The organism is Paraburkholderia sp. CHISQ3 (genome assembly GCF_030464945.1).
GTDB classification, from domain to species: Bacteria; Pseudomonadota; Gammaproteobacteria; order Burkholderiales; family Burkholderiaceae; genus Paraburkholderia; species Paraburkholderia megapolitana.
Genome location: NZ_JALPRG010000004.1, coordinates 115,343 through 576,715, shown reverse-complemented (window position 1 = coordinate 576,715; position 461,373 = coordinate 115,343). Strand labels below are relative to the sequence as shown.

Sequence of the window (461,373 nt, the reverse complement as noted above, 5' to 3'; positions counted from 1 at the left end):
AACCTGCAGCGTGTCGAGCAGACAGCGGTTGTCGGTGCCGTAGAAGCTCGGTTGCACGATCACGAAGCGCTCGAGCGCGAGTACGTCCATCAGCTTCAGGTAATGCGCGAGCGCGCCGTCGGGCAACGTGTAATGCGGATGCGCAACGCATGGATACTGGTCGAGCGGTCCGAAGACGTGCATGTGCGCATCGCAGGCGTGAGCGGGCATTGCGAAGGCGGGGCGCGACAGCGTAGCGGGGTCGCGCATCGGTGTGGAGATCAACGGGGTTTCTGCCATGACGGGTCGATAAATAGGTAGATCGATTGGTTCGATTGAAGAACGATGTCGTCGTGTGTGCTGCATCAGGAAAGCGCGGCGCGGCTGCTGTCGATGCGTTGCCGCAACGCGCCGAGAAACAGATCGGTGTCGATGCCGGCGAAGATGTAGCGCACCGCGCCTTCGCGGCGCAGTGTGGTGAGCGCTTCGCCATCGGGCATGCCGCCGACCAGCGCGACCTTGCCGTGCCGATGCGCGGCGGCGATCACGCGACGGCACGCGTCGACCACCTCGGGATGCGTCGATTCGCCGGCATGACCGAGATCGGCGCTGAGGTCGTTGCAGCCCACGCCGATCACGTCGACGCCGGGGACTGCAGCGATCGCATCGGCGGCGTCGACACCGGCGCGGCTTTCGATCAGCACCTGGACCGCGGTGGCATCGTTCAGGCGCTGGTTCAGTTCGCGAGCGTGCAGTTTTTCGAAGTGGACGTAGGGAAGGGTTGCGAGTTGCGAGCGCTGGCCGAACGGCGGGAAACGCGTCGCGGTGACTGCATCCAGTGCCTGAGTTGCCGTTTCGACGCGCGGCACGATGATGCCGAGCGCGCCGCCGTCGAGCACGCGATTGATCGTGCCGTAATCGCGTTCCGGCACGCGTACCCACGGCGACAGACCGATGTCGAGCGCGCATCCGCACATCTGCGCGACGGTGTCGACGGGCAGCGTGCTGTGTTCCATGTCGATCCAGACCGTGTGATAGCCCGCGACCTTGGCCCAGCGAATCACGTCGGTCGTGCGCGAGGCACGAATGCCGAGTGCATAGACCGGTTCGCCCGCGCGCAGCCGTTCGGTCAGTTCGATGCCGTTCATCGTGTCTCCATCGTGTTTCGTGTTATCGGTGCGAACCAGTATCGCCCTGAAAACAGATTTGATTTATTCTCTAAAACTAGTTTATTGATTTGGAGAAAAAATCAATGAATCTCCGGCATCTCGAGTATTTCGCGGTTCTCGCCGAAGAACTGCACTTCAGGCGCAGCGCGGAACGGCTCGGTATCACCCAGGCGCCGCTGAGTCTCGCGATCCAGTCGCTGGAGACCGAACTCGGCGCGCGGCTGTTTCATCGCACGCGTCGTACGGTTTCGCTGACCGAAGCGGGGCTCTCGTTGTTCGACGATGTGCGCGGCGTGCTCGCGCGCCTCGAGATGGCGAAAGAAAATGTCTGGCAGACGGTGAGCGGGCAGGTGGGCCGCTTGCGGGTGGGGTTTACGAATGCGTCGTCGCTGTCGCCGTTTTTTCCGCGGCTGATTCACGCGTACCGGACGAGTCGCCCTGGCGTGCAGATCGTGCTGCGCGAGCTGTCATCGCTACAGCAGATCGAAGCGCTCGATACGCGTGAGCTCGATGTCGGGTTGTTGCGATTGCCGCCGGAAACGCCGGCTCCTGCGCAGGATCTCGTGCTTGCGCCGCTGCTCGAAGAACCGTTGCTGCTCGCGGTGCATGCGGGTCATCGGCTCGCTAAGAAGCGCACGGTGTGTATCGCCGATCTGCGCGGCGAGCCGTTTATTGCGTACCCGCGCCAGGCCGGTGTCGCGCTGTTTTCGCAGACGCTCGCGCTGTGCGAGAAGCGCGGCTTCACGCCCGATATCGTGCAGGAGGCGCAGCAGGCGTCGACATTGATTGGTTTGACGGCAACGGGGCTCGGTGTGGCGCTCGTGCCGGCGTCGCTACGCGCGATCTCGGTGCCCGGTGTTGTGTTTCGCGAACTGAGCGATAGCGATACGACCGCTACGCTGTATATCGCGCATCGGCGGGGGGATGCGAATTCGCGGGCGGTGCAGTTTGCGGAACTGGCACAAACAGTGCAGTAGGCCGGTATCGGTCTGCGGCCATTGATAGAACCGGCGACGGTAAAAAAGCGCCAGGTCTGCCGAAATGCTTGTGCTGGCGTTCTATTCAGTCAAATACTATTCTGTTACAGGTTTCGGGTTGCCGCCGGCGCTTATGCACCGGCTTTCGACAACGTCATTCAACACAACCTCGCCTTAGGCACTCTGAGAAGAGCCCTCTCGCGACGCACGCTTCAAGGGCCGGGCTGCAACGCGGCACGGCGGAACTGACGAGTAACTCATCACTACGGTGGTCGCCCATGCATAGCCAAGCCATCAAATGTGTCTTGCTTCTCGTGTGCGGGTGCCCGCTTGTGGCGAACACTTACGCCGCCGAATCGATCGGCACGGTCAAGACCGTCAAAGGGGCGGTACATATCGAGCGCACCGGGCAGAACATGGATGCTGCGATTGGCAGCGATGTGTTCGGCAGCGACCGCGTCGTGACGGGTCCCGCTTCCTCCGTCGGCATCACGTTGCGCGACAACACGCTGCTATCCGAAGGCTCCAACTCCGTACTCGAACTCAACAAGTTCGCCTTCAACACCACCACCTACCAGGGGACGCTCGACGCCACCATCCGGCGCGGGTCGCTCGCCGTCGTGGATGGCGAGCTCGCAAAGGCGAATCCGGAATCGGTGCGCTACAGCACGCCGACCACCACGCTCGGCGTGCGCGGCACCGAATTCATTATCGAAGTCGGCGGCGAAAGCGGGAGCGGGCGTTGAAAGTATCCATCCGGAGCGACCGGTTGAGACCGGCGGCGTTAATCGTCACAACCTGCCTTTGCGCGTGCAGCTCGACGCCGGACAAGATCACCTTGTTGCCGGATCCGGGCGGGAGCGTCGGCGCCGTCGTCGTCAAGAGCGTTAACACAACGCAGGTGATCGACACCGCCTATGCGCAGGCCAGTGTTGCGAGGAACGGCGCGATCGAAGTGACCGAGGGGAACCCGTCCGACGTGCAGGGGCGCTATGGCGATCTGCTGGCCGCACGCCCCCCGCGTCCCATGACGTTCACCATCAATTTTCTGTTCGACTCCGCTACCCAGATGGCTCCGGATTCGGCGGCCACTGTCACGAAGCTGAAGACTGCGCTGGCAACGTGGCCCGCTCCCCATCTCACGGTGGTCGGTCATACCGATTCACCAGGTTCCGTCGAATTCAACGACAGGCTCTCGATACGCCGCGCCCAGACTGTCGCCGCATTCCTCACCAAGGCCGGCATACCCGCGCAGCAAATCGAAACCGCCGGACGCGGCAAGCGCGAGCCGATCGTGCACACGGCAGACGGCGTGCCGAGCCAGATGAACCGCCGTGTTGTGATCACGATTCAGTGAGCCGGACCATGGCGCACCGCCTCGCGTGATCGTCGCCTCTTTTCCGCCGTCGACATGAAGCGCTATCTCAACACCGGGCTCATCTTCATTAGAAGCATGCTCAGAGCGCGTAAAGGGCGGCCCTGGGCGCTCGTCGTGCTGTTCACCCTGGTCCTGCTCGATCTATGCGGCGAGTGGCCGACCAATGTGTCGCGTCCGGCCTTTCTCAATACGTTCAACGGCGTGCTTCCGGACGCCTTCGGTTCGGCGCGGCAACTGCTGTTCGACCACTATCAGCGCCGTTTTCCGCGCGTGCCGACGACGCAGCCGGTAATCGTTGTCGAAATCGACGACAAGACGCTGGAAGCTGTCGGTCAATGGCCGTGGCCGCGCAACCGGCTGGCTACCCTCGTCGACGCGATTGCCGCACAGAAACCGCTGGCGATCGGTCTCGACATCTACATGCCGGAACTCGATCAAACCTCACCGGCCACGGTGGCCGACAATCTGCCGCCCTCGGCGGCGGACATCGCGACCCAGTTGCGGACACTACCGAGTCACGAGCGCATTCTTGCCACGTCGTTGCGCGCGGCGCCGTCCATACTCGGCGCGGCTGCTTTCGATCACGCCACATCCACGACCAGTACGGACCTGCTGAGCACGCCGATCCTCGTGCATGGCCCGGACCCGCTGGGCAAGATGCAGCACTTTCAGTACGTGCTGGCGAGCCTTTCAGAGCTGCAGGGCGCGGCGCACGGCCAGGCGATGCTGAACGTGGCCCAGGAACAGGGCACAGTGCGGCGGATTCCGCTCATCATGGGCCTCGGTGACAAGATGGTTCCCGGCCTGCCGATCGAGATGCTGCGGGTCGCTATCGGCGCTCCCGCCGTGGACGTGTACGCGGACGAGTCAGGCGTGCAGGCGGTGGGTGCCGGGGACCTGCGGGTTCCCACGCAGCCCGACGGCGACATCTGGCTATATTTCGCATCGATCCAGGCGACGCAGCAACGCTATGTGTCGGCAAGCGACGTCCTGCAAGGCAGGGTCAGTGCGACGCGCTTTCGCAACAAGCTGGTGCTGGTCGGGCTGACAGGCACTGGCCTGACCGACACGCGCACCACAGCGCTGGGCGAACTGGTGCCCGGCATCGAAATCCAGGCACAGGGTATCGAAACGATCTACGAAGGCCGGCTCCTGCGCAGGCCAATCTGGCTTCAATGGGCGGAAATCGGCTTTATCGTCGCGTTTGGCCTGCTGTTCGTCTGGTACGTGCCGCACTCCGACTCGCGGATCGCGGTATTCATCAACACGGTGCCGAAGGCGTCTGCGCTTCTCGGCCTGTCGCTCAACCTGCTGATCCTTTCCGTCTGCATGGTGTTGTTCAAGTATTTCAACCTGCTGGCCGATGCGACGTCGGCCTTCATCATCCTTTTCGCGGTTATCGGCAGCTTTTTCTCCACCTCGGTGCTGGCTCAGGAGCCGCGAAACCAGCCCGATGACGCGCAGGCCCATACGTCTCAGGATGACGTCCGCACGGGCAGCAACGCGGCGGAGTAGTGCGACGTCCTGCGAATAGATTTACTGTCGATGGACCAACGGTTGCAAAGGCCGCTGCGCTGGTTGCTTGCGCTGCTTCGATGGCTTCTTGCCCTGCAGACTAGCCGGCCCTCCCGCCACATCATCCGCAAGCTGGCCCGCATCGACGCACTTGCCCGCTTCCCAGGTATCAGTCAGCGTTTTGCGCAGTTTGCGCAATTCGTCGCGCTGCGCACGCAACGTAGCCATCAACTCCCCGATCTCCCCGAGCCGCATGTCGACCCCGTGCAGCAGATCCTCTTTCGACAGATCCTGCTGATTGGCAAACGCACAACGCAGCCGCTCAAGCGAAAAACCGAGACTCTGCGCGATCTGGATCAACCGCAGGCGCTCGAGCGCCGTATCCCCGTAGTCGCGATAGCCATTGGCGCCGCGCTCCGGCTCCGGCAGCAGCCCGCTTTGCTCGTAATAGCGAATCGCGGACGCTGCCAGCCCCGTTTTTGCCGCCAGTTCACCGATTTTCATGGCACTTGACCTTCAAGTTGACTTGAATCTTAGTATAGCGGCATCTCATCTTTTGTTTGTGTGCTGACATGACTACATCTTTGTTCACGCCGCTCCGTTTACCGAACGGGGCCACCTTACCCAACCGCATCGCCAAGGCCGCGATGGAGGAAAACATGGCCGCTGTCGGGCAGCTTCCCGGCTCGGCGCTGTACCGGCTGTACGGCGCATGGGCCGACGGCGGCTCCGGGTTGATCATTACGGGCAACGTGATGATCGATGGGCGCGCGCTGACCGGCCCCGGCGGCATCGTGCTCGAAGCGAACACGCCGCTCGCGCCGTTCGAGGAATGGGCGCGCGTCGCGCGCCGCAAAGGCGGCCATGTGTGGATGCAGATCAATCATCCGGGCCGTCAGGTCAATGCCGATATGGGTGGAACCGCATGGGCGCCGTCGGCTGTCGCGCTCGATCTCGGCAAGTACAGCAAGCGCTTTGCGCAACCGCAGGCGATGAACGAAGCGCAGATCCAGGAGATCATCGAGCGCTTCACGGCGACATCTGTGGCGGCCGAACGGGCGGGATTCACCGGCGTCGAAATTCACGCGGCCCACGGCTATCTGATCTCGCAGTTTCTGTCGCCGCTCACCAACCAGCGCACCGATGCGTGGGGCGGCAGTCTCGCCAATCGCGCGCGTCTGTTGCTGGAAGTCGTGCGGGCGGTGCGCGAGCGCGTGTCGCCGACATTCTGCGTGAGCGTGAAACTGAATTCCGCCGATTTCCAGCGCGGCGGTTTTTCCGAGGACGACGCGAAGCAGGTCATCCTGTGGCTGAACGAAATGCAGGTCGATCTCGTCGAGTTGTCCGGTGGCAGCTATGAAAGCCCCGCGATGCAGGGACGCACCGCAGACGGCCGCACGCTCGCGCGCGAAGCGTACTTCCTCACGTTCGCGAAGGAACTGGCGGCCGTGGCCAAGATGCCGGTGATGACGACCGGCGGCATCCGTCGGCGCGCAGTTGCCGAAGACGTGATCGCGAACGGCGTCGCCGTCGCGGGTATGGCGACCGCGCTGGCACTGGCGCCCGATCTGCCGGCACGCTGGCAGGCCGGCGGCGATCACACCACGGTGAATCAGCAGGTCGGCTGGAAAGATAAGGTGTTGGCGGCGCTGGCCAGCATGGCGCTCGTCAAGCGCCGCCTACGGGCGCTCGGGGCGGGGCGGCTGTCACCGCAATCGTACTCGGCGGCATTTACCCTGGTGGTCGACCAGATGCGCACGCGTCGGCTCACGCGTCGCTATCGACGCTGGAGCCAGGCGCGCGCGTAAGTTCGCGTCTCAGACGATGTCCGTCAGATCACCACTTCCGGTGGCGGCTGACGGAACAGACGCGTGATCCAGCACAGGTACACGAGACCGAGCGCAAACCAGATCGCGCCAAGCACGAGCGCGGTCTTCTCGAGGCTGACGAGCAGCCACAGATCGGCAATCGCACCGATGAGCGGAAACACAAATCCGCCGATCACACCCATGCGTCGATCGCCATGATTGCCCGACAGGTAGATGCGGATCACACACACGTTGACGGCGGTGAACGCGAGGAACGCGCCGAAGTTGATGAACGACGTGGACGTCGCGACGTCGAGCTTCAACGCAATCAGACCGACGATGCCCGCAATCGCGATGTTGATCGCCGGTGTCTTGAAGCGCGGATGGATGAAGCCGAAGATGCGCTTCGGCAGGATTTCGTCGCGGCCCATCGCATACAGCAGACGCCCGACGCTCGCCTGCGCGGAAATACCCGAAGCGAACTGCGCGAGAATCAGCCCTGCAAGAAAGACGCTCACGAACAGATCGCCACCGATCGTCTTCGCGACTTCGAACGCCGCAGAGTCGGTGTCCTTGAAGTCGACGCCCGGATGCGCGAGCTGCATCGTGTACGACGCGACCACGAAAATCGCGCCGCCGATCAATGCGATCAGCAGAATCGCACGCGGCATGTTCTTCTTCGGATCGATGGTTTCTTCGGTCAGCGTCGAGACCGCGTCGAAGCCGAGATACGAATACGCCGCGATGGCCGCGCCCGCCATCGTCGACGAGAGCGGCACGTGCGCCTTGAAGAACGGCTCGGCCATGGCGATGCCGCCAGGTCCCGCCGCTGCGGCGGCGTAGTGCCAGCACAGCGCGACAAACAGCGCGACGATCGCGAGCTGCACGACCATCAGCACGATGTTGAAACGCGCGGCCAGTTCAATGCCGACAATATTCAACGCACTGGTCAGCACGATGAACGCGACGATCCAGATCCACGAGGGCACAGTCGGAAACGCGGCGTTCAGATACGCGGCGCCGATCAGCCAGATCACCATCGGCAGGAAGAAATAATCGAGCAACGTCGCCCAGCCGATCATGAAGCCCAGATGCGCATTGAAGGTCTTGCGTGTGTAGGTGTACGCGGAACCCGCCACCGGATAGAGCCGCGCGAGCTTGCCGTAGCTAAGCGCGGTGAACGCGATCGCGATCAGTGCGAGCAGATAGGCGAGGGCGGCGGTGTCGTCGCTGGCCTTGGCAAGCACGCCGTAGGTGCCGTACACGATCAGCGGCGCCATATAGGCGAGGCCGAACAGCAGCACGGACGGCAGCCCGAGCGTGCGTTTCAGATGCGGTTGAGCTTCCGTGTCTTGCATGATGTCTCCGAGGCCCTGTGCAGGCTTGAACGACCGCGTCCGGAGCGTGAGCTTTGCGCGGGCATGGTATGGCGTTGGCTGAAATGGGCCGCCTGAAACAGCGCGGTCCGCAAAACGCGTAAAAGAACAACTGAAACGCGGTAGGGCAACGACTGAAAAGCGATGACTAAAAGCGCTTGAGAAATTCGCTTGAGAACTTCGCCGCTCAGTCGTGACGACGACGTGCTTCGATCACCAGCGAGCGCGAGCCGTCTTCATGATCGACGTGCGTAAGACCGAGCGGCACGCGCGCATCGTGCAGATAGCGGTAATGCTCGCGGCTCGTTTCGAGCCGTGTGAGATCGATGCGCGCGCGCAGCACGGTCTCTTCGGCACCGGCTTCGGCGGCCACGTCCCCTGACGGCTCGAAGAGCGTCGATTCGCCGGGGAAGGTCAGGTTGTCGTCGCCCGCGCCGCAGCGGTTCACCATTACGGCGAACATCTGGTTCTCCATGGCGCGCGCGGTCATCGCGCGGCGATGCACCGGGCCGAACTGGTCCATATTGCCGTTGGTGACGATCAGCAGATCGGCGTCGAGCGCGGCGAGTGCGCGCACGCCTTCCGGAAACTCGATGTCGTAGCAGATCTGCAGGCCGACCGTGAGGCCGTTCCACTGGCAGACTTCGAAGCGGTCGCCAGGCGTGAAGACGCCGACATCGGACGCCCACAGGTGCACCTTGCGGTAGCGCAGCAGGATCGCGCCGGTCTTGTCGATCAGCACGGTCGTGTTGTAGAAGCGGCTGCCGTCGCGTTCGGCGAAACCTACGGCGGCGGCGACACCGGCCTCGCGTGCGGCATTGCGCACGGCGCTGAGCGCGGGACCGTCGACCGCCTGGGCGACGTCGCCGACATTCTCGCGGGTCGGAAAACCCGACAGCGAGGTTTCGGGGAAGACGATCAGTTGCGTACCGCCTGCCACGTCGGCGCGGCCGATGGTTTCGATTACCTTACGGGTATTGTGTTCGACGTTGCTGTCGACGAGCGCGAGTTGCGCGAGTTCCACCTGCATCGTGTGTCTCCTTCCAGATACCTTGCAGTCGCCCGGGCAGCGCTGCCGCATGATTCCGTCCGGCGCATTATCAGTGTGTTATTTTTGTCCGGAAATTACCCACGTGGGTTACCTCACCGGAGCAGATATGGAGTTCGAATGGCGCGATCTCGCGTTTCATCGGGAGATTGGCTCAGCCATCGACGCTCTCGACAGCCCGCACTTCTGGGCCCGTCTCACGCGCGTGCTGGAGCGGCACATCAAGTTCGACAGCTGGGTGGCGTTGCGCTTCACGCGCGCGGCTCCGCCGTTTGTGTGCGCCGAGCAGGCGTTGCCGGACGGCAAGCCCGACCTGATGTTTCAGGACTATCTCGTGGCGCTCTATCAACTCGATCCGTTCTATCTCGCCGCGCTCGAAACGCGCGCGTCGGGCTTCTTCACGCTCGCTGACGTGGCGCCCGACAACTTCCGCATGACCGAGTACTACCAGCGGTATTTTTGCAAGAATGTCGTCGGCGACGAAGTGCATTTCAATGTCGTGATCGACGCCGATCACACGATGGCGTTTTCGCTCGGCAGCAGGCGGCGTTATCACGAACGCGAGATTGCATTGCTTACGTTGTTCGCGCCGTGGGTGCTTGCGCTCATGCAGCAGCGGCTGCGCTATGAGAATTTTGGTCCGACCGGCGAGACTGTGCTTGTGAGTGAAGCCGGCGCCACCGATGCCACCGATCTACCCGCGCGCATCGGCGCATTGTCCGGCAGGAACGGCCGCGGTGTGCTGACCGCGCGCGAGATCGAAGTGGCGATGCTGTCGTTGAGCGGGTTTTCAACGCGCGCGATTGCGGAGAAACTCGCGATCTCGTTCGAGACCGTGCGCGCGCACAAGAAACACATCTACGCGAAGCTCGGCATCGGCTCGCAGTCGGAACTGTTCGCGATGTTCTACGAGCCGGGACATCGCGAGAGCGATATCCCGGCGTAGCGGTGTCGCCACCTACAGCGTTACGGCGTCCAGCGATGCACGATGATGCTTGAGTCGTTGTAGTTGTCTTTGGTGATCACGTACTGCCCGGTCGACTGCAGATACGCTCTGAGCCCATACATCGAATCGACGTCGTTACCGACACTCACGGTGCTCGGGCTCGCATTGATCAACGTCGTGTCGAGGTTGCCGGTGGTGAGATTGAACACATCGATGTTAGGCACGGTGTGCACGTATCCGGCGAACAGATAGTTGCCGGCCGCCGTAATCGACTTCGGGTTGGCGACGGTGAGCACAGGGTTAGGCTTGGTCATGTTGCCCGCGGCCCAGCCGTGATACACCTCGATCCGCGTGCCGATCGACGTCCAGTCGATGCTGCCGATAATGCCTTGCGCGAGGATCATCGTGTCGCTCTCCGCGAGGTAGATGATGCGCGTCATCGGTCTGACGCTAAGCGGAATGTAGAGCGCGATGCCCGGTCCCCACGACGGCTTGCCGCTGGCATCGAAGCCAATCAATGGATAGTGATAGATGTGGTTCGTCCTGTCGAGACCGGCCCAGATGTCACCCTTGCTATCGATAGAAAATCCACCCGTGATCGGTGCCGTCGTATTGAACGCCGTACCCGGAATCGACGCATCCGGTATCGCGACATAGCCGTTCGCAGCGTTGAAGTGGAACAGATAGAAGATCGCCGGGTTCTGTCCTGACGCGACCAGAATGCGGTTGCCGCCTACCGAGACGATCTGCCCGAAATGTTCGTCGCGCTGCGTGTCGTTGATGTTGAGGCGCGGATCGGACGGATAGGTGATCGGATCGACCGTGTTCGCAACGAAGGTTCCTCCGGCGGTACCCGTGTAGATGTTGGTGCCGCTATAGAAGTACGCCCCGTCCGTACCGGGATCAGGCGCGGCGACGCCCTCGAAGTTCAGCGATTGCAGTGTCCATTGCAGGACGCCTTTGTTGTAGGCGTGAATATCGGTGCCGCCGTCGCGGCCGAGATCCCAGCCTCCGCCCCATGGGTTGTTCAGCACATAGAAGTTGCCGGCGGAGTCCTTGCCGATACCGGTGACGCGCGTGAAGCGCTTGTCGCCGACCTGGCCTTTGATACCCGTCGTGTTGTCGAGATATCCGCCTTTGATCCCAAACGTACCGACCTGAAATGGAATGAGCCAGGTGTTATAGATCTTGATGTTCATGTCCGGCCCTTCGTCGCCGACAACGAGCAGTTGTTTCGCCGTGTCGAAAAACAGCGCCGAAGGTTTCGCACCAGTGGGCATCTGGATAGTGTTCATCGCCGTGCCGGTGGAACTGAATTCGGCGATCGTGCCCGCGCTCTTCTGGGCGACCCAGAGATTGCCGGAGCTGTCGATGGCAAGCGCGCCAGGCGACGTCACGTTGATGTCTTGCTGCCAGACACCGTCTGTGGTGTAGACGCGGACCCGATTGCCAGGAAGGTCGCTCGCATACAGCAGCGAGCCCGAGGTGGCGAGCCCGGTCACGACATCGGCATGGGTTTCGGTTGTGTCCGCACTGACGTTGATGAGCACATCGCGCGTTTGCGTGGTGCGGTTGTAGCGTCCCACTGCGCCGCTGCCGTACACGTTGTTGAATTGCAAGGCGGCGAAGATCGATGTGGCGTTGCCGGTAATGGCGCTGCCCTGGAACTCGTTGTGCAGGCCAAACGAGCCGATGCCCTTGCCGCTCTGATAGAGCGCGACGCCACCTTCGTTTTCATCCCAGAACGACGCGGTGTAGATGACGCCTTCGGGCGCGACCCACATCGAGCGCGCGGTACTGCCCACATGCGTGGCGTCGGTGCCGAAGGTGTTGGCGATCCAGTCGGTGGTGTACTGCTGCGCCTGACATACCGGCGCGATCGTAGCGATCAGCACGGCGGAAAGAAACGCGGAATAGATGCGATGCTTGATCATCGGTGAATCCTCTCAGCAGTATTGTTTTTCCCTGACCTCCCAATATAGTTCGCGAATCGCGAACATGGGTGATGTTGCGATGACAATTGCACGAGAATATCGACGCGCGTTGCATGCGACGATGTTTGCAAGCCTTACACGCGCGTTAGATTGCGTGAGTGCGATGAAGGACTGCGCACCATGTGCGTGCGCAACGGACATGCAAATGAAAGTCGAGCCTCATGCGGAGCGCATGCAGGAGATGAGCGACGCGCAGATCGATCCCACTATCTATGCAGCGGGCCACCAGACCCAGCCGCGTGTCGAACGTTGCAATTCGATGCGCGAGAGCGGGCCGACTTCGATTCGCGTGTAAGCAGCGAGCGGTGCACGTAGCGCATGCAGTAGCGCGGCGCGTATCACGACAGCATGCGTGACTGCGACGACGGCAGGTACTTCTGGAAGTTGTTCGAGCCACTGCGCGACCCGCGTCGACACCGCGGCGAACGATTCGCCATCGGGCGGCGCGGCATGGGGATCGGTGCTCCAGGCGGAGAGCATCGGCAGCTCGTCTGTTGCGATGTCCGCGACGCGCTGGCCATGCCAGCGGCCGTAACTCATGTCGGCAAGCGCAGGTGCGATGTCGGCGGTGAGATTCAACGCTGCGGCCGTTTCGCGAGCACATGGGGCAGGGCTGCTGAATACGAGCGCATCGCGAGGCACATCGAGTTGTGCGCGATACGCATGCGCGTCGTCACGACCGCGTGCATCGAGTGGATCGTCGGCGGGGAAGCGGCCGCTGCGCATCGCGGCGGTCGCTGCATGGCTTACTAGCCATAACCGTGTGTGCATTGCGCTGCTCTCCCATGAAGCGTGTGCCGCGAAGTTTAGCGCGTAGAATAACGCCGCTGAAGCAAGGAAGCCGGTGCAAGTCCGGTGCGGTCGCGCCACTGTAATCGGTTCAATGAAGAACCGGAAGCCAGACCCTCGCTTCACGTCATCTTTTTCTCACGACCACCACGACTATCGGGGCGCGTAACCCCAGGAGAAGTCCGTCATGACCGATGCTGTTTTCAAACCGGCTGTCCAGCCGGTGCCGATCCCTCTGCGTGAATTGCTGCCGTGGATTATCTTCGGCGGCCTGCTGCTGTTACTGGCGATCTATTTCGTCGGCGCCGAAGAAGGCGCGACGTCGTTGATCCCCGGCATGTACGTGCACGAGTTCGTGCACGACGGCCGCCATCTGCTCGGCTTTCCTTGCCACTAACCGGGAGTCGACATGGTCGGTAGATTGTTGATGCGCGGGATGCTCACGGGCATCGTCGCGGGATTGCTCACGTTCACTTTTGCGAAGATCGCCGGCGAACCGCAGGTCGATCAGGCGATCTCGTTCGAAGAGAAAGCCGATGCCGCGAAGGGCGAAGCGCCCGAGCCAGAAATTGTCAGCCGTCACACGCAGGCGGGGCTCGGTTTGTTGACCGGTGTGGTCGTGTATGGCGCGGCGGTGGGCGGCTTGTTCTCGCTCGTGTTCGCGTATGCATACGGCCGCTCGGGCCGGCTCGGTGCACGTGCGTTGTCGGCGTTGCTCGCGCTCGCAGCATTCGTCGCGATCGTGATCGTGCCGAATCTCAAGTATCCGGCCAATCCGCCATCGATCGGCGACCCCGAGACGATCGGCTATCGCACGGGCCTGTTCTTCCTGATGATCGCGATCTCGCTGGCGGCGACGGTGTTCTCGTTGAAGCTGCGGCGTCATGCGGCTGCACGATTTGGCGCGTGGAATGGAGCGATCGTCGCCGGTGCGGTGTTTATCGTCATCATCGCGGCCGTGCAACTCGGCCTGCCGTCGATCAACGAAGTGCCCGCCGCGTTCCCTGCTGCGCTGTTGTGGAAATTCCGCCTCGCGGCGCTTGGCATGCAGGCGATCATGTGGACGACGATCGGGTTGCTGTTCGGTGCGCTCGTCGAGCGTGCACAGCAGAGCTCGCGCAACGTGTTGCCGGCCGGGCTGTGAACGGTTGAAGTCGAGAAGTCGAGCGAGCGCGACACCGGCGAAATCCTGCTGCGCGTTGCTGCTTCACATCGGCGCGGGCCGATGTTGCCGCAGCAGTCCATCGCGAATGAACTGCGCGAGTTCGCGTCCGGCCGGGTTGGCGCCCTGCGCAGGAAATCGCAGGCTGATCGCGAACGGCGGAAGTTCGGGCAGTTGAGCATCCGCGCTGAGAATGTCGAGATCGGCGGGCACGGTCGACGTCAGCCACGCGGTCACAGCGAGCCCGCTGCGCACCGTCGCGGTGGTCGCTTCGATGTTGCCGCTCTCGAAGACCGTGCGCCACTCGATGCCACTGCTGCCCAGCGCACCGAGCACGGTCTGCCGGAATGCGCAGGTATCGCTCACCATCGAGACCGGCAGCGGTCGCTTCAGATGCGCGCTGCCGCCGCGCGCGCCGACCCACACCAGGCGTTCGACACGCAGACATTCGCCACTTGCTTCGGTTGCAGGTTCTTCGATCACTGCGACATCGAGCGAACCGCGCGCGAGTGCCTCCGCGAGCTCCGGCGATGAACCGCAGACAATCGCCATCTCCACGTTCGGCCATGCTTCGGTAAACGCCTTGAAGATCGGCGCGAAGCAGGCACCGACCAGATCGTAGGGCACACCCAGACGCACCTGGCCGAGTATCGGACGGGCCGCCATATCCGCCCAGATTTCATCGTTCATGCCGAGCAGGCGTTTCGCCTTGCCGAGAAAGCGTTCGCCGACCTGAGTCAGTTCGAGCTGGCGTCCGACGCGGTCGAACAGGTCGCAACCCAAAGCCTCCTCGAGGCGCTTGATCTGCTGGCTCACCGCGCCCTGAGTCAGGTGCAGGCGGTTGGCGGCAACGGTCATGCTGCTGTGGTCGGCAACCACAACGAAAGTGCGTACCAGTGCGAGGTCGAGATTTCGGTTCATCGTCGCATTATATTGTCTAATGTGAATCATCATAAACTTTCGATTTTCTAATGTGAACGAGATGACTACAGTGACGTTTTGCTCCGGAACGCTGCCATGTCCTTCGTCGCCACCTCGACCGGCTCGATCGCACCGTTGATCCTGTTTGCCGCCGTCGCCACCGTGACACCGGGTGGCGCGACGGCGCTTGCCACTGCGTCGGGCTCGCAGTTCGGCTTTCGCCGCTCGATTCCATTGATGGCGGGCATCGCGCTGGGGCTTGCGTCGCTGGCCGCCGCTGCCGCCGCCGGTCTCGCTGGCGTGCTGCTGGCCGCGCCCGTGCTGCAGACCGGCATGAAGGCGATCGGCAGCGCATATCTGCTGTGGCTGGCGTGGCGGGTCGCGCGCAGCGGGGCGCCCGATCTCGACCGCTCGACGGCGGCGCCCACCACCTTGCTCGGCGGGGCGTGTCTGCTCTGGCTCAATCCGAAGGGTTGGGCCATGGCGCTCGGCGCGGCGGCGTCGTTCGCGATGCTCGCGAACGGACCGCTGCATCTCGCGTTGCTGCTTGGCGGCGCGTTCGGGGTGTCGGCGGCGGTGTCGCTGTCGCTGTGGTGCGCAGCCGGCGTGCTGCTCGCGCGACTGGTGCGCACCCAGCGGCAATGGCGCATTGTCAATACGCTACTCGGCGTGTTGCTGGCGGTATCGATTGTTCCAATGTGGAGATAGCAATGGTTGCAACAGCGTTTGCGGAATCGTTCGACCTGATGTCCGCGTTCGACGCGGTGACCGAATACTGGTCGCCGAAAGTCGTGGCGCAGGTCAACGATCAGTACATGAAGATCGCGAAGGTGAAGGGCGAACTGGCGTGGCACAGCCATCGCGATGAGGACGAACTGTTCTACATAGTGCGTGGCCGGCTGCGGATGGAATACGAAGGCGGCCGCGTCGTCGAGCTTGGCGAGGGGGGCGTGCACGTCGTGCCAAAGGGCGTGCTGCACAATCCGGTCGCACACGACGAGTGCTGGATCGTGCTGATCGAGGCGGTGACGACGCGTCACACGGGCGACGTCGACACGCCGCTCACGCGAACGATTGAGCAGCAGCTCGGATAATTGGGTGGCCCCATCAGTTGTGTCTTGAATCGACGCCGCCGGAAATGCGACACTCGCGGTTCACACCGTTCGCATCGTACAAGGAGGCACTGTAATGTTTTCGCTTTCCACGCTAGGCACTTTCGTTGCTGTCGTGCTGGGGCTGATGCTGATCCCCGGGCCGGCCGTTCTGCTGGTCCTGACCCGCACCGTACAGGGCGGTCGTAAAACCGGCATCCTGACCGGGCTCGGCATCGCCACCGGCGATTTCATCCACACGCTGTGCGCGGCGGCCGGCCTGTCGGCGCTGCTGATGACGTCGTCGCTCGCGTTCAACGCCGTCAAGCTGATCGGTGCCGCGTATCTGGTTTATCTCGGCGTGCGCGCGCTGCTCGAGAAACCGTCCGATCCGACACTGCCGAAAATCCCCGCCGTGACACCGGCGCAAGCATTCTGGCAGGCGATTCCCGCCGAAGTGCTGAACCCCAAGACCGCACTGTTCTTTCTCGCTTTCCTGCCGCAGTTCGTGCATCCGGGGCAGGGTTCGTCGTTTGCGCAGTTCGCCGTGCTCGGCGGCGTGTTCGTCGTGTTGAGCGTGCTTTACACCACCGTGCTCGCGCTCACGATCCGTCCGCTCGGCCGGCTGGTCAAAAGGCTGACGTGGCTCGTCCGCTGGCAGGGCAAGATCATCGGCACGATCTTCCTTTCGCTGGGCTTGCGAGTGGCACTGCAGCAGCGTTGAAGTTTCGGGAACGCGCAGGTCCTTTTCCACGAACCTGGAGTGACAAGATGCAGTTGATCGGCATGCTGGATTCCCCCTATGTGCGTCGCGTCGCGATCTCGCTGGCCGTGCTCGGCCTGCCGTTCGAACATCGCAGTCTGTCGGTGTTTCGTCACTACGATGAGTTTGCGAAGATCAATCCGGTCGTGAAAGCGCCGACGCTGGTCGAGGACGACGGCACGGTGCTGATCGATTCGTCGCTGATCCTCGATCATCTCGACCGCAAGTTCGCGCCCGAGCGTCGCTTGATGCCTGAAGATCCGGCCGCGCGCCAACGCGCGCAGCAGGTGACGGGTTTTGCGCTCGCCGCCGCCGAGAAGACCGTGCAGAACGTCTACGAACGTAACCTGCGACCGGCGGAACGCCAGCACGAGCCGTGGGTGGAGCGCGTGCAGACACAGATGCACCACGCGTTTGCGCAGCTTGAAACGCTGGTGGCCGGCCATGATGGCTGGCTGTTCGGCGACCGTTTGATGCAGCCCGATATCACCACGGCGGTTGCATGGCGGTTCACGCAGTTCATCCTGCCCGGCACGGTCGATCCGGCGCAATATCCGGCGCTGGCGGCGTTCTCGGCACGTGCTGAAGCGCTGCCCGAGTTCATCGCGACACCGCTCGAATAGGCGACGGCCTGCCGCGGAGGCCCCGCCGGTAGGGCCTGCGCGGCCCGCCGCCGATTGTTCGCATCCGGCGACAAGTGACTTCGCATTCGGCCCATTTATCCGCGGGTCGCGCCTTCCTACAATGCTTCCATCGAAACGTCAATTGCGGCACGGCGCCGAAGCGGCACCGCCCGATGGGAGCAGTCATGAGAGACCTGATCGTACGTCAGCTGTATCACCCGGCACTGGTGCTGCCGATGGTCGCGCTCATGCAATTGATGGTGTCGCAGGATTTCAATCTCGCGCAGGTCGGCGTGATGGCGGTGACGCGCGGTGCGCAGGCGGCGTTGCATAGCGCGCGATCGCTGTTCTGCCACGGTCATTGCACGGCCTGACAGGCGGCTGCGGCACATCCCCCGACCAGCGAGGCCGAAGACACTAATTCAACCACCGTCGAGGCGTAAGATGGCACGCATCCCCACACCTGCTTCGGGAGTTCCGCCATGCCGCAACACTTCGACGCAATCGTGATTGGCACCGGGCAGGGCGGTCCGCCGCTTGCTGTGCGCCTTGGGGAAAGCGGTCGAAAAACCGCGGTGATCGAGCGAGCCGCGTTTGGTGGCACCTGCGTCAATGTCGGTTGCACACCAACCAAGAGCTACGTTGCGAGTGCGCGGGCGGCGCATGTCGCGTGTCACGCGGCCGAACTCGGCGTGCAGGTGGGCGGCTCCGTTTCGGTGAATCTTGCGCAAGTGAAAGTGCGCAAGGACAAGGTCGTCGCACAGTCGCGAGATGGCCTCGAACAATGGTTGCGAGGCGCGGAGAACGTGACGGTGTTCAACGGACACGCTCGCTTCACCGGTCCGCATACGGTTCAGATCGCCGATCGCGACGGCCAGATCGTCGAACAGCTCAGCGCCGACCAGATCTTCATCAATACTGGCACGCGCGCAGTCGTGCCGCCGGTCGACGGTATCGAACGCATTCGCCATTACACGAATTCCACGCTGCTCGAGTTGAGCGAGGTGCCGGAACATCTGGCGATCGTCGGCGGCAGCTATATCGCGCTTGAATTCGCCCAGGTGTTTCGCCGCTTCGGTAGCCGTGTCACCGTGCTTGTGCGCGAAGAGCGGATCTTGACTCGCGAGGACGAGGACTTTGCGCTGGCTGTGCAAACCGTGCTTGCGCGCGAGGGCATCGAATTTCGCTACGGCGTCGATCTGGCGAGCGTTGAGCCATTGCAGGCGGACGGCAGCGGTGTGCGCGTAAAGTTCGGCAAAGACGCCGCTTCGCTCGATGCCACACACGTGCTGTTCGCCACAGGCCGCAGGCCGAACACCGACGACCTCGGCCTCGATGTTGCAGGCGTCACCACCGACCGGCACGGCAGGATTCCCGTCGACGGACAACTACGCACGAACGTGCCGGGCGTGTGGGCGATCGGCGATATCAACGGACGCGGCGCATTTACGCATACGTCCTACGACGATTTCCAGATCGTCGCGGCGAATCTGCTCGATGGCGGTTCGCGTAGTGTCGACGATCGCATCATGGCTTACGCGTTGTACGTCGATCCGCCGCTCGCGCGCGTTGGCATGTCGGAAAGTGAAGTGCGCGCGAGCGGTCGGCCCGCGCTGATCGCGACGATGCCGATGTCGCGTGTCGGTCGCGCGCGTGAGCGCGGCGAAACCGACGGCTTCATGAAAGCGCTCGTCGATGCGCAGACGAAACGCATTCTCGGCGCGACGATTTTCGGCATCGAGGGCGACGAGGCGATTCATACGTTCATCGACATCATGACCGCCGGTGCACCGTACACGACGTTGCAGTACGCGATGCATATTCACCCGACGATCTGCGAACTGATACCGACGTTGCTCGATGGGTTGAAGCCGCTGGTTTGAGAGGCAGCCGCCATCGACAAGGCAACCGCGCATCGCCGATAATCGGCTGCGCGTTCGTGTCGCGTATGCGCCGCGCCGTACATCGTTATATCAACCGACAGGGATCCCGCAGATGGGCAAAGGACGACTCGAAGCCTTCAGCGATGGCGTGATCGCCATCATCATCACGATCATGGTGCTTGAACTGAAGGTGCCCCACGGCATTGATCTCGCCGCACTGCAGCCGTTGATTCCCGTGTTCCTCGCCTATGTCCTGAGCTTCATCTACGTGGGCATCTACTGGAACAATCATCACCACACTTTCCACGCGGTGCAGAAGGTGAGCGGCGGCGTGCTGTGGGCGAACCTGCATCTGCTGTTCTGGCTGTCGCTGTTTCCGGTCATCACGGACTGGATCGGCGAGAGTCACCTGGCCGCGTGGCCCACTGCGCTGTACGGATTCGTGCTGTTTATGGCCGCGGTCGCGTATTTCATCCTGATTCAGGCGTTGATACGCAGCGAGGGCCGCGACTCGACGCTCGCGAAGGCGATAGGGCGTGACATCAAGGGTAAGGTGTCGGCGGTGATCTATCTGGCGGGAGTGGTGCTCGCGTTCGTCGCGCCGTGGATTTCCGCCGTGCTTTATACGGCCGCTGCCGCGCTGTGGCTGATTCCGGACCGACGCATTGCGCGCGTGCTGGAGTCTTGAGTGAGGCACCGCTCGCGCCCATTCACACCATCATGCCCACCCGCCCGTCACCCTCCCGCATCGGTCTGATTTCCGACACACACAACCTCGTGCGTCCCGAAGCGCTGCAGTGCCTCGCCGGATGCGAGGCCATCGTGCATGCCGGCGATATCTGCGAAGCGGCCGTACTCGATGCGCTCGCCGTGCTTGCGCCACTTACTGTCGTGCGTGGTAACAACGACACGGGCGCGTGGGCGCGTGCATTGCCGACGCACGCAACGCTGACCGTACAGCAGACGAAGATTCTCGTCGTCCACGATATCGCCGATGTACCCGATGATCTGCATAGTGACGGCATTGGCGTTGTCGTCACCGGGCATTCGCACAAACCGCTGGTCGATCTGCGCGACGACGGGGTGCTGTTCGTCAACCCGGGTAGCGCAGGGCCGCGGCGTTTTCGTTTGCCGGTGTCGGTGGCGATACTCGAGATCGACGGCGCGCATGTGAACGCGACGCTGCATACGCTGGTGGTTTGATGTTGACGGCACCTAAGCGATACGAAAGCGACACGCGAGCGGTGCGTGCGGCCGCCGCTCGCAATTCGTGAACCCGCGCCGATCCCTTTTCAGCAGACTGCGCGCCGCGCATCAGGCCCGCGCAGTCGCCGCCGTCGCATACGCCTCATCCATTTCCTCCGCCTCGCGATGACCGCGCAACACCGCATGCGCTTCGGCGTTCGTCGCGACGCACGGGCCGGAACCTGGCAGCGGTTTGCGCGCGGTCTCGCGCAACGCAAGTACCGACACGATGCCGATCAACGATGCGCCCATCAGGTAGTACGCGGGCATCATCAGGTTGCCGGTCGAGTCGACAAGCCACGCGGCAACGAGCGGTGTCGTACCGCCGAACAACGACACCGACAGATTGAAACCGATAGCGAGTGCGCCGTAGCGGATTCTGGTCGGGAACAGGGCCGGTAGTGCGGACGGCATCACGCCGGTGAAGCACGACAGCAGTGTGCCGAGCATCAGCAGACCGCCGAATACGGACAACGTGTCGCCGGTGCGGATCAGCAGCAGGGCGGGGATCGACAGTATGAGCAGGCCGACGCAGCCGGACAGCAGAACAGGCTTGCGGCCGAAGCGGTCGGACAGGTGCCCGGCGTAGAGCGTCATCGGCATCATCAGCACCATGACGAGCAGCACAAGAAAGAGGCCGCGCGTTTCGTCGAAGTGCAACGTCGCCGACAGATAGCTCGGCAGATACGACAACGCCATGTAGTCGGTCACGTTGAAGATCAGCACGAGACCGACGCATAGCAGCAGCGGCTTCCATTGTTGTGCGAGCAACTGACGCAGCGTTTGTTGCGGCCGTGTGTGCTCCTCGTTTTCCTCTGCCTGCTTTTTGAAGGCAGGAGTTTCTTCGAGCTTCAGGCGGATGTACAAACCGACCAGACCGAGCGGACCCGCGATCATGAACGGCACCCGCCAGCCCCACGACAATAGCGCTTCATGCGAGAGCGTCGCCGTGAGCAGCGCGACCGTGCCTGCGCCGAGCACATAGCCGATCAACGTGCCGAACTCGAGGAAGCTGCCCATGAAGCCGCGCCGCTTATCGGTCGAGAACTCGGCGATGAACGTGGCGGCACCGCCATACTCGCCGCCGGTCGAGAAACCCTGCACGAGCCGCGCGACGAGCAGCAGCACCGGCGCGAGAATCCCGATCGATGCATACGACGGAATCAGACCGATCGCGAACGTGCCGCACGCCATCATGATCATCGTCATCGCGAGTACGCGCTGCCGGCCGATGCGGTCGCCGAGCGGCCCGAACACCATGCCGCCGAGCGGTCGCACGAGGAAGGCGGCGGCGAACGTGCCGAAGGTTGCGATCAGCTGTGCGGATGGGCTGCTGGACGGGAAGAAGACCTGGCCGAGCGTCACGGCGATATAGCTGTACACGCCAAAGTCGAACCATTCCATCGCATTGCCGAGCGCCATTGCGCCGACTGCGCGCTTAAGCAGCGATTGATCGACGATGGTGATGTCATCGAGCGTGAGGCGCTCGTCTTGCTTGTGATGGCGCCAGAAGCCGTTGCTGGATGCGGTCAAGATTGAAACTCCCTTTCCAATGGCAGTGGACCGACGCGTGCGCCGGGCCACGGTTGCTGGGGGAGTGCAGTTTCGCGAGCAGACGACGGCGGGAAGCTACGTAAGCCACACGACGTCGACGGAAAACGCCGACGCCTTCGCATCGCGCAGGTCGTCGCGAAAGTGCACTCGTCTGAGGTGCTGACAGGGTTGCATCTGCGTGGCCGTGGAAGGGGGGCAGATGCATGAAGACGCGGGCAGAACCTGCTTGCGTCGCCGTAAGGCTGGAAACGAAAAAGGCCGTAAGCCTTCTTGTATGAAAACAGTTCAATCTGCTGCAGGCTGCGCTACCGGAGGGTTACCTCACGAGTAAGCGGGTGCGGTGATTTGAACGCGAATGAAGGTGAATTGCTGTTGGAACGATGCGAATGTTAGCACGATGAAAGATGATCGTGCAAACGCGAGGGCGCGCGGGGTGCCCCCGAGAAGCTCGCGAGCCCTTATCCGGCGGGGGATTCAGCGAATCAACGCCCGGTTGCGGGACGCGTAAGCGGTCGGCCGAGCAGGATGTCCTTGTACATCACCCAGTCGCCAAGCAGACTGTAGAAAGGATGATTGAAGGTGGCAGGCCGGTTCTTCTCGAAGAAGAAATGGCCGACCCACGCGAACCCATAGCCGACCACGGGAATCAGCCAGAGCCAGCGGAATTGTCCGGTGATGATCGCGAACGCGGCGATACACAACACAAGCGTGCTGCCGACGAAATGAAGGCGTCGGCAGGTCAGGTTTTGATGTTCGCTCAGATAGAACGGATAGAACTCGCGGAAGCTATTGAATTTCGCCATGCGTTTCTCCAGAAAAAGTGTGCGGCTTCGCGCTGCCGCAACACGTCCCACTTATCCCTTCAACTTGACCAGCAGATTCATCAGCTTCATCGTACGCGCAGTATAAGGCGGCTGGAACATCATCTGAACCGACGAGAATCGCGCCTGGTAAAACACGGGCCGCAACTTCGAGAACGTGATGAACCCCTCGTGGCCGTGGTAATGCCCCATCCCGCTCGCGCCCACACCGCCGAAAGGCATGTCGTGCTGGGCCACATGCAGAATGCCTTCATTGACCGACACGCCGCCGGACATCACCCGATCGATGTACAGATCCTGAACCTGCTTGTCGTGCGAGAACGGATAAATGGCCAGCGGCCGGTCGCGTCCCGTGATGTAGCGGATCACTTCTTCGTGATCGCGATACGTCTTGATCGGCAGGATCGGGCCGAAGATTTCGCGCTGCATCAGCACCATGTCGTCGGTGGGGTTCAGCACGATGTGCGGGGGAAACTTTCGCAGTTTTTGATTGGGCGTCTGGCCCGCAGCGAGATTGATGAGCGTCGCGCCCTTCGCTTTGGCGTCGTCGAGCGTGTCGTTGAGGCGCTGGAAAGAACGCTCGTCGATGATCGACGTGTAGTCGCCGCCATTGATGTCGGGATAGCGCTCGCTCAACAACTGCTTTGCCGCGGCGACGAAGGCGTCGACCTGCGTTTCCGGCAGAAACAGATAATCGATGTTCGTACAGATCTGGCCGGCATTGAGCAGCTTGAGCCACATCACGCGTTTCGCCGCGGTTTCGATCGGGTAGTCCGCCGCGACGATTGCCGGCGATTTCCCGCCGAGTTCGAGCGTGACCGGCGTCAGATTGCGCGCGGCGTTCGCCATCACCGAACGGCCGGTCTGTCCGGAGCCGGTGAACAGCAGGTGATCGAACGGCAACGAACTGAATGCCGGTCCGCGTCCGCCGGCATCTTCGAAGAACGTCAGCTTGTCGGGCGAAAAGTATTTCGGGCTGGTGGTGGCCAGCAAATGCGCAAGATGCGCGGAGTTTTCCGACATCTTGACCATCGCGCGGTTGCCGGCGGCGAAGATCGACGTGAGCGGTGCAAACGACAGATTGAGCGGGAAATTCCACGGCACGATGACGCCGATCACGCCCAGCGGCTGCGGAATCACGCGGTTTTTCGCGAGCGGATACAGCGTCGCATCCAACCGGCGCTTCGACGGTTTCATCCAGCGCTTCAGGTGTTTGATCGCATCGCGGATGCCTTCGAGCACGACGAAGAATTCGCTGAACAGGGTCTCGAATTCGGAGCGGTTGCCGTAGTCGAGATTGATCGCTTCGATAAACGCAGCGCGATTTTCTTTGAGCATGCGCGCAAGCGATTTCAGATCGGCCACGCGTTGCGCATATGGCGGATTGGGCTCGGCCAGATAGGCGGCACGTTGTCGCGCGAAGCATTGTTCGAATTCGACCGGAATCGCTATGCCAGGCATATCGCGTTCATTCATGTTCATTGTTTTCTCCCTTCAGAAACGCTGTCGCGTTCAATCGCCTCTAGCGAGGGTTGGTGTAACTGCAATTTCGAACGGCACGGTGAACTGTCCGAGGATGTCGCGTGCAGCAGCTTCATCGGATGCGTTGAACAACATTGCCCGGAGCACGTCGCCACGGGTTCTGTTTTCGAGCATGGTGAGTTCGAATGGGATGCCGGCTTGACGCAGGGCCGCCGCCAGCGTTTCCGCGATTTCGCGCCGCTTGAGCGCCGGTTTGAAGATCTTGCCGACCACGGTCAACGGCATGATGTCGATGATGCGGACCTGCTTCGGTAGTGCCGCACGTTCGCCGATCTGGCCGGCGGCGAATTCGGCGAGTTCGGTTTCTGTTACTGTCGCGCCCGGTTTGAGTTGCACGTAGACCACCGGCAGCTCGCCGGCATAAGCGTCCGGGCGTGCTACCGCGGCGGCGAATTGCACATCGGAATGGCGTAGCAGCGGACCTTCGATCACAGCCGGATCGATGTTATGGCCACCGCGGATAATCAGTTCTTTCTTGCGTCCGGCGAGCCAGAAATAACCGTCGGCATCTTGTCGACCCAGATCGCCGGTATTGAGCCAGCGACGCCCGTCGCCGAGATCGAGCCAGATGTCGCGGTTGTGTTCGTCGGCGAGATAGCCGGCAAATACGTTCGGCCCCGAGACTGCGAGCACACCGGTTTCGTCGACGGCGCAATCGCGCAGGTAATGACCGTCGGCATCGAGTACGACGGCCTTCATCGACTGCGCCGGCAAGCACAGGCCGATCGAGCCAATGCGGCGTTCGCCATCTGCCGGATTCAGGCTGCTCACAGCCGAGGTTTCGGTCAGTCCGTAGCCTTCGAGAATCTTGATGCCCGACGCGGTTTCAAAACGGCGAAACACTTCAGTCGGCATCGACGCCGCGCCGCAGATGCCGTACTCAAGCGAACCCAGATCGTGCTTGCCGGTGGGCACCTGCAGGAGCGCCGCGTAAACGGTCGGTACGGCCATGAAGAAATTCACGCGATGTCGCTCGACGATCTCCCAGAAGCGGGGGATCACGCCTTCGCCGCGATAGCCTTGCGGCGTGCCGAGGATCACCTGCGCGCCGACCGAGAACGGGAACAGGCCGGTACAACTCCCTGCGTTCACATGAAACAGCGGCAAGCCGCAGAAGATGCTTTTGCCAGGTTTGAGTCCGGGCAGCGTCTGCATGAGCATCCACGTATTCGCGATCTCGTTGCCGTGCCGACGCTTCGCGATTTTAGGCAGACCGGTGGTGCCGCCGGTACAGAACAGCGACGCGACGTCGCTAGCTTCGATGATGCGTTCGCTGAGCAGACGATCGGCAGGTTGCTGATCGAGCGTCGCGTTGAAATCGTGTACGTCCACATGCGCGGCCAGGCCTTTGCGCAGTTCGGCGTAATCGAACGGCTGCTTTGCAGCGGGCACGCGATCGGCGAGATCGACCAGCATCACATGGCGCAGCGAATCGATCCCGGCCAGCGCAGGCTTCAGTTTTGGCCACAAATCGCTGCCGAGTGTCGGCGCGAGCGTGACCAGTACCGTCGCCCGCATGGCCGTCAGCAGCGAGAGGATCGAAGCCGGTTCCAGTAGCGGATTGATCGCAGCCGCGATTCCGGTTGTTTCAGCACCCCAGATCGTGAAGTGTGTTTCCGGGAGATTGGGCAGCAGGAAACAGACGACATCGTCCTTGCGCACACCGAGCGCATGGAAGCTGTTGGCCGCCTGCGTGATCCGGCGCAGCAGGGCAGCGTAGTCCCACGTTTCCGGATCTTCGTGCATGTCGGCGCGCAGGAAAAACGACAGCGCAGGGGCAGCCGGATCGATTGCCGCGCCGCGCTGGATCATCTCGTACGTACTGACAGGCAGATTCGCGGGTGGCCATTGCGTCTCGCCGGTATGGCTGTGCTGCGAGGGTGCGACGTCCTTCATGTTCGGTTTCCTTGCTTCATGAGCCTGTCGCCGGACCACGCAGGTGGGCGATGAGGCACACACGTCCTAGCGATGCTCTTCGGCCAGCCATTCCGCTGCACGCTCGCCAATCATGATGGTCGGCGCATTGGTGTTGCCACTGACAATCTGCGGCATGATCGAAGCATCGGCAATACGCAGCGCTTCGAGACCACGTACGCGCAACTGCGGATCAACCACGCTGGCCGCGTCGTTCCCCATGCGGCAACTGCCGACGGGGTGATAAACGGTATCCGCACGCTCGCGAATCTGTGCGCGCAATTCTTCATCGCTGCGCGCGGCCGGATAGAGGTCCTTCGGCTTAAACGCGGCGAGTGTTGGAGCCTGCATGATCCTGCTCATCAGGCGCGCGCCTCTCACCATCGTCTCGAGATCGTCCGGATTCGACAGGAAACCCGGATCGATCAACGGTGCGGCATGAATATCGGCGCTCGCAAGCTTGACGCTGCCGCGGCTTTTAGGCCGCAACTGACAGACGTGCCCCGTGATGCCGGTACCCAGATGCAACTTGCGCGCATGATCGTCGACGATCGCGATGAGGAAATGCATCTGAACGTCCGGGCGCGACAGCGACGGATCGCTTTTGAAGAAACCGCCGGCTTCGGCAATATTGCTGGCGATCATCCCGCGATGCTCGCGGCGATAACGGCGAATTTCCTTCATCGTGCGCAACGGTTCGCTTGCGCACACACCGAGTAGCTCCGGGTTGCGCACACGATGACAGGTCACCACATCGAGGTGATCGTGCAGATTGGCGCCCACCTGCGCGGCATCGTGCAGGACCGGAATACCGTGTGCCGCGAGATGTTCGCCGGGGCCGACACCGGAGCACATCAGCAGTTGCGGCGTGCCAAAGGCGCCGCTCGCGAGTACGACTTCGGCACGCGCACGCAAACTGCGGCGCGCGCCGTTCTGTTCTACCTCGACCCCGACACAACGCTTTCCTTCGAAGAGGAGCCGCATTGCCTGCGTGTGAGTCAGTACTTCCAGGTTCGGCAACGACGCGCTGTACAGATACGCGCGTGCGGCGTTCCAGCGTTCGCCGTTCTTGATCGTGCGCTGGTACATGCCAGCGCCTTCCTGGTCAGCGCCGTTGAAATCGACGTTGTGCGGCAGACCGGCTTCGCGTGCCGCTTCGATGAACGCGAGCGAAAACGGATTGGGGTCGGGCGTATCGCTGACATGCAGCGGACCGCCGCTGCCGTGCCACTCATCGTCGCCGCGCGTGTTGTCTTCGGCGCGTTTGAAGTAGGGCAGAACCTCGTTCCAGCTCCAGCCGGCGCAGCCTTGCCGGGCCCAGTCGTCGTAGTCGTCGTGCTGACCGCGGATGTACACCATCGCATTGATGGAGCTCGAGCCGCCGATGACGCGGCCACGCGGCTGGTAGCCGCGACGGCCATTCAGGCCCGGTTGCGGCACGGTCTCATAGGCGTAATTGCGAGCATTGCGGCGTGGTCCGACGAGCGCAACAGCCGTCGGAACACGAATCAGAAAGCTGTTGTCGTCGGGCCCCGCTTCGAGCAGCGCAATGCGCGCTTGCGGACGCAGGCGCGCCAGGCGTCCTGCGACTGCGCAGCCGCCCGAGCCGCCACCGACGACGATGAAATCGTATTCCAAGGATGCTCCTCTCAGATATCTCGTGTCCCGAGATGTGCTTCGGCGCCACGCAACCGCGCCCTGGTGCGGTCTTTTCGTGCGTTTTAACGTAACAGCCTTGTTATTATTGACGGCAATCGTAACAGTGGTGTTTCGATTGAACAAGAATTTTGCAGTTGCCTAGGGGAAGACACTGAGATGCCTGGCGATATGCCAGATAACATAACGCGGATGTTATGATTTGCGCCGTGTATTTGTTTGCTGAGGCGATGACCCCGATGTCGACTTCTCCACCCGATGCGGTGCGCCGCGCCAGGACAACGAAAAAGGCTGAACCCAAAGCACGCAGGCCAGGACGTCCGTCCGCAAGTGAGCCTTCAGGGCAGGAACTGCGTGAACTGGTAATCGATGCGGCGAGAAGTGTCTACGCCGAGCATGGCTTTCATCGCAGTTCCGTCGAACAGTTGCTGGTGGCCGCGAAGATTTCGCGCCCCACGTTCTACCGGTTGTTCGACGATAAACGTGAGGTGTTCGACGAACTGATTGCGAGACTCAAGGCGGGGTTGGCGGAATCGGTGACGCAGGCCATGGCGAGAGCCAGCTCGCTGCATGAACTGGTCGAGTACGGGCTCGATGCTTTCTTCGAGTGGCAGAGCGAAGACGCAGCGGTAATAGGCGCGCTATACCGCGAAATACACGATCTGAATTCGCCCGCGAGCGCCCATCGCGACCGCACGGTGGCCTACTTGAACGAAGCGTTCACGAAGCGAGCCGAAGCGCTGGGATATCCGAAAGTCGATCCACTGCTATACGACGCGTTGCTTCATGTCACCGAGTATGTCGCTGCGATGTCTTTCATGAACAACCCGACATCGAAAGCGCAGATTCGCAGAAGTCGTCAGGTTGCATCGAGGATCATGCTGGCGGCGCTGCTGTCCGGGGTGGACGATCGCCAGATTCCGCCGCTTCCTCTGCTCGGCGCGAAGAAGAAGCCGGCGGGGCGGTGAGCCGCGGCGCGGCCACCGCGGTACTGTTTATTCGCTTTGCGACGGCGGCACGAAGCCCGACGCCTGGTCGGCACCTTCGCCGAAGAAGAACTTTTCGGTCTGCTTCATCAAATACTGGCGTGCGCGCGGATCGGCCATGTTCAGGCGGTTTTCGTTGATCAGCATGGTCTGCTGCTTGAGCCACGCCTGCCACGCTTCCTTCGAGATGCCCTCGTAAATCCGTTTGCCGAGTTCGCCGGGTAGCGGCGGGAAATCGAGGCCTTCGGCTTCCTTGCCGAGCTTCGCGCATTGAACCAAACGAGCCATGCTGTGCTTCTCCTGTAATCGATGTGGGGTGGCAGTCGCGCCTGTGCCGCGTATGCGGTGCTCAGAGCTGCTTCATCAGCACAAGTGACTTGCGCTGCCAGTTATATAGACGACGGCGATCTTCGGGCAGGTCGTCGACCGTTGCCTTTACAAAGCCGCGTTTGAGGAACCAGTGTTCGGTGCGGGTCGTCAGTACGAAGATGCGTGTGAGGCCGCGGGCCCGCGCGCGCTGTTCGATGCGCTTGAGCAGGCGCTCGCCGTCGCCGGAACCTTGCGCTTCCGGCGCGACCGTGAGGCACGCCATTTCGCCGATACGCTCCTGCGGGTACGGATAGAGCGCCGCGCAACCGAATAGCACCGCATCGTGCTCGATCACCGAGAAGTGGTCGATGTCGCGTTCGATCTGGTGGCGATCGCGCCGCACGAGCGTGCCGTCGGTTTCGAGCGGCTCGATCAGCGTCAGCAGGCCGCCGACGTCGTCCGGCGTCGCTTCGCGCAGGCTTTCCAGATTCTCGTACGAGATCATCGTGCCGACGCCATCGTGCAGGAACAGTTCGAGCAGCAGGCTGCCGTCGAGTGCGTACGGAATGATGTGCGCCCGTGCAACGCCGCCGCGACACGCGCGGATCGAGTGCTTCAGGTAGAAGCCCGCGTCACCGGTGACTTCGCCGCTTTCATGCAGTTTGAAAGCGTCGTCGAGCGACAGTTCGCGGATCAACTCGCTCTGGTCGTCCATCAGGCCGGGCGTTTCGGTGAGGAACACGATCTTGTCGGCGCGCAGCGCGATAGCGGCGGCGGACGCGACGTCTTCCATCGACAGATTGAACGCTTCGCCGGTCGGCGAGAAACCGAGCGGCGAGAGCAGCACGAGCTTGCGGCTCGCCAGCGAATGGCGGATCGAATCCGCGTCGATCTTGCGCACGACGCCGGTGTGCGCGAAATCGACGCCGTCGAGAATCCCGACCGGCCGAGCGGTGACGAAGTTGCCGGACACGACGCTGATGTGCGCGTGCGCCATCGGGGTGTTCGGCAAGCCCTGGCTAATCGCCGCTTCGATGTCGAGGCGCACTTCGCCGGCGGCTTCTTTCGCGGATTCGAGCGCGCGGGCATCGGTGATGCGCATGCCGTGCGAGAACTCGGATTCGACGCCGTGCAGACTCATCTGCTCTTCGACCTGCGGGCGCGAGCCGTGCACCAGCACGATCTGGATGCCCATCGCCTGCAGCAGCGCGATGTCGGAGACGAGCGCACTGAGCAGGCCCTCGTGCACCACTTCGCCGCCGAACCCGACGACGAACGTCTTGTTCCGGAACTCGTGAATATAGGGGGCGACCGAACGCATCCAGTCGACAAATTGCGCATGCGGCAAGTCGGATTCCTGGGCCTGGGAGGCCGCCGGAATGCTCTCGGGCGCGGGGACGAGGTCGGGTTGAGAATTCATGCCCGGGATTATAATGCGCCCCCATGTCGAATGTATCCAAAAGTCCCGCTTCGCCGGATGCGAAAAATGCGTCGGGTGCCGGGCAAGACAAGCCGGCGCAGCCCCGCCCCGACACGGCGCCCGCGCGGCGCCCGCAGCAGCACGCGCCGAAGCCGCCGCGCCGTGGGCCATCCGGAGCGCCGGGAGCGTCTGGCCAGCCTGCTGAGTCTGGTAAATCCGCCGGCAGCAACAACCGTCCCGCTCCGCGCGCGCCGCGCATCGTCGAGCCGAACCCGATCCCGCCGATCACCTTCCCCGAAGCGCTGCCGGTCTCCGCTCGACGCGACGAAATCGCACGCGCGATTGCCGGGAATCAGGTCGTGATCGTCAGTGGTGAAACCGGTTCGGGCAAGACGACCCAGCTACCGAAGATCTGTCTCACGCTCGGCCGCGGTCTTGGCGCCGGCGGCTCCGGTCTGATCGGGCACACGCAGCCGCGGCGTATCGCGGCCTCCGCGACCGGTCGCCGGATCGCCGAGGAACTCGGCACGCCGTTCGGCGAAGTGGTCGGCTACAAGGTGCGTTTCACCGACAATCTCGCGCCGGGCGCGTCGGTCAAGCTGATGACCGACGGTATCCTGCTGGCCGAGACGCAGACCGATCCGCTGCTGCGCGCCTACGACACGCTGATCATCGACGAAGCGCATGAGCGCAGCCTGAACATCGATTTTCTGCTCGGCTATCTGAAGGAAATCCTGCCGAAGCGGCCCGATCTGAAGCTGATCGTCACGTCCGCAACGATCGACGCGGACCGTTTTGCGCGGCACTTCGGCAGCGACGAGCGGCCGGCGCCGGTGATCGAAGTGAGCGGTCGGCTCTATCCGGTCGAGGTGCGCTACCGGCCAGTCGTCGAAGACAGCCCCGCGGTGAAGGCCGCCGAAGGCACGGCCGGCCGCGAGCGGGCACGCAGCGGGGCGGGCCGCGACCGCGATCTGATGGAAGCGATCGTCGATGCGGTCGACGAACTGTGCCGCGAAGGCCCGGGCGACGTGCTCGTGTTCCTGCCCGGCGAGCGCGAGATTCGCGACGCCGCGGAAGCGTTGCGCAAGCATCATCCGCCGCATACGGAAATTTTGCCGCTGTTCGCGCGGTTGTCGGCGGCGGAGCAGGAACGCGTGTTCCGCACCTCGAACGCGCGGCGTATCGTGCTCGCGACCAACGTCGCCGAAACCTCGCTGACGGTGCCGGGCATCCGCTACGTGGTCGATACGGGGCTGGCACGCGTCAAGCGCTATTCGTACCGCAACAAGGTCGAGCAGTTGCAGGTCGAGTCGATTTCCCAGGCGGCGGCGAATCAGCGCGCGGGACGTTGCGGCCGCGTGGCCGACGGCATCTGTATCCGTCTTTACGAAGAGAGCGATTTCCAGGCGCGGGTGCGTTTCACCGATCCGGAAATCCTGCGCTCGTCGCTGGCGGCGGTGATTCTGCGGATGAAGTCGCTGCATCTGACCGGCATCGAAACCTTTCCGTTTATCGAGCCGCCGCCGGGCCGGGCGATCGCCGACGGCTACCAGTTACTGAACGAACTCGGCGCCGTCGACGACGACAATGCGCTGACACCGCTCGGCCGCGAGCTCGGGCGCTTGCCGCTCGATCCGCGGGTTGGCCGGATGATTCTTGCCGCGCGCGACCAGCAGGCGTTGCGCGAGGTGTTGATCATCGCGAGTGCACTGTCGGTGCAGGACCCGCGCGACCGGCCGATCGAAGCGCAGGAGCAGGCCGATCAGGCGCATCGGCGCTTCGCCGACGAGCGTTCGGAATTCCTGCAGTGGCTGAAAATCTGGGCGTGGTTCGAAGAAGCGATCGAGCACAAGAAGTCGAACCGGCAGCTCGCCGACGCGTGCCGCGCGAATTTCCTGTCGCATCTGCGTTTGCGCGAATGGCGCGACGTACATTCGCAACTGCTGACGGTAGTGCGCGAACACGGCTGGCGTCTGAACGAAACCGAAGCGACCTTCGAGCAGATCCATCTCGCGCTGCTCACGGGCCTGCTCGGCAACATCGGCCTGAAAGCCGACGATGAACCACACTACCTGGGCGCGCGCGGCATCAAGTTCTTCCTGTGGCCCGGTTCGGCGCTGGTGAAGAAAGCAGGGCGCTGGGTCATCGCGGCTGAACTCGTGGAGACGAGCCGGCTGTACGCACGCTGCATCGCGAAGATCGAGCCAGAGTGGATCGAGCGGGTCGGCGCGCATCTATTGAAGAAGTCGCTCTCCGAGCCGCACTGGGAAAAGCGCGCGGCGCAGGTGTCGGCGTTCGAGCGGGCGGTGCTGTATGGCCTGACGGTGTATCACCGGCGGCGTGTGAGCTTCGGCAAACAGGACCCGGTGCGGGCGCGCGAGCTGTTTATCCGCGGCGCGCTGGTCGAAGGCGAATTCGACACGAAGCTTGCGTTCTTTGCGCACAACCGCAAGCTGTTCGCCGATATCGAGCAGCTCGAACACAAGTCGCGTCGCCAGGACGTGCTGGTCGACGACGAACTGATCTTCGGCTTCTACGATCAGGCGATTCCGCAGGGCATGCATACCGGTGCCGCGTTTGAGCGCTGGTATCGCGACGAAGTAAAGAAGAGCGGGCAGCCGGAAGACCGGTTGCGGCTGCTTTATCTGTCGCGCGATGACCTGATGCGGCACGAGGCCGCCGGCGTCACCACCGATCTGTTCCCGAAGCGGATGACGATGTCGGGCGTCGAGATGACGCTGTCGTATCACTTCGAGCCGGGCACACCGCGCGATGGTGTAACGCTCGCGTTGCCGCTGTATGCGCTGAATCAGGTCGATGCGCGGCGCTGCGAGTGGCTCGTGCCGGGCATGGTCAAGGAAAAGACCCAGTTGCTGCTGAAGTCGCTGCCGCAGAAGCTGCGCCGTCATTGCGTACCGCTGCCGGAATACGCGGCGGGTTTTGTCGAGCGCACCGGCGGTCCGCGTTTTGGCGCGGGCGGTCTGCTCGAAACGCTGATCGCGGATATTCGCGAACAGACGCAGGTCGCCGTCCGGCAAGCGGATTTCAAGCTCGAAACGCTGGCGGCGCACCTGTTCATGAATTTCAAGGTCGTCGACGAGCACGGGCGACAGCTCGCGATGGGTCGCAATCTCGCGCAGTTGCGCGCTGAACTCGGTGGTCAGGCGCAGCAGCATTTTCAGCAGATTGCGGCGGGGGCTGCGGGTGCCGCGCTTGCCGATGTGGCGGGTGGTGGTGTCGGCGTAGCTGTGAGTGCGCGTGGTGCCGCAGCCGGAGCCGCACCGGCGACGCGTGGCAAGCCTCCGTCTACGGCGCCGCAAACCGGACGGCAAGAAGGCACGGCTTCCGGCACGGCGCTTTACGAAAACCTCACCACATGGAATTTCGGCAAGCTGCCCGAACTGCTCGAAATTCGTCGCGGTGGGCAGACGCTGTTCGGCTATCCGGCGCTTGTCGATCGCGGCACGCATTGTGACGTCGAGGTATTCGATTCGCCCGATGAAGCCGCGCGCATTCATCGCGCGGGTCTGCGGCGGCTCTTTGCGCTGCAGTTGCGCGAACCGATCCGCTACCTGGAGAAGAACCTGCCGGGATTGCGCGAGATGGCGATGCAGTTCATGCCGCGCGGCAGTCAGGAAGAATTGCGCGACCAGTTGATCGACGTCGCGCTCGATCGAGCGTGCCTGCAAGAACCGCTACCCGACGACGACGCGAGTTTTCATGCGCGCCGCGACGAAGGCAAGGGGCGTCTCACGTTGCTCGCTCAGGAGATTGCGCGGCTCGTTGGGCAGATTCTCGGCGACTACGCGGCGGCGGCTAAGAAACTCGTGCAGGCAAAGTCGTTCGGCGCGGCGTACTCGGATCTCAACAGCCAGCTCGATACGTTGATCGGCAAGCGCTTTGTCATCGATACGCCGTATCAGCAGCTCACGCATTTTCCTCGCTATCTGAAGGGCATCGCGCTGCGCATCGACAAGCTGAAAGCCGATTCGGCGCGCGATGCCCGGCAGTCGGCGGAATTCCAGCCGCTGTTGCAGCACTATCAGCGCGCGCTCTCGCAGCGCGGCGGTGTCGCCGATCCGCGTCTTGCGGAGTTTCGCTGGCTGCTCGAAGAACTGCGCATTTCGCTGTTCGCGCAGGAACTGCGTACGCCGATGCCGGTATCGGTGAAGCGGCTCGTCAAGGTGTGGGAATCGATGCAGCGCTGAACGTAGCGGGGTTTGCGGCAAATTGCAGCAAACCCCGGCAACCGCGCGCTCTCGCAAACGTTCTACAATGATGACTGTTCTTCGAAGTCATTCTTCATGTCCATATTCTCTCTTCGCCGTTTGACCGGTACGTTCGCAGCGGGCGCGGCGATGGTTGCCGCAGCAGGCCTGTTTTCCCCGCTAGTTCACGCCAATAACGTGATCGTGCTCAATTCCGGCGAAGCCACGCTGAGCCTGATCGACGAGGCCACGCGCCAGGTGGTCTCGACCGTGCCAACCGGCAAGGAACCGCACCACCTGATGGCGACGCCCGACAACGCGTCGCTGATCGTCGCGAATTCGGTGTCCAACAACCTGTTGTTCGTCGATCCGAAAACCGGCAAGCCGCAACGCTGGATCGAAAACATCGAAGATCCCTACCAGATCGGTTTTTCACCCGACCGTAAATGGCTCATCACGACAGGGCTGCGGCTCGATCGTCTCGACATCTATCATTTCGACGGACGCGATCCGACGCTCGCGAAGCGTCTGCCGCTCGCGGTGATGCCGAGCCACATGGCGTTCACGAGCGACAGCAAGACCGTGTTCGTGACGTTGCAAGTCTCGGGCGAACTGGCCGCGATCGATCTGCCGACGCAGACCATCAAGTGGAAGATGAAGCTCGGCAAGGTCCCCGCCGGCTTGTGGATGACCCCCGGCGAAAAGTACCTGCTGGTCGGCATGACCGGCGCCGACTACGTCGCGGTGGTGGACTGGAAAAACCAGACGATCGTCAAGACGATTCCGACCGGCAAGGGCGCGCATAACTTCCGCTCACTCGCGGACGGCCGGCACGTTGCGGTATCGAACCGCGTGGCGAGTACGATCAGCATCATCGACGAAGAGTCGTTGACCAATGTCGGCGACATCACCGGCCTGATGCCGGGGCCGGACGACATGGAACTCACTGCAGATAAACGCTATTTGTGGGTGACGTTCCGCTTCGCGAAGCACGTCGGCATCATCGACCTGAGCACGCGCAAGCTGATCCAGACCATTGCGGTGGGCCGCTCGCCGCACGGCATCTATTTCTACGACCGCGCGCCGGTCACGGCGCCCAACGGCGCGTGATGCAGGCACGAGCAGGCAAGAACCGGCACGATCGGTAAGGCACGACAGGCACCATGTTCCAGCTGATCTTCTCCACACTCGACAGCTTCGTTTCGACGGTGCAGACGACGCTGTACGTCGATATCGTGCAGCCGCTGCTGTTTCGCTTCGATCTGATGGGCTACGACGAAGACACCTACGACAGCCTGTACTGGGTGATCGTCGGGGTGTTCGAGGTGCTGGCGATGTACGCGGTACTGCGGCCGCTCGAAGCGCTGCGTCCGGTCGAGAAATGGGAAAACCGCAAGGCGGTGCGCGTCGACGTGCTCTATACGTGGATCGCGAAGCTCGGCATCCTGAACCTGTTTTTCTTCTTCGCCTTGCAGCCACTGTTCGATCACGTGCAGGGCTGGCTGCGCCTGCATAACATCGCGAACTTCGAGATCGACAACCTGTGGCCCGGTGTCACGACGCAACCGCTCGTGACATTCGTGATCTATCTGCTCGTGCTCGATTTCGCCGGCTACTGGTATCACCGCGGGCAACATCGTGTCGGCATCTGGTGGGAATTGCACGCGGTGCATCACAGCCAGCGCCAGATGTCGCTATGGACCGACGACCGCAACCATCTGCTCGACGACCTGATGCAGGCGTGTTTCTTTGCGGTAATTGCGCTGGTAATCGGCGTTCCGCCGGCGCAGTTCGTCGTCCTCGTTGCTATCACCAACCTTGCTCAAAGCGTCCAGCACGCGAATATTCGTCTGTACTTCGGCCGGTTTGGCGAACGGTTGCTGGTCAGCCCGACGTTCCATCGCCGGCATCATGCGATTGGCTATGGGCACGAAGGCCTGAAGTACGGCTGCAACTTCGGCGTGCTGTTCCCGTGGTGGGACATGCTGTTTCGCAGCGTCTCGTGGAGCCGCGAGATGGAGCCGACGGGGATTCGCGATCAGCTCGACGGCCGGCGCTATGGCGATGGTTTCTGGGCGCAGCACGGGCTTGCCTTCGTGCGGATCGGTAAGCGGCTCACCGCTAAACGGCGCGGCTCTGGCAAGGATGCCGCGGCGGTTTGAGCCAGCCGATGCGGCCGCGCTCGCACGGCTTGCGCCGCCGTGCGGTTTACCGGCTGCGCAGCGAGTAGTTTATCCTGTCCCCGTGACACCTTCATTCAGTTCTTTTCACTGCTTCAATCACCGGCACCGGCTCGCATGAATGATCTGTTGCGCTCGTTCGGGCGCGCGCTGACGAGTGCGCTCCACCCGCGCATGCTCTGGATGACCTTTGTGCCGTTTGCGGCGGCAACGGTCGTGTGGGGCGTGATTCTCTGGTTCTTCTGGCAGACGCTGACCGGCGTTGCGCGCACATGGCTCGATAGCTGGTCGTTCACGACGACGCTGTACGGGCTTTTCAACTGGCTCGGGTTTTCGTCGCTGCATGCGGTGATCGCACCGTTCCTCGTCATCGCGCTCGCCATCCCGCTGATCGTCGTCTCCGTGCTGCTGCTGATCGCCACGCTGTCGATGCCGGCCGTAATCCGGCATCTGTCGCAGCGGCAGTTCGCGAACCTCGAGATGCGGCGCGGCGGCACGTGGTACGGCAGCCTCGCGCATTCGCTGTTCACCACGCTGATCTGCCTCGTGCTGCTCGTGGTGACGTTGCCGCTCTGGCTCGTGCCGCCGTTCTTCGCGCTGATTCCGCCGTTGCTGTGGGGCTGGCTCACCTACCGCGTGATGACTTACGATGCGCTTGCGCTGCACGCAAGTGCGGACGAACGACGTGCGCTGATCCGGCGCTACCGGTTACCGTTGCTGCTGATCGGCGTCGCGAGCGGCTTGCTCGGCTCGCTGCCTACCTTGCTGTGGGCATCGTCGGTCTGGTTGATTGTGCTGTTTCCGGTGGTGACCGCAGTGACCATCTGGATCTATGCGTTCATCCTCGTGTTTTCCGCGCTCTGGTTCGGCTACTACTGCCTGCGCGCGCTGCAACGGATGCGCGCCGAAGAGCAGGGCGCCCGCACGACGGCGACCCCTTACTGACTTCTTATCGAGAGGCGGCCATGGCATTTGGCGTCATCATCATCGGCGATGAAATCCTGTCGGGTAGACGTACCGACAAGCATCTGCCGAAGGTCATCGAACTATTGAGCGCACGCGGACTGTCGCTCGAATGGGCCGACTATATCGGCGACGATCCGCAACGTATCGTCGATACGCTGCGTCGTACGTTTGCTTCCGGCGATATCGTGTTTTCGACCGGCGGTATCGGTGCGACGCCCGACGATCACACGCGCCAGTGCGCGGCAACCGCGCTCGGTGTGCCGCTCGAACTGCATCCGGAAGCTTCGGTGCTGATTCAGGAGCGGATTCGCGAGATGCATCCGGCGAACTCCCCGACGCCACTCGATCTCGACTCGCCGGACAACCGGCATCGCCTGAACATGGGCACGTTCCCGCGCGGCGCGTCGATCATTCCGAACGGCTACAACAAGATTCCGGGCTTCTCGGTCGGCGATCATCACTTCGTGCCGGGCTTTCCAGTGATGGCGTGGCCGATGATCGAATGGGTACTGGATACGAAGTACGCGCATCTGCATCACGCGATGCCGCATGCGGAGAAGTCGCTGCTGGTGTTCGAGATGCCCGAGTCGACGCTGACGCCGCTAATGGAGAAGATCGAGCGTGATTTTCCCGGCGTGCGGGTGTTCAGCTTGCCGAGCGTGGGCGATGCGGAGCGCGGTGGCGTCTACGCACGCCGACATATCGATCTGGGCGTGAAGGGCGAACCTGAAGCGGTGGCTGCGGCGTTCGTGAAGCTGCGCGAAGGCGTGCATCAACTCGGCGGCGACATCATTGAGCCGGCGGTGGCCGAGGCGCCGTCTTCGGCAGGCAAGCCGCGCTAGTCAACGTAACGACCGATGCGCTGCGCGGTCGAGCGGCCGGCTGGCCGGCGCCCGCATCATCGGCCTGTCACATCCGGCGCCGAGCATGAGGTGTGAACGCGGCTAAGCAGCCGCGTGTTTCGCCGACACAGTTCAGCGCGTCAAGCGCCGATCCACGGCAAGCCGCGAAAGCACCATCCCGCCACTGTCTTGCGATGCCCCTGGCCATCCTTGTCGCCCTCAAATCCTTCCAGCAGATCGAATGCACGCGTGAAGCCGGCCTCGGTCGCGGCGATCGCGGCGAGCTTCGAGCGCGCCGCGCTACGGCACAGCAGCAGGACGGGGGTATCGGGAGAGGCGACGAGGCGCAGTTGCTCGAGGAATTCCGGATTCGGCACGCCGCCTGGGTAGCGGGTCCATTCGACATGGGCGTACTGACCGTCGCCGATCACCGGGCGGCCGACCCAGTCGAGTTCGGCGCGTGTGCGCACATCGACGAGCCGGGCGCTGGTGTCGAGTTGAAGAAGCTCGAAGGCTTCGGCCGGGGACACGGCGCCCGCATACGGCAACTGGTTCTCGGTACGGCGCCTGTCGGCCTGGGCGTACAGCTGTTCGAGCGTGCTCATGACGGCAAATCTCCTTCGGACCAAAGGAGCATTCTAGCTCGCGGAAGGTTGCGGCATCAGTGGGTCGTCGGGTCGTGAAAACGCGGCTCGTTGTTTTGTCGTGGCGCCGAAGACGTTGCGGGGAAGCGGTCAGGTAAATGCGTTAAAGTGGTGCATATTTTCAGAAATGCACTAATGTGGTGTTCAATAGTGGCGCGCGCTTTGGGGATGCACCGCGATAGTGCTTCTTCGCTATCGTCGCCGCGATGGCACGCTGCACGGAGCCCTGCCGGTTCCCCGCAAACGCGCGTCGGCAAACGCGCTGCGCCGCTTTGGCGCATGTGTGGCATGGAAGCTGCTTTATTGGTGCCGATCGATTCAATCATGGGCCGTAACCTTGATTCGCTGCTGTCAGGATCAGGTGGACGTACCGGGATGGGTCAGCTAGATTTGGGCGGCGGCTCGATCCGCCGAATTCGTTAATCAGGAGATAGGTTATGAGTAAATCCGTGGCCGACGTCATGCAAATCGTCAAAGACGAAGACGTCAAGTTTGTCGACTTCCGTTTCACCGACACGCGCGGCAAAGAGCAACACGTTTCGGTGCCGGTGTCGGCATTCGACGAAGACAAATTCGAAAGTGGCCATGCGTTTGACGGTTCTTCGATTGCCGGCTGGAAGGGCATCGAGGCTTCGGACATGCTGCTGGTGCCGGACGCCGACACCGCGTTCATCGACCCGTTCTACGAAGAATCGACGCTCGTGCTGACCTGCGACGTCGTCGAACCGGCAGACGGCAAGGGCTACGAACGCGATCCGCGCTCGCTCGCGAAGCGCGCCGAAGCCTACCTGAAGAGCTCGGGTCTCGGCGACACCGCGTACTTCGGTCCGGAACCCGAATTCTTCATTTTCGACTCGGTCCAGTGGAACACGGACATGTCGGGCAGCTTCGTGAAGATCGGTTCGGAAGAAGCGCCGTGGTCGTCGGCGAAAGAATTCGAAGGCGGCAACACGGGTCACCGTCCGGGCGTGAAGGGCGGCTACTTCCCGGTCGCACCGGTCGATTCGTTCCAGGACATCCGCTCGGAAATGTGTCTGCTGCTCGAGCAGATCGGCATTCCGGTCGAAGTGCACCACCACGAAGTGGCGGGTCAAGGCCAGAACGAAATCGGCACCAAGTTCTCGACACTCGTGCAGCGCGCCGACTGGACGCAGCAACTGAAGTACATCGTCCATAACGTCGCGCACACGTATGGCAAGACGGCGACGTTCATGCCGAAGCCGATCGTCGGCGACAACGGTTCGGGCATGCACGTGCACCAGTCGGTGTGGAAGGACGGCCAGAACCTGTTCGCAGGCAACGGCTACGCCGGCCTGTCGGAATTCGCGCTGTTCTACATCGGCGGCATCATCAAGCATGCTCGCGCGCTGAACGCAATCACGAACCCGACGACCAACTCGTACAAGCGTCTCGTGCCGCACTTCGAAGCACCGGTGAAGCTCGCCTACTCGGCGCGCAACCGTTCGGCATCGATCCGCATTCCGCACGTGTCGAGCCCGAAGGGTCGCCGTATCGAAACGCGCTTCCCGGATCCGATGGCGAATCCGTACCTGTGCTTCTCGGCGCTGCTGATGGCCGGTCTGGACGGCGTGCAGAACAAGATTCACCCGGGCGAAGCCGCCGACAAGAACCTGTACGACCTGCCGCCGGAAGAGGATGCAAAGATCCCGACCGTGTGTGCCGGCCTCGATCAGGCGCTCGAAGCGCTCGACAAGGATCGCGAGTTCCTGACGCGCGGCGGAGTGTTTACCGACGCGATGATCGATGCGTACCTGGGTCTGAAGGAAGCCGAACTGCAACGCGTGCGTATGACCACGCACCCGGTCGAGTTCGAACTGTACTACTCGCTGTAAGCGGCGATGGCGCTTCGCCTGCTACGCAAGCGAAGCGCGCGCCCGACGCTCGCGATCGGTGACGAAGGGACGGCGGCGCCGTCCCTTTTTTGTTGCGCTCAAGCGAGCTGTATTGCTTCATGCAGTTGCTTCACCTAAGTCACTACACTGCTTCATACCGGCCAGACTGAACGATGGTTCTGAAGAATCTGATCAAGGCGAGAAAGGGACATGCGGAGGCGCTGTCCGACGACCCGCAACTCGTCGACTCCGGCCTGCTGACGGGTTTCGAAGCGTTGCCGACCGTCGTGCTCGTGCTCGAGAAGCGCACGCTGCGGGTGGCGTTTGCGAATCCGTCCGCGGAAGCGATGCTCGAACTGTCGCGGCGTCAGCTCAGGCAGATGGCGTGGCCCGATATTTTCACGAACGCCGACGAACTCGTCGCGACGATCGCATCGATCGCGGCGCAACGTTTTCATGCGACGCATCTCGACGCGGTGCTCGAACGCACCGCACACGAGCCGCTGCATGTGCATGCGATAGTCGGCTTCCTCGAGAGCGCACCTGACTACGTGCTGCTCGAACTGTTCGAAAACGAGCGCCATATGCGCTCGGATCGCGAAGAGCGCATTCACGATCTGACCGCGGTCAACAAGCAGTTGATCCGCAATCTTGCCCACGAAATCAAGAATCCGCTCGGTGGGATTCGCGGGGCGGCGCAGTTGCTCGAATTCGAACTCGGCGCGCGCGAGCGCGACGAACTGCGCGAATACACGCAGGTGATCATCAAGGAATCGGACCGGCTGCAGACGCTCGTAGACCGTCTGCTGGAGCCGCACCGTCATCCGCATGTGGTTGGCGACGTGAACATTCACGAAGTGTGCGAGCGTGTGCGCGCGGTGATCATGGCCGAGTTTCCACGCGGCCTCACGATCGAGCGCGACTACGACGTGAGCGTGCCGGACCTGCGCGGCGACAAGGAACAACTGATCCAGGCGCTGCTGAACATCGTACGTAACGCAGCGGAAGCGCTGCGTGAACGGATTTCGCAAGGCGATGCGCGTATCGAGTTGCGCACGCGTATCGCGCGCAAGGTGACCGTTGCAAAACGCCTGTGCAAGCTGGCACTGGACTTGCATATCATCGACAACGGCCCAGGCATTCCGAATGAGATTCGCGACCGTATCTTCTACCCACTCGTTTCCGGGCGCGAAGACGGCAGCGGTCTTGGTCTCACACTGGCGCAGACCTTCGTGCAACAGCACGATGGACTGATCGAAGTGGAGAGCCGCCCGGGGCACACCGAGTTTCAGATTTTGCTGCCGCTCGACTGCTAGAACCAACGCCTCTCAAGACTTCTGACCGACCTATATGAAGCCGATCTGGATAGTAGACGACGATCAATCGATACGCTGGGTGCTCGAAAAAGCACTCGCCCGCGAGAACTTCGCGACGCGTAGTTTTGCCAACGTCCGCGAAGCCGCGGGTGCGCTCGATCACGATAGCCCACAGGTGCTGGTCTCCGATATCCGCATGCCTGGCGGCTCGGGGCTTGAACTGCTGCAGACCGTGCGCGACAAGGTGCCGGGTCTGCCCGTCATCATCATGACCGCGTTCTCCGATCTCGACAGTGCGGTTGCCGCGTTTCAGGGCGGGGCGTTCGAGTATCTGGCCAAACCGTTCGATGTCGACAAGGCGGTCGAACTGATTCGCCGCGCCGTCGACGAGAGCATGCGCGGCGAGCAGACATGGGATGAGCGCGTCGCCGATGCACCCGAGATGCTCGGCCAGGCACCGGCGATGCAGGACATGTTTCGCGCGATCGGCCGCTTGTCGCACTCGGCGGCGACTGTGTTGATCACCGGCGAATCGGGCAGCGGCAAGGAACTCGTCGCGCGCGCGTTGCATCGTCATAGCCCGCGCGCGAACGGACCGTTCATCGCGCTGAATACCGCGGCGATTCCGAAGGATCTGCTCGAGTCGGAACTGTTCGGTCATGAGCGCGGCGCGTTCACCGGTGCCCAGGCGATGCGCCAGGGCCGCTTCGAACAGGCGGAAAACGGCACGCTGTTTCTCGATGAAATCGGCGACATGCCGTTCGATCTGCAGACGCGCCTGTTGCGCGTGCTGTCCGACGGGCAGTTCTATCGTGTCGGTGGACATAACCCGCTGCGCGCGAATGTGCGCGTGATCGCGGCTACGCACCAGAATCTGGAATCGCGCGTGCGTCAGGGGCTGTTTCGCGAGGATCTGTATCACCGGCTCAATGTGATCCGTTTGCGTCTGCCGGCGCTGCGCGAACGCAATGAAGATATTCCGTTGCTCACGCGACATTTTCTGCAGAAGAGCGCGCGCGATCTCGGTGTCGAACCGAAGCGTGTCTCCGACGAAGCTTTGGCTTACCTCACATCGCTGACGTTTCCGGGCAATGTGCGGCAGCTCGAGAATCTCGCGAACTGGCTGACCGTGATGGCGCCCGCGCAGACGATCGAGATCAAGGATCTGCCACCCGATCTCGTGCCGGGGCATGCGGGCAGTATCGAGAGCAGTGGGTTGATCGGCGGGGATGCGACGGGTGGTAGTGCGGGCGGTATAGGGTCGCCCGCCATCTCGACAAACGGCTCCGGCGGTGTGCCGCTGATGGGCGGAGTGGCAGGGACCGTATCCGCGACGACGCCGGTTAGCGTGTGGGAAAACGGCTTGCGCACTGAAGTGGCGAGAATGCTGCGCGAGAATTCCGCCGACGTGATGGATGAACTGTCGCGCCGGTTCGAAGCGGCAGTGATTCGCGAAGCACTCGATTTCACGCGCGGTCGTAAGGTCGAAGCGGCGGAACGGCTCGGTATCGGTCGCAATACGATTACGCGCAAGATTCAGGAACTGCATCTCGAGCCGTGATGTTTGCGGTGGCGTGCGCGTGCACTGTGTGTGCACGTCGCTCGCTCATGCAGACGCGGCGCGGGCCGCAATGGACCCGTAGCGGCTTCTGCTTCTAGTCGATCTGCGCGACTACCGGCGTGTGATCGGACGGCTGGTCCCACTTGCGCGGCGTCTTGTCGATGTCGCAGAACGTGCAGGCCGCGGCGAGCGGCTTCGACAGCAGGATGTGATCGATGCGTAGCCCCGCATTGCGGCGGAACGCGAGCATCCGGTAATCCCACCACGAGAATGCCTTGTCGGGCTGGTCGAACAGACGAAACGCATCGACGAGTCCGAGTTCGATGAGCCCCACGAATGCGGCGCGCTCTTCGGGCGAGACCAGATTCTGTCCTTCCCATGCTTGCGGATCGTGCACGTCGCGATCGTCGGGGGCGATGTTGTAGTCGCCGAGCAGCGCGAGCTTCGGATACTGCGCGAGTTCCTGAACGAGCCACGTGTGCAGTGCTGCGAGCCAGCTCAGCTTGTACGCAAACTTCTCCGTGCCCGGCGCCTGACCATTCGGAAAATACGCGGAGATCACACGCGCGCCTTCGATGGTCGCGGCGATCACGCGTTGCTGCGGGTCTTCGAAACCAGGAATATTGCGCACGACGCTCACGTCGTCCACGTTCAAACCGTCGCGCACGAGAATGGCCACACCGTTGTAGGTCTTCTGTCCCGCGAACCAGCTTCGATAGCCCTTTGCTTCGAACTCCGCGCGCGGAAATTTCTCGTCGGGCATCTTGAGTTCCTGCAGGCACAGGACGTCGGTCTGGCTCGTTTCGAGCCAGTCGAGCACGTGTTGCTGGCGGACTTTTAGGGAGTTGACGTTCCAGGTGGCGATTTTCATGAATAACTCACATCCTTGCGGGGCAAGGGTTTAAGGGGGATTCCCTGTCGTCTCAGGCTTGGACTGCCCGTCTGGCTGGTCATTCTCGGGCCGGGAGAAACCGGGTAGGCCGATGGTCACGCATCTTATCGCGCGAGACACATGACTGCGAGGGTTGCAGCGGTTTGCCGTCGAGCGAGCCCTGATTGAGAAGATCACTTAAAAGGCCTACAATAGGTCTTTTAGATGATCTCTTGGGAAGCGCCATGGAAGCCATTCTTGCAGATCAATCGGTTGGGATTTCCGAGCTGAAGGCGAACCCGACCGCCGTCGTGGAACAGGCGCACGGCCAACCGGTTGCGCTGCTGAATCGAAACAAACCGATCGCCTATATCGTGCCTGCCGCGCGCTGGGAAAAACTGCTCGACATGCTCGACGACATCCAGCTCGCCCAGATCGTGAAGGAGCGTGAGAGCGAGCCGCGGGTCAAGGTGGACATCAATGCCGTATGAACTCGATTTCGCCGAAAGTGCAGCGAGGGAATGGGGGAAGCTGGATTCGACGGTCAAGAGGCAGTTCGCCAAAAAGCCGACGGAGCGCCTTGAGAATCCGCATGTTCCATCTTCTCGTCTGCACGACATGAAGGACTGCTACAAGATCAAGCTTCGTGCAAGCGGATATCGTCTAGTCTACCGGGTCGAGGATCGAACGGTTACGGTGTTCGTCATCGCCGTTGGCAAGCGGGAGAAGAACAGGGTGTATGTCGACGCGCAAGACAGATAGCATTGGCGAGCGCTGCGTTCGGATCAAAGTTGTCCGGCTCTTTTACTTGCCGCTTTTTTTGAGGCATCCGTACGCTGCAAGGTCGAGCACCAAAATAATTGCCAGATTCGTTTGACGCATGCCACATGCGTCAGTACAATTCGCTTCCTCTGACGCGGGGTGGAGCAGTCTGGCAGCTCGTCGGGCTCATAACCCGAAGGTCACAGGTTCAAATCCTGTCCCCGCAACCAAATTGACAAGCGAACCGCCGGCGACGATCAACAGTCGTTGTGCGGTGCTTTCATACCCGGTGCAGATTCCGTTGCTTAAGGCAACGATCTGAGTAACACCGAAGAGTCGCGCGACGTTTTTTGCTTGCGTGTCTCACACCTCCTTATGTTCTCCCTGCAGATCCAGTATTGCGCCCGTCGAAGCACCGGTCGCTAACCACCCACAATTCAATATTTGAAAAATCACGCATCACCGACTGATGTCGCCGGCGCGCAAGCACGTCTCGAACAATTCTCTTACACTGACTTTTTTATCTTTTCGTCTCGGCCGTTTTTGTCTACTGTTCGTATCGAGACACAGCCACAAACGTGAGTTCAATGTTGGTCCGTCAATCTAGGCGGACCAGGCGACTCGCGATCAAGCCTCACATGCAACAAGCATCATAGCTACGCCAGTCAACCAAAGATTCGATAAGTACCCGTTGCTGCTACTAAAACAACCTTCTCGGGGTGTGCAGTTAGCGGCACTTTGCCGGCAGCTCGCAGCACAGGCGAGCTACCAGAGGCAGAGGCGCCATCGATGAACGTCAACGATTGGGCGGGCATGCATGGACTATCTGATCATCGGAGCGGGACCGGCCGGACTTCAGCTTGGCTATTTTCTCGAGCGGGCGGGCAGGGACTACCAGATTCTGGAAGCCGGCGCGCAACCCGGAACTTTCTTCACGCAATATCCGCGGCACGGGCAGTTGATCTCGATCAACAAGGTGCACACCGGGACCACCGATCCCGAACTGAATCTCCGGATGGACTGGAATTCCCTGCTGTCCGACAATCCCGATCTGCTCTTCACCCGTTACTCGCCACGCTATTTCCCACCATCGAAAGACATGGTGCGGTATCTTGCCGACTTTGCGACGACCTTTTCGCTGCGTATCCAGTACAACACGCGCGTCACTCGCATCAGTCGCGAGGGCGATTTTGTTGTTACCGACGAGCAGGGCCACGAGTACCGCGCGAAACGCCTGATCGTGGCGACGGGTGTATCTGAAGCCAACGTCACCAATATTCCAGGTATCGAGACTGTCGAGCAGTACGCCGACGTCTCAGTCGATCCCGCCGATTTCGTCGATCAGCGCGTATTGATCATCGGCAAGGGCAACTCCGCTTTCGAAACAGCCGACAACCTGATGGAAACCGCTGCGGTGATTCATGTGGCCGGTCCAAGCCCGGTGCGTTTCGCGTGGCGCACGCACTACGTGGGACATCTGCGGGCGGTGAACAACAATCTGCTCGACACGTATCAGCTGAAATCGCAGAACGCCATACTCGACGGCAACGTCGTGCGCATCGACAGGCGTGACGACGGTGGGTATCGGGTGATCTTCAGTTTCTCGCGCGCCGGCGAGGTGAAGAAGGATCTGCCTTACGACCGCGTGATTGCTTGCACTGGCTTTCGTTTCGGCTCTTCCATTTTCGACGACAGTTGCCGGCCCGAGCTGGTCATCAAGGACCGCTTCCCGGCACAGACCGCCGAATGGGAGTCGACCAATATTCCCGACCTTTATTTCGCCGGCACCTTGATGCAGGTGCGCGACTTCAAAAAGTCGACGGGCGGCTTCATCCACGGGTTCCGCTATGCCGTGCGGGCGCTGCATCATATGCTCGAGCGCAAATATCACGACGTCGAATGGCCGCACCGCGAACTGTCGCAAGATCCCCGTCAACTGATGGAAGCGGTGATCGCGCGGGTGAATCGCACGTCGGCGCTGTGGCAGCAATTCGGTGTGATCGGCGATGTGATCACCGTGCAACCGGGTGGTGGCACACGGTATTACGAAGAGCTATCCGTCGACTATCTGCATCAGAGCGATCTCGCCGCTGCCGACTGCTATTTCGCGATCACGCTTGAATACGGTCCCGACCACGACAAGGTGGATCCTTTCGACATCACGGTCGGGCGGATTACGCAAAACACCGTTGAGCGCTCGCACGAAGGTCAATACCTGCATCCGGTCGTGCGTCGTTATCGTCGCGGCGAACTGGTCGCCACTCACCACGTGACCGAGAACCTCGAAAACGACTGGATTGCGCCGATGCATCGCGATCCGCTCGAGGCGTTCTTCGCACGCGAGCTGGGTCCGGCTGCCGAGATGGCCGCCTGAGCGCGAGGATACCTGGCGATGGAGTCGCTGACATTGCGCGAGCTCGAGGCCGAGGCGAATCGACGCCTCGAGCCTGCGGTTGCCGATTACTTTTCCGGTGGCGCCGGCGACGAGCTGACCGTCCATGCAAACGAGAGCGCGTATGCGCGGATCGGTCTCGTCCCACGCGTGCTGTGTGGCGCGGGCGACCCGGACCTGTCCACCGCGTTGTTCGGTCAGCGCATCTCGATGCCGGTGCTGATTGCGCCTACGGCGTTCCACCGGTTGGCGCATCCCGACGGCGAATGCGCGACGGCACGGGCCGCGCATACCGCGGACACGATTCTGATCGCATCGATGGCGTCGACCGAGGCCATCGAGAGCGTCGCAGCTGCGGGCAACGGCAAGCTGTGGTTTCAGCTCTACTTGCAGCCCGACCGGAAGTTTACGGAGTCGCTGGTGCGACGCGTCGAAGCAGCCGGTTGCACCGCGCTCGCAGTCACCGTCGATTCACCGGTGTTCGGCAGACGCGAACGCGACATCCGCAACGGTTTCACCGATCTGCCCGCAGGCATGTATTGCGAGAACCTGCGCGATGCGGATAGCGCACCTGGCGCTCCAGTGCGCAACATTGCGTTTTCTACTGCGCTGTCGTGGAAGGATGTCGAGTGGCTGCGCTCGATCACACAGTTGAAGATTCTGCTCAAGGGCGTGGCTCATCCCGCCGATGCGCAAATGGCGCTCGCATGCGGCGTCGATGGTTTGATCGTCTCTAACCACGGCGGTCGTCAGCTCGACACGATCCCCGCAACGATCGAACTGCTGCCGGACATCGTCGACGCCGTGGGTGGGGCAGTCCCGGTGCTGGTAGACGGCGGTATCCGGCGCGGCGCCGACGTCGTCAAGGCACTCGCTTTAGGGGCGACGGCGGTCGCAATCGGGCGGCCGATACTCTGGGGCTTAGCCATCGACGGCGCCGATGGAGTTGCCACCGTACTGCACATGCTGCGCGCCGAAGTAGAGCGCACGCTCGCGCTATGCGGCTGTCATTCGCCAAAAGAACTCAACCGGGATTTCCTGCGCTTCGAGCGCCGGGAGGAAGCATGGCAGCGGCACTAGGCATCGTGTTGGGTTTCGCAGTGTTCGCCAGTATTCCGTGGTGGCTTCCACAGCGTGTGCTCGCGCTGAGGGCGCGTATCTTTGTACGCATCAACGGCGAAGAAGGTATCGCCGTTCCCGGACCGACGGTCAGCGCCGCGCAGTTCATGCAGGTCTATTCGCATCCGGCCGCCAACGGCCGCAGCAAGGGCGCGGGCTTGTCCGATCTGTTCTGGTACTGGCTCTCGCCGGGACCGGAGATTCATCAGGAGCATCTCGAAGCGGGCGCGCGCTACGACGAAGTCGCGCGAGCAACGCGGCAGTTTCTGGCGCTGCCGAAGGTCAATGCCGAAGAACTCGCGGCGCGTTGCGCCGAACGTGCCTATGCCGACCTGTCGGGCAAAAACATGGTGCTGGTGCGCTTGCGCAATCTGATGATGTCGGTGTGGGCCGACTTCTATTACCAGTTGGTGTTCGGCGAACCTTGTACGCCGACAGCGCGCAAGCTGATCGTCGACAACGCCGACGACGTCGTCACCGCGCTCAAATGCTGCGGTCTGCGTCACATGAAAAAACGCGAGCGACTGACGGCTTTCCTGATCGAGAAAATCAAAGCCGGCAAGTTGACGAATCCGCTTCCCGACGGACTCTCCATCGACGAACAGGCGTTGTACCTGCAAGGCGTCTTCTTCAATACGGCCATCGTGCAGATGTCCGAGGCGATGACCCACCTGATCCTCGCGATCGCCCAGCACCAGGAAGTCCAGCAGGCACTGGTCGATAACGATCACGACAATCACTACCTCGATCAGGTGATCGCCGAGACGTTGCGCGCGTTTCCGCTGTTCGGCATCGCTCACAGAATCGCCACCGCCGATATCGCCGTCGACGATCACACGACGATTTCGCAAGGCTCGGTACTGTGCTTCAACTACAGCGACTATCAGCGCACCGGATTCGACGATCCCGAACGCTTCGATCCGACGCGATGGAATGGCCTGTCGAAGCGGGACGCGACTTACATCCCGTTCGGTGTAACGGCGAACCGGCCGTGTCCGGCCCAGGCCGTGGCGATGGTAACGATGCGCGCCGCTGGCCGCGAATTGCTCAAGCGCTTCGCGTGCTATTCGTCGGCCTCTCACACCCGTTCAATTCCGCATCGCGGTCCTTGCCTGCTCGTCGCGAGAGGCGGCGCGGAACATCCGCGCGTGCGTTCCGGCGTGCTGGCGTTCATGGCGCTACGCGATCGCTGGGAAGACGTGTGGCGCAGTCTGCTGCAACTCGTGCTGGGCACCTGGATGGTCTGGCACGCGCGACGACTGCGTCTGTGTCAGCGGCATTTCGAAGCGGCGCGTTGTCCTGTGCACGCCGATACGCGTTGAGTACTCGAAGCGAAGCATAAAGACGTCCCACCCTTAAACGGTGCCAGTCTCATGAACGACTCAGACGTGTTCCTTCTCGCGATGCTGATGATCTTCGCGATTCCCTATCTGGTCTGGCGGATCGTCAGGACCGACTCGTACGCGCCACTGGTGGTCGTGCAGATCATCGCAGGCATTCTGTTGGGGCCGGGCGTGCTGGGCGCCGTTTTCCCCGGCTACTACAGCCTCGTTTTCAGCCCGCATGTGATTGCGGCGCTGAACGGCATCGCGTGGTGGGCAGTGATGATTTTCGTCTGGATCGCCGGTATCGAGCTTGATCTGAAGCAGGTGTGGAAGCACCGCCTCGACACCAGCGTTACCGCGTCGCTGGCGCTCGGGATGCCGTTTCTGCTGGGCTGCATTGCCGCGGCCGCGATGCTGAAGCTCGGTGTCTGGAGCGGTGTGGCAGGCAAGTCATGGCAGGCCACCTTCGGCATCGGCATGGCCTGCGCGGTGACAGCGTTGCCGATCCTCGTGCTGTTTCTCGACCGGCTGGAAATACTGCGCTCGCCGTTCGGCCAGCGCGTGCTGCGCTATGCGAGTTTCGACGACGTCGCGATCTGGGGCGTGCTCGCGCTGATCCTGCTGGACTGGAATCGCGCGGGACGGCAACTGGTTTTCCTCATCGGCTACGCGGTTGCAGCCTACGCGATACGCAAGCTGATGGCGCGATTGCCCGAGCGCGACCGCTGGTACGTCGGACTGGTCTGGCTGGCAGCGAGTGGCCTCGCTGCCGACTGGTCCGGCCTGCATTTCATGGTCGGCGCGTTTCTCGCGGGGGCGATCCTCGATTCCGACTGGTTCGACAGAAAGCAGATGGATCTCTTTCGAGACGGCGTGCTGCTATCCATCATGCCGGTGTTCTTTCTGAGCACGGGTCTGCGAACGAGCTGGAACATGCATGGCGGTGCGGTGCTGATCCTTGCCGCGGTCCTGCTGCTTGCCTCGGTGGTCGGCAAACTGCTCGGCGTGCAACTTGCCGGCAAGATCCTGAAATGGCCGCGTGGCGACGCTTACCGGATTGGCTGGCTGCTGCAGACGAAGGCGCTGATCATGATCATCTTCGTCAATATCCTGCTCGATAAAGGCATCATCGATCATCCGACGTTCACCGCGCTCCTGCTGATGGCTGTCGCCAGCACGATGCTCACGATGCCGATGCTGGCGGCGAAGCGGGCCGGGTCGGTGGTCGACGCTGTAGAGGCGGGTTAGAAATCCTCAGAACGGAGCGCTACACCATGACTACCGATTTCGATCCAGCACTGCTGCAACGTTGTGCCGAGGGTATGACCGACGGTCGGCTCGCGGATGCGGACATGCAGTCGCTGCGTCACTGGTGGAAGCCGCAACGCGAGCGGGCCGCGGAACTCGTCGAATTGTTTGCGGGCCTTCCGATCGAAGCATGGTCTGACGCGATCCTCTCGCATCGCTCGCACCGTCACCCCTGGTACGACTGGCTGGCGACGAAAGTGACCTTGCGCGAGTTCGCGACGTTCATGCTGGAGAATCGCTACTTCCCTTCGTTTTTACTGCTGGTTGAGCGCGTGATGCAGGCTCAGGTCTGCGATGTGGCGCGTGATGCGTTACAGCGCAATATCGACGATGAAAGGCTGCCGGTGCCGCACGCGGATCTGATGCGGCGCCTGATGCTCGCGCTTAAGGCAAAGGCAGGCGATGGGCTTGTGCTCGACAGCTACCCGAGCCTCGCCGACCGCACGCTGATCCTTCACTACGGCTACTACTGCGACCCGTGGTGTCTGGTCGGCGCGCTCTTCATGATCGAAACGATGGCGCTGCACCGGATGCAGAAGATGAACGAGGGTCTGCGCCGACTGGGTCTGAACGAACACGAACTCGAGTTCGTCAGCATCCATCTGACCTGCGATGAACATCACGCGCGTGAGTGGAGCGAATGTGTGATTCAGCCGTCGGTCGAACTGCAACCGCAACGGCGCCTGGCTATCGCGGAGGGCATCGCGGTTGCGCTCGAAACGATGGATCGCTATCTGGACGATCTGGTGACACGGGCTGCTTCGCGGCGCGCTGCGGCGACAACCGTCTAGGCGGGGTCATTTGCGATTTGCAGCGCGTCACAACGTGTCTTCGGATATCGCCCAGTCGACCGCCGCCTGCGCATGCAGCGCGGTTGTATCGAACACCGGCAGCGCGGAATCTTCAGGCTTGATCAGCAGTGTTATCTCCGTGCAACCGAGTATCACTGCCTGCGCGCCACGCGCCGCAAGATATTCGATCACGCGTTGATACGTAGCCCGCGAATGCGCATCGATCGTGCCGTGGCACAGTTCGTCGTAGATGATGCGATGCACGTCCGCGCGGCCTTGTTCATCGGGGATCACGGTATCGAGACCATAGCGTTCGCGCAGTCTGCCCACGTAGAAGGTCTGTTCCATCGTATAGCGCGTGCCGAGCAGACCCACACGTTCGATGCCCGCGCGACGTAGCGCCGCACCGGTTGGATCGGCGATGTGCAGGAACGGCACATGGATCGTCTGTTCGATCGATTCGCACACGCGATGCATCGTGTTCGTCGCGAGCATCACGATGTCGGCGCCACCCTGTTCGAGTTGCCGTGCGGCATCGGCCATCTGTCGACCGAGCGAGTCCCAGTCATCGGCGCGCTGGTCGGCCTCGATCGTCGCGAAATCGACGGTCACCATCAGGCTGCGTGCGTTGTGGTGACCGCCCAGTCGCGCTTTCGCGTAGCGGTTCAGCAGCCGGTAATACTCGGCCGACGATTCCCAGCTCATTCCACCGATCACGCCGATTGTTTTCATCTGTCGATTCGCTCGTCAGTCGTGTATCGGCGGAGTATAAGACCCGCCGCGCCGTGCACGGCGGTACAGATTCTGCGCCGGACGCCAGTACGCGCTTGCCGGAGAGTCGCTCCCGCAGGTATTTGCTCCTGATGCCGTTGAATTTCTTGACATCGTGAATTTGGCTTCATAAATTCGGCTCGACTGAATCGTCATTTTTTCTGGCGGTTCCACGGCAACGATGCCGTGCTACACATGAAAGGCTATGCAGCCCCCGAACTTGCGTCCAACGCTGGTTCGGGGGCTTTTTGCTTTTGGGAGAAGAAATGATGGCGTTGCAGTACAACCCCGCAGAACGCGGCGTCGAAGGCCTGGTCGTCGCATGTGTTCAGATGGAACCTCAGGTCGGCAGGAAGCACGACAACGTGGCGCAATGCGTCCGGTACATCGAAGTCGCTGCGAATCACGGTGCGTCCCTGGTGGTGTTGCCGGAGCTGGCCAATAGTGGCTATGTGTTCACCGATCGCGCCGAGGCATTCGCGCTGGCCGAACCCCTGCCAGAGGGGGAAACCGCGCAATTGCTTGCTGAGACGGCGCAACGTCTCGGTGTCCATATCGTCAGTGGAATCGCCGAGCGGGCAGGCAATCAACTCTACAACTCTGCAATCCTGACCGGCCCGGCGGGTCACGTCGGCGTCTATCGCAAGCTGCATCTCTGGAATAACGAACGCCTCTTCTTCGAGCCGGGCGACCTGGGTGTTCCAGTCTTCGACACACCGTTGGGACGAATCGCCATCGCAATCTGCTACGACGGCTGGTTTCCCGAAACATACCGGCTTGCTGCCATGCAAGGTGCGGACATTGTTTGCGTGCCGACCAACTGGGTCCCGATGCCGGCACAACCGGACGATCGTCCCGCCATGGCCACGACGCTCACGATGGCGGCCGCGCACAGCAACGGCGTAGCGATCGCATGCGCAAGCCGCATCGGCGTGGAGCGTGGTCAGCCGTTCATTGGCCAGAGCCTGATTGTGGGGGGAGACGGATGGCCTGTCGCGGGCCCGGCCAGTGTCGATCGAGAAGAAATCCTGTATGCCGCAATCGATCTTGCGCGAACCCGTTCGGAACGCACGCTGAACGCTTTCAATCACGTGTTGCAGGATCGGCGTGCGGACGTGTACGACCCCATGCTGGGCACGGGTTGGCCGGCCTCATGCGTGCGAGGCATGCCTGTATGAAACGCAAGAATTTTATTCGACCACTGTGAGGAAAAATCCATGACTCCGTTCAACAGCCTCATCCCTGGGGCCACCGTAGCGCTCGTCGCTGCCTGCATGTGCACGAGCGCGCTCGCTGCCGATCCGATCAGGATCGGCGTAGCAGTGGGACTCTCAGGTGCAAACAGTGTGGTCGCTCCAGCCGTCGTGCAGTCGTCGCAACTCGCTGTCGACGAAATCAACGCTTCGGGTGGGATCATGGGCCGGCAGGTGCAGCTCGACATCACCGACGACGCATCCGGTGCAGTCGGCGCGCAGAAAGCGTATGACACGCTTGTGTTCCAGAAGAACGTCGACGCGATCATATCCATGGAAACGAGCGCCGCGCGCAACGCAGCGCTGCCGATCGTGGCGCGCGGCAAGAAGCCGTTCGTGTACACGTCGTTTTATGAGGGCCGTTCGTGCAGTCCGTGGATGTACGTCAACGGCTGGGTACCTGAGCAGCAGGTCGCGCCGGTGGTCGATTACTTCGCGAAAAGCAAAGGCGCCAGGACCTTCTATCTGGTCGGCAACGACTACGTTTTCGGCCGCGGTATGCTGGGATTCACCCGAAAATACATCGAAGCGCACGGCGGCAAGGTAGTTGGCGAAGAGTACTTGCCGATCGATGGTACCGACTGGACGCCGATTCTTTCCAAGATCCGTTCGGCGCATCCCGATGCGCTGATCAGTGCGACAGCCGGCGGTGCGCCTAACGTGTCGCTCGCCAAACAGCTGAGAGGCTCCGGCATGACGTTGCCCTATGGCAACCTGGCGATCGACGAAGGCACCGCGAAGAGCATGGGTGACGTCGCCGCGGGCATGTACATGTCGGGTTCCTATCTGACGGGTATCGATACGCCGGGCAACAGGAAATTTCTCGCGGCCATGGACAAAAAATTCGGCAAGGATCTGAAGACGCCGAACGAGTTGTCCGAGCCCCAGTACGAAGCCTTCTTCCTGTACAAGGCGGCGGTCGAAAAGGCGGGCTCCACCGATGCCGACAAGGTGATCAAGGCGCTGGGCGAGGTGTCGTTTGACGGACCGCGCGGACCGGTGAGCATGAACAGAAGCCGGCATACATCTCTTGCCATGCGTCTCGGCCAGATTCAGCCGGACGGTTCGGTCAGTATCCTGCAGACCTTCCCGAACGTGGATCCGGGTGCCCAGTGCCCGAACATCAAGTAGACGCAACTGGACACACAACATCCGCCGGATGCGTATCGACCGGTGGCGTACAGGCGGATGGGACTGGAGAAGAAAATGGTTCTGGCACTCGACATTCTCACCACGGCGGCGGTGCTGTTCATCGTGACCGCAGGTTTGATGGTGATTTTCGGCGTGATGAAAATCGTCAATTTCGCGCATGGGGCACTGTTGACGATAGGTGCATACGCGAGCTTCGTCGTGACGCAGCTCAAGCTGAATCCGTGGCTCGGCCTGCCACTCGCGATCGTAGTGGGTATCGTCGCGGGCATGCTTGTCGAGCAGGTGATCGTGCGTCCGCTCTACAAGCGTCCGCTCGACGCGATCCTCGCCACCTGGGGGTTGGGTATCGTGATTGGACAACTGATCGTCATGGCCTTCGGTCGCGAGGTGCAGTTCGTGGAGGCGCCGCTCAAAGGAGCCTTCACCATCGCGGGCACCGATTACTCAGCCTATCGTTTGCTGCTGATTCCGGTCGCGCTCGGTCTGTGCGGCCTCATGACCTTGCTCCTCACCGGAACGCGCTTCGGCATCAAGACGCGCGCGGTGATCATGAATGAGGATCTGGCGCGAGGTCTTGGCATTCATTCGGGCCGCATCCGTTTCATCACCTTCAGTCTGGGTGCAGCGCTCGGCTCTCTTGCCGGCACGCTCATTACGCCGCTGTCGAGCGTCGACCCCGACATGGGACTGCCGTGGCTGGTGAGCGCGTTCATGCTGGTCATGGTGTCAGGTCACTCGATGCCCGGCCTGCTGGCGACGTGCCTCATATTCGGCGCTTGCCAGGTGCTGGTCAGCACGTTTGTGAGTCCAGTGCTGGGCGGGTTGACCATTGCCGTGCTGGCCGCGCTTACGCTGCGCATTCGTCCCAAGGGGTTCTCTCATGGCTAGAGTCGACGCATCGCCTGATCGAACCGGTGGTCCAACTGCGCACGGCGATGGGCAGGCGCGCAACCGGCGAACCGTGCACCGACGCGGTCTGCTGCTGGCCGGTAGTCTGGCAGTCGTGCTGCTGGCCGTGGGTCCGCTTGTTTTTGGCCCGTACCTGCTCAACGTTCTCATTCAGGCTTTTTTCTTTTCGATCGTGGCCGTGACCGTAGATATCCTGTGGGGATACACCGGATATCTTACGTTCGGGCAATCAGCGTTTTTTGGTCTCGGTGCCTATGCCGCCGGGCTCGTCTTTACGCACGGTGGCTTCTCGGTGGGTTACGTGATGCTGGCGCTTGGGGTGTCGATCGCCGCGACCGCTGCCGTGGCGGCGTTGCTCGGCTGGTTGTCGTTCTATCGCGGCGCGTCGCCGTTTTTTGCCACCGTGATGTCGCTTGTATTGCCAATCGTTCTCAGCCAGGCGCTGCTCTCCGGCGGCGCGTGGACCGGCTCGAGTTCGGGACTCACCGGCTACGAGACCTTCGACCTTTCGCTGCAGGCCTGGTACTGGCTCGCCAGTGCGGCGCTACTGGCCGTCGCCACGATTGCGTGGCTATTCGTGCGTAGCGACGGCGGCCGTGTGCTGGCTGCAATTCGCGACAACGAATCACGCTGCTCGTACCTCGGGATCAATACGTCGCTCGTAAAGATTGTCCTGCTGGTTGCAACCGCAGTCATCGCCGGTCTCGCGGGATTCGGCTACGGATCGTTCAGCGGCGTGGTCGCGCCTGAGCTGACCGGCTTTGTCCTCGGCACGCAACTGATCATATGGGTCGCCCTCGGCGGCAGGGGAACGTTGTGGGGGCCGGTGATCGGCGCGCTTCTGATCAATGTCGGGACCGCCTATCTCAGCGGCAGCATGCCATTCGCGTGGCAACTGATTCTGGGCACCGCGTTTGTGGCCGTGATCGTATTGTTGCCGCAAGGTCTGGCGCCGCTGTTGCTAAAGCCGTTGCGCCATCTTGCGCATAACGGCGCCGAACCGGACCTGGTAGCGCGTGCCGCTCGCGCGGTTCATCAGCAGGCGCTGTCAGCGCCCGCGCTGCAGATGAGTGGCGTTGCCAGACATTTCGGTAGCCTGAAAGTGCTGCAAGGCATCGACCTGGATGCCGATGGAGGTGAACTGGTTGGCCTCATCGGCCCGAATGGCGCCGGCAAAACGACGCTCATGCGCTGCATGAGCGACGGCGCAGAACGCTCCGCCGGCACGGTTGTGTTATGTGGCAACGATATCCGGCAATTGCCGCCAGACCGATGCGTGCACTTCGGGTTGGGGCGCAAATTCCAGAACGCAAATATCTTCGAGACGCTGACCGTTGCGCAGTGCCTGAGAATCGCGGGCACCATCATCGAGCGGCCATCGCTCCTGCGGCGCTCCGCTACGCTGGCGCTGCCGCCCTATGCGCTCGAGGTGCTTCGTATGACTCATCTCGATCAGAGACTGGGTGCCGTGGCGAAGGATCTGTCGCATGGGCAACAGCAGGCGCTGGAACTGGCGATGGTGCTTGCACTTGAGCCACGTATCGTATTGCTCGACGAGCCCACGGCAGGTTTGACCAAAACGGAGCGCACGCAAATCGGCAATGTGCTTGCCGCATTGGCTCACCAGTATCAGCTTTGCTGTCTGCTGGTGGAACATGACCTCGATTTCGTTGCCGGGATTGCCACACGTATCGTCGTCCTGCATCAGGGGCGTATCGTGATGCAAGGCAACTTCGACGAGGTAGTCAATTCGGAGCTGGTCGGAACGATCTATGCGGGGACCGCGCAAAGCGCTGCGGCGGGCTCAAACGTCCGGCAGCAGGAGGCCACATGAATCAGATCGCGCTGGAGTTGCAGGACGTGACGAGCGGATACAAGGCTTCGGTCGTACTGCGCAAGCTGTCGATGACTGTTGCCGACGGCGAGGCCGTCGCGCTGCTCGGCAAGAACGGCATGGGTAAGACGACGGTGCTCAGGACGATCATGGGCTATCTGCCGAAGAACGCCGGCGCCATCCATATGCGAGGGCGGGATATCACACGCATGGCGCCTCACCAGATCGCGCGAGAAGGTATTGCTTACGCGCCTCAGGAACATGCGCTGTTTCAGGATCTCACCATCCGCGACAATCTGCGTCTTGGGCTCGAGAGGGCATCGACGTTCGACGAACGATTTGCCGGGATCGAGACGGTGTTCCCGGTATTCGCAAGTCGACTGAAGCAACTGGCAGGCACGCTTTCCGGCGGCGAGCAGAAGATGCTGCTGGTGGCACGCGCGCTCATGATGCGTCCTGCCATTATTCTGCTCGACGAGATTACGGAGGGGTTGCAGCCGTCCGTGATCGATCGTCTCGCCGATGCGCTGTTATGGGAGCGCGGCCGCCACGGCACCATGTTGCTGCTGGTAGAGCAGAATGTTCCCTTTGCGCTGAAGGTTGCCGATCGCTACGCGGTTCTCAAACAAGGTGAGATCGTCGAGCACGGCGACGCGAAAGATGAAGCGGCACTGGCATCGATCTTCGAGCACTTGCGCGTTTGATATCTGGAACAACCACGACGACAGGCGATACATGATGAACGCAAACTCACTTTATCGACCCCGCTCGGGACTGGACCTGCTCAGGCAAACTGCCAATGGGTCCCGCGGACGCGATCGAACCCTCCTCGAGTCGTTTGCACGCATCGAGGAGGTCGAGCAGGAGGTGAGGGCCATGGCGGCCATGGCGCACCGCGAGTCGATGTTGACCGCGGCTGCGCAGGCAACGGGTCCGCTTGCCGGGATACCTGTCGCGGTGAAGGATATTTTCGACACGAGCGGTCTGGTCACGAGCTACGGCTCGCCAGTTTACGAAAACCATCAGCCGAAGTCCGATGCCGCGATTGTCACGCTATTGAGGCGGAACGGCGCCATTGTCATCGGTAAGTCCGTTACCAGCGAGTTCGCGTACATGGCGCCGCCGGCGACGCGTAATCCGTGCGATCTGCGGCGCACCCCCGGCGGATCGTCATCCGGATCGGCCGCGGCCGTGGCAGCCGGTATTGTGCCCTTCGCGATCGGATCGCAGACCGGAGGCTCGACCATCCGGCCCGCGTCGTTCTGCGGCATCGCTGGCTACAAGCCCACACTCGGCATGTTGCCGACCGTCGGCATGAAGTGCTTCTCGTGGTCGCTGGATACGGTCGGTCTGTTTGGTGCCGGTGTGCGTGACGTGGCTTACCTCGCACAGGTCCTGTCGGGCCGGCAACTCGCACCGGGGGATGTGACCGCTAACCCGGTGTTCGGCGTGCCGGACAGCTATCCATGGACCGCACCGTCGGCGAATGCGAGCGGCGTGCTCGACATGGCGGTGCGTGCCATCGAGCAAGCGGGCGGTCGCGTGCAGCGTGTGCGCTTCGCGCCCTGGATGGCAGACCTGGTCGCTGCGCACGATACGATCCAGAGCTATGAGGCGTATCAGACGTTGGGGTTCGAGTACGATCATCATCGTGCCGGTCTATCGCCGCTGCTCGCCGGTTTTCTCGAGCGTGCCGGGCGAGTCGATACGGGAACTTACGTTCAGGCGTGTGTGCTGGCGGAACAGGCGAAGGCGAGGCTGAGCGAGCTGTTCGACGGCATCACGGGTTTGCTGACGCCGAGTGCACCCGACGAAGCGCCCGATGGTTTCGCGTCGACGGGCGACCCCGCATTCAATCGCAACTGGACGTTGCTTGGCTGCCCGTGCGTGAACGTGCCCGGATTGGGAGGCACACGAGGCGGTCCGATCGGTGTGCAGGTGATCTGCCGCCCTTGGGACGACACCCGATGCCTCGACGCCGCTGCATTCGCCGAGCAGGCGATCGCTGCTGCGGTCGGACGTTTCCCGGCGACCTGAGGAGCGACGAGTCGATGCAAGGAGGAGACGAAATGGAGGCAAGCTCGCGACAGTCCGCCAACGTGACGCATGAGGAAGACCGATGGCGCATCGGCGTGTTGTACTCGCGCACGGGGATGGCCTCGGCGACTGGATCGGAGCATTTTTTCGGCACAGTGCTCGCCATCGAGGAAGTGAACGCGGCCGGCGGCGTGGGCGGGCGCCTGTTCGATCCCGTTGTTTATGACCCGAAGAGCGATCCCGACGAATACCGTCGGCTCGCGACGCGCATGTTGCAGGACGACGACGTAACCGTGATTTTCGGTTGTTCGACTTCGTCGAGCCGAAAAGCGGTTTTGCCGGTGATCGAACGCACCAACGCATTACTCTGGTATTGCTCGATCTATGAAGGGTTTGAGTATTCGCCGAACGTCATCTACACCGGTGCGGTGCCGAACCAGAACAGCATGCAGCTGGCCGCCTATCTGCTGCGCAATCACGGCCGTCGTTTTTTTCTGGTTGGCGCAGACTATATCTATCCGCGAGAATCGAACCGGATCATGCGCGACATGGTCGAGCAGCATGGTGGCGAAATCGTGGAAGAGCTCTATCTGCCGAGCGATGCGGATCCAGCTGCGTTGGAAGACGTGGTGCGGCAAATCAAGAGCGTCGAGCCCGACGTAGTGTTCTCCACGTTGATCGGGCGCGGTGCGCGTGCGTTTTATCGGTTATATCGCGAGCATGGTATCGATCCCGTACAGATTCCGATCGCAAGCTTGACAATGACGGAAGGCGAAACGCGGATGATTGGGCCTGAACTGTGCGGCAGTCACATCATCTCGGCGAGTTACGTCAACACGCTGAACCTCGCGAGTAATCAGCGGTTTCTGAAATTGTGGCATGCGCGATTTGGCGAGCAACCGGCCAGCATGTGGTCGGAGATGGCGTATAACCAGATGCATCTCTTCGCGCTGGCGTTGGCCCGTAGCGGAAGTCTCGATACCGCAAAGCTGGTGGAGGCGGTGTACGCAGTCGAATTCGATTCGCCCGAGGGGGTGCTGAAAATCGACCCGGAGAACAATCACGCCATCCTGACGCCACGTATTGCCGTGTGCCGGCAAGACGGCTCGTTCGACGTAGTCTGGGAGGGGCGAGGTCCGATCAAACCCGATCCCTATCTGACATCCTACGGATTCGCGGAATTCTGGCTCGACGGAGAATCGGTATGAGCACGGGGGCCCGTCGGCTCTTCGACGATCTGCGCACGTTGCGCGTCCTCGTGATTCACCCACCGGGCGATGACCGCGTTGTTCTGGAGGAGCAGTTGCGTCGCATCGGTTGCCCGGTGCGCGTGCTCTGGCCGTTTCCGTCGCAACTTCCGGCCGATGTCGACGTGATTTTCTTTCTTGTCGGTCCGGAGACCCGCAGTGCGGGAAACTGGTGTGCGGCCGATACTGAAGCAACCTTGATCGCGTTGTCCGACTACGAAAATCCAACCGCGCTAAAAATGCTGGTGGATTCGCAGGCGCACGGAGTCATCACGAAGCCCTACCGTTCCACTGGCATCCTGAGCACCCTGGTGCTCGCTCGCGCGTCCTCGGGCTATCAACAGCGATTGCACAGCAAGGTCGCGAAGCTTGAGGAGGCGATCAAGGCGCGACGCCATATCGAGAAGGCCATTCGCATCCTCATGGAGGCACACCAGCTCAGCGAACATGCAGCGTACGAGCACATTCGCTCGAGAGCGACAAGTCTCCGCGTCACGGTGGGCGAGATTGCCACACTGGTGATCGATGCACATGAGGCAATGGAAAAACTCGGTCTTGCCAGGGGATCAAAAATCTAACGACTGGTTGGGTCTACGTAAGGGCGCATTGCTAACATTCGCTCCCGCGTGGTTATCAAAGGGATTAGCGATGACGCAAAGAATCATCCGCAGGGCAGGGGAAGGGGATGTGCCGGCTCTGATGCAAATCCGCAATGATGCACACGCGAAGAAGGTGGCCTGTCGCGACTAACCTCGTCCGACTCGACTGCGCCGTCCACAACGCAAAACTGTGCGCCTATTACGAATCGCTTGGTTTTATCCGCGTGGGACTTTACCCAGAGCCGGAACCCGGCGGCTATGTCTGGTCGCTGTACGAAAAATCGACCCGCTAGCTTTCGATTGGCTAACCATCAAAATCGAAATTACCGACGTGGTAATTCATGGCGTATAGAATGCATTCGCGGACCGTTCACCGGCAATGTGTTCGACGAAGCTGCAATACGGTCTGAGCCTGCACTCTATCAAGGATCACTGGAAGAGGAGCACACCATGTTTGGTATCGGCAAGAAAATCCAGGATGCAATAACGAAGGCGCAAACAGACCCCGTAGGCGCAATGGAGGATCACAAGAAGACGCTGAACTCCGGATTAACTGGCTTCATGACAAAGACTTTTATGGGTAAAGGATTTGTCGACAAAATGACCGGCGTCATGGACGTGGGACAGAATGCGCTAGCGGGACAACAGGAGCGACTACAACTGATTCAAACCGGACTGGACGGTACTGCGGATATCCTTTCCGTGCAGGACACCGGGGCAACAGTGAACAATAGTCCCATCGTCCTGATTCATATGACGGTCAGCCCCGCAAGCGGCACACCCTACGACGTCAACATCCAGACGATGGTCTCCCGTATTGCCGTGCCACGCGCCGGCGATAAGGTAAAGATCAAATATGCCGCTGATAATCCCGAGAAGGTAGCCATCGTATAGGGACTTGCCTGGATCGGCAGCGCTTCGGGCTCGCAGTCAACTCAACCATAGGTGTCCGCCTCAAGAGCGGGTGGGCACCTATGCGCTTCTCTCGCATTGGTAGTAAGCCCAAAAATTGAAATTCATCCTTGCGAATAACGCGCTTAATTATTGGCGGTTGCGCTCCTAAACTGGTGTGGCGTGCTATGGGCTCGATTTCGCACCGAACGGTTGCGAGTTTGATTACCAAAAGCCAGGCGTATAACGAGCGCCATGAAGCAATATCAATGGCTCGTTTGCGTCGAAATTCCAGTCCAATCTAGGAGGAACGGGTTATGAACAAGACAACCAGCACACTAATCGCGGCCGTCGCCGCACTCGCGCTGTCGGGCGGTGCTTATGCACAGAACAACACGCTGGCGAGGCCGAGCGTCGTGTCGCCGGCTGCTGCTGCCAATACGACGAGCAGTGGTTACGGCACGTCGGGCGTCGCAAAGTCGGACAGCGGGACGAGCTCGCAGAACGCGAGCCTACCGAATAGCTCGACGTCCCTCACCAACATTCCCGGGAGCCACAACACACTGGCGACCCCGGGCGTAGCGTCGCCGGCCCAATAACAGGCATTGAGGTTGGCAACCCGGCGCAAGCGAGCGCTTCAATCAGGTTGCCATCCGTTGTAAGAAAGGCTGCTGTGAACTGAGCCCCAGGAGTTGGATATCAATCCGGCTCTTGGGTTTTTCATTGTGTGTAATCCGGCAAGCGTCTCGTAACGTATTGAAAGCACAAAGAAATTAAATTTCCCACCTCTCAATTGACACGTGTCCCGGCCTAACATCATGGATATCGTGAATTCGAGGAGTGCGCGGAAATGGTTAGCAAGCGGTATTTTCGTGCAAGAGCGTTTCGAATGGTTTTGTGTTCCCTCGCCGCTGTGGCGATTGCCTTGGGACAGAGTTCAAATGCATTGGCTCGAGCGGAATCCGTCACTGTCTATCCGGGGCCCCCAGGTATTTCCGCATCGCCGCAATACGCGGTACAGATCATTCAGAACGGTCACCCGCACGACTCGTTTGTATATCAGACGCAGAATCCGGGATTCACGAATGGCCAACTGAATGGTCAACCCACCTCTTCCACGGAAGAGCAATCGACTGCATGGACGAGTTTCTCATCTGGCGATCCGGTCACCGTCTCCATCACAAACCGGAAGCCCTTTACCGCCGCTCGCGTCCTTCCGAGCCATGAGCGAATCCCGGTCACAGTCGAGGGGTCGACGGTTCGCTTTACCGTCAGTCACCCAGGGCAGTACGCAGTGGATTTCTGTACGTCCGGCTCGACCTGCACGGAGTCGAATGTCGATCTGAGTAACCCGCTTCTTATTTTCGCCAACCCGCCTGAAGCGAACGTGCCGCAATCGAGTAAGGCCGGTGTCCATTATTTCGGACCCGGTGTACATGATCTTGGCACGACTCCCTACGTGATCCGATCCGACGAGGTGGTCTACCTGGCGGGCGGTGCCTACGTCAAAGGATTCTTCCAGGTTGCAGATGGCGCATCCAACTGGGCGATTCGCGGTAGAGGCATCGTCTCGGGGGAAAACGTTCAGAAGAGCGAGTGCGATCCGAACTGCGTGCCGATGATCTCGGCTCCCAACGAAACCTTAGGACACATCGAGGGCGTTACGTTGATCCAGTCCCCGCTCTATAACATAGCGCTCGGCGGCTATAACAAGACCTTTAGCGATGGCAAGGACAATACCGCCACGCGCAACGTTATCGACAACGTCAAGATCATCGGGTGGCACGGCAACACCGATGGCGTTGCGGCCGCCTACGGCTCGGACGATCATGGAAGTGTCCTGCGCAATAGCTTTTTTAAAGTAGGCGACAGCGCCATTCACCTGAATTCTTCGAACCTGCTCGTCACCGGCTGCACGATCTGGCAACTACGCACGTCGGCTCCATTCGAGATCTCCGATACGATGGGCGGCAACCTCAACATCGACGTGCATGACGTAGTCGTCAGGAATTCGGATGTGATCCGCACCGAAACTGCTGCCGAGAGCATGGAGGGGGCGGTTTTCTCGGCTCACCAGGGCGGCAAGGGAACGCTCCGGCACTATCTGTTCGATGATTTGCGCGTGGAGAACGCCAGCTTCCGGCTCTTCAGTCTGGCCGTGCGGCCGAGCCCCTGGTCGAAAAAGAACGGCGATCTCGCGGGAATCGACGATCTGCTATTCAGAAACATTCAGGTAGCGGACGCGCAAAAACTCCCGAACCTGTTGCAGAGTTACGACCCGCACCATCAGCTTTCACATCTGCGCTTTGAGAGTGTTGTCGTTGCCGGCACGGCGCTTCCCGAGTATCCCACCGTGACCTTCAGTGCCAATCGCACGATGAGTCTGAATGGAAACGTCACCTACGATCCGTTGTGGAGAAATACGCAGAATCCAACGGATTTTCTGACACAGATCGTTGATCCGACTGCTGCTCCCTCACTCCAATATAAATCCGTGACGCTGCACCAACCGCAACTGACAGCGGAGTTTAAGGAGGAGGCCATCGGGGATTTCTATGGCGACGGCTACGCTAGCGTACTGTTCTCCCGCGATGGAGCGTTGGGAATCTGGAAAGATCCCGCGCATCCTCTGGAGTTGCCTTTAGGGGGAGGTTATTACCCCATTGGGTACACGTTGAAAGCGGGCGACCGGGTCGTTGGGGTCGGCGATTTCAACGACGACGGGCGCTCCGACATTCTCATCTGGAACTTCACGACGCAAACGGGAACGGTATTGCTGATGGATGGCCAGCGAATTCTCGGCGTTCAAGCGGTTCGCCCGGGCACGCCATCGGACTGGAATACCGCATGGGTCGGCGACTTCGATCAAAACGGCTATTCGGACATCCTGCTGCGCAATTCCGAAGGCGATGTGGAGATCCTCAGTTTCGGCAGCGGCGACACCACACCGCGGAGCGCAGACTTCAAATCGTCTGTGCTCTTCGCGAATTCGACGAGCTATTACGACGAGCACTGGCCTCATGTCTCCAGTACTTTCGATTCCAGTTGGGTCATCGCCGGTGTCGGCGATTCGCGGGGACTGGGTTACGCGAATATTGTCTGGTACAAGCCCACAACCGGCGATCTTGGCATGACGGTTTTCTCGCCCGACTTTCAGAACGAGCACTCCGGTCGCATCGAACTTGGGCAGATTTTCCTGCGACGTCAGTTGCCGGCAACTGGTCAGGCCATCGTCGCGGGGGATTTCGACGCAGATGGAGCAGTCGACGTTCTGCTAGAGCGCTCTGCCACCGACTTGAGCTCCATCGTGTACACGAGTCTATGGCTGACCAATGAGTTTACTCAGGGCAGGGGAGGAATCTCAGTCGGCACAGACTGGATGCTGCTGAGGTAGCGGGCCGTTCTTGCCGATCTTGTAAATATCACTGTGTTTTTGTACAGTATCGGCATCTTGAACCCACTCGATTCTCCCTCGGTCCCGGCTGCACCTTCGCTTGTCCGCAAGATCATCCATTGCGACTGCGACTGTTTCTACGCGTCGGTTGAAATGCGTGACGATCCGTCGTTGCGCGGCCGGCCGCTGGCAGTGGGCGGGCGACCGGAACATCGCGGCGTGGTCGCTACCTGCAACTACGAGGCGCGCCGCTTCGGCATCCATTCGGCGATGTCGTCGGCACTCGCCATGCGCAAATGCCCGGATCTGTTGATCCTGCCGTCGGCGATGGAGAAATACCGCATCGCCTCGCGGCAGATCATGGCGATCTATCGCGACTACACCAACGACGTCGAGCCGCTGTCGCTCGACGAAGCCTATCTCGACGTGACTCACACTACGCGTTGCAAGGGCAGTGCGACGTTGATGGCGAGCGAGATCCGCCAGCGCGTGCGCGATACGGTCGGCGTGACGGTATCGGCCGGCGTCGCACCCAACAAGTTCGTCGCGAAGATCGCGTCGGACTGGAACAAGCCCGATGGCCTTCATGTCGTGCGTCCGCACGAAGTCGATGCGTTCGTCGCCGCGCTGCCGGTGCGCAAGATTTTCGGCGTCGGCAAGGTGACGGCGGCGAAGCTCGAAAAGCTCGGGCTCGTCACCTGCGCGGATGTCCGCGCCTGGTCGCTGATCGATCTGCATCTACGCTTCGGCGTGTTCGGCAAGCGTCTGTACGATCTGTCGCGCGGCATCGATACACGGCCGGTGCGCGCCGATCAGGAGCGCAAGTCGGTGAGTGTCGAGACGACCTATGTCACCGACCTCACGACGCTCGATGAATGCGCGGACGAAGTGCGGCGTCTGACTGCGCTGCTCGATGAACGGATCGAACGCGCGCAGGCCGGGCCGGCGGTGCGCAAGCTGTTCGTGAAGATTCGCTTTGCCGACTTTCAGCGCACAACCGTGGAATGCGTCGGCGATGCGACGCATGTGCCGACACTGCTCGCGTTGCTCGAAAAGGGCTTCGCTCGTCGCAACCTGGCGGTGCGATTGCTTGGTGTTGGCGTACGCCTCGAAGAGGAAGACGCTGCGCAGCCTGGGCAGTTCACGCTGTTCGACGATGATGTGGCACACGATGCGGAGCCCGAGGTGCTCGATCATGCCGATGAGCACGATGACGGTGACTCCGGTGCATCCATGTGACCCACGCGGTTTCTGGTGCCGATAGAATCGCAGACAGACAATGTGGAGAGACCTATGGATCTGATCATCCGTCGTGCTGTACTGCCGCGCGGAACGGTGCCGCATCAAGCGCAGCAGGGCCCGGTCGACATTGGCATCGAAGCCGGCCGCATCGTCGCCGTCGAGCCGCATCTCGCCGCCATCGCCGCCGAAGAAATCGACGCGGCCGGTTCGCTCGTCACGCCACCGTTCGTCGACCCGCATTTCCATATGGATGCGACGCTCTCATACGGTCTGCCGCGCGTGAACGCGTCGGGTACGCTGCTCGAAGGCATCGCGCTGTGGGGCGAACTCAAACCGCAGCTCACGCAGGACGCGTTGATTGAACGTGCGCTCCAGTACTGCGACTGGGCGGTCGCGCGCGGGCTGCTGGCGATCCGTAGCCACGTCGATATCAGCGACGGGCGGCTGCTGGCTGTCGAAGCGCTGCTCGAAGTAAAGCGCCGCGTCGCACCCTATCTCGACCTGCAACTGGTCGCATTTCCGCAAGACGGCCTGCTACGCAACCCCGAGGCGTTCGACAACCTGAAGCGCGCGATTGCGCTTGGTGTCGACGTCGTGGGCGGCATCCCGCACTTCGAACGCACGATGGCCGACGGCGCGCAGTCGGTGCGCATGTTGTGCGAATACGCAGCGGAGCAGGGGCTGCGCGTCGACATGCATTGCGACGAATCCGACGATCCGTTATCGCGCCACATCGAAACGCTCGCGGCCGAGACACACAGGCTTGGGTTGCATGGACGCGTCGCGGGCTCGCATCTGACGTCGATGCATTCGATGGACAACTACTACGTCAGCAAGCTGCTGCCATTGATGCGCGAGGCCGGCGTCGCGGCGATCGCCAATCCATTGATCAACATCACGCTGCAAGGCCGCTCGGATACGTATCCGAAGCGGCGCGGCATGACGCGCGTACCGGAGCTCATGGCTGCGGGCATCACGGTCGCGTTCGGCCACGATTGCGTGATGGACCCGTGGTACAGCCTCGGTTCCGGCGACATGCTCGAAGTGGCGCACATGGGGTTGCACGTCGCGCAGATGACGGGTGTCGATGCGATGCACGCGTGTTTCGACGCGGTGACGGTTAACGCGGCGCGCATCCTCGGACTGGAGGGCTATGGCATCGCGCCCGGCTGCGAAGCGAATTGCGTCGTGCTCGATGCTCGCGATCCCGTCGAAGCCATTCGTTTGCGCGCGGCGCGGCTGGCGGTCGTGCGCCGCGGCAAGATAGTGAGCCGTGCGCCCGCGGCCCGCGCGACGCTAAGCCTCGAAGGACGTCCGGCGGAAGTGGATTTCCGCCTGCATCGCGGATAAAAAAACCGGCGCCTGCGTGAAGCAGGGCACCGGCTCATGATCAATCAGGCTACGTGGCACAGCGAGGCCCGGTTCAGGCTTCGCTGCACAAAGCAACGCGCATTCAATGCGCCGCGTCAGGCGCCATCCCGTTGTGCCGCAGCAGCGCATCGATATCCGGCTCGCGGCCGCGGAATGCCTTGAACGATTCCATCGCGGGCCGGCTGCCGCCCACTTCGAGAATCTCCTTGCGATAGCGCGTACCGGTCGCCACGTCGAGCACGCTGCCGTTCGACGCGTGCGCGGCTTCCTCGAACGCCGCATACGCATCGGCGGACAGCACTTCGGCCCACTTGTAGCTGTAGTAGCCCGCCGCATAGCCGCCCGCGAAGATGTGGCTGAACGTGTTGGGCCAGCGCGAGAACGACGCCTGCGGGATCACGTGGAAGCGCTCGTTGATTTCGCGTGCGAGATCGTTTGCGCTCGTCGGTCCAGCCGGATTGAAGTCAGTATGCAGGCGCATGTCGAACATCGAGAACACGATCTGGCGCGCCGTGCCAAGTCCGCTCTGGAAGTTCTTCGCGGCGAGCATCTTGTCGAACAGGTCGCGTGGCAACGGTTTCGCCGTGTCGACATGCGAGGTCATGTCGGACAGCACGTCCCATTCCCAGCAGAAGTTCTCCATGAACTGCGACGGTAATTCAACCGCATCCCACTCGACACCATTGATACCCGATACGCCCAGTTCGTCGACGCGCGTCAGCATGTGATGCAGACCGTGGCCGGTTTCATGGAACAGCGTGATCACTTCGTCGTGCGTGAAGCAAGCCGGCTTGCCGCCGACCGGTGCCGAGAAATTGCAGGTGAGGTATGCGACCGGCGTTTGCACGCCGCCGTGGGCGAGCTTGTGACGCGCACGCGCGTCGTCCATCCATGCGCCGCCGCGTTTGCCTTCGCGTGCATAGAGGTCGAGATAGAACTGCGCGACGAGGCCGCCGTCCTGGTTCTCGACGCGGAAGAAACGCACGTCCGTGTGCCACACGGTTGCGTCGTCGGGCCGGATGCGCACGTCGAACAGCGTCTCGATCACCTTGAACAGCCCCCTGAACACCGCATCTTCAGGGAAGTACTGCTTGACCTCGTTCTCCGAGAACGCGTAACGCTGTTGGCGCAGGCGTTCGGAGGCGAAGGTCATGTCCCACGGTTGCAGGTCGCTCAGGCCGAGTTCGCTGGCGGCGAATTCGCGCAGCTCTTTCCAGTCCTGTTCGGCGTGCGGCCGTGCGCGCGTGGCGAGGTCTTCGAGGAACGCCATCACCTGTTCCGGCGACTCGGCCATCTTCGGTGCCAGCGACACTTCGGCGAAGTTCCGGTAGCCGAGCATGTGCGCTTCTTCGGCACGCAGCGTCAATTGCTCGGCGAGGTTCGCGGTGTTGTCCCACTCGGACTTGCCGCCGCCGTACGCCGCGCCGAGTTCCGATGCGCGCGTCACGTACGCGCGGTACATGGCCTCGCGCATTGCGCGGTTTTCGGAGTACTGCATCACGGGGAAGTAGGACGGAAAGTGCAGCGTAAATTTCCAGCCTTCCTTGCCGTCGCGCTCGGCGGCTTCGCGCGCTGCGGCGACCACGTCTTCGGGCAGGCCGGCGAGTTCGGTTTCGTTCGTGACAACGTAGGCGTACGCGTTGGTCGCGTCGAGCACATGATCCGAAAACGCCTTCGATAGCGCGGCCTGGCGCTCCTGCAACTCGGCGAAATGCGGCTTCTGGTCTTCGGGCAGTTCGGCGCCCGACAGGCGGAAATCGCGCAACGCGTTATCGAGAATCTTGCGGCGCTCGCCGGTGAGCGTCGGGAAATCGCCGCTCGCCGCGATCGCCTTGTATTTTTCGTAAAGCGCGAGATTCTGCCCGACGCTCGACCAGAACTCGGTCACGCGTTGCAGGTTCTCGCCGTAGGCGGCGCGGAGTTCGGGCGTGTCGGCGACCGCGTTCAGATGGCCGACGACGCCCCATGCACGCGAAAGCGGCTCGGTAGCGTGTTCGACGGGCTCAACGATATCGACCCATGAGGCGGGCGTCACGGGCGCGCTGGCGCGCTCGACGGCAGCGCTGGCATTGGCAAGCAGCACGTCGAGCGCGGGTGTCACATGTTCGGGTCGGATTTCGCCGAAACGCGGCAGATCGGAGAAGTCAAGGAGCGGATTGGCGGATGTCGATTGAGTTTGGGACATGGTGCTTCCTGTCTGACGCGGGAAAAGGGCAAGCGAAATAGGTGAGGCGGGTACTGCAGGGTGGAGCAAGCGGTGCAACAAGCGGTGGAGCAAACGATGCACCAGCTGAGGCCGCGCCGCAGGAGCCGGCTGGCGACCAGCCCACGCACGGAAGCGGCCCACGCGCGCCCACAACCAACAGTATGGGGGCGCCGCGCCGCGATTCCAGTCCGCCTGCGGAACAAATTACCAGAACTTTGGCCGGGCGGCCCCGTGGCGGCGAAATCCGGACCTGCCGGGTGACCCTTACCGGGCCTTCCGCCGCTCACGCGAGAAACCGCTGCATCGACGCAATTGTGGGCGAGCGCACCGTCGCGGCGGGGCATTTGGCGCATTGTGGCCGCATCGTTCGCCTGGTACCGCGAGGTTCGCCGGCCTGCCTGTCCAGCCACTGCGCATCAGCAATCAACCTTCGACATTCGCCATCGCGATGAATCTGCTTTCGCATTCGCTGTCGCGCAACGGGAATAATTTCGATCTCGTGCGCCTGTGTGCCGCCATTGCCGTGGTGTATTCCCATTCGTTCCTGATCCAGTCCCCAGATGGCACGCACGACCCGGTCGCTGCATCGCTTGGATTCGACGGTGCGGGCAGTTTCGGTGTCTACGCATTTTTCCTGTTGAGCGGGATGCTCGTCACGACGAGCTTCGTACGGCAGCGCTCGGCGCTGCGCTTTGTCGTGTTGCGGATCGCGCGGATCTGGCCCGCGGTCGCAGCCGGATCGCTGTTTGCGGTGTTTGCAATCGGGCCGTTGTTCACGGCGCTGCCGCTGTCCATGTACTTTCATCTGCACGCGACGTGGGCGAATCTCGACAACTTCTCGACGCTCGTTCTGAAACGCGGCTGGGTGCTGCCGGGCGTGTTCGAGCACAACCGCTTCGGCCCCGATGTGTGCGCGCCGCTCTGGACGTTGCCGCTCGAAGTGCGCTGCTACGCGATCGTGCTGGTGACCGGCGTAGCCGGGCTGCTGTCGACGAATCGCGGCATCGTCATCGCGGCGCTGCTCGGTCTGGTCGTGTTCGGTCTGCACGTGCATCTCGATCCGTTGCAGATCGGCCTGCGTGATTTCGCCGAAAAGCCTGGCGGCTATTCGTTCTGGCCGGAACCGTTTTTCATGCTCGGCATGTTGCTGGTTGGGTTGCGCGAGCGCGTTCGTATCGATGGTATCGCTGCGCTCGGACTGATCGGCGTCTTTCTTGTTTTCCACGACACGGCTGCGGCACAGCCGCTGTTCTATCTGGCGTTCGTGTATGCGGTGCTATGGGTCGGCACGACGCCGTTGCTGCGCCGCTGGGTGCCACGACACGACTATTCGTACGGGATCTATCTGTATGGATTCGCGATCCAGCAATGTGTCGCGGCGATTGCGCCGCAACTGGATCATGTGGCCGCGCTGGCGGTTGCCACACCGCTGATCGTCATCTGCGCGATGTTGTCGTGGCACGGTGTGGAGCGGCCGGCGCTTGCATGGTGCCGACGGCACGTTGCGCGGCAGGGGACGAGGGTGAACGGCGCAGGCGGCACGCACAACGCAATCGCGTCGCGCGATGCCGCGCTGAACTGATATGTCGCGGAACGCTCGTGCGTGAGCTAACTTATGCCTGAACCGCGGCGCGTTCGGCGGCCTCGATCGTATTGACGAGCAACATCGTAATCGTCATCGGACCGACGCCGCCCGGCACCGGCGTGATATAGCCGGCCACTTCCTTCACGCCAGCGAAATCGACATCACCGCACAGCTTGCCGGCGTCGTCGCGATTCATGCCCACGTCGATGACTGTCGCACCGGGCTTCACCATCTCGGCGGTCAGGACGTTGCGCTTGCCCACTGCTGCAACGACCACGTCGGCGGTGCGTGTGTGCGCGGCGAGATCGCGGGTCTTGCTATGGCAGATCGTGACCGTCGCACCCGCTTCGAGCAGCAACATCGCCATCGGCTTGCCGACAATATTCGAGCGTCCGATCACCACCGCATTCGCACCGCTCAGCGCAATGCCATGCGCTTCGAACATCTTCATCACGCCGTACGGCGTGCATGGGCGAAACAGCGGCTTGCCGGTCATCAGCGCGCCGGCGTTCGCAACGTGAAAGCCGTCGACGTCCTTCTCCGGTGCAATCGCTTCGATGACCTTGTGGCTGTCGATATGCGGCGGCAGCGGCAACTGCACGAGAATGCCGTGGATCTTCGGGTCGTGATTCAACGCATCGATACGCGCGAGCAGATCGGCCTCGGAAAGCGTCGCGGGATAGCGGTCATAGGAGGAGAACAGGCCGTTGTCCTCGCACGCCTTGATCTTGTTGCGCACATACACTTCGCTGGCCGGATTGTCGCCGACCAGCACGACGGCGAGCCCCGGTTGGTGACCGCGGGCGGTGAGGGCGGCGGCGCGCGTGGCGACGTCGGTGCGCAGGGTCTTGGAAAGGGCGTTGCCGTCGATCAAAGTGGCTGTCATGGTCGGGTCAGATTGGGCTTCGGAATGCACGGCAGGGTGAACGTCATGGCGTGCTTCCGCAGGAACTGGTCGGATCGTGGAAAGCACGCGGCGCGGAAATTGCGTTACGACGGTGCCCGCGCGAAGAGCGCCATTATACCGATGTGTGTCGACGGGAATGGGCGGTGGCGCTGCGTATGCGCGTGTGTCGATAGCGGGATCGACAGGATCCGCGCGACCGATGCGCGCAAAAAACAAGGCCGGACCTCATCGGTCCGGCCTGTGCCGGTCAGCCGTGCGACGCAGCAGCGTTACTGCGCCGCCTGCGGCTTGTTCGACAGCGCGAGTCGCAGCAGATCGGCGACCGTGTTGACGTTGAGCTTTTCCATGATGTTCGCGCGATGCGCTTCGACGGTCTTGATGCTGATGCCGAGGTCGTCGGCGATCTGCTTGTTCAGCCGTCCCGCGATGATCCGTTCGAGCACCTGGTGCTCGCGTGCCGTCAGCTTGCCGAGTCGCTCGGCTGCTGCGCGCTGCTGCTGGACGCTGGTGCTTTCGCTACGCGCCTTATCGAGCATGCGCTCGACGAGCTTGCGCAGTTCGGCTTCGTCGAACGGTTTTTCGATGAAGTCCATCGCGCCTTTTTTCATCGTCGAGACGGCCATCGGCACATCGCCGTGGCCGGTCACGAAGATGATCGGCAGCGATGCGTTGTCGGCGATCAGCCGTTCCTGCAACTCGAGGCCGCTCATGCCGGACATCCGCACGTCGAGGATCAGACACGCGATCTGCCCTGGATGCTGTGCGGGTTGCCATGCATCGAGGAACTGTTCCGCGCTGGAGAAGCATTGCACGCGGTAACCGTTCGCCTCCAGCAGCCAGCGCAGCGAATCTCGCACGGCCTCGTCGTCGTCGACAACAAAGACGGTTTCCTGTGTGGTGACTGGGGTATTCATGGCTCTCCCGTAACGGTTTGTGGTGTCGGCGCCTCGTACCCGCGACTGCTCGGGCCGTCCGGCTCCCCAATGGGCAGACTGCAGTGAAAGGTCGCGCCCGTGATGTGGCCGTCAGACTCGACGTTGTTCACCACCCACAGACGGCCGCGATGCGATTCAATGATCGAACGGCAAATATTGAGCCCCATGCCCATGCCGTCCGACTTCGTGCTGTAGAACGGTTCGAACAGACGCTCGGCCATCGCTTCGTCGACGCCCGGACCCTGATCGACGACGCTGATGCAGACAAAACCGCTTTCGAGCCGCACGACGATGCGAATGACCGGGTCCACGGCATTGGGCCGTGCGTCGTGCATGGCCTCGGCGGCGTTTTTCAGCAGGTTGACCAGCACCTGCTCGATCAGCACCGGGTCGACATAGATGACCGGCAAGCGCGAACGCAAGTCGCTGACAATACGAATACGACGCTTGCGGGCTTCGATTTCGGCAAGGCCGACTGCGTCCGCGACGATGTCCGCGACACGGGTGGCCTGGCGTTTCGGTTCGCTGCGTTTCACGAATTCGCGGATCCGTTTGATGATCATGCCGGCCCGCACGGCCTGCTGGGCGGTCTTTTCGAGCACAGGCAGCAGGTTGTCGGGAGTTGTCCGACCAGATTTAACCAGTGCGACGGTTCCTGAGCAATAGTTATTGATGGCGGCGAGCGGCTGGTTCAGCTCGTGCGCAAGCGACGACGCCATTTCGCCCATCGTCATCAGGCGGCTCGTGAACTGCAGTTTTTCGTCCTGCTGGCGCGCGAGTTCCTGCGCCTGCTTGCGGGTCGTGATGTCGGTGGCGATCTGCATCTGCGCGAGATGGCCGTCCACCCACTGGATGTACTGGCGCCGCACTTCGAACCATTTCTGGGCGCTCTGTACGTAGATTTCCTGCGCATCCGCGGTGCTTTCGGTCAACGCGGCGGCGGGCAGACCGGCGTAGGCATCGACCATATCGATCGAATCCGACGACGCTTCGCCGCTGTCGAAGCCGCCGCCCGACAGCTCCAGATGGCCGTCCGGACGGATGCCGAACAGGTGCCGGTAGTAGCGGTTGGCGAACAGCAACTCGGCTTCGTCGGCGGCCAGCACGGACACGGCGGCATCGAGACTTTCGAGCACGGTGGTGAAGCGTTCGTGAGCGGCGGCGAGTTCTTCGCGGGCGCGTTTTGGCTCGGTGATGTCGGTCATCGACGACATCCAGCCGGTCTGCCGGCCCGAACTGTCGATCAGCGGCGACACATACAGGCGCGCGTGGAAGAACGACCCGTCCTTGCGCCGCACCCGCAGCTCGAACCCCGACGAAGGCGCCTTGCCGCGCAACGTCATGTCGAGCTGACGCTGCATTTCCGGGTACGCGTCGCGCGGCCAGTAGGGGAACGGTGCGTTCTTGCCGACCAGATCGGTTTCGTCCCAGCCGGTCATCCGGCAGAACGCGGGGTTCACGTGCGTGATACGGCCGTGCATGTCGAGCACGCGCATGCCGATCAACACCGAATTTTCCATCGCACGGCGAAAGAACGCTTCCGCATACAGCGCCTGCTGCGCCTCGAAGCGCTGGCGCGTGTGCTTCCACAAACTCCACAGGCTCCACAGCACGAAGCACGACAGCCCCGCGACCAGCCACACGAGCGTGTTGTTCGTGAAGTTGGTCATCTGCGGGAACGAATACACACGTACCGATACGCCCTGACCTGGTGGGTCGAGCGGCAGGTCGTAGTAGACGTCGCGCGGCAGACGCGGGCGCGACGAAGTCGTGGCGAGCTCGCGGTTGTTGACGTCGATGATCGAGATCTTGTACTTCGCCGACAACTCAGGCGGGATGTCGTGCTTCAGGATGCCTTCGATCGAAAACACCGCGGCGATCGTGCCGAGGAATTCGCGGTCGCGATAGACCGGCGTTTGCAGCGTCAGATAGCCGTTGCCGACGTCGTCATACATGAGCGGCGAATAGACCTGGCGGCGCGAGTTGCGCGCATCGGCGAACGCGGCCTTGACGGCCTCGTCCATCTGCGTGTCGTTGGGTCGGGCGAGACGCTGGCCGAAGAGCGGCAGCGCGGTGTTGGGCCAGCGCGGCTGCTGCTGGCTCGTGTACCAGTTCATGTAGAGGATCTCGGGATGCCCCTGCATGATGTCGGTGGTGGATACCTGGAACGAATGCGGATCGGCGTGGCCGGCGACCAGGTCGCGCGACAGCGCCTGGATCTGTTCCTGTGCGCCGGTCATCGACAGGCGGATCTGCTGCTGGGCCCACGCCACATTGCGATAAAGCGTGTCCTCCTGTTGCTGCTGTTCGCGCCGGTTCAGGCTCCACAGAATCAGACTCATGACGATCAGAAACACCAGGATCGACAGGAGCGGCGTCAGCAAATAGGAGTTCGACCACCACGGTCCGTGGTGCCAGCGGGACGGCGACGAGTCCGCCGGCGAACCGGACGGCCGCGCCGAGCGTGCGAAAAGCCGTTCGGTCAACATTGCGGCATTGTAGCTCAGCGGGTCGGGCGCAAATGCTGCAAAAAAACGCTGAAAGTCCTCTTGATCGGAGCAAACTACCCGACGTATCGATCAGGGAGCAGTCAATTCAAGGTGCGCCGCAACAATTTTCCGCATTGTGAGAATGCGTCTCGTAATTTGAAAATTTTGTTGCGCGGATATCGGGCGACTCATTACAATCGGCGCAAAGCTAGCTGCCGCGGGTGAGGCGTGTCCGCGTCGTCTGTCCGAAGAGCATTCCTTTAATTCAGGAGACAAGCATGTCCGCTGTACCCGACGAAGTCATGAAATATGTCGCCGCCGAAAAAGACGACGATCCACAGGAAACCGGCGAATGGCTTGAAGCGCTAAATGGCGTGATTTCCGCGATCGGACCCGACCGCGCGCACTACCTGATCGAAAAACAGATCGAATTCGCCCGTGTACACGGCGAACACCTGCCGTTCTCGGCAAACACCCCCTACATCAATACGATTCCCGTCGCGCGTCAGGCGAACATTCCCGGCGACCAGGACATCGAACACCGCATCCGTTCGTACACGCGCTGGAATGCCATCGCGATGGTGCTGCGGGCGGGCAAGGACACGAACGTCGGCGGCCATATCGCATCGTTCGCATCGGCTGCGACGCTTTATGACGTCGGCTTCAATCACTTCTGGCATGCACCGTCGCCCGAGCATGGCGGCGACCTCGTGTTCGTGCAGGGCCATTCGTCGCCGGGTGTGTACTCGCGCGCGTTCCTGCTCGGCCGTCTGACGGAAGGCCAGCTCGATAACTTCCGTCAGGAAGTGGGCGGCGAGGGCATCTCGTCGTATCCGCATCCGTGGCTGATGCCGGACTTCTGGCAGTTCCCGACTGTGTCGATGGGCCTCGGCCCGATCATGGCGATCTATCAGGCGCGCTTCATGAAGTACCTGCAGGCGCGCGGCATTGCGAAGACCGAAGGCCGCAAGGTATGGGCGTTCCTTGGCGACGGTGAAACGGATGAGCCGGAATCGCTCGGTGCGATCGGCATGGCCGGCCGCGAGCGGCTCGACAACCTCGTGTTCGTGATCAACTGCAACCTGCAGCGTCTGGACGGTCCGGTGCGCGGCAACGGCAAGATCATCCAGGAACTGGAAAGCGAATTCCGCGGTGCCGGCTGGAACGTGATCAAGGTCGTGTGGGGCAGCCGCTGGGATGCGCTGTTCGTGCGCGATCGTTCGGGTGCGCTGATGCGCCGGATGATGGACGTCGTCGACGGCGAGTATCAGACGTACAAGTCGGAGTCGGGCGCGTTCGTGCGCGAGCATTTCTTCAACACGCCGGAACTGAAGGCGCTCGTCGCCGACTGGTCCGACGACGACATCTGGAATCTGAACCGCGGCGGTCACGACCCGCACAAGATCTACGCGGCGTTCCAGGAAGCGTCGAATTCGCAAGGCCAGCCGACCGTCATTCTCGCGAAGACGATCAAGGGCTACGGCATGGGCGAAGCTGGCCAGGCGATGAACATCACCCACCAGCAGAAGAAGCTGCACGTCGATCAGCTGAAGAAATTCCGCGATCAGTTCCGTCTGCCGATCTCCGACGAAGACCTCGTCAACGTGCCGTATCTCAAGTTCGAAGAAGGTTCGAAGGAACTCGAGTACATGCGCGCGCGGCGCCAGGAACTGGGTGGCTATCTGCCGGCCCGGCGCCAGAAGGCCGAGTCGCTGCCGGTGCCGGCACTCGACGTGTTCGAGCCGCTGCTGAAGGGCACAGGCGAAGGCCGCGAGATCTCGACGACGATGGCGTTCGTGCGGATCCTCAACATCCTGCTGAAGGACAAGGCGCTCGGCAAACGCATCGTGCCGATCGTGCCGGATGAGTCGCGCACGTTCGGTATGGAAGGTCTGTTCCGTCAGATCGGTATCTGGAATCAGGACGGCCAGAAGTACGTGCCGGAAGATTCCGATCAGCTGATGTTCTACCGTGAATCGGAAACCGGTCAGATCCTGCAGGAAGGGATTAACGAAGCCGGCGGTATGTCGGACTGGATCGCGGCCGCGACGTCGTATTCGACGCACGGCGAGATCATGATCCCGTTCTACATCTTCTATTCGATGTTCGGCTTCCAGCGCATCGGCGATCTGGCGTGGGCCGCCGGCGACATGCGTTCGCGCGGCTTCCTGCTGGGCGGTACTGCTGGCCGCACGACGCTGAACGGCGAAGGGCTGCAGCACGAAGACGGCCACTCGCTGCTGTGGGCGGCATCGGTACCGAACTGCATCAGCTACGACCCGACCTTCGGTTTCGAACTCGCGGTGATCATGCAGGACGGTCTGCGCCGGATGGTGCAGGACCAGGAGGACGTGTACTACTACATCACGGTGATGAACGAGAACTACGAGCACCCGGCGATCCCGCAGGGCGAGCACGTGGCGGCGGACATCATCAAGGGTATGTACGCGTTCCGCAAGGCCGATGATTCGAAGGCGCCGCGCGTGCAACTGATGGGCGCGGGCACGATCTTCAACGAAGTCATCGCCGCCGCCGACCTGCTGAAGAACGACTGGGGCGTCGCTGCGGACTTGTGGAGCGTGCCGAGCTTCACGGAACTCGCGCGCGAAGGCCACGAAGTGCAGCGCTGGAACCTGCTGCACCCGAGCGAAGAAAAGAAGGTGTCGCACGTCGAGAAGCTGCTCAAGGGCGCGCAAGGTCCGGTCATCGCATCGACCGACTATGTGCGTGCGCTGACCGAGCAGATTCGCGCGTTCGTGCCGCAACGCTTCGTCGTGCTGGGCACCGATGGCTACGGCCGCTCGGACACGCGCGAAAAGCTGCGTCACTTCTTCGAAGTCGATCGTTACTGGGTCACCGTCGCGGCGCTGAACGCGCTGGCCGACGAAGGTACGATTGAGCGCAAGGTCGTTGCCGATGCGCTCAAGAAGTACAACCTTGATCCCGCCAAACCCAACCCGATGACCGTTTAAGGCATCACCCCCCGCGTGCATCGCGCGTGCCTCCCCGCATGGGAGAGGCGCGCGCGGCCCAGGAGACACCCACAATGAGTCAAGCGATCGAAGTGAAGGTGCCGGACATCGGCGATTACAAGGACATTCCTGTGATCGAGGTGCTGGTGAAGGCGGGTGATGCCGTCGAGAAAGAGCAGTCGCTCGTCACGCTGGAATCCGACAAGGCGACGATGGATGTACCGAGCCCGGCATCGGGTACGGTGAAGGAAGTGAAGGTCAAGCTCGGCGATACCGTGTCGGAAGGCACGTTGATCGTCGTGCTCGATGGGGCGGAAGCTGCAGCCGCGAAGCCTGCGCAGGTGAATGGCGCGGCGGCTGCGCCCGCGCCTGCTGCTGCTCCGGCACCCGCTGCTGCTCCTGCCGCAGCGCCGGCAGCACCGGCCGCAAGCGGTGGCGGCGTTCAGGAAGTGAAAGTACCCGATATCGGCGATTACAAGGATGTGCCGGTAATCGAGGTGGCCGTGAAAGTCGGCGATCGCGTCGAGAAGGAACAGTCGCTCGTCACGCTCGAATCCGACAAGGCGACGATGGATGTGCCGAGTCCGGCCGCCGGTGTCGTTAAGGAAATCAAAGTCAAGGTGGGCGACTCGGTGTCGGAAGGCTCCGTGATCGTGTTGCTCGAAGGCGAGGGCGCGGCTGCGCCTGCTGCTGCACCGGCGGCACCCGCAGCGGCACCGGCACCTGCAGCCGCGGCACCGGCTGCGGCCGCACCGTCGGCACCGTCGGCGCTCGCTCAGGCACCGTCGATTCCCGCCAGCGAAGGCGGTGCGCGCGCAAGTCACGCATCGCCTTCGGTACGCAAGTTCGCCCGCGAACTCGGCGTCGATGTATCGCGCGTGCAGGGCACCGGCCCGAAAGGCCGCATCACGCAGGACGACGTCACTGCCTTCGTGAAGGGCGTGATGACCGGTCAGCGCGCGGCACCGGCTGCGGGCGCACCGGCCGCAGCGGGCGGCGGCGAGCTGAACCTGCTGCCGTGGCCGAAGGTCGACTTCACGAAGTTCGGTCCGATCGATCCGAAGCCGTTGTCGCGTATCAAGAAGATCTCGGGTGCGAACCTGCATCGCAACTGGGTGATGATTCCGCACGTCACGAACAACGACGAAGCGGATATCACCGAGCTCGAAGCGCTGCGCGTGCAACTGAACAAGGAACACGAAAAAGCCGGCGTGAAGTTCACGATGCTGGCGTTCGTGATCAAGGCGTGCGTATCGGCGCTGAAGAAATTCCCGACCTTCAATGCGAGCCTCGACGGCGACAACCTCGTCTTCAAGCAGTACTACAACATCGGTTTTGCCGCCGATACGCCGAACGGTCTGATGGTCCCGGTGATCCGCGATGCGGACAAGAAGGGGCTCGTCGACGTCGCGAAGGAAATGGCCGATCTGTCGAAGGCCGCGCGCGAAGGCAAGTTGAAGCCCGACCAGATGCAGGGCGGCTGCTTCTCGATTTCATCGCTGGGCGGGATCGGCGGGACGACTTTCACGCCGATCATCAATGCGCCTGAAGTCGCGATTCTCGGTCTGTCGCGTGGCGCGATGAAGCCGGTGTGGGACGGCAAGCAGTTCGTGCCGCGCCTCACGCTGCCGTTGTCGCTGTCGTACGATCATCGCGTGATCGACGGTGCGGAAGCTGCGCGGTTCAATGCGTATCTGGCGTCTATTCTTGCCGATTTCCGGCGTGTGATTCTTTGATTGTCGATTGATGGCCGGTACGACCGGAGCGCCGCAAGCGGTGTGCTCCGGTCGCGCTTCGCGCAGCGTGCGCAGGCGCTAGACCCACCGGCCCGATCGATCGCGATCAACAGGAGAAGGGGACACTATGAGTCTCGTCGAAGTGAAAGTACCGGATATCGGTGACTTCAAGGATGTCGATGTCATCGAGGTCAACGTCAAACCCGGCGACGTCATCGAGAAAGAGCAGTCGCTGCTGACGCTCGAATCGGACAAGGCGTCGATGGAAGTGCCGAGCGATACCGCCGGCACCGTGAAGGAAGTGCGCATCAAGCCGGGCGACAAGGTGTCGCAAGGTACGGTGATCGCGATGGTTGAAACCTCGGCGGCATCGGCGGCACCAGCTGCAGCGCCGGCGAAGTCGCCGCAAGCGGCCGCGGCGAAGCCGGCTGCGGCGAGCGCAGCACAACCCGCCGCACCGAAAGCAGCCGCGCCCGCACCGCAAGCAGGCAGCTTTTCAGGCACCGCCGACGTCGAATGCGACATGCTCGTACTCGGCGCGGGCCCTGGTGGTTACTCGGCGGCATTCCGCTCGGCCGATCTCGGCATGAAGACCGTGCTCGTCGAACGTTATTCGACGCTCGGCGGTGTGTGCCTGAACGTGGGCTGTATTCCATCGAAGGCGCTGCTGCACACCGCACTCGTCATCGACGAAGCGGCGGCACTCGGCTCGCACGGCATCACGTTCGGCAAGCCGCAGATCGATCTCGACAAGCTGCGCGACTTCAAGTCGGGCGTCGTCAAGAAGCTGACCGGCGGTCTCGCCGGCATGGCGAAAGCGCGCAAGGTCGAAGTGGTGACCGGCGTCGGCACGTTCGTCGATCCGCACCATATCGAAGTCGTGGCCGAAGGGGGCAAGAAGGTCGTCAAGTTCAAGCAGGCGATCATCGCGGCCGGTTCGCAGGCGGTAAAGCTGCCGTTCATTCCGGAAGACCCGCGCATCGTCGATTCGACCGGCGCGCTCGAACTGCGGCAGATTCCGCAGCGCATGCTGGTGATCGGCGGCGGCATCATCGGTCTGGAAATGGCTACCGTGTATGCCACGCTCGGCTCGCAGATCGACGTCGTCGAAATGCTCGACGGTTTGATGGCCGGCGCGGATCGCGATCTCGTGAAGGTCTGGGAAAAGTACAACAGCAAGCGTTTTGCCAACGTGATGCTGAAGACGAAAACCACAGCCGCCGAAGCGAAAGCGGACGGCATCTACGTATCGTTCGAAGGCGAGAAGGCCCCGGCCGAACCGCAACGCTACGACCTCGTGCTGGTCGCGGTGGGCCGCAGCCCGAACGGCAAGAAGATCGGCGCCGACAAGGCCGGTGTTGCAGTAACCGACCGTGGTTTCATCGACGTCGACAAACAGTTGCGCACGAACGTTCCGCACATCTTTGCGATCGGCGATATCGTCGGACAGCCGATGCTCGCGCACAAGGCCGTGCACGAAGGACACGTCGCGGCCGAAGCGGCGCACGGCGAGAAAGCCTACTTCGACGCACTGCAGATTCCGTCGGTGGCCTACACCGATCCGGAAGTGGCGTGGGCCGGCAAGACCGAAGAGCAGTGCAAGGCCGAAGGCATCAAGTACGGCAAGGCAGTGTTCCCGTGGGCCGCATCGGGTCGCGCAATTGCGAATGGCCGCGATGAAGGTTTCACGAAGCTGATCTTCGACGAAGAGACCCATCGTGTGATCGGCGGCGGCATTGTCGGTTTGAATGCCGGCGACCTGATCAGCGAAGTTTGCCTTGCAGTCGAGATGGGCGCGGATGCCACGGATATCGGCAAGACCATCCACCCGCATCCGACGCTCGGCGAATCGGTAGGCATGGCCGCTGAACTGTATGAAGGCGTCTGTACCGATCTGCCGCCGCAAAAGAAGAAGTAACGCACGGCGTGTAACGCGTTAGTGTCGAACGCCCGAACCTCGAAAGGTAAGGGCGTTAAAAGCGGCATAAAAAACGACGTAAAAAAACCGGCGCACCCCGCAAAGGGTGCGCCGGTTTTTTACTGCTGCGAGAGGACTTGCACTGCGCGGTTTAACGCGCAGCCATAAAACTTAGGCAGTCTTCTTTGCCGAACGCGAAGCTTGAGCAGCAGCTTGCGAGGTGGCCTTCTGTGCAGCAGCGGCTGCTGCGTTGAAGTTGCTTTCAGCGAGTTCGACAGCTTGCTTCGTTGCCTTGTGAACCGTTTCGTACGTCGTGTTAGCGGCGGTGATAGCCGACTTGATCACGGCGACAGCGGTTTCCGAACCGGCCGGTGCGTTCTTCGCGACGTTGTCGACGAGTGCTTGCACCTTGCGGTTTTGCTCTTCGTATTGCGCTTCAGCAACGCGGGCGAATTCAGCTTGCGTAGCCGATGCGATCTCATACAGATGACGGCCATACGACAGAACCTTCTCAGCGACCGGCTGTGCCAGGCTGGCTTGCAGCGCGAGCAGTTCCTGAGCGTCCTTCACCGACAGCGCGCGCTGCGCGTTTTCCTGGCTCTCTGCCAGCGTCGACTTCACGACTTGCAGGTTCAGTTCGACCAGCTTTTCAACGCCTTCGAATGCTTTCGACGTCAGGCCGAACAGCGCTTCGAGGTTAGCTTTCTGGGCAGCGGCGAATTGCTCGGGGGTCAGCAGACTCATGTTTGATGCTCCTGGATTACGGCCGTCGGGCGCAGACCGTGTGGGGTTTAACGACAAGAACTGGATAATTGCGGCACACATTTGGGTCATGCACCGCCTGGCGCAGGGTTTGTGCATCGCAACAATGGTTCCCATTTTAGGACGGCCGCAATGGAAGTCAAGTACTTTTTGTGCGTCGCACAATATCGAGAATTTGCCGATAAAACAATGCGTTATGCGGCTTGCATTGGAGATTGATGATGCGGCTGGAAGCCGCGTCTGCACTGGGGTAGTGCGAATACTGACAGGTCTTGATGGCTACTTTATGGTGCGTTGCCGGCGAATATTCGACAAACGGCATAAAATCCCCGCTCGACGTAAACCGACGACTGTCATGGAACGTTAACTTGCACGCGTAGTCGAACGCGCGTTGTGCTGTTTTACAGCAGTCATTTAACACGCGATGGCGCTGTTTCAGGCCGCAAAGGCATGCTGGACAAGGGGATTGAGGAACTGATCCGATGCCTGACCGTGTTTCCCCCGATCAAGTGTTTGCCGGAACGGCCGTTAAGCCGGACGCCGGCATCGGTGCCCAGACCGGACCGGTCCGGGCGATCGTTTTTTTCGATTGAACAAGGAACTTGTTCGCTTTTCTCAATCAAACCTTACACCTAGGTTTAACGAGAACGGATAAGTACTTAATATTGCTAATTTTTCGCGGTTTTACTACACTTGCGAAAACTCCTGCCGCTCCATCCAGAACACCAATGAAAACCAACCTGTTTTCGTCGCTCAAAGTGATCCACGGCGCGGCCCTCAGCATGGCGCTGTCGGTGGCTGCCTCGGCGGTCATCGCCGCGGCGTTCGCTGCGCCTGCCGACGCGTTTGCCGCGTCGACCGCGACTCAGGCTACATCTCCCAAGGCATCCAAAACCGCCAAGGCGACCCGCAAGGTGGCGCCCGTTCCCGGCAAGGCTACTAACGGTAAGGTTGCCGCGCGTTCGTCCAAAGCCGCCATGAAGACGGCGGCTGCCAAGGCCGATGACGACGCGCCGCGCGTCGTCGCGAAGAAGCGTCGCGTGTCCTATACGATGAACGGCCGCCACCACGGCGTGGTGCGGCGCGTCGCATTCGAGCCGCGTCCGCCTACCGTCGGCCAGGCATTCGGTCTGCACGACACGCCCGATGCGCTCGCGCTGCGCTCCAGCGTGGCCTATGTCGTGGACCAGAACACTGCCGAGCCGCTGTTCGACAAGAATTCGCACGCCGTCGTGCCGATCGCCTCGATCACCAAGCTGATGACGTCGATGGTCGTGCTCGATTCGAAAGCGTCGATGACCGAGCAGATCGAAGTCACCGACGAAGACCGCGACTACGAGAAGAACACCGGTTCGCGCCTGTCCGTCGGCTCGGTGCTGTCGCGCGAAGATATGCTGCACATCGCACTGATGGCGTCGGAGAATCGCGCGGCAGCGGCGTTGTCGCGTTACTACCCGGGCGGCCGTCCGGGCTTCATCGCGGCGATGAATGCGAAGGCGAAAGCACTCGGTATGACCGACACGCATTTCGAAAACTCGACGGGTCTGACCAGTCAGAACGTATCGAGCGCGCGCGATCTCGTGAAGATGGTCAACGCGGCCTATCAATATCCGATGATCCGCGAGTTCTCGACCGATCGCAGCTACGACGTGTTCACTGGCCGGCGCACGCTCGCGTATCGCAGCACGAACGCGCTGGTGCGTAATCCGACGTGGGATATCGGTCTGCAGAAAACCGGCTTCATCAACGAAGCAGGCGAGTGCCTCGTGATGCAGGCGAACATCCATGGCCGCCCGATGATCATGGTGCTGCTCGATTCGTCGGGCAAGTACTCGCGCTTCGCGGACGCGGTGCGTCTGCGCACGTGGCTCGACAACGGTGGTGAAGCGCGGATTACCAGCGCGGATGCGGGCGGTACGGGTACCTGAAAATCTGCAATCGATACGGCCCGAGATGGCCGTTAGACCTGCTTCATGCAAAAGAGCCTCGCAATGCGAGGCTCTTTTGTTTCACCGCTTGCGTTAAACGAATCAGGCGGGATGCTGCGCGTGACCGTGCAGGTTGTGCGTCTTTTGTGCTGCATCGATGTGATAGCCAAGCGATTCCGAAATCACAAACGCCGTCTTGCTGACCTGACCGAGCCACGAATCCTGCAGACGATCCGCCGGGGCCGACAGCGAGAGTCCGGCAACCAGCTTGCCGGTATCGTCGTAGATACCCGCGGCGATGCAGCGCACGCCCAGTTCCAGTTCTTCGTTATCGCGTGCGTACAGATGCTGGCGCACGTGTGTCAGTTCGCGTTCGAGTTTGGTGAGGTCGGTGATGCTGTTCTGCGTGTGACCCGACAGACCGGTGCGAGTCGCATAGGCGCGTACGCGCGTGGCTTCATCTGCAGCGAGGAACAGCTTGCCGACCGACGTCAGATGCAACGGCGCACGTCCGCCGATCGCACGCACCACCTGCATGCCCGAGCGTTCCGAGTAAGCGCGCTCGATATACACGATCTCGTCGCCCTGGCGCACCGACAGATTGACCGTTTGCCCGGTCAGCCGATGCAGTTCGCGCATCGGCATCAACGCCGCATCGCGCACCGACAAACGCGCTTTCACCAGATTGCCGAGTTCGAGAAGCCGCATGCCCAGCCGATAGGTGCCCGGGTCCGAGCGATCGACCAGCCGGCACGTGACCATATCGTTGAGGATGCGGTGCGCCGTGGAAGGATGCAGCTCGGTGCGCAGCGCAAGTTCTTTCAGGCTGACCGGGTCGCTGTGCGCCGCGAGGGCATCCAGCAGGCGCATCATGCGCTCGATCACCTGGATCGAAGTCTTGGGATCCGGGTTCGTTTCGCTCATGGGGAATAATCAGTTGACGCGTCAAACAGCGGAAATTGATTGTATCTCGTATGGTGAAAAAAGCGAACGCCATCCGAGGCGGCATTCGAATCTGCGCGGTTCCTCCCGCGTGTATGTCCGCCGTGGGTGTCGCGTATCATCGCGTATCAAACAACGCATAATCGGTAACGTTCCCCCGAAGGAGGCCCCATGCGAGTCGGATTGTTCGTCACTTGCCTGATCGACCTGATGCGCCCGGAAATCGGCTTCTCGACGATCAAGCTGATCGAACGCGCCGGCTTCGAGGTGATCGTGCCACCCGCACAGACCTGCTGCGGGCAACCGGCTTACAACTCCGGCGAGCGCCGCATCGCGCGCGATCTCGCCGAGAAAGCGGTGCGCGAGTTCGAACAGTTCGACTATCTCGTGGTCCCGTCCGGATCGTGCGGCGGCATGATCCGCGCGCATTACGGCGATCTGTTCCGCGACGATCCCGAGTTGATGAACCGCTATAACCGGCTGCGACCGAAGGTGTTCGAGCTGACCGATTTCCTCGTCAATGTCGCGAAGATCGAACTGACGGATGTCGGTTTTGCCGGGCCGGTGACTTATCACGACTCGTGTTCGGGCTTGCGCGAACTGGGTGTGAAGACCCAGCCGCGCGCACTGCTTGCGCAGGCTGGTGTGCCGGTGACGGAAATGAAGGGCTGCGAGCACTGCTGCGGCTTCGGCGGCACGTTTGCGGTGAAGTACGGTGACATCTCCACGGCGATCGTCGACGAGAAATGCGCGAACATCAGCGCGAGCGGTGTGGGGGCGGTGGTGCTGGGCGATCTCGGCTGCATGCTGAATATCGAAGGCCGCCTGCGTCGTACCGGCGACACGACGACGCGCGTGCTGCATATTGCGCAGGTACTCGCCGGCGACGCCTGATCGTCGCGCGGCTGCGTTCGCATCCCTACGTCTTCCACGATTTCTTCAGGGCCGCCATGCAAGTTCAATCGATGCAGTTCAAGGCGCGCGCAGGCCAGAAGCTCGCCGATCAGCGTCTGCAGCAGAACCTCACGAAGCTGTCGACCAAATTCGTTTCCGCGCGTGCCGAAGCGATCACTGCGATCGATTTCGCGGCCACCCGCGACGCGCTGAAAGCGCGCCGCGACCGCGCGCTCGAAAATCTCGACGTCTGGCTCGAAACCTTCGAGCGCGAGGCGAGCCGCCGCGGTGTCACGGTGCTGTTCGCGGAAACGACCCAGCAGGCAGCGCAGATCGTCGCCGACATCGCGCGTCGGCATGACGTGAAGAAGGTCATCAAGACGAAGTCGATGGTGTCGGAGGAAATGCGGCTGAATGCGGTGCTCGGTGAAATGGGCGTGCAGTCCATCGAGACCGATCTTGGCGAATACATTCTGCAGATCAACGACAACGAGCCACCGAGCCACATCATTGCGCCGGTCGTGCACAAGGATAAGGACGAGATCGCCGATCTGTTTGCGAAGACGCATCAGCGGCCGCGACTCACGGAAATCCCCGCAATGACGCGCGAAGCACGCGAGGTGCTGCGCCCGCATTTCATGACCGCCGACATGGGTGTGACGGGCGGCAACTTCGTGATCGCGGAGACGGGGTCGGTGGCGATCGTCACCAACGAAGGCAATGAGGGCATGTGCACAGTGATGCCGCGCGTGCACGTCGCGATTACGGGCATCGAGAAGGTCCTGCCGACGCTCGAAGATCTCGCCACGGCGATGCGGTTGCTGCCGCGCTCGGCGACCGGGCAGGCGACGTCGAACTATTTCTCGCTACTCACAGGCCCGCGTGGACCGGACGATCAGGATGGTCCCGAACATATGTATGTCGTGCTCGTCGATGGCGGGCGGACGGGGCTGATTGGCGGCGACTTTCAGGAGATGCTGCGCTGTATTCGCTGCGGCGCGTGCATGAATCACTGCCCGGTGTATCAGAAGGTCGGCGGCCATGCTTACGGATGGGTCTATCCGGGGCCAATGGGGTCGGTGCTGACGCCGAGCTATGTCGGTATCGACAATGCGCTCGACCTGCCGCAGGCCGCGACGCTATGCGGCGAATGCAACAGCGTCTGCCCGGTGGGGATCCCGCTCTCCGATCTGCTGCGCAAGTTGCGCGAGAAACAGGTGGAGCGGCGGTTGCGCCCGTGGCGTGAGCGGGTCGGGCTCGCCGTGTGGGGATATCTCGTGCTACATCCCGATGCGTACGCGCTGCTCACGAAACTTGCTGTGCGCGTGCTCGAGAAAATGGGCGGGCAGAAGCGCGCGATCGCCCGGTTGCCGCTAGGCGGCGGCTGGACCAATACACGCGATATGCCGGCGCCGGTTGGACGGACGTTCCGCGAGCTATATAAGGCGCAGCGCAGCCATCTCGGTTGAGCGCCGCAGGGCGTTGTCAGTGCTGCCTGCCCAGCGGCGTCCACTGATTGTTCCCATTGCCTCCATTGCCGCCGCCACAGTTGTTACCGTAATTGCCGCAGGCGCTGCCGCTGTTTCCGCGGCCGCCATTTCCCCTGCCGTTGCCGGCTTGTGGCGGTGGATTGTTCGGGCGCCCGTTGCCGGGATTGCCGTGCCACCCACCACCTTGCGGATTGCCTTGCGGCTGCCCGCCGCGTTGTCCGCCTCCGTCGGGTCTGCGCCAGCCGCCGTCGTCGGGACGTCGCCGGTCGTTGCCGTTCCAGTAGGGCCGGTCGCCATAACCGCGCCCACCGTAGTACGACGGTCCTGAATAGCCGCCACCGCCGTAGCCCAGATACACATTCGATTGCACCGGTACGCCGCCGTACGGTGCACCGTCGCCATAACCCGGATTGCCATAGTCGCCATACACGGGTGAGCCGTCCGGGTAGGCGGCGCATCCGCCCAGCAGCGCAGCAAGTGCGAGGCCGGCAAGGGGAGCGAGACGTTTCAGGTGAAAGGGCATCGATGCAGTCCGGAAGAGGAGGTCTGTCCTGATTTTCCACTGACAACCTCATTACGTCTGTATGACTTTGTAAGTTTTCTCTCGACCGCGCTCCGGCTCCCGATCCCGATCGCGAAGGGCGTTGCCGCCGGGGCGTCACTGTTCGTGCCGACGCAACACTGTATTCTGGTTACACGGGTTTTTCCGGATTGCCTCTCCGTTTATGATTTAACTGAGGCGCAGTGGGTCACGAACTCCTGGCGTCGACCGAAGAGAAGAGCATCATGAGAAAGACAATATCGATGTACTGGCCACTGGCCATCGTTGTACCGCTCGCCACGGCGGCCGTGCTTCATGTGTGTAGCGAAGTGGGATCGCGCACATCGCAGGCGCCGCTCGCGGCCAATCAACTAACTGCCGAACTGGCACGCACCGTATCGTTCGGGCTCGTCGACGACGATGCAGGCACGACCCTGAAACCGATGCGCGCAGTGGCAATGCCGCTGCCTGCTTCTTCCTGATAGTACAGACGTGTCCGGTGCGGGCAGCACCGGGCACGTCTGTGTGGACCTTTGTATAATCGCGGCACTTATTTTTAGCTGTATTTCACCTCTGCGGCGTAGCCGCACAAAGACCATCCAATAGCCGCCCGATGAAAACGATCGCCATCTGCTTTGTCTGTCTCGGGAACATCTGCCGTTCCCCGACCGCCGAGGGCGTGATGCGGCATCAACTCATCGAAGCGAAGCTTGGCGAGCGCATCCACGTCGATTCGGCGGGTACGGGCGACTGGCATGTCGACGAAGCCCCCGACGAGCGCGCGCAGCGTGCAGCCAGCCAGCGCGGCTACGACCTGTCGGTTTTGCGGGGCCGGCAGATCGATGTCGCGGACTTCGAGCGATTCGATCTGCTGATCGCGATGGACGACGCCAATGTGAGCGCGCTGCGCAAGCTCTGCCCGCCCGCGCAACGCGACAAGATCCGCCTGCTGATGGAGTTCGTGCCGGAAACGGACCGCCGCTGGGCGGGGGCACGCGAGGTCACCGACCCCTATTTCGGCGGCGCGGCCGGTTTCGAGCAGGTGCTCGATCAGTGCGAAGCGGCGTGCCGCGGGCTGGTGGCGGCATTGCGGCCGCAGTTGCTCCAGACATAGTTCAACTGGTTCAAAACGGGTTTTGTTAAGTAATGACCCAATTCGCGATAGGGATACTTGACTAAAACGCTCATGTATTTATACTTGACGAAAATTGTCGAGAATTGCGGACTCCCACACCATTATGAGACTCACCACGAAAGGCCGTTTCGCCGTCACGGCGATGATAGACCTGGCACTGCGCCAGGAGCAGGGCCCGGTGACGCTTGCGGGTATCAGCCAGCGCCAGCACATCTCCTTGTCCTACCTCGAGCAGCTGTTCGGCAAGTTGCGCCGCCACGAAATTGTCGAGTCGGTGCGCGGGCCCGGAGGCGGGTACAATCTCGCCCGCCGCGCGGAGAACGTGACGGTTGCGGACATCATCATTGCCGTCGACGAGCCGCTCGATGCGACCCAATGCGGCGGCAAGGGCACCTGCGAAGGTACGAAGCAGCACGATGGCCACTGCATGACGCATGAACTGTGGTCGACGCTGAACCAGAAGATGGTCGAGTACCTCGATTCGGTGTCGCTGAAAGATCTGGTCGACCAGCAGCGTTCGCGTGAAAGCGCGCCTGCTGTGCTGCGCGACAGGCGCAGCGAGGCGCCCGCGACCGAAACGGTGCGCGCGGTGCCCAAAGGACCGAATTCTGTTTTCAATATGGCCGGTTCCTGAGGACGCCATAGAGCGAACCCGGAATGCAGAGTCCAGAACAAATATGTCCCCGGAGCAACTGATGAATAACGATATCCCCCATCTGCCCATCTATATGGACTACAGCGCGACGACCCCGGTCGACCCGCGCGTGGTGGACAAGATGATTCCGTATCTGCGCGAGCAGTTCGGCAACCCCGCTTCACGCAGCCATTCGTACGGATGGGATGCGGAGCGTGCCGTCGAGGAAGCGCGCGAAAACGTCGCAGCGCTCGTCAACGCCGATCCGCGCGAGATCATCTGGACCTCGGGCGCGACGGAATCGGACAACCTTGCTATCAAGGGTGCGGCGCACTTCTACAAGAGCAAGGGCAAGCACATCATCACGGTGAAGACCGAGCACAAGGCTGTGCTCGATACCTGCCGCGAACTCGAGCGCGAAGGCTTCGAGGTCACCTATCTCGACGTGAAGGACGACGGTCTGATCGATCTCGACGTGTTCAAGGCCGCGCTGCGCCCGGACACGATCCTGGTGTCGGTGATGTCGGTGAACAACGAGATCGGTGTGATTCAGGATATCGCGTCGATCGGCGAAATCTGTCGTGAAAAAGGCATTATTTTCCACGTCGATGCCGCCCAGGCGACCGGCAAGATCGAGATCGATCTGCAGAAGCTGAAGGTCGACCTGATGTCGTTCTCGGCACACAAGACGTATGGTCCGAAGGGCATCGGTGCGCTGTACGTGCGTCGCAAGCCGCGTGTGCGGATCGAGGCGCAGATGCACGGCGGCGGCCACGAGCGCGGCATGCGCTCCGGTACGCTCGCGACGCATCAGATCGTCGGGATGGGCGAAGCGTTCCGTATCGCGCGTGAAGAGATGGCGACGGAAAACGAACGCATCCGCATGTTGCGCGACCGCTTGCTGCGCGGCCTGTCGGAGATGGAAGAGGTCTACGTGAACGGCGAGATGGACAAGCGCGTTCCGCACAACCTGAATATCAGCTTCAATTTTGTCGAAGGCGAGTCGTTGATCATGGCGGTCAAGGACGTTGCGGTGTCGTCGGGTTCGGCGTGCACGTCTGCTTCGCTGGAGCCGTCGTATGTGTTGCGCGCGCTCGGCCGCAACGACGAGCTGGCGCACAGCTCGATCCGCTTCACAGTGGGCCGCTTTACGACCGAGCAGGACGTCGACTATGTGATCAACCTGCTGAAGTCGAAGATTGCGAAATTGCGCGACCTGTCGCCGCTGTGGGAAATGCACAAGGACGGCATCGATATTTCGACGATCCAGTGGGCCGCGCACTGACGCGCTACGCAGGATCGAATGCAGGTTGAAACGAATCAAGGAGTGTAATCATGGCTTATAGCGACAAGGTTCTGGACCATTACGAAAACCCGCGCAACGTCGGTTCGTTTGCGAAAGACGACGATGCAGTCGGCACCGGCATGGTCGGCGCGCCGGCGTGCGGCGACGTGATGAAGCTGCAAATCCGCGTCGGTGCGGACGGCGTGATCGAAGACGCGAAGTTCAAGACGTACGGCTGCGGTTCGGCGATCGCTTCGAGCTCGCTCGTCACCGAATGGGTGAAGGGCAAGACGCTGGATCAGGCGATGTCGATCAAGAACACGCAGATCGCGGAAGAGCTTGCGCTGCCGCCGGTGAAGATCCACTGCTCGATCCTCGCGGAAGACGCGATCAAGGCAGCCGTTGCGGATTACCGCCAGCGTCACGGCGGCGAAGCCGAAGCAACTGGCGACAAGCAGGCGGCGTAAGCGCGCGGTCTGAACGCAGATACGAGTTGGCAGGGCTGTGGCACGTGCGACCGGGTCCCGTATCCGGCGTCACGATGCGAAGTGGAGCAATGAGAAACGCTATGGCAATTACGTTGACGGAAAAGGCAGCACAGCACGTGCAGAAGTACCTGGTACGCCGCGGCAAGGGCGTCGGGTTGCGGCTCGGCGTGCGTACGACCGGGTGTTCGGGGCTTGCATACAAGCTCGAGTACGTGGATGAGCTCGCGCCTGAAGACGAAGTGTTCGAGTGCAACGGCGTGAAGATCATTGTCGATCCGAAGAGCCTTGCCTATATCGACGGCACGGAACTCGACTTCGCGCGCGAAGGGCTGAACGAAGGCTTCAAGTTCAATAACCCGAACGTGAAGGACGAGTGCGGCTGCGGCGAATCGTTCCGCGTATAAGTCCGCGGGGTGCGGCAAAAAGGCGGCGTGGGCCGCCTTTTTAATTTGCCCGCTTCCTCGCTACACGGTCTGCTTCTTCCGCTCACTCCAAACCGAACCACGCGACGACGTACACGATGGCCTCGCTGAACGACAGCCACTTCGATCTCTTCAATCTGCCGGCACGCTACACGCTCGACATGCGCACGCTCGACGACGCATACCGCACCGTGCAGGCGCAGGTGCATCCCGACCGTTTCGCCGCTGCCGGCGATGCGCAAAAGCGCATCGCGATGCAGTGGGCGACGCGCACGAACGAGGCGTATCAGACGCTGCGCGATCCGCTGCGGCGCGCGACCTACCTGCTGACGCTGCGCGGTATCGATGTCGGTGCCGAGAACAATACGGCGATGGAGCCGGCGTTCCTGATGCAGCAGATGGAGTGGCGCGAAGGCATCGAAGATGCAGCAGGCGCGAAGAATGTCGACGCGCTCGACGCCTTGCTTGCCGAACTGCGCGACGAAGAGCGCGTGCGCTTCACGAAGCTCGCGGCGCTGCTCGACAGTGGTGCCGATCAGGCGGCGAGCGAAGCGGTGCGGCAACTGATGTTCATCGAGCGCGTCGCGGCGGAGATCGACACGCAGATCGAGCGGCTCGAAGCCTGACCCGACACTCGGCGCCCCCAAACAGCAACGCGATTCACGCGGGTGAATCGAACGATTCCGAAGAAGATCACAGATGGCCTTACTGCAAATCTCCGAACCCGGCATGGCGCCGGCACCGCACCAGCGGCGCCTCGCAGTCGGCATCGACCTCGGTACCACGAATTCGCTGGTGGCGGCCGTACGTAGCGGCGTGCCCGACGTGCTGCCCGACGAGGATGGCCATGCGCTGTTGCCGTCGGTGGTGCGCTACCTGGAGAAGGGCGGGCGGCGTATCGGCCGCGTTGCGAAGGCCGAAGCCGCCATCGACCCGCGCAACACGATTGTCTCGGTCAAGCGCTTCATGGGGCGCGGCAAGCACGAAGTGGAAGGCGCGGAGAACGCGCCGTACGATTTCGTCGACGCGCCGGGCATGGTGCAGATTCGCACCGTCGATGGTGTGAAGAGCCCGGTCGAAGTGTCGGCGGAAATTCTCGCGACATTGCGCCAGCGCGCCGAAGACACGCTCGGCGACGAACTCGTCGGCGCGGTGATCACCGTACCCGCATATTTCGACGAAGCGCAGCGCCAGGCAACCAAGGATGCGGCGCGCCTCGCAGGTCTCAACGTCCTGCGTCTGCTCAACGAGCCGACCGCGGCGGCGATTGCCTATGGGCTCGACAACGGTTCGGAAGGGCTCTACGCGGTGTACGACCTGGGCGGCGGCACGTTCGACCTGTCTATCCTCAAGCTGACCAAGGGTGTGTTCGAAGTGCTGGCCGCCGGCGGCGACTCGGCACTCGGCGGCGACGATTTCGACCAGGCGCTGTATCGCTACGCACTCGAGCAGGCCGATATCGCGCCCGACACGCTCACGCCGGAAGACGTACGCGGACTGCTCGACAGGATGCGCGAGACGAAGGAAGCGCTGACCGATACGCCGTATCTAACGCTTTCGGTGCCGCTGTCGAGTGGCGCGCAACTCGATCTGGCGATCAATGAAGGAACCTTCGAAACCATCACGCGCGCGCTTGTACAGCGCACGCTCGGCCCGACGAAGAAAGCGCTGCGCGATGCGAAGGTAACGACGGCGGGGATCAAGGGCGTGGTGCTGGTCGGCGGCGCGACGCGGATGCCGGTGATCCGCCGCGCGGTTGAAGCCTTTTTTGGCCAGCCGCCGTTGATCAACCTCGATCCGGACCGCGTCGTGGCGCTCGGCGCAGCAATCCAGGCCGATCTACTGGCGGGTAACCGCGGCGCGGACGGCGACGACTGGCTGCTGCTCGACGTGATTCCGTTGTCGCTCGGCGTCGAGACGATGGGCGGATTGACCGAGAAAATCATTCCGCGTAACTCGACGATTCCTGTAGCGCGTGCACAGGACTTCACGACGTTCAAGGACGGCCAGACGGCGATGGCGATTCACGTCGTGCAGGGTGAGCGCGAACTCGTGTCCGATTGCCGCTCGCTCGCGCGTTTCGAACTGCGCGGCATTCCGCCGATGGCCGCGGGCGCCGCGCGAATTCGTGTGACGTATCAGGTCGATGCGGATGGGCTGCTGTCGGTGTTTGCCCGCGAGCAGTTGTCGGGTGTCGAGGCATCGGTGGTCGTGAAGCCGTCGTATGGTCTCGCCGATGACGACGTCGCGAGGATGCTCGAAGACAGCTTCAAGACCGCCGAAGTCGACATGCGCGCGCGGGCGCTGCGCGAGGCGCAGGTCGAGGCGCAGCGCCTGCTCGAAGCGACCGACGCGGCACTTGCCGCCGACGGCGAGCTACTCGACGACACCGAACGCGCCGAACTCGACACGCATCTGGCTGCATTGCGTGCGGTAGCGCAGGGCGACGACACCGACGTCATCGAACACGCGACCCGCACGCTCGCCGAAGCCACCGACGAATTCGCCGCCCGTCGCATGAACAAGGGCATTCGCCGCGCGCTCGCGGGACGCAAGCTCGACGAGATCTAGGCGCAAGTAGCGGTTGCCGGATGGCGCAAGTAAGCCGGTCCGGCGCATCACAATCACAGCCGCGCGCTGCAACGAGAACGTCGCGCGCTGCCAGTAAAATGACGCGGAGCCGGTTGCGGCGGCCGCGCCTCACGGATAAACGGAATACGTATGCCTCAAATCGTTGTGCTGCCTCACGTCGAACTGTGCCCCGAGGGCGCGGTGATCGATGCTGTGCCGGGCAAGAGCATCTGCGACAATCTGCTGGATAATGGCATCGAGATCGAACACGCGTGCGAGAAATCGTGCGCATGCACGACGTGCCACGTGATCGTTCGCGAAGGGTTCAATACGCTGACGCCTTCGGAAGAAGACGAAGACGATCTGCTCGACAAGGCGTGGGGGCTCGAGCCCGAATCGCGCCTGTCGTGCCAGGCGCTCGTGCCGGAAGGCGAAGATCTCGTGGTGGAGATTCCGCGGTACTCGATCAACCATGCGAAGGAAAATCACTAACAGGAGCGAGCAGCCATGAAGTGGACCGACACGCAAGAGATCGCAATGGCGTTGACCGACAAGCACCAGGATATCGATCCGCAGCAGGTGCGCTTCACCGATCTGCACCGCTGGGTGATGGAGCTGGAAGGCTTCGACGACGATCCTAACCGCTCGAACGAGAAGATTCTCGAAGCGATTCAGGCGGCGTGGATCGAAGACGCCGACTATTGAGTAGAGTACGCGAGCCGCGCAGTCTGTCTGCGCGGTGCAAACAACTTTGGCCCTCTCGGCCCTTCAGAAAAACTTCAGTGCACACGCGGCACGTAGCACACGTCGAACCGTTCGGTCAGCCGTCTGAGACGCTGGTCCAGCGTCCAGAATCGCGTGTCCGGCGTCAATAGCGTCGACGCCAGCAAGGTGCAGTCCACCGCACCACATCCCAGTCCATATAAACGCTCACGCTCGATCAGGCCCGCCACCTCGGCGTGTGTGGCCAGTCGCGTCTGGCGTAGCAGGGCGATATCGCTGAGTACCTGTGCGCGCGGCTCCGGCGGTGTGCCGCAGGTCAGTTCGAGGACAACCAGGGGGTGCGTGACGCAAACGTCAACTCGCAAAAGCTGCTGCAGCTCGGCGTTGGAGCGCCGGAAATGATCCACCCAGACCGAGGTATCGATCAGGACGTTCATCGGGACGTCCCGTCTGGACGCCGCCGCGGAATCTCGGCCATCTCGGGTGCGTGGCCACCGAGCGCGGCAAGGCGCTTGCCAGCCTGGATCCGGACGAACGTCTCCAGGGCTTCGCGGAAGAGATCCGCTGCGCTGATTCCGGGTTCAGCGAGTTCGAGGGCACGCGTGTAGAGCAGGTCGTCGACGGTGACGGTAGTTCGCACGATCACTCCAAGTGATGACGATGAGCATCAATTTTAGCATCAAATGGATCGACAAAGGGCAGGCAAGAAACCATGCCGTATTTCTGGAATGACGGACAAGCCGCAGCCGATTATCCCGACGGGTCGGCCAGCAGGTATATCGGGGGTAGGGGATTTTCGGCGATCTGGATTTACATCCCCCGAAAAGGGATCGCCTTGTTGCTTGCGGGTAGCGTAGATAAAGCTGGCGGCGGCGCATGCCGCCGCCAGCAACAAACCTAGTTCATTGCGACGAGCGTGCCGTGCTCGATCTGCACGCGCTCGCCTTGCTGGAACGGCGGCGCGTCGTGGTACGTGAAGTAGCGCGCCTTGCCGCTTTCCATCCGCACCCGCACCGAATACGCGGTCGTGCTGCGCAGATGGCGCTCCACCGTGTTGCCGGCCAGACCGCCGCCAAGCACCCCAAGGACTGTCATCGCCGTACGGCCGCCGCCACGGCCGAACTGGTTGCCGACCAGACCGCCGGCAACGGCGCCGCCGACCGCGCCAATGCCGGTTCCGTGGCCTTCCTGACGGACCGCCGAGATCGCTTCAACGGTGCCGCAGCTCGAACAGTAAGCGGGCTGGGCGGGCTGCTGTTGCGCGTACTGCTGCTGCCCAGACTGCGGGGCTTGCTGCGCAGCGTACTGCTGCTGTTGCGGCGGCGCTTGTACCTGCTGCTGCGGTTGTTGTTGCGCGTACATCGCCGGATTGGCTGGCTGAGCAGGATTGACAACCGGCTGTTGCGCAACCTGAGCCGCCTGCGTTTGATTATTCTGCGCATCGTTGCTCGATGCCGTCGGGAAGAGCCCGGTCACCGCGGCCGTCGCAGCGAGGCTGGCGACGAGAACGGCGCCCGCCGCGGTTGCGACGAGCGGATGCATGCGGCGTTTTTCGGGGGGCTGGATAGTGTTCATAGGGTCCATGAGTGGCCTCCGTCTCAAGCAGAGTCGATTGTTACGACGATCAGTGTCCGACACAGGCGTTCTGGACGGGTTTCAATTTGTAACCAATTCCTGGGTGCGTACTGCACGGAAAATGCGGCGAAACAGCCGGCAGTAGATAGAGCCTTGAATTTCCAGCGATTCCGAACCTCGGCGCAGGCCCATTTGGGCGACTTGTGCAGCGGTATCGCGAGGCATTTACCGATAGTTACAAAGCGTCATCAAAAGAAAGAAGGGCGGCCGGTGTGAACCGGCCGCCCTCGTCATGCATTCAGCAAGAATGCTGCGTCAGTCTTCGCGGCGCAGATGCGGGAACAGGATCACGTCGCGGATACTCGGGCTGTCGGTGAGCATCATCACCAGACGGTCGATGCCAATGCCGCAGCCACCGGCCGGCGGCATCCCGTATTCGAGCGCGCGGATGTAGTCGGCGTCGTAGTACATCGCTTCTTCGTCGCCGGCTTCTTTCTGGTCCGCCTGCTTCTTGAAGCGTGCCGCTTGGTCTTCCGGATCGTTGAGCTCCGAGAAGCCGTTGGCGATTTCGCGCCCGGTGATGAACAGCTCGAAGCGCTCGGTAATACCGTCGAACTTGTCCGACGCGCGCGCGAGCGGCGACACCTCGAGCGGATAGTCGACGATGAAGGTCGGCTCCCACAGTTGCGCTTCGGCGGTCTCTTCGAACAGCGCCAGTTGCAACGCGCCGACGCGCGCATTGAGGAACTGCGGCTGCGACGCATCGACACCGAACTTCTTCAGTTCGGCGCGCAGGAATGCGTCGTCAGTGAGTTGCGCGTCGGTGTACTGCGGCGCGAACTTTTGAATCGCTTGATTGATCGTCAGACGATGGAACGGCTTCGACAGATCGAGTTCGCGCCCCTGGTAGCTGATGGTCGCGCTGCCGAGCGCATCGACGGCGGCCTGGCGGATCAGTTGCTCGGTGAAGTCCATGATCCACGTGTAATCGGTGTACGCCGCGTAGAACTCGATCATCGTGAATTCCGGATTGTGGCGCACCGAGACGCCCTCGTTACGGAAATTCCGGTTGATCTCGAACACACGCTCGAAGCCGCCCACCACCAGTCGCTTCAGGTACAGCTCTGGCGCGATGCGCAGGAACATCTGCATGTCGAGCGCGTTGTGATGCGTGACGAACGGCTTGGCTGTTGCGCCGCCGGGGATCGGGTGCAGCATCGGCGTTTCGACTTCCATGAAGTCGGCGTCGGCCATGAACTTGCGGATCGACGACATCGCCTTCGTGCGCGCGACGAAGGTCTTGCGCGTTTCGGGCGTGACGATCAGGTCGACGTAGCGCTGGCGGTACTTCGTTTCCTGATCGGCGAGGCCGTGGAACTTGTCCGGCAGCGGACGCAGCGACTTCGTCAGCAGGCGCAGTTCGGTGCAGCGCACCGACAGTTCGCCCTTGTTAGTGCGAAACAGCACGCCGCGCGCCGCGACGATATCGCCGAGGTCCCACTTCTTGAACGCGTCGTAGGTTTCCTGGCCGACGTCAGCCGGCGTGATGAAGAACTGGATCTGGCCCGAGCCGTCGCGCACGGTGGCGAAGCTGGCCTTGCCCATCACGCGCTTGAGCATCATGCGGCCGGCAAGCGCGACTTCGAGCGGCTTCGCTTCGAGCGCCTCTTTGTCGGTCTCGGCGTACTGCGTCTGCAGATCGTCGGCGTGATGTGTGGGGCGGAAATCGTTAGGGTAGGCGACGCCCTGTTCACGCAGTTCGCGCAGTTTCTCGCGACGCTCGGCGATGATCTTGTTTTCGTCCGGTTCGGGCGCGGCGTTCGGCTGATTCGGTTCGGTCATGATGGTTCGGTAGTCGGGAAGGTCCCGCAACGACAGGGGTAGTGCGTCTACAGGCGCGGACTCGGGGCAGCGGCGGTGCTGGACTTCAGCCGGCGAGGATCACGATACAGGCAACACTGCGTGCAAAGTGATTCCCGCCGTGCAGGCACATCAAACGCCCTGTTTCAGGCTCGCGCTGATGAATGGATCGAGGTCGCCGTCGAGCACGCTCTTCGTATTGCTGATTTCGACGTTGGTGCGCAGATCTTTAATACGGCTGTTGTCGAGCACGTACGAACGGATCTGATGGCCCCAGCCCACATCGGTCTTGCTCGATTCGAGCTTGTCCTGCTCGGCCTGGCGCTTACGTATTTCGGCTTCGTACAAACGCGATTTCAGCATCGCCATCGCTTCGGCGCGGTTGCGGTGCTGCGAGCGGTCGTTCTGGCATTGCACGACGATGCCCGACGGAAGGTGCGTGATCCGCACGGCCGAATCGGTCTTGTTGATGTGCTGTCCACCCGCGCCCGAAGCGCGATACGTGTCGATGCGCAGATCGGCCGGATTGATGTCGACTTCGATCGAATCGTCGATTTCCGGGTAGACGAACACCGATGAGAACGACGTATGCCGACCACCCGACGAATCGAACGGCGACTTGCGCACGAGCCGGTGAATACCGGTTTCCGTACGCAGGAAACCATACGCGTATTCGCCTTCGATCTTGATCGTCGCATTCTTGATGCCAGCGACGTCGCCTTCCGACTCTTCGAGCACTTCGGCCTTGAAACCTTTGCGTTCGCAGTAGCGCAGATACTGGCGCAGCAGCATGGCGGCCCAGTCGCAGGCTTCGGTGCCGCCGGCGCCGGCCTGGATGTCGAGAAACGCGTTGTTCGGATCGGCCGGGTTCGAGAACATCCGGCGGAATTCCATGTCGGCGACGCGCTGTTCGAGTGCGGCTGCGTCGGTTTCGCAGGCGACGAGCGTGTCCTCGTCGTTTTCCTCGCGCGCCATGTCGAACAGGTCCTGCGCGTCGCGCAGATCGCCGTCGAGTGCGGTCAGCGTGTGCACCACGCCTTCGAGCAGTTTCTTTTCCTTACCGAGCCCCTGTGCGTGCTTCGAGTCGTTCCAGACGTCGGGGTCTTCGAGTTCCTTGTTGACTTCGGCTAGACGCGCGGCCTTGGCGTCGTAGTCAAAGATACCCCCGTAGCTCGCCTGCGCGCTGGCGCAGGTCCGCGAGGGAGCTTTCGATTGAATTCTGGCGTTCCGCTTCCATGTCGGTCTTCTTGCTTTCCGCTGCTGTAAAAGGGGGAAATTATAGCGCATCGGGGGCGCGCAGCCGTCCCGGCGAGGCTGTCTGTTGCGGGGTTTGGCGGTTTTTTCGGGGTTTTTATCGTGCGCTACGTGCCGTAATCACTACGGCACGTAGCGCCAGTCAGCCCGCCGCGTGCTCGACGATCAGTTGCACCCGCGACACGCCGTTCCACATATCGCTGGTCAGACGGTACGCGAGCGTCGTGCGGGCCGGCAACGATTCGGTGTGGTTGAACCAGATCGCATTGAAGCGTTGCCGGCCGCGCAGCAGTTGCAGCTTCAGATGCTTGTCCTTGACGAGCGCCTGCGACGCAATTTCGAACTCGCCCGAAAACACCGGCGCCGGAAAGCCCTGGCCCCATACGGCCGCGTCGAGCAGCGCGACGAATTGCGGTGTGAAATACGCGTCTTCGAGATCGCCGTCGGTTTCGACGATGCGCGCGAGCGCGTCTTCGCTCAGCCATTCGCGACCGATCGCTTCGAAGGCCGCCGAAAAGCGTGGCACGTCGGCGGCCGCGATCGTCATGCCAGCCGCCATCGCATGGCCGCCGAACTTCACAATCAGCCCCGGCTCCCGCTTCGAGATCAGATCGACTGCGTCGCGCAGGTGGAAGCCCGGAATCGAGCGGCCGGAGCCTTTGACGAGCGTACCGCTCTCGTCGGCGGGCGCGAACGTGAACGACGGCCGGTGAAATTTCTCTTTCAACCGACCCGCGACGATCCCGATCACGCCCTGGTGCCAACCTGGGTTGAACAGGGTGATTGTCGCCGCGCCTGCCGGGTCCACCGTCGAAAGATCCGCGAGCGCCTGCTGCTGCATGCCGGCCTCGATTTCGCGCCGCTCGCGGTTCATGCCGTCGAGTTGTTGCGCGAGTTCCCAGGCGCGGCCGATATCGTCGGTGGTCAGGCATTCGATGCCAAGCGACATGTCCGACAGCCGGCCAGCCGCGTTGAGCCGCGGACCGAGCGCGAAGCCGAGATCGAAACCCGAGGCGCTGCGCGCGTCGCGCGCGGCCGCGCGAAACAGCGCGGCGATGCCCGGTTGCATGCGGCCTTTACGGATACGCTGCAACCCTTGCGCGACGAGTACGCGGTTGTTGCCGTCGAGCTTCACGACGTCCGCGACGGTGCCGAGCGCGACGAGATCGAGCAGGCCGTCCAGACGCGGCTCGGGCTGCGTTTCGTCGAATGCGCCGCGCTTGCGCAGTTCGGCGCGCAACGCGAGCAGCACGTAGAACATCACTCCGACGCCGGCGATGCACTTGCTCGGGAACGTGCAACCCGGCTGGTTCGGGTTGACGATCGCGCGCGCGGCGGGCAGCGTGTCGCCGGGCAAGTGGTGATCGGTGACGAGTACGTCGATGCCGAGCGCGTTGGCCGCCTCGACGCCGTCTACACTCGCGATGCCGTTATCGACGGTAATCAACAGATCGGGTTTGCCGGCCGGTCGCGCGGCGGCGAGCGCGACGATTTCCGGCGTGAGGCCGTAGCCGTATTCGAAGCGGTTCGGCACCAGGTAGTCGATCTGCGCGCCAAACATGCGCAGGCCGCGTACCGCCACCGCACAGGCGGTCGCGCCGTCGCAGTCGTAGTCCGCAACGACCAGCATGCGGCGCCGGCTTTCGAGCGCATCGGCGAGCAGCACGGCTGCCTCCTCGCAGCCGCGCAGCGCGGCGGGCGGCACCAGCCGCGCGAGGCCCGTTTCGAGTTCGTCGGGCTGGCAGACGCCGCGCGCCGCATAGAGCCGCGCGAGCACCGGATGCAGGCCGTGGCGGGTCAGTACTTCAGCGTCGGCGGGAGAGCACGTGCGCGTAACGATTCGAGTCATGCAGTGAGGCCGTGAGACAGTCGGAACTTCATTCGATGAAAAGCGACGCGAACATGCGCCGCCGCCAGAATTTGCGCAGATCGCCGCGGCGCACGGCGAGCGTCACCGAACCGGTATCGCCGCAGAGCGTCATGCCAAGCTCATGCAACTGGCCGCTTTCCAGCGCGGTGAGCGCGGGCGCGAACCAGTCGCGCTCGAGCGCGGCGAAACCGTCGTTCCAGCGCGCCCAGTCCTGCTCGATGTACGGCGCCGAGAGCGGGTCGAGTTCGACGAGCGTCGTGCCCGGTGCCGCGTCTGCGCCATGTTGCGCGCCTGCCTTGAGTGCTTCCAGCGAAACCGGCGCGGCATCCACCGCGACGTGGGCGGTGAGCGCGAGCCCACGGGTTGCCGCGGCATTGGACAGAACCTGTGCGAACGGGCTTGTCACCGGTTGCGCTGTGCCTTGCGCATGAAACCAGATCGAATTGACGGCCGGCAGCCCGCGCGCTTCGCGGGCTTCGTTGACCGGATGTTCGAACCACGCCATCTGGACTTCGTTCTGCAGCTTCATCCATGCACGCGAGCGCGCGCCGGTATGCGCTTCGTGCGGCAACCAGATTTCGATGTTGCGACCGCTTGCGCGCAGCGGCGACGCACCGGCCAGCGTGCCGAAACCATCGCCCGACAGATACCAGCGCAGCGGGTTCGGTGCTTCGATGCGTACACCGAGTTCTTCGATCAGCGGTCGCGCAACGGCGAGCAATGCGGCGGCTTCGTCGTCGGTGAGGTCGAGCGAGGCGGGGTCGATCAGGACGAGGTGGTCGTGCGCGATCCGTACATGGACCGGTTGCACACAGGCCCACGTTGCGTTGCCCGGATCGCCGCCGTCGGCGCGCAGCATGTAAGGCGCGAGCGGGGCTTCGTCGGCGGCGGTTGCGTTGCCGGGGACTGCGCCGAATTGCTGCGCGACCCAGCGCTCGTGCGGCAGCGTGCGCTGAAAGTCTTCCCCGATGACCCGTTCGACCTCGCTTGCCCGCGCGACCAGCCGGTCTATCGCTGGATGGGCCGGATGGCTGGAGCCGGACAGGGCGGTGGAAGCGTCGGCGGCCGCAGGCAGCGTGAAAGGCAGGAGGAGATGAAGACGGTCAACATGCATGATGCTGCGCATTGTATGGCAAACTTCGCGGTTGATCGGTGGTAACGGTGGTTGTCGTTGCTCCGGTGCGCCCGCAAGGAAGCCCGCACGACGACTGGAGTGGTTTCCAAGGAACCATCAGGGGCTTGCGCTAACCCAAGCATCAAGGCGTTCAGGTGGTACGAACCCCGACGAGAGAAACCGTCTACCCAAAGTTCCGGAAGCCCATAACAGGACCCCGGCTCGGTACACGGATAACATAAGCAGCAGAGGGCCGCGGCCATGATCGCAGATGGGCCGCAGAACAGCAGACAAGGATTCGCTTGAAATTTCCCTACGAATGGCAGATTGGCTGGCGCTATACCCGCGCCGGCAAACGCACGACCGGCAACGGCTTCATCTCGTTCATCGCGCTCGTATCGATGTCGGGTATCGCACTCGGCGTGGCCGCGCTGATCGTCGTGCTGTCGGTGATGAACGGCTTCCAGAAAGAGGTGCGCGACCGGATGCTGTCGGTGCTTGCGCACGTCGAGATCTTTTCGCCGACCGGCTCGATGCCGGACTGGCAGCTCACCGCGAAAGAAGCGCGGCTCAATCATGAGGTGATCGGTGCTGCGCCGTACGTCGATGCGCAGGCGCTGCTTACGCGCTCGGACGCGGTCAGCGGGGTCGCGCTGCGCGGCGTCGAGCCGTCGCTGGAGCCGCAGGTCTCGGACATCGGCAAGGACATGAAGCAGGGCACGCTCGACTCACTGACGCCGGGCGACTTCGGCATCGTGCTCGGCGCCGACCTCGCATCGAATCTCGGTGTACGCAAGGGCGACAAGATCACGCTCGTTGCACCGGAGGGCACGATAACACCCGCCGGCATGCTGCCGCGCCTGAAACAGTTCACAGTTGTCGGTGTGTTCGAATCGGGGCATTACGAGTACGACAGCACGCTCGCGTTGATCAACATCCAGGATGCGCAGGCTCTGTTCCGATTGCCGGCACCAACCGGCGTGCGATTGCGATTGAAGGACATGCAGCGCGCGCCTGAAGTCGCGCATCAACTGGCGCGCACATTGTCTGGCGATCTATATATCCGCGACTGGACCCAGCAGAACAAGACATGGTTCTCCGCGGTGCAGATCGAGAAACGCATGATGTTCGTCATCCTCACGCTGATCATCGCGGTCGCTGCGTTCAACCTGGTGTCGTCGCTGGTGATGACAGTGACGAACAAGCAGGCCGACATCGCGATCCTGCGTACGCTCGGTGCGCAGCCACGCTCGATCATGAAAATCTTCGTCGTGCAGGGCGTGACGATCGGTTTCATCGGGACCGCGACCGGCGTGGCGCTTGGCTGCCTGATTGCGTGGAGTATTCCGTGGCTGGTGCCGATGATCGAGCATCTGCTCGGCGTTCAGTTCCTTCCGCCGTCGGTGTATTTCATCAGCGAATTGCCGTCGGACCTGGTGGCAAGCGATGTCATCCGTATCGGTGTGATCGCATTCGTGATGTCGTCGCTCGCGACGCTGTACCCGAGCTGGCGCGGTGCGAAAGTGCGCCCCGCGGAGGCGCTCCGCTATGAATAACAAACAACGTTCCGTGATCGATACGATGTCCGGCGATGCCGCGAATTATCCCTACGTGCTCGAAGCAACGGGCATCTCGAAGTCGTTCGTGCAGGGCGGCCTGAACGTACAGGTGCTCAATAACACCGAGCTCAGCGTGCGGCGCGGCGAGAAGCTCGCGATTGTCGGCGCGTCGGGTTCCGGCAAGAGCACGCTGCTGCATGTGCTGGGCGGTCTCGACGATCCGAGCGCCGGCCACGTCTCGGTGATGGGCCGGCCGTTCACGAAGCTGACCGAGCGTGAGCGTAACGACCTGCGTAATCGCGCACTCGGCTTCGTGTATCAGTTCCACCATCTGTTGCCGGAATTCACCGCGCTCGACAACGTCGCGATGCCGCTGCGCATCCGCCGTCTGACCACCGAGGTGGCGCGCCGCGAGGCGCTGGAGATGCTCGATCGCGTCGGTCTCGCGAACCGGGCCAAGCATCGGCCAGGCGAACTGTCGGGCGGCGAACGCCAGCGCGTTGCAATGGCGCGGGCGCTAGTCACGAAACCGGCCTGCGTACTCGCCGACGAGCCGACCGGCAACCTCGACGGCGGCACCGCGGACACCGTGTTCAACCTGATGCTCGAACTCTCGAACACGCTCAACACGAGCTTCGTGATCGTCACACACGACCCCGATCTCGCGGGTCGCTGCGACCGCATCATGCGTCTGCGCGACGGCGTGCTGCACGAGGAGCCCGTCGTTTCTGCCTGACCTTCCGGAGCCGGCCGCGCATGTGGATCGATACGCATTGCCATCTCGATGCATCCGAGTTCGACGCGGACCGCGATGCGGTCGCCGCGGCGGCGCACGAGGCGGGCGTGGCGCGGATCGTCATTCCCGGTGTGATGCGCGAAAACTTCGCGACCGTGCGCGCGCTCGCGCATCGCGTGGCGGGCGGTGCGTATGCGCTCGGTATCCATCCGCTCTTCACGCCACGCGCGCAGGAAGCGGACCTCGAGGTGCTGCGGATGGAAATCGAAGCGAGTCTCGACGATCCGCTCTTTATCGGCCTCGGTGAAATCGGCCTCGACTATTTCGTGCCAGACCTCGACGATGCGCGCCAGCAGTTCTTCTACGACGAACAACTGAAGCTGGCCCGCGAATTCGCTCTGCCGGCCATTTGCCATGTGCGTAAATCGCAGGACCAGGTGTTGAAAGGGCTGCGCCGGCACGGTATTCATCGCGGCATCGCGCACGCGTTCAACGGCAGTTTCCAGCAGGCACAAGCCTATATCGATCAGGGCATTCATCTCGGCTTTGGGGGCAATGTGACGTTCGAACGTGCGTTGCAGATCCGCCGCCTCGCCGAACAGTTGCCGCTCGATGCACTCGTCGTCGAGACCGACGCACCCGATATCTCTCCAGCGTGGCTCTACAAGCAACGCAACACACCCGATCAGATCCCCCGCATCGGCGCGAGTCTCGCGCAACTGCGAGGACTCAGCGAAGAGGAGCTCGCACTAGGCACAACGGCTAACGCGCATGCCGCGTTGCCCCGGCTCGCGCGTTCCTCCGCATAATCGGCGGTAGCTGTTCACCTGCGTACGCGGTTTGCGATGCAGTCTCGCGGTGCAGACCGCGTCGATTGCGCTCGCTTGCGTGAAGCGCGAGTGCTCGAATCCTGGACCCAGGTGCCACAGCCAGTGATCGGGGAGGAGGGCGAGTGCGGGCAGTGTGGTGCGGTTTTGTGTTGGGTGTGATCGGTTTGCAGCAACAGGCTGCACTACCTTCGATGATGGGCTGGTGTGTGCTCGTGCTCGCATGGCTGTCCGGCGTCACGGTTGCGGTTAGAGCGTGGACGATCGTGCGTCGCCGCGCTCGCGTGTCTGTTGATGCACGTCGGTGGGCCCACGCGGGGTGGGGCGCGTTGATTTTCGCCGCCGCGTGCAGCGGCTTCGGCTATGCGGCGTGGCGCGCCGAACTGCGTCTAGCAGTCGCGTTGCCGGCAGCATGGGAAAGTCGCGATATCGAGGTGAGCGGCTACGTGGTGGGGCTGCCTTCGCGCGACAAGATCGCTTCGCGGTTTCTGTTCGAAGTCGAATCCGCGAGCGCGCCGATTGTCAGGTTTCCGAAGACGATCCAGCTGGTGTGGATCGCGCGCGATACGCCACCGCCGGTACTGGAACCCGGTTCGCGTTGGCGTTTGCCGGTGCGTCTCAAGCGAGCGCACAGCACTGCGAATTTCGGCGTGCGCGATGGCGAGGCGACGCTACTCGCCCGCAACGTTCGCGCGACCGGTTACGTCAGCGTGCCGGAGCATGCGTTGCTGCTCGCCGGAAACGCATCGGGCATCGGCGTGACCATCAACCGCTGGCGGGCCGCGATACGCGCCCGCATCGATACCGTGCTCGCGGACGCGCCGCATCGCGGCATTGTCATTGCACTGGCAATCGGCGCACAGGACGCAGTCAGCACTGCCGACTGGGCCTCGATGCGCAACACCGGCACCAACCACCTGATCGCAATCTCGGGCCTGCATATCGGCCTCGTGGCGGGCTTTGCCGCATGGTTCGCGGGCAGCTTGTGGCGGCGCTCGGCATTCGTCGGCCGGTACTGGCCGCTGCGCGTGCCGGCGCAGAAGATCGCGGCGCTGGGCGGCGCGTTGTTCGCCGTGTTTCATGCGGCGCTGGCGGGATTCAACGTACCGGCGCAGCGCGCGCTATGGATGCTGGCGATTGCCGCGCTGGCGTTCGTCGGCGGACGCAGGCTGGCGTCGTCGGTGGTGTTCGCGTGGGCGCTCGGACTCGTACTGCTGACCGACCCGTGGGCGGTGTTGTCGCCAGGATTCTGGCTGTCGTTTTGCGCGGTCGCGGCAATCCTGTTCGCGGTGTCCGGGCCACGGCGTCGCGTGCGGCTACCGCACGATCCCGATGCGGCACCGGTGCATCCGCTGCGCCGGGCATGGCAACGTTGCGCGCACGCGTTTGCCGCGTATGTGCACGACAGCACGCACATACAGCTCGCGGTGACGATCGCTCTCGCGCCGCTCACGCTCTACTGGTTCTCGCAGATTCCACTGGTTGGTCCCGTTGCAAACGCCTTCGCGATCCCGTGGATGAGCCTGCTCGTCACGCCCGTGGTGCTAGCGGGCGCGGTACTGCCCATGCCGCTCGATGCATGGGCGTTCCAGGTCGCGGACGCGTTGCTGCGCATTCAATCGGTCGTGCTGCACTGGCTCGCCACGCCCACGTGGGCGGTCTGGCATCTGCCGCGACCGGGCCCATGGGCACTCGTGTGCGCGACGGCGGGCGTTGCCTGGTGTCTCGCGCCGCGTGGCTGGCCGTTGCGCTGGGCAGGTCCGATCGCGTGGCTGCCGTTACTGTTGCCGCCGCCGTCCGGTCCGCCGCACGGTGCATTCCGGTTGACCGCGCTCGACATCGGCCAGGGTAATTCGGTGCTCGTCGAGACCGCCCATCACGCTCTGCTGTTCGATGCGGGGCCCGGGCCGGAATCGACGCATGCCGGCGAGCGTGTCGTCGTGCCGTTTTTGCAGGCGCAGGGCGTCACGGCGCTCGATGCGCTCATGGTCAGCCATGAGGATTCCGATCATGCGGGCGGCGCACCGGCGGTGCTCGACGGCGTCGAGGTCCGGCAACTGCTCGCGTCGCTGCCGCAGCGACATGCGTTGTGGGCGCAGGCGCGCAAGGTCGGCGCCGAGCGTGTGCAGTGTGCAGCAGGGCAGCGCTGGCAATGGGACGGTGTCGATTTCACAATCCTGTGGCCCGATGAGCGGCGGTTGCGAGCGAACCCGAACGATCAGTGCTGTGTGCTGCGCATCCGTACCGCCGGGCGCACTGGGCACGCTGGCCACGGCTATGCGGCCAACCCGACGTCTGCACTCACGGCACTGCTTGCCGCCGATATCGAGGCGCCCATCGAACGCACGCTGCTCGCCCGCGATCCCGACGCGCTGCGCGCCCAGGTGCTGCTGGTACCGCATCACGGTAGCCGGACCTCATCGACTGAGCCGTTCCTCGACACGATCGATCCGCTGATCGCCATATTTCAGGTAGGCTATCGCAACCGTTTTCGTCATCCGCATCCGGGTGTGTTTGCGCGCTACGAGGCACGCCACATCGAGCTCACGCGCAGCGATACGGACGGCGCGGTGCGAATCGAGGCGTCCGGTACGACGCTGTCGCTCGAACGGTATCGGGACACGCATCGGCGGTACTGGATGGACCGGTGAAGCCGCCACGGTGTTTTGTCACACAAAGCCGGATACATCGGGATCGGGATTCATCACGGAGACCCCCGCAGTTGAAAGACATCATCCATTTCTCGCACGCGAACGGCTTTCCGGCGTCGACCTATCGAACCATCTTCGCCGAACTCGCGGACGACTATGACTTGCGCTTCATCGAGCGGATCGGCCACGACGCGCGCTTCCCGGTGACGCGCGACTGGCCGCATCTGGTCGAGCAACTGCTGGACGACATCGACCGGTCGTACGAACGGCCGGTCTGGCTGGTCGGGCATTCGCTGGGCGGCTATCTGTCGCTGATGGCGGCGCTCAGGAAACCGCAGTGGGTGAAGGGCGTCGTGATGCTCGATTCGCCGGTCGTCGCAGGTTGGCGCAGCAGTATCCTGAAAGTGTCGCAGTGGACCGGGCTCGACGACCGTCTGTCGCCGGCCGCCGCGACGCGTGCGCGCCGCACCCATTGGGCGAGCCGCGACGAGGCATGGCGGCACTTCCACTCGAAGCCCGCATTTGCCCGCTGGGACGAACGCGTGCTGTCCGACTATATCGACTTCGGCATTCCGCAGACTTCGCCCGACGGTTCGCGCTCCCTGGCCTTCGACCGGCGCACCGAGTATCTGATTTACAGGACGCTGCCGCATACGCTCGGTTCGCGGCTTGCGCGGGGCGCGCCGGTGCCGGTTGGGTTTATCGCCGGGACGCATTCGAAGGAGATTCGCCAGGCGGGGCTCGACGCGACACGCCGGGCAACCGGCGGCCATCTCGAATGGATCGAAGGCAGCCATCTATATCCGATGGAAAAGCCGCTTGAAACGGCGCGTGCTCTTCAGCGGATGCTGCACGAACTCGATCGACGGGCGTAACGAATCTGCGGCGCACCGATCTCCCCCGATGCGCCGCAGATTGCTGGGTTGGACCCCTGCTTTACGGTATAATCCGTTTTTCCCGCGAGCATCCAGCGATGACCAAATATGTTTTCGTCACCGGCGGCGTAGTTTCTTCCCTCGGCAAGGGTATTGCCGCCGCTTCCCTCGCCGCGATCCTCGAATCGCGCGGTCTCAAAGTCACCCTCCTCAAGCTCGATCCGTACATCAATGTCGACCCCGGCACGATGAGCCCGTTTCAGCACGGCGAAGTGTTCGTGACGGAAGACGGCGCGGAGACCGATCTCGACCTTGGCCACTACGAGCGCTTCATCAGTACGAAGATGCGCAAGGCCAATAACTTCACCACGGGCCAGATCTACGAATCGGTGATCCGCAAGGAACGCCGCGGCGATTATCTGGGCAAGACCGTGCAGGTTATTCCGCACATCACGAACGAAATTCAGGCGTTCATCGAGCGCGGCGCCGCTTCCGCAACATGCGGCGAGCCGGATGTCGCGATCGTGGAAGTCGGCGGCACGGTGGGCGATATCGAATCGCTGCCGTTCCTCGAAGCGGCGCGTCAGATGAGCCTGCGCATGGGCCGCAACAGCGCGTGCTTCGTGCACCTGACGCTGGTGCCGTTCATTGCCACCGCCGGCGAACTGAAGACCAAGCCTACGCAGCACAGCGTGCAGAAGCTGCGCGAAATCGGTATCTATCCGAACGTGCTGCTGTGCCGCGCCGACCGCCCGATTCCCGACGACGAACGCGCGAAGATCTCGCTGTTCTCGAACGTGCATGAAGAGGCGGTGATTTCCGTGTGGGACGTCGACAGCATCTACAAGATTCCGCAGATGCTGCATGATCAGGGCCTCGACACGATCGTCTGCGACGAACTCAAGATCACGCCGAAGCCGGCCGACCTGTCGCTGTGGGCCTCGCTCGTCAACAAGCTCGAACACCCGCAACACGAAGTGACGATCGGCATGGTCGGCAAGTACGTCGATCTGACCGAGTCGTACAAGTCGCTGATCGAAGCGCTGCGCCATGCGTCGATCCACACGTCGACGAAGGTCAATATCCAGTACATCGACTCGGAAGAGATCGACGAGAATGGCATCGACGGCCTCAAGCATCTCGACGCCGTGCTCGTGCCGGGCGGCTTCGGCCGGCGCGGTACTGAAGGCAAGATCAAGGCGATCCGCTATGCGCGCGAAGCGAAGGTGCCGTACCTCGGTATCTGCCTCGGCATGCAGCTCGCGGTGATCGAGTTCGCGCGCGACGTGGTCAACCTCGCCGATGCGAACAGCACCGAATTCGATCCGGCCACGCCGAACCGCGTCGTCGCGTTGATCACCGAGTGGTACGACCGCGAAGGCAAGGTCGAGAAGCGCACGGAAGAATCGGATCTCGGCGGCACGATGCGGCTTGGTTCGCAGCGTTGCCCGATCAAGCCCGGCACGATGGCCGAAGAGATCTACGGCAAGGATGTGAACGAGCGCCATCGTCACCGTTATGAAGTCAATAACCGTTTCGTGCCCCAGCTCGAAGCAGGCGGCCTTATCATCAGCGCCCGTACACCGAGCGAGGATCTGCCGGAAATGATGGAACTGCCGCGCGACATGCATCCGTGGTTCGTCGGCGTCCAGTTCCACCCGGAATTCACGTCCACGCCGCGCGATGGCCATCCGCTCTTCAAGTCGTTCGTCGAAGCGGCGCTTGCGCACCAGCAGTCGCTCACGGCGAACGAAGTCGGAGAGAAAGCATGAAACTGTGCGGATTCGAAGCCGGTCTCGACAAGCCGTTCTTCCTGATCGCGGGCACCTGTGTCGTCGAATCCGAGCAGATGACGATCGACACGGCCGGCAAGCTCAAGGAAATCTGCGCGAAGCTCGGCGTGCCGTTCATCTACAAATCGTCGTACGACAAGGCCAATCGCAGCAGCGGCAAGTCGTTCCGCGGTCTGGGTATGGACGAGGGATTGCGTATCCTCTCCGAGGTGAAACGCCAGCTCGATCTGCCGGTGCTGACCGACGTGCACAGCGAGCATGAAATCGAAGCGGTCGCGGCGGTCGTCGACGTGCTGCAGACGCCGGCGTTCCTGTGCCGGCAAACCGATTTCATCCACGCATGCGCGCGCTCGGGCAAGCCGGTCAATATCAAGAAGGGGCAGTTTCTCGCACCGCACGACATGAAGAATGTGATCGACAAGGCGCGCGAAGCCGCACGCGAAGCCGGTCTGTCGGAAGATCGCTTCATGGCTTGCGAACGCGGCGTGTCGTTCGGTTATAACAACCTCGTGTCGGACATGCGGTCGCTGGCGATCATGCGCGAAACCGGCGCACCGGTCGTGTTCGACGCGACGCACTCGGTTCAGTTGCCGGGCGGGCAGGGCACGAGCTCGGGCGGTCAGCGCGAATTCGTACCGGTGCTCGCGCGTGCGGCCGTGGCCACCGGTATCGCCGGGATTTTTATGGAAACGCATCCGAATCCGGCGCAGGCGAAATCCGATGGGCCGAATGCGGTGCCGCTGCATCGTATGGCCGACCTGCTCGAAACGCTGCTCACGCTCGATCAGGCCGTGAAGCGGGCGCCGTTCCTCGAGAACGATTTCAACTGATTCGTCACCGTAAAGCATCCACCGTCATTTCTTGAGGAAACCATGAGTGCTATCGTAGATATCATCGGCCGCGAGATTCTCGATTCGCGAGGCAATCCCACCGTCGAATGCGACGTGCTGCTCGAGTCGGGCACGATGGGCCGCGCAGCGGTTCCGTCGGGCGCTTCGACCGGCTCGCGCGAAGCGATCGAACTGCGCGACGGCGAAACCGGTCGCTACGGCGGCAAGGGTGTGCTGAAAGCGGTCGAGCATATCAACACCGAAATCTCCGAAGCGATCATGGGGCTCGACGCCTCCGAGCAGGCGTTCCTCGACAAGACGCTGCTCGAACTCGACGGCACTGACAACAAGGCGCGCCTCGGTGCGAACGCGATGCTGGCGGTATCGATGGCCGTTGCGAAGGCAGCCGCTGAAGAAGCCGGCCTGCCGCTGTACCGCTACTTTGGCGGTTCGGGAGCGATGCAACTGCCGGTGCCGATGATGAACATCGTCAACGGTGGCGCGCACGCCAACAACAGCCTGGACATCCAGGAATTCATGATCGTGCCGGTCAGCCAGCCGAGCTTCCGCGAAGCACTGCGCTGCGGCGCCGAAGTGTTCCACGCGCTGAAGAAGATTCTCGCGGACCGCGGCATGAGCACGGCTGTCGGCGACGAAGGCGGTTTCGCGCCGAACTTCGGCAGCAATGACGAATGCCTGTCCACCATCCTGCAAGCCATCGAGAAAGCCGGTTATCGCGCCGGTGAAGACGTGCTGCTCGCACTCGACTGCGCCGCGAGCGAGTTCTACCACGACGGCAAGTACCAGCTGGCTGGCGAAGGGCTGCAACTGTCGTCGGCGGAATTCACCGACTACCTCGCCACGCTGGCCGACAAGTTCCCGATCGTATCGATCGAAGACGGCATGCACGAAGGCGACTGGGCTGGCTGGAAGCTGCTTACCGACAAGCTCGGCAAGAAGATCCAGCTGGTCGGCGACGATCTGTTCGTGACGAACACGCGTATCCTGAAGGAAGGCATCGACAAGGGCATCGCGAACTCGATCCTGATCAAGATCAACCAGATCGGCACGCTGACCGAGACGTTCGCGGCGATCGAAATGGCGAAGCGCGCCGGCTACACGGCCGTGATCTCGCACCGCTCCGGCGAAACCGAAGATTCGACGATCGCCGATATCGCGGTCGGCCTGAACGCCGGGCAGATCAAGACCGGCTCGCTGTCGCGCAGCGACCGCATCTCGAAGTACAACCAGTTGCTGCGCATCGAGGAAGATCTCGGCGATATCGCGAGCTATCCCGGCAAGTCGGCGTTCTACAATCTGCGCTAAGCATTGCAGCCGCCATCCTTCGTTTCAGTTTCAGCCCGCCGCCCTGCGTATAGCGCAGGGCGGCGCGTATTATCTGCGCTCTCTTTTTCATGCGGCTCGTCACTGTCGTTCTGATCGTCTTGCTGGCGCTGATCCAGTTCCCGCTCTGGTGGGGACACGGCGGCTGGCTGCGCGTGCACGAACTGCAGCAGCAGCTCGACGGACAGCAGAAGAAGAACGCGGATGCGAAGCTGCGCAACGAGCGGATTGAAGGTGAAGTGCAGGATCTGCAGAGCGGTACCGCAGCCGTCGAGGAGCGGGCGCGCTACGAGATGGGTATGGTGAAGGACAGCGAAGTGTTCGTGCAGTTCGTGTCGCCGAGCGCGGCGGCGAATGCCGGTGCGAGCACGGCGGCCGCGAATACGTCGACGCGCGGGGTGATGTCGGCGGCACCGGTACGCGTGGTGCCGAACCCGGAATCGCGCGCGAAGCCGGACCGCAAGCATGCGGGTAAGAAGGGCGAGAAGGAGAAGGGGGCGGTGGCCCAGCGTTGATGCCGGTTGTGCTGCTATCCGGCGAATTGCGGAAGTGTTGACGAGATCTGTGAAAAAGGCGCGATATCTATCGCGCCTTTTTTATCGGTGGTCCTGACTGCCGTGGTTACCAGCCCCATCCCCAGCCAGGCGCATAGCCGTAGCCGATTCCGCCGCCCCAGCCACGGCCCCATCCGCCGTAGTAGCCACCGGAGATCGCAACCGGCGGGCTGTAATACTGTGCCCATGCCTGAGCGGCGGCTTCGGCCGCGATCGCCTGGTTTTGCTCGGCCATCACCTGATGGTCGATCGCATCGTAGCGCTGGCGTTCCTGTTCGGTCAGCGGACGTGTGCCGTCGGGTACGCCCGACTGGCTGGCGGGCAACCGGCTGTAGATCGGCGCCGGGCCGGGCGGCTCCAGCGCGCAGCCGGCCAGCGCGATGCTACCGGCAACCACTGAAAGTGCGATCGCGGTACGGCCGCGATGGAACAGGGGGAAAGGGGTTTTCATTTCGATCTCCATCGGTCGACGCCTGTGCGGTGCGGCGTGTACCCGTGAATCAACGCAACTACGCGCAACAGCAATTGAGCAGCCCACGATACAACGACGCAGACTACTCACACAAGCCGGAGAGGACGGACGTTAATGCCGTTGCCCGGCCGCCGGCGTCAACCCTTCTGAGAGCCCGTTAGCAAGAAAAAGTTGCGCGACGTCGACCGGGTCGAACTCGTAGCGCTGATTGCAGAACTCGCAGTGGATCTCGACGTGACCGCGCTCTTCGAGCACGCTGTCGACTTCCTCGCGACCGAGCATCTTCAGCATCGCACCGACCCGTTCACGCGAGCAGCTGCATTCGAAGCGCGCGGTAGCCGGCTCGAAGTGCTGCACGTTTTCTTGCCAGAACAGACGCCGAAACACTGTCTCGGGCTCTTCCTTCAGCAGTTCTTCACGCGACAGCGTACCGCCGAGCGTGCACACGCGTTCCCACGTGTCGGTGTCCAGCTCGCCCGGATGCGGCACGATGCCGCCGTCGCCGGGCAGCTTCTGCAGCAGCATGCCGACTGCGCGCTCGGTATTGGCGGCGAGCCACAGACGCGTGTCGAGCTGCTCCGAATGATGCATGTAATGCTCGAGCACCTCGGCCATCGACTTCAGCGGTCCATCCAGGCCCGACAACGGCACGATGCCCTGATACGGCTGTTGACCTGGCATCTTGTCGTGCGGATCGAGCGTGATCACGCAGCGGCCGTGGCCACCGGCGTTAAGGAGTTCGACCAGGGTAGTGTCGTCACCGATGGTGGCCGCGACGTCGCCGGAGAACTTGGCTGTGGCACGCATCGACAGATCCGAGCCGCACTGGACGACCAGCATCTTCACCGGCCCATCGCCGAAAATCTGCATGATCAGCGTACCGTTGAACTTCAGGTTCGCGGACAGCAGCGCGCAGGCGGCCATCATTTCGCCGAGGATGGTTCGCACGGGCGCCGGGTAGTCGCGGCGTGTCAGCACTTCCTGCCAGGTATTGCGCAGCGAAACGATTTCGCCGCGCACGGGCGCCGCGCTGAAGATGAACTTTTGCAACTGATCCTTCACAACTTTTCCTTAGGTTTATGGCGCGGCGTGTTGCCGGGCCTGCGCGTCGCGCGACCGGCTATCGATCAGCCGATGCGCACCAACTGCGCCTTGAAATATTCGCGGCGTTCCACATAGTTCGCCGCGTTGCGCCGCATGCCGGCGATGTCCGCTTCCGTCAGTTCGCGCACGACCTTGGCAGGCGCGCCCAGAATCAGCGAATTGTCCGGAAACACCTTGCCTTCGGTCACGACTGCGCCGGCTCCGACCAGACAGTTGCGGCCGATTACCGCTCCATTCAAGACCACCGCCTGAATTCCGACCAGAGCGCCTTCCTTGATCGTGCAGCCGTGCAGCATCGCCTGATGGCCGATCGTCACGTTGGCTTCGATTGTCAGCGGGTAGCCGGGGTCGGTGTGCAGCACGGCGCCTTCCTGGATGTTGCTGCCGACTCCGACCGAAATCGGTTCGTTATCGCCGCGAATCGCCGCGCCGAACCAGATACTGGCGTTTTCTTCCACCGATACCTTGCCGATAATCGTCGCCGTATCCGCGACGAACACGCTTTCGTGAATGGTCGGGGCTGCTGTGCCGAGCTTGTAGATTGCCACGGTGTCTCCAGTGTCGTGCGTCACGCCGAATCGGCGCCGCGTACGTTCGCAGCGCGCCGGGGCGCTGCATCATGGTCGAATCGCGTATTGTAAACGGTTGTGTATGGAGGCTGGGTGACGTGGGGCGGTGGGTGCATTTGCCGCCTCGCCACGCGGCCCGCTTCGCGACTTTTCTGCCATTTCTTCAACTGATCCACTTATCCGCTCATCCAGCATGGTTGCCGCCGCTTCGCCCGCTTTTTCCGCCCCGTCCGAACCGGTTTGCGCACGTACCGCCGCGCTGGCCGCGTTGTGCGAGCGCGATCCAGCACGCAAGGCAGAGACAACACGCCTGTTGCAGGCCGAGGTTCGTAGCGGGGCCGCGGTGTGCCGCTCCGCTGCAACGTTCGTCGAGCCGCAGGACCTGCCGGGACGTCCCGCACGGCCCGAGCTGGTCGAGCCGCGCCAGCTCGGCAGGCGCAGCATGCAGTCGCCAGAAGGGCGCGCCGTGCTGCTGCATGCGCTCGCGCATATCGAGTTCAACGCGATCAACCTGGCACTCGACGCCGTATGGCGCTTTACCGGCATGCCCACGGCGTTCTACGTCGACTGGCTGACAGTCGCGGCAGAGGAAGCGCATCACTTTTCGCTGCTCGTCGCGCGGCTCGCCGAATTCGGCCATGCATACGGCGATTTTCCCGCACACGACGGTCTGTGGGACATGTGCGACCGGACGCGCGACGACGTGCTCGCGCGCATGGCGCTCGTGCCGCGGACACTCGAAGCACGCGGACTCGATGCGTCGCCGCCGATCCGCGCGCGTTTGAAGCAGGCGGGCGACGATGCATCGGCGGCGATTCTCGACGTCATCCTGCGCGACGAGATCGGCCACGTGCTGATCGGCAACCGCTGGTTCCGCCATCTGTGCGACGCGCGCGCTCTCGATCCCCATACGACCTACACGCTGCTCGCCGAGCAGTACAAGGCACCGAAGCTGCGTGGCCCGTTCAATTTCGCCGCGCGCCGCGATGCCGGCTTCGACGAAGCCGAACTGGCAACGCTTGCCGGTCTCGATAGTCCGGCTGCGGACTGAACATTCCTTCCACGCTCCGACAGCCGCCGGACGCAGACGCCGATATAATCGAACGACCATTCTTTTTTGCGGGTCGCTCATGAATACCTCCCAGTCCGATTTCGTTTCCGTCCACGGTGTGCGGCTGCATGTGCGTCGCTGGGGGAATCCGGAGGCGCCCGCACTGTTCATGCTGCACGGCTGGATGGATGTCGCGGCGTCGTTCCAGTTCGTGGTCGACGCGCTTGGCGGCGACTGGCAGGTGATCGCCCCGGATGCGCGCGGTTTCGGGCTATCCGACTGGCCGGTCGCAGCGCGCGGCGCCGGGCACTACTGGTTCCAGGAGTACCTGTCCGATCTCGATGCACTGCTCGACCACTACGCACCCACCGGCGAGGTTAATCTGGTCGGCCACAGCATGGGCGCGAACGTCGTTTGCCTGTATGCGGGGATCAGACCGGAGCGGGTGCGGCGTGTGGTCGACCTCGAAGGCTTCGGGCTGGCGCCTTCGTTTGCTGCGCAAGCGCCGCGGCGCCTGCGCAGCTGGCTCGACGAAATGCGCGAACCGCCGAGCCTGAAGCATTACGCGTCGCTGGACGCGGTCGCGGCACGGCTCATCAAGACCAACGAGCGCCTGAGCGCGCACCGCGCCCGGTTTCTCGCCGAGCACTGGTCGCGGCCGGACGGCGAGGGCGGCTATGAGCTGCTGGCCGATCCGGCGCACAAGATGCGCGGCCCGATGCTGTACCGGCTCGACGAAGTCATGGCGGTGTGGGCCAAGGTGCAGGCGAAGGTGCTGCATGTCGAAGCGGCCGCGTCGCCGACACTCGCCATGATCGCCGGCGAGATCCCACTCGACGAATTCAAGGCCCGCTTCCGCGCGTTTCCGAACTGGCGCGAAAAGATCATCGACGATGCGGGCCATATGGTCCATCACGATCAGCCGGAGCAGGTTGCGGCGCTGATCGAGGCGTTCTGCACGTAGCATCGTCGCGCGATGTCACGTGGCTGACTTTTTGCGCATAAGGAAACCCGCGCGGCGCAGGCCATGCGGGTTTCCGGAGATTGGCCCGCGTTCGCTTACTGCATTGCAGTAAAATAGCGGCTGAACCTCCACAGAACAGAATGAACGCCGATCTCCATTGCCATTCCACCGTTTCCGACGGCCACTTCGCGCCCGCCGACGTCGCGCGGCGCGCGCACGCGTGCGGCGTGACGCTATGGGCGCTGACGGACCACGACGAAGTGGGCGGCCAGCCGGAGGCGCGCGCGACCGCCGAGGCGCTCGGCATGCGCTATCTGGGCGGTGTCGAGATTTCGGTAACGTGGGCGTCGCGGACCGTGCATATCGTCGGTTTGCATGTCGACTCTGCGTGTAGCGCGCTGGTCGACGGTCTGGCCCGCACGCGTAACGGTCGTGCCGCGCGTGGCGAGGCGATCGGCGAGCAACTGGCCACCTTGGGCGTGCCGGGTGCGTATGAAGGCGCGCTGAAGTACGTGTCGAATCCGGACATGATGTCGCGCACCCACTTCGCGCGTTTCATGGTGGACGCGGGCTACGCGCAATCGACGCAGGACGCTTTTACCCGCTACCTCGGTGACGGCAAGCCGGGTTACGTCGCGCATCGCTGGGCGAAGCTGGCCGACGCGGTCAAATGGATTCACGCCGCCGGCGGCGAAGCGGTCATCGCGCATCCGGGCCGGTACGAATACACGCCGCTTGAGTTCGATGCGCTGTTCGGCGAATTCATCGATCTCGGCGGCAAGGCTATCGAAGTCGTGACCGGCAGCCACACGCCGGATCAGTATCGCGAGTATGCAGACGTCGCGCGCCGCTTCGGTTTCGAAGCCTCGCGCGGCTCCGATTTTCACTCACCCGGCGAAAGCCGCGTCGAGCTGGGCAGCTTGCCGCCGCTTCCGTCCGATCTCAAGCCTGTCTGGGAACGCTGGCTGTGATGCCGCGCGGTGCCGCAACGGCACGCGCCGCGCATCTGCCGATGCAAGCCGGCGCATCATCCAATTTCCTTAGCTGATCGCCATGTCGCAATTTTTTCGGGTTCATCCGGATAATCCGCAGTCGCGCCTGATCAAGCAGGCGGTACAGATCATCAACGATGGTGGCGTCGTTGCGCTGCCCACCGATTCCAGCTACGCGCTCGCATGCCATCTCGACGACAAGCAGGCGGTCGAACGTCTGCGGCGTATCCGCGGGCTCGACGAACGTCAGTTGTTGTCGCTGCTGGTGCGCGATCTCTCCGAGCTTGCCAATTTCGCGATGGTCGACAACCGTCAGTACCGGTTGATCAAGTCGGTGACGCCGGGGCCGTACGTGTTCGTGCTCGAGGCGACCAAAGAGGTGCCGCGGCGGTTGTCTCATCCGTCGCGCAAGACGATCGGGCTGCGGGTGCCCGATCATGCGATCACGCTTGCGATCCTCGAGGAGCTCGGTCAGCCATTGCTGGGCACGACGCTGATCATGCCCGGCGAGACCGAGCCGCTCAACGATCCCGACGAGATCCGCGCGCGGCTCGAAAAGCAGCTCGATCTGGTGATCGATGGCGGTGCGTGTCCGCGCGAACCATCGACGATCATCGATCTGACCGGCGAAGAACCGGTGCTGGTGCGGGCGGGGCGCGGCAGTCTCGCGCCGTTCGGGCTTGGGCAAGCGGCATGAGCAAAACGATACGAGCGGAGCGCCGGGGCGACCTGAACGCACCGTAAAAGAAGGCAGACGGACGCGCGTAATCGCGTTGTTACAATAGCGAGCTATGGATTCCTCCCTGATACAAACTATCGCCGTCTACGCGTTGCCCGTGATCTTCGCGATCACGTTGCACGAAGCGGCACACGGTTACGTCGCGCGAATGCTCGGCGACAACACCGCCTACGTGCTGGGCCGCGTGTCGTTCAATCCGATGCGGCACATCGATCCGCTCGGCACGATCGTGATTCCGCTGGTGCTGTACTTCGCGACGAGCGGCGCGTTCATGTTCGGCTATGCGAAGCCGGTCCCGGTCGCGTTCGGCAATCTGCGCAATCCGCGCTGGGGCAGCCTGTGGGTCGCGCTTGCCGGGCCCGGTTGCAATTTCGTTCAGGCGCTTGTGTGGGGCGTGGTCGGTGTGGTGCTTGCCGTGGCGGGTGTCGACGAACCGTTCTTCACACGGATGGCCGCCGCCGGTGTCGGCGTGAATCTCGTGCTCGGCGTGCTGAACCTGTTCCCATTGCCGCCGCTCGATGGTGGCCGCGTGCTCGTCGCCTTGCTGCCGACGCGTGCGGCCATCGCGCTGTCGCGCATCGAACCGTACGGGTTCTTCATCGTGATGGCGCTGGTGATGACGGGCGCACTGACACGCTACTGGCTACGACCGCTGGTCGATCTCGGCTACGATGCGGTCACGGCCATCCTGACTCCTCTCGTTTCGCTCTTCTCATAAGACCATGTTCCCAGACCGTATCTTCTCCGGCATGCGGCCCACCGGATCGCTGCACCTCGGCCACTATCACGGCGTGCTGAAAAACTGGGTGCGGCTGCAATCCGAATACCCGTGCTTCTTCTGCGTCGTCGACTGGCACGCGCTAACGACGCACTACGAAACACCCGAGGTCATCGAAAAGAACGTCTGGGATGTGCTGACCGACTGGCTCGCCTCCGGGATCGATCCGGCGCAGGCGACGCTCTTCATCCAGAGCCGGGTGCCCGAGCACGCGGAACTGGCGCTCCTGCTCGGCATGAGCACGCCGCTCGGCTGGCTCGAACGCGTGCCGACCTACAAGGAGCAGATGGAGAAGCTGAAGGACAAGGATCTGTCCACCTACGGCTTTCTCGGCTACCCGGTGCTGATGGCGGCCGACATTCTGCTGTATCGCGCGTCGCTCGTGCCGGTTGGCGAAGACCAGGTGCCGCACGTCGAAATGACACGCGAAATCGCGCGCCGCTTCAACTACATGTACGGGCGCGAACCGGGCTTCGAAGAGAAAGCGCTCGAGGCCGCGAAGAAACTGGGCGGCAAGCGCTCGAAGCTGTATCACGAATTGCGCAACGCGTATCAGCAGGAAGGCGACGACGAGGCGCTCGAGCAGGGGCGTGCGATGCTGCAGGAATCGCAGAGCCTGTCGCTGAACGATCGCGAGCGGCTCTTCGGCTATCTGGAAGGCGCGCGCAAGATCATTCTTCCCGAGTCACAAGCTTTGCTCACCGAAGCATCGCGGATGCCGGGGCTCGACGGACAGAAGATGTCGAAGTCGTACGGCAACACGATCGGCCTGCGCGAAGACGCCGAGACGATCACGAAGAAGGTTCGCACGATGCCGACCGACCCGGCGCGCGTGCGCCGTACCGATCCGGGTGATCCTGACAAATGCCCGGTCTGGCAACTGCACCAGGCGTACACCGACGAAACGACGCACGAGTGGGTGCAGAAGGGCTGTCGTACGGCGGGCATCGGTTGCCTCGACTGCAAGCAGCCGGTGATCGACGGCATCCTGCGCGAGCAGCAGCCGATGCTGGAACGCGCGCAGAAATACATGGACGATCCGTCGTTGCTACGCGCGATTGCCGCGGATGGTTGCGACAAGGCCCGCCGCTTCGCCGTCGAGACGATGCGTGACGTGCGCGAGGCGATGGGCCTCGCGTACAACTGAGCGCGTCCGCGGCGCCGCGTTGCTGTCTGTGAGCATGAGCGATCAGCCCTTGTTCGCGGCCAGTCTGGCCGAGCCGTCGAGCTGGGTCTGCAACTGGGCGCATCTGATCGCGCCGGGGGGCGCGGTGCTCGACGTCGCCTCGGGGCGCGGCCGGCACGCCCGCTGGTTCGCTGAGCGCGGCCATCCGGTGACGGCCATCGATCGCGACATCGACGCGCTGGCCACGATGCGCGACGAACCGCGCATTGCAGCGCTCGCCGCCGATCTCGAAGGCGCGCCATGGCCCCTGCGCGCGGACGCACAGTTCGCCGCCGTGATCGTGACGAACTACCTGCATCGACCGCTGTTCACGACGCTGCTCGACGCGCTCGCCCCCGGCGGCGTGTTGATTTACGAAACCTTCGCGCACGGCAACCAGACCGTCGGCAAACCGTCCCGGCCAGAATTTCTGCTGGCGCCGGGCGAGTTGCTCGAGGTCGTCCGCGGGCGGCTGCGGGTTGTCGGATTCACCGATGGTTTTCTCGCACAACCGCGTCAGGCTTATGTCCAGCGGATCTGTGCGATTTTCGAGGCACCCGGTGACAACGATACGGAAGGTGCACGACCCCCTCCGCGTTACGTTCTGGCCGGCTAATCCGCTACAATCGCGATTTACCGATTCAATTCATGGCGTTTCATGACTAACGGCACACATAGCAACGACGGCATCCAGATTCGCGGCAGCATCCCTGCCATCATTACGCCGATGCAGGAAGACGGCAGCCTCGATCTGCCGGCGTTCCGCAAACTGATCGACTGGCACATAGAAGAGGGCACGAACGGGCTGGTCGTCGTCGGGACGAGCGGCGAATCGGCGACGCTGTCGGTCGACGAGCACGTGCTGATGATCAAGACCGCAGTCGAGCACACAGCGGGCCGGATTCCGGTGATCGCGGGCTCGGGTGGCAACTCCACGGCGGAAGCGATCGAGCTGACCGAGCACGCGAAGCGTGCCGGCGCCGATGCGACGCTGCAGGTCGTGCCGTACTACAACAAACCGACCCAGGAAGGCATCTACCGCCATTTTTCGAAAATCGCGGAAACGGTCGATCTGCCGGTCATCCTCTACAACGTACCGGGCCGCACGGTCGCGGATATGTCGAACGAGACGATCCTGCGTCTGGCCCACGTGCCGGGCGTGGTCGGCGTGAAGGAAGCGACCGGCAATATCGACCGCGCCGCGCACCTGATCAAGTCGGCGCCCGCGCATTTCGGCATCTACAGCGGCGACGATCCGACGGCGATCGCGTTGATGCTGCTGGGCGGCCACGGCAATATCTCGGTCACCGCCAACGTCGCGCCGCGCGCGATGAGCGAGCTCTGCAAGGCCGCGCTTGCCGCCGACGCAAAGACTGCCCGCGCCATTCATCTGAAGTTGTGGTCGCTGCACAAGAACCTGTTCGTCGAATCGAATCCGATTCCTGCGAAATGGGCGTTGCAGCAACTGGGTCGCATTCAGGGCGGCATCCGCCTGCCGCTTACACCGCTCGATGCGCACTACCACGAAGGCGTGCTCGCCGCGCTGCGCGAAGCGGGCTTGATGGGCTGAAGCGGGGCTGGCCCGGTTGCTCGACCGGGCTGCACCGTCACCGGCATTTCCTTAACCGACGTCGATCCCGCCACGTTCCGGCTCAGAACCAGGCACCGCGTTCCAGCTTCACGAAGGACCTCATGAAACGTTCCGCACTTTCCCTCCACGCAACCCGCATGGCGGCGCTGGCGCTCGCTCTCGGCATGCTCGCCGGCTGCGATACGCTGAACGACTGGTTCGCTACCGATCGCGTCAACTACAAGACGACGGCCAGCGCGCCGCCGCTCGCAGTCCCCAGCGATCTGACGCCGACCGGTATCGATCCGCGCTACACCGCGCCCCCGGCCGACAAGGCGTTCGGCGGTGCACCGCAGCGCGCGGTGACGGCGGCTGGCAATTCGACCGAGGGCGTACCGAACACGCAGGATCCGCTCGGCATGCACATCGAGCGCGACGGCGATCATCGCTGGCTGGTGGTGGATGGCCGCACGCCCGATCAACTGTGGCCGCTGTTGCAGGACTTCTGGAAGGACAATGGCTTCTCGCTGAAGACCGACGCGCCGGCCACCGGCATCATGGCGACCGACTGGGCCGAGAACCGCGCGAAGATTCCGGACGACTGGTTCCGCCGCACGATCGGCAGGGTGATCGATGTCGCGTATTCGTCGGGGACCCGCGACAGCTTCCGCACGCTCGTGTCACGTGATCCGAACGGTGCCACCGACATTTCGATCACGCACAGTGCACTGGAAGAAATGCTGACCGGGCAGGACAAGACGTCGTCGCGCTGGGTCGAACGGCCGCGCGATCCGGCGCTTGAGGCGGAGTTTCTCGCCCAGTTGATGCAGAAGTTCGGGCTGACCGACGCACAGTCGAAGCAACTGCTGACCGACGCACGCCTCGCCGTGGCACCCGCGCAGCTCGATACGTCGAACGGCGGTTCGACGCTCGATCTGCAGGAGCCGTTCGACAGCGCATGGCTGCGTGTCGGTCTGGCGCTCGACCGGACGAACTTCACCGTCGACAACCGCGATCGCCAGAAGGGCATTTACTACGTGCGCTACGCGGATTCGACCCAGGAACTGAAGCGCGACGGACTGTTCGGCAAGCTGTTCTATGGCAACGAAAGCGCTAAGAAGCAGGGGCCGGAATTCATGGTCAACGTGCGTTCGCGCGGCGATCAGCTGACCCAGATTGCCGTGCTCGATGCGAATGGCCAGCTCGATACGTCAAAGGACGCGCAGAACATCGTGTCGCTGCTGCACGCGCAACTGAACTAGGCGAACCATGCGGTTCGCGAGCCTCGGCAGCGGCAGTGAAGGCAATGCGCTGCTCGTCGAAGCGCAGGATGGGACGACGACGACGCGGGTGCTGCTCGATTGCGGTTTTTCGGCGAAGGAAGTCGAGCGGCGGCTCGCGCGCATCGGCGCGAACGTCGAGGCGCTCGACGCCATCCTGATCACGCATGAACATAGCGACCACATCGGCAGTGCGCTGACGCTGGCCCGCAAGTGGTCGATTCCGCTGTACATGAGCTGGGGCACGGCCCGCGCAGTCGGTGCCGACGATGCCGACGTCGACCTGCGTGTGCTGTGGGGCGATGAGACAGTGGCGATCGGCGATCTTGCCGTACTGCCCTACACCGTGCCGCACGATGCCCGCGAGCCGCTGCAGTTCGTGCTGTCGGACGGAGCGGGGCGGCTCGGCGTACTGACCGACGTCGGCACGTCGACGCTGCATATCAGCGAGGTGCTGAGCGGTTGCGATGCACTGGTGCTCGAATGCAATCACGATCTCGCGATGCTGGCGGCGAGCCGCTATCCGGCGTCGCTGAAAGCGCGCATCGGCGGTGCGCATGGTCACCTGAACAACGATGCCGCGGCGGAAATTCTTGCGTCGCTGGACCGGTCCCGGCTGCGACATCTGATCGCTGCTCACTTGAGCCAGCAGAACAATCTGCCCGAGCTCGCGCAGGCCGCGATGGCTGCCGTTCTGGGAACCGCTGCTACCGAAGTGATCGTCGCGTCGCAGGGGGAAGGTTTTTCGTGGCTGAGCCTGTAGGGCGGCACACATAGTCATAAAGCACGGCTACAAAGAAAAACGCGCATGACGGTAATCGTCATGCGCGTTTCTGTTTATAGCTTGTTACTTGCCGGTTTGCGGCTTAGTTACGGTTGCCGCCGAAGATACCAAGCAGCGCCAGCAGGTTCACGAACACGTTGTACAGATCCAGGTAGATCGCCAGCGTTGCCGTGATGTAGTTCGTCTCGCCGCCGTTCACGACGCGCTGCACGTCGACCAGCATGTACGCCGAGAAGATCACGATGGCGAGCACCGAAACCGTCAGCATCAGCGCCGGCAATTGCAGAAACATGTTGGCGACCGAGGCCAGCACGATTACGAGCACGCCCATGAACAGCCACTTGCCGAGGCCCGAGAAGTCACGCTTGCTGACCGTGGCGACCGTCGCCATCGCGGCGAAGATCACACCGGTGCCACCGAACGCGAGCATGATCAGCGACGGACCGTTCGAAAAGTGGAGCACGAAGCTCAGTATGCGCGACAGCATCAGACCCATGAAGAACGTGAAGCCGAGCAGCACGAACACGCCGACGGCGCTGTCTTTGGTGCGCTGGATCGCGAACATGAAGCCGAAAGCGATGGCGAAAAACGCCAGCATGCTCATTGCCGGGCTGGTGGCGGCGAACAGCGTGAAACCGGTCGCGACGCCCACCCACGCGCCCAGTACTGTCGGCACCATCGACAGCGCGAGCAGCCAATAGGTATTGCGCAGTACGCGGTTGCGGGTTTCGACCGTGCTGACGGTGCCGCCACGGCCGAAGTTATAAGGGGTGTTCATGGTTTCTCCTTGCGTCGAACGCAGTGGTGCGGTGGTTGTGCCAGCCACGTGGCCTTCTGGGGCCCGACCGGCTGACCCTACATCTGGAAGCTACATCCCTAAGATTAACCCTGTCTTAAGGAGTTGCAAGACCTGCCGGACGGGTAACGCAAGGCACCTGCAACTCCCCCTTGGAGTCTTTCAATGCTGTAAGGGTTCAATCGCAATCATACATGGGAACATGCTACAATAGCGGATTCATTTAAATCTGTAACCTCTTAATTTTCTGGAGTTTTTATGGCGCTCGAACGCACTTTGTCGATTATCAAGCCGGACGCAGTGGCAAAGAACGTGATTGGCCAGATCTACAGCCGTTTCGAAAACGCTGGTCTGAAGGTCATCGCTGCCCGCATGGTGCATCTGTCGCGTGCCGATGCCGAGAAGTTTTACGCCGTTCATGCCGCTCGCCCGTTCTTCAAGGACCTCGTCGAGTTCATGATCTCCGGTCCGGTGATGGTGCAGGTTCTGGAAGGCGACGACGCCATCCTGAAGAATCGTCAGCTGATGGGCGCAACCGACCCGAAGAAGGCAGAAAAAGGCACGATTCGTGCTGATTTCGCCGACAGCATCGACGCAAACGCGGTTCACGGCTCGGATGCAGCCGAAACGGCACGCGACGAAGTGGCGTTCTTCTTCCCGGCAGTCAACGTTTATTCGCACTGAGCGCCGGACAAAGTAGTAAGGTAAAAGCAGCAGGAACGGGCGCGAACGGCACAGGCGTTCATGCAGCTTGCTTTGCATGAATGTAGTCTCGCACTGAAATGGCAGGATTCGATATGACGAGCACAACCGTCAACCTTCTCGATCTCGACGCCGAGGGGCTCGTCGCCTATTGCGACAGCCTCGGCGAGAAGCCGTTTCGCGCCAAGCAGTTGCAGCGCTGGATCCACCAATACAATGCGGCGGACTTCGACGGCATGACCGATCTCGCGAAGTCCCTGCGCGAAAAGCTGAAAGGGCGTGCGACTCTCGCGATGCCCGATATCGTCAGCGACCATATCTCCGCCGACGGCACCCGCAAGTGGCTGATCGACGTCGGCAACGGCAATGCCGTCGAAACCGTTTTCATTCCTGAAGAAACCCGCGGCACGCTGTGCGTGTCGTCGCAGGCGGGCTGTGCGGTCAATTGCCGCTTCTGCTCGACCGGCAAGCAGGGTTTTTCACGCAATCTCACTACCGGCGAAATCGTTGGCCAGTTGCGCATGGCCGAGTTCGCGCTGCGCGCCGCACGCGGCACCGCGATTGGCCGCGCGGCCGGCGGTGACGGCAAGGGCGAACGGGCAGTCACCAATGTGGTGATGATGGGCATGGGCGAGCCGCTTCTGAATTACGACGCGGTTGTGCCCGCCATGCGTCTGATGCTCGACGACAACGCGTACGGGTTGTCGCGCCGGCGCGTGACGTTGTCGACCTCTGGGGTAGTGCCGATGATGGACCGGCTCGGCGCCGATCTGCCGGTGGCGCTTGCGGTATCCCTGCACGCGCCGACAGATTCACTGCGCGACATGCTGGTGCCGCTGAACAAAAAGTATCCGCTGCGCGAGTTGATGGCAGCGTGCGAGCACTATCTGAAGGTAGCGCCGCGAGATTTCATTACGTTCGAATATTGCATGCTCGACGGTGTGAACGACAGCGAGGCGCAGGCGCGCGAACTGCTGGCCGTGACGCGCAACGTGCCGTGCAAGTTCAACCTGATCCCGTTCAACCCGTTCCCGGAATCCGGGTTGTTCCGCTCGAAGTCCGAGCAGATCAAGCGGTTTGCGCAAGTGCTGATGGACGCGGGTGTGGTGACCACGGTGCGCAAGACGCGCGGCGACGACATCGACGCTGCCTGTGGACAGCTGGCCGGAGCGGTCCAGGACCGCACGCGGCTCGCCGAGCGCACCGGGAAAGCGGCGAAAGTCATCGAAGTACGGGCTATATAGCCACGGGCTGTATAGCCCGGCAGCGTCCGCAGCAACGTCGCGGCGATGCGAGAGGAAAGTTTTGCAGAAGCGATCGGAAGCGGCACACATGCCGCGCATTTTGTTATAAACGGTCTGCGATCCGGATTGGGGCGGGGTGTCCCGAAGGGTCGCACGAGTGAAAAAGAATCGACGCGAAAGGATTTGGGATGAGTGAGCCGCAGCACCCGCAGCCGCAGGACACGGAGACGAACGCAGGCCGCCCCGCACCGGCTGTGGTGCAGCCGCTTGGGTCGGGCGGACTGGATTCGCTGGCGGCGCTGGGAGCGCGATTGACGCAACTGCGCGAATCGAAAGGCTGGACGATCGACGACGTTTCGGCCCGCCTGAAAGTGGCCGTGCCGAAGCTGCGCGCGCTCGAGGCGGGCGACATCAGCCATCTCCCGGATACGACATTTGCACTCGGCGTGGTGCGCAGCTATGCGCGTATGCTCGGTGCCGATCCCGCGCCGTTCACACAGGCGCTGCGCCGCGAGAAAGGTGTGCCCGAACCGGATCTGTCGATGCCGGCTTCGTCGGGACGCGATTTGCCGCGCGGCAAGGTTTCGCTGTCGCTGGGCGGAGCGCCGCGGCGTCGTTCGTGGCTGTGGGGAATTGCCGCAATCGTCGTCGCGGTGATCGCGCTGGCCATGTGGCATACGAACAGCGGCGAGTCGTCCGCGTGGTTCGCGCGTCTGAAGGCGAGCGCGAACGGCACAGCCGCTACGGCGGGCGATGCGGCGAGCACATCCGCTACGGTCGCGCAGGGCCAGACGGCCGCAGCCGACGATACGGCGAGTACGCCGGATGCCCAAGCTAATCAGACTAATCAGGCCGCGTCCACCGATGCAGGTGCCGTCGCATCAGGAACGCCGATGCCGGCCCCGTTGCCGACTGCCGCGGCACCGGCATCGACGGTTGTTGCGCCGGTGGCACAGGCCAGCCAGCCGGCGGTCGCCGCCGCACCGGCGAGCGTTGCCACCACGATGACTGCCAGCGCACCCGCCGCTGCGCCTCAGGAAGGCGAAGCGATCGTCGCGATGAGCGTCAGCCAGGACAGCTGGTTCAGCGTGCGCCAGAACGACGGCAAGGAGTTGTTCTCCGGCCTCGTTCACGCGGGAGAAACGAAGGAAGTTACCGGCGCGGCACCATTCAAGATCACGGTGGGCAACAAGGCAGGGCTCGCGTCGATGACGCTCGACGGCCAGCCGGTCGATCCCGCCAAGTATTCGTCGGCCCGAGGCAATGTGGCGCGCTTTGCGTTGCCTTGATTCTGTCATGACGCGCCGCGGCGAATCGGCCAGCGGCGCTTTCCCCGGTCGGGCATTGCCAGTGTGCAGGGCAGCCTGAGCGGTTTTTTTGCGGATTTTTTCGATGCATTCCGATCCCTTGCCATCCAGCAGCCAGATTTGTTCGTCCGAGCCCGTTTTCGGCGGCCACGCGCCGCGTCGCGTGTCGCATGCGGTCGACGTGCGTTGGGGCGGTCAGCTCGTGACGATCGGCGGCGACGCGCCGGTGCGCGTGCAGTCGATGACCAACACCGATACCGCCGACGCGATCGGCACAGCGATCCAGATCAAGGAACTGGCACAGGCCGGCTCCGAGCTCGTGCGGATCACTGTCAACACACCCGAAGCCGCAGCCGCGGTGCCCGCTGTGCGCGAGCAACTCGACCGGATGGGCGTGAGCGTGCCGCTCGTCGGCGACTTCCACTACAACGGCCATCTGCTGCTGCGTGACTATCCGGGCTGCGCGGAAGCGCTGTCGAAGTACCGCATTAACCCCGGCAACGTCGGCCACGGTGCGAAGCGCGACACGCAGTTCGCGCAGATGATCGAGGCCGCGGCCCGCTACGACAAGCCGGTCCGGATCGGCGTGAACTGGGGCAGTCTCGACCAGGAACTGCTCGCGAAGATGATGGACGAGAACGCCGCGCGCACCCAACCGTGGGACGCGCAGAGCGTGATGTACGAAGCGCTGATCCAGTCGGCGATCGGCTCGGCGGAACGGGCGGTCGAACTCGGGCTTAGCCGCAACCGCATCATCCTGTCGTGCAAGGTGAGCGGGGTGCAGGATCTGATCGCGGTGTACCGCGAGCTTGCGCGCCGCTGTGAATTCGCGCTGCACCTCGGCTTGACCGAAGCGGGCATGGGTTCGAAGGGCATCGTTGCATCGACGGCGGCGCTGTCGGTGCTGCTGCAGCAGGGCATCGGCGACACGATCCGGATTTCGCTGACACCGGAGCCAGGCGGTCCGCGTACTGGCGAAGTGATCGTCGGTCAGGAAATCCTGCAGACCATGGGCCTGCGTTCGTTCACGCCGATGGTGATCGCGTGTCCGGGTTGCGGACGCACGACCAGCACGCTGTTCCAGGAGCTTGCATCGCAGATCCAGACCTATCTGCGTACCCAGATGCCGGTCTGGCGCGACCAGTTCCCGGGCGTCGAGAAGATGCACGTCGCGGTGATGGGTTGCATCGTCAACGGTCCGGGCGAATCGAAGCAGGCGAACATCGGTATCAGCCTGCCGGGTTCCGGTGAGAATCCGGCCGCGCCGGTGTTCATCGACGGCGAGAAGGTCAAGACGCTGCGCGGCGAACGCATCGCAGAAGAATTCCAGCAAATCGTGAGCGACTACGTCGAGCGCACCTATGGTCGCGCAACGGCGCTCAACTAAATATTCGTCGATCGAAGACAGATGACAGAACAGAAGAAGAAGCTCGAAAAGTTGTCCGGTGTGAAGGGCATGAACGATATCCTTCCGCAGGAAGCCGGGCTGTGGGAGTTTTTCGAAGCGACGGTGAAGTCGATGCTCCGTTCGTACGGATACCAGAACATCCGCACGCCGATCCTCGAACATACGCAGCTATTCACGCGCGGTATCGGCGAGGTGACGGACATCGTCGAGAAGGAGATGTACAGCTTCACCGACGCACTGAACGGCGAGAACCTGACCATGCGTCCGGAGAACACCGCCGCGGTTGTGCGCGCAACCATCGAACATAACCTGCTGTACGACGGTCCGAAGCGGCTGTGGTACGTCGGTCCGATGTTCCGTCACGAGCGTCCGCAGCGCGGGCGTTATCGCCAGTTCCATCAGGTTGGTGTCGAGGCGCTTGGTTTTGCCGGTCCGGATACCGACGCCGAGATCATCCTGATGTGCCAGCGCCTGTGGGACGATCTTGGGCTGAGCGGTATCCGTCTCGAGATCAACTCGCTGGGTCTTGCGCACGAGCGCGCCGCACACCGTGTCGAACTGATCGCGTACCTGGAAAAGCACATGGACGTGCTCGACGAGGACGCAAAGCGCCGGCTGTATACGAATCCGCTGCGCGTGCTGGACACGAAGAATCCGGCACTGCAGGAAATCGCGCAGAACGCGCCGAAGCTGATCGATTTTCTCGGCGAGGAATCGCGTGCGCACTTCGACGGGCTGCAACGCATCCTCAAGTCGAACAACATTCCGTTCAAGATCAATCCGCGGCTCGTGCGCGGTCTCGATTACTACAATCAGACCGTCTTCGAGTGGATCACGGACAAGCTCGGCGCGCAGGGTACGGTAGCCGCCGGCGGCCGTTACGATCCGCTGATCGAGCAGCTCGGCGGCAAGCCGACAGCGGCGTGTGGCTGGGCGATGGGCGTCGAGCGTATCCTCGAGCTCCTGAAGGAGGAGAACCTCGTACCCGAAGCCGAAGGCTGCGACGTGTACGTGGTTCACCAGGGCGATGCGGCGCGCGAGCAGGCGTTCATCGTGGCCGAGCGGCTGCGCGATACGGGGCTCGATGTGATCCTGCATTGCAGCCCGGATGGCCAGACGGCGAGCTTCAAGTCGCAGATGAAGCGTGCCGATGCCAGCGGCGCCGCGTTCGCGGTGATTCTCGGCGAAGACGAGATCGCGAACGGCACGGTTGGGGTCAAACCGCTGCGCGGCATGGATGAAAGTGGCGGTAAGAGTGAACAACATAACGTTCCCGCCGAAGACTTGACCGAATTTCTAATCAATGCGATGGTTGCAACCGCCGAAGATGGCGAGGACTGATCGCGGCGGCGCGTTTGCGGCTCGATATGAACAGATATAAGGAAGAAGGGATCGCCCGGCGATGAGTTACCACGACGAACAAGAATCGATTGAAAGTCTGAAGGCATGGTGGACGCAGTGGGGCAATTCGACCACGTGGGTTGTCCTGATCGTGCTCGTGGCCGCAGCTAGCTGGAACGGCTGGAATTTCTGGCAGCGTCGCCAGGCGGCGGAAGCTTCGGTGCTGTATGACCAGGTGCAACAGGCAGTTGCGTCCGGCGATAAAGCCAAGGTGTCGCGCGTTGCCGCCGATATGGAAGACAAGTTCAGCAGCACGGCCTATGCGCAGATGACTGCGCTCAGCGCAGCGAAGGTGCTCTATACGGCAGGCGACGAGCCCGCCGCGAAGGCGCAGCTGCAATGGACTGTCGACCACGCGAAAGACGACGAATTCCGCCAGATCGCGAAGCTGCGTCTCGCTTCGCTGCTACTCGACGAAAAGGCATACGACGCAGGTCTTGCGCTGCTCGCGGAGCCGCAGTCGGATGCATTCAAGGGTGTCGTCGCCAATGGCCGCGGCGATCTGCTCGCAGCCCAGGGCAAGCGCGACGATGCACGTACGGCTTACAAGCTCGCGCTCGACACGCTGCCGAAAACCGATTCGTCGGCTCGTCAACTGATCCAGTTCAAGCTGGACGCACTGGGTGGCTGAACGTCGCGTCGCGACGAACCGCACCCCATCGATTAACTCACCATCCTTGTCTGGTTCACTGATGAATCTGCTGAAACGTTACGTTGTGCCCGTTGCCTGTGCGATGACCGTGCTCACCATGGCGGCTTGCTCATCCACGAAAGACGAGCGCCGCGAGCCGACGCCGCTCACCGAGTTCAAATCCGTACTCGATGTGCAGCTCGCGTGGAAGTCGAGCGTCGGCAAGGCTGGACGTTACCTGTTCTCGCCGGTCGCAGTAGGCGACTCGATCTATGCGGCAGGCACGAATGGGTCGGTAGCGAAGATCGACGCGAAGACCGGCAAGGACATCTGGCGCACGAAGGTCGGCGCCGATCTGTCGGCCGGGGTAGGCAGCGACGGTACGCTGACCGCGGTAGGCGCGCTGAAGGGCGGTGTCTACGTGCTCGGACCGGATGGCAAGCTGCTGTGGAAATCGACCGTGCAGGGCGAGATCATTTCGCCGCCGCTCGTCGGCAACGGCTATGTGGTGGTGCGGACGATCGACGGTCAGATCGCTGCGTTCAACGCGGAGACCGGCGAGCAGAAGTGGATCTATCGTAACCGCGCGGTGCCGCTCAATCTGCGCGTCTCGTCGGGCATGACGTTCGCCGCCGATGTCGGCGTGCTGGCAGGCTTCCCGGGTGGATCGTTTGCGGCGATCAACCTGCAAAGCGGCGACGCGTTCTGGCAGACGCCGGTGTCGTATCCGAAGGGCGTGACCGAAGTCGAGCGGATCAACGACGTGACCGGCGCGCCTACGCTCGTCGGAGCACAGACCTGCGCCGTGACGTTCCAGGGGCAGCTCGGCTGCTTCGATGCGAACTCGGGGCGCCCGGTGTGGGAGAAACCGTTCTCGAGCACGAGTGGGGTCGCTCAGGATGAACGCGCGGTGGTCGGCGGCGACGACTGGTCGGTCGTCTGGGCGTTCGATGCGTCGAACGGCAACGCGCTGTGGCATACCGACAAGCTGAAGAATCGCGAAGTCAGTATTCCGTATCTGCTGGGTCGTGCCGTCGTGGTCGGCGACTATCAGGGCTTTGTGCACTTCCTGTCGCGCGACGATGGTACGTTCATCGCGCGCATGAAAACCGATGGCAGCGCGATTACTGCCCCGCCGGTGCTGGCCGGCGACACGCTCGTCGTGCAGACGCACGACGGCGACCTGTACGGGTTCCGTCCGCGCTGATCGATACTGATCGCGACGACCCCCGTACGACGTGCAGGCCGGCTGTGTTGCCGGCCGTCTGCGTTTTATCGCTGCACGACAATTCCCAGGTGGCCTTGCGTGCCACCCGAACAAGCCGGTCGAACCAGCACTGAACTGCGCCGTTGCATTGGCGTTGTATGAAGTGTGGTCCGGCAGGCATCGCAGAACCCACGATCGCCGGAACTGCAACAAGGTCCGGCGCCGGCACGAAAGCCTGACGCGTCGGCCGGGCCCTGGCCCGTGTATCGACGCAACCTGGTCCCTGGACCGTCTGGACACGCAGGTTGCCTGTGCGTCCGGCCCCGGCCGGATTCGTGATAATTTTCGTCAAGCGCTGCCGCGAACCGGCCGCCTGGCGTCGCCATGCGGCACACCGTGTTTCCGTGCGCCGCGCTTCACCGTGAACAACATCAGATGAAACCCGTAATTGCCCTCGTCGGGCGCCCCAATGTGGGGAAATCCACGCTATTCAACCGCCTGACACGCTCGCGCGACGCTCTTGTCGCCGACCTGCCGGGGCTGACGCGCGATCGCCACTATGGCGAAGGGCGGGTCGGCGAACGGCCGTACCTGGTCGTCGATACCGGTGGCTTCGAGCCCGTCGCGAAGGACGGCATCCTGCATGAAATGGCGCGGCAGACGCGCCAGGCAGTCGCGGAATCGGACATCGTCGTGTTCATCGTCGACGGTCGCAACGGGCTGGCTCCGCAGGACAAGACGATTGCCGACTATCTGCGCAAGACCGGCCGGCCGATCTTCCTCGTCGTGAACAAAGCTGAGGGCATGAAGTACAGCGCGGTCGCCGCCGACTTCTACGAACTCGGCCTCGGCGACCCGCGTGCAATTTCCTCCGCGCACGGTGACGGTGTGAGCGAGATGATCGGCGATGCGCTCGAAGTCGCGTATGCGGGTCAGCCGGAAGAAAGTGAAGAAGAAAAGGAAGCGCGCGGCGTCAAGATCGCGATTGTCGGGCGGCCGAACGTCGGCAAGTCGACGCTCGTGAATACGCTGCTCGGTGAAGAACGTGTGATCGCGTTCGACATGCCCGGCACGACGCGCGACTCGATCTACATCGACTTCGAACGGCAGGGCAAGAAGTACACGTTGATCGACACCGCGGGGCTGCGTCGTCGCGGCAAGGTGTTCGAAGCGATCGAGAAATTCTCGGTGGTGAAGACGCTGCAGTCGATCTCCGATGCAAACGTCGTGATCCTGATGCTCGATGCGCGGCAGGACATATCGGATCAGGATGCGCACATCGCAGGGTTCGTCGTCGAGCAGGGGCGTGCGCTCGTGGTCGGCGTGAACAAGTGGGACGGGCTCGATCCGCATGTGCGCGAGCGTACGAAATCGGATTTAGAGCGCAAGCTAAAATTTCTCGAGTTCGCGAAATTTCACTTTATTTCAGCGTCGGAAAATACCGGCATCGGTGCATTGATGCGTTCCGTCGACGATGCGTACGCAGCTGCGATGGCCAAGCTGCCGACGCCGAAGCTGACCCGTGCACTGATCGATGCCGTCGAATTCCAGCAGCCGCGCCGTCGCGGCCCGGTGCGACCCAAGCTGCGCTATGCGCACCAGGGCGGCCAGAACCCACCGCTCATCGTGATTCACGGCAACGCGCTCGACGCGATCACAGACACCTACAAGCGTTACCTTGAAAAACGCTTCCGGGAAACTTTCGGGCTGGCGGGGACTCCATTGCGGATAGAGTTTCGTTCGTCGACGAACCCCTACGCGGACAAGGGCTGAAATCCACGCCTGCAGCCGCGCCGAAACCCGCTTGCATGCTGGGTTTGGCCACATGGCCAGGCCAGCGCGCGAAAATGAAAATCGGCTATAGTGTAGCGATTGACGGCGGATCTCTTTTTCTTCGCCGACAATTTAGTCAACCTGCAAAAAAATACGGAGTTTGCTATGAGCAACAAAGGGCAATTGTTACAAGACCCGTTTTTGAACGCACTGCGTAAAGAGCATGTGCCGGTGTCGATCTACCTGGTCAACGGCATCAAGCTTCAAGGGAACATCGAATCGTTCGACCAGTACGTCGTGTTGCTCCGGAATACGGTGACCCAGATGGTGTACAAGCACGCTATTTCGACTGTTGTGCCTGCCCGTCCGGTGAATTTCCACCCTGATTCCGAAACAGCGTCCTAATTTCTCATCGCGGCCGGTCCGCGTCGCCCACTGGCGATCCTGACCGGCCGCCTCATTTTGACCACCACCAATTTGATCAATGCAGCGCTTGTCGGCGTCGACTTCGGAAAGATCGATTTCGTAGCCAGCCTCGAAGAACTCAGCCTGCTCGCGCAAAGCGCGGGCGCTCATCCCGCCGTTACCCTCACCGGACGCCGTTCGAGTCCCGATGCCAGGATGTTTGTCGGCAGCGGCAAGGTCGAAGAGTTGCGTCTCGCGTGCGAGGCTAACGACATCGAACTCGTTATTTTCAATCACGCTCTCGCGCCGGCACAGCAGCGCAATCTGGAGCAAGCGCTTAACAGGCGTGTGATCGATCGCACGAGTTTGATTCTCGATATTTTTGCGCAACGCGCCCGCAGCCACGAAGGCAAGCTGCAGGTCGAACTCGCGCAACTGCAATACCTGTCGACGCGGTTGATCCGCGCGTGGACCCACCTTGAACGGCAAAAAGGCGGTATCGGTTTGCGCGGTCCCGGTGAAACCCAGCTTGAAACCGACCGCCGGCTGATCGGCGAGCGCATCAAGGCACTCAAGACCCGGCTCGAAAAACTGCGGCGTCAGCATGGCACGCAACGACGTGCGCGCGAGCGCAACCGCACCGTGTCGGTATCGCTCGTCGGCTATACGAACGCCGGCAAGTCGACGCTCTTCAATGCACTGACGAAAGCGCAGGCGTATGCGGCCGATCAGTTGTTCGCGACACTCGACACTACCTCGCGGCGCGTTTATCTCGGTGACGAGGTGGGGCAGGTGGTCGTGTCCGATACGGTCGGCTTCATCCGCGAACTGCCTCACCAACTGGTTGCGGCATTTCGCGCGACGCTCGAGGAAACGATTCACGCCGACTTGCTGCTGCACGTCGTCGATGCATCGAGCGCGGTGCGGCTCGACCAGATCGATCAGGTGAACGAGGTGCTTCACGAGATCGGCGCGGACGCGATCCGTCAGGTGCTGGTGTTCAACAAGATCGACGCGGTGCCTGAGTTAGCGGCCCGCGGCGACGCGGTTGAAAGGGATGAGTATGGTAATATTTCGCGCGTCTTTTTGAGCGCGCGCACGGGGCAGGGACTGGACACGTTGCGTGCAGCCATCGCTGAAATCGCTACTGCCGAACATCTTGCCGATGCGGCTCCTTCGCGGCATGAGTTGGCAACTGGGTTAGCAACTGAGTTGCCAATTGAATCGTTGCCCGAGGAAGCGCTGTCCGCGGCTCCGCACGAGCACCGCAAGATCCCAGAACACGGGCTTTGACCCGTTCCACATTGCATTGACCGGCTGTCTATTCTGGTGAACGAACTCAGGTGAACGAATACAACGAGCGGAGTACCTGGCTGCGTCTGCGCGCCATCCTGTCGCTGAACGATCCGCGTTGGGGACGGGGCGACGACAATGGCTCCCGGCAGCGCCCGAACGACCCGCGCCGTCCGCAAAACGGCAAGGACGGTGACGGGCCGCCGGATCTCGACGAGATGTGGCGCGACTTCAATCGCCGGCTGTCCGGTCTGTTCGGCCGCAAGGGCTCGGGCGGTGGCGGCGAGCGTCGTCCGGACAACGGCCGCAGCGCACAGATCGGCGTAGGCATCGTGGTCGGCGTGCTGATCGCCATCTATCTCGGCAGCGGCGTATTCGTCGTGCAGGATGGTCAGGCCGCCGTCGTGTCGCAGTTCGGCCAGTACCGCTACACCGCGGACCAGGGCGTGCACTGGCGTCTGCCGTATCCGTTCGAAACGCACGAAGTCGTTAACGTAAGCACGATCCATTCGGTCGAGATCGGCCGCGATAACGTCGTGCGCCCGGCCAACGTGAAGGACGCATCGATGCTCACGCACGATGCCGATATCGTCGACGTGCGCTTTTCCGTGCAGTACCAGGTGCGCAAACCCACCGACTATCTGTTCCGTAGTGTCGATCCCGACCAGAGCGTGACGCAGGCAGCGCAAGCGGCGGTGCGCAGCATCGTCGGCGCGCGCAGCACCGACGCCATCCTCTATCAGGATCGCGAAGCGATCCGCCAGCAATTGAGCGATTCGATCCAGCAGTCGCTCGACGCCTACCATACCGGCCTCGTCGTGACCGGCGTGACGATCCAGGGTGTCAAGGCACCGGACCAGGTGCAGGCGGCCTTCGACGACGCATCGAAAGCTCATCTGGACAACGAACGCGCAACACGCGACGCGCAGGCCTATGCGAACGACCTGTTGCCGCGCGCCCAGGCCGATGCCGCACGCATGATCGATGAAGCGAAAGCCTATAGCGACCGCGTAGTCGCCCAGGCGCAAGGCGATGCCGCGCGCTTCAAGCAGGTCTACGCGCAGTATTCGAAGGCCCCTGCGGTGATCCGCGAACGCATGTATCTGGACACGATGCAGCATATCTATTCGAATACGACGAAGGTGTTCGTCGACAGCAAGGCGGGCAACAACGTGCTGTATCTGCCGCTCGATAAACTCGTCGAGCAGACGCGTCAGCGGGCCTCGGATGCAGCGGCCGCAGCTGTGGTCAATCCGAATCCGAACACAGCCGCTGCCGTGCCGCAAGATGCGAGCGCCGCTGCTGCGGCCGCAGCAGCCGCCACGACGTCAGGTGCAACGGGCGTCGCTACTTCCGCAGTGCCGGCGATTCCCGCCAGCCAGGCGGCCACCGCCGCCAGCGATGCATTCCGCTCGCGCGACAGTCTTCGCGACCGCAGTCGCGAAGACGACGTGTCGCAATGAGGAGCGCATCATGAATCGAATCATTGCACTCGTCGTCGCTATTGTGGTCGTGCTGTTCGTCGCCTCGTCGACGGTGTTCGTCGTCGATCAACGTCATATGGCGGTGGTATCGGGACGCGACGGCGCTGCAGGCACGCTGGCAGGCCCCGGCCTGCACGTGAAGCTGCCCGCGCCGCTGCAGAACGTCACGCTGATCGATACGCGAATCCAGTCGCTCGACACGCCGGACGAAGACAACTACGTCAGCGCCGACAAGACCGGTCTGCTCGTCAATCCGGTTATCAAGTATCGCGTGAGCGATCCGCTGAAGCTCGTGGCCGAGACGAAGGGCGATACCCAGGGCCTGCCCGACCGGCTCGCGCTGCTGGCGCGCAGCGCGCTCGGCGATGCGTTCGCGAAGTACACGGTGGCCGACGCGCTCGCGAAGCAGCAGGACATCGCGAACGAAGCACGCGACAGCATGCAGAAAGCGGCCGCGTCGCTTGGCGTCGACGTGCTCGCCGTACAACTGACGCGTATCGATTTCCCCGCCGCGATGGCCGACTCGGTGTACAAGCGGATGATCGCCGCACGCCAGCAGGCTGCGAGCGAAGAGCGCGCCAAAGGCGCATCCGAAGCGGACCAGATCAAGGCCGATGCGGATCGCAAGCAGCAGGCGCTGCTCGCCGATGCGTACCAGCAGGCGCAGACCATCAAGGGCGAGGGCGATGGCAATGCAGCATCGATTGCCGCCGATGCGTTCGGTCGCGACCCGCAGTTCTACGAGTTCTATCAGAGCATGCTGGCCTACCGGAACAGCTTCAAGCCAAACGACGTGATCGTCGTGGACCCCAGCAGCGACTTCTTCCGCTTCATGCGTAGTCCGTCCGGCGCTGCATCGCCGGACGCCGCTGCGGCGCCACGCAAACACTGATTACCGGAGCGCCGCGGCACACGCATCGCGGCATCGCCCTCGAATGGACATAGCCGGCTCGTTATTGCTCGCGATCGCACTGATGCTGATCATCGAAGGGATGTTTCCCTTCGTTTTTCCGAGCGCGTGGCGCGACACGTTTCGTAGAATAGCGGAGCGGCCGCCGCATCATATCCGGATCGGCGGCCTGATCGTGATGGCGCTGGGCCTCGTGCTGCTGCTGATCGCGACCTGAGCGGCCGCGCGCCTTTTCCCGACGGCGCCCGACGCGCGCCGTGCTTACCGTCGTAGGACTGCATCGATGTCGACCTGGTTACTTCCCGAGAATATTGCCGACGTTTTGCCGTCGGAGGCCCGCAAGATCGAAGAATTGCGGCGCAGGCTGCTGGACCGCTTCCGCGCCTACGGCTACGAGATGGTGATGCCGCCGCTGCTCGAATATATCGAGTCGCTGCTGACGGGCGGCGGCAGCGATCTGGATCTGCGCACCTTCAAGCTCGTCGATCAATTATCCGGCCGCACGCTCGGGCTGCGCGCGGACATCACGCCGCAGGTTGCGCGGATCGATGCGCATTTGCTGAACCGCCAGGGCGTGACGCGCCTGTGCTACGCGGGCAACGTCGTGCATACGCGCCCGCGCGGCCTGCACGCCACACGCGAGCAGATCCAGATCGGCGCCGAAATCTACGGTCATGCCGGGCTCGAAGCGGACCTCGAAATCCAGCAACTGATGCTCGACGCGCTGCGCCTCGCCGGTCTCGCGAAGGTGCGCCTCGACCTGTGCCACGCCGGCGTGCTGGCGGCACTGATCGATACCGAACCGGTGGCTGCGGCTCTCGGCCAGCCGCTTTTCGAGGCGCTCGCGGGCAAGGACGTGCCGCGGCTCGTTGAGCTGACGACGGGTCTGCAGCCGGTCACGCGCGACGCGCTGCGCGTGCTGCCGACGCTCTACGGTGACGCCTCGGTGCTCGACGAGGCGCGTGCGCGTCTGCCGAACGCACCGGAAATCGCCCGCGCGCTCGACGATCTCGCGTTCCTTGCGGCCCAGGTCGAGGGCGCCGAAGTGATGATCGATCTGGCCGACCTGCGCGGCTACACGTATCACAGCGGTGTCATGTTCTCCGCCTATGTGGACGGTGTGCCGAACGCGGTGGCGCGCGGTGGCCGTTACGACCACGTGGGCCAGGCGTACGGCCGGGCGCGTGCAGCAACCGGTTTTTCGCTCGATCTGCGCGAAGTCGCGCGCATTTCGCCGGTGGAGGCGCGCAGTAGCGCGATTCTCGCGCCGTGGCAGCACGACGACGCGTTGCGCGCGAGCGTTGCGGCGCTGCGCGATGCCGGCGAGGTGGTGATCCAGGCATTGCCGGGCCACGACCACGCGCTCGACGAATTTGCCTGCGACCGGGTGCTGGTCGAGCGCAACGGTGCATGGGTCGTCGAAGCGCTTCAGTAAACATACATGCCGCGGTGCCGGAATGAGGCCGCGGCTTGCTATCCCGTCTATACCTTTGAGCGGAAACGTAAAAATTCGGAACCTTCCGCGAACATAGGTAAAATACGTTTTTAACCAGCTTACGAAACAACATGTCTGCCAGCGCAGTGAATGTGAACGCCGGGCGCAACGTCGTCGTGGTGGGGACCCAGTGGGGTGATGAGGGCAAGGGCAAGATCGTCGACTGGCTGACGGACCACGCCCATGGCGTCGTGCGCTTCCAGGGCGGTCACAATGCCGGCCACACGCTGATCATCGGCGGCAAGAAAACGATCTTGCGCCTGATCCCGTCGGGCATCATGCATCCGGGCGTCGCATGCTACATCGGCAACGGCGTCGTGCTGTCGCCGGAAGCGCTGTTCAAGGAAATCGGCGAACTCGAATCCGCCGGTGTCGACGTTCAGAAGCGCCTGTTCATCTCCGAAGCCACCACGCTGATCCTGCCGTATCACATCGCGATCGACCAGGGGCGCGAAGCGCGCCGCGGCGCGGGCAAGATCGGCACCACGGGCCGCGGCATCGGTCCGGCATACGAAGACAAGGTGGCGCGCCGCGGGCTGCGCGTGCAAGACCTGTTCGAGCCGGAGCTGTTCGCTGCACGCCTGCGCGAAAACCTCGACTATCACAACTTCGTGCTGACCCAGTACCTGGGCGCGGCACCGGTCGATTTCCAGCAGACGCTCGACACCATGCTGAGCTACGCCGACCGCCTGAAGCCGATGGTCACCGACGTGTCGCGCCGCCTCTACGACGAGAACGAAGCCGGCCGCAACCTGCTGTTCGAAGGTGCGCAGGGCACGTTGCTCGATATCGATCACGGCACCTATCCATTCGTCACGTCGAGCAACTGCGTCGCCGGTGCGGCGACCGCTGGCGCGGGCGTCGGTCCGCAGAAGCTTCACTACATCCTCGGCATCACCAAGGCGTACTGCACGCGCGTCGGCTCGGGCCCGTTCCCGAGCGAGCTGTACGACGCCGACAATCCGCAGCGCCAGGACCAGATCGGCGTGACGCTTGCCAACGTCGGCAAGGAATTCGGTTCGGTCACGGGCCGTCCGCGCCGCACCGGCTGGCTCGATGCAGCGGCGCTGCGTCGCTCGATCCAGATCAACGGCATATCGGGTCTGTGCATGACGAAGCTCGACGTGCTCGACGGTCTCGACGAAGTGAAGCTGTGCGTCGGCTACACGCTCGACGGTCGCAGCATCGACATCCTGCCGCGCGGCGCATCGGAAGTGTCGCGTTGCGTGCCGGTGTACGAAACGTTCGGCGGCTGGAAGGAAAGCACGGTCGGCATCAAGGAATGGGGCAAGCTGCCCGCCAACGCGCGTGCGTATCTGACGCGCGTGCAGGAAGTCGCGGGCGTGCCGGTCGACATGGTCTCGACCGGTCCCGACCGCGATGAAACGATCCTGTTGCGCCACCCGTTCAAGGTCTAACTCATGACGCAGGGTGTACCCATGATTGCGATGAAGGACCCACGCAACGACGACAAGAACCTGTGGGTCGGCTGGGACGAGTATCACCGGCTGATCGAATTGCTTGCGCTTTCCGTGCACGATTCGGGCTGGAAGTTCGACAAGATCCTGTGTCTCGCACGCGGTGGGTTGCGCGTCGGCGACCAGCTGTCGCGCATCTACGACCTGCCGCTCGCTATTCTCGCCACCAGTTCGTATCGCGAAGCCGCGGGCACCGAGCAGGGCGAACTCGACATCGCGCAATACATCACGATGACGCGTGGCGAGCTGTCCGGCAACGTGCTGCTGGTCGACGATCTGGTCGATTCCGGCGTGACGCTGGCGCGCGTGCAGCAGCATCTGAAGGAGCGTTATCCGGCTATCACGGCGGTGCGCTCGGCGGTGCTGTGGTACAAGGGCTGCTCGAAAGTGAAGCCGGACTATAGCGTGCAGTATCTGCCGACCAACCCGTGGATTCATCAGCCGTTCGAGGAATGGGACACCGTGCGTCCGCATAACCTCAGCGCGTGGATCAAACGCGGTACGGCGCAGGATGCCGCGTCGAAGGCATGATCGATGCCAACTCGGATGCGCTGCGATAGCGTTGCTGCATCGGTAAACGGAGCCTCGATGGCTCCGTTTTTTTGTGCCTGCGCGAGCGGTGTGCATAACGGTGCACGCATCTATCGAAGTCGCGCCCACAACCATTTCCACACACAGACTTGCCACGGACGCGATGCTACACTGCGCGGACCGTGTGCGTCGCGCGACCGCAACGACTGGACAGCGGCTATAGGCCCGCAGTTAGAATAGCGCTCGCTTTACTCCGCTCAGGAACGGATTCGTTGCGTCTATGACAGATACCCATCACGTGCGCAAGCAGCCTCTGCCGTCTCTTGCGATCGCCGCAATCGGGGTGGTCTTCGGCGATATCGGCACGAGCCCGCTGTACTCGTTGAAGGAAGCCTTCAGCCCGTCACACGGCATTCCTCTTACGCAAAGCTCGATTCTGGGTGTCATTTCGTTGCTGTTCTGGGCGATCGTGATCGTCGTCAGCATCAAGTACGTGCTGTTCGTGATGCGCGCCGACAATAACGGCGAAGGCGGCGTGCTCGCGCTGATGGCGCTGTCGCTGCGTTCGTTCAATCAGAAAAGCCGCGCCGCAGGACTGCTGATGATGCTCGGCATCTTCGGCGCGTGCATGTTTTACGGCGATGCGGTGATCACACCGGCCATCTCGGTGATGTCGGCGGTCGAAGGGCTGCAGATCGCCGCGCCGAAACTTTCCCACCTCGTCATGCCGCTGACGATGATCATTCTCGTCTTGCTGTTCTGGATCCAGCGCCACGGCACGGCGCTCGTGGGTCGTCTGTTCGGTCCGATCATGGTGTTGTGGTTCGTGACGCTCGCGGTGCTCGGCATCTCGCATATCGTTCAGGCGCCGGTCGTCATCAAGGCCTTGAATCCGTACTACGCGTTCAGCTTCATGTCGGCGCACGTACTGCAGGCATATGTCGTGCTCGGCTCGGTCGTGCTGGTGCTGACCGGTGCGGAAGCGTTGTATGCGGACATGGGCCACTTCGGTGCGAAGCCGATCCGCGTGGCCTGGTATGCGCTCGTCATGCCGTCGCTCGTGTTGAACTACTTCGGCCAGGGTGCGCTGCTCATGCACGACCCGAAAGCGATCGAAAACCCGTTCTACCTGCTCGCACCCGACTGGGCATTGCTGCCGCTCGTCGTGCTGTCGACGGTGGCGACGGTGATCGCTTCGCAGGCCGTGATTTCCGGCGCGTATTCGCTGACAAGTCAGGCCATCCAGCTCGGCTATGTGCCGCGTATGAAGATCCTGCACACGTCGGAACTCGCGATCGGCCAGATCTATGTGCCGGTGGTGAACTGGATGCTGCTGTTTATCATCCTGTGCATCGTGCTTGCCTTCAAGAGCTCCGACAATCTCGCGGCTGCCTACGGTATTGCGGTGACCGCGACGATGGTGATCACGACCGTGCTCGCGTGCGTGGTGATGGTCAAGGTGTGGAACTGGAACAAGCTGCTGGTCGGCTTCATCATCGCGGTGTTCATGATTGTCGATTTAGGCTTCTTCGGCGCGAACTTGCTGAAGGTCGAGGAGGGCGGCTGGCTGCCGCTCGGCATCGGTGCGTTGCTGTTCTTCCTGCTGATGACCTGGTTCAAGGGCAGGATGATCGTGAAGGAGCGCACGGCAGCCGACGGTATTCCGCTGATGCCGTTCCTTCAGGGGCTGCTCGCGCATCCGCCGCATCGCGTGTCGGGTACGGCGATCTATCTGACCGGCAGCGATACGCTCGTGCCGGTGAGCCTGCTGCACAACCTGAAGCACAACAAGGTGCTGCACGAGCGCACGATCTTCCTGACCTTCGTCACACGCGATATCCCTTACGTCGACGATGCGGAGCGCGTGACGTTCAAGGAACTCGATGGTGGTCTGTATCTCGTGAAGGCGGTCTACGGTTTCAACGAGACGCCGGACGTGAAGGCCGTGATGCTCGAAGTGGGCCGCACGCACGACATGACTTTTGAGCTGATGGATACGTCGTTTTTCCTCGCGCGCGAAACGGTGGTGCCGACGCAGTTGCCGGGTATGTCGGTGTGGCGCGAGCGGGTGTTCGCGTGGATGCACCAGAACGCTGCAAAGCCGACCGATTTCTTCAGTATTCCCGCGAATCGCGTGGTCGAGTTGGGGACGAAGATCGAGATTTGACGATGTGCTCCGTAGTCTGAGACGCAGTTCGATCTCAGCCGCCGGGATCGGCAAACAAAAAGCCCACGCAGTTCAAATTGCGTGGGCTTCGTTGTTTTCGGGTATCTGTCATGCACTGCGCGAATTCTGCGTGCCGTCCGTGCTTCGCACAGTCACGGCCGGCACGCACGTCCTGACAGGTCTATCGCTGCTTGAGCTTCGCGAATGCCGCAGCCATCGCGCCGCCAGCAGGTTCCGGCTCGCGCGCACGCTGCTGCTGGGGCCGACCCGCGCCGCCGGGACGTCCTGTGCCGCGATCCTGCTGACCGGCACCGCCACGCGGCGCGCTGCTACCCGCGGCATCGTCATCCAGACGCATCGTCAGCGCAATGCGCTGCCGCTTCACGTCGACTTCAAGCACCTTCACCTTGACGATCTGCCCGGCCTTGACGACTTCGTGCGGGTCCTTGATGAAGCGCGTCGACAGTGCCGACACATGGACGAGGCCGTCCTGATGCACGCCGATGTCGATAAACGCGCCGAATGCCGCGACGTTCGTGACGACGCCTTCGAGCACCATCCCCGGCGAGAGATCGGAGATCTTCTCGACGCCTTCACGGAAGGTCGCGGTCTTGAACTCGGGGCGCGGATCGCGGCCCGGTTTTTCGAGTTCTGACAGAATGTCGCGCACCGTCGGCAAGCCGAAGCGCTCGTCGACGAATTCTGCCGGCGACAGCCCCGCGAGCGCTTCGCGATTGCCGAGCACGTCACCGGCCTGCTTGCTGATCTTCGCGAGGATCCGTTCGACGACCGGGTACGCTTCCGGGTGCACGGACGAACGATCGAGCGGATTTTCGCCGCCATTGATCCGCAGAAAACCTGCTGCCTGTTCGAACGTCTTGTCGCCGAGGCGCGGTACCTTGCGCAGGTGTTCGCGCGACGGGAACGGGCCGTTTGCGTCGCGGAAATCGACGATATTGCGCGCGAGCGTCGCATTCAGACCGGAGACGCGTGCGAGCAGCGCAACCGACGCCGTGTTCGCATCGACGCCGACCGCGTTCACGCAATCCTCGACAACGGCATCGAGCGAACGCGCGAGTTCGCGTTGATTCACATCGTGCTGATACTGGCCGACGCCGATCGCTTTCGGGTCGATCTTGACGAGTTCCGCGAGCGGATCCTGCAGACGCCGTGCAATCGATACTGCGCCGCGCAGCGTCACGTCGAGGTCCGGAAACTCCTTCGCGGCGAGTTCGGAAGCGGAGTACACCGAGGCGCCGGCTTCCGATACGACGATCTTCTGCAGCTTCAATTCCGGATGACGCGCGATCAGTTCGCTCGCGAGCTTGTCGGTTTCGCGCGAAGCCGTGCCGTTACCGATGCTGATCAACTCGGCCTGCGTATGCGCAGCAATGCGTGCAAGCTTCGCGAGCGAGCCGTCCCAGTCGCGGCGCGGCTCGTGCGGATAGATCGTATCGGTGGCGAGCACCTTGCCGGTGCGATCGACCACGGCGACCTTCACGCCGGTGCGCAGACCCGGATCGAGACCGATCACGGCCTTCGGGCCTGCAGGTGCGGCGAGCAGCAGGTCCTTCAGATTGCGGGCGAACACGCGGATCGCCTCGTGCTCGGCTTCCTCGCGCAGATGCGTCAGCAGTTCGTTTTCGATATGCGGTTGCACCTTGACGCGCCAGCACCAGCGGCAGACATCGGAGAGCCACTTGTCGGCGGGGCGGCCCAGATTCGCGACGCCGACGTGGCGCGCGATCATCGCTTCGCCGGGGTGCGGCACCTGCGCGTCGAGTTCTTCGCCAAGGCCGAGCTTGACCATCAGCACGCCCGCGTTGCGACCGCGGAACAGCGCCAGCGCACGATGCGAAGGGATGGTCTTGATGGTTTCGGAATAGTCGTAGTAGTCGCGGAATTTCTCGCCTTCTTCGCCTTCCTTGCCTTCCACCACGCTCGACGACACGACGCCCTGGTTGAACAGATAGTCGCGCAGTTTGCCGAGCAGTTCGGCAGTTTCGCCGAACTGCTCGGAGAGAATGTCGCGCGCCCCGTCGAGTGCGGCCTTGATGTCGGCCACGCCTTTTTCGGCATCGACATACGCGGCAGCTTCGGTCTGCGGATCGCGCTGCGGTTCAGCGAGCAACAGATGCGCAAGCGGCTCGAGCCCGGCTTCGCGGGCGATCTGCGCGCGCGTACGGCGCTTCGGTTTGTACGGGAGATAAAGGTCTTCGAGAACCTGCTTGCTGTCGGCGCCTTCGATTGCGGCGCGCAGTTCGTCGGTCAGCTTGCCCTGTTCGTCGATGCTCGCGACGATCGATGCGCGCCGGTCTTCCAGCTCGCGCAGATACAGCAAACGCTCTTCGAGATTGCGCAATTGCGTGTCGTCGAGATTGCCGGTCACTTCCTTCCGGTAGCGGGCAATGAACGGAACAGTCGATCCTTCATCGAGCAGTTCCACCGTAGCCGCGACCTGGCGCGGCTGGACGGCGAGTTCGGTGGCGATACGCTGGACGATCTTGAGTGCTACGGTTTCCGTCATAAGGTCTAGAGGTTCCTGCCGGACTCGGTTTTGAGGCCGCATAAGGCGGTACACGGAACACGCAGCGGCGTGCAGCGGGGGATTCCCGGCAGATTCCATGTGCCGGCCGCGACCGGGTGGCTGAGGTTACTGAAGCGGGGCATTTTGCCATAAATGCCCGAGGGCCCAACCGCACGGTGATAGAATTTCGGCCATGTCCCGCCGCCTATTCCTGACGTTGCCGAACTCCCACTTTTTCCTTGCATCGCGTGCTGCCGCCGTGGTTACCACACTCGCCGCGGCGCTGGTTGCCGTTTCAGTGTCTGCGCCCGCACTGGCCCAGAACACACCCGCGTCATCCGCAGCGGCCGTGACGGGCGGCGCGGCTACCTATGACACGGCAGGCGCATCGGCGGTGCAGCCCGACGACAGCAACAACTTCGATGCGCGCCAGAAGGATCTGGACCGGCGGTCCACGGACAACAACTATCGCTATGCCGTTGCCGAACATGACTGCTATAGCAAGTTCTTCGTGAATCACTGCCTCGACAACGCACGCAACGAAATGCGCGAGAAGCGGGCGGTTATTCGCAAGGAACAGCTCGCACTCGACGACGAGCAGCGCGCCGCGCGTGCGCAGAAGCGCGACGAGCAGGCGGCGCTCCAACGTGCGCAGGATGCAGCGGATGCACCGCAGCGCGCGGCAAACGATGCACGCAACACGCAGGCGTACCAGGACAAGCAGCGGCAGCATGCACTCGATCAGGCGCAGCGTACGGCCGAGGCGCCGCAGCGCGCGGCGAACGAGCAGGCTTACCAGCAGAAGCAGCGCCAGCACGCACTCGACCAGGCGCAGCAGGGTATCGGCGCATCGCAGGCAGCGGCGAACCAGAAGGCGTACGATCAGAAGCAGGCGAATTTCCAGCAGCAACTCGATGCCGCGCACCAGCAGGGTGCCCAGAAAGCACAGCAGCGCGTCGAGAACCAGCAGCACTTCGAGCAGAAGCAGGCGACCGCCGCGCAGCACAAGGCCGACGTCGAAGCGCGCCAGAAGCAGGCCGCCGAGAAGGCCCGCGAGAAGCAGCAGCAACAGTTGCAGGAACAGCAACAGCAGCAGCAACAGATCGAGCAGCAAAAGCAGCAGGGTAAGTAACGCGTATCAAGCCGGGATAGCAACCTCAGGCGAAGCGGCTGAAACATGGCCGGTCGCCGCTTCGGAAAGAGGAGGCGAGCATGCGGGACCATCACGCCATCAGCGCGGATACCCTTCGCGACCGCATTCTGCAGCTGGAGTCCGAGCATAGTGGGCTCGACCGGCTGATCGACAGGATGTCGGAGGAACCCGGCATCGACGACCTGGAGTTGCAGCGCCTGAAAAAGCGCAAGCTCAAGGTCAAGGACACAATCATCTTGCTGCAGTTGCAGCTCGAACCGGACGGGCGCGCCTGACCGGGCGACCTGGCAGGCGCCGGGTGCGCCCCGCGCACACCGGACTTTGCAGGAACCGCTTGCCTTGAATTCACCGCTCGTTTCTTCTTCTCCTGCGCCGGCAGACGGCGCCGCGGCTTCGCGCGAAGCGCGCGGCGCGCCCGCTGTCGTGCTCAACCCCCGTCGTGCTACCGAACTCAACGATATCTTCGCCGCCGACGGGCTGCTCGCCCGGCAGATCGACGGCTACCGGCCGCGCGCTTCGCAGATCGAGATGGCGCGCGCCGTGGCGGCCGCCATGGAGGCCTCGGGGCGCGGTTTGCCCGAGCCCGCCATGTTCGAGCTACAGAAGCGCCCGGCGCGCCGTTTACAGGGCGCTGATGGCGATGCGCGTGCAACGGCGAGCGATTCCCCCAGCGAAGCATCCGATGCGTCCGGCGCGCCCGACGACAGCGAAAACACGCTGATCGTCGAAGCGGGTACCGGCACCGGGAAGACCTATGCCTACCTCGTTCCAGCGATGTTATGGGGCGGCAAGGTCATCGTTTCGACGGGGACCAAGCATCTGCAGGACCAGTTGTTCCAGCGCGATATTCCGACCGTGCGCGATGCGCTCGCGGTACCGGTGTCGGTGGCGATGCTGAAGGGGCGCGCGAACTACCTGTGCCACTACTATCTGCAGCGCACGGCCGATAACGGACGCCTGCCGACGCGTCAGGAGACGTCGTACCTGCAGGACATCGTACGTTTCGCGAAGATCACCCGGACCGGCGACAAGGCCGAGCTCGCGAGCGTGCCCGAGACGGCCGCGGTGTGGTCGATGGTTACGTCGACGCGCGACAACTGCCTCGGCCAGGAATGTCCGCACTACAAGGAATGCTTCGTGATGCAGGCGCGTCGCGAGGCGCAACAGGCGGACATCGTCGTCGTCAATCACCATCTGTTTTTCGCGGACATCATGTTGCGCGACACCGGCATGGCCGAACTGCTGCCCACCGCGAATACGATCGTGTTCGACGAAGCGCATCAGTTGCCCGAAACGGCCACGCTGTTCTTCGGCGAAACGCTGTCGACGGCGCAATTGCTCGAGCTTGCGCGCGATGCGGTGGCCGAGGGGCTGGGACACGCCCGCGATGCAGTGGAGTGGGTGAAGCTCGGTGGGGCGCTGGAACGGGCCGCACGCGATGTGCGGCTTGCGTTCAAGGAAGACTCGGTGCGGATGTCGATTGGCCAGTTGTCCGACAGCCATCCGTTATTCGCCGCGCTCGACGTGCTCGAAACGGAGCTCGCCGCGCTGGCGACGGCGCTCGCTGGCCAGGCGGAACGGGCCGAATCGATCGGCGCCTGCCTGCGCCGTGCGCGCGAATTGCAGGGCTTGCTGGCCGGTTGGACCACGGTGCCCGATACGCCGGCACGCGACGCCGCTGGAACGGATGGCGCAGCGTCCGCTAGCGCTGGCGTCGCTAAGGAGCAGGACGAGAAGGTTCGCTGGATTGAAGTATTCGCACACACGGTCCAGCTGCATGAAACGCCGTTGTCTGTCGCGCCGATTTTCGCGCGGCAACGTGCCGGCGTGCCGCGCGCTTGGATCTTCACGTCGGCGACGCTGTCGGTGCGTGGCGACTTCACGCACTATGCGGCACAGATGGGCCTAAACGCCCGCCGCTCGATGACGCTGGCCAGTCCGTTCGACTACGCGACGCAGGCGCTGATGTATGTGCCGCGCAATCTCCCACAACCCTCTTCGCCGGCGTTCACCGACGCGGTGTTCGATGCGGCGCTGCCCGCCATCGAAGCGTCTGGGGGCGGCGTATTCATGTTGTGCACAACGCTGCGCGCAGTCGACCGTATTGCGACGAAGCTGCGCGATACGATCGAATCGCGCGGCTGGAACCTGCCGTTGCTGGTCCAGGGCGACGCAAGCCGCACCGAGTTGCTCGAACGCTTTCGTGCCTATGGCAATGCGATTCTGGTGGGGAGCCAGAGCTTCTGGGAAGGCGTCGATGTGCGTGGCGATGCGTTATCGCTCGTCGTGATCGACAAGCTGCCGTTTGCGCCGCCTGACGATCCGGTGTTGTCTGCGCGTCTCGATGCGCTGACGAAGAAAGGACTGAGTCCGTTTGCGGTTCACCAGTTGCCGCAGGCGGTGATCACGCTGAAGCAGGGCGCGGGCCGATTGATTCGCGCGGAAACGGATCGCGGCGTGCTGATGATCTGCGACACACGGCTCGTCGACAAACCGTACGGCCGGCGTATCTGGCAAAGCCTGCCGCCGTTTAAACGTACTCGGGAGATCGAGGTAGTGCGGGAGTTTTTTGCTGACAAGAAGGTCGCGCCGGCCTGAGCGGCGAGGTATTCATCGCGAGGCGGCAGGCGATGGGGCGATGGTCGCCGCCAGTAGGTCAAGCAGATCGCGATTACAGCCACTGAACGATAAAACGCCACGGAGGACATCCGTGGCGTTTTGTTTTGTCCGCTCGGGAAGCCATTCGACTTCCCAATACAGTTTCGCCCGAAGGCGAATGCTGTACAGCTTACTGGCTTGCGCCCGATGCCGGAGCAGCAGCGGCTGCGTCCGAAGCGGCAGCACCTGCGTCCGAAGCAGCAGCCGTAGCCGAAGCAACAGCGTCGCTCGCAGCAGCAGCAACGCCCGATGCAGCAGCGGCTACGTCGGAAGCGGCAGCAGTAGCAGCCGACGCAGCCGTTGCTGCAGCATCGCTAGCTGCCGAGGCAGCCTGGTCGCTGCTCTTGTTGCATGCGGCGAGAGCCACAGCGGCCAACAAAGATGCTACGAGGAGGGATTTCTTCATGATCACGTCCTTTTATGGTTAAAGGTAAGCAACAGCGCAAAATATTACCGGTAATGTGCTCCAACACCGACCTGGGCCGCTGGTGGAGATGCACTTCATGCATGAGCGTGAATCTTCCCTACGGCTTGGGCGGAAATTATATGCACTTTCGTACAGACCGTCGACAAATCCGGGGTCAATACGTTGTCTTTCTCATACAAATTTTCAGAGTACGGTATTACAGGCGGACAGGCTCACGCAAGCTCGCCCACTTGCACCCAGCCCGCACAATACCACTCGTGTAGCAGTGCTGTCACCGATGAATCGCCTGAGAGTGTTACAAAGCGTTTCGCACTCAAAGATCGATTATCTGCGAATTCAGGCAGCCATTTTTTCACATTTGCCAGCGAGTTTTCTTCTCCATTCATGAAATATGCGCGACGATCGTATAGCAGGAGGGTCTTGCGATCGAGGCGTACCCCCGACTTCGCTGCGAGCGCGATAAAACGCTGCTCGCTGACTGGCCGCGCGGGCGGGTCGAAAACGACCGACGGCTTGGGCTCGCTCAAGTAGCTGCCGAGAAACGACGCAATGTCGCGTTCGTCCCAGCGGATCTTCGCGAGGGTCTTGCTCACCTGTGTCACGAGCGCTGCAGGCAGTTCGCCGGGATGCTCGACGGCGGGCTGCTGCGGGTCGCGATACAGGTCGCCGGCGCGTCCCGAAGTCTGGCCCGATTCGGCGAGGTGATACAGGAATTGCGACGTGAGTTCGCTGTGCGACGGGGCGCGAAAGCCGATCGAACAGGTCATGCATTCGCCTTCGGCGATGCCGTCGTGGGCAAGATGCGGCGGCAGGTACAGCATGTCGCCGGGTTCGAGCAGCCACTCTTCGTCGGCCTCGAAGTGCTCGAGGATTTTCAGCGGCACGCCTTCCTGCAGCGACAGGTCCCGCTGCGCACCGATCCGCCAGCGACGTTTGCCGTGTACCTGCAGGAGGAACACATCGTAGGAATCGAAATGCGGACCGACACCGCCGCCATCGGTTGCGTACGAGATCATCAGATCGTCGAGGCGGGCATCGGGAACGAAGCGGAACCGGTCCAGCAGCGCCCGCGCCCGATCGTCGTGCAGATCGACACCCTGGACGAGCAGCGTCCACGCGCGCTGTTTGACGGACGGCAGTTCCCCTTGCTCGAATGGCCCGTGTTCCAGTTGCCACTTGTTACGAAAGTGCGTGATGAGACGCGCCTCTACATCGTCGAGCCCGGCGAGCTCGAAGAGTTCGTCGCGTGACAGCGGCGCGGCAATCTGCGGAATCGCCTGACGGATAAGCAGCGGCTTTTTCTGCCAGTACCGGCGCATGAATTGCGACGGACTCAGATTGCCGAGTAGTGGTGTCGGGCGATCGGGTGAAGGCGTGAGCGATTGCGATTCGGCGCGGCGCGTGGTGGGCGATCCGGCACGAAGGCGGGGCACTGGAACAGCAGCCTCAGCCGTGCCGGCTGGGTGGTCAAGGGGGCGCCTCGGCATCGTATAATGTGGCTTGTATTCTGGAGAGTCGAATGAAAATCGTAAAGAACACCGTCGTATCTGTCGCGTACAAGCTATCGGATGCGCAGGGCAATCTGATTGAGGAAAACGACGAGCCGATGGTCTATCTGCACGGCGGCTATGATGGCACGTTCCCCAAGATCGAGAAAGAGCTCGACGGCCATGAACCGGGCTTCGCAACCGAGGTTCAGCTGGAACCGCAGGACGCATTCGGCGAGTACGACCCGGACCTCGTGAAGATCGAGCCGCGCACGCGTTTTCCCGAGCCGCTCGAAATCGGCATGCAGTTCGAAGGCACGCCGGAAGAAGGCGATGAAGATCTCGATTCGCTGATCTATACCGTCACGGACGTGGCGGAAGACAAGGTCGTGCTCGACGGCAATCATCCGCTCGCGGGCATGGCGCTGCGTTTTGCGCTGACCGTCAAGGAAGTGCGCCCCGCCACCGAAGACGAAATCCAGCACGAACACGCGCACGGCGCAGACGGCCTCGAAATCATCGATGAAGATGACGACGAAGACGCCGAAGGCAAATCAGGGCCCACGCTCCACTGAGCTTGCCGGTTGCGGTGGCGCCGGCGGTGCACTCGCCGCGCGATTTCCAGCGCTTTCATCGTCGGGTAACGACATTGCCGGTGCGCCCGGTGCCGGTACTTCAGGCATCGAAGGCACCATCGGCACCGCAGGTTCCTCGTCGTGCGATGGCATCTGCGGCACCGACGCCGGCAACGCCGGCAGATTTTTCGGTACGTCGCGAACCGTCACCCGGAACGGCGGTCGCCGCGCCAGATCCGCATCGATCTGAACCCACTGGTTGAGCCGGTCGCGTGGCGCGAATGCGATGCGCGTGAGGTTCGTCACCAGCACACCCTTGTCGTTGCGCAGCGGCTGATCGATCAGGAAGCCGCCTGCCAGCGGTTCGTTATTTTCGTGAATGACGAGCACCGGACCGCGAAAGATCTGCGCAAGCTTCACCAGACTCCGTTTGAATTCCAGAAAGCCATCGCGGCGCGGGTTGCGTCCAAAGCGCAGCCACGCGAACCGTTCCGGCCGTTCATAACGTTCCGGATCGGGATCGCCTTGAATGAATATGACGATCGCCCGGGCCTCGCGGCGTTTCGCATATTCCGCCGCATGTTCCAGCCAGAAACCGTTGGCGATGACGCGGTCTTCGAACTCCCCATTGCGTCCGCCCGCGTTCAGATAATGATTGTTCGGGCTCGGCGCGTTCAAGCCGATAAATACCGTGTTGTCGATCTGCCAGCGGACGTTCTCGCGATACGGCCGAAAACGCGACACTTCGCTCTCACGTGTGAGCGGAAGCGGATTCTGTCCCATCGACGAGCTTTCCGCGAACAGTGTCTGGCGCAACTGGTCGAGTCGTTCGACTGGATCGAAGCCGCCCGCCGAGGCGCCGCCGCAATCCATCCAGTCGTGCTGCCCCGGGATGAAGACCAGCGCCGGGCGCGCGGCTTCGAGCAATGCCTGGCGTCGCTCGTAAAGCGAGTCGCGGCATGCTTCCTTCGAGCTTTTCAGATTGCCGTCGTAGACGATGAACGACATCTGCGGATCGCGGCCGATCGCATCGATGAGTTTCTGCGTGGGCGCTTCGTCGGCGATGTCCTGCATGGTCCCGCCGATCACCGCGAACGAGTAGCGCGACGGCGCGGCGTTTGCCGTCGATGCCAGCGTCGCGCTGCAGACTGCGACTAATACCGCGGCAATGACGACGCGCGCGGCGTCGCTGCGACGCGCCTGCAAGAGCAGGCGCGGACAGGGAGCAAACCGCAGGTCAGCGGTCCGCATCCGGCGGTGCGGCCAGTTCGCGTAATTCATACAGGAGATCGAGTGCGTCGCGCGGGCGCAGCTCGTTCGGATCGATCGCGCGCAGGCGCTCGAGCAGTGCCTCGGTTGCCGGATCGGCCGGTTGTGCGGGCGGATCGTCGTCGCGGTCTTCGAGCATCGGCGCGGCGGCGAACAGGTCGAGTTGCGGAGCCGGCTGGCCCGCCGACTGCTGTTCGAGATGCGCGAGATGCTTGCGCGCGGCGCGGATCACCGCCGCGGGCACCCCTGCCAGCTGCGCGACCTGCAGCCCGTAGCTCTGGTTCGCAGGGCCCTCATTGACGGCATGCAGAAACACGATGCCATGCCCGTGTTCCACCGCCGACAGATGCACGTTGGCGGCCTGCGCAAATTCGCCAGGCAGTTGCGTCAGCTCGAAGTAATGCGTCGCGAACAGCGTATGGCAGCCGTTGTGGGCGAGCAGATGCCGCGCGATCGCCCAGGCGAGTGCAAGGCCATCGAACGTCGACGTGCCGCGTCCGATTTCATCCATCAGCACGAGGCTTTGCGGTGTCGCGTCATTCAGGATCGCGGCCGCTTCCGTCATCTCCACCATGAAGGTCGAACGGCCGCCGGCCAGATCGTCGGCGGCGCCGATCCGCGTGAAGATGCGATCGATCGGCCCGAACATCGCGCGCCGCGCGGGCACATAGCTGCCGACATAGGCCATCAGCGCGATCAATGCAGTCTGCCGCATGAACGTCGATTTGCCGCCCATGTTCGGACCGGTGATCAGCAGTAGCTTGCGCTCGGGGCTCAGCGTGCAGTCGTTGGCGATGAACTGTTCGACCTGGGCTTCGACGACCGGGTGACGTCCCTGTTCGATCTCGATGCCGGCGGCTTCCGAGAAGGTCGGCGCGACCCAGTCGAGCGCACGCGCCCGTTCCGCGAAGGTGGCGAGCAGATCGAGCTCGGCGAGTGCCGAGGCGACCCGCTGGCAGTCCGCGATGAACGGCAGCAGCGCCTGCAGCAGCGCGTCGTAGAGCGAGCGCTCGCGGGCGAGTGCGCGTTCCTGCGCGGACAACGCCTTGTCTTCGAAGGTTTTCAGCTCGGGCGTGATGTAACGCTCGGCGTTCTTCAGGGTCTGGCGCCGGCGATAGTCGTCGGGCACCTTGTCGGTCTGGCCGCGCGTGACTTCGATATAGAAGCCGTGCACCTTGTTGTATTCGACCCGCAGGTTGCCGATGCCGGTGCGTGCGCGTTCGCGCGTTTCGAGATCGATCAGGAACTGCCCGCAGTTCTCCGAGATATCGCGCAATTCGTCGAGTTCGGCATCGTAGCCGCGGGCGATCACGCCGCCGTCGCGAACCATCGCCGCGGGCTCTTCCGCAACGGCCTGGCGCAGCAGGTCGACGCAGGGCGCGGGTGGTTCCAGTGCGGCATCGATGCGAGCCAGCGACTCGGCGCCTGCCGTGACGGCCGCGAGCTGGGCACGCAGTTCGGGAAGCGCGATGAATGTGTCGCGCAGGCTGGACAGATCGCGTGGCCGCGCCGACAGCAACGCGAGCCGCCCGGTAATCCGCTCGATGTCGGAAATGGGCCGCAACGCACTGCGCAATGCGTCGACGCCCGCGCCTGGTGGTGCGTCGAGCAGTGCGCCGATTGCTTGCTGGCGCGCCTGGGCGATTGCTGCATGACGCGGCGGATGATGCAGCCAGTGACGCAGCAGCCGGCTACCCATCGTCGTGCAGCAGGTATCGAGCAGCGAGCACAGCGTCGGCGCTTCGGTGCCGCGCAGCGTTTCGGTGAGTTCGAGATTGCGACGCGTGGCCGGATCGAGCCCGATGTATTCCGATTCGTATTCGACCTTCAGGCTGCGCACGTGGCGCAGTTGCTGGCCTTGGGTTGCCGCTGCGTAGAGCAGTAGCGCGCCCGCTGCGCCGCAGGCGCTCGACAGCGAATGCGCCCCGAAGCCTTCGAGGCTCGCCACACCGAGCTGGTCGCACAACCGCTGGGTGCCCGACACGGTATCGAAGTGCCAGACCGGCACGCGGGTTAGCGCACCGAAGCCGGCGGGTGGCGTCCATGCGTTGGCGTTGGCGTCGGCGCCGGTATCGGCAACGAGAATCTCGGCAGGACGGATGCGTTCGAGCGCGGTTGCCGCCTGATCGGGGGCGATTTCGGCGAGCCGCAGTGCGCCGCTTGCCAGATTGAGCCACGCAAGGCCGAGACCGGTCGCGACGCCGCGCCGGTTGTGACCGACACACACGGCGAGCAGGTAGACATCGTTCTTGTCGGAGAGCAGGGCGGCGTCGGTGAGCGTGCCGGGTGTGACGACGCGCACGACCTTGCGTTCGACCGGGCCCTTCGACGTGGCCGGATCGCCGATCTGTTCGCAGATTGCGACCGACTCGCCGAGCTTCACGAGCTTCGCGAGATATTGCTCGACGGCGTGATAGGGCACGCCGGCCATCTTGATCGGATTGCCCGCCGATGCGCCGCGCTGCGTCAGCGTCAGATCGAGCAGGCGCGACGCCTTCTCGGCATCGTCGAAGAAGAGTTCGTAGAAATCGCCCATCCGGTAGAACACGAGCGTGCCGGGATGTTCCGACTTGATGCGCAGGTACTGCTGCATCATTGGTGTGTGCTGTGCCGCTTCGCTGGCTTTGGCGTCGACTGCTGCGATTTGAGTGCCCATCCTCGGTATCTTTCTTGCGTGAGTGTTCAGGGCGTGAGTTTAACTCGCCGCGTCGGCGGCGGGGACCTGGCCGGACGGCCGGTTGCGGTGCCTGTACCGCTTACGTTGGTTGTTCCCGCTTTCGCCTGTTCCTGCGGACAAACGTATGCTCATTCGCCGATCAACGCCCGCATATCCGTGCGCCGCGCGTTTGCCACGCTGCGCCGTTTAGCGAGCCAGATCATCACGGTGATGAACGAGCCGAACACGACGATGATCCATTGCACCGGCATCTTCGCCGTGAGCAGCAGCGCGTAGGCGCCGAGCATCAGTAGCACGGCGAGATTCTGGTTGAAGTTCTGCACCGCGATGGAGTGCCCGGCCGACAGTAACGTTGCGCCGCGATGCTGCAACAGCGCGTTCATCGGCACGATGAAAAAGCCCGCGAGCGCACCGAGCAGGATCATCAGCGGATAGGCGAACACGATGTAGAGCGGTGCGATGAACGGACCCACGCGGATCCCGCTGCCGAGCGGAAAGAGCCCCTTGCTGTAGAACGCCATCGCGATTGCGACGAGACCGGTCAGTATGCCGATGGGCAGCACACGCAGCGAACCGCGCAACGGAATCCACGCGGCGGCCGCCGCGGCACCGACCGCAATGCCGAGACCGGTGACACCCTGCATGACCGCGGCCTTCGACAGCGACAAGCCAAGGTTCACGTCGGCCCATTTCAGCACGAGCAGTTGCAGCGTCACGGCGCCGCCCCACATCAGGGTCGTCACCCACAGCGCGATTTGCGCGAGCTTGTCCGCCCACAACACGTTGAAGCACCGCACGAAATCGCCGACCAGTTTGCGCGGTTCCTTGAGCCGGTTCGGATAGCGCGCGCCGGTATCGGGAATGCCGAAGTTGATCGCCGCGGCGATCGCATACGTAACCATGACGGCGAACATCGCGAGGTCTGCAGCGGAGTGAATCAGCAGGAGATGCGCGTGCGCGACGAAATTAATCGCGTAGTTGCTGATCAGTGCGCCTCCGAGCATCGTGCCGACGATCGTCGACAGCACGGTGGCCGACTCGAGCCAGGCGTTCGCCGCAATCAGGCGGTCGGGCGGCAGCAATTCAGTCAGAATGCCGTACTTCGCCGGCGAGTAAGCGGCCGCGCCGAAGCCGACCACGCCATACGCGATCATCGGATGCACGCCGCCGATCATCAGCAGGCAACCAATCGCTTTCAGCGCGTTCGAGAAGAACATCACGTGGCGCTTTTGCAGCGCATCGGCGAACGCGCCGACGAACGGTGCGAGCAGCACGTACGAGATCGTGAAGAAGATCTGCAGCAGCGGCGTGATCCATGCGGGCGACTGGATCACGGTCAGCAGCGCGATCGCCGCGATCAACAGCGCGTTGTCCGCCAGCGACGACACGAACTGCGCCGCGATGATCGTGTAAAAGCCTTTTTTCATGAACCGGATTGGAACACAGCGCGAGAGAATGTGTGCGCGGCGCAGCGGGCCGGGAACGACCGCCGCAACCGGTTAGCGCGCGGCACAGCGTAGCGTGACTTGCATGGCGACGAGCCGTTGCACCCGCCGCGCATAACAAAAAGGCGGCCGCAGCCGCCTTGCTATGTGTGGCGCGTCAGGCCGCCTGTTGCTTCGTGCGGCTGTGGCGCGACAGGATCGGTACCATCTGTGCGTACAGCTTCGGGTTGCCCGCGACGATCTCGCCGATGTGCAGGAAGTCCGAGTCGCCGGTGTAGTTGCCGACCAGACCACCCGCTTCGGTGATCAGCAGGCTGCCCGCAGCCATATCCCAGGCGTTGATGCCCTGTTCGAAGAAGCCGTCGAGCCGGCCGGCGGCCACGTTCGCGAGATCGAGCGCGGCGGCGCCCGGGCGACGCAAGCCTGCACAGGCCTTGGTCATTTCCTCGAACAGGTTGCTATAGGCGCCGAGGCCTTCCTTGTCGCGGAACGGAAAGCCAGTGCCGATCAGTCCGTCGGCGAGGCGGTCGCGGCGGCCGACGCGGATGCGGCGGTCGTTCAGGAACGCGCCGCGGCCGCGCGAGGCGGTGAAGAGGTCGTTGCGGGTCGGATCGTAGACGACGGCCTGCGTGACGATGCCCTTGTGCGCAAGCGCGATGGACACGCAGTAATACTGGAAGCCGTGGATGAAGTTCGTGGTGCCGTCGAGCGGATCGATAATCCACTCGTACTCGGATTCGTTGTCGGAGCGGCCGGATTCTTCGGCGAGGATGGCGTGATCGGGGTAGGCGGTCTTCAGCGTGTCGATGATCGCTGCTTCGGCGGCCTTGTCGACCTCCGTGACGAAATCGTTGTGCTGTTTCTTGCTGACCTGAACCAGATCGAGGTCGAGCGATGCGCGGTTGATGATCTGTCCGGCGCGACGTGCGGCCTTGACAGCGATGTTGAGCATGGGATGCATGAGACTGGATCCTTTGTGCCGGTGCAGTGCCAGCTGCAAACCGGAATCGACGAAAAGCGGGCAAAAGCCAGCTGGAAACAACCCGGAACGCGGATTTGGCGCGCGTTCCAGCCACGGAGACGAATTGAAGAAGAGCGGGGCGCACGTTCGAAGACGGCGCGAATAGACGTGATTTTACCCGACTCTCGATGGTTCCGCCGCATGCTCCGACCGGCAGGCACATTGACAATGGTTGGGATCGCCTTCTATTGGCGCTACCATAGCCGCTTTCCAGCTTCCCCCCGCGCCGACCGCCATCGTGGCCCAATTCCCCGTTTCCTCTTCACGTTCCCACACCGTGTCGGGCACCGCCGACCCCGGCGGTCCGGTACGCGGCGGCTTCACGTCGACGCGCTTCGTACTGGTCGAGCCGAGCCATCCCGGCAATGTCGGTGCGGCCGCGCGCGCGCTGAAAACGATGGGCTTCTCGCGGCTCGTGCTGGTTGCGCCGCGCGTGGCGCACGTGCAGTCCGATCCGGAGGCGATCGCGATGGCGAGCGGCGCCGACGATGTGCTCGCGTCGGCGCACGTCGTGCCCACGCTCGCCGATGCGCTGAATGGCGTGCACTGGTCGGTGGCGTTGACCGCGCGGGCTCGCGAGTACGGCCCGCCGCAATTGCCGCCGCGCGCAGCGGCGAGCGCGGCACGCGAGCATGCGGCAAGCGGCGACATTGCGCTCGTGTTCGGCAACGAGCGCACCGGTCTCTCGAACGAGGACGTCGAGCGTTGCAGTGCGCTCGCGCATATTCCTGCCAACCCCGCTTACAGTTCGCTGAATCTCGCGCAGGCGATTCAGGTGCTGTCGTATGAGTTGCGCATCGCGTACCTCGGCGACGCGGCCGCCGTGGGAGCGGCTGCGGTCGGCGCGGCCGGCGTGCCGGCGGAGGATGCCAGCCCGCGTGCCGCCAGCGACGAAATCGAACGCATGTATGTGCACCTCGAGAACGCGCTGATCGCCCTTGAGTTTCTCGATCCCGCGAACCCGAAAAAGCTGATGTCGCGTCTGCGGAGGTTGTTCGCCCGCTCGGGCCTCGAGCGCGAAGAGGTGAACATCGTGCGCGGCATCGCCAAGCACATCCTGCTGAAAGCGAAAGCGCCGGGCGGCGAGTAGTTCGCGTAGCGGCTCTCTATCGGCCATCGACCGACCTTGCCGGCCGAGTGGGCTTCCTGCAGGTTTGGCACAATCGCCCTACAATCCCCGAAAACGTTCTAAGCAAAGCTGCCGGTTCGATAACCGGCAGCTGTCGTTTGCCTTCACCGTATCGGCCGGGGAGGCGGGCGGTCCCCTCTCACCAACGCGTTATTGCCATGTTCACGAGACTTCGCGAAGACATCGCCACGATCCGCGAGCGCGATCCTGCCGCACGCAGCGCCTGGGAGGTGCTCACGTGTTATCCGGGCTTGCATGCCATCGTGTTGCACCGGTTCGCACATGCATGCTGGCGCGTCAAACGTCGCTGGCTTGCGCGCTGCGTATCGCAGTTCGCACGTTTCCTGACCGGCATTGAAATCCACCCCGGTGCGACGATCGGCCGGCGCGTCTTCATCGATCACGGCATGGGTGTCGTGATCGGCGAGACCGCCGAGGTCGGCGACGACTGCACGATCTATCAGGGTGTGACGCTCGGTGGTACGTCGCTCACGCGGGGTGCGAAGCGGCACCCGACGCTCGGGCGTGGCGTGATCGTCGGCGCGGGCGCGAAAGTGCTGGGCGGGTTCGTGATCGGCGACGATGCGAAGATCGGTTCGAACGCCGTCGTCGTGAAGCCGGTGCCGGCGGGTGGCACTGCGGTCGGCAATCCGGCGCGTGTGATTGCTCCCGCGGCACCCGCTACCGCACGCCTCGATACGGCTATCGATGCCGACGGCGTGCCGGTGCGTGCGGCGTTCAGCGCCTACGGCATCGCGCCGAACGCCGACGATCCGGTTTCGTTGGCGATCCACGGTTTGATCGATCATGCCGCGACGCAGACCCAACGGGTCGACGAGATCGTTGCAGCGCTTGAGCGGCTCGGCACGCGTATCGAGGCTTTGCATGGTGCCGATGCGACGCTGCTCGGTTTGCGCCGGTTATCGGCTGCGCTGGAAGGCGAGGAAATCGACGGCGGTTGAAGCGCTGGCGACCGACCGACGGCCCAAGCACGTGTAACTTGTGCCGCCCCGCGGCGCTGCTCAATCGAGCGGCAGCGCCCTGAATCCTTCGGCATCGACGCGCAGATAACCGCCGCGTCGTTCGCCGTGATCGAGATCCCAGTCGGGTAAGACCCAACGCGTACCACCGGTTTCCTGATGGCGCGCGGGACGATGCGTGTGACCGTGAATCATCCAGGTCGTCCCGGTTTTCCTGAACAGTGCTTCGACGCCTTTGCGCGTCACGTCGTAGCGCGGCGAGGCGGGTCGCATGCGGCCTGCTTCGCTTTTGGAACGCATGCGCTCGGCGAGCCCCTGGCGCCATCTGAACGGCCACGCGAGAAACAGCATCTGCGCAAAGCGGTTGCGAGCGAGCCGCCGAAACCACTGATACCCATGATCTGCCGTGCACAACGCATCGCCGTGCGCAAGCACGACACGCGTGCCGAACGCGGTGATCGCGATCGGATCGGGCAGCCAGATTGCGCCTGCCGCTTTCATGAAGCGCTTGCCCAGCAGGAAATCGCGATTGCCATGCATGATGTAGAGCGCGATGCCGCGCTCCGACAGCGTATGCATCAGCGCGGCCATGCGGCCTGCGAACGGTTCGGCAAGCATGTCGTCGCCGATCCAGTACTCGAACAGATCTCCGAGAATAAATACCGAGTCGGCCTGGTTCGCCGTAACCTGGATGAAATGCTCGAAAGCCGCGACCGTGCGCGGGATCGCGGCGCTCAGATGAAGATCGGAGAGAAACAAAAACGGGCGTGCGGCGTGCGGGCGTTTGCCCTCGCCAGGCACGCCCGCAGCGGCGCTTCGCAGCGGCGTTTCTTGCAGCATCGAAGTTGTGCCTGATAGTTGCAGCGGTACGCGGCAGGGTGACCGGTTACCGGTTACTCGGCGATGACGGCTTTTTCGATGATCACGTCGTCGGCGGGCACGTCCTGATGAAAGCCCTTCGAACCGGTCTTGACCTTCTTGATCTTCTCGACGATGTCGAGACCGTCGACGACCTTGCCGAACACCGCGTAACCCCAGCCTTGCGGCGTCGGCGACGAGTGGTTCAGGAAGTCGTTGTCGTTCACGTTGATGAAGAACTGGGCGGTCGCCGAGTGCGGGTCGTTCGTGCGCGCCATCGCGATCGAACCGTTGACGTTCTTCAGGCCGTTGTTTGCTTCGTTGACGATCGGTGCTTCAGTCGGCTTTTGCTTCATGCCCGGCTCGAAGCCGCCGCCCTGGATCATGAAGCCGTCGATCACGCGATGGAACACCGTGTTGTCGTAGTGACCGGCCTTCACGTAGTTCAGGAAATTCTCGACCGATTTCGGTGCTTTTTCCGCGTCCAGTTCGAGTTTGATGACGCCGTGATTCGTATGCAGTTCGACCATGATGGCAACCTTTGAAGTTCAGGATTAAGTGGAAAGCGCGGCACTCGCGGCAATCGGGCCGCGCGGTGCCGCGCCGGCAGCGATGGGTTATGTTAGCGCGCCGTTTCGCTGCGTGTACCGGCGCGGCTCGATGCGTAACTGATTGCTTATTTGCCGACGATCGTCGCCGACTCGATCACGATCTGCTTTTGCGGCACGTTGGCCATCTCGCCGCGCGAGGTCGTAGGCGTGCCTTCGATCTTCTTCACGACATCCATGCCCGACGTCACCTTGCCGAATACCGCATAGCCGTTGCCATCCGGGTTCGGATAGTCGAGGCCGGCGTTGTCGACGGTGTTGATGAAGAACTGTGCGGTTGCCGAATCGGGGTCGCCCGTGCGCGCCATCGAGATCGTGCCGGTTGCGTTCTTCAGACCGCTGCGGCTCTCGAGCTGGATCGGCGCGCGCGTCGGCTTTTCAGCGTAGCTGGTCGTGTAGCCGCCACCCTGGATCATGAAGCCCGGAATCACGCGATGGAAGATCGTGCCGTTGTACTGGCCTGCCTTCACGTAGTCGAGAAAATTCGCGACCGTCTTCGGTGCCTTCTCCGGATACAGCTCGACGCGGATGTCGCCTTGCGACGTCTTGAACAGCACGGACGGATGCGCTGCCTGCGTTGCCGTTTGCGCGAATGCGGGTGCGTTTGCGATCAGGGCGGCGCTGCCGAGCGCCAGCATCAACCATTTCATGAGGATCCTCGGAGTGAAAAAAACGTAAAGGGCGAATTGTGGGGCGAACTTCGCCGGCACGGGCCGACGCTCTCGAACGCCGGATTATTGTGAAGGCGCAACGTACGGCGGTGTGGCCAGCGAACCGCTCGGGCCGCCGAACTGGAAGCTCGGCGTGTTGGTGATGTTGGCCGTGGCGCGGTTCGTGTAATCGTCGACTACCGCGGCTTTGCGTGTGGGCTTCGCCTCGGTTTTGGGCGGCGCAACAATCTTCTGGATGTCTGCGAGACGCTGCTGCGTCATCGCACTCGCGTGGCCGAGGCCCTGTGCGCGCAGATACGCCGCATTGGCGAGACGCAGATACAGGTCGCCGAGATTTTCGTAGGCGAGGCCGTAGCCGGGGTTGACCTTCGTCGCCGTTTCGAGCGCGGCGCGCGCTTCGTCGTAGCGACCATGCTTCGCGTACAACGCGGCCAGATTGTTGTACGGCTCGGGAAGCTCGGGGTAGATCTGCGTGAGCTCGGTGAAGGCGGCGATCGCGTCGTCGTCGCGATTCAGCCGGGCGAGTACCGTGGCACGTTTGAACTTTGCCTGAGCATCGCGCGGATTCGACGCGATACGTGCGTCGAGTTGCTTGAGCGCCTGAGTCCAGTTCTTCTGCTCGATCGACGTATCGATCTCCGGTGTGCCGTCGCGCACAGCCGGTCCTTGCGGTAGTTGACTGGCCTTCTGGGCATGCGCGGCGACGCCGGGCAAAAGCGTGAGCGCGAGGCCGAAAATGGCTGTCGCGGTGAGGGTCGCAGCGCTATGCGCGCGGCCGCTGGAAGGTTTCATAGGCTCAGGTCTGGGTGTTATACTCCGACCCATTCTAACAAAAGGTCTGCGCGTTCCGTTGAACCTCAGACTGTCTTTTCGTCACTCGTGGTCGTCTCCGCGTTGTTGGCAGCCTGACCGCCGCACCAGGTGCACCGGTTTGCTGCTCGAAGTGCTGCAGCGTATGAAGCCCGTGCAGGAGTCTGTGACTCACCGGACCAGCCTGCGGGAAATGCAACGCGGATTTCCTTCGACCCACGCACCGTCTCTATGGAATCACTGCGCATCTACAACACGCTCGCGCGTGACAAGCAATCTTTCGTGCCGCTTCGGGAAGGCGTCGTGCGAATGTACGTCTGCGGCATGACGGTGTACGACTATTGTCACATCGGTCATGCGCGGGTCATGGTCGTGTTCGACATCGTGCAGCGCTGGCTGCGCACGCTCGGCTATGACGTCACCTATGTCCGCAACATCACCGACATCGACGACAAGATCATCAAACGGGCAGTCGAGAACGGCGAGAGCATCAAGTCGCTGACCGACCGCTTCATCGCGGCGCTGCACGAAGATGCGGACGCACTCGGCATCGAGCGTCCCGATCACGAACCGCGCGCAACCGATTACATTCCGCAGATGCTCGGCCTGATCGAGAAGCTCGAAGCGAACGGCTACGCGTACCAGGCGTCCGATGGCGACGTGAACTATGCGGTGCGCAAGTTCGCGAACTACGGGAAGCTGTCGGGCAAATCGCTCGAAGACCTGCGCGCGGGCGAGCGCGTCGCGGCGAACGACGCGAAACAGGATCCACTCGACTTCGTGCTGTGGAAGCAGGCGAAGCCCGACGAACCCGCCGACACCGGCTGGGATTCGAAGTACGGCCGCGGCCGGCCGGGCTGGCACATCGAATGCTCCGCGATGGGCTGCACACTGCTCGGCGACCACTTCGACATTCACGGCGGTGGTCAGGACCTGCAGTTTCCGCACCATGAAAACGAAATTGCCCAGAGCGAAGGCGCGACTGGGCAAACTTTCGTCAACTACTGGATGCACAACGGCTATGTGCAGATCGACAATGAGAAGATGTCGAAGTCGCTCGGCAATTTCTTTACGATCCGCGAGGTGCTCGCGCAGTACGATGCCGAAGTAGTGCGTTTTTTTATCGCGCGTGCACACTACCGGTCACCGCTCAATTACAGCGATACGCATATCGACGATGCCCGCAGCGCGCTGACGCGTTTGTATACCGCATTGAAAGATGTGACACCTGACGCGTCTGACCTAGACTGGAACGAAGCACACGCGCAGCGGTTTCGCGCAGCGATGAACGACGACTTCAATACGCCGGTCGCCGTGTCGGTGCTGTTCGAACTGGCGAGCGAAGTCAATCGCACGCGCAACGCTTTGCTTGCACGGCAATTGCAGGGTCTCGCGCGCGTGATCGGCCTGCTTGGCCGCGAGCCGCGTGCGTACCTGCAGCAGGCGAACGGCAGCACAGGCGACGCTGCGCTCGACGCAGCGGCGATCGAAACACGGATCGCCGCGCGCGTTGCCGCGAAGCAGGCGAAGGATTATGCCGAAGCAGACCGGATCCGGGCTGAATTGCTCGAAGCCGGAATTGCACTTGAAGACAAACCAGGCGGGTTGACCGAGTGGCGGCGCGTGTGAGCGCTTCCCGCACTTCCCTCTGATCGACTCGCCAGGCAGGAGGCAGGATGGCAACGGCCACGAAGACGCAGGCCAGACGGACCGCGTCTAAGACAGGCGCGGCACCGGTAGCAAAAACGACGCGTGCGCGAGGCAGCAGCGCTCGCGCGCTGCAAGGTGCATCGAAGGTAGCGACCACAGCTGCGAATGGCGCGGTGCATGCGCGCACGGGCGCGGTCGCGGCAAAGAAGATGGCTGTGAAGCGCTCCCCTGGTGCACTCAACGGCGACGCATCGCGGACACCGAAAGTCCTGAAAGGATCGGCGCGTGCGAAGCAGGTGCGCGCCGGTAGCAACAGCGGTGTCAAAAGCAATGGCGCATTGCCTGAGGCGCTCGCGGGCGACGTCCAGGCACGCGAACTGGACGCGTCGCGTGACGGCGAAATCACTGTCGTTCGCAAGTCGCAGGTCGTGTCGGATCCCGAAGCCGGGCCGGTGCAGATCGACGGGCTCACGCCTGAAGCGACGCGACCCGCATACTGGGACAAGGCGTGCGCCGATCTGGTGAAGCGCGACCGCATCCTCAAGAAACTGATTCCGAAATTCGGCCCCGTGCATCTGCTGTCGCGCGGCGATCCGTTTGTCACGCTCGCGCGTTCGGTGGTCGGCCAGCAGGTCTCGGTTGCTGCCGCGCAGGCCGCATGGCAACGGGTCGAGAGCGCGTGCCCCAAACTGGTACCGCAGCAGTTCATCAAGCTCGGCCAGGAGAAGCTTCTTGCATGCGGGCTGTCGAAGCGCAAGACCGAATATATTCTCGATCTCGCCCAGCACTTTGTGTCCGGTGCGCTGCATGTCGGCAAGTGGACATCGATGGAAGACGAGGCGGTGATCGCGGAGCTTACGCAGATTCGCGGCATCGGCCGCTGGACCGCGGAGATGTTCCTGATCTTCAACCTGTCGCGCCCCGATGTGCTGCCGCTCGACGATCTCGGTTTGATCCGCGCGATCAGCGTCAACTATTTCAGCGGCGAACCCGTCACGCGCAGCGAAGCGCGCGAGGTCGCGGCGAACTGGGAGCCGTGGCGTACTGTGGCGACCTGGTATATGTGGCGTAGCCTCGATCCGCTAACCGTCGACTACTGACTGTGCAAGCGACGCCCGTAAACTATCGGTTCTAAGGTTTGATAGTTGCGAGGCCGCTTTGAGAACGGCGCGCGCGGTTAGAATACGCGCTGCCGGTAAGTCCAAGGATCCCACCAATGAAGACCACCTTTCTGGATTTCGAGCAGCCGATCGCGGAACTCGAAGCGAAAATCGAAGAGTTGCGCTTCGTGCAGGATGACTCGGCCGTCGACATTTCGGAAGAGATCGATCGGCTGTCGAAGAAAAGCCAGCAGCTGACGAAAGATCTGTATGCGAATCTGTCGCCCTGGCAGGTCTCGCAGATCGCGCGGCATCCGCAGCGCCCTTATACGCTCGATTACGTCAACGAGCTGTTCACCGACTTCCACGAATTGCACGGCGACCGCTCGTACGCGGACGACCTGTCGATCGTCGGTGGCCTCGCGCGTTTCAACGGTCAGGCGTGCATGGTGATCGGCCAGCAGAAGGGCCGCGATACGAAGGAGCGCGCCGCGCGCAACTTCGGTATGCCGCGCCCGGAAGGTTATCGTAAGGCCGAGCGCCTGATGCGCGTTGCAGAGAAATTCGGTCTGCCCATTTTCACGTTCATCGATACGCCGGGTGCCTATCCGGGCATCGGCGCGGAAGAGCGCGGCCAGTCGGAAGCGATCGGCCGCAATCTGTATGTGATGGCAGAACTGAAGGTGCCGCTCATCGCGACGATCATCGGTGAGGGCGGTTCGGGCGGTGCGCTCGCAATCGCTGTCGGCGACAGCGTGCTGATGCTGCAATTCTCGACCTACTCGGTGATCTCGCCGGAAGGTTGCGCGTCGATTCTATGGAAGAGCGCGGCCAAGGCACCGGAAGCCGCCGAAGCACTGGGTCTGACCGCGCACCGGTTGAAGGCGCTCGGTCTGATCGACAAGATCGTCAACGAACCGCTCGGCGGCGCGCATCGCGATCCAAAAGGCATGGCTGCGTTGTTGCGTCGCGCGCTTGCCGATTCGCTGCGGCAGTTCCAGGGCATGAGCACGCAAGATCTTCGCGAGCGCCGTTTCGACCGGCTGATGGCGTACGGCAAGTTCAAGGAAACGACACCGAGCGCGTAAGCGCTGTGCCGGCGGTTTTGCTTCGGCCGTCCGGCGCACTTTGCCTTTCATCTTTTGCGCGGTGATCCACCGTGACAACTTCTTCCGAAACGTCCGCCGACCGCCTCGTCCTCGAGGCTGTCGGTGCGGCGTCAGCCACGCTTGCCGACGACGCGCGTATTGCAGTCGCGTTTAGCGGCGGCCTCGATTCGACAGTTCTTCTCGACGCAACAGTGCGGGTGGCGGGTGCGGCGCGCTGCGTGGCATTGCATGTCCATCACGGGTTGAGCGCGCATGCGGATGCATGGCTCGCACACTGCGCGGCGTTTGCGGCTGCGCGCGGAGTCGAGTTTGCGCATCGGCGCGTCGAGGTGGCACGCGATGCCGGTACCGGCATCGAAGCCGCGGCGCGCGATGCGCGCTATCGCGCGCTCGATGCGCTGTGCACGACGCATGGCGCACGCGCGCTGTGGCTCGCGCAGCACGCCGACGATCAGGCCGAAACGGTGCTGCTGCAACTGCTGCGCGGCGCGGGGCTCGCGGGGCTCGCCGCGATGGCGCCCGAGCGGTTGCCGGCCGGCGCGGCGGCACCGCGCGTGCGGCCGCTGCTGCATCTGCTGCGCGCGCAGCTTGAGCAATATGCGCGGGCGCATACGCTGCACTGGATCGACGACGAATCGAATGCGGATACACGCTATGCGCGCAACGCGTTGCGTCACGAGGTGCTGCCTACGCTCGCTGTGCACTTTCCCGGCTTTCGCGACGCGCTGTCGCGCACGGCGGCGCATGCCGCATCGGCTCAACGCCTGCTCGACGAACTGGCGCGCCTCGATCTGCGCGAGGTCGCGCAGGACGATGGGCGTGCGTTGTCGCGCGCAGCGTTGCTCGTACTCGATGACGAACGTGCGCTGAATCTGCTGCGCTACTGGATGCGTGCGCAAGGACTGCCGGCTGCATCGACGGCACGCCTCGCGGATGCGCTGCGTCAACTGCGCACCGTCGGCGACGATCACGGGCTGCGCGTCGATCACGCGGGGCAGGCGTTGCGCGTGTATCGCGACGATGTGTACTGGGAAGCCGGCGACAGCCTGGACCCCGCCGATACGCCGGACGGTGCCGCGCTCGTACCGCGCGCCACAGTTGAATTCCGGTGGCGCGGCGAGGCGGTATGGCGTCTGCTGCCATGGCGCGGCACTTTCGTGTTCACGGAAAGTCACGCCGACGACCCGGACGCCGTTCCCGCAACGGCACTCGCACACTGGCCGCTGAGCGCGCGTTCGCGGGCTGGCGGCGAGCGCATGCGCGTAACGGTACGCGGACCTGCGCGCACGCTGAAGAACCTGTTTCAGGAGCGTGGCGTACCGTCGTGGAAGCGCGACGTGCCGCTGCTTTTCGCCGGCGACGAACTGCTCTTCGTGCCGCTACTCGGTGTGAACCGCGCCGCGTTCGCGCCGACGATGGAGCAGCCAGGGGAACGTTACTGGCGGATCGAGTGGCGCGAGGATCTGACGATCGCCTGACGACGCGAACGAGGGCGGAACGGCCGTTCGACCGTAGCGACCGATGCGCACCGTTTGCCGCGGCGGGGCCACTCGTTGCCGACCGGTCGGTCGGGCCATACAGGGCGTACATAGGGTTGAAACGCGGTCTGGCCGGGATCCACGGTTTTCCCGCAAATCCTTTCTACGTAAGCCTTTGCGGCACGGATTGCCGGGTTGCCGGCTTGTCTTTTTGCGTCCAATCGGGTACGGTTACTCGTTTGCCCGGCCTGTCTTCGCCGTTTTTCGCGCTACGTTTTATTCGCCGCCGCTGGTTGCTCGTGGTTTTTTCCACGTCCTGGCATCGCGATACCACGTCAGACCATCAACGGTGATGCAGGTCACAGCGGGCAAATCCGCGCGCGTTGCTCCGCGCCGCCACATACTTCGCTGTCGTTCCCGAACGTTTGCTTGTTGTGCGGCCGTCTCCAACGTGCCCGACGCGGTTTCTTCCTCTGTTCAGAACGACAATGGCACTCATCGTACATAAATACGGCGGTACTTCGATGGGCTCGGTCGAGCGCATCAAGAATGTCGCGAAGCGCGTCGCGAAATGGCATAAGGCCGGCCACAAGATGGTCGTCGTGCCTTCGGCGATGTCCGGCGAAACCAACCGCCTGCTCGGTCTCGCGAAAGAAATTTCGCCGCAGCCGAGCCCGCGTGAACTCGACATGATCGCGTCGACCGGCGAGCAGGTCAGCGTTGGTCTCCTGACCATCGCGCTGCACGAAGCAGGCGTCGATGCAGTCAGCTACACCGGCTGGCAAGTGCCGGTCAAAACCGATAGCGCATTCACGAAGGCACGTATCCACGACATCGATGGCGAGCGTGTGCTGAACGACCTCGCCGCCGGCAAGGTGGTCGTGATCACGGGCTTCCAGGGCATCGATCCCGATGGCCACATCACGACGCTTGGCCGTGGTGGTTCGGACACGTCGGCGGTTGCAGTGGCCGCGGCGCTAAAAGCCGACGAATGTTTGATCTATACGGACGTCGACGGTGTCTATACGACCGACCCGCGCGTGGTCGAAGAAGCGCGCCGGCTCGACCGCGTGACCTTCGAGGAAATGCTGGAGATGGCGAGCCTCGGCTCGAAGGTGCTGCAGACCCGCTCGGTGGAATTTGCCGGCAAGTTTCAGGTCAAGACGCGTGTGCTGTCCAGCCTGACCGATCCGCTGACGCCGCTCGAAGCCGAAATGTCGTCGGGCACCCTGATCACTTTTGAAGAAGACGAGACCATGGAAAAAGCAGTCATCTCGGGCATTGCATTCCAGCGCGACGAAGCCCGCATCGCGGTAATGGGTGTACCCGACAAGCCGGGTATCGCCTATCAGATTCTCGGCCCGGTGGCGGACGCGAACATCGACGTCGACATGATCATCCAGAACCAGAGCGTGCAGGGCAAGACCGACTTCACGTTCACGGTCGGTCGCGGCGACTATCAACGCGCGATGGATATCCTCACGGGGCAGGTGCAGGGCCACGTGAGCGCCGAGAAGGTGCTGGGCGATCCGAAGGTGTCGAAGGTATCGGTGGTCGGCGTCGGTATGCGCTCGCACGTCGGTATCGCGAGCACGGCGTTTCGCACGCTGTCGGAAGAGGGCATCAACATCCAGATGATCTCCACCTCCGAAATCAAGATCTCGATGCTGATCGACGAAAAGTACATGGAGCTCGCGGTACGCGCGCTTCACAAGGCTTTCGAACTCGATCACGCGTAAGACCCGGCATCTGCCGGTGCGGAATCACGCGAAGCTGGCTGGGGTGTGACACTGCAGTGACTGCAGTCACGCTTCAGCTTATAAAAAGTGCGTTCTGAAAATTGACCTCGATCGGCGAACCCGCTATTATCTTGGCTTCGTCGCGCTGCCTCCCTGGCGCGAGCGAAAGTTTGGGAGACGTGGCCGAGAGGTCGAAGGCACTCCCCTGCTAAGGGAGCATCTGGGCCAAAACCTGGATCGAGGGTTCGAATCCCTCCGTCTCCGCCAGCAATGGTGGCGAAACCCCGTAGAGTCTCGGCTCTGCGGGGTTTTTGTTTTGGTGGACGTTTTTTTGGGTTCGGTTGATATCGCTGCAATCGATCTTGTTCAGTACTACACACACTCCATCGTAGTAATGCTGGCCCCTGGATGCTTACTCGCCTCGATTGGCTGAAGGTGCGGGCAGCGGATCAGTACCTTCGCCAAGAATTGCGAGGTAACGGCGATAAGCAAAGACACGGCCGCGTCGACGGCCAGTTACTTCCTCGACTACTTCAAGCCGTTGGAGGTCAGCGAGCGCTGCATTGATCGTGGGCGCGGTAAGGCCAGTGCGATCGACCAGGATGTTGGAGGTGAGAAACGGATTTTGCTGCAATAAATCATGAACTCGCAGAGCCGATCCCGCACGTTCACTTTCAGCTGTGATCCGCTCACGATCCTCTTTGAAGAGAGCAATAATCCGCGTGGCCGCATCAAAAGCTTGATTGGCTGTCTCGGCGACGCCATCAAGAAAGAATTCAAGCCAGGCCTCCCAGGCACCACGCTCGCGTACTTCCTGCAGGAGCCTGTAGTAATCGGCGCGGTGTGTTTTGAGGTAAAGGCTCAGGTAAAGCAGTGGTGAGCGTAGTACCCCATGCGTATTCAAGAAGAGGGTGACAAGGAGCCGGCCGATGCGTCCGTTGCCATCGAGAAACGGGTGGATGCTCTCGAACTGCACATGGAGTAGACCTGCCTTGAGCAGGGCAGGCAGACGTGAACGGTCTTCATGCATGAATCGCTCAAGTGCGCCGAGGCACGCATCGAGCTCGTTCACGGGTGGCGGCACATATAAGGCGTTGCCCGGCCGTGTTCCGCCGATCCAGTTTTGCGATCTCCTGAATTCGCCGGGGCTCGCCGCGCCGCCGCGGCCATTTCGCAGCAGACGAGCATGCATTTCACGAATCAGCCGTAGCGAAAGCGGTAGCGTTTGAAGACGATCCAACCCATACATCATCGCGTCCACGTAATTTGACACTTCGCGGACGTCATCGATTGGCTGACCGGCCTGCGCTTCGGTTTCAAAGCGAAGAAGGTCTGTCAGGGTTGATTGGGTGCCTTCAATCTGGGACGAGAGCACGGCCTCTTTGCGCACGTACATGTAAAGGAAGAGCTCCTGGCGGGGGAGGAGCATCGTGATGCCGTCCAATCGCCCCAACGCTCGCTCGGCGAGACTCAATCTGTCGAGCAGACTCAGAATATCGATAGGTGGTTCGGGAGGCAGAGGTGGCGGAACGAAGGCGCGCACGACCTCACCGCCAGCCGTAGTGTCGGCGAAGCGCCCAATCCGGGTATGTGTCAGATTCTCGTTAGCCATCAACAAATTATGGCCGCGGGTTCTTATTTAAACAAGTGGCATTATATTTAAATAACGACAGAGCTTAGGTAAGCGGGCTTAAATAGCGTATCGATGTGGTGCCAGGACGGTGGATGCCTTGACGTGAGCGGGCTGTCAGCGGGTTTTCCGATGTGGCCGTATTCCACAATATGGGGGAACGGCGTTGGTTGAAGCTGGGAGGGAGTAGGGGTCCCTGTGCCCGATTCGCTCGATGGCAAGGAGGCGTTATCGAGAGCTCGGTCTGCTACATCGTTCAGTTACCTGGCAATACCAGGTATCAGCCAAGTATCGACCAGACATCGCCGGATGAAACCAACCCATCCCGCTCGAACGCACGACAGAAATCGCAGCCGGTTGCCCGTTGTCGCGTACCGCGTCAAACGCATTTGTATCGACTCCATGACGCCACCCCGAGATGTGTAACGAGACGTTACTCGCGGCTTCCGTGAGCGATTTGTTGCATCAGTTATTACAAACTCGAAATATGCGGCAAGCCTCCCTGCGCTATAGTCGAGTCAACAAAACATGTCTCCAGAAGAGGTGAACCTATGAAGTCCGCACGTCTTGTTACGCTGGTGATCGGGGCATTGGCCATTGGCGCATCGAGCGCAGCAATGGCTCACGTGGACATCGGCCTGAACATCGGCATCCCCGCGCCGGTTTATGCCGCGCCGGCGCCTGTTTATGCGCCGCCGCCGGTCGTGTATCAACCGGCGCCGGTGTACGGTGCGCCAGTCTATGGCGCCCCTGTCTACGGTGGTCCGGCGATCGTGATCGGCTGGCACGGCGACCGCTACTGGGATGGCCGCCGCTACTGGGGCCGCGATGAATGGAATCGTCGTCGTGGGCCGGGACGCTGGGACCACGGTGGTGGCCGCTGGGACCACGGCAACGGCCGCTGGCACTAAGCCGCCGGCGCGTCGACACGCCAGCAAACGCGCACAAGGCGCGCAAAAAAAACCGCCCAACCAGGGCGGTTTTTTATGGTTGCGCGAGCAACGTCCGGAAGACCAGCTTACTCCGCCACGACAGCCATGCCGCCCACCACGGCATTAAAGCCGCTGTCGACATGCACGATCTCGGCCGTCACCCCGGCCGCGAGATCCGACAACAGGAACGCCGCGGTATTGCCGACCTGTTCGATCGTGACATTGCGCCGTAGCGGCGCGTTGCCCTCGACGAATTCGAGAATCTTGCCGAAGCCCTTGATACCGCTCGCGGCCAGCGTCTTGATCGGACCCGCCGAAATCCCGTTTACCCGCACACCCTTCGCACCGAGCGAGACGGCAAGATAACGCACGCTTGCTTCGAGCGAGGCCTTCGCGAGCCCCATCGTGTTGTAGTTCGGAATTGCGCGTTCGGCGCCGAGATACGACAGCGTGAGCAACGCCGCATCCTGCGAGAGCATCGGCAGCGCGGCTTTGGCGAGCGCCGGGAAACTGTAGGCAGAGATGTCGTGCGCGATGCGGAAGTTTTCGCGCGTCATGCCGTCGAGGAAGTCGCCGGCAATCGCTTCGCGCGGAGCAAAACCGATCGAGTGTACGAGGCCGTCGAGACTATCCCAGCGCGTCTTCAATGAAGCGAACAGCGCGTCGATCTGCGCATCGTCGGCGACGTCGCAGGGGAACACGAGATCGCTGCCGAACTCGGTGGCAAATTCGGTGATACGGTCCTTGAAGCGGTCGCCGACATAGGTGAACGCGAGTTCGGCGCCTTCGCGTTTGCATGCCTGCGCGATGCCGTATGCGATCGAACGGTTCGACAGCAAGCCGGTCAGCAGGATTCGTTTACCAGCGAGAAAGCCCATGAATGCTCCTGATGAAGTCAGCGCGCATCACACGAGGCATGCGTGAGGCGCGCAGGATTTTGGGTAGAATTCTCTCACATTGCCACTGCCTCCCGATTAGCAAGGCCCTTATGACAACTGGTTCGCGATGGATTGACGCGCCTCATGCAGGCTGGCGCGCCGTAGTTCGAATGCTGTCGCGGGTTCGTTGTCACTTATCGAAGCACGGGTTGGCGGCCCGGCCGACGTTGCGGCCAGCAGCCTTCATTTGGGTGTGCGGCACGTTGCTCGCCTCGTTGTTGCCCGCGCTTCCTGCGCACGCGGTCTATGCGATCGCGCAATATGGCGAGCCGAAGTATCCGGCGGATTTCAAGCATTTCGACTATGTGAATCCGGACGCGCCGAAGGGCGGCACGCTCGTGATGGCGAACCCGGACCGCCGGACCAGCTTCGACAAGTTCAACCCGTTCACGATGCGCGGCACTGCGGCGCCAGGCATCGATATGCTGTTTGAAGCGCTGACCATTGGCAGCTCTGACGAGCCGGCGTCCGCTTACGGCCTGCTCGCCGACGACATCCGCATTGCCCCCGACCGTCTGTCGACGACTTTCCATATCAACCCGCGCGCGCATTTCTCGAATGGCGATCCCGTCACGGCCGCCGACGTCAAGTTTTCGTTCGACATGCTGAAAAGCCCGCAGGCTTCGCCTGCGCTGGCCGCCTATTTCACCGACATCACGCGCGCGGTCGTGGTCGATCCGGCCACCATCCGCTTCGAGTTCCGCCAACCGAACCGCGAGCTGCCGATGCTCGCGGGCAGCATCCCGGTGTTTTCGCAGAAGTGGGGTTTGAAGCGGGACGGCTCGCGCGTGCCGTTCGATCAGATGGCGTTTGAGCAGCCGATCGGCAGCGCGCCCTATGTCATCGAAAGCTACGAGAACGGCCGCACGATTACCTACAAACGCGATCCGAACTACTGGGGCGCGGCGTTGCCGGTGCGTGTCGGCACCAACAATTTCGATCGCCTCGTCTACAAGCTGTACTCGGATCCGGTGGTGCGGGTCGAAGCATTCAAGGCTGGCGAGTACGACGCGTACGTTGAGAACGTCGCACGCAACTGGGTGCGCGGGATAGTCGGCAAGAAGTTCGATAGTGGCGAACTGATCAAGCATACGTTCGAGCAGCACAACGGCGTCGGTATGCAGGGCTTCCTTCTCAACCTGCGACGGCCGCGCTTCCAGGATGTGCGGGTACGCAAGGCGCTTGACCTGGCGTTCGACTTCGAATGGCTGGACAGCCGGCTTTTTTATAGCCAGTACACGCGCATCGACAGCTTCTTCTCGAATACCGATCTGAAAGCGACCGGGCTGCCGTCGCCAGGCGAGCTTGCGCTCCTCAACCCGTGGCGCGCGCAGCTCGACCCGGCCGTGTTCGGGCCGCCACCGCTTCAGCCCGACACCGACCCACCCGGTTCGCTGCGCGCGAACCTGCTGCAGGCGCGTGCACTGCTCGCGCAGGCGGGCTGGACTTACCGGAACGGTGCATTGCGTAACGCCCAGGGACAACCGTTCTCGTTCGAGATTCTCGACGACTCGGGTTCGGCGCAATCGATGGAACCGATCGTCGCGACGTATGTTCGCAATCTGCAGAAGCTCGGCATCGAAGCGAAGTTTCGCGCGGTCGACTTCGCGCTGTATCAGAAGCGGCTCGACGCGTTCGACTACGATATGACGAGCCTCCGCTATCCCGACGTTCAACTGCCGGGCTCCGAGCAGATCGACCGGTTCAGCAGCAAGGCAGCCGGCGAGCCCGGATCGGGCAATCTGATCGGCCTGCGTTCGCCGGCCGTCGATGCGATCCTGCATGCGCTCGTAAAGGCACAGACGCGCGAACAGCTCGTCGATGCAACTCATGCGCTCGACCGCGTCCTGATGCATGGCTACTATGTGGTGCCGCAATGGTATAGCGCGGTGCACCGCGTCGCCTTCAGACGCGGACTCGCATGGCCGAAGACGCTGCCGCTGTACTATCAGGCAAACGACTGGATCACCTCGACGTGGTGGTTCGCACCGCATTGACCCGCGCGCCGTTCGCCACCATTCCTTCTCTCTAGACCGCTTGCCCGATCGCCGCCTATGTGGAGCTACATCCTCAAACGTCTGCTGCTGATGATCCCGACGCTGTTCGGCGTGCTGACACTCACGTTCGTCGTGATCCAGTTCGTGCCCGGAGGACCGGTCGAGCAGGCCGTGCATGACATGCGCAGAGGCGCCGAGCAGGGCGCGCCGTTCGGTCTGCGTGCGCATAGCGGCGTCGACGCGCAGCAGATCGCGCAACTGAAGGCGCTCTACGGTTTCGACAAGCCGCCGCTCGAACGCTATGGGCTGATGCTCAAACGCTTCCTGCGCTTCGACCTCGGCGACAGTTACTTCCGGCATCAAAGCGTGTGGTCGCTGATCGTCTCGAAGCTGCCGGTGTCGATCAGCATCGGCCTGTGGACCTTCTTTCTCACCTATCTGATTTCGGTGCCTCTCGGCATCGCTAAGGCGGTGCGCAACGGCTCGCGCTTCGACTTTGCGACGAGCCTGCTCGTGTTGTTCGGCTATGCGATTCCGGGCTTCGTGCTCGGCATATTGCTGCTCGTGCTGTTCGGCGGCGGATCGTTCCTGCAGATCTTTCCGCTGCGCAACCTCACGTCGGACAACTGGGCGCAGCTTTCTGTAGGCGGCAAGATCGTCGATTACCTGTGGCATGTCACGCTGCCTGTGTTCGCGTCGGTGGTCGGCAGTTTCGCGGTCGTCACGATGCTGACCAAGAATGCGTTTCTCGACGAGATCCGCAAGCAGTATGTGCTGACCGCGCGAGCGAAAGGGCTGTCGGAGCGGCGGGTGCTGTGGAAGCATGTGTTCCGCAACGCGCTGCTGCCGTTGATTGTCGGTTTCCCGGCAGCGTTTATCGGCGCGTTCTTCACCGGCAGCCTGCTGATCGAGACACTGTTCTCGCTCGATGGTCTCGGCCTGCTGTCGTACGAGTCGGTGACGCGGCGCGACTATCCGGTCGTGCTCGGTACGCTCTATCTTTTCACACTGATCGGCCTCGCGACGAAGCTCATCTCGGACCTTTGCTACGTCTGGGTCGATCCGCGCATTCAATTCGAACAACTGGAGCGCTGACTTGAATCGAGCCCGCGTCCGATCCGATCTCACCGCGCGCACGCAGACCGTGCGCGCTTTTGTGTCACCGTCGCCGGCGCGCCGCGTCTGGCAACGCTTCAAGCAGCAGCGCCTCGGCTACTGGAGTCTGATCGTCTTCGTCGTCGCATTTGCGGCGAGTCTTGCCGGGCCGCTATGGTCGAACGACAAGCCGCTCGTCGTGCGCTACGACGGACATCTGTATTTCCCGCTCTTCAAGACTTACCCGGAGACGACTTTCGGCGGCGATTTTCCGACGGCAGCCGATTATCTCGATCCGTATATCAAGCATCGCTTCGATACGCCCGGCAATTTCGCGCTCTATCCACCGAATCGCTACTACTACGACACGCTGAACTATTTTTCGAAAGCGGCGAACCCGGCGCCGCCGTCGCACGATAACTGGCTCGGCACCGACGACCGCGGCCGCGACCTGTTCGCGCGCCTGCTGTACGGCTTTCGCGTATCGGTTGAGTTTGCGCTCGTGCTGACGTTGATCGGCACGGTGCTAGGCGTATTGGCCGGCGCGGTGCAGGGTTTCTTCGGTGGACGTATCGACATCGTCGGGCAGCGGCTGATCGAGATCTGGAGCGCGATGCCCGAGCTGTATCTGCTGATCATCTTCGCGTCGATCTTCGAACCCGGCTTCATCCTGCTGATCGTGCTGCTGTCGCTGTTCGGCTGGATCGGGCTATCCGATTACGTGCGCGCGGAATTTCTGCGCAACCGCAATCAGGACTACGTCCGTGCGGCGCGCGCGATGGGGCTGTCGAACTGGCAGATCATCTGGCGCCACGTGTTGCCGAACAGCCTGACGCCGGTTATCACGTTCCTGCCGTTCCGCATGAGCGGCTCGATTCTCGCGCTGACCAGCCTCGATTTTCTCGGCCTCGGTGTGCCGTCGCCGACGCCGAGCCTCGGCGAACTGCTCGCGCAGGGTAAGGCAAATCTCGACGCATGGTGGATCTCGCTGTCGACGTTCGGTGTGCTCGTCGCGATGCTGCTGTTGCTGACCTTCATGGGCGACGCATTGCGTAACGCGCTCGACACGCGCATGGCGGACGCGATGCGCGCGGGAGGCAATCAATGAGCGCGGCTGAAATGCTAACGCCATTGCCAGTTGGCCCGCTGCTGGAACTGGACCACCTGCACGTGAGTTTCGGCGATACCGTCGCAGTCGACGACGTCACGCTCGCGATCGAACGCGGCGAGCGGGTGGCGCTTGTCGGCGAGTCGGGCTCGGGCAAGACCGTCACTGCGCTGTCGATCCTGCGTCTGCTCAGCGATGCCCAGGTGAGCGGGGCGATCCGCTTCGGCGGCGAGGATCTGCTCGCGAAGAGCGAGCGCGGCATGCGCGAAATGCGCGGCTCCGACATCGCGATGATCTTCCAGGAGCCGATGTCAGCGCTCAATCCGCTGTATACGATCGGCGATCAGATCGCGGAGACGATCGTGCTGCACGATGACGTGAGCGCACTCGAAGCGCGCAAGCGCGCGGTCGCGCTGCTCGATCGCACCGGCATCGCGGAGCCGGGCAAGCGCGTGAACAGCTATCCGCATCAATTGTCCGGCGGACAGCGGCAACGCGCGATGATCGCGATGGCGCTCGCGTGCCGTCCGCGTTTGCTGCTCGCCGACGAACCCACCACCGCGCTCGACGTCACGATTCGCGCGCAGATCGTCGAACTGCTGCTCGAACTGCAACGCGACGAAGCGGAAAAGCGCGGCATGGCCGTGCTGCTGATCACACACGATCTGAATCTCGTGCGCCGTTTCGCGCAGCGCGTCGCGGTGATGGAGCGCGGCAAGCTGGTCGAGAGTGGTACCGTCGATGCGATTTTTTCGTCGCCTCAGCATCCGTATACGCGTCGTTTGCTGGAGAGTCGTCCCGAGCGTACGGTGGTGCCGGTCATTCCGATCTCGCCCGTGCTGCTCGAAGCACGCGATGTGTCCGTCGATTTCCGCACGAGGCTGCCGGGCTTCAACGGTTGGTTTCGCGCGGGGCGTTTTAGCGCGGTATCGAAAGCGAGCCTGTCGGTGCGTCAGGGCGAGACGCTTGGCATCGTCGGCGAATCGGGTTCGGGCAAGTCGACGCTCGCGATGGCGCTGCTCGGCTTGCAACGCGTCGTGCACGGCGACATCGAGTTCCAGGGCAGGGCGCTCGCAAGCTTCCGCGGACACGAACAGACCGAGTTGCGCTCGAACATGCAAGTCGTCTTTCAGGATCCATTCAGTTCGCTTTCGCCGCGACACACGATCGAGCGGATTGTCGGCGAAGGGCTGGAGCTGCATCGTCCGCAACTCGATGCGGCCGGCCGCCGCGAGAAGGTCATCAGTGTGCTGCGCGAGGTCGGTCTGGATCGCACGGTCCTGCAGCGTTATCCGCACGAGTTTTCCGGCGGTCAGCGCCAGCGCATTGCGATCGCGCGCGCCCTGGTGCTGGAGCCGCGCATCCTGATTCTGGACGAGCCGACCAGCGCCCTCGACGTGTCGATCCAGCAACAAGTGCTGAAACTGCTGGCGGGCTTGCAGCACAAGTACAACCTCGGCTTCGTCTTCATCAGCCACGATCTTGCGGTAATCGGTGCAATGGCACACCGGGTGGCGGTCATGCAGAACGGTTCCATCGTCGAAACCGGGGAAGTCGAGAAAATTTTTGCTGAGCCCGCCCATCCTTACACTCGAAAGCTACTGAAAGCGGCGTTCGAGCGCTGATATTCACCAATTGGGTGCGTATTGCGATTGTATTTTTCTATTTGTTTTGACACATGAATACTTACTGGCTAGTATCGACCAAACTTTTTCTGCAACTACCTGTTTTTTAGGCAAAATCTACCGACCAATGCAGCAGCGATCTCTTACTCAAGTTTGCACTCGCGTTGTCGCCGGAATGTTCATTGGCGTACTCCTAACCGCAACTTCCAGTGTTTTCGCCGACGAAGCCAGCGGTTTTAGCCAGAATGCCTTGCTTTCGTCCCAGAACGGGGCGACTTCCTCGAATTCCCCCTCGCTCCCCACTTTTCAGTCAACCCCTGCTCCGCAAGCGGCTGCACCTGCTGCGTCCACCGGCGACAGCAGCGCGCGCTCGTTCCTGTCCGGCATGGCCGGTAAGGCCGGCGACGTGGTGGTCGGTGCGCTGAACATGATCGGCGTGCGTTACCGCTGGGGCGGCAATACGCCGGATTCCGGGCTGGACTGCAGCGGCTTCGTGCGTTACGTATTCCAGGACACGCTCGGCATGGCGCTTCCGCGTCGCGCGGAAGAAATGAGCCGCGTCGGCGAGAAGGTGCGCATGAGCGAACTGAAACCCGGCGACCTCGTGTTCTTCAATACGATGCGCCGCACGTTCTCGCACGTAGGTATCTATATCGGCGACAACAAGTTCGTGCATTCGCCGTCTACGGGCAGCACGATCCGCGTCGACGATCTGGACGACGGCTACTGGGAAAAGCGTTTTACCGGTGCACGTCGGGTCGAGACCTCGTATCAGCAGGGTGAAGATCTCCGGCAACGGGTGAGCGCTACGATCGGCACGTCGGGTAACTGAGTCTCGCGTCCGCCGGCTCTGCCGGTAGCAGCAAAAAAGCCTGCTTCGAAACGAGCAGGCTTTTTTTATGCTGTCGCAGCGCGACGATCAGACCATTGCAGGGCTCGCCGCGGCGAGCTTGCGCTGCAGCTCCGGCATGATCTTCGCCACGGCTTCTTCCCCTGCGAGAATCGCCGCGTTGCGTTGCCCGAAGTCGCTGCCGCTCATCACGCTCAGATTCGGCCGGATCACGATGTCGGCGTATTTGTCGAGCTCATAGGTCTTGATGGTTTGACCCATGATCGTGAAGGTCTGCAGCAGAACGTCGAACGAGCTTTGCGTGAGCGCGGTTTCGGGGCGCGCGGAGATATCGATCGCGATCACGAAGTCCGCGCCCATCTTGCGGGCAAACGACGCCGGCACCGGGCTCACGAGCCCACCGTCGACATATTCGTGGCCACCCATCTTCACGGGCTCGAACACCGACGGCACGCTGCACGACGCACGCACGGCGATGCCCGTATTGCCGCGCTGGAACAGGATCGGCTGACCGGTTTTCAGGTCCGTGGCGACGATGCCGAGCGGCTTCGCCATCTTTTCGATCGGCCGGTTGTTGAGCGTCGTGTTCAGGTAGTTCTGCAACGCGACGCCCTGCAGGAAACCGCGCGTGCGAAACGGCATGGCCCAGTCGCTGATCGAGGCTTCGTCCATGACGAGTGCGAGCTTGTTCAGCGCGAAGCCATTCATGCCCGAAGCGTAGAGTGCACCGACAACGGCGCCCGCGCTTGTACCGGCAATCAGGTCGACCTTGATGTTGTGCGCTTCCAGCCCCTTGATCACACCGATGTGCGCGAAGCCGCGGGCGGCGCCGCCACCCAGCGCGAGACCGACGCGCAGCGGGCGTACTGGCTTGACGGCCGGCGGTGGGGTGACACTGGCCGGGGTGCCAGTCGATGTGTCGCTGGTGGTGGTGTCGGGTTTGCTGCCGGTGGTCGTACACGCGGCGAGAACGGCGGAGGCCGCGGCCAGCGAAAACGCGCGGCGGCCTGAACGAGGTGAGGAAGGGTTCAACGATTTCTCCAGCAGTAGCGTCGCCGCACAGCGAGGCGGGCAGACGCCGCGATCTTGCGAACACGATCGCAGAAGGCGATCGTCCCGCGCCTGCGTCGAACCGGACGACGGCGCGCGCACATCATAATGCAAAGCGGCTGGGCGGCGGAATTGCGTGCTTTCCGGCCGCAATGCGCGATGCAATGCCATGTCCGGCACGTCGTTCGATCGCAGCGTGCGAGGGCAGCGTGTGAGGCCAGGCTAAGCCGCCCGGCGGGTATAATCCGTGACTTGCATTTTTCATCCGGACACACGCGCCGCATAGCTGGCCGCGTGACCCGTTCCGCCGTCGCTGCGCGACATTTTTTCTAGCCCGCGCAGCGCCGCTCGCCTTCGAGTAGCCGCTAATGACCACCTCCGTTCGTACCCGTTTCGCGCCCAGCCCCACCGGCTTCATCCACCTCGGCAACATTCGTTCCGCGCTGTATCCGTGGGCGTTCGCCCGCAAGATGAAAGGCACCTTCGTGCTGCGCATCGAGGATACCGACGTCGAGCGTTCGTCGACGGAAGCCGTCGATGCGATCCTCGAAGGCATGGCCTGGCTCGATCTCGGTTACGACGAAGGCCCGTTCTACCAGATGCAGCGTCTGGACCGTTATCGCGAAGTGCTGAAGCAGATGACGGAGCAGGGGCTTGCGTACCCGTGCTACATGTCGACGGAAGAACTCGATGCGTTGCGCGAACGTCAGCGTGCGGCCGGCGAGAAGCCGCGCTACGACGGCACATGGCGACCCGAGCCCGGCAAGACGCTGCCGGTGCCGCCGGCCGGCGTCGAGCCTGTGCTGCGCTTTCGCAATCCGTTGACGGGCGTCGTCGCCTGGGACGACGCGGTGAAAGGGCGCATCGAGATCTCGAACGATGAGCTCGACGACCTCGTGATCGCGCGTCCCGACGGCACGCCGATGTACAACTTCTGCGTCGTCGTCGACGATCTCGACATGCGCATTACACACGTGATTCGCGGCGACGATCACGTGAACAACACGCCGCGTCAGATCAACATCCTGCGCGCGCTCGGCGGCGAGCCGCCGGTCTATGCGCATCTGCCGACCGTGCTGAACGAGCAGGGCGAAAAGATGAGCAAGCGGCACGGCGCGATGAGCGTGATGGGCTATCGCGACGCGGGCTATCTGCCCGAAGCAGTGGTCAACTATCTCGCGCGTCTCGGCTGGTCGCACGGCGATGCGGAGATTTTTACGCGTGAGCAGTTTGTCGAGTGGTTCGACCTCGATCATCTGGGCAAGTCGCCGGCGCAGTACGATCACGACAAGCTCAACTGGTTGAATAACCACTACATCAAGGAAGCCGATAACGCGCGCCTGGCTGAGCTCGCTCGTCCGTTCTTCGAGAGTCTTGATATCGATGCGGCAGCGCTTGCGCAAGGTGCCGATCTGCCGGCCGTGATCGGGCTGTTGAAGGATCGTGCATCGACGGTGAAGGAGATCGCGGAGAACGCCGCGATGTTCTATCGCGCACCGAACCCCGAACCCGAAGCAATCGCGCAGCATGTGACCGACGTCGTGCGACCCGCACTCGCCGATTTCGTCGCCGCGCTGAAGAGTGCCGAATGGACGAAGGAGGGCATCGCTGCTGCGCTGAAGGCAACGCTTGCTACGCACAAGCTGAAGATGCCGCAACTCGCGATGCCGGTGCGTCTGCTCGTGGCGGGCACGACGCATACGCCATCGATCGATAGCGTGCTGATGCTGTTCGGTCGCGAGGTTGTGGTGGGTCGTATCGAGAGGGCGCTTGCCTGAATGTGAAGCCCTGCGCGCGGCCCTGCAAAAAGTTGCGGGTCGCGACTCCCAAGGTATTTACAACACACGATTCTCTATCTACAATCTCGCTTCTGTTCTGCAAGGGGGTATAGCTCAGCTGGGAGAGCGCTTGCATGGCATGCAAGAGGTCAGCGGTTCGATCCCGCTTACCTCCACCACCAGAACATGTGAAAGTCCTCAGGAAGCACGCAGTCTGTAGTAAAAAGGACTTCACAAGCAGCGGTAAGCCAGTTACAATATCGTTCTTTGCTGTTGGCGAAAATTAACAGCAAATTGCAAGAAACTGGTAGTAAAGTGCAGCAAATCGCGGCAAAAGCAGGTGAGCCGCGCGACATATCTGAAAAGATCATGTCCCCTTCGTCTAGAGGCCTAGGACATCACCCTTTCACGGTGAGTACAGGGGTTCGAATCCCCTAGGGGACGCCAGACATCGGCATCGCGTAGAACGACGGCGATGCGGTTTGCGCAGAGTCGGCCGGCTCTCGCAGGCTACGATGCAAAGATTGGAGTGGTAGTTCAGTTGGTTAGAATACCGGCCTGTCACGCCGGGGGTCGCGGGTTCGAGTCCCGTCCACTCCGCCAGACGAAGCCCGTTCAGGTACGCTTGAGCGGGCTTTTTCATTAAAGGTGTAAGCGTACGTTGTCCCCTTCGTCTAGAGGCCTAGGACATCACCCTTTCACGGTGAGTACAGGGGTTCGAATCCCCTAGGGGACGCCAGACATTGCATCGCGGGTATGACCTGTGGTGCGGCTCGCGGGCAGGTTCGATGCTCGCAGGCCATGCAGAAATGGAGCGGTAGTTCAGTTGGTTAGAATACCGGCCTGTCACGCCGGGGGTCGCGGGTTCGAGTCCCGTCCGCTCCGCCAGAAGAGAGAAAAGCCCGTTCAGTTCGCTGAACGGGCTTTTCTCATTTTGGGCGTGTTGGTTCTCGCTGCAACTGGTCGTGTGGGCCTCTGCGCAGCACATCGCCGTGCGTTGCGCTCAGGAGAAACAGCCATTGCCAGCGTGTGCGACGTGCCTTACCGTTGTGCGACGATCCTCTCATGCGTTGCGCCATGTTCGATCCAACTGCCGCCCGATTCCATTTCCAGTTGCGCAAAGCCAGCATCGACGACTTCGAGTTCGCCGAAGCGTTGACCCGCAACAATATGAGCGGCTACTACCGACGGCATCACCTGGTGTGGCGCGGCGATCTGTTTCTCGTTAGTTGGCGCGAATCGGAAAACTTCATTCTCGAGTCGGACGGCGAAGCGGTCGGTGTGCTGCGGGTCACCGAGGAGGGCGACTCGCTGCATATCCGCGACGTCCAGATTGCCGAAGGGCACCGCGGCCAAGGGGCGGGCACGTATCTGCTCGACATGTCGCATCGGTGGGCGCGGGCACGTGGGCTCAAGGAATTGCAGCTACGTGTGTTCGTCGATAATCCCGCCGCACAACTTTATCAACGCATGGGGTATCGGCTCGCTGGTCCGCGTCTTGCGCAACTGGGTGCGATCCGGCACATGGCGCGGCGCGTGTGACTGCGCTCCGCGCACGTCACATCGTATCGAGTTGCGTTACACCCCGCCGCCGTACATTCAACGCGTTCATCGTTCGACGCCATGCGTCGGGTCGGCGAAGTCCTCATCGACGATGCTATCGAACGCACCTCGATGTTCCGCACCCCGCTCGAAGAATGCGCGCGGGCTTTCACCGAATGCACGCCGGAACATCGCGGAAAACGCGCTTTGACTTTGATAGCCCAGTTCCTGCGCGACATGCGACAGCGGCCTTCCTTGGCTGAGCAGCGGAATCGCGCGTGCGAGCACCGCCTGCTGGCGCCATTGCGAAAAACTCACGCCCAGTTCCTGACGAAAGAGCCGCGCGATCGTGCGCGTACTCGCACCGACCGTCAGCGCCCAGTTCTCCAGCGAATCGGTATTCGCGGGATCGGCGAGCACGGCTTCGCACAGCGCGCGCAGACGTTTCTCGTTGGGCATCGGCACGGACAGCGGTAGCGGTTCGGAGCGCGTCAGTTCATCGAGCGCGAGTGCGCCGAGTAGTTGTTCGCGCGCGGGCGACAGACCGGACGTATCGAGTGCCGCGATGACTTCGCGCAGCAGCCCTGACACCTCGACCACACGGCAGGTATCGAGCCCCGGCGGCACGACAGTTTCGCTGACATACAGCGTGCGCATGAACGCATCCTCGACGACCGCCACGTCGTGCAGCACATGCGGCGGCACCCAGATCGCGCGTGACGGCGGCACCATCCACGTGGTGCCTGCGGTACCTATGCGCAGTACACCGCGCGACGTATAGGCAACCTGCGCCCACGCATGCGTATGACGCGCGATGCGCACACCGGCCTTCACGGGTCGCGAACGGACACGGATCGGATGGGTCGGCGTCGGCGCGAATTCCGGAGGAATGTCGGCGAAGTGGACCCGGGTGGATAAGGGTGCGGCGCTGGTCGGGCTCATGAGTTCGTAGTGGTGAGGTCTCGCTGGACTGCTGCGCAACGATGCGGACTCCGCTAGCCATTGTAGGAGCCTTCAGCTTGGCTGTCCGGTCGTATGGAAATGCCGCATGGCCATTCGACCGGGATTGACGCGCACCGTATCCGGCGGGGCATAATCTGTGCGAACTTCGACGGAGTGCGGGTTGCAGGCGCGTCGCACACATCACGCGACGCTTCGTCATTCATTCATCTAGGATCAAGAGGACGCTGAGGGAAATGCAGAACGTTTTTGTTTATGGCACGTTGCGGGCCGGCCAGGTCAACGACATCAGCGCGGCTGCGGCGCGGCACGACATCGCGGCACCTACGCTGCTTGGCACGGCGTCCGTGCGCGGGCGTCTGTTCGACTTCGGGTTGTATCCCGGTCTGGTGGTGGACGCAGCGGGTGTCGCCGTTAAGGGCGATGTGTACGAGATCGACGACAGGCTCGTCGCGGTACTCGATGAAATCGAAGCGGTCTATCCGGGTGTCGAGGGCCTGTTCAGGGCGCATCAGATGACCGTTCACGTCGACGGTACCGCGATACAGTGTCTCGCCTATCCGGTAGCCGAACATGCGGTGCAGGGACTGCCGGAAATCGCTTCGGGCGACTGGGTCGAGCATCGTCGCGCGAACCACGCGGCAGGATAGGACGCAGCGCTGTCTGGCGGAATACACGCCTAGGCACACGCGGTCTCGCGAATAAAAAGACCCGGCAAGCAGCATGCGCTTGCCGGGTCTTTTATTGAGCATCGTTCCGGCTCGGGCGTGCCGGAACGCTACAACAGGTCGCTCAGATTTCCTCGTACAGCGGCAGCGTCAGGAATTCGGTGAACTGTTCCGACGTCGACATCTGTTCGAAGATCTGCGCAGCACGTTCATACGGCTGTGTATCGCCGCCCACCGCCTGCTTCACCTTCGCAAGTTCCTGCTGGATCAGATCGCCGACCAGTTGCGCGGTGACCTTGCGGCCGTCGTCGAGCGTGCCCTTCGATGAGCGGATCCATTGCCACACCTGCGAGCGCGAAATCTCGGCGGTCGCGGCATCTTCCATCAGGTTGTGGATCGGCACGCAGCCGTTGCCCGTGAGCCACGAGCCCAGGTAATGGATGCCGACATTGATGTTGTTGCGCAGACCTGTTTCGGTGATCGGTGCTTCGGGGCGGAAGTCGAGCAGATCGGCGGGGCTCACCTGCACATCACTGCGTTGCTTGGCTATCTGGTTCGGCTTGTCGCCGAGCACCTTGACGAACTCTTCCATCGCGATCGGCACGAGCCCCGGGTGCGCGACCCAGCCGCCATCGTAACCGTCGCCAGCATCGCGTGCCTTGTCCGAGCGCACGCCGCCCATGGCCTTGTCGTTGGCAGCCGGATCGTTCTTGATCGGAATCAGCGCGCTCATACCGCCGATCGCCGGTGCATTGCGGCGATGGCAAGTCTTCAGCAATTGCAGCGCGTAGGCGCGCATGAACGGCACGGTCATCGTGATCTGCGCGCGGTCTGCCAGGCAGAAGTCCTTGTCGTTCTTGAACTTCTTGATCGCGGAGAAGATGTAGTCCCAGCGGCCGGCATTCAGCCCGGAGCTGTGCTCGCGCAGTTCGTACAGGATCTCATCCATTTCGAACGCGGCGAGGATCGTTTCGATCAGCACCGTTGCGCGGATCGTGCCGCGCGGAACGCCGACCGATTCCTGCGCAGCGATGAAGACGTCGTTCCACAGCCGCGCTTCAAGATGGCTCTCCAGCTTCGGCAGATAGAAGTAGGGGCCCGCGCCACGTGCGAGCTGTTCCTTCGCGTTGTGGAACAGGAACAGCGCGAAATCGAACACGCCGCCCGAGACGCGTTGACCGTCGACGGTCACGTGCTTTTCGTCGAGATGCCAGCCGCGCGGCCGCACGATCAGCGTCGCGACCTTGTCGTTGAGCTTGTACGACTTGCCGTTCTGCTCGAGCGAAATCGTGCCGCGTACCGCTTCCTTCAGATTCAGCTGACCCGTGATCTGGTTGTCCCAGTTCGGCGTGTTGGAATCCTCGAAATCGGTCATGTACGAATCGGCACCCGAGTTCAGCGCATTGATGATCATCTTGCGTTCGACCGGACCCGTGATCTCGACGCGTCGACACTCGAGTGCTTGCGGCAGCGGCGCGATCGTCCACTCGGCGTCGCGCACGCTCTTCGTGTCCGCGAGGAAGTCGGGACGCTCACCGGCGTCGAGGCGCTTCGTGCGCTCGACGCGCAGCTTCAGCAGCTCCTGGCGACGCGGTTCGAACGCGCGATGCAGCTTCGCGACGAGTTCGAGCGCTTCGGTGGTCAGGATCGTTTCGAAGCCGGGCGCGATGTCAGCGGTGATTTGCACGCCTTGCGGCAGCGAGAGGGTGTTCGCCATGATTTCTCCTTGGTCGGTCAGATTGCAAAGATGCGAATGAATGCGTCGTTGAGTGTCGGTGGTGGGAGTCTCACGCGCCATGGCTGTGGCGTGTGCGGTCGAAAGATTTGCCTGATGACGATGATGACGCGAGTGTTTCCAGAAAATCGAACAGCTCGGCCATGCCGCCGCCGGTGCCGTGCGGCATGACGCCGAGTTCTTCGGCCGGCAGCCGCTGGCGATTGAGCCAGAACGTCGTATAGCCGAACCAGTTCGCGCCGGTAGCATCCCAGCCGTTCGACGAGACGAACACGATCTCTCGCGCGTTTGCCGCGAACGCGTCGGTGCCGAGCGCATAGGCGGTCGGTGCCGGCTTGTAGGCGCGCACGGTATCGACGGATAGCACGCGATCGAACAGGCCCGTCATGCCGGCGCTCTTGATAGCGATGTCAAGCATCTGCGGATTGCCGTTGGACAGGATCGCGAGTCCGAGCGCCGGTAGCGCTCGCAGGCGGCGCAGCACCGGTACGGTGTCGGGAAAGGCGGACAGACACGCGTATTCGTCCATCAGGCGCTTTTCCGCCGCGCTATTGAGCGTGAGGCTGAGCCTGCGCGCCGCGTAACGCAGCGCATCGAGCGTGATGTTCCAGAACGGCTGATAGTGCGTGCCGGCCGGATCGGCGAGCGTGCGCAACTGCGTGTATTCGATCTGTTTTTGCCGCCACAACTGCGAGAGTGCGTCGCCATGGCCCGGAAACATCTGCTCCGCCGCGGCCACGACCGAATGCACGTCGAACAACGTGCCGTACGCGTCGAAGATCACTGCCTTGGGGAGAGGTGTCGTTATGGCCGACATAGCCGTGCACTCCGTATTAGAGGTCAAGACGGATTGTATTAGTGATCGTTGATGCTAAAAAAGACCCTAAACATCACTTGATCTTTTACTTTTACACACCTAATCTGACGCGCAGATCGATAATCGCGTGCCCGCCCGGGTTCGCTTCCCCCATGGACCGCTTCAAGCAGATCGAAACTTTCGTGACCGTTGCGGCGCGCGGCAGCCTGTCGGCGGCGGCGCAGGCCGAGGGCGTCGCGCCGGCCATCATCGGGCGCCGCATCGACGCGCTCGAAGAGCGGCTCGGCGTGAAACTGCTGGTGCGCACGACGCGCCGCATCACGCTCACGTTCGAAGGCTCCGCGTTCCTCGAAGACTGCCAGCGCGTGATTCACGACATGCAGAACGCCGAGGCCAGCGTCTCGGCGGGCGGCGTGAAGGCGAGCGGCCATCTGCGCGTGTCCGCACCGGCGGGTTTCGGCCGGCGGCACGTCGCGCCGCTGGTGCCGGCCTTCACAGTCGCGCATCCCGACGTATCGATCACGCTCGATCTGTCCGACCGGATGGTCGATCTCGTCAACGAGGGCTTCGATTGCGCGGTGCGGCTGGGCGAGTTGCCCGATTCGTCGCTGGTATCGCTGCGGCTCGGCGAGAACCGGCGTGTGTGCGTCGCGTCGCCGGCCTATCTCGCGCGCCGCGGCGCACCGCGCACGCTCGCCGATCTCGCGCACCACAATTGCCTCGCGCTCGGCGCGAGCGCCAATCAGCAGCGCGGCTGGACTTTCGAACAGGACGGCAAGGTCGTCTCGATCAAGGTGTCCGGCACGATGGAGTGTTCGGACGGCGCGGTGCTGCACGAATGGTGTCTCGAAGGTCACGGTCTGGCGTGGCGTTCGTGGTGGGAAGTCGGTGGCGATATTGCGGCGGGGCGACTGGTCAGCGTGCTCGACGAATTCGCAGCACCGCCGATCGGTATCCACGCCGTGTTTCCGCAGCGCCGCCATCTGCCGCTGCGCGTGCGACTCTTCCTCGATTTTTTGAAACATACCTACGGCAATTCGACCTACTGGGACTGACACAGGGCATTCCTGTAGAGGCCGCCCGCAGGTTTGTGCCGATGCCGCGCGTTCGCCGCAGAAAGTTGCAATCCGTTCCTGCGCACTACAATCAGGAACAAGGGGCTGCATCCGCACCCTGACCCTGGCGCGACGGTCGTCGCGGGCAGGCTGCGGTCCCAGCCGGCGACGGAGGGCATCATGTTCACGCACATCCTGGTTCCGACCGACGGTTCGGAGCTGTCGAAAAAGGCCATCGACGGCGCCATCGATCTCGCGCGCACCGTCGGTGCACGCGTCACCGCGTACGCGTGCTTGCCGCAATATCCGTACTCGCCGTTTTCCGATGTCGTGATCGAGCCGCCATTTGATTTTCAGGAGCGCAGCGAGCGCGAGGCGCGCCTGCATCTGCAGGAGATCGAAACGGCCGCGCGCGAAGCGGGCGTATCGTTCAGCAGTCAGACCAGTGTGCATCCGTCGCCGTATCTCGGCATCATCGAGGCGGCCGAGCAGGGCGGTTGCGATGTCATCTTCATGGCGTCGCACGGGCGGCGCGGCCTCGGCAGCCTGCTGATCGGCAGCGAGACCCAGCGGGTGCTCACGCATACGAAGATTCCGGTGATTGTGTATCGATGACGATGAGCGGGCGTGTGAGTGATGCGTGCCCCGTTTGAAGTGAAGGCGAGGGTGCGCGCCGACGTTGCCGCCAGCGCGCGCTTCCTCAGTCACGGCACGTTGTGTCGTACCGTCTCCTCCCAGATTCCGTGACGGCACCCGTGGTACGGGGCCATCACCCTCCCTGACGGCGGCCTTCTGCGAGGCCGCTCATGCAGTGCCTTGTCGCGTCCTGTCGTTTTCTGAACGACGAAGCGCGTCAGGCGACCTTCTTGTCGAAGAACTGTTCGTCTTCCGTCGAACCGTGCAGCGCAGTCGTCGATGCGTCGCGCTCGACCGTCTGCGTCACCGCGTCGAAGTAGCCCGTGCCGACTTCGCGCTGATGCTTCACGGCGGTGAAGCCCTTTTCGGCGGCAGCGAATTCGGCCTGCTGCATTTCGACGAACGCGGTCATCTGATTGCGGGCGTAACCGTGCGCGAGGTTGAACATCGAGTAGTTCAGCGCATGGAAGCCGGCCAGCGTGATGAACTGGAACTTGTAGCCCATCGCACCGAGTTCCTTCTGGAACTTGGCAATCGTCGCGTCATCGAGGTTCTTCTTCCAGTTGAACGACGGCGAGCAGTTGTACGACAGCAGCTTGTCCGGGAACTGCTTGTGGATCGCATCGGCGAATTTCTTCGCGAATTCGAGGTCCGGCTTGCCGGTTTCGCACCAGATCATGTCGGCGTACGGCGCGTAGGCGAGGCCACGCGAAATCGCCTGTTCGAGACCCGGACGCGTGCGGTAGAAACCTTCCACCGTGCGCTCGCCGGTCAGGAACGGCTTGTCGTTGTCGTCGATGTCCGAGGTGACGAGGTCGGCGGCTTCTGCATCGGTACGGGCGAGCAGTACGGTCGGTGTGCCGGACACATCGGCGGCGAGACGCGCGGCGGTCAGCTTCGCAACGTTTTCGCGGGTCGGCACGAGCACCTTGCCGCCCATGTGACCGCATTTCTTCACCGACGCGAGTTGGTCTTCGAAGTGCACGCCCGAGGCGCCCGATTCGATCATCGCCTTCATCAGTTCGAACGCGTTCAGCACACCGCCGAAGCCGGCTTCCGCATCTGCGACGATCGGTGCGAAGAAGTCCACGTAGCCTTCGTCACCAGGGTTCTTGCCTTCGGACCATTGAATCTGGTCGGCACGCGTCAGCGTGTTGTTGATGCGCTTCACAACGAGCGGCACCGAGTTCGCCGGATACAGCGATTGATCCGGGTACATTTCGCCGGCGACGTTCGCGTCGCCCGCCACCTGCCAGCCCGACAGATAGATGGCCTTCAGGCCAGCCTTCACCTGTTGCATCGCCTGGTTGCCGGTTAGCGCGCCGAGCGAGTTGACGAACGGCTCGGTGTTCACCAACTCCCACAGCTTTTCCGCGCCGCGCTTCGCGAGCGTGTGCTCGACAGGCACCGAGCCGCGCAGACGCACCACGTCTTCGGCTGTATAGGTGCGCTTGATACCTTTCCAGCGCGGATCGGTATCCCACTGCTGCTGGAGTTGCTTGGCTTGCTCTTGACGTGACATGGTGCGCTCCTGGATCGGGTTGAAAGTGGATCGGTGGTCGGTGTCTTCTACGAAGCAGTGGCGCTGAGGGCGTTTTGTTTCGTGAAGTCTTATATAAGAGTCTAGGCAAATCACCTGATCCGGGACAGCGCCAGGAAGCGCTTTTTCGCGCATTTTTAATCGAGATAAATCAATGTGTTATGAATTTTATTTCACATTGAGAAAAGACATTTTCCATCTCGCAATCGCCCCTCTTGTGCCACGCAACACGATTTTTCACGGATCAAAAAAATTTTCCACATTGTGAAATGCGCGCGGAGGCGAAAAAAAACCGGCGCAGGAGCACCGGTTCTTCTTTTGGCAGGGGCGCAACGGCGGTAGGTTGTCGTCGCGCTAACCCGCTAGAGACTGCTTAGCTGCCGCGTCGTGCGGTGCGCGGACCGTCGCTGCGGCGTGCGCCGTAGCCGCCGTCTCGCGAGCCGCCATAGCCTTCGCGCGAGCCGCTACCCGAGGGCTTGCTGCCCCAGCTGTTGCCGCTACCGGTGCGTGCACCGGCGGTGCTGCCAGCCGGCTTGCTGCTGCCGCTACCGAAACGACGACCGCTGCCATTGGTGCTGCCGCCCGGACGGCCACGGCCGCCAAAGCCGGGGCGGCCGCCGCCGGCCGGAGCCGACTTGCGCGGTTCGAACCCGACGATGACGTTGACGGCCAGCGTCGTGCGCACGAAACGCTCGATGCGCTTCAGCGCGCCTTGTTCAGCGTGATGCACGAGGCTCACGGCGATACCCGAGCGACCTGCACGGCCGGTACGGCCGATACGGTGCACGTAGTCTTCAGCGAACTTCGGCAGATCGTAGTTGAACACGTGCGTGATGCCGGGGATGTCGATCCCGCGGGCTGCCACATCGGTGGCGACCAGCACGCGTACACGGCGTTCGCGCAGCGCGCGGATCGTGCGGTTACGTGCGCCTTGCGGCAGATCGCCATGCAGTGCCGCCGATTCGAAACCGGCGTCGGCAAGTCGTCCTGCCAATTGATCGGCTTCGCTCTTGGTGGCCGTGAATACGATGGCCTGGTCAAGACCTTCAGCGCGCAACAAATGATCGAGCAGACGATCCTTGTGATCGCGGTCGTCCACGTAATGCACGGTTTGCGCGATGTTCGTGGCCGATTCCAGACGCTGGACGATCTCGATACGTTCCGGGCTCTTCAGCAGACGGCTGGTCAGCGAGGTGATCTTGCCGTCGAGCGTGGCCGAGAACAACATGGTCTGACGCGACGCCGGGGTAGCGGCGACGATCGTTTCGATGTCTTCGATGAAGCCCATGTCGAGCATGCGGTCGGCTTCGTCGAGCACGAGGATCTGCAGTTGCGACAGATCGATGCGGCCGCGTTCCAGGTGATCGATCAGGCGGCCCGGCGTAGCCACGAGGATTTCGGGGTTCTTCGCCAGCAGCATCAACTGCTGGCCGTAGGCGACACCGCCGAGAATGCTGACGGTGCGCAGGCGCTTCAGGTGCTTGCCGTACGTCGTAGCGGCAGTCGTGACCTGCATCGCGAGTTCGCGCGTCGGCGTGAGGACCAGCAGGCTCGGACGGGCGACCGGTTGCGGACGGCGCGTGCGGCGATCGGCGCCTGCTGCGTCGCGCGGTTCACGCGGCTGGGCCGCCTGGGTTTTTTGCAACTGCGCGAAACGTTCGATGGCGGGCAGCATGAAGGCTGCCGTCTTGCCGGAACCGGTCGGGCTCGAGACCATCAGGTCGCGGCCGGCGATTGCGGCGGGAATGGCGCGCTGCTGAACCGGCGTCGGGGTCTGGTAGCCGGCGGCGACCAGTGCCGAAACGATTTCCGGCGACAGGCCGAGCGAAGCGAACGTCGGACCTTCCGGCACGGCGGCCGGGGCGACAGCCTCAGCTGCGATCGGCGCTACAACCGGGGTGGTGAGTTCAGCTGCGACTGGCGCGTCGATGCCGAGAGCTTCGTTGGCGATGGCGGTCAGCGGGCTGGAATTATTGCTCGAAGTCATGAGAATCCTTGAAACACAGGGAATAAAACGTCGGCGCCAATCGGCATACCCAAGTCGTCGGATTCAGCGAGCAAAGAAGCAGCGAGCAAATCAAAAAACGGGGGCAACTTGCCTGCGTACGGCAAGTTTTTCGTTAGAAGCTGTATCGGATGCGACACGCCGTTCCGGCATTGTCGCCAGCCTGGTACATGACGGCCCGGAGGGCCTAAGCAGGAGGGGACAGGTTCTAAACTGGATTGGAGCTAAACGCAACTAGGCGCTGCACGGCCAGGTCCGGTAATTCGCTCAACTGCGAGCCAGACAGAGAAAGTGAAGCGCAGGCCGCATTATAAAGGAGTTTGCTGCACTGCGCCAGATTATCGCGAAATCGTAAGTAATGGGCCGGCTGGGCGGCCCTGCGGGCGGTCTCAGGTGGCCGTACCGCTCTTCAGGGACTCGACCACTTCGACGTACTGCTGCTTCGCGGCGTCCTGCGAGGTGCCTTTCAGCGCGCCCCACGCGTCGTATTTGTACTTGCCGACGATATCGGTGAAGCCGGGCTTGTCGCCGTGCACGTCGCCGTCGGTGGCCTGCTTGAACAGTGCATACAGACGCAGCAGCGTCAGGTTGCCCGGACGTTCGGTCAGTTGCTTTACATCTTCCTGGGCTTGCGCGAACAGCGCGTTGACGTCGCTCATCGATTTCTCCGTGGCATTTCAATCAAGATAAGGCCGACGATCATAACAAGCGCGGCCCGGCGGCGGCTGGAGCGATTCTTCCAAACCAGCCGGGCCGCGCGCCGGTACGGCAGGCATCCGGCGATTCAAGGCGCCGCATTACAATAGCGGCCATGACTCGAACTGTGCTGCTTGCCCTCGATACGTCGACCGAATTCTGTTCGGTCGCGTTGCTGTCCGCCTTCACGGCGTCTGTTACCCCTACCGGTACTTCAACTTCCTCCGATCCGCTCATCTGGGTGCGCCACGAAGCGACCGGCGCGGTGTCCAGTGCGCGGCTTTTGCCGGCCATCCGCGAGCTGTTCGAGGAGGCGGGGCTAGCGCTTTCCGCCTGCGATGCGATTGCGTTCGGTGCCGGGCCGGGCTCGTTTACCGGTTTGCGGACCGCGACCGGCGTCGCGCAGGGCCTCGCGTTTGGGCTTGACCGGCCGGTGGTGCCGGTCAGCACCTTGCTCGCCTGCGCGGAGAGTGCGCGTTCGCGCGATCCATCGGCGGCGCGCGTGCTCGTGGCGCTCGATGCGCGCATGGACGAGGTCTATTGGGCCGACTACGCGTGGGACGAAGCGCAGGGTGAATGGCGCACGGTGCATGCGGCATCGCTCGATGCACCCGGTCAGGTCGGCCTGCCCGATGCGCCGTTCACGCTCGCAGGGAATGCAGCCGCTGTGTTCGGCGTGCGTTTGCCGGCGCGCGACGCGGCGCGCGTGGTCGACGGTGCAGCGTTGCCGCACGCCGTGCCGGTCGCGTTCGCCGCGCTGCGCGCGTTTCGCGCCGGGCGCACCGTGCCGGCCGACCAGGCGGCACCCGAGTACGTGCGCAACAAGGTTGCGCAGACAACGGTTGAACGGATGGCGGCAAAAGCGGCGCAAGCCGCCGGAGCAACCGCGGTGCCGGTCTCTACTGAATCGGTCAGCGCGCAGCCGAAAGCCGTGCGAGGCGAGGGCACGCGATGAGCGGCGTGCTGCTCGCGGACCGCTACGTTTCGCCGATGACCGAGGGCGATCTGGACGAAGTCGCCGCCATCGAAAAAGTCGCCTATGAATTTCCGTGGAGCCGCGGTAATTTCGAGGATTCGCTGCGCAATGGGTACCTCGGCATTTGCCTGCGACATGTCACCGGTACGCTGCTCGGTTACTGCGTGCTGATGCCGGTCGTCGACGAGATGCATCTGTTGAACCTGTGCGTTGCGCCGGCTGCGCAAGGCGCGGGGGCGGGACTTACGTTGCTGCGCGAAGCGGTGCGTGTGACGCGCACGGAAAAGCTCGACGGCTTGCTGCTCGAAGTACGGCCGTCGAATCATCGGGCCATCCGGCTCTACGAGCGCTTCGGCTTTGCGACGATCGGCCGGCGCAAAAACTATTATCCGGCGCGTCATCGCGGCCGGGAGGACGCCATCGTGATGCGTTTTTCGTTTGCAGAGGAGGGCGCAGATGGCGCTGCATGAATCCGCGCTGGAAGAACTCGGGCTCGCGACCCAGTGGGTGAGGCGCGGGAGTGCGCCGACGGAGGCTGCTGCGTCTGCCGGGATGGGACGCGATAGTGCATCGACGGAACCTGCTGCGTCTGCCGGGTTGCGACGCGACAGTGCGTCGATTGAACGTGCGGTATCTGCCGGGACGATCGAGCCACAGGCGGGGCGCATCGCCGATGCGCCGGCCGTGGTCGTGGAGTCGCAGACAGGCACGCCGGCGCACGGTGCGAGCACCGGAAGCACGCGAAGCACCGACAAGGCATCGGACCGGCTGGACGCCCGCAACGTACGCAGCACGCCCGCTGCTTCGGCCCAAGCACCGCCGCCACCCGACGACGACTTCGCCTGGTTCGACGACCTGCCCTCGACGCCTCCGCAGCAACGAAAGCAGCAGCCCGGCACCAGCGACGCCAACCAGGCCAGTCAGGAAGAACCGGCGCAAGCCGCAGTCGCCACGCTCGACTGGGACGCATTGAGCGAGCGCGTATCCGCCTGCGAACGCTGCCGCCTTTGCGAAAAACGCACGAAGACCGTGTTCGGCGTCGGCGATCGCGAGGCCGACTGGATGCTGGTCGGCGAAGCACCCGGCGAGAACGAAGACCGCCAGGGCGAACCGTTCGTGGGTCAGGCCGGCAAGCTGCTCGACAACATGCTGCGCTCGCTCGATCTGGCGCGCGACAAGAACGTCTACATTGCCAACGTGATCAAGTGCCGGCCGCCCGGCAACCGCAATCCCGAGCCCGACGAAGTCGCGCGTTGCGAGCCGTATCTGCAGCGCCAGGTTGCGCTCGTCAAGCCGAAGCTGATCGTGGCGCTCGGCCGTTTCGCCGCGCAAAGCCTGTTGAAAACCGATGCGAGCATCTCGTCGCTGCGCGGCCGCGTGCATGCGTACGAGGGCGTGCCGGTCATCGTCACGTATCACCCGGCGTATCTGCTGCGCAGTCTGCACGACAAGGCGAAATCGTGGGCCGATCTGTGTCTCGCGCGCGATACCCTGGGTCGCGCGGCAGACCCGACGGAGCACTGATGGCGACGCCGGCACCAGTGGCCGGTCACGATGCGCGGCGCGACGCATGGGCGGATGCGTTCGACATGCTCACCGATCCGATGCTGCGCGATCTGGCCTGGCTGCTGCACAGTCCCTCGCTGCTGCGTGCGCAACTGCCCGTCGGCGTGCTGGCGCAACCGCTGGGCACGGCCGTTCAGGCGGCGCAGACGCTCGACTGGTTGCGCGCGCTCGACGCGGATGCGGGCGCTGCGGGTGCCGCGGGTGCCGCGGGTACATTGCATCGCGCGATCGCCGATGCACACGTCACACGTCTCGGCCGGTACGCCGAAACGCTGCTCGTATGGTTTCTGCAAAACGGACCGGTCGCGCTGCTCGTCGCGGCGAACATCGCGCTGCGGCGCGCGGGTGTCACGCTCGGCGAATGCGATTTTCTCGTCGAAACGAACGACGGCCGGCGGCTGCACTGGGAGCTGGCCGTGAAGTGCTATCTGCACGCCGGCGATGGTCGCGCATTGCTTGCCGACTATGTCGGCCCGAACCTGCAGGACCGCTTCGATCGCAAGCTCGCGCATCTGCTTGGGCATCAGTTGCCGCTCAGCGCGCGCGAGGAGTTCGCGTCGCTAGGGCATGTGGGACCGTGGGATGCGCAGATGCTGGTCAAGGGCTGGTTGTTCTACCGGCAGCAAGCCGATCAGCCGGTGGATGCGTATGAAAGATCGATCGTGCGGGGAGCAGGGGAAGAGGCAACAGACGAGGCAACAGACGAACCCGTCGAACTCGATCCGGCGCATCTGCGCGGCTGGTGGGCGACACGCACCGACTGGCCCGCTTTTGCCGCTGCGCATGCTCCGAAGTGGCGCGTGCTGCCGCGTCTCGAATGGCTTGCGCCGCGACGCTATCAGCCCGCCGAGCCGGCGGTTGCGGAAATGACCGACGCGGCGCAGCTCGCGCCGCGGCTGACCCAGCACACCGGGCCGACCATGGTGGCGGGGTTCGACGTCGATGGAAATGGGCGCTGGTGCGAACGGTCGCGCGGCTTCGTGGTGCCGGATACGTGGCCCGCACGTGCGCTGGTGTTTGCGCGCGAGTGACGGCGAACGATGGCGTGCGCGCGGGTGTCGGCAACGCAACGATCAGGCGGGCGTTACTGAAGTCGATCGAACCACGTGCGCCACGATTACAACGACGCGCTCACCACCACCGATAGAAGTGATGTACCGGCCCAACGCCGGAGCCGACATCGAGCTGATCGCTTGCCTGCAGTGCCCCCGTCAGATACGCCTTTGCTTCGGCGACTGCGCTCGCGAGGTCGTCGCGTTGCGCGACCAGTGCCGCAATCGAGGAAGACAGTGTGCAACCGGTGCCGTGCGTGTTTTTCACCGGCACCCGCGGACCGCCCAGCCGTAACGTGCCGCTCTCCTGTATCAGCCAGTCGGGACTGTCCGCTGCGGCGAGGTGACCGCCCTTCATCAACACCGCCTGTGCGCCCAGCGCGCGCAATGCTTCGCCCTGGCGAATCATGCCGGCTTCATCGGTAACGGCGGCTTCGCCAAGTAATGCCGCCGCTTCCGGCAGATTCGGCGTGACGAGGCTCGCGAGCGGCAGCAGTTCGTCGCGCACTGCGGCGACCGCATCGGCGGCGAGCAGCGCATGGTTGCTCTTCGAGATCATCACCGTATCGAGCACGATGTGCTTCGGCCGATAGCGCCGCAGCGCGTCGGCAACGGCGCGCGCAATCTGCGCGTTGGCGAGCATGCCGATCTTCACCGCATCGATGCGGATGTCGTCGAACACGGCATCGAGCTGTGTGGTGACGAAGCCCGCGTCGGGCGTATGAATGGCGGTGACACCGCGCGTATTCTGCGCGGTGAGCGCGGTAATGACGCTCGCACCGTAAGCACCGAGCGCCGAGAATGCCTTGAGATCCGCCTGGATGCCGGCGCCTCCGCCGGAGTCCGAGCCGGCGATGGTCAGGACGTTGGGAATCGCGTGTGTCATCGGAAAGCGTGAAATAAGAAGGGCCGGTGCGGACCGCACACTATGGCGGCGCTACAGGGCGGCGAGGGCGCGTGCCGCACACCGCCATGTAGAACTGTCAGTGGCGCATTTCGCCGATCAAGGCGACCGAGTCGAAGGCGCGCTGGTTCGCCTGGTGACGCCGCATCACAACCCACATCATCAGGCACACGAACGTGCCGAACAGCACGATCACGACCCCGACCGGCACGTCGAGCCAGACGAGCACCGCATACAGGCAGAGCATGACGAGCACCGAGAGGTTTTCGTTGAAGTTCTGCACCGCGATTGAGTGTCCCGCCGACAGCAGCACGTGCCCGCGATGTTGCAGCAGCGCGTTCATCGGCACGACAAAGAAGCCCGACAGCCCGCCGACCACCATCAGGAACAGATACGCGACGAGCAGGTAGCCCGGCACATGCATACGACCGAAATAGATGCCCCAGTGCTCGGGAAACAGATGCTTGGTATAGAACGCCATCAGCATCACCGCGATGCCCATGATGACGCCGACCGGCAGCACCGAGAGCGACTTCTTCAACGGCACCTTGGCTGCGGCGATCATCGCGCCTACGGCGACACCGACAGCGACGACCGCCTGCAAGATCGCAGCCTGTGACAGCGACATGTCGAGCGATACCTCGGCCCACTTCAGCACGATGAATTGCAACGTCGCGCCCGCGCCCCAGAAGAGCGTCGTGACGGCGAGTGAAATCTGCCCGAGCTTGTCGCGCCAGAGAATCGTGAAGCAGTCGGCGAAGTCGGTGATGAGCTTGATTGGCCCGCGCTCCTGGCGCGGGTAGCGGGCGCCGGTATCGGGAATGCCCAGATTGAACAGCGCAGCGATGATGTAGATGGAGATGATCACGAGCATCGCGGCTTCGGCGGGCGTGCCGATGCTCGCAGGGGTGTGCTTCATGACGTGCGCCGCGATGTGTGGGCTGATCAGCGCACCGCCAAGCACCGTACCGAGAATGATCGAGCCGACGGTCGTGCCTTCGATCCAGCCGTTCGCGGCGACGAGCCGGTCAGGCGGCAGCAGTTCGGTGAGTATGCCGTACTTGGCCGGCGAGTAAGCCGCGGCGCCGAAGCCGACTATGCCGTAGGCAATGAGCGGGTGCGCACCGAACAGCATCACGATGCAGCCGAGCACCTTGATCGTGTTGGTCACGAACATGACCCGGCCTTTGGGGCGGGAGTCGGCGAAGGCGCCCACGAAAGCCGCCAGCACGACGTACGACAGCACAAAGAACAACTTGAGCAGCGGCGTCATCCAGTTCGGGGCGTGGAGATCTTTCAGCAGTGCAATAGCAGCGATCAGAAGCGCATTGTCGGCCAGCGAAGAAAAAAACTGCGCGGCCATAATGGTGTAAAAACCTTTTTTCATCTGATGCGATGCTGTCCTCGCTGCGGTCCGTCCGCCCCGGACACGTGTTCTGCGTCCGGGCTTATTCCGTTCGAAATGGGTTGTGCGCACGGCTTTATAACATGAAAATACTCGCATTCGGACTAGCAAAATCCTTGATCGCACCGCCCAGCGGGCTCTCGACGCACTGAAAACGTCCAGTAAGCTGCTGATTCGCAAGCGTCTTTACGAAAATTTCTCATGCCGCGCCCCCTTCTTGCCACGATTCATACCGCTGCTCTCGCCAACAATCTCGCTGTCGCACGTCGTTATGCGCCGAAGTCGAAAATCTGGGCAGTCGTCAAAGCTAATGCGTATGGCCACGGTCTGGCGCGCGTGTTCCCCGGTTTGCGTGCAACCGACGGTTTTGGCCTGCTGGACCTCGAAGAAGCGGTGAAGTTGCGCGAGCTGGGCTGGGCGGGTCCGATCCTGCTGCTCGAGGGTTTTTTCCGTCCCACCGATATCGACGTGATCGACCGCTATAGCCTCACCACCGCGGTGCATTCCGACGAACAGATGCGCATGCTCGAAATGGCGCGCCTCTCTAAGCCAGTCAACATCCAGCTCAAGATGAACAGCGGCATGAATCGCCTCGGCTACACGCCCGAGCGATTCCGCAGCGCGTGGGAACGCGCGCGCGCGTGCCAGGGCGTGGGCCAGATCACGTTGATGACCCATTTCTCCGACGCCGACGCCGAGCGTGGCATCGCGCACCAGATGGCGGCCTTCGAGCGCGGCGCCGAAGGCATTGCCGGCGCGCGTAGCCTCGCGAATTCGGCGGCGACGCTGTGGCATCCCGAGGCGCATTTCGACTGGGTGCGCCCCGGCATCATCCTGTACGGCGGTTCGCCGACTGGCGTGCACAGCGACATTGCCGACACCGGCTTGCAGCCCGCCATGACGCTAGCCTCCGAATTGATCGCAGTGCAATCGCTCGGTGCGGGCCAGACGGTTGGGTACGGCTCGAGGTTTGCCGCGCAGGGGCCGATGCGCATCGGCGTGATCGCGTGCGGTTATGCGGACGGGTACCCGCGGCTCGCGCCCGAAGGCACGCCGGTCATCGTCGACGGGGTGCGCACGCAGGTGGTCGGCCGTGTATCGATGGACATGATTACCGTCGACCTCACGCCGTGCCCGAATGCCGGCGTCGGCTCGCGCGTCGAACTGTGGGGTACGGCGCTGTCGGTCGACGATGTCGCGCAGGCCGCCGGCACGATCGGCTACGAGCTGACGTGCGCGGTCGCGCAGCGCGTGCCGGTGCGCGCCGAATAAGCGCCGCGTGAGTTTCTTGCGGGGCATTGGGTCAGAAGATCGGAAGGCGCGTGGCTAAACAAAAAACGTTGTACACCTGCACCGAATGCGGCGGGCAGGCGCCCAAGTGGCAAGGACAATGTCCCGCGTGCGGGGCATGGAATACGCTGGTCGAAGGCGTCGCGGAGCAGGCCAGCACGCATCGCTTCCAGTCGCTCGCGAAGAATGCACCGGTGCAGCGTCTCGCAGATATCCAGGCATCGGATGTGCCGCGCTTTTCGACCGGTGTCGGCGAGTTCGATCGCGTGCTGGGTGGGGGGCTCGTGCCGGGCGGCGTGGTGCTGATCGGCGGCGATCCGGGCATCGGTAAATCGACATTGCTGCTGCAATCGCTTGCCGCAATCTCGAACGAGCGGCGCGCGCTGTATGTGAGCGGCGAAGAATCGGCGGCGCAGATTGCGCTGCGTGCACAGCGGCTGTCGCTGCTCGAAACTGACGTGCAGGCGAGCGAACTGATGCTGCTCGCCGAAATCCAGCTCGAAAAAATCCAGGCGACCATCGATGCCGAACGGCCCGACGTCGCTGTCATCGATTCGATCCAGACCATCTATTCCGAGGCGCTGACGTCCGCGCCGGGTTCGGTTGCGCAGGTGCGCGAATGCGCGGCGCAGCTCACGCGTATCGCCAAGCAATCGGGCACGGCGATCATCATGGTCGGCCACGTGACGAAAGAGGGCAACCTCGCTGGTCCGCGCGTGCTCGAACACATCGTCGACACCGTGCTGTATTTCGAAGGCGATACGCACTCGTCGTTCCGGCTCGTGCGCGCGTTCAAGAACCGCTTCGGCGCGGTGAACGAACTCGGCGTGTTCGCAATGACCGAGCGCGGCCTGCGCGGCGTCGCCAATCCGTCGGCGCTGTTCCTCTCGCAGCACGAACAGATCGTGCCCGGCTCGTGCGTGCTCGTGACGCAAGAGGGCACGCGGCCGCTGCTCGTCGAAGTGCAGGCACTGGTCGATTCGGCGAACGCGCCGAACCCGCGGCGTCTTGCGGTGGGACTCGAGCAGAACCGTCTCGCGATGCTGCTTGCAGTGCTGCATCGGCACGCCGGTATTGCCTGCTTCGATCAGGACGTGTTCCTGAATGCGGTAGGCGGCGTGAAGATCACCGAGCCCGCAGCCGACCTCGCGGTATTGCTCGCAATCCACTCGTCAATGCGTAACAAACCGCTACCGAAGGGCCTCGTCGTTTTCGGCGAAGTCGGGCTCGCGGGAGAAATCCGGCCGTCGCCGCGCGGTCAGGAGCGTCTGAAGGAAGCGGCGAAGCTCGGCTTCTCGATTGCGCTGATTCCAAAGGCGAATGCGCCGAAGCAGCCGATCGACGGGCTGCAGGTCATCGCGGTCGAGCGCATCGAACAGGCCATCGACCGGGTCCGCACACTCGAATAGCCGCGCGCCGCGGGTGTATGCGCGATGTAATCCGTCGTAAATATCGCGAGACGAACTGTAACCAAGCTGCTACACGTTTTCCCTATTCTGGCCGGGTGTGTAATCCCACCCGCAGCGGAAAGGATGACGTCTTGAAACAGCCTCATGAAACCGCGACCGATCGACTCGCGAGCCTGCGCGGCTGCCGGGTATCTCCGCCCATCCGGGCGCCGTGGGGCGGCGGCTGCCGGATCGTCGAGTGGATCGACGAAACCGGGCAGATCTCGCGCCGCGTGGTTGCGGAAGACGTGACCGCGGACCAGGTGCGGGCCACCATCCGCCAGCACGTGCAAGGGCGCAAGCACACGCTGATCGACGACGGGCCTTCCCAGCGGCAGACGTTGCCGCGGCGGTGAGCGGAGCGGTGAAGCTCTCGCTTCGCCTTACCCGGCATCCTTTGACGCTTCCTGCGCAAGCACCGGCGCAAACAACGGATGCCGTGCCGCTTCCGCCGCCGTCAACACCGGCGATACGCAGCAGTCGAGCGGCTCCAGCAACGTCACCCAGTCCTCCAGCGAATTGCCGGCAATGACCGCCGCGAGTTCCCGCGTCAGCGCGTGCGCATCGGGGCCGCCGATCGCCTGTCCGAGGCTCCAGTGCCGCGTTGCCCAGTCGGGCCGGCCGAGCGCAGTACACAACGTCTCCCAGAACTTCAGTTCGAGCGCACCGACCGCGAGCCACCTTCCATCGAGTGTGCGGTAAAGGTTGTAGCAGGGCACGCCGCCATTCAGCAGTCCACCGCCAGCGGGCGGCGCGGTGCCGTCGTTGGCGAGCGCGATCTGCGCCACGACGTTGTGCGCGTAGCTCGCATGCGTCATCGAGACGTCGACGAAACGCCCATCGCCGCCGCGTGCGACGTGCCACAGCGCTGCAAGTATCTGCGTGACCGCGCTCAGTGCACCGCCGAGCAGGTCGGCGATCTGGAAGTTCGGCAAGACGGGTGCGCCGTCGCGGTCCGCGAGCTGTTCGAGCACGCCCGCGTAGCCGATGTAGTTGAGATCGTGGCCCGCGTGCTGCGTGAACGGTCCTGTCGCCCCATAACCGCTGATCGCGCAATAGACGAGCTTGGGATTGAGCGCATGCAGCGCCTCGAAACCGACGCCCAGCCGGTCCATCACACCGGGCCGAAAACTTTCGATGAGCACATCCGCTTCGCGCGCCAGTGCGCACAGCACCGTGCGTCCCGCCTCCGACTTCAGATCGAGCCGCATCTCGCGTTTGCCGCGATTGACCAGGCGGTAGAACGCCCCGGGCCGACCTGCGGCGCGATCGCTTGAACTCTGCATCATCGTGCGCGTTGCATCGCCTTCGCCGGGCGCTTCGATCTTCAGCACTTCGGCGCCGAGTTCCGCGAGCCGCAACGTGGCAACGGGGCCGGGTAGCAGGCGCGTCAGATCGAGTACGCGCAGTCCTTGCAATGCGGGAGCAACCGTAGGTGAAGATGAGACAGACGAGTCAGGCGAAGCAGACAAGGCAAACCTCTCATCGATGCCGGCGCGGACCTCGCATGGTGCCGCTAGCCGATCTGTTCAAGTTCCTCGTGCGCACCGAGCCATTCGGCTTCGAGTGCGGCAAGGCGCGCATTCACTTCGGCCTGGCGACGGATCGAATCGGTCAGGCGGGTCTTGTGGGCAGGCTCGTAGCTGGCCGCGTCGGCGACGAATGCATCGAGCGTCGCGCGCTCCGCGTTGAGCGCGTCCATTTCCTTCTCGATCTTTGTGATGCGCGTCTGCAGCGGTTTTTTCAGGTGCGCCAGCTTCTGCCGCGTTTCCGCTTCGAGCCGCCGCTGTTCCTTGCGATTCGGCGCCGAGTCGCCGGCGTCCGGTTCCGCGTTACCGGCCTTCACTGCCGCGCGCTGTTCGGCCGCGTGTTGCAGCAGCCAGTCGCGGTAATCGTCGAGATCGCCGTCGAACGGTTGCAGCCGATGCTTTGCCACCAGCATGAACTGGTCGGTCGTCGCGCGCAGCAGATGCCGATCGTGCGACACGAGAATCAGCGTGCCCTCGAACTGCGCGAGCGCCATGGTCAGCGCGTGACGCGTTTCGAGGTCGAGGTGGTTGGTCGGTTCGTCGAGCAGCAGCAGATTCGGTTTCTGCCAGATGATCAACGCCAGCGCGAGGCGCGCCTTCTCGCCGCCCGAGAACGGCGCGATCCGTGCGCTCGCCATCTCGCCGGGAAAATTAAAACCGCCGAGGAAATCGCGCAATTCCTGTTCGCGCGTATCGGGCGCAAGCCGGGCGAGATGTTGCAGCGGCGTGTCGTCGGGGCGCAGCGTTTCGAGCTGATGCTGTGCGAAGTAGCCGATCCGCAGCCCTTTGCCTTCGCGCACGTCGCCGCCTAGCGGCGTCAGCGTGCCGGCCAGCGTCTTGATCAGCGTGGACTTGCCCTGGCCGTTTGCACCGAGCAGGCCGATGCGTTGACCGTTCTGGATCGACAGCGTGACCTGCCCGACGATCGGAATCTCGCTCCCATCGTCCGCGTGGTAGCCGCAGCGCACGTCTTCCATCACGAGCATCGGGTTCGGCGCGGAATCGGGCGTACGGAACTCGAACGTGAACGGCGACGACGCGTGAGCCGGCGCGATCAGCTCCATTCTTTCGAGCGCCTTCACGCGGCTCTGCGCCTGGCGCGCCTTCGTAGCCTTCGCCTTGAAGCGATCGACGAAACTCTGCAAGTGCTCGATGGTTTTGCGCTGTTTCTCGAACGCGCTCTGCTGCAGCGCGAGCTGTTGCGCGCGCAGGATTTCGAACTGCGAGTAGTTGCCGCCGTAACGCTTCACCTGCTGGTTCTCGAGATGCAGCGTGACGTCGCAGATCGAATCGAGGAATTCGCGATCGTGCGAGATCACGATCAGCGTGCCCGCATAACGATGCAGCCAGTCTTCGAGCCAGACGATCGCATCGAGGTCCAGGTGGTTCGTCGGTTCGTCGAGCAGCAGCAGATCGGACGGACACATCAGCGCCTGCGCGAGGTTCAGCCTCATGCGCCAGCCGCCCGAGAAACTGCTGACGGGTTCGCGCGTCTGGTCGAGCGTGAAACCGAGGCCGAGCAGCAGCGTCTCGGCGCGCGCGGGCGCGGTGTAGCCGTCTGCGTCGGCGAACGCGGCATGTGCGTCGGCTTCGGCGGCGCCGTCGTGTGCAGCCGATGCTGCGGCGATGCGCGCTTCAATCGAACGCAGGGCAGTGTCGCCGTCGAGCGTGTAGGCGAGCGCGGTCCGATCGACTGCGGGTGTTTCCTGGGCGACGTACGCGATGCGCCACGAGGGTGGCAGCGAGAAGTCGCCGGCATCCGCATGCAGTTCGCCGCGCAGCACGGCGAACAGGGTCGACTTGCCGGCGCCGTTCGCCCCGATCAGGCCGGCTTTCTCGCCGGGATTGAGAGTGAACGTGGTCTGGTCGAAGAGCGGCTTGGTGCCGCGGGCAAGGCTGAACTGAGTGAAGCGGATCACAGGAACGTCGGACCGGAGCGGAGAAAGTCGCTATTTTAGACTGTGCGGCGGTTGGGGAGTATGGCGTGGGCTGGCAAGCAGTTACCCGACAGTCTCAGCGGAACATTTCGCTTAGACTGTGCGCTTTCATCGCAGGACTTCAGGAGAGGACTTCATGGGAAAAAATACGGCATCGGTCTATGAGTTCTCGGCTCGCACGCTCGGCGGCGAGACGATCGGCCTCGAACAGTATCGCGGCAAGGTTCTGCTGATCGTCAACACGGCGAGCGAATGCGGCTTCACGCCGCAATACCAGGGCCTGCAGGCGCTGTACGGCGAATATGCGGAACGTGGACTCGAAGTGCTGGGCTTTCCGTGCAACCAGTTCGGCAAGCAGGAGCCCGGCGATGCGGCGCAGATCGGCAGCTTCTGTGAGCAGAAGTTCAGCGTGTCGTTTCCGATGTTCGACAAGATCGATGTGAACGGGGCGGGCGCGCATCCGCTGTACCGGTACTTGACGTCGGAGGCGCCGGGGTTGCTCGGCATCGGGGCGATCAAGTGGAACTTCACGAAGTTTCTGGTGGACCGCAGTGGTAACGTCATCAAGCGCTACGCGCCAGTGACGAAGCCAGAAGCAATCAAGGCCGATATCGAAAAGCTGCTGTAGCGAACGGCGCGGCGACAGGACCGGCGCAAATAGCGGCGCAAACAGCCGCGTCGGTCAGAGGATCGGCGCAAACAGCCGCGCCACGTGCATCGCAATGCGCCGCCACGCCGGCGCTTTTTTGTATTCGTTCCGATCGATCTCGAACGATTCCGCGAAGTCGCGCATCAGCATCGCATGGACCTCGGCGGCGAATTCGCGATCGACAGTCAGCACCATGATTTCGAAGTTGAGCCGGAACGAGCGGTTGTCGAGATTCGCGCTGCCGATCGCCGCGGCCACATCGTCGATCAACACCACCTTTTGATGCAGAAAGCCTGGCCGGTAGCGGAACACCCGGATGCCGCTGCACACGGCGTCGTGCGCATACAGCGTCGACGCGGCGAACACGACACGATGGTCACGCCGGCTCGGGATCAGGATGCGCACGTCGACGCCGCGCAGCACGGCGAGCCGCAGCGCGGATAGCACGGCTTCGTCGGGCACCAGATACGGCGTCGTGATCCAGATGCGCATACGTGCCGCGTTGATCGCTTCGACGAAGAACAGCGAGCAGGTTTCGAAGCGGTCGGCGGGGCCGGTCGGCATGACGAGGCAATGCATGCCTTCGGTGGGGGCTTCGAACGGCGGCATCTCGAGCGCCGGCAACTGCTGCGTCGCCCAGTACCAGTCTTCGGTGAAGACGAACTGGATGCTCGCCACCGCGGGTCCGCGCACTTCGATATGCGTATCGCGCCACGGCGAAAGCGGCGGCTTCGCGCCGAGATACTCGACGCCGACATTGTGCCCACCGACAAACGCCCGCTTGCCGTCCACCACGACGATCTTGCGATGATTGCGGAAGTTGAGCTGGAAGCGATTGACGAAGCGCCGGTTGGTCGCGAACGGATGCATCTCGACCCCGGCCGAACGCAGCGCTGCGACATAGCGATGCGGCAGATCGAAACTACCGATGCTGTCGTACAGGAAGTAGATGCGCACGCCCTGGGCTGCTTTTGTGATCAGCGCTTCCTTGAGCATTTCGCCGAGCGCGTCGGCACGCACGATGAAGAACTGCACGACGATGTAGTGCTGCGCGCTTTCGATCGCATCGAGAATTGCCGCGAACGTCGCCTCACCGTTGACGAGCGTACGCACCGTGTTGCCCGGCAGGAACGGCATGCCGCCGAGATGCGTGAGCGAGCGCACGAGGCTGTGGCCGAGCGCATCGGTCGGCGCGCCAGCCGATGAAGCGCGCGTGTCCCACTCCGGCGGATGTGCCCGCGAGCGCAGCGTTTCGTTCTCGATGCGGCGCGCATCGGCGTAGCCGGCAAACTTGCTGCGACCGAGAAACAGATACGGGATGACTGTCAGATACGGCATCGCGACCAGCGACACCGCCCACGCAATCGCGCCTTGGGACGTGCGGGTATGCAGGATTGCGTGGCACGCGGCCGCGATGCCCAGCAGATGGGCGAGCAGGACGAGCGGGCCGAGGTGAAGTAAATCGAGTGGCATAGGCGGGCGCGGGTTGGCCGGGCCGGCTCGCGCATGACGTGCACGGCCGGTCGGCGGATGACGCTCATCTTACCGAAGCCACGCGAGTAGCGGTCGGGTTAGATGACGACCGGACTACGCGGGACCACTAACGACCACTCGATCCCGCTCAGACCGGCAGGTCGGCCGCCTGGATCAGGAACACGTTGTTGTCGCCGGCGCTCGTCGTCAGCCACACGAGATCGAGCCCGCCAAATGCAGCCTCGACGTGTTCGCGCTCGTTGCCGATCTCGACGACCAGCACGCCTTCATCGGTCAGCCATTCGCGCGCCGCACCGATGATGCGCCTCACGAGATCCATACCGTCCGCGCCACCTGCGAGCGCCATCTCCGGTTCATGGCGGTACTCGGGCGGCAGCAATTGCATCGATTGAGCGTTGACGTACGGCGGGTTCGTGATGATCACGTCGTAGCGTCGCTCGGGCAGCGGTGCGTAGAGGTCGCCTTCGAACAGCACGATCTGCTCGTCGAGTTCGTAGTCGTGCACGTTGCGCGCTGCGACTTCGAGTGCCGGCGCGGACAGATCGACAGCGTCGATGTCCGCGTTCGGGAACGCGTGCGCCGCGAGGATCGCGAGGCAGCCAGAACCGGTGCACAGCTCGAGCACGGCGCCGACCTGTTCCGGATCGGCTACGTATGGCTGCAACCCATCTGCGAGCAACTCGCCGATAAACGAGCGCGGCACGATCACGCGTTCGTCGACGTAGAAGCGATAGCCGTGCATCCACGCTTCCTTCGTGAGATACGCAGCGGGGATGCGATCGGTTGCGCGCCGTTCGATCACGTTCAGTACCGCGTCGATTTCAGCGGGCGCGAGGCGTGCGTCGAGAAACGGATCGAGCAGATCGAGCGGCAGATGCAGCGTGTGCAGCACGAGGTAGGCCGCTTCATCGTAGGCGTTAGCGGAGCCGTGACCGAACGCGAGCCCGGCCTGGTTGAAACGCGATACGGCGAAACGCAGCAGATCGCGGACAGTGGAAAACGGGAGCGTCATTGCTGCAGGGTCCTCGGTCAGGCGACCAGTTGTTCGAGCACGCGGCGATACACGTTTTTCAGCGGCTCGATGAAGGCGACGTCGATATGCTCGTCGATCTTGTGAATGCTGCCATTGGGCGGCCCGAACTCGACCACCTGCTCGCAGATCTGCGCGATGAAGCGGCCGTCGGAGGTGCCCCCGGTGGTGGAGAGTTCGGTGGTGACGCCGGTTTCGTCGACGATCGCGCGCGCCAGCGCTTCCGACAGATCGCCGCGTGGCGTGAGAAACGGCAGGCCGCTGACGCTCCATTGCAAATCGTATTCGAGGCCGTGACGGTCGAGAATTGCGTGGACGCGTTTTTGCAGTCCTTCCACCGTGCTGGCCGTCGAGAAGCGGAAGTTGAACAGCAGGTCCGCATGCCCCGGGATCACGTTGCTGGCGCCGGTGCCGCTATGCAGGTTCGATACCTGCCACGTGGTGGGCGGGAAGTATTCGTTGCCGTCGTCCCAGCGCTCGGCTACCAGTTCCGCAAGCGCGGGGGCGAGCACATGCAGCGGATTCTTCGCGAGATGCGGATAGGCAATGTGCCCCTGGATGCCTTTCACGATCAGCTTGCCCGACATCGAGCCGCGCCGGCCGTTCTTCACCATGTCGCCGAGCGTCGCACTCGACGTCGGTTCGCCGACGATGCAGTAGTCGAGCCGTTCGCCGCGTTCCTTTAAAGCTTCGACGACCTTGATGGTGCCGTCGGTGGCGGGGCCTTCTTCGTCGCTCGTGATCAGAAACGCAATCGATCCGCGATGTGCCACGTGCGCCGCGACGAACTCCTCGCTGGCGACGACGAAAGCGGCCAGCGAAGTCTTCATATCCGCGGCGCCACGGCCGTACAGCTTGCCGTCGCGATGGGTCGGTTCGAACGGCGGCGAGGTCCATTGTTCGAGCGGACCGGTCGGCACGACGTCGGTGTGGCCGGCAAAAACCAGCAGCTTGCCGTCGCTTCCCGACGTGCCGCGTTTAACGGCCCACAGATTGGTCACACCGTGCGATTCGATTGTTTCGCAATCGAAGCCGAGCGTGGACAGACGCTCGGTGAGGATGCGCTGGCAGTGCTGATCGTCGGGTGTGACGGACGCGCGCGCGATCAGCTGTTCGGTAAGGGCGAGGGTGCCGGACATGGATTGGGTATCCACCAGATTCAGATGCAAATGAAAAAACGCCGGCCCATAGGCCGGCTACTACGTGAGTCACTCAGCGCGGAGGCTGCTTGCGCAGATCCGCGAGGTCAGCGAGGTCAACGTCAAGCGAACAGCGTTGCGTATTCTTCCGCCGAAAAACCGAGCGTCTTGACCCGACCATTCACGACCACGACCGGCCGCTTGATGACGGAAGGCTTGTGGATCATCAGCGCGATCGCACCGGCCTGGTTATCGGCTGCTGCTTTCATGTCGTCGGACAGGCCGCGCCAGGTCGTGCCGCGGCGGTTCAGCAGCGCGTCGAGCGACACATCCTTGAGCCAGTCCTGCACGAGCGGCGCCGTGACGCCGGCCTTCTTGAAGTCGTGAAACTCGAACTCGATGCCGTGCTCTTCCAGCCAGACACGCGCTTTCTTCACGGTGTCGCAGTTCGGGATGCCATAGACGACGGTCTTGTTGGCGCGTGCCATCAATCGCCTCGCAGCAGCTCGTTTAGACCGACCTTGGCGCGGGTCTTCGCGTCGACCTTCTTGACGATCACGGCGCAGTACAGGCTGTGCGAGCCGTCCTTCGACGGCAGGTTGCCCGCGACCACCACCGAGCCCGCCGGAATGCGGCCGTAGGTCACTTCGCCGGTTTCGCGATCGTAAATCTTGGTGCTCTGGCCGAGATACACGCCCATCGAGATTACCGAGTTCTCCTCGACGATCACGCCTTCGACTACTTCCGAGCGTGCACCGATAAAGCAGTTGTCTTCGATGATCACCGGGTTCGCCTGCAGCGGCTCCAGCACGCCGCCGATACCGACGCCACCCGACAGATGCACGTTCTTCCCGATCTGCGCGCACGAACCCACGGTTGCCCACGTATCGACCATCGTGCCTTCGTCGACGTACGCGCCGATGTTGGTATAAGACGGCATCAGCACGACGTTCTTCGCGATGAACGCGCCGCGGCGCGCCAGCGCGGGGGGCACGACGCGAAAGCCGCCGGCAGCGAAGTCTTCCGCGGTGTAGTTGGCGAACTTCGACGGCACCTTGTCGTAGAACTGCGTGTAGTTAGCACCATTGCCGCCGTTACCGCCGGCCGGCATCGGCAGGTTGTCTTCGAGGCGGAACGACAGCAGCACGGCTTTCTTCAGCCACTGATTGACGACCCAGGTACCGTCCTTCTTTTCGGCGACGCGCAGCGTGCCGCGGTCGAGTTGCTCGATCGCGTGTGCGACGGCTTCGCGCACGTCGGCCGGTGCGGCTTTCGGCGACAGCTCGGTGCGGTTTTCCCAGGCGTTATCGATGATCTGCTGAAGTTGTTGCGACATATGGGTGCTTGATGAAGAGGTGTTTGAAATCGGGTGATGGGAGCGGTGGCCGGTTCAGCGTCGGGTTAGCGTTTCAGTCCCCGGCAAAACTCGACGATGCGCCGGGCACCTTCAGTGCACTCGTCGACATCCGCGACGAGCGCGATCCGGATGAAACCCCGGCCCGGGTTCGCATCGTGTGCGGTGCGCGCGAGGTATGAGCCCGGCAGAACCGTCACATTATAGTCGGCGTACAGACGCCGGGCGAATTCGTCGTCGGCGAGACCGGTGCGCTCGACGTTGGCCCACAGATAGAACGCCGCGTCCGGCAGACGCACGTCGAGCACCTCGGCCAGCATCGGCGTAACCGTGGAAAACTTCTGCACATACTTCGCGCGGTTTTCGCGCACGTGCGTCTCGTCGCTCCAGGCCGCGATGCTCGCCGTCTGGTAGACGGTGGACAGCGCGGCGCCGTGATAGGTGCGGTACAGCAGGAACTGCTTGAGGATCGCCGCGTCGCCCGCGACGAAGCCCGAGCGCATGCCCGGCACGTTCGAGCGCTTCGACAGGCTCGACAGCATGACCAGCCGTTCGAAACCGCGCCCGAGCTTATGTGCGGCTTCGAGTGCGCCAAGCGGCGGCTGCGCTTCGTCGAAGTAGATTTCCGAATAGCATTCGTCGGAGGCGATCACGAAGCCGTAGCGGTCCGACAGCGCGAACAGTTCGCGCCAGTCGTCGAGTGTGAGCACGGCGCCGGTCGGGTTGCCTGGGCTGCATACATAGAGCAACTGGGTGCGGGCCCAGATGTCGGCGGGAATCGCCGCGTAGTCGCATGCGAAGTTGCGCGCCGGATCGCTGTTGGCGAAATACGGTTGCGCGCCGGCGAGCAGCGCCGCGCCTTCGTAAATCTGGTAGAACGGGTTCGGACAGAGTACGATCGCGGGCTCGCCGCCGGCCGTACGGGCCGGATCGATCACCGTCTGTGCGAGCGCGAACAGCGCTTCGCGCGAGCCCGCTACAGGCAGGACCTGGGTGGCCGGATCGACGGGCGGCAGCGAATAGCGCCACGTCACCCAGCGCGCGATCGCGACGCGCAGCGCTTCCGAGCCGAGCGTCGCCGGGTAGGACGCGAGCCCATCCAGCGAGGCGACGACGGCGTCGCGGATCAGCGTCGGCGTCGGATGTTTCGGCTCGCCGATGCCGAAGCTGATATGCGGCAGTCCGGCGGGCGGTGTGACGCCCTTGAACAGCGCGCGGAGCTTTTCGAACGGGTAGGGCTGGAGGGAGTCGAGGAGCGGATTCACTTGGCGGATCGGGTCGGATCGAAGACGGGCGGAGGCAGGTGCGTGCGGCGGTCGGCGCACACAATGACCGGAGCGCGGGCGCGGCTTCCGGCAACCTCGCGATTATAGCGTGGCCGGCAGGCTGCGCGGGGCGCGGCGGGCGGTGGTTGAGCCCGGTGGTTGAGCCCGATAACGCCGCACCGGCAAACGGAACAGAACAGGAACGGCAATTGGTCACGGTACGGACGACGATCGCGGTGGGCGCCGCACAATGAACACGACCAGCCCCTGGCTGCGCAACTGGCCCGTGCTCGCCATCATGCTGGGAGCATCGGTATGGGGAATGATCTGGTATCCGCTGCGGATGCTCGCGGCGCTCGGCGTGAGCGGCACCGTGGCCAGCGCATCGACGAGCGCAGCCGCCTGTCTGTGCGTGCTCCTGCTGCGGCCCCGCGCGATCGCCACACTGCGCTGGCACTGGCTGATACCCACGCTCGGCTTGACAGCGGGCATCACCAATCTCGGCTTCGTCTGGGGCACGATCCACGGCGAAGTGATGCGCGTGCTGCTGCTGTTCTATCTGACGCCCGCATGGACCGCGCTATTCGCGCATTTCATCCTGCGCGAGCGTTTGACGTGGGCGGGTGCGGGACTGGCGGCGCTGTCGCTGGCCGGGGCGATGCTGATGCTGTGGTCGCCGCGTCTGGGCATGCCGATGCCCGGCAATCTCGCCGAATGGGCCGGGCTGGCCGCGGGCATGGGCTTCGCGATGAGCAACGTGCTGATCGTGAAGACGAGCCGCGTGCTGCCGGACATGAAAGCCGAGATGCGCACTGCGACGATCTTCGGCGGGGCGGCGATCTTCAGCTCGTGCGCGTCGTTCTTCGAAGCGATGCCCACGCCGCCCGCCGGCACGCACCTTGTCACGGCCGCGCTGCTGGTGTGCGCGCTCGGCTTCGTCCTTGCCACCAACAACATGCTCGTGCAGTACGGCCTCGCGCGCGTGCCGGCGAACCGCGCGTCGATCGTGATGCTGTTCGAGATCGTCGTGACGGCGCTGTCGGCATGGCTCTTCGCCGGCGAGACGCCGGGGCCGCGCGAGTGGGCCGGCGGCGCGTGCATCGTGCTGGCATCCGCGCTGGCGAGCTGGGTGCACCGCGCCCGGCCCGAGCCGCTCGACGGGCCTGGCGACGAAGCGGAGCGCCGGAATCGTTCACGCGCGATGGTATGATTGCCTCTGCCCGCCGCAGCGCGCCTGACCGCGCGTATGCGGCGCCAGGTTCGCGGCGGGTCCGCGCGTCGGCTCGCTACATCGCTGGGCGATGCAGCCGGCAGTCGCGGTCCGTGTCCCTTTTCTCTTTTCAATCAGCGATATCGCCGTGCGTCTGACCTCGATCAAACTCGCTGGCTTCAAATCCTTCGTCGATCCCACGCATTTCCAGGTTCCGGGCCAGCTTGTCGGCGTGGTCGGTCCCAATGGCTGCGGCAAGTCGAACATCATCGACGCCGTGCGCTGGGTGCTGGGCGAATCGCGCGCGTCCGAGCTGCGCGGCGAATCGATGCAGGACGTGATCTTCAACGGCTCGACCGCGCGCAAGCCGGGCAGCCGTGCCAGCGTCGAACTCATCTTCGACAACGCCGACGGCCGTGCCGCCGGCCAGTGGGGCCAGTATGCGGAGATTGCCGTGAAGCGCGTGCTGACACGCGACGGCACCTCGAGCTACTACATCAACAACCTGCCGGCCCGCCGGCGCGACATCCAGGACATCTTCCTCGGCACCGGCCTCGGGCCGCGCGCGTACGCGATCATCGGGCAGGGCATGATCTCGCGGATCATCGAGGCGAAGCCCGAAGAACTGCGCGTGTTCCTCGAAGAGGCCGCGGGCGTATCGAAGTACAAGGAACGCCGCCGCGAAACCGAAAACCGTCTGCACGATACGCGCGAGAACCTGACGCGCGTCGAGGACATCGTCCGTGAGCTTGGTGCGAACCTCGAGAAGCTCGAAGGGCAGGCGGTCGTCGCAACGAAATTCAAGGAACTGCAGACCGACGGCGAAGAGAAGCAGCGGCTGCTGTGGCTGCTGCGCAAGAACGAGGCGGGCGGCGAGCAGGAGCGTCAGCAGCGCGCGATCGAACAGGCGCAGATCGACCTCGAAGCCCATACCGCGAAGCTGCGCGAAGTCGAAGCGCAGCTCGAAACGCTGCGGGTTGCCCACTATTCGGCCAGCGACGCGATGCAGGGCGCCCAGGGCGGCCTCTACGAAGCGAATGCCGAAGTGAGCCGGCTCGAAGCGGAGATCCGCTTCATCGTCGAATCGCGCAACCGCGTGCAGGCGCAGATCGCGGCGCTGACCGCCCAGCGCGAGCAATGGAATGCGCAAGCGGCCAAGGCCGGCGACGATCTCGGCGATGCTGAAGAGCAACTGGCCGTCGCGGAAGAAAAGGCCGCCGTCGCTGAGGAAAGCGCCGCTGCGAAGCACGACGCGCTTCCGGCGCTCGAAACACGCTGGCGCGACGCGCAGACGCAGTTGAACGAAGAGCGCGGCGGTATCGCACAGACTGAGCAGGCGTTGAAGCTGGAAGCCGCGCATCAACGCAACGCCGATCAGCAACTGCAGCAACTGCAGCAGCGTCACGAGCGGTTGAAATCGGAAGCGGGTGGGCTCGATGCACCGGACGAAGCGCAGCTCGAAGAGTCGCGCATGCAGCTCGCGGAACACGAAGAGATTCTGCAGGATGCGCAGGCGCGTCTCGCCGATGCGCAGGAAACGCTGCCGCGCCTCGATGCCGACCGGCGCGCCGCGCAGGAGCGTGTGCAGGCCGAAAGCGCACAGAACCATCAACTCGATGCACGGCTTGCAGCGCTCAAGCAGTTGCAGGAAAACGTGCAGACCGAAGGCAAGATCCAGCCGTGGCTCGACAGGCACGAACTGGGCGGCCTGCCGCGTCTGTGGAAGAAACTGCATGTCGAGGCCGGTTGGGAAACCGCGCTCGAATCGGTGCTGCGCGAGCGGCTCGCCGCGCTCGAAGTGTCGAACCTCGACTGGGTCAAGGCATTCGCCACCGATGCTCCGCCGGCCAAGCTCGCGTTCTACGCGCCACCCGTGGCCGGCCCCGCGCCTGACGCCCCGGCCACGCTGCGCCCGCTGCTGGCGCTGGTCCGCATCGACGACGCCGGGCTGCGCGCGGTACTCAACGACTGGCTCGGTCGCGCGTTCGTTGCCGACGACCTGCAGCAAGCGCTGGCCATGCGCACGCAGTTGCCCGAAGGCGGCGCGTTCGTCGTCAAGGCCGGCCATGTGGTGACGCGTGTCGGCGTGCAGCTCTATGCCGCCGATTCCGAACAGGCCGGCATGCTGGCACGCCAGCAGGAGATCGAGAACCTGACGCGCCAGGTGCGCGCGCAGGCGCTGCTTGCCGAAGAGGCGAAGTCGGCAGCGATTCGTGCGGAAGCGGCGCACACCCAGGCGGCGCAGGTGCTGACCGACGTGCGGCAACAGGCCGAACGCGCGACGCAGCGGGTACACGCGCTGCAGATGGATGTGCTGAAGCTCGCCCAGGCGCATGAGCGCTATACGCAGCGCAGCACCCAGATCCGCGAGGAACTCGAAGAGATCACCGGGCAGATCGACGAACAGCGTGCGCTGCGTGCCGAATCGGAAGCGAACTTCGAGCGTCACGATACGGAACTGGCCGAATTGCAGGCGCGTTTCGAAGACAACCAGCTTGCCTTCGAAGCCCTCGACGAAGCGCTCAGCAACGCGCGCACCGAAGCGCGCGACCTTGATCGTGCTGCCACCGATGCGCGCTTCGCCGCACGCAACATGGCGAACCGCATCGATGAACTGAAGCGCAGCATCCAGATCGCGCACGAGCAGAGCGAGCGAGTGGCAGGGTCGCTGGAAGACGCGCGGGCAGAACTCGAAACGATCAACGAGCAGACCGCGCACACCGGTTTGCAGGAAGCGCTGGAGCTGCGCGCGGTCAAGGAAGCGGCGCTGCAGGCAGCCCGGCTCGAGCTCGACGATCTGACGGCGAAGCTGCGCCAGGCCGACGAAACGCGCCTTACCGCCGAGCGCGCACTGCAACCGCTGCGCGACCGCATCACCGAACTGCAGTTGAAAGAACAGGCTGCGCGCCTGAGCGGCCAGCAGTTCATCGAGCAGCTTGCCGAGGCTGGCATCGACGAGGCCGAGCTGCAGGCGAAGCTCACGCCGGACATGAAGCCGTCGTACCTGCAAGGCGAGGTCACGCGCATCAACAACGCGATCGCGGCGCTCGGGCCGGTGAACATGGCCGCGCTCGACGAGCTGAAGGCCGCGAGCGAACGCAAGGCGTTCCTCGATGCGCAATCGGCGGATCTGACCAGCGCGATCGACACGCTCGAAGACGCGATCCGCAAGATCGATCAGGAAACGCGTACGCTGCTGCAAGGCACGTTCGACGAGGTCAACAAGCACTTCGGCGAACTGTTTCCGCGGCTGTTCGGCGGTGGGCAGGCGCGGCTCATCATGACCGGCGACGAAATTCTCGACGCCGGCGTGCAGGTGATGGCACAGCCGCCGGGCAAGAAGAACTCGACGATCCACCTGCTGTCGGGCGGCGAGAAAGCGCTGACCGCGACGGCACTCGTGTTCGCGATGTTCCAGTTGAATCCGGCGCCGTTCTGTCTGCTCGACGAAGTGGACGCGCCGCTCGACGACGCGAACACCGAACGTTTCGCCAACCTGGTTCGCGCGATGGCGGAAAAGACGCAGTTCCTGTTTATCTCGCACAACAAGATCGCGATGGAGATGGCGCAGCAACTGATCGGCGTGACGATGCAGGAGCAGGGCGTGTCCCGGATCGTCGCCGTCGATATGGAAGCGGCGGCAGGATTCGCACAGAATGCGCTTTGACGCGCGGGTTTGAATCACATGCGCCGGCGGCCCTGTCGTAGACTCGGGCAAACCGCGGCAGGCAAATGAGCTGGCAAGTGAATTGAAACAAGGGAATTGCTGATGGAGCGTGCATGGACGAGTTGACACTCGGTTTGATCGGTGCCGGCGCTGTGGTCGTCGGAGGTGTGGTGGCGTACAACGCCTGGCAGGGCGCGAAAGTGCGCCGCAGGATGCCGCGGCCGATGCCGGCCGATGCCGCCGAAGCGCAGGCCCGCGACGATCAGGCGGAACAGAGTCCGTTCATCGAGCCGGCGCGCCAGCCGGTGCGCCGCGAACCGGCGGCGGGCGAGACCGGCGCCAGCGTGGCGCCGCGCGTCGAGCCGACGTTCGGCGCGGTTGCGCCGCTCGATACACCGGCCGATATTCAGGCCGAGGCGACGACGCCAAACGGCTTTCCCGAGAGTGCGGCCGAGGGTGGGCCCGACGAAGCGGCCGAACCGATCCTGCCTGCCGCGACGACGATCTCGTCTGCGCCGCCCGCCATCGTGGACCGCCGTATCGATTGCATCGTGCCGATCCGGCCCGCCGCAACCGTGGCTGGCGACAAGGTGATTCCGTTTGCGCAGCGCTTGCGTCGCGCGGGCAGCAAGCCCGTGCATATCGAAGGCAAGCCGGAAGGTGGCGGTGCATGGGAGCTGTTGCAAAACGGCGTGCGCTACGAGGAACTGCGCGCGGCTGCGCAACTTGCGAACCGCAGCGGGCCGCTCAACGAACTGGAGTTCTCCGAGTTCGTGACGGGCGTACAGCAGTTCGCCGATGCAATCGATGCATCGCCGGAATTTCCCGACATGCTGGAAACCGTCGCGATGGCGCGCGAACTCGACGGCTTTGCCGCGCAGTGCGACGCGCAACTGTCGATCAACGTGATGTCGGATGGCGCGCCGTGGTCGGCGAATTACGTGCAGGCAGTGGCGTCGCAGGACGGACTGCTGCTGTCGCGCGACGGCACCCGCTTCGTCAAGCTCGATGCGAAGCAGAGCCCGGTGTTCATGCTGCAGTTCGGTGACACGAATTTCCTGCGCGACGACCTGACCTACAAGGGCGGCCAGATGATCACGCTGGTGCTCGACGTGCCGGTGGCCGACGAGGACATCCTGCCGTTCCGGCTGATGTGCGATTACGCGAAGTCGCTGGCTGAGCGGATCGGCGGGCGCGTGGTCGACGATCAACGCCGGCCGCTGCCCGAAAGCGCGCTTCTCGCCATCGAAAAACAACTGATGACGCTGTACGCAAAACTCGAACAGGCGGGGATTCCGGCGGGTTCGCCGGCTACTCGGCGGTTGTTTAGTCAGTAGTTCAACAGCTAAGGTTGGTGCAGCGCGGTGTGGGGTAAGGGTGTTCCATGTTTACTTCACACACCGCGCGCGACCGGCTTCTCCGCTTTCGCTTCCCGATAGTGTTCTGATACCGCACGGCTTCGCCTTGTGGGTCCGTGCGTCAGCGGCCTCGCCGCTGTCCATCGGTTCGAGGCCGATCCTGCCTTCCACGTGCATGTTTTCGCCGTGCCAACCGCGGCAACCGCGCTGACGCGCGAAGCCGCTTCACTTCGTACCAATATCGACTGCCCGTGCGTATCCGCGCACACTTTGGCACACCCATTCGGCCGATGCCACGGCCCGCGCTTCCTGCGATAATCTGACGTCTGAATTCCACCTGCGAACCATCCACAGCATGGCCCGAACCAGCGTCTCCAAACCGGCATCCAGTGGCCCGTCCGAACGGGTCGCGTGGCTGCGCGCAGAGCTTGAGCGCGCGAATCACGCGTACTACGTGCTCGATCAACCTGAATTGCCGGACGCGGAATACGACCGGCTTTTTAAGGAGCTACAGCAGATCGAGTCCGAGCACCCCGATCTGGTCACGCCCGAATCGCCCACCCAGCGGGTCGGCGGCGAAGCGGCGCGGGGTTTCGAGCCCGTCGTGCACACGCAGCCGATGCTGTCGCTCAACAACGGTTTTGCCGACGAAGACATCGCCGCGTTCGACCGGCGCGTGGGCGATGCGCTCGGTCACACGCCGGTCGGCTACGCGTGCGAACTGAAGTTCGATGGGCTTGCCATTTCGCTGCGTTATGTCGATGGCCGATTCGTGCAGGCATCGACGCGCGGCGACGGTGCGACTGGCGAAGACGTCACCGAAAACATCCGTACCGTGCGCTCGATTCCGCTCACGCTCAAGGGCCCGCGCGTCCCGAAGGTGCTCGACGTGCGCGGCGAAGTGCTGATGTTCAAGCGCGACTTCGAGCGTCTCAACGCACGGCAGCGCGAAGCGGAACAACGCGAATTCGCGAACCCGCGCAACGCGGCGGCCGGCAGTTTGCGGCAGCTCGATTCGCGTATTACCGCGCAACGTCCGCTGTCGTTTTTTGCGTACGGAATCGGTGTGCTCGAAGGCTTCGAGATGCCCGGCACGCACAGTGAGCTGCTCGACTGGTACGCGGAGTTGGGACTGCCCGTGAACGGCGAGCGGGCTGTCGTCGAAGGGGCGGATGGATTGCTCGCGTTCTTTCACGCAGTCGGCGAGAAGCGCGAGCGGCTGCCGTATGACATCGATGGCGTGGTGTACAAGGTGAACCGCCGCGACGAGCAGGACAAGCTCGGCTTCGTGTCGCGGGCGCCGCGCTTTGCGCTCGCACACAAATTCCCGGCTCAGGAAGCACTGACGAAGCTGCTCGCTATCGACGTGCAGGTCGGCCGCACTGGCGCGATCACACCGGTGGCGCGGCTGGAGCCGGTGTTCGTCGGCGGGGCGACGGTGACCAACGCCACGCTGCACAACGAAGACGAAGTGCGTCGCAAGGACATCCGCATCGGCGACACGGTGATCGTGCGGCGCGCCGGCGACGTGATTCCCGAAGTGGTTAGCGCGCTGCTCGACCGCCGTCCGGCGGACGCGCACGAATTCGTGATGCCGACCGTGTGCCCGGTGTGTGGCTCGGCGATCGAGCGGCTGCCGGACGAGGCGATTGCGCGCTGCACCGGCGGGCTCTTCTGCCCGGCGCAGCGCAAGCAGGCGCTATGGCATTTCGCGGCGCGGCGCGCTCTCGATATCGATGGGCTCGGCGAAAAGATCATCGACCAGCTGGTCGAACAGAACCTCGTGCGTACCCCTGCGGACCTCTTCAATCTTGGCTTCGCGACGCTGTCCGCGCTCGATCGCTTCGCGGACAAGTCGGCACAGAATCTGCTCGATTCGCTCGACAAGGCGAAGCATACCACGCTCGCGCGCTTCATTTACGCGCTCGGTATTCGCCATGTGGGCGAATCGACTGCGAAAGACCTTGCAAAACATTTCGGCTCGCTCGATCCGATCATGAACGCGTCGGTTGAAGAGCTGCTGGAGGTGAACGATGTAGGGCCGGTGGTAGCCGAAGCGCTGCATCAGTTCTTCGCCGAAGAGCACAACCGCACCGTGATCGAACAACTGCGTGCACCGGGCCGCGTCACGTGGGAGGAAGGACCACCCGCGCCGAAGGCGCCGCAAGGTGTGCTCGCCGGCAAGACCGTGGTGTTGACCGGGACCTTGCCGAACCTGTCGCGCGAGATCGCGAAGGAAATGCTCGAAGCGGCCGGCGCGAAGGTGACCGGTTCGGTATCGAAGAAAACCGATTACGTGGTGGCCGGCGCCGAAGCGGGCAGCAAGCTTGCGAAAGCCGAGGAACTCGGCATCACGGTGCTGGACGAAGATGGTATGCGCACGCTCCTGGAGGGGCACTCAACATGATTCGCGAAATTCTCAAGATGGGCGACCCGCGGCTGCTCCGCATCGCCGCTGCCGTCGATCATTTCGACACCCCCGAGCTGCACGAACTCGTGAAGGACATGTTCGAGACGATGCACGATGCGAACGGCGCCGGACTTGCGGCGCCGCAGATCGGTGTCGATCTGCAGGTGGTGATCTTCGGTTTCGGTCATAACGAGCGTTATCCGGATGCGCCGCCGGTGCCGGAAACGGTGCTGATCAACCCAACCATTACACCGGTGTCGCAGGACATGGAAGAGGGCTGGGAGGGCTGCCTGTCGGTGCCGGGCATGCGCGGCGCGGTGAGCCGTTTTTCGATGATCCGCTATCACGGCTTCGACCAGTTCGGCACACCGATCGATCGGGTCGCGGAAGGCTTTCATGCACGCGTCGTGCAGCACGAATGCGATCACCTGATCGGCAAGCTGTACCCGATGCGTATCACCGATTTCTCGAAGTTCGGTTTCACTGAAATCCTGTTCCCCGATCTCGATCCGAATAGCGACGATTGATTGCTTCGGTTGAGCGCGGCGAACTGCGCATGCGTTAAAAAGCCCACGTTTTCGTGGGCTTTTTAACGTCGGGCCTTTCCTGGATTGAGTCCCTGGGCGATGCGCGTCAGAACAACTCGTCGGCGCTCAGATAGCGCCATTGCCCTTGTGGCAGTGCGCCCAGCATCACCTTGCCGATGCGCACCCGCTTCAACCCGACGACCCGTAGCCCAACGGCTTCGCACATGTGGCGGATCTGCCGTTTCTTGCCCTCATTCAGGACGAAACGAAGCTGCTCACTGTTCTGCCAGGTGACCTTCGCGGGTTTGAGCGGCACGTCGTCGAGGGACAGGCCGTGACACAGCAGCGCGAGGCTCTCGGGAGGGAAGTGTTGATCGACGTCGGTTTCGATGTCGCCGTAGGCGACCCGGACCAGATACTCCTTGTCGACCTCGGAATGCCCTCCGATCAACTGCTTCGCGACCCGACCATCCTGGGTCAGCACGAGCAGCCCCGTCGAATCGATGTCGAGCCGTCCGGCCGGTGCCAGCGTCCGCAGATGTGAGGGCGAGAACTGGGTACCCGAATGGTCGCCTTCCCAGCGGTTGGCCGGCGTGACCAGCGCGACCGCGGGTTCGTAGCCGTCTTCCGCCTGCCCCGATACATAGCCGACCGGCTTGTGTATGAGGATCGTGACCTGCTTTGCCTGCATGGCCTGTGCGGCAGGATCGATGTCGATGCGTTGATCGGGGCGGACCTTCGTACCCAACGTGTCGATCACCACGCCGTCGACCGTTACCCAGCCTTTCTCGATCCACTCGTCGGCCTCGCGGCGCGAGCACATGCCGAGTTCGGACATCAGCTTCGACAGACGCAGCGTGCCGGGTTCGTCGTCGCGTTCGCGCGCTGGCCTGAAGGGCTTGGGGTCATCCGCGCGTTTGGCGCGCCTCGAGCGTTGATCGTCGAGCTTCGGGCCGGGATAGGGGCTGTTGTGCTCGTCAGCGGTGCGACGTGCGGCCGGGCGGGCCGGACGGGTGTCCTCGGCCGGCCGGGTAGTGCGGCCTTCGTATCCGCCCTTGATGGGTTGTGCGATGCGACGTTCCTTGCGCTCGGGGGCGCTGTCGCGTCCGGTTTCGCGTTTCTCGCCTGATCTGAAGACGGGCCGCTCGCTACGGTCGCTCGAAGCTGCGCGCGGGCCACGTTCGGTGGGGACGCGACGGTCGCTCGCGTCGCGGTCCGGGCGCGGCGCACCGCGTTCGCCCGTGAAACGTGCCGGTCGTGCCGCGTCGCGATTGCGCGGCGCGTCCGGGTTGCCGTCGCGTGGCGCACGTACTCCGCCAGTGCGACGCGGTTCGCTGTCGAAGCGCCGGGCCGGGCCGTCGCCACGCGGACGCTCGCCGTCAGCACGGCGTGATGGGCCATCACCGCGGGTACGTTCACCGTCGAAACGTCGCGCCGGACCATCGCCGCGCGGGCGGTCGCCATCGGCACGTCGGGTCGGGCCGTCGCCACGTGGACGTTCACCGTCGAAACGTCGCGCCGGACTATCTCCACGCGGACGTTCACCATCCGCACGACGTGCCGGGCCATCACCACGCGTACGTTCACCATCCGCACGACGTGCCGGGCCATCACCACGCGTACGTTCGCCATCAGCACGACGTGCAGGGCCATCGCCACGCCCACGCTCGCCGTCAAAGCGTCGAGGTTCGCCCTCGGCGCGGCGGGGCGGCCGCTCGGACGGCGCACGTCGCGCGTCGGATCTAACGCCACCCGCGTCGGACGCCGGCTTGCGCCGCTCGCCAGTAGCAGCGGCGAACTTGCCCGCCGGACGCTTCTCCGCACCCGCTGCACCCGCCCGCGGCGGCTTACCCGCGCCACCAGATCCAGCAGACCCCGCGCCCCCCGCAGATTTACCCGCACCCGCCCCGCGCACAGGCTTCCGCGCAGACGTACTACCGGTGCGCACAGGGGCGCGTTCGGACGAAGCCGGCCGCGGATGCTTGGCTGTTAATTTGACTCGCATGAAATCTCACACTGCGATCGCGCGCAGCAGCTCGGTCTCGACCTGAATTTGCAGGCGGTTGTCCGACAGGCCGCGTCCGTCCAGCAGAAACACGTCCTCGACGCGTTCGCCGAGCGTATTGATCCGCGCCGCATGGACGCCGACCCGGTGCTCAGCCAGCACACGCGCGATCGAATAAAGAAGGCCTGGCCGGTCGTTGGCCGACACGGACAGGATGTAGTACTGGCCGCGCTCGTCGGCCCGCAGGTCGACGCGCGGCGTCACAGGGAACGTGCGCGAGAGCCGCGACAGACGGCCCTTCGACGGTTCCGGCAGCAGCGTGCCGCCAGCGGTTAACCGGGCGGCGAGCTCCTGCTCCACGAGATTCGCGATGTCGCGATAGTGCACGTCCCGTTCGGTGTGCGCAACGAGGAAGTTATCGAGTGCGTAGCCGTGTTTCGTCGTGCTGACCCGCGCATCGAGCACCGACAGCCCGTTGCGGTCGAAATACGCGCAGATGCCGGCGAACAGATCCGGACGATCCTGCACATAGACGAGCACCTGCAGCGCTTCGCCGATCGGCCATGGGCGCGCGCGGACGATCGGCGTCGGTGTATTGACGTGGCGATGCAGCACGCGCGTTTGCCACGCGATATCGGCGGCATCGTGGCGCAGGAAATAACCGACGTCGAGTTGATCCCACAGCGCGCTATGCGCGTGCTCGGGCACGGTTTCGAGCCGCAGCAGTGCGAGCGCCTCTTCCTGACGGGACTTCAGCTCCGAATGCGCATCGGGCTGCGCGCCGCCGAGCACATTGAGCGTCGTGCGATAAAGGTCTTCGAGCAGCTTGCCTTTCCACGTGTTCCAGACCTTCGGACTGGTGCCGCGGATATCGGCAACCGTCAGCAGATACAGCGCTGTCAGGCGCCGCTCGCTGCGGACCAGTTCGGCGAAGCGCTTGATGACCTCGGGGTCGCTCGTGTCCTGCTTCTGCGCAAACTGGCTCATCGTCAGGTGATGCTCGACCAGCCAGACGACGAGCGCCGTATCGTCGGCTTCGATGCCGTGCTCGCGACAAAAGCGTCGGGCGTCGGCCATACCGAGCTTCGAGTGATCGCCGCCGCGGCCCTTCGCGATATCGTGGAACAGCGCCGCGACATACAGCACCCACGGCCGCTCGAAGTTGGCGATCAGCTGGCTGCAGAACGGGTATTCGTGCGCATGCTCGGCGACCGCGAAGCGGCGCAGGTTGCGCAGCACCATCAGGATGTGCTGGTCGACGGTGTACACGTGATACAGGTCGTGCTGCATCTGTCCGACGATGCGGCGGAAGTTCAGCAGGTAGCGCCCGAGCACGCTCGTCTGGTTCATCAGCCGCAGCGCGTGCGTGATGCCTTCAGGCTGCTGGAGGATTTCCATGAACATGCGACGGTTTTCGGGGTCCCGGCGCCAGTGCCGGTCCATCGTGTCGCGCGCGTTGTAGAGCGCGCGCAGCGTGCGCGCGGACAACCCTTTGACGCCGCGAATCTTCTCGTACAGCAGGAACGCTTCGAGAATCGCATGCGGTTCGCGCTCGAAGACGTCGTCGCCGGCAATCTCCAGCATGCCTTGCTTCTCGACGAAATGGTCCGAGAGCACACGCGTGATGCCGCTCGTATCCGGAAACAGCTGCGCCTCGATGTTCTGGATCAGGATCGTCGCCAGCTGCGTGACGGCTTTCGCTGCCCAGTAGTAGCGGCGCATCAAATGTTCGCTGGCGCGTTTCGCGTCAGTAGCCTTGTGCCCGAAGCTTTCGGCGACCGCGATCTGCAGATCGAAGACGAGAATGTCCTGGCGCCGCCCGGCGATCACATGCAGTCGCGCGCGCAGCGTCTTCAGGAAGCTCTCGTTGCGACGCAGTCCGCGTGCTTCCCGCTCGGTGATCAGGCCGCGTGCATCGAGTTCGCGCCAGCTGCTGCCGAAGCCCGCCGCCTGCGTGACCCAGAGGATCAGTTGCAGATCGCGCAGGCCGCCGGGGCTTTCCTTGATGTTCGGTTCGAGCGAGTAGGGCGTGTCCTGGAATTTCGCGTGGCGCTGACGCATTTCCAGCACCTTCGCCTGAAAGAAGGCGCGCGGATCGAGCGCCTCGCGATAGCGCACGGCGAAGCGCTCGAACAGCGATGTGCTGCCCACAATTCGACGTGCTTCGAGCAGCGAGGTCCGCACGGTGATGTCGTTGGCGGCTTCTTCGAGACATTGCTCGACGGTGCGCACGCTGCTGCCGAGTTCGAGCCCGAGATCCCACGCGAGGCCAATGAAGCGCTCAAGCCGCGTTTCAAGCTGCGGATTCGGCCCGTCGGGCAGCAGCACCAGAATGTCGATGTCGGAAAACGGCGCGAGTTCGCCACGTCCATAACCGCCGACGGCCAGCAGCGTCAGCGTAGGCGGCAGTCCACACGCATCCCAGGCGCCGCGCAGCGCGGTATCGGTGAGACGCGCGAGCGAGCGCATCAGCGTATCGACGTTGCCGGCGGTCCTGAAGCGCTCCAGCAGCGCGGCCTTCGCTATCTTGTAGTCCGCCTTGAGCGACGTAGCACTGAAAAGAGGAACAACCTGGACGCTACTCATGGGCACGCGGCGGACAAGGGAAACGGAAAGCTCAGGCGGTAGCGGCGCTGAGCGCCGGCCGGGCGGGCGTACCGGCGGAGACGGTCAGCACGTCGTGCCCCGTTTCCGTGACGAGGACGGTGTGCTCCCACTGTGCGGACAGGCTGCGGTCTTTAGTCTTGACGGTCCACTGGTCGGGCATGGTGCGGATATCGCGGCGGCCGGCGTTGATCATCGGTTCGATCGTGAAGATCATGCCGGTCTGCAATTCGAGGCCCGTGCCGGGGCGGCCGTAGTGCAGGATTTGCGGATCTTCGTGGAACACGGTACCGATGCCGTGACCGCAGTACTCGCGCACGACGCTATAGCCCTGCGCCTCGGCATGCCGCTGGATCGCGTAGCCGATGTCGCCGAGATGCACGCCCGGGCGCACCTGCTCGATGCCGAGCCACATACATTCGAAGGTGGTCTGGACAAGCCGCTTCGCGAGAATCGACCCTTCACCGACGATAAACATCCGGCTGGTATCGCCGAAATAACCGTTCTTGATCACCGTAATGTCGATGTTCAGCGCGTCGCCGTTCTTGAGCGTTTTCTCGCCGGGGATGCCGTGGCAGATCACGTCGTTAACCGAAATGCAGGTGGCTTTCGGGTACGGCGGGTAGCCCGGCGGCTGATAGTTGAGCGGGGCCGGTACCGTGCCCTGTACGTTCAGCATGTATTCGTGGCACAGCCGGTCGAGTTCGCCGGTCGTGATGCCGGGCTTGACGAAAGGCGTGATGTAGTCGAGCACCTCGCTCCCGAGGCGGCATGCAACGCGCATTTGCGCGATATCGTGTTCGTTTTTGATCGTAATAGCCATGGGATGGGCCTGAAATGCGTCTATTGGGCGAATTATCGCACCATATTGAGGGTGCCGCTGGCTTTTGAGACGACCCGGAGCCGCCTTGGAGGCCAGCGGACGGGGCTGTGGCGCCCCGGTTTGCGCCGAAACGCGTGCCCGGAGGTGCAACCGGCGGCTTAAGCCATGTGCTACCAGGTATCCATCGGACCCATTGAGTCGGGCGATAGTCACATGCTATAATCGCGGGCTACGTCGTTCCTGATTTGTTAGATACCGGTTTGTGTGCGGTGTTGGGCGAATTCAGGAGGACTGGTTCTCGCGGCGGGCGCTTCCTGCGTCGCGACGATCCTCGAGGTGCTTGCCTATGTAATAAGTACGGGCGCCTCGAACAAGCAGGAAGCGAAGCAGCAAACTCGCAAGCCGGCGCACCCAGGGTGTCCGCAGCGTCAGGTCTTCACAAAGGTGAGGGCGGCGCGGTGGATGCGGCAGCCGGCTTAAGACCCAACCCTCGCGGAGATTTACATGGCAGTCACCATGCGTCAAATGCTGGAAGCCGGTGTCCACTTCGGTCACCAAACGCGCTTCTGGAACCCCAAAATGGCCCCGTTCATTTTCGGCCATCGCAACAAGATTCACATCATCAACCTCGAAAAGACGCTGCCGATGTACAACGACGCGCTGAAGTACGTGCGTCAACTGGCAGCGAACCGCGGCACGATCCTGTTTGTCGGCACGAAGCGTCAATCGCGCGACACGATGGCTGAAGAAGCGCTGCGCGCTGGTATGCCGTATGTCAACGCACGCTGGCTCGGCGGCATGCTGACCAACTTCAAGACGCTGAAAGTATCGATCAAGCGCCTGAAGGACATGGAAGCAGCTGTCGAATCCGGCGAAACCGAACGCATGAGCAAGAAGGAAGCGCTGCTGTTCGAACGCGAAATCCAGAAGCTGCAAAAGTCGATCGGCGGCGTGAAGGACATGGGCGGCATTCCGGACGCGATCTTCGTGGTCGACGTCGGTTACCACAAGATTGCCGTTACCGAAGCGAACAAGCTCGGCGTGCCGGTCATCGCAGTGGTCGACACGAACCACTCGCCGGAAGGCATCGACTACGTGATCCCGGGTAATGACGACGCCAGCAAGGCTGTCGCCCTGTACACGGCAGGCGTGGCCGACGCGATCCTCGAAGGCCGTGCGAACTCGGTCAACGAAGTGGTCCAGGCCGCACGCGGCGACGACGGCGACGAGTTCGTCGAGGTCAACGCGGAAGCGTAAGCGACCCCGTGACCGGCCAAAAAGGGGGCTTTCTACAGGCCCCCTTTTTTTAAGCCGTAGCGTTTAGCAGGACCATCGCCGGCGCGTAAAAAAATGCGCCGCGCGGAAACGAATTCTTGCTGTCGGCATCGAATGCGGACGGCGTGTGAAAGACAGACCCAAGGAGCGAATGATGGCGGCAATTACCGCAAGCATGGTTGCAGAACTGCGCGCGAAGACCGATGCGCCGATGATGGAATGCAAGAAGGCGCTGACGGAAGCTGACGGCGACATGGAACGTGCCGAAGAACTGCTGCGTGTGAAGCTCGGCAACAAGGCGAGCAAGGCAGCATCGCGCGTGACGGCAGAAGGCGTGATCGCCTCGTTCCTCGGCGACAACGCGGGCGCGATCGTCGAACTGAACTGCGAAACCGACTTCGTTTCGAAGAACGATGATTTCCTCGCGTTCTCGAAGACTGTCGCTGAACTGATCGCGAAGCAAAACCCGGCTGACGTGGCTGCGCTCGCCGCGCTGCCGCTCGACGGCCAGACCGTCGACGCCGTGCGCCTCGCACTGGTCGGCAAGATCGGTGAAAACCTGTCGATCCGCCGTTTCGCGCGCTTCGCAACGTCGAACAAGCTGGCAGCGTACCTGCACGGCACGCGTATCGGCGTGCTGGTCGAGTACACCGGCGCGGACGAGCAGGTCGGCAAGGACGTCGCGATGCACATCGCCGCGATGAAGCCGGTGTCGCTGTCGGCCGACGAAGTGCCGGCGGACCTGATCGCGAAGGAACGCAGCATCGCCGAACAGAAGGCTGCCGAATCCGGCAAGCCGGCTGAAATCGTCGCGAAGATGGTTGACGGCAGCGTGCAGAAGTACCTGAAGGAAGTCTCGCTGCTGAACCAGCCGTTCGTGAAGAACGACAAACAGACAATCGAGCAGATGCTGAAGGCTGGCGGCGCGTCGGTGCAGAAGTTCGCACTGTTCGTGGTCGGCGAGGGCATTGAGAAGCGCCAGGACGATTTCGCTGCCGAAGTGGCCGCGCAAGTGGCTGCTGCAAAGCAACAGTAAGCGTTGGAGGTTGGCGCGGCACCATGCTGCGCCAGCACGTTGTATCGTTGGACCCGCGGCGGGGCACAAGCCCGCCGCGGCCTGAAGTGCCGCAAGGCTGTCCGTGGGTCGACCCTCGCGCCGCAGCCGCCCCGCACGGGCCTCGCAGGCCGTCAATTTGGCGGCCCTTGCCCGAACCGGCATTTCACCCCTACATTAGTCCCTTGTTGTTGCCCTGTTCCGCGCGATCTGGATACCCCTATGCCCACTGCCTACAAACGCGTTCTCCTCAAACTCTCCGGTGAAGCTCTGATGGGCGAGGATGCTTTCGGCATCAATCGCGCAACGATCGAAGGCATGGTGGCGGACGTGGCCGAGGTAGTGCGGCTGGGCACGCAGCTCGCGGTCGTGATCGGCGGCGGCAATATTTTCCGCGGTGTGGCGGGCGGCGCGGCCGGTATGGACCGTGCGACGGCCGACTACATGGGGATGCTCGCCACCATGATGAATGCGCTCGCGCTGCAGGATGCGATGCGTCACGCGGGCATTGAAGCGCGTGTGCAATCCGCGCTGCGCATGGACCAGGTGGTCGAGCCGTACATTCGCCCGCGGGCAATCCGCCAGCTTGAGGAAGGCAAGGTCGTGATCTTCGCGGCCGGTACCGGCAATCCGTTTTTCACGACCGACACCGCAGCGGCGTTGCGCGGTTCGGAAATCGGCGCGGAAGTCGTGCTGAAGGCGACCAAGGTCGACGGCGTCTATTCGGCTGATCCGAAGAAAGACCCGAGCGCGACGCGCTACACGACGATCAGCTTCGACGAAGCGATCGGTCGCAACCTGCAGGTGATGGACGCGACGGCCTTTGCGCTGTGCCGCGACCAGAAGCTGCCGATCCGCGTGTTCTCGATTCTCAAGCCGGGCGCGCTCAAACGTATCGTGCAGGGCGAGGACGAGGGCACCCTCGTCCACGTGTAAACTCCCTGTCAGAAAATGTGGGTTCGAACGCGGGCCCGGGTCGCCGCTTTACGCGCGCTGGCTGGCCCGCACCGTTTTGAAGGTTCGGAGGTTTAAATATGTCTGTAGCTGACGTCAAGAAGGGCGCTGAGCAGAAAATGCTGCGCTCGATCGATGCATTCAAGAACGATCTGTCGAAGATCCGCACGGGCCGTGCGCATACGGGCCTGCTCGATCACATCCAGGTCGATTACTACGGCTCGCCGGTGCCGATCTCGCAGGTCGCGAACATGACGCTCGTGGACGCGCGCACGATCGGCGTGCAGCCGTGGGAAAAGAAGATGGTGCAGGTGGTCGAGAAGGCGATCCGCGAATCGGATCTGGGCCTGAACCCGGCTACCTCGGGCGACCAGATCCGCGTACCGATGCCCGCGCTCACCGAAGAGCGCCGCCGCGAACTGACGAAGGTCGTCAAGAGCGAAGCCGAGACGGCCAAGATCGCGGTGCGCAACCTGCGGCGCGATGCCAACGAGCAACTGAAGAAGCTCGTGAAAGACAAGGATATCTCCGAGGACGACGAGCGCCGCGCCAGCGACGACGTCCAGAAGCTGACGGACAAGTTCGTCACGGAGATCGACAAGCTCGTGCAAACGAAAGAAGCCGAGATCATGACGGTGTGATGCCTCAGGCATCGGCACCTTCAAGGTCCACTCTTCTTCATTGCAGCCATTGCTCCGACGGCCATGACCTATACCAGCTCAACCGTGCGCGTGCCTGACGTCGCAGCGGTGCCGCGACATATCGCGATCATCATGGACGGTAACGGCCGCTGGGCGACGCAGCGTCGCCTGCCGCGCGTGGCGGGCCATACGCGCGGCGTCGATGCGGTGCGCGCCACCGTTGAAGCGTGTGCGCGGCAAGGCGTCGAATACCTGACGCTGTTCGCGTTCAGCTCGGAGAACTGGCGGCGTCCTACGGATGAAGTCTCGTTCCTGATGCGTCTGTTCGTCACCGCGCTCGAACGCGAAGTCGGCAAGCTGCATGCGAACGGTATTCGCCTGCGTGTGGTCGGCGACCTGTCGATGTTCGACCGGCGCATCCAGGACCTGATCCGCCGCGCGGAAACCAAGACCGCGCGCAATACGCGTCTCACGCTGACCATCGCGGCGAACTACGGCGGTCGCTGGGACATCATGCAGGCGACGCGCAAGCTCGCCGAGCAATCGGCGGTTGCGGGCCACGCCGTCGAAGTGACCGAGGAATCGTTTGCCGAACATCTGGCGATGGCGTACGCGCCCGAGCCCGACCTGTTCATCCGCACCGGCGGCGAGCAACGCGTCAGCAACTTCCTGCTGTGGCAACTGGCCTACACCGAGTTCTATTTCACCGATACCTTCTGGCCGGACTTCGACGCCGACGCCCTCGGCCATGCCATCGCTTCCTATACGGAACGCGAGCGCCGCTTCGGCCGCACGAGCGCCCAGCTCGAGCCGCAATCGCAAAACGCCGACTCGCTTCCATGCTAAAGACCCGTGTCATCACGGCGATTGTCCTGCTCGCAGTGTTCCTGCCGGTCACGCTGTTTGCGCCGGTGGGCGCGTTCGGCGCGCTGATCGCCTTCGTCGTCGTGTTCGCCGCGTGGGAGTGGGCGCGCCTGCTCAAGGTGGGCGGCGCCGGGCCGGTGGTCTATGCGCTCGTGACGGCGGCCGCGCTTGTCGCGAGTACGCGTCTTGGGACCGGCATGCAGTTGCCCCGACCGCTCTTCCAGGCGGCAGGCGTATTCTGGGTGCTGGCCGGGCCGTTCGTGTTGTTACGCAAGCCCACGCTCGCGCAAGGCGCATGGCGTCTGTTTCTGTTCGTCGCGGGGATCGTGGCGTTCGTTGCCTGCTGGCATGCGCTCGTTGCCGCCCGCATGGCCGGCGTACCGTTTGTTCTGTCCCTGCTGCTTTTGGTGTGGCTCGCCGACATAGGCGCATACTTCGCGGGGAAAGCATTTGGTCGCCGTAAGCTTGCTCCCACGATCAGTCCCGGCAAGAGCTGGGAAGGTGCAATCGGCGGCTGGGTGACGGTGATGATCGTGGCCGGCGTGGCGATTGCGCTGCACGCATTCGAACCCACGCTGTATTCCGCGTTGTTCGCGCAGTTCGGTGCAGTACGCACCATCGCGACGTTGACCGTGCTGGTCGCGTTCAGCGTGATCGGCGACCTGTTCGAATCGCTGCTGAAGCGCCAGGCCGGCGTGAAAGATTCAAGTGGCCTGCTGCCGGGACATGGTGGCGTGCTCGACCGCATCGACGCATTGTTGCCGGTGCTGCCGCTCGCCATGCTGCTGTTGCCGCCGACGCTCGGCTAGAGAAAGAGACATGCACAAACGATTAACTTTGCTCGGTTCCACGGGCTCGATTGGAGACAGCACGCTCGACGTCGTCGCGCGTCATCCCGAGCGCTTCTCGATCTACGCGCTGAGCGCGCATCGCAACGGCGACAAGCTCGTCGAGCAGTGCCTGCGCTTTAGCCCCGAAGTGGCCGTGGTCGGCGACGCCGATACTGCCGCGCAGGTTGCGGCGAAGCTGCGGGCCGCCGGTTGCAAGACCGAGGTGACGTTCGGCGCGCAGGCGCTCGTCGACGTGTCGGAAAATGCCGCCTGCGATACGGTGGTGGCGGCGATCGTCGGCGCAGCCGGCCTTGCTCCTACGCTGGCGGCGGCGCGCGCCGGCAAACGCATCCTGCTCGCGAACAAGGAAGCGCTGGTGATGTCCGGCGCGATCTTCATGGACGCGGTGCGCGACCACGGCGCGGTCCTGCTGCCGGTCGACAGCGAACACAACGCGATTTTCCAGTGTCTGCCGCGCGAAGCCGCGCTGCACGGCGGCGTCTCGAAGATCCTTCTGACCGCGTCGGGTGGCCCGTTCCGCACGCGCGAACCGTCGACGCTCGTCGACGTCACCCCCGACGAAGCCTGCAAGCACCCGAACTGGGTGATGGGTCGCAAGATCTCCGTCGATTCAGCCACGATGATGAACAAGGGCCTCGAAGTGATCGAGGCGCACTGGCTGTTCGGCCTGCCGGGCGAACGGATCGAGGTGCTGATCCATCCGCAGAGCGTGATCCATTCGCTGGTGTCGTATGCGGACGGTTCGGTGCTCGCGCAGCTCGGCAACCCCGACATGCGTACGCCGATCGCGCACGCGCTGGCCTTTCCGGAGCGCGTCGATTCCGGCGTCGCGCCGCTCGACCTCGTACAGGTCGCGTCGCTGTCGTTCGAGAAACCCGATTACGCACGTTTCCCGTGTCTGGCGCTCGCCATGAAGGCGCTTGCCGAGGGCGGCGTCGCGAGCGCCGCGTTGAACGCGGCGAACGAAGTCGCGGTGGAAGCGTTCCTCGCGCGCAAGATCGGCTTCATGGCGATTGCGCAGATCGTCGACGCCGTGCTGAATGCGCTGCCTAACCGCAGCGCCGGCAGCCTCGACGACGTGCTTGAGGCCGACGCCGCGGCGCGTCGTGCGGCGGCTGGTTTTGTCGCCGGTGCCTACAGTACAGGCGGCACAGGCAGCACCGGTCGCACGGAACGCGTGGCCCAGTGAGCCGACCATGAACCTGCTGATCGAACTCCTTGCCTTCGTGGTGGCGATCGGTGTGCTCGTCGTCGTACACGAGTTCGGCCATTACAGCGTCGCGCGTTTGTGCGGCGTGAAAGTACTGCGCTTCTCAATTGGTTTCGGCAAGCCGCTCGTGCAATGGGTCAGCGGTAAGACCGGTACGCAGTGGACGATTGCCGCGTTGCCGCTGGGCGGCTACGTGAAGATGCTCGACGAGCGTGAAGAGGGTGTACCCATCCCCACCGCCGAGCTGCCGCATGCCTTCAACCGCCAGTCGGTCGGCAAACGGATCGCGATTGTCGCGGCCGGTCCGATCGCCAATTTCCTGCTCGCTATCGTGCTGTTCGCCGTGGTCTTTGCGACGGGCGTAACCGAGCCGGCGGCGATTGTCGCGACTCCGGCTCCGGATACCGTCGCAGCGCGCGCGGGCTTCGATGGCGGTGAAACGGTCGTGGCGGTGCGCGAAGGCGACGCGGGCGAGTCCGAACCCGTGCGCTCATGGTCCGATCTGCGCTGGAAGCTGCTCGGAGCGGCCTTCGACCACCGCCGCGTGGTACTGAGCGCGAAGGACGGCCGCGGCACCTTCGATTTCCCCGTCGACCTGCGCGGCGTGTCGGACAAGGACGTCGACGACGATTTCATGTCGCGGCTCGGTTTCGAGCCGGGCGGCGGGACATTGTCGGTGGCCGGTGTCGAGGCGGGTAGCGCGGCTCAACAGGCCGGATTGCAGCCGGGCGACAGGCTGCGCGCGATCGACGGCAAGCCGGCCGACAACGCCAGCACCTTCATCGCGGCCATCAAGGCACATGCGGGCAAGCCGGTCACCCTGCGGGTCGAACGCGGCGCCGAGAGACAGCAGCCCGGCACGCTCGAGAACATCGTGATCGTGCCCGTGGCCCGGCGCGACGAGACGACGGGCCAGGACGTCGGCCGCATCGGCGCCGAACTGGCCACCCAGGTGCCGTCGCTCGAAGTCCGTTATGGTCCGCTCGAAAGCATGCAACTGGGCGCGCGCCGCACGTGGGACCTCAGTGTTTACTCGCTGCGAATGTTCGGCCGGATGATCGTCGGCGAGGCCTCGCTGAAGAATCTGTCGGGCCCGGTGACGATTGCGGATTACGCAGGCAAGAGCGCGCGACTCGGTCCGTCGGCCTTTTTATCGTTCCTCGCGCTCGTCAGTATTAGTCTCGGCGTGCTCAACCTGTTACCAATTCCGGTTTTGGACGGGGGGCATCTGTTATATTATTTGGTTGAAGCTGTAACCGGCAAGGTTGTATCCGATCGCTGGCAGCTCGTTCTGCAGAGAGCGGGACTCGCCTGCATCGTCGCATTGTCGGCGATTGCGCTTTTCAACGATCTGGCTCGTTTAATCCATTTTTAAAGTGTCCGGCGGCGTTCACGATGACGACCGTCTGACCTGATGCAGCTATACACACTGGGGAAGCACGTTGTTTAAACCTCATCGCTTGGTACCTAAGACTGTTGTAGCCGCGGCATTCGCCGCGCATGGGCTGGTGGCTCACGCGACGACACCATTCGTGGTGCAGGACATCCGGATCGAGGGGCTGCAACGCGTCGAAGCCGGCACGGTGTTCTCATATCTGCCGATCAAGCAAGGCGATACATTCAGCGACGACAAGGCTTCCGAAGCGATCCGCGCGCTGTACGCGACGGGTTTCTTCAACGACGTCAAGATCGCGACCGAAGGCAACGTCGTGATCGTGCAGGTGCAGGAACGTCCTGCCATCGGCACGATCGACTTCTCCGGCATCCACGAATTCGACAAGGACAACCTGACCAAGGCGCTGCGCGCGGTCGGTTTGTCGCAAGGTCGTTACTACGACAAGGCGCTCGTCGACAAGGCCGAGCAGGAACTGAAGCGCCAGTACCTGACGCGCGGCTACTACGCAGCCGAAGTCACGACCACGGTCACGCCGATCGACCGCAATCGCGTGTCGCTGCTGTTCTCGGTGATCGAAGGGCCGAGCGCGAAGATCCGCCAGATCAACTTCATCGGTAACAAGGCGTTCAGCACGAGCACGCTGCGCGACGAGATGCAGCAGTCCACACCGAACTGGTTCTCGTGGTACACGAAGAACGATCTGTACTCGAAGGAAAAGCTCACCGGCGACCTCGAAAACATCCGCTCGTACTACCTGAATCGCGGCTATCTCGAGTTCAACATCGACTCGACGCAGGTGTCGATTTCGCCGGACAAGAAGGACATGTACCTGACGGTGACGCTGCACGAAGGCGAGCCGTACACGATTTCGAGCATCAAGCTGGGCGGTAACCTGCTGGACCGCGAGGCGGAGCTCACCAAGCTGATCAAGATCAAACCGGGCGATCGCTTCTCGGCCGAAAAACTGCAGGCCACGACGAAGACGATCGTCGACAAGCTCGGCGAGTATGGTTATGCGTTCGCCACCGTGAACGCGTTGCCGCAGATCGACCAGGAGCATCACAAGGTCGACCTCACGCTGCAGGTCGATCCGAGCCGCCGCGTGTATGTGCGGCGCATCAACGTGGTCGGCAACACGCGCACGCGCGACGAAGTCGTGCGCCGCGAAATGCGCCAGCTCGAAAGCTCGTGGTTCGATTCGAACCGGCTCGCGCTGTCGAAGGACCGGATCAACCGTCTCGGCTACTTCACCGACGTCGACGTCACGACGATCCCGGTGGAAGGCACGCCCGACCAGGTCGACGTGGACGTCAAGGTGACCGAGAAGCCGACCGGCGCGATTACGCTGGGCGCGGGCTTTTCGTCGACGGACAAGGTCGTGCTGTCGGCGGGGGTGTCGCAGGACAACGTGTTCGGTTCGGGTACGAGCCTGTCGGTCAACGTCAACACCGCCAAGACGTACCGCACGCTGACGGTCACCCAGGTCGACCCGTACTTCACGGTGGACGGCATCAAGCGGATCACCGACGTCTACTACCGCACGTATCAGCCGCTGTACTACTCGACCAATTCGAGCTTCCGCATCGTGACGGTGGGCGGCGACCTGAAGTTCGGTATTCCGTTTTCGGAAGTCGACACGGTGTACTTCGGCGCGGGCCTCGAGCAGAACACGCTCGACGTCGATTCGGCCACGCCGCAAAGCTACATCGACTACGTGAATAACTTCGGCCGCGTGTCGAACAACGTACCGCTCACAGTAGGCTGGTCGCGCGATGCGCGCGATAGCGCGCTCGTACCGAGCCGCGGCTACTTCACGCAGGCGAACGCCGAATACGGCACGCCGGCAGGGCGTACGCAATACTACAAGGCCGACGTTCAGGCGCAGTACTATTACTCGTTCGCACGCGGTTTCGTGCTCGGCCTGAACCTGCAGGGCGGCTACGGTAACGGGCTCGCCGGCAAGCCATATCCGATTTTCAAGAATTACTATGCGGGCGGTATCGGTTCGGTGCGGGGTTACGAGCCAAGCTCGCTGGGTCCGCGCGACGCGACGACGGGAGACCCGATCGGCGGTAACGAGATGGTGGTCGGCAATATCGAGTTGACGTTCCCGCTGCCGGGCACGGGCTACGACCGCACGCTGCGCGTCTTCACGTTCCTCGATGGCGGTAACGTCTGGGGTAACGAGGGCAACAGCGTCGGGGCGAACGGTCTGCGTTACGGCTACGGTGTCGGTCTGGCGTGGATCTCGCCGATCGGACCGTTGAAGCTGAGTCTCGGCTTCCCGCTGCAGAAGCACACCGGCGACCAGTATCAGAAATTCCAGTTCCAGATCGGGACAGCATTCTGATGAAGCAGGACGGAATCGGGCTCTTTACGGTATCGAGAGGATGACTTTGCAAACCGGTATGTTTTCGAAACGTGTGGCGTGCGCCTGGGCGCTGGCGATGACGATGACCTTGGGGGCGGGGATTGCGCACGCTCAGGTCGCGAGGATCGCCGCGGTCAATTCGGATCGCATCCTGCGCGAGTCCGCGCCGGCCAAGGCGGCGCAGGTCAAGCTCGAGGCCGAGTTCGCGAAGCGCGACAAGGACCTGCAGGACATGGCGCAGAAGCTGAAGAGCCTGTCCGATTCGCTCGACAAGAACGGCGCGTCGCTGTCGGCTCTCGATCGCGCGCAGAAGCAGCGCGACATCTCGCAGCTCGACACCGATTTCCAGCGCAAGCAGCGCGAATTCCGTGAAGACCTGAACCAGCGCCGCAACGAAGAACTCGCGGCGGTACTCGATCGCGCGAACAAGGTGATCAAGCAGATCGCCGAGCAGCAGCACTACGATCTGATCGTGCAGGAAGCGGTGTATGTCAGTCCGAGCATCGACATCACCGACCAGGTGCTGAAGGCACTGGCGGCGGCATCCGGCAACGGGGCGAGTGGTTCGTCGTCGAACTGAGCCCACTGAACAGCAGGAGCAGCACACGCATGGCATTTACGCTCGCGGACATCGTTGGGCAGTTCGGCGGTGAAGTCGTCGGCGACGCTTCGCACCGGGTCGGCAGTCTTGCGCCGCTCGATCAGGCCGCTCCTGACCAACTGGCGTTCCTCGCGAACCCGAAGTATCTGTCGCAGGTCGAGAGCACGCGTGCGGGCGCCGTGCTGATCAATGCCGACGATCTCGCGAAACTCGCATCGCGCGAGGGCCGCAACTTCATCGTCACACCGAATCCCTACGCGTATTTCGCGCGCATCGCCCAGACCTTCATCGATCTCGCCGCACCGAAGCCGGTGCCCGGCGTGCATCCGGGTGCAACCGTCGACCCATCGGCGCAGATCGCGGCGAGCGCAGTGATCGGACCGAACGTGACCGTCGAAGCCGGCGTGGTGATCGGCGAACGGGTCCGGCTCGATGCGAACGCATTTGTTGGGCGCGGCACGCAGATCGGCGCGGATGTGCATCTGTACCCGAACGTGACCGTGTACCACGGCTGCAAGCTCGGCGAGCGTGTCATCGTGCACGCTGGCGCAGTGATCGGCTCGGACGGTTTTGGCTTCGCCCCCGACTTCGTAGGCGAAGGCGACGCGCGTACCGGCAACTGGGTCAAGATTCCGCAGGTGGGCGGCGTGTCGATCGGGCCGGACGTCGAAATCGGCGCCAACACGACGATCGACCGCGGCGCGATGGCCGATACGGTGATCGAAGAGTGCGTGAAGATCGACAATCTCGTGCAGATCGGGCACAACTGCAAGGTCGGCGCTTACACGGTAATCGCCGGCTGTGCGGGGATTGCCGGTAGCACGACGATCGGCCGGCACTGCATGATCGGTGGCGCGGTCGGCATTGCGGGCCACGTCACGCTGGCTGACTACGTGATCGTCACCGCGAAATCGGGCGTGTCGAAATCGCTGCTGAAACCCGGCATGTACACGAGCGCGTTCCCGGCCGTCGATCACGCCGACTGGAACCGGAGTGCTGCCATAATGCGCAACCTCGACAAGCTGCGAGACCGCATCAAGGCGCTCGAAGCGGCCACGGCCGCGCAGGCCTCAACGGACAAGGCGTAAAGCCATGCGGCGGCTGGAACAGGAGACCGGCCGCAGCTTGTGTGACCAACCTCCCTGCACCAGCATCCGCAGTCATCGTCGCGCGATCCACGCGTGAGCAGAAACACCATGAGCACCGAAAAAATCAATCTCGATATCCACAAGATTCTCACGCTACTGCCGCACCGTTATCCGATCCTGCTGGTGGACCGGGTGCTCGAACTCGAGCCGCACAAGAGCATCAAGGCGCTGAAGAACGTGACGATCAACGAGCCGTACTTCACGGGGCACTTTCCGAAGCGTCCGGTGATGCCGGGCGTGCTCATCCTCGAAGCGCTGGCCCAGACGGCTGCGCTTCTGACGTTCTCGGAAGAGCCGCACGATCCCGAGAGCACGCTGTATCTGTTCGTCGGCATCGACAACGCGCGCTTCAAGCGCATCGTCGAACCGGGCGATCAACTGATGCTGCACGCGTCGCTCGAGCGGCACATGCGCGGCATCTGGAAGTTCAAGGCGCGCGCGGAAGTGGACGGCGCAGTGGCGGCGGAAGCCGACCTGATGTGCGCGGTCCGGCAGTCGGATAGCGACAGTCAGTAATTTCGTTGTCGATGCCGGCAGGCGGATGCCGCCGGCGCGAGAAGCGGCAGTGCGGCACGGCGGCTTCGAGACAACCCAACGGCAACAGTAGCGAGGACGCATGAGCAGGATTCATCCCACTGCGATCGTCGAGCCCGGTGCAACGCTCGACGAAACGGTCGAAGTCGGACCCTATGCGATCGTCGGCGCTCACGTGACGATTGGCGCACGCACGACGATCGGTTCGCATAGCGTGATCGAAGGTCATACGACGATCGGCGAGGACAACCGCATCGGCCACTATGCATCGGTCGGTGGACGGCCGCAGGACATGAAGTACAAGGACGAGCCGACACGGCTCGAGATCGGCCACCGCAACACGATCCGCGAATTCACGACGATCCACACGGGCACCGTGCAGGACGGCGGCGTGACGACGCTCGGCGACGACAACTGGATCATGGCGTATGTGCACATCGGTCACGACTGTCACGTCGGCAGCAACGTGATCCTGTCGAGCAATGCGCAGATGGCCGGACACGTGACGATCGGCGATTTCGCGATCATCGGTGGCATGTCGGGCGTGCACCAGTTCGTGCGCATCGGCGCGCATTCAATGTTGGGCGGTGCCTCGGCGCTCGTGCAGGACGTCCCGCCGTTCGTGATCGCCGCGGGCAACAAGGCGGAGCCGCACGGCATCAACGTCGAAGGGCTGCGTCGCCGCGGTTTCTCGGCCGATGCGATCTCCGCGCTGCGCACGGCGTACCGCGTGCTGTACAAGAACGGCCTGTCGCTCGAAGAGGCGAAAGTGCAGTTGCGCGAACTCGCATCGGCGGGCGGTGACGGCGACGAAGCGGTGAAGGCGTTTGCCGACTTCGTCGAAGTCTCGCAACGCGGCATCATCCGCTAGGCGATGGCGCTGCAACCCGGTCCCTTTCGTTCTCCGCGGCTCGCCATGGTGGCCGGCGAGCCGTCCGGCGACCTGCTTGCGGCATCGCTGCTCGACGGGCTGGCCAGTCGCCTGCCCGACGGCACGCAGTACTACGGCATCGGCGGTCCGCGCATGGCTGCGGCGGGCTTCGACGCGCACTGGCCGCTGGAAAAGCTGACGGTGCGCGGCTATGTCGAGGTGCTCAAACATATTCCCGAAATTCTCGGCATCCGCAACGACCTGAAACGGCAACTACTCGCCGAACCACCCGATGTGTTCATCGGCGTCGATGCACCCGATTTCAACTTCAGCCTCGAACACGCGCTGCGCGACGCGGGCATTCCGACCATTCATTTCGTTTGCCCGTCGATCTGGGCGTGGCGCGGCGGCCGGATCAAGAAGATCGCGAAAGCCGTCGACCACATGCTGTGCGTGTTTCCGTTCGAAACCGCGCTGCTCGAAAAGGCTGGCGTTGCCGCGACCTACGTCGGCCATCCGCTCGCCGACGAAATCCCGCTCGAACCCGACACGGCCGGCGCGCGCCGCGCGCTCGGGCTGCCGGAAAGCGGACCGGTGATCGCGGTGCTGCCGGGCAGCCGGCGCTCGGAAATCGAGTTGATCGGGCCGACGTTCTTCGCGGCGATGGCGTTGATGCAGCAGCGCGAACCGGGTGTCCGCTTCGTGATGCCGGCTGCGACCCCGGCGCTGCGCGCGCAGTTGCAGCCGCTCGTCGATGTGCATCCGCAGCTTGCGCTAACGCTCACCGACGGCCAGTCGCAGCAGGCGATGACCGCGGCCGACGCGATTCTCGTCAAGAGCGGCACGGTTACGCTCGAAGCGGCGCTGCTGAAAAAGCCGATGGTGATCTCATACAAGGTGCCCTGGTTGACCGGGCAGATCATGCGCAGCCAGGGCTATCTGCCGTACGTCGGGTTACCGAACATCCTGGCCGGACGCTTCGTGGTGCCGGAAATCCTGCAGCACTTCGCGACGCCAGAAGCGCTCGCCGACGCGACGCTACAGCAGTTGCGCGACGAAACGAACCGGTGCACGCTGACGGAAATTTTCACGGAGATGCATCACGTGCTGAAGCAGAACACCGCGCAGCGTGCGGCAGAAGCGGTCGTGAACGTGCTCGGTGCGCGCGGGGTGTCGCGGTGACGGTTACCCGGCCTGCACGCCGGCGCAATGCTGCTGCGGCCGCGGATCAGAGTGGGCTCGCCTTCGACTCGCCTGACGAGCTGGTTTGCGGGGTCGACGAAGCAGGGCGCGGACCGCTCGCCGGGCCGGTGGTTGCGGCGGCAGTGATCCTCGATCCACAGCATTGCATCCTCGGGCTCGACGATTCGAAGGTACTGAGCGCGAAAAAACGCGAAGAGTTGTACACCAAGATCGTCGAACACGCGCTGGCCTGGTGCGTCGCATCCGCCTCGGTCGAAGAAATCGATACGCTCAACATCCTGCACGCCACGATGCTCGCGATGAAGCGCGCGGTCGAAGGCCTGAAGATCGTGCCCACGCTTGCGAAGATCGACGGCAATCGCTGCCCGGTGCTGAGTGTGCGGAGCGTTGCGATTGTCGGCGGCGATGCGCTGGTGCCGAGCATTTCGGCGGCGTCGATTCTGGCGAAGGTCACGCGCGACCGCATGCTGCTCGAACTGCATCAGACCTTTCCGCACTACGGCTTCGATGCGCATGCCGGCTACGGCACACCGCAGCATCTCGCGGCGCTGCGCGAGCATGGGCCGTGCGAGCATCATCGGCGCTCGTTTGCCCCGGTGCGTGAGGCGCATGTGCTCTTCGGCGGTCGTGTTGTCGCGCCAGTAGTAGCGCAGGCGCCCGACGAAGCTCCTTTCTGATCCCGCCGCCATCGGCGGCTTTTTCTATCTCTACCGTTTCCTACTGTTAGCGCTGCCTGTGAAAGCCATCACGTCGCGGGACAATCCGCTCTACAAACGTCTGAAGGCGCTGGCCGGTTCGACGCATCAGCAGCGCCGCAGCGGGCATGCGCTGCTCGAAGGGTTTCATCTCGCGAGTGCGTATCTCGACGTGGCCGGGCAGCCGGAAACCTGCATCGTGACCGAAGGCGCGCTGCATCATGCCGAAGCACAGGCGATCGTCGGACGGATCGACGAGCAGCGCGTCGTGACGCTGCCGGACGCGTTATTCGGGCAACTGTCGAATGTCGTGAGCGGGGTAGGGATGCTGCTGCTGGTCGAGCGGCTCGTTGCACCGTTGCCCGAGCGTGTGACACAGACCTGCGTTGTGCTCGACGGCGTGCAGGATGCAGGCAACGTCGGCTCGATCCTGCGCAGCGCGGCGGCGGCCGGTGTGGCCCACGTGTTCTGTGCGCCCGGTACCGCGTATGCGTGGTCGTCGAAGGTGCTGCGCTCGGGAATGGGCGCGCATTTCCTGCTGCAAATCCACGAAGACGTCGAGGCGCAGGCGTTGATCGAGCGGCTTGCAGTGCCTGCCGTGATGACCGATTCGCACGGTGCCGACGCGATCTATGACACGGACCTGTCGGGACCGCTTGCATGGGTGTTCGGCAATGAAGGGGCGGGTGTCTCGGCGCCGTGGCGCGATGCGCACACACGCCGCGTGACGATCCCTCAGCCAGGCGGTATGGAGTCGCTGAACGTTGCAGCGGCCGCCGCGATATGCCTGTTCGAGCAATGCAGGCAGCAGCGCGTTGCATGAGTCATTGTTTGGGCGTTAGTACGCAGGCTTGTCGAGCTTGATTTCCTGCAGGATCGTCGTCGCGATTTCCTCGATCGACTTATGCGTCGACGACAACCACTTGACGCTCTCGCGTCGCATCATCCCCTCTGCCTCATTGATCTCGTAGCGACAGTTTTCGAGCGCCGCGTACTTGCTGCCGGGCCGGCGTTCGTTGCGGATTTCCGAAAGCCGCTGCGGATCGATCGATAGACCGAACATCTTCTGCCGATGCGCCAGCAACGGAGTGGGCAGTTTGCCGCGCTCGAAGTCTTCGGGAATCAGCGGATAGTTGGCTGCTTTCACACCGTATTGCATCGCGAGGTACAGGCTCGTCGGTGTCTTGCCGCTGCGCGATACGCCGACGAGGATCACGTCCGCATCGGCGAGATTGCGGTTCGACTGGCCGTCGTCGTGTGCGAGCGAGAAATTGATCGCCTCGATGCGGTTCTTGTATTCCTCGGTGTCGGCGTTCTGGTGGCCGCGACCCATCGCGTGGCTCGACTTCAGTTCGAGTTCCTGTTCGAGCGGTTCGACGAAGGTCTGGAACATGTCGAGCACAAGCGCATTCGAGCCTTTCACAATCTGGTTCGACGCGCTGTTGACGAGCGTTGTGAACACGATCGGCCGACGCCCTTCAACCTGACCCGCTTCGTTGATCTTCTCGAGCGTCGCATACGCTTTTTCCGTCGAGTCGACGAAGGGCACGCGAACCAGACGGAATTTCTGGTCGAACTGGGAGAGGATCGAATGCGCGAAGGTTTCGGCAGTGATCCCGGTACCGTCGGAGACGATGAATACGGTGGGCGGCATCGGCGGGTGGAAAACGTAAATACGTGTAAGCACGCGGAATTTCGAGGCGCAATTCTCGTCCGACTGTCACATTTCAGGAGTCGGCACGGTAGAATAGCGGCAACTTGTTGGATAAGCAATTGCAGGCGAACCGCCGCCCATATTCGGCTAACCCCGTTCTTTTTGCCGGTAATTTGCGTGGTTTGCTTTCAAAAGCGTCGAAATTTCCGTTTCGTCGCGCAGTTGTCTCATGCGGCCTCATCTGGGCCGAAGAGCAAGGCGATTGCTTCTCCAACAGGTTGTGCAAGGCGCGTCGACCGCTTCTTATAAGCGCACGCGTTCAAGCCCACTTGCGCAACCGTGTATTTCTTCCACACTTAGGGGCTTGTATGACTAACGCTGTTAACGTCGCAAAGGATCAGGCGTATGTAATTCCGTTCGAGCAGTTGCGGATGACCGACGTGGAAATCGTCGGTGGCAAGAACGCGTCGCTTGGCGAGATGATCAGTCAACTCGCGCAAGCAGGCGTGCGCGTGCCGACCGGTTTCGCGACCACCGCACTCGCTTTCCGCGATTTCCTGCATCACAACACGCTGACCGAACGCATCGCCAAACGTCTCGAAACGCTCGATGTCGACGACGTGAAAGCGCTCGCCGAAGCGGGCAAGGAAATCCGTCAATGGATCGTCGACGCGCCGCTGCAACCGCGCCTCGAAGAGGAGATCCGCGTCGGTTTCGACACGCTCAAGCAAAGCTCGCCGGAAGAACTGTCGTTCGCGGTCCGCTCGTCGGCCACGGCGGAAGATCTGCCGGACGCTTCGTTCGCGGGTCAGCAGGAGAGCTACCTGAACGTCGTCGGTATCGAAGACGTGCTCGATCGTATGAAGCACGTGTTCGCGTCGCTGTACAACGACCGCGCGATTTCCTACCGCGTCCACAAGGGCTTCACGCACGCTGAAGTGGCGTTGTCGGCGGGTGTGCAACGGATGGTTCGCTCGGACGTCGGCGCTGCCGGTGTGATGTTCACGCTCGACACCGAATCGGGTTTCAAGGACGCCGTGTTCATCACGTCGAGCTACGGTCTCGGCGAGACGGTCGTGCAGGGCGCCGTGAATCCTGACGAGTTCTACGTCTTCAAGACCACACTGGCTCAAGGCAAATACCCGATCATCCGTCGCTCGATCGGCTCGAAGCTGATCAAGATGGAATTCACGAAGGCTGGCGAAGCGGGCCGCGTGAAGACCGTCGACGTCGCGCACGAACAGCGCAACCGCTTTTCGATCACCGACGAAGACGTGATCGAACTCGCGAAGTACGCCGTGATCATCGAGCAGCACTACCAGCGCCCGATGGATATCGAGTGGGGCAAGGACGGCCGCGACGGCAAGATCTTCATCCTGCAGGCACGTCCTGAAACGGTGAAAAGCCAGGCCGCAGGCAAGGCCGAACAGCGCTTCAAGCTGAAGGGCCAGTCGCAGGTGATCGTCACCGGCCGCGCGATCGGCCAGAAGATCGGCGCAGGCCCCGTGCGCGTAATTCACGATCCGTCGGAGATGGAGCGTGTGCAACCCGGCGACGTGCTGGTCGCGGACATGACCGACCCGAACTGGGAGCCGGTCATGAAGCGCGCATCGGCGATCGTCACGAATCGCGGCGGGCGCACCTGCCACGCGGCGATCATTGCGCGCGAACTGGGTGTGCCGGCGGTGGTCGGTTGCGGCGATGCGACGGATCTGCTGAAGGACGGCGCGCTCGTCACCGTGTCGTGCGCGGAAGGCGATGAAGGCAAGATTTACGACGGCCTGCTCGAAACCGAAGTCACCGAAATTCAGCGCGGCGAACTGCCGCCGATCCCGGTGAAGATCATGATGAACGTCGGCAATCCGCAACTCGCGTTCGATTTCTCGCACCTGCCGAATGCAGGCGTCGGTCTCGCGCGGCTCGAGTTCATCATCAACAACAACATCGGCGTTCACCCGAAGGCGATTCTCGAGTATCCGCACATCGATCAGGACCTGAAGAAGGCGGTCGAAAGCGTTGCGCGCGGTCACGCATCGCCGCGTGCGTTCTACGTCGACAAGCTGACCGAAGGGATTGCGACGATTGCTGCGGCGTTCTATCCGAAGCCCGTTATCGTGCGTCTGTCGGACTTCAAGTCGAACGAGTACAAGAAGCTGATCGGCGGTTCGCGTTACGAGCCGGACGAAGAAAACCCGATGCTCGGCTTCCGTGGCGCATCGCGTTACATCGCCGAAGACTTCGCCGAAGCGTTCCACATGGAATGCATCGCGCTGAAGAAAGTGCGCGAGGAAATGGGCCTCGACAACGTCGAGATCATGGTGCCGTTCGTGCGTACGCTGAAGCAGGCGGAACGTGTGGTCGGCCTGCTCGAGAAGTTCGGGTTGAAGCGCGGCGAGAAGGGGCTGCGCCTGATCATGATGTGCGAAGTGCCGTCGAACGCGATTCTTGCCGAAGAATTCCTGCAATTCTTCGACGGTTTCTCGATCGGTTCGAACGACCTGACGCAGCTGACGCTGGGCCTCGATCGCGACTCCGGCATGGAACTGCTGGCCGTCGATTTCGACGAACGCGACCCGGCCGTCAAGTTCATGCTCAAGCGTGCGATCGAAACCTGTCTGCGGCTGAACAAGTATGTCGGCATCTGTGGTCAGGGCCCGTCGGATCATCCGGACTTCGCGCAATGGCTGACCGACGAAGGCATCGCTTCGATCTCGCTGAATCCCGATACCATTATCGAGACCTGGCAGGCGCTGGCGAAGTCGAGTGCACGCTGAGTACGATCAGGTGACGAACTGTACGCGGCATGTTGTCGCGTACGACAGCAAGCAGTAAGGCGTCGCCATTCACGACCGCAAATTAAGATGTGGTTCGTGCTATAAACACCCCGGTAGAGCCGGGGTGTTTTGTTTTGGGAGACCGATGTGGAGATAGGCGCACTGTGGTGGTGGGGCGCAGCGGGCGCGCTCCTCGTGCTGGAGTTGGTGAGCGGCACGTTCTATCTGTTGATGATCGCGTTGGGTTGCGTGGCCGGGGGGCTGGCGCATTGGGCCGGCGCTGCACCGCACTGGCAGTTCGCGTGCGGGGCGGTGGTGGCACTGGTCGCGGTGATCTTCTTGCGCCGCTCGCGTTTCGGCGGTCGACGTACACGTATCGATGCTGCTTCGGATCGGGATGTGAATCTCGACATCGGTGCCACGGTAACGGTCACCGAGTGGCATGACCGCCGGGCGCGCACGGATTACCGCGGTGCGCAATGGGACGTCGAGCTTGCCCCAGGCGAGCCCGAAGACGCGCGGCTCTACGAGATCACCGCACTGCAAGGCAGCCGTCTGATCGTAGCGGCGAGAAAGCAGCCCGAACAGGTGTGATAGCAAGATTCGCCGGTGCAGCCGCGGCTTGCTGGCGAACCATTATTCGAACTACTGAGGTACAGCCATGAATTTGACCATCATTGGGGTAATCCTGCTGCTCATCGTTTTCACGCTCATCGCGAAGACCGTCAAGATCGTGCCGCAGCAGCACGCATGGGTCCTCGAGCGGGTCGGTCGTTATCACGGCACGCTGACGCCGGGTCTGAACATCGTGTTGCCGTTTATCGACCGGATCGCCTACAAGCACGTGCTCAAGGAGATTCCGCTCGAAGTGCCGAGCCAGGTGTGTATCACACGCGACAACACACAGCTGCAGGTAGATGGCGTGCTGTACTTCCAGGTCACCGACGCGATGAAGGCGTCGTACGGATCGAGCAACTTCGTGTTCGCGATCACGCAGCTGTCGCAGACCACGCTGCGCTCTGTAATCGGTAAGCTCGAACTCGACAAGACTTTCGAGGAACGCGATTTCATCAATCACAGCATCGTGTCGTCGCTGGACCAGGCGGCGGCGAACTGGGGCGTCAAGGTGTTGCGCTACGAGATCAAGGACCTGACGCCGCCGAAGGAAATTCTCCACGCGATGCAGGCACAGATCACCGCCGAGCGTGAAAAGCGCGCACTGATTGCGGCATCGGAAGGGCGTAAGCAGGAGCAGATCAATATCGCATCGGGTGGCCGGGAAGCGTCGATCCAGAAGTCCGAGGGCGAACGGCAGGCCGCGATCAATCAGGCCCAGGGTCAGGCGTCGGCCATTCTGGCAGTCGCCGAGGCGAACGCACAGGCGATCCAGAAAATTGCCGCGGCGATCCAGTCGCAGGGCGGGATGGAAGCAGTGAACCTGAAGGTCGCCGAGCAGTACGTCAATGCGTTCGGCAATCTGGCGAAGCAGGGCAATACGTTGATCGTCCCCGGCAATCTCGCGGACATGAGCACGATGATCGCGTCGGCGCTGACCATCGTGAACAAGGGGAAGAGCGCGGACGTACGGTAACTGGATAAGCGGTTAAGCGGCTACGATTTAACCGCTAGAAAGACAACGGGCCCGCATCTGCGGGCCCGTTTCATGATGGATGGTTGTGCGGCCATAACCGCAACCGTGCCGCAGTGCGGCCGGCGGCAGCCCCTCACGTCGGATTGCGCATCAGTCGCGCCCGTTCGCGTTCCCAGTCGCGCTTTTTCTCGGTATCGCGCTTGTCGTGCGTCTTCTTGCCCTTCGCCAGACCGACTTCGCACTTCACGCGTCCGCCCTTGTAGTGGAAGTTCAGCGGCACGAGCGTGTAGCCGCGCTGCTCGACCTTGCCGATCAGCTTGCTGATTTCTTCGGCGTGCAGCAGCAGCTTGCGGGTGCGGACCGGGTCAGGGTGGATGTGCGTCGACGCTTCCGGCAATGGGCTGATGTGCGCGCCGATCAGGAACAGCTCGCCGTTGCGGATCACCACGTAGCCTTCCCGGATCTGGCCGCGCCCGGCGCGCAGCGCCTTGACCTCCCATCCCTCGAGCACGAGCCCTGCTTCGTAGCGGTCTTCGATGAAGTAATCGAAGAAGGCTTTTCTGTTGTCAATGATGCTCATTAATGGAAAGTGCCTAACTCGTTTAAAATTACGATTTTAGCAAAGCGGGGCCCGGAAAGGCCCGCCGCGCCAGCCCACCTCGCCGCGTGCTGTTCAATTTATGGCAGATGTCCAGAAAACCGTGTTGATTCGCCATTCGGCGGAACAGATGTTCGACCTCGTCACCGACGTCGCCGACTACCCCAATTTCCTTCCCTGGTGCGGTGGCGTCGACATTCGCCGCCAGGACGAGGGCGGCATGGAGGCGAGGATCGATATCAACTTCAAGGGCATCAAGCAGCATTTCGCGACTCGCAACACCCAGCAGCGGCCTACGCGGATCGATATGGAATTCACCGACGGGCCGTTTCGGAAGTTTACCGGCTACTGGCGTTTTACACCGTTACGCGCCGACGCGTGCAAGATCGAGTTTGCGCTGCACTACGAATTCGCGAACATCATCCTCGAAAAGATCATCGGCCCGGTATTCAGCCACATTGCGAACACGTTCGTCGAGTCTTTCGTGAAACGGGCCGACCAGCGGTACGGCAAGTCATGAGTACGTTGCTGTCGGTCGAGGTTTGCTACGCGCTGCCGCAGGCGCAGACGCTCGTGCCACTTAGCCTGCCTGCCGGTTCGACGCTCGAGCAGGCGATTGTCGCGAGCGGCCTGCTACAGTGGCATCCCGAGATCGATCTGACGAAGCAGAAGGTCGGTGTGTTCGGCAAACTGAAGCCGCTCGATGCCGTGCTGGCCGATCGCGACCGTGTCGAGATCTACCGGCCGCTCACCGTCGATCCGAAGACCGCACGGCAGCGGCGCGTCGAGAAAACACGTCGCGAAGGGTCGATCGAAGGGCGCAAGTGGTTGTCGAAGGATTCACGCTAGGGGTTCGTGCCTGATCACGCAGGCGGTACCTCAGATTCAGTGGGCTTGTGCCTGAGCTTTGTCCTCAATCGAAGTGCCCTGTGAGCCGCTTCCCGCATGCTGGCGCACCGACCAGCTCACACCCGCTACCAGCAGAACGATTGCAGCCGCTTCCAGCGGCCGTGGCAGCCGATGGTCGTAGATAAACGCGTAGAGCAGGGCAAACAACGTCTCGAAGACGATCAACTGGCCGGATAGTGTCAACGGGAGCCGTTTCGACGCTGCGTTCCAGAGCCCGTTGCCGAGCCACGACGCGCCGATGGCGAGGCCGAGATTGAGCAGCCAGAACAGGTGCCAGCGATCGGTTGCGAGCGGCACCTGGGCACTGCTGGACGGCAGCACGGCGATTACCAGCCATAACCCCGCGCCGAGCGCGCCGGTGACCACCCCCCATAGCACCGACCACTCGTTGCCGCTGAAATGCTCGAGACGCCTCAGGTAGCGTGCGTTTTCGCCTGCAAACCAGGTCCAGCATGCGAGTGCGCCGGTCGCGCAGGCAAGCCCGGCGAGTTTGGCGCCGAGCCCCGTGCTGCCGGCCTGCGCGGCCGTGAAGACATCGACGTTGATGCACGCGATGCCTGCGACGACCATTGCCAGCGGTAATGCAAGCCGCGAGAGCGGTACAGCGCCCCTATCGTGCCGCCCGAGCAGCGTCACAGTAACCGGCAGCACACCGACGATCAGCGAGGCCGGCGCAATGCCGACCAGATGCACGGCGCCCGTCAGCAGGATGTAGTAGAGCAGGTTGCCGATCAGCGCGAGCTTGATCAGAGCGATCAGGTCTGCGCGGGTCAGACGACGCAGCAGCGAGCGTGCCGCGGGCAACGCGGCGACCAGCGACACGATGCCGTACATCGTGTAGCGCCCTGCGCTCAGCAGTAGCGGCGAAAAATCGGCGAGCAGCCGCGGCACCAGAAAAACCATGCCCCATAACGCTCCGGCCAACACGCCGTAGGCAACTCCGCGCTGCATTGACTGCTCCGACATAACCCGGCCGATAAGGAAAAACGATGGGATGCAGGTTAGCGGCATGGGCGGGAGGGGTCTTGTTCAATCCTGCACTGCGGCGATTTCGCTTTGTCCCCGAGGTTTCCGTGGCGGGTCGCCGGCGACCGGGGCCGCCGCCCTGTGCCCGAACGCGCAAACGAAACCCGATCGAACTGGCCGCGAACGGAGAAGCGAAATCGGAGCGTTGCGCACGAGCAAAAAAAGCCGGGAAAATCGCTAAGCTGCTGTTCGTGCAGTGAAAACCAGGGAGGTATCGCGTATAATCCACTTTTGCGCCTATAGGATTTGCCATGCGTCTGATCCAAAAAGCACTCACGTTCGATGACGTGCTCCTCGTCCCGGCCTTCTCCGATGTTCTGCCGCGCGACACCAGCCTCAAAACCCGGCTGACCCGCAACATCTCCCTGAATATGCCGCTGGTATCCGCCGCCATGGATACGGTCACCGAAGCCCGTCTTGCCATTGCAATGGCGCAAATGGGCGGCGTCGGCATCATCCACAAGAATCTGACGCCCGCCGAGCAGGCTCGCGAAGTGGCGAAGGTGAAGCGCTTCGAATCGGGTGTCGTGCGCGATCCGATCACCGTGCCGCCGCAAATGAAGGTGCGCGACGTGATTGCGCTGTCGCAGCAACATGGCATCTCGGGCTTCCCGGTCGTGGAAGGCGCGCAACTCATCGGTATCGTCACCAACCGCGATCTGCGTTTCGAAACCCGCCTCGACGAGCCGGTCCGCACGATCATGACGCCGCGCGATCGCCTCGTTACTGTCAAGGAAGGCACGCCGCTCGCCGAAGCGAAAGCGCTGATGCATAGCCACCGGCTCGAACGCGTGCTGGTTATCAACGACGCATTCGAACTGCGCGGCCTGATGACCGTCAAGGACATTACCAAGCAGACCGAACACCCGGACGCCTGCAAGGACGAACATGGCAAGCTGCGCGCGGGCGCCGCAGTCGGTGTCGGTGAAGACAACGAAGAGCGCGTGTCGCTGCTGGTGCAGGCCGGCGTGGACGTGATCGTCGTCGATACCGCGCATGGACATAGCAAGGGCGTGCTCGAGCGCGTTCGCTGGGTGAAGAAGAATTTCCCGCACGTGGAAGTGATCGGCGGCAACATCGCGACTGCCGATGCGGCCAAGGCGCTCGTCGAATACGGCGCGGACGGCGTGAAGGTCGGTATCGGCCCAGGCTCGATCTGCACGACGCGGATCGTTGCCGGTGTGGGCGTTCCGCAGATCAGCGCGATTGCCAACGTGTCCGAAGCGCTGAAGGGTTCGGGCGTGCCGGTCGTCGCGGACGGCGGCGTGCGTTTCTCGGGCGACGTGAGCAAGGCGCTTGCCGCGGGCGCGAACTCGGTGATGATGGGCAGCATGTTCGCAGGCACCGAAGAATCGCCTGGCGACGTGTTCCTGTATCAGGGTCGTCAGTACAAGTCGTATCGCGGTATGGGTTCGGTTGGCGCGATGAAGGACGGCGCCGCGGACCGCTACTTCCAGGACAACTCGGCGAACATCGACAAGCTCGTGCCGGAAGGTATCGAAGGCCGCGTTGCGTACAAGGGTTCGGTTGGCGCGATCCTGTTCCAGCTGATCGGCGGCGTGCGCGCGAGCATGGGTTACTGCGGTTGCCGCACGATCGACGAGTTGCACGACAAGGCCGAGTTTGTCCAGATCACCGCGGCCGGCATGCGCGAGTCGCACGTGCACGACGTGCAGATCACGAAGGAAGCGCCCAACTACCACGTGGACTAACCGCCGATGAAAGCCTTGCTGCGCGTTGTACTGATCGTCGATGCCTTGTTGCTGCTCGCGTTCGGGTTGCTCTTCCTGCTCACGCCATGGGCGTCGCTGTACAACGCGATGCAACTGGTCCAGGTGCAGCCCGCGCTGATTGGGCAGGCGTTCGGTATCGCGCTGATCGGTCTCGCGTGGCTGGCGCTGCATGCATCGATTGACGGTGCGCTCACTACCACGGCGGCGCGTGTCGTCGGACATGTGAACTGGCTTACCGGTGTGTTGATGCTGGTCTGGCTGCTCGGTTTGCGTACGCCGTCGTTGACGGGCTTTGGGCAACTGGTTTCGGTGCTTGCTGGAGCGGTGCTGCTGATTATCGGGCTTGGCGGTGTGCGACTGGCGGGTGCCGTGCGACGACGTGACCGCACACGGGGCGCTGAAACGGCGGCTGCGGCGCGCGCCGACAAGCAGGCCGCGAAAGCGCGCAGTACCGATCGCTCGGGTTCAGGCTATGGCACGCAACCTGCCGCCGAACCTGCTTTGCCGGTGGCTTCGGCCGCTCCCGCAGCAGGCCAGCGTGTTGAACCGGATCTCGCTGCCGCATCGCGGCCCAGCGTGTATTCCAGTACCGGCGCCAGTACTGGCGGCGAAGCCGGCACGAGCGGCACGCGCGATGCAACCGCCGAGGCGGCTAGCCCGCCGCGGCCTCCATTCCATGGCTGACGCGCGCTGCCCGATACCGTTCGCTAAAGCTCCCGTATTCCGTCTGCGTGCGCCGTTTGCGTCACTGCTTGTGCCACGCACTCCCGGCGAGCAGACCACAACCCACATTGCCGGTTCGCAGCCGGCATCCAGATTAACGCCGCGCGCTGCGCGGCTTTCCGTATCCTCTCACTCTTATTTCGTCCGCTGCCATGCATGACAAGATCCTGATCCTCGACTTCGGCTCGCAAGTCACCCAACTGATCGCGCGTCGCATCCGCGAAGCGCATGTGTATTCGGAGATTCATCCGTACGACGTCGACGACGCGTTCATCCGCGAGTTCAAGCCGAAGGGCGTGATTCTCTCCGGCGGTCCTAGCTCGGTCACCGACACCGATACGCCACGTGCACCGCAAGCGGTGTTCGAACTGGGCGTGCCGGTGCTTGGTATCTGCTACGGCATGCAGACGATGGCCGAACAGCTCGGCGGTAAGGTCGATAACGGCCACCTGCGCGAATTCGGCTACGCGGAAGTGCGGGCCCGCAATCACACAAGTTTTCTCGACGGCATCGAGGATTTCCGCACGGCGGAAGGCCACGGCATGTTGAAGGTGTGGATGAGCCACGGCGACAAGGTGCTCGACATGCCGCCGGGCTTCCAGCTGATGGCTTCCACCGAATCGTGTCCGATCGCGGCGATGGCCGACGAGACCCGTCACTTCTACGGCGTGCAATGGCACCCTGAAGTCACGCACACGGCGCAGGGCCGCGCGATGCTCGAACGCTTCGTGCTGAAGATCTGCGGTGCGCAACCCGACTGGGAGATGGGCCATTACGTCGACGAGGCGGTCGCGAAGATTCGCGAGCAGGTTGGCAGCGAGCACGTCATTCTGGGGCTCTCGGGCGGCGTGGATTCGTCGGTGGCGGCGGCGCTGTTGCATCGCGCGATCGGCGACCAGCTCACGTGCGTATTTGTCGATCACGGATTGCTGCGTCTGAACGAAGCCGAGCAGGTGATGGCGACTTTCGCCGACCATCTCGGCGTGAAAGTGATTCATGTCGATGCGAGCGGCCCGTTTCTGTCGAAGCTCGCCGGCGTTACCGACCCGGAAGCGAAGCGCAAGATCATCGGTGCTGAATTCGTCGAAGTGTTCCAGGCGGAAGCTGGCAAGCTCACCGACGCGAAGTGGCTTGCGCAAGGCACGATTTACCCGGACGTGATCGAATCGGCGGGTAAGGGCAAGAAGGCAACGCAGACGATCAAGAGCCATCACAACGTCGGTGGTTTGCCTGAGACGTTGAACCTGAAGCTGCTCGAGCCGCTGCGCGAACTGTTCAAGGACGAAGTGCGCGAACTGGGCGTGAAGCTCGGTCTGCCGCCGGAGATGGTGTATCGCCATCCGTTCCCGGGGCCGGGTCTCGGTGTGCGGATTCTCGGCGAAGTGAAACGCGACTTCGCGGATCTGCTGCGTCGTGCGGATGCGATCTTTATCGAAACGCTGCGTACGACGATCGATGAAGCCACCGGCAAGTCCTGGTACGAATTGACGAGCCAGGCGTTTGCGGTTTTCTTGCCGGTGAAGAGCGTCGGTGTGATGGGCGATGGGCGGACTTATGAATATGTCGTTGCGCTGCGCGCGGTACAGACGCTCGATTTCATGACCGCGCAGTGGGCGCATCTGCCGCATGAACTGCTTGGGCGGGTGTCGAACCGGATTATTAATGAGGTTCGGGGGATTAATCGGGTGGTGTACGACATTTCGGGGAAGCCGCCGGCGACGATTGAGTGGGAGTGAGGGGCGAGAAATCCGCATATAAGTCAATATTCGTGCGGGTTTGTGGACAGGCACACGTCTTTTGACGGGTGACGGCATTTGCCTCTTTCAGGAGAGCGTAGATCAATTTGGGACTGTTGAAACCGTTTTTAGGGAATTTTTGAACGGATTCAGCCTTTGCTCCTTGACTTCGGTCCATCAAAAAAGAATACTGAAACCGTTCCTATGTGAATTCCGGATGGTTTCGGCATGCCTCGTCCACTTCAATTGAATCAGACCGCCCCGTTCGCTGTGAAGGACGGGGCCCAACGCATCGGCGAGCGGCTGGCGACGGCTCGCAAACGCCGCCGGCTGACCCTGCGCGAGCTGGCCGCCAAGGCGGGCATCAGTTACGACACCGCGCGCGCTGTGGAGTCGGGTAACCTGCAAACCGGCCTGGGGGCCTACCTGGCCATGCTGTGGGCGATGGGTCTGGAATCTGAGATCCAGGCGTTTGCCGACTCTGAGCGCGACGAGGAAGGCAAGCAACTGGAGCTCACGCGCTTGCCGCAGCGGATTCGCCATCGCAAGGAGCAATTCGATGGCGACTTCTGACCAGCGCGCCTACGTTTACCTCCAGCTACCGCAGTCAATGGAGGTCGTGACGGCGGGGTTCTACGAGCTGGACTTCCCGCAAGGGGTGCCTACAGGGTCGTTTGTCTACAACCCGGCTTACCTGCAGCGCGCCGATGCTGTCCCGCTGGATCCGTATGAACTGCCCTTGGCGCCGCGCCGCGTGCAGACGGTGAAACTCAAGGGCATCTTCGGCCCTTTGCGCGATGCGTCACCCGACGCCTGGGGTCGCCGCATCATCGAAAAGCACACCGAACGCACTGATCTCACCGAGGTCGACTACCTGCTGCACTCGCCGGAAGACCGCGCAGGGGCCCTGTCCTTCGGGCGTGACAAGGTACCCCCTGCGCTGATCCGCAAGTTCAATCAGGTCGTCCAGCTGGAGGCCTTGCTCACAGCGGCCGAGCAGTTCATGGAAGACGATGCTGCAGGCAAACCGGATGTGCCGGAGCAGATGTTCGAACTCCTGCAACCCGGCACCTCGATGGGCGGAGCACGGCCGAAGAACGTGGTCGAAGATACCGAGGGCCTATGGCTCGCCAAGTTTCCGGACAGGAGCGACAGGTGGAACAATGCGCGTGTCGAAGGTGCGATGCTCACGCTGGCACAGGAGTGCGGCCTGCGCGTTGCCAGGCATCGCATCGAAAACGTCGCCGGCAAGGCCGTGCTGCTCGTGCAGCGCTTCGACCGCACGCTTACCGCTGATGGGTACTTGCGCCATCGCATGATCAGTGGCCTGACCGCGCTAGGCGCCGAAGACTCGCATGGGGACCGGGCCAGGTGGTCGTACCTGGTGCTCGCCGATGAGCTGCGGCGGCGAAGTGCACGCCCAGCCCAGGATCTTGAAGAGTTGTTCCGGCGTATGGTGTTCAACGCGCTCATCTCCAACACCGACGACCATCCCCGCAACCATGCATTGATCGCGCCGACGGACAAGTGGGAGCTGTCGCCGGCATACGACCTGACGCCCAACCCGCTGACCAGCATCGAGAAGCGCGACCTTGCGATGACCTGCGGGATCTACAACCGCTATGCAAACCGTACCAATCTGCTCTCGCAACATGGGCAGTTCAAACTCTCACTCGAACGCGCGAGAGCGATCGTCGACCAGATTCAGCAGGTTGTGATTGCACGATGGCATGCAATCCTGCGCCAGCAGGGTGTGACTCCTGCGGAGTGCGACAAGCTGAACGGTGCATTCAACTACCCGGGCTTCGAGTTGGACCCTGCGGTGGTGCTGGCGGGTCAGTAGGCGTGTCGGTGGACTTTGGTGGCGCGCTGTGAAGTTATTTAAAACCTGTGCGAGGCAGGCCATAGTCCTGGCTTGCACAGGTTTTCGCTTCTAGCCCGAACGCGTACTCTCACACTTCCTTTCAGCCTCATCTCTCCAGCCTGGGTCGATACGATCATGCTGGACGAACCACTCCTTGAAATCGACATAGCCCCAGGTGCACGGGTCCGCTTGCTTCGAAGTGCTCCTGTCGTGCCCGGCGTGGCGCTCATACGATTCAAGCTGGGGCCAGTCGGCGCCATGCAGTACCAGCGCGACTTTTGCCGCGAGCGTGCCAAGTACGAGGCCATCCGAGGACCACTCCAGCGCCTTGCTGGACCCGAGATCCATCAGATGCGAGTTGATGCGCGCAGGTAGTCCTTGCGCTTCTTGCAGCAGAGGGCGCACATCGTCGCCGCGCGCGGCGAGAGCACGCTCAAGCCACCTCTGGCTCTGTTCGATCAGAGCCTTCGACGTCGCGTTCAGTTCTTTTGTGCGGCGGATAAAGGAATTATCGTCGTCCGGGTTCTTGCCAACTTGCTGCGCTTGAAGAAAAACATTCATCCGCTTCAAGATCTCTTCAACCGTCACCGACAGCGTGGTTTGCGGAATATTCACGATATAACCGGACATGCGGCGATTCAGTTTCAACACACCGCGCGCGACGGGACCGCACCTTGCCAGATACTTGTCAGGATCGCGCAGCGACACACCAAGAAATGTGTGCTGGGAATTGCGAAAATCTTGCTGAACGACTTTGGCATCCACGATATCGGACCATGGAATAAACCCTAACGCTATGGCTGATGCCCGATCGGTGAGTCCGTCGCTATCGACTACGACGGCGGCCTTCTTCCGTATCAGGCGGGATAACGCGAACCATGCGCAAAGGCCGAAAAAAAGGACGCCCGCCACCGCAAAGATTATTGCGCGGGTGCTCATCGCATCTCGCGAAAATACGATCGACGTGAGACACACGATGACGAAGAGACTCGAGGCGAGCAGCGTGGCGACGAGGCGGATTCGACTTTGGTAAGCAACCAGAGGTGCCAACAGATTCTCCTGGACGTGTCTTCATCGTTGACGAATATACACTCGGGCCAGAGTTGTACCAGAACAAGCGATACCGGGCAGGTGGATAACTTTAGAAGCGGACGCTTCTATATGCCGGGCCCGGCTAGGTCCGCAATATCGACGTCGCGATCAACGGAACCGGCTCGCGATATGTTCGGGAATGTTCTCCGGCGTGACGACAACGACCGATGAAGATTGCGACACAGCTGATCCAGGCAGAAGTTTCTGGAAATGTGTGATGTGCTGGCACGCCGAGCGCATGTCCTGACGTAGTTCGTGATGAAGAATCGCTTGAAGCTTGCCCTCGCGCAGCAGTTGCACATTGTCCCGATCGAGATCGTGTCCGATGAAGCAAACCGGAGATTGCCGTTGCGCTTCGAGTGCTCGAAGAATAGCGATATTTCCTCCCCCCATGGAGTAGACCGCGGCAACGTGGGTCCCGGTGGCGAGCACATTGAGGACGCGCTTTTCCGTGGGCGTGTCGAGGCCGTGTCCGCCACTGGCATCGATCAACGTGAGCTGGGGGTAGCGTGTTCTCAGCGCGCGGCGAAAGCTGATTTCGCGTTCTTCTTCACCTCTGAACCGTTCATCGCTCATGGTGATCAGGATGTGGCCGGGTCCTGGGCCCAACCACTGCGCGACAAGATACGCAGCGGTAGCGCCGGCGACCCGGTTGTCCAGCCCCGCATAAGCGACGCGCCCGGACAGCGGAATGTCGGTGAAGATCGTGATGACCGGAATGCCGCGCTGTTTCAGATCGCCGATTGCTTCTGCAATCTCGGGAACATCGCGTGCTTTCAGGAGGACTCCATGGCTTCCCCGACGTCCAATCGACTGAAGCGCCTCGACGACTTCAGCCGTTGTCATCGTTTCGCGCATCAGGAAACGCGGACGAATGACGACAGGGTGCATCCCGGGTAGTTCGGCTTCGAGTGCCTCCTTGATCTCGTCGGCAAAGCGCGCCGGAGCTTCGACGACGACGTCGATCATGAGCTTGCGTCCCGCGGTGGCCAGTTGCAACTCCTGCTTTTCGAGCTCCTTGATGGCCTGTTCGACGCGTTTGCGCGTGTGGTCGCGGACGTGGATGCGTCCATTGAGCACGCGGTCGACTGTCGCCACCCCGACGCCGGCCTGCAGGGCAATCTCCTTGATAAGAAAGCGGTGCGCCATCTTATGTTTCCCCGGTAATCGCAAACTGCCGCAGCCGCGTCACCGGAACGCGACCAGCACCTGTATTCCGCTGTCGGCGAACGCCTTGACGTGCTTCTTCGGCGCATCCTTTTCGACGATGATCGTTGCGATGGCGTCTACAGAAGCGACGTTGTGCGTAGCCACGCTAATCATCTTCTCCTTGATCACCGCTATCGCTATCGCGCCGCTTCTTGCAAGTACCGCGCGTTTGAATGACGCGTCCTCCAGACTGAAGGCGGTCAAGCCTTCTTGCGGATCGATTGCGCATGCACCGAGAAACGCAAGATCGAACGTCAACCTCTGGATCGCCTCGACTGCAAGAACGCCCACGGTACCGCCAATCGCCTTGTCGATCTGACCGCCCAGCGCGATCAAGGTCACATTGTCCTTCTCTAGAAGAGCGGACGCGATAACCGGAGAATTGGTGACAACGGTGAGGCTGAGATTCGCTGGAATGGCACGCGCGATAGACAGGTTGGTGCTGCCGGTATCGAGAAAAATACACTGGTTGTCAGCGAGCAAAGAGACCGCCGCAACAGCGAGCGCGTCTTTTCGCTCAGGCTCCCGTTCCATTCGATGCTGCAGGTTCCCGCCATTGGGTGGAATCGCGACTGCGCCTCCGTACACCCGCTTGCAAGCGCCTGCTTTTGCGAGGTCGGTCAGATCGCGCCGGATAGTGTGTTCGGATACTTCAAATTCTGCTGCCAGATCGGCGGCAAATACTTTGCCTTTCGACGCGAGCAATGAGCGTATATGACGTTGGCGCTCGTCTGGAAGGGCTTCGTAAGTGAGCATCGTGGATTCCGATGAATGACCCGTAGTGAGCAATAACGAGCATTGTAGGGCAGAAGAACGAGACCATCTAAGACGCGCTAACAAGATCCGTTACAGACTGGAGTCGCTCGACTCCGCGTCGATGTCGAAGGCGGCTGGGGATTCTACGTTGTGAAAGAGCCTGGCTAGCAGCTCACGCAACATTTCGGCCTCTGCCGTGCTAAAGCAGTTCAATGCGACGGTCTCATAACGCTGCGCGAGCGGAACGATTTCACTCGTCAGCTCGGCGCCTTTCCTTGTCAGCGCGAGTTGCACGGCGCGGCCATCGTCACTGCTCTTCTCTCGGGAAACGAGCCCTTGTTCAATCAGCCTGTCCACGATGCGTGAAAGTGCAGACTGATCGACACACGCCCGCGGAACCAGCTCGGAGAGTCGCTGATGAGGCATATGACCGAGCGACGCACACACGCGCCATTCGCTCAGGCTCAGACCGTATGGCTTGAGCGCTCTCGAGAAAGCGTTGCCCATCCGGCTTCCTGCGCGCGCCACGAGGTACGGTACGGCTCGCTCCAGATCATGATCGACCTCGATCTGCGAAGGACGCTGCTTTTTCATTTCCTGGTCGTCTCCACGAAATACATGCGAATGCAAGTATATATCAATGTTCAGTGTGTCGGATAGATCCGTGATAGAGCATGCCACGCGGGAAATTAGCTATATTTCGCATCCATGTGAGCGGGTATACCCTGGTGTATATATATGAATGTTCAAGTATACACTTGGTCCCGGATTGAATGATTTTTCATGTATATGGGCGATGGAAATAAAAACACCCCATGAATCAGGCGATATTCATACATTTAGGAACGCATAGGAAGCGGCATGGAAACAAATGGATTGAAGGTCAATACATCAGGCTCCGACACCTCCCTGGCTGCTGCACGGGTTCTGCTCGCCATTCTCTTTCTGGTTAGCGGGGTCCTGAAAGTGATCGGGTTCGACGGGATGGTGCGCTATGCAACGATCAAACATCTGCCATTTCCCACGCTCAGCATTCTGGTGGCGCTGGCGATCGAAATCGGATGTGGAAGTCTCCTGGCGGTGGGTTACAAGGCTCGCTGGGCAGCGCTGGTATTGATCATTTTTACGCTTCCGACGTCATTCATCTTCCATCCGTTCTGGAGCGTTGACGCGAAGCAGTTCGATGATCAGCTCTATAACTTTCTGAAGAACATATCGATCATCGGTGGCCTTCTTTATGTGGTTGTGGTGGGCCCCGGAGCGGCTTCACTCGATGCGAGACTGAAGAATGGTTGACGAGGCTGATGCGGGGAAGGAGATCGTGTAGAGCCGTAGATCGCAGTACGCGAATCGTAGCTAAACCGGAGCAAGAAAATGAAAAATCTGTCCATAAGTGCGTGTCTGTCGTTCATCCTGATGTCAGCCGGACTCACCCAAAGCTTCGCCGCGGACTACGTCAGCGGTCCATTCGAGAAAAGCCGTGCGTACTCGACAGCCGTTGTCACTGATGGCGGTCACATGGTTTTTCTGGCGGGGGAAGGCGGAAACCGGGATGCGAACGGGAAGGACATATCGAACGATCTGGATGCCCAGATCGAACTGATTTTCTCGAACTTCTCGAAGACGCTCAAGAAAGTAGGCGGTACGAACGCCGATATCACGACGATGACTGTCTTCATCAAGGACGAAAAGGATGGAGATACGTTCGTCAGGTTGAGGAAAAAATATTTTCCCGACGGCAACTACCCTGCGAGCTCTCTGATCACGATCAAGGATCTGGCGCAACCTGGATGGAAGATCGAAATTGAAGGTGTGGCTGTCGTCGGCGATAAGTGCAGGACGGGTCAGTGCGTAAGTGCGAACTGAGCGGCAACTAAGCGACAGCTAAGCGACACGCGGCAGGTCGTCGATCAAGCAACGCCTGACTTCAGGGAAAAGCCGCCGGAAACCCTCGCATTGCACTCACCCATCCGAGAGACAAGCATGCCTCAGACTATCGTTGTAAATGAAGAACCACATGAGGTCGCGTCGAGTCCTGACACACCGTTGCTCTACGTTTTGCGCAATGAGTTGCACCTAAACGGACCCAAATTCGGCTGCGGGCTTGCTCAATGTGGGGCTTGTACGGTGCATCTCGGCAATGCGGCAGTACGTTCTTGTGTGCTTCCTGTGCAGGCGGTTACTCAACCCGTCACGACAGTCGAGGGGCTCGCAAGGCGCGATCCACCGCACCCGTTGATTTCCTCATTCGTGAGACACCAGGCCGCCCAATGCGGGTACTGCATAAGCGGCATGATAATGACGTCGTCGGCTCTGCTCGATAAGACACCTCATGCAACGAGGGATGAGATCGTTGCGGCGCTGGACGGCAACCTTTGTCGATGCGGGACTCATTTCCGCATTCTCGCCGCTGTGGAAGATGCAGCCAAAGAGGGGGCGGTATGACCAGCCGCCGGCAGCTTCTGAAAATGGGCGGTGGTCTCGCCATATCGTTTTCGCTTCCGTTGTTCATGCCACAGTCGATTTCGCCTGCGTATGCGATTACAGGCAACGAAACGGAAGCGCCAAAATCGCAGGACGCGGGACACATAGGCGCATGGCTTTCGATCGCAAGGAATGGCGCAGTTACGTTGTACGCAGGGAAGGTGGAACTTGGCACCGGCGTGCAGACGGCACTCGCACAACTCGTTGCTGAGGAGCTTGACGTATCGGTTGCGAGCGTGACGGTGACAATGGGCGATACTTCCATTGCTATCGATCAGGGAGGGACGTTTGGCAGCATGACGATCAAGAACAGCGCACTACCGGTACGCCGCGCGTGCGCGACGGCCCGGATGTTTCTGGTCAAACAGGCGTCGAACGCGTTGGGGGTGCCGATAAGTCAGTTGAGTACCCGGGACGGATATGTCCGCGTAACCTCAAATCCGCAACACGCGGTTGCATATGGCGATGTGATCCCGCCAACATGGGCGACGCTGCCGGTCGATAAAGAGGCAACGTTAAAGCGAGCATCCGCTTTTGATGTAATTGGCAAGCCGGTTCAGCGGATTGATCTGCCGGAGAAGGTGGCCGGTACTCACGCGTACCTTCAGAATCTACGGCTACCGGGCATGGTGCACGCTCGCGTGATTCATCCGCCGCTCAGTGGCGCAACGTTGATAGACGTGGATCGGAAGAGCGTGACTGATCTGCCGGGATTCATCGCTGTTTTCGTCAAACATAACTTCGTTGCGGTCGTCTGCGAGCAGGAGTTCCAGGCGGTCTCCGCGTCACGGACGCTCGTAGTCAAATGGAAGTTGCCGCAAGACTCGATCGAGAGCTCTGCGATATATGACACGATGCGTGCGGAGCAGGGTGAGACTGAGGAATTGCGTCAAGCTGGCGATGCCAGCCACGCTTTTGACAAGGCGTCGAGGCGCCTGAGCGTCACCTATCGGACACCGTATCAAACTCACGGGTCGATCGGACCTTCCTGTGGGGTCGCAGATGTCAAGAATGACTCTGCGGTTGTATGGTCCGCGACCCAAAGTTCGTTTGGGACACGCGACGCCATAGCTGCCTTGATCAATCTGCCAGCAAGCAAAGTGCGTCTTGTCTGGGTGGAAGGTTCCGGATGCTACGGTCATAACGGCGCGGACGACGCGTCGGCCGAAGCTGCAGTGCTTTCGCAGGCCTTTAAACGCCCCGTCCGTGTGCACTGGATGCGGCATGACGAACACGGTTGGGATCCCAAGGGTCCCGCAATGGAAATTCAGGTTAAAGGCAGTATCGGCGCAACAGGAAGGGTTGATAGCTGGGCATACCTGGTATCCACCCCGACGCACATCTCGCGGCCGTTTGGTAATGCGGGAAACCTGTTGCCGGGCAGAATGCTGGGGCTGTCACCCAAGCCGATTCGCTACGGCGGAGACGATTGTGCAAGAACGCTTTACCATTTTTCTGACGAAAGGGTCGCAGTACGTTGGCTACCCGATGGCGTCCTGCGTCCTTCAGCGATGCGTGGTCTCGGAGCAGTGGCAAATGCATTCGCGAATGAGTCGTTTCTCGATGAGTTAGCCAGCCTTTCTTCGCGCGATCCAGTCGAGTTACGCCTCACGCATCTGAGCGACGCGCGTGCGATCGCAGTTCTTCGAGAGGTGAGAGCGATATCGAACTGGGCTGCGCGGCGTGTCAATACGAACAAGCGTGGTGCCACGGTTCGCGAGGGTGTTGGGGTTGCGCTCGCACAACTTGAGCCTGGTGGAGCTTATGTCGCGATGGTGTGCCAGACTTCGGTGGACACTCACAGTGGCGAGATTCGTGTCACACGTGTGTTTGTCGCACACGACTGCGGTTTGATTGTGAATCCTGACGGGCTACGCAACCAGATACAAGGGGGCGTGGTTCAGGCGCTTAGCCGTTCGCTCAAGGAAGAAGTGCACTTTGACAGTAAAGCAATGCTGTCGCTGGACTGGACGAGTTACCCCATCCTGCGTTTTAGCGAATTACCGTCGGAGATCACGATTTCGTTGTTGAACCGTCCTGATCAGCCGCCGGTCGGTGCAGGTGAGCCGGTCGCGTTGACCGTTGCACCTGCAATCAGTAATGCAGTATTCCATGCGACCGGTGTTCGACTTCGAAAAACACCCTTTACCCCCGTAGAGTTCAAGGCGAACTACCGAATAGAAGACTTGGCTCGCTGAGACACTCGATGACCAACCGCTCAGACGGCTTCGCGTGTACGGTGCTCTTCAGCGACACTCACCGCAATATCAGCAAAATTGCGGGCGGCCTTCGTGGCCGTCTGAGGCAGGGCGACCGCTATGCGGCATGGCGGCATGTCGCGAATGGGAGGGAAAACGACACCCGGCCTCGAATAGAAGAGGGCTGTCGACAACGCAGTGATGCTGATCCCGCGCCCTGATGCGACCGCCTGAAGTTCGCTCTCCACGGTTGCGGCTTCGTGAACGACTTTGGCTCCTCGTCCGCCACGGTAGTCGTCAGCAATCCAGTAATTGCGCCAGATACCCTGGCTGGGCGCCGCGACGATGGGCTCGTCCAGAAGGTCATAAATGCTCAGGTTAGCGGCCTTGGCCAGACGATGAGCCTGAGGCAGGCATGCCACGCACGTTTCTTCGAGCAGGATCTCAAGTTCAACACCCTCGGTGCTCACCGGTGGCCTGAGTATCGCGACATCCATGCCCTCATTGATGCCTGCCTCCGGCTTTGAGAAGTCGAACTCTTTGACCAGCACGCGGACCTCTGGATATTTTTCACCAAAGGCACGCAATACCTCGGGCATCAAGTCAACACCTGTACCTGTCAGGAACCCCACATTGAGTACGCCTCGTATTCCCCGAACATGATCGTCCGCGTTTTCGATGAATTTTTGGGCGTAGTCCAGAATCTTTTTCGCGTCTTTGACCAGTTCTTCACCCGCTTCCGTTAGGGCAACGTTGCGGGTGTTGCGATTGAAAAGGGAGACGCCGAGGGTTCCTTCCAGTTGCCGGATGGTCTGCGAAAGTGTCGGCTGCGACACGTGCAATAGATGCGCGGCCCGAAGGAAGTTGAGCTCGGAGGCGACCGTCACGAAGGCACGCAATTGCCGCAGATCGAATCCAAAGTTATGCATCGAAAACTCCATTGCAGCAGTGCCCCGTAGGTACCGTGCCGTCATTTATTGGTATTTCCAATATATACATCTTTTTTTCGTCATTCTAGCCAGCGTTTACACCTCCTAGCATTCGGTCGAAGGCGCAGTTCTGGCGCCCCGCGAAACAGGAGATAGAGACATGAGTGGGAAAGACGCATTCACAACGGAAGAAGTTGCTGGCCTGAAGTCCTCGGACAAAATCACGCTCGTACGCGCACGGGGATCTCTTGTGTGGGACGACACGGGCAAGGAGTACATCGACTGCACGGCGCAGGCGTGGTCCAACAACCTCGGTGCAAATGACCCACGGGTGGTCGAGGCGGCGATTGCTCAAACCCGCGAGATGATGCACATCCGGCCGAACTTCGACTCACTGCCGCGTCGCGCGCTCGTCAAGAAACTGCAGGAAATCGCCCCCGGGAACCTGAACCAGATCGGCTTTGCGTTGCATGGCAGCCTCGCTGGCGAAATGGCGATGAAGCTCGCCTTCAAGAGTCGTCCGGGTGCACAGAACCTGATCGTCCTGCAGGACGGATACCACGGTCGCTCGCTGGCGACGCTTGGCGCCAGCTGGCCGCATCCGAACAATCCGTTCCTGCCGATCCAGCCGAGATTTACACGTGTTCCGCATCCCTATCCGTATCGCAGCCGCCTCGGAATGGACCCCGAGACGGAATCGCAGTTGTGCCTTGGGCTCCTCGAGGACGCGATCACTAAAGGCGTCGACGGTCCCGTAGCCGCGGTGATGATGGAGCCGATACAGGGAAACGGCGGTCACATAGAATTTCCGCATTCGTATTACAAGGGGGTGCGTGAAATCTGCGATCGCCACGGCGTCCTGTTCATTCTGGACGAGGTTCAGACAGGCTTCGGCCGCATGGGCACGATGTGGGCCGCGGAGTACTACGATGTTTTGCCCGACATCATTGTGTTCGGCAAGGGCGTCGGCGGTGGTTTCCCGCTCGCCGGTATCCTCGCCGATGAACGTCTCACGTGGTTCGATGAAGGAGAAGAGGCACTCACTTTTGGTCACTTCCCCGTATCGCTCGCGGCAGGCGTGGCCACGATTGAAGCCATTCAGGCAGACAACCTTTGCGCGAAAGCAAAGGAATCGGGCGAATATGCAACCCAGCGACTGCTCGAGATGCAGAAGCGCCGCAAGCTGATTGGCGAGGTCCGCTGCCCGGGTCTGATGGTGTCGTTCGAGCTCGTTACCGATCGGGAAAAGAAGACACCTGCACGGCGCGAATCGCAGGAGGTGTATCGGCTCGGCGTTGAGCGTGGCGTGCTGTTCGGCGAAAGTCGCTACGCCGGCCTGGGCAATCTCATCAAGATCAAGCCGCCGCTGGACATCGAGCGTCCTTTGCTTGCGCGTGCCCTTGATGTCCTCGACGAGGTGCTGGGAATGATCGAGGAGAACGTCAAATGAGTGTCCCCTCCACGGCCTACGATGCACGCGCCCCGGAAGTGAGCGATGAGCAGCAGGTAGCCTCCGACGATGCGGATCTCGCGACGCTGGGTTACCAGCAGAAGCTACATCGCACGATGGGATCCTTCACGTCCTTCGCCCTTGCGTTCTCGATGGTTTCGATCAACACAGGGGTGGTCACCCTTTTTTCGGATCCATTCACCCGGGTGGGTGGCGTGGGCATTCTGCTGTGGCTCGTCGTCATTCCGCTGGTGTTCTGCATCGTGATGGTTTATTCGCACCTCGCGGGACGGATTCCACTGACGGGCTATGCCTACCAGTGGTCGAGCCGGCTGGCTGGGAATCACTTCGGCTGGTTCACCGGGTGGGTGGCGTTCATCTCTTTTGCTGCCGGTACGGCTGCGACGTCGGCGGCGATCGGAAGTGTGTTTGCGCCTGAGATATGGCCCAACCCGACGCAGTTGCAGATTCAGCTGTTGAGTATCGGCGCAACGGTTGTCGTCGGTGTCCTGAATGTGTTCGGCATCAGGATCGCAACACGAATGAACGACCTGGGGCATGTATCGAGCTCATCGGCACGGTCGTACTGACGCTCGCGTTGATCGGAGGAGTCTTCTTCTTTTTTCCTCACACGCAAGGATTGGGAATTCTGGTCGACACTAATCCCGTCAGCAAGCAGCCAATTCATTTCGTTACGATCGCACTTGCAACGCTTCTGCCGGTTTCCGTGCTGTTGGGATGGGAAGGTGCCGCAGACCTTGCCGAAGAAACCCGGGATCCTCGCAAGACCGCGCCTCGGGCAATGATCAGGGCGGTCGTGGTATCGAGTGTCCTCGGCATCGTCGTGTTCGCTTTGCTGGGAATGGCAATTCCGGGGTCGGTAGAGCAGCTTCTGGCTCATTCGGAGAACCCCGTCATTCATCTCGTCCGGTTGCAACTCGGGCGCGTCGCGGGCAGTGTGATGGTTGTCGTAGCGTTCGCGTCGATTCTCGCCTGTCTGATTGCGAACATGGCGGTGGCGACGCGTATGGCGTTTGCGTTGTCGCGGGACAAGATGCTACCTGGCTCTGGGTTTCTGTCGTCCGTCAATCCGAGGTTCGGCACGCCTGTAGGCGCAATTGTCCTGATCACGGTCATTGCGGTAGTGCTGAATCTCGCGAGCGGTGGATTTGTCACGGCGATTTACTCGATGGTGGGTTTGACGTACTACCTGACTTACTTTCTGACCCTGGTCGCCGCTTATCTGGCACATCGCCGCGGCGATATGCCGAGCGCGCCGCAAGGGGTGTTCGATCTTGGCCGCTGGCTTGTGCCCATGATCGTGACCGGTGGGGCATGGACCCTGGTCGTCATCGTCACGCTGACGTTACCCGATGAGAATCATGACGCGGCCATCACCACACTTGCGGCACTCGCAATGGGCGCCATCTGGTGGCTGGCTTCGCTGAGGGGCAGGTTGAACCGTGGTGTTGCAGGGCCCCGGCAACACCGATGAAAACGAGGTGACAGATGGCAAGTTTGCATGAGCTGAGTTGGTTTAACGCGCCGCAGGCATCTGAGATTCGCTCCGGCGCCTTGTGGGTCAAAACCGCTGATCGGACAGATTTCTGGCGCGGGACTTTCTATGATTTCTGGCGCGATACGGGGCATTTTGGATACGTCACCGTGACAGGAGATTTTTCCGCAGAGGTCGCGGTCGATGCTCGCTACGAGGTCCTGTACGACCAGGCCGGTTTGATGATGCGTCAAAGCGAGGCGCACTGGATCAAAGCCGGGACAGAATTCTCTGACGGTCAACTCTGCATGTCTGTCGTCGTTACCAATAACTATTCCGACTGGTCGATGCAGCCTCTGGCGAGCTCGGCCAACGCGTTGCGATTGCGCTTGACGAGGCACGCTTCAGCCGTGCGGATTCAGTATCTACGCGAATCGGACAAGCGGTGGCAGCTCGTGAGACTGGCGTATTTTCCTCCTACCGAAAGCATCGACGTAGGCGTGATGTGCTGCTCTCCGGAGCGAGCTGGCTTTGAAGTGACATTTCGCGATTTTCAGGTGGGGCCCGCAATCGACCGGAGCCTCCACGACGAATAGACCGTCAGGCGACGTTGTTCATCGAATCCGGATCGAGCATAATCGAGCGTCGTTTTGTGCGTGTTCGTCCTTGACGGGTCCATAAATCGATCTATACTGCGCTATAAATTGCTATAGCAAGCAGAGATCGATACGCGCCACAGCGCGCTTTTTTGTGGCGCACCTTTACCCGACTGGAGATATTTCCTTGAACGATCTTATTCAGGACGCTCACGCGGTCCTGCTCCCGGCCTTTGGCGGTCTTGAACTCGACGACGTGGTTCTGCGTTACCTCGATAACGGTGGCGTCTCCATCCTCCTCGGCGAAAGCCGCGAGGAGTATGTCGCGCGTGCCATGAGTGACGAACGGCGTGCGCATGAGACCGCTGCCAACTTCGAACATGTCGTTGAACTCGCGCGACGTCATGCCGGAAGCGGCGTCATCGTGGCCATCGATCAAGAGCTCGGCGGCATTCAGCGTCTGCATCGGCTGGCACCGGCTCTACCAGACTTCGAAACGGCGCGTAGCCTTTCCGCGGACGAAATCACGCAGCAGTCGGCCGCGGTAGCGACAGCTGCCCGGGGTCTGGGTGTCAATCTGTTCCTGGCGCCGATAATCGACGTGGTCACCGGTATCAACCCGTGGCTCGAGCGTCGAAACCTTGGCGCCGATGCGGCTGAAGTGAGCCGTATCGCATGCGCGTTTGTGCGCGGTGTGCAGGCGGCCGGTGTCGCTGCTTCAGCGAAGCACTTCCCTGGACATCCTGTGACGGAGCTCGATCCGGCATTGCATGAGGCGGTGGTCAAGGCCACCCTGGATGAACTGCAACCCACGATCGGTGTGTTCAGAGATGTGATCGATGCAGGTGTGAGTGCGGTGATGGCAGGTCCGGCGCTAGTGCCAGCTATCGATGCCGACAAACCCTCCAGTACCTCGCATGACACGCTGTCGTTTCTGCGGGGAGAGCTTGCTTTCCAAGGCCTGATCGTCTCGGACGATATTGACGCGCCCGGTATCCTGCGCGGCCGGACAATCGCGGCGACGGCAGTCGCGTCGCTGGTTGCGGGCACCGACCTGTTGCTTGTCTCCAGTCAATCGGGTCTTGATGTCATCGTCGGGACTATCGTCGAAGCCGTAAAGAGTGGGGCACTTGCACAGGAGCGGCTTGCAGAAGCGGCTCACCGGGTGCGCTCGCTGGCGCGAAACCTGGAGACGGGGCGCGCCGTCGGGACGCTTACCGCAAGGAGCACGTAACCGTGACCAGCGAAGTATCTCGCCTCGCGCATGCCGTGCTGTTTCCGGTGCTTGAAACGCTGGACATCGACGATCATATCGCTCGCTTCCTGGACAATGGTGGCAGGAGCCTCCTGTTCGGGGAGACGGGGGACGAATACGTCACCGGCAGAATGAGCGACCAGAGGCTCAAGCGGGAAACGCTCGATGCCTGGCAGGATGCGATCAGAACGGTGACGACGCGTGCAGGCCAACTGATATTGGCAGCCGACGCGGATATCGCTGCCGTCCATCGGTTGCAGGGAGTATGCGCACCACTGCCATCGCGTGAAGCCGCGCGGCGGATGTCAGGACCAGAGCTGGAACAGATCGTTTTTGAGGCCGCATGTGGAGTGGTCGACGCCGGGATCAATCTCGTCCTGTCTCCAACCGCCGACGTTTTGACAGGAAAGAACCCGTGGCTCGAGGGCCGTACGCTGGCCGACGATCCCGAGACCGCATCGCGAATGGTGCGTTCATATGTTCGCGGCGCTCGTCGTGCAGGCTTGAAGACGACTCTGAAGCATTTCCCCGGGCATCCCGTACTGGAAGGCCATCCGGGCACACCGGAAGCAACGGTACCTTCCTCGCTGGATGAACTGCGGGCTCAATGGGGTGCGTTCCGGGTTGGAATCGAAGAGGGCGTGAGCGCTGTGATGATGGGGCCGGCGCGCTTTGAGGCAACCCAGCCTGTGACAGCGGGGTCATTGTCGGCTGCATTGATCGCGCTCTTGCGGGAGGAACTGGAGTTTGGTGGGCTGGTTATGACCTGTGACATCGACCACAAGGCGACCATCGGGAACCGGTCACTCGGCGATACCACGGTCGATGCACTTGTAGCTGGCGCAGATCTAGTCTTGTTGTCACCCAAGGCCGTGCCGCACATCGATGAAATTGCGGTATCCATCGAGAAGGCCGTGCAGAGCGGCAAGCTTGATGCGACACGTCTTGATGCGGCCGCCGCGGCTGTTCACAGGCTGGCTGATTACCACGCCGTTTGACTGGAAGAGCGGGGAACTCTGCGGCGCAGGTTCCCTGGTTGCCCGGTTTGCCGCCGAGCCAGTGCCTAAGAGTGGATTTGCTGCCTTTGGATTGCAACCGCCGATGGATATTCTTGTTCACTACTTTGTCCGCTGTTTCGTCATCGTGGCGGTTGCCTGGTTCGGACTTGAAAGAAAGCGTTTCCCAGATCCTCCGGTCATGCACTCTGCTCCATGCGAGAGCGATGCCGCTACACACAACTCACAACATCCGTCAGTTCATGCCGTCTGATCTAACGTTACACAAATCATCCTTTGGTAGTCGCCAGGCTGCGACGCGCGCTATCTTTCTTGTGGCCGGTTATGGGAGAGCCTCCTGGGCGCCGCTCGTTCCATTCGTTAAGGCCAGAGTTGGGCTTGACGATGGCCAGCTCGGACTTCTGCTGCTTTGCCTGGGTGCCGGCTCGATGGTGGCGATGCCGTTCGCGGGAGGATTGACCTCCAGGTTCGGTTGCAGGACGGTGATAACGATAGCCACCGTGCTCCTTTGCGCTACGCTTCCTGCTCTCGCGTTCGTACATGACGTGCTATCTGCAATTTTCGCTCTGACGTTCTTCGGTATGGCTGCGGGAGTGGTTGACGTGGCGATGAATATCCAGGCGATCGAAGTCGAGCGAAATTTCGGACGTTCAATCATGTCGGGTTTTCACGCGTTTTATAGTATCGGCGGTATCGTCGGCGCTGCGGGGGGCAGCCTGCTCCTCACCGTGGGTTTATCGCACGGAGGATCGACAGCTTTCGCGGCCGCGCTTATGGTGGTTGCCCTGTTCTACGCGTACCCCGCCTTGATTGCAGAGCCGCAAGCCGGCCAGGCAAGCGTCTTTGCTATCCCTCACGGAATCGTGCTGATTCTGAGCGTCTTCACTTTCATCGTTTTTCTGACCGAGAGCGCGGTGCTCGACTGGAGCGGTGTGTTCCTCACGTCAGAAAGAGGGATGTCTCATGCTTATGCGGGGTATGGGTACGCCGCATTTGCGGCACTGATGACCATGGGGCGTCTTACCGGTGATCGCGTCGTCAATCGCCTTGGAAAAACGCGTGTCGTCGTTGCCGGCAGCTTATGTGCGGCTACGGGGTTCCTCGTTGTCTCGTTCGCGACGTCCTGGGTCGTGGATCTATTCGGCTACGCACTTGTGGGAGCCGGTTGCTCCAATATCGCGCCGGTTCTTTTTTCATCGGTCGGAAAGCAGAAGATCATGCCAACAAGTACCGCCGTCGCTGCGATGACGACGATCGGGTACTGCGGAGTCTTTGTGGGTCCCGCGCTAATAGGAGCCCTTGCACGCTACACTTCACTTGCCTCTGCACTTCTCGGGCTGGTTGTCCTGCTGACCATCATCGCCGCAAGTGCACGAGCAGTGCTTCGAGATGCGTAGCCGCTGAACCAGTTCGTTATTGCTAAACCTTTCCAACGTCGGCCGCGTTCTGTCGAGCGGCGGTGTCGCTCACAATCGGCACAACTTCCAGTGCAGATGCGCTCCTTCTTTCAATCTCGACCCGCGGCTCGGCTGGTTTGCGGGGCGGCAATATCCGCCTCAGGGACAGGAGACGTTTGGCGCATTCAGTGACGCCAGCCCGGACCGATGGGGACGTCAGTTGATGCGCCGGAGGCTGGAGCGGGCTCAACGCGCCGGTCGAGTCGACCCCAAAGCGCGGCTCTATGAATCGGATTACCTACTGGGCGTGCACGATAGTTATCGTGCAGGCGGAGGCTGCTTTTCGTCTCGCCGCAAACGCGTAAGTACCGACCGGCACACCACAACGACCGGCCTTACTTCCCCCACCTAAAACGTATAAGAAACCTTCCCAAACGCCGTCCGCCCCAGCGTGTTATATCCATACGCCGTCACATACTGCCGGTTGAACAGATTCGACAGATTCGCCGACACCGTGAGATGCGAATTAACCCGATACGACGCGCGCAAATCGACCCGCGTATAAGACGGCAGATAAGTCGCATTGAACTGATCGTCAAACGTCGTCCCGCCATACAGCACAGAGACGCCCGTGCTGAGCGCATGCAGGTGGAACTCATCCCAGGTGTGATCGACACTCAGGTTGACCGTTTGACGCGGGCGACGATTGAGCCAGCTGCGGTCGGTGATGTCCTGCGGATTCAGGATGCCGACAGCAAGACTGACGGGTGTGGACTTGCCGAGTGTGCCTTTGTACGAGAGGTCGATGCCCTGAATACGCGCTTCGCCGATGTTATCGGGCGCGAAGGTCGCCGAGTTATACGCAATCAGGTTATGCACGCGGGTGTTGTAAATCGCCAGCGAGAAATTGCCGAACGAAGTGGCCGCGTCGAGTGCTGCTTCGACTGAATCGCTGCGTTCGGGCCGGAGATTCGGGTTGCCGAATTGCGGGTAGTACAGATCGTTGAAAGTCGGCAGACGGAACGCGTTGCCGTATGACAGTCGCGCCGTGTAGACGGGCGTGATCGCATACGACACGGCGACATTGCCGGTGTTGACCGACTGGCCTTCGACAATCTCATGGCGTCCCGCGAGGAACAGCGTGAGCGCACCGAGCGTGGCCGACTGATGGAGCGACACCGCGGAATCGTTGCGCGTCGGCACGCCGGTTGGGATATCGACAGGCAGGAAGGCTTGTTCGCGCGAGAAGTCGTAGGCAAGCTTCGTCTCACCCGACAGCGGCAGGCCGAACAACCGGAAGCCCTTTTCCTGATGCGTGAGCGACGTCGATGTGCTGAGACGCGTCGAGTCGATCTTGTCGCTCGAAATACCCGGGCTGTTGGTGGTGTAGTAAAACTGGCGGTCGTTCGCGTAACCGACGGACTGGTCGAACTGCGTGTCCGGTGCGATGTCCCAGTGGAATGCGACGCCCGTCGTCAACTGGTGATCGAGTTGCCGGTTATCGCCGCCCGCATTGTCGTACGAGAGGTCCGACCGGTGATAAAGCGCGAACGTGGAAATCGACCAGTCGCCGTGCGCATAGCCGAGGCGGCCGTCGATATCCTGCGCGTGGTACGGATTGCGGCCTGCTTCGTGACCGTATGCGTAAGGCTGGGTCGTATCGATCCCGGCCGTGTTGTAGTCGTGCAATCCGAGCGAATATGTGAGCCCGGCAAGCGCAGCAAGTGGGCCGGTCGAGGGGATACTGCCGGACGTACGAATCTGCGTATCAAACGTCTTGTTCGAACCGCCACCGGTGGAGATCGTGGTCTGGTTGGGCTGATTCGCCGAGTGGCGTGTGAACAGCTGCACGACACCGCCCACCGCGTTGGCGCCGAACGAAGCCGCCGCGGGACCTGAAATCACTTCGACACGCTCAAAGGCTGAAGCCGGCAGATCGGCCCATTCCGCTGTGCCCGTGGTCGCGGAGCCCACGCGGATACCGTCGATAAACACGGCAACCTGCGCACCCGACGAACCGCGAATGCTGACAGACGCCGTCGCGCCCGGCCCGCCGTTCTGCGCAACGGTAACACCGGGAAGCGTAGCGAGCGCCTGCGTGATGCTGGGATCGGCGGGCGAGAGCCGGTCGAGATCCTGACGCGTCAGAACGTGCGTCGTCGCATACCGTTGATCGAACGATTGCGGTAGATGCTGCGTATCGCCGGTGACGACGATGTTCGGCAGTGTGGTCGTGGTGTCGGAGGAAGATTGCGGCGCTGGTGGCGACGTCGAATCGTCAGCCGCCTGTGCGATCGATGCACCGAACGAAAGGGCGAGGGCGGCGGAAATTCCCGCAACTCCCGCAACGCGACGCGAGAAAGCTTTCTGAAAGAAAGCGGTTTTTCTAATGATGCTAGCCATGTGACAGATCCAGAGGTCGGAGCCGTCCTTGCAACACGCACTCGCATCACGCGGTGCTCGCGCTTCGGGACACCCCGCCCGGCGCGGCTGCAGGACCTCGGTTGATGGCAGGTCTCCTGGCTCACGGGTCGCCGCCCGGTGCCGACCTTCCCGGTTTCCCAGTGGCCATGAGTGGCACGGACTCGCCGCTTACAGTTGCGGGGGCAGCCGCAGACTCGAAGCGTCGATCCATCGACGCGACTACTGCGTTCCCTTTTATCCCTATCACGGGAACCATCGAGGCGAGAGCGTAACGATTCCCGCGCGGCGCAGTCAATCTTTTCGGGCAAACGCGGGGCTCGTGCGACGCGCTTTTGCAACGGCCCCGTCTGCGCCGCAATCTCCGCGGCGCGCCTACCCCCATAACGCTCCCCTGTTCGGGGGATAGTCCGTCCCCCTGATCAAATCGATGATGGCATCAACCGGGATGCCACCGCACGCGATACGTACCCACAGCCTGTGTCAGCCCGATCGATTTCTCGACTCAAGGAGATTTAGATGCAGGACGCCGTGCAAGACATCACGCCTTCCCCGTACGCCTATCCGCTGCTGATCAAGCAGTTGCTGCATACGTCGTTCGTTCAGGCACCGGACCAGGAAATCGTCTACCGCGGCAAGCTGCGGATGACCTACACCACGCTGAAGGAACGCATTGCGCGGCTCGCCAATGGTCTCGACGGGCTCGGCGTGCGGCACGGCAGCACGGTGGCGGTGATGGACTGGGACAGCCACCGCTATCTGGAGGCGTACTTCGCGGTCCCGATGATGGGTGCCGTGCTGCAGACGGTCAACGTGCGCCTGTCGGAGGCCGAGATCGCCTACACGATCAATCACGCCGGCGCCGAGGTGCTGTTCGTTCACACCGATTTCCTGCCGGTGGTCGAAGCGATCAAGGATCAACTCGAAACGGTCCGCACCTTCGTATGGATCGATGAGCCGGGTAGTGAACCGACCGCACACACCATTGCGTTCGCTACCGAATACGAAGCGATGCTCGCAACGAGCGCCACGAGCTACGACTTCCCCGACTTCGACGAGAACACCCGGGCCACCACGTTCTATACGACCGGTACTACGGGCCTGCCCAAGGGCGTGTACTTCTCGCATCGTCAGCTGGTTCTGCACACGCTGACCTTGATGGCGGCGCTCGCGAGTCCGATGTCGGGCCAGCGCTTTCATCGCGGCGACGTCTATATGCCGCTCACGCCGATGTTCCATGTGCACGCCTGGGGCATGCCCTACATCGCCACCGTGTTAGGCGTGAAGCAGGTCTATCCGGGCCGCTACGTACCCGAGCGTCTCGTACAACTGATCCGCGACGAAGGCGTCACGTTTTCGCACTGCGTCGGCACGATCCTGCACATGCTGCTTTCGTGCGATACCGCGAAGCACGCGGACTTCAGCAAGTGGAAGGTGATCATCGGCGGCGGCGCGCTGCCGCATGGTCTTGCGAGCGCGGCGCTCGAGCGCGGCATCGATATCTTCGTCGGCTACGGGATGTCGGAGACGTGTCCTGTCTTGAGCCTCGCGCAACTACCGCCGCACACCGGCCCGCTCGATCGCGATGAAGAGGTGCGTCTGCGCTGCAAGACCGGCTTTCCCGTTCCGCTCGTCGATCTGCGCATCGTCAACGAGAGCATGGAAGACGTTGCGCACGACGGCAAGGCCTACGGCGAGATCGTCGCGCGTGCACCGTGGCTCACGCAGGGCTACCTGAACAATCCCGATGCCTCCACGCAACTCTGGGCTGGCGGTTACCTGCATACCCAGGACATCGCGAACATCGACGCGACCGGCAACATCCAGATCACCGATCGCATCAAGGACGTCATCAAGTCGGGCGGTGAATGGATTTCGTCGCTTGAAATCGAGAGCCTGATTTCGCAGCACCCCGATGTCGCGGAAGTCGCGGTGATCGGCATCAAGGACGACAAATGGGGCGAACGGCCGGTGGCGCTCGTGGTGCTGAAGGCGGGCGCGGCGTTGACCGAAGACGGCGTCAAGGAACACGTGATGGGTTTCTGCAAGACCGGGCGGATCTCGAAGTACGCGGTGCCGCAGATCGTCAAGTTCGTCGAAGCACTGCAGAAAACGAGCGTCGGCAAAACCAACAAGAAGTGGTTGCGCGAACAGTTCGCGTGACCGGCCTTAAGGAGCAGACACGATGAGCATCAATGGATACAGCGTCGCCACGATCGACGACTTCGTAGGCCGTGAACTGGGCATATCGGACTGGGTCACCGTCGATCAGGCACGCATCGACGCCTTCGCAGCATGCACCGGCGACCGGCAGTGGATTCATGTGGACGTGGAGCGTGCGACACGCGAGAGCCCGTTCGGCGGCACGATCGCGCACGGCTATCTGACGCTGTCGCTGCTGGCGGCGGCTGCGATCGAGGTCGGCATCATTCCCGCGGACGCATCGGCCGGGCTGAACTACGGGCTCGACAAGGTGCGCTTCATGACGCCGGTGAAAGCGGGTGCGCGCGTGAGAAATCGCGTGACGCTGGTCTCGGTGGAAAAGAAGGGTGGCGGCCGGATCATCGTCAAGACGATGAACGAATTGCAGATCGAGAACGAAGACAAGCCGGCGCTGATTGCCGAAACCCTGGCGATGCTCGTGGCGGCTGCATAAGCCTTCGGATCGCACAACCAGGCCAACCAGGCTAACCAGACAGAGACGTTTGAGGAGCAGCACCATGGCGGCACATGACGAAAGCACGACACGTAGCGAGCAGGCGAACGACGTTGCGGCATCTGCCGCGGAAGGCATGCTCGGACCGAATCCGTTCGTGGGGCTGCGGCCACGCGACATTCTCGCTACCGCGCAACAGATCGGCACTCAGGCGCTGCGGCAACCGGCCTTGCTTCTCGAGCAGGAAGCCGCACTCGCTCGCGATCTGATGGCGGTGTTAGGCGGCAGCGCGGATCTCGCGCCCTCGCAAGGCGACAAACGTTTCACCGATCCGGCGTGGCAGAGCAACTCGCTGTATCGCATGGCGATGCAAGGCTATGTCGCATGGCGCAACGCGTTGACAGGTTTTGTCGACCGCTCGACGCTCGACGACAAGAGCAAGGAACGCGCGCGGTTCGTCCTGTCGCTCTTCACCGATGCGGTATCGCCGACCAACACGCTGCTCGGCAATCCGGCAGCGCTCAAGAAGATCATCGATTCGGGCGGCGCCAGCCTGCTGGGCGGCATCCGCAACCTCGTGACCGATGTCGTGCAGAACCAGGGGATGCCGGCGCAAGTCGACAGGAGCGCGTTCAAGGTGGGCGAAAATCTCGCCACGTCGCCGGGTGCAGTGGTGTTTCGCAACGAGGTGCTCGAGTTGATCCAGTACACACCGGCCACCGAGCACGTGTACACCCGCCCGCAACTGATCGTGCCGCCGCAGATCAACAAGTACTACGTGTTCGATCTGTCCGAAGGCAAGAGCATTGTCGATTACCTCGTGAAGAGCGAGTTCCAGGTGTTCGTGGTGAGCTGGCGCAATCCTACCGCTGCGCAGAGTCACTGGGACCTCGATACCTATGTTGCCGCGCTGCTTGAGGCCATCGCGGCTATGCGCGAAATCACGGGTAGCGAGGACGTCAACCTGCACGGCGCGTGTTCGGGGGCGATGACGATTTCGGCGTTGCTCGGCCACCTCGCCAGCCGCGGCGACACGAGCGTGCATGCCGCCACGCTGATGGTTGCGGTGCTCGACAATACCGCCGACTCGCAACTCGGTCTCTTCGCGACACCGGAAGCGATCGCCGCCGCGAAGCAGAACAGCACGTCGAAGGGCGTGCTGGCCGGCGAGGAAATGGGCCGTGTGTTCGCATGGATGCGACCCAACGATCTCGTCTGGAACTACTGGGTCAATAACTATCTGCTCGGCAAAACGCCGCCCGCTTTCGACATCCTTTACTGGAACAACGACGCAACGCGGTTGCCCGCGAAGATGCATGGACAACTGCTCGATATCTTCGTGGGCAATCTGTTCAGCAAACCTCGTGCGCTGACGGTGCTCGGTACGCCGATCGATCTGTCCGAAGTGACCTGCGACAAATACATCGTCGCCGGCATGACTGATCACATCACGCCGTGGAAGGGCGTGTACAACACGGCGCGCACGTTCGGCGGCAAGACGCGCTTCGTGCTGAGTTCGAGTGGCCACATTCAAAGTCTGATCAATCCGCTGGGCAATCCGAAGGCGAAGTTCTTCCATAACCCGGAGTTGCCTGCGACTGCCGATGCATGGCTCGGCAATGCCCAGACCGAAAAGGACTCGTGGTGGGGCGACTGGCGCACGTGGCTTGTCGATCACTCCGGCGAGCGCCGTACCGCGCCGGCAGCAGTCGGCAGCGCGAAGCATCCCGCTGGCGTGAAAGCGCCGGGAACCTATGTCATGGAAGCATGACGCATCCTCGTTGACCGCGCCGCGGCCAACACATTCTTAATGCAGTTTCACTGGAGTATCGATAATGGACACAACCAATTCGAACAGTATTTTCGACGAGTACAAGAAGGTCATCACGCAGTTCAAGTTGCCCGGCATCGACGTCAACGCGGTTCTCGAGTCGCGCCGCAAGGACATCGAGGCAATTGCAGAAGCCAATACGACGGCGCTGGCGGGCGTGCAGTCGCTGGCCCAGAAGCAGTCGGAGATCCTTCGCACGACACTGACCGAGCTGCAGTCGCTCGTCGGTCGCGTGGCGGCCTCGGGTGTCAAGCCTTCGGCCAATACGGGCGAAGTGGTCCAGCAGGCGTTGCACAAGGCACTCGCCGATATGCAAGAACTCGCGAGCACGGCTTACCGTGCACAGTCGGACAGCTTCGCGGTCGTGTCGCGGCGCGTTGCCGAACACGTCGAGGAACTGAAGACGCTCTTGCAACCGAAGAAGTGATGGGGCAGTGCCCGTGCGGCCTGACCAAACCTCCAACGCGGTATCCTTCCAGAAGATCATCCGGAAACAAGAAATGCACCCGAGCCCCGAATCAGCTTGCAGCATGCAAATCCAGATGATCGACCTGGACGGTCAGACACTGCGTGTCGCCACATGGCACGGCAGCGATGCGTCGCCGCCGTTGCTCATTTTCAACGGCATCGGCGCGAACCTCGAACTGGTCGAGCCGTTCGTCGCGGCGCTCGAAGATGTGAGCGTCATCATCTTCGATATTCCCGGTGTGGGCGGTTCGCCTGTGCCCGTTGTGCCGTATCGCTTTTCGACGTTGTCGGTGCTCGCCGACAAGCTGCTCACGCGGCTCGGTTACGACGGACCCGTCGACGTGCTCGGCGTATCGTGGGGCGGCGCGCTGGCGCAGCAGTTCGCGCGTCTGTATCCGGGCCGCTGCCGCAGGCTGATTCTCGCGGCAACCTCGCCGGGCGTGATCATGGTGCCGGCGAAACTGTCGGTGCTGTCGAAGCTGATCGGACCGCGCCGCTACACCGATCCCGCCTATCTGCAAGAGGTGGGCGCGGAAATCTACGGAGGCGCTTACCGGCGCGATCCGTCGTTGCTAAAGGCGCACAGCCGGCATATCCAGCCGCCGCGCGGTCGCGGTTACCTGTATCAACTGCTGGCCGCGACCGGCTGGAGCAGCCTGCCGTGGCTCGGCGCGCTGCGCCAGCGAACCATGATCATGCACGGCACCGACGACCCGATCGTGCCGCTGACCAACGCAAAAATTCTCGCGGCACGTATCCGCGATTCGACGCTCTATGTGATCGATGACGGTCATCTGTTTCTTATCTCGCGCGCGAGCGAAGTCGGGCCGGTGGTGCGCAGGTTTCTCAGGCAGGAGGCAGGTTGAATTTTTTTGCTGGCGATGGCGATGAGGCGCGGTCGATTAATGCCGCTGCCAACGCACGTGAAGATCGCAAGATAGCGGGCCTGAGGCGCATGCGTCGGACGGCGCTATGCCTGCTCGTCCTGATGATCGCGTTGTTGTTCGCATGTGTGGTGTGGCAGGCGCAGTATCCGTGGCTTGCGTGGCCGCGAGCGTTTGCGGAGGCCGGCACGGTCGGTGCGATCGCGGACTGGTATGCGGTCGTCGCGCTGTTTCGTCGCCCGTTGGGTTTGCCGATCCCGCATACGGCCATCATTTCGCAGAACCAGCAGCGCATCGCCGAGAGCCTAGGTCATTTCGTCGAAGAAAATTTTCTGACGCCGGACCTCATCGTCGACAGGCTGGGCAGTCACGATGCGGCAAAGGCGCTGGCGCAGTGGCTGGCACAACCGGCGAACAGCCGCGGCGTCGCCGATGTCGCCGCGGATGCCGTTGCCGGACTGCTTGCGGGTATGAATGAAAAAGACGTGCAATGGTTTTTCGATCATCTGGTGATACCGCAACTGCGTACGCTCGACGTCTCCCGCATGGCCGGCAACGTGCTCCAGATCCTGACTGAAGACGAGCGGCATCAGCCGTGGCTCGATCACGGGCTCGATGCGCTGGAAAAGTGGTTAGTGGCCAACGTCGAAATGATCAAGGCCAAGTTCAGCGAAACGTCGAAGTACACGCCTGCGCGGCTCGATGCCTATATCGTCAGGAAATTTGTCGAGGGCATCATTGCGCTGCTTCATGAAGCAGCGGCGAGTCCGGATCACGAACTGCGCCGCCAGTTCGACGAAACCGTGCGCGAGTTGATCGTGCAGTTGCAGACCTCGCCGGGGCATCGTCGTTTCGGCAGATCGTTGATGCGCGACTGCATTCGTCATTTCAGGCAAGCCGATTATTACCGCGTGCCGCTCGACCGTTTGCGCGAACATGTGATCGCCGATCTCGGCCGTGAGCCATCGGCGGTGCGCGACGCTTTCACCCGTATGCTGGTGTCGCTCGGCAAGCGGATCGGCCGCGAGCCCGAGATTCAACGCAAGCTGAACGCATGGTGGCTCACGCTTGCGCGTGAACTCGTCACACGCTACGGGCGCCAGGTTTCTGTGCTGATCACCGAAGTCGTCAAAGGCTGGGACGCAGAAGAAGTCAGCCGCAAGATCGAAACGGAAATCGGCCGCGACCTGCAATATGTGCGGATCAACGGCACGTTCGTAGGCGGCATGGTCGGCCTGTTGCTTCATGCCGCCACACTTTTCGTCATGCATTGAGACCCGCGCTAACCGGCTGCGACCAGTCCTAGTGTCTGGGCACGGGAAACAGCGTGCGCGCGCTTGTCGACGTTCAGTTTGACGAAGATGTTCTTGACGTGTGTCTTGACCGTTTCGGGTGCAATCCCCAGCGTGCGTGCGATTTCCTTGTTCGACTGCCCCTGGGCAATCAGCTCGACAATGCCGCGTTCGCGTGCGCTCAACGGCTCGCGTTCCATGTCGCGCCTGGGCACGGCGGGCTCGTACAGCGCCCGCCAGCCGTCCAGCAGACGATCGATGTACGCGGTGCTCTCCTTCGTTTGCGGCGTCGAGCGCGTGTCGTCGCGCACCGCACGCAGCAGGGGCCCGATTTCCGGCCCCTGGTCGATGATCGAGCGGTAGATATCGCTGTTCGCGCTCAAGACTTCGCGAAAGATTTCTACGGCGCGCGTCGGCTCGTTCGAGCGTAACCAGACGAGCGCGAGCACCGTGCGCAGGCGCAGGGCAAGATAATCGCCGTGCCGGTCTTCGACGCTTTGCAACGCAGCCGCCAACGACGTGAGCGCTTCACCGGTATCGTTGCGGGCCATCGAGACCCAGGCCATCGCGATCGCGCGGTAGGTTTCGATTTCCGGCGAGACGGCCTGCCCGGCGTTGGAATGCGAGCGCACGAGCTGATTCATTTGCACGATACAAGCCGATGCTTCCGTCATCCTTCCTTCGTCGAGATAGAGCCGTGCGCGCTCGACAAGGACACCGGCAATCATCCGGTCCCAGCCGCGCGCATAAGCGAGGATCTGCGCCTGATCGAGCAACGTATAGGCGCGCTCAGTGTCGGCACGAGCAATCGCGATGCGGATCCGCACACGGTAGGCAATCAACGTGCTGTCGAGCAGCACCGCCAGATCGATCACCGGCATCAGATCGAGCAACAGCGCTTCCGCTTCGTCGAGCCGTCCCTGCTCGTACCAGATCTGCGCAATCATCGGCGCGCACAACGCAACCGAGATCGATTTCGGACCCGTATGACGCTCGGCGAGTTGCATCGATTCGGTGAAATAGCGTTCGGCGAGCGCGAAGTGCATCTGCTGCATTTCCGCGTGGCCGAGCAGGCATAGCCGGTAGACCGAGGCGAATACGTTGCGCTGATCTTCTTCGATGGAGTAGGGGATCCACGGTGTCGCGTACAGCGCCTGCAGGTTACCGGCTTTCCAGTGCCCGAAACGCACGACGTTGGAGACGACGTTGGTGGTCCAGCTATCGGTTGAAGGCCGTTCGAGACAGGTCTGCGCGATCGCAAGCGCGCGCGGCGCATCGTCCTGTAGTGCGATCGCCACCGAACGGATGGCCTGGCACTCCCAGTGGATGTTGTCGAGCGCATCGCTTGAGTGACTGCCCGCGTCGCGTTCGATCTCGTCGAGCATCGCGCGCGCTTCGTCGAAGCGCATCGCAAGCGCCATGCCCCATGCAATGGCCAGCTTGATCTTGACCTGTCCACGCATCAGATGTGCGGGGAACTGGCGTTGCCAGCCGAGCAGCGTCAGCAGATCGCCCTTTGTGACGAGCGCCATGGCGCAGTGGCTCATCAGCGCGACCGCGTCTTCGGTGTCACCCGCGGCGATCGCGTGTTTGACCGCGTCGGTCCATAGCGCCTCTTTCGCGTACCACTCGCTCGCGCGCCGATGCAGCACTGCAACCTTGTCACGCTGTTGCGTTTCGAGCCGCTGACGCAGGTATTCGCCCATCAGATGGTGATAGCGGAACCAGTGTCCTTCGACATCGATCGGCTCGAGCAGCAACTGGCGCGCCGAGATCGTCTCGAGCATGTCCCGTTCGGTCGCGATACCGGTGACCGCTTCGCATAGCGATGCGCTCAGGCGATCGAGTATCGACGTGCACAACATGAACTCGACCATGTCCGCGGGCAAACGCTTGAGCATCTCTTCGAGGTAGGCGGCGAACGGCCGGGACGCACCGGACGGCGCGCTCGCACCCCAATCCGTTTTGCCTTCGCCGCGCGCGAGCACCGAAGCCGAAATGCGCAGCGCCGCGGCCCAGCCTTCCGTGCTCGCGAACAACGACTTGACGCTGGCCGGACGCAATTCGCCGGGGCATTCGTGCTCGACGAAGCTGCGGGTTTCGTCGATGTTAAAACGCAGCGTCGACGCATCGATTTCCAGCAACTCGTTGCGCGCTCTGAGGTTGGCAAGCGGTAGCGGTGGATCGGCACGCGTGCAGATCACGACATGCACGTTCGAGGACACGTTCGCGATGAAGTACGACATCGCATCGTGAATGGCGGGCAGCGTGATCAGGTGATAGTCGTCGATGAACAGATAGACCTCGTCGTCGACTTCGATAAGTTCGTTGACGAGTGTCGACACGACCAGATGCGCGGGCACGAGCGACGCTTCGGTGGTCAGGCTGACCGCGGACGGCCCGACGCTCGCGCAGACGTTGCGCAATGCCTGGGCCAGGTGATGGAAGAAGCGGGCGGGCTCGTCGTCCTCGGTATCGAGCGATAGCCAGGCGACAAAGGCGCCGCCTGCATTCAGCTCGTTGAGCCACATGAGCGCCAGCGAGGTTTTACCGAAACCGGCCGGCGCCTTGATGACCGTGAGCCGTTTGTATTCCGCCTTGCCGGCGAGAGAGAGTAGCCGCGGCCGGTCGATCAACCCAGGGGGCAGGCGCGGCGGAAAGACTTTCGTGGCGAGGAAGAGAGGCGGCCTCTTCGGGGGCGTCGCTTCTATCACGTGCATCAGATGCTCCGGGCGTTCGGGTTGACCCTGGCTGCCATTCCCCATCCATGTCATCGCACTCCCCTTTACGGGGGATTCTGCGTGGCGCTGCACTCAGACACCATGAACAAATCATACGCCCAACCATCTGGAGGACGCAGACATGTCTAGTGCATCGAATCGTATTGCGGTGCACCAAGCCTTGCCGCCGTCGCGCAGTTTTCCATCTAAACGGAGTCGCCGATGAAAGTTCTGGTTCCTGTGAAACGCGTCGTCGACGCGAATGTGAGAGTCCGCGTGAAAGCCGACGGCAGCGCCGTCGACATCGCGAACGTGAAGCTGTCGATGAACCCCTTCGATGAAATCAGCGTGGAAGAAGCCGTGCGGTTGAAGGAGGCGGGCGCGGCATCGGAGGTGGTGGTGGTGTCCTGCGGCGTGCCGGGCTGCCAGGAAACGCTGCGTACGGCGCTCGCAACCGGTGCCGATCGCGCCATTCTCGTCGAGACCGACATCGAGTTGCAGCCACTGGCCGTGGCGAAGCTGCTCAAGGCGCTCGTAGAGAAGGAACAACCGCAACTCGTGATGCTCGGCAAGCAGGCCATCGACGACGACGCGAATCAGGTCGGCCAGATGCTCGCGGCATTGCTCGGCTGGCCGCAGGCGACATTCGCATCGAAGGTCGTCGTGGAAGCGGGAAAAGCGACGGTGACGCGCGAGATCGACGGCGGGCTGGAGACGATCGAGGTCGACCTGCCGGCTGTCGTGACCACCGATCTGCGTCTCAACACACCGCGCTATGCGACGCTGCCCAACATCATGAAGGCGAAGAAGAAGCCACTCGAAGTGATAACACCCGATGCGCTCGGTGTCGACGTTGCGCCGCGGCTATCGACGCTGAAGCTCGCCGAGCCGGCAAAACGCGAGGCAGGCGTGCGCGTGGCCGATGCCGCCGATCTTGTAGCCAGGCTGAGGAATGTTGCTCACGTCATCTGACCGGAAGAGGAAAGCATGTCCATACTCGTTATTGCAGAACACGACAATCAGACGCTGAAGGCGGCGACGTTGAACACCGTAAGCGCTGCTGCGCAGCTTGGCGACGACATTCATGTTCTTGTCGCTGGAGCGCAATGCGCGGCTGTGGCCGAACAGGCTGCAAGCATCGCCGGTGTGAAGCGCGTGCGGGTTGCCGATGCGCCGCACTATGCGCATCCGCTCGCGGAAAACCTGGCCGCGTTGATCGAAGCAATCGCCGCAGACTACAGCCACGTCCTCGCGCCCGCCACGACCACCGCGAAGAACGCGCTGCCGCGTGTCGCTGCGCGGCTCGACGTCGCGCAGATTTCCGATGTCGTCGCCGTCGAATCCGCCGATACGTTCGTGCGCCCGATCTACGCGGGCAATGTACTTGCGACCGTGCGCAGTGCGGACCGCATCAAGATCATCACGGTTCGCACGACAGCGTTTGCAGCGGCGCTCGCCGAAGGCGGCGCGGCTGCAATCGAACCGCTCGCAGCGGCCGCCGAAGTCCCGGGCTCGCGTTTCGTGAGCCAGCAACTGACACGCTCCGAACGCCCGGAACTGACAGCGGCGCAGCGCGTGATCTCGGGTGGCCGGGGCATGGGCTCCGGCGAAAACTTCGCGTTGCTCGAAGACATCGCGAACAAACTGGGCGCGGCAGTCGGTGCATCGCGCGCTGCCGTGGATGCCGGCTTCGTGCCGAACGACTATCAGGTCGGCCAGACCGGCAAGGTGATCGCGCCGCAGCTCTACATCGCGGTCGGCATCTCGGGTGCGATCCAGCATCTGGCCGGCATGAAGGACTCGAAGGTGATCGTCGCGATCAACAAGGACGAAGAGGCGCCGATCTTTCAGGTTGCCGATTACTGGATCGTCGGCGATCTTTTCAAGGTGTTGCCGGAGTTGTCCGGCGAACTGGACAAACTGCAAGCGAACTGACGCTGGAGGTCATGATGAGCACCTATATCGCCCCGTTGCGCGACATGCGCTTCGTGATGACGGAACTGGCCGGGCTCGACGGGTTAACCGCGCTGCAGGGCTTCGAAGAGGCGACGCCCGAACTCGCCGACGCTGTACTCGATGAGGCGGCCAGGCTCGCAACAGAAGTACTCGCGCCGCTCAACAAGACCGGCGACGAGCAGGGCGCGCGCCTGTCGAAAGAGGGCGTCATTGCAGCCGACGGCTTTGCGAAAGCCTATGGGCAGTTCGTGGAAGGCGGCTGGAGCGGCCTTTCCGGCGATCCGGAATTCGGCGGCCAGGGCCTGCCCGAGTTGCTGCAAGCGGCGACCGTCGAGATGTGGAATTCGTCGAACATGGCGTTCGCACTGTGTCCTCTGTTGACGGCGGGCGCCACCGAAGCGTTGCGTCAACACGGCTCAGACGAACTGAAAGGACGCTATCTGCCGAAGCTCGTGAGCGGCGCATGGACCGGCACGATGAATCTGACCGAACCGCAGGCGGGCTCCGATCTCGCCGCTGTGCGCACGAAAGCCGTGCCCGAAGACGACCACTATCGCCTGTATGGCCAGAAGATCTTCATCACGTGGGGCGATCACGATATGACGGACAACGTCATTCACCTCGTGCTCGCACGCACGCCGGATGCGCCCGAGGGCGTGCGCGGCATATCGCTGTTCGTGGTGCCGAAGTTTCTGCTGAATGCAGATGGCTCGCCGGGGCAACGCAACGACGTGCACTGCGTGTCGCTCGAACACAAGCTCGGCATTCACGCGAGTCCGACCTGCGTGATGAGTTTCGGCGACGAGAGCGGTGCGATCGGTTATCTGGTGGGGCAGGAGAACAAAGGCCTCGCGCACATGTTCACGATGATGAACGAGGCGCGCCAGAAGGTCGGTATTCAGGGGCTGGCGATTGCGGAGCGCGCTTATCAGCAGGCTCGCGAATATGCGAAGGAGCGCGTGCAGGGGCGGCTCGCATCGAGCAGGTCGGGCGGCGCTGTGGCGATCATTCATCACCCGGATGTACGGCGCATGTTGCTGACGATGAAGTCGCAGGTCGAAGCGATGCGTGCTTTCGCCTACGTGATGGCCGCGGATATGGACCGCGCGCATCGCGACCCCGATGCTGCGGAGCGCGCACGTCGCCAGGTGCGTGTCGATTTTCTGATCCCCGTGTTGAAGGCATGGTGCACGGAACTGGGCGTCGAGATCGCATCGATGGGCGTGCAGGTGCACGGCGGAATGGGCTATATCGAAGAGACGGGCGCATGCCAGTTCCTGCGCGACGCGCGCATCGCACCGATCTACGAAGGCACGACCGGCATCCAGGCTGCGGACCTTGTCGGCCGCAAGATCGCGTCGGATCGAGGCGCCGGGATGGCCGAACTGATCGCGGAGCTGCGCGAGACCGCGGCGGAGCTGGTGCGCAGCACCGCTACGCAGGTGGTGTCCATCGGCGCAGCGTTGACGACGAGCGTCCAGGCGCTGGAGGAAGCCACCGCATGGGTCGTGCAGACATTGACGACGCAACCCGATGCAGCGCTCGCCAGTTCCGTCGACTACCTGATGCTCGCAGGCTACGTATGTGGTGGATGGCAGATGGGGCGCGCGGCGCTGATTGCGTCGAGAAAAAGCGCGGCTAACGAAGACCCCGATTTCCATCGCACCAAACTCGCCACCGCGCGCTACTACGCCGACAAGATCCTGCCGGTCGCGAATGCGTTGCTGGAAACGATACGTAGCGGCACATCGAGTGGCTCGGAGCTGTCTATCGAGCAGTTCTGAGCGGCGACAAACGGCAAGACCGCACGAGCCAGGTCCTGCCGCGCAAAGACAGGGAAACGATGCAGGAAAACACCAGGCTCGCTGTTGACGCTCGCCAGTATACTGGCCCACTTGCCGGACGCAGTTGCTTCGCGAAGGTCGAAGCAAGTCGGAAGAAGTGAGGTTATGCACCGTTCGTCGGACTCAACAGGAGGACAAGAATGAAGCGCATCGTTTCCCACTATCTGGTCGCGCTGGCGGCGATCGTTACCTGCTCGTTCACGGGACCGGCGCACGCGGATGCGGTGAATCCCGTGGTCGCGTTGTTGCCGGGCGTCACCGATCCTTTCTACTTCACGATGCATCGCGGCGCCGAGCGGGCCGCGAACGAAGAGCATGTCCAGTTGCTGTTCCAGGTGCCGAAGGCATGGAATACCACCGAGCAGGTGCCGATCCTCAAGGCCTTCATCGCCAAACGCCCAGACGTCCTGCTGGTCTCGCCCGTCGACAAGCAGCAACTGATCGGACCGCTGAAAGAAGCGGCCGACGCAGGCATCAAGGTCATCACGGTCGACACGTATATCGGCGACGGCCACTATCAAACCGGCAAGGGCGACGCGGATTTCCCGCTGTCTTATATCGCCTCCGATAACCTGGAAGGTGGACGCGTGGCCGCGCGATCGCTTGCGAAGGCCATCGGCGACAAGGGGACGGTCTACTGCGAAAACAACAAGCCCGGCATCTCGAGTACCGATGCGCGCGCCGAAGGTTTCCTCGAAGAGATGAAGAAGCACCCGAACATCAAGGTGCTGCAAACGCAATATAACGAAGACGATGCGAATCGCGCCGCGTCGCATGTGGCTGCGGTGCTGGCGCGCAACCCGGATCTGGCCGGCGTGTTCGGCGCCAATACTTTCTCCGGCAGCGGTGCGGCTCAAGGTGTCAAGGCCGCGGGCAAGCAGGGTGTCGTGAAGGTCGTCGTGTTCGATGCCGTGCCTGGTGTCGATCAGCAGATCAAAAGCGGTCTCGTGGACATCGCGATCGCACAACGCCCGGATGAGATCGGCTACTACGGCGTGAAGTACGCGGCAGACCTGATTCACGGCAAGAAGATTCCGCCGTTCAAGAGCACGGGCTTCGTGGTGCTCGACAAGACGAACATCGACCAGCCGGATATGAAGCAATACATCTATTCGAACTAGGCAGGCGCTGTCGAACGAGAATCTGCCCCGCGTGCGCCGCTGCGCGTACGCGGGCGTTACTGCCGGCTTCCTGGAAGATTCGATGGATAACTCACGGCTCGATAGACTCGCCCTGATCAGCAAGGTGTGGCCCTGGCTTTTCCTGGGGGCGCTACTGGTGTTCTTTGAAGCCTGGGCGCAGATATCCGATCATCGCTCGTTCATCTTCAACGCCTACAACCTGCAATCGATCGGACTCGCGGCCAGCGCGCCGCTGCTGCTCGCGATCGGCCAGACGTTTGTGATTATCACGGCCGGCATCGACCTGTCGGTGGGATTCGTGATGGGACTCGCCGCCGTGTGTGTCGCGCAATTTACGCTACTGGGCGGCGGCTCGCCGTGGGTCATGCTGTTTTCGGTTCCGCTGACTGTCGCCGTGTGCGCGATTCCCGGGCTCGTGAACGGCGTACTGATCGCGTGGCTCGGTGTACCTGCTTTCATCGGCACGCTCGGCATGTATGGCGTTGCGCGCGGCGCGGGATTTCTGGCCGCGGGGAGCGGCATGACCGTGGCCGTGGACAACGCCGGTCTCGTCTGGCTCGGTCATGGCTGGACGCCGGTCGTGCTGACCGTTGTGTTGCTGCTCGTCATGCACTGGGTGCTGTCGAAGACGCGCTTTGGCCAGTACACGTATGCGATCGGCGGCAATCCGCAGTCGGCGATTCGCGCCGGCATCAATGTCAGGCGCCATCTGCTCGTGATCTATCTGATCGCTGCGGCGTTTGCCGCGATTGGCGGCATCGTCTATACGGCGCGTTTTGCCGCAGGCGCCGCGAATGCCGGTGAGCCGATGCTGCTCGATTCGATCGCGGCGGTCGTGATCGGTGGGGCGAGTCTGTTTGGCGGGACCGGTAACGTTATCGGCACGTTGATCGGCGCGCTGATTATCGCGGTGATCGAGTTCGGGCTCGTGTTCATCGACGTCAACGCGTTCTGGCAATTTATCGTGGTCGGCATCGTGATCATCATGTCGGTGCTGATCGATCAGTACAAGGACCGGCTCGGAGGCGCGCAATGAGCACGCCGATTCTCGAAGCACGCGACATCTCGATCCGCTTTGGCGGTGTGGAGGCGCTGCGGCACGTGTCGTTGCAACTGATGGCCGGTGAGGTGCTGGCACTGGCCGGTGACAACGGCGCGGGCAAGTCGACGCTGATCAAGATCATCTCCGGTGTCTACCATGCCGATGCGGGGCAGTTGCTGTTCGACGGTGCGTCTTTGCAACTGCGCGATCCGCAGGATGCTCGTGCGCAGGGGATCGAGACGATCTACCAGGATCTCGCGCTTGCCGACAACCTCGATGTAGGTAGCAATATCTTCCTCGGACGCGAGCCGACGCGTCGTCAGTTCGGGCTTGAGGTGATCGACCGGCTACGCATGACCGAGGTCGCGCGTGAAGTGCTCGAGCGGCTCGATATCGTGATTCCGGAGCGCAAGCTTAGAGGGCCGGTGAAGATGCTCTCCGGTGGTCAGAGACAGGCCATTGCAATCGGTCGCGCCATCTACTGGAATGCGCGTGTGCTGATCATGGACGAGCCGACGGCGGCGCTCGGTGTGCCCGAACAGCGCAAGGTGATGGAGTTGATTGCCGCGTTAAAACAGCAGGGCGTATCGGTGATTTTGATCTCGCATAACCTGCACGATATCTTTGCCATTGCCGACCGGATCGTCGTGTTGCGGCGTGGGGAGGTTGCCGGTGAGCGGCTCGTGGCGGGGACCAGCGGTGACGAGATCGTGCATCTGATGGTGGGCGATACGTATGCGAATGCGCGTGGAGCGGGGCGATGAGTGGGAGCGCGGGTTGTTGCGGCTCGTCGCTGGGTAGATAACCTGACGGAGTACCTGTTTGAGCGTGCCTCACGTTTCTTTTACGGTTCGAGCGGTTCTGCCCAGTGACATTTCGGCATGGTGTTCGTTGCGACGCCTGCTCTGGCAACACGTCAGCGACGACGATCACCTCCTCGAAGCTCGGGAACTGCTCGCCGACCCACATCGCTATGTGACGTTCATCGTGTTATCTGACGATAACGCACCAATTGGCTTTGCCGAAGCCGCGGTGCGTCGCGACTACGTCAACGGCTGCAAGACATCGCCCGTGCTGTTTCTCGAAGGTATTTACGTCGTCCAGGAGATGCGCCGGGCAGGAATTGCGAGTGCGTTGTGTGCCGCTATCGGTCAATGGGGATCTGACCATGGCTGCATGGAATTCGCGTCCGATACACAGGTCGGCAATGCTCATGCTCAAGCGTTGCATCGAGCACTCGGCTTTGAAGAAACCGAGCGAGTCGTGTTCTTCCGGAAACGCCTTATACCCTGATCGAGCGCATCGTCCGAACGCTCCTGCACAAATCCATCTGGCCGCACAGTCACCACGCCGTCGTCGGGCAGACACGTCAACGTGTACCAGCTGTCCTCGTCATCGACGAATGCGAAATCCTTGCCAACGACATAGGTGACAGGTGTGCGTGAGTCCAGGGAAGGGCGACTCGACGCTTGCACCGACGCCTTTGGGCCAGCCAGCAACACATAGCTGTCGCCGAACAGATCCAGCGTCGAGATCCGTTGACCGTTATGTCGAATCCAGGCGTGCGGGAAGCGCGTCCCGGTCTGCGCCTGCAGATGAGCGACCAACTCCGATGCATCGCCGGCAGACGACATATTTGCATCGAGATAGCGATGCCGCAGCAACAAGGCACCGGAATCGAGCAGATCTCCGAAAAAATCGTGGTTGGCGGGGGTTTCCATGCCAAAGCGCGCATCGAAATCCGAACGCAACAACGCCTGATGGCCATTGCGCACAGCCAGCGGCCGCCGCTCGCTCTCATAACTGTCGAGCAGCGCCGGTCCCGCCTCGCCGCGCAGCGTGGCGGCGATTTTCCACGCGAGATTGTGGGCATCCGCGATGCCGGTCGTGGCGTTGAAACCGCCCCACGGCGGCATCAGGTGCGCAGCGTCGCCGCACAGGAAAGCGCGACCCACCCGATAGCGCTCCGCAATCGACACCCCGGTACTCCACGTACCGTGGCTCAGGATCTCGATATCGATATCGGTGAGGCCGATCGCGGCCCGAACCAGATCGGGCAACGCGCTGTCAGCCGGCGGCCCTTGCGCCGGATCGTATTCGAGGTGGAACGACCACTTGTCCGTGTTGTTCATCGCGAGGAACAGGCCGCGCACCTTCTCGTTCGCGATTTCACACTGGCTGAAAGTGCGGCCCTCCACGGCCTGAGCCAGATCGGCGCGAAAGAAGATATTGACCAGGTGTTGGGGGGCGGGCGTCTCGCTCATGCCGATACCCAACTGTCTGCGCACGAAGCTACGCCCTCCGTCGGCAGCGAGCAGCCAGCTGGCCTCGATAGTCGTTTCCTGGCCATCTTTGGCGCGTACGGTGGCGACCACGACGTCGCCGGAACCGGACTCGGCGAACGACACGAGTTCATGACCGAAGCGCACATCGCCGCCGCGCGTTTCCAGGTGCTGGCGCAATATTGGCTCGATCAGCGTCTGCGGGCACGCACCGAAGCTCGACGGCGAGGCACCGGCCGCCGCTATCTTCGAGCGCATCGTTGCGACGTCGACGATCGATTCCGCGTTGATCAGCGTTTCCCCACGTCGCGCGCCACCGAACGCGCCTTGCTTCCAGGCCGTAGCCGCTGCTGCCTTGACCGCTTCCTCAACGCCGATCTGACGAAACAGCTCCATCGTGCGCAAGTGGATGCCACGGGCACGCGGTAGTGGCGAAACCCCCTCGTTTTTCTCGACGAGGATGAAGGGAACACCAAGACGCTGGAGGAACAGGCCGGCGGACAGCCCGACCAGCCCACCACCGATGATGAGCACCGATGTGCGGATAGGGGGAACAGGCATGCTCGGCTCCTTCGTGCTAAAGTCTATCGGCGATAAGTATATCTATCAATGATAGAGAAAATCAAGCATGGCAAAAATTCGACGTGACGAAGTGGTGAGTGCGGCGCTGGAACTCCTCGACGTAGTTGGGCTGGATGGCCTGTCGACAAGGCGTCTTGCCGAGAAACTCGGTGTGGAGTCGGCAACGCTCTACTGGCATTTCCGCGACAAGTCGGCGCTTCTTGCCGAGATGGCCTCTTTGGTACTGGCGCGGCATCACACGCTCGACGTGCCCGAGGACAGCGCAGACTGGCCGGTCTGGTTTGCCGATAACGCGCGCAGTTTCCGCAGAGCGCTTCTGACCCATCGCGATGGCGCACTGCTGCATGCGGGGACCACGCCGAACCAGGACGAGCTTGCGCGGATAGTGCCGAAAGTGGCCTACCTTGTGCGCGCAGGTTTCAGCGAACCGGACGCGCAGATGGCGTTGCTGGCGGCGGGTCAGTTCACGCTCGGTTGCGTGCTGGAAGAGCAGGCGCGTGACACGGGCGGTGCGTCATCCGATACAGACAGGAACACCGCGGCAGCAGCGCCCGGCCCGGAGATAAATCCCATCGATCCCGACGTGGCCTTTGAGTTTGGACTGGGTCTGATAATCAACGGTCTTCGCAACAGTTAATGGTTACCGGTATGTCCTTATCCACTCCGACACTGCACACCGCCCGTCTGCTATTGCGTCCTTTCACGCAAGCCGATACGGATGCGATCTTTGCGTTGCACAGCAGCCAGTACGTGCTGCGCTACTGGGACGCGCCGCCCTGGAAAACGCACGAGCAGGCAGAGCGCTTCATCGAGGTTTGCCGGCAGTTCGAGCAGGAAGGCACCGGCGCGCGGCTCGCCATCGAGCGTGCCGCCGACGGTGTGTTCATCGGCTGGTGTGGTCTGTTCCGCTGGAATCCGGACTATCGCAGCGCGAAGATGGGCTACTGCCTCGATGATTCGGCATGGGGCCAGGGCTTTGCCACCGAAGCGGCCGGCGCGGTGTTGCAGTGGGCATTCGATACGCTGGACCTGAACCGTGTTCAGTCCGAGGCGGACACGCGCAACACGGCATCGAGCCGCGTGCTGGAGAAGCTCGGATTTGTCCGCGAAGGCACGTTGCGCGAAGAGTGCATCGTGAATGGCGAGGTATCGGATTCGTGGGTCTATGGGCTTCTGCGGCGGGATTGGAAGTAATCGCAATTGTTTGAATGTATCGGCGGTCGGCTTTACGATGACGCAACACAACGGCACGCTTAGCACGAGATCCTCATGCATATCGCCATCCTGACTTTCGAAGGCTTCAACGAACTCGACTCGCTGATCGCGCTGAACATCCTGAACCGCGTCAAGAAGCCGGGGTGGCGCGTGTCGATCGCCAGTCCGTCGGCCAAAGTACGTTCGATGAACGGCGTGGTGGTCGAGGCGCAAGCGTCGCTAGAGGAAGCATGCGACGCCGACGCAGTACTCGCGGGCAGCGGCGTACGAACCCGCGAAATCGTCGCCGACACCGCATTGATGTCGCAATTGAAGTTCGATTCGACGCGCCAGTTGCTCGGTGCGCAGTGCTCGGGCACGCTCATGTTCGCGAAGCTGGGCCTGCTCGGCGACGTTCCAGCGTGCACGGACCTGACCACCCGGCCGTGGGTCGAGGAAGCGGGCGTGGCTGTGCTCAATCAGCCGTTCGTCGCGAAGGGAAATGTGGCGACCGCGGGCGGCTGCCTGTCGTCGCAGTATCTGGCCGCCTGGTTCATCGCGCGACTGGAAGGTGTCGATGCGGCGCGCAGCGCGATCCATTATGTCGCGCCGGTCGGGGAGAAAGAGGTCTACGTGGAGCGCGCGCTGGCGAACATTGCGCCGTATCTCCCGGGCTGACAAACAGAGCGCCCGTGCGCGTAGCGTGATTCAACCTGCACAGAGAAACCTTTGAGCCAACCCATCACCGATCTCGACAAGCTGCTCGCATCGATGCGCCCTGAGTTAAACGCGGGCGTCTACGTGTATTCGTCCGTTCCACTCGATGCCGATATCAAAACGCTGACACCGCTCGCGACATTTCGCGAGCAAGAGGGACTGACGCTGATCGTCGATGAAGCAACGGCGCAACGCGCAGGACTACCGGTACTGTTTCGTGCCGCGTGGATTACGCTCACCGTGCATTCCGACCTGCACGCGGTGGGCTTGACCGCCGCGTTCGCGCAAGCACTCGGTGACGCGGGTATCAGTTGCAACGTGGTCGCAGCGGCTTTTCACGACCATATTTTTGTGCCCGTCGAGTCCGCGGCGGATGCGCTGACGCAGTTGTCCCGTCTGCAGCGTCAGGCGCAACAGAAAGCTACGCCTGACGCGGATTGATTCGCGTTGCCGTGAGCGCGTTGCGCCGCTTTCAGGCAACTACGTCCTTAACCTCCAACTTTCAGCAGAATTTTTCCGCCTCTTGCCTGATGCGCGATAGCAGCAGCGATTTCCTCGAGCGGATATACGGCCGCCACGGGAACAGTGACTTCGCCCGAAGTCACCATCGTTGCCGCTCGCATGATCGCGTGGGGAATCTCTTCGGCGAACTCCGGATTACCCATGGAAAATCCGCGCACGGTCAGATCCTTGAAGATGACCTCGCGAGCGCTGAGTGTCATGGGGGCGAAGCTCTCGGCAGCGTACGAGACGAGGGTGCCGCGCGACCCCAGTAGCCTGGCGAGGCGTCCAGTCGCGTCGCCCGCGACGCCATCCAGCGCAAGTTGTATGCGCTTTTCGCCCAACGCATCGACGACTTTCCTGTACGCGTCATCGTCGTCCAGCAACACCAGTTCGCATCCCGCTTCGCGCGCGGCGCTCATCGCCTCGGCGCGTCGTACCAGGCCGATTGTCTTCACACCCTTTTTGCCGGGCAAAACCGGCTATCCAGCGCGCTATTGCCGAATTGGCCGCGTTGGCTACGATCCAGTCGCCCCGTTGCAACTGCACGTACTTATCGAGCAACAGGTGGGCGGACGGCGGATTGATGCTGAGCATAGCCAGTTGCTGCGGGTCGGCACCGGCGGGAAGCGCGGCCACGCTGTTCGCGTTGATCACCATCCGCTCGCGCCAGGTAAAGTGGCCGAGTGGAATCGCGACACGGTCGCCGGTCTTGAGGTGGCCGACACCGCTGCCGATCTCAAGTACACGCCCCACACCTTCGTTGCCGATGACAGAGGGCAACTCGGGTCGCAGAGGATACAAGCCGCGCGCGACGAGAATGTCGCTGAAGTTCACTGGCGCATACTCGACTCCCACCAGTACCTGATCCGCACCCGGACTGGCAGGCTCGGGCAACTCGCGCAATTCGAGTCCCGTTGCGGGGTCGCCATAGGCGGTTAGCACAGCAGCTTTCATGATGAAATCCTCTTCGATGGACATCGGGGCAACCAGGGCGCCTCGACATAACTTAAGCAATCGCGAGTTGCAGAGTCTCGGACTATAATCTGTCGGTCGGTCGTAATGCAGAATCAGTATTACGATCGTACTTCACAATGTCAAGCTCTTTTCGTGAGGAATCGTGGGATATTCACAGGCAGACAAGGCGCTCAGCAGGGAGCGAATTCTCGAAGCGGCCGCGCGGCAAATCAGCGAGCATGGCCTCGACAGTGTCAGTGTCGCGGACGCCATGGGAAGCGCGGGCTTGACCAAAGGCGCCTTTTACGCGCACTTCACATCGCGTGAAGCCATGATTGCGGAAGCCGCCGAGCGGGTCATGCAGCGTGGGCAAGCGCACCTCGACCACTTCTTCCAGGTCAAGAAAAAGCCGACGGTCGCGGAGATCGTGGATGCATGGCTCAACCAGAGGCACATCGAGAGCCTCGATGGCGGGTGCGGGGTATGCGCGTTAGCGGGTGAGGCGCGATACGCCGGGCCGGAGGTGCGCGAAGTGATCGCCGGTCAATTCAGGAAAAACGTCGGGCAGATTGCTCAGGCGCTCGGGGGAGACGAGGCAGCCAATGCAAGAGCCACCGCCATCCTGACTGCCATAGTGGGCGCGGTGAGCATGGCCCGCGCGGTGGGTAACCCCGAACTCGCGCGAGCGATCCTCGACAACACTCGCGCGATGGTGTCTCATCCGGCCTTTGATAAGCCGGGCTTGTGACCGCCAGATACGCAGCGTCGAGGAACGCCTTGCACATCTACTGCTAGACTTCACGCATCCGCGAATATCGACGCGGATAAATGGCTGCACCGTTTCACGATCGCGAAGGTATCGTCGGACTGTGCTCCCCTGATCGAAGCCTCTTACTCCATTCATGTCTCTTTTCCTGTCCGCATACGCCGCGCATCAGGCCGGCCGTTTCCAGGAAGCTGCCGACGGCTATCTTCAGGTGCTCGCCCAAGAGCCGCAGCATGCCGACGCGCTGCATCTACTCGGCCTGCTACGCGCCGACGCGGGCGATCCGGCCAGTGGCGAGGCGTTGATGCGTCAGGCAATCGCGCAGAGCGAAGACCCCGTGTATCTCGCGAACCTCGGCAATCTGCTCGCCAAGCAAGGCCGTCTCGCAGAAGCCGAAGCAATGTGCCGCCGCGCAGTAGAACTTGGGCCGCGCCACGTGCCGGGTCACTACAACCTCGGTAACGTGCTGATGGAGCGTCAGCGCTTCGACGAAGCGGAAGCGGCGTTTCTGCACGCAGTCGAAATCGATCCCCACGCAACCGGTGCACTGAACAATCTCGGCACGATCTACGTGCGCGACAAACGGTTTTCCGATGCGTATGCGGTGTATCTCCGGGTGCTCGAAATCGATCCGCACTATGTGCACGCACACTACAACCTCGGCCTGCTGATGTTGCGCACCGATCGCATCGAGGAAGCCGAACTCGCCTTGCGCCAGACACTCGCAATCGATCCCGCGCATGTCGACGCGCGCAACGATCTCGGCACGGCGCTCAGACTGCTCGGGCGTCCGGCACAAGCCGAAGCGATGTACCACGAAGCGCTCGAGCGCAGGCCGGATTTCGCCGATGCCCACTGGAACCTCTCGATACTGTTGCTCGGCCAGGGGCGCTACGAAGAGGGCTGGCCGCACGGCGAGTTTCGCTACCATGCGGGCAGAAATACGCGTACCGATGTCCCGCAGCTCGACTATCCGCGGTGGCAGGGGCAAGCGCTGACCGGCAAGTCGCTCGTGATCTGGCCGGAGCAGGGTTACGGCGACTACCTTCAGTTCGTGCGCTATGTGCCGCTGCTGAAGGCACGAGGTGTCAAGCATCTCGCATTGATTTGCCCGGAACCGCTCGCGGCGTTGCTCGCGACGGTCGATGGAGTCGACGAAGTTACGACGTCGCTCAAGCCGGCGCGCACGTACGACTACTGGTTGTTCTTCATGAGTCTGCCGATGCTTCTCGGTACGACGCTCGACACGATTCCCGCGTCTTTGCCGTATCTGCGTGTGCCGCCCGGACGACTCGAGCGCTGGCGCGACCGCCTGCCCGCTGACGGCTTCAAGGTCGGCCTCGTCTGGCGCGGCTTCACGGGGCATCAGAACGACGACGCCCGGTCGCTACCGGGCCTTGCGACGCTTGCGCCGTTATGGTCGGTGCCGGGCGTGCGTTTCGTCAGCCTGCAGAAGGGCGCGGCCGAGGAAGAAGCCGCGCGCGCCCCCGCGCATCAGCCGGTCATTCCAGTCGGGCCCGATCTCGCGGACTTTGCGGACACGGCGGCCGTGATTGCCCAACTGGATCTGGTCATCACCGTCGATACCGCGGTCGCGCATCTGGCCGGTGCACTCGGCAAACCGTGCTGGGTGCTGCTGTCGAAGTACTGGACCGACTGGCGCTGGATGCAGCCGCGCAGCGATTCGCCGTGGTATCCGCAGGCGCTGCGTCTGTTTCGCCAGAGCCGTCCCGGCGATTGGGACGAGGTCGTGCAGCAGGTCGTTGCGGCGCTCGGCAGCCGGGTCGCGCAGGCATCGGCGGGTTCTCGCAATGAGTCCGCATGACGACGTACGTTTGCATTGCCGGATGACCTGCGCACGGAGGCGCACGAGATGACCTTGCTTTATCGCGGCATGGACCGCGCCACGCTCGATACGGCCTACAACAACGTCAAGGCCGCCGCCGATTTCCCCGGCACGTTGGCGCGATTTCAGGAACAAAGCGAAGCGCTCTATCGCGCGGTGCCCGGTCAACGCGACCTTCGCTACGGTGCGCAGCCGCGTCAACGGTTCGACTGGCTGCCGTGCGGTCGGCCCGATGCGCCGACCTTCATCTTCATTCACGGCGGCTACTGGCAGAACTGCACCAAGGAAGATTTCGCGTTCGTCGCGAGCGGGCCGCTCGGTTGCGGCTTCAACGTCGTGCTGGTGGAATACACGCTGGCGCCGGTTGCATCGATGACGCAGATCGTCGACGAGATCGGCCGGCTGCTCGATCATCTTGCAGCGGACACAGGCACCGCCGGTTTCGGCGGGCGCCCCGTGTGCCTGAGCGGGCATTCGGCGGGCGGGCAACTGGCCGCGTTGTATCGCGCGCACGCCGGCATCACCTACGCGATGCCGATCAGCGCGCTCGTCGATCTCGAACCGATCGGCTTGTCCTGGCTGAACGACAAGCTGCAACTGACAGCGGTAGAGATCGCTGCGTACAGCCCATTGCGCCACATCGGCCAGGGCGTACCGATGACGGTGAGTGTCGGCGCGGCCGAGTTACCGGAACTCGTGCGGCATTCGAGCGACTATGCGCACGCGTGCAACGAGCGGGGCGAACAGGCGGCCTATCTGCCTGTACCGGAGTGCACGCATTTTTCGGTGCTCGACGATCTGGCGGCACCTGATGGCGTGCAGATGAATGCGCTCGCGCGGGCCATGTCGATCTGATCGGGTCGAGCTCGCCGCATCGCCGGGCACATACGTGGGTGACGACAATCTCGAGGAGACGTCGTGGCGACACAGCTTTTGCTGGACGGATTCGAGAATCTGCCTGGGCCGACAGACCGGCTCTTCTTCGCGATCCGTCCCGACGATGAAGCTGCTGCCCATATCGAGCGGCTGGTGGCGCGCCTGCGGATCGCATCGGGGCTGACGAACAAGCCGATTACCCGCGAGCGGCTGCATATCACGCTGTTCTGGCTCGGCGATCACTTCGGGTTGCCGCAAAAGATCGTCGATCTGTTGCATCTCGCTGCCGCGCAGGTTGGCACAGGCGCAGCCCCATTCGATGTCGAGTTCGATCGTGTGGAGTATTTTGGGCGCCGCGCGGACAACAAGCCGCTGGTGTTGCGCGCCGCGCCCGGTGCGCCCGGCATTGCGGCGCTCGGTGCGTTTCGCGAATCGCTGGGGGCGGCGATCGGATTCAGCGAAGCGAAAAGACGGACAGCGAGTTTCACGCCACATGTCACGCTGCTTTACGACACACCGCCGGTGGCGCGGCAAGTCGTGCATAAGATCGGCTGGCCGGTGCGCGAATTTTTTCTTGTTCATAGCCTGCTGGGGCAGTCGCGGCACGAGGTGCTGGGGCGATGGACGCTCGGCGGCGAACTGCCTGTGCGTTAGCGGCCGGGGGCGGTGCACAGGCTGAGGGCGGTGCTCCCCCCGAAGCAATCGATCAGAAGCGCATGCCCGTTCCGCAGCCGCCGGCAAAGCCGCCACCGCTACCACCTGCGCCACCGCAGAAAACTCCGCATCCGGAGAGCAGGAGGGCGGCCGATACGGCGGCAATCGCGAGTACTGGGCGGAAAAACCGTTTCATTGGAATCCCTCCTTTGCTTGATGGTTGACAGGGCCTACTAGGCCCACAAGACCCGTGGGTCTGGTCGATTGCGCCAGTTTACAGGCTGTTTGCAGCGCCGACGCTGTTATTCGCCGAGGCGCCCGATCGCCCGGACCGCCCGCCGGGCCACGTTTTCCCGGGAATGGCGGGCCTGCTAGAGGCCACGCACGATGACGCCGACGCCCACCGGGGCGGCTCCCTGATAAAATGCGCGGGCCGCAACGTAGTGGATGACCGATGAAATTGCTTGATGCGTTAGTCGAACAGCGCATTGCCGCCGCAGCCGCGCGTGGCGAGTTCGACGATTTGCCCCGTGCCCGGGCGCCGCTCGCGCTCGACGACGACCTGCTCGTGCCGGAGGAGGTCCGCATCGCGAACCGGATCCTGAAGAACGCGGGCTTCGTGCCGCCCGCCGTCGAGCAGTTGCGCGCGCTCTGCGATCTGCGCGACGACCTCGACGCCGCGGGCGACAAAGCTGCCCGTTGCAGTCTGCAGGCCCGCATGCTGGCGCTCGATATGGCGCTCGAATCGCTGCGCGGCGGCCCGCTGGTGCTGCCGCGCGAATACTGCCGGCGCATCGCCGAACGCCTGTCGGAGCGGGTTTCCGCCGATCCGGGCGGCAGCGGCGAAGCAGGCATGGCGTGAGCACTCCGCAGCCGCCGGGCGAGACGCCGGCCACCGCTGATGGGGCCACTGACAGCGCCGCACAAAATCTGCTTTCCACTTCCCCCGATGTGAGCCGCGACGTTCCGACGTCGCCGGCTGCGGCGCCTTCCCCCCTTGTTTCCGAACGCGATCGTCGCTTCATGGCGCTTGCCCAGGCGGCCGCCGAAGAAGCGCGGGCCGCGGGCGAGGTCCCCGTCGGTGCGGTGCTCGTGCGCGGCGACGAAGTGATAGCGACGGGGTTCAACCATCCGATCGGCGGTCACGATCCTTCCGCGCACGCCGAGATGGCCGCGCTGCGTGCCGCGGCGCAGGCACTCGAAAACTACCGGCTGCCGGGCTGCGAACTCTATGTCACCCTCGAACCGTGCCTGATGTGCGCCGGCGCGATCATGCACGCGCGCATTGCCCGTGTGGTGTTCGGCGCGCGCGACCCGAAGACGGGCGCGTGCGGCAGCGTCGTCGATGCGTTTGCGAATCCGCAGCTCAATCACCACACCGAGGTGATCGGCGGCGTGCTGGAGGACGAGTGCGGTGCCGCGCTGAAGACTTTCTTCGTCGACCGGCGTCGCGCGAGCAGGGAAGCAAGGGCGGCTCGGGCCGCCCTTGCGGCCCAAACCCCGGCAGCGCAGTCTTCGGGTTCGCCGGACACGCCACCTTCCGATTCCGCCGACTTCTGACCCAACCCGATTTTTCCCCTTCGTTGCCCTTGCCCATGACCGCCCACCGCACCATCGAGCTGATCGCGCCTTCAGGCTACCCGTACGACCAGGAGGCGGCGCAGCGCGCGCTGCAAAGGTTGCGCGCGCAAGGACATCGCATCGAAGGGCTGGACGCGACGCAGCGCTGCTATCAGCGTTTTGCGGGCACCGACGGCGAACGTGCCGCCGATCTGAACCGTCTCGCCGATACTTCGCGCCCACTGCCCGATATCGTGCTCGCGGTACGTGGCGGTTACGGGGCGACGCGCATCCTGCACGGGCTCGATTACGAAGGGTTGCAGCGCCGCTTGCGTGACGCACCGGTCGCGCTCGTCGGCTACAGCGATTTCACTGCGATCCAGCTCGCGCTGTATGCGCGCGCGGGAGTGAAGACGTTTGCCGGGCCGATGCTGCTGAGCGATTTCGGCGCGGAAACGCCAAGCGAATTCACGATGCAGCACTTCTGGAATGCGCTCACGAAACCGACCTTCACCGTGACGAGCGACACCCATCAGGCGCAGTCCGCCGACGTGACCGGCATGCTATGGGGCGGCAATCTCGCGGTGCTCTCGTCGCTGGTGGGCACACCGTATATGCCGCCGGTGCAGGGCGGCATCCTCTGGCTCGAGGACGTCAACGAACAGCCGTTCCGGGTCGAGCGGATGATTTATCAGCTGCATCTGGCGGGCATCCTCGCGCAGCAGCAGGCGTTGGTGCTGGGCGACTTCTCCGGTGCCAGATTATTCGACTCCGACAACGGCTACGACCTGCACGCGATGATCGAGCAGGTCAGGTCGGTCATCGGCATTCCGGTGATCACCGGGCTGCCGTTCGGCCACATTGCCGACATCGTGACGCTGCCGTTCGGCGCCGATGCGCACCTCGTCGCCGATCCACACGGCTTCCAGCTGACCGTCTCGAACTATCCGCATCTGGGCTGAGCGGGCGGCCGGCGGTAGTGCGGCTTGCGTCTGTCCACGTCTTCGTTATCCGCCGATGTGCGCTATCCGCTGCGAGAGCGGGGCGGTGGATAGCGCACGTCGTGAACGCCCGTCTGTCGCAACTAACTGCCGGTCACGAATCCGTACGCATTGGTTCGTCGAGCGCGATCCTCGAAAATATTGTCAACAAAATATGCGGCGGAATCGTGGCTTGTCATGCCCAGAAGACCAGGATTTTCCCTTAAAAAACGACGTATCTCCACGGTGACAAGGGCAAGTCAGGTTGAATTGCCAATCATTGACAGCAAAAATTGTTGACAATTTTAATGTCCAACCTAAGATGCTCTCCATAACGGAACGCACATCATGTCCGACCGAACTTCAGCTTCTTCCGCAGGTAACCGGCCCGAGGCCATCGCCGAACGCATTCGCGACGCGATCCTCGAACATCGACTCGCGCCGGGCGCCAAGCTGACCGAAGCGCAGTTGTGCGAGGTGTTCGACGTCAAGCGCGGGCCGGTGCGCCAGGCGCTTGCGCTGCTCGCGACCGACCGGCTCATCGATCTCGAGCCGAACCGTGGCGCGTTTGTCGCGAGTCCGTCGCTGCAGGAAGTGCACGAGGTGTTCGAGATGCGCCGCATCATCGAGCTGGCCGTTGTCGAGCGGATCTGCTCGGGGCACGGCACGCGCCGGTTGAAGGGCATCGCCAGCATGATCGGCCGCGAGCGCAAGGCGTTCGAGACGCGAGACTTTTCCACGTGGATCCGCCTGTCGGGCGAGTTCCACACGGAGCTGGCCGCGCTGACGGGCAACACGGTGCTGTGCGATTGCCTGAACGGGCTCGTTGCGCGCTCGACGTTGATCTCGGCGCTGTACGAATCGATTGGTCAGAGCCCGTGCTCGGTCGAAGATCACGAAGCCGTTCTGGCCGCGCTCGACGCCGGCCATACGCAGGGAGCCGCAGCGCTGATGGCGCGCCACCTGCAAAGCGTCGAGTTGAAGATGCTGGATCGTCCTGCGCGCGGCGCCGCCGATCTACACGAAGTGTTCGGCACACGAGGCGCAAAGCCCGCGCCAATCTGAAGCAATCCGCGCGCACACGCTCAGGCGTGGTGCGCGTCGCACTGAATTCGAACTGAACGACCACCACCGTGCGATGGCCAGCGTAGTGCGCTGTCCATCGCGTGGAGGGACGCCCACGTCCAGCCCAGACGCAGGCGAACGCGCTCCGGTATGAGTCCGCGCTCATACCGGGGCGATAAAAACCAGTACGTATGTACGGAGACACTCGCGGCGCCTGCAGGCGCGCAGCCCCGGCCATAGCGGCCCGGCCGCTGGCATGCAGGATGCAATGCCCTTCGATTCGCAATCGACGGTCCCATCTCAAGGAGGAGTCATGGCTCAGTTCAGTGCAGCACCGGGTAACCCTGCCAGCGCCACAATGCCGGCATTCGAAGAGGGCAGTTCGACGCCCGGCGCGCCGCTGCCCGCCGGCTACAGCGAACGTCTCTACAACGAAGACCTCGCACCGCTGCGGCATCAAACCTGGAGCGCGTACAACATCTTTGCGTTCTGGATGTCGGACGTGCATAGCGTCGGCGGTTATGTGTTTGCGGGCAGCCTGTTCGCACTCGGTCTGACGAGCTGGCAGGTGCTGATCGCGCTGCTGGTCGGCATTACGATCGTCAATGTGCTGTGCAATCTGATCGCGCGGCCGAGCCAGCAGAACGGCGTGCCGTATCCGGTCGCGTGCCGCGCGACGTTCGGCGTGCTCGGTGCGAATATTCCAGCGGTGATCCGTGGCTTGATCGCCGTTGCGTGGTACGGCATCCAGACCTACCTGGCCTCGAGTGCGCTCGTCATCGTCGTGCTGAAATTCATCCCGCAGCTTCTTCCGTATGCGGACGTGCATCACCACGGCTTCATGGGCCTGTCGACGATCGGTTGGGCCGGCTTCATGTTGCTGTGGGTGCTGCAGGCGCTCGTGTTCTGGAACGGCATGGAGACGATCAAGAAGTTCATCGACTTCGCCGGGCCGGCCGTCTACATCGTGATGTTCATACTCGCCGGTTACATGGTGTGGCGTGCGGGCTGGCGCAACATCGGCATCAACCTGGGCGGCGTCAAATATCATGGGCTCGAAGTCGTACCGGTGATGATCACGGCGATCTCACTCGTCGTGTCGTATTTCTCGGGGCCGATGCTGAACTTCGGCGACTTCTCGCGCTACGGCAAGAGCTTTCGCAGCGTGCAGCGCGGCAACTTCTGGGGCCTGCCGGTCAACTTCCTTGCGTTCTCGCTCGTCACGGTGATCACGACGGCGGCCACGCTGCCGGTATTCGGCGAGCTGATTACCGATCCCGTCGAAACAGTCGGCCGCATCGACTATCCGACCGCGGTGATACTCGGCGCACTGACGTTCACGATCGCAACGATCGGCATCAACATCGTGGCGAACTTCGTGTCGCCGGCATTCGATTTCTCGAACGTTGCGCCGCGCCTGATTAGCTGGCGCGCGGGCGGCATGCTGGCCGCGGTCGCATCGATTTTCATCACGCCGTGGAACCTGTTCAACAACCCCGAGGTGATTCACTACACGCTCGACGTGCTCGGCAGTTTCATCGGGCCGCTGTATGGTGTGCTGATCATCGACTTCTACCTGGTGAAGCGGCAGAAGATCGTGCTTGACGATCTGTACACCGTGTCCGAATCGGGCAGCTACTGGTATCGCGGCGGTGTGAATTACAAGGCGGTCGCAGCACTGCTGCCAGCGGCGGTGATTGCGATTGTCTGCGTGCTGGTGCCGGGACTGAACGGGCTCGCGAATTTCTCGTGGTTTATCGGCGCGGCGCTTGGCGCGGGGTTCTACATGATGTTCACGCGCAGATGAGATAGCCATTGAAGCGACAACCGAAGTTGCAATTCAAGCAGGAGCAGACATGCGTATCAAACTGATCAACCCGAACACGACGTGGCGCATGACCGACGCGATGGCGCGTTGTGCACGCGAAGTCGTCGCGCCCGGCACGGAGCTGATCACCGTGAGCCCGCCGATGGGGCCGCCATCGATCGAAGGCTACTACGACGAAGCGCTCGCCACTCCTGGGCTGCTCGCCGAAGTCGCCGCGGGCGAGCGCGAGGGCTGCGACGGCTACGTGATCGCGTGCTTCGGCGATCCCGGTCTCTACGCCGCACGCGAGTTGGCGCGTGGCCCCGTGATCGGTATCGCGGAAGCGGCGATGCACGCGGCGAGCGTGCTCGCGCCGGGGTTTTCAGTGGTGACGACGTTGGCGCGCACGCGCGGCATGGCATGGCATCTCGCCGAGCGGTACGGCATGACACGCTTTTGCCGCAACGTGCGCGCCACCGATGTCGCCGTGCTCGATCTCGACCGTCCCGGCTCGGCGGCACGCGCGATCATTCTCGACGAATGTCGCCGCGCGCTCGACGAAGACGGGTCGGACGCGATCGTGCTCGGTTGCGCGGGGATGGCTGAGCTGTGCGCGGAAATCGAGGATGCGCTGGGTGCGCCGGTGATCGAAGGCGTGACCGCCGCGGTGAAATGGGTCGAGGCGCTGGTTGCGCTGCGCCTCGCGACCGCGAAGCGCGGCGACTATGCACGGCCGCTGCCGAAGCGCTACGACGGCGAATTCGAGCGGTTTAGTCCCGAGCTGGCCGGCGGTACGCCATCCAGCGGGCCAGGTGGCGCACCAGGTCGGGTAAACGCGAGCGTAACCGCACCCGGCGCCGAACCGCAGCGGCAGCCGCACATACACCCGGTCTGACTCGCACTATCTGCCCGTGTGTATGGGCGCATCCGGGCGTTTTCGCTACACTCGTTGCATCGTGGCGTCCGTATTCGAACGTCGGGGATACATGTCGGTATCCCGCGTTCCACGCCTCTTTTCACCGCGTCGCTAGACCGCTTTTCGTCCATACCATGTCATTCGATTCGAATTACCCGCGCGATCTGATCGGCTACGGCCGCCACCCGGTGCAGGCGAACTGGCCGGGGCGCGCACGCGTCGCCGTGCAGTTCGTGCTGAACTACGAAGAGGGCGGCGAGAACTGCGTGCTGCACGGCGATCCGGCGTCGGAACAGTTTCTGTCGGAAATCGTCGGTGCAGCGGCTTATCCGTCGCGGCATATGAGCATGGAGTCGATCTACGAATACGGGTCGCGCGCCGGCGTTTGGCGCATCCTGCGCGAGTTCGAAAAGCGCAGCCTGCCGCTCACCGTGTTTGGCGTCGGCATGGCGATCGAGCGGCATCCGGAGCTCGCGCGCGCATTCGTCGAGCTGGGGCATGAGATTGCGTGTCATGGGTATCGCTGGATTCACTACCAGGACATGGCGCCGGAGCGCGAAGCGGAACATATGCGGCTCGGCATGGAAGCGATCGAGCGCGTGACCGGCGAGCGGCCGCTCGGCTGGTACACCGGTCGCGACAGTCCGAACACGCACCGGCTTGTCGCCGAATACGGCGGCTTCCTGTACGACTCGGACAACTACGGAGACGATCTGCCGTTCTGGCTCGACGTCGAAGTGACGGGCGGCGTCAACGTACCGCAACTGATCGTGCCGTACACGCTCGATACCAACGACATGCGTTTCGCCTCACCGCAGGGCTTCAATACCGCGGATCATTTCTTCACCTATCTGCGCGACGCGTTCGACGTGCTCTACGAAGAGGGCGATGAAGCACCGAAGATGCTGTCTGTCGGCATGCACTGCCGGCTGCTCGGCCGCCCGGGGCGGTTCCGCGCATTGCAGCGGTTTCTCGACCACATCGAGCAGCATGATCGCGTGTGGGTGACACGGCGCGTAGATATCGCGCGACACTGGCGCGACCATCATCCTTATCAACCCCTTTCCCGCGGGGCCGCGGCATGAAGGCGATGCATTACACACTCGACCAGCTCAATCACAGTTCAACCGACGCGTTCGTCGCGGCGCTGTCCGGCATTTTCGAGCATTCGCCGTGGGTGGCCGAAGTCGCCGCTGGCGCGCGGCCGTTTGCGAGCATCGACGCGTTGCACGCGACCATGACGCACGCGGTGGAAAGTGCCGACGAAGCGATCCAGCTCGCGCTGATCAACGCCCACCCGGAGCTGGCCGGCAAGGCTGCGGTACGCGGCGAGCTGACAGAAGAGTCGACGCGAGAGCAGAGTGGCGCCGGACTCGATCAATGCACGCGCGAAGAATTCGAACGACTGGTGAGCCTGAACACGGCGTATCGCGAGAAGTTCGGCTTTCCGTTCATTCTCGCGGTGCGCGGCTACGACCGGCACGGCATCATCGCGAACTTCGAAGCGCGCGTGAGTCATAACCGTGCCGAAGAATTGCGCGCGAGCCTTGACCAGATTTACCGGATCGCGCGCTTCAGGCTCGACGATCTGATCGAAGCGTAGCGCGCGCGTTAACCAACATTGCAACATTGCAACCGCCGGCCACCGACGCCGGCATCCATAGACAGAAAGGAAGACAACGATGGCACTCCCGATTCTCGACCCTAACGCACCGGACTTCACGCGTCGCTATGTGAATCTGGCGGACCCGCGTCTCGGCGCGCAGGCGCTCGAGGCCAGCGACGATTTCTTCGCGCCGAAGGAACGCATGCTGAACCCGGAACCGGCCGTCTTCATTCCCGGCAAGTACGACGACAACGGCAAATGGATGGACGGCTGGGAAACCCGCCGCAAGCGTTCGAGCGGCTACGACTGGTGCGTCGTGAAGCTGGCGCGGCCGGGTGTGATCAAGGGGCTTGATCTCGACACGAGTCACTTCACCGGCAACTTTCCGCCGGCGGCATCGGTGGAGGCGGCGCGCGTCGTCGACGGCGCACCGGGTGCTTCGACGCAGTGGACCGAGATCGTCCCGTCGACCACCTTGCAAGGCAACAGCCATCACTATCTCGACGTGACCGACGCCAACGCGTGGACGCATCTGCGCGTGAACATCTATCCGGACGGCGGTATCGCGCGTCTGCGCGTATATGGTCAGCCGCAGGTCGACTGGGCCGGTGCAAGTCGCACTGAGTTGTTCGATCTGGCGGCGATGGAAAACGGTGCATACCTGGTCGGCGCGAACAACCAGCACTTCGGTGCTGCCTCCACGCTGCTGATGCCGGGTCGCGGCGTCAACATGGGCGACGGCTGGGAAACGCGACGCCGTCGCGAACCGGGCAACGACTGGGCGATTTTCGCGCTCGCGCAGCCGGGTGTGATCCGCAAGATCGAAGTCGATACGGCGCACTTCAAGGGCAACTATCCGGATCGCTGCTCGATCCAGGCCGCGCGCGTGACGGGCGGCACTGACAGTTCACTGGTGACGCAGGCGATGTTCTGGCCGGTGCTGCTCGGCGAACAGAAGCTGCAGATGGACCGGCAGCATCATTTCGAAAGCGAACTGGCAGCGCTCGGCGTGGTCACGCACGTGCGCTTTAACATCATCCCGGACGGCGGCGTATCGCGCCTGCGTCTATGGGGCACGCTCGCCTGATCACGATGAACAAGCTCGTTATCGAACCGCTGACCCGCGCCGCGTTCGCCCCGTTCGGCGACGTGATCGAACTGGACGGCGCAAAGCAGATTCCGATCAACCTCGGCACGACGATCCGCTACCACGATCTCGCGCATGTCGATGTCGTCGATGAGGGCGGTCGTGCGCTCGTGAACCTGTTTCGCGGCCAGCCGCGCACGCTACCGTTCGAGGTGAAGATGCTCGAACGGCATCCGCTCGGCAGCCAGGCGTTCGTGCCGCTGAACGACAAGCCGTATCTGGTGGTCGTTGCGCCGGCGGGTGAACTCGATCCCCGTGTGATCCGCGCGTTCGTGACGAGCGGCTGGCAGGGCGTGAATTACGCGAAGGGCGTGTGGCACCATCCGCTGATCGCGCTCGGCGAAATTAGCGATTTCATCGTCGTCGATCGTGGCGGCGATGGGCTCAATCTCAACGAACAGGATCTCGACGAATCGTTGTGGTTGACTGAAGAGGCGCTGCAGGCGGTCGCGCTCTGAGCGGATTCAATAGTCGTACACATGCTCCGTCTCGAGACCGTCTTTCCCGGCCGCCGCCAGAAAGTCGGACAGGTCGCGAACCGGTATCAGCAGCGCGACGCGTCGGGTATGGGCGGGCATGGTTAGCGGCTGTTCGAACAGCACGCGGCCACTGGTCGCGGGCAATACCTGGTCGTCCTTCACCCACAGCGTGACCAGAATCACCGATCGGTTGCCGGCGATATCGGTGAGATGAATGCCCTGTTGCGCAAGCGTTGTCGCCGCCAGCCTGAAGTCGAAATAGCGCGGCAACGCAAGTAACGCCTGACCGTCCGGCAGGTGAGCAAGCACGCTGACATGGGTGGGCGCCGACCAGCCATCGGGCAGGTGGTCCACGACCACATCGGTGGTCATCAGCGCGGGCGTATAAGCGGCCCGCGTGGCCTTTTCGATCATCTTTCCATACACCGCCTTGATCGCGTATTCGGTGGTCAGCGCGTAGCGGCGTTCCCATTTGCGGATCAGCCCGGGTCCCCACAGCGGCACATCGCTCCAGAGGTGATGCAGGCGCGCGCTGAAATCGAACAGATACCACGGCTCCTGGCGGATGAAGTCGACGTACTCCTGCGCGGCCTGGGCACCGTAACGGTCTTCGTCAGTGAGCTTTTCTCCGCCGAGCAGCCAACTTGCGCGGCCCACGGTATTTTCATAGATCGAGCGCAGTGCGTATTCGATCGTGGTGCTCGACGCGATCACCCAGATCATCACGTGATAGCCGGGATTGAGCGGATAGTGGTCATGCAACTGCTCGCGCGTGACCGTTGCGTAGCTCGACCACAGCTGGCCGGTCTGGTCCAGAAACGGAAAATCGTGCGACGGCGCAATCCGGACGATCCGCGCGTATTCCGCGGGACTGTGCACGAGGTACCACTCGGGAAAGGTCAGCAGCGTCTGTTCGGTGCCGCGGCGATCGGCTACCGGTACGGGGCTCTGGTATGAGGTGCCCGGAGCCCCCTGTGTTGCGGAGGGCGTTGCCGCATGCACAGCTGGCGTCGAGACTGCGAGCACGATACCGATGACCACGCCGATAGCGAGAAGCGCATTGCGCAACGGCCACCTCATGCCGCTTCTCCAACGCGCACGAACGCCATCAGGATATTGTCCGATGGATCGCCGTGCTGGGTCAGGCGCGCGCCTGTATGGCGAAAACCTGCGGCTTCGATACGCGAGATCCAGTCGTCCACACTGGCGAAATGGCGTAATTCCGCCTGGTTGGTGTGCCACGTTTCGCCGAGCCCCGCGTTGAAGACCGTATGCGCGAGCGCGACGAATGCGTCCATGGTCGGTGTCGTCACATCGTGATCGCGAACCACGAAATACCCGCCCGGGCGGACGATTCGCGCAATCGAGTCGAGAAACGGCGCAAGCTTTGCCGGCGCCATATGGTGCAGACCGACAAAGCAGCTGACCAGATCCGCGCTGGCGGCAGGTAGTGCGATCGGAGCGTAGTCGTTCAAAGGCTGGAACCTGCCGATCGAGCCGAGCTGCCCGCGCTCGACGATATCGACCGGGCTCATGCCCGGCCGCACATCGTGAACCAGGGTGACCTCGCCTTTGAGATGCAGATACTTCTTCATGGCGCGCACGTAACGCCCTGTCGTGCCGATCTCAACGTAGTCTCGCAACGGCGCATCGCCTAGCAGCGTGGCGGCTTGCCGGCCCATTTCCGCTTTCTGCGTCGACAGGGACGGCAGCGCGTAGGTGAGCATCGCGAGGCGCGGTGTGATAGCGGGGAGACCCGCCTGGATCGCGCGATAAATACCCTCGTCACCCGAGTGTTCCGCCATCGACGCCTTGATCAACGTATGCAGGCGGTCTTCAGGCAACACGTGGAAGATGTTCTGCAGGAACGTATAGAAACGATCGGCTTCGTGCTCGTTACCGTAGATCGTCGAGAACAATGTGCCGCTGCTGTCTTCCTTTGTTGCCGCAGCGGTAGTCGACATCGGCGTCGTTTCTGGCGTGCCTCGCTCCGGCGCATAGTAGCGATCCCACAGCGCACCACGCAGTCGGTATTGCGGATCGAATTGCTGCTTGAGCGCAAACATTTCGCGCGCGCGCGGATAAGCGCGATGGAACTGTTCGTGGGTCGCGTGCAACTGATAGGGGAGATAGTAGGTGCCGCCCACCGCCAGCACCGCATCGATCAGTTCGCGCGTCCACACCGCGACGCGTTCGCGGGCATTGTCGCGCGTGCGCTGCTTGTAGTAGAGCACGAAGGCAAATGTCTCGCCGCGTGCCCACGCCATGACGGTGCGGTTGTCGGCGAGCGCGTGGCGGATCGAAATGTTGACGGCATTCACCCGATGTCGCGAGAGGATCTCCGAGAGCGCCTCTGCAAATTGCGTGACGACGGCCACGGGAACGAAATACTCCTGGAGCACGTACGTGCGCCGGCGACGCCCGACCGGTTCGAGTTCCGCGACGTCGTAACCGGCTTCGTAATTGCGCCAGTGCACCTTTTTGCCGAAATGCAGCAGCGGGTCGTACAGATACTCGCGCCGGAACTTGCCGAGCGGTGTCTCGGTGATGGCCCACAGAAAATACTTCGCTGCCAGAAACCCGCGGCTGAGCGGCTGCAATCGTCCCGACGTTGCCGGCTCGTCGGTCACTGTCCAACTGATGGCCCGGCCGCGTGTATAGCGCGGCGGATAGAGATCGAAATTGTGGAAGATCACGTCGTGATGGCCGCGCACGTTCTTGTCGAACCATGACTTGTAATCGACCGTGTGCATCTTGCGATCGCTGCGCTTGACCCGCGTATTGGGCGCGAGGTCGAGTTCCACTTCGGTGATGATGCCGACACCGCCATATCCGCCAATCGCCGCGTTGAACAACGTGGTGTTCGCAGAAGGCGTCGCGGTGACGACTTCGCCGCTCGCGAGCACGAGCGTAATGGCCCGTACCGACAGCACAACCGGCCCAAGGCCCATGTAACGCCCGTGCGCGTTCACCGACAGCGCACCACCTACCGTGAAGTTCGCGTAGGTCTGCATGATCTTGACGGACAGACCATGCGGATCGATGAAGTGCTGGATGTCGCACCAGCGGATGCCAGCCTGCACGCGAATCACCGATGTATGCGGCTCGAACCGGAGTATCCGGTTCATCTTGCGCATATCCAGATGCAGCGTACCCGGGCTGGCAGTGTGTCCGCCCATGCTGAAGTGACCGCCGCCTACCGATACCGGCAGATTGGTTTGCGTGAGCGCCTCGACGACTTCCTGCGTGGTAGCAGGCGTAGCGACTGAAAATACCGGGATCCGGTTTAGCTGGGTGACGTCGTTGACCGTTGCCATGTCTGCATCACTCCGCGATATTGACTTTGAGGTAATCCGAGCGGATTGCCGGATCGGGACCAAAGCGATTGGCGTGATCGACGCCGCGGTGCAGCAGGTGGATCAAAACCCAGATCGGCCCGAACACCGGGATGACGGCGGCTAATAACGACCATCCGTTACGACTGGTGTCGTGCAGGCGTTGCGCGGAGAGCGCGCTTGCACTCCAGAGAAAGACGATCGCAAAGAGGCTCGTGCCCGTTTCGCCAAACCAGGATCCGGCGAGGCTGCCGAACGCGGTGCACACGAGCGCGGCGATGACGATGCGGGTCAGCCATTCGCTGCGTGTAATGCGACCGCGGCTCAAAAAGAAAGCGGGGACGACTGTAGTTAATAGCATGTTTGTTTTCGCCTGTTCCCGGGAGTCGATTGACGGCTGCTGAAACTGTCAGCTTGTTTTAAGCTTCGGTGCGCAATTTTAAGCGGACTTGATATTATCGGTCGATCTTGATCTTGAGAAAACTGGCGCGGTATTGGCACATGTAATTATTTTCCATAGTAAATAGGCCGCTGCAACGACGAAACATAACAAGAACGCGTGAGACTTCATGAAATTTTATAAAATCGCGATTGCCGTGGTCGCCACACCGATCATCGTACTGGTGTGCGTATTGGGCGCCGCAGATTTACTGGCCCATAGCCGCGAGCAAGACGTCGCGCAGAGCGCTGCGCCGGCTGGATCGCGTTTCGTGCGGGCGGCGGACGTGGATATGCTGATACAGGAGCGGGGTCCCGCGAACGGAAAGCCGATTGTTTTTATTTCCGGCGCAGGCGCCTGGAGTTCGACATGGCTGCCGACCATGAATTATCTCGCTCAGGCGGGCTATCACTGCATTGCGGTCGACCTGCCGCCTTTTGGCTATACGAGCCGGCCGGCGGCCGATACCTACGACACGAAACACCAGGCGCTGCGCATTCTCGGGATGCTCGACACGCTGAAGCTTTCAGAGGTCGTACTCGTCGGTCATTCGTTTGGCGGGCGAGCGACGGTCGAAGCGTTGATGACTGAACCGGAGCGCTTTAAGGCAGCGGTACTGGTGGATGTTGCGCTGTCTATCGATCGAGCGCCCGCGCAGCGAGGGTTAATCGGCAATCTGCTTGCGCTACCGGTGGTCGCGCGACCGGTGATTGCCGCGACGGCGACCAATCCGCGGCTCACCGGATGGTTTTTACGGAAGTTCACCTCGCGTCACGACGCACTGACGCCCGAATGGATCGCCGTCTATCAGCGACCGCTCTCGGTGGTTGGGACGACGGTGGCTTACGAGAACTGGCTCGATGCATTTCTCAACGATCCAGGGCTCAGCAAAAGCAGCCACTCGCCGGACTACGCGTCGCTGACCATGCCGGTCGATGTGATCTGGGGTGCAACCGACGGCGTAACGCCCGTTAGCGATGGACTGCGCCTGTCGCGCCTGTTGCCTGACGCGCAAATGAACGTCTTGCCGGGCATCGGGCATATCCCTCATGTCGAGGACAATTCCGCGTTCAATCGTGCGATCGGTAGCTTCCTCGCGCGTTTGTCATAGCGCGTGGTCGATCTGTCGGAGTGGAGCATCCTGGACTGGCCGCCGGTCATCCCGACCCTGCGGCCAGCCCCTTATCGCTTACTTCGCGGCGCCGGCCTGAAACCACGCAGCAATCTTCTGCCGCTCGGCATCGGTCATGTGCGTGACGTTACCGAGCGGCATTGCCTTCAGCGTCACTGCCTGGTTGTAGATCCGTTGCGCGTTCTGCGAGATCTCGTCGGGTGTATCGAACATCACGCCGGCCGGGGCGCTACCCATCATGGTCGGGTGCGACGAGTGGCACGCGATGCAGCGCTGCTGCAACACCGGCGCGATATCCGCGACTTTCAGCACCGGCTGGTTCGCTGCCTGCGCCTGCGGCACGACCGGCTTCGGCATCGTCCACACGAGTGCGGCAGCCATCAGCGCTACACCGCCGACGGGCAGATACCACAGCACCTGGCCGCGATGCCGCATCACGAAGAACTGACGGATCAGTGCGCCGGCCAGCATGATGATCGCGAGCACGGCCCAGTTGTACGGATGCGTGTAGGTCATCGCGTAGTGGTTCGACAGCATCGCGAACACCACCGGCAGCGTGAAATAGGTGTTGTGCACCGAGCGCTGCTTGCCGCGTTTGCCGTAGATCGGATTCGGCGTCTCGCCCTTCAACATCGCGTCGACCATCTTGCGCTGACCGGGGATGATCACGACGAACACGTTCGCCGACATGATCGTTGCGAGCATCGCGCCGGTGATCAGATACGCCGCGCGCCCCGCGAAGATATGACACGCGAGCCAGATGGCGATCAGCACGTACAGGCCGACGCTTATACCGAGCAGTTTGTCTCGCGTACCGAGCAGACGACACAGCGAGTCGTAGACAATCCAGCCGGCCGCCAGAAAACCGAGCGCCGAGAAGATCGCGACGACCGGTCCCATATCGAACACGTTCTTGTCGATCAGGTAGGTGTTCGGCGCGAACAGATACAGCACGGTGAAGAGGCCGAAGCCCGAGAGCCACGTCGTGTACGACGGCCACTTCGACCAATGCAGATCGTCAGGCATTTCGGGTGGTGCGACCGTGTACTTCTGCATGTTGTAGAAGCCGCCGCCGTGCACGTGCCACAGTTCGCCGAACACGCCGCGTTTGCGCTGGTTCGCGTCCTGCGGCGGTTTCAGGCTGTTGTCGAGCGCGACGAAATAGAACGACTCGCCGATCCACGCGATAGCGACGATGACGTGAAACCAGCGAATCGCGAGATTCAGCCAGTCGGTGATAAATCCTTCCATGAAACTCCTCCACTTCCTGTTCGTTGTGCGCGTCGCGTCGCGGCTCGTCGGGTGGCCGGCGCGCGGACTGCGTCAGGCGCGTAGGGCGCCGTATGTGGGTGTGCGGTTGCCGTTCTGATCCAGCCGTCCGTCAGCGTTCAGCAGGTGTCTCCTCGTCATCTGCAAAATGCACGGACGGTGACCGGCCTTGTGTCAGCTACCGCGATACGTGCTGTATGACCACGGCGACACGAGCAGCGGCACGTGATAGTGCGAACCCGCATCGGCGATGCCGAAGCGCAGCACGACACGATCGACGAAGCGCGGCTGCGGCAACTGCGCGCCCGTGGCGGCAAAGTAGTCGCCTGCATGGAACACGAGTTCGTATTCGCCAACCACGAAGGTATCGTCCGCCAGCAACGGTGCGTCGCAGCGGCCATCGTGGTTAGTGACGGTGGTTTTCAGCAGGCGGCGCGTGTCACCGGTCAGCGCGTAGAGTTCGACCTTGACGCTGGCGCCGGGCCGGCCGTTCGCGGTGTCGAGCACGTGGGTAGTGAGCTTTCCCATTCGCAATTTTCCTTGTATCGATGCGAGGTTTCAGCGACGGCCCGATCCATGATGCGTGTGCGGCGGATCGAGGCTCCACGTCAGTGGCTACATACCCGTCGGCGGATCGAAGCGAGCGCCGTGGCAGCCATTGTAAAAAGGATGAACGCATTCGCGCACGAGCGATAGGAAAGATAAAGCCTGACGCATGACAGTCTGCTGAAAGCTGAACCCTGCGGCGACGGTATGACGACACGATTTATGCGTTTTACCGATCGTACCGGCGCCAGAATGACCCACTATATCGGCAGCGTGAATCCCGGTATCGCACCGGCGCGTGTTGTCAGCGCAATTTTGGCCCGCGAAGGTTATGCCCATGCGCAGCCCCGCTGCGTGTCCCGAAGACGGCGCAGCACGCCGGGTAACCGGGCCCCCGGCGTCTGAACGGACGCGGCGGCACGGTGCGTGCTCGCCCCATCGCGTTCGGTGCGCCTCGCACCCGTCGCTGCGGCAATTCGCCGGAGCGGCATGAATCAGGCGGAGAAACGAATGACGATGGCGCAGCACACCCCCCGCGGCAAGACCATGCTGGTCAGGCATGCCGATGTACTGGTGACGATGGATGGCGCACGGCGCGAGTTGCGCGACGGCGGCCTGTATATCGAAGACAACCGGATCGTTGCAGTTGGGCCGACATCCGAACTACCGCAGACAGCGGACGACGTGCTCGACCTGCACGGGCACCTGGTGATACCGGGGCTCGTCAACACGCATCACCACATGTATCAGAGCCTGACGCGGGCGATCCCGGCCGCGCAGGACGCCGAGCTGTTCGGTTGGCTGACGAGCCTCTACAAGGTGTGGGCGCATCTGACGCCCGAGATGATCGAAGTGTCGACGCTGACGGCGATGGCCGAGCTGCTGCTGTCCGGTTGCACGACGTCGAGCGATCATTTGTATATCTATCCGAACGGCAGCCGGCTCGACGACAGCATCGCCGCCGCACAGCGCATCGGTATGCGCTTTCATGCGAGCCGCGGCAGCATGAGCGTGGGACAGAAAGACGGGGGATTGCCGCCGGATTCGGTGGTCGAGCGCGAGGCGGACATCCTGAAGGACACGCAGCGGCTCATCGAGACGTATCACGACGCAGGCCGCTACGCGATGCTGCGGGTGGTCGTCGCGCCGTGCTCGCCGTTTTCGGTGAGCCGCGATTTGATGCGGGAGTCGGCGGTGCTGGCGCGGCAGTACGGTGTGTCGCTGCATACGCATCTTGCGGAGAACGTGAACGACATTGCGTATAGTCGCGAGAAGTTCGGTATGACACCGGCCGAATACGCCGAGGATCTCGGTTGGGTCGGGCGCGATGTGTGGCATGCGCACTGCGTTCAGCTCGACGATGCGGGGATTGCGTTGTTTGCGCGGACCGGCACCGGCGTGGCGCACTGTCCGTGCTCGAACATGCGGCTTGCCTCAGGCATTGCCCCGGTTAAACGAATGCGACTGGCCGGCGTGCCGGTCGGGCTCGGCGTTGACGGTTCGGCGTCGAACGATGGCGCGCAGATGGTTGCCGAAGTACGCCAGGCATTGCTGCTGCAACGTGTTGGTTTTGGGCCCGATGCGATGACCGCGCGCGAAGCGCTCGAAATCGCGACGCTCGGTGGTGCACGGGTGCTCAATCGCGACGATATCGGTGCGCTCGCGCCCGGCATGGCCGCCGATTTCGTCGCGTTCGATTTGCGCCAGCCGCTCTTTGCCGGCGCGTTGCACGACCCGGTTGCGGCGCTGGTGTTCTGCGCGCCGTCGCAGGTGGCGGTTAGCGTGATCGGTGGGCGTGTCGTCGTGAAAGAGGGAAGGCTGACGACGCTCGATCTAGGGCCGGTGATCGAGCGGCACAACGGGCTTGCGCGGACGCTGTATCAGGCGGCTGCGTAGCTACGATAGTCATTCAGCGTCTGAGTGAGCGGCACAACCGGCTCACTCAGCCGCAGTATCAGGTCGTTGCGCCACCAGGGCTGACGGATTGCGCGCAAGCACGCTGTGCGTCTTGCCGACGCAAGCCTGCGTAACAATGAACGCGGGCTCGCCTCACGGCTTGTCGATCAACGTGCGAGTCGCCTCGGCAACAAGCCCGCGCAGCCAGCGCACTTCGTCGGAGTAATGGCAGCGCTCGTGCCACAACTGGTAGTACTGCATCGGTGGAAAGTCGAGCGGCGCGGGCACGACCGTGAGCGGCAAGAACTTCGAGTAGTGATCGGCGAAGAGCCGCGTCGTCGTGAAGATCAGATCCGATTTGACGAGCACGTACGGCGCGAGATTGAAGTACGGCAGCGTAACGACGACATGGCGCTTGAGCCGCTCGCGTGCGAGGTGCACGTCGATTGCGCCGCGCTGGCCGACCGAATAGGGCGTCGGCGCGAGGTGGGGCGCGTTCAGGTACTGGTCGAGTGTGAGGCCGCCGCGTTTGGCATACGGGTGCGCGCTGCTCATCAGACAGACGATCTGATCGACGAACAGGTTCGACAGATGCAGTTGCTCGGGCGGCTCGGGCCAGTTACCGACGACGATGTCGAGCTTGCCGTCTTCGAGCGCGAGTTCGTAGTCGAACGCAGGACCGAGCGAATGGAATTCGAGTGTCGCGTTCGGCGCGGCCTGGCGGAAACGCTCGACGACGGTCGGCACGAACAGCACGTTCAGATAGTCCGGGCAACCGATGCGATAACAGCGAATCGATGTCGCCGGATCGAAGTTGTGCTGCTGGAACTTGATGCGCTCGATTTCGCGCAGCGCGTTCTGCACCGGTTCGAGCAGGCGCAGGCCGTACTCGGTCGGCACCATGCCGGATTTGCCGCGCACGAGCAGCGGGTCGCCGGTGATGTCGCGCAACCGGCGCAGCGCCGCGCTGATGGCCGGCTGGGACTGGTTGAGTTTGACGGCGGCGCGCGTCACGCTGCGCTCCATCAGCAGGGTGTGCAAGACCCGCAGTAAGTAGGTGTCGATCGCCTCGCGTTGCTGGCTCATGACTTCTCCGATTATATGTAAAGGCTGATCGAGGGTGCTGTAGGGTATATACGTTTTAATATAGACACAAAGCCGCGTCAAGGGTGGCTAACCCGGAAAGCGTGCTGTGGCGCGGCTTTGCGCGATTTTTGACGGCTCGACTGGCTGCGGCGAATTAGGTATTGTCGACCGGTTGCCGCAGTGCACACGAGGCTCTTCGGAGCGGCGGCGCAGGGCGGCAGACGGCGTATCGATGCACTACGGAATCCCATGGACGACTCTTCCCCTGCTTCATCTCCCGCACCGCGGCTCGCGCTGACGGGCATCAGCAAGCAGTACCCGGCCGTGCGCGCCAACGACGACGTCACGCTCACCGTCGCAGCCGGCGAGATTCACGCGGTGCTCGGCGAGAACGGCGCGGGCAAGAGCACGCTGATGAAGATCATCTATGGCGCGGTGCGTCCCGATGCCGGTGAGATCCGCTGGGAAGGCGAAACCGTCGAGATCGCGAGTCCGGCGGCAGCGCGCAAACTCGGCATCGGCATGGTGTTCCAGCACTTCTCGCTGTTCGAGACGCTGACGGTCGGCGAGAACATCGCACTCGCGCTCGATGAACCATTCGACCTGAAGACCTTAGGCAAACGCATCCGCGAAGTTTCCGCCGACTACGGCCTCGATATCGACCCGCAGCGCCACGTGCATAGCCTGACGGTGGGCGAGCGGCAGCGCGTCGAGATCGTCCGCTGCCTGCTGCAGAACCCGCGTCTGCTGATCATGGACGAACCGACCTCCGTGTTGACGCCGCAGGCGGTGCGCAAGCTGTTTGAGACGCTGCGGCGGCTGGCGGCCGAAGGCTGCAGCATCCTTTACATCAGTCACAAGCTCGACGAGATCCAGGCGCTGTGCGATACCGCGACCGTGATGCGCGGCGGCCGCGTAACGGGCCGCGTGACGCCGCGCGACGAAACGCATGCGTCGCTTGCGCAATTGATGGTCGGCCATTCGTTGCCCGATTACACGCGCCGCGCGCACACGCCGGGCAACGTATTGCTCGAGGTGAGGCAGCTCTCTGTGGCGAGCGCCGATCCGTTCGGCACCTCGCTCGACAACGTGTCGCTCGCGGTGCACGGCGGCGAGATCTTCGGCATTGCGGGTGTGTCGGGCAACGGCCAGGCGGAACTGCTCGCCGCGCTGTCGGGCGAAACGCGTAGCGCGCAACCGGATGCGATCGAGATCTGCGGCCGACCGGCGGGGCGGCTCGGCGCAGGCGCCCGGCGCGCGCTCGGCTTCGCGTTCGTGCCCGAAGAACGGCTCGGGCGCGGCGCTGTGCCGGCGATGTCGCTCGCGGAAAACGCGCTGCTCACAGCGCATCGCGAGAACATGGTCCGCTCGGGCTGGATCGATGCGCGCGCAATGAAAGCGTTCGCGCAGCGTTGCATCGCGGCGTTCGACGTGCGCTGCGGCGGCCCCGATGCACTTGCGCAAAGTCTGTCGGGGGGCAACCTGCAGAAGTACATCGTCGGCCGCGAGATGCTCCAGGCGCCGAAGGTGCTGGTCGTCGCGCAGCCTACGTGGGGCGTCGACGTCGGCGCGGCGGCGTTCATCCGTCAGCAGTTGCTCGATCTGTCGGCAAGTGGCGTAGCGATCCTCGTGATCTCCGAAGAACTCGAAGAACTGTTCGACATCTGCGACCGCGTGGCCGTGCTCGCGCGCGGACGTCTTTCGCCGGTGCGCCGGTGCGGCGACACGAATGCCGAAGAGATCGGCCGCTGGATGGCGGGCCTGTTCGGCGAGCACGACAGCGCAACGTTGCCGCCGTCACCGCCTGGCGAACCCGCGCACGCATGACGCCGCACACGAAAGCACACAGCGCACAGACAGATAACGACACGCTCACCACTCCGACCACATGATCCTTCCGTATCGACTCGAAGCGCGCACCTCGCCGTCCCGCGCGATGCAGCTCGCCGTCCCGCTGATCGCCGCACTGCTGACGCTCGTGATCGGCTTTCTGATTTTCGGCCTGGTAGGCCGCGACCCGTTGCAGGCAATGCACGCGTTCTTTATCGAACCGCTGTCGAGCATCAACGGCTGGACCGAACTGCTGCTAAAGGCGTCGCCGTTGTGTCTGATCGGTCTCGGTCTCGCAATCGGTTATCGCGCGAACGTCTGGAACATCGGCGCGGAAGGGCAGATGCTGCTCGGCGGAATTGCCGCAAGCGGCGTCGCGATCTACTTCGATCAGGCGAGCGGCTGGTGGATCCTGCCGACGATGATGCTGGCCGGCGTATTCGGCGGCATGGCGTGGGCCGCGATTCCGGCGCTGCTGAAGAGCCGCTTCAACACCAACGAGATCCTCACGAGCCTGATGCTCACCTATGTCGCCACGCAACTGCTGATCTATCTGGTGAGCGGTCCGTGGCGCGACCCGCAGGGGATGAATTTTCCGCTGTCGGAGATGTTCTCTGGCGACGCGCTCTATCCGACCTTCGCCGGCGACTGGCACTGGAAATTTCTGCGCGGCACGCGGCTCAACGCGTCGATCTTCGTCACGCTGGTTGCGATTCCGCTCGTGTGGCTCTTCATGCGCAAGAGCTTTGCGGGCTTCCGCATGAACGTCGGCGGTCTGGCACCGCTCGCTGCACGTTATGCCGGTTTCTCGGATCGCCGCACGATCTGGACCTCGCTGCTGATCAGCGGCGGGCTGGCTGGGCTGGCGGGTATGGGCGAGATCGCGGGGCCGATCGGGCAACTGCAGGCGACGTGGTCGCCGGGCTATGGCTTCACCGCGATCATCGTCGTGTTCGTCGGCCGGCTGCATCCGTTCGGTATCGTGCTGGCCAGTCTGTTGATGGCGTTGCTGTACCTCGGCGGCGAAGCGGTGCAGACGTCGATGCAACTGCCGCAGGCGCTCTCCGGCGTGTTCCAGGGGCTGCTGCTGTTCTGCCTGCTCGGTGCCGACCTGTTCGTGAATTACCGCGTGCGTCGCCGCCATACGGCCGCGCACGTTCCGCACGCCCACTGACTTCTCCAACACGACTCTCATGGATATCCAGCAAGCCAGTGCATTGACTTCGAGCGCCGTGACCGCAGCGATTCCGCTGATGTTCGCCGGCGCGGGCGAACTCGTCGCGGAGAAGTCGGGGGTGCTTAACCTCGGCGTCGAAGGGATGATGCTGATGGGCGCGGTGAGCGGCTATGCGGTCACCGCAATCACGGGCAACCCGTGGCTCGGCGTGATGGCGGCGATCGCGGCAGGCGTGGCCATGTCGCTGCTATTCGCATTTCTCACACTGACGATGATGGCGAACCAGGTCGCAACCGGCCTGTCGCTGACGATCTTCGGCATCGGTTTGTCCGCGTATGTCGGCAAGCCGTACACATCGGCGGCTGTGCGCGTGACGATCGATGCGTGGCCGATTCCACTGCTCTCGAAAATTCCGGTCCTCGGTCCCGCGTTTTTCAGTCTGACGCCACTCGATTACCTCGCGTTCGCGATGTTCGCGGCGATTGGCTGGTTCCTGTACCGCACGCGAGCGGGACTCGTGCTGCGCTCGGTGGGCGAGTCGCCGCAGGTCGCGCATTCGGTGGGCTTTCCGGTGGTCGGCGTGCGCTATGGTGCGGTGCTGTTTGGTGGCGGCATGGCGGGGCTTGCGGGCGGCTACTACTCGATCGTCAATCTGCATCTGTGGCAGGAGCAGCTCACGTCGGGACGCGGCTGGATCGCGCTCGCACTTGTCGTGTTTGCGACGTGGCGGCCGGGGCGTCTCTTGATCGGTGCGCTGCTGTTCGGTGCCGTGACGGGCCTGCAGTTCTACGCCCAGGCGATCGGCGTGCCTGTGCCGACGCAGTTTCTCGCGATGCTGCCGTACCTCGCGACGATCGTCGTGCTGGTGCTGATCTCGCGCAACCCGAACACGATCCGGCTGAATGCGCCGGCTTCGCTCGGCAAACCGTTTTTCGCCGCAGGCTGAGTGCATCTGGATAACAACGATCTGACAATCAACGACATCACTGGAGAAAACACAATGAGAAGAAAACTGCTGACCACGTTCGCGCTCGCGGCCGCATCGCTGAGTCTTGGCGCAACGCTTGCACAACAACCGGCACAGGCAGCCGAGGCACCTGGCGTCGCCTTCGTCTATCTGGGCAACCCGGGCGACGCCGGCTGGACCTTCGCCCACGATCAGGGTTCGAAAGAAGCCGAAGCGCAGTTCGGCAACAAGATCAAGATCACGCGGATCGAGAACGTGCCCGAATCCGCCGACTCCGAACGCGTCTTCCGCGATCTCGCGAACAAGGGCAACAAGATCATCATCGGTTCGAGCTTCGGCTACCAGGACTTCGAACTGAAGGTCGCGAAGGACTTTCCCGACACCGTGTTCCTGCATGCGACCGGCTACAAGAAAGCCGCGAACTTCGGCACCTATGACGTGCGCATGTACCAGGGCGCGTATCTCGCGGGCGTCGCGGCCGGCTATGTGACGAAGACCAACACGCTCGGTTTCGTCGCGTCGGTGCCGATTCCCGAGGTGGTCCGCAACATCAATGCGTACACGCTCGGCGCGCGCTCGGTGAATCCGAAAGTGCACACGAAGGTGATCTGGATCAACAGCTGGTTCGATCCGGGCAAGGAAAAACAGGCCGCCGAAACGCTGATCGGGCAGGGCGCCGACGTGCTGTTGCAGAACACCGATTCAAGCGCAACGCTGGCCACCGCTTCGGAGAAACACGTGCATGCGTTCGGCTGGGACTCGGACATGAAGAAGTTCGGTCCTGACGCGCATCTCGGGTCGGTGGTCGGACATTGGGGCGTGTACTACACGGCGGCGATCCAGCAGGTGCTCGACGGCAAATGGAAGAACGATCCGGTGTGGTGGGGCATTCCGCAGAAAGCCGTCAATCTCGAAGACCTGAATACCGGCGTCCTCTCCGCCGCCGCGCAGAAGGACGTCGAAGCGAAGCGCGCGCAAATCGCGAGCGCGAAGTGGGACGTGTTCACCGGTCCGATCAAGGATCAGACCGGTGCGGTGAAGGTTCCGGCGGGCAAGACGCTGGCCGATGCGGAACTGCAGCGGCTCAACTGGTATGTCGAGGGCGTCGACGGGGTGCTGCCGAAGTGATGCCGGCATACCCCTCGGGGAGCACTAGCTCGGGCGGATGCTGTACCAGAAGTAGGCGGGGACTTCGCGTGCCACGGAATAGATATCGCGGAGTTCCCAGAACCGCGGATACGTGCCACTTACGTCGCGTACGCCGAAGCGTTTGAGAGCAAGCGTGGTCCTGGGCAGGTGGAAGTATTGCGTCACCACGACGGCGCTGAACAGCCCCCGGCTGCGCATGAAGGCGCTTGCGTGACGGGCGGTGCTCCACGTATCGCCGCCCGTGCTGTCCACCACGATCTTGTCGGGTGGCACGCCGTGTCCTACCAGGTAGGCGCGCATGGCCAGCGCCTCATTCGTGCCGGATGGATCGATGCCGCCGCTCACGAAGAGTAGCCCGCACTGGCTTTGCTGATAGCACTGCAGCGCCGTGTCCAGCCTCGCCGCGAGCCGTGGTGACGGGGTGCCGTCGCGCTGCACCGCGTTGCCCAGCACGACGCCGACATCGGCCGGTTGGGCACGCGTGAGCAATCCCGCTGAAGCCAGCACAATGCCCCCCAGCAGCCATAGGCAAACGACGATACCGAGTGCTCTCCGGATTCTTGTGGGCATGGGCCTGGGTGTTGTTTTGGTGCGGTTCATGGCTGTCACCACCAGGTCACCGGGCTGGCCGATCGTTCGGCCGTGTGTGCAGGACTGGTTTTCATACTTGAACTTGATTGAGTCGTCGTCATTTCCATATTTCAGATGATGTGGGGTATCGCCCAGGCGTCGGTAGCGGTGAACCGGGCTGCCGCCCAACCTGAACCGTTCACGAGAACCTGCTAAAATACCCGGTTTTTCGCCGTACTACCTTTCAAAGGGACGCGCTGTGCTGTCTACCGCCAACATCACCATGCAATTCGGGCCGAAGCCCCTCTTCGAGAACATCTCGGTCAAATTCGGGGAAGGGAACCGCTATGGCCTGATTGGGGCGAACGGCTGCGGCAAGTCCACGTTCATGAAGATCCTCGGCAGCGACCTGGAGCCGAGTTCGGGCAACGTGATGCTCGAACCGAATATCCGCCTCGGCAAGCTGCGCCAGGACCAGTTCGCTTACGAAGACGTACGGGTACTCGACGTCGTGATGATGGGCCACACCGAGATGTGGGCCGCGATGACCGAGCGCGACGCGATCTACGCGAACCCGGACGCCACCGACGACGACTACATGCACGCCGCCGAACTCGAAGCGAAGTTCTCCGAGTACGACGGCTACACGGCCGAAGCGCGCGCGGGCGAACTGCTGCTCGGCATCGGTATTGCCATCGACCTGCACAACGGCCCGATGAGCAACGTCGCGCCCGGCTGGAAACTGCGCGTGCTGCTCGCACAGGCGCTGTTCTCGAAGCCCGATGTGCTGCTGCTCGACGAGCCGACCAACAACCTCGACATCAACTCGATCCGCTGGCTGGAAGACGTGCTCAACCAGTACAACTCGACGATGATCATCATCTCGCACGATCGACACTTTCTGAACCAGGTCTGCACGCACATGGCCGACATGGACTTCGGTACGCTGAAGGTCTATCCGGGCAACTACGACGACTACATGCTGGCGAGCACGCAGGCGCGCGAGCGTCAGCAGAGCGCCAACGCGAAGGCGAAGGAACGCGTGGCCGATCTGCAGGACTTCGTGCGCCGCTTCTCGGCGAACAAGTCGAAGGCCCGTCAGGCCACCAGCCGCATGAAGATGATCGACAAGATCAAGATCGAGGAATTCAAGCCGTCGTCGCGGCAGAACCCGTTTATCCGCTTCGAATACGAGAAGAAGCTGCATAACATCGCCGTCGTCGCGGAGAAGATCACCAAGAAATACGACCGCACGATCTTCAACAACTTCAGCATCAGCGTGCAGCCGGGCGAGCGCATCGCGATCATCGGCGAGAACGGGGCGGGCAAGACGACGTTGCTGCGTACGCTGAGGGGCAACCTCAAGGTCGATCACGGTACGATCAAGTGGGCCGAGAACGCGAACCTCGGCTACATGCCGCAGGACACCTACGAGGAATTCCCGGACGACGTCACGCTGATGGAGTGGATCGACGGTTATCGCCAGGAAGGCGACGACGAACAGTCGGTGCGCGGCACGCTTGGCCGGCTGCTGTTCAACGCGGACGATATCCGCAAGTCGGTGAAGGTGCTGTCGGGCGGCGAGAAGGGCCGCATGATCTGGGGCAAGCTTATGCTCGGCCGTCACAACGTGCTGCTGATGGACGAGCCGACCAACCACATGGACATGGAATCGATCGAGTCGCTGCAGATCGCGCTCGAAAAATACGAAGGCACGCTGATCTTCGTTTCGCACGATCGCGAGTTCGTGAATGGCTTGGCCAATCGCATCATTGAAGTGAAGACGGATGGTACGTTGAACGACTTTGGTGGGAATTACGAGGATTTCCTCGCTAGCCAGGGTGTGGAGTAAGCGCACCGACCGGCGGCGAGGTTGCTCATGTCACCCACGCCGCCGCGTTACAGCTTGTCGTACTGAAACCGCATCGCAGTACCTTCGCGTTGAATGCGCTCCCACACCGCGCGCTTTTCGTCGTCGGTCATGAAGACCCAGTTCGCTACTTCGCCGGCCGTGCGGCCGCAGCCCTTGCAGATTTCGTCGAAAAGCGTCGAGCAGACGCCGATGCAGGGGCTGTCGGGAAGTGCGTGAAGATTGGATGCCATCGGAGACCTTGAAGCTAAAAGCGAAAAAACGGGAACGTCCCGCTATGTTAAACGAAAGGACGTGGGCGCCTGCGTGAAGAAACAGTTCATGACCCAGTCGCAACCTGCCACACCAGCACCCCATTGAGCACGAGGATCGCCACGGCGCAAAGCCACGCGAGCAGCAGTGGCACACCGCGCACGCGCCAGTCGTGCATCAACAGCGGATCGGACGCATAGCGGATCAGCGGCACCACGGCCAGCGGCAATTGCAGGCTCAGCACGACCTGGCTCGCCACGAGCAACTGGTTCGAACCATGCGGGCCGAACAGCGCGACTGCCAGCAGCGCGGGCCCCATCGCGAGCGCCCGGGTCAGCAACGCACGTTGCCAGCGCGGCAGCCGCAGCCGCAAAAATCCCTCCATCACGACCTGGCCCGCCAGCGTTCCCGTCACCGTGGCGTTCAGCCCGCAGGCGAGTAGCGCCGCCGCGAACAAGATGCTGGCCCAGCGCGATCCGACGATCGGTGCGATCAGCCGGTGCGCGTCGGCGAGATCGGTCACGTTGCGATGGCCGTTCGCGTAGAACACGGCGGCCGCGAGTATCAGCAGCGCCGCGTTGATCACGAACGCAAACGACAGCGAGCCGAAAGTATCGAAATTCACGCCGCGCAACGCATGGGCGATTTCCGCCCGGGTGCCGCCGGGCGCATGTTGCTTGACAAGCGCCGAGTGCAGGTAAAGGTTGTGCGGCATGACGGTGGCGCCGAGAATCCCGGCCGCGAGCCAGACCATCCCCGCGTTGCGCAACAACTCGCCACTCGGCACGGTGCCGGCGAGTGCCGCGTGCCAGTCGGGTCTGGCGAGCGCGAGTTCGACGACGAAGCACAACCCGACGAACAGAATCAGCAGGACGACGACGGCTTCGAGCGTGCGCCTGCCGTACTGCTGAAGCGCGAGCATCGCGAGCGTGCCGACCGCCGATAACAGCACCCCGACGGTCAGCGACACGCCAAGCAACAGTTGCAGCGCCACCGCGCTGCCGACCACTTCGGCGACATCGCACGCGATGATCGCGATTTCACTGGTGATCCACAGGAACACCGTCGTCGCGCGGCGATTGCGCTCACGGCAGAGCTGCGCCAGATCGCGCCCGGTGACGAGGCCGAGCCGCGACGAGATCCATTGCAGCAGCATCGCCATCAGGCTCGATAGCAGTACGACGCTGAGCAACTCGTAGCCGTAGCTCGCACCGCCGGCCAGCGCAGTGGCCCAATTGCCCGGGTCCATGTAGCCGACCGCGATCAACGCCCCCGCACCGACGAACGAAAACCAGTGCGCCGGCCGACCCGGCTCGCCGCCCTGAGGCGGGCGGCGGCGATTCTGACGCAGCGCAAACGGGTTGGTATTCATCGCGAACCCTGGACGGTACAGCCGGTAAGCCGGTTTGGCGCAGGCAGCGGGCCCGGCCTTGCGAGGTATCGCGAGATGTCGGGCGGCCGGGCCAAGCCTATTGTGCCCGTCAACGCGCTTGCGAACATCGATTACCCTGCCGCGCGTGCGTCAATATGCATTGGCGATAAACCGTCGGCGCCATATGGCGCGCGGGCCGTGCACTGGCCCGACACGGTGCTACCGGAGCGGGAGGTTTTTTTCCGGCTGGACACGCGCGCATAACCCGTTAAAATTGCGCCCGTTTTGCAGCGCGAGATTTACACGGGAAAGGCGGAAACAAGGCACGGACATGCAGCGGACCCAACAACCACGAGCCGCACGCCCTGTACTGTTTGTGCGACAGGAAGGTTTTTTCTTTGGCGCGCGCAGCAATTAATGGTAGTTTTCGAATTTTTCGGGGGTGCCGTGCGCGGACGCGCGGCATCGGCGACGTAAGTTACATGAGCGACCGGTTCGGGCCGGTCGGCAACGGAGAACAGGATGAAGAGACAGGTGATGGGTCGGCTGGCCGCGCTCGTATTGTGTGCGGCACCGTGGGTGACGGCGGCAGCGAAGGACACGCAGCTGAATGTGTACAACTGGTCGGATTACATCGCCAAGGACACAATCCCGAACTTCACCAAACAGACCGGCGTCAAGGTCCAGTACGACAACTACGACAGCGACGACACGCTGCAGGCCAAGCTCCTCACCGGCAATTCCGGCTACGACATCGTCGTGCCGACCAGCAACTACGCAGGCAAGCAGATCGCAGCAGGCATCTTCGCGCCGCTCGACAAATCGAAGCTGCCGAATCTCAAGTATCTCGATCCCGCACTGATGGCGCTCATCGCCGGTGCAGATCCGGGCAACCAGTTCTCGGTGCCTTGGGCATATGGCACGACCGGTCTCGGCTACAACGTGACCAAGGCGCAAAAGCTGCTTGGCAGCAACGTGCCGCTCAACAGCTGGGACGTCCTGTTCAAGCCGGAAAACATCTCGAAGCTGAAGGCTTGCGGCGTGTCGCTGCTCGACGCGCCGGACCAGGTGTTCGCCGCCGCGCTGCACTACATGGGCAAAGACCCGATGAGCACGAATCCGGACGACTACCGCGCCGCGCTCGCGATGATGAAGAAGATCCGTCCGTACATCACGCAGTTCAACTCGTCGGGTTATATCAACGATCTGGTCGGTGGCGACATCTGCTTCGCGTACGGCTATTCGGGCGACGTGGTGATCGCGAAGCACCGTACGCTGGAAGCGAAGAAGCCGTACAAGGTCGAGTACTACATTCCGCAGGGCGGGGCGCCGGTGTGGTTCGACGTGATGGCGATTCCGAAGGACGCGAAGCATAAGGAAGCCGCGCTCGAATGGATCAACTACATCGAGACACCGCAGGTGCACGCTGCGATCACGAACGCCGTCTACTACCCGAGTGCGAACGCCGAAGCGCGCAAGTACGTCGACAAGGATGTGGCGAACGATCCGGCCGTCTATCCGCCGCAGGACGTCGTCAAGACGCTGTTCCTGATGAAGCCGCTGCCGCCTGAAATCCAGCGTCTGCAGACGCGGCTCTGGACCGAATTCAAGTCCGGCCGCTGAAGCATCGATAGCGATAGCGGATCGCAGGAAACAGCCATGCAACTCCTGAAGCCCTCGGTACTCACCGGGGGCTTTGTTCGTCTAACGCAGCTGAGAAACAGGTAAAAGCAATCGATCATGAGTGACCAGTCGAGCTTGCCGGGCACGGCCGGCAGTGTCGTCGGTAGCGCCGCCGGGGGTGCCACCGGGGGTGCCAACGATAACTTCGTGCAGATCGTCGACGTCGTGAAGAAATTCGGCGAGACGGTGGCCGTCAAAGAGGTCAACCTGTCCATCCGCAAGGGCGAGCTGTTCGCGCTGCTCGGCAGCTCGGGCTGCGGCAAGTCGACCCTGCTGCGGATGATGGCCGGTCTCGAGAGCGTCACGTCGGGCAAGATCCTGATCGATGGCGAAGACCTCGCGCAGTTGCCGCCGTACCGACGACCGGTCAACATGATGTTCCAGTCGTATGCGTTGTTTCCGCACATGACGGTCGAGTCGAATGTCGCCTTCGGCCTGAAGCAGGAAGGCGTGCCGAAAGCGGAACTGAAAGACCGTGTGCAGAGCGCACTCGAACTCGTGCAGATGGCGCGCTATGCGAAGCGCAAACCGCATCAGCTGTCGGGTGGCCAGCAGCAGCGCGCGGCGCTCGCGCGCTCGCTGGTGAAGCGGCCGAAGCTGCTGCTGCTCGACGAGCCGATGTCCGCGCTCGATAAACAGATCCGCCAGCGCACGCAGATCGAACTCGTCAACATTCTCGACAAGGTCGGCGTGACCTGCATGATGGTTACGCACGATCAGGAAGAAGCGATGACGATGGCTTCGCGCCTCGCGGTCATGAGCGAGGGCGAGATCATGCAGCTCGGTACGCCGCACGAAGTCTACGAGTTTCCGAACTGCCGTTTCTCGGCGGAGTTCATCGGCTCGACGAATCTGTTCGACGGCAATGTCGTCGAGGACGAGCCCGACCACGTGTTCATCGAAACCGCCGATCTGCCGACCCGCCTGTACGTGAGCCACGGCATCACCGGGCCGCTCGGCATGCCGGTGACGATCTCGGTGCGTCCCGAGCGCATCGCGCTTACGCGCAAGCCGCCCGAAGGTACTTACAACTGGGGCAAGGGAGTCGTCTCGAACATCGCCTACATGGGCGGCTATTCGCTGTATCACGTGAAGCTCGACGGCGGCAAGACGGTGATCGCCAACATGTCGAGCCTTGCGCTCTCCGAGATCGACTCGCCGACCTGGGGCGACGAGGTCTATGTGCGCTGGAGCGCATCGGCCGGCGTGGTGCTGACATCATGAAGCGCGCACTCGATGCTTTCATGGCTTGGCCGGTGCGGCGCTTCAACCTGAAGGGCAGCACCGCCGTCGTGGCGGGTCCGTTCATCTGGTTGTTGCTGTTCTTCCTCGTGCCGTTCCTGCTGGTCGTGAAGATCAGCTTCGCCGACTTGCGGCTCGGCATTCCGCCGTACACCGAACTGGTGACGTTGAAAGACGGGGTGGTCCAGTTCGCGTTCGACCTGTCGCACTACGCGTTCCTGCTGACCGACAGCCTGTACTTCGCGACCTATGTGAACTCGGTGGTGGTCGCGGCGATTTCGACGCTGCTGTGCCTGCTGCTCGGCTACCCGATGGCGTACTACATCGCGCGCTCGAATCCGGCTACACGCAACATCCTGATGATGGCGGTGATGCTGCCGTTCTGGACGTCGTTCCTGATCCGCGTGTACGCGTGGATCGGCATCCTGAAGAACAACGGCCTGTTGAACAACTTCCTGATGTCGATCGGTCTGATTCATACGCCGATCGAGCTGTATCACACGAACGCGGCCGTCTATATCGGCATGGTGTATTCGTACCTGCCGTTTCTCGTGATGCCGCTCTACGCGCACCTCGTCAAGATGGACATGACGCTGCTCGAAGCCGCCTACGATCTCGGCGCGAAGCCGTGGAAGGCGTTCTGGCAGATCACGCTGCCGTTGTCGAGAAACGGTGTGATCGCTGGTTGCCTGCTGGTGTTCATTCCGGCGGTGGGTGAGTACGTGATTCCGGAACTACTCGGTGGTGCGAATACGCTGATGATTGGCCGCGTCATGTGGAACGAGTTCTTCGACAATGCGGACTGGCCGATGGCATCCGCGGTGACGTGCGCGATGGTGTTGCTGCTGCTGGTGCCGATGGCACTCTTCCAGTATTCGCAGGCGAAGGAACTGGGGGAGAAGCGTCGATGAAACCGAATCGCATTCTTCAGTTCATCGCGCTCGGGATCGGCTTTCTGTTCCTGTATGTGCCGATCGTCAGTCTCGTCGTCTATTCGTTCAACGAGTCGCAGCTCGTCACGGTCTGGACGCGGTTTTCGACGCGCTGGTATGCCGCGCTGTTGCAGGACGACGAGCTGATTGCGGCGGCGCGGCTGTCGCTGCGCATCGCGCTGCTGACCGCTTTCGCGTCGGTTTTCATCGGCACGTGGGCAGGCTTCGTGATGGCGCGTATGGGCCGCTTTCGCGGCTTCACGCTGTACACCGGGATGATCAACGCGCCGCTGGTGATCCCCGAGGTGATTCAGGGCATTTCGCTGCTGCTGCTCTTCATCGAAATGGAGAAGTGGTTTGGCTGGCCGGCGGGGCGCGGCATCTTCACGATCTGGATCGGTCACGTGATGCTGTGTATTTCCTACGTCGCGATCATCGTGCAGTCGCGTGTGCGTGAGCTGCATCCGTCGCTAGAAGAGGCTGCGCTCGATCTTGGCGCGACGCCGTTGCGCGTGTTCTTCGCGATCACGTTGCCGCTGATTTCGCAGGCGTTGATCGCGGGCTGGCTGCTGTCGTTTACGCTGTCGATCGATGATCTCGTGTTGTCGGCGTTTCTGTCGGGGCCCGGTTCGACGACGCTGCCACTGGTCGTGTTTTCGCGCGTGCGGCTTGGCTTGAATCCGGAGATGAATGCGCTCGCGACGCTGTTTATCGCCGTGGTGACCGCTGGTGTGATCATCGGGAATTATTTCATGCAGCGAGCGGAGAAGCGGCGGATGGCGGAGGCGGTGGGATAGGCACTACCGCTCAGCGGACGCTGGATGGCGCACGGCCGAATCGTTCCTTGAAGCGTTCTGCAAATCGCGTGCGGGATTTGTACCCGCAGGCCTGAGCAATATGCGGAATGGTCCAGGCCGTTGTCTGCATCAGCATCATGGCGTGATGCATGCGGGTGTCGAGGAGCAATTCCTCGAAGCGCACCTGTTCTGTGGCCAGGCGCCGGCGCAATGTCGATTCGCTCATTGCGAGTTCGCGACCGGCTTCCTGCGCTGTCCAGCGACGCTCGGGTGCCTCGCTGATGAGGCTGCGCAATCGTTCGGAGGTGGTTATCTGCAACCCGTCACAGGCAAACTGATGGCCGCGGTCCGACAGCGCGATCAGCAAGTCCATCAGGCGATGCAGAAGCCGTTGATCGCTAATCTGGCGTGCTTCGATGCTCTGCACGCAATGTTCGAACGTCGACGACAAATCATCGTCTAGCGGAACCTGCTGGAATGCCATCGACCGGCGCTCTTTCGTTCGCGTGGAAGGGTGATGACGATGGAACTCAGCAAGCAGTCCGGTTGACAACGTCAGGAAGATCGAACGGAAGCGGCCTTCATCGCCCCCGGGAGTCTTCAGGATATCCGTGCACGTGCTCTGGTCGACGAGGATCAGGGACGACGGGCTATCGACCACCAGTCGTTGTGTTCCGTCGTCGAGCGTCAATCGACCTGTCACCACAAGCAACACGGTCGCTTCAAAAAAGCGGAAACGTTGCGTGTGCAGGGCCCGCTTCAAGCATGGTCGCGCCAGACCGCACAGGTTGTGCCTCGATACAGGCGCGCCGGATGGCAGATGCCAGCTCGCCTCTCCCATCGGCTCCCGAACTTTGGAGAGCGGTAGGGCGTCATCGGAAATGAGGTGAGGCGAGGCCATGGCTGGATCGTGGACGCGATATCGCTAGTCGAGCAGAACCTTCGGGTTCAGGCTGTACAGTCCGGTCACGCTGGCTTGACCCAGCACGGATGCGGAGGCAAGCGCGGCGCGCACGTTCGCTCCGGTAAGCGGACCGCTGACTTCGAGCGTGGGAGCGGCAAGCGCATAGACCGTGAACACGTAATGGTGGACGATCGCATCGTTCCACGGCGGGCACGGACCATCGTAGCCATAGTACTCGCCCTGCATGTGCTCGTCGTTCGCGAACCAGCCTGTGTAGTCGTTGATACCGTGGCGCCAGCCGTTATGGGCAAGCGGGCCAGCCTTGCCTCGCGGCGTGACGCCACTGGCGTGCGTGCCGGCGGGAATCTCGGTGATACCGGTCGGGATGTCGAGCAGAAGCCAATGGAAGAAGTCGACGCGAGGCAGCGAAGCAGGTACTTCACGGCCCTCCTGGTTGACGTCGTCGCCGCGGCTCGGCACATCCGGATCGTGGCAGACCACGACGAACGATTGCGTTCCTTCGGGCACGTCGCTCCACGCCAGATGAGGATTGCGGTTTGACGACAGGGCGACGTGCGAGACCGGGTCGGCGACGGCAAATGCGAACTCGCCGGGAATCGTTGCGCCGTTTTTAAAGCTTTGACTGATGAGTTGCATGGTGAGATGTCGTCCTGGGGGGCAATGAAGAAATCAGGCATGTGCCCGACCGGAAACGGCGACCACATGGTTAAGGCATTGTATGGGCGCTAATCAAGCCGGTGGCTCCCTATCCGGTCAAATAGTCGGTCAATCCGGTCAAACTGATTGTATTGGGTAGCCTTTTCGATGGTGCGCGGTACAGTGATGCGGCCGTATGTGTTCCGCCGACCTTTCCCGATGACGAGCGCCAATTGCCGTGAAACTCGACCCTCTTTCCTTGAGATTATTCGTGCGGGTCGTCGAGGACGGCACTATCACGAGCGTAGCCACCCGTGAGCATATTGCCGCGGCGGCAATCAGCCGACGGCTCAGCGATCTCGAAGAGGCACTCGGCACACCGCTGCTGGTACGCACGAATAAAGGCATTACGCCGACCGCGGCCGGGATCAATCTCTCGGTCATGGCGCGCGACGTGCTGGACGATCTGCAAAACATCGTCACGCGGATGCGGGAGTTCTCCGACGGGACCCGCGGACTGGTGCGACTGCTCGTCAATATCTCGGCGGTGTCGACCTTCATCCCGCCGCTTGTCAAATCGTTTGGCGAACGCTATCCGGACGTGCAGTTCCGGTTGATGGAGCGCGACAGTCTGTCGATTACCGAAGGTATCGCTGAGAACCTGGCTGACATAGGCGTCTTTACCAGCCTGCCATACAGCGCCGATATCGAGGTCTATCCGTTTCGTCATGACGAACTGAAAGTGCTCGTGCGCGAGGATCATCCGCTCGCTGCGCGCGAGTCGGTTACGTTCTCGGAGGTACTCGACTACGAGCATGTCGTGTTGCGTACCGGCACTCATCTGCGCCTGCGCATGCTGACGGCTGCGGGGCAAGCCGGTAAATTGCTGCGCTCCCGGGTGGAGGTCGCTTCTTACGATGTGCTGTGCAAGATGGTCGAGTGCGGTGTCGGGATCGGCGTGCTGCCCGCTGGCATTGTCGAGATCTATGCGCTTTCGGGAACACGTACGCTAGCGCTTGAAGATTCATGGGCGAGCCGCGAACTCTCCGTTTGCGTGCGTCGTGTCGACGCCCTGTCGCCCGTTGCGAGACTCTTCTTTGACCACCTGCGCGCCTCCCGCTGAAACCTTGCCGGCTGCCATCGCGTTTCGCGATGGCACGGTCGCAACTCGTTGATATACAGGGTTTCGCCAGCCCCCTACGATAAGTCAATCGAGGCCGAGGTCCGCAAATTTACAAAGACAGCGGCCGGGTCAACGACATGTCTGACAGACGCAACCTCGCGCAAACCAATGCTTGCGCAGTGAAGGTGCGCGCTCCATGCATGCAAAAAACCAGACAAAGGAAATCGGAGGAGCCATGGAGACGTTGCGAGAAACACAGGTAATGGAGATCGGAGTTTCGTCGCGATTCGTGCGTTACGCGACGCTCGGCGGTACGTGGGGAGCGTGGCTGTTCGATGCCCTCGATGCAACCATCTTCAGCTTCGTGATTCTTTCCATCGCACACACGTTCGGGGCAACGCTCGGGCAGGTTGTCTCGATCGTCGCCTGGTTCCTGCTTGCGACGGGCGTAGGCGGCCTGCTGCTAGGGAACCTGTCTGACCGGATCGGACGTAAGCGTGCGCTGCTGATCTCGGTACTGACCTATGCGACCGGTACCTTGCTATGCGGCTTCGCGCATAGCGTCACCGAACTCAGCGTGTATCGCTTTGCCGTGGGCATTGGAGTGGGCGGGCTGTGGTCTGCCGCCGTCGCGCTGGTAGGTGAAGTGTGGCCGGCCTCCGGCCGCGCTAAAGCCATGGCGTTCATGCAGACCGGCTGGTCGGCGGGCAGCCTTCTGGCGGCCGTCTTCGCGTGGACGCTGCTGGACGCCTCCGATCCTGCCTCGTGGCGACGTCTGTTCATGATGTCGGCAGCGCCCGCCTATTGCGTTGCGCTGCTGATTCTGGTGTTCGTCAGGGAATCGCCAGTCTGGCTCGAGAACCGCGAGTTCCTGCGTCGTAACAAGACCAGGGCGGGGCTGCTGCAGATATTCAACGCGGATCTGCGCAGAACGACCCTGCTTGCACTCTCCATCTCGATCCTCGGCATGTTCGGTTACTGGATCATCATGACCTTCACGCCGATCTACCTGCAGAGCGTCCTGAACGTGAGGATCGATCAGGCGCCGGTGTTCCTGGTATGGACAGGGGTGGGTGCAACGCTCGGTTATCTGCTCTATGGCGTCCTGGCGGAGCGTGTGGGTCGACGTCAGGCGTTTGCGGTTTTCTTTCTCGGCATCGCACTGGCTGTGCCGATCTTCGCCTATGGCGCACGCATGATTCCGCTGTACGACGGCCGGCTTGCGTGGACGACTGGAAACATTGCTGGCATCGGCGGGCTTTCCGCTTTGCTGGGCTTTTTCACGGGCTATTTCAGCGGATTCGGCGCCTGGTATGCCGAGCTGTTCCCGACCAGCGTCCGCTCCACGGCGGCCGGGTTCTGCTTCAACTTCGGCCGCGTCGGTGCGATCGCCGGCATCAAGCTGGTGCCGATGCTGATCCCCATCCTGGGTTTCACGCTGACCTATTGCATGGCTTCAGTGACCTACCTGTGTGCTGCCGCGCTGGTGTTCACGTTGCGTGAGACAAAGGGCGCGCAATTGACTAGCGGCAACTGAATTTTTCCAATCAACCGGAGCAGTTTATGAAGAGCTATCGAATCGGCCAGATCGTGCCGAGTTCCAATACCACGATGGAGACAGAAATCCCCGCGATGCTCAATGCACGGCAGGCCTTGTTTCCGGAGGAACGCTTCACCTTCCACTCGGCGCGCATGCGCATGATGCACGTGACCCCGAGGAACTGAAGAACATGGACGTGCAAAGCGACCGCTGTGCAGCGGAATTGATCGATGCGCGATGCGACGTGCTCGCGTACGCATGTCTCGTAGCGATCATGTGTCAGGGGCCGGGATACCATCGTCAGTCCGAGTCCCGGCTGAGCCGGGTCGCAGAGGAGAACGGGGTGCCCACACCGGTGATCAGTTCGGCCGGTGCACTATGCGAAGGAATCAAGGCGATGGGTTTTCGCAAGGTCGCCATTCTCACGCCCTACATGAAGCCGCTCACGCAGCAGGTCGCCACCTATATCGAAAGCGAAGACATCGAGGTGACGGACACCCTCAGTCTCGAGGTTTCCGACAACCTCGAAGTGGGGCGCCTGGATCCGATGAATCTGCTTGAACATGTGAAACGGCTCGATGTCAGCGAAGCCGACGCCGTCGTATTGTCCGCCTGTGTACAGATGCCCTCGCTGCCCGCGATCCAGCTGGTCGAGGACCGTTTGGGCAAGCCAGTATTGTCGGCAGCGGTCGCTACCGTCTATCGCATTCTCAAGACCCTTGATCTGAAGGCCGAAGTACGCGGCGCAGGGCACCTGCTTTCCGGACAATTCTGACCAGACGCCGGGTAATGGCACCGTGCCTGGGACAGTTAATCAGTCGGACCACCGACGTGCGGAGACTTTGGATGACACGTGCGCATTTGACCTCTATGGCCGTCATGATCACGGCGCTCATGACTGGCATCGGCTTCCCGGCTTTAGCCGATGCCAGAGTCACCCGACTGGAGATTACCTCGAAGCAAAGCTACGGCACGTTCAAACCCGGTGAATTCGAACACTGGGAAGGTCGCATCTTTGGTGAACTGCAACCCACCGAGAAGATTCGCGACATTGAAAAGGCACCGAGAAATGCCGATGGACTCGTCGAGTACTCAGCAAAAATCTCTTTGACCTTTCCGAAGGACCCGAAAAGCGGCAACGGTGTGCTTCTGGTCGACATTCCTAACCGGGGTCGTCCCTATGCACAGGCGCTTTACAACAGCCCGCGTGATGAGCCGTTTGAGGCCGGCGCGACTGAAGCGGGCACGGGCTTCCTTCAGGATCGAGGTTTCGCTGTTGCTGAGGTGCAGTGGGAACTGGGTAAAGGTGCCGACCTGCCTGTGTTTATCGACGGATCAGGACGGCAGCGCTTCATCGAAGGTGTCGGCTTCGCAATTGTCAGAGACGCCGCCGATTTCCTTGCGCATGCTACGTCCGATAAATCCGGCACGGCCAACCCCCTGCAAGGCGCTGTCATGTGGACACTCGCATCCGGCAAGTCGCAATCGGGGCGATACCTTAAAACTTTCCTCCTGAACGGTTTCAACATGACGGAGGGGCATCGCGTATTCGACGGCATGCATATTTTTGTCTCGGGCGCGGGCATGTTGCCCATCATGCAATCGGGCACGGGGCCGCAGTCGAGCGCTGCCGAGGTTCCGACTTTCGGTAACCCCGAATTTCGCGGCGTCAACGATGGCGTGCTGACCATCGGCGACGTCATTCAACGGGTCAAGGCGCGAGGTGAGAATCCCCCTCGCATGATTCTCATCAACTCCACGACCGACTACTTCTCGCTGCGAGCATCCCTGTCGCGTACCGGGGCCGAAGGGACGGCCGAGCGGCGCATTCCGGACAATGTCCGCGTGTATGACATTGCGGGTGCATCCCACGTCGTTTTGCGGGAGACCCACTGCGAACTACCACCGGCCAGACTGGATTGGAGTCCGGTTTCACGCGCAACGCTACTGCACCTGGAAGACTGGGTGGTGAAGGGAACTGAGCCGCCGGAAAGCCACCTCATGCCGCTTGTAGATGCCAAAAATGATCCGATGGTTCTGCACGCGCCGAGTTATCTGCCCAAAGCGATAGTCGAAATCCCGAAGCGTGACGAAGATGGAAATGCTATGGGAGGGGTAAGGCTCCCCGACATGGAGGCGCCGCTCGGCACGAACGCGCGGCAAAATCCACCGCTTTCTTTTCTGTGCATGCTTGCTGGCGCCTACGTCGCGTTCCCCCGAACACAGGCGGACGCCGAAGCAGCGCACGATGGACGTCGTCCCGTTCTGGAGCGATACACGACGCGCGACGAGTATGTGAACCGTGTTCGACGCGCGACGCGCGAACTTGAGCGGGACGGCTTCCTCCTGCCCGACGACAGCGCGATCATCATTCAATCGGCTGCAGCAAGTCCTCTCTGGCATACGTCGCCGTGATCGGGTGAGCTGTCGACAGGTTTATTGCGCTCTACTTATATCTATCCGCCGAGTGTGATCGGCTTGATGGCTGCGCGGCCACTCGGCATGAGCGCGTCGCAGCGATAGATGTTGTCCTGGTTCGGCGTTTTCGACCACGGGTCGGAGTTCCAGGCGAACCAGGTGATACCGACCAGACGGCGCTGGGCTGCGATTTGTGCAAAGTCTCGATGGACTTCCTGAACGAGCAGCGTACGACTCGCATCCTGCGAGGGGCAAGAAAAGTCGCTATTGGGAAAACCCCATTCGGTGACCCAACAGGGTTTGGCGCTCCCCGAGGCACCCTGTACACCACATTCCGCGAAAGTGACGTCGTCCAGGCGGGCAGCGCGCGCCGCGGCCGTGGCGGCATTGCCCGGTTGTGCGGACGAGGGATAGGTGTGAATCCCGTACGCATCGACGAGCGAATCGAGACCGTGCGCACGAAGAAACGCGAGCGTTGCAGAGAGACTGACCATGTCTTCTTTGCGGTTGTTATAGAGCTTCGCACCGTCCTGCGCATCGACGAACCCGGCGGAGATGATCGGCGTTTTCCGGTTGATGCTCGAATGGTCCCGCACGTCTTTGAGCACCGCGAGGATCTTTAGGTACTGGAGGAATCCTTTGGCGATCTGCTTGCCTTCGGGATCGTGGGCAAGATCGGCGAGACTGAGAATCTTGCCCTCGCCGGGTAACGGAAACTCGGAGTTGAAAGCCGCCCAGTTGATCTCGTTGCCGAGCTCGACGCCGGCAAGTGCGATGCCGTTGGCGTCCAGCTGATCGAAGATGAACTGGAACGATGCACGCGAGAGAGTCGGGTCGGCAAGGGACAATGGAGGGCCGCTCCACATCTGCGGAAAGAGTGCGGGCTGATAGGGGCGCCTGGGCGCATCGGGCGGGTAGGTCGGACTGATGCCGAGCTGTAGTTTGATGCCCTGCGCGGCGGCCCGTTTGGCGTAATCGATACCTTTGGCGTCGGCCGTGATGCCGCAGCGGATCACATGCACACCCGCGGCCTTCAACTGGGCGAAGACAGCGTTCTGGTCGGCGATGCTGGCACGCATCGGGTTGACTACGTTCACGCCGATGACGACATTTTCTGCATGTGCTGCTGTCGATAGCAAGCATGCGCACGCAGTGAGCGCGCCGAGCGTTGCCCAACCGTACCGCCCAATTATTCCGAGCATGGATTTCTCCGCAGCCAGTGGGTAGCCGACACAAAGCCGTCATCATCGATGGCAGTCAGTGCGACCGGAAGCGGGCGGGCGTGGGGTGACCCTTCGCTGTCGTGGAGGTGATGGTAGAGGAGGGAGCTTTCTGTTGGCTTGTGGGGCGTGCCAGCGTGTACAGTAGTTTCGGCCGCAGTCATGCGGTTTTTCCGGCATTCCCAACCACCTTTCTTACCACGACCTTCCATGCAGACACGTCTCAGAGTTGCCCGCCCCGTCAGCGATCTTGCCAGGTCGGAGCGCATGTATTGCGCCGCGCTCAACCTCGTTGCGCTGGCGAGATTTCATGATCATCAGGGGTTCGACGGTGTGATGCTGGGAAGGTCCGGCATGGACTATCACTTCGAGTTCACGCAGTGCCGCACGCATCCGGTTGCGCCGTCGCCGACGCATGAGGATCTGCTGGTGTTTTATGTGCCGGACAGCGAAGAGTGGCAATCGACTTGTGACCGTCTGGTTGAAAACGGTTTCGTTGGCGTGCCGTCGTTCAATCCGTATTGGGATGTGTCGGGGCGGACGTTCGAGGACCACGACGGTTATCGCGTGGTGCTGCAGAGGGCGGCGTGGTCTCTTTGACGTAGTGGCGGTAGAGACAGGCTTGCGTGTGAAGCCGGTCGCTCAAACCCTATACCCAATCCGCAACCCACCCCAATGCCGCCCGCCGACAAAAATCGGCACGGACACATCCTTCATCAGCACGAACGCATTGCCACCCATATCGCGCCGATACGTTTGCAGTAAAAAGCGCTTCGTATGCGTGCCCGCGGCGCGCCCGGTGCGATCGTCGAAGAGTCGCCGGTTGCGGCAATGCGCCGCGTTCCATACGGGGTCCGTACCCTGCGGCTGCGAAAACTTCAGGTTATGTGTCGGCAGGTAACCGTGTGTATCGACGGCGGCGCAGAACGCGACGCGCGGATCGAGTGAAAGCAGCGGCTCCTGGATCGCGGGCAGCACGCGATCGGTGAACAGCGTGAAGCGCGTCATGAACTGCGGCGGATTCGTGCCGGGCATCGGCGCGTAGTGCGCGTCGAACAGATCGTCGAGTGCGATATCGCCGCGGGCCACCGCGGCCTCAAAGGTCTTGCCGATTTTCTCGGCAGCATGTTGGGCCGCTTCGATAAACGGCGTATCGGTCGTCTCGACACCGGCTGCCGCGGTCAGTTCGATCAAGGTCTCGGACACACCGAGCAGATTGCCGAGCCGGTTTTTCGCCTGCACGAAATTCTCGCTCGAATCCTCGACACCGCCCGCCAGTTCCAACACCTGCGCTTCGAGCCCGTTGCATTGCGTTTCGATCTCGCCGGTCAGCGTCGCGATCTGGCTTGCTTCGTCGTTGAGTTGCGTGATCGCGTGACCGGTTGCGTGAACGACATCGCCGATCATGCGCGTGCCTTCGCGCACACGATGGGCGCGTTCGGTGTTGACCGAACCTTCCGCAATCAACTGCTCGGTCTGCTGCGTGAGTTGCGCGAGCGTCGTTTCGATCTGACCGGTGGCCTGCGCCGTTTTCGCCGACAGATTCTTCACTTCGGCCGCCACCACGGCAAAGCTCTTGCCCGAATCGCCGGCCCGTGCTGCTTCGATCGCGGCATTGAGCGCGAGCAGATGGGTTTGTCGCGCGATCAGCGAAATCTCTTCCGACACGCGGCTCACATGCGCGAGCGCGGCACGCAGCGCGCCGATCTGGCTTTCGATCACCGTGACGCCTTCCACCAGCCCGTGAATATCCGCGAGCGATGTTTCGAGCGTCTGCTGCGACTGCTCGACGCTCGTTGCGGCCCGCGCGCTGACGCTGCGCATTTCGCGAGCGGCTTCGGCGATACGGTGATTGCCCGCCATCGTTTGCGCTGCCGAATCGCGTAACGCCCGGCACACATGGGCCTGATTCTGGATGCGCGTGGCTACTTCGTCGACGTGGCCGGACACATCGCAGATCTCGATGCCCAGGGTACCCGCCTGAGCGGCGATATCCCCGACTACCGTACGCGAACGGGCGGGGTTGCGCAGACGGGAAAAACTGAAGCGCGGCATGACGGTGTCTCCTGATCGATCCCACGCGAGAGGTGGCGGGATTGGCGGCAGCGGGGTCGTCGCTGTGCTGCACGAACGCCTCGCCTGCTCTCCGCGTTTACGGCGCGCGCACGCGGAACTTGATACGGGATGTCCCGTGGCCGATATCATGCGGATTCGTCGGCAGGTTTTCGCCTGCCTTGTTTTTGCTTGTGCCTTGAATTAACACCGCATGCATCGATGATCGAAGGATTTTTCCGCGTCGGACTCTGGCACCAGCTTGTCCAGCTATGGGAGCTGATCGTGCTCGTCTGCCGCTTTGTGTGGGATCTGCTGCGTTTTCTCGGCGGTGGATGAAAGCCCGACGTCATGCATCGAGCGGTGAACTCGGGTAACGTTGGATGCGCGTCGCGCAATGCCACGCAGGCCGCTTCAATCGCTTACGTTCCGTTACAAGAGGATCCCCCGATGAGTTTCGATTCCACCCAGCGCTTCACCGACCGCGTCGCGGACTACGTGAAATACCGGCCCACCTATCCGCGCGACGTCGTCGATTTTCTGCATGGCGAGTGCGGGGTAGCGGACGATGCGCGGGTGGCCGATATCGGTGCGGGCACCGGTATTTCGACGAAGCTGTTTCTCGATGCGGGCCATCCGGTGGTCGCGGTCGAACCGAATCAGGCGATGCGCACAGCCGCCGACGCATGGCTTAGTAGCGCACCGTCGTATCGCAGCGTCGCCGGCACCGCTGAAGCGACCACGCTCGACACGCACAGCGTCGATCTGGTGATCGCGGGCCAGGCGTTCCACTGGTTCAATCCGGTGACGGTACGCGACGAATTCGCGCGCATTCTCACAGCACAGGGACGTGTCGCGCTGTTCTGGAACAGCCGCTTGCTAACCGGCTCAATGTTTCTCGAAGAGTATGAGGCGCTGTTGCAGCGCTACGGCGTCGACTATCGCGAGGTCGCCGATACCTATGGCGACGATGCAACGATGGTCCGCTGGTTCGGTCCGCGTTTCGTCGGCAGCGGATGTTTCCCGAATGCACAGCAGCTCGATTTCGACGGACTGAAAGGGCGCCTGATGTCGTCGTCCTATGCGCCGAAGGAAGGGCATCCGAATCACGCGCCGTTGCTCGCCGCGCTGCGCGATCTGTTCGAGCGCACCGAACAGCACGGCACGATCGAATTCAGGTACGACACGCGAGTTTACGTCGGTCGCGCTACGGGCTGATGGTCGGCTGAACGGCCCGCACGTTCAGGCCGGCTGCACCGCCGTTTTCTCCACGAGAAACGCGCGTAAATCGCGCAGTACCTGCTCGGGCGATTCTTCCATCGGAACGTGCCCGAGCGTCGGGTACATGATCGAGCGCGAGCCCGGAATACGACGCGTGAATTCCGCGGCGTGCGCAGGCGGAATCCAGCGGTCTTTTGCACCCCACAGCACGAGCGTGGGCACGTCCAGCGTCTTCATGGTGTCCGTGTCGACTTCCTTGAAATCGAGCGTCGGCACCATCTTGCCGATCGCGGTGCGCGCGCCTTCCGCATGGAAAAACTCGATGTAGCGGCGCAGCGTCGTCGGCGACAGCTTGCGCGGATCGCCATAGACATTGCGCACCGCGCTCTTCACGATCGGCTCCGGCAGCCACCAGGGCGAGCTTGCGCGGACCAGCGCGTAGTTGAACAGGTCGATGTAGATCGGCAGCTTCATCGGAAAGCCGGCGGAGTCGATCAGCACGAGCTGCTCCACCGCCTCGCGATGCCGCACCGCGTAATCCCACGCAATCATGCCGCCGAGAGAATTGCCGATCAGCGTTGCACGCGTCACGCCGATTGCCTGCATGAACGTATCGATGAAACGCCGGTAGGTCGGCAGGTTCATGGTTTCGATGCCGCCCGACGCGTTGCGCAGCGGCCCCGTTACGCCGAACGGCGGCAGGTCGAGGCGAATCACGCGGTACTCGCGCGCAAGATCGCCGGCGATGCCATCCCACGTATGCAGCGATGCGGCGAAACCATGGATCATCACGAGCGTACGTGGGCCCGTGCCCTGTTCGACGTAGTGCACGTCGCCGCCCATGATCTGCACGAATTTCGAGCCGCTCTGCGTGTAGCGGCTGCGCAGATCGGCGCGCGGCACACTGGTGATGCCCAGCCGCGCGGCGAGCGAGCGGCGCGGCAGCGGAGCCGGCTGTGCGGGCGAGATGGATTCGAGGCTTGCCATGTGATGTGTCTCCCTGACCGGCGGCTGTTGCCGCCTCAGTGTTTACCGCAATGTCTACAGGTGTCTACCGTATCTGGCAGAGAGTAGACAACTGTACACATCCCGTCAAGATCGTTTAGAGTGCACGCATATCTGGCCTTCCACGCCGTTTTGCAGGACATCATGGAATTTGAACCCGGCATCGAACCCGAGCTTGATCTGGATCAGGAGCTTGCCCCGGGCAAGCGCAAGCTGATCGAAGCGGCGCTGCGGCTCACGGCCGGCGGCCGCAGTTTCGCAACGCTCGGTCTGCGCGAACTGGCTCGCGAGGCGGGGCTCAACCCGAACACGTTCTATCGTCATTTCGATACGCTCGACGCGCTCGCACGCGAGGCGGTCGCCTGGGTGAGCCGGCGTCTGCGGCCGATGCTGCGTCGCGAGCGCTGGCTTGCCGCACACGACGAACCGATGAGTGTGCCGCGGCGCGCCAGCGCGGCGTTTTTTGCGTTCGCACTCGACAATCGCGAGGCGTTTCTCAGCGCGCTCGCCGAATATCACGGCACGTCGCCCGCGCTGCGCGAAGCGGTGCGCGCGAACCTCAACGAGGTCGCCGCCGAAATGGCCGACGACGTCGTGCAACTCGAGCTGATGCCGTCGCTATCGCGCGCAACGATCGATGAAATCTGCACGCAGATCGTGCTGCAACTGTTTCATCTGTCGCACGAGTACATCGTGAACGCGGTGAATCGCGAGGCGCTGGTGGACTACGCGGAGCGTTTCATCATCCGGTTGTTTGCTGGTGCGATCGTGCTCGTGCAGCACGATCCGGCCGCGCCGGTGGCAGCGTCGTGAGCCGGTAGCGTTACGCGCTGTGTATTGACGGGCGTTGATGAAAAAGAAAAACACCCTGCGGGCAGCGCGCACGCAGGGTGTCGGAACAACGGTACTGCGATGTTTGAAACGGTGATCGCTTACGTATCGGACCAGCCGCCCGAATCGTCGTTGCTGCCCATATCGACGCCGCCACCCCCGCCGCCATCGTTCCAGTCGTTCGATCCCCGACCGAAATCCAGACCGCCGCCGTTATCGCCACCGGCGGCGCGACGTCGTGCTTCTTCATCGTCGACAACCACGTCACGCTCGACGACCCGGTCGCGGCCCGAATTCAGCGCTTCGCCGAGCAGTACACCGGTGAGCAGTCCGCCCATGCCGCCACCGAAACCACCGCCTTGCTGGACGATGACGGGCGGCTGCTGTTGCGGATAGTAGGGCGGCGGCGGTTCCTGCGAACGGCCGAAGCGTTCATCCGCTTCGCGGGCATACGGCGACTGGCCGGGTACCGGTGCCGCGCCGGCAGGGTACGGATCGGGGCGACCATCGGCGCGCGCTTTCAGGCTTTCTACGCGACGGTCGAGTTCGTCGAGCTGATAGGGCGGCACCGGGTTCTTGCCGTTCGATAGCGTTTCGACCTGCTCGCGCAATTGTCCTTCGACGCCTTCGACTTCTTTCTCGAGCACATCGTGTCCGGGCGCGGTGGACAAACGCACGTCGAGCTTCAGCGAACGCACGGCATTCAGCAGATCGGTGGCGCGTTTCAATTGCGTGCGGCGTTCATCGTCGCTACGCGTATCGTCGTTCGAGCGAGCGCGTCGCAGCGTCCAGCGCAGTACGAACGCAATCACCGCGATGAGCAGAGCGATGCCGATCCACCAACCGATCGACGGGCCGTGGCGTTGCGGCGCCTGCGGCGCAAACGCCGTGGTTTGCTGCTGAACGATCGCATTGCCGGTGCGGTTCGCAGGCGCGGCGCCTGCGCTCTGCTCGGCGTTACGGCGAATCCGCGCTTCGGTCTGCGCGAAACGCGTCGGATCGGTGAAGCGGATTTGCGGATCGAGTGTCTTCGCCTGCTGGATCTGCGCGAGCGCGTCGCCGGAGCGGCCTTCGCGATCGAGCACCTGGCCGTACAGGTAGTGCGCGTGCGCATTGTTCGGATGCGCTTCGAGCACCTGGGTCAGGCCGCTATCGGCCTGTTGCCAGTTGCCCTGGGACATCGCCGATTCGATCTGCTGAACGCTCGGCACCGCGAACGCAGCGGTCGAAGCGAGCATCAGCGACAGACACGCTGCTGCGAGGAATTTCTTCATGATGCGGACCGGGCGGCTAGCCGCCCGTCTCCATGTGTCGACCGGAACCGGTGCAGGGCACCGGTGCCGATTTCATGCAAGATGGTTGCGCGGTAGTGAGATACCCGTCCTGCCAACCAGACTACTGCGCAGGCGTATTCAACTGCTTCTTCAGTGCTTCGAGACGGTCTTCGACAGACGGACCGCGGTTCAGATCCGCGAGCTTGTCGTCGAGGGCCTTGCCGCTTTTCGTGTCGGCGGAATTAAGCCGTGCGTCGGAGCGCGCATTCGACAGCGCCACCTTGTCTTCGAGCTTCTGGAAATCTTCCGACAGATTCTTGCCGCCGATCCCACCGAGCGCGCTGGCCGCGACATCCTTGGCCTGCGCGATCTGCTGCTTCGCCTGAAGAATATTAGAGCGCGCATTCAGATCGTTGCGGCGCTGACGCATGTCGTCGATCTGCTGCTTGAGCTGGTCGACGGAAGGTTCCAGCGTGGACAGTTCGCTCGCGAGCGCATTGCGTTCGGCTTCCGCGTTCGCCTGGGCGCCGAGCGCTTCGCGCGCGAGGTTTTCATCGCCCGATTGCAGCGCGCGCTTCGCGCCGTCTTCGTACTTCTTCGCTTTATCTGCGGCGACGTCGCGCTTGCTTTGCTGCGTGGCGACCTGCGCCTGAATCTCGATCAGCGAGTTTTCCGCTTTCGCGATGCTGTCGTCGAGTTCGCGAACGATCTGCCGCGAGTCGCGCGACGGGTCCTGCACGGAATCGGCAGCGTCGTTGAGAAGACCCTTGAGCGTGCGCGAAATGCTGTCAATAAGCGACATGAAACCCTCCATTGATTGAAAACGGCGCCCGGCGTCCAGCGCCAGCCTGCGCCGCGCGAAAAACGCGTGCTGCACAGGCTGTGCGCAGCGGTGCCGACCCGGACATCGGGGCGCCCATGCGAATTGCAATAGTCCGGCCACGAATAAGCTGCTGACGATGCTACCTGTGGCGAAAGATCGTAAAAGGTCCTAAAGGGCCAGACTGTCCGCGGATATTACACCACGGCCTCCCTTAAAACGGTCTTAAAACGCCGGTTTCCAAAACCGTTTTACATGTGTTTCAAAACGGTATCGTGAACGTCTATTGGCAGTGTTTTTTATTGTCGTTTTTGTCGCTATTCGCAGATCGTCGACGTTGTACGTTGCAGCGCTGGCCGGTCAGGCGAAATGTCCGTCGGGGGTTGCCGGATCGGGGTGCGAGTCGTCTTCTTCGGAACTGGCCGCACGGCGCGTGCGGGGTGCTTTGGCGGCGTTTGCAGCGAGAGACGCAGCCTTGGCCGCAGTCACGCGCGCAGCGGCTTCTGCGGCTGCCTGCAGGTCTTCGGCGCTGGTGTCGGTTAGTGGTGCATCGAGCGCGCCGGCGGCTGCCGCGACCGCTGCCGCGGTTGCGGCGAGCGCGTCGTGATGTGCTCGCAGTGCGTCGGGTATCGATAGCGGGGCGCCGTGATGTTCGCCGAACGGCGCACCGGCGGACGATGGATCGGACGTGTCGCGCGGTTCGACCACGGGCGCGGCTTTTGTCGCTGCACGCGGTGCAGTACGCTGTTTCGTCGCAGTGCGCGCGACGCGTTGCAATGCTTCGTTCAATGCATCGGGTTCGCGCGGCGCATTGAGCCGATCGACGATGCTGGCGGCCTTCACCTGTTCGCTGGTCGCGCCGAAGCTGAGCACGGCCCGGCGCATCAGTTCGCTGACGCTGATCCCGAGGTCTTCCGCGCTCGCGGCGATCGCGCGTTTCTGCGCGGGCGTGACGAATACGACGATGCGTTCGGTAGGCTTGTTCATGATCCGCTCACGTGCCTTGTTGACTTCGTTTCCTGCGGGCGCGGGACGCTACGCCGTGTGCGCCGCCGCCTGATGACTTCATCATAAGTCGAGTTGCCCGGATGCGAAACCGGGCGGCACATGAAAATGCCGTGACTTCAACAAGTTGTACGCTTTTCGGCGGGTTTGTCCACAGGGTGTTCAACATTTTCTGTTGATAACCGTCGGGCATCGCACAGACCGGCCGGACGGCGTGTCCGCGCGGTACAAACGGGGTGGCGTGGGCGTCCGCGGGACCATGAGTGAGGGAATTCTTACAAAAAAACTGGCAAACAGGCCGCTCGATTTCTTTAGAATGCGCTGTTAAGTTGCGCCGGCATCTTTGTCCGGTGCACCATGCGGCACCCCGGGGCTTGGGGCCGCATGGCGGTGTCTGCCTCGCGCAGCGCCGTCCGTTCGGGCGCCGAAGATGCGCCGCGACGCGCCAACCATTCCAGTCATGCCTATCATTAAACGACCGCATTCTTCCCAGTCGCCCGGCCAGTCCGGAGATCGCGAACCCCGCTTCAACGCCGGAACCCCCACGGGACGACCGCGCGAAAACCACACGCCGCGCCGACGTTCGTTCGGCGTGACGCTCGCGCTGTGGTTTGCCGGATTCTTTGCGACGCTCGCCGTGATCGGTTCGCTGATCATCGGTTATGCGCTCGTCGTGATGGGACCGCAATTGCCGTCGCTCGATTCGCTGACCGACTATCGTCCGAAGGTACCGTTGCGCGTCTATACCGCGGACCACGTGCTGATCGGCGAATTCGGCGAAGAGCGCCGCAGCCTCGTGCGCTTCCAGGACATCCCCGACATCCAGAAGAAAGCGGTCCTCGCCATCGAGGATTACCGCTTCTACGAACACGGCGGCGTCGACTTCCTCGGTATTCTGCGTGCGGGGATTGCCGACCTGATGCACGGCGGCGCATCGCAGGGCGCGAGCACGATCACGATGCAGGTGGCGCGCAACTTCTTCCTGTCGAGCGAAAAGACCTATACGCGCAAGATCTACGAAATGATGCTTGCGTACAAGATCGAACGCGCGCTGACCAAGGACCAGATTCTCGAGCTGTACATGAACCAGATCTATCTGGGCGAGCGTGCCTACGGCTTTGCCGCGGCCGCGCGCGTGTATTTCGGCGAGGACCTGAAGGATGTCACGCTGGCGCAGGCCGCGATGCTCGCGGGGCTGCCGAAGGCGCCGTCCGCGTATAACCCGGTGGTCAATCCGAAGCGCGCGAAGATTCGCCAGGAATACATCCTGAAGCGGATGCTCGATCTGAAGTACATCACGCAGGATCAATACGATCAGGCCGTGAAGGAAGACATCCATACGAAGACGGCCGGCAACGAATACAGCGTGCATGCGGAGTACGTCGCCGAAATGGTGCGCCAGATGATGTACACGCAATACCGCGACGAAACCTATACGCGCGGCCTGAACGTGACGACGACGATCGATTCCGCCGATCAAACGGCAGCTTACGATGCGGTGCGCAAGGGCGTGATGGATTACGAACGCCGCCATGGCTATCGCGGACCGGAAGGGTACGTCGAATTGCCGCCGCCCGGCGACGACCGCGATCAGGCGATCGAAGACACGCTCACCGATCACCCCGACAACGGCGAGATCATCGCGGCTGTCGTGACCGCAGCGGGGCCGAAGCAGGTGACGGCCCAGGTGCTCGACGGTACGGTTGCGACGATCAGCGGCGACGGACTGCGATTCGTGGCCGCTGCGCTATCGCCGCGCGCGTCGCAGACGCTGCGCATCAAGCCCGGTTCAATCGTACGTTTGATTGCCGATGCGAAGGGCAACTGGCAGATCACGCAGTTGCCGCAGGTGGAAGGCGCGCTAGTGTCGCTGACGCCGCAGGACGGCGCGATTCGCGCGTTGATCGGTGGCTTCGATTTCAACAAGAACAAGTTCAATCACGTAACGCAGGCCTGGCGTCAGCCGGGGTCGAGCTTCAAGCCGTTCATCTATTCGGCGTCGCTCGAGAAGGGTCTTGGGCCGGCTACGATCATCAACGACGCGCCGCTGTATTTCCCGCCGACGACACCCGGCGGCGACGCATGGGAACCGAAGGACGACGATCAGCCCGAAGGTCCGATGTCGATGCGCCTCGCATTGGAGAAGTCGAAGAACCTCGTGTCGATCCGCATCCTGTCGTTTATCGGCACGAAGTACGCGCAGGACTACGTTACGCAGCGTTTCGGTTTCGATGTCGACAAGACGCCGCCGTACCTGCCGATGGCGCTCGGCGCGGGTCTCGTTACGCCGCTGCAGTCAGCGGGCGGGTACTCGGTGTTTGCAAACGGCGGCTATCGCATCAATCCGTATCTGATCGCGGAAGTGGACGATGCGCGCGGTGAACCGCTGTCGAAAGCGCAGCCGCTCGTGGCCGGCCGCGACGCGCCGCAGACACTGACACCGCGCAACGCCTACATCATGAACAGCCTGCTGCACTCGGTGGCGACGGCGGGCACGGGTGCGGGGACGAACGTGCTGCATCGCTCGGACCTGCAGGGCAAGACCGGTACCACGAACGATGCGAAGGACGGCTGGTTTGCCGGTTATCAGCAATCGCTCGTCGCGGTGGCGTGGATGGGCTACGACCAGCCGAAATCGCTCGGTAGTCGCGAATTCGGCGCTCAACTCGCGCTGCCGATCTGGGTCGAGTACATGCAACGTGCGTTGCGCGGCGTACCGCAGGCCGAACCGGCAATGCCCGATACCGTCACGACGGTGGATGGCGAGCTGTTCTTTGCCGACGCTACGCCGGGCAACGGGTTTGTTGCGAGCATCGGGATGGATGCGGCGAATCCGCTCGCGGGCGGAACGGATGCCGTGGGTAATCCGGGTGGGCTGACGCCGCCTCCGGTGCCGACCGTATCGTCGGGTGAGAAACAGCAGATTCTCGATCTGTTCGAATCGAACAAGCCTTGATCGGGTCTTGATCCCGTCGTGCGTGGACGCTGTGTGCGTTCACGCACGGCGTATCGGCCAGCAGCAGCGGAAAGCTGCCTTCATTCAAACACCTGGCATGGTTGTCCGGGTGTTATCAACAGGTCTTTCAACACAATCTGTGGACAACGTCGCGATCCGCGCAGGGTTGCGTTGCGCGACCGTGTGCGGACGCAATCGCCCGAGTGTGTCGTTGTCGTCGGCCCCTAGTCTGTGCGGACCTGCATGACTGCGCACCCGCGACGGCAATGCCATTCACATCAGATAGTTAGAGTCGCTGCGCGATACTTATCAACAGCTCTGTCAACAGAAACTGGGGATAACTCCGTCGTCACACGATCGCGTTTTGCATCGATCGCGTGACGACGCGACACTTTTCGCATCACCCTGCAAAAGCACTGTGCGCTCAACGCGTTAGCGCGCTTGTCCGAAGGTTTTCAACAGCCTGTTCAACATGAACTGGGGATAACCCCGCTGCGATTCAGTCGTGTGCGGTGCTGGTCGATGCTGGTGAGGCCGTCGCTGTTGTCGTTGCCGCAGATGTAGATGCAGTCGCAGGCAGCGGATTGCCCATCGCCTGGAACAGCGTGGCCGTATCGGTGAGCCGCGCGCCCGTGTAGCGAATTTCATCGAGTCGCGCGTTGCGATATTGCTGTTCGCTCGAACGCGTGTTCGTCACCGCCACCGCACCAAGGCGATAGCGTGCCGACGTCTCGGTGAAGATCTGCTGCGCGAAGCGCGCCGCCGTACTCGCGGCATCGAGTGCCTGCGCATCGTGTTCGAGCGATGCGAGCGTATCGGCGACGTTCTGGAACGCGGCCAGCACAGTCTGCCGGTATTGCGCGACCGAGGCCTCGTAGGTATCGACGGCTGCGCGGCGTTGCGCGAACAGCGCACCGCCGTGGAAGATCGGTTGCGTGAGCGACGCGCCGATACTCCAGAGCGCACCCGCGCCCGACGTCGCGAGCGGCCAGCTGAAGCCGCCTTTGCCCATCGACGCCGTCAACGACAGGCTCGGAAACATCTGCGCGGTCGCGACACCGACTTCGGCCGCGGCGGCTTTCAACGTCGCATCGGCGGCGCGGATGTCGGGCCGCGCACGCAACAGATCGGACGGCACTGAAACCGGCACGTTTTCAGGCACATGCAGGCTGGCGAGATCGAGATCGGCCGGTGCGGCGTCGGGCGTGCGACCGAGCAGCACGGCGAGCGCATGGCGCGTCGTCAGCCATTGCTGACGCAGGCCAGGCAGACTCGCCGACAGCGTTGCCGCGCTCTGTTGTGCGCTGAGCAGATCGCTGTGCGATGCCGCGCCGAGTTCGTAGCGCCGCTTCGTGTCGTCAGACTGCTGCTTAGCGAGCACGACGAGACGCTCAGTCGTGTCCACCTGCTCGTGCAGTGCTGCCGCGTTGATAGCAGCGGACACGATGTTTGCCGCGAGCGCACGGCGCGCCGCATCGAACTGGTACGCCTGGGTGTCGACGCGGGCCGCCAGTGCCTTGTCCGCGAGACGAGCAGCGCCGAACAGGTCGAGCGTGTAGTTCGCCTGAATCTGGCCGACAAACACGTTGTAGAGCGAGGTGTTCGGGCCGAGGCTCGGAAAACCGAGCGCCCGCTCGCGGGTCGCCTGACCGTTGGCGTCGATCGTCGGCAGCAGCGAGCTGCCGATCTGCGCGCGCAACTGTTCGTGCGCGGCCGCGAGGTTTTTGTCGGCGGCGGCGAGCGTCGGGCTGTTACGCAACCCTTCGTCGACCAGCGCGTTCAGGTCGTCCGACCGATAGAGCTTCCACCATTCGGGCACCGCTTGTGCGCCGGCGACGAACCGTTGCGTGACGCCGTTGGCCTGTACCGTTTGAGTGGGTTGCGGTTCGGCGCCGTAATGAGCCGGTTGCGGCATCGCAGGCGGCGCGCCGTTTGGACCGAACGAACACGCCGCGAGCGCGAAGGCGAGGGTGGCGCCGCACGATAGGACGGTTGCAGTACGACGCAAGGAAGAGGTGTTCATGATCAGTTTCCCGAATGCGCGGATGCGTCGGTGTGCGGATCGCGCTCGCTGCCGCGCACGCGGAACCACGTTGCATAGAGCGCAGGCAGATAGAACAGCGTCAACACCGTGGCGCTCGTGATCCCGCCCATCAGCGCGGTCGCCATCGGTCCGAAGAAGTTCGAGCGCAACAGCGGGATCAGCGCGAGGACCGCGGCGGCGGCGGTCAGCGTGATCGGCCGGAAGCGGCGCACAGTGGCGCCGACAATTGCATCGAATCGTTGATGGCCGGCCGCGATGTCCTGCTCGATCTGGTCGACGAGAATCACCGAGTTGCGCATGATGATGCCGAACATCGCGATCACGCCGAGCATCGCGACGAAGCCGAATGGTTGACCGAACATCAGCAGTGTCGCGACGACGCCGATCAGTCCGAGTGGCGCCGTCAGCACGACCATCAGCACGCGCGAGAAGCTCTGTAGCTGGATCATCAGCAGTACGAGCACGGCGATCACCATGATCGGCATCTGTGCGTTGATCGAGGTTTGCCCCTTCACGCTTTCCTCGACCGCGCCGCCGATCTCGATGCGATAACCGACCGGCAGCGTGCGGCGAATCGAATCGAGTGCGCCGTCAACCGCATGCGTGACGTCGATGCCCTGTGCATTCGCGATGACATCCGATTGCACGGTGATCGTCGGCTGGCGATCGCGTTCCCACACCACGCCGTATTCGAGGTCGTTGCGCAGCGCGCCCAGCGTGCCGAGCGGCACCGGGCCGTTAGGCGTCGGCATCGCGAGCGTCAGCAACTGCGACGGGTCGACGCGTTCGCTCTTCGGTGCGCGCAGATCGACGCTGATCAGCTTGTCGCGCTCGCGATACTGCGTGACGGTGTAGCCCGAGAGCGTCATCGCGAGGAAACTCGAGACGTCGTCGGAGGTGACACCGAGTTCGCGCGCCTTCTTCTGATCGATCTCGAAGCGCACCGAACGCTCGGCCGGTTCATCCCAGTCGAACTGCACGTTGGTCGTGTGCGCGTCGGCACGCATCGTTGCGGCAACGCGTTCGGCGATTGCACGTACGGTCGCGATGTCGTCGCCGCTCACACGGAACTGCACCGGGTAACCGACCGGCGGGCCGTTTTCGAGCCGGGAGAGCCGCGTGCGGATGGCGGGAATTTGATTGCGCAGGATCGGTTCGAGCCACTGCGCGAGTTTCTCGCGATCTTCGACGCTCTTCGCCGTGACGACGAACTGCGCGAAGTTCGCTTGCGGCAATTGCTGGTCGAGCGGCAGATAGAAACGCGGCGCACCGGTGCCGACGAAGTCGACCATATGATCGATTTCCGGCCGACCATCGAGCGTCTTCTCGAGCCGTTGCGCTTGCCGCAACGTTGCTTCGAACGAAGCGCCTTCGGGTAGCCGTACGTCGATCAGCAGTTCGGGGCGATCCGAACTCGGGAAGAACTGTTGCGGCACGAGCGTAAAGCCCGCGAGCGCCACGACGAACAGCGCGACAGTGATGCCGAGCACGACGAAGCGTCGTTCGATGCACCAGCTGATCCAGCCGCGCAGGCGGCCGTAGAAGCGCGTGTCGTAGATGTCGTGTTCGGGTTCGTGTTGCTGAGCGGCGTCATCCGTGTGTGCCAGCGCAGGCGTTGCGCGCTTGCGCTCGGGCAACAGGTGATACCCGAGCAACGGGATCAGCACGACCGCGGCAAGCCACGACGCGATCAACGCAATGGCGGAGACTTCGAAGATCGAGCGCGTGTATTCGCCGGTACTCGATTTCGCTAGAGCGATCGGTAAAAAGCCGGCTACCGTGACGAGTGTGCCGGTCAGCATCGGAAACGCGGTGCTCGTATAGGCGAACGCGGCCGCGCGGGTCCGGGTCCAGCCCTGTTCGAGCTTCACCGCCATCATTTCGACGGCGATGATCGCGTCGTCGACAAGCAGGCCGAGCGCCAGCACGAGCGTACCGAGCGAGACCTTGTGCAGCCCGATATCGAACAGGTACATGCACAGCGCGGTCACGGCGAGCACGATCGGAATCGAGATCACGACGACCATGCCGGTGCGTACGCCGAGCGACACCAGGCTCACCACCAGCACGATCGCGATCGCTTCGGCGACCGCTTCGAGGAAGTCGTCGACCGAGTGCGACACGGCGTGCGGCATGCTCGACACTTCGACGAGTTTCAGTCCCGCAGGCAGCGATGCGCGTAGCTGCGCCATGCTCGTGTCGAGCGCCTTGCCGAGGCGGATTACGTCGCCGCCGGGCTGCATCGTCACACCGATACCGAGCACGTCGTGGCCGCCAGCGCGCATGTGCGTCGACGGTGGATCGTCGTAACCGCGCTTGATCGTCGCGATGTCGCCGAGGCGGAACGAACGGTTATTGATGCGGATCAGCGTATCGGCGAGCGCTTTCACGTCGCCGAACTGGCCGGTTGGGCGCACGAAGACGCGGTCGTCGGCGGTGGTTAGCGTGCCCGCGGGCGAGACGCTGTTCTGCGAGTTGATCGCCTGGGCGAGCTGCTGCGGAGAGATGCCGAGACGCGTGAGCTGCGTGTTGGCGATCTCGATGTAGACGTGCTGGTTCGGATCGCCGAAATAGTCGACCTTGCCGACACCCGGCACCCGCAGCAGAACGGTCCGTAACTGATCCGCGTAGTCGTGCAGTTGCGCCGCGGAGAAACCGTCGCCCTGCAGCGTGTAGATATTGGTGTAGACGTCGCCGAACTCATCGTTGAAGAACGGTCCCTGCACGCCGGGCGGCAGCGTCGCCGCGATGTCGCCGACTTTCTTGCGCACCTGGTACCAGGTTTGCGGCACGTCGGCGACCGGCGCGGAGTCCTTCATCGTGAAGAAGATCATCGATTCGCCGGGCCGCGAGTAGCTGCGCAGGAAATCGATCGACGGGGTTTCCTGCAGCTTGCGTCCGATCCGGTCGGTGACCTGTTCCTGCACCTGCCGCGCGGTGGCGCCGGGCCAGAAGGTCTGGATCACCATTACGCGGAACGTGAACGGTGGATCTTCCGATTGCGCGAGCCGCGTGTACGCCATGATGCCGAACAGCGTGGCGAGTGTGATCAGGAAAACGACCAGCGCCTGATGCCGCAGCGCCCACGCGGACAGATTGAAGCGTCCTTCTTCGTGTGCTGCGCTCATGACGCGAAGTCCTCGGGATGCAGCGGCGCCATCACGCGGACCTTTTCGCCTGCGGTGACCGTATGCACGCCTTGCAGTACGACGCGTTCGCCGTTCTTCAGGCCGTTGGAGATGGCGACAGTACGTTCTTCGTAGCGGGCAACCTGTACGCGGCGCAGTTCGAGCACGTCGTCGGTGCGCACGACCCATACGGCCGGCGCGTTACCGTCGTGGAAGAGGGCGGTGGCGGGCACCGTGAACGACGCGGCGGACTGCGCGGCGTTGCCGTTCAGCGCGACGTCGGCAGTCATGCCGAGGCGCACGTCGGTGCCGGGGTTTTCGAGCGTGAGCCGCGCACGCCATGTGCGGCTTTGCGGATCGGCGGCTGGCGACAGTTCGCGCACGCGCGCGGTAAAGCTGCGGCCGGGCAAGGCGGCGAGTGTGACCTTCGCTGTTTGTCCAACGGCCAGCGCGGCGAGCGCGCTTTCCGGCGCATCGACGACGATATCGATGTCGCCGCTCCACGCGAGGTTGTAGACGGCCTGTCCCGCGGATACGTTTTGCCCTGTGTCGGCCTGCTCAGAAGTGATCACGCCGGCATGGTCGGCGGCGAGCGTCGCGTATTGCAACTGGTCTTTCGACAGCGCGGCCTGCTGCGCGGCCTGGTCGCGCTGGGCGCTCGCCGAAGCGTACGAATCTTCAGTCTGTTCGAGCTGTGCCTGGGCGATCAGGTTGTCGCGAGCCTGGGCGCGGTCGCGATCGAGTTGCTGCTTCGCGTACACCAGACGATGCTGCGCGGCGTCGAGCTGGGCTTGCGCGCTGGCGGCGTTTTTCTGCGCATCGGCGGGGTCGAGGCGCGCGACGATCTCGCCGCTCTTCACCGTATCGCCGAGCCGCACCCGGCGCTCGACGATCTTGCCCGCAATCCTGAACGACAGCGGGGTCGAATAGCGGGCCTGGACTTCGGCCGGCAGCGTCATGGTGTTGGGCCGCCCGTCTGCCTGTACGGCGGTGGCAACGACGGGCCGCGGTGTGGGCGCGGCAGCTTCTTTCTTCTGGCACGCGGCAAGCAGGACGACGCTGGACAGAACCAGCGCGCACGCTGCGCGGCGCAACGGCACGGGCCGTCGGGACGAAGGGCGCAGCGCCTGTGCTGCGCGAGAACCGGGACGATTCACGATGACTCCGATCTACAGAAAGCGAATAAGGGCACGTTTGTAGACAAGGAGACGAAGCTCTTGCCTAAAATGCTGACTCGCATTCTAATACATACATGTATCTGAGTGTGCGAGTGAATCGAAATCCATTCGATGCTAGACTTCGGCCCATGAAACGAACCCGCCTTACCCGTGAGCAGAGCAAGGACCAGACGCGCCAGCGCCTGCTCGATGCTGCGCAAGCCATTTTTATGAAGAAGGGATTCACCGCGGCCAGCGTCGAGGACATCACGGCTGCGGCCGGTTATACGCGCGGTGCGTTCTATTCGAACTTCCGCAGCAAGCCGGAGCTGTTTCTCGAGCTGCTGCGGCGCGACCATGACCTGATGCAGACGGAGCTGGAGGATATCTTCGCGGGCGACAACACGCGCGAGGAGATGGAAACCCGTGTGCTGCGGTACTACAGCCGTCTGCCTTTCGATCAGAAATGTTTCCTGCTATGGGCCGAAGCCAAGCTGCTCGCAGCACGCGACGCGCGCTTTCGCGTGCGTTTCAACGCGTTCATGTATGAGAAACGTGAACAGCTTGCGGCCTATATTCGCGAGTTTTCGGTGCAGACAGGTATCCCGCTGCCGTTGCCCGAGGAACAACTGGCGCTGGGGCTGATGGCGCTGTGCGACGGTGTGCAATCGATGGTCACGACCGATCCGAAGAACGTCTCGGACGATATGATCCAGTCGGTGCTCGGTGAATTTTTTGGGCGGGTTGTGTTTGGGCGCGGCGCCGGCTGATCTGCCGGTGTCGGCCGTTGAGGTATTGCGTGGCGAACAGCTTCAGGTTTGCAGATGCTCGTCGGGGGCGTCGAAGGCGTGGCTCAAATGGCGGGACTTCGGCAGTGCAATGGTTTCCCACTGCTGCGGCGCACTTCCCGCGGCCGTTGAGCCGGCGGAAGCATGGTCGGTGGGCAGGCCATCAGCCCGGTCGGCAAGTGTAGCCTCCGTGCTGTCACGTGCCGTATGGGCAGGCGCAGCAAAACACGAAGCGGACAGCAGCACCATGGTCATCAGCGTCGAGGTTTTCATCGCGCGACCTCCTTTCCTCATGCGGCGCAAGGACCGCAGCAAGCGCCGTGCCATTTGCGCCAGCCGCGCAGACACGGACGCTGGGCGCGCAGTCGCTTCGCAGCGAGACGCGCTTTCTACCATCTTATACGGCAATTCTTGCAAGCGTCGGTAGCGGTGGAGCATCGATGCCACCGCCCGGCGCCGAACGGACCTCGGTAAGGACGATCGTTCGGTTAGACGCAGCGGTCGTTTAACGCTGTACGTCGAAGCGGGTCCACGGCCACGACGGCCGGTCGCGCATATAACCGTTCAGCCAGTTCCACTGCGGATGGCGTTTCATGAACGCCTGCGCATCGAACGGTCGTCCGCACGGGTGCCCCCAGCGTGCGTAGAACGCCATGTCGCGCGCCATCTCGCTGTCGACTACCTTACCGTCGTTGGCTCCCCACGGATTGAACGGCCCGTGGTCCGAGCCGCCGAAGCGCGCGTCGTCCAGCTCGAGATGCCCGCAGACGGTTCGCGAGCATGGATTGTCGGCGCGATCGAGATAGACGTCGTGGTGATCGGCGATCATCTGTTTCGCGAGTTCGGTATCGATCTTGCCGTGATGCTGTTCTTCAAGTTGCATGAAGCGGAGGCGCCGCGCGCCGTTTTTGCGGACGTCCGTGTAGTCGTCACCTTCGCCGATGCATTCCTGGTTGCGGATCTTCAGATCGGTGGCGGTGTTGTAGCCGCTATAGAAACCGTCCTTCGTGCTCTCGAAGCCCGAGTAGTGCAGGCCGAGTTCATAGCGCGCGATCTCACCGGTTTTCGCGTCGCCGAGCAGCCAGCTGTTCGCATAGCCGCCGTTGTTGGCGAGCGCGAACATCTCGCACCATTCGGCGATGCTGTTCGCGTACTGGCTCGCGCGCCGCGACCGGTAGAACTCCGGAGCGCCCGCCGGGTTGTAGCCGACGAAGTTCGAGATCGTCGTTTCGGTCACCATCAGTCCGGCCGCAGTGACCCAGAAGTCCGTCAGGCTCGAGATGCAGCCGGGCAGCCCTTGCATCAGGATGCGGTGGCCCGACTCGGGGACGATGTCGAACACGACGTTGAACGCATCGCCGGCCGCGTAGCGATCCCATGAGTTGTGCGCCATCACGATGCGGCCGTCGCGCGTCGCGCTGCCGGTCGCAATGAACGCGCTGCAATGATGGCCGCGCCGGCCGCGCCATGGCTTCACGCCGAGTTGGGGCTGCGCCGCTGTCGCATGGGTCGGCCACCAGCTCTGCAACAGATCCATATAGCCGTTCCACGCGAGCACTTCCGCGAACGGCAGCTTCGCGCCGTCGGCGATGCCCTGGATTTCGTCGGTGAATTCGCGGTCGAGCTTCGGTGCGAACTGCGAGACCGCCGCCTCGACGAACGTGTCGAAGTCTTCGCCGGTGTCCCACTTCGCGAGGTAGCGCGCGGTGTGAACCGCGTTGCGAATCTCCGTGGCGAGCAACTGGCCGTGCTGTTCGCCGCGGTCATACGGCTCGCCTTCGAGGTGGACGAAAATCCAGCCGGCATGATCGCGGCGGGCGGCATCGATTGAGGGTTCGCTCATCTTCGCTCCGGTCAGCAACACATACGCAACAAACAAGCAACGCGTGCGCACCGCTGCGCATCGAAGCTCGGATGCACGGCGGCGGGGGATCGTTTCATTGTAGAAAATCTGCCGGCGCTTTGCCGGTGCAGATGCATCGCGAGTGTCGCGCGATCGCTCAGCGGTGCGGATTCATCCTGAAGTACGCATCGAGCAGCGACGTCTTGTAGACGACTCCGGCAAGCAGCGGATGCTGCGCGCTTTCGATCACCGGCAGCCGTTCGCCCTGGAACGCCATGAAGTGCTGGAGCGCGACGCCGAGCGGCATGTCCGGCGTGAGCACGTCGAAGTGCGGTTGCAGGTAATCGGCGGCGGTGCGCGTCGAGGTCTCGCGTCGCTCGAGCAGATCCGAGGTGATGTCTTTCAGCGCGACGACGCCGAGAAAGCAGCCGGCCTCGTCGGTCACATACAGATATTTGACCGGGTACTCGAGAAACACGCGTGTCATTTCCTGCACCGTCGCGCCCGGTTGCACGACGGTATCGGGTGGCTTGATCAGTTCGCGCACCTGGGTCGCGCGCAGCCGCACACGCTCCTGTTCTTCGCGATTCCGATGCAGCGTGATTTCGTACATCGACGTCTTGGCGATCGCGCGCGAGACGAAGTACGCGACCACGCACGACAGCATCAGCGGCAGCACGACCTGGTAGCTGAGCGTCATTTCGAAGATCATCAGAATCGCCATCAGCGGCGCCTGGGTGGCGCCGGCGAGGAAGGCGCCCATGCCGACCATCGCGTAGGCGAACGGCGCGGACGTGCCGTGCGGCCAGAGCGCGTGCATCGCCTGGCCGAACAGCGAGCCGAGCACCGCGCCGACGAAGAGCGTCGGCGTAAAGATCCCGCCGATCGCGCCCGAGCCCGCGGTCGCCGCAGTGGCGACGAGCTTGAACACGAGCACCAGCACGAGTGCGCTCCAGGTCCACGGGGAATGCAGGATCGCGTTGACGACGCTGTAGCCATTACCCCAGACGTCGGGCGTCCAGACCGACAGGATGCCGACCACGAGACCGCCGAGCGCAAGCTTCAGCGGTAACGGCAACGCGATACGCTGGAAGCCCGCCTTCGATACATCGAGTAGCCGCAGGAACTGCGGCGCCGCCGCGCCGCACAGCAGTCCGAGCGCGACGAACAGCAGCACTTCGACGCCGGTCACGGGCGGAAAGACCGGCATTTCGTAAGGCGGACGATAGCCGCCGAACTCGCGCATCGTAATGTTCGCGACCACCGACGAAACGACGACCGGCCCGAAGCTTTCCATGGCGATCGAGCCGAGCACGATTTCGGTGACGAAGAACGCGCCTGCAATCGGCGCACTATAGGCTGCGGTGATGCCGGCCGCGGCGCCGCAGGCGACCAGCAGGCGCAGCCGCGGCGGATCGAAGTGCACCCAGCGGCCGATCAGCGACGCAGCGAGCGCGGCAAGCTGGACCATCGGACCTTCGCGGCCGATCGATCCGCCGCTCGCGATCGTGAACAGCGACGACACGCTGCGCCACAGGCTGAGTCGCACCGGCACGACGCCGTCGCCGATCGCGACCGCTTCCATGTAATCGGTGTGATTGTTGCGTTCCGTCCCGCGCCGTGCGATCAGCAGGATCACGCCGGCTACGAGACCGCCTGCCGCGGGTAGCCAGATGCGCACGGTCCATGGCAAGCGGCGCGCCATTTCGACGAGGCCGCCGCCCGATTCGCCGGAGATCGCGCGTTGCATGAGCGCGATGGCTTCGCGGAAGGCCATCGTCGCGAACGCCCCGGCCACACCGACGACCACCGACCAGAGCAGCATCGTGTGCGCATCCGAGAGCCCGAACAGGCGTTGCGCGCGGGTACGCAGTTTCAGCAGGAATGAGAGCACGGCGGGAGCGTGGAGTGCGTGAAGCGTGAGTGGGTTGGCGCGAGCCGAAGGATAGCATCGCGCAAGGCGCGTAATGCGCGCGAGGGCGCCGTCGAGTATGCCCGGAGCGACATGACGTTCGCGCCGCTGCGTCCACTATGCGTGGTAGTTACGATGCGACGGCGCACTAGCGCGCAGTTTTGTCGAGTTCCGGATAGTGCCGGAAGACGCACGCTTCGTTGTGCGGAAGCCGTCGGTCGGAGGCGAGATAGGCGGCGATCCGCGGCCGCGCGATAACCCGTGCGTACAAGGCTGCAAGCCCCGGGTACTGCGTGCCGAAGCGCTTCGTCGCGCGCGGAAACGCGTACATCAATCCGTCGATCAACTGAAACATCGACAGGTCGACATAGGTCAGCGCATCGCCGACCAGGAATTCTTCGCTGGCGGGGTTCTGTTTCATCACCCGCTCGAAGTAGCGCATGAACTTCGGTATGCGGTGATCGATGAAATCGCTCGCCCGTATTTTCGCGGCTTCTTTCTGATCCTCGTAATAGAGGTTGCCCGCGAGCGGATGATGCGTATCGTGCGCTTCGGTGACCATGTCGGCGATGGTGAGCTGCAGGCCGTTCGCGACGTAGCGCAGACCTTCGTCGCGCGGTGCGAGGCCAAGCTTCGGACCAAGATAAAAGAGGATGTTCGCGGTCTGCGACACGATCAGCTCGCCGTCCTGCAGAAACGGCGGCGCGAACGGTGGATAAGCCTCGTCCTTGCTGCCGAGCCGCGCCATCATCGCGCCGGTGCCGAGTCCGGCCGCTTCGTCGCCGCGTGTCACTTCGACGTAGTCGGCGCCGGCTTCTTCCAGTGCGAGCCGCACGAATTCGCCGCGGCCCTGCAGGCCATCCCAGTAGTAGAGTCGGTAGGTCATCGATCGGTCCTTGCTCAGGCTGTGTGAGTACATCGGGCGAGCATGAAGTATGCCGCGCGCGCAGTGCATCGGCGCACACCGGTGCGCGTAAAAGCGCAGAAGCCCTGCCATCGGCAGGGCTGCGGGCGTGCCGGGCGAGGCCGGCCGCGGGGGGGCGGTCTACGCGAAGAGGCGCTCGACAGCCCATGTGATACCCAGTCCGCCGACTGTCAACCATACGTAGAGAATCAGTCCCGTGGTCAACGCACGCGGACCAGCCTGACGGATCTGCGAGATGCGCGTTTCGATGCCGAGAGCGGTCATGGCCATCGTCAGGGCGAAGGTGTCGAGCGTGTTGATCGTTTGTGTGGCCGGGGCAGGGAGAATGTGCAGCGAGTTGACGACGACCATCGCGAGGAAACCGAGGGCGAACCAGGGTATGGCTAGCTTGCGTGCCGCGTGGGTGCCGGGCTCGCTGTTGGCGCCGTTCGTGCTGTTCGCGCCGTTCAAGCCGCGAGCCGAGCGGTTCAGCCAGACACCGATGACCAGCAACACCGGCACGAGCAGCATGACCCGTGTCATCTTGACGATGGTTGCGACATGCGTGGCTTCCGGACTCACGTTGGCCGCGGCGCCGACCACCTGGGCGACTTCATGAATCGTGCCGCCGAAAAACAGCCCCGCACCGAGCGTATCGAGATGCAGCCAGCCGGCCCGATAGAGGGCAGGGTAGAGAAACATCGACAGCGTACCGAACAGCACGACACTGCCAACCGCCATCGCACTCTTGTGCGGCTTGGACTGCAGCGTCGATTCGAAGGCGAGCACCGCGGCGGCGCCGCATATCGCACTGCCGGCGGCAGTAAGCAACGCGGTGTCGCGATCGAGCTTCATCAGCTTCATGCCAGCCCACGTGCCAATGACGAGCGTGCTGACCACGACCAGCACCGACTCCGTCAGACCCGGCAGTCCGACCTGAGCAATCTCCTGCAGACTGACCCGTAGGCCAAAGAACGCAACGGCGATCCGCAGCAGCCTGCGTGCCGAGAAGTTGACGCCGGCAGCCCAGCTCTCGGGCATACCGTCGCGCAACGCGTTGCCGTAGATCGCACCGCCGACAATACCGACGATCAGCGGACTGAGCCCGAGTCCGGCGATCGCCGGCAGCTGCGCGATGCGCGTGACGGCCGCCGCGAACAGCGCGACGAACAGGATGCCGTTGAGGTGGCCGCGCGTCGACGAGGCGTTGCTGGGGACGGCGTGTACATGAGCGGTGGACATGGCAGATGGCCTTCGAATAGAGCGATTCCGACGCGATGGCCTAATCCTAGTTTGGATATATCGGTATGAGAAATCGTCATTTGCGACGTAAAATATCGGTAAATCTGATATTTCTATCTCATGACCCCAGATCAGCTGATAACCTTCGCCGCCGTAGCCGAGCACCGCAACATCAGCCGTGCCGCGGAGGCGTTGCATCTGTCGCAGCCGGCAGTGTCGGGGCAACTGCGTTTGCTGCAGGAGGAATTCGGTGAGCCGCTATACCAGCGGGAAGGGCGCGGCGTGCGTCTGACTCCGACCGGCGAACAGCTCGCCACCTATGCCGCGCATCTACGCGACACCTGGCGGCAGGCACACGCCTATCGCGACGCGTTGCGCGGCATGGAGCGCGGCACGCTGCGCATCGGGGCGAGCACGACGCCGGCCAGTTACCTGCTGCCTTATCTGATTGCCGATTTTCATCAGCGCTATCCCGACGTCACGCTGCATACCGCCGACGGCAATACCTCCGAGATCGTCGCCGCGCTGGCTTCCGTCGATATCGCATTGATCGAAGGGCCGGTCGGCTCTGATCTGCCGCTCGATACCGCGGTTCACCCATGGCGCGAAGACGAGATCGTCGCGATCATGCCGCGCTCGCACCCGCTCGCGCAGGGGCCGCGCCAGGCGACGCTCGCCGAACTCGGTGCGTGGCCGCTGGTTTTGCGCGAGGCGGGGTCCGGCGTGCGTCAGGTCGTCGAGCGAGCTTTTGCGCGCGCAGCGGCGCCGATGCGCGTCGCGCTCGAAATCGCCGGCGTCGAGGGCGTGAAGGAGGCGGTGCGCGCGGGCATGGGCATCGGTTTCGTCTCGGCGATGTCGATGCGCCATGAGGACGCGGCGTTGTGTCTTGTTTCGCTGGCGCCGGAGCCGTGCACGCGCCGGTTCTCGATCCTGCTGCCGCACGCCAGCGCGCCGTCGCGCGCGGCGCAGCGCTTTCTCGAACTGTGCATGGCGGAGCACGATCGATATGCCGGATAGGGGATTACCACGATGGTTCGCCATGCTGGCGAGGCGCATCATTCGTCCCAACGAGCGCTTGTGCGCTTTTTTTCAAAATGCTTTTGGAACCGGTTCCATTTGTGAAAAACGGTGCAAAAAGGGATTTTTGACATGGCTGAAGTCGTAATTGTCGCGAGCGCGTTCGGCGTCGATGCCGTGCGGCGCGACGGTCACCGGGCGTGGCTTGCGACTGCTTCGGAAGCGGGCGCGGCGGGGTTCGAAGTGCGTCGCGAGCTGTTTGCTTCGGAAGCCGACGCCGAGCCGCAGGCATTGCGCGCTCTGGGCGCGGCGATCGACGAACTCGGCATGTGGTCGGTCTATTCGACGCCCGCTGCGCTCTACACGTCGCACGGCGCGCTCGACGCGGCGGCGCTTGCGCTGGCCCTCGACGGAGCCCATGCGCTCGGTGCGCGCTTCGTCAAACTGCAACTGGGCGGCTTCGCCGGCGATGCGGCCGGCCACGCGCTGGCTGCATCGCTCGACGGAGCGCACACGCGTCTTGTTGTCGAGAACGGTCAATTGAAGGAAGGTGGCACGCTTGCGCAATTCAGCGGGTTATTCGATGTGCTTGCCGACAGCGGCCACGCTGGGTTGATCGGCATGACCTTCGACATCGGCAACTGGCAATGGCCAGGAGAACAACCGGTCGAAGCCGCGCGCCGGCTGGCACCGCATGTCGAGTATGTCCATTGCAAGGCAGTGAGAGGCGAGGGCGCAAGACGCTTCGCGGCCGCACCTACCGCCGACGATCCCGTCTTTGCCGCCGTACTGCCATTGTTGCCGCGCACCGTGCCGCGCGGCATCGAATTTCCATTCGACGCGAGCCGACTCGCCGCCGACGCGGCGCATTACGTCACATGGCTCGCTGAGGCATAACGTACGCACTTGGGCACACAACCGAGCACACAACGAAGCAAAGCAGACAATGACGCAAACACCCGATACCCAGCACCCGCCGCGAGCCACCATGACCTCGACACTCGATATCGTCACCTACGGCGAAGCGATGGCAATGTTCGTTGCAACCGAGCCCGGCCCGCTCGCCGGTGTCGGCCAGTTCACGAAGCGGATCGCCGGTGCCGACCTGAACGTGGCGATCGGCCTGTCGCGGCTCGGCTTCAAGGTCGGCTGGATGAGCCGCGTCGGCCGCGATTCGTTCGGCGAATATGTGCGCGAGACGTTGCGTCGCGAAGGCATCGATCAACGCTGCGTGACTACCGATGATCGCTTCCCAACCGCCTTCCAGCTCAAATCGAAGAACGACGACGGCAGCGATCCGAGCATCGAGTACTTTCGCAAGGGCTCGGCGGCGAGCCATCTGTCGCTCGCCGACTACGTCGCCGACTATGTGCTCGGCGCGCGCCATCTGCACCTGACCGGTGTCGCGCCCGCCATCTCGGCGTCGTCGCGCGAACTCGCATTTCATCTGGCACACGAAATGCGCACCGCAGGCAAGACGATTTCATTCGATCCGAACCTGCGCCCGACGCTCTGGCCGTCGCGCGCCGCGATGGTCGAGGGTTTGAATGCGCTGGCGTTGCTGGCCGATTGGGTGCTGCCCGGTATCGGTGAAGGAGAGATCCTGACCGGCTACACGAGCCCCGACGATATCGCCCGTTTCTATCTCGACCGCGGCGCACGCGGCGTGATCGTGAAGCTCGGCCCACAGGGCGCGTACTACCGCACCGCCGAACGCACCGGCACGGTTGCCGCGCAGCCGGTCGCGAATGTCGTCGATACCGTGGGCGCCGGCGACGGTTTCGCGGTCGGCGTGGTCAGCGCGTTGCTCGAAGGCCGGGCGCTGCCCGATGCGGTGGCGCGCGGCAACCGCATCGGCGGGCTGGCGATCCAGGTGATCGGCGATTCCGAGGGCCTGCCGACGCGAGCACAACTCGACGCGCTCGAACGCGAAGACGATCGGCACAACGGTAACCGGACGACGCCGGAAACGGCAGGACGAGGCGCGGCCTGAATCGTATCGATTAGCCGCATCGCTGAGTCCCAGTGCTCTCGCGACAGCGTCACGATACACGCGTCCACCGCACCCGGACTTCAGAACCAGGAGACAACCCCATGACCTCATCGCTCGCCGTGCGTCGCTGGTGGACGATCATGCCGATCGTGTTCATCACTTACAGCCTCGCGTATCTCGACCGCGCGAACTTCGGCTTTGCGTCGGCGGCCGGTATCAACCAGGACCTCGGTATCGGCAAGGGACTCGCGTCGCTGATCGGCGCACTGTTCTTCCTCGGCTACTTCTTCTTCCAGATTCCGGGCGCGATCTACGCCGAACGTCGCAGCGTGAAGAAGCTGGTGTTCTGGAGTCTGATCCTGTGGGGCGGCTGTGCGTCGCTGACGGGCGTCGTCAGCAATGTGCCGTCGCTGATAGTGATTCGCTTCCTGCTCGGCGTCGTCGAAGCGGCGGTGATGCCGGCGATGTTGATCTTTATCAGCAACTGGTTCACCAAACAGGAGCGCTCGCGTGCAAACACCTTCCTGATTCTGGGTAATCCAGTCACGGTGCTGTGGATGTCGGTAGTGTCCGGCTACCTCGTGCATTCGTTCGGCTGGCGGCACATGTTTATCGCCGAAGGTGCGCCGGCCGTGGTGTGGGCCGTGTGCTGGTGGTTCATCGTGAAGGACAAACCGGCGCAGGTGTCGTGGCTCACGCGTGCCGACAAGGACGCGCTCGAAGCCGCATTGCGAGCGGAACAGGCTGCCATCAAACCAGTGCGCAACTACGGTGAAGCGTTCCGTTCGCCGGCGGTGATCAAGTTGTGCGCGCAATATTTTTGCTGGAGCATCGGCGTCTACGGTTTCGTACTGTGGCTGCCATCGATCCTCAAGAACGGCTCGACACTCGGCATGGTCGAAACCGGCTGGTTGTCGGCGTTGCCGTATCTCGCCGCGACGATCGCGATGCTCGTCGTGTCGTGGGCATCGGATAAACTCGATCGCCGCAAAGCCTTCGTCTGGCCGTTCCTGCTGATAGGCGCGGTCGCGTTTGCCGTGTCATATGCGTTGGGCACGACGCATTTCTGGCTCTCGTATGCGTTGCTGGTCATCGCGGGCGCTGCGATGTACGCGCCGTACGGGCCGTTCTTCGCGATCGTGCCGGAGCTGCTGCCGAAGAACGTCGCCGGCGGGGCGATGGCGCTGATCAACAGCATGGGCGCGCTCGGTTCGTTCGTCGGTTCGTATGTGGTCGGGTATCTGAACGGCGCAACTGGCACACCGGCGGCATCGTATGCGTTCATGAGCGTCGCGCTCGTCGCGGCGGTAGTCTTCACGCTGGCAGTGAAGCCGCAGAGCTCAGCGGCACGTACGCTCGCCACGCCTCTTCATGGGAAAGGAAGCTGATGAAAAAGATCGTTGCCTACAAACCATTGCCCGACGATGTGCTCGCCTATCTGCGCGAACACCTCGAAGTCGTACAGATCGACACGTCATCGCGCGATACGCATGATGCATTCGTTGCGGCACTGCGCGACGCGGATGGCGCGATCGGCGCGAGCGTGAAGATCGATTCGTCGATGCTCGAAGGTGCGACGCGGTTGAAAGCGCTGTCGACGATTTCAGTCGGCTTCGACAACTTCGATGTGGCCGATCTCACACGGCGCGGCATCCTGCTGGCAAACACACCTGACGTATTGACCGAATCGACCGCCGATACGGTGTTCTCGCTGATTCTCGCGACTGCTCGGCGGGTCGTCGAACTGGCCGACTGGGTGAAGGCCGGTCGCTGGCAGCGCAGCATTGGCCCGGAGCACTTCGGCGTCGACGTGCAGGGCAAGACGCTCGGTATCGTGGGCCTGGGGCGGATCGGCGGTGCGGTCGCACGGCGGGCTGCGCTGGGCTTCAACATGCAGGTGCTGTACACGAACCGCAGCGCGAACCAGGCTGCGGAAGAAACGTATGGCGCGCGCCGCGTCGAACTGTCGGAACTGCTGGCCGTATCGGACTTCGTCTGCCTGCAGGTACCGCTCACGCCCGAGACGCATCATCTGATCGGCGCCGCACAACTGCGCGCGATGAAGAAGAGCGCGATTCTGATCAATGCGTCGCGCGGTGCGACCGTCGACGAAGCCGCGCTGATCGATGCGCTCCAGGCGGGCACGATCCACGGCGCCGGGCTCGACGTATTTGCACATGAACCGCTCGCCGCAGATTCACCGCTGCTCAAACTGAACAACGTGGTCGCGCTGCCGCACATCGGCTCCGCGACCCACGAAACGCGCCACGCAATGGCGCGCTGCGCCGCCGAAAACCTGGTGGCGGCACTCGCCGGCATGCTGACACGCAACGTCGTGAACCGCGACGTGCTCGGCCGATGAGCGGGTCGTCCGCTGGCCGGCAGAGGCCCGCGACGATCAACGACGTCGCGCGCGAAGCCGGCACCGGCAAAACCAGCATCTCGCGCTATCTGAACGGCGAGATGAGCGTGCTGTCGGCCGACATGCGCACGCGCATCGCGGCGGCGATCGAACGTCTCGACTATCAGCCGAACCAGATGGCGCGCGGTCTGAAGCGCGGCCGCAACCGTCTGATCGGCATGCTGCTCGCCGACCTGACGAATCCGTATTCGGTCGAAGTGCTGCAAGGTGTCGAGGCGGCGTGCAATGCGCTCGGCTACATGCCGTTGATCTGCCACGCCGCGAACGAAGTCGAGATGGAGCGGCGCTTCCTGCAGTTGCTCACGACGTACCGCGTCGAAGGCGTGATCGTCAATGCGCTCGGCGTGAGCGAAGACACGCTGCGGCCGGCGGGTGGCGGTATTCCCGCCGTACTCGTCGACCGGACCGTGGAAGGGCTCGCCGCCGATATGGTCGGCCTCGACAATATCAATGCGGCAAATCGCGGCACGCAGCATCTGCTGGAGCGCGGCTTCACCGATATCCGCTTCGTGGTTCAGCCGTACGAGCAGGTCAGTTCGCGGCGTCTGCGTGAGGCCGCTTTCCATGAAACGCTGGCTCGCTTCGCAGGTGAAGTACACGGCGAAACGGTCGTACTCGATCTCGCGAACGACGTGAGCGCCGAACGTACACTCGCCACGCTCGATCGCACAATCGATACCGCATCGGATCGCCTCGCGTTATTTGCGGCAAATGCGCCAGTTGCGCTGCGCCTCGCGCTGCACCTGAACCAGCGGCTAGGTCCGCGCTGGACCGAGCGCGTCGCGCTGCTGTCCGTCGACGATCCCGAGTGGGCCGAACTCGCCGGCGTTACCGCGATCCGCCAACCAACTTACTCGATCGGCTATCGCGCAGTCGAGTTCCTGCATGAACGGATCGAAGGCGGCAATGCGCCCGCGCGCGACTGCCTTTTGCCTGGCGAATTGATCGTGCGCGCGTCGACCGCGCGCTGATCTGCGATCATTCGGGTTGCGGCGCACTTTGAACAGGCGCCGCCTGTTCGCCCGTTACTGCAAGGAACCTCATGGTCGTCGCACCGCTCACGCTTATCTGTCTCTCGCTCGCCACCCTGTTCGTCGCGGCTCTGCCGGTCATCCTGTACCGCCGCTGGACGCGCACCTTCGTCTTCAACCGACGCGACACGATCGCCGGTATTGCGGTGTTTGCGCTGTTTGCCATGGTGGTCGAGCGCGCGGTGAACGACTACGTGCTGGGCATGAATGCGACGACCGCCGGGTGGCTCACGCACCCGCTGACGTTCGTCATATATGGCGCACTGATAGCCGGCGTCTGCGAAGAGGTCGGGCGTTTCATCGCGATGCGGATGATGTGGCAGCGTGCCGCGTCCGGCACAGCGGCCGCCGATCCGTCGTCGGACGGACGCGCACTGGCGTACGGCATCGGCCATGGCGGCGCGGAAGCGTGGCTCGTCGGCGTGCTGGTGCAGTTTCAATGGATCGTCTTCGCGGTACTCGCCAATCGCGGCCAGCTCGACGAGCATCTGACGAACCTGCCGAGCGATTCGATGGTGCGTGTGCACCTGGTGCTCGCCACCTTGTCGCCGCTGATGAGCGGCGTCTTCGTGCTCGAGCGGCTGGCAGCGCTGGCGTTCCAGATCGGGCTGTCGGTGCTGATGTGGCGCGGCGTGCGGGCTGGCTGGCGTGGTACCTTGCCGCTCGCGATCGCCATCCACGCGCTGATCGAGTTGCCCGCTACGCTGTTTCAGGCGCGCTTGCTGTCGCTGTTCGCAGTCGATGGGATCTATGTGTTGCTGGCGCTGGTCGTGACCGCGGTGCTGGTGCGGCAGGTACGCCGGCCGGCGCGCACCGCGTGAGCCGAATTGACGAAGACCCGAGCCCCGAGAAAATGGAAGCCTACCAATACGACTGCGCAAGTCCCGATATCGAGGAACTGGCGCGTGTCATCAGCGATCTGTTTCCCGAGCAGACCCAGTTCACCGAGCGTCCCGCCGACGACGGCACACCGACGCTCGTTGTCCACTGGGTGGCGATGCGTTTCGGATCGACAGCACGTCGCATCGCGCTGACGGTGGCGATCGCCCCCGCAGCACTCGCGCGTTATCGCGCGTTGCCGCCGCAATTGCGCGGACGAAGTTTCGCGGTGCTGCGCGCGTATGTCGAAGCGGCGATCGGATCGCTGGAAGAGCAGTATGCGAACGGCGAGGCTGTACCGCGCGAAGTGACTGTCGATCTCGATGAAGAGTTCGCGTGAGCGCCGCGCGAATCGATCGTTACTTGTCTCTCGCGAGACGATAGACCTTGGCGAAGCGCGCGGCCTGCACGACGCCGTAATCGCCGGGTGCGTACTGCATGATCCAGTCGCCGGCGGTGCCGTTGAGCACATCGCCGCCGCCCTCAGACCGCGCAAGCGAAAACGCTTCGTCCATGCGTTTTGCGAGCACGATTGCGGGGCGGTTGCGATACGGGCCCGCCACGCCATGCGCAAGCCCGTCGCGCGCCGGGACGTATTTCGCATCGAAGCGTTCACGCGATACGACCCAGCGGTCGCCGGTCGAGCCGGTGATCAGCGCATCCCCGCTCACATAGCGGTTCGGTCCTTCGAGGCTCATCAGTTCGCCGTCGCGGTCAGCGAAATTGACGGTGACGGTTTCGTCCTTGACGACACGCCGGGCGGCGGCGTCGGTGCGCAGGTCGATGTTGCGGAGTTCGATCATGAGGCGGTGGCCCGACACGGCGGGGCGCATGCTGTTGAAATGGCCGCCAGCGTAGCGCGAAAGCATGGCGCTTGCATGCACTGGATGCCGAAAATGCGCAACAGATGAAAAAACGCCTGCCAGTGAGGGCAGGCGTTCTGTGCCGGGTGAGCAGCGCGGGTACGCCGGTTGGGGCGTACGTCTTGCGATAAGCTTACCCGGCGCCGTACTGCGGAGCTTACTGGGCGGCTGCGTCGCTGGCCGATGCCGCAGGCGCCTGCGCCTTGCCCGAATGCTTGCGATGACCACGCTCAGACGGGTGCGAAGACTGGCGGAAGGTCGCATCGGCGAGCTTCTTCTGGTCCGGCGAGAGGGCGTTGTACAGCGGTTCGAAAGCATCGACGAGTTTCTTCGTGCCGTCGGCCTGCGCCTGGGTGATCTGCGCATACTGCTTCATGTCGTCGAGCGCAGTAGCGGTCGTGTTCGCGTGACGCTCCTGGTACAGTTGGCCCATGGTTTGACCATTGCTGCGCATTACGTCAGCGAAAGCGTTCCACTGGGTTTCCTGCTGCGGCGTGATCTTCAACTGCGTACGCAGATAGGAGATGCGCTCTTCCACGTGCTGTTCGTGCGTGAGCTTGCCAGCAGGCGCGGACGCCGCCGACGGAGCGGGTGCGGCCGGCGCGGAAGCCTGGGCGAAAGCGCCGCTCATCGTGAGGGCGGTGGCGAGAATAGCGAGGGTTTTTTTCATCGAGACTCCTGATGGTCGTTCGTATCGGCGGTAAGGGATCATGCCAACCCCGGCTGTCCGCTTCGCCTTGGGCAATATTAGTATCACGATATCCGCGCATTGCGGCTGCAATGCGACAACTGCTTACAAACGAAACGAACAGGAAATAGCGGGTGGACAAGTTCGCCAGCATGGAAGTCTTTGTGGCCGTGGTCGAGGCCGGCAGCCTGACGGCAGCCGCCACGCGCTTCGGTATTTCGTCGGCAATGGCCGGTAAACATATCCGCTCGCTCGAAACGCGGCTGGCCACGCGGCTCCTGACGCGCACGACCCGGCGCCAGAGTCTGACGGAGATCGGTCGCCAGTATTACGAACAATGTCGACGGATTCTTGCAGAAGTGAAAGAAGCGGAGTCGCTCGCGGAAGCGATGGCATCGGCGCCGCGCGGCGTACTGAAGGTGACGGTGCCGCTCACTTACGGCGTGGAAGTATTCGTGCCGGCGATGACCGATTACCTGAGCGCCTGGCCCGACGTGATCCTCGAACTGGATCTGTCGAACCGCGTCAGCGATCTCGTCAACGAGGGTTTCGATGCGGCTGTGCGGATCGGGCAGTTACCGGATTCCAGTTTCGTCGCGCGGCCGTTGAAGCCGTACCGGATGCGCGCGTGCGCATCGCCGGACTATCTTGCGCGAGCGGGTACACCGCGCATTCCCGCCGATCTCGCGCATCACGAATGTCTCGGGTTTTTGCACTGGGGACGCGAAGGGTTGTGGCGGCTCGACGGCGACGCCGAAGGCGAGAGCCAGTTGCGACCCGGACGGTTTCGCGCCAACAACGGCCAGGCGCTAAAGATGGCCGCGCTGCGCGGCTTCGGCCTGGTGCTGCAACCCGAAGCGCTGCTCGCGAAGGAGATTGCGAGCGGACAACTCGTGTCGGTGCTAGAAGACTATCTGCCGGCAGGCATTCCTGTGCATCTGATCTATCCGCGCGACCGTCGCGCGGCACCGAAACTCACTACGTTCATCGACTTCGTGATCGAGCATCTCGGCACATGACGCATCGGCTTGCCGCGAACCCGGGCATAATCCGCGTGTGCTGCGGTTCGTACGGTGTTGCTGATGTTGTCGAAGATGCCGCGCGCTTTTCCTTTCCCTTGTTCCTCTGACCTCGATCCTGCTTTCGATGAGACCTCCGCGACTCGACCAACTCGACGATCTCGACCGTAACCTGGTCGCCTTGCTGCAGGCGAATGCGCGCGAAAGCGTCGCAAATCTCGCGCGCCAACTCGGCGTGGCGCGTACGACCGTGATCGCACGGATCGCGCGCCTTGAGCGGACCAATGTGATCGCGGGCTACAACGTGCAGCTCGGTCAGGATGTGCTCGACGCGAGCATCTCTGCTTACGTCGGCATCATCATCGCGCCGCGGCACGGCGCCGACGTGCAGAAGCGCCTCGCGAAGATGCCCGAAGTGCAACTGCTGTGCGCGGTAAGTGGCGAGTTCGATTATGTCGCCTGGCTACGCGCCGATTCTCCGGACCGGATCAACGATCTGCTCGATCAGATCGGCGGGCTCGAAGGTGTCGAGCGTACGACGACGTCGATTATTCTCGCGCGCAAGATCGACCGCGGCACGATGGGCAACTGAAGCATCCGATGCGGCCGTGGCCGGCGTTTTTCTCGGCCCGGCGCGGCGTGCTGCAGTGCACTTCGACTGATCGACGACCCGCTTCGTCATATCGTCGAAAATGATGGTCATTTCGCAGCATTTTGCGCCTAGGATCTGTCTCTCCTTCTCCTTACACTGTGTCGCAAGGGTTCGGCCCGCACCTTCCGGCTGGAGACAGCCCGTCCACACAGAACAAGGAGAAGCGCATGAAAGTAGCCATCGTAGGCGCAGGTTTGATCGGTCACACCATCGCCCACATGCTGCGCGAAACCGGCGATTACGAAGTCGTCGCAATCGATCGCGATCAACAGGCGCTCGACAAACTTGCCGCTCAGGGCATTCCGACCCGTCGCGTCGATTCCGGCGATGCAGCTGCGCTGCGCGCAGCCGTGCAAGGCTTTGATGCACTCGTGAACGCATTGCCGTACTACCTCGCGGTGAACGTTGCGACGGCTGCGAAGGGCGCTGGCGTTCACTACTTCGATCTGACCGAAGACGTCCGCGCGACCCACGCGATCCGCGCGATCGCTGAAGATGCCGACCATGCATTCATGCCGCAATGCGGCCTCGCTCCCGGCTTTATCGGACTTGCCGCACATGAACTGGCGAACCGCTTCACCGAAATCCGCGACGTGAAAATGCGTGTCGGCGCGCTGCCCGAGTTCCCGACCAACGCGTTGAAGTACAACCTGACGTGGAGCGTCGACGGCCTGATCAACGAGTACTGCCAGCCCTGCGAAGCGATTCGCGACAACCGTACGCAATGGGTGCAGCCGCTCGAAGGTCTCGAGCATTTCTCGCTCGACGGTACCGAATACGAAGCGTTCAATACGTCGGGCGGTCTCGGTACGCTGTGCGAGACGCTCTCGGGCCGCGTCGAATCGCTCGACTACAAGTCGGTGCGCTATCCGGGTCACCGCGAGCTGATGAAGTTCCTGCTCGAAGACCTGCGCCTCTCCAGCGACCGCGACACGCTCAAGACGATCATGCGCAAGTCGGTGCCGTCGACCGAACAGGACGTCGTGCTGATCTTCATCACGGTGAGCGGCATGCGCAACGGGCAACTCGTGCAGGAAGTGTTCACGCGCAAGATCTTCGCGAAGACGGTCTGCGGCGTGCCGATGAGCGCGATCCAGATCACGACGGCCGGTGCAATGTGCGCGGTGCTCGATCTGTTCCGCGAGAAGAAGCTGCCGCAAAGCGGTTTCGTGCGTCAGGAGCAGGTGTCGCTGCGTGAGTTCCTCGCGAATCGCTTTGGTCAGTTGTATGAAGGCCAGACGATGGATGCGATGGCAACGGTCTGATATAGCGCCGTTCGAGGGTCGTGCGGATGCGCGGACAGGTCGCATAGACGGCCGCCGGTGTCCGGAGCAGACGACGCGCGTGTCGTGTCGAAGTAAAGACGAAATGCCTCACTCAATTGAGTGGGGCATTTTTGTTGTGGGCGCGCGGTTGTTGCCCGCGTACTGCCGCATTCGCAAATCGCGTGAACACGTCCTATAACCTTTGAAACAGCCCGATGCTTTTACCGGAACGGTAAGCGGCGGAAAGGGTTCGTTCATGGAGTCTCATATGACCACGCGACGCGACGTTCCAGGAGTTCGCCCGTATGACGCACCTGCCGGAGGCTGGGGAGCGCTCCGTGCCACGGCCCAGGCCGTCCGCACGCAAATGGAAAGCGTCGAGGCGCCGATTACGCTGCTGCGTACCAACCAGCCTGACGGTTTCGATTGTCCGGGGTGCGCGTGGCCGGACAAGGAGCACCGTTCTACATTCCAGTTCTGCGAGAACGGCGCCAAAGCGGTCACCTGGGAGGCGACCACCAAACGGGTCGGGCCGGACTTCTTCCGCAGCAACACGGTGACATCGCTGCTGCAACGCTCGGATTTCGAACTGGAGGATCTCGGCCGACTGACGCATCCGCTCGTCTACGACCGCACAACTGACACGTTCCAGACTGTCGAATGGGACGACGCGTTCGCTCGCATCGGCGAAGTGCTGCGCGGGCTGTCGTCGCCCGACGAGGCCGAGTTTTATACCTCGGGCAAGGTGTCGAACGAGGCCGCCTACCTCTTTCAGCTATTCGCGCGGGAATACGGGACGAACAATTTCCCCGATTGCTCGAACATGTGCCACGAGGCGACCAGCGTTGGCCTGCCTCAGTCGATCGGGATCGGCAAAGGTACGGTATCGCTGGATGACTTCGACGCAACCGAGCTGATCCTGTCGATCGGGCACAACCCCGGGACGAATCATCCGCGGATGATGGGCACGCTCCACGAATGCTCGCGGCGTAACGTCCCAATCCTCGTGTTCAATCCGCTGCGCGAGCGTGCGCTCGAGCGTTTCACCGATCCGCAGAGCGTCATCGAAATGGCGACCTTCGGTTCGACCCGGATCGCGTCGACGTATTTTCAGCTGGCCGCCGGCGGCGATGCGGCTGTCCTCAAGGGCATCATGAAAGCGCTGCTGCAGCTCGACGCGGAACAAGGCAACACCGTTCTCGACCACGCGTTCATTGCAACGCATACGCAGGGATTCGAGGCGTTCGCCGCAGATCTGCAGGCGACGTCTTGGGACGACATCGAAAAGGTAAGCGGACTGACACGCGAAGATCTTGGCAAGGTTGCCGTTGCTTACGCAAAATCGAATGCGACGATCGTCACCTACGGAATGGGTATTACGCAGCACAGCAAAGGCACGGCCAACGTTCGCCTGATTGCCGACCTGTTGCTACTGCGCGGCAACATCGGCAAACCAGGCGCCGGCATCTGCCCTTTGCGCGGCCATTCGAACGTGCAGGGAAACCGCACAGTCGGCATTACCGAAAAGCCGTCTGCCGCCTTCCTCGAGCAGATCGAAAAGGTTTTCGCCTTCAAGCCGCCGGCAACGCATGGGCACGATACGGTGCGAGCGATGCAGGCGATGATTGCCGGTACCGCGAAAGCACTGATCTGCCTCGGCGGAAATTTCGCCGTTGCGCTCCCCGATTCCGAGCAGTGTTTTCCGGCGATGGGCAAACTCGATCTGAGCGTGCATCTCGGCACGAAGCTCAACCGGTCGCATCTGCTCGTAGCAAAGGAAACGTATGTGCTGCCCGTTCTGGGTCGCACGGAACTCGATATGCAGGTGACCGGCCGGCAGGCCATCACGGTGGAGGACTCGATGTCGATGGTCCACGCCTCGTCGGGCAAGCTGAAACCCGCGTCAGGGCACCTGCTATCCGAGCCGGCGATCGTCGCCGGCATGGCCCGCGCAACGCTGCCGGAGAGCAAGGTGGGCTGGGCGGATCTGATTGCCGACTACGACAGGATTCGGGATTTGATCGAGCAAACGGTGCCGGGGTTCGAAGCGTTCAATGCGCGCATTAGAACGCCGGGGGGATTTCGTATGCCGCTGCCTCCGACGCAGCGCGTGTGGCCTACACCGTCGGGAAAAGCCGTGTTCTCAGTGTACGGCGGCGTGAAGGAAGATGCGGATGTGTTCGGCGCGGACAATGTGCTGCGTTTGATCACGATTCGCAGCCACGACCAGTACAACACCACGATCTATGCGCTCGACGATCGCTACCGTGGTGTATTCGGCCGGCGCGACGTGCTGTTCATGAACCAAGACGATCTCGCCGCGCGTGGACTCGAACACGGCGATCTGGTCGACATTGAAGCGATTTCAGCGGGACGACAACTGCGCCTGAAGAAGATCACGGCCATTGCCTATAACATCGCGCCGGGATCGGTGGCCGCCTACTATCCGGAAGCCAACGTGCTGGTGCCGCTCGACTTTATCGACAAAGAGAGCGGTACGCCTGCGTACAAGTCGGTTCCGGTACACGTCCTGCGCTCGGCAGAAGCCTGATGTCGGACTAGCTTGATCGGCAGATCAGACGGGCAGCGGCGGCAACATCGCACCGGTCGCACGCGGCCGGTCGACCAACTGCGCAAGCAATGCATCGTAATCGGCCGCAGTTGGCGCGCTGCTGTCGAACATCAGCAGATCGTCGCGAATGTCATCGGCGGGTTCGAAGCGTCGCTCGCGATAGGTTTCCCAATGAGCAAGCTTCCAGGCATCGTCGGGATGGCCGCGCGCTGCGATGCGCTCATGTGCAAGCGCTTCGGACGTATGCACCCAAACGACGCGAATCGCAACATCGTCCGCGACCCCAAGCCACGCACGATCGACGAGCTGCCGTTCGCGCACTTCGCGCGACAGCGGCGCAACCACCAAAGCGCTCACGCCGAGTTCGAGATTGTCGCGCGCGGTGTCGATCAAACCGCGGTATTCGGGATCGCGCAGATGCTGCAGATAGAGCGGACTGTCGCGATCATTCGGATTGCCGGTTAGCGCGCCGATCGCAGCGGCGCCGGGCGGTCCATACAACGTGTCCTTGTCGAGCAGACAGAATGGCATGCCGGTCGCGCGCATGAGCGGCGCGGCGAGATGCTTTGCGACAGTTGTCTTGCCGGTGCCGGCATGGCCGCAGAAGAAAAACAGATACGTCATGGGTCGGTTCCTCGCGCGGGTTGACGATTCCGGTTGCCGCTCTAACCGGGGTGTTCCGGCGGGCACCTGCACAAGCAGGGGTTCAGCGAAGATCATGAACAAGAAGCGCGCACCGTGCAAGAGCGTACCGGGTTGGCCGGGCGCGCAGGTATCATGGACGCGGATTGCGCCGCGCGGAACGTCATGCAGCGACACAGGACCCAGGCGCGGCACGCGACGTAGCGATCACACAAGAGGGAGACCGTCATGCGAGTGCACCCGGGTGTTGCAGCAACAGCCGTGAGAGCCGTGACAGCGGTACGACGCGCATCGCTCGCAACCACAACTGTCGTCGTTGTTGCGATCACAGCAATCGCAACGGTCACGCCGCTCGCAGGCTGCGCACCATCACCCGCCGATCCGGTGCCGTTCAAGCCGGTGCCACCCGAGCGCATTCTCAAGCGCGAATACACCCAGCCCGCCGCCGGCCTCGTCGCAGTCGAGATACGTCGCGAGCGCTCCGCCGATGTGATCGTGCGTTTTCGCGACGTGCTCGTCTATGTCGACGGCGAGCAGGTCACCGATCTGATGAACGGCGAACACGCCGTCTTTTATCTGACGCCTGGCGCACATCGCCTCGCGGTATCCACGCAGTTCGATCCGGTGCTCGAATTCGCGTTTCCAGTCGACGCCAGTTACACGAATCACGCGAGCATCGTGTTCGACAAGGATCATCGGGTCGGGCTCGTGCGGATGCCGAAGTGACGGTTGATCGAGCGACGCTGCGCTCAAGCGTAGGCAATTCGTAATCTAACGAAACGGTAAGATTCGACACATTCGCGGCATACTGGCTCGCTAATATGCCGGCTGCGCTATGTCCGCACCGCACCGCAATGCGCGAATCCGGCGCGGCGCGTGCGGGCCATTGCTCCGTATCCGTTTTGAAGGTAACCCCCACATGCTGATCAATTGCGCCGCCTACCAGGACGGCAAAAAGCTGGCCGATATCCATATCGACGACATCAGTGTCTATGTGGCGAAGCCTGAGTGCTTCGTCTGGGTCGCGCTGAAAGACCCGGGCCCAGATGAGCTCGAAACGATGAAGGAGGAGTTCGGGCTGCACGAACTCGCCATCGAAGACGTCCTCAACGGACACCAGACACCGAAGATCGAAGAGTTCGGCGAGTCGCTCTTCGCGGTGATGCACACCGTCGAAATGGACGAGCACGGTGAACTGAAGATCGGCGAGGTCGACGTGTTCGTCGGCAGCAACTATGTGCTGTCGATACGCAACCGGACCCAGCTCGGTTTCCAGGCCGTGCGCGAACGTTGCGAGCGCGAACCGCAACTGCTGAAGGAAGGTTCCGCGTTCGTGCTGTATGCGCTGGCGGACAATCTCGTGGACCGCTATTTTCCGATTCTCGAAGCGATCGGGACGGAAATCGAAGGCGTCGAAGACCGCATTTTCGACAAGCACAATCTCGCGTCGTCGCGCGCGATCATCGAGGATCTGTACTCGTTGAAGCGCCGCCTCGTCATTCTTCAGCATCACATTGCGCCGCTGCTCGAATCGATCGGCAAGCTCACCGGCGGACGGATTCCGCAAATCTGCGTCGGCATGCAGGCGTACTTTCGCGATGTCTACGACCACCTCGAGCGGATCGTGAAGACGATCGAAGGGCGCCGCGAAATGATCGTCACCGCCATCCAGGTGAACCTCGGGATGATCTCGCTCGCGGAGAGCGAGGTGACCAAGCGGCTTGGATCGTTTGCGGCGCTGTTCGCGGTGCCGACGATGATCGCGGGGATCTACGGGATGAACTTCCAGAGCATCCCCGAGTTGCACTACAAGTACGGATACCCGATCTGTATCGCGTCGATGTTCGTCGTCGATGTGTTTCTGTGGTGGCGGTTCAGGCGGGCGGGGTGGTTGTGAGCGATCTGTCTGGGCTGTCTGCGGCGACGAACTGTCGGAAGAGCGCGATAAGATATCGAGTTGACATAGTGAGGGCACAGCCATGATCAGAGCAGACCTTGGACAGCAACTCGAGGTGTACGTCGCCAGTCTCGTCGAGACGGGCCGCTATGGTTCGGAAAGTGAGGTCTTGCGTGAAGGCGTGAGGCTGATTCAGAACCGCGAGACGCAGCTTCTCGCACTGGAAGCAGTGATCGGGCACGGCGTCGCCGGCTCGGACGCGGAGCGGGGCAAACCTGCTGTCGATGTGTTCGATCGCCTCGAAGCAAAATATCAGGCACTGGCGAACGACAGGCAGTGATCATTCAAGCCCTGCACGGCGCACGCGATTACGCCGCAATACTCTTCGAGTAGACCGGCATAAGCCGCCTCGCCGGATTCGCCGGCTACATTCGCATCCTCCATGCGCCACAGGCCGATCGGCCGACCCCATACTCGCCATCCCCCTCACACCCTTGCAGCGCCCCCCAGAAAGGGCCAGCATAAGCGGCCCGGCCGCTGCACACTTCGCTGCGACCGGGCGTGCTACGAAGTACGATCCGCACCAACGCTACGAGAGACCTTGCCACGCCGCTTCGCAACGCGTCGTGTCCACAACACGCGGTACTCGCCGCATCGGCAGAACACGCTACCCGCCGATGCAGCGCAACACTGCGAAAAGTTGACATTTCGCATAAGCTGCGTCGAGAATAGGCGCTCGCAAACGTTTGCGCGTACGAAAAATAGGGTTTTCCCTGAACCCAACAACTGGAGATAACGCATGAACCACCGCATTCGCCGCCGCGTGCTCGCGGCAGCTGTCGCGCTCACCGCAGTCGTTTCCCTGCCGCTCACCACCGCCGCCCAGGCGCAGACCGCGAAGAAGCCCAAAGTCGCGCTCGTGATGAAATCCCTCGCCAACGAATTCTTCCTGACCATGGAAACCGGCGCGAAGGATTATCAGAAGCACAACCCGGCCATGTTCGATCTCGTGACGAACGGCATCAAGGACGAAACCGACACTGCCAACCAGATCCGCATCGTCGAGCAGATGATCGTCTCGAAGGTCGACGCGATCGTGCTGGCGCCTGCCGATTCGAAGGCGCTCGTGCCGGTCGTCAAGAAGGCGGTCGACGCCGGCATCATCGTCGTGAACATCGATAACAAGCTCGATCCGGACGTGTTGAAGTCGAAGGATCTGAACGTGCCGTTCGTCGGCCCGGACAATCGCAAGGGCGCGCAGAAGATCGGTGACTACCTGGCCCAGAAGCTGAAGGCCGGTGACCAGGTCGGCATTATCGAAGGCGTATCGACGACGACCAACGCACAGCAGCGCACCGCCGGCTTCAAGGACGCGATGCAGAAGATTGGCGCGAACGTCGTGTCGGTGCAGTCGGGCGAATGGGAAATCGACAAGGGCAACGCGGTTGCCTCGGCGATGCTCAACGAGTATCCGAACCTGAAAGCGCTGCTCGCCGGTAACGACAACATGGCGATCGGTGCGGTCTCGGCCGTGCGTGCAGCCGGCAAGCAGGGCAAGGTCTACGTGGTCGGCTACGACAACATCACCGCGATCAAGCCGATGCTGAAAGACGGCCGCGTTCTCGCTACCGCCGATCAATACGCTGCGAAGCAGGCGGTGTTCGGTATCGATACGGCGCTGAAGGCAATCTCCGAGCACAAGAAGCAGTCGGAGCTGTCCGGCATCGTCGAGACGCCGGTCGATCTGGTCACGAAGTAACGCAAGCAGGAACGCAGCGGTGCGGGCTTCGCGGCCTGCATCGCTGGCGCTCAAAACGCCCAATCAACGTTACCAGCGCTCAAGAAACCCGCTACGCGGCCGATATTCCAGAGGTAAGCGTCATGACGGCGCAGGCAACGCGTACAGCATGCGTTGCCTCAACCGCACTTCGCAGCACCTCGCCGGTTGCCTGGCGAAACGCGTGACAACCGGCTGCCGCAAGCAGCCCGGCAAGCGCGTCATGACACACGAGGCTGTCTGCGTCGACCTCGTCCGGTAGCCACCGGCGAAGCCCCGAACGACAGCTCCGGAACCAGGATTGCAATGGATTTGACCGACAACGACGCATCGTCTGCCGTACTGTCCGTCACCGGCATCGGCAAGACCTATGCCGAGCCGGTGCTCGCGGGCGTGAGTCTGACCTTGCGCGCCGGCGAAGCGCTTGCGCTGACCGGCGAGAACGGCGCGGGTAAGAGCACGCTATCGAAGATCATCGGCGGACTGGTGGTGCCGACCACGGGCACGATGACGCTTGGAGGCGCACCGTACGCACCGGCGAGCCGCACCGAGGCCGAAGCGCTCGGCATACGGATGGTGATGCAGGAGCTGAACCTGCTGCCGACTTTGTCGGTCGCGGAGAACCTGTTTCTCAATCGCCTGCCGCAGGCGGGTCCGCTGCGACTCGGCTGGATCGACCGGCGCAAGTTGCGCGAAGACGCTCGCGAGGCGATGGCGCAGGTCGGGCTCGACGCGATCGATCCCGATACGCTCGTCGGCGAACTGGGCATCGGCCATCAACAGATGGTCGAGATCGCGCGCAACTTGATCGGCGATTGCCGTGTGCTGATCCTCGACGAACCGACCGCGATGCTGACGGCCCGCGAAGTCGATCTGCTGTTCGTGCAGATCGAGCGGCTCAAGGCGCGCGGCGTTGCACTGGTGTACATCTCGCATCGGCTCGAAGAACTCGCGAAGGTTGCGGAACGCGTCGCCGTGCTACGCGACGGCAAGCTCGTACATGTCGATGCAATGGCCAACCTGTCGAGCGATCGCATCGTCACGCTGATGGTCGGGCGCGAGATCGGCGAGCGCATCGACCTGGGCGTGCGCAACATCGGCGCACCGCTGCTGAAAGTGGACGGCCTCGGGCGGGCGAAAGTTGTCAACGACGTGTCGTTCGAAGTGAAGGCGGGCGAGATCTTCGGCATTAGTGGGTTGATCGGCGCTGGCCGGACCGAACTGATGCGGTTGATCTACGGTGCGGACCGCAAGGATCGCGGCACGGTGTCGCTCGCACGCACACCGGGCGAAGCACCACAGTCGGTGCAGATCGACACGCCCGCCGACGCCGTGCGCAACGGCATCGCGCTGATTACCGAAGACCGCAAGGGCGAAGGCCTGCTGCTGCCGCAACCGATCGCAGCGAACGTGTCACTCGGCAACATCGGTAGCGTGTCGCGTCACGGCGTCGTCGATGCGAAACGCGAGAACGCGCTCGCCCAGCAGCAGATCGACGCGATGCGCATTCGCACCTCGGGGCCGGCGCAACCGGTCGGCGAGCTGTCCGGCGGTAACCAGCAGAAGGTCGTGATCGGCCGCTGGCTGGCACGCGACTGCCGTGTGCTGCTGTTCGACGAACCTACGCGCGGCATCGACGTCGGCGCGAAGTTCGATATCTATGGATTGATGGGAGCGCTCGCCCGCGAGGGTCGGGCGCTTGTCGTGGTGTCGAGCGACCTGCGTGAACTGATGCTGATCTGCGACCGGATCGGTGTGATGTCCGCCGGTCGCATGACCGGTGTCTTCAGGCGCGACGAGTGGTCGCAGGATGCACTGCTCGCCGCGGCGTTCGCGGGCTATCGCAGCCGCGACGCCTTGCTGGACAGCCACGACAGCCACCACGGCAACGACAAGCAAGAAGCAGGGAGCCTGTAATGACGAATCAACCGGTGCCGCAAGGCGGCACAAACCAAGCAGCGAGCGCAGTCGATAAACAAGCCAGTAAACCCGCCGGCACGCGGTTCGGTTTTTCGAATTACCTCGGTCTCGCCGGCGCACTGCTCGCGATGATCGTCCTGTTTTCGCTGCTCAGTTCGCACTTCTTGAGCTACGACACGTTCAGCACGATCGCCAACCAGATCCCGGATCTGGTCGTGATGTCGGTGGGCATGACGTTCGTGCTGATCATCGCGGGGATCGACCTGTCGGTCGGCTCGGTGCTTGCGCTCGGCGGCTCGGTGGTCAGCGTCGCGGCGCTGAAGTGGGGCTGGGGGCCGATACCGTCCGCGCTGCTCGGCATGATCGCCGCGGCGTTGACGGGGACCTTCACCGGCGCCGTTACGGTCGGCTGGCGGATTCCGTCGTTCATCGTGTCGCTCGGCGTGCTCGAAGGCGCGCGCGGCATTGCCTACCAGATGACGAATTCGCGTACCGCCTATATCGGCGACGCCTTCGACGTCCTGTCGAACCCAATCGCGTTCGGCATCTCGCCGGCTTTCCTGATCGCGGTCGTCGTGATGATCGTCGCGCAGTTCGTGCTGACGCGTACCGTCTTCGGCCGCTATCTGGTCGGCATCGGCACCAACGAGGAAGCGGTACGGCTCGCAGGCGTCAATCCGCGGCCGTACAAGATCATCGTGTTCGCGCTGATGGGCGCGCTATCGGGGCTGGCGGCGCTGTTCCAGATCTCGCGCCTCGAAGCCGCCGATCCGAACGCCGGCGACGGGCTCGAACTCCAGGTGATCGCGGCGGTCGTAATCGGCGGAACGAGTTTGATGGGCGGTCGCGGGTCGGTGATCAGCACATTCTTCGGCGTGTTGATCATTTCGGTGCTCGCCGCCGGTCTCGCGCAAATCGGCGCCAGCGAGCCGACCAAGCGCATCATCACCGGTGCGGTGATCGTCGTGGCCGTGGTGCTGGATACCTATCGCAGCCGGCGCAAGCGCAGCTAGCGCGCTGGGACAATCAAGAGAGGCTGTTACCGGGCAACGCGTCGTGCGCAAAGGGTGCACGCGAACGGCGCGCAGGACAGTGGTAACAACACGGATAACAGGCAGGAGAGCAACGGGTTATGGCGACGATCAAGGATGTAGCGGCCGTGGCCGGCGTGTCGTTCACGACGGTATCGCACGTCGTGAACAACTCGCGGCCGGTGTCGGCCGTCGTGCGTGCGAAAGTGGAGCAGGCGATCCGCCAGTTGCACTACGTTCCGTCGGCGGTTGCGCGCTCGCTGAAGGCGCGTTCAACCGCAACGATCGGGCTGGTGGTGCCGAACAGCACGAATCCGTATTTTGCCGAACTGGCGCGCGGCATCGAGGATGGTTGTTCGCGCAACGGCTATTGCGTGTTCTTCTGCAACTCCGACGACGACCCTGCGAAGCAGCGCAACTATCTACGGGTGCTGCAGGAAAAGCGTATCGACGGTTTGATCGTTGCATCGGCCGGCGACGACGCGGTGCTGGCGCAGACGCTTGCGCACTCGCGCGAGCCGCTCGTCGTGGTCGACCGGAACATCGAAGGGCTCAATGCCGACCTCGTGCAGATCGATCACGAGAAAGGCGGCTATCTGGCCACGCGTCATCTGCTCGAACTTGGACACGTGAAGATCGGCTGTATTACTGGGCCGATCGCGACGGCCGTGAGCGCGATGCGCGTGCACGGCTTCATCCGTGCGATGGCCGAGCGCGGCATCGAGATTGCGCCGGACGCGATCGTCGAGAGCGATTTCTCGGGCACCGGCGGCTATCGTGCCGCAGGTCAGTTGTTCGATACCGTGAAGCCGAGCGCGATTTTCGCGGGCAACGACATGATGGGAATCGGCGCGCTGCGCGCAGCCGCGGAGCGCGGCATCCGCGTGCCGGCCGACTGTTCGATCATCGGTTTCGACGACATCGAACTGGGGCGCTTTACGTATCCGGCGCTGTCGTCGGTCGGACAGTCGGTGCGCGCCCTCGGCGAGATGGCCGCGCAGACGCTGATCGAACGCATCACGCGCACCTCGGCGGGCGGCGAAGGTGCGCCGGCGCGACGCCGCGTCGTGGCGCCGCAGTTGATCCTGCGTGAATCGACGGCTGCGTGGAACGGCACAGACACGGGTCATCAGGGGCTGGCCGCGTGATGTGAGATGCTGGCGTACCGCGCGTGCGCTGAAGCACTGACGGTGGCCGACAGATCGAGCGCTAGCGCGGGTCGGCCGCTCTGGACGGGATGGGAGAAAGACGTGACGAACAATGCAGCACAAGGGCGGGTCGCGGTAGTGGGCAGCCTGAACATGGATCTCGTGGCGCGCGCGCCACGTCTGCCGCGCCCGGGCGAAACGCTCGCGGGCCACGCGTTCGCGCAGGTCGCCGGCGGCAAGGGCGGCAACCAGGCGGTCGCTGCCGCCCGGCTCGGCGCGCAGGTTGCGATGCTCGGTTGCGTGGGCGCGGACGCGAACGGTGCGCAGTTGCGCGCGGGACTCGAAGCGGAAGGGATCGACTGCACGGCGCTCGATACCAGTTCCACCGCGCCGACCGGCGTCGCGCTGATCGTCGTCGATGACGGCAGCCAGAACGCGATCGTGATCGTCGCCGGCAGCAACGGCGAGGTGACGCCGGCATCGATCGCGCGGCACGAAGCTGTGCTCGCCACCGCCGACGTCGTGATCTGCCAGCTCGAAACCCCGAATCCAACCGTCGAGGCGGCCCTCGCGACAGCGCGCCGGCTCGGCAAGACGACGATCCTGAACCCGGCGCCCGCGACCGGTCCGTTACCGGCAACCTGGTTTCCGCTGATCGACTACCTGATCCCGAACGAGCTTGAAGTGGCTACGCTGAGCGGCGTGCCCGTCACCTCGGCCGCCGATGCCGCGCTGGCGGCTGCGGCGCTGCGCAAGGCCGGCGCGCGCAACGTGATCGTGACGCTCGGCGCCCAGGGCGTGTATGTCGCGCTCGAGCAGGGCGAGCCCGCGCACTACGCGGCGCCACGCGTCGACGCGATCGATACGACGGGCGCGGGCGACACGTTTATCGGCGGCTTTGCTGCGCAGCTCGCAGGCGGCGCACCGGTCGACGATGCCATCCGCTTTGCGCAGCGAGCCGCGGCTATTTCGGTAACGCGCGCAGGCGCACAACCGTCGATTCCGACCCGCGCCGAACTCGACAACTAGCTGACAGCAGCATCCACAACGTGGCTGAAACCGCGCTGCCGTGTCGAAAGACGCGGCCGGCGCGTTCGGTCGTTGTAACTTGTACTAACACCTTTCGAGAAATTCCTCCGACCATATAAAAGCTTCAAGTTCATCCCGGTGAGTGCCGTAAACGGAGAAAGAAGCGGGCAGGGAGTGAGGGTCACCGCCCACACGTCCGCAGCCAGAGCGCATGACCACAGGCGCCGTGCAGCCGTACCTCTCCATATGTCACTCTCACAGGGAAGCACATGAACAAGGGCATCACCATCCGGGCGCGCATCGGCCTGACGATGGCTTTTCTCGCCGCATTGCTGGTCGCGATCGGCGTGCTGGGGCTGTTCGGTATGAGCAGCTCGAACGATGCGTACCGCGACACCTTTACGAACCAGATGCCGAGCGCCGTCGCCATCGACAATGCCGAGCTGTATGCGGCGCGCGAACGGCTGGCGCTCGATCGGGCGGGATTCATGATGGGTACGCCCGAGGCCGCGGGGTCGATCGATCGTTCTCATTTCATGCGCAAGAACGCGGATGAGTGGTGGAAAAAGTATCTGGCGCTGCCGCGCGACGCCGAGGAAGACCGGCTCGCCCAGGCCGTTTCCACGAAGCGCGAGGCGCTGCATCAGGCGATGGATGCATTTGCCGCGACGGTGATAGCAAACGACCCGTCCAGCCTCGTGGATGGCGCGAAACGCCTGCAGGCCGTCTACACAGAGATGTCCGTCGACGACGACGCCCTGCGGGCGTTCCAGTTCGCCGCGGCCGAAAAAGGCTTTACCCAGGCCCAAACCACCTTCGACACGTTCCGCATGGTGGGGCTTGGCGCGCTGGTCGCCGGTCTTGCCGCGGCCGTGTTCTCGTACCTGACGCTGCGCCGCGCCATCGGCCGGCCGCTCGCCGACGCACTCGGACATTTCGAGGCGATCGCCGCCGGCGACCTGCGCCACGAGATCGTCGTGCACTCGACGGACGAAATGGGGCAGTTGCTGCAAGGCGTCGCGAAGATGCAGCGTAGCCTGACCGGTACGGTGCGCTCGGTGCGCATGGGCAGCGAATCGATCGCGACGGCTACGCGGCAGATTTCGGCCGGCAACCTCGACCTGTCGTCGCGCACCGAAGAACAGGCTTCGGCGCTGCAGCAGACGGCCGCCAGCATGGAACAGCTGACCGGCACCGTGAAGCAGAACGCCGACAACGCCCGCCAGGCCAGTTCGCTGGCCGCGAATGCCTCGGAGATCGCCAGCCGCGGCAACGCGGTGGTCGGCCAGGTGGTCGGCACGATGGGCGACATCAATCAGAGTTCTGCAAAGATCGCGGACATCATTTCAATCATCGAGGGCATTGCGTTCCAGACCAACATCCTCGCGCTGAACGCCGCCGTCGAGGCAGCGCGCGCCGGCGAGGAAGGGCGCGGCTTCGCAGTCGTGGCCGGCGAGGTACGGAGTCTCGCGCAACGCTCGTCGGCGGCGGCCAAGGAGATCAAGGCGCTGATCGATACGTCGGTGGAGCGCGTGCAGGCGGGCTCGGCGCTCGTCGACCAGGCCGGCCGCACGATGACCGAGATCATCGGCGCGGTGCAGCGCGTGACGGACATCATGGGCGAGATTGCCGCGGCATCGACGGAACAGAGCGGCGGGATCGACCAGGTGGCGCGCGCTGTCACGCAGATGGACGAGGTCACGCAGCAGAATGCGGCGCTAGTCGAGGAAGCGGCGGCCGCGGCGCAATCGCTGGAGGATCAGGCGACGAAGCTGCGTACGGCGGTTTCGGTGTTCCAGCTCGGCGATGAGGCTTCGGCGGGAGTCGCCGCGAATGACATGCAGCGTCGGCCTGAGCCCGTGCCGGCGCGTTCGCCGGTAAAGGCACTTGCGGCAAGTGCCAGGACACGCCCCGCGCCCGCGTCGGCGGTCAGGCCGCTTGCGATGGCGGTGGCCGGCAGCGGTACGGAGCGAGACTGGGAGACGTTCTGATCGTGCACCAGTAGCGCGCATGAAATGGCACGCTGGCGCATGTTGTGCGGCGTGACCGCGCGTGCTCCCGCCGGCGCGACGCGACGGTGCTTGCTACAGCGGAATAATCCCTTCACATCGACAGCAATAGGTGTTGCTGTAGGGACAATCGAGACCGTGGTTGCTGAGGCAACCACGGTCTTTTTTTCATGCCCGGCGGCGAGGGCGCTCCCTGGATCGACTTCTGTTCCGGTACATTGACGGGCGCAGTCGCCACCCGACGACCGTGCTTCTTCCCTCACCGCTCGCCCCGCGCGATGCCTTCTTGACCCTGCGCCCGCACGCCCGCTTAAAGGACCGACATGACGCATCAAGACCTTGCGCTCCGCCTCGTGGAGGCCCGCCGCCAGCATCGGCTGATCGACGTGTTGCGGCCAGCCAGCCTGCCGCCCGACGCTGCGACGGCCTATGCGATCCAGCAGGCGGTGCTCGCTGGGCTCGGCACGTCGACGGGCGCGTGGAAAATCGGTGCGCGCTCGCCGGGCGGTGCGGCAAACGGGGCGCCGATTCCGGCGCCACTCGTACTCGAATCGCCCGCGCAAGCCGGCTACGACGGATTTTTCCGCGTGCTGGTGGAACTCGAGATCGCTTTTCGCTTCGCCGAACCGATCGCGCCCCGCGGCGAAGCCTATGCGCGCGACGAAGTGCTGGCCCGGGTCGGCACGGTGTTGCCGGCTATCGAGATCGTCGACAGCCGCTTCGCCGAATGGCCGGACATCGCGCCACTCGCACAACTGGCCGATGCGCAGAACAACGGTGCATTGATTACCGGTCACCCGGTGCCGTATGCGGGTTTTGCGCGGCAGTTCGACTTCGTCTCGCCGCAACTCGAACTGACCTTCGACGGCACCTCGCTCGCGCCCGATGCGCCGGGCAATCCAGCCGGCGACCCACGTGAGCTACTGGTCTGGTTCGTCAACCATTGCGCGGCGATGGGTATTGCGATCGAACCTGGATGGACCATCACGACCGGCTCGTATGTCGGTGCGCATCCGATCGGGCAGCGGGGCATCGTGCACGGTCATATCGACGGGCTTGGCGAAGTGGAAGTCGAGCTGACGTAGTTTCGGGCGCACTCATGCGCTCTGTTTGTGTTGCACATGTATCTGTGGTGCGTCAGCTTGCGCATCTTCGACCGCGCGATTGCCTTCTACTGCGGGCCACGCGCGCGTCGCACCCACCGCCGATCATCCTTCATCCTGATATCCGCTTCAGACCATAGGGTCTGCGCGGGTATTCACGCATACGCCACGTATGCCGCGCACAGCGCCACACGGAACGAAATGCGAAACGCACGGACGAACGTCAGGAGCGCGCGCGGCGGGCACATGTTGCAGCCGATTTAACGTTTGTTTGTAACCGATGGTTGCGGTGTAGTCCAAAGCGCGTGGCTGCGCGTTGAGGAACAAGGAAGCAGTGCGCATGCATATCGTGTTACACAGCGCGTGTTACACCGCAGGTGTTACAACGCGCGACAGTTGCCTCGTATTCCAGTACAGAGGACGTCCGTGTGCGACAGCAGCGAGGACCGTTGTTATCGGTGCAATTTTTTGCGGTCTGGAGGGAAGATTGTATGTGACCGAATCTGCGTTTCCAAGAGAGGGATGTTACGAACATGCGATGGCACGATTTTCATAACGTAGTTCGTGAAAAAAAATTAGAAAGGGTTTAGGATGAATTCGAGCGATGTCGTTTCCGATTAGCGCGCCGCGCACGACATCGATCCAGACTTCGGCGAGGAGGTAGCATGGATATCTACAGCAGTTTCGCGAGCCGCTTCGAGAAAACGCGAGAAGATGAACTCTCGCTTGAAGAGTATCTCGCGCTCTGCAAAGACAATCCCGCCGCGTACGCCACTGCGGGCGAACGCATGTTGACGGCAATCGGGGAACCGGAACAGATCGATACTCGCAACGACACGCGTCTGTCGCGTATCTTCGCGAACAAGGTGATCAAGGTATACCCCGCGTTCCGTGAGTTCTACGGAATGGAAGAAGTGATCGAGCAGGTCGTGGCTTATTTCCGGCACTCGGCGCAAGGGCTCGAAGAAAAGAAGCAGATCCTCTATCTGCTCGGTCCGGTGGGCGGCGGCAAGTCGTCGATTGCCGAGCGTTTGAAGCAGTTGATGGAACGCGTGCCGCTCTATGCAATCAAGGGCTCGCCCGTCAACGAATCGCCGCTCGGGCTGTTCGACTACGACGAAGACGGTCCAATCCTCGAAGAACAATACGGTATTCCACGCCGCTACCTGAAAAGCATTTTGAGCCCGTGGGCGGTGAAGCGTCTGCACGAGTACAACGGCGACATCCGCAAGTTCAGCGTGGTGCGTCGCTATCCCTCCATCCTGCGGCAAATCGGTATTGCGAAGACCGAACCGGGGGATGAAAACAACCAGGACATTTCGTCGCTGGTCGGTAAGGTCGATATCCGCAAGCTCGAACAGTATGCGCAGGACGACGCCGACGCATACAGCTACTCCGGTGGCCTGTGCCTCGCGAATCAGGGGTTGCTCGAGTTCGTCGAAATGTTCAAGGCGCCGATCAAGGTGCTGCATCCGTTGCTCACGGCGACCCAGGAAGGCAACTTCAAGGGCACGGAAGGGTTCGGTGCGATTCCGTTCGACGGCGTCATTCTTGCGCACTCGAACGAGTCTGAGTGGAAGGCTTTCCGCAATAACCGCAATAATGAGGCGCTGCTCGACCGGATCTTCGTCGTGAAAGTGCCGTACTGCCTGCGCTATTCGGAAGAGATCAAGATCTACGAGAAGCTGATCCGCAACTCGTCGCTGTCCAACGCGGTGTGCGCGCCGGGAACGTTAAAGATGATGGCGCAGATGTCGGTGCTCACGCGTTTGCAGGAGCCCGAAAATTCGAGCCTCTTTTCGAAGATGCAGGTGTACGACGGCGAAAACCTCAAAGACACCGATCCGAAGGCGAAGTCGTATCAGGAGTATCGCGACTTTGGTGGCGTTGATGAGGGCATGACAGGTGTGTCGACGCGTTTCGCGTTCAAGATCCTGTCGCGCGTGTTCAACTTCGACTCGACGGAAGTCGCTGCGAACCCGGTGCACCTGATGTATGTGCTCGAACAGCAGATCGAACGCGAGCAGTTCCCACCAGAAACCGAGCAGAAGTATCTGTCCTTCATCAAGGACGTGCTTGCCTCGCGCTACGCGGAATTCATCGGCAAGGAGATTCAGACCGCGTACCTGGAGTCGTATTCGGAGTACGGGCAAAACATCTTCGATCGCTATGTGACGTACGCGGACTTCTGGATCCAGGATCAGGAGTTCCGCGATCACGACACCGGCGAGAGCTTCGACCGTGCGGCGTTGAACGCCGAACTCGAGAAGATCGAAAAGCCCGCGGGCATCAGCAACCCGAAGGACTTCCGCAACGAGATCGTCAACTTCGTGCTGCGTGCGCGCGCCGGCAACGCAGGCAAGAACCCGGCGTGGATCAGCTACGAGAAGTTGCGTGTCGTAATCGAGAAGAAGATGTTCTCGAATACGGAAGAACTTCTGCCGGTTATCTCGTTCAATGCGAAAGGGTCGGCGGAGGAACAGCGCAAGCACGAAGACTTCGTCAACCGGATGGTCGCCAAGGGCTACACGCCGAAGCAGGTGCGACTGCTGTGTGACTGGTATCTGCGCGTGCGCAAGTCGTCATGAGATGGTTTGCGTTCCGCCTGCGCGGCGACACCGCGCAGGCACCCGGCGAGGCGCAAGCGGTGTGGACATGAATGAGCATGGCCACTTGTGTCTCGCGCGCCCGAAATTAGCGCAGCTGCATGGGGTCGAAGTGAGTGAGCTGCAAATGAGCTGCACACACTCCGATCGACAGCTCTGCATGGGATGGGAGACTGGATGTGCTTCATCAAATCATCGACCGCAGGCTGGCAGGTAAGAACAAGAGCATTGCAAACCGCGAACGCTTTCTGCGGCGCGTAAAGAACTACATTCGGCGTGCCGTATCGGAAGCGGTGCGCGATCGCAGCATCAAGGACATACAGAACACCCAGAGCATCACGATTCCGCGTAAGGACATCGCGGAGCCGTCATTCCGTCATGGTCCCGGTGGCAAGCGCGAGATGGTGCATCCGGGCAACGCGGACTATATCCGCGGCGACAAGATTCCGCGGCCGCCTGGCGGCGGAGGCGGGGGCGGTGGCAACAGCGCCAGCAACGAAGGCGAAGGGCAGGACGACTTCGTATTCGAACTGAGCCGCGAAGAATTCATGCAGTACTTCTTCGACGACCTCGAGCTGCCGCGGCTCGTGAAAACCCATCTGCTCGCCGTGCCGACCTGGAAGAGCATCCGCGCGGGCTGGGCTGCCGAAGGTACGCCGAACAACATCGACGTCGTACGCTCTTTGAGAAGCGCACTCGGCCGGCGCATCGCGCTCGGCGCGCCGCTCGTCAACGAACTCCATGCACTCGAAGAGAAGCTTGAAGCGATGAAGGCCGATCCGGCCGACCGTCGCGACGAAATCAAGTTGCTCGAAGAGGAAATCCATCGTCTGCGCGGCCGCATCTGGCGCATTCCGTTTATCGATCCGTTCGATCTGCGCTACGTGAACCGCGTCAAGCAGCCGCAGCCGTCGAGCCAGGCGGTGATGTTCTGCCTGATGGATGTATCCGGTTCCATGGACGAGCAGCGCAAGGATCTGTCCAAGCGCTTTTTCATCCTGCTGTACCTGTTCCTCAAGCGCAATTACGAGAAGATCGAGGTGGTCTTCATCCGCCATCACACGCGTGCGGAAGAAGTCGACGAAGACACGTTCTTCCATTCGACCGAGAGTGGCGGCACGGTGGTATCGAGCGCGCTCGAGTTGATGAAGAAGGTGATGAACGAGCGCTATTCACCGAGCGAGTGGAATATTTACGGCGCGCAGGCGTCGGACGGCGACAACTGGACCGACGACTCGCCGAAATGCCGCAAGATCCTCGAAGATGACATCCTGACGAAGGTGCGCTATTTTGCGTATATTCAGGTGACGCCCGAAGAGCAGAACCTGTGGCTCGAATATGCGCAACTGGCGCTGACGGCGCCGCAGATGGCGATGAAGAAGGTCGAAACGGCTGCGGATATCTACCCGGTGTTCCGGGAACTGTTCGAGAAGCAGGTTGCGACTTCATGACCAGCAAGCATCTGCACAACGAAGCGCGCGGCTATCAGCCGGAGCGTAGCAAGAGTAAGCCGGAGCCAGCGCAGGCCGGGGCCGCCGCCGAAGGGCCCGTAGAAGGGTCCACTGAAGGGTCAAGCAGACAGCCCACCGCGATGCCCGGCGACGGGCAAAGGGAAGTCCGTATGAACGTAGCTGATAGACGGCCTCTGCCGTGCCCGTCCGACTGGACCTTCGAGCTGATCGAGGAATACGACACCCATATTGCTCATGTTGCGGAGCAATATGAACTGGACGTCTACCCGATCCAGCTGGAACTCATCAGCGCCGAACAGATGATGGACGCCTACGCGTCCGTTGGCATGCCGGTCAACTACCGGCACTGGTCGTTCGGCAAGCACTTCCTTTCCACCGAAAAAAGCTACCGCCGCGGCCAGATGGGGCTCGCGTACGAGATCGTCATCAACTCGAATCCGTGTATCGCGTATCTGATGGAAGAGAACACGATGACGATGCAGGCGCTCGTCATCGCGCATGCGGCTTACGGGCACAACTCGTTCTTCAAGGGCAACTACCTGTTCAAGCTGTGGACCGATGCGCACGCGATCATCGATTACCTGGTCTACGCGAAGAACTACATTGCGGAGTGCGAGGAGCGCTTTGGTCTCGACCGCGTCGAGGAACTGCTCGACTCGTGCCATGCGCTGATGAACTATGGCGTCGATCGCTACAAGCGGCCGCAGAAGTTGTCGCTCGTCAAGGAGTCGGAAGCGCGGCGCGAGCGCGAAGCGTATCTGCAGTCGCAGGTCAACGAACTGTGGCGCACGTTGCCGGCCACGCACACGCCGCTGCCCGAAGAAACCGAAGAGCGCTATCCGCCCGAACCGCAGGAGAACCTGCTGTATTTCGCGGAGAAGAACGCGCCGCTGCTCGAACCGTGGGAACGCGAGGTAATCCGCATCGTTCGCAAGGTGGGGCAGTATTTCTATCCGCAGCGGCAAACCCAGGTCATGAACGAAGGCTGGGCGACGTTCTGGCATTACACGTTGCTCAACACACTCTATAACCAGGGCAAGCTCGAAGATGGTTTCATGATGGAGTTTCTCCATTCGCACAGCAACGTCGTCTATCAGCCGCCGGTCACGAAACCGTATTACAGCGGGATCAATCCGTATGCGCTCGGCTTTTCGATGATGAGCGACATCCGGCGCATCTGCGAAAACCCAACCGATGAAGACCGCAAGTGGTTTCCCGAACTGGCCGGTAGCCCGTGGTTGCCGGCCATGCACTACGCGATGCGCAACTTCAAGGACGAGAGTTTCGTCGCGCAGTATCTGTCGCCACACCTGATCCGCGAGATGCGCCTTTTCTCGGTGCTCGACGACGATATGCGCGATGCGCTCGAAGTGTCGGCGATTCACGATGACAACGGTTACCAGTACGTTCGCCAGGCGTTGTCGAGGCAGTACGACATGCATCATCGCGAGCCGAACATCCAGGTGTGGTCGGTGAATACACGCGGCGACCGTAGCCTCACGCTGCGTCATTTCATGAGCGACAACCGGCACCTGTCCGGCGACAGCGAAGAAGTGCTCAAGCACATGGCGCGGCTGTGGCAGTTCGATGTGTTTCTTGAAAGCGTCGATGAGAACGGGACGGTGAGAAAGCGCTACGACTGCCGGTATGTGCCGCCGAGCATCCGGGTCTAGCGTTCCGCTAGCTCGTGCAGATAATCGAACCAGCCTTCGGGCTGGTTTTTTTATACGGCGCCCGCCACGCGCGGCCACGGCCACGATTCGCGCTGTCCTGCGCTCTCGCCGGATCACAGCCAGTGTTGTGCCGCTATCCGGTAACATACCGATCCCTCAAACCTTTCAGGTCTGTAAAATTCAACGCGCGTGGCTTCATGCCCGCCAAAGCGGCGATACGACCGCTGTCTTCCGCTCCAGTTCAAGGGAACACATCAGCATGACCGTCCAGACCGACCCAACCGACCAAACCGTCTTCTCCGCGCACGACACCCGGCGACGCATCTTTGCGATCGTCGGCGCGTCGTCGGGCAACCTCGTGGAGTGGTTCGACTTCTACGTGTACTCGTTTTGCGCGCTGTATTTCGCGCCGGCATTCTTTCCGAGCGGCAATACGACGACCCAGCTACTGAACACCGCCGGCGTCTTCGCGGCCGGTTTCCTGATGCGCCCGATCGGCGGGTGGTTCTTCGGGCGCCTTGCCGACAAGCGCGGCCGCCGGACCGCGATGATGGTGTCGGTGTTCATGATGTGCGGCGGCTCGCTGGTGATCGCGGTGCTGCCCACCTACGCGCAGATCGGCGCGCTCGCGCCAGCGCTGCTGCTGGTGGCGCGGCTGTTCCAGGGGTTGTCGGTGGGCGGCGAGTACGGCACGAGCGCGACCTATATGAGCGAGGTCGCGCTGAAGGGGCGGCGCGGTTTCTTCGCGTCGTTCCAGTACGTGACGCTGATCGGCGGCCAGTTGTGCGCGTTGCTCGTGCTCGTGATCCTGCAACAGTCGCTGAGCACCGAAGAACTGAAGGCGTGGGGCTGGCGCATCCCGTTCGTCGTCGGTGCGGTCGCGGCGCTGGTCGCGCTCTATCTGCGTAAATCGCTCGAGGAAACCACGACCGAAGCGACGCGTCAGCGCAAGGAAGCAGGCACGCTGCGCGGCCTGTGGATCCACCGGAAGGCGTTTCTCACGGTGGTCGGCTTCACGGCCGGCGGCTCGCTGATTTTCTACACGTTCACGACGTATATGCAGAAGTACCTCGTCAACACGGCCGGCATGCACGCGAAGACGGCCAGTAACGTGATGACCGGTGCGTTGTTTGTCTACATGCTGATGCAACCGCTGTTCGGTGCGCTGTCGGATCGCATCGGCCGGCGCCAGTCGATGCTGTTCTTCGGCTTCTTCGCAACGGTCGGGACCGTGCCGCTGCTGCATGCGCTGAAGGACGTCACGAATCCATATATGGCGTTCGGACTGGTCGTGATCGCGCTCGCGATCGTCAGCTTCTATACGTCGATCAGTGGGTTGATCAAGGCTGAAATGTTTCCGCCGGAAGTGCGTGCGCTCGGCGTCGGGCTCTCGTATGCGGTGGCCAATGCGGTGTTCGGCGGTTCGGCGGAATATGTCGCGCTGTGGCTGAAGCAGGCCGGCAGCGAGCCGATGTTTTACTGGTACGTCACCGCGCTGTGCGCGATCTCCGGGCTCGTGTCGCTGCGCATGCGCGATCCGTCGAAGGAAGGGTATCTGCGGCACGAACCGTAAGCATTTCGCAAGCAGTCATTGCTTGCAGACGGCGGCCTGGGTGTTCCGGGCCGCCGTTTTCGTTTCTAGTAGCGTTCACGAACGGCTCAGGTGCAGCGGCGCTGCATCCGGTCCAGCAGCGGGTTTATCATTTCAGCAGATAAACGTATCCGATTTGCTTGGTTGCCGACGCTCAAGCCGAGCGGTAGATTCGGGAACTTGCCGCAAAGCGGCACTGCGCATTTTGTAGTTCAATGGGCCATGCGCGCGATGTCGACTCCACCTGGACGCGACGCCAAGCCGGCTCACCGACCCGACCGGAAACCCTCGTGACGACCGCTCCTTCTTTTGCTACAACCACTGGCCCATCGCTTCATACCAACGAACCGTCGCCGATCGAGATCCGTGCCTTCGACGGCCCGCTCGGTGCCGAAGTGTTGGGACTCGATCTGAACCAGCCGCTCAGCGCGGCCGATTTCATGCGCATCCATCGCGCGCATCTCGATCACCACGTGCTGGTGTTTCGCGACCAGCGCATCACGCCCGATCAGCAGATCGCTTTCAGCCGACGCTTCGGCCCGCTACAGATCCACGTGCTGCATCAGTTCCAGTTAGCGGGGCATCCCGAGGTGCTGGTGGTCTCGAACGTCGTCGAGAACGGCAAACCGATCGGACTCGGCGACGCCGGCTACTTCTGGCATTCGGACCTGTCGTACAAGGAAAAACCGAGCCTCGGTTCGCTGCTGCATGCGCAGGAACTGCCGGCAGAGGGCGGCGATACGCTGTTCGCCAACATGCACCTGGCGTGGGACACGCTGCCCGCGCATCTGCGCAGCGCCGTGGAAGGTCGACGCGCCGAACACACCTATCTCGCGAAGTACGCCGAGTTGCAGCAACGCAGCCCGTGGCGGCCGAACCTGTCCGCGGAACAGGTCGCGCAGGTCAAGCCGGTGGTGCATCCTGTCGTGCGGACGCATCCGGAAACCGGCCGCAAGGCGCTCTTCGTCAGCGAGCACTTCACGACACGTATCGTCGATCTGCCCGAAGACGAAAGCGCCGCACTGCTCGCCGAGCTCTTCGCACACAGCGTGCGCGAAGAGCATCTGTACCGGCACGTCTGGGCCGAACACGATATGGTCTTCTGGGACAACCGCTCGTTGATGCATCTGGCTGCCGGCACGCCCGATCATCTGCGTCGCAAGATGTATCGCACGACGATCGAGGGCGACGAACCGTTCTAAGGGTGTAGCGCTGCGGCGATCAATGCGTCATGCAACGACGATGTCGGTCGCAAGTTCGTGCAGCAGATCGCGCAGTGCCTCTGCCTGTGGCATGCGCGCGTTGCTGCGCAGATGGATGCGCAGCGCGTGGCCTTCCAGACCATCGACGGGGCGCAGCAGCCACAGTTCGACGGCGAGCCCGAGGCCCTCGGGTTGATTGTCGACCACGGGTTCGACGACACGTGGTGTGAAACAGGCACTCTCGGACATGGCGGTATTCCTCGCGATGCGGCGCTGGATCGCAGCACCGGATGAGCGCCATCGTAGCGGCCGGCAAGCGTGCGCCCAAACGAGAAATCCACGTATGCAAATGAAAGGTTTGCTTGGAGTTGTCGACGGAACTGTTCTATGAAGCTCGCGCAGATGCATGAACATGAGTCTCGGGATCTCGCTCGAAGCCCGCAAGCCGCCCACCGATGCGTTCGCGCTTAACGCGCTATCCTTCCATCTCTCTTCGTCACCTCGATCGCCCCATCATGTTCGCGCTCCAGACCCCAGCCTCATCGCAGCCCAAACCCGCTCACTACGCCGAGCTCGTCGCGCAAGCGCGTTCGCTGCTCGCCGACGAGCACGATCTGATCGCCAACGCCGCGAATTTTTCAGCGCTGGTGTTTCATTCGCTGCCCGATCTGAACTGGGCCGGTTTCTATTTCCATGACGGCCATGAACTGGTGGTCGGTCCGTTCCAGGGCAAACCGGCCTGCGTGCGGATCGCGCTCGGCCGCGGCGTGTGCGGCACCGCCGCGCAGAGTCGCACGACGCAACTGGTGCGTGACGTGCACGCGTTTCCCGGACACATCGCGTGCGACGCTGCTTCGGAATCGGAAGTCGTGGTGCCGCTGGTTGCTGCTGACGGTACGCTCGTCGGCGTGTGGGATGTCGATAGTCCGGTGCTGAACCGTTTCGACGAAGACGACGCGCGAGGCATGGAAGCGCTGTGCGCCGTGTTCATCGAACTGGCGTGGCCACATGCCGAAGCGCGCCGTTCACACGCGGGCGCGTGAACTCGCGCTTTAGCAGAAAACCCGCTTTTTACAGGACCAATGCTTGGTTCTGCGCCGCGCGCGCGACTGTTATCGTAGCCGCCCGTGCATCGTCACAAGCGGTGCACACGGGGCAGCAAACAGATAACGTCTCTCGAACAAGAAGGTTCATAAAAATGAAATTCAAAGCTCTCGCTACATGCCTGATGGGGTTGATGGTTGTGGTGTCGGGCGTCGCACACGCCGATCGCCTCGACGACATCAAGAAAGCCGGTGTATTGCGTGTCGCCACGTTCGACAGCAATCCGCCGTTCGGTTTTGTCGATCCGGCAAGCAACCATATCGTCGGTCTCGATGTCGACTATGCGAAGGCGATCGCCGACAAGCTCGGTGTGAAGCTCGAACTGCAACCGACCAATCCGGCCAACCGCATTCCGTTCCTCGCGTCGAAGAAAGTCGACCTCGTGCTCGCGAACTTCACGATCACCGACGAACGCGCGAAGCAGGTCGATTTCAGCATTCCGTACTTCTCGTCGGGCCAGCAGTTTCTCGCGAAGAAAGGCGTGCTGAAATCTGCCGACCAGATTAACGGTCTGCGCGTCGGCGCCGATAAAGGCACGACCAACGAGATCACGCTGCGCGAGAAGTTCCCGCAGGCAACCATCGTCGCTTACGACGACACGCCGTTCGCGTTCGCGGCGCTGCGCGCAGGCAACGTCCAGGCCATCACGCAGGATGGTCCGAAGCTGGTCGGCCTGCTCGCCAACGTGCCGGACAAGCAGAACTACGAAATCCCTGCGTTCACGATCTCGAACGACTACATGGGCGTCGGTATTCCGAAGGGCGAGACGCGTCTGACTGCGTTCGTCAACGACACGCTGAAGGGCCTCGAAGCCGACGGCTCGGCGGCGAAGATCTACAACCGCTGGTTCGGTCCGCAAACGAAGACACCGCTCGCGCGCATCTTCAAGATCGGCGACAAGACCTGAGCTGGATCCGACGATGCAGGCATGGCTCGCTCCGAAGTATCTGATGTGGCTGTGGCAGGGCTTCGGCGTGACCGTTGGGCTCGCGTTGTGCGCAGCCGTCACCGCGACGGCTGCGGGTTTCGCGCTGGCGCTTGTACGTCAGTCGCGCTACAGCGCGGTGCGGCGTGCGGTCGGTGTGTACGTGGTGGCGTTTCGCAATACGCCGCTGCTCGTGCAACTGCTGTACTGGTATTTCGGTGTAGCGACGTTGTTGCCCGATGCGGTGATGCAATGGCTCAACTCGCAGCACGTCGTACACCTCGCGGCGTTTGCGTTGCGCTGGCCGTCGTTTGAATTTGTTGCGGGTTGGGTCGGGCTGAGCTGCTATACCGCTGCGTTTATCGCACAGGAATTCCAGGCGGGCCTGCGCGGTGTTCGTGAGGCCCAGCATCAGGCCGCCGCAGCACTCGGCTTGTCGCCGTTGCAGGCGTTCCGCTATGTCGTGCTGCCGCAGGCCGTGCGCATCGCGTTGCCGCCGCTGTTCGGCCAGTACATGAATCTCGTGAAAAACTCATCGCTGACAATGGCGATCGGCCTTGCCGAGCTGTCGTATGCGTCGCGTCAGGTCGAAACCGAGACGTTCAAAACGTTTGCGGCGTTCGGCATTGCAACGATTCTCTACATCGCCGCAGTCGCGACGATCGAGTCGGTGTCGCACGTCGTCGCGCACGCGCGCGACCGCTCGCTGGGTTCGTTCGGAAGGCGTTGAACATGCAATGGTCGTTGTTCGCCACGAATCTGCCGTACCTGCTGGTCGGGGCGTTTCCTGACGGGCCGCTTGGTGGCGCTGCGCTCACGCTCGTACTGGCCGCGACATCTGCGTTCGCGTCGGCGCTGCTCGGTCTCGTGGGCGGTATCGCGCTGGCATTGGCAGGGCGCGTGCTGCGCATTCCGCTGCTCGCGGTGATTGGCTTCTTTCGCGCAATCCCCGTGTTGATGCTGATCTTCTGGACATACTTTCTTCTGCCGGTCGTCTTTCATGTCGACGTGCCGGGGCTGGCCGCTGTGGTGTGCGCGCTGTCGCTGATCGGCGGGGCGTATCTGGCGCATTCGGTGCATGCGGGGATACTCGCGGTCGGCGAAGGGCAGTGGCAAGCGGCGCTGTCGCTCGGTTTCACGCGTGTCGAAGCGCTGCGCTATGTGCTGCTGCCGCAGGCTATCCGCATCATGGCGCCGTCGTTCGTGAACCAGTGGGTGTCGCTCGTGAAGGATACGTCGCTCGCGTATATCGTCGGGGTGGGTGAACTGTCGTTCGTCGCTACGCAGGTCAGCAACCGCCTGATGGTGTACCCGGCGCAGATTTTCCTGTTCGCCGGTTTGATCTATCTGGTGATGTGTACGGCGCTCGATCGTTTCGCGATGTACTGGCTCACGCGGCCGACGCGCGTAGCGGCATCTGGCGTACGCATTGCTGGGGGCGACATACTGCCCGAACGCAACGCCGGTGCACGCGACGGCACACCCGGATAGCGGCGGATGCGCCCGGCACAACCTCGCCGGGCGCCGCCCAGGTCTCCCCACGTTTTTAGGGTTTTGCCGCGACAGTCGCACGCGCGAGCATCGCAAGGTGATAGTAGAAGCGCGCGCTCAAGCCATAGCGATAGGCGTAGAGATGAGTGAGGGCGACGCGCAATCCGCGCCACGGCGCGGCATTCTTCGCATAGACCGACACGACGATCGGTACGATCCGCCGTAACGCGGTTTTGCGAGCCGGCTCAAGTGCGGCGGGCAATGTCAGCGTGTCGAGGAACGCGTACGCGCTGACGGAGGCCGAGGTGGTCGAACCACGCGTAGTCGTCGACACCGATACCGCGGTTATGCGGTAGTACGACACGTACTCGGGCACGTAGTAGACCTGCCGCGCGGCGAGGCACAGCTCCACGCCGAACGCATAGTCGCAGCACATGCCGTACTGCTCGCTGTAGCCGATTCGCTTCACGAGATCTGCGTTGGCGAGCCACCCGTTGTTCGGAAACATCTGGATCAGCCCGGTCTTGCCGGCGAGCGGCTGGATGCCAGCGGCTTCCTTCACGCGATGGAAATCGGCGTTCAGCTTGTCACTGACGGCACTGTCGACTGTGCCGTCCACGGCAACTTCGTACTGGTTACCAAACGCGACTTCAAGAAGCGGATGGGTCTGCCACGGTGTGAGCAGACGCTCGACACCGTTCTCGACAAGGTAGTCGTCGTCGTGGATCAACAGGATCTTGTCGCCGGTCGCACGCGCAAACAGGCTCGCGACGTTGCGCGCCTGGCCGAGTCCCGGCGTATTGCGCAGATAGCGGATGCGCGCATCGTGCGCGTAGCGGTTTGCGATCAGCGCTTCGGTGCGATCGTCTTTCGAGTCGTCGCCGATGACGACCTCGATGTTCGCATGCGTCTGTGCAAGGCACGAATCGATGCACTGCGAAATCAGTTCAGGCCGGTTATACGTCGGCACGCAAATGGAAACTTTCAGCTCGGTCGTCATGGCTTCGCCTCGATCCTTGGGGGGAGCGTAATGGGTCCGTCCTGCGAACCGCTTCTGTCACCCGTAGCAAGGTAGACGAAAAAAAGACAAAAATAATTCGCCATTAATCGGCAGGTCGTTTCGACTGGTTGCGCGGCGCGGCTCATGTCGATATTTCCGATTGCAAACAGAAAACTTTCGCTAGACCATCTATTCCTTCCCGGTTTGTAATATTGCCCGGGGGCATCGGTATTGCGCGGTGCTCGTGAAGAACCCATCCATCCCAATCGGCGAACCAGAAGAAATGACTAACAAGAAAATCCGGCCGTACCTGTCGGCGGTGCTCGCGGCGATGCTGCTGACCTCGTGCGGAGGAGACATCGGAAGCGACGCGGGCTCCGTGCCTGTAAAAGACGTCAGCTGTCTTGCCGTCGACAACAGCGGCTCGGCCGTCGTGGTCGGCTCGAACCAGCCGGGCGACCCGTCGCTGCCGGAAGCGGCCTCCGGCTACCGGACCGGTCTCAAGCCCGTCTACGCGAAGACCTACATGGTCGTGACATCGAATGCCTATGCGAGCGCGGCCGGCTGCAAGGTGCTGAAGCAGGGCGGCACTGCTGCCGATGCGGCCGTCGCAGTCCAGGCCGTGCTCGGGCTGACCGTGCCCGAGGCGACCGGTCTCGGCTCCGGTGGCGTGCTGCTCTATTACGACGCAGGCAAGAAGACAGTCCAGGCCTACGACGGACGCGAAACGGCGCCCGCCGCCGCCACCGAGAACTATCTGCGCTATGTCGACGACGCTGCCGATCATTCGCTACCGGTGCCGAGCGCGCGCGCGAGCGGCCGCTCGATCGGTACGATCGGTGTGCCGCGTCTCATCGAGGCGCTGCAGCAGGACCACGGCAAGTTGCAATGGAAAGACCTGTTCGGCGACGCGATTACGCTCGCGACGAACGGCTTCCCGATCGGCGGGCGCCTGGCGAGTGCGATTGCATCGAATGCGACGAGCCTGAAGCGCGATCCCGATGCGGCTGCGTACTTCCTCAACGCCGACGGATCGCCGAAGGTGCTCGGCACCGTGCTCAAGAATCCTGCCTATGCGCGCACGTTGTCGCTGCTGGCGCAGAACGGTGCGAACGCGCTGTACACCGGACCGATCGCGCAGGATATCGTCGCGAAAATTGCTGTCGCGCGCGGCGCGGACGGCTCGGCGATCACGCCGGGCAAGACCACCGTCGCGGATCTCGCCGCGTATCAGGCGAAGCGGCGCGAGCCAGTCTGCACGACCTATCGGACGTATTGGGTCTGCGGCATGCCGCCGCCTTCGTCGGGTGGGATCGCGGTCGCGTCCGCGCTCGGCATTCTCGAGAACTTCGATCTCAAGTCGCTGAAGCCCACGACGATCGATCTCGAAGGCGGCAAGCCGACTGTCGCGGGCGTGCATCTCGTTACCGAAGCCGAGCGGCTCGCGTACGCCGACCGCGACATGTACGTTGCCGACACCGACTTCGTGCCGCTGCCCGGCGGCACCTGGGACACGCTACTCAACAAACCGTACCTGCGCTCGCGCGCTGCGCTGATCGACCCCGCACACAGCATGGGGACCGCGCAGCCCGGCAATTTCGGCGCGATAGCGCTCGGTGTCGACCGCACGCTGATCGAGCACGGGACGAACCAGTTCACGATCGTCGATGGTCAAGGCAACGTACTGACCGCAACGACCACCGTCGAATCGAGCATGGGTTCGTTCCACATGACCAACGGGTTCCTGCTGAACAATCAGCTAACGGACTTCTCTGCAAACCCTACCGACAGCAACGGCAGTCCGGTCGCCAACCGGTTGCAGCCTGGCAAGCGTCCGCGCAGTTCGATGGCGCCCACGCTCGTGTTCAAACAGGCTGCCGATGGTTCGAAGGGTGACTTCGTGATCGCCACCGGGTCGCCCGGTGGCGGCACGATTCCGCAGTACGTCTTGAAGACGCTCGTCGGGACGCTGGACTGGGGGCTCGATGCGCAGCAGTCGGCGGGACTCGTCGACTTTGGCGCGAGCAACAGTCCGACGACGACGGTAGGCGGCGAGCATCCGGACATCAATGCCACCGATAACGGCGCGCACGATCCGCTGATCGCCGGATTGACGGCGCTCGGTCACCAGGTGTCGACGTCCGCGCAGGCAAGCGGCGTCAACACGGTGCTGGTGGTGACGAGCGGCACGGGGACGCTGCTCCAGGGCGGTACCGATCCGCGTCGCGAAGGTATTGTGCTCGGCGATACGGTCGCGCACTGAGTCGTCGAATCGCGTCGTTGCCTCGTCGCCGGCTTGTTATGCGGCGGCGAGGCAACGCGGTGTTACCGGTCCGAGAAGCACCGCTGTTACTTCACCGCTGATAGCGCTGCGCGGCATGCGTCTGGGCGAAGTTCGGCACCATCGCTACGCGCGCCGCCGCCAGCGCTTCCCACTGCTTGACGTCGGGCAGCGACGGAATCGTCACGGCTTCGCGACGATCGAAGCCGACGAGCGCCGCATCGACGAGTTCGCCTACTTCCATCACACCCTGCATCGCGTCGACATCGCGACCCGAACGCTCCCAGATTTCGGTGCGGGTCGCGGCCGGCAGCACGGCTTGCACATAGAGCCCGCGTCCGCCCAACTCCTGCTGCAGCGTCTGCGAATACATCAGTACGTAGGCCTTGGTCGCGCCATACATGCCGAGCGGAAACTCGGGAGCGAGCGCCACCACCGACGCGATGTTCACGATCGAACCTTCGCCGCGCGCAATGAAGCGGGGAATCACCGCGGCAGCGAGCCGTGTGACGGCCGTGACGTTGAGCTGGATCAGACGATCCTGCGCTTCGACGTCGGAGCCTTCGAATCCACCCGGTGCCGCGGCGCCGGCGTTGTTGACGAGCAGCCCGATGTTGGAGTCGTCGCGCAGGCGCGCTTCGACTTTTTCCCGCTCGGCGGGCTTCGTCAGATCCGCGACGATGATGTCGATGCCTACGCCGGTTTCCTTGCGCAAACGGGACGCAAGAGCTTCCATGCGCGCGCCGTCGCGTGCAACCAGCACGAGGTCGTGTCCGCGGTGAGCCAGACGGTCGGCATAGACAGCGCCGATGCCGGCAGATGCGCCTGTGACGAGCGCGGTGGGTTTGGTCTGTTGAGTCATGACAAATTCCAGTGAAAGGGGGTTAGCTAAGGGTGTGTATCGATGGCCAGCAGGGCCATTCACGCTTAATCATTACGATCATCAGCATTACAATCATGATGATCGTAATGTATAATGTCAAGCATCAATTGAAGGGGTGGGCGATGAAGATCAGTCGGGAGCAGGTGGCCGAGAACCGCCAGCGCATTCTGGATGCGGCCTCGCGCATGTTTCGCGAGCGCGGCTTCGAGGACGTGACGGTGGCCGAAGTCATGAAGGCGGCCGGTCTGACGCATGGGGCGTTCTACGGGCATTTCGAGTCCAAGGACGACCTGATCGCCCAGGCGTTTGCGCACGTATTGACGCCGCCCGCAGACGGATCGGCCTCCCGACTCCCCGACGATCTGAAAGAATTTGCCGCGTTTTATTTGCGCGCCGCCCATCGGGACGACCCGGGCGGCGCGTGCCTGTTTTCGACCTTGGGAACCGAAGCGGCGCGTGCATCCGGTGAGGCGCGCCATACGCTCACGCTTAGCGTGCGCAACCAGATCGAGAAGTTCAGCCGGAGCGCACCGGGGAACACCGACGACGAGCGGCGGCAGGCCGCCACAGGCGCCTGGGCGGCGATGATCGGCGCGGTGATGCTGGCCCGGATCGTCGACGACCCGGCGCTATCCGACCAGTTGATGGCGGACACGAAGGAGTGGATCGACGCGCTCAGTTAGGTGGCGCGTATTGCGGCCGTGTTGCACAGCGCGCGCCGCGCGGCGTTCCGTCAACCGACTGGCGTTTCACCTTCGCCGGGCTTTTTGCCTGGCTTGTCTGCTGGCGATTGTTTGCGCGCGGCGTCGTCGCGCTCCGGCAGCTTGCTCTTTTCGTTGTCGCTATGGTGGACCGGTTGCGGGTGCTGCAAATCCGGCGTTTGCGGCTTCGTTTCGCTCATGGTGGTTCTCCTTGTGCATTGAGGCTGGGGCTTTCGACAGTGCAGCAACTCTTGCGCCCGACCGGCTTGATCCGCTCGACACATCCGCCTCCCCCAGAACCCCGGTCCGCCACCTCATCCCGACTTATCGTCAAGCCGCTGGAATAAACCCGGCGCAACCGTGTTCGCCCTGTCATGGCAGTTTCCCGATCCACACATGGACATGCGAACCACTCCTTTTCCCGACTCTGACGTGCTGTCGGAAGCCGATGTCCAGGCTTTCGTCGACGGCAGTCTTTCGCCCGAGCGTAACGAACAGGTGCAGCGCTATCTGCGCACGCGCCCCGACGAAGCGCGTCGGGTGGGGTTCTACGAGCGGTTGAACCGGGAGATGCAGCAATCGTTCGAGCACCTCGATGGCGGTGCGGCGCAGCCGTCGTTCGCGACGTTCGCGACGTTCTCGCTGATCGTCGCCGGCTGCACCGGCTGGCTGCGTCAGCACCTACGCGCAATCGTTGCGGTACTGCTGCTGGCGGTGTGCGCGGCAGGCGGCTGCGTGTGGGCGACGCGGGTACCCGCCACGGTGCTCGACGCGGGTGCGCTGATGGTGCTGGAGCACGTGCTGCAACCGGCCAATGTGCCAGCCGCTGCGGCTGCGCCCCTGCTGCATACCACTGCGCCGGACCTGTCGAGCCTCGGCTGGCAGCCGGTCGAACGCAGCACGGCGCAGGTCGGACCATTTGCACGTGCCAATGGTTTTATCTACCGGAATTCAGCCGGCGACTTTGCCGTATTGCTGTCGGTGCGGGACTGGACGGCGCCGGCCCAGCCGCAATGGCAGGCACGACGGGTCGGTGAAGTGCGTCTGCTGGGCTGGACAACGGCGCATACGCGGTTCGTGCTGGCCGGGCGCGCGCAGATGCGCGGCCTGATGCGCGCGGCGGATCTGATGACGATGCGTTGATATCGGCAAAGGCAAAGAGCGAAAAAAGCGCGCAGCAGGAATAAACCGGATGGCGTAGTGTTCACAGGCTATCCCGACACGCTTGAACCCCCGACCATCGGTGTTCCTGCGGTTAGTCGGACTCACTGAAAAGGGAAGGGCGATGAACGTCCGTGACGGACTGATGGATCACGTGCCGCGTCTGCGACGCTACGCGCGCGCGTTGATCAACAATCGCGAACTGGCCGACGATCTCGTCCAGGACACGCTCGAACGCGCACTGCGCAACGCTGCGCAGTTCCAGCAGGACACGGATCTGCGCGCATGGCTCTTCACGATCATGCACAACGTATTCGTCAACCAGGTACGCAAGGCGAGCTCGCGCGCCGTGCATCTGTCGGTCGACGACGATGTGCCCGAGGGCGAGTTCGCCGTGGCCGGCAACCAGGCGCAGTCGCTGGAAGTCCGCGATCTCGACTACGCACTGCAACGTCTGCCCGACGAACAACGCGAGGTCGTGCTGCTGGTGGGACTCGAGGAGATGAGCTACGCCGATGTTGCGCTCGCGCTCGGTGTGCCGATCGGCACCGTGATGTCGCGGCTCTCGCGCGGCCGCGAGCGGCTGCGGACCTTGATGGCGGGCGCGCAGCCCGGCGTGAAACTGAAGGTGGTGCGATGAACGAACAACCGAGCCCGATCAGCGACGAAGAACTGCACGCGTATGTCGACGGATCGCTGGCGGCGCATCGTCGCGAGCAGATCGACACACTGCTCGAGAGCAACGACGAACTGGCCGCGCGCATCAGCGACTACTTCGCTTTGAACAACATGTTCCATGAGCGCTACGACCGCGTGCTCGCGGAGCCCGTGCCTGTGCGTCTGCAGATGCCGGAAAAGAAACGCTCGCGCATTGCCGCGAACTGGCCGCAGTTCGCGGGGATGGCGGCCGCGCTGGTGCTCGGTATCGGCATCGGGATCGGCACCGATATGGGCCGCCAGATGCAGGTGGCGGGGCGTTCAACGGGAGCGAACGAGCATCTGGTCAGTGCGGTGGGCGGAGAAGGCGAATCGTTCGCGCGGCAGTCCGCGATTGCTCACGTGATGTATGCGCCCGAGGTGCTGCGCCCCGTCGAAGTCGGCGCCGACCGCGAACAGGAACTCGTGACGTGGGTATCGAGCCGGCTCGGCACCGACGTGCGTCCACCGATCCTCACGCGCACCGGCTTCGAGTTGATGGGCGGACGCATGCTGCCCGGCAATGACGGTCCGGTCGCGCAGTTCATGTATCACAACACGCGCGGCGAACGCATCACGCTATGCATTTCGCACCGCAAGACGAGTAGCGACGTGACGGAGTTCAAGCTGTACCAGGACGGACCGGTGAACGTGTTCTACTGGATCGACGGCGACTTCGGCTATGCGGTGTCGGGTGCGATCGATCGCAAGGAACTGCGCGAACTCTCGCACGATGTGTACGAGCAACTCACTGCAAGGGGCACGGTGCCGGTATCGGGGGCTGCGTCGGCGACGCAGGAGTGAAAGGCGTGAGCGCGGCTTTGCGGCGCGCTTTGCATCGCTTTGCATCGGTGAACTATCTGGGAGAGAATGGCGGCCACCTCGACGTTAAACAAGATCGAATTCAAGGAGCCGGCCCGTGAGCTACACACTCTACTATTCGCCGAGTGGCGCAAGCATGGCGGTCCATTGGATGTTGATCGAAATGGACGTAGCGTTCGAGGCACGGCTTACGGACATCGACACCGGCGCTCAACGTAGCGCCGAATATCTGCGGTTGAATCCAGCGGGCCGGGTTCCTACACTGATCGTCGACGGTGTGCCGCGTCATGAATCGGCCGCACTGCTGATGTTGCTGGCCGAGCGCCATCCCGACAAGGGTCTGGCACCTGCGCCTGGATCGCCGGATCGCGCGGAGTGGCTGCAACTGATGATCTATCTCGCGAATACGCTTCTACCCGCCATGCGCGACTGGTTTTACGCTGACGAGGATGGCGAGCCCGCTGGTGCCGAAGCGGTCAGGGCGCTTGCGCGTCGGCGGATCGAAGACGGATGGGCGCGGCTAGATGGACATCTGGCCGATGGTCGCGCGTACCTGGTGGGCGGAAAACTCAGCACGGTTGACCTGCTCGCCGTGATGTTGATGCGCTGGTCCCGTAACATGCCGACCCCGGCAACGACCTGGCCGCACCTTGCGCCCTACATCAAACGGATGCGCGCTTTGCCGTCGTTTGTCGAGGTGAATTCAAGGGAAGGTCTGGTTGACTGGCTTAATCCCGAAGCCTGACGTCAGGGTGAATCGTTAGCACCCCCGCGCCGCCCAGAACGCCCGCTGTACCCGCATCACCTCATCTTCGATTTCCACAACCGGACCGATCAGCTCGACCGGCTTCTGTCCATGCCCGAACACGTAGCGCGATGACACACTCATGGTCGGGTTCTCGTGATGATCGCCGGTCGCCTCGAGCAATCGTTCTTCAGTCATCCCGAATACCACACGACCGATGTTCGCCCAGTACGCGGTACCGGCACACATACAGCAGGGCTCGACGGTCGTGTAGAGCGTGCAGCCCCACAGATACTGCGGCGTGTAGTTCATTGCCGCGACACGTGCCAGCACCGATTCCGCGTGGTTGACCGTATCGACGTTGCCCTGCTCCATCAGCACCGTTTCCTGATCCGGCCCGACGAGTAGCGCGCCGAACGGATGATGCCCGAGCAACGTGGCACGCTCCGCGACGACGCACGCACGACGCAGATGGCGGATCAGTTGCTCGCGGGTCGGCGTGAGGCCCTGGGGCGGCCACGACGGCGACTCGCCTGCGGATGGTGCCGATGCAACGGTAATCACATGCGCTCTCCGGTGGGATACATCACATCACATCACTTCGGCAAGGTACCGTCCACACCCTCGACGAACCAGTTCAGCCGCAGCAAATCGGCATCGCTGAGCGACTTGCCGGCCGCAACCTTGATCGCACCCGACTGATCCTTGATCGGCCCCGCAAACGGATCGAACCGGCCGGCCACGATGTCGTCGCGTTTCTGGTTGACCGCTTTCTGCGCGACGGCGGAAACCGCGTTCGTATTGATGTCGGCGAGATCGATCGCCTTTTCCTTCAAACCCCACCAGGTCGGCGCGTTGGTCCACGTACCGGCCTGCACCTGCTCGACCAGATGCGAGTAGTAGACGCCCCAGTTGCTCACGCACGCACCCAGTTGCGCGTTCGGGCCGAACTTCTTCATGTTGGAATCCCAGCCGAACGCGTGCACTTTCTTTTGCTCGGCGGTCTGCATCGTTGCCGTCGAATCGGTGTTCTGGATCAGCACATCCGCGCCTCCACCGATCAGCGTTTCCGCGGCCTGTTTCTCGCGACCCGGATCGAACCATGTGTTGATCCAGAGCACTTTCACCTTCGCATTCGGGTTGACCGAGCGCGCACCCATCGTGAACGCATTGATGTTGCGCACCACCTCCGGTACCGGAACCGAGCCGACGAAGCCGAGCGTGTTGGTCTTCGTCGTATAGCCCGCGACCACCCCCGCGAGATACGCGCTCTGGTAGGTGCGCACGTCATAGGTGGCGAAATTCGCGGCCTTCTTGTAGCCGGTCGCGTGTTCGAAGACGATGTCCGGGTAGTCCTTCGCGACCTTCAGTTCGAAGTCCTGGAAGCCGAAGCTCGAACCGACGATGATCTTGTTGCCCTTCGCCGCCAGGTCGCGAAAGACCCGTTCCGAGTCCGCCGATTCCGGCACGTCTTCGACACGCGTCACCTTGATCTTGCTGCCGAACTTCGCTTCGATGGCCTTGACGCCTTGTTCGTGCGCGTAGGTCCAGCCCGCGTCGCCGGGGTTGCCGAGATAGACGAAGGCGATACCGAGCGGTTCGCTGGTCGCGGCGGCGGCACTGCACGTAGCGGCGGTGCCGAGTAACACGAGACTGGCGAAGAGGGTGGCCGCGATGCGTAGCGGATGGCGGAAGACGCGAGCCGTCTGGTCTTTCATGAAATCTCCGGGTGCGTGAGCAGGCTGCGATAGATGAACGAGTGGTCTGCAGGCATGGTCGCGAGCCAATTTTCGCGGAAACATTTCGATTTGTTATCGCCTGCATAACAGTGCCGTTATAAAGCATCGCGGACGATCTACGGATAACATGACGATCCCGACCGATGACGAACCTTGTTCCATGACGACAGCGCTTGCTCTCGATGCCGACTTTTGCGCGCTGCTAGCCGGCAGCTACCTCGACCGCGTCGGCACGCCGTTGCTCGATCCCGCTCTCGCACGCGCCGACGCGGCACGCTGGCTTTACGAAGACGCACCGTTCTGCGTGGTCGCGCACAACACCGAGGCCGACCCGCGGTTCGTCTATGCGAACCGCGCCGCGCAACGCTGCTTCGAATACGACTGGGCGGAGATGACCACGCTGCATTCGCGGCTTTCCGCGGAACAACCGAATCGCGAGGAACGCGAACGCCTGCTCGAATCGGTGCGCACGCGCGGTTTCATCAGCGACTATCGCGGCTTGCGCATCGCGAAGTCGGGCCGGCGCTTCTGGATCGAGAACGCGACGGTCTGGAATCTGATCGATGGCGACGGTGTGTACCGCGGTCAGGCGGCAACTTTCCGCGAGTGGCGGGACGTCTGAACCTCGGCAAGGTCCACCGGCCGGACCGGAGCGGAGTGGAACGAAGCGCGCGGCGGTCTGTAATGGACGTTAATATTCGCTAACAACCGGCAACCCGTCCGCAGGGACAGATTGCTATAGTCCATGCTTCATTGACCCCGTCCATATACCGGGCCGGCAAACCATCGCCGCGCAGCCCGCTGGACACACAGCTCGCTCCTTCATCACGATCATGTCCGACACACCTGTCCAGGTCCTGCTCGTCGACGACGACACCGAATTACGCGACCTGTTGAGAACCTTTTTCCAGCAACGCGGCATCGAATTCTCGGTCCTGCACGACGGCGCGCATCTGCAGCGCCGGCTCGAACGCGAACGGCCGTCTATCATCGTGCTCGATCTGATGATGCCGAATGTCGACGGGCTCACTGCGCTCAAACAGCTCCGTGCCGGCGGCGATACGATCCCGGTCATCATGCTGACTGCGCGCGCGGAAGGTATCGATCGGGTGGTCGGCCTCGAACTCGGTGCGGACGATTATCTCGGCAAGCCCTTCATGCCGCAGGAACTGCTCGCGCGGATTCACGCCGTGCTGCGGCGCCAAAGGCGCGAGCCCGAACCGCGCTTGCCCGGGAGCAACGACCCGGTGCGCTTTGGCCGCTTTCGCGTCGACTTCGGCGTGCGTACGCTCTTTCGCGACGGCAAGGCCGTCAAGCTGACCGGCAGCGAATATGCGCTGCTCGAAGTGCTCGTGCGGCATCCGCGTGAGGCGCTCTCGCGTGCGAAGCTGCTCGATATGCTGCATGGGCCGTATGCGGAGCTGACCGAACGCGGTATCGATGTGCCGATCTGGCGGCTGCGGCGTCTCCTCGAAGACAACCCGTCGCAGCCGCGTCTGATCCAGACGTTGCGCGGCATCGGTTATATGTTCGTGCCGGTCGAAAGCGTCAATGAAGAATCCCTTTAACACACTGTTCGGCCGTCTTGCGTTGATGACGGTGAGCCTTATCGTGCTCGTCCATCTCACGTTGACGCTGATGGTCGAACGCGAGCGCGCTTCGCTCGACGTGAGCCAGGTGAGCCGGGTGCTGTCGCTCGCGATGCTGGTGCGCACGAAGCACAACGAAGCGTCGCCGGCCGTCTCCGGGATTCTCGATCTCAGCTACGTCGACCCGCACGACGCGATTGCGTACGGATGTCCCGCGCCGTGCACCGATACGCACGGCCCCTACGAAAACAATCTACGCAGACATTTGCCGCCGGGTAGCCACGTCGTCGGTGCGGGCGACGACGGCACCGTGTGGGTCCGCTTTCCGTCGGGCGGCGACTGGATCGCGTTGCATCACATCATGCTGCCGCTCGGGCGCTACCTCGGCGCGTCGACCTTGATGCTCGTGCTGGCCATCGCGGTCGCCGTGCTCGGTGCGTGGTGGCTGCAACGACCGTTGCGCCAGCTTGCGCGCGCGGCGCGCGAGTTTCGTGTCGGCCATCGCGCACCCGTCGTGCAGACGAGCGGCCCGCGCGAAGTGCGGGAACTGATCGGCGATTTCAACGACATGGTTCACGAACTCGAGCAGAGCGAACAGGAACGCGCCGTGATGCTGGCCGGTCTCGCGCACGATCTACGTGCGCCGATCACGCGCATGCAGGTGCGCGCGGATCTGCTGCCCGACGAGGCCAATCGCGCCGGATTCCTGCGCGATGCCGAATCGCTGTCGGGCATCGTCACGCAGTTTCTCGACTTCGCGCGCGATACCGCCGATACGTCGCCGCGCACCGCCGTCGACACGCACTGCCGGCGGCACTATGGCGACAGCCTCACCGACGAAGCGCTGGTCATGCTGAACCTGCAGGCCGGCGACGGTTTTAGCTTGCCGCTCGTCGATCTCGAACGCATCCTCGCGAACCTGATCGAGAACGCGCTCACCTATGGCGAAGCACCGGTCGAAGTCACGACAGCATCCCATCATGGCGGTTACTCGCTGACGATTCGCGATCACGGCGCGGGCATTCCCGCGGATCAGCTCGAACGCGCACTGCGGCCGTTCGTGCGGCTCGACGCGGCACGTGGCGGCAACGCGCATTGCGGGCTGGGCCTCGCGATCGTGCGGCGGCTCGCGCGCTACAACGGTGGCGCGTTTGCCGCGGGCAACGCGCCCGGTGGCGGTTTTGCGGTTACGCTGACTTTTGCCGAGTCGGCGCGCGGCGCGTGATTGACGCGGTGTGCATCGCTAGCACTACGCACATTGCAAGCAAGACGTAGGAGAACATGGCGACGCTCGTCCATCCGCCGTTTTGCCAGAACCAGCCTCCAAGCGAGCCAAGCACGCTCGATCCGGCGTAGTAGGCGAGCAGGTATAGCGACGACGCATGCCCCTTGGCCCCTTGCGCCAGTAAGCCAACCCAGCTGCTCGCGACCGAGTGCGTGATAAAGAAGCCAATCGTCAGAACGACGATGCCGGCGACCACCAGGGGGAGCGCGTGAGACAGCGTGAGCGTGACACCCGCTATCGCAACGGCGAGGCCGGCAAACAGAATCATGCCTCGACCGAAGCGGTCCGCGCATGCACCGGCTGCGGACGAAGCAACGATCCCGAACACATATGAACAGAAAATCAGGCCAGTCTGGGTTGCGCTCAGGCTAAACGGCGGCGCCATGAGCCGAAAGCCCGCGTAGTTGTAGACCGCCACGAACACACCCATGACGAGACATCCAATCCCAAACACCGCGCTGAGCCTGGTCTGGGACAGGTGCCCGCGCCACAGGGCGAGGTGATTGACCGCCTGCCCGGCGTTGGACCTGAGAAGTTTGCGCGACGCGGGCAGTAGCAAAACGAAAGCAATGGCGACCGCCAGGTCGAGTGCGCCTAGCGCCCACATGGTAGTGCGCCAGGGGAAGTGGTCCAGCATGATGCTCATGCCGACGCGTCCGACCATGCCGCCGAAGGCCGTGCCGCCCACATACAGCCCCATCGAAAAACCGAGGCCACGCGGATGCACTTCTTCGGCAAGGTAGGCCATCGCGATGGCGGGTACGCCGCCGAGGCCCAATCCCTCCAGTGCGCGGGCAATCAGAAAGCTATGCCAGTCCGGCGCCAGTGCGGCAGCCAGGTTTAGAACGGCCGCGATTGCCATCGAGGTGAACATCATCCCGCGCCGTCCGAATCGTTCGGAAAGCACGCTTGCGCACAGGATCGAGAATGCGAGGAATCCGGTCGACAAGGACAGGGCGAGCGAACTCTGGGCTGCGCCGATACCGAATTCGTGAGCAAAGACCGGGAGTAGGGGCTGCACGCAATAGAGCAACGAGAACGTCGCAAAACCGGCCAGAAACAGGGCGACGCTGATGCGCCTGTATGCGGTCGATCCGGGGATGACCCATGCCGCTTCGTCGGCAGCGTGGGGAGTGGGTTGGCATGGAGTTGCCGGCATGGTGTCCGTGTTCATCTGGAGCGCTCCTCTTGTGAGTTGCGAATATCGTGAACACGATTGTCCTGCCAGATAGTTATACTGTCCAATATATGGAACTGCATAACACCATACATATTTAAACTATCATGGAACTCCGCCATCTTCGATATTTCGTGGCCGTCGCGGCTGAAGGTAACGTCACGCGTGCGGCTGAAAGTCTTGGGATCGGGCAACCGCCACTGAGCCAGCAGATCAAGTCGCTCGAACGGGAGCTCGGCGTCCAGTTGTTTCGCCGCACCGCGCACGGCGTTAACCTGACAGATGCAGGCAACGCTTTTCTCATCGAGGCAAAGCTTGTTCTCGCGGATGCGGAGCGCGCCATATACGTGGCGAGGCGCGCCGACCGCGGCGAAACTGGGCGTCTTCGTCTGGGCTTCACGGGCTCAGCTGCGTTCAATCCTGTCGTGCCCACCACGATCCATCGTTTCCAGCGCGCGTATCCGGAAGTCGAGTTGACGCTGGAGGAAGCGAACACACCGGTCTTGCTTCGCGGATTACTCGACGGCCAGCTTGACGCGGTGTTTCTGCGGCCGGGCGGCGAACAACCAGAGGGCATCGGATTGCATCGCTTCCCGGACGAGCCGATGAAAATAGTATTGCCCTCGAGTCATCCGCTGGCCGCCGAGAAACGGTTACCGCTGACTGCTCTCAGGAATGAGAATTTCGTGCTCGTCCCCGGCCCGGCCGGTATTGCCCTCTATGACGAAATTGTGCGGGCGTGCGGCAAAGTAGGCTTTAGTCCGAAGTTGACGCAGCCTGCGCCGCAGATTGCATCGGTGGTCAGTCTCGTTGCGGCCGGATTAGGCGTATCGATCGTACCGGCGGCGATTACGCAGGTTCGTATGAAAGGCGTGCGCTATCTGGACGTGCAGGGGAGCGCCCTGCGAGCCCGGCTGGCGCTCGCCTGGCGACTGGAGGACGATTCCCCGGCATTGCGAAACCTGAAAGCGTTCGTGTAAGCGAGTTCGGCGGCAGAGCGACCGCGTTCCTCGTGACTTTCCCGCCAGGAAAGGATGCTTGATGATCCATCGATTATCGCGTCCGCGGAAATCCTGCAACATGGCCGTCATAAAGTCGACAGACGGAGACACGGTGATGAAGCGGCCTTTGGAAGGAATTCGGGTACTCGAGATGGGGCAACTCATCGCCGGACCGTTCGCCGGGAAAATGCTGGCGGAGTTTGGCGCCGACGTGATCAAGATCGAGCCGCCAGGAACCGGCGACCCGCTGCGTAAATGGCGCCTGCTGCATGAAGGCACGTCTGTCTGGTGGGCGGTGCAGTCCCGCAACAAGAAATCCGTCACGCTCGACCTGCGTTCCACCGAAGGCCAGGAAGTCGCGCGCCAACTGATCGCGCAAAGCGATGTACTGATCGAGAACTTTCGCCCAGGCACACTTGAAGGCTGGAACCTCGGCTGGGGCGAGCTGCAACAGATCAACCCCGGTCTCATCATGCTGCGCGTCTCCGGATACGGACAGTCCGGGCCCTACCGCGACCGGCCCGGCTTCGGCGTCGTCGCGGAAGCGATGGGGGGATTGCGGCATCTGACCGGCGAACCGGGCCGCACGCCTGTGCGCGTCGGCGTCTCGCTCGGCGACTCACTCTCGGCACTACACGGCGTGATCGGCATCCTGCTGGCGCTGCGGCATCGGGAGCAACAGGACGGCCAGGGACAGGTGGTCGACGTTGCGCTCTACGAGTCTGTCTTCAACATGATGGAGAGCCTGCTTCCCGAGTATTCGGCATTCGGTGTCGTTCGCGAGTCCGCCGGCAGCAGCTTGCCCGGCATCGCACCGACCAATGCGTATCAGTGCCGCGACGGCAAATACGCGCTGATCGCCGGTAACGGCGACAGCATCTTTCTCAGACTCATGGAATTGATCGGCCGATCCGATCTCGGCGACGACCCGGCTCTCGCACAGAACGACGGCCGCGTGAAGCACGTGGAGCGCATCGACGCCGCGATCGGCGAATGGACGGCCCAGCGTTCTCTCGAGGACGTGCTTGCCGCGCTCAACGAAATGAAGATTCCCGCCGGCCGCATCTACGACGTCGCCGACATCGCGGCCGACCCGCACTACAAGGCACGCGGAATGATTGTGGATGCCCAGCTCCCGGACGGGACACCGATCCAGGTACCCGGCATCGTACCGAAGTTGAGCGCGACGCCGGGTGCGATCGTCCATGCCGCGCCGGCACTCGGCGACCACACCGACGAAGTGCTCGGCGCTCTGGGCATCGATGCCGACACCCGCGCCGCATGGCGCGCGCGCAGCGTGATCTAGCAAGGAGCCCACGATATGTCGACAGCACACAAGAAACTCTACCTCCACGAAGTCGCCACGCGCGACGGCTTTCAGAACGAAGCGCGCTTCGTTGATACGGACGCGAAGATCGCACTGATCAATCGTCTGAGCCAGTGCGGTTTCGCGAAAATCGAAGTCACCTCGTTCACTTCGCCCAAAGCCATCCCGGCACTGCGCGATGCCGAAGCGGTCATGCAGCAGATCACGCGCGTGCCGGGCGTGATCTATACGGTGCTCGTGCCCAACCTGCGCGGTGCGGAGCGTGCGCTGTCGAGCGGCGTCGATGAGGTCAACCTAGTGATGTCGGTGAGCGAAAGCCACAACCGGACCAATCTGCGCATGACACGCGAGCAGTCTTTTGCCCAGCTTGCCGACGTCGTTGCGCTCGTGCGCCAGACAGAAGTTGCCATCAATGTGTCGCTGTCCACCGCAATGGGCTGCCCGATGGAAGGCGACGTGCCAGCTGCGGAAGTGCTCGGCTGGATGGGGCGCTTCGCCGATCTCGGCGTCCATGGCATCACGTTGTGCGATACGACGGGTATGGCTTTCCCATCGCAGGTCGGTGAGCTTTGCCGCAAGGCGAGCGCGGCCTTTCCCCAGCTCGAACTGACGTTGCATTTCCACAATACCCGCGGCATGGCGCTCGCCAACACGCTTGCGGCGCTCGATGCGGGTATCGATCGATTCGATGCCTCGCTCGGCGGGCTCGGCGGTTGCCCTTACGCGCCCGGTGCGACCGGCAACGTCTGCACGGAAGAACTCGTGCATATGCTGGAACTCGACGGATACGACAGCGGCGTCGATCTTGCCGCGCTACTCGACGCAGCGACGCTTCTACCGGATCTGATCGGTCATGACGTTCCGAGCCAGTTACTGAAGGCCGGTCGCCGTCTCGATCTTCACCCAATGCCCGCCACCGCAGGCGATGGCATTCCCGAACAACGCGCATTCGCGCAGCAAGGAGCATGAAATGGCTTTGATTGACCATCTTGATCACCTCGTTCTCACATGTGTGGACCCCGAGGCAACGAAAGACTTCTACACCCGCGTGCTGCAGATGGAACTGGAAACGTTTGGCGCTGGCCGGACGGCATTCCGCTTCGGCAACCAGAAGATCAATCTGCACGTACGCGGCGCGGAATTCGAGCCCAAGGCGCATGTGCCCGTACCTGGGGCGCTCGATCTCTGCTTTATCGCCACCGTTCCGCTCGATGATGTCATCGCCCATCTGAACCGGATGGAATGGCCCATCATCGAAGGCCCTGTCGCGCGTACGGGTGCGACGCAGAAAATCCGTTCGGTCTACGTGCGCGACCCTGATCTGAACCTGATTGAGATTTCCGAACTCTCGAAATAGCAGCACAGCCGCCGCTTTTGCACCGGGGCAAAGACCCCGGGCAGTACAGACGTACCCATACTTATCAAGGAGACATGATGGGCATCAATCCGCTCGATCTGCGCGGCGACGTGGCCGCGAACGTCACGCTACCGCTCGCTGGCGACAGCGACGCGCACGGCTCGGTCTATCACAGCGCCCATGGGGCGACGCTCGGCAGCGTGATGGACGACATGCCGGTCGGCGCATTACACCGGTTCGTCGTCTGGGTCGTCGGTATTGGCCTTTTCTTCGATATGTACGAGATATTTCTCGTCAGTTCGATCGGGTCTGCGCTGCAACACGAGTTCGGCATCAACCGGCAAAGCGCCGATTTCAAGCTGCTGCTGGCGTCGGCCTTCATTGGCATGTTCTTCGGTTCGCTGTGCCTCGGCAGCCTTGCCGATCGCATTGGTCGCCGCAAGGCATTCGTTTTCAGTCTCGTCTGGTACAGCGCCTTCTCATTGATCGGCGCATTGTCAGTCGATGCCAGCATGCTCGTGATCAGCCGGCTTCTCACCGGCATCGGTGTGGGCGCGATCTACCCGATCGCGGACAGCTACCTGTCCGAAATCCTGCCGAAGGAGCGCAGAGGCCGGCTGGCCGCATGGGCCTACACCACGTCTTACGTTGCAGTGCCGCTGGTGGGTTTTCTCGCGGTCTGGCTCAATCCGCTGCAGTTCGGAAACATCGCGGGATGGCGCATCATTCTTGCCATCGGCAGTCTGGGTGCGGTGTTCGTGCTGTTCGTCCAGCACCGGCTGCCGGAAAGCCCGCGCTGGCTGCTGGCGCGCGGCCGCGTCGACGAAGCCCATGCGGAGTTGCGTCGTTTCGCTGATAGCGCCGGTATGCGCCTGCCCACCATCGTTGCCGAAGTGTCGGCCAGGCCGCGCTCGATGGGCATCGGCGAACGCATCGCCGAACTGCGACAGGCGCCCTACGGCAAGCGGTACCTGATGCTCGCCATCTTCCATCTGTTTCAGGCATTCGGTTACTACGGCTTCGGCACACTGGCCAGTACCGTGGTGAAAAGCAGGGGCTTCGACGTCACCGGTGGGACGCTATTCATGGCCCTGTCGTTTCTCGGTTATCCGGTCGGCTCGCTGCTGTCGATACCGCTGCTCAACTGGATCGAACGCCGCACACTCGTCATCACGGCCATCCTGGCGATCGCTGTGTTCGGTCTCGGCTTCGCGTATTCCGGCAACACGGTTCTGATCGTCACGTTCGGGGTGTTGACCACCTGCGCATCGAACGTGTTCAGCAACGCGTACCACGTCTACCAGGCCGAGATTTTTCCTGCGCGTGTGCGTTCTACCGCGATCGGTAGCACGTATGCGCTTTCGCGCATCATGAGCGGCGCGTTGCCATTCCTTCTGTTGCCGGTGTTGAATCAATATGGTCCGGGTGCCATGTTCGGCGTCATCTCGGTCGCACTCGCGATCGTGGCATGCGTGGTTCGCGTGCTGGGCCCGTTGACCACGCGACGCAGCCAGGACGAAATCAACCCGGTGTGAAGGCTGGAGGCAAACAAAGTCAGAATCCGCGCGCGGCACGGGAGGATCGCCGCCCGCGCAAACCAGTCAGAGCGAAGCACCCGTCGCCCAAGCGTCCGACTCGCCGGACAGGAAGTCGAACAGTCGGATGATCTCCGGCGCGGACGTGGCCGAATCACTCGCACCGACCCACAACGTCCGGGTCGCCCACGGATCCGTGAGTTTGATCATCCGCAACTTTGCGGCGACCAGCTCCGGTCTGATTGCCGCGCTCGGCAGAATGCCGATTCCGAGCCCGGCCTCGATCATGCGACAAATGCCGTCGAAGCTCGACATCTGAATCCTGACCTTGAGTGGCCGCCCGGCATCGAATGCTGCGTCGGTCATCCTTGCGAGCAACGAGCTGCCGGCATGCAGCCCGACGTAGTCCTCGTCGAGCGTCTGCGCGAAGCCGATTGCTTCTTCGTTCGCGAGTCGGTGAGCCCGTGGAACGAGCAACACCAGTTCGTCCTGCCGGTACGGGCGCCGTTCGATGCCGTGCGCCGGCACGTTGTCCGCGAACACGCCGAGATCGGCTTTTCCCGACTTCAGGGCTTCGACGATCTCGTTGCTCGACCGTTCTTCGAGACTGATCTTGATGGCCTGATTCGCATCGAGGAAGCGCGCGAGATCGACCGGAAGGAACTGGACGATGGACGATGTATTGGCCCACAAGCTCACGTGTCCTCGCACGCCGACGGCGTAATCGCTCATTTCGTTGGCCATACTGTTCACCCGATCGAGTACGCGACCCGCGTGCTCCAGCAGACCCCGTCCCGCTGCCGTCAGCTCGACGCCGCGCGGCCGGCGAATCAGCAACGTGCAATCCGTTACGCTCTCGAGGTCGGCGATGCGCTTACTGATTGCCGAGAGCGTCAACTGGCCATGCTCGGCCGCTTTCGTGAGGCTGCCGTGCTCGGCCACGAGCAGAAAAACTCTGAGGGACTGGAGGTCGAAGTGTGTCGGGTTGACCATTGCAGGAATTCAAGCGAGTGCGGTTCGGGTGGGTGACCGCACAAAGTCTACTCTGCCTGCTTCGAAGGTGATTCTACGAATCGCCAATCCTTTCCCGTTCGGCAAGCAGGGTGGAACAAGCGGCAACCGAACTATGCATGGACCTGTGCACAATGCCTTTCGCAGATGTTCGTCGTTGAGGTCGCGGCGCCTCACTGCCCGAATGCGTTTGTTCAACAGGAGATTCCGATATGCAAAGCGCCGCACGTCCTCTGCGAGTGGTCTTTCTCGACCGGGCGACGATTTCGCCACAGACGATATTAAAAGAGCTGCCGTTTCCGCACGAGTTCGAACTCTTCGACGGCACGACGACCGCGGAGGTCCCGTCACGCATCCAGTCCGCGGATATCGTCATCACCAACAAGGTACGCCTGACCGCGCACGATATCGCGGGCGCGAAGAACCTGAAGATGGTCGCCGTTGCAGCAACCGGCACCGATCATGTCGACCTGCAGGCTTGCGCCGCACGCGACGTGGTGGTGAGCAACATCAGGAACTACGCCATGCAAACGGTACCGGAGCATACGTTCGCGCTGATCTTCGCATTGCGCAGAAGCCTCGTCGCCTACCGTGACGCCGTGCGCACAGGGCGCTGGCTCGAGTCGGGCCAGTTCTGCTTCTTCGACTTTCCGATCAAAGATCTGAAGGGATCGACGCTCGGGATCATCGGCGATGGCGTGTTGGGTCGGGCCGTCGCCGACATCGGAAGGGCACTCGGCATGCGTGTGCTGTTCTCCGCATACAAGGACCGGACGGACATGGGGCCGCTGTACACGCCATTCGACGAACTGCTGCAACAGTCCGACGTCATCACCCTGCATTGCCCGCTGACGCCGGCCACGCGAAATCTGATCGGCGAACCTCAGTTCGCACTGATAGAGCGGGGAGGGCGGCGGCCACTGATCGTGAATACCGCCCGCGGGGGCCTCGTCGATGAACCTGCCGTGGTTGCCGCGTTGAAGGCCGGTCATATTGCTGGCGTAGGGTTCGATGTTGTCACAATGGAACCGCTACCGGCAGACCATCCATTCAATGAGGTGCTCGACCACCCGGCGTTTATCCTGACTCCTCACGTGGCCTGGGCAAGCGACGAGGCCGTCCAGTGTCTCGCCGATCAGTTGATTGGCAATATCGTGGCGTTCGTCGAGGGCAGGCTCGCTCATGTCGTCACGCCGCACTAGCGCATGGCGACACGAGGCGGAGATTGGTTCATTTAGCTTTGGACTTGCTAGCGGTGCGACCAGAGTCGCCTGATTCTGGTCAGCCAGACCCGGAAGTCCAACGCCGTCTAGAAGCGATGAATGATGCCCACGCCCGCCGCAAACTGACTACGCGATGAAGCGGGAGAACTCTGATAACCGTCCCCGATGCTCGGGGTAGCGTTGATTTGCTGATTGACCGTAGCCGGGTTCAGTGAAGGCGTGCCAAGCGTCTTGCCGTTCGCGCGCTGGAACGCCTGCAACGCATACAGGCCTGTCCGCTTGGACAGCGAGTAGTACTCGGAGAGATTCACCTGCTGATACTGCGCCGGACTCGTAATACCGTTGGCTTTGGTCGCGCGCGTGTAGCTGTAGCCGGTCGCGAAGTCCCATGCGACGACGGGCTTCCAGTGCAGCACCGCGCCTGCTGTGTTGAAGATTGCCGAATCGGTGAAGCGTGAATTGACGCCGGGAATGTACTGGACATTCGAGTAGGACACCGAGATGTCCCACGCGTTATTGAACTTGTAGCCGCCCGTCACTGCAAAGCGCTGCTGTGACTGCGCGTCCTGGTAACCGTTGGTCACGGCCGAGATCCCCGATTCGCCGCCGCTGTTCATCGTCGAGTCGCTGCCCCATGGGCCGCCGCCGATGGTCGAATTCTTCGTGCGTACGAAACCCGCTGCAATGCCGAACGGACCGTTGACGTACTGCAGCGCGCCGCTCCACGTCGAGCCTTGCGACAGCGTGCCTGGCACGCCCGCCAGCGAGTACGACGCGCTGAACACGAGCCCGCTAATGTTCGGTGACGTGTACATCAGCGTGTTGTTCGCGCGGTACAGCGTATCGAGCGAATCGAGGTCGCCCGGATGCGCGCCGTAGTAACCCGTGAGCCAGGTAGTCGGGCTATACGGCGAGAGCAGCAGGAAATAAGGCGTGTATTGCCGGCCCGCCGTGAGCGTACCGTACGTCGCATTGCTCAAACCGACCCATGCCTGGCGTCCAAACAACGCGTTCGTGTATTGCGCACCGCCGGTGTTCACGTTGAAACCCGACTCGAGCTGGAAGACCGCCTTCGTACCGCCGCCAAGATCTTCGCTGCCTTTGAGCCCGAAGCGACTGCCCGCCCACACACCCGAGCCGAGCTTGACGCTGGAGCGGCCACCCGAGGTCGAACCGAGCGACGTCTGGCTGCTTTGCCAGGAGATCGAGTCGTCGAGGATCCCGTACAGTGTCACGCTGCTTTGCGCGTGGGCAAGCAGCGGCAGCGTGCCGAGCATCGCGCCGACGCACAGGCTATGGAAGCGCGGCGTGCGGCTCGCTACGTTCGGTTTGCCGGTCGGGACGGACCGGCTGTGGTGTTGTTGTCGTCTGCTCATTGTCGTGCTTTCCTTTTTTGTCGGTGGGAAATGCGTGCGAGTTATATCGGTCGAGGACGTGTGTCAGCTCGTCGTCGTGATCGGCCATTGCAGCCAGCTCACGGCGTCGGGGAGGTGGTTGCTCACCGCATCGAGCGCGGCTGTCAGTTGCGGGGTCGCGCCGTATAGCAGTACGGCCTGCTGCAGCACCGGCAGCACGCCGTCGAATTCGTTGCCATCGCCGTCGTACTCGATGCCGGTCAAATCCTGGTACGGCCAGCTCGATGGATTCGCCACGTAGGGCGCAAGGAATGCGACCGATGCCTGGAGCGATTGCGGACTACCCGCAACGGCGGACGCGTGCGCAATGTCCACCTTCGCCGCCGCACCGTATTTGGCGAGTCGCAGGAACGCCACGAGGTTGAATACGCTGTAGTGAAACGGCCGGGTGCGCGACAGTTCCAGCGGCTCCTTGCCGGTGCTGTCGAACTGTGTCGGCAGCAGTTTGGTCAGCGCATGATTGAGCGCGTTCTGTGCGGTCGCGGTGTCGCCGGTGAAGAGTGCGAGGTTCGTAACCTGTGCGTCGTAGAACGTGCCGTGATTGTTGGGCGCCGCGGCTTCGTCGGTGCCGTTGCTGCTGGTCAGAAGCCAGTTCAGGTAATCCGCGAACCACAGGTTCAGCGCGCTCAGGTCGCTTGCACTGAGCACATTCGATGAAGCGAGCAGACCGATACCGTCGGTGATCTGCCAGAAGTTGCGGGTGTCGATGATGCCGATGCCGCGACCGCTCGTCACACCCGGAATACCCTGACCGTAGTTGAGATTCGGGTTCATGCGCGTCGTCGGGTCGATGAACCAGGTGCGCAGCAACGATGCGGCCTTGTCGGCATAGCGCGCATCGCCGCCGAGAAACCACGCGGTGGTCAGCGTGCCGATGGCCGAACAGAACGCCTGCATCCGCACTGAATCCGAATCGTTGTTCTTCGACGATGGATTGATCTGGCCGTCGCGCTGGATATACGGCAAGCCATTGGGTTTGGTGGGATCGGGCCACCAGTACGGCGCGAGGCTTAGGTAGTCGTGCTTGTCGCCGCTTGGAGGCACCATGTTCTTGTCGACGACCGAGAACGGCGCCAGTTGAAGCGCAGCATTGGCGCTCGCGAGCAGGGCGGACCAGGACGTTTGCAGCGACGCGTTGCCGGCGGCGACGAGTTGCTTTGCCTTGAGCATTTCGTTTGCGTCGAGCGTAAAGACGACCGGTGGCGTGGGTGCTGCGGGTGGCGGTGTAACTGGCGGTGTGCTCTGCGATCCGGTCGCCGACGATGCGCTCGCCGACGGCGTCGCATCGATGCCGCCGCAGCCGTACAACAGCAGACCGAGCGAGCCGGCGCCGAGCGCGGCAAGCGTGCGGCGCCGCGCCGCGAGCGATGGAGCAACAGTCACAGCGTTAGAGCCGGCAGTGGAAAATGCGGGTCGTTGATCGCGACGCGGATGACGCATGAGCTTCTCCTGATGAGAACGCGCGACGAACCCCGTCCCGGACCGGCTCGGCATCGATGCGGAGCGTCCAGCTACACGATTCGTTTGACGAAGCCGGTCCCAGCCGCGAAGCGTTGACAGCTTGCGCGCCAGAAACGGGCGGTGAGTAACGGCGGACCGCGCGGTCCGCCGCGAGACGGTTATGCGTTGACGGGTTTGCCCACGGGTGCAAGCGCACGCGTAACGGTCGGCCTGACCAGCGACCAGATCAGCGCGACTCCAATCAGATCGCCGAAACCCAGCGCGACGAAGAATGGCGTGTAGCCGATCGTCGCGACGAGTGCGCCCATTGTCAGTGTGAAGAGCAGGTTGCCGATGCCGGCCGCCAGCGCCGCGAAGCCGGTGACGGTAGCCACTTCCTGCTTCGGGAAGAGATCGGCGGACATCGAGATGACGGTGACCGACAGGGTCTGGTGAGCGAAGCCGCCGAGGCACAGCAGGAAGATCGCCATCCCCGGGTCCTTCACGTAACCGACGCCGACCATCGAGATCATGATCACCGCGCCGATCGTGAAGACGATCCGCTTGCCGTTCAGGATCGCGATGTTGAAGCGCCGGTTCAGAAACATCGAGATCGTGCCGCCCATCATGCAACCGACGTCTGCTGCGACGAACGGCAACCATGCGGTCATGGCAATCGCCTTCAGATCGAAGCCGCGCGCCTGGTGCAGATAGAGCGGCATCCAGAACACGAGCGTGCCCCACACGGGGTCGGCGAAGAAACGCGGCAGTGCGATGCCCCAGAAATTGCGCTGCTTGAAGATGCGGCTAAGGCGCGGACGATCGCCGTCCGGTACCGGCACGACGCGCTCGTCGCCGGCGATATAGGCGGCTTCCTCCTGGGACAGCGCCTTGTGCTCGCTTGGATGCCGGTATAGCGCGAGCCACAGCACGGCCCACACGAGGCCGAGCGCACCGGCGATCACGAAAGCGGTTTGCCAGTTGTAGCGCAGGATCGACCACGCGATGAGCGGCGGCGCGGCAATCGCACCCACCGATGTGCCGATGTTGAAGACGCCCGCTGCGATCCCACGTTCGTGCGCGGGAAACCAGAATGCCGCGGCGCGCATGCCGGCGGGAATAAACGACGCTTCGACGAGACCGAGCATGCCGCGCAGCACGAAGAGCCCGACCCAGCCGTTCGCCAAACCGTGCGCCATACATACGATGGACCACAACACGCCGCACAGCAGAAAACCAAAGCGCAGACCGACGCGGTCCATCAGATAACCGGTGAGCGGACCGCCGATCGGATACATCACGAGGAACGCACCGGTGATCCAGCCGTATTGCGCGGTGGTGATGTGCAGGTCCTGCATGACCGTGGGCGCGGCGACGCTGAGCGAACTGCGCGCGAGGTAGTTCATCACGGTCCCGAGCGTGAGCAGGCCGATCATCCACCAGCGAAGGCCCTTTATCTTGTGCGCCATGTGTTGTGTGTCTCCGTGTGTTTTCTATGAGGGGCACTCTTGCGGCCACACGTACCGGGGCAGAAGAACCGGGAGCATGACTCGACTGGGGTCATGCTAAGTCATACGATGTCCGGAGACAATAGTGATGGTGTCAGGGTTTACACGACGAATATTTAGCGTAAATTCGGCACTTTTTCTCATAACTACGCCTCATGGACTCGTTTTTGGCCGAAATGAGTCAGACAAGATGGCGTGTGTGCCATATTTAGATAAGACGTCGTATGACATCTTGAGTCGCGGAAGACAAATCTGGAGGGGTTTACTGCGATCGGATAACGGCAGATTCTCGAGGTGTTTTTATTGTTTTGTGGCGCAGGCGCAGACGCGCCGGTGTCGCGCGCGGCGTGATGGTCTGTCTGGCGGGGGAAATGGAAGGCGGGCGAAGCGCGGATTGCAGGCGAATTGCGGGCAAGCGGAATCTCGTACCCGGTAGCGGCGTGTCTCTTTCGCGCGATGCCGCTCAGGCCATCGAGGCCGTTTGACCTTCGGCGATCTTCGCGTCCTGCGCGAGCCTTCGCCAGTTTTTCGCGGCATAGGCATGAGCCTGGCGCAATGCGGCCCACAGGCCGACGAGTCGCAGCACTTTCAGCAGGCCGGTGGCCTCGAATTCGGTCGTGCGGCGCACGAGAGTACGGTTGCCGTCGAGCGCTTCGAGCGTGAAGGTATCGATCAGTTTGCCGACCCATTCACGGCACCACACCGTGCTTTGCTGCATCTGATATTGCAGCAGCCAGTTGGGCTCGAGTTGCAGGATGCGCTGGTCGATCGTGCCGCGGTCGGTGGTGCACTGGCGCGTGTTGCCGACTGCCGCCACGCCTTCAAGCACACGACAGCTCATCGGCTTCGGAATGCCGAACCAGAACAGTAGTGGGCGGGACGAGTCCATCTGGGCGTGCAGAAAGTGCGGCCACACGTGCTGCGGCTGGCACTCAAAAATCCATTGCGATTCGATCTTCATGACAGGATCCCCTTGGCGTCCGATGGCGTTTTAGCAGCAGGCATCCGCCGATGCGGTCTGCCTGCCGTGTGCTACAAGCCGAGCCAGGGGTGCCAGGGGTGAGGAAGCGCCAGAGTTGCAAACCCTGACGCTCCCACGGGCATTACTCGCCCAGGTACTCCGGCTCGATCTGGATGTTCTTCTCACCCGCCGCCTTCTTCTCCCAGTAGCGCTTGACCCACGACTCGAAGGTCTTGCCGGCCGCCGTATCCTTGCCCGTAAAGCCGAGCACGGCGATGTCCGCATACGGAATCACTTCCTTCGTCTGCGTGCCGGTCGGAATGATCCGTACGAAGCAGTCCTTGAAAGCCGCACCGTATTGCCGGTCGTACAGATAACCTTTCACCACGACGCCGCTCTTGCGCGTGATCGTCACGTCGCCGCGATAATCGAAGGCTTTTTCGAGCGCTTCGCGTACTTCGGCTTCGGTCGTGAGCGGCGGCGTCCAACCTTCGAGCTTTTCGTGCACCGTGCCCTCGGCGGTTTCCATCTGGTCGGGATTGACCGGAGCCGGCGCGGGTGTGCTGGCAACCACGGCGGCAACCGGTTCGACCGGCTGGGCGGTTTGAGCCGCGCCGGCAGCATCGGCAACCTGAGCGGCGCGCGGCGGCGTGGGGACGAACACCATCGGAACTTCACGCGACGGGGACTTCCAGCCGGCGAGTATTTCGTTCGCTTCCGGGTCCTTGTAGCTATTGAGTACCATCGCCTTGACGGTCTGGAACAGCCCCTTGAACGAACCGAACGTGTAGTTCACGCCGCTCGCTTCGTAGCCCGAGTGCACCATACAGTTCGCGCATTTCGGATTGCCGCTCTCGGTGCCGTATTCGGACCACTTCACGCTTTCCATCAACTCGTCGAAGGTGTCCGCATAGCCGTCCTGCAGCAGGTAGCACGGCTTCTGCCAACCGAAGATGCTGTAAGTCGGCATGCCCCACGGCGTGCAGGTGAGCTGCTTCTTGCCCATCAGGAATTCCATGAAGATGGGCGATGCATTGAAGCGCCAGCTCTTTTTACGGTTCGACAGGATCGCGCGGAACAGCTTCTTCGAACGGGCGCGGCCGAGGAAGTGCTTCTGGTCCGGTGCCTTGTCGTACGTGTAGCCCGGCGACACCATCATGCTTTCCACGCCCGCCGTCATCATTTCGTCGAAGTGCAGACGTACGCTGTTCGGATCGGCGCCGTCGAACAGCGTCGTATTGGTCGTGACGCGGAAGCCCGCTGCGACCGCGGCGCGCACGCCTTCCATCGCGATGTCGTAGCCACCTTCGCGGCACACCGCGAAATCGTGGTGCTCGCGCTGACCGTCGACGTGGACCGAGAACGACAGGTACTTGCTCGGCTTGAACAGATGCAGTTGCTTCGCGAGCAGCAGGGCGTTCGTGCACATGTACACGTACTTCTTGCGTGCCACGAGCCCAGCGACGATTTCCGGCATCTGCGGATGCAGCAGCGGTTCGCCGCCTGGAATCGCGACCATCGGCGTGCCGCATTCCTCGACGGCCTTGAAGCATTGCTCGGGGGTGAGTTCCGACTTCAGCACGTGGGCCGGGTACTGGATCTTGCCGCAGCCCGCGCAGGCCAGATTGCAGCGCATCAACGGCTCGAGCATGAGAACGAGCGGATAACGGCTGCGGCGCAATAATTTTTGCTTCAGGACATAGGTGGCAACCGTCCATGCCTGTGAAATTGGCACTGCCATGCTGGGAATTCTCCTCAATAACCGTGTCACGCCGCCCCGGTGACCCCGGCGGCTGTACTCAATAGATCGTTTCGCGCCGGTAACAGGCGCGATCTGCATATAAAAGACTCGATCTCCCGCGCAAAGGGCGGCTGGATCGATGTGGGTGCCGGGTGCGTCGCCGGACCTGGATTTCTAGCTATCCCGAATCATCGCACAAACTGGGGTTTCCGTTCGGCCGGCCGGGCGTCGGCGGCCATTGGCGCGGGCGGGATCGATCGGCTTGTGGGCAACCCGAGCGATTCGCTCTGAGGGCTCATCCAGCGTCGTCGCCCGCGGCGTCTGCCGGTGTAAGGCGGCGTGAGCCGCTTCCGGGGCCGAACTTGTCGATTTATTTAGGATTTTCTTTACGCCGGGCGCGGGTAGCCTTTCAGAAGGCATTTAAAGAGGCGCATCATGCGCGCAAATCCGTCCATTCCGGCGCAGTCCGCGAAATCGCTGAAAATCGACGCGATCCGCTTCATGGCGGCCGCATGGGTCGTTTTCTATCATTTCGGGCCTCCGCCGTTCAAGTCGATTTTCACGGGCCATCTGGCGCTGCTGGGCGGCGCACTGTGGTCGGGTCTCGTCGTGCTGTTTGCCGGTCCGGCCGCGGTCATCGTCTTCTTCGTGATCTCCGGTTACTGCATTCACAACGCCTACCATCGCGACGCGAGCCTGCGGCCGGTCAGCTACTTCGTGTCCCGCTACGTGCGGATCGGAGTGCCGCTCGCCGTCGTCGCGCTGGTTTCGCGGCCGGTCGGCGATGCGTCGACGCTGCTGGAATCGGTGCTGTGGTCGCTGTATTGCGAGCTCGTCTATTACACCGTTTATCCGCTCGTGCGGCAGCGCTTTCATCGGGTCGGCGAGATGATCGTCTGCGCTGTGATCGGCGGGGCGTTGATGGTGTGGCTCACGCATACGCAAGCGCGGGTCGTCTGCGATCACTGCGTCTATCAGAACTATGGCGTTGCCGGCACGTCGCTGCTGTATTTCCCGGGCTGGTTGCTCGGCAGCCTGATCGCCGACATGCAGCGTACCCGCGGCGGTATCGATGGTCGCCGCGCGTATTCGCAGCTGACCGGCTGGATTGTTCGCGTGTTGCGGGCCGTGGTACGGGGACTGTCCGCGCAGCTGGTCGCGGCGCGCGTCGCGCTGGTCGCGGCGGCTTCGCTGACTTACGTGCTCGCATCGTCGTCGCACATCAAGCCGGCATTTCTGCCGACCGTAGGCCCCGACATCTCGCTCACGTTGTTCCAGTTCTTTGCCGCCGCATGGATTGCGGCTGAAACAACGACACCGGCGCGGGAATCGTCGCGCGGGGTGTGGGCGCGGCTCGCGGGGCTCGGTGCATGGTCGTACAGCCTTTACCTGTGCCACAAACTCGCGCTCGCAATCCTCAGCGCGGCGGGCTACCCGCCAGGACCGGCGTGGACCTGGCTCGCAACCGTCGCCTTTGCGTTTGCCCTGAGCTACGCGTTCTATCTCGCCGTCGAGCGGCCGTCGCACCGGTTTGCGGGCCGGTTGCGCAAGCTTGCGCCGAAGGTGCCGGTGCCACCGCCGGGCGCGGTGAACTGACTAACGGCGCACCACCCCCGGCAGCACGCACAACATTTCGTACAGCAGGTTCGCGCCGAGCAGCGACGTATTGCCGGTCGTATCGTAAGGCGGCGACACTTCGACGAGATCGCAGCCGACCAGATCGAGCCCATGACAACCGCGGATGATCTCGATCGCCTGGATTGTCGTCAGCCCGCCGATCTCCGGCGTACCGGTACCCGGCGCCCACGCCGGATCGATACCGTCGATATCGAAGCTCAGATACACCGGGCCGCCGTCCACCTTGCTCCGCACTTCGGCCATCAACGGTTCGAGCGACTTGTGCCAGCATTCCTCGGCCTGCACGACGCGAAAGCCCTGTTCGCGACTCCAGTTGAAATCGTTCGCGGTGTAGCCCTGCGCGCGCAAGCCGATCTGCACCACGCGTTCGCAGTCGAGCAGCTCTTCTTCGACCGCGCGCCGGAACGTCGTGCCATGCGCGATCTTCTCGCCGAACATGTGATCGTTCACGTCCGCATGCGCGTCGACGTGCACGAGCCCGACCTTGCCGTGCCGACGCTTGATCGCGCGCAGGATCGGCAGCGTGATCGTGTGATCGCCGCCGAGCGTGAGCGGGATCGTGCCGTGTTCGAGAATGCCGTCGTACGCGTGCTCGATGATGCGCACCGAGTCGAGCAGGTTGAACGTATTGATCGCGACGTCGCCGATGTCGGCGACTGCCAATGAATCGAACGGTGCCGCGCCGGTCGCCATGTTGTACGGCCGGATCATCACCGACTCCGCGCGGATGCCGCGCGGCCCGAACCGCGTGCCGGGGCGCAACGACGTACCGACGTCGAGCGGCACGCCGACAAACGCGGCATCGAGCCCGGCCGCGGAGTCGCGTTGCGGCAGCCGCAACATCGTGGCGATCCCGCCGAAACGCGGCATTTCGTTACCGCCTAGCGGTTGATATAGCTGCTTTTCCATGACGTTCCTCGTGTTCCTTCGTAACGCACGTGCAGGCTCGACAGGTTCGAGACAGGCTCAATACTGCCGACGTCCTCGTCGGGGAAAAATGGCTGGCGCGAAATATTTAGTTCAGTTATTTCTAAAGTATAGGTAACGCTCCCCACCGAGGCGCCACCGCGCCGCGCTGTCACTTCACCACTCCCACTTCATTCACGAGGATCGGGCTTGGCCACTGTTCTGCCGGAAGCGCGACTGTTGCGCATCTTCACCTGTGTCGTGCGTCATCAGGGGTTCGCGGCCGCCCAGCAGGAACTGAACCTGTCGACCTCGGCAATCAGCACGTACATGAGCCAGCTCGAAACGCTGGTTGGCGTGGTGCTGTGTCATCGCGGACGCGGCGGTTTCAGCCTGACGCCGAGGGGCGAAGAGTTTCATCAGGAGGCGCTCAAGCTGCTCGGTGAAGTCGACGGTTTCGAGCGCTATGCAGCCGGTTTGCGCGGCGAACTGCGCGGCAATCTGAAGCTCGGCGTGCTGGATGCGACAGTCACCGACAGCGCGCTGCCGCTGCCCGACGTGATCGGTGCCTTCACGCGCGAGCATCCGGCGGTGCATCTGCATCTGCACGTCCAGAGTCCCTACGAATTGCAATTGAGCGTGCTCGGCAATCGCCTCGATATGGCGATCGGCGCGTTTCCGATTCGCATGAACGGCCTCGTCTATCATGCGCTGCATCGCGAGCAGCACTGGCTGTATTGCAGCCATCGCCACGCGCTCTTCAACGAGCGCAACATCCCCGCCGAAGTGATCAGCCAGCAGCGCATGGTGGGGCGTGCGTACTGGAGTCAGACCGAGCTCGCGCGCCAGGGATTCAAGCGCAGCGAGGCGACTGTCGACAGCATGGAAGGCCAGTTGATCCTGATTCTGTCCGGCGCTTACATCGGTTTTCTGCCCGAGCATTTCGCGCAGTCGCGCGTCGATGACGGCAGTCTGCGCGTTCTGGCGCCGTCCGCGTTCGGCTATCAGGCGCCGTTCTCGCTCGCCGTACGCAGAGGGCGTTCGAAGGAACCGCTGGTGCTGAAGTTTCGCGAAACGCTGCGGCGCGCACTGCCCGCTTGAGCTTGCGCAGGAGCCGCGGCCGGTACCGCTGCGCCATGCGATTCGATACCGATGAAGCGACGCACGCGTTCGGCGCAGGCAAGCTCGCCAATCGCCTGCGGCGATCCATCGAATTCGATCGCGCCGTTTTCCATGAAGACGATCCGGTCGGACAGCGACATCGCGAAGTCCATTTCGTGCGTGACGATGAGCATCGTCATGCCTTCCGCGGCGAGTGCGCGAATCACATTGAGCACGTCGCCGACCAGTTCCGGGTCGAGCGCCGAGGTCGGTTCGTCGAACAGCATGATGGCCGGGTCCATTGCAAGCGCGCGTGCAATGGCGACGCGCTGCTGCTGGCCGCCCGACAATTGATGCGGATATTTGTACGCATGCGCGAGCAGGCCCACCTTGTCGAGCAGCGCCAGTGCGCGCAATGTGGTTTGCTCGCGCGTGCCGCGACGATGGTAACGCGGTGCAAGCGCGACGTTGTCGACGATGGTTCGATGCGGGAACAGGTTGAAGCTCTGGAACACCATGCCGATGCGGCCGACGCCTTCGCGCACGCGCCCGATGCCGGGGCGGTCCGCGGCAGCGATGAACGCTTCGCCGAACAGGACGATTTCGCCGCGGTCGATCGTTTCGAGTGCGTTGATCGTGCGGATCAGCGAGGTCTTGCCCGAGCCCGACGGCCCGATGATCGAAATCACTTCGCCTGCATTAACGGCGAGATCGATGCCCTTCAGTACTTCGTGGTTGCCGTAACGTTTGTGCAAATCCTTGAGCAGCAGCGCATGAGGTGTCCCGCCACCACCGGGCGTAGCGGTGCGCACGCGTGCCGCCACTGGCAGACGGGCGCGCTGTGCCGCGAGCGCGGTGTTGTCGAGCGTCTGTGGTTTGCGCCGCGTCAGATCGAGCGATCGTTCGAAATACTGCAACAGCCAACCGAACACCGTGACGATCAGCACGTAGTAGATCGCGATTGCGGATAGCGTCTCCATCACGAGAAAGTTCTGCGAGTAAAGCCGTTGGCCGACCATCAGCAGTTCGGTCAGCGAGATGACCGATACCAGCGAGGTCAATTTCACGTTGGTGATGAACTCGTTGATCAGCGTCGGCAGCGCGACCCGGAACGCCTGCGGAATCACGATCAAACGACGCAGCCCCAGTGGGCCGATGCCAAGCGCGCTACCGGCTTCCTGCTGGCCTTTTGCAACCGCCAGCAAACCGCCGCGATGGATCTCCGCCATATACGCGGTCTCAGTGAGGACGAGCGCGACGAGGCCGGAGAAGAACGGATGCGACAGCGCGACACCGGCGGACGGAATGAGCTGCGGCAGGTTGTAGACGAAGACGACGAGCACCAGCAGCGGCACGCTGCGGAAGAACCAGATATACAGCGCAGCCGGTGCGGCGAGCCAGCGCGCCCCGGACATCTTGGCAACGGCAAGCGGGAAGCCCAGCACCATGCCGATCGACCATGACAGCGCGCTGAGTTCGACCACGGTGACGCTGGCCTGCCAGAAGGCGGGCAGGGCGAACAGCGACAGGAAATAGTTGAAGTCGAAGTGCATGAGCGGCTCGCAATGCGCGGTAACGCAGGCAGAAAACTATGGAATCAGGAGGCTTTCGCCGCGGGCGGCGGTGCGAGATCGTATTTCTTCAGCACCGCGTCGTATTCGCCGTTTTTCTTTAACGCGTCGAGGGCGCGTGTCAGCGCGTCGAAGAGCGGCTTGTTGTCCTTGCGCACATAGATACCAAGTGTCTGCGGATAGATCAGTTGCGTCGACGAGACGACCACTCGCCCGGACGATTTCGCGGACAACGCATGCGCTGCGCCGGAGATTTCCATCTGCGCCTGCACGTTGTTCGACAGCAGCGCCTGCAGCACTTCGGGCGCGGACGGATATTCGCTGACGACGATCGGCCCCTTGCCGTTGGCCTTGCAATACGACGTCGAGAGCGACTGCAGCTGCGCGACCCATGTGGTGCCCTGTTCGAGTCCGACGCGCAGTCCGCACAGGTCTTCGGCGGATTTTGGCTTGAGCGGACTTGCCGTCGGAACCATGATTGCCGCGCCGGTCTGCGCATAGGGAATCGCCTGCGCCTGGGCGACACGCTCGGGTGTCACGTACATCCCCGAGATGATCGCGTCGTAGTGGCGCGCGTTGAGCCCGAGGATCAACCCGGAGAAACGCGTGTCGACGAAGCTCGGGTTCGCACCCAGTTGTTTCGCAAGCGCCCGCGAGAGATCGGGATCGGAGCCCACCACCTTGTCGCCGTCGTACGACTCGAACGGCGGGTAGGTGATCTCCATACCGACCTTGAACTGCCCCGGCGCCAGCGTCGCGGCGGCACCGCCTGTCTGCGCGGTCGCACCGGTGCACGCGAACGCTGCGAAGATGCTGCCGGCCGTGAAAGCGGCCAGAGCGCGTGTCGTGTTTCGCTTGAAGATCATGGTGGTGCTCCGGTCGTAGTGTTGGCGGTGGTTCGAACAGGGCGCGCGTAACGTTGCGCGCGGGTGGGCGTGTGTTGCTCAGCCGGGCTGACTGCTTTTCTTCAGATGCCCGAAGCTGGCCGGCTTGCGAGCGTGTGCCGGCAGCGTTGCTTCGCCGTTTGCGACGCGCTTGCGCAGGTACTGGTAGGTCTGCAGCGCCTGCCCGTACATGTGCTCGCCGATCGTGATCGCTTCATAGGTCTCGCCGTCCCGCGCGAATGCCGGCAGCGGCTTGATCAGCGTGTGGTAATCGCACGCATAGAAGAGCGGGAACGAATAGCGCTCTTCGCCGACGGTGCGCACGCGGTGTGCCGTTGCGACGAATGCGCCCGCCGTCATCACCTCGAGCATGTCGCCGATGTTCACGACGAAGCTGCCCGGCAGTGGCGGCGTATCGATCCACTGGCCGAGTCCGTTCATGACTTCGAGACCGGGTGCGTCGGCGTGCAGGATCGTGAAGCATTCGTAGTCGGTATGCGCACCGATGCCGGGTGCGTCCTGTGCCGCGCCGTCGAACGGATAGTGGATCAGACGCAGCTTCGACGGCGGCCGCGTGACGAGCGCATCGAAGTGATCCTCGGGCAGACCGAGCGCCAGCGCGAAACCGCCGAACAACCGGCGCCCGAGCGCGAACACCTGCTCGTAGTAGCGCTGCACCGCGGGTTTGAAGCCCGCGAGTTCGGGCCAGTGATTCGGACCGAGCAAGGGCGTGCCGGCCAGCACGAGCGGGTCGTCGGCGCGCAGTTCGTAGCCGACGTCGAATGCTTCCTTATGGTCCGGCTTGCCCTTTGCGTAGACTTCCTCGCCTTCGGGTACGAATCCCTTGTGCGTCTCCGAGGTACCGATGTAATGCGCCATCTTCTGTTCGAACGACTGCGCGAAGTAATCCTTCGCCGCCTGGCGCAAACCGTCGATCACTTCCGTATCGATGCCGTGGCCCGAGATATACAGAAAGCCGACGTCGCGCGCCGCCTGCCCGAGTTGCGCGGCGACGGCTTCGCGGTCGGCCACCCGCTCGCTGAAAAGACCGGCAATATCGACGACCGGAATCGAGGTGAAATGACTTGCCGGGGTGAGATGCGGGATCGGAGCGGCTTGCATCGCGTGGTTCTCCTGGGTTCAGTGCGGGCCCATTGCCCGATGAAAATGTTCGCGTTCGGTGTGCACCATCCATGTGTTGAGCGCGGCCAGATCGGCAACCGGCACGTCGGTGAACGGCAGATGGTGTAGATAGCCGTCGGCGCCGAATTCCGGCGTCAGCGTGCTGTGCGTGTAGCCGCGCGCCTGCTGCGCGTGCCACACCGCTTCCCAGTGCCGCTGATGGAATGCGAGCGCCGTCGCGTACTCTGGTGCGCCGGGGTGCGGGACCTGCGGCCCCTGGTCGTAGCCGACGCGTGCCTGGATGTGATGGACGCGCTCGATGAACGGTGTCAGGTCGTCAGCGGGATCGTCGAGCAGGCGCTCGCAGACCACGACCCAGTGGCTGATATCGCTGGTGAAGCGCAGCGCCGGTAGCTGTCGGATCAGATCGAGCGTGACCCACGGGCTGTACAGCGAACGTGCGCGATGCGTCTCGAAGCTGCACATCAGCCCGTGGCGCTGCGCCAGTTCGAGCGCACCGCCGAAGAAGTCGACTTGCTGCGCGAGCGGCCAGCGGTCGTTGCCGGCCAGCACGTTGACGAAGCGCGGCGTCAGTTCGGCGGCCCAGTCGAGCTTGCGGTTCAGGTCGAGCAGATGCGCGGCGGGCGTCGCGCGCTGGTCGGGCAGCACGGCGCTATCGGTGAAGCAGATCGCGATGTAGTCGAGCGCGTGGTCGGCCAGATCCTGGGCGAGTGCAATGCGCGCTTCGACCTCGAGCGGCAGTCGCGCCTCGATGCCGGCGAGCCCGGCCGCGCGTGCGCTGGCGAAGGCCGCCCGACGGTTGCCGCGATAACCCCAGAGCGAGCGAAAGATGTCCAGCTGCATGTGTCGAGCCTCGATTCCAGCGAGCGTCGGTTAGTTACCGACAGATTGAAGCCCATGGTGCAGTTGGCCGAAAAAGCGAAGAATCCTGGAAACAAAACAATCACTTCAGGATTTTCTGAACTAACGTATGGGGCTGCGGCTACCATGGGGGAGTTCATCGGAAGGAGCGGATCGCCAATGGCTCGACGGCAGATGGTCTTCGTAATGCCAGCCCCGGCGGCTGCCGCATTCGAAGCCTTTCATAACCACAGCAAGCGGCTGGAATGGGACACGTTGCTGTCGAAGGCGGAAGTGGAGGGCGGCGGAACCTACCCATACGTCGGCGCAGTGACGCTGAACGTCGGCCGGGGTGCGCTACGCGGACCCGGTATGCGAACCCGCTTCGTAAGCTATGAACCGCCCCGGCTTGCTGCGGCGACGATCGTCGAACCCACCGGCCTGTTCGCGTACTGGGGGGCTTCGATGCGCCATCGCGATCTGCCGGACGGCACCTCCGAACTCATTTACACGTTCAACCTGAAACTGCGTCCGCGGTTGCTGGGTCTGCTATTCGATCCGCTGGCCGCGCGAATTTTCGCGCATGAGACGCGCCGCCGGTTCACGGCGATGGCGGCCTGGCTGGAGGCGAACCAGGCCACGAAAAGAGGATGAAAATGAGTTGACGGTACGCATTCTTGCGTATAGCGGAATCGCTGTACTTCCCGCGCAGAGGGTATACAGTGGGTTCAAACCAGCGATGGTTCTGGAAATCCTTCAGGCCTTGATGCCGGGCCGATTCTTGAGTTAACCGGGTGCGCTCGCACGGTTGGCCGACACAAATCAACGCACCGTTCCTCTGCCTTTTCACCCGCAGGCCAGAGCCATCGAACCTGTCCAGTCGTACTCGTCCTCGCATTCTCTGCGCTGAGAACGCGCATTCGACACTGCTCGCGTGGTTGCGCATGGGGCGGGTCCTCGTCGCGATGGTTGCCGCGATTTACACAGACGCCTTTGTTGCGGGTGAAGCGTTTCACCGCGCCTATTGGGAGCAAATCATGATCGACGATCAAGTTAACCTCGAAGAACTGGAAGAGAGCAGGAAACGACGAACTGCGCAGGAGACCACGGCTGAGGGCAGCACACCGGGAACCCCGGAGGGGCCGGTCCATACTCCCTACAGAAAGCCGAAGCAGTGGATAAGTGAAGCCAGGAAATGGCTCGGCGTCGGTGGTCGCACCGGCTAGTCAACGCTGGCGCGTCGAACGAAACGCCAGGTAGTCGTCTCAGGTCTTCAGGACTGTGTGCGCAACCCAGATTACTGTCTCATAGCGGGAGAACAACGTGATGGATGAACAGGCAAAAGCAGACGAACTGGCGGAACGCAAGAAACAAAAGGAATCGGGAGCGATCGCGACTGACGATGGCATGCCCGTCGGACCGGAAAACAGGCGCGGAGAGGTCGAGACGATTCGTTACAGTGCGCCGAACAAATGGGTGAGAAGTACCAGAAAGTGGCCTGGCGTGCCGGGTGCTGCCATAGAGTCGGTGCGGTCGTCGAGCCCACGGCGCAAGGCCGATCTGTCTTGAGAGCGTGGAGTTCAGGGGCCAGCGAAGCGCCGAACTCCCCGGTTTTTGTGTCCCCGCAGCTAACCTCGTGCAAGTGCCACGAAGCCTCGCCATCTTCGAAACTGTTACTCTCTCGTCTCCCCACCGCGGCAGGCTTGCCCGTAGTGGGCCAACCGCCCGTGTCGGGTGAGACAGGATTTTGAATGTTCGGCTTTCTGCGCAGTTACTTCTCAAACGATCTGGCGATCGATCTCGGTACTTCAAACACACTGATCTACATGCGCGGCAAGGGCATTGTCCTCGACGAGCCTTCGGTCGTGTCGATCCGTCAGGAGAGCGGGCCGAATGGCAAGAAAACCATTCTGGCGGTCGGCAAGGAAGCCAAGCAGATGCTGGGCAAGGTACCCGGCGACATCGAAGCGATTCGCCCGATGAAAGACGGCGTGATCGCCGACTTCACCATCACCCAGCAGATGATCAAACAGTTCATCCGCATGGTGCACGCGCCGCACATTTTCGCGCCGTCGCCGCGCATCATGATCTGCGTACCGTGCGGCTCGACCCAGGTCGAACGGCGGGCAATCAGGGAGGCTGCACACAGTGCGGGCGCATCGAAGGTCTATCTGATTGAAGAACCGATGGCCGCGGCAACCGGTGCTGGCCTGCCGGTATCGGAAGCGACTGGTTCCATGGTGGTCGATATCGGTGGCGGTACCACCGAGGTCGGTGTGATCTCACTGGGCGGCATCGTGTACAAGGGCTCGGTGCGTGTCGGCGGCGACAAGTTCGACGAGGCGATCGTCAACTACATACGCCGCAACTACGGCATGCTGATCGGCGAACAGACCGCCGAAGCGATCAAGAAAGGGATTGGTTCGGCGTTCCCCGGCTCCGAAGTCAAGGAAATGGAAGTGCGCGGCCGCAACATGTCGGAAGGTATTCCGCGCAGCTTCACCGTGTCGAGCAACGAGATTCTCGAAGCGCTCACTGATCCGCTGAACCAGATCGTATCGGCGGTCAAGATCGCGCTGGAACATACGCCGCCGGAACTCGGTGCCGATATCGCCGGGCGCGGCATCATGCTCGCCGGTGGCGGTGCGCTGCTGCGTGATCTGGATCGGCTGCTTGCTGAAGAGACCGGGTTGCCGGTGTTCGTTGCCGAAGATCCGTTGACCTGCGTCGTGCGCGGCTCGGGGATGGTGCTTGAATATATGGAGAAGTTCGGCGGGGTGTTTACATACGAATGAGCGTGTTGGTCACCCGGCACGATACTCACGCGGCGAACACCCGACGATACGCTTGAACGCATGGCTAAACGCACTATCCGAGTCGTAACCGAGCTCCTGCGCGACAGCGGAAACCGATGCGTCCGAGCGTCGTAACTTCCGTGTCGCGAGCTGCATGCGCCAGCGCAGCAGGTAATCGAGCGGACCGAATCCCATCTTTCGCTTGAAGTGCAGCGCGAAGGTCGAGCGCGACACGTTGCAGCGGGCGGCGAGATCGTCGACGGTCCAGCGCCGTGCAGGCTCCGCATGGATCGCATTGAGGGCAGCCGCGATGCGCGGGTCCGCGAGCGCCGCGAGCCAGCCGGCCGCGCCTTGCGCGTACGAGTCGGCGTGGAGCCGCAGAATCTGCACGAGCATCATATGCGCAAGGTGTTGAACCATCAGCGATGCGCCCGGTAACGACGTGCTGAATTCCTGCGCGAGTTGCTGCAGTGCCCAGCGCAGTATCGCCGCCTGCTCGGAATGACCACGCACCACGATGAGAGGCGGCAGATCGTCAAGCAGCAGTTTCGCGTCATCCTCGAATGAAAAGCGGCCGCCGATCAGAAAGAAATCATCCGCTTCGCCATAGCGCGAGATGCCACCTTCGGGCGGGACGCGATAGACATCGGCCAGTGCGATGGGTGTGACGGATAGATCGCTCGCCAGCAAATACCTGCGCGACCTCGCAAGCAGGACGCAGTCGCCTGCGTGCAATTGAACAGGCGGCCCGGCGTCTTCGACCGTCAGCCAGCATGTGCCCTCGACGACGGCGCTGAACTTGATGCCCACCGGCGCTGGAATGTCGAACGCCCAGTCGCCACCCGCCCGCAGTCCGGCGAAATATGAGTTGCGCGTTTCCAGCAACGAAAGAACTTCAGACAGTGGGTCCAAGCATCTGCTCCGGACGATAGCGACAGAACTCCGGATTCTATTGCATTCACAGACTGACATGCAGGCCCGAAAATGGCACGCCACGATCGCACGGACGCGATCGTGACAGAAGGTCATTTCAAAGGAAACCGGTCAATGCAAAAGCGCAAACTTGGTAACAGTGGGCTTGAAGTTTCGGCTATCGGTCTTGGTTGCATGGGTCTTAGCTTCGGCTTGGGGCCCGCGGTCGAGAGAGCCGACGGTATTGCACTCATCCGTGCGGCGTTCGAGGCCGGCGTCACGTTCTTCGATACCGCCGAGTGCTACGGTCCGTTCGTCAACGAAGAACTTGTGGGCGAAGCCGTCGCGCCGTTTCGCGATCAGGTCGTGATAGCCACCAAGTTCGGGTTCGAGGATGGCGATCCCAGTAAGGCGGTCAACAGCCGGCCCGAACGCATCCGCGCGGTGGCGGACGCGTCGTTGCAACGGCTCAGGACAGATCGAATCGATCTGTTCTATCAGCATCGCGTCGATCCGGGCGTGCCGATCGAAGACGTTGCGGGAACGGTGAAAGACCTGATTCGGGAGGGCAAGGTCAAGCACTTCGGTTTGTCGGAGGCGAGCACCCAGACAATTCGTCGCGCCCACGCGATACAGCCCGTCGCTGCGCTACAGAGCGAATACTCGTTGTGGTGGCGCGAGCCGGAGCAGTCTGTGCTGCCAACACTAGAGGAACTTGGCATCGGCTTTGTGCCGTTCAGTCCATTGGGCAAGGGCTTTCTCACTGGCGCAGTGAGCGCAGGCACTGAGTTCGGCGCGGGCGATGTCCGTCATTTCCTGCCGCGTTTCTCGGAAGATAATCGCAAGGCGAATGCGGCGCTCGTGGACGTGCTCGGCGACATCGCGGCCGGGAAAGGTGCAACGCGCGCGCAGATTGCGCTGGCCTGGCTGCTCGCACAAAAACCGTCGATCGTACCGATACCGGGCACGACGAAATTGCCTCGGTTGAAAGAGAACCTTGGGGCTGCAACCGTGGAACTCTCGGTGGACGATCTGGCGGCGCTCGACGTCGCATTGCGAGGCATCGAGATAGTCGGCGAGCGCTATCCAGCCCGGTTTCAGCAGCTCGTTGATCGCTAGCGCCTTTCCGTTGCGGTCGGTGTTTTGCGAAACGCGTCCCTTTCCACGGTACGCGTTTCGTCGACAAAACATCGATTCTGGCCTGGCCTTACGTCTTCGCGGACCCGATCGTGTCCAGCGACGCCAGAATATCCTCAGGCAAATGAAGACCCGCGCTGCTGATGTTCTGCTGCAGATGTGCGACCGACGAAGTCCCAGGTATCAGCAGAATGTTCGGCGAGCGCTGTAGCAACCAGGCGAGCGCGACCTGCATCGGCGTTGCGTTACATCGGTCGGCAGCGTGATTCAGCGCATCGGCCTGCAACGGCGAGAAACCGCCGAGCGGAAAAAACGGCACGTACGCAATGCCATCTTCCGCAAGACTGTCGATCAGCGTGTCGTCGTTGCGGAAAGCGAGGTTGTACCGGTTCTGCACGCAGACAATGTCGGTAATCGTGCGTCCCTGCGCGACCTGCCGCGCGGTTGCATTGCTCAGCCCAATGTGACGGATCAGACCTTTCTCCTGCAACTGCGCGAGTGCCGTCAAAGGTTCTTCGATGTCACCCTCGGCCGGTGCCAGTACGTCGAACATCACACGAAAGTTCACGACATCCAGCGCGTCGACTCCGAGATGACGAAGATTGTCATGCACCGCCGATTCAAGCTCGGCCGCCGATATCGCAACGTTCCATGACGCGTCGCTGCCGCGGCGAGCACCGACCTTCGTAACGATCGTGAGTGCGTCCGGATACGGATGAAGCGCCTCGCGGATCAGCTGATTGGTCACGTGAGGGCCGTAGTAATCGCTCGTATCGATGTGCGTGATGCCGCTTTCAATCACACTACGCAGCACGGCAATCGCTGCGGCGCGATCTTTCGGCGGACCGAAGGCGCGCGGACCGGCCAGTTGCATCGCGCCATAGCCGATGCGTGTAACGGCCAGATCGCCAAGTTGAAAAGTACCGCCGCGCGTCACTTCAGCCATTGATGCACTCCTTGCTTCCGATGGTTGTTTCGTCGCTACAGGACGTTCGAATAGAATACGAACAATCATTCAGATTGTGAATTCGCATATGCGCGTCGATAACGGACAGGGGCTTGACGCCCGCAAACAGCCTCAGCAAGCGCGTTCGCAGGCAACGGTGGACGCGATTTTCGACGCGACTATTCAGGTTTTGCTGGCCGATGGGCTGCAGCGCCTGACCACTATCCGGGTTGCCGAGCGAGCGGGTGTATCGGTGGGGACGCTCTACCAGTACTTTCCGCAAAAGCAGGCGCTGCTCTTCGCGGTGCTGCAGCGGCATCTGGAACGGGTGGCGCGAACGATGGAGGTTGCTGCTACGTCGGCACACGGCGCCTGTGTGTCGACAATGGTGAAAACAGTTGTCGGTGCGTTTGTGAAAGCAAAGACGGAGGACCTGGACGAAGCGCGTGCGCTTTATGCGGTGGCCTTCGAACTCGACTCGCGCAGCTATGTTCACGCAGTGGGGGCGCGCAACCGCGTGGCGCTGGAGGCCATGCTGAAGACCGCCTCCGATGCGGATTTTGCCGACGTGGGTATGACCACGTTCATGCTGATGGGCGCATTGCTCGGCCCGATCCGTTTGCTACTCGAGGCGAAGTCGCCGCAATCGATGATGCGCAAGTTTCACGAGCAACTCGAGTCGCTGTGTCTGGGGTATCTGGAGCGCGAGGCGCTTCCAAATCGGCCGGTAGACTAGCCCTTTACCGGTCGACCCTGCCGCAGGAAAGGCGGCGACTCTCCGTGTTTTCGGCGGATGTCCGAAGATGGTCGCCGATGGACGCAGCGGCCGGGTTCGCGCAGCACCGTATAATCCGGCATGACTTTTCTTTTCCCTCCGGCAACAGCCGCGCAAGCGACAGCGTTCGCGATGCTTGCCCGCCAGTCCGCTGCGCGCATCGTTGCCGCGCATTCACGTGTCCCTAACTTCATGCGTAAGTCTCGCGAACTACATTGGGGAGGCGTATGAAAATCCCCAAACGGCTCGCACCGCTGCTCGAAGAAGGGCTTATCGACGAAGTCATCGGCCAGTTGATGAGCGGCAAGGAAGCGACAGTGTATGTGGTGCGCAGCGGCACCTCCGCGCGTTGCGCGAAGGTCTACAAGGATGCGAAGCAGCGCAGCTTCCGTCAGGCCGCGTCGTATCGCGAAGGCCGCAAGGTCAAGAACAGCCGCGAAGCGCGCGCGCTGGAGAAGGGCACGCGCTACGGTCGTCAGGTGCAGGAAGAACAGTGGCAGAACGCGGAGGTCGATGCGCTATTCCGGCTCGCCAACGCCGGGGTGCGTGTGCCGCAACCGTATATCTGCACCGATGGCGTGCTGTTGATGGAGCTGGTGGTCGACGGTGCCGGCAACGTCGCGCCGCGTCTGAACGATGTCGATCTGACCGAAGCACGCGCGCTCGAACTGCACACGCTGCTGCTCAACCAGGTCGTGCGGATGCTGTGCGCGGGCATGATCCACGGCGACCTGTCCGAATACAACATCCTGCTGGCCGCCGACGGCCCGGTGATCATCGATCTGCCGCAAGCTGTCGATGCCGCCGGTAACAGCGAAGCCGCCGCGATGCTCAAACGCGACGTCGACAACCTCGCGACATATTGCGGACGGTTCGCGCCGCAACTGCTCGACACCGATTACGGAACGGAGATCTGGGCGCTGTTCGAAGCGGGCGGCCTGCATATCGACGCGAAGTTGACGGGACACGTCGAAGCCGACACGCGACCCGTCGATCTCGATGCGGTGTTGCAGGAACTGGAAGACACGCGGCTGGATGAAGAGGCGCGGCTGCGGCGCGAGCAGGAGTTGAACGCGCAGCGATAGGCAGTAACTGAATGCCTTATCGTGGCAGGCCCGTACCGCTCTCCCACCCAGTCACATACGACGGCGCTTCAACCCGTGCATCGTGCGCCTCGGGCGGCTTTGGCATCATTTCCAGCGGCAGCACACCGGCCCACACCGGCCGGTCGAGATCGGCCTCGTCGTCGTTCGGGCCGCCTGTGCGAATCTTGCACGAGTACTCGTCGAGCGGTATGCGCAGCACGGTCGTCGCCGCGAGTTCTTTCGCATTGGCGCGCCGCGCTTCGTGCGAGCGGCCGCGGGCGATCTTCTCGACCAGCGCATCCAGCGATTCGGCCTTGTGCTCGCCTTCCACCGGCTCGCAAACACCGTAAATAACAGCGGTCCGATAGTTCATCGAGTGATTGAATGCGGACCGCGCGAGCACCAGCCCGTCGATATGCGTGACGGTGACGCAAACCTGGGTTCCGTCGGCGGCGGCTTTCAGCATCTGGCTGCCATTCGAGCCGTGGACATACAGATAATCGCCCTGGCGCCAGCATGCGGTGGGGATGCAGTGCGTACCGCGCTGATCGGTGAAGGCGATGTGGCAGAAGTACGCTGCATCGACGATCGCGTCTAGCACGGCGCGCTCGTAGCGCGCCCGTTCCGGTTCGCGGCGCACACGGGCGCGGTTCGAGAGGGGACCTGGTTTTTCGTTCACGGGAGTCTCATGGTCGGTGAATTTTCCGCCAGCATAATCAATGCATGGCTCCTTCACTAGATCCATCTAGTGCGGGAAATCTGGAGCCAGTCCAAGCGGTTCCCGCTACTAACGCAGCAGCCCCATCGCCGACGCTTTTAATGTCGCCGCGGCCCGCGTCGTGCATTCGAGCTTGCGAAACACCCGCTCGACATGCGTGCGCACGGTGCTCGGGCTGAGATTGAGCGCCCGTGCTGCTTCCTTGTTGCTGGCGCCGTGACTGATCAGGTTCAGCACATCGATCTCGCGCGACGAAAGACGCGTCGTTTCCGCCGCGTAGCGCGTGCTACGCGGCGAAGCCGAGTGCGCAGCGGTGGGCTCACCTTCGAGCAGCGCTTCGACGACGTCGCTATCGAAGCGTCCCTGTTCGGCCTCGGCCCGCAGCAATTCACTGGCCGCGGCATCGGAGAGCGCGTCGCGCCACGGCCGCTTCGAACGTAACGCGACCCACGCAGCCGACGCAGCAAGAATGCGCGCTTCGAGACCGAGCGCCGGGCCGCCCACAGCGCGGAAATAGCCGCTGCCGTCCAGACGTTCGTACGCATACGAAGCCAGTTCCGTCGCCTGATCCAGCGTGCCCATCTGTTTGCCCGCGCGCGAAGTCCAGTAGGGCACGAGGCGCACCTTTTCCCACTGTGCGGCCGAAAGACGCGCCGGCGTGTCCCAGATCGCATTCGGCACGGCCGCGCGTCCTATCCCGTGGATCAACCCCGCGCGGTACACACGTTCACTCGCTTCGGGATCGGCGACGAGACGCGTGCAGCAGGCCGCGGCGGTCGTCGCGACGGCGCGCGAATAACCGGTCATCCACGGTAGTTTCAGATCGAGCACATCGGCGATCAGGTCGGGGGACGTGCTGTGCTGCATCTGCGGCGTCAGCAGCGCGGCGTCGAGAGCAGCCGGCGCGAGCTGCGCCAGCGTATCGAGCCACTGTGCCGCGTGCGTATTGACGGGAATCGTCAGCGTGGCCGGATAGCGGAAATTGGCACGGTGCGCGATCAGTACGAGTGCGTGTTCGAGCCCATAAACCCGGCTGAAAATTTCCAGGTCGCCCGCCAGCGCCACGACGAACACCGCTGCCGGCACCGCCTTGCCGTTCAACTGGTTCGGCATGCCGTTGCCATCCCACGTCTCGAAGATATGCCGCAACGTCGCTTCGGTCTCGCTGCCGAGACCAAGGATGCGCGCGACTTCGCCCGATACCTCGCAATGAATCTGGGCGAGCGGCGCAATCGCCTGCGCCGGGCCGCCTTGCGCATTGAGCAGTTCGGCCCAGTCGGGGCGCTCGGCCAGCATCGCCGCACGGCCCTCGACGTCGTCGCCAAACGTGTTCGTGAATTCCGCCGCATTTGCGGTGCAGCCCGACCAGCGCAGCAGCGAGGCCTCGCGCACCGTGTCGCAGATGTCCGCCCTGAAACTGGCCGCGCCGGCGATCTGCGCGGCAAGCCAGGCCGTGCGCAGCGAATGATCGGTGGGTTGCCCCATGCTGAGATCGCCGATAAAGGCGAGCGCCTTGACGGCGTCGAAGGTGCGAATGTCCAGGCCGCCGGCCGGCATGATGGGGTTTCCTCGAACGGTAAGCGGGAGTGTGGCGACGACTATACGCGACGCGGCTACCGACCCGGGTCGGTCATTTGACCGATACCGGCGCGCGGCGCTGTTTGCGATGCTCTGGCCTCGACATCACCTTTGAGGAGTTGATCCAAGATGAATACCCGAATGAAGAAGTGGTTCGCAGCGGCCTGCCTGTTCGGTGGCCTGTTCTCCGTGCAGGCCGCTCACGCTGAGGCGCAGGGCGATCTGAAGGGCACCAACGTCGTCCTGGTTCATGGCGCGTTCGCCGACGGGTCGAGCTGGAGCAAGGTGATTCCGTTGCTGGAAGCGCGCGGCGCACACGTGGTGGCTGTGCAGAACCCGCTGTCTTCGCTGGCGGATGACGTCGCCGCGACGAAACGCGTGATCGACGCGCAGACGGGCCCGGTCGTGCTGGTCGGCCATTCGTGGGGCGGTGTCGTCATCAGCCAGGCCGGTAACGACGACAAGGTCAAGGCACTCGTCTATGTCGCTGCATTCGCGCCCGACAGCGGCGTGTCGATCAACGACATGCTCAAGGGCAAGCCGGCGCCGGCATGGGTGAACCAGTTGCAGAAGGATTCCGGCGGCTTCCTGACGCTGTCCACCGACGCGATCATCCATCAGTTCGCACAAGACCTGCCGCTGCCGGAAGCGCGCCTCGTCGCGGCGACACAGGGCCCGTGGTTCTCGGGCTGCACCGACGACAAGGTGACGACCGCCGCGTGGCACACGAAGCCGTCGTGGTATGTGCTGGCGGAGCAGGATCACATGATCGATCCTGGTCTGCAGCAGGTGATGGCGACGCAGATCGGCGCGACCGTGACGCGCGTCAAGTCGAGTCACGTGGCGATGTTGAGCCAGCCTAAGGCGGTGGCGGCGGTGATCGCTGCGGCGGCGAAGAAGTAAGGCGCATTGTCGCAAAAACAGGTATGACCGGCACAGTCGGGTCTGTTCGGCTCAGGTGCGATCGACGATCGCACCTGAGCGATTGGCTGTACGTTTCAGTTAGGCATGTCTTATGTTTCATTTAGGAGCGAACTGATATCTACGTTCGGAGATATTCGATAAGGTATGGCGTTTCACTGTGCGCAAGATATTGAATATCCATGACCAACTCGCTCCCCACTACTACCTGGCTGCCGACCGACGCTGCAGACCCGTATATCGGTCTGGAAAAACTCGACGATCCCACAGTCGATTCATGGGTACGTGCGCAAACGGCCCGCACTGTCGAGACGTTCGGTCATACGCCCAACGCCGACATTCACACGAGGCGGCTTTTCGAAGCCATGACGGCCCAGGACCGCATCGTTA

The 461,373-nt window shown here is 62.5% G+C and carries 410 protein-coding genes, 7 tRNA genes, 1 pseudogene and 2 riboswitches (2 of these 420 only partly in view); of the genes and pseudogenes, 285 read left to right on the top strand and 133 right to left on the bottom strand.

Annotation, left to right across the window (positions count from 1 at the left end; all coding sequences use genetic code 11):
* Window positions 1-279: the 5' portion of an amidohydrolase family protein gene (locus tag M0D65_RS12495; RefSeq protein ID WP_266252899.1), read on the bottom strand. 600 nt of this gene lie to the left of the window's left edge; 279 of the gene's 879 nt are visible here — the first part of the coding sequence; its start codon is at window positions 277-279; the stop codon falls past the left edge of the window.
* 65 nt (window positions 280-344) lie between these two features.
* Entirely contained in the window at window positions 345-1,127 is a 783-nt protein-coding gene (locus tag M0D65_RS12490) for an HpcH/HpaI aldolase/citrate lyase family protein (protein WP_091014475.1), read from the bottom strand.
* A gap of 104 nt (window positions 1,128-1,231) precedes the next feature.
* On the opposite strand from M0D65_RS12490, the gene M0D65_RS12485 reads away from it, so the two are divergent.
* The 4 genes from M0D65_RS12485 to M0D65_RS12470 all read left to right on the top strand — a co-directional run bounded on the left by M0D65_RS12485 (window position 1,232) and on the right by M0D65_RS12470 (window position 5,018).
* A complete protein-coding gene (locus tag M0D65_RS12485; RefSeq protein ID WP_266252897.1) occupies window positions 1,232-2,125 on the top strand; it encodes a LysR family transcriptional regulator in 894 nt (297 codons plus the stop codon).
* 332 nt (window positions 2,126-2,457) lie between these two features.
* On the top strand, window positions 2,458-2,871 hold the full coding sequence (locus M0D65_RS12480; protein ID WP_266252896.1) for a FecR domain-containing protein: 414 nt from the start codon (window positions 2,458-2,460) through the stop codon (window positions 2,869-2,871).
* Window positions 2,868-3,482, top strand: coding sequence for an OmpA family protein (locus tag M0D65_RS12475; protein ID WP_266252895.1), 615 nt, complete (start codon window positions 2,868-2,870; stop codon window positions 3,480-3,482). Before M0D65_RS12480 ends, M0D65_RS12475 begins: the two co-directional genes overlap by 4 nt.
* Window positions 3,483-3,536: 54 nt before the next feature.
* Complete coding sequence (locus M0D65_RS12470) at window positions 3,537-5,018, top strand: CHASE2 domain-containing protein (protein ID WP_266252894.1); 1,482 nt, start codon at window positions 3,537-3,539, stop codon at window positions 5,016-5,018.
* 21 nt (window positions 5,019-5,039) lie between these two features.
* Here the strand turns inward: M0D65_RS12470 and M0D65_RS12465 are convergent, their stop codons facing one another.
* The gene (locus tag M0D65_RS12465; RefSeq protein WP_266252893.1) at window positions 5,040-5,522 is read right to left on the bottom strand and encodes a MerR family transcriptional regulator; all 483 of its coding nucleotides are present in this window, start codon (window positions 5,520-5,522) and stop codon (window positions 5,040-5,042) included.
* 68 nt (window positions 5,523-5,590) lie between these two features.
* Here M0D65_RS12465 and M0D65_RS12460 point away from each other — a divergent pair, with 68 nt between their 5' ends.
* Window positions 5,591-6,826 (top strand): NADH:flavin oxidoreductase/NADH oxidase family protein, encoded by a 1,236-nt coding sequence (locus tag M0D65_RS12460; RefSeq protein WP_266252892.1) that lies wholly within the window; start codon window positions 5,591-5,593, stop codon window positions 6,824-6,826.
* 23 nt (window positions 6,827-6,849) lie between these two features.
* On the opposite strand, the gene M0D65_RS12455 is transcribed toward M0D65_RS12460, so the two are convergent.
* Both M0D65_RS12455 and M0D65_RS12450 read right to left on the bottom strand, forming a co-directional pair.
* A complete protein-coding gene (locus M0D65_RS12455; RefSeq protein ID WP_266252890.1) occupies window positions 6,850-8,184 on the bottom strand; it encodes an APC family permease in 1,335 nt (444 codons plus the stop codon).
* Between the two features lie 205 nt (window positions 8,185-8,389).
* A complete protein-coding gene (locus tag M0D65_RS12450; RefSeq protein WP_266252889.1) occupies window positions 8,390-9,232 on the bottom strand; it encodes a carbon-nitrogen hydrolase family protein in 843 nt (280 codons plus the stop codon).
* Window positions 9,233-9,359: 127 nt separating this feature from the next.
* Between M0D65_RS12450 and M0D65_RS12445 the strand changes: the two genes are divergently transcribed.
* Window positions 9,360-10,196 carry a response regulator transcription factor gene (locus M0D65_RS12445; RefSeq protein ID WP_266252888.1) on the top strand — a complete coding sequence of 279 codons (837 nt, stop codon included), beginning with the start codon at window positions 9,360-9,362 and terminating at the stop codon, window positions 10,194-10,196.
* A 20-nt stretch (window positions 10,197-10,216) separates the two neighbouring features.
* Here M0D65_RS12445 and M0D65_RS12440 read toward each other — a convergent pair whose 3' ends face one another.
* Window positions 10,217-12,130: an SMP-30/gluconolactonase/LRE family protein gene (locus M0D65_RS12440; protein ID WP_266252887.1), complete on the bottom strand. Its 1,914-nt coding sequence runs from the start codon at window positions 12,128-12,130 to the stop codon at window positions 10,217-10,219.
* 270 nt (window positions 12,131-12,400) lie between these two features.
* Window positions 12,401-12,961: a histidine phosphatase family protein gene (locus M0D65_RS12435; RefSeq protein ID WP_266252886.1), complete on the bottom strand. Its 561-nt coding sequence runs from the start codon at window positions 12,959-12,961 to the stop codon at window positions 12,401-12,403.
* A gap of 14 nt (window positions 12,962-12,975) precedes the next feature.
* Window positions 12,976-13,119: riboswitch (cobalamin riboswitch) on the top strand.
* Window positions 13,120-13,166: 47 nt separating this feature from the next.
* On the opposite strand from M0D65_RS12435, the gene M0D65_RS12430 reads away from it, so the two are divergent.
* Complete coding sequence (locus tag M0D65_RS12430; protein ID WP_091014446.1) at window positions 13,167-13,376, top strand: CbtB-domain containing protein; 210 nt, start codon at window positions 13,167-13,169, stop codon at window positions 13,374-13,376.
* A gap of 12 nt (window positions 13,377-13,388) precedes the next feature.
* Complete coding sequence (locus tag M0D65_RS12425; protein ID WP_266252885.1) at window positions 13,389-14,123, top strand: CbtA family protein; 735 nt, start codon at window positions 13,389-13,391, stop codon at window positions 14,121-14,123.
* Window positions 14,124-14,186: 63 nt separating this feature from the next.
* Here the strand turns inward: M0D65_RS12425 and M0D65_RS12420 are convergent, their stop codons facing one another.
* Window positions 14,187-15,062, bottom strand: coding sequence for a LysR substrate-binding domain-containing protein (locus M0D65_RS12420; protein ID WP_091014786.1), 876 nt, complete (start codon window positions 15,060-15,062; stop codon window positions 14,187-14,189).
* Between the two features lie 96 nt (window positions 15,063-15,158).
* On the opposite strand from M0D65_RS12420, the gene M0D65_RS12415 reads away from it, so the two are divergent.
* The 8 genes from M0D65_RS12415 to M0D65_RS12380 all read left to right on the top strand — a co-directional run bounded on the left by M0D65_RS12415 (window position 15,159) and on the right by M0D65_RS12380 (window position 20,625).
* On the top strand, window positions 15,159-15,770 hold the full coding sequence (locus tag M0D65_RS12415; protein ID WP_266252884.1) for a LysE family translocator: 612 nt from the start codon (window positions 15,159-15,161) through the stop codon (window positions 15,768-15,770).
* A gap of 2 nt (window positions 15,771-15,772) precedes the next feature.
* Window positions 15,773-16,156: a cupin domain-containing protein gene (locus M0D65_RS12410; RefSeq protein ID WP_266252883.1), complete on the top strand. Its 384-nt coding sequence runs from the start codon at window positions 15,773-15,775 to the stop codon at window positions 16,154-16,156.
* Between the two features lie 94 nt (window positions 16,157-16,250).
* Window positions 16,251-16,877 carry a LysE family translocator gene (locus M0D65_RS12405; protein ID WP_091014436.1) on the top strand — a complete coding sequence of 209 codons (627 nt, stop codon included), beginning with the start codon at window positions 16,251-16,253 and terminating at the stop codon, window positions 16,875-16,877.
* A 47-nt stretch (window positions 16,878-16,924) separates the two neighbouring features.
* Window positions 16,925-17,539, top strand: coding sequence for a glutathione S-transferase family protein (locus tag M0D65_RS12400; protein ID WP_266252882.1), 615 nt, complete (start codon window positions 16,925-16,927; stop codon window positions 17,537-17,539).
* 185 nt (window positions 17,540-17,724) lie between these two features.
* Complete coding sequence (locus tag M0D65_RS12395; RefSeq protein ID WP_266252881.1) at window positions 17,725-17,913, top strand: hypothetical protein; 189 nt, start codon at window positions 17,725-17,727, stop codon at window positions 17,911-17,913.
* A 108-nt stretch (window positions 17,914-18,021) separates the two neighbouring features.
* Window positions 18,022-19,422 carry an FAD-containing oxidoreductase gene (locus M0D65_RS12390; protein ID WP_266252880.1) on the top strand — a complete coding sequence of 467 codons (1,401 nt, stop codon included), beginning with the start codon at window positions 18,022-18,024 and terminating at the stop codon, window positions 19,420-19,422.
* Between the two features lie 112 nt (window positions 19,423-19,534).
* Entirely contained in the window at window positions 19,535-20,110 is a 576-nt protein-coding gene (locus M0D65_RS12385) for a TMEM175 family protein (protein ID WP_091014427.1), read from the top strand.
* A 32-nt stretch (window positions 20,111-20,142) separates the two neighbouring features.
* A complete protein-coding gene (locus M0D65_RS12380) occupies window positions 20,143-20,625 on the top strand; it encodes a metallophosphoesterase family protein (protein WP_266252962.1) in 483 nt (160 codons plus the stop codon).
* 111 nt (window positions 20,626-20,736) lie between these two features.
* Here the strand turns inward: M0D65_RS12380 and proP are convergent, their stop codons facing one another.
* The 5 genes from proP to M0D65_RS12355 all read right to left on the bottom strand — a co-directional run bounded on the left by proP (window position 20,737) and on the right by M0D65_RS12355 (window position 28,136).
* Window positions 20,737-22,200: a glycine betaine/L-proline transporter ProP gene (proP, locus tag M0D65_RS12375; protein WP_266252878.1), complete on the bottom strand. Its 1,464-nt coding sequence runs from the start codon at window positions 22,198-22,200 to the stop codon at window positions 20,737-20,739.
* 503 nt (window positions 22,201-22,703) lie between these two features.
* The gene (locus tag M0D65_RS12370) at window positions 22,704-23,024 is read right to left on the bottom strand and encodes a DUF962 domain-containing protein (protein WP_266252877.1); all 321 of its coding nucleotides are present in this window, start codon (window positions 23,022-23,024) and stop codon (window positions 22,704-22,706) included.
* A gap of 51 nt (window positions 23,025-23,075) precedes the next feature.
* The gene (locus tag M0D65_RS12365; RefSeq protein WP_266252876.1) at window positions 23,076-24,524 is read right to left on the bottom strand and encodes a coniferyl aldehyde dehydrogenase; all 1,449 of its coding nucleotides are present in this window, start codon (window positions 24,522-24,524) and stop codon (window positions 23,076-23,078) included.
* Window positions 24,525-24,554: 30 nt separating this feature from the next.
* Complete coding sequence (locus M0D65_RS12360; protein ID WP_266252875.1) at window positions 24,555-26,480, bottom strand: acyl-CoA synthetase; 1,926 nt, start codon at window positions 26,478-26,480, stop codon at window positions 24,555-24,557.
* Between the two features lie 66 nt (window positions 26,481-26,546).
* On the bottom strand, window positions 26,547-28,136 hold the full coding sequence (locus tag M0D65_RS12355; protein ID WP_266252874.1) for a GMC family oxidoreductase: 1,590 nt from the start codon (window positions 28,134-28,136) through the stop codon (window positions 26,547-26,549).
* A 257-nt stretch (window positions 28,137-28,393) separates the two neighbouring features.
* Here M0D65_RS12355 and M0D65_RS12350 point away from each other — a divergent pair, with 257 nt between their 5' ends.
* Window positions 28,394-29,122 (top strand): TetR/AcrR family transcriptional regulator, encoded by a 729-nt coding sequence (locus M0D65_RS12350; protein WP_266252873.1) that lies wholly within the window; start codon window positions 28,394-28,396, stop codon window positions 29,120-29,122.
* A 27-nt stretch (window positions 29,123-29,149) separates the two neighbouring features.
* Here the strand turns inward: M0D65_RS12350 and M0D65_RS12345 are convergent, their stop codons facing one another.
* Complete coding sequence (locus tag M0D65_RS12345) at window positions 29,150-29,428, bottom strand: oxidative damage protection protein (protein WP_096716854.1); 279 nt, start codon at window positions 29,426-29,428, stop codon at window positions 29,150-29,152.
* A gap of 61 nt (window positions 29,429-29,489) precedes the next feature.
* A complete protein-coding gene (argA, locus tag M0D65_RS12340) occupies window positions 29,490-30,869 on the bottom strand; it encodes an amino-acid N-acetyltransferase (protein ID WP_091014407.1) in 1,380 nt (459 codons plus the stop codon).
* A 23-nt stretch (window positions 30,870-30,892) separates the two neighbouring features.
* On the opposite strand from argA, the gene hrpA reads away from it, so the two are divergent.
* From hrpA to M0D65_RS12315, 5 genes are all read left to right on the top strand, one after another.
* Window positions 30,893-35,077 (top strand): ATP-dependent RNA helicase HrpA, encoded by a 4,185-nt coding sequence (hrpA, locus tag M0D65_RS12335; RefSeq protein WP_266252872.1) that lies wholly within the window; start codon window positions 30,893-30,895, stop codon window positions 35,075-35,077.
* A 150-nt stretch (window positions 35,078-35,227) separates the two neighbouring features.
* Complete coding sequence (locus M0D65_RS12330) at window positions 35,228-36,187, top strand: beta-propeller fold lactonase family protein (RefSeq protein ID WP_266252961.1); 960 nt, start codon at window positions 35,228-35,230, stop codon at window positions 36,185-36,187.
* A 53-nt stretch (window positions 36,188-36,240) separates the two neighbouring features.
* A complete protein-coding gene (locus M0D65_RS12325; protein WP_266252871.1) occupies window positions 36,241-37,239 on the top strand; it encodes a sterol desaturase family protein in 999 nt (332 codons plus the stop codon).
* A gap of 135 nt (window positions 37,240-37,374) precedes the next feature.
* Window positions 37,375-38,202: an EI24 domain-containing protein gene (locus M0D65_RS12320; RefSeq protein WP_091014398.1), complete on the top strand. Its 828-nt coding sequence runs from the start codon at window positions 37,375-37,377 to the stop codon at window positions 38,200-38,202.
* Window positions 38,203-38,222: 20 nt separating this feature from the next.
* Window positions 38,223-39,065: a molybdopterin-binding protein gene (locus M0D65_RS12315; RefSeq protein ID WP_091014396.1), complete on the top strand. Its 843-nt coding sequence runs from the start codon at window positions 38,223-38,225 to the stop codon at window positions 39,063-39,065.
* Between the two features lie 140 nt (window positions 39,066-39,205).
* Here the strand turns inward: M0D65_RS12315 and M0D65_RS12310 are convergent, their stop codons facing one another.
* On the bottom strand, window positions 39,206-39,670 hold the full coding sequence (locus tag M0D65_RS12310) for a rhodanese-like domain-containing protein (RefSeq protein ID WP_091014393.1): 465 nt from the start codon (window positions 39,668-39,670) through the stop codon (window positions 39,206-39,208).
* A 476-nt stretch (window positions 39,671-40,146) separates the two neighbouring features.
* Here M0D65_RS12310 and glnA point away from each other — a divergent pair, with 476 nt between their 5' ends.
* From glnA to ntrC, 3 genes are all read left to right on the top strand, one after another.
* Window positions 40,147-41,562 carry a type I glutamate--ammonia ligase gene (gene glnA, locus M0D65_RS12305; RefSeq protein ID WP_091014389.1) on the top strand — a complete coding sequence of 472 codons (1,416 nt, stop codon included), beginning with the start codon at window positions 40,147-40,149 and terminating at the stop codon, window positions 41,560-41,562.
* A gap of 173 nt (window positions 41,563-41,735) precedes the next feature.
* Window positions 41,736-42,878: a nitrogen regulation protein NR(II) gene (gene glnL, locus M0D65_RS12300; RefSeq protein WP_091014387.1), complete on the top strand. Its 1,143-nt coding sequence runs from the start codon at window positions 41,736-41,738 to the stop codon at window positions 42,876-42,878.
* A 34-nt stretch (window positions 42,879-42,912) separates the two neighbouring features.
* Window positions 42,913-44,439: a nitrogen regulation protein NR(I) gene (gene ntrC, locus M0D65_RS12295; RefSeq protein WP_266252870.1), complete on the top strand. Its 1,527-nt coding sequence runs from the start codon at window positions 42,913-42,915 to the stop codon at window positions 44,437-44,439.
* Between the two features lie 94 nt (window positions 44,440-44,533).
* Here the strand turns inward: ntrC and xth are convergent, their stop codons facing one another.
* Window positions 44,534-45,310 carry an exodeoxyribonuclease III gene (gene xth / locus M0D65_RS12290; protein ID WP_091014381.1) on the bottom strand — a complete coding sequence of 259 codons (777 nt, stop codon included), beginning with the start codon at window positions 45,308-45,310 and terminating at the stop codon, window positions 44,534-44,536.
* A 245-nt stretch (window positions 45,311-45,555) separates the two neighbouring features.
* Between xth and M0D65_RS12285 the strand changes: the two genes are divergently transcribed.
* From M0D65_RS12285 to M0D65_RS12250, 8 genes are all read left to right on the top strand, one after another.
* Entirely contained in the window at window positions 45,556-45,801 is a 246-nt protein-coding gene (locus M0D65_RS12285) for a type II toxin-antitoxin system Phd/YefM family antitoxin (protein WP_091014378.1), read from the top strand.
* Window positions 45,791-46,072 carry a type II toxin-antitoxin system RelE/ParE family toxin gene (locus tag M0D65_RS12280; RefSeq protein ID WP_091014375.1) on the top strand — a complete coding sequence of 94 codons (282 nt, stop codon included), beginning with the start codon at window positions 45,791-45,793 and terminating at the stop codon, window positions 46,070-46,072. Before M0D65_RS12285 ends, M0D65_RS12280 begins: the two co-directional genes overlap by 11 nt.
* A 153-nt stretch (window positions 46,073-46,225) precedes the next feature.
* Window positions 46,226-46,302, top strand: a tRNA-Met gene (locus M0D65_RS12275).
* Between the two features lie 587 nt (window positions 46,303-46,889).
* Window positions 46,890-48,446 (top strand): NAD(P)-binding domain-containing protein, encoded by a 1,557-nt coding sequence (locus M0D65_RS12270; protein WP_091014372.1) that lies wholly within the window; start codon window positions 46,890-46,892, stop codon window positions 48,444-48,446.
* A gap of 18 nt (window positions 48,447-48,464) precedes the next feature.
* Window positions 48,465-49,544 (top strand): alpha-hydroxy acid oxidase, encoded by a 1,080-nt coding sequence (locus M0D65_RS12265; protein WP_091014369.1) that lies wholly within the window; start codon window positions 48,465-48,467, stop codon window positions 49,542-49,544.
* Window positions 49,529-50,905 (top strand): cytochrome P450, encoded by a 1,377-nt coding sequence (locus M0D65_RS12260; RefSeq protein WP_091014366.1) that lies wholly within the window; start codon window positions 49,529-49,531, stop codon window positions 50,903-50,905. The genes M0D65_RS12265 and M0D65_RS12260 overlap by 16 nt, the downstream gene beginning before the upstream one ends.
* A gap of 51 nt (window positions 50,906-50,956) precedes the next feature.
* Complete coding sequence (locus tag M0D65_RS12255) at window positions 50,957-52,156, top strand: cation:proton antiporter (RefSeq protein ID WP_091014362.1); 1,200 nt, start codon at window positions 50,957-50,959, stop codon at window positions 52,154-52,156.
* 26 nt (window positions 52,157-52,182) lie between these two features.
* Window positions 52,183-53,007: an iron-containing redox enzyme family protein gene (locus M0D65_RS12250; protein WP_091014359.1), complete on the top strand. Its 825-nt coding sequence runs from the start codon at window positions 52,183-52,185 to the stop codon at window positions 53,005-53,007.
* Window positions 53,008-53,034: 27 nt separating this feature from the next.
* Here M0D65_RS12250 and M0D65_RS12245 read toward each other — a convergent pair whose 3' ends face one another.
* Window positions 53,035-53,739 (bottom strand): aspartate/glutamate racemase family protein, encoded by a 705-nt coding sequence (locus M0D65_RS12245; RefSeq protein WP_091014355.1) that lies wholly within the window; start codon window positions 53,737-53,739, stop codon window positions 53,035-53,037.
* A 305-nt stretch (window positions 53,740-54,044) separates the two neighbouring features.
* On the opposite strand from M0D65_RS12245, the gene M0D65_RS12240 reads away from it, so the two are divergent.
* The 13 genes from M0D65_RS12240 to M0D65_RS12180 all read left to right on the top strand — a co-directional run bounded on the left by M0D65_RS12240 (window position 54,045) and on the right by M0D65_RS12180 (window position 69,686).
* Window positions 54,045-54,956: a nitrilase family protein gene (locus M0D65_RS12240; protein WP_091014352.1), complete on the top strand. Its 912-nt coding sequence runs from the start codon at window positions 54,045-54,047 to the stop codon at window positions 54,954-54,956.
* A gap of 96 nt (window positions 54,957-55,052) precedes the next feature.
* On the top strand, window positions 55,053-56,162 hold the full coding sequence (locus M0D65_RS12235; protein ID WP_245811545.1) for a substrate-binding protein: 1,110 nt from the start codon (window positions 55,053-55,055) through the stop codon (window positions 56,160-56,162).
* Window positions 56,163-56,237: 75 nt separating this feature from the next.
* Window positions 56,238-57,071, top strand: coding sequence for a branched-chain amino acid ABC transporter permease (locus tag M0D65_RS12230; RefSeq protein WP_091014347.1), 834 nt, complete (start codon window positions 56,238-56,240; stop codon window positions 57,069-57,071).
* Window positions 57,064-58,926, top strand: a complete 1,863-nt coding sequence (locus tag M0D65_RS12225; RefSeq protein WP_091014344.1) for an ATP-binding cassette domain-containing protein — start codon at window positions 57,064-57,066, stop codon at window positions 58,924-58,926. Before M0D65_RS12230 ends, M0D65_RS12225 begins: the two co-directional genes overlap by 8 nt.
* Complete coding sequence (locus M0D65_RS12220; RefSeq protein WP_091014341.1) at window positions 58,923-59,630, top strand: ABC transporter ATP-binding protein; 708 nt, start codon at window positions 58,923-58,925, stop codon at window positions 59,628-59,630. Before M0D65_RS12225 ends, M0D65_RS12220 begins: the two co-directional genes overlap by 4 nt.
* A 31-nt stretch (window positions 59,631-59,661) precedes the next feature.
* Window positions 59,662-60,963 (top strand): amidase, encoded by a 1,302-nt coding sequence (locus M0D65_RS12215; RefSeq protein ID WP_091014336.1) that lies wholly within the window; start codon window positions 59,662-59,664, stop codon window positions 60,961-60,963.
* Between the two features lie 32 nt (window positions 60,964-60,995).
* Window positions 60,996-62,171, top strand: a complete 1,176-nt coding sequence (locus tag M0D65_RS12210) for a transporter substrate-binding domain-containing protein (protein WP_091014333.1) — start codon at window positions 60,996-60,998, stop codon at window positions 62,169-62,171.
* Window positions 62,168-62,788, top strand: a complete 621-nt coding sequence (locus tag M0D65_RS12205) for an ANTAR domain-containing response regulator (RefSeq protein WP_091014329.1) — start codon at window positions 62,168-62,170, stop codon at window positions 62,786-62,788. The genes M0D65_RS12210 and M0D65_RS12205 overlap by 4 nt, the downstream gene beginning before the upstream one ends.
* A gap of 471 nt (window positions 62,789-63,259) precedes the next feature.
* Window positions 63,260-63,703 carry a hypothetical protein gene (locus M0D65_RS12200; protein WP_266252867.1) on the top strand — a complete coding sequence of 148 codons (444 nt, stop codon included), beginning with the start codon at window positions 63,260-63,262 and terminating at the stop codon, window positions 63,701-63,703.
* A gap of 314 nt (window positions 63,704-64,017) precedes the next feature.
* Complete coding sequence (locus M0D65_RS12195) at window positions 64,018-64,299, top strand: hypothetical protein (protein ID WP_091014321.1); 282 nt, start codon at window positions 64,018-64,020, stop codon at window positions 64,297-64,299.
* Between the two features lie 290 nt (window positions 64,300-64,589).
* Complete coding sequence (locus M0D65_RS12190) at window positions 64,590-67,094, top strand: FG-GAP-like repeat-containing protein (RefSeq protein WP_170275836.1); 2,505 nt, start codon at window positions 64,590-64,592, stop codon at window positions 67,092-67,094.
* A gap of 54 nt (window positions 67,095-67,148) precedes the next feature.
* Window positions 67,149-68,333 (top strand): DNA polymerase IV, encoded by a 1,185-nt coding sequence (gene dinB / locus M0D65_RS12185; RefSeq protein ID WP_245811543.1) that lies wholly within the window; start codon window positions 67,149-67,151, stop codon window positions 68,331-68,333.
* Window positions 68,334-68,387: 54 nt separating this feature from the next.
* Window positions 68,388-69,686 carry an amidohydrolase family protein gene (locus M0D65_RS12180; RefSeq protein WP_091014315.1) on the top strand — a complete coding sequence of 433 codons (1,299 nt, stop codon included), beginning with the start codon at window positions 68,388-68,390 and terminating at the stop codon, window positions 69,684-69,686.
* A gap of 103 nt (window positions 69,687-69,789) precedes the next feature.
* On the opposite strand, the gene M0D65_RS12175 is transcribed toward M0D65_RS12180, so the two are convergent.
* On the bottom strand, window positions 69,790-71,892 hold the full coding sequence (locus tag M0D65_RS12175; protein ID WP_266252866.1) for a M3 family metallopeptidase: 2,103 nt from the start codon (window positions 71,890-71,892) through the stop codon (window positions 69,790-69,792).
* Between the two features lie 469 nt (window positions 71,893-72,361).
* Here M0D65_RS12175 and M0D65_RS12170 point away from each other — a divergent pair, with 469 nt between their 5' ends.
* Window positions 72,362-73,495, top strand: a complete 1,134-nt coding sequence (locus M0D65_RS12170; RefSeq protein WP_266252865.1) for an acyltransferase — start codon at window positions 72,362-72,364, stop codon at window positions 73,493-73,495.
* A 31-nt stretch (window positions 73,496-73,526) separates the two neighbouring features.
* On the opposite strand, the gene folD is transcribed toward M0D65_RS12170, so the two are convergent.
* The 3 genes from folD to fixL all read right to left on the bottom strand — a co-directional run bounded on the left by folD (window position 73,527) and on the right by fixL (window position 77,829).
* Window positions 73,527-74,384, bottom strand: a complete 858-nt coding sequence (gene folD, locus M0D65_RS12165; RefSeq protein ID WP_266252863.1) for a bifunctional methylenetetrahydrofolate dehydrogenase/methenyltetrahydrofolate cyclohydrolase FolD — start codon at window positions 74,382-74,384, stop codon at window positions 73,527-73,529.
* A 290-nt stretch (window positions 74,385-74,674) separates the two neighbouring features.
* Complete coding sequence (fixJ, locus tag M0D65_RS12160; protein ID WP_266252862.1) at window positions 74,675-75,319, bottom strand: oxygen response regulator transcription factor FixJ; 645 nt, start codon at window positions 75,317-75,319, stop codon at window positions 74,675-74,677.
* Window positions 75,316-77,829 (bottom strand): oxygen sensor histidine kinase FixL, encoded by a 2,514-nt coding sequence (fixL, locus tag M0D65_RS12155; protein ID WP_091014300.1) that lies wholly within the window; start codon window positions 77,827-77,829, stop codon window positions 75,316-75,318. The genes fixJ and fixL overlap by 4 nt, the downstream gene beginning before the upstream one ends.
* Before the next feature lie 278 nt (window positions 77,830-78,107).
* Here fixL and aceE point away from each other — a divergent pair, with 278 nt between their 5' ends.
* The 3 genes from aceE to lpdA all read left to right on the top strand — a co-directional run bounded on the left by aceE (window position 78,108) and on the right by lpdA (window position 84,455).
* Window positions 78,108-80,801 carry a pyruvate dehydrogenase (acetyl-transferring), homodimeric type gene (gene aceE / locus M0D65_RS12150; RefSeq protein WP_091014297.1) on the top strand — a complete coding sequence of 898 codons (2,694 nt, stop codon included), beginning with the start codon at window positions 78,108-78,110 and terminating at the stop codon, window positions 80,799-80,801.
* A 74-nt stretch (window positions 80,802-80,875) separates the two neighbouring features.
* Window positions 80,876-82,537, top strand: coding sequence for a dihydrolipoyllysine-residue acetyltransferase (gene aceF / locus M0D65_RS12145; RefSeq protein WP_266252861.1), 1,662 nt, complete (start codon window positions 80,876-80,878; stop codon window positions 82,535-82,537).
* A 127-nt stretch (window positions 82,538-82,664) separates the two neighbouring features.
* Entirely contained in the window at window positions 82,665-84,455 is a 1,791-nt protein-coding gene (lpdA, locus tag M0D65_RS12140; RefSeq protein WP_266252860.1) for a dihydrolipoyl dehydrogenase, read from the top strand.
* 171 nt (window positions 84,456-84,626) lie between these two features.
* Here the strand turns inward: lpdA and M0D65_RS12135 are convergent, their stop codons facing one another.
* A complete protein-coding gene (locus M0D65_RS12135; RefSeq protein ID WP_091014287.1) occupies window positions 84,627-85,199 on the bottom strand; it encodes a phasin family protein in 573 nt (190 codons plus the stop codon).
* A 746-nt stretch (window positions 85,200-85,945) separates the two neighbouring features.
* Here M0D65_RS12135 and pbpG point away from each other — a divergent pair.
* Entirely contained in the window at window positions 85,946-87,145 is a 1,200-nt protein-coding gene (pbpG, locus tag M0D65_RS12130; RefSeq protein WP_266252858.1) for a D-alanyl-D-alanine endopeptidase, read from the top strand.
* Window positions 87,146-87,247: 102 nt separating this feature from the next.
* Here the strand turns inward: pbpG and M0D65_RS12125 are convergent, their stop codons facing one another.
* Window positions 87,248-88,069, bottom strand: coding sequence for an IclR family transcriptional regulator (locus M0D65_RS12125; RefSeq protein ID WP_091014281.1), 822 nt, complete (start codon window positions 88,067-88,069; stop codon window positions 87,248-87,250).
* A gap of 189 nt (window positions 88,070-88,258) precedes the next feature.
* Between M0D65_RS12125 and M0D65_RS12120 the strand changes: the two genes are divergently transcribed.
* Together M0D65_RS12120 and M0D65_RS12115 are read left to right on the top strand one after the other, a co-directional pair.
* Entirely contained in the window at window positions 88,259-88,981 is a 723-nt protein-coding gene (locus M0D65_RS12120) for a (Fe-S)-binding protein (protein WP_266252856.1), read from the top strand.
* Between the two features lie 56 nt (window positions 88,982-89,037).
* On the top strand, window positions 89,038-90,450 hold the full coding sequence (locus M0D65_RS12115; RefSeq protein WP_266252855.1) for a lactate utilization protein B: 1,413 nt from the start codon (window positions 89,038-89,040) through the stop codon (window positions 90,448-90,450).
* Between the two features lie 16 nt (window positions 90,451-90,466).
* Here M0D65_RS12115 and M0D65_RS12110 read toward each other — a convergent pair whose 3' ends face one another.
* Window positions 90,467-90,994, bottom strand: a complete 528-nt coding sequence (locus tag M0D65_RS12110) for a hypothetical protein (RefSeq protein ID WP_266252854.1) — start codon at window positions 90,992-90,994, stop codon at window positions 90,467-90,469.
* 263 nt (window positions 90,995-91,257) lie between these two features.
* On the opposite strand from M0D65_RS12110, the gene M0D65_RS12105 reads away from it, so the two are divergent.
* The 10 genes from M0D65_RS12105 to iscX all read left to right on the top strand — a co-directional run bounded on the left by M0D65_RS12105 (window position 91,258) and on the right by iscX (window position 98,252).
* Entirely contained in the window at window positions 91,258-91,494 is a 237-nt protein-coding gene (locus tag M0D65_RS12105; protein WP_266252853.1) for a hypothetical protein, read from the top strand.
* Window positions 91,495-91,625: 131 nt separating this feature from the next.
* A complete protein-coding gene (locus M0D65_RS12100; protein WP_266252852.1) occupies window positions 91,626-92,126 on the top strand; it encodes a low molecular weight protein-tyrosine-phosphatase in 501 nt (166 codons plus the stop codon).
* A 124-nt stretch (window positions 92,127-92,250) separates the two neighbouring features.
* Entirely contained in the window at window positions 92,251-92,781 is a 531-nt protein-coding gene (iscR, locus tag M0D65_RS12095) for a Fe-S cluster assembly transcriptional regulator IscR (protein ID WP_091014260.1), read from the top strand.
* A gap of 61 nt (window positions 92,782-92,842) precedes the next feature.
* Window positions 92,843-94,066 (top strand): IscS subfamily cysteine desulfurase, encoded by a 1,224-nt coding sequence (locus M0D65_RS12090; protein ID WP_091014257.1) that lies wholly within the window; start codon window positions 92,843-92,845, stop codon window positions 94,064-94,066.
* Window positions 94,067-94,116: 50 nt separating this feature from the next.
* Window positions 94,117-94,533 carry a Fe-S cluster assembly scaffold IscU gene (gene iscU / locus M0D65_RS12085; protein WP_091014254.1) on the top strand — a complete coding sequence of 139 codons (417 nt, stop codon included), beginning with the start codon at window positions 94,117-94,119 and terminating at the stop codon, window positions 94,531-94,533.
* Between the two features lie 101 nt (window positions 94,534-94,634).
* On the top strand, window positions 94,635-94,958 hold the full coding sequence (gene iscA, locus M0D65_RS12080) for an iron-sulfur cluster assembly protein IscA (protein WP_091014251.1): 324 nt from the start codon (window positions 94,635-94,637) through the stop codon (window positions 94,956-94,958).
* Window positions 94,959-95,074: 116 nt separating this feature from the next.
* Complete coding sequence (gene hscB / locus M0D65_RS12075; protein ID WP_266252850.1) at window positions 95,075-95,602, top strand: Fe-S protein assembly co-chaperone HscB; 528 nt, start codon at window positions 95,075-95,077, stop codon at window positions 95,600-95,602.
* A gap of 73 nt (window positions 95,603-95,675) precedes the next feature.
* Window positions 95,676-97,547, top strand: a complete 1,872-nt coding sequence (gene hscA / locus M0D65_RS12070; RefSeq protein WP_266252849.1) for a Fe-S protein assembly chaperone HscA — start codon at window positions 95,676-95,678, stop codon at window positions 97,545-97,547.
* A gap of 150 nt (window positions 97,548-97,697) precedes the next feature.
* A complete protein-coding gene (gene fdx, locus M0D65_RS12065; RefSeq protein WP_096716814.1) occupies window positions 97,698-98,039 on the top strand; it encodes an ISC system 2Fe-2S type ferredoxin in 342 nt (113 codons plus the stop codon).
* Between the two features lie 15 nt (window positions 98,040-98,054).
* On the top strand, window positions 98,055-98,252 hold the full coding sequence (gene iscX / locus M0D65_RS12060) for a Fe-S cluster assembly protein IscX (RefSeq protein ID WP_091014236.1): 198 nt from the start codon (window positions 98,055-98,057) through the stop codon (window positions 98,250-98,252).
* 74 nt (window positions 98,253-98,326) lie between these two features.
* Here the strand turns inward: iscX and M0D65_RS12055 are convergent, their stop codons facing one another.
* The 7 genes from M0D65_RS12055 to M0D65_RS12025 form a co-directional block, all read right to left on the bottom strand.
* Window positions 98,327-98,707, bottom strand: a complete 381-nt coding sequence (locus tag M0D65_RS12055) for a type II toxin-antitoxin system VapC family toxin (RefSeq protein ID WP_091014232.1) — start codon at window positions 98,705-98,707, stop codon at window positions 98,327-98,329.
* Window positions 98,704-98,910: a type II toxin-antitoxin system VapB family antitoxin gene (locus tag M0D65_RS12050; RefSeq protein WP_266252848.1), complete on the bottom strand. Its 207-nt coding sequence runs from the start codon at window positions 98,908-98,910 to the stop codon at window positions 98,704-98,706. The genes M0D65_RS12055 and M0D65_RS12050 overlap by 4 nt, the downstream gene beginning before the upstream one ends.
* Before the next feature lie 257 nt (window positions 98,911-99,167).
* The gene (locus M0D65_RS12045; RefSeq protein ID WP_266252847.1) at window positions 99,168-99,854 is read right to left on the bottom strand and encodes a glycine zipper 2TM domain-containing protein; all 687 of its coding nucleotides are present in this window, start codon (window positions 99,852-99,854) and stop codon (window positions 99,168-99,170) included.
* A 306-nt stretch (window positions 99,855-100,160) separates the two neighbouring features.
* The gene (gene lysS / locus M0D65_RS12040) at window positions 100,161-101,687 is read right to left on the bottom strand and encodes a lysine--tRNA ligase (RefSeq protein ID WP_266252846.1); all 1,527 of its coding nucleotides are present in this window, start codon (window positions 101,685-101,687) and stop codon (window positions 100,161-100,163) included.
* Between the two features lie 150 nt (window positions 101,688-101,837).
* A protein-coding gene (prfB, locus tag M0D65_RS12035; protein WP_096716810.1) for a peptide chain release factor 2 occupies window positions 101,838-102,942 on the bottom strand; the annotation gives its coding sequence in 2 pieces (ribosomal slippage) (window positions 101,838-102,860 and window positions 102,862-102,942; 1,104 coding nt in all).
* A 159-nt stretch (window positions 102,943-103,101) separates the two neighbouring features.
* Entirely contained in the window at window positions 103,102-104,808 is a 1,707-nt protein-coding gene (gene recJ / locus M0D65_RS12030; protein ID WP_266252844.1) for a single-stranded-DNA-specific exonuclease RecJ, read from the bottom strand.
* 28 nt (window positions 104,809-104,836) lie between these two features.
* Window positions 104,837-105,955, bottom strand: coding sequence for a regulator (locus tag M0D65_RS12025; protein WP_266252843.1), 1,119 nt, complete (start codon window positions 105,953-105,955; stop codon window positions 104,837-104,839).
* A 290-nt stretch (window positions 105,956-106,245) separates the two neighbouring features.
* Between M0D65_RS12025 and M0D65_RS12020 the strand changes: the two genes are divergently transcribed.
* The 9 genes from M0D65_RS12020 to ftsB all read left to right on the top strand — a co-directional run bounded on the left by M0D65_RS12020 (window position 106,246) and on the right by ftsB (window position 117,073).
* Window positions 106,246-107,499, top strand: a complete 1,254-nt coding sequence (locus M0D65_RS12020) for a lipoprotein-releasing ABC transporter permease subunit (RefSeq protein WP_091014215.1) — start codon at window positions 106,246-106,248, stop codon at window positions 107,497-107,499.
* The gene (lolD, locus tag M0D65_RS12015) at window positions 107,492-108,238 is read left to right on the top strand and encodes a lipoprotein-releasing ABC transporter ATP-binding protein LolD (RefSeq protein ID WP_091014212.1); all 747 of its coding nucleotides are present in this window, start codon (window positions 107,492-107,494) and stop codon (window positions 108,236-108,238) included. The genes M0D65_RS12020 and lolD overlap by 8 nt, the downstream gene beginning before the upstream one ends.
* Window positions 108,239-108,258: 20 nt before the next feature.
* Window positions 108,259-109,047: a TatD family hydrolase gene (locus tag M0D65_RS12010; protein ID WP_266252842.1), complete on the top strand. Its 789-nt coding sequence runs from the start codon at window positions 108,259-108,261 to the stop codon at window positions 109,045-109,047.
* A gap of 143 nt (window positions 109,048-109,190) precedes the next feature.
* On the top strand, window positions 109,191-111,716 hold the full coding sequence (locus tag M0D65_RS12005) for a DNA internalization-related competence protein ComEC/Rec2 (protein ID WP_266252841.1): 2,526 nt from the start codon (window positions 109,191-109,193) through the stop codon (window positions 111,714-111,716).
* 71 nt (window positions 111,717-111,787) lie between these two features.
* The gene (locus tag M0D65_RS12000) at window positions 111,788-112,591 is read left to right on the top strand and encodes an alpha/beta fold hydrolase (RefSeq protein ID WP_266252840.1); all 804 of its coding nucleotides are present in this window, start codon (window positions 111,788-111,790) and stop codon (window positions 112,589-112,591) included.
* Between the two features lie 98 nt (window positions 112,592-112,689).
* Window positions 112,690-114,363, top strand: a complete 1,674-nt coding sequence (locus M0D65_RS11995) for a CTP synthase (protein ID WP_091014198.1) — start codon at window positions 112,690-112,692, stop codon at window positions 114,361-114,363.
* Complete coding sequence (gene kdsA, locus M0D65_RS11990; protein WP_091014194.1) at window positions 114,360-115,214, top strand: 3-deoxy-8-phosphooctulonate synthase; 855 nt, start codon at window positions 114,360-114,362, stop codon at window positions 115,212-115,214. Before M0D65_RS11995 ends, kdsA begins: the two co-directional genes overlap by 4 nt.
* Before the next feature lie 42 nt (window positions 115,215-115,256).
* Window positions 115,257-116,540, top strand: coding sequence for a phosphopyruvate hydratase (gene eno / locus M0D65_RS11985; protein ID WP_091014191.1), 1,284 nt, complete (start codon window positions 115,257-115,259; stop codon window positions 116,538-116,540).
* Window positions 116,541-116,629: 89 nt separating this feature from the next.
* Complete coding sequence (gene ftsB, locus M0D65_RS11980; protein WP_266252839.1) at window positions 116,630-117,073, top strand: cell division protein FtsB; 444 nt, start codon at window positions 116,630-116,632, stop codon at window positions 117,071-117,073.
* Window positions 117,074-117,179: 106 nt separating this feature from the next.
* On the opposite strand, the gene M0D65_RS11975 is transcribed toward ftsB, so the two are convergent.
* The 3 genes from M0D65_RS11975 to M0D65_RS11965 form a co-directional block, all read right to left on the bottom strand.
* On the bottom strand, window positions 117,180-117,563 hold the full coding sequence (locus tag M0D65_RS11975; protein WP_266252838.1) for a hypothetical protein: 384 nt from the start codon (window positions 117,561-117,563) through the stop codon (window positions 117,180-117,182).
* Window positions 117,564-117,695: 132 nt separating this feature from the next.
* Entirely contained in the window at window positions 117,696-118,646 is a 951-nt protein-coding gene (hslO, locus tag M0D65_RS11970) for an Hsp33 family molecular chaperone HslO (RefSeq protein WP_266252837.1), read from the bottom strand.
* A gap of 65 nt (window positions 118,647-118,711) precedes the next feature.
* On the bottom strand, window positions 118,712-119,236 hold the full coding sequence (locus M0D65_RS11965) for a gamma carbonic anhydrase family protein (protein ID WP_266252836.1): 525 nt from the start codon (window positions 119,234-119,236) through the stop codon (window positions 118,712-118,714).
* 214 nt (window positions 119,237-119,450) lie between these two features.
* Here M0D65_RS11965 and M0D65_RS11960 point away from each other — a divergent pair, with 214 nt between their 5' ends.
* The 10 genes from M0D65_RS11960 (at window position 119,451) to M0D65_RS11915 (ending at window position 128,559) form a co-directional block, all read left to right on the top strand.
* On the top strand, window positions 119,451-120,308 hold the full coding sequence (locus tag M0D65_RS11960; protein ID WP_266252835.1) for a ferritin-like domain-containing protein: 858 nt from the start codon (window positions 119,451-119,453) through the stop codon (window positions 120,306-120,308).
* Between the two features lie 79 nt (window positions 120,309-120,387).
* Window positions 120,388-121,272, top strand: a complete 885-nt coding sequence (locus M0D65_RS11955; protein WP_091014172.1) for an alpha/beta fold hydrolase — start codon at window positions 120,388-120,390, stop codon at window positions 121,270-121,272.
* Between the two features lie 140 nt (window positions 121,273-121,412).
* Window positions 121,413-122,243: a 3',5'-nucleoside bisphosphate phosphatase gene (locus M0D65_RS11950; RefSeq protein ID WP_266252834.1), complete on the top strand. Its 831-nt coding sequence runs from the start codon at window positions 121,413-121,415 to the stop codon at window positions 122,241-122,243.
* An 82-nt stretch (window positions 122,244-122,325) separates the two neighbouring features.
* Window positions 122,326-122,961 carry an L-threonylcarbamoyladenylate synthase gene (locus tag M0D65_RS11945; RefSeq protein WP_096716798.1) on the top strand — a complete coding sequence of 212 codons (636 nt, stop codon included), beginning with the start codon at window positions 122,326-122,328 and terminating at the stop codon, window positions 122,959-122,961.
* A gap of 94 nt (window positions 122,962-123,055) precedes the next feature.
* Window positions 123,056-123,721, top strand: coding sequence for a site-2 protease family protein (locus M0D65_RS11940; RefSeq protein ID WP_091014162.1), 666 nt, complete (start codon window positions 123,056-123,058; stop codon window positions 123,719-123,721).
* Window positions 123,722-123,725: 4 nt separating this feature from the next.
* On the top strand, window positions 123,726-124,928 hold the full coding sequence (locus M0D65_RS11935; RefSeq protein WP_091014160.1) for a tryptophan--tRNA ligase: 1,203 nt from the start codon (window positions 123,726-123,728) through the stop codon (window positions 124,926-124,928).
* Between the two features lie 34 nt (window positions 124,929-124,962).
* Entirely contained in the window at window positions 124,963-125,562 is a 600-nt protein-coding gene (locus M0D65_RS11930; protein ID WP_266252831.1) for a bifunctional 2-polyprenyl-6-hydroxyphenol methylase/3-demethylubiquinol 3-O-methyltransferase UbiG, read from the top strand.
* A 42-nt stretch (window positions 125,563-125,604) separates the two neighbouring features.
* Complete coding sequence (gene dapA / locus M0D65_RS11925; RefSeq protein WP_266252830.1) at window positions 125,605-126,516, top strand: 4-hydroxy-tetrahydrodipicolinate synthase; 912 nt, start codon at window positions 125,605-125,607, stop codon at window positions 126,514-126,516.
* A 122-nt stretch (window positions 126,517-126,638) separates the two neighbouring features.
* Window positions 126,639-127,778, top strand: coding sequence for an outer membrane protein assembly factor BamC (gene bamC, locus M0D65_RS11920; protein WP_091014148.1), 1,140 nt, complete (start codon window positions 126,639-126,641; stop codon window positions 127,776-127,778).
* A gap of 7 nt (window positions 127,779-127,785) precedes the next feature.
* Complete coding sequence (locus M0D65_RS11915; protein ID WP_266252829.1) at window positions 127,786-128,559, top strand: MBL fold metallo-hydrolase; 774 nt, start codon at window positions 127,786-127,788, stop codon at window positions 128,557-128,559.
* Between the two features lie 103 nt (window positions 128,560-128,662).
* On the opposite strand, the gene M0D65_RS11910 is transcribed toward M0D65_RS11915, so the two are convergent.
* Complete coding sequence (locus M0D65_RS11910; RefSeq protein WP_091014142.1) at window positions 128,663-129,358, bottom strand: Bax inhibitor-1/YccA family protein; 696 nt, start codon at window positions 129,356-129,358, stop codon at window positions 128,663-128,665.
* 276 nt (window positions 129,359-129,634) lie between these two features.
* Between M0D65_RS11910 and ndk the strand changes: the two genes are divergently transcribed.
* The 17 genes from ndk to M0D65_RS11825 all read left to right on the top strand — a co-directional run bounded on the left by ndk (window position 129,635) and on the right by M0D65_RS11825 (window position 148,812).
* Window positions 129,635-130,060, top strand: a complete 426-nt coding sequence (gene ndk, locus M0D65_RS11905) for a nucleoside-diphosphate kinase (RefSeq protein ID WP_091014139.1) — start codon at window positions 129,635-129,637, stop codon at window positions 130,058-130,060.
* Window positions 130,061-130,173: 113 nt separating this feature from the next.
* Window positions 130,174-131,322: a 23S rRNA (adenine(2503)-C(2))-methyltransferase RlmN gene (gene rlmN, locus M0D65_RS11900; protein ID WP_266252828.1), complete on the top strand. Its 1,149-nt coding sequence runs from the start codon at window positions 130,174-130,176 to the stop codon at window positions 131,320-131,322.
* A gap of 188 nt (window positions 131,323-131,510) precedes the next feature.
* Window positions 131,511-132,611 (top strand): RodZ domain-containing protein, encoded by a 1,101-nt coding sequence (locus M0D65_RS11895; protein WP_266252826.1) that lies wholly within the window; start codon window positions 131,511-131,513, stop codon window positions 132,609-132,611.
* A gap of 103 nt (window positions 132,612-132,714) precedes the next feature.
* On the top strand, window positions 132,715-134,016 hold the full coding sequence (gene ispG, locus M0D65_RS11890; protein ID WP_266252825.1) for a flavodoxin-dependent (E)-4-hydroxy-3-methylbut-2-enyl-diphosphate synthase: 1,302 nt from the start codon (window positions 132,715-132,717) through the stop codon (window positions 134,014-134,016).
* A gap of 21 nt (window positions 134,017-134,037) precedes the next feature.
* Window positions 134,038-135,378: a histidine--tRNA ligase gene (gene hisS, locus M0D65_RS11885; RefSeq protein WP_266252824.1), complete on the top strand. Its 1,341-nt coding sequence runs from the start codon at window positions 134,038-134,040 to the stop codon at window positions 135,376-135,378.
* A gap of 61 nt (window positions 135,379-135,439) precedes the next feature.
* Entirely contained in the window at window positions 135,440-136,069 is a 630-nt protein-coding gene (locus M0D65_RS11880) for a tetratricopeptide repeat protein (RefSeq protein ID WP_266252823.1), read from the top strand.
* Between the two features lie 61 nt (window positions 136,070-136,130).
* Window positions 136,131-137,276, top strand: coding sequence for an outer membrane protein assembly factor BamB (gene bamB / locus M0D65_RS11875; RefSeq protein ID WP_091014115.1), 1,146 nt, complete (start codon window positions 136,131-136,133; stop codon window positions 137,274-137,276).
* Between the two features lie 435 nt (window positions 137,277-137,711).
* A complete protein-coding gene (gene der, locus M0D65_RS11870; RefSeq protein WP_091014767.1) occupies window positions 137,712-139,049 on the top strand; it encodes a ribosome biogenesis GTPase Der in 1,338 nt (445 codons plus the stop codon).
* A gap of 165 nt (window positions 139,050-139,214) precedes the next feature.
* A complete protein-coding gene (gene hfq, locus M0D65_RS11865; RefSeq protein ID WP_091014112.1) occupies window positions 139,215-139,454 on the top strand; it encodes an RNA chaperone Hfq in 240 nt (79 codons plus the stop codon).
* 57 nt (window positions 139,455-139,511) lie between these two features.
* Complete coding sequence (hflX, locus tag M0D65_RS11860) at window positions 139,512-140,747, top strand: GTPase HflX (protein WP_266252822.1); 1,236 nt, start codon at window positions 139,512-139,514, stop codon at window positions 140,745-140,747.
* A gap of 50 nt (window positions 140,748-140,797) precedes the next feature.
* Window positions 140,798-142,210 (top strand): FtsH protease activity modulator HflK, encoded by a 1,413-nt coding sequence (gene hflK, locus M0D65_RS11855; RefSeq protein WP_266252820.1) that lies wholly within the window; start codon window positions 140,798-140,800, stop codon window positions 142,208-142,210.
* A 10-nt stretch (window positions 142,211-142,220) separates the two neighbouring features.
* A complete protein-coding gene (hflC, locus tag M0D65_RS11850; protein ID WP_091014100.1) occupies window positions 142,221-143,123 on the top strand; it encodes a protease modulator HflC in 903 nt (300 codons plus the stop codon).
* A 43-nt stretch (window positions 143,124-143,166) separates the two neighbouring features.
* Window positions 143,167-143,358: a DUF2065 domain-containing protein gene (locus tag M0D65_RS11845; protein WP_091014097.1), complete on the top strand. Its 192-nt coding sequence runs from the start codon at window positions 143,167-143,169 to the stop codon at window positions 143,356-143,358.
* Window positions 143,359-143,424: 66 nt separating this feature from the next.
* Window positions 143,425-144,576, top strand: coding sequence for an ATP phosphoribosyltransferase regulatory subunit (locus M0D65_RS11840; protein WP_266252819.1), 1,152 nt, complete (start codon window positions 143,425-143,427; stop codon window positions 144,574-144,576).
* Window positions 144,577-144,707: 131 nt separating this feature from the next.
* The gene (locus M0D65_RS11835) at window positions 144,708-146,054 is read left to right on the top strand and encodes an adenylosuccinate synthase (protein ID WP_266252818.1); all 1,347 of its coding nucleotides are present in this window, start codon (window positions 144,708-144,710) and stop codon (window positions 146,052-146,054) included.
* A 3-nt stretch (window positions 146,055-146,057) separates the two neighbouring features.
* The gene (locus tag M0D65_RS11830; RefSeq protein ID WP_177228297.1) at window positions 146,058-146,645 is read left to right on the top strand and encodes a phosphoribosyltransferase; all 588 of its coding nucleotides are present in this window, start codon (window positions 146,058-146,060) and stop codon (window positions 146,643-146,645) included.
* Between the two features lie 280 nt (window positions 146,646-146,925).
* Window positions 146,926-148,812, top strand: coding sequence for a potassium transporter Kup (locus M0D65_RS11825; protein WP_266252816.1), 1,887 nt, complete (start codon window positions 146,926-146,928; stop codon window positions 148,810-148,812).
* A gap of 181 nt (window positions 148,813-148,993) precedes the next feature.
* Here M0D65_RS11825 and M0D65_RS11820 read toward each other — a convergent pair whose 3' ends face one another.
* A complete protein-coding gene (locus M0D65_RS11820; protein ID WP_266252815.1) occupies window positions 148,994-151,339 on the bottom strand; it encodes a Tex family protein in 2,346 nt (781 codons plus the stop codon).
* Window positions 151,340-151,532: 193 nt separating this feature from the next.
* On the opposite strand from M0D65_RS11820, the gene M0D65_RS11815 reads away from it, so the two are divergent.
* The 3 genes from M0D65_RS11815 (at window position 151,533) to M0D65_RS11805 (ending at window position 155,090) form a co-directional block, all read left to right on the top strand.
* Entirely contained in the window at window positions 151,533-152,471 is a 939-nt protein-coding gene (locus M0D65_RS11815) for a hypothetical protein (protein ID WP_266252814.1), read from the top strand.
* An 80-nt stretch (window positions 152,472-152,551) separates the two neighbouring features.
* Complete coding sequence (locus M0D65_RS11810) at window positions 152,552-152,767, top strand: DUF465 domain-containing protein (protein WP_091014074.1); 216 nt, start codon at window positions 152,552-152,554, stop codon at window positions 152,765-152,767.
* Window positions 152,768-152,831: 64 nt separating this feature from the next.
* Window positions 152,832-155,090, top strand: a complete 2,259-nt coding sequence (locus M0D65_RS11805) for an ATP-dependent DNA helicase (RefSeq protein ID WP_266252813.1) — start codon at window positions 152,832-152,834, stop codon at window positions 155,088-155,090.
* A gap of 190 nt (window positions 155,091-155,280) precedes the next feature.
* Here M0D65_RS11805 and M0D65_RS11800 read toward each other — a convergent pair whose 3' ends face one another.
* Entirely contained in the window at window positions 155,281-155,556 is a 276-nt protein-coding gene (locus M0D65_RS11800; RefSeq protein ID WP_091014068.1) for a hypothetical protein, read from the bottom strand.
* Window positions 155,557-155,789: 233 nt separating this feature from the next.
* Window positions 155,790-156,896, bottom strand: coding sequence for a cupin domain-containing protein (locus M0D65_RS11795; RefSeq protein ID WP_266252960.1), 1,107 nt, complete (start codon window positions 156,894-156,896; stop codon window positions 155,790-155,792).
* Between the two features lie 200 nt (window positions 156,897-157,096).
* Here M0D65_RS11795 and M0D65_RS11790 point away from each other — a divergent pair, with 200 nt between their 5' ends.
* Window positions 157,097-157,639, top strand: a complete 543-nt coding sequence (locus M0D65_RS11790) for a peptidylprolyl isomerase (protein WP_091014061.1) — start codon at window positions 157,097-157,099, stop codon at window positions 157,637-157,639.
* Here the strand turns inward: M0D65_RS11790 and M0D65_RS11785 are convergent.
* The 4 genes from M0D65_RS11785 to M0D65_RS11770 form a co-directional block, all read right to left on the bottom strand.
* Window positions 157,619-158,890 carry a hypothetical protein gene (locus M0D65_RS11785; RefSeq protein ID WP_266252812.1) on the bottom strand — a complete coding sequence of 424 codons (1,272 nt, stop codon included), beginning with the start codon at window positions 158,888-158,890 and terminating at the stop codon, window positions 157,619-157,621. The genes M0D65_RS11790 and M0D65_RS11785 overlap by 21 nt on opposite strands.
* Complete coding sequence (gene mutS / locus M0D65_RS11780) at window positions 158,877-161,564, bottom strand: DNA mismatch repair protein MutS (RefSeq protein WP_266252811.1); 2,688 nt, start codon at window positions 161,562-161,564, stop codon at window positions 158,877-158,879. The genes M0D65_RS11785 and mutS overlap by 14 nt, the downstream gene beginning before the upstream one ends.
* Before the next feature lie 149 nt (window positions 161,565-161,713).
* Entirely contained in the window at window positions 161,714-163,012 is a 1,299-nt protein-coding gene (lplT, locus tag M0D65_RS11775) for a lysophospholipid transporter LplT (RefSeq protein ID WP_091014052.1), read from the bottom strand.
* A 175-nt stretch (window positions 163,013-163,187) separates the two neighbouring features.
* Window positions 163,188-163,991, bottom strand: coding sequence for an inositol monophosphatase family protein (locus tag M0D65_RS11770; protein WP_091014046.1), 804 nt, complete (start codon window positions 163,989-163,991; stop codon window positions 163,188-163,190).
* Window positions 163,992-164,328: 337 nt separating this feature from the next.
* Here M0D65_RS11770 and M0D65_RS11765 point away from each other — a divergent pair, with 337 nt between their 5' ends.
* On the top strand, window positions 164,329-165,141 hold the full coding sequence (locus tag M0D65_RS11765) for an RNA methyltransferase (protein WP_266252958.1): 813 nt from the start codon (window positions 164,329-164,331) through the stop codon (window positions 165,139-165,141).
* Window positions 165,142-165,338: 197 nt separating this feature from the next.
* The gene (gene cysE / locus M0D65_RS11760) at window positions 165,339-166,142 is read left to right on the top strand and encodes a serine O-acetyltransferase (RefSeq protein WP_266252809.1); all 804 of its coding nucleotides are present in this window, start codon (window positions 165,339-165,341) and stop codon (window positions 166,140-166,142) included.
* A gap of 60 nt (window positions 166,143-166,202) precedes the next feature.
* Here cysE and M0D65_RS11755 read toward each other — a convergent pair whose 3' ends face one another.
* The 4 genes from M0D65_RS11755 to M0D65_RS11740 all read right to left on the bottom strand — a co-directional run bounded on the left by M0D65_RS11755 (window position 166,203) and on the right by M0D65_RS11740 (window position 169,089).
* A complete protein-coding gene (locus M0D65_RS11755; protein WP_266252807.1) occupies window positions 166,203-167,000 on the bottom strand; it encodes a UDP-2,3-diacylglucosamine diphosphatase in 798 nt (265 codons plus the stop codon).
* 53 nt (window positions 167,001-167,053) lie between these two features.
* Window positions 167,054-167,548, bottom strand: a complete 495-nt coding sequence (locus M0D65_RS11750) for a peptidylprolyl isomerase (protein WP_091014029.1) — start codon at window positions 167,546-167,548, stop codon at window positions 167,054-167,056.
* Between the two features lie 146 nt (window positions 167,549-167,694).
* Entirely contained in the window at window positions 167,695-168,276 is a 582-nt protein-coding gene (locus M0D65_RS11745; RefSeq protein WP_091014026.1) for a peptidylprolyl isomerase, read from the bottom strand.
* 84 nt (window positions 168,277-168,360) lie between these two features.
* The gene (locus tag M0D65_RS11740; protein ID WP_266252806.1) at window positions 168,361-169,089 is read right to left on the bottom strand and encodes a tetratricopeptide repeat protein; all 729 of its coding nucleotides are present in this window, start codon (window positions 169,087-169,089) and stop codon (window positions 168,361-168,363) included.
* Window positions 169,090-169,338: 249 nt separating this feature from the next.
* Here M0D65_RS11740 and cysS point away from each other — a divergent pair, with 249 nt between their 5' ends.
* From cysS to M0D65_RS11710, 6 genes are all read left to right on the top strand, one after another.
* A complete protein-coding gene (gene cysS, locus M0D65_RS11735; RefSeq protein ID WP_266252805.1) occupies window positions 169,339-170,736 on the top strand; it encodes a cysteine--tRNA ligase in 1,398 nt (465 codons plus the stop codon).
* Window positions 170,737-170,783: 47 nt separating this feature from the next.
* Window positions 170,784-171,857 carry a DNA-3-methyladenine glycosylase gene (locus M0D65_RS11730; protein WP_266252804.1) on the top strand — a complete coding sequence of 358 codons (1,074 nt, stop codon included), beginning with the start codon at window positions 170,784-170,786 and terminating at the stop codon, window positions 171,855-171,857.
* A 116-nt stretch (window positions 171,858-171,973) separates the two neighbouring features.
* Window positions 171,974-172,945, top strand: a complete 972-nt coding sequence (locus M0D65_RS11725) for an acetyl-CoA carboxylase carboxyltransferase subunit alpha (protein ID WP_091014011.1) — start codon at window positions 171,974-171,976, stop codon at window positions 172,943-172,945.
* A 71-nt stretch (window positions 172,946-173,016) separates the two neighbouring features.
* On the top strand, window positions 173,017-174,444 hold the full coding sequence (gene tilS, locus M0D65_RS11720; RefSeq protein WP_266252803.1) for a tRNA lysidine(34) synthetase TilS: 1,428 nt from the start codon (window positions 173,017-173,019) through the stop codon (window positions 174,442-174,444).
* 488 nt (window positions 174,445-174,932) lie between these two features.
* Window positions 174,933-176,183 carry an aspartate kinase gene (locus M0D65_RS11715; RefSeq protein WP_091014003.1) on the top strand — a complete coding sequence of 417 codons (1,251 nt, stop codon included), beginning with the start codon at window positions 174,933-174,935 and terminating at the stop codon, window positions 176,181-176,183.
* Window positions 176,184-176,356: 173 nt separating this feature from the next.
* A tRNA-Ser gene (locus tag M0D65_RS11710) sits at window positions 176,357-176,450 on the top strand.
* Window positions 176,451-176,595: 145 nt separating this feature from the next.
* Here the strand turns inward: M0D65_RS11710 and M0D65_RS11705 are convergent.
* Window positions 176,596-177,795 carry a Fic family protein gene (locus M0D65_RS11705; protein ID WP_266252802.1) on the bottom strand — a complete coding sequence of 400 codons (1,200 nt, stop codon included), beginning with the start codon at window positions 177,793-177,795 and terminating at the stop codon, window positions 176,596-176,598.
* Between the two features lie 569 nt (window positions 177,796-178,364).
* Here M0D65_RS11705 and M0D65_RS11700 point away from each other — a divergent pair.
* The gene (locus M0D65_RS11700; RefSeq protein ID WP_091013998.1) at window positions 178,365-178,724 is read left to right on the top strand and encodes a hypothetical protein; all 360 of its coding nucleotides are present in this window, start codon (window positions 178,365-178,367) and stop codon (window positions 178,722-178,724) included.
* Between the two features lie 107 nt (window positions 178,725-178,831).
* On the opposite strand, the gene fabI is transcribed toward M0D65_RS11700, so the two are convergent.
* On the bottom strand, window positions 178,832-179,623 hold the full coding sequence (gene fabI / locus M0D65_RS11695; protein WP_266252801.1) for an enoyl-ACP reductase FabI: 792 nt from the start codon (window positions 179,621-179,623) through the stop codon (window positions 178,832-178,834).
* Between the two features lie 110 nt (window positions 179,624-179,733).
* On the opposite strand from fabI, the gene M0D65_RS11690 reads away from it, so the two are divergent.
* The 5 genes from M0D65_RS11690 to M0D65_RS11670 all read left to right on the top strand — a co-directional run bounded on the left by M0D65_RS11690 (window position 179,734) and on the right by M0D65_RS11670 (window position 186,340).
* Window positions 179,734-181,680, top strand: coding sequence for an extracellular solute-binding protein (locus M0D65_RS11690; protein ID WP_266252800.1), 1,947 nt, complete (start codon window positions 179,734-179,736; stop codon window positions 181,678-181,680).
* A 57-nt stretch (window positions 181,681-181,737) separates the two neighbouring features.
* Window positions 181,738-182,775 carry a microcin C ABC transporter permease YejB gene (locus M0D65_RS11685; protein WP_266252799.1) on the top strand — a complete coding sequence of 346 codons (1,038 nt, stop codon included), beginning with the start codon at window positions 181,738-181,740 and terminating at the stop codon, window positions 182,773-182,775.
* A gap of 1 nt (window position 182,776) precedes the next feature.
* Window positions 182,777-183,883, top strand: a complete 1,107-nt coding sequence (locus M0D65_RS11680) for an ABC transporter permease (RefSeq protein WP_266252798.1) — start codon at window positions 182,777-182,779, stop codon at window positions 183,881-183,883.
* Entirely contained in the window at window positions 183,880-185,508 is a 1,629-nt protein-coding gene (locus M0D65_RS11675) for an ABC transporter ATP-binding protein (RefSeq protein ID WP_266252797.1), read from the top strand. Before M0D65_RS11680 ends, M0D65_RS11675 begins: the two co-directional genes overlap by 4 nt.
* A gap of 127 nt (window positions 185,509-185,635) precedes the next feature.
* On the top strand, window positions 185,636-186,340 hold the full coding sequence (locus M0D65_RS11670) for a C40 family peptidase (RefSeq protein WP_266252796.1): 705 nt from the start codon (window positions 185,636-185,638) through the stop codon (window positions 186,338-186,340).
* A gap of 87 nt (window positions 186,341-186,427) precedes the next feature.
* On the opposite strand, the gene M0D65_RS11665 is transcribed toward M0D65_RS11670, so the two are convergent.
* Window positions 186,428-187,405: a patatin-like phospholipase family protein gene (locus tag M0D65_RS11665; RefSeq protein ID WP_308076661.1), complete on the bottom strand. Its 978-nt coding sequence runs from the start codon at window positions 187,403-187,405 to the stop codon at window positions 186,428-186,430.
* A 371-nt stretch (window positions 187,406-187,776) separates the two neighbouring features.
* On the opposite strand from M0D65_RS11665, the gene gltX reads away from it, so the two are divergent.
* The 7 genes from gltX (at window position 187,777) to M0D65_RS11630 (ending at window position 190,728) form a co-directional block, all read left to right on the top strand.
* Window positions 187,777-189,186, top strand: coding sequence for a glutamate--tRNA ligase (gene gltX, locus M0D65_RS11660; RefSeq protein WP_266252795.1), 1,410 nt, complete (start codon window positions 187,777-187,779; stop codon window positions 189,184-189,186).
* A 103-nt stretch (window positions 189,187-189,289) separates the two neighbouring features.
* Window positions 189,290-189,365, top strand: a tRNA-Ala gene (locus tag M0D65_RS11655).
* 192 nt (window positions 189,366-189,557) lie between these two features.
* A tRNA-Glu gene (locus tag M0D65_RS11650) sits at window positions 189,558-189,633 on the top strand.
* A 79-nt stretch (window positions 189,634-189,712) separates the two neighbouring features.
* Window positions 189,713-189,789, top strand: a tRNA-Asp gene (locus tag M0D65_RS11645).
* A 60-nt stretch (window positions 189,790-189,849) separates the two neighbouring features.
* Window positions 189,850-189,925, top strand: a tRNA-Glu gene (locus tag M0D65_RS11640).
* Window positions 189,926-189,997: 72 nt separating this feature from the next.
* Window positions 189,998-190,074 (top strand) — tRNA-Asp (locus tag M0D65_RS11635).
* A gap of 189 nt (window positions 190,075-190,263) precedes the next feature.
* The gene (locus M0D65_RS11630; protein ID WP_091014762.1) at window positions 190,264-190,728 is read left to right on the top strand and encodes a GNAT family N-acetyltransferase; all 465 of its coding nucleotides are present in this window, start codon (window positions 190,264-190,266) and stop codon (window positions 190,726-190,728) included.
* A gap of 66 nt (window positions 190,729-190,794) precedes the next feature.
* Here M0D65_RS11630 and M0D65_RS11625 read toward each other — a convergent pair whose 3' ends face one another.
* Entirely contained in the window at window positions 190,795-191,670 is an 876-nt protein-coding gene (locus M0D65_RS11625; protein ID WP_266252794.1) for a helix-turn-helix domain-containing protein, read from the bottom strand.
* A gap of 254 nt (window positions 191,671-191,924) precedes the next feature.
* Between M0D65_RS11625 and M0D65_RS11620 the strand changes: the two genes are divergently transcribed.
* Complete coding sequence (locus tag M0D65_RS11620) at window positions 191,925-192,338, top strand: gamma-glutamylcyclotransferase (RefSeq protein WP_266252793.1); 414 nt, start codon at window positions 191,925-191,927, stop codon at window positions 192,336-192,338.
* A 142-nt stretch (window positions 192,339-192,480) separates the two neighbouring features.
* Here the strand turns inward: M0D65_RS11620 and aceB are convergent, their stop codons facing one another.
* The gene (gene aceB, locus M0D65_RS11615; RefSeq protein WP_266252792.1) at window positions 192,481-194,073 is read right to left on the bottom strand and encodes a malate synthase A; all 1,593 of its coding nucleotides are present in this window, start codon (window positions 194,071-194,073) and stop codon (window positions 192,481-192,483) included.
* A 70-nt stretch (window positions 194,074-194,143) separates the two neighbouring features.
* Window positions 194,144-194,908 carry a haloacid dehalogenase type II gene (locus M0D65_RS11610; RefSeq protein WP_266252791.1) on the bottom strand — a complete coding sequence of 255 codons (765 nt, stop codon included), beginning with the start codon at window positions 194,906-194,908 and terminating at the stop codon, window positions 194,144-194,146.
* 152 nt (window positions 194,909-195,060) lie between these two features.
* On the opposite strand from M0D65_RS11610, the gene M0D65_RS11605 reads away from it, so the two are divergent.
* Together M0D65_RS11605 and M0D65_RS11600 are read left to right on the top strand one after the other, a co-directional pair.
* A complete protein-coding gene (locus tag M0D65_RS11605; protein ID WP_091013957.1) occupies window positions 195,061-195,963 on the top strand; it encodes a LysR family transcriptional regulator in 903 nt (300 codons plus the stop codon).
* A gap of 180 nt (window positions 195,964-196,143) precedes the next feature.
* The gene (locus tag M0D65_RS11600; RefSeq protein WP_091013955.1) at window positions 196,144-196,578 is read left to right on the top strand and encodes a universal stress protein; all 435 of its coding nucleotides are present in this window, start codon (window positions 196,144-196,146) and stop codon (window positions 196,576-196,578) included.
* Between the two features lie 238 nt (window positions 196,579-196,816).
* Here M0D65_RS11600 and aceA read toward each other — a convergent pair whose 3' ends face one another.
* The 3 genes from aceA to M0D65_RS11585 form a co-directional block, all read right to left on the bottom strand.
* Complete coding sequence (gene aceA, locus M0D65_RS11595) at window positions 196,817-198,121, bottom strand: isocitrate lyase (RefSeq protein ID WP_091013952.1); 1,305 nt, start codon at window positions 198,119-198,121, stop codon at window positions 196,817-196,819.
* Between the two features lie 391 nt (window positions 198,122-198,512).
* Window positions 198,513-200,126, bottom strand: a complete 1,614-nt coding sequence (locus M0D65_RS11590; protein ID WP_266252790.1) for a DEAD/DEAH box helicase — start codon at window positions 200,124-200,126, stop codon at window positions 198,513-198,515.
* A gap of 407 nt (window positions 200,127-200,533) precedes the next feature.
* Window positions 200,534-200,803 carry an acyl-CoA-binding protein gene (locus M0D65_RS11585; RefSeq protein WP_266252789.1) on the bottom strand — a complete coding sequence of 90 codons (270 nt, stop codon included), beginning with the start codon at window positions 200,801-200,803 and terminating at the stop codon, window positions 200,534-200,536.
* A 152-nt stretch (window positions 200,804-200,955) separates the two neighbouring features.
* On the opposite strand from M0D65_RS11585, the gene tsaB reads away from it, so the two are divergent.
* From tsaB to M0D65_RS11565, 4 genes are all read left to right on the top strand, one after another.
* Window positions 200,956-201,795 carry a tRNA (adenosine(37)-N6)-threonylcarbamoyltransferase complex dimerization subunit type 1 TsaB gene (gene tsaB, locus M0D65_RS11580; RefSeq protein ID WP_266252788.1) on the top strand — a complete coding sequence of 280 codons (840 nt, stop codon included), beginning with the start codon at window positions 200,956-200,958 and terminating at the stop codon, window positions 201,793-201,795.
* On the top strand, window positions 201,792-202,286 hold the full coding sequence (gene rimI, locus M0D65_RS11575; RefSeq protein WP_091013940.1) for a ribosomal protein S18-alanine N-acetyltransferase: 495 nt from the start codon (window positions 201,792-201,794) through the stop codon (window positions 202,284-202,286). Before tsaB ends, rimI begins: the two co-directional genes overlap by 4 nt.
* On the top strand, window positions 202,273-203,340 hold the full coding sequence (locus tag M0D65_RS11570) for a uracil-DNA glycosylase family protein (RefSeq protein ID WP_266252787.1): 1,068 nt from the start codon (window positions 202,273-202,275) through the stop codon (window positions 203,338-203,340). The genes rimI and M0D65_RS11570 overlap by 14 nt, the downstream gene beginning before the upstream one ends.
* Window positions 203,341-203,405: 65 nt before the next feature.
* Window positions 203,406-204,413, top strand: coding sequence for a DUF1853 family protein (locus M0D65_RS11565; RefSeq protein ID WP_266252957.1), 1,008 nt, complete (start codon window positions 203,406-203,408; stop codon window positions 204,411-204,413).
* Between the two features lie 100 nt (window positions 204,414-204,513).
* Here M0D65_RS11565 and thiD read toward each other — a convergent pair whose 3' ends face one another.
* The gene (gene thiD, locus M0D65_RS11560) at window positions 204,514-205,320 is read right to left on the bottom strand and encodes a bifunctional hydroxymethylpyrimidine kinase/phosphomethylpyrimidine kinase (protein ID WP_266252786.1); all 807 of its coding nucleotides are present in this window, start codon (window positions 205,318-205,320) and stop codon (window positions 204,514-204,516) included.
* Between the two features lie 97 nt (window positions 205,321-205,417).
* Window positions 205,418-206,725: a lysophospholipid transporter LplT gene (gene lplT, locus M0D65_RS11555; RefSeq protein ID WP_091013927.1), complete on the bottom strand. Its 1,308-nt coding sequence runs from the start codon at window positions 206,723-206,725 to the stop codon at window positions 205,418-205,420.
* Window positions 206,726-206,944: 219 nt separating this feature from the next.
* Between lplT (M0D65_RS11555) and alr the strand changes: the two genes are divergently transcribed.
* From alr to M0D65_RS11540, 3 genes are all read left to right on the top strand, one after another.
* Window positions 206,945-208,015, top strand: coding sequence for an alanine racemase (alr, locus tag M0D65_RS11550; protein ID WP_266252785.1), 1,071 nt, complete (start codon window positions 206,945-206,947; stop codon window positions 208,013-208,015).
* A gap of 50 nt (window positions 208,016-208,065) precedes the next feature.
* The gene (gene radA / locus M0D65_RS11545) at window positions 208,066-209,442 is read left to right on the top strand and encodes a DNA repair protein RadA (protein ID WP_096716661.1); all 1,377 of its coding nucleotides are present in this window, start codon (window positions 208,066-208,068) and stop codon (window positions 209,440-209,442) included.
* Between the two features lie 131 nt (window positions 209,443-209,573).
* Window positions 209,574-209,837 carry a DUF2866 domain-containing protein gene (locus tag M0D65_RS11540; RefSeq protein WP_177228292.1) on the top strand — a complete coding sequence of 88 codons (264 nt, stop codon included), beginning with the start codon at window positions 209,574-209,576 and terminating at the stop codon, window positions 209,835-209,837.
* A 27-nt stretch (window positions 209,838-209,864) separates the two neighbouring features.
* On the opposite strand, the gene M0D65_RS11535 is transcribed toward M0D65_RS11540, so the two are convergent.
* Window positions 209,865-210,899, bottom strand: coding sequence for a CaiB/BaiF CoA-transferase family protein (locus tag M0D65_RS11535; RefSeq protein ID WP_266252784.1), 1,035 nt, complete (start codon window positions 210,897-210,899; stop codon window positions 209,865-209,867).
* 98 nt (window positions 210,900-210,997) lie between these two features.
* A complete protein-coding gene (locus M0D65_RS11530; protein WP_266252783.1) occupies window positions 210,998-212,929 on the bottom strand; it encodes an ATP-binding cassette domain-containing protein in 1,932 nt (643 codons plus the stop codon).
* Window positions 212,930-213,083: 154 nt separating this feature from the next.
* Between M0D65_RS11530 and M0D65_RS11525 the strand changes: the two genes are divergently transcribed.
* Window positions 213,084-213,575, top strand: coding sequence for a glutathione peroxidase (locus M0D65_RS11525; protein WP_266252782.1), 492 nt, complete (start codon window positions 213,084-213,086; stop codon window positions 213,573-213,575).
* A gap of 54 nt (window positions 213,576-213,629) precedes the next feature.
* On the opposite strand, the gene cls is transcribed toward M0D65_RS11525, so the two are convergent.
* The 6 genes from cls to dapC all read right to left on the bottom strand — a co-directional run bounded on the left by cls (window position 213,630) and on the right by dapC (window position 219,878).
* Window positions 213,630-215,069: a cardiolipin synthase gene (gene cls / locus M0D65_RS11520; protein ID WP_266252781.1), complete on the bottom strand. Its 1,440-nt coding sequence runs from the start codon at window positions 215,067-215,069 to the stop codon at window positions 213,630-213,632.
* A 148-nt stretch (window positions 215,070-215,217) separates the two neighbouring features.
* Complete coding sequence (gene prmB, locus M0D65_RS11515; RefSeq protein WP_266252780.1) at window positions 215,218-216,102, bottom strand: 50S ribosomal protein L3 N(5)-glutamine methyltransferase; 885 nt, start codon at window positions 216,100-216,102, stop codon at window positions 215,218-215,220.
* Window positions 216,103-216,119: 17 nt separating this feature from the next.
* Window positions 216,120-217,259, bottom strand: a complete 1,140-nt coding sequence (gene dapE, locus M0D65_RS11510) for a succinyl-diaminopimelate desuccinylase (protein WP_266252779.1) — start codon at window positions 217,257-217,259, stop codon at window positions 216,120-216,122.
* Between the two features lie 122 nt (window positions 217,260-217,381).
* Complete coding sequence (locus tag M0D65_RS11505) at window positions 217,382-217,747, bottom strand: ArsC family reductase (protein WP_091013899.1); 366 nt, start codon at window positions 217,745-217,747, stop codon at window positions 217,382-217,384.
* Entirely contained in the window at window positions 217,747-218,595 is an 849-nt protein-coding gene (dapD, locus tag M0D65_RS11500; protein ID WP_091013896.1) for a 2,3,4,5-tetrahydropyridine-2,6-dicarboxylate N-succinyltransferase, read from the bottom strand. Before dapD ends, M0D65_RS11505 begins: the two co-directional genes overlap by 1 nt.
* Window positions 218,596-218,660: 65 nt before the next feature.
* Window positions 218,661-219,878 carry a succinyldiaminopimelate transaminase gene (gene dapC, locus M0D65_RS11495; protein WP_266252777.1) on the bottom strand — a complete coding sequence of 406 codons (1,218 nt, stop codon included), beginning with the start codon at window positions 219,876-219,878 and terminating at the stop codon, window positions 218,661-218,663.
* A gap of 250 nt (window positions 219,879-220,128) precedes the next feature.
* On the opposite strand from dapC, the gene M0D65_RS11490 reads away from it, so the two are divergent.
* The 5 genes from M0D65_RS11490 (at window position 220,129) to def (ending at window position 229,050) form a co-directional block, all read left to right on the top strand.
* On the top strand, window positions 220,129-221,088 hold the full coding sequence (locus tag M0D65_RS11490) for a DMT family transporter (RefSeq protein WP_266252776.1): 960 nt from the start codon (window positions 220,129-220,131) through the stop codon (window positions 221,086-221,088).
* Between the two features lie 148 nt (window positions 221,089-221,236).
* The gene (gene smc, locus M0D65_RS11485; protein WP_266252775.1) at window positions 221,237-224,755 is read left to right on the top strand and encodes a chromosome segregation protein SMC; all 3,519 of its coding nucleotides are present in this window, start codon (window positions 221,237-221,239) and stop codon (window positions 224,753-224,755) included.
* A 113-nt stretch (window positions 224,756-224,868) separates the two neighbouring features.
* Window positions 224,869-226,092, top strand: a complete 1,224-nt coding sequence (locus M0D65_RS11480; protein ID WP_266252774.1) for a cell division protein ZipA C-terminal FtsZ-binding domain-containing protein — start codon at window positions 224,869-224,871, stop codon at window positions 226,090-226,092.
* A gap of 376 nt (window positions 226,093-226,468) precedes the next feature.
* Window positions 226,469-228,520 (top strand): NAD-dependent DNA ligase LigA, encoded by a 2,052-nt coding sequence (ligA, locus tag M0D65_RS11475; protein ID WP_266252773.1) that lies wholly within the window; start codon window positions 226,469-226,471, stop codon window positions 228,518-228,520.
* Window positions 228,517-229,050 carry a peptide deformylase gene (def, locus tag M0D65_RS11470; RefSeq protein WP_091013882.1) on the top strand — a complete coding sequence of 178 codons (534 nt, stop codon included), beginning with the start codon at window positions 228,517-228,519 and terminating at the stop codon, window positions 229,048-229,050. The genes ligA and def overlap by 4 nt, the downstream gene beginning before the upstream one ends.
* 106 nt (window positions 229,051-229,156) lie before the next feature.
* Here def and M0D65_RS11465 read toward each other — a convergent pair whose 3' ends face one another.
* From M0D65_RS11465 to map, 3 genes are read right to left on the bottom strand one after another with little or no spacing between them, the layout of a single operon-like run.
* The gene (locus tag M0D65_RS11465; RefSeq protein WP_266252771.1) at window positions 229,157-231,055 is read right to left on the bottom strand and encodes a pseudouridine synthase; all 1,899 of its coding nucleotides are present in this window, start codon (window positions 231,053-231,055) and stop codon (window positions 229,157-229,159) included.
* Between the two features lie 6 nt (window positions 231,056-231,061).
* On the bottom strand, window positions 231,062-233,641 hold the full coding sequence (locus M0D65_RS11460; protein WP_266252770.1) for a [protein-PII] uridylyltransferase: 2,580 nt from the start codon (window positions 233,639-233,641) through the stop codon (window positions 231,062-231,064).
* A 31-nt stretch (window positions 233,642-233,672) separates the two neighbouring features.
* The gene (gene map / locus M0D65_RS11455; RefSeq protein WP_266252769.1) at window positions 233,673-234,482 is read right to left on the bottom strand and encodes a type I methionyl aminopeptidase; all 810 of its coding nucleotides are present in this window, start codon (window positions 234,480-234,482) and stop codon (window positions 233,673-233,675) included.
* Window positions 234,483-234,986: 504 nt separating this feature from the next.
* On the opposite strand from map, the gene rpsB reads away from it, so the two are divergent.
* The 16 genes from rpsB to M0D65_RS11375 all read left to right on the top strand — a co-directional run bounded on the left by rpsB (window position 234,987) and on the right by M0D65_RS11375 (window position 250,973).
* Window positions 234,987-235,739, top strand: a complete 753-nt coding sequence (rpsB, locus tag M0D65_RS11450) for a 30S ribosomal protein S2 (RefSeq protein ID WP_091013867.1) — start codon at window positions 234,987-234,989, stop codon at window positions 235,737-235,739.
* 172 nt (window positions 235,740-235,911) lie between these two features.
* Entirely contained in the window at window positions 235,912-236,793 is an 882-nt protein-coding gene (gene tsf / locus M0D65_RS11445; RefSeq protein WP_091013864.1) for a translation elongation factor Ts, read from the top strand.
* A gap of 240 nt (window positions 236,794-237,033) precedes the next feature.
* Window positions 237,034-237,747, top strand: coding sequence for a UMP kinase (gene pyrH / locus M0D65_RS11440; RefSeq protein ID WP_091013860.1), 714 nt, complete (start codon window positions 237,034-237,036; stop codon window positions 237,745-237,747).
* A 98-nt stretch (window positions 237,748-237,845) separates the two neighbouring features.
* Complete coding sequence (gene frr / locus M0D65_RS11435) at window positions 237,846-238,406, top strand: ribosome recycling factor (RefSeq protein WP_091013856.1); 561 nt, start codon at window positions 237,846-237,848, stop codon at window positions 238,404-238,406.
* A 63-nt stretch (window positions 238,407-238,469) separates the two neighbouring features.
* A complete protein-coding gene (gene uppS, locus M0D65_RS11430) occupies window positions 238,470-239,252 on the top strand; it encodes a polyprenyl diphosphate synthase (RefSeq protein ID WP_091013851.1) in 783 nt (260 codons plus the stop codon).
* On the top strand, window positions 239,246-240,079 hold the full coding sequence (locus M0D65_RS11425; protein ID WP_091013846.1) for a phosphatidate cytidylyltransferase: 834 nt from the start codon (window positions 239,246-239,248) through the stop codon (window positions 240,077-240,079). Before uppS ends, M0D65_RS11425 begins: the two co-directional genes overlap by 7 nt.
* 10 nt (window positions 240,080-240,089) lie before the next feature.
* Window positions 240,090-241,310 (top strand): 1-deoxy-D-xylulose-5-phosphate reductoisomerase, encoded by a 1,221-nt coding sequence (locus M0D65_RS11420; RefSeq protein ID WP_266252768.1) that lies wholly within the window; start codon window positions 240,090-240,092, stop codon window positions 241,308-241,310.
* 7 nt (window positions 241,311-241,317) lie between these two features.
* Window positions 241,318-242,706: an RIP metalloprotease RseP gene (gene rseP / locus M0D65_RS11415; protein ID WP_266252767.1), complete on the top strand. Its 1,389-nt coding sequence runs from the start codon at window positions 241,318-241,320 to the stop codon at window positions 242,704-242,706.
* Between the two features lie 67 nt (window positions 242,707-242,773).
* Entirely contained in the window at window positions 242,774-245,077 is a 2,304-nt protein-coding gene (gene bamA, locus M0D65_RS11410; protein ID WP_091013829.1) for an outer membrane protein assembly factor BamA, read from the top strand.
* 46 nt (window positions 245,078-245,123) lie between these two features.
* Complete coding sequence (locus tag M0D65_RS11405) at window positions 245,124-245,678, top strand: OmpH family outer membrane protein (protein ID WP_266252956.1); 555 nt, start codon at window positions 245,124-245,126, stop codon at window positions 245,676-245,678.
* 29 nt (window positions 245,679-245,707) lie between these two features.
* Window positions 245,708-246,787 (top strand): UDP-3-O-(3-hydroxymyristoyl)glucosamine N-acyltransferase, encoded by a 1,080-nt coding sequence (gene lpxD / locus M0D65_RS11400; RefSeq protein ID WP_266252765.1) that lies wholly within the window; start codon window positions 245,708-245,710, stop codon window positions 246,785-246,787.
* A gap of 108 nt (window positions 246,788-246,895) precedes the next feature.
* Complete coding sequence (gene fabZ / locus M0D65_RS11395) at window positions 246,896-247,363, top strand: 3-hydroxyacyl-ACP dehydratase FabZ (protein ID WP_091013822.1); 468 nt, start codon at window positions 246,896-246,898, stop codon at window positions 247,361-247,363.
* 100 nt (window positions 247,364-247,463) lie between these two features.
* On the top strand, window positions 247,464-248,252 hold the full coding sequence (gene lpxA / locus M0D65_RS11390) for an acyl-ACP--UDP-N-acetylglucosamine O-acyltransferase (protein ID WP_266252764.1): 789 nt from the start codon (window positions 247,464-247,466) through the stop codon (window positions 248,250-248,252).
* A gap of 3 nt (window positions 248,253-248,255) precedes the next feature.
* The gene (gene lpxB / locus M0D65_RS11385; RefSeq protein WP_266252763.1) at window positions 248,256-249,434 is read left to right on the top strand and encodes a lipid-A-disaccharide synthase; all 1,179 of its coding nucleotides are present in this window, start codon (window positions 248,256-248,258) and stop codon (window positions 249,432-249,434) included.
* Window positions 249,431-250,132, top strand: a complete 702-nt coding sequence (gene rnhB, locus M0D65_RS11380) for a ribonuclease HII (protein ID WP_266252762.1) — start codon at window positions 249,431-249,433, stop codon at window positions 250,130-250,132. The genes lpxB and rnhB overlap by 4 nt, the downstream gene beginning before the upstream one ends.
* A 58-nt stretch (window positions 250,133-250,190) precedes the next feature.
* Window positions 250,191-250,973 carry an RNA methyltransferase gene (locus M0D65_RS11375; protein WP_266252761.1) on the top strand — a complete coding sequence of 261 codons (783 nt, stop codon included), beginning with the start codon at window positions 250,191-250,193 and terminating at the stop codon, window positions 250,971-250,973.
* A 15-nt stretch (window positions 250,974-250,988) separates the two neighbouring features.
* On the opposite strand, the gene M0D65_RS11370 is transcribed toward M0D65_RS11375, so the two are convergent.
* Window positions 250,989-251,804, bottom strand: a complete 816-nt coding sequence (locus M0D65_RS11370; RefSeq protein WP_091013804.1) for a pyruvate, water dikinase regulatory protein — start codon at window positions 251,802-251,804, stop codon at window positions 250,989-250,991.
* A gap of 368 nt (window positions 251,805-252,172) precedes the next feature.
* Between M0D65_RS11370 and ppsA the strand changes: the two genes are divergently transcribed.
* From ppsA to M0D65_RS11355, 3 genes are all read left to right on the top strand, one after another.
* Complete coding sequence (gene ppsA / locus M0D65_RS11365) at window positions 252,173-254,578, top strand: phosphoenolpyruvate synthase (RefSeq protein WP_266252760.1); 2,406 nt, start codon at window positions 252,173-252,175, stop codon at window positions 254,576-254,578.
* A 147-nt stretch (window positions 254,579-254,725) separates the two neighbouring features.
* On the top strand, window positions 254,726-255,172 hold the full coding sequence (locus tag M0D65_RS11360) for an NfeD family protein (RefSeq protein WP_266252759.1): 447 nt from the start codon (window positions 254,726-254,728) through the stop codon (window positions 255,170-255,172).
* Window positions 255,173-255,239: 67 nt separating this feature from the next.
* Window positions 255,240-256,169 (top strand): SPFH domain-containing protein, encoded by a 930-nt coding sequence (locus M0D65_RS11355; RefSeq protein WP_266252758.1) that lies wholly within the window; start codon window positions 255,240-255,242, stop codon window positions 256,167-256,169.
* Between the two features lie 133 nt (window positions 256,170-256,302).
* Here M0D65_RS11355 and smpB read toward each other — a convergent pair whose 3' ends face one another.
* The gene (gene smpB, locus M0D65_RS11350) at window positions 256,303-256,749 is read right to left on the bottom strand and encodes an SsrA-binding protein SmpB (RefSeq protein ID WP_091013792.1); all 447 of its coding nucleotides are present in this window, start codon (window positions 256,747-256,749) and stop codon (window positions 256,303-256,305) included.
* Between the two features lie 100 nt (window positions 256,750-256,849).
* Here smpB and M0D65_RS11345 point away from each other — a divergent pair, with 100 nt between their 5' ends.
* Entirely contained in the window at window positions 256,850-257,287 is a 438-nt protein-coding gene (locus tag M0D65_RS11345) for a type II toxin-antitoxin system RatA family toxin (protein WP_091013789.1), read from the top strand.
* A complete protein-coding gene (locus tag M0D65_RS11340; protein ID WP_266252757.1) occupies window positions 257,284-257,616 on the top strand; it encodes an RnfH family protein in 333 nt (110 codons plus the stop codon). The genes M0D65_RS11345 and M0D65_RS11340 overlap by 4 nt, the downstream gene beginning before the upstream one ends.
* A 36-nt stretch (window positions 257,617-257,652) precedes the next feature.
* On the opposite strand, the gene M0D65_RS11335 is transcribed toward M0D65_RS11340, so the two are convergent.
* Window positions 257,653-258,627: a DMT family transporter gene (locus M0D65_RS11335; protein ID WP_266252756.1), complete on the bottom strand. Its 975-nt coding sequence runs from the start codon at window positions 258,625-258,627 to the stop codon at window positions 257,653-257,655.
* 326 nt (window positions 258,628-258,953) lie between these two features.
* On the opposite strand from M0D65_RS11335, the gene guaB reads away from it, so the two are divergent.
* From guaB to M0D65_RS11310, 5 genes are all read left to right on the top strand, one after another.
* Window positions 258,954-260,414 (top strand): IMP dehydrogenase, encoded by a 1,461-nt coding sequence (gene guaB / locus M0D65_RS11330; RefSeq protein ID WP_096716629.1) that lies wholly within the window; start codon window positions 258,954-258,956, stop codon window positions 260,412-260,414.
* Between the two features lie 6 nt (window positions 260,415-260,420).
* The gene (locus tag M0D65_RS11325) at window positions 260,421-261,119 is read left to right on the top strand and encodes a hypothetical protein (RefSeq protein WP_266252755.1); all 699 of its coding nucleotides are present in this window, start codon (window positions 260,421-260,423) and stop codon (window positions 261,117-261,119) included.
* A 191-nt stretch (window positions 261,120-261,310) separates the two neighbouring features.
* The gene (gene guaA, locus M0D65_RS11320) at window positions 261,311-262,894 is read left to right on the top strand and encodes a glutamine-hydrolyzing GMP synthase (RefSeq protein WP_266252754.1); all 1,584 of its coding nucleotides are present in this window, start codon (window positions 261,311-261,313) and stop codon (window positions 262,892-262,894) included.
* Window positions 262,895-263,122: 228 nt separating this feature from the next.
* The gene (locus M0D65_RS11315) at window positions 263,123-263,467 is read left to right on the top strand and encodes a helix-turn-helix domain-containing protein (protein ID WP_091013769.1); all 345 of its coding nucleotides are present in this window, start codon (window positions 263,123-263,125) and stop codon (window positions 263,465-263,467) included.
* Window positions 263,454-264,737 (top strand): type II toxin-antitoxin system HipA family toxin, encoded by a 1,284-nt coding sequence (locus M0D65_RS11310; RefSeq protein ID WP_266252753.1) that lies wholly within the window; start codon window positions 263,454-263,456, stop codon window positions 264,735-264,737. Before M0D65_RS11315 ends, M0D65_RS11310 begins: the two co-directional genes overlap by 14 nt.
* 90 nt (window positions 264,738-264,827) lie before the next feature.
* Here M0D65_RS11310 and M0D65_RS11305 read toward each other — a convergent pair whose 3' ends face one another.
* The 4 genes from M0D65_RS11305 to M0D65_RS11290 form a co-directional block, all read right to left on the bottom strand.
* Complete coding sequence (locus tag M0D65_RS11305; protein WP_266252752.1) at window positions 264,828-265,808, bottom strand: STM3941 family protein; 981 nt, start codon at window positions 265,806-265,808, stop codon at window positions 264,828-264,830.
* 150 nt (window positions 265,809-265,958) lie between these two features.
* Window positions 265,959-266,999: a LacI family DNA-binding transcriptional regulator gene (locus M0D65_RS11300; RefSeq protein WP_266252751.1), complete on the bottom strand. Its 1,041-nt coding sequence runs from the start codon at window positions 266,997-266,999 to the stop codon at window positions 265,959-265,961.
* Between the two features lie 39 nt (window positions 267,000-267,038).
* Window positions 267,039-267,815, bottom strand: coding sequence for a DeoR/GlpR family DNA-binding transcription regulator (locus tag M0D65_RS11295; protein ID WP_266252750.1), 777 nt, complete (start codon window positions 267,813-267,815; stop codon window positions 267,039-267,041).
* A 90-nt stretch (window positions 267,816-267,905) separates the two neighbouring features.
* Window positions 267,906-268,409, bottom strand: a complete 504-nt coding sequence (locus M0D65_RS11290; protein WP_266252749.1) for a MarR family winged helix-turn-helix transcriptional regulator — start codon at window positions 268,407-268,409, stop codon at window positions 267,906-267,908.
* Window positions 268,410-268,676: 267 nt separating this feature from the next.
* Between M0D65_RS11290 and M0D65_RS11285 the strand changes: the two genes are divergently transcribed.
* The 4 genes from M0D65_RS11285 to M0D65_RS11270 all read left to right on the top strand — a co-directional run bounded on the left by M0D65_RS11285 (window position 268,677) and on the right by M0D65_RS11270 (window position 272,497).
* Window positions 268,677-269,111, top strand: a complete 435-nt coding sequence (locus M0D65_RS11285) for a DoxX family protein (protein WP_266252748.1) — start codon at window positions 268,677-268,679, stop codon at window positions 269,109-269,111.
* A 78-nt stretch (window positions 269,112-269,189) separates the two neighbouring features.
* Window positions 269,190-269,681: a RidA family protein gene (locus tag M0D65_RS11280; protein WP_266252746.1), complete on the top strand. Its 492-nt coding sequence runs from the start codon at window positions 269,190-269,192 to the stop codon at window positions 269,679-269,681.
* 117 nt (window positions 269,682-269,798) lie between these two features.
* Window positions 269,799-270,260: a (2Fe-2S)-binding protein gene (locus tag M0D65_RS11275; RefSeq protein WP_266252745.1), complete on the top strand. Its 462-nt coding sequence runs from the start codon at window positions 269,799-269,801 to the stop codon at window positions 270,258-270,260.
* On the top strand, window positions 270,257-272,497 hold the full coding sequence (locus tag M0D65_RS11270) for a molybdopterin cofactor-binding domain-containing protein (RefSeq protein ID WP_266252743.1): 2,241 nt from the start codon (window positions 270,257-270,259) through the stop codon (window positions 272,495-272,497). The genes M0D65_RS11275 and M0D65_RS11270 overlap by 4 nt, the downstream gene beginning before the upstream one ends.
* A 20-nt stretch (window positions 272,498-272,517) precedes the next feature.
* Here the strand turns inward: M0D65_RS11270 and M0D65_RS11265 are convergent, their stop codons facing one another.
* Window positions 272,518-273,426, bottom strand: coding sequence for a LysR family transcriptional regulator (locus tag M0D65_RS11265; RefSeq protein ID WP_266252742.1), 909 nt, complete (start codon window positions 273,424-273,426; stop codon window positions 272,518-272,520).
* Window positions 273,427-273,586: 160 nt separating this feature from the next.
* Between M0D65_RS11265 and M0D65_RS11260 the strand changes: the two genes are divergently transcribed.
* The 7 genes from M0D65_RS11260 (at window position 273,587) to M0D65_RS11230 (ending at window position 280,635) form a co-directional block, all read left to right on the top strand.
* Window positions 273,587-274,876, top strand: a complete 1,290-nt coding sequence (locus tag M0D65_RS11260; protein ID WP_266252740.1) for an aspartate aminotransferase family protein — start codon at window positions 273,587-273,589, stop codon at window positions 274,874-274,876.
* Window positions 274,873-275,466, top strand: a complete 594-nt coding sequence (locus M0D65_RS11255; RefSeq protein ID WP_266252738.1) for an amino acid permease — start codon at window positions 274,873-274,875, stop codon at window positions 275,464-275,466. The genes M0D65_RS11260 and M0D65_RS11255 overlap by 4 nt, the downstream gene beginning before the upstream one ends.
* An 8-nt stretch (window positions 275,467-275,474) precedes the next feature.
* Window positions 275,475-276,371 (top strand): APC family permease, encoded by an 897-nt coding sequence (locus tag M0D65_RS11250; RefSeq protein WP_266252955.1) that lies wholly within the window; start codon window positions 275,475-275,477, stop codon window positions 276,369-276,371.
* Window positions 276,372-276,385: 14 nt separating this feature from the next.
* Window positions 276,386-276,967, top strand: a complete 582-nt coding sequence (locus M0D65_RS11245) for a DUF1349 domain-containing protein (RefSeq protein ID WP_266252737.1) — start codon at window positions 276,386-276,388, stop codon at window positions 276,965-276,967.
* A 187-nt stretch (window positions 276,968-277,154) separates the two neighbouring features.
* Entirely contained in the window at window positions 277,155-278,201 is a 1,047-nt protein-coding gene (locus tag M0D65_RS11240) for a glycoside hydrolase family 3 N-terminal domain-containing protein (protein WP_266252736.1), read from the top strand.
* 2 nt (window positions 278,202-278,203) lie between these two features.
* The gene (locus M0D65_RS11235) at window positions 278,204-279,220 is read left to right on the top strand and encodes a glycoside hydrolase family 3 N-terminal domain-containing protein (protein WP_266252734.1); all 1,017 of its coding nucleotides are present in this window, start codon (window positions 278,204-278,206) and stop codon (window positions 279,218-279,220) included.
* A 224-nt stretch (window positions 279,221-279,444) separates the two neighbouring features.
* On the top strand, window positions 279,445-280,635 hold the full coding sequence (locus M0D65_RS11230) for an MFS transporter (RefSeq protein WP_308076658.1): 1,191 nt from the start codon (window positions 279,445-279,447) through the stop codon (window positions 280,633-280,635).
* Between the two features lie 408 nt (window positions 280,636-281,043).
* Here M0D65_RS11230 and M0D65_RS11225 read toward each other — a convergent pair whose 3' ends face one another.
* Complete coding sequence (locus M0D65_RS11225) at window positions 281,044-283,038, bottom strand: TonB-dependent receptor (RefSeq protein WP_266252733.1); 1,995 nt, start codon at window positions 283,036-283,038, stop codon at window positions 281,044-281,046.
* A gap of 88 nt (window positions 283,039-283,126) precedes the next feature.
* Window positions 283,127-283,331: riboswitch (cobalamin riboswitch) on the bottom strand.
* 244 nt (window positions 283,332-283,575) lie between these two features.
* Here M0D65_RS11225 and M0D65_RS11220 point away from each other — a divergent pair.
* From M0D65_RS11220 to M0D65_RS11195, 6 genes are all read left to right on the top strand, one after another.
* Entirely contained in the window at window positions 283,576-285,219 is a 1,644-nt protein-coding gene (locus M0D65_RS11220) for a fatty acid--CoA ligase (protein WP_266252732.1), read from the top strand.
* A 22-nt stretch (window positions 285,220-285,241) separates the two neighbouring features.
* On the top strand, window positions 285,242-285,712 hold the full coding sequence (locus M0D65_RS11215) for a MaoC family dehydratase (RefSeq protein WP_266252731.1): 471 nt from the start codon (window positions 285,242-285,244) through the stop codon (window positions 285,710-285,712).
* Between the two features lie 64 nt (window positions 285,713-285,776).
* On the top strand, window positions 285,777-287,483 hold the full coding sequence (locus M0D65_RS11210; RefSeq protein WP_266252730.1) for an alpha/beta fold hydrolase: 1,707 nt from the start codon (window positions 285,777-285,779) through the stop codon (window positions 287,481-287,483).
* 64 nt (window positions 287,484-287,547) lie between these two features.
* Window positions 287,548-287,970 (top strand): phasin family protein, encoded by a 423-nt coding sequence (locus M0D65_RS11205; RefSeq protein WP_266252729.1) that lies wholly within the window; start codon window positions 287,548-287,550, stop codon window positions 287,968-287,970.
* 73 nt (window positions 287,971-288,043) lie between these two features.
* Window positions 288,044-288,877, top strand: coding sequence for a poly(3-hydroxyalkanoate) depolymerase (gene phaZ / locus M0D65_RS11200; protein WP_091013699.1), 834 nt, complete (start codon window positions 288,044-288,046; stop codon window positions 288,875-288,877).
* Window positions 288,874-290,169, top strand: a complete 1,296-nt coding sequence (locus M0D65_RS11195) for a DUF445 domain-containing protein (protein WP_266252728.1) — start codon at window positions 288,874-288,876, stop codon at window positions 290,167-290,169. The genes phaZ and M0D65_RS11195 overlap by 4 nt, the downstream gene beginning before the upstream one ends.
* An 8-nt stretch (window positions 290,170-290,177) precedes the next feature.
* Here M0D65_RS11195 and M0D65_RS11190 read toward each other — a convergent pair whose 3' ends face one another.
* Window positions 290,178-292,961 (bottom strand): LuxR C-terminal-related transcriptional regulator, encoded by a 2,784-nt coding sequence (locus M0D65_RS11190; RefSeq protein WP_266252727.1) that lies wholly within the window; start codon window positions 292,959-292,961, stop codon window positions 290,178-290,180.
* 168 nt (window positions 292,962-293,129) lie between these two features.
* Between M0D65_RS11190 and M0D65_RS11185 the strand changes: the two genes are divergently transcribed.
* From M0D65_RS11185 to aac(6'), 7 genes are all read left to right on the top strand, one after another.
* Window positions 293,130-293,879, top strand: coding sequence for an electron transfer flavoprotein subunit beta/FixA family protein (locus tag M0D65_RS11185; protein ID WP_266252726.1), 750 nt, complete (start codon window positions 293,130-293,132; stop codon window positions 293,877-293,879).
* Between the two features lie 15 nt (window positions 293,880-293,894).
* A complete protein-coding gene (locus tag M0D65_RS11180; protein ID WP_266252725.1) occupies window positions 293,895-294,842 on the top strand; it encodes an electron transfer flavoprotein subunit alpha/FixB family protein in 948 nt (315 codons plus the stop codon).
* An 11-nt stretch (window positions 294,843-294,853) separates the two neighbouring features.
* Window positions 294,854-296,647: an acyl-CoA dehydrogenase C-terminal domain-containing protein gene (locus tag M0D65_RS11175; RefSeq protein WP_266252724.1), complete on the top strand. Its 1,794-nt coding sequence runs from the start codon at window positions 294,854-294,856 to the stop codon at window positions 296,645-296,647.
* A 200-nt stretch (window positions 296,648-296,847) separates the two neighbouring features.
* Window positions 296,848-297,828 carry an ABC transporter substrate-binding protein gene (locus M0D65_RS11170; RefSeq protein ID WP_266252723.1) on the top strand — a complete coding sequence of 327 codons (981 nt, stop codon included), beginning with the start codon at window positions 296,848-296,850 and terminating at the stop codon, window positions 297,826-297,828.
* 82 nt (window positions 297,829-297,910) lie between these two features.
* Complete coding sequence (locus M0D65_RS11165) at window positions 297,911-298,885, top strand: ribose ABC transporter (RefSeq protein WP_266252722.1); 975 nt, start codon at window positions 297,911-297,913, stop codon at window positions 298,883-298,885.
* Window positions 298,882-299,655, top strand: coding sequence for an ATP-binding cassette domain-containing protein (locus tag M0D65_RS11160; protein WP_266252721.1), 774 nt, complete (start codon window positions 298,882-298,884; stop codon window positions 299,653-299,655). The genes M0D65_RS11165 and M0D65_RS11160 overlap by 4 nt, the downstream gene beginning before the upstream one ends.
* A 64-nt stretch (window positions 299,656-299,719) precedes the next feature.
* Window positions 299,720-300,184 (top strand): aminoglycoside 6'-N-acetyltransferase, encoded by a 465-nt coding sequence (aac(6'), locus tag M0D65_RS11155; protein WP_266252953.1) that lies wholly within the window; start codon window positions 299,720-299,722, stop codon window positions 300,182-300,184.
* On the opposite strand, the gene M0D65_RS11150 is transcribed toward aac(6'), so the two are convergent.
* The gene (locus M0D65_RS11150; protein ID WP_266252720.1) at window positions 300,109-301,734 is read right to left on the bottom strand and encodes an FAD-dependent monooxygenase; all 1,626 of its coding nucleotides are present in this window, start codon (window positions 301,732-301,734) and stop codon (window positions 300,109-300,111) included. The genes aac(6') and M0D65_RS11150 overlap by 76 nt on opposite strands.
* A 67-nt stretch (window positions 301,735-301,801) precedes the next feature.
* On the opposite strand from M0D65_RS11150, the gene M0D65_RS11145 reads away from it, so the two are divergent.
* The 4 genes from M0D65_RS11145 to M0D65_RS11130 all read left to right on the top strand — a co-directional run bounded on the left by M0D65_RS11145 (window position 301,802) and on the right by M0D65_RS11130 (window position 304,107).
* Window positions 301,802-302,392, top strand: coding sequence for a TetR/AcrR family transcriptional regulator C-terminal domain-containing protein (locus M0D65_RS11145; protein ID WP_266252719.1), 591 nt, complete (start codon window positions 301,802-301,804; stop codon window positions 302,390-302,392).
* Between the two features lie 11 nt (window positions 302,393-302,403).
* On the top strand, window positions 302,404-302,949 hold the full coding sequence (locus M0D65_RS11140; RefSeq protein ID WP_266252718.1) for a GNAT family N-acetyltransferase: 546 nt from the start codon (window positions 302,404-302,406) through the stop codon (window positions 302,947-302,949).
* 75 nt (window positions 302,950-303,024) lie between these two features.
* Window positions 303,025-303,627 carry a DJ-1/PfpI family protein gene (locus M0D65_RS11135; RefSeq protein ID WP_266252717.1) on the top strand — a complete coding sequence of 201 codons (603 nt, stop codon included), beginning with the start codon at window positions 303,025-303,027 and terminating at the stop codon, window positions 303,625-303,627.
* 51 nt (window positions 303,628-303,678) lie between these two features.
* Window positions 303,679-304,107 (top strand): ACT domain-containing protein, encoded by a 429-nt coding sequence (locus tag M0D65_RS11130; protein ID WP_266252716.1) that lies wholly within the window; start codon window positions 303,679-303,681, stop codon window positions 304,105-304,107.
* A 47-nt stretch (window positions 304,108-304,154) separates the two neighbouring features.
* On the opposite strand, the gene M0D65_RS11125 is transcribed toward M0D65_RS11130, so the two are convergent.
* Window positions 304,155-304,589, bottom strand: coding sequence for a zinc-binding dehydrogenase (locus tag M0D65_RS11125; protein ID WP_266252715.1), 435 nt, complete (start codon window positions 304,587-304,589; stop codon window positions 304,155-304,157).
* Window positions 304,537-305,124: an alcohol dehydrogenase catalytic domain-containing protein gene (locus tag M0D65_RS11120; RefSeq protein WP_266252714.1), complete on the bottom strand. Its 588-nt coding sequence runs from the start codon at window positions 305,122-305,124 to the stop codon at window positions 304,537-304,539. Before M0D65_RS11120 ends, M0D65_RS11125 begins: the two co-directional genes overlap by 53 nt.
* 163 nt (window positions 305,125-305,287) lie before the next feature.
* On the opposite strand from M0D65_RS11120, the gene M0D65_RS11115 reads away from it, so the two are divergent.
* The 4 genes from M0D65_RS11115 (at window position 305,288) to M0D65_RS11100 (ending at window position 309,266) form a co-directional block, all read left to right on the top strand.
* Window positions 305,288-305,872, top strand: a complete 585-nt coding sequence (locus tag M0D65_RS11115; RefSeq protein ID WP_266252713.1) for a TetR/AcrR family transcriptional regulator — start codon at window positions 305,288-305,290, stop codon at window positions 305,870-305,872.
* Window positions 305,873-306,026: 154 nt separating this feature from the next.
* Window positions 306,027-307,715: a tetratricopeptide repeat protein gene (locus M0D65_RS11110; protein WP_266252712.1), complete on the top strand. Its 1,689-nt coding sequence runs from the start codon at window positions 306,027-306,029 to the stop codon at window positions 307,713-307,715.
* A gap of 48 nt (window positions 307,716-307,763) precedes the next feature.
* Window positions 307,764-308,591 carry an alpha/beta hydrolase gene (locus M0D65_RS11105; protein ID WP_266252711.1) on the top strand — a complete coding sequence of 276 codons (828 nt, stop codon included), beginning with the start codon at window positions 307,764-307,766 and terminating at the stop codon, window positions 308,589-308,591.
* 63 nt (window positions 308,592-308,654) lie between these two features.
* Window positions 308,655-309,266: a 2'-5' RNA ligase family protein gene (locus tag M0D65_RS11100; RefSeq protein WP_266252710.1), complete on the top strand. Its 612-nt coding sequence runs from the start codon at window positions 308,655-308,657 to the stop codon at window positions 309,264-309,266.
* Between the two features lie 52 nt (window positions 309,267-309,318).
* Here the strand turns inward: M0D65_RS11100 and M0D65_RS11095 are convergent, their stop codons facing one another.
* Window positions 309,319-309,462 (bottom strand): hypothetical protein, encoded by a 144-nt coding sequence (locus M0D65_RS11095; protein WP_266252709.1) that lies wholly within the window; start codon window positions 309,460-309,462, stop codon window positions 309,319-309,321.
* 258 nt (window positions 309,463-309,720) lie between these two features.
* Here M0D65_RS11095 and M0D65_RS11090 point away from each other — a divergent pair, with 258 nt between their 5' ends.
* From M0D65_RS11090 to M0D65_RS11045, 10 genes are all read left to right on the top strand, one after another.
* Window positions 309,721-310,128: a DnaJ family domain-containing protein gene (locus M0D65_RS11090; RefSeq protein ID WP_266252708.1), complete on the top strand. Its 408-nt coding sequence runs from the start codon at window positions 309,721-309,723 to the stop codon at window positions 310,126-310,128.
* Window positions 310,129-310,217: 89 nt separating this feature from the next.
* A complete protein-coding gene (tadA, locus tag M0D65_RS11085; RefSeq protein ID WP_266252952.1) occupies window positions 310,218-310,826 on the top strand; it encodes a tRNA adenosine(34) deaminase TadA in 609 nt (202 codons plus the stop codon).
* Between the two features lie 35 nt (window positions 310,827-310,861).
* Complete coding sequence (ldcA, locus tag M0D65_RS11080; RefSeq protein WP_266252707.1) at window positions 310,862-311,788, top strand: muramoyltetrapeptide carboxypeptidase; 927 nt, start codon at window positions 310,862-310,864, stop codon at window positions 311,786-311,788.
* Window positions 311,789-312,154: 366 nt separating this feature from the next.
* Window positions 312,155-312,871 carry a GntR family transcriptional regulator gene (locus tag M0D65_RS11075; protein ID WP_266252706.1) on the top strand — a complete coding sequence of 239 codons (717 nt, stop codon included), beginning with the start codon at window positions 312,155-312,157 and terminating at the stop codon, window positions 312,869-312,871.
* 313 nt (window positions 312,872-313,184) lie between these two features.
* Window positions 313,185-314,678: an NCS1 family nucleobase:cation symporter-1 gene (locus tag M0D65_RS11070; protein WP_266252705.1), complete on the top strand. Its 1,494-nt coding sequence runs from the start codon at window positions 313,185-313,187 to the stop codon at window positions 314,676-314,678.
* 49 nt (window positions 314,679-314,727) lie between these two features.
* Window positions 314,728-315,573: an aspartate/glutamate racemase family protein gene (locus M0D65_RS11065; protein ID WP_266252704.1), complete on the top strand. Its 846-nt coding sequence runs from the start codon at window positions 314,728-314,730 to the stop codon at window positions 315,571-315,573.
* A gap of 155 nt (window positions 315,574-315,728) precedes the next feature.
* Window positions 315,729-316,679, top strand: a complete 951-nt coding sequence (gene puuE, locus M0D65_RS11060) for an allantoinase PuuE (RefSeq protein WP_091013635.1) — start codon at window positions 315,729-315,731, stop codon at window positions 316,677-316,679.
* Window positions 316,676-317,197, top strand: coding sequence for a 2-oxo-4-hydroxy-4-carboxy-5-ureidoimidazoline decarboxylase (gene uraD, locus M0D65_RS11055; RefSeq protein WP_266252703.1), 522 nt, complete (start codon window positions 316,676-316,678; stop codon window positions 317,195-317,197). The genes puuE and uraD overlap by 4 nt, the downstream gene beginning before the upstream one ends.
* Window positions 317,198-317,276: 79 nt before the next feature.
* Window positions 317,277-318,287 (top strand): allantoicase, encoded by a 1,011-nt coding sequence (alc, locus tag M0D65_RS11050; RefSeq protein ID WP_266252702.1) that lies wholly within the window; start codon window positions 317,277-317,279, stop codon window positions 318,285-318,287.
* Between the two features lie 5 nt (window positions 318,288-318,292).
* The gene (locus M0D65_RS11045) at window positions 318,293-318,805 is read left to right on the top strand and encodes an ureidoglycolate lyase (protein WP_266252701.1); all 513 of its coding nucleotides are present in this window, start codon (window positions 318,293-318,295) and stop codon (window positions 318,803-318,805) included.
* A 6-nt stretch (window positions 318,806-318,811) separates the two neighbouring features.
* Here M0D65_RS11045 and M0D65_RS11040 read toward each other — a convergent pair whose 3' ends face one another.
* From M0D65_RS11040 to M0D65_RS11030, 3 genes are read right to left on the bottom strand one after another with little or no spacing between them, the layout of a single operon-like run.
* On the bottom strand, window positions 318,812-319,906 hold the full coding sequence (locus tag M0D65_RS11040; RefSeq protein WP_266252700.1) for a hypothetical protein: 1,095 nt from the start codon (window positions 319,904-319,906) through the stop codon (window positions 318,812-318,814).
* Window positions 319,903-322,143: an FAD-binding protein gene (locus M0D65_RS11035; RefSeq protein WP_266252699.1), complete on the bottom strand. Its 2,241-nt coding sequence runs from the start codon at window positions 322,141-322,143 to the stop codon at window positions 319,903-319,905. Before M0D65_RS11035 ends, M0D65_RS11040 begins: the two co-directional genes overlap by 4 nt.
* A 7-nt stretch (window positions 322,144-322,150) precedes the next feature.
* Window positions 322,151-322,489 carry a DUF805 domain-containing protein gene (locus M0D65_RS11030; protein ID WP_170275831.1) on the bottom strand — a complete coding sequence of 113 codons (339 nt, stop codon included), beginning with the start codon at window positions 322,487-322,489 and terminating at the stop codon, window positions 322,151-322,153.
* A 241-nt stretch (window positions 322,490-322,730) separates the two neighbouring features.
* Between M0D65_RS11030 and M0D65_RS11025 the strand changes: the two genes are divergently transcribed.
* The gene (locus M0D65_RS11025; protein ID WP_266252698.1) at window positions 322,731-323,711 is read left to right on the top strand and encodes an alpha/beta fold hydrolase; all 981 of its coding nucleotides are present in this window, start codon (window positions 322,731-322,733) and stop codon (window positions 323,709-323,711) included.
* 78 nt (window positions 323,712-323,789) lie between these two features.
* Here M0D65_RS11025 and M0D65_RS11020 read toward each other — a convergent pair whose 3' ends face one another.
* Together M0D65_RS11020 and uraH are read right to left on the bottom strand one after the other, a co-directional pair.
* A complete protein-coding gene (locus M0D65_RS11020) occupies window positions 323,790-324,983 on the bottom strand; it encodes a urate hydroxylase PuuD (RefSeq protein WP_266252697.1) in 1,194 nt (397 codons plus the stop codon).
* A gap of 192 nt (window positions 324,984-325,175) precedes the next feature.
* Window positions 325,176-325,529, bottom strand: a complete 354-nt coding sequence (gene uraH / locus M0D65_RS11015) for a hydroxyisourate hydrolase (protein ID WP_266252696.1) — start codon at window positions 325,527-325,529, stop codon at window positions 325,176-325,178.
* 528 nt (window positions 325,530-326,057) lie between these two features.
* Between uraH and M0D65_RS11010 the strand changes: the two genes are divergently transcribed.
* Window positions 326,058-327,443, top strand: a complete 1,386-nt coding sequence (locus M0D65_RS11010; protein WP_266252695.1) for an 8-oxoguanine deaminase — start codon at window positions 326,058-326,060, stop codon at window positions 327,441-327,443.
* Window positions 327,444-327,596: 153 nt separating this feature from the next.
* Here M0D65_RS11010 and M0D65_RS11005 read toward each other — a convergent pair whose 3' ends face one another.
* Complete coding sequence (locus M0D65_RS11005) at window positions 327,597-328,529, bottom strand: LysR substrate-binding domain-containing protein (protein WP_091013606.1); 933 nt, start codon at window positions 328,527-328,529, stop codon at window positions 327,597-327,599.
* Window positions 328,530-328,778: 249 nt separating this feature from the next.
* Here M0D65_RS11005 and M0D65_RS11000 point away from each other — a divergent pair, with 249 nt between their 5' ends.
* From M0D65_RS11000 to M0D65_RS10985, 4 genes are all read left to right on the top strand, one after another.
* Window positions 328,779-330,356, top strand: coding sequence for an ABC transporter ATP-binding protein (locus tag M0D65_RS11000; RefSeq protein ID WP_266252694.1), 1,578 nt, complete (start codon window positions 328,779-328,781; stop codon window positions 330,354-330,356).
* Between the two features lie 61 nt (window positions 330,357-330,417).
* A complete protein-coding gene (locus M0D65_RS10995) occupies window positions 330,418-331,533 on the top strand; it encodes an ABC transporter permease (RefSeq protein WP_266252693.1) in 1,116 nt (371 codons plus the stop codon).
* A 19-nt stretch (window positions 331,534-331,552) separates the two neighbouring features.
* Window positions 331,553-332,482, top strand: a complete 930-nt coding sequence (locus tag M0D65_RS10990; protein WP_266252692.1) for an ABC transporter permease — start codon at window positions 331,553-331,555, stop codon at window positions 332,480-332,482.
* Between the two features lie 54 nt (window positions 332,483-332,536).
* Window positions 332,537-333,631: a BMP family ABC transporter substrate-binding protein gene (locus M0D65_RS10985; RefSeq protein ID WP_266252691.1), complete on the top strand. Its 1,095-nt coding sequence runs from the start codon at window positions 332,537-332,539 to the stop codon at window positions 333,629-333,631.
* A 24-nt stretch (window positions 333,632-333,655) separates the two neighbouring features.
* Here the strand turns inward: M0D65_RS10985 and M0D65_RS10980 are convergent, their stop codons facing one another.
* On the bottom strand, window positions 333,656-334,222 hold the full coding sequence (locus tag M0D65_RS10980) for a YdcF family protein (protein WP_266252690.1): 567 nt from the start codon (window positions 334,220-334,222) through the stop codon (window positions 333,656-333,658).
* A 259-nt stretch (window positions 334,223-334,481) separates the two neighbouring features.
* Between M0D65_RS10980 and M0D65_RS10975 the strand changes: the two genes are divergently transcribed.
* A complete protein-coding gene (locus M0D65_RS10975; RefSeq protein ID WP_266252689.1) occupies window positions 334,482-336,074 on the top strand; it encodes an ABC-F family ATPase in 1,593 nt (530 codons plus the stop codon).
* Between the two features lie 47 nt (window positions 336,075-336,121).
* Here M0D65_RS10975 and M0D65_RS10970 read toward each other — a convergent pair whose 3' ends face one another.
* On the bottom strand, window positions 336,122-336,325 hold the full coding sequence (locus tag M0D65_RS10970; RefSeq protein WP_091013579.1) for a DUF1289 domain-containing protein: 204 nt from the start codon (window positions 336,323-336,325) through the stop codon (window positions 336,122-336,124).
* 86 nt (window positions 336,326-336,411) lie between these two features.
* Window positions 336,412-337,716, bottom strand: coding sequence for an Nramp family divalent metal transporter (locus M0D65_RS10965; protein ID WP_266252688.1), 1,305 nt, complete (start codon window positions 337,714-337,716; stop codon window positions 336,412-336,414).
* Window positions 337,717-338,238: 522 nt separating this feature from the next.
* Here M0D65_RS10965 and M0D65_RS10960 point away from each other — a divergent pair.
* From M0D65_RS10960 to M0D65_RS10945, 4 genes are all read left to right on the top strand, one after another.
* Window positions 338,239-339,339: a polyamine ABC transporter substrate-binding protein gene (locus M0D65_RS10960; RefSeq protein ID WP_091013570.1), complete on the top strand. Its 1,101-nt coding sequence runs from the start codon at window positions 338,239-338,241 to the stop codon at window positions 339,337-339,339.
* A 117-nt stretch (window positions 339,340-339,456) separates the two neighbouring features.
* Window positions 339,457-340,623 carry an ABC transporter ATP-binding protein gene (locus tag M0D65_RS10955; protein WP_266252687.1) on the top strand — a complete coding sequence of 389 codons (1,167 nt, stop codon included), beginning with the start codon at window positions 339,457-339,459 and terminating at the stop codon, window positions 340,621-340,623.
* Window positions 340,620-341,552: an ABC transporter permease subunit gene (locus tag M0D65_RS10950; protein WP_266252686.1), complete on the top strand. Its 933-nt coding sequence runs from the start codon at window positions 340,620-340,622 to the stop codon at window positions 341,550-341,552. The genes M0D65_RS10955 and M0D65_RS10950 overlap by 4 nt, the downstream gene beginning before the upstream one ends.
* On the top strand, window positions 341,549-342,370 hold the full coding sequence (locus tag M0D65_RS10945) for an ABC transporter permease subunit (protein ID WP_266252685.1): 822 nt from the start codon (window positions 341,549-341,551) through the stop codon (window positions 342,368-342,370). The genes M0D65_RS10950 and M0D65_RS10945 overlap by 4 nt, the downstream gene beginning before the upstream one ends.
* A 10-nt stretch (window positions 342,371-342,380) precedes the next feature.
* On the opposite strand, the gene M0D65_RS10940 is transcribed toward M0D65_RS10945, so the two are convergent.
* Together M0D65_RS10940 and M0D65_RS10935 are read right to left on the bottom strand one after the other, a co-directional pair.
* Window positions 342,381-343,271, bottom strand: a complete 891-nt coding sequence (locus M0D65_RS10940) for a helix-turn-helix domain-containing protein (RefSeq protein WP_266252684.1) — start codon at window positions 343,269-343,271, stop codon at window positions 342,381-342,383.
* A 24-nt stretch (window positions 343,272-343,295) separates the two neighbouring features.
* A complete protein-coding gene (locus M0D65_RS10935; protein WP_091013556.1) occupies window positions 343,296-343,931 on the bottom strand; it encodes a YbhB/YbcL family Raf kinase inhibitor-like protein in 636 nt (211 codons plus the stop codon).
* 238 nt (window positions 343,932-344,169) lie between these two features.
* On the opposite strand from M0D65_RS10935, the gene M0D65_RS10930 reads away from it, so the two are divergent.
* From M0D65_RS10930 to M0D65_RS10915, 4 genes and pseudogenes are all read left to right on the top strand, one after another.
* Entirely contained in the window at window positions 344,170-345,054 is an 885-nt protein-coding gene (locus tag M0D65_RS10930; RefSeq protein WP_091013553.1) for a LysR family transcriptional regulator, read from the top strand.
* Window positions 345,055-345,289: 235 nt separating this feature from the next.
* On the top strand, window positions 345,290-346,591 hold the full coding sequence (locus tag M0D65_RS10925) for an MFS transporter (protein ID WP_266252683.1): 1,302 nt from the start codon (window positions 345,290-345,292) through the stop codon (window positions 346,589-346,591).
* 26 nt (window positions 346,592-346,617) lie between these two features.
* A pseudogene (locus M0D65_RS10920) lies at window positions 346,618-347,369 on the top strand (Asp/Glu racemase).
* 71 nt (window positions 347,370-347,440) lie between these two features.
* Entirely contained in the window at window positions 347,441-349,009 is a 1,569-nt protein-coding gene (locus M0D65_RS10915) for an alpha/beta hydrolase domain-containing protein (protein ID WP_266252682.1), read from the top strand.
* Window positions 349,010-349,050: 41 nt separating this feature from the next.
* On the opposite strand, the gene M0D65_RS10910 is transcribed toward M0D65_RS10915, so the two are convergent.
* A complete protein-coding gene (locus tag M0D65_RS10910) occupies window positions 349,051-350,214 on the bottom strand; it encodes a hypothetical protein (RefSeq protein ID WP_266252681.1) in 1,164 nt (387 codons plus the stop codon).
* A 228-nt stretch (window positions 350,215-350,442) separates the two neighbouring features.
* Between M0D65_RS10910 and M0D65_RS10905 the strand changes: the two genes are divergently transcribed.
* Window positions 350,443-350,832 carry a VOC family protein gene (locus tag M0D65_RS10905; protein ID WP_266252680.1) on the top strand — a complete coding sequence of 130 codons (390 nt, stop codon included), beginning with the start codon at window positions 350,443-350,445 and terminating at the stop codon, window positions 350,830-350,832.
* 42 nt (window positions 350,833-350,874) lie between these two features.
* On the opposite strand, the gene M0D65_RS10900 is transcribed toward M0D65_RS10905, so the two are convergent.
* Window positions 350,875-352,287, bottom strand: a complete 1,413-nt coding sequence (locus tag M0D65_RS10900; protein WP_091013528.1) for a methyl-accepting chemotaxis protein — start codon at window positions 352,285-352,287, stop codon at window positions 350,875-350,877.
* A gap of 447 nt (window positions 352,288-352,734) precedes the next feature.
* Between M0D65_RS10900 and M0D65_RS10895 the strand changes: the two genes are divergently transcribed.
* Window positions 352,735-353,502 carry a class I SAM-dependent methyltransferase gene (locus M0D65_RS10895; protein ID WP_266252679.1) on the top strand — a complete coding sequence of 256 codons (768 nt, stop codon included), beginning with the start codon at window positions 352,735-352,737 and terminating at the stop codon, window positions 353,500-353,502.
* A gap of 24 nt (window positions 353,503-353,526) precedes the next feature.
* Here M0D65_RS10895 and M0D65_RS10890 read toward each other — a convergent pair whose 3' ends face one another.
* Entirely contained in the window at window positions 353,527-354,492 is a 966-nt protein-coding gene (locus tag M0D65_RS10890; protein ID WP_266252678.1) for an alpha/beta fold hydrolase, read from the bottom strand.
* 162 nt (window positions 354,493-354,654) lie between these two features.
* Here M0D65_RS10890 and M0D65_RS10885 point away from each other — a divergent pair, with 162 nt between their 5' ends.
* The gene (locus tag M0D65_RS10885) at window positions 354,655-355,323 is read left to right on the top strand and encodes a TetR family transcriptional regulator (protein WP_266252677.1); all 669 of its coding nucleotides are present in this window, start codon (window positions 354,655-354,657) and stop codon (window positions 355,321-355,323) included.
* A gap of 119 nt (window positions 355,324-355,442) precedes the next feature.
* Here the strand turns inward: M0D65_RS10885 and M0D65_RS10880 are convergent, their stop codons facing one another.
* From M0D65_RS10880 to M0D65_RS10870, 3 genes are all read right to left on the bottom strand, one after another.
* Complete coding sequence (locus tag M0D65_RS10880) at window positions 355,443-356,615, bottom strand: tetratricopeptide repeat protein (RefSeq protein ID WP_266252676.1); 1,173 nt, start codon at window positions 356,613-356,615, stop codon at window positions 355,443-355,445.
* A 121-nt stretch (window positions 356,616-356,736) separates the two neighbouring features.
* A complete protein-coding gene (locus M0D65_RS10875; protein ID WP_091013517.1) occupies window positions 356,737-357,417 on the bottom strand; it encodes a PspA/IM30 family protein in 681 nt (226 codons plus the stop codon).
* Between the two features lie 378 nt (window positions 357,418-357,795).
* Window positions 357,796-358,422, bottom strand: coding sequence for a hypothetical protein (locus tag M0D65_RS10870; RefSeq protein ID WP_266252675.1), 627 nt, complete (start codon window positions 358,420-358,422; stop codon window positions 357,796-357,798).
* Between the two features lie 478 nt (window positions 358,423-358,900).
* Here M0D65_RS10870 and M0D65_RS10865 point away from each other — a divergent pair, with 478 nt between their 5' ends.
* Complete coding sequence (locus tag M0D65_RS10865) at window positions 358,901-361,396, top strand: penicillin-binding protein 1A (RefSeq protein WP_266252674.1); 2,496 nt, start codon at window positions 358,901-358,903, stop codon at window positions 361,394-361,396.
* Between the two features lie 499 nt (window positions 361,397-361,895).
* Here the strand turns inward: M0D65_RS10865 and M0D65_RS10860 are convergent, their stop codons facing one another.
* From M0D65_RS10860 to M0D65_RS10850, 3 genes are read right to left on the bottom strand one after another with little or no spacing between them, the layout of a single operon-like run.
* Window positions 361,896-363,419: an efflux transporter outer membrane subunit gene (locus M0D65_RS10860; protein ID WP_266252673.1), complete on the bottom strand. Its 1,524-nt coding sequence runs from the start codon at window positions 363,417-363,419 to the stop codon at window positions 361,896-361,898.
* 2 nt (window positions 363,420-363,421) lie between these two features.
* Window positions 363,422-366,568 (bottom strand): efflux RND transporter permease subunit, encoded by a 3,147-nt coding sequence (locus M0D65_RS10855; protein ID WP_266252672.1) that lies wholly within the window; start codon window positions 366,566-366,568, stop codon window positions 363,422-363,424.
* Window positions 366,565-367,662: an efflux RND transporter periplasmic adaptor subunit gene (locus M0D65_RS10850; RefSeq protein ID WP_323136726.1), complete on the bottom strand. Its 1,098-nt coding sequence runs from the start codon at window positions 367,660-367,662 to the stop codon at window positions 366,565-366,567. The genes M0D65_RS10855 and M0D65_RS10850 overlap by 4 nt, the downstream gene beginning before the upstream one ends.
* Window positions 367,663-367,874: 212 nt before the next feature.
* Here M0D65_RS10850 and M0D65_RS10845 point away from each other — a divergent pair, with 212 nt between their 5' ends.
* On the top strand, window positions 367,875-368,495 hold the full coding sequence (locus tag M0D65_RS10845; protein WP_266252671.1) for a TetR/AcrR family transcriptional regulator: 621 nt from the start codon (window positions 367,875-367,877) through the stop codon (window positions 368,493-368,495).
* A gap of 42 nt (window positions 368,496-368,537) precedes the next feature.
* On the opposite strand, the gene M0D65_RS10840 is transcribed toward M0D65_RS10845, so the two are convergent.
* From M0D65_RS10840 to M0D65_RS10820, 5 genes are all read right to left on the bottom strand, one after another.
* Window positions 368,538-368,786, bottom strand: coding sequence for a hypothetical protein (locus tag M0D65_RS10840; RefSeq protein WP_266252670.1), 249 nt, complete (start codon window positions 368,784-368,786; stop codon window positions 368,538-368,540).
* A gap of 232 nt (window positions 368,787-369,018) precedes the next feature.
* Window positions 369,019-370,356, bottom strand: a complete 1,338-nt coding sequence (locus M0D65_RS10835) for a C45 family peptidase (RefSeq protein WP_091014741.1) — start codon at window positions 370,354-370,356, stop codon at window positions 369,019-369,021.
* 157 nt (window positions 370,357-370,513) lie between these two features.
* Window positions 370,514-372,250: a ClcB-like voltage-gated chloride channel protein gene (locus M0D65_RS10830; protein ID WP_266252669.1), complete on the bottom strand. Its 1,737-nt coding sequence runs from the start codon at window positions 372,248-372,250 to the stop codon at window positions 370,514-370,516.
* A 166-nt stretch (window positions 372,251-372,416) separates the two neighbouring features.
* The gene (locus M0D65_RS10825; RefSeq protein ID WP_266252668.1) at window positions 372,417-373,154 is read right to left on the bottom strand and encodes a glutathione S-transferase; all 738 of its coding nucleotides are present in this window, start codon (window positions 373,152-373,154) and stop codon (window positions 372,417-372,419) included.
* 159 nt (window positions 373,155-373,313) lie between these two features.
* Complete coding sequence (locus tag M0D65_RS10820) at window positions 373,314-374,414, bottom strand: YeiH family protein (protein ID WP_266252667.1); 1,101 nt, start codon at window positions 374,412-374,414, stop codon at window positions 373,314-373,316.
* Window positions 374,415-374,534: 120 nt separating this feature from the next.
* Between M0D65_RS10820 and M0D65_RS10815 the strand changes: the two genes are divergently transcribed.
* The 8 genes from M0D65_RS10815 (at window position 374,535) to M0D65_RS10780 (ending at window position 382,096) form a co-directional block, all read left to right on the top strand.
* Complete coding sequence (locus M0D65_RS10815; protein ID WP_266252666.1) at window positions 374,535-375,431, top strand: LysR substrate-binding domain-containing protein; 897 nt, start codon at window positions 374,535-374,537, stop codon at window positions 375,429-375,431.
* A 132-nt stretch (window positions 375,432-375,563) separates the two neighbouring features.
* Window positions 375,564-376,328 (top strand): sugar phosphate isomerase/epimerase, encoded by a 765-nt coding sequence (locus tag M0D65_RS10810; protein WP_266252665.1) that lies wholly within the window; start codon window positions 375,564-375,566, stop codon window positions 376,326-376,328.
* 91 nt (window positions 376,329-376,419) lie between these two features.
* The gene (locus tag M0D65_RS10805) at window positions 376,420-377,424 is read left to right on the top strand and encodes a sugar kinase (RefSeq protein WP_266252664.1); all 1,005 of its coding nucleotides are present in this window, start codon (window positions 376,420-376,422) and stop codon (window positions 377,422-377,424) included.
* A 101-nt stretch (window positions 377,425-377,525) separates the two neighbouring features.
* The gene (locus M0D65_RS10800; protein ID WP_266252663.1) at window positions 377,526-378,812 is read left to right on the top strand and encodes an MFS transporter; all 1,287 of its coding nucleotides are present in this window, start codon (window positions 377,526-377,528) and stop codon (window positions 378,810-378,812) included.
* The gene (locus tag M0D65_RS10795) at window positions 378,812-379,786 is read left to right on the top strand and encodes a D-glycerate dehydrogenase (protein ID WP_266252662.1); all 975 of its coding nucleotides are present in this window, start codon (window positions 378,812-378,814) and stop codon (window positions 379,784-379,786) included. The genes M0D65_RS10800 and M0D65_RS10795 overlap by 1 nt, the downstream gene beginning before the upstream one ends.
* A complete protein-coding gene (locus M0D65_RS10790) occupies window positions 379,783-380,817 on the top strand; it encodes a LacI family DNA-binding transcriptional regulator (RefSeq protein ID WP_266252661.1) in 1,035 nt (344 codons plus the stop codon). Before M0D65_RS10795 ends, M0D65_RS10790 begins: the two co-directional genes overlap by 4 nt.
* Before the next feature lie 71 nt (window positions 380,818-380,888).
* Window positions 380,889-381,698, top strand: coding sequence for a YhfC family intramembrane metalloprotease (locus M0D65_RS10785; RefSeq protein ID WP_266252660.1), 810 nt, complete (start codon window positions 380,889-380,891; stop codon window positions 381,696-381,698).
* A gap of 32 nt (window positions 381,699-381,730) precedes the next feature.
* The gene (locus M0D65_RS10780; protein ID WP_266252950.1) at window positions 381,731-382,096 is read left to right on the top strand and encodes a DUF3022 domain-containing protein; all 366 of its coding nucleotides are present in this window, start codon (window positions 381,731-381,733) and stop codon (window positions 382,094-382,096) included.
* A gap of 19 nt (window positions 382,097-382,115) precedes the next feature.
* On the opposite strand, the gene M0D65_RS10775 is transcribed toward M0D65_RS10780, so the two are convergent.
* On the bottom strand, window positions 382,116-382,559 hold the full coding sequence (locus M0D65_RS10775) for a PGDYG domain-containing protein (RefSeq protein ID WP_091014739.1): 444 nt from the start codon (window positions 382,557-382,559) through the stop codon (window positions 382,116-382,118).
* A gap of 217 nt (window positions 382,560-382,776) precedes the next feature.
* Window positions 382,777-383,289 carry a Spy/CpxP family protein refolding chaperone gene (locus M0D65_RS10770; RefSeq protein WP_266252659.1) on the bottom strand — a complete coding sequence of 171 codons (513 nt, stop codon included), beginning with the start codon at window positions 383,287-383,289 and terminating at the stop codon, window positions 382,777-382,779.
* Between the two features lie 152 nt (window positions 383,290-383,441).
* Between M0D65_RS10770 and M0D65_RS10765 the strand changes: the two genes are divergently transcribed.
* From M0D65_RS10765 to M0D65_RS10750, 4 genes are all read left to right on the top strand, one after another.
* Entirely contained in the window at window positions 383,442-384,326 is an 885-nt protein-coding gene (locus M0D65_RS10765; RefSeq protein ID WP_266252658.1) for a LysR family transcriptional regulator, read from the top strand.
* A 127-nt stretch (window positions 384,327-384,453) separates the two neighbouring features.
* Window positions 384,454-384,918 carry an Lrp/AsnC family transcriptional regulator gene (locus tag M0D65_RS10760; protein ID WP_091013440.1) on the top strand — a complete coding sequence of 155 codons (465 nt, stop codon included), beginning with the start codon at window positions 384,454-384,456 and terminating at the stop codon, window positions 384,916-384,918.
* Between the two features lie 227 nt (window positions 384,919-385,145).
* Window positions 385,146-386,243, top strand: a complete 1,098-nt coding sequence (locus tag M0D65_RS10755) for a saccharopine dehydrogenase family protein (RefSeq protein ID WP_091013438.1) — start codon at window positions 385,146-385,148, stop codon at window positions 386,241-386,243.
* A 268-nt stretch (window positions 386,244-386,511) separates the two neighbouring features.
* A complete protein-coding gene (locus M0D65_RS10750) occupies window positions 386,512-388,794 on the top strand; it encodes an FdhF/YdeP family oxidoreductase (RefSeq protein WP_266252657.1) in 2,283 nt (760 codons plus the stop codon).
* A gap of 24 nt (window positions 388,795-388,818) precedes the next feature.
* On the opposite strand, the gene M0D65_RS10745 is transcribed toward M0D65_RS10750, so the two are convergent.
* Complete coding sequence (locus M0D65_RS10745) at window positions 388,819-389,439, bottom strand: ATP-binding protein (RefSeq protein WP_266252656.1); 621 nt, start codon at window positions 389,437-389,439, stop codon at window positions 388,819-388,821.
* 246 nt (window positions 389,440-389,685) lie between these two features.
* Between M0D65_RS10745 and M0D65_RS10740 the strand changes: the two genes are divergently transcribed.
* From M0D65_RS10740 to M0D65_RS10670, 15 genes are all read left to right on the top strand, one after another.
* Window positions 389,686-390,183, top strand: coding sequence for a hypothetical protein (locus M0D65_RS10740; RefSeq protein ID WP_266252655.1), 498 nt, complete (start codon window positions 389,686-389,688; stop codon window positions 390,181-390,183).
* A 193-nt stretch (window positions 390,184-390,376) separates the two neighbouring features.
* Window positions 390,377-391,354, top strand: coding sequence for a magnesium/cobalt transporter CorA (gene corA, locus M0D65_RS10735; protein WP_091013424.1), 978 nt, complete (start codon window positions 390,377-390,379; stop codon window positions 391,352-391,354).
* 82 nt (window positions 391,355-391,436) lie between these two features.
* Window positions 391,437-391,694: a type II toxin-antitoxin system ParD family antitoxin gene (locus M0D65_RS10730; RefSeq protein ID WP_266252654.1), complete on the top strand. Its 258-nt coding sequence runs from the start codon at window positions 391,437-391,439 to the stop codon at window positions 391,692-391,694.
* A gap of 459 nt (window positions 391,695-392,153) precedes the next feature.
* A complete protein-coding gene (locus M0D65_RS10725) occupies window positions 392,154-393,113 on the top strand; it encodes a sugar ABC transporter substrate-binding protein (protein ID WP_266252653.1) in 960 nt (319 codons plus the stop codon).
* Between the two features lie 324 nt (window positions 393,114-393,437).
* A complete protein-coding gene (locus M0D65_RS10720) occupies window positions 393,438-395,048 on the top strand; it encodes a sugar ABC transporter ATP-binding protein (protein WP_266252652.1) in 1,611 nt (536 codons plus the stop codon).
* A complete protein-coding gene (locus M0D65_RS10715; protein ID WP_266252651.1) occupies window positions 395,048-396,064 on the top strand; it encodes an ABC transporter permease in 1,017 nt (338 codons plus the stop codon). Before M0D65_RS10720 ends, M0D65_RS10715 begins: the two co-directional genes overlap by 1 nt.
* 119 nt (window positions 396,065-396,183) lie before the next feature.
* Window positions 396,184-397,230 carry a LacI family DNA-binding transcriptional regulator gene (locus tag M0D65_RS10710; RefSeq protein ID WP_266252650.1) on the top strand — a complete coding sequence of 349 codons (1,047 nt, stop codon included), beginning with the start codon at window positions 396,184-396,186 and terminating at the stop codon, window positions 397,228-397,230.
* Between the two features lie 102 nt (window positions 397,231-397,332).
* Window positions 397,333-398,259 (top strand): ribokinase, encoded by a 927-nt coding sequence (rbsK, locus tag M0D65_RS10705; protein ID WP_266252649.1) that lies wholly within the window; start codon window positions 397,333-397,335, stop codon window positions 398,257-398,259.
* A gap of 269 nt (window positions 398,260-398,528) precedes the next feature.
* Window positions 398,529-400,250, top strand: a complete 1,722-nt coding sequence (locus M0D65_RS10700) for a methyl-accepting chemotaxis protein (RefSeq protein ID WP_266252648.1) — start codon at window positions 398,529-398,531, stop codon at window positions 400,248-400,250.
* 341 nt (window positions 400,251-400,591) lie between these two features.
* Window positions 400,592-401,353, top strand: a complete 762-nt coding sequence (locus tag M0D65_RS10695; RefSeq protein WP_091013400.1) for a 2-keto-4-pentenoate hydratase — start codon at window positions 400,592-400,594, stop codon at window positions 401,351-401,353.
* A gap of 683 nt (window positions 401,354-402,036) precedes the next feature.
* On the top strand, window positions 402,037-403,959 hold the full coding sequence (locus tag M0D65_RS10690) for a PrkA family serine protein kinase (protein WP_091013392.1): 1,923 nt from the start codon (window positions 402,037-402,039) through the stop codon (window positions 403,957-403,959).
* 197 nt (window positions 403,960-404,156) lie between these two features.
* Window positions 404,157-405,428: a YeaH/YhbH family protein gene (locus M0D65_RS10685; protein WP_091013389.1), complete on the top strand. Its 1,272-nt coding sequence runs from the start codon at window positions 404,157-404,159 to the stop codon at window positions 405,426-405,428.
* Entirely contained in the window at window positions 405,425-407,122 is a 1,698-nt protein-coding gene (locus M0D65_RS10680; protein WP_266252647.1) for a SpoVR family protein, read from the top strand. Before M0D65_RS10685 ends, M0D65_RS10680 begins: the two co-directional genes overlap by 4 nt.
* A gap of 259 nt (window positions 407,123-407,381) precedes the next feature.
* Window positions 407,382-408,695 (top strand): MFS family transporter, encoded by a 1,314-nt coding sequence (locus M0D65_RS10675; RefSeq protein ID WP_266252646.1) that lies wholly within the window; start codon window positions 407,382-407,384, stop codon window positions 408,693-408,695.
* Between the two features lie 374 nt (window positions 408,696-409,069).
* Window positions 409,070-409,915, top strand: a complete 846-nt coding sequence (locus tag M0D65_RS10670) for a TauD/TfdA family dioxygenase (RefSeq protein WP_266252949.1) — start codon at window positions 409,070-409,072, stop codon at window positions 409,913-409,915.
* A gap of 27 nt (window positions 409,916-409,942) precedes the next feature.
* On the opposite strand, the gene M0D65_RS10665 is transcribed toward M0D65_RS10670, so the two are convergent.
* Window positions 409,943-410,164: a hypothetical protein gene (locus M0D65_RS10665; protein ID WP_091013382.1), complete on the bottom strand. Its 222-nt coding sequence runs from the start codon at window positions 410,162-410,164 to the stop codon at window positions 409,943-409,945.
* Window positions 410,165-410,430: 266 nt separating this feature from the next.
* Between M0D65_RS10665 and M0D65_RS10660 the strand changes: the two genes are divergently transcribed.
* From M0D65_RS10660 to M0D65_RS10645, 4 genes are all read left to right on the top strand, one after another.
* Window positions 410,431-410,958, top strand: coding sequence for a GAF domain-containing protein (locus M0D65_RS10660; protein ID WP_266252645.1), 528 nt, complete (start codon window positions 410,431-410,433; stop codon window positions 410,956-410,958).
* 155 nt (window positions 410,959-411,113) lie between these two features.
* On the top strand, window positions 411,114-411,926 hold the full coding sequence (locus M0D65_RS10655) for an ABC transporter substrate-binding protein (protein ID WP_266252644.1): 813 nt from the start codon (window positions 411,114-411,116) through the stop codon (window positions 411,924-411,926).
* Window positions 411,927-411,939: 13 nt separating this feature from the next.
* On the top strand, window positions 411,940-412,674 hold the full coding sequence (locus M0D65_RS10650) for an amino acid ABC transporter permease (RefSeq protein ID WP_266252643.1): 735 nt from the start codon (window positions 411,940-411,942) through the stop codon (window positions 412,672-412,674).
* Window positions 412,675-412,676: 2 nt separating this feature from the next.
* The gene (locus M0D65_RS10645; protein ID WP_266252642.1) at window positions 412,677-413,435 is read left to right on the top strand and encodes an amino acid ABC transporter permease; all 759 of its coding nucleotides are present in this window, start codon (window positions 412,677-412,679) and stop codon (window positions 413,433-413,435) included.
* A gap of 55 nt (window positions 413,436-413,490) precedes the next feature.
* Here M0D65_RS10645 and M0D65_RS10640 read toward each other — a convergent pair whose 3' ends face one another.
* A complete protein-coding gene (locus tag M0D65_RS10640; RefSeq protein ID WP_266252641.1) occupies window positions 413,491-414,435 on the bottom strand; it encodes a glycosyltransferase in 945 nt (314 codons plus the stop codon).
* A gap of 283 nt (window positions 414,436-414,718) precedes the next feature.
* Here M0D65_RS10640 and M0D65_RS10635 point away from each other — a divergent pair, with 283 nt between their 5' ends.
* Window positions 414,719-416,698 (top strand): gamma-glutamyltransferase family protein, encoded by a 1,980-nt coding sequence (locus M0D65_RS10635; protein WP_266252640.1) that lies wholly within the window; start codon window positions 414,719-414,721, stop codon window positions 416,696-416,698.
* 91 nt (window positions 416,699-416,789) lie between these two features.
* Here the strand turns inward: M0D65_RS10635 and M0D65_RS10630 are convergent, their stop codons facing one another.
* Window positions 416,790-417,578: an SDR family oxidoreductase gene (locus tag M0D65_RS10630; protein WP_266252639.1), complete on the bottom strand. Its 789-nt coding sequence runs from the start codon at window positions 417,576-417,578 to the stop codon at window positions 416,790-416,792.
* A 95-nt stretch (window positions 417,579-417,673) separates the two neighbouring features.
* Here M0D65_RS10630 and M0D65_RS10625 point away from each other — a divergent pair, with 95 nt between their 5' ends.
* Window positions 417,674-418,282 (top strand): TetR/AcrR family transcriptional regulator, encoded by a 609-nt coding sequence (locus M0D65_RS10625; RefSeq protein WP_266252638.1) that lies wholly within the window; start codon window positions 417,674-417,676, stop codon window positions 418,280-418,282.
* Between the two features lie 50 nt (window positions 418,283-418,332).
* Here M0D65_RS10625 and M0D65_RS10620 read toward each other — a convergent pair whose 3' ends face one another.
* Complete coding sequence (locus M0D65_RS10620; RefSeq protein WP_170275829.1) at window positions 418,333-418,500, bottom strand: hypothetical protein; 168 nt, start codon at window positions 418,498-418,500, stop codon at window positions 418,333-418,335.
* A gap of 196 nt (window positions 418,501-418,696) precedes the next feature.
* Here M0D65_RS10620 and M0D65_RS10615 point away from each other — a divergent pair, with 196 nt between their 5' ends.
* The 4 genes from M0D65_RS10615 to M0D65_RS10600 all read left to right on the top strand — a co-directional run bounded on the left by M0D65_RS10615 (window position 418,697) and on the right by M0D65_RS10600 (window position 421,724).
* Window positions 418,697-419,443 carry an anti-sigma factor gene (locus M0D65_RS10615; RefSeq protein ID WP_091013349.1) on the top strand — a complete coding sequence of 249 codons (747 nt, stop codon included), beginning with the start codon at window positions 418,697-418,699 and terminating at the stop codon, window positions 419,441-419,443.
* Between the two features lie 142 nt (window positions 419,444-419,585).
* Window positions 419,586-420,101 (top strand): RNA polymerase sigma factor, encoded by a 516-nt coding sequence (locus M0D65_RS10610; protein WP_266252637.1) that lies wholly within the window; start codon window positions 419,586-419,588, stop codon window positions 420,099-420,101.
* The gene (locus M0D65_RS10605) at window positions 420,098-420,961 is read left to right on the top strand and encodes an anti-sigma factor (RefSeq protein WP_266252636.1); all 864 of its coding nucleotides are present in this window, start codon (window positions 420,098-420,100) and stop codon (window positions 420,959-420,961) included. The genes M0D65_RS10610 and M0D65_RS10605 overlap by 4 nt, the downstream gene beginning before the upstream one ends.
* Window positions 420,962-421,076: 115 nt before the next feature.
* Window positions 421,077-421,724: a glutathione S-transferase family protein gene (locus M0D65_RS10600; RefSeq protein WP_266252635.1), complete on the top strand. Its 648-nt coding sequence runs from the start codon at window positions 421,077-421,079 to the stop codon at window positions 421,722-421,724.
* A 15-nt stretch (window positions 421,725-421,739) separates the two neighbouring features.
* On the opposite strand, the gene M0D65_RS10595 is transcribed toward M0D65_RS10600, so the two are convergent.
* The gene (locus M0D65_RS10595) at window positions 421,740-422,288 is read right to left on the bottom strand and encodes a nucleoside deaminase (RefSeq protein WP_266252634.1); all 549 of its coding nucleotides are present in this window, start codon (window positions 422,286-422,288) and stop codon (window positions 421,740-421,742) included.
* Window positions 422,289-422,320: 32 nt separating this feature from the next.
* A complete protein-coding gene (locus M0D65_RS10590; RefSeq protein ID WP_266252633.1) occupies window positions 422,321-423,442 on the bottom strand; it encodes a BMP family ABC transporter substrate-binding protein in 1,122 nt (373 codons plus the stop codon).
* Window positions 423,443-423,623: 181 nt separating this feature from the next.
* Here M0D65_RS10590 and M0D65_RS10585 point away from each other — a divergent pair, with 181 nt between their 5' ends.
* From M0D65_RS10585 to M0D65_RS10575, 3 genes are all read left to right on the top strand, one after another.
* Window positions 423,624-424,085, top strand: coding sequence for an MEKHLA domain-containing protein (locus tag M0D65_RS10585; RefSeq protein ID WP_266252632.1), 462 nt, complete (start codon window positions 423,624-423,626; stop codon window positions 424,083-424,085).
* A gap of 211 nt (window positions 424,086-424,296) precedes the next feature.
* Window positions 424,297-425,031 carry a response regulator gene (locus M0D65_RS10580; protein ID WP_266252631.1) on the top strand — a complete coding sequence of 245 codons (735 nt, stop codon included), beginning with the start codon at window positions 424,297-424,299 and terminating at the stop codon, window positions 425,029-425,031.
* A complete protein-coding gene (locus M0D65_RS10575; protein WP_091013312.1) occupies window positions 425,015-426,277 on the top strand; it encodes an ATP-binding protein in 1,263 nt (420 codons plus the stop codon). Before M0D65_RS10580 ends, M0D65_RS10575 begins: the two co-directional genes overlap by 17 nt.
* On the opposite strand, the gene M0D65_RS10570 is transcribed toward M0D65_RS10575, so the two are convergent.
* On the bottom strand, window positions 426,240-427,511 hold the full coding sequence (locus tag M0D65_RS10570; RefSeq protein ID WP_266252630.1) for an MFS transporter: 1,272 nt from the start codon (window positions 427,509-427,511) through the stop codon (window positions 426,240-426,242). The two genes, M0D65_RS10575 and M0D65_RS10570, sit on opposite strands and share 38 nt — an antisense overlap.
* 110 nt (window positions 427,512-427,621) lie before the next feature.
* On the opposite strand from M0D65_RS10570, the gene M0D65_RS10565 reads away from it, so the two are divergent.
* The 5 genes from M0D65_RS10565 (at window position 427,622) to M0D65_RS10545 (ending at window position 432,734) form a co-directional block, all read left to right on the top strand.
* Window positions 427,622-428,494 carry a LysR family transcriptional regulator gene (locus M0D65_RS10565; RefSeq protein ID WP_266252629.1) on the top strand — a complete coding sequence of 291 codons (873 nt, stop codon included), beginning with the start codon at window positions 427,622-427,624 and terminating at the stop codon, window positions 428,492-428,494.
* A gap of 136 nt (window positions 428,495-428,630) precedes the next feature.
* Complete coding sequence (locus M0D65_RS10560) at window positions 428,631-429,821, top strand: CaiB/BaiF CoA-transferase family protein (RefSeq protein WP_266252628.1); 1,191 nt, start codon at window positions 428,631-428,633, stop codon at window positions 429,819-429,821.
* A gap of 15 nt (window positions 429,822-429,836) precedes the next feature.
* Window positions 429,837-430,811, top strand: coding sequence for a hydroxymethylglutaryl-CoA lyase (locus tag M0D65_RS10555; RefSeq protein WP_266252627.1), 975 nt, complete (start codon window positions 429,837-429,839; stop codon window positions 430,809-430,811).
* A gap of 1 nt (window position 430,812) precedes the next feature.
* Entirely contained in the window at window positions 430,813-431,199 is a 387-nt protein-coding gene (locus M0D65_RS10550) for a VOC family protein (RefSeq protein ID WP_096716520.1), read from the top strand.
* A gap of 74 nt (window positions 431,200-431,273) precedes the next feature.
* On the top strand, window positions 431,274-432,734 hold the full coding sequence (locus M0D65_RS10545) for an MFS transporter (protein WP_266252626.1): 1,461 nt from the start codon (window positions 431,274-431,276) through the stop codon (window positions 432,732-432,734).
* Between the two features lie 66 nt (window positions 432,735-432,800).
* On the opposite strand, the gene M0D65_RS10540 is transcribed toward M0D65_RS10545, so the two are convergent.
* Complete coding sequence (locus M0D65_RS10540; RefSeq protein ID WP_266252625.1) at window positions 432,801-433,727, bottom strand: LysR family transcriptional regulator; 927 nt, start codon at window positions 433,725-433,727, stop codon at window positions 432,801-432,803.
* Window positions 433,728-433,957: 230 nt separating this feature from the next.
* Between M0D65_RS10540 and M0D65_RS10535 the strand changes: the two genes are divergently transcribed.
* On the top strand, window positions 433,958-434,947 hold the full coding sequence (locus M0D65_RS10535; RefSeq protein ID WP_266252624.1) for a D-2-hydroxyacid dehydrogenase: 990 nt from the start codon (window positions 433,958-433,960) through the stop codon (window positions 434,945-434,947).
* A gap of 107 nt (window positions 434,948-435,054) precedes the next feature.
* Here the strand turns inward: M0D65_RS10535 and M0D65_RS10530 are convergent, their stop codons facing one another.
* From M0D65_RS10530 to hpnH, 5 genes are all read right to left on the bottom strand, one after another.
* Window positions 435,055-436,245, bottom strand: coding sequence for a porin (locus tag M0D65_RS10530; RefSeq protein ID WP_266252948.1), 1,191 nt, complete (start codon window positions 436,243-436,245; stop codon window positions 435,055-435,057).
* Window positions 436,246-436,407: 162 nt separating this feature from the next.
* Complete coding sequence (locus M0D65_RS10525; RefSeq protein ID WP_266252623.1) at window positions 436,408-437,823, bottom strand: alginate lyase family protein; 1,416 nt, start codon at window positions 437,821-437,823, stop codon at window positions 436,408-436,410.
* A 179-nt stretch (window positions 437,824-438,002) separates the two neighbouring features.
* On the bottom strand, window positions 438,003-439,292 hold the full coding sequence (locus M0D65_RS10520; protein WP_266252622.1) for an MFS transporter: 1,290 nt from the start codon (window positions 439,290-439,292) through the stop codon (window positions 438,003-438,005).
* A 502-nt stretch (window positions 439,293-439,794) separates the two neighbouring features.
* A complete protein-coding gene (locus tag M0D65_RS10515) occupies window positions 439,795-440,292 on the bottom strand; it encodes a hypothetical protein (RefSeq protein ID WP_266252621.1) in 498 nt (165 codons plus the stop codon).
* 142 nt (window positions 440,293-440,434) lie between these two features.
* Complete coding sequence (gene hpnH, locus M0D65_RS10510; RefSeq protein ID WP_266252620.1) at window positions 440,435-442,033, bottom strand: adenosyl-hopene transferase HpnH; 1,599 nt, start codon at window positions 442,031-442,033, stop codon at window positions 440,435-440,437.
* 435 nt (window positions 442,034-442,468) lie between these two features.
* On the opposite strand from hpnH, the gene M0D65_RS10505 reads away from it, so the two are divergent.
* Window positions 442,469-443,629, top strand: a complete 1,161-nt coding sequence (locus M0D65_RS10505; protein WP_266252619.1) for an acyltransferase — start codon at window positions 442,469-442,471, stop codon at window positions 443,627-443,629.
* Here M0D65_RS10505 and speB read toward each other — a convergent pair whose 3' ends face one another.
* Window positions 443,630-444,580 carry an agmatinase gene (gene speB / locus M0D65_RS10500; RefSeq protein ID WP_266252618.1) on the bottom strand — a complete coding sequence of 317 codons (951 nt, stop codon included), beginning with the start codon at window positions 444,578-444,580 and terminating at the stop codon, window positions 443,630-443,632.
* A gap of 207 nt (window positions 444,581-444,787) precedes the next feature.
* On the opposite strand from speB, the gene M0D65_RS10495 reads away from it, so the two are divergent.
* Window positions 444,788-445,678 carry a LysR family transcriptional regulator gene (locus M0D65_RS10495; RefSeq protein ID WP_266252617.1) on the top strand — a complete coding sequence of 297 codons (891 nt, stop codon included), beginning with the start codon at window positions 444,788-444,790 and terminating at the stop codon, window positions 445,676-445,678.
* Here M0D65_RS10495 and M0D65_RS10490 read toward each other — a convergent pair.
* The 4 genes from M0D65_RS10490 to M0D65_RS10475 all read right to left on the bottom strand — a co-directional run bounded on the left by M0D65_RS10490 (window position 445,582) and on the right by M0D65_RS10475 (window position 450,119).
* Window positions 445,582-447,231 (bottom strand): amino acid ABC transporter permease/ATP-binding protein, encoded by a 1,650-nt coding sequence (locus tag M0D65_RS10490; protein WP_266252616.1) that lies wholly within the window; start codon window positions 447,229-447,231, stop codon window positions 445,582-445,584. The genes M0D65_RS10495 and M0D65_RS10490 overlap by 97 nt on opposite strands.
* A 44-nt stretch (window positions 447,232-447,275) precedes the next feature.
* A complete protein-coding gene (locus M0D65_RS10485; protein ID WP_266252615.1) occupies window positions 447,276-448,115 on the bottom strand; it encodes an ABC transporter substrate-binding protein in 840 nt (279 codons plus the stop codon).
* Between the two features lie 78 nt (window positions 448,116-448,193).
* Window positions 448,194-449,255 (bottom strand): isopenicillin N synthase family oxygenase, encoded by a 1,062-nt coding sequence (locus tag M0D65_RS10480; protein WP_266252614.1) that lies wholly within the window; start codon window positions 449,253-449,255, stop codon window positions 448,194-448,196.
* Between the two features lie 18 nt (window positions 449,256-449,273).
* The gene (locus M0D65_RS10475) at window positions 449,274-450,119 is read right to left on the bottom strand and encodes a sugar phosphate isomerase/epimerase (protein ID WP_266252613.1); all 846 of its coding nucleotides are present in this window, start codon (window positions 450,117-450,119) and stop codon (window positions 449,274-449,276) included.
* A gap of 54 nt (window positions 450,120-450,173) precedes the next feature.
* Between M0D65_RS10475 and M0D65_RS10470 the strand changes: the two genes are divergently transcribed.
* From M0D65_RS10470 to M0D65_RS10455, 4 genes are all read left to right on the top strand, one after another.
* Window positions 450,174-450,770 (top strand): SRPBCC family protein, encoded by a 597-nt coding sequence (locus M0D65_RS10470; RefSeq protein ID WP_266252612.1) that lies wholly within the window; start codon window positions 450,174-450,176, stop codon window positions 450,768-450,770.
* A gap of 290 nt (window positions 450,771-451,060) precedes the next feature.
* Entirely contained in the window at window positions 451,061-451,342 is a 282-nt protein-coding gene (locus M0D65_RS10465) for a hypothetical protein (protein WP_266252611.1), read from the top strand.
* A gap of 100 nt (window positions 451,343-451,442) precedes the next feature.
* On the top strand, window positions 451,443-451,685 hold the full coding sequence (locus tag M0D65_RS10460) for a hypothetical protein (protein ID WP_266252610.1): 243 nt from the start codon (window positions 451,443-451,445) through the stop codon (window positions 451,683-451,685).
* A 182-nt stretch (window positions 451,686-451,867) separates the two neighbouring features.
* Entirely contained in the window at window positions 451,868-452,911 is a 1,044-nt protein-coding gene (locus M0D65_RS10455) for a rod shape-determining protein (RefSeq protein ID WP_091013251.1), read from the top strand.
* Between the two features lie 9 nt (window positions 452,912-452,920).
* On the opposite strand, the gene M0D65_RS10450 is transcribed toward M0D65_RS10455, so the two are convergent.
* Complete coding sequence (locus tag M0D65_RS10450) at window positions 452,921-453,823, bottom strand: AraC family transcriptional regulator (protein WP_266252609.1); 903 nt, start codon at window positions 453,821-453,823, stop codon at window positions 452,921-452,923.
* Between the two features lie 135 nt (window positions 453,824-453,958).
* On the opposite strand from M0D65_RS10450, the gene M0D65_RS10445 reads away from it, so the two are divergent.
* Window positions 453,959-454,942, top strand: coding sequence for an aldo/keto reductase (locus M0D65_RS10445; protein WP_266252608.1), 984 nt, complete (start codon window positions 453,959-453,961; stop codon window positions 454,940-454,942).
* Window positions 454,943-455,030: 88 nt separating this feature from the next.
* Here the strand turns inward: M0D65_RS10445 and M0D65_RS10440 are convergent, their stop codons facing one another.
* Window positions 455,031-455,906, bottom strand: coding sequence for an aldo/keto reductase family oxidoreductase (locus tag M0D65_RS10440; RefSeq protein WP_266252607.1), 876 nt, complete (start codon window positions 455,904-455,906; stop codon window positions 455,031-455,033).
* A 157-nt stretch (window positions 455,907-456,063) separates the two neighbouring features.
* On the opposite strand from M0D65_RS10440, the gene M0D65_RS10435 reads away from it, so the two are divergent.
* Window positions 456,064-456,642 (top strand): TetR/AcrR family transcriptional regulator, encoded by a 579-nt coding sequence (locus M0D65_RS10435; protein ID WP_266252606.1) that lies wholly within the window; start codon window positions 456,064-456,066, stop codon window positions 456,640-456,642.
* 266 nt (window positions 456,643-456,908) lie between these two features.
* Window positions 456,909-457,766, top strand: coding sequence for a PA4780 family RIO1-like protein kinase (locus tag M0D65_RS10430; RefSeq protein ID WP_266252605.1), 858 nt, complete (start codon window positions 456,909-456,911; stop codon window positions 457,764-457,766).
* Window positions 457,767-457,782: 16 nt separating this feature from the next.
* Here the strand turns inward: M0D65_RS10430 and M0D65_RS10425 are convergent, their stop codons facing one another.
* Window positions 457,783-458,445, bottom strand: coding sequence for a pyridoxamine 5'-phosphate oxidase family protein (locus M0D65_RS10425; RefSeq protein ID WP_266252604.1), 663 nt, complete (start codon window positions 458,443-458,445; stop codon window positions 457,783-457,785).
* Window positions 458,446-458,553: 108 nt separating this feature from the next.
* The gene (locus M0D65_RS10420; protein WP_266252603.1) at window positions 458,554-460,041 is read right to left on the bottom strand and encodes an HD domain-containing phosphohydrolase; all 1,488 of its coding nucleotides are present in this window, start codon (window positions 460,039-460,041) and stop codon (window positions 458,554-458,556) included.
* 150 nt (window positions 460,042-460,191) lie between these two features.
* Between M0D65_RS10420 and M0D65_RS10415 the strand changes: the two genes are divergently transcribed.
* Together M0D65_RS10415 and M0D65_RS10410 are read left to right on the top strand one after the other, a co-directional pair.
* The gene (locus M0D65_RS10415) at window positions 460,192-460,965 is read left to right on the top strand and encodes an alpha/beta fold hydrolase (protein ID WP_266252602.1); all 774 of its coding nucleotides are present in this window, start codon (window positions 460,192-460,194) and stop codon (window positions 460,963-460,965) included.
* Window positions 460,966-461,165: 200 nt separating this feature from the next.
* On the top strand, window positions 461,166-461,373 hold the start of the coding sequence (locus M0D65_RS10410) for a prolyl oligopeptidase family protein (RefSeq protein ID WP_266252601.1). The gene runs 1,916 nt beyond the window's last position; 208 of the gene's 2,124 nt are visible here — the first part of the coding sequence; it begins with the start codon at window positions 461,166-461,168; its stop codon lies beyond the right edge, outside the window.

Coding starts and splice junctions, on each gene's coding strand:
- M0D65_RS11120 (WP_266252714.1), bottom strand. CDS start 305,124: ATGAAAGCTGCTGTGCTAACCGCCTATGGCGACCCCGCAACGGGACTC.
- M0D65_RS10875 (WP_091013517.1), bottom strand. CDS start 357,417: ATGTCGCTTATTGACAGCATTTCGCGCACGCTCAAGGGTCTTCTCAAC.
- M0D65_RS12365 (WP_266252876.1), bottom strand. CDS start 24,524: ATGAACATGAATGAACGCGATATGCCTGGCATAGCGATTCCGGTCGAA.
- M0D65_RS10940 (WP_266252684.1), bottom strand. CDS start 343,271: ATGGCCTCGCCTCACCTCATTTCCGATGACGCCCTACCGCTCTCCAAA.
- M0D65_RS11755 (WP_266252807.1), bottom strand. CDS start 167,000: ATGCTGCAAGAAACGCCGCTGCGAAGCGCCGCTGCGGGCGTGCCTGGC.
- rlmN (WP_266252828.1), top strand. CDS start 130,174: ATGACGAGCACAACCGTCAACCTTCTCGATCTCGACGCCGAGGGGCTC.
- kdsA (WP_091014194.1), top strand. CDS start 114,360: ATGAAACTGTGCGGATTCGAAGCCGGTCTCGACAAGCCGTTCTTCCTG.
- M0D65_RS11590 (WP_266252790.1), bottom strand. CDS start 200,126: ATGACTTCGAGCAATAATTCCAGCCCGCTGACCGCCATCGCCAACGAA.
- M0D65_RS11950 (WP_266252834.1), top strand. CDS start 121,413: ATGAACGCCGATCTCCATTGCCATTCCACCGTTTCCGACGGCCACTTC.
- M0D65_RS11045 (WP_266252701.1), top strand. CDS start 318,293: ATGAACAAGCTCGTTATCGAACCGCTGACCCGCGCCGCGTTCGCCCCG.
- M0D65_RS11465 (WP_266252771.1), bottom strand. CDS start 231,055: ATGCGAGTCAAATTAACAGCCAAGCATCCGCGGCCGGCTTCGTCCGAA.
- M0D65_RS11040 (WP_266252700.1), bottom strand. CDS start 319,906: ATGAGGTGGCCGTTGCGCAATGCGCTTCTCGCTATCGGCGTGGTCATC.
- M0D65_RS11095 (WP_266252709.1), bottom strand. CDS start 309,462: ATGAAACGGTTTTTCCGCCCAGTACTCGCGATTGCCGCCGTATCGGCC.
- hflC (WP_091014100.1), top strand. CDS start 142,221: ATGAATCGAATCATTGCACTCGTCGTCGCTATTGTGGTCGTGCTGTTC.
- M0D65_RS10620 (WP_170275829.1), bottom strand. CDS start 418,500: ATGAGCGAAACGAAGCCGCAAACGCCGGATTTGCAGCACCCGCAACCG.
- guaA (WP_266252754.1), top strand. CDS start 261,311: ATGCATGACAAGATCCTGATCCTCGACTTCGGCTCGCAAGTCACCCAA.
- M0D65_RS11165 (WP_266252722.1), top strand. CDS start 297,911: ATGGATAACTCACGGCTCGATAGACTCGCCCTGATCAGCAAGGTGTGG.
- def (WP_091013882.1), top strand. CDS start 228,517: ATGATTCGCGAAATTCTCAAGATGGGCGACCCGCGGCTGCTCCGCATC.
- M0D65_RS12090 (WP_091014257.1), top strand. CDS start 92,843: ATGAATAACGATATCCCCCATCTGCCCATCTATATGGACTACAGCGCG.
- puuE (WP_091013635.1), top strand. CDS start 315,729: ATGTCATTCGATTCGAATTACCCGCGCGATCTGATCGGCTACGGCCGC.
- M0D65_RS12470 (WP_266252894.1), top strand. CDS start 3,537: ATGAAGCGCTATCTCAACACCGGGCTCATCTTCATTAGAAGCATGCTC.
- M0D65_RS10780 (WP_266252950.1), top strand. CDS start 381,731: ATGGAAGCCTACCAATACGACTGCGCAAGTCCCGATATCGAGGAACTG.
- hrpA (WP_266252872.1), top strand. CDS start 30,893: ATGTCGAATGTATCCAAAAGTCCCGCTTCGCCGGATGCGAAAAATGCG.
- M0D65_RS10585 (WP_266252632.1), top strand. CDS start 423,624: ATGACGACAGCGCTTGCTCTCGATGCCGACTTTTGCGCGCTGCTAGCC.
- M0D65_RS11835 (WP_266252818.1), top strand. CDS start 144,708: ATGTCTGCCAGCGCAGTGAATGTGAACGCCGGGCGCAACGTCGTCGTG.
- M0D65_RS11275 (WP_266252745.1), top strand. CDS start 269,799: ATGCCTCAGACTATCGTTGTAAATGAAGAACCACATGAGGTCGCGTCG.
- folD (WP_266252863.1), bottom strand. CDS start 74,384: ATGACAGCCACTTTGATCGACGGCAACGCCCTTTCCAAGACCCTGCGC.
- M0D65_RS11355 (WP_266252758.1), top strand. CDS start 255,240: ATGAATTTGACCATCATTGGGGTAATCCTGCTGCTCATCGTTTTCACG.
- M0D65_RS12195 (WP_091014321.1), top strand. CDS start 64,018: ATGAACAAGACAACCAGCACACTAATCGCGGCCGTCGCCGCACTCGCG.
- M0D65_RS11135 (WP_266252717.1), top strand. CDS start 303,025: ATGCATATCGCCATCCTGACTTTCGAAGGCTTCAACGAACTCGACTCG.
- M0D65_RS10580 (WP_266252631.1), top strand. CDS start 424,297: ATGTCCGACACACCTGTCCAGGTCCTGCTCGTCGACGACGACACCGAA.
- M0D65_RS11785 (WP_266252812.1), bottom strand. CDS start 158,890: ATGCGGACCGCTGACCTGCGGTTTGCTCCCTGTCCGCGCCTGCTCTTG.
- M0D65_RS10550 (WP_096716520.1), top strand. CDS start 430,813: ATGGCTTTGATTGACCATCTTGATCACCTCGTTCTCACATGTGTGGAC.
- M0D65_RS11570 (WP_266252787.1), top strand. CDS start 202,273: ATGGCGCTGCATGAATCCGCGCTGGAAGAACTCGGGCTCGCGACCCAG.
- M0D65_RS10845 (WP_266252671.1), top strand. CDS start 367,875: ATGAAACGAACCCGCCTTACCCGTGAGCAGAGCAAGGACCAGACGCGC.
- M0D65_RS11995 (WP_091014198.1), top strand. CDS start 112,690: ATGACCAAATATGTTTTCGTCACCGGCGGCGTAGTTTCTTCCCTCGGC.
- M0D65_RS11910 (WP_091014142.1), bottom strand. CDS start 129,358: ATGAACACCCCTTATAACTTCGGCCGTGGCGGCACCGTCAGCACGGTC.
- M0D65_RS12280 (WP_091014375.1), top strand. CDS start 45,791: ATGCCGTATGAACTCGATTTCGCCGAAAGTGCAGCGAGGGAATGGGGG.
- M0D65_RS10925 (WP_266252683.1), top strand. CDS start 345,290: ATGGAGACGTTGCGAGAAACACAGGTAATGGAGATCGGAGTTTCGTCG.
- M0D65_RS10480 (WP_266252614.1), bottom strand. CDS start 449,255: ATGCAAGCCGCTCCGATCCCGCATCTCACCCCGGCAAGTCATTTCACC.
- hisS (WP_266252824.1), top strand. CDS start 134,038: ATGACAGAACAGAAGAAGAAGCTCGAAAAGTTGTCCGGTGTGAAGGGC.
- M0D65_RS10690 (WP_091013392.1), top strand. CDS start 402,037: ATGGATATCTACAGCAGTTTCGCGAGCCGCTTCGAGAAAACGCGAGAA.
- M0D65_RS10645 (WP_266252642.1), top strand. CDS start 412,677: ATGCAATGGTCGTTGTTCGCCACGAATCTGCCGTACCTGCTGGTCGGG.
- M0D65_RS11600 (WP_091013955.1), top strand. CDS start 196,144: ATGTTCACGCACATCCTGGTTCCGACCGACGGTTCGGAGCTGTCGAAA.
- M0D65_RS11325 (WP_266252755.1), top strand. CDS start 260,421: ATGAAAGCCTTGCTGCGCGTTGTACTGATCGTCGATGCCTTGTTGCTG.
- M0D65_RS10420 (WP_266252603.1), bottom strand. CDS start 460,041: ATGCCGGCCGGCGGCCTGGACATTCGCACCTTCGACGCCGTCAAGGCG.
- lpxD (WP_266252765.1), top strand. CDS start 245,708: ATGGCATTTACGCTCGCGGACATCGTTGGGCAGTTCGGCGGTGAAGTC.
- M0D65_RS10490 (WP_266252616.1), bottom strand. CDS start 447,231: ATGCACTTCGACTTCAACTATTTCCTGTCGCTGTTCGCCCTGCCCGCC.
- ndk (WP_091014139.1), top strand. CDS start 129,635: ATGGCGCTCGAACGCACTTTGTCGATTATCAAGCCGGACGCAGTGGCA.
- M0D65_RS12100 (WP_266252852.1), top strand. CDS start 91,626: ATGAAAACGATCGCCATCTGCTTTGTCTGTCTCGGGAACATCTGCCGT.
- M0D65_RS12370 (WP_266252877.1), bottom strand. CDS start 23,024: ATGGCGAAATTCAATAGCTTCCGCGAGTTCTATCCGTTCTATCTGAGC.
- M0D65_RS12170 (WP_266252865.1), top strand. CDS start 72,362: ATGAATCTGCTTTCGCATTCGCTGTCGCGCAACGGGAATAATTTCGAT.
- M0D65_RS12240 (WP_091014352.1), top strand. CDS start 54,045: ATGATGGCGTTGCAGTACAACCCCGCAGAACGCGGCGTCGAAGGCCTG.
- M0D65_RS12385 (WP_091014427.1), top strand. CDS start 19,535: ATGGGCAAAGGACGACTCGAAGCCTTCAGCGATGGCGTGATCGCCATC.
- M0D65_RS11725 (WP_091014011.1), top strand. CDS start 171,974: ATGAAGACCACCTTTCTGGATTTCGAGCAGCCGATCGCGGAACTCGAA.
- M0D65_RS10665 (WP_091013382.1), bottom strand. CDS start 410,164: ATGTCCGAGAGTGCCTGTTTCACACCACGTGTCGTCGAACCCGTGGTC.
- M0D65_RS10415 (WP_266252602.1), top strand. CDS start 460,192: ATGAATACCCGAATGAAGAAGTGGTTCGCAGCGGCCTGCCTGTTCGGT.
- M0D65_RS12115 (WP_266252855.1), top strand. CDS start 89,038: ATGCAAGTTCAATCGATGCAGTTCAAGGCGCGCGCAGGCCAGAAGCTC.
- M0D65_RS12405 (WP_091014436.1), top strand. CDS start 16,251: ATGTTTTCGCTTTCCACGCTAGGCACTTTCGTTGCTGTCGTGCTGGGG.
- M0D65_RS11620 (WP_266252793.1), top strand. CDS start 191,925: ATGCAGAACGTTTTTGTTTATGGCACGTTGCGGGCCGGCCAGGTCAAC.
- M0D65_RS11185 (WP_266252726.1), top strand. CDS start 293,130: ATGAAAGTTCTGGTTCCTGTGAAACGCGTCGTCGACGCGAATGTGAGA.
- dapE (WP_266252779.1), bottom strand. CDS start 217,259: ATGTCCGGCACCCTCGCCCTTACCGAACAGCTGATCGCGCGCGCGTCC.
- M0D65_RS10515 (WP_266252621.1), bottom strand. CDS start 440,292: ATGAAGATCGAATCGCAATGGATTTTTGAGTGCCAGCCGCAGCACGTG.
- M0D65_RS10695 (WP_091013400.1), top strand. CDS start 400,592: ATGACGCATCAAGACCTTGCGCTCCGCCTCGTGGAGGCCCGCCGCCAG.
- M0D65_RS12125 (WP_091014281.1), bottom strand. CDS start 88,069: ATGAGCGAAACGAACCCGGATCCCAAGACTTCGATCCAGGTGATCGAG.
- thiD (WP_266252786.1), bottom strand. CDS start 205,320: ATGACACACGCGATTCCCAACGTCCTGACCATCGCCGGCTCGGACTCC.
- M0D65_RS10775 (WP_091014739.1), bottom strand. CDS start 382,559: ATGATCGAACTCCGCAACATCGACCTGCGCACCGACGCCGCCGCCCGG.
- iscX (WP_091014236.1), top strand. CDS start 98,055: ATGAAGTGGACCGACACGCAAGAGATCGCAATGGCGTTGACCGACAAG.
- M0D65_RS12200 (WP_266252867.1), top strand. CDS start 63,260: ATGTTTGGTATCGGCAAGAAAATCCAGGATGCAATAACGAAGGCGCAA.
- M0D65_RS10755 (WP_091013438.1), top strand. CDS start 385,146: ATGAAAGTAGCCATCGTAGGCGCAGGTTTGATCGGTCACACCATCGCC.
- rseP (WP_266252767.1), top strand. CDS start 241,318: ATGAACCTGCTGATCGAACTCCTTGCCTTCGTGGTGGCGATCGGTGTG.
- M0D65_RS11830 (WP_177228297.1), top strand. CDS start 146,058: ATGACGCAGGGTGTACCCATGATTGCGATGAAGGACCCACGCAACGAC.
- M0D65_RS10900 (WP_091013528.1), bottom strand. CDS start 352,287: ATGCCGCGCTTCAGTTTTTCCCGTCTGCGCAACCCCGCCCGTTCGCGT.
- argA (WP_091014407.1), bottom strand. CDS start 30,869: ATGAATTCTCAACCCGACCTCGTCCCCGCGCCCGAGAGCATTCCGGCG.
- M0D65_RS12220 (WP_091014341.1), top strand. CDS start 58,923: ATGAATCAGATCGCGCTGGAGTTGCAGGACGTGACGAGCGGATACAAG.
- M0D65_RS10545 (WP_266252626.1), top strand. CDS start 431,274: ATGATGGGCATCAATCCGCTCGATCTGCGCGGCGACGTGGCCGCGAAC.
- aceF (WP_266252861.1), top strand. CDS start 80,876: ATGAGTCAAGCGATCGAAGTGAAGGTGCCGGACATCGGCGATTACAAG.
- M0D65_RS11585 (WP_266252789.1), bottom strand. CDS start 200,803: ATGAGCGACGTCAACGCGCTGTTCGCGCAAGCCCAGGAAGATGTAAAG.
- M0D65_RS10520 (WP_266252622.1), bottom strand. CDS start 439,292: ATGGCGCACAAGATAAAGGGCCTTCGCTGGTGGATGATCGGCCTGCTC.
- M0D65_RS11940 (WP_091014162.1), top strand. CDS start 123,056: ATGGATTCCTCCCTGATACAAACTATCGCCGTCTACGCGTTGCCCGTG.
- M0D65_RS10675 (WP_266252646.1), top strand. CDS start 407,382: ATGACCGTCCAGACCGACCCAACCGACCAAACCGTCTTCTCCGCGCAC.
- M0D65_RS11880 (WP_266252823.1), top strand. CDS start 135,440: ATGAGTTACCACGACGAACAAGAATCGATTGAAAGTCTGAAGGCATGG.
- M0D65_RS12210 (WP_091014333.1), top strand. CDS start 60,996: ATGGAGGCAAGCTCGCGACAGTCCGCCAACGTGACGCATGAGGAAGAC.
- M0D65_RS11715 (WP_091014003.1), top strand. CDS start 174,933: ATGGCACTCATCGTACATAAATACGGCGGTACTTCGATGGGCTCGGTC.
- M0D65_RS11690 (WP_266252800.1), top strand. CDS start 179,734: ATGACAACTGGTTCGCGATGGATTGACGCGCCTCATGCAGGCTGGCGC.
- M0D65_RS10485 (WP_266252615.1), bottom strand. CDS start 448,115: ATGATCTTCAAGCGAAACACGACACGCGCTCTGGCCGCTTTCACGGCC.
- M0D65_RS11955 (WP_091014172.1), top strand. CDS start 120,388: ATGAATACCTCCCAGTCCGATTTCGTTTCCGTCCACGGTGTGCGGCTG.
- M0D65_RS11230 (WP_308076658.1), top strand. CDS start 279,445: ATGCCGCTACACACAACTCACAACATCCGTCAGTTCATGCCGTCTGAT.
- M0D65_RS10835 (WP_091014741.1), bottom strand. CDS start 370,356: ATGAGCGAACCCTCAATCGATGCCGCCCGCCGCGATCATGCCGGCTGG.
- M0D65_RS11700 (WP_091013998.1), top strand. CDS start 178,365: ATGAAGTCCGCACGTCTTGTTACGCTGGTGATCGGGGCATTGGCCATT.
- tsf (WP_091013864.1), top strand. CDS start 235,912: ATGGCGGCAATTACCGCAAGCATGGTTGCAGAACTGCGCGCGAAGACC.
- M0D65_RS11685 (WP_266252799.1), top strand. CDS start 181,738: ATGTGGAGCTACATCCTCAAACGTCTGCTGCTGATGATCCCGACGCTG.
- M0D65_RS10770 (WP_266252659.1), bottom strand. CDS start 383,289: ATGAAAAAAACCCTCGCTATTCTCGCCACCGCCCTCACGATGAGCGGC.
- smpB (WP_091013792.1), bottom strand. CDS start 256,749: ATGAGCATCATTGACAACAGAAAAGCCTTCTTCGATTACTTCATCGAA.
- M0D65_RS12205 (WP_091014329.1), top strand. CDS start 62,168: ATGAGCACGGGGGCCCGTCGGCTCTTCGACGATCTGCGCACGTTGCGC.
- phaZ (WP_091013699.1), top strand. CDS start 288,044: ATGCACCCGAGCCCCGAATCAGCTTGCAGCATGCAAATCCAGATGATC.
- M0D65_RS12135 (WP_091014287.1), bottom strand. CDS start 85,199: ATGAGTCTGCTGACCCCCGAGCAATTCGCCGCTGCCCAGAAAGCTAAC.
- M0D65_RS12215 (WP_091014336.1), top strand. CDS start 59,662: ATGATGAACGCAAACTCACTTTATCGACCCCGCTCGGGACTGGACCTG.
- M0D65_RS11220 (WP_266252732.1), top strand. CDS start 283,576: ATGCAGGACGCCGTGCAAGACATCACGCCTTCCCCGTACGCCTATCCG.
- M0D65_RS12410 (WP_266252883.1), top strand. CDS start 15,773: ATGGTTGCAACAGCGTTTGCGGAATCGTTCGACCTGATGTCCGCGTTC.
- M0D65_RS10470 (WP_266252612.1), top strand. CDS start 450,174: ATGGTGCAGTTGGCCGAAAAAGCGAAGAATCCTGGAAACAAAACAATC.
- M0D65_RS10890 (WP_266252678.1), bottom strand. CDS start 354,492: ATGGCAAGCCTCGAATCCATCTCGCCCGCACAGCCGGCTCCGCTGCCG.
- M0D65_RS10970 (WP_091013579.1), bottom strand. CDS start 336,325: ATGGCATCCAATCTTCACGCACTTCCCGACAGCCCCTGCATCGGCGTC.
- M0D65_RS10895 (WP_266252679.1), top strand. CDS start 352,735: ATGAGTTTCGATTCCACCCAGCGCTTCACCGACCGCGTCGCGGACTAC.
- speB (WP_266252618.1), bottom strand. CDS start 444,580: ATGGAAAAGCAGCTATATCAACCGCTAGGCGGTAACGAAATGCCGCGT.
- M0D65_RS10610 (WP_266252637.1), top strand. CDS start 419,586: ATGAACGTCCGTGACGGACTGATGGATCACGTGCCGCGTCTGCGACGC.
- lplT (WP_091014052.1), bottom strand. CDS start 163,012: ATGAAAAAAGGCTTTTACACGATCATCGCGGCGCAGTTCGTGTCGTCG.
- M0D65_RS10790 (WP_266252661.1), top strand. CDS start 379,783: ATGAGCGGGTCGTCCGCTGGCCGGCAGAGGCCCGCGACGATCAACGAC.
- pbpG (WP_266252858.1), top strand. CDS start 85,946: ATGAAAACCAACCTGTTTTCGTCGCTCAAAGTGATCCACGGCGCGGCC.
- M0D65_RS10880 (WP_266252676.1), bottom strand. CDS start 356,615: ATGAAGAAATTCCTCGCAGCAGCGTGTCTGTCGCTGATGCTCGCTTCG.
- M0D65_RS11675 (WP_266252797.1), top strand. CDS start 183,880: ATGAGCGCGGCTGAAATGCTAACGCCATTGCCAGTTGGCCCGCTGCTG.
- M0D65_RS12415 (WP_266252884.1), top strand. CDS start 15,159: ATGTCCTTCGTCGCCACCTCGACCGGCTCGATCGCACCGTTGATCCTG.
- M0D65_RS12270 (WP_091014372.1), top strand. CDS start 46,890: ATGGACTATCTGATCATCGGAGCGGGACCGGCCGGACTTCAGCTTGGC.
- iscU (WP_091014254.1), top strand. CDS start 94,117: ATGGCTTATAGCGACAAGGTTCTGGACCATTACGAAAACCCGCGCAAC.
- M0D65_RS12450 (WP_266252889.1), bottom strand. CDS start 9,232: ATGCAGGTGGAACTCGCGCAACTCGCGCTCGTCGACAGCAACGTCGAA.
- M0D65_RS12400 (WP_266252882.1), top strand. CDS start 16,925: ATGCAGTTGATCGGCATGCTGGATTCCCCCTATGTGCGTCGCGTCGCG.
- M0D65_RS10980 (WP_266252690.1), bottom strand. CDS start 334,222: ATGCCCACAAGAATCCGGAGAGCACTCGGTATCGTCGTTTGCCTATGG.
- M0D65_RS10865 (WP_266252674.1), top strand. CDS start 358,901: ATGCCTATCATTAAACGACCGCATTCTTCCCAGTCGCCCGGCCAGTCC.
- M0D65_RS10465 (WP_266252611.1), top strand. CDS start 451,061: ATGGGGCGGGTCCTCGTCGCGATGGTTGCCGCGATTTACACAGACGCC.
- M0D65_RS10625 (WP_266252638.1), top strand. CDS start 417,674: ATGATGATCGTAATGTATAATGTCAAGCATCAATTGAAGGGGTGGGCG.
- M0D65_RS10560 (WP_266252628.1), top strand. CDS start 428,631: ATGAAGCGGCCTTTGGAAGGAATTCGGGTACTCGAGATGGGGCAACTC.
- M0D65_RS12120 (WP_266252856.1), top strand. CDS start 88,259: ATGCGAGTCGGATTGTTCGTCACTTGCCTGATCGACCTGATGCGCCCG.
- M0D65_RS10555 (WP_266252627.1), top strand. CDS start 429,837: ATGTCGACAGCACACAAGAAACTCTACCTCCACGAAGTCGCCACGCGC.
- M0D65_RS12435 (WP_266252886.1), bottom strand. CDS start 12,961: ATGCACACACGGTTATGGCTAGTAAGCCATGCAGCGACCGCCGCGATG.
- M0D65_RS10575 (WP_091013312.1), top strand. CDS start 425,015: ATGAAGAATCCCTTTAACACACTGTTCGGCCGTCTTGCGTTGATGACG.
- M0D65_RS10905 (WP_266252680.1), top strand. CDS start 350,443: ATGCAGACACGTCTCAGAGTTGCCCGCCCCGTCAGCGATCTTGCCAGG.
- M0D65_RS12045 (WP_266252847.1), bottom strand. CDS start 99,854: ATGGACCCTATGAACACTATCCAGCCCCCCGAAAAACGCCGCATGCAT.
- uraH (WP_266252696.1), bottom strand. CDS start 325,529: ATGGGAAAGCTCACTACCCACGTGCTCGACACCGCGAACGGCCGGCCC.
- M0D65_RS12440 (WP_266252887.1), bottom strand. CDS start 12,130: ATGATCAAGCATCGCATCTATTCCGCGTTTCTTTCCGCCGTGCTGATC.
- M0D65_RS10430 (WP_266252605.1), top strand. CDS start 456,909: ATGAAAATCCCCAAACGGCTCGCACCGCTGCTCGAAGAAGGGCTTATC.
- M0D65_RS10725 (WP_266252653.1), top strand. CDS start 392,154: ATGAACCACCGCATTCGCCGCCGCGTGCTCGCGGCAGCTGTCGCGCTC.
- M0D65_RS10445 (WP_266252608.1), top strand. CDS start 453,959: ATGCAAAAGCGCAAACTTGGTAACAGTGGGCTTGAAGTTTCGGCTATC.
- M0D65_RS11345 (WP_091013789.1), top strand. CDS start 256,850: ATGGCAGATGTCCAGAAAACCGTGTTGATTCGCCATTCGGCGGAACAG.
- lolD (WP_091014212.1), top strand. CDS start 107,492: ATGAATAACAAACAACGTTCCGTGATCGATACGATGTCCGGCGATGCC.
- dapD (WP_091013896.1), bottom strand. CDS start 218,595: ATGTCGCAACAACTTCAGCAGATCATCGATAACGCCTGGGAAAACCGC.
- M0D65_RS10910 (WP_266252681.1), bottom strand. CDS start 350,214: ATGCTCGGAATAATTGGGCGGTACGGTTGGGCAACGCTCGGCGCGCTC.
- M0D65_RS12420 (WP_091014786.1), bottom strand. CDS start 15,062: ATGAACCGAAATCTCGACCTCGCACTGGTACGCACTTTCGTTGTGGTT.
- M0D65_RS12105 (WP_266252853.1), top strand. CDS start 91,258: ATGAGAAAGACAATATCGATGTACTGGCCACTGGCCATCGTTGTACCG.
- M0D65_RS11245 (WP_266252737.1), top strand. CDS start 276,386: ATGGCAAGTTTGCATGAGCTGAGTTGGTTTAACGCGCCGCAGGCATCT.
- M0D65_RS10640 (WP_266252641.1), bottom strand. CDS start 414,435: ATGACGACCGAGCTGAAAGTTTCCATTTGCGTGCCGACGTATAACCGG.
- M0D65_RS12345 (WP_096716854.1), bottom strand. CDS start 29,428: ATGGCTCGTTTGGTTCAATGCGCGAAGCTCGGCAAGGAAGCCGAAGGC.
- M0D65_RS11075 (WP_266252706.1), top strand. CDS start 312,155: ATGTCCGACCGAACTTCAGCTTCTTCCGCAGGTAACCGGCCCGAGGCC.
- M0D65_RS11105 (WP_266252711.1), top strand. CDS start 307,764: ATGACCTTGCTTTATCGCGGCATGGACCGCGCCACGCTCGATACGGCC.
- M0D65_RS12490 (WP_091014475.1), bottom strand. CDS start 1,127: ATGAACGGCATCGAACTGACCGAACGGCTGCGCGCGGGCGAACCGGTC.
- M0D65_RS10525 (WP_266252623.1), bottom strand. CDS start 437,823: ATGCGTCATCCGCGTCGCGATCAACGACCCGCATTTTCCACTGCCGGC.
- M0D65_RS11630 (WP_091014762.1), top strand. CDS start 190,264: ATGTTCGATCCAACTGCCGCCCGATTCCATTTCCAGTTGCGCAAAGCC.
- M0D65_RS10965 (WP_266252688.1), bottom strand. CDS start 337,716: ATGAATACCAACCCGTTTGCGCTGCGTCAGAATCGCCGCCGCCCGCCT.
- cysE (WP_266252809.1), top strand. CDS start 165,339: ATGTTCACGAGACTTCGCGAAGACATCGCCACGATCCGCGAGCGCGAT.
- fabZ (WP_091013822.1), top strand. CDS start 246,896: ATGAGCACCGAAAAAATCAATCTCGATATCCACAAGATTCTCACGCTA.
- M0D65_RS10760 (WP_091013440.1), top strand. CDS start 384,454: ATGAGACCTCCGCGACTCGACCAACTCGACGATCTCGACCGTAACCTG.
- M0D65_RS12055 (WP_091014232.1), bottom strand. CDS start 98,707: ATGAACGTCCTGATCGATACCTCGGTCTGGGTGGATCATTTCCGGCGC.
- bamB (WP_091014115.1), top strand. CDS start 136,131: ATGAATCTGCTGAAACGTTACGTTGTGCCCGTTGCCTGTGCGATGACC.
- M0D65_RS10995 (WP_266252693.1), top strand. CDS start 330,418: ATGATCCTTCCGTATCGACTCGAAGCGCGCACCTCGCCGTCCCGCGCG.
- M0D65_RS11180 (WP_266252725.1), top strand. CDS start 293,895: ATGTCCATACTCGTTATTGCAGAACACGACAATCAGACGCTGAAGGCG.
- M0D65_RS11610 (WP_266252791.1), bottom strand. CDS start 194,908: ATGTCGGCCATAACGACACCTCTCCCCAAGGCAGTGATCTTCGACGCG.
- iscR (WP_091014260.1), top strand. CDS start 92,251: ATGAGACTCACCACGAAAGGCCGTTTCGCCGTCACGGCGATGATAGAC.
- M0D65_RS10715 (WP_266252651.1), top strand. CDS start 395,048: ATGACGAATCAACCGGTGCCGCAAGGCGGCACAAACCAAGCAGCGAGC.
- cysS (WP_266252805.1), top strand. CDS start 169,339: ATGGAATCACTGCGCATCTACAACACGCTCGCGCGTGACAAGCAATCT.
- M0D65_RS11815 (WP_266252814.1), top strand. CDS start 151,533: ATGTCCCGCCGCCTATTCCTGACGTTGCCGAACTCCCACTTTTTCCTT.
- aceE (WP_091014297.1), top strand. CDS start 78,108: ATGTCCGCTGTACCCGACGAAGTCATGAAATATGTCGCCGCCGAAAAA.
- lplT (WP_091013927.1), bottom strand. CDS start 206,725: ATGAAAAAAGGTTTTTACACCATTATGGCCGCGCAGTTTTTTTCTTCG.
- aceA (WP_091013952.1), bottom strand. CDS start 198,121: ATGTCACGTCAAGAGCAAGCCAAGCAACTCCAGCAGCAGTGGGATACC.
- ligA (WP_266252773.1), top strand. CDS start 226,469: ATGGCCCGAACCAGCGTCTCCAAACCGGCATCCAGTGGCCCGTCCGAA.
- M0D65_RS11255 (WP_266252738.1), top strand. CDS start 274,873: ATGAGTGTCCCCTCCACGGCCTACGATGCACGCGCCCCGGAAGTGAGC.
- uraD (WP_266252703.1), top strand. CDS start 316,676: ATGAAGGCGATGCATTACACACTCGACCAGCTCAATCACAGTTCAACC.
- M0D65_RS10805 (WP_266252664.1), top strand. CDS start 376,420: ATGACCTCGACACTCGATATCGTCACCTACGGCGAAGCGATGGCAATG.
- hpnH (WP_266252620.1), bottom strand. CDS start 442,033: ATGGCAGTGCCAATTTCACAGGCATGGACGGTTGCCACCTATGTCCTG.
- M0D65_RS10660 (WP_266252645.1), top strand. CDS start 410,431: ATGTTCGCGCTCCAGACCCCAGCCTCATCGCAGCCCAAACCCGCTCAC.
- M0D65_RS10740 (WP_266252655.1), top strand. CDS start 389,686: ATGCGAGTGCACCCGGGTGTTGCAGCAACAGCCGTGAGAGCCGTGACA.
- M0D65_RS12285 (WP_091014378.1), top strand. CDS start 45,556: ATGGAAGCCATTCTTGCAGATCAATCGGTTGGGATTTCCGAGCTGAAG.
- iscA (WP_091014251.1), top strand. CDS start 94,635: ATGGCAATTACGTTGACGGAAAAGGCAGCACAGCACGTGCAGAAGTAC.
- M0D65_RS11035 (WP_266252699.1), bottom strand. CDS start 322,143: ATGGCAACGGTCAACGACGTCACCCAGCTAAACCGGATCCCGGTATTT.
- hscA (WP_266252849.1), top strand. CDS start 95,676: ATGGCCTTACTGCAAATCTCCGAACCCGGCATGGCGCCGGCACCGCAC.
- M0D65_RS11010 (WP_266252695.1), top strand. CDS start 326,058: ATGACGATGGCGCAGCACACCCCCCGCGGCAAGACCATGCTGGTCAGG.
- M0D65_RS12310 (WP_091014393.1), bottom strand. CDS start 39,670: ATGAGCACGCTCGAACAGCTGTACGCCCAGGCCGACAGGCGCCGTACC.
- M0D65_RS11090 (WP_266252708.1), top strand. CDS start 309,721: ATGAAATTGCTTGATGCGTTAGTCGAACAGCGCATTGCCGCCGCAGCC.
- M0D65_RS11730 (WP_266252804.1), top strand. CDS start 170,784: ATGGCAACGGCCACGAAGACGCAGGCCAGACGGACCGCGTCTAAGACA.
- M0D65_RS12265 (WP_091014369.1), top strand. CDS start 48,465: ATGGAGTCGCTGACATTGCGCGAGCTCGAGGCCGAGGCGAATCGACGC.
- fixJ (WP_266252862.1), bottom strand. CDS start 75,319: ATGAATACCCCAGTCACCACACAGGAAACCGTCTTTGTTGTCGACGAC.
- lpdA (WP_266252860.1), top strand. CDS start 82,665: ATGAGTCTCGTCGAAGTGAAAGTACCGGATATCGGTGACTTCAAGGAT.
- alr (WP_266252785.1), top strand. CDS start 206,945: ATGCCGCGCCCCCTTCTTGCCACGATTCATACCGCTGCTCTCGCCAAC.
- M0D65_RS11190 (WP_266252727.1), bottom strand. CDS start 292,961: ATGACATGGATGGGGAATGGCAGCCAGGGTCAACCCGAACGCCCGGAG.
- M0D65_RS10800 (WP_266252663.1), top strand. CDS start 377,526: ATGACCTCATCGCTCGCCGTGCGTCGCTGGTGGACGATCATGCCGATC.
- M0D65_RS10680 (WP_266252647.1), top strand. CDS start 405,425: ATGACCAGCAAGCATCTGCACAACGAAGCGCGCGGCTATCAGCCGGAG.
- M0D65_RS11070 (WP_266252705.1), top strand. CDS start 313,185: ATGGCTCAGTTCAGTGCAGCACCGGGTAACCCTGCCAGCGCCACAATG.
- lpxB (WP_266252763.1), top strand. CDS start 248,256: ATGGCGCTGCAACCCGGTCCCTTTCGTTCTCCGCGGCTCGCCATGGTG.
- M0D65_RS11335 (WP_266252756.1), bottom strand. CDS start 258,627: ATGCAGCGCGGAGTTGCCTACGGCGTGTTGGCCGGAGCGTTATGGGGC.
- M0D65_RS10635 (WP_266252640.1), top strand. CDS start 414,719: ATGACTAACAAGAAAATCCGGCCGTACCTGTCGGCGGTGCTCGCGGCG.
- M0D65_RS11340 (WP_266252757.1), top strand. CDS start 257,284: ATGAGTACGTTGCTGTCGGTCGAGGTTTGCTACGCGCTGCCGCAGGCG.
- M0D65_RS11975 (WP_266252838.1), bottom strand. CDS start 117,563: ATGAAAACCCCTTTCCCCCTGTTCCATCGCGGCCGTACCGCGATCGCA.
- M0D65_RS12235 (WP_245811545.1), top strand. CDS start 55,053: ATGTGCACGAGCGCGCTCGCTGCCGATCCGATCAGGATCGGCGTAGCA.
- M0D65_RS12360 (WP_266252875.1), bottom strand. CDS start 26,480: ATGAAGGACGTCGCACCCTCGCAGCACAGCCATACCGGCGAGACGCAA.
- M0D65_RS10960 (WP_091013570.1), top strand. CDS start 338,239: ATGAAGAGACAGGTGATGGGTCGGCTGGCCGCGCTCGTATTGTGTGCG.
- fdx (WP_096716814.1), top strand. CDS start 97,698: ATGCCTCAAATCGTTGTGCTGCCTCACGTCGAACTGTGCCCCGAGGGC.
- fabI (WP_266252801.1), bottom strand. CDS start 179,623: ATGGGCTTTCTCGCTGGTAAACGAATCCTGCTGACCGGCTTGCTGTCG.
- M0D65_RS10870 (WP_266252675.1), bottom strand. CDS start 358,422: ATGAACAAGCCTACCGAACGCATCGTCGTATTCGTCACGCCCGCGCAG.
- M0D65_RS12325 (WP_266252871.1), top strand. CDS start 36,241: ATGTTCCAGCTGATCTTCTCCACACTCGACAGCTTCGTTTCGACGGTG.
- M0D65_RS11270 (WP_266252743.1), top strand. CDS start 270,257: ATGACCAGCCGCCGGCAGCTTCTGAAAATGGGCGGTGGTCTCGCCATA.
- M0D65_RS11795 (WP_266252960.1), bottom strand. CDS start 156,896: ATGCGCCGGTACTGGCAGAAAAAGCCGCTGCTTATCCGTCAGGCGATT.
- M0D65_RS12025 (WP_266252843.1), bottom strand. CDS start 105,955: ATGCGCAGCATCATGCATGTTGACCGTCTTCATCTCCTCCTGCCTTTC.
- M0D65_RS11895 (WP_266252826.1), top strand. CDS start 131,511: ATGAGTGAGCCGCAGCACCCGCAGCCGCAGGACACGGAGACGAACGCA.
- M0D65_RS12330 (WP_266252961.1), top strand. CDS start 35,228: ATGGTTGCCGCAGCAGGCCTGTTTTCCCCGCTAGTTCACGCCAATAAC.
- tsaB (WP_266252788.1), top strand. CDS start 200,956: ATGACTCGAACTGTGCTGCTTGCCCTCGATACGTCGACCGAATTCTGT.
- M0D65_RS10950 (WP_266252686.1), top strand. CDS start 340,620: ATGAAGCGCGCACTCGATGCTTTCATGGCTTGGCCGGTGCGGCGCTTC.
- M0D65_RS10815 (WP_266252666.1), top strand. CDS start 374,535: ATGACCCCAGATCAGCTGATAACCTTCGCCGCCGTAGCCGAGCACCGC.
- M0D65_RS11770 (WP_091014046.1), bottom strand. CDS start 163,991: ATGCATCCCATGCTCAACATCGCTGTCAAGGCCGCACGTCGCGCCGGA.
- M0D65_RS12350 (WP_266252873.1), top strand. CDS start 28,394: ATGTCGACTTCTCCACCCGATGCGGTGCGCCGCGCCAGGACAACGAAA.
- M0D65_RS12315 (WP_091014396.1), top strand. CDS start 38,223: ATGGCATTTGGCGTCATCATCATCGGCGATGAAATCCTGTCGGGTAGA.
- M0D65_RS10590 (WP_266252633.1), bottom strand. CDS start 423,442: ATGAAAGACCAGACGGCTCGCGTCTTCCGCCATCCGCTACGCATCGCG.
- M0D65_RS10535 (WP_266252624.1), top strand. CDS start 433,958: ATGCAAAGCGCCGCACGTCCTCTGCGAGTGGTCTTTCTCGACCGGGCG.
- recJ (WP_266252844.1), bottom strand. CDS start 104,808: ATGACTCGAATCGTTACGCGCACGTGCTCTCCCGCCGACGCTGAAGTA.
- ftsB (WP_266252839.1), top strand. CDS start 116,630: ATGCGGCTCGTCACTGTCGTTCTGATCGTCTTGCTGGCGCTGATCCAG.
- glnA (WP_091014389.1), top strand. CDS start 40,147: ATGAGTAAATCCGTGGCCGACGTCATGCAAATCGTCAAAGACGAAGAC.
- M0D65_RS12250 (WP_091014359.1), top strand. CDS start 52,183: ATGACTACCGATTTCGATCCAGCACTGCTGCAACGTTGTGCCGAGGGT.
- M0D65_RS10795 (WP_266252662.1), top strand. CDS start 378,812: ATGAAAAAGATCGTTGCCTACAAACCATTGCCCGACGATGTGCTCGCC.
- M0D65_RS11810 (WP_091014074.1), top strand. CDS start 152,552: ATGCGGGACCATCACGCCATCAGCGCGGATACCCTTCGCGACCGCATT.
- fixL (WP_091014300.1), bottom strand. CDS start 77,829: ATGTTGACCGAACGGCTTTTCGCACGCTCGGCGCGGCCGTCCGGTTCG.
- frr (WP_091013856.1), top strand. CDS start 237,846: ATGTCTGTAGCTGACGTCAAGAAGGGCGCTGAGCAGAAAATGCTGCGC.
- M0D65_RS11370 (WP_091013804.1), bottom strand. CDS start 251,804: ATGCCGCCCACCGTATTCATCGTCTCCGACGGTACCGGGATCACTGCC.
- M0D65_RS11460 (WP_266252770.1), bottom strand. CDS start 233,641: ATGAGTAGCGTCCAGGTTGTTCCTCTTTTCAGTGCTACGTCGCTCAAG.
- M0D65_RS11005 (WP_091013606.1), bottom strand. CDS start 328,529: ATGAGCCAGCAACGCGAGGCGATCGACACCTACTTACTGCGGGTCTTG.
- M0D65_RS10885 (WP_266252677.1), top strand. CDS start 354,655: ATGGAATTTGAACCCGGCATCGAACCCGAGCTTGATCTGGATCAGGAG.
- M0D65_RS11170 (WP_266252723.1), top strand. CDS start 296,848: ATGAAGCGCATCGTTTCCCACTATCTGGTCGCGCTGGCGGCGATCGTT.
- M0D65_RS10565 (WP_266252629.1), top strand. CDS start 427,622: ATGGAACTCCGCCATCTTCGATATTTCGTGGCCGTCGCGGCTGAAGGT.
- rimI (WP_091013940.1), top strand. CDS start 201,792: ATGAGCGGCGTGCTGCTCGCGGACCGCTACGTTTCGCCGATGACCGAG.
- M0D65_RS10700 (WP_266252648.1), top strand. CDS start 398,529: ATGAACAAGGGCATCACCATCCGGGCGCGCATCGGCCTGACGATGGCT.
- M0D65_RS11295 (WP_266252750.1), bottom strand. CDS start 267,815: ATGCTCACTTACGAAGCCCTTCCAGACGAGCGCCAACGTCATATACGC.
- M0D65_RS12230 (WP_091014347.1), top strand. CDS start 56,238: ATGGTTCTGGCACTCGACATTCTCACCACGGCGGCGGTGCTGTTCATC.
- M0D65_RS11160 (WP_266252721.1), top strand. CDS start 298,882: ATGAGCACGCCGATTCTCGAAGCACGCGACATCTCGATCCGCTTTGGC.
- M0D65_RS10440 (WP_266252607.1), bottom strand. CDS start 455,906: ATGGCTGAAGTGACGCGCGGCGGTACTTTTCAACTTGGCGATCTGGCC.
- ntrC (WP_266252870.1), top strand. CDS start 42,913: ATGAAGCCGATCTGGATAGTAGACGACGATCAATCGATACGCTGGGTG.
- M0D65_RS11315 (WP_091013769.1), top strand. CDS start 263,123: ATGCCTCGTCCACTTCAATTGAATCAGACCGCCCCGTTCGCTGTGAAG.
- M0D65_RS10475 (WP_266252613.1), bottom strand. CDS start 450,119: ATGCAGCTGGACATCTTTCGCTCGCTCTGGGGTTATCGCGGCAACCGT.
- der (WP_091014767.1), top strand. CDS start 137,712: ATGAAACCCGTAATTGCCCTCGTCGGGCGCCCCAATGTGGGGAAATCC.
- xth (WP_091014381.1), bottom strand. CDS start 45,310: ATGAAAATCGCCACCTGGAACGTCAACTCCCTAAAAGTCCGCCAGCAA.
- M0D65_RS11265 (WP_266252742.1), bottom strand. CDS start 273,426: ATGCATAACTTTGGATTCGATCTGCGGCAATTGCGTGCCTTCGTGACG.
- M0D65_RS10710 (WP_266252650.1), top strand. CDS start 396,184: ATGGCGACGATCAAGGATGTAGCGGCCGTGGCCGGCGTGTCGTTCACG.
- M0D65_RS12455 (WP_266252890.1), bottom strand. CDS start 8,184: ATGCAAGACACGGAAGCTCAACCGCATCTGAAACGCACGCTCGGGCTG.
- M0D65_RS12190 (WP_170275836.1), top strand. CDS start 64,590: ATGGTTTTGTGTTCCCTCGCCGCTGTGGCGATTGCCTTGGGACAGAGT.
- M0D65_RS10785 (WP_266252660.1), top strand. CDS start 380,889: ATGGTCGTCGCACCGCTCACGCTTATCTGTCTCTCGCTCGCCACCCTG.
- M0D65_RS11215 (WP_266252731.1), top strand. CDS start 285,242: ATGAGCATCAATGGATACAGCGTCGCCACGATCGACGACTTCGTAGGC.
- mutS (WP_266252811.1), bottom strand. CDS start 161,564: ATGGGCACTCAAATCGCAGCAGTCGACGCCAAAGCCAGCGAAGCGGCA.
- M0D65_RS11740 (WP_266252806.1), bottom strand. CDS start 169,089: ATGAAACCTTCCAGCGGCCGCGCGCATAGCGCTGCGACCCTCACCGCG.
- M0D65_RS12245 (WP_091014355.1), bottom strand. CDS start 53,739: ATGAAAACAATCGGCGTGATCGGTGGAATGAGCTGGGAATCGTCGGCC.
- M0D65_RS11525 (WP_266252782.1), top strand. CDS start 213,084: ATGGGAAAAAATACGGCATCGGTCTATGAGTTCTCGGCTCGCACGCTC.
- M0D65_RS10615 (WP_091013349.1), top strand. CDS start 418,697: ATGGACATGCGAACCACTCCTTTTCCCGACTCTGACGTGCTGTCGGAA.
- glnL (WP_091014387.1), top strand. CDS start 41,736: ATGGTTCTGAAGAATCTGATCAAGGCGAGAAAGGGACATGCGGAGGCG.
- M0D65_RS12430 (WP_091014446.1), top strand. CDS start 13,167: ATGACCGATGCTGTTTTCAAACCGGCTGTCCAGCCGGTGCCGATCCCT.
- M0D65_RS11285 (WP_266252748.1), top strand. CDS start 268,677: ATGGAAACAAATGGATTGAAGGTCAATACATCAGGCTCCGACACCTCC.
- cls (WP_266252781.1), bottom strand. CDS start 215,069: ATGCCACTCGATTTACTTCACCTCGGCCCGCTCGTCCTGCTCGCCCAT.
- M0D65_RS10945 (WP_266252685.1), top strand. CDS start 341,549: ATGAAACCGAATCGCATTCTTCAGTTCATCGCGCTCGGGATCGGCTTT.
- M0D65_RS10605 (WP_266252636.1), top strand. CDS start 420,098: ATGAACGAACAACCGAGCCCGATCAGCGACGAAGAACTGCACGCGTAT.
- prmB (WP_266252780.1), bottom strand. CDS start 216,102: ATGACGCTCCCGTTTTCCACTGTCCGCGATCTGCTGCGTTTCGCCGTA.
- M0D65_RS11840 (WP_266252819.1), top strand. CDS start 143,425: ATGTCGACCTGGTTACTTCCCGAGAATATTGCCGACGTTTTGCCGTCG.
- M0D65_RS10840 (WP_266252670.1), bottom strand. CDS start 368,786: ATGAAAACCTCGACGCTGATGACCATGGTGCTGCTGTCCGCTTCGTGT.
- M0D65_RS10750 (WP_266252657.1), top strand. CDS start 386,512: ATGACCACGCGACGCGACGTTCCAGGAGTTCGCCCGTATGACGCACCT.
- pyrH (WP_091013860.1), top strand. CDS start 237,034: ATGCCCACTGCCTACAAACGCGTTCTCCTCAAACTCTCCGGTGAAGCT.
- M0D65_RS12225 (WP_091014344.1), top strand. CDS start 57,064: ATGGCTAGAGTCGACGCATCGCCTGATCGAACCGGTGGTCCAACTGCG.
- M0D65_RS11110 (WP_266252712.1), top strand. CDS start 306,027: ATGTCTCTTTTCCTGTCCGCATACGCCGCGCATCAGGCCGGCCGTTTC.
- bamC (WP_091014148.1), top strand. CDS start 126,639: ATGAAACGTTCCGCACTTTCCCTCCACGCAACCCGCATGGCGGCGCTG.
- M0D65_RS11930 (WP_266252831.1), top strand. CDS start 124,963: ATGAGCGATCAGCCCTTGTTCGCGGCCAGTCTGGCCGAGCCGTCGAGC.
- M0D65_RS10570 (WP_266252630.1), bottom strand. CDS start 427,511: ATGAACACGGACACCATGCCGGCAACTCCATGCCAACCCACTCCCCAC.
- M0D65_RS11290 (WP_266252749.1), bottom strand. CDS start 268,409: ATGAAAAAGCAGCGTCCTTCGCAGATCGAGGTCGATCATGATCTGGAG.
- M0D65_RS11020 (WP_266252697.1), bottom strand. CDS start 324,983: ATGGAAGGATTTATCACCGACTGGCTGAATCTCGCGATTCGCTGGTTT.
- ppsA (WP_266252760.1), top strand. CDS start 252,173: ATGACTAACGCTGTTAACGTCGCAAAGGATCAGGCGTATGTAATTCCG.
- M0D65_RS11000 (WP_266252694.1), top strand. CDS start 328,779: ATGGACGACTCTTCCCCTGCTTCATCTCCCGCACCGCGGCTCGCGCTG.
- M0D65_RS11490 (WP_266252776.1), top strand. CDS start 220,129: ATGAACACGACCAGCCCCTGGCTGCGCAACTGGCCCGTGCTCGCCATC.
- M0D65_RS11670 (WP_266252796.1), top strand. CDS start 185,636: ATGCAGCAGCGATCTCTTACTCAAGTTTGCACTCGCGTTGTCGCCGGA.
- M0D65_RS10955 (WP_266252687.1), top strand. CDS start 339,457: ATGAGTGACCAGTCGAGCTTGCCGGGCACGGCCGGCAGTGTCGTCGGT.
- M0D65_RS10655 (WP_266252644.1), top strand. CDS start 411,114: ATGAAATTCAAAGCTCTCGCTACATGCCTGATGGGGTTGATGGTTGTG.
- M0D65_RS10745 (WP_266252656.1), bottom strand. CDS start 389,439: ATGACGTATCTGTTTTTCTTCTGCGGCCATGCCGGCACCGGCAAGACA.
- M0D65_RS10455 (WP_091013251.1), top strand. CDS start 451,868: ATGTTCGGCTTTCTGCGCAGTTACTTCTCAAACGATCTGGCGATCGAT.
- M0D65_RS11140 (WP_266252718.1), top strand. CDS start 302,404: ATGTCCTTATCCACTCCGACACTGCACACCGCCCGTCTGCTATTGCGT.
- M0D65_RS11210 (WP_266252730.1), top strand. CDS start 285,777: ATGGCGGCACATGACGAAAGCACGACACGTAGCGAGCAGGCGAACGAC.
- M0D65_RS10630 (WP_266252639.1), bottom strand. CDS start 417,578: ATGACTCAACAGACCAAACCCACCGCGCTCGTCACAGGCGCATCTGCC.
- gltX (WP_266252795.1), top strand. CDS start 187,777: ATGACCACCTCCGTTCGTACCCGTTTCGCGCCCAGCCCCACCGGCTTC.
- rpsB (WP_091013867.1), top strand. CDS start 234,987: ATGGCAGTCACCATGCGTCAAATGCTGGAAGCCGGTGTCCACTTCGGT.
- alc (WP_266252702.1), top strand. CDS start 317,277: ATGGCACTCCCGATTCTCGACCCTAACGCACCGGACTTCACGCGTCGC.
- M0D65_RS10990 (WP_266252692.1), top strand. CDS start 331,553: ATGGATATCCAGCAAGCCAGTGCATTGACTTCGAGCGCCGTGACCGCA.
- M0D65_RS12255 (WP_091014362.1), top strand. CDS start 50,957: ATGAACGACTCAGACGTGTTCCTTCTCGCGATGCTGATGATCTTCGCG.
- M0D65_RS11280 (WP_266252746.1), top strand. CDS start 269,190: ATGAAAAATCTGTCCATAAGTGCGTGTCTGTCGTTCATCCTGATGTCA.
- M0D65_RS10985 (WP_266252691.1), top strand. CDS start 332,537: ATGAGAAGAAAACTGCTGACCACGTTCGCGCTCGCGGCCGCATCGCTG.
- aceB (WP_266252792.1), bottom strand. CDS start 194,073: ATGGCGAACACCCTCTCGCTGCCGCAAGGCGTGCAAATCACCGCTGAC.
- M0D65_RS10530 (WP_266252948.1), bottom strand. CDS start 436,245: ATGCTCGGCACGCTGCCGCTGCTTGCCCACGCGCAAAGCAGCGTGACA.
- M0D65_RS11750 (WP_091014029.1), bottom strand. CDS start 167,548: ATGGTCGAACTGCATACGAATCACGGCGTCATCAAACTCGAACTGGAC.
- eno (WP_091014191.1), top strand. CDS start 115,257: ATGAGTGCTATCGTAGATATCATCGGCCGCGAGATTCTCGATTCGCGA.
- M0D65_RS10650 (WP_266252643.1), top strand. CDS start 411,940: ATGCAGGCATGGCTCGCTCCGAAGTATCTGATGTGGCTGTGGCAGGGC.
- M0D65_RS12180 (WP_091014315.1), top strand. CDS start 68,388: ATGGATCTGATCATCCGTCGTGCTGTACTGCCGCGCGGAACGGTGCCG.
- M0D65_RS12260 (WP_091014366.1), top strand. CDS start 49,529: ATGGCAGCGGCACTAGGCATCGTGTTGGGTTTCGCAGTGTTCGCCAGT.
- M0D65_RS11605 (WP_091013957.1), top strand. CDS start 195,061: ATGGACCGCTTCAAGCAGATCGAAACTTTCGTGACCGTTGCGGCGCGC.
- M0D65_RS11820 (WP_266252815.1), bottom strand. CDS start 151,339: ATGACGGAAACCGTAGCACTCAAGATCGTCCAGCGTATCGCCACCGAA.
- M0D65_RS11225 (WP_266252733.1), bottom strand. CDS start 283,038: ATGGCTAGCATCATTAGAAAAACCGCTTTCTTTCAGAAAGCTTTCTCG.
- M0D65_RS12465 (WP_266252893.1), bottom strand. CDS start 5,522: ATGAAAATCGGTGAACTGGCGGCAAAAACGGGGCTGGCAGCGTCCGCG.
- M0D65_RS11935 (WP_091014160.1), top strand. CDS start 123,726: ATGTTCCCAGACCGTATCTTCTCCGGCATGCGGCCCACCGGATCGCTG.
- M0D65_RS12425 (WP_266252885.1), top strand. CDS start 13,389: ATGGTCGGTAGATTGTTGATGCGCGGGATGCTCACGGGCATCGTCGCG.
- M0D65_RS11480 (WP_266252774.1), top strand. CDS start 224,869: ATGGACGAGTTGACACTCGGTTTGATCGGTGCCGGCGCTGTGGTCGTC.
- ispG (WP_266252825.1), top strand. CDS start 132,715: ATGCATTCCGATCCCTTGCCATCCAGCAGCCAGATTTGTTCGTCCGAG.
- M0D65_RS10860 (WP_266252673.1), bottom strand. CDS start 363,419: ATGAACACCTCTTCCTTGCGTCGTACTGCAACCGTCCTATCGTGCGGC.
- M0D65_RS10825 (WP_266252668.1), bottom strand. CDS start 373,154: ATGACCTACCGACTCTACTACTGGGATGGCCTGCAGGGCCGCGGCGAA.
- guaB (WP_096716629.1), top strand. CDS start 258,954: ATGCGTCTGATCCAAAAAGCACTCACGTTCGATGACGTGCTCCTCGTC.
- M0D65_RS12485 (WP_266252897.1), top strand. CDS start 1,232: ATGAATCTCCGGCATCTCGAGTATTTCGCGGTTCTCGCCGAAGAACTG.
- M0D65_RS11505 (WP_091013899.1), bottom strand. CDS start 217,747: ATGGCACGCGCCAACAAGACCGTCGTCTATGGCATCCCGAACTGCGAC.
- dapA (WP_266252830.1), top strand. CDS start 125,605: ATGACTAACGGCACACATAGCAACGACGGCATCCAGATTCGCGGCAGC.
- M0D65_RS11625 (WP_266252794.1), bottom strand. CDS start 191,670: ATGAGCCCGACCAGCGCCGCACCCTTATCCACCCGGGTCCACTTCGCC.
- M0D65_RS10540 (WP_266252625.1), bottom strand. CDS start 433,727: ATGGTCAACCCGACACACTTCGACCTCCAGTCCCTCAGAGTTTTTCTG.
- M0D65_RS10730 (WP_266252654.1), top strand. CDS start 391,437: ATGATCAGAGCAGACCTTGGACAGCAACTCGAGGTGTACGTCGCCAGT.
- hfq (WP_091014112.1), top strand. CDS start 139,215: ATGAGCAACAAAGGGCAATTGTTACAAGACCCGTTTTTGAACGCACTG.
- M0D65_RS10855 (WP_266252672.1), bottom strand. CDS start 366,568: ATGAGCGCAGCACACGAAGAAGGACGCTTCAATCTGTCCGCGTGGGCG.
- M0D65_RS11300 (WP_266252751.1), bottom strand. CDS start 266,999: ATGGCGCACCGCTTTCTTATCAAGGAGATTGCCCTGCAGGCCGGCGTC.
- ldcA (WP_266252707.1), top strand. CDS start 310,862: ATGACCGCCCACCGCACCATCGAGCTGATCGCGCCTTCAGGCTACCCG.
- M0D65_RS11065 (WP_266252704.1), top strand. CDS start 314,728: ATGCGTATCAAACTGATCAACCCGAACACGACGTGGCGCATGACCGAC.
- M0D65_RS11310 (WP_266252753.1), top strand. CDS start 263,454: ATGGCGACTTCTGACCAGCGCGCCTACGTTTACCTCCAGCTACCGCAG.
- M0D65_RS12390 (WP_266252880.1), top strand. CDS start 18,022: ATGCCGCAACACTTCGACGCAATCGTGATTGGCACCGGGCAGGGCGGT.
- M0D65_RS12175 (WP_266252866.1), bottom strand. CDS start 71,892: ATGTCCCAAACTCAATCGACATCCGCCAATCCGCTCCTTGACTTCTCC.
- M0D65_RS11960 (WP_266252835.1), top strand. CDS start 119,451: ATGGTTGCCGCCGCTTCGCCCGCTTTTTCCGCCCCGTCCGAACCGGTT.
- M0D65_RS11945 (WP_096716798.1), top strand. CDS start 122,326: ATGTCGCAATTTTTTCGGGTTCATCCGGATAATCCGCAGTCGCGCCTG.
- M0D65_RS10460 (WP_266252610.1), top strand. CDS start 451,443: ATGGATGAACAGGCAAAAGCAGACGAACTGGCGGAACGCAAGAAACAA.
- M0D65_RS11150 (WP_266252720.1), bottom strand. CDS start 301,734: ATGCCTGTTCCCCCTATCCGCACATCGGTGCTCATCATCGGTGGTGGG.
- uppS (WP_091013851.1), top strand. CDS start 238,470: ATGACCTATACCAGCTCAACCGTGCGCGTGCCTGACGTCGCAGCGGTG.
- M0D65_RS11745 (WP_091014026.1), bottom strand. CDS start 168,276: ATGAAATGGTTGATGCTGGCGCTCGGCAGCGCCGCCCTGATCGCAAAC.
- M0D65_RS11915 (WP_266252829.1), top strand. CDS start 127,786: ATGCGGTTCGCGAGCCTCGGCAGCGGCAGTGAAGGCAATGCGCTGCTC.
- hscB (WP_266252850.1), top strand. CDS start 95,075: ATGGCCTCGCTGAACGACAGCCACTTCGATCTCTTCAATCTGCCGGCA.
- M0D65_RS12460 (WP_266252892.1), top strand. CDS start 5,591: ATGACTACATCTTTGTTCACGCCGCTCCGTTTACCGAACGGGGCCACC.
- M0D65_RS12395 (WP_266252881.1), top strand. CDS start 17,725: ATGAGAGACCTGATCGTACGTCAGCTGTATCACCCGGCACTGGTGCTG.
- M0D65_RS11800 (WP_091014068.1), bottom strand. CDS start 155,556: ATGAAGAAATCCCTCCTCGTAGCATCTTTGTTGGCCGCTGTGGCTCTC.
- M0D65_RS11175 (WP_266252724.1), top strand. CDS start 294,854: ATGATGAGCACCTATATCGCCCCGTTGCGCGACATGCGCTTCGTGATG.
- lpxA (WP_266252764.1), top strand. CDS start 247,464: ATGAGCAGGATTCATCCCACTGCGATCGTCGAGCCCGGTGCAACGCTC.
- M0D65_RS11565 (WP_266252957.1), top strand. CDS start 203,406: ATGCTCACCGATCCGATGCTGCGCGATCTGGCCTGGCTGCTGCACAGT.
- M0D65_RS11205 (WP_266252729.1), top strand. CDS start 287,548: ATGGACACAACCAATTCGAACAGTATTTTCGACGAGTACAAGAAGGTC.
- M0D65_RS11425 (WP_091013846.1), top strand. CDS start 239,246: ATGCTAAAGACCCGTGTCATCACGGCGATTGTCCTGCTCGCAGTGTTC.
- M0D65_RS10935 (WP_091013556.1), bottom strand. CDS start 343,931: ATGCAACTCATCAGTCAAAGCTTTAAAAACGGCGCAACGATTCCCGGC.
- map (WP_266252769.1), bottom strand. CDS start 234,482: ATGGCTATTACGATCAAAAACGAACACGATATCGCGCAAATGCGCGTT.
- M0D65_RS10505 (WP_266252619.1), top strand. CDS start 442,469: ATGCGCGCAAATCCGTCCATTCCGGCGCAGTCCGCGAAATCGCTGAAA.
- M0D65_RS11025 (WP_266252698.1), top strand. CDS start 322,731: ATGAAATTTTATAAAATCGCGATTGCCGTGGTCGCCACACCGATCATC.
- M0D65_RS11845 (WP_091014097.1), top strand. CDS start 143,167: ATGGACATAGCCGGCTCGTTATTGCTCGCGATCGCACTGATGCTGATC.
- lysS (WP_266252846.1), bottom strand. CDS start 101,687: ATGACCGAACCGAATCAGCCGAACGCCGCGCCCGAACCGGACGAAAAC.
- M0D65_RS11145 (WP_266252719.1), top strand. CDS start 301,802: ATGGCAAAAATTCGACGTGACGAAGTGGTGAGTGCGGCGCTGGAACTC.
- M0D65_RS11420 (WP_266252768.1), top strand. CDS start 240,090: ATGCACAAACGATTAACTTTGCTCGGTTCCACGGGCTCGATTGGAGAC.
- M0D65_RS11260 (WP_266252740.1), top strand. CDS start 273,587: ATGAGTGGGAAAGACGCATTCACAACGGAAGAAGTTGCTGGCCTGAAG.
- M0D65_RS10915 (WP_266252682.1), top strand. CDS start 347,441: ATGACACGTGCGCATTTGACCTCTATGGCCGTCATGATCACGGCGCTC.
- M0D65_RS11825 (WP_266252816.1), top strand. CDS start 146,926: ATGACAGATACCCATCACGTGCGCAAGCAGCCTCTGCCGTCTCTTGCG.
- M0D65_RS12010 (WP_266252842.1), top strand. CDS start 108,259: ATGTGGATCGATACGCATTGCCATCTCGATGCATCCGAGTTCGACGCG.
- M0D65_RS10820 (WP_266252667.1), bottom strand. CDS start 374,414: ATGTCCACCGCTCATGTACACGCCGTCCCCAGCAACGCCTCGTCGACG.
- M0D65_RS11125 (WP_266252715.1), bottom strand. CDS start 304,589: ATGAGCGCCGCGCGCGAAGCGGGATGCGAACTGGTGTTGCTGGACGAC.
- M0D65_RS12320 (WP_091014398.1), top strand. CDS start 37,375: ATGAATGATCTGTTGCGCTCGTTCGGGCGCGCGCTGACGAGTGCGCTC.
- M0D65_RS10720 (WP_266252652.1), top strand. CDS start 393,438: ATGGATTTGACCGACAACGACGCATCGTCTGCCGTACTGTCCGTCACC.
- M0D65_RS11705 (WP_266252802.1), bottom strand. CDS start 177,795: ATGGCTAACGAGAATCTGACACATACCCGGATTGGGCGCTTCGCCGAC.
- M0D65_RS12445 (WP_266252888.1), top strand. CDS start 9,360: ATGGAGTTCGAATGGCGCGATCTCGCGTTTCATCGGGAGATTGGCTCA.
- M0D65_RS12110 (WP_266252854.1), bottom strand. CDS start 90,994: ATGCCCTTTCACCTGAAACGTCTCGCTCCCCTTGCCGGCCTCGCACTT.
- M0D65_RS10810 (WP_266252665.1), top strand. CDS start 375,564: ATGGCTGAAGTCGTAATTGTCGCGAGCGCGTTCGGCGTCGATGCCGTG.
- M0D65_RS11790 (WP_091014061.1), top strand. CDS start 157,097: ATGAAAATCGTAAAGAACACCGTCGTATCTGTCGCGTACAAGCTATCG.
- M0D65_RS12380 (WP_266252962.1), top strand. CDS start 20,143: ATGCCCACCCGCCCGTCACCCTCCCGCATCGGTCTGATTTCCGACACA.
- corA (WP_091013424.1), top strand. CDS start 390,377: ATGCTGATCAATTGCGCCGCCTACCAGGACGGCAAAAAGCTGGCCGAT.